The following is a 461,373-nucleotide window of genomic DNA, read 5'->3' on the forward strand; positions in this document are numbered from 1 at the left end:
GGTTGCAACAGGTCGCAGACGTGGCGCAGCTTGGCAAAGTCCTGGGACAGCAGCGAATAGGCCGGCGATACCGGGCAATAGGGAATCCCGGCGTACATCGCCCCCAGGGCCAGTTGCAGGTGTTCGATGTCATTGCCCGAGAGCAGCGCCAGCGGCTTGTCGGCCGATAGCCCATAACGTAGCAGGCCCTGGGCGATGGCCCGCACGCTGTCGAGCATCTGCCCATAGCTGACCCGGCGCCAGTCGCCGCTGGGCTCGCGGGCGGCAATGAAGGTCTGTTCGGGGCGTACCCGGGCCCAGTGCAGCAGGCGATCGAGCAACCGGTCTGGCAAGGGCGCCAGCGGCTCCAGCGAGCGCATGTGCAGCACGCCCTGCTCTTCACTGACGGCCACTGCCGGCCGGCCAATAGACACCTGGCGGTAACGCGGCGGCTCGGCCACGGCTGGGGATGAGGCTCTGAATTGGCAACTCACGTACATGTCCTCCATCAAGGCACGCCTGCGCCGCGCACCCAGGGCGACAGCGGGCAAGCATGGCAGCCGGTGGCTGCGGCCTTGTTATTGTTATGCCTGGCCTGCACACGGGCGGCGGGCTCGAAGGCACCGTGCCCGTGGCGACGGATCAGATCGGGTAGTGCCGTGGGCCGTTCTGCAAGGTGACCCAGCGCAATTGAGTGAAGTGCTCGATCGAGGCCTTGGCGCCAAAACTGCCGTAGCCGCTGGACTTGACGCCGCCAAACGGCATCTGCGCCTCGTCGTGCACGGTGGGGCCGTTGATGTGGCAGATACCCGACTCGACCCGTTGCGCCAAAGCCAGGGCGCGCCCGGTGTCGCGACTGAAAATCGCCGCCGACAGGCCGAACTCGGAGTCGTTGGCCAAGCGCAACAGCTCTTCATCGCCGCTGCCGCGCAGTACCACCGCCACGGGGCCGAAGGATTCCTCGCGATACAGGCGCATGGATTCGGTGACGCCATCGAGCAGGGTCGGCTGCAGGATGCTGCCGTCCAATTGCCCGCCCACCACCCGCCGCGCGCCGCGCTCCAGGGCATCGTCGATCAGCGCCTTGATCCGTGTGCCGGCGCTGGCATCCACCAGGGAGCCGAGCACCGAGTCTTCGGCCTCCGGGTCGCCGGCACGCAAGGTCTCGACCTTGGCCGCCAGCTGGGCGACAAAGGCATCGGCAACCTTGGCATCGACGATCAAGCGCTCGGTGGACATGCAGATCTGCCCCTGGTTGAAGTAGGCACCGAAGGCGGCAGCCTCGACGGCGGCGTCCAGGTCAGCGTCGTCCAGCACCAACAGCGGCGCCTTGCCGCCCAGCTCCAGCAGTGCCGGCTTGAGGTGGCGCGCCGAGAGCTCGCCGACAATGCGCCCGACATGGGTCGAACCGGTGAAGTTGACCCGGCGCACCGCCGGGTTGGCGATCAGGCGTTCGACAATCGCGGCGGCATCGGCCGGGGCATTGCTGATGACGTTGACCACACCATCGCCCAGGCCTGCATCCTGCAGCACCTGGCCGATCAGACGGTGCACCGCCGGGCTCAACTCGGAGGCCTTGAGCACAACCGTGTTGCCGCAGGCCAGGGGCATGGCGATGGCACGGGTGGCAAGAATCACCGGGGCATTCCACGGGGCGATGCCCAGCACCACACCGCAGGGTTGGCGCAGGGCCATGGCGAAACTGCCCGGGACATCCGAAGGGATGACTTCACCAGTGATCTGGGTGGTCATCGACGCTGCTTCACGCAGCATGTTGGCCGCCAGCCGCACGTTGAAGCCGTACCAGTTGGCCATGGCCCCGGTCTCGCCGGCGGCGGCAATGAATTCAGCGCTGCGCGCCTGCAATTGCTCTGCGGCCTTGAGCAGGCGACTGCGCCGTTCGTTGGGGGCCAGGGCCGCCCAGGCGGGGAATGCGGCCTGGGCCGCCGCCACGGCGGCATCGGCATCGTCCAGGGTCGCGGCGGCCACGCGCGACACCACAGCGCCGGTCACCGGGTTGCGGCGCTCGAAGGTTCGACCGTCGCCGGCGGGGCGCGACTGGCCACCGATCAGCAGGGGCACGTCCAGCATGGTGATTCCTCTTGTTGTCTTTGTCGGGAATGCAGCACAGCGGTGTAGCAAGGGTGCGACAAACAGCGGGATGTTCCCGCTGTTTGCCTGCAAGGTTCAGCGTTTATACGCCTGCAGGCCGGGCTTGATGCTCTTGTCGTCGAGGAACTGCTTCATGCCCTGCTCGCGACCGCCTTCGGTGTCCAGCAGGCGCGACTGGTCGAGCTTGGCGTACAGGTAGTCTTCGTTCTGCTCCCAGGTCAGTTCGCGGCAGCGCTTGAAGCCATGCTTGGCGGCACGCAGCACCACTGGGTTTTTCTCCAGCAGGTTGCGCGCCAGTTCGACGGTGACTTCACGCAATTGGGCCAGGGGCACGCTGTCGTTGACCAGGCCCATTTCGGCGGCTTTCTGCCCGCCAAAGGTCTTGCCGGTCATGATGTAGTACAGCGACTGGCGATGGCCCACGGTGTCGGCCATGGCCTTGCTCACCAGGTTGCCCGGCGGAATGCCCCAGTTGATTTCCGAGAGGCCGAAGGTCGCTTCATCGGCGCAGATCGCCAGGTCGCACGCCACCAGCGGGCTGAAGCCGCCACCGAAGCACCAGCCGTTGACCATGGCGATGGTCGGCTTGGCGTACATGCGCAGCAGCTTCCACTGCCACTGGGAAGCTTCACGGCGGATTTTTTCCTGGAGGATCTCCGGGCCGGCATCCACTTCGCGGAAGTATTCCTTGAGGTCCATGCCGGCGGTCCAGGCCTCGCCGGCGCCAGTCAGTACCAGCACGCCGGCGGCCGGGTCCTGCTCCAGGGTTTCCAGCACGTCGATCATTTCCCGGTTCAGGGTCGGGCTCATGGCGTTGCGTTTTTCCGGGCGGTTGAGAATGACCCAGGCGATGCCGTCTTCGATTTCGACCTTGACCGTTGTCCAGCGACCTTCGTAATTGCTCATGGCGATGCTCTCTTGTTCTGGCTTGAAGATGGATCGAAATTAAACCGCGAAATTAGTTATGTCAATTAACTATTAATTGAATTAACCATTTTCTTCGGCCCTGGATAAAATCCTTCTGCAGTGACTGCTAGCACAGGCAAACGTAGCTATCAGCGGCCGACCCCGGCAAACTGGATAGCCTTGTTAACCGACCCAGGATGTTTTTGTCATGGCCAAGCCCGCTCCCCTCGCCGACCTGCGCGAGGCCCCACCCGCCAACGCCGAGGTTCAGGCGCCGCTGGATTCGGCACTGGACGAACTGATTGGCTACGCCATGCGTCGCGCCCAGCTCAAGCTGTTCCAGAACCTGATCGGCCGGCTCTCGGCCCACGACCTGCGCCCCGCGCAGTTCTCGGCCTTGGCGATCATCGACCAGAACCCGGGCCTGATGCAGGCCGATCTGGCCCGCGCCCTCGCCATCGAACCACCGCAAGTGGTGCCCCTGCTCAATAAACTGGAAAGCCGTGCTCTGGCGGTGCGGGTGCGCTGCAAGCCGGACAAGCGCTCCTACGGGATCTTCCTGAGCAAGACCGGCGAGGCCCTGCTCAAGGAACTCCAGCAGATCGCCGCGCAAAGCGACCTCGACGCCACCTCGGCCTTGAGCGGCGAGGAACGCGAAGAGCTACTGCGCCTGTTGAAGAAGGTCTACCAGGACTGAACCCAAGGTGCCGGCACAAGGCCGGCACGCTGGCGCAGCGAGGCGCTTGCGGGCTTACCAGATCGGCAAGGTGTAGAGCACCAGGAAGCGGGTCTGGTTTTCATCGCGAAACGCCGCGCCCGCCGGGAAGTCATTGCGATAGATCGACTTGCGTGCCACCAGCCCGACGTTTTTCAGCGGGCCACTCTGTACCACGTAGCCCAATTCCATCTGGAATTCGCGCTCCTTGCGTTCTTCGGCATTGAAGGCCGCGAGTTCGATGTTGTCGCCACGCACATAACGCAGCCGACTCTTGAGCCCGGGCAAGCCGGACGCCGCAAAGTCATAGTCGTAGATGGCTTGCCAGGTGCGCTCCTTGGCGTTGAGAAAGTCCGAACTCATGGTCAGCTCGCTCATCCCCATCAACTCGGTGCCGGAGATATAGGGCGTGGCCGTATCGCCACTGGAATGCATGTAGCCCAGGCTCACCCGGTGCCCGCCGAACTTGTAGCCCAGCAGCGCCGAGAGGTTGCGGTTGTCGACCCGACCGGCCTTGGCGCTGCCGTCTTCACGGCTGAAAAAGCTGCGCAGGTCGCTGCTCAGCACGCCATTGCCCAAAGGCAAGTTGTGCAGCAGGGCCAGGGTGTCCTGCTGGTAGAGGTCGGCCACTTGCGCGTGATAGGCACGCAGGCTGAGGTCCTTGCTGACCTGGTAATCGCCCCCCAGGTACGCCAGGTGCGAGGTGCTGGCAGTGGCATTGAAACGCCGGTTGGGCGAGGCAATGGTCATGGCCTGGTAGTCGGTGGAGTCGCGCTTGTTGATGCGGTCGATGTAACCGGTGTTGAGGGTCAGGCCGTCGATGTCCTTGGAGCTTAGGGTGGTGCCGCGAAACGTCTGCGGCAGCAGGCGCGACGGGCTGGCAAAGGCGAACGGCAGGAAGATCGAAACATCGCCGGTCTTCACCGTGGTCTGGGCAAGCCGCAGTTTGGCGGTGGGCGCCAGCCGCGAATACTCATCCGCGGCGCGCTTGTCGCTGGCCGAAACCGGCAGCAATTCAGTGCCGCTGCGGTCCGGCGAGGAATCAAGCTTGACCCCCAGCAGCCCGCGCACATCCAGGCCAAAACCGACGGTGCCCTCGGTGAAACCCGATTCCATGTTCATGATGAAACCCTGCGCCCATTCCCGCGCGGCGGTCTTCGCCCCGTCGTCCTTGTAGTCGCGGTCCATATAGTAATTGCGCAGGGTCAGCGTGCCGTGGCTGTCTTCGACGAACCCCGCGGCCCAGAGATGGCCGGGCAACACGCTCAAGCCCAGCAGGGCCAGGGCCAGGCCTCGCTGGTGAGTGGGCACGCAGGAATCTGACGCAGCGGCAACGGCGTTGGTTGGAAGTGTTGGCATGTTCGATGTCCATTTTTTGTTGTTGTTCTAGGCGTTGGGCAAAAGCCTTGCAGCTGGCTTCGCGGACAAAGAATTGAAACAGCCAAGGACTGCCGTCAATCGAAAATGACCGATAATCGAACATTAATAAAATTATCTATTTTATTGATTCACATGAATACAAATTATAATTAATTGTTTTTAAAGGTTTTATTTGTATTTTTTGATAGAAATACGCCGTAATTCATATTTTAGTTATTTTTGTTATCTTAATCCCCGAACCGCCGCATCGGCCACCCAGTGTCGACGCACGGCTCGCCACCACAACAAAAACAACAATGAGGTTTGCCCATGGACAGTCCATCACGTCGTTCGACGCTGACCATTGCTTTGTGCTTTATCGTTGCGCTGATCGAAGGGTTCGATCTGCAGGCCGCCGGCACCGCCGCTGCCGGGTTGCGCCAGAGCTTTGCCCTGGACCCGAAGATGATGGGCTGGGTGTTCAGCGCAGGGATCATCGGCCTGCTGCCTGGGGCGTTCTTCGGCGGCTGGGTGGCCGACCGTATCGGGCGCAAGAAGATCCTGGTCGGCGCGGTGCTGATGTTCGGCCTGTTCTCGCTGTGCACGGCCTACGTCGAAAGCTATTCGGGCCTGCTGCTGGTGCGCTTCATGACCGGCCTCGGCCTGGGTGCGGCGCTGCCCAACCTGATCGCCCTGTGCGCCGAAGCGGTGAGCGAGCAACGTCGGGGCACGGCCATCAGCGTCATGTATTGCGGCGTACCCCTGGGCGGCGCGCTGGCGGCGGTGGTGGCCATGTTCTCCAGTGAACATTGGCAGACGACCTTTATCATCGGAGGCATGGCCCCCCTGCTGGTGGTGCCGCTGATGGCCTGGCTGCTGCCGGAGTCCAGCGCCTTTCGCCAACACACGGCCAGCGCCGGCACCCTCCGTGCCTCCACGCCCCAGGCGCTGTTCGGCGAAGGTCGCGGACGCACCACACTGGCCTTGTGGCTGAGTTATTTCTTCACCCTGACCGTGATGTACATGCTGCTCAACTGGCTGCCATCCCTGCTGCTCGAACAAGGCTTCAGCAAACCCCAGGCGGGTCTGGTGCAGATGCTGTTCAACATCGGCGGCGCCCTCGGCTCGCTGCTCGGCGGCCTGCTGCTGGACCGCTGCAACGGGATCAAGGTGGTGCTTTTTGTGTACGCCGGGCTGCTGGCGGCGCTGGCCGGGGTCGGGCTGTCGGTGGGCATCGTTCCCATGACCGTTGCCGGGTTCGCTGCCGGGCTGTTCGTGATGGCCGCACAATTGGTGCTCTACGCACTGGCACCACCCTCCTACCCGACCGCCGTGCGAGCCACCGGGGTTGGCGCCGCCGTGGCCATCGGCCGCCTGGGCTCAGTGGCCGGCCCCCTGGCCGCCGGGCAGATCCTGGCCGCGGGCGCCGGCACCGCCGGCGTCCTGCTGGCCACCTCCCCAGGCCTGGTCATCGCCGCCCTGTCGATCCTCACCGTCATCGCCCGCGCCGACGCGGCTGGGCAACTCAAACCGGCGCATTGAGCCCGCGCGACAAGGCGGGCCCACGCAACAGACGCAACTGGCCGCGATCCGCGCTTCAGAGGCTCAGGCAGATTTTCCCCAGGTGCGCGCCCGAGGCTTCATGGGCGAAGGCCTTGGCGATATCCGCCAGGGGGAAGGTGCTGTCGATGATCGGTTTGATGCCGGTGGCTTCCAGGCCCCGGACCATTTCGATCTGCTGCTGGCGGCTGCCGACGATCAGCCCCTGCAGGCGCTGTTGCCTGGCCATCAGCGCCGCGGTCGGCACCGGTCCGGCCCAGCCGGTGAGCACGCCGATCAGGGCGATGTGCCCGCCAATGCGGCACGCGTTGATCGACTGCGGCAAGGTGCCCGGGCCACCGACTTCCACCACGTGATCGACGCCGCGGCCGCCGGTGAGCTTGAGCACTTCAGCGCCCCACTCGGGGTGGGTGCGATAGTTGAGGGTATGGTCGGCCCCCAGCTCGCGCACCTTGGCCAGCTTGGCGTCCGAGGAGGAGGTGGCGATCACCGTGGCACCCATGGCCTTGGCCAGTTGCAGGGCAAAGATCGACACCCCGCCGGTGCCCAGCACCAGCACGGTTTCCCCGGCCTTGAGCGCGCCGTCCACCACCAGTGCGCGCCAGGCAGTCAGGCCGGCGGTGGTCAGGGTCGCCGCCTCGGCATGGCTGTAGCCCTTGGGCGCATGGGTGAACCAGTGGCTGGGCTGGATCACCACTTCACGGGCGTAACCGTCGACGCCATCGCCCGGGGTGGTGCTGAAATCGGCGATCGCCGGGCCGCCATCGTGCCAATGGGGAAAGAAGCAGGACACCACCGCATCGCCCACCTTGAACTCGCTGACGCCCTCGCCCACCGCTTCCACGACCCCGGCGCCATCGGCCATGGGAATCCGCCCGTCGGCGGTGGGCAGCGCGCCGGTCACCACGGCGTAATCGTGGAAGTTCAAGGAACAGGCATGGATACGCACGCGGATCTGCCCGGCGCCGGGCTGGCCGGGGTCTGCCAGCTCCACGCGCTTCAGGTTGTCCAGGGATGCCGGCAGGCTGAGCTTGATGGCTTGCATGGGATGCTTCTCCACAGATCGATAATCATCAGGGGGCTAACCCTACCACCAGTACCGGCTATCTGTAGCCGCTGCACAAGGCTGCGAACGGCTTGGGCGGCATTCCGACGCAGCAGACGCAGGTTTTCAGGGCCGCCACAGGCTCGGCTCGAGACCGCCAGGCAAGGCCCTGCGGGCCTTTGCGCAGCTTCGCAGGCTCAGCAGCGGCTATAGCGCTCAGCGGATTGTGTCGCGCTGCGCCACCCTTGCTCGCACAAAACACTGCTCGGTCACTGGCGCGCCCCATTGCTCGCCCTCTTGCTCCTGCACCAGCACAAAGCCCTGTTCCTCATACAACGCGCGCGCCGCATCCAGGCCCTTGAAGGTCCACAGCCGGGTGGCGGCAAAACCCCACTGGTCACAAAAGCCCAGGGCCTCGGCCAGCAACCGCCGGCCCAGCCCCTGGCCGCGGGCGGCCTCATCGAGAATGAAGCAACGCAGGAGCGCCTCGCCGCCCTCGCCCTCCCCATCAATGGCGATGGAACCGACAATCCGTTCCCCCTGCAGCGCCACCCAGACTTCATTGCGCGGGTTGTGCAAACGCCCCATCAATTCGGCCATGTCCCGCGCCACCAGGCTTTCGAAGGGCTGGCCGAAACCCGCCAGATCCGCGTAGTAACGGGCGTGCATTTCGGCGATGCGGCCAATCACTCCGGGCCGGTAGCCACGGGCGATGGAGCAGCGCTCCGGCTGTTCGGGCGCCTCTCCCAGCCGCACCGCACGCAATGCCCGGGCGTAGTCGGCGATGCCCGCACAGGCGCTGCGCTGCTGGGCCGGGCTCAGGTGGGCCAGGGCCGCGGCCACCTGGGCCTGGGCGAAACGGTCGATGCCGGCCAGGGTCTGGCGCCCCCGGGCGCTGAGCTGCAGCTTCTTGGAGCGGGCGTCCTGGTCATGGGCCTGCTCGCTGATCTCGCCGGCGTCCACCAGCTTGCGCACCAGGCGGCTGACGCTGGATTTCTCCAGGCCCAGCAGGGTCACCAGGTCACCGGCGGTCAGGGCATTGCCCTGGCCGATCTCCAGCAATGCATGCACCGCCGAGGGCGGGTAGTCGGTGGCGGCCAGGGTGGCCTGCATGAAGCCCAGCTCGCGGACCATCTGCCGGGAGGCCTGGCGCAGTGATGGGATAAGGGAAGCGGATGAACTCGGCATGGGCGTGACCTCGCAAGTGAGGCATTTAGTTGTACCTTGCAACCAATTAAACCGCAACCCTGCTCACTTTTCCGAGTGGCAGTCAGCCCTGGTGAACGGCAATAAAAACTCAAGCACTCACTAATGAGAAGCATTACCATAAACGCCCATTTCACCCACCTCGACCTCGGAACCCTTATCGATGGTGCCCAACCCTTCGCTACAGCACGCCGTGGGCGAGCTCTACCTCCAGCATCACAACTGGGTGGTGCAACTGCTGCGACGCAAGCTCGGCAACCAGGACCAGGCCATGGACCTGGCACAGGACACCTTTGTGCGCATCTTGCGCAGCGAGCGACTGCCGGTACTGCGCGAACCCCGGGCCTACCTCAACACCGTGGCCAGCCGCCTGTGCGGGCAGTATTTCCGGCGCCAGGCCCTGGAGCGCGCATACCTGGAAACCCTGGCGCAGCTGGAGCCGCAGTACCAGCCCTCGCCGGAAACCCGGCTGCTGGTGCTTGAGGCCCTGGACGCCGTGGGCCAGGTGCTGGACGGCCTGGGCAGCCGGGTGCGCGAGGTGTTTCTGCTGTCCCAGCTCGAAGGCCTGACCTACCCGCAAATTGCCCAACGCCTGCAGCTCTCGGTCAACGTGGTGCAGAAAGCCATGCTCAAGGCCTACCGCCACTGCTACGCGGCGGTGTACCCGGGATGAACGCCTTTCAGCCAGTGGACGATCAGGGCGCCGTGGAGCAGCAGGTACTGGACCAGGCCCTGGAGTGGCTGGTGCTGCTGCAATCGGGCATCAGCCCCCCCGAGCAGCAGGCCGCCTGCCTGGCCTGGCGCCGGGCCGACCCGCAGCATGAGCTGGCCTGGCAGCGCCTGGCCGGCATCGGCCAGGACCTGCGCGACAGCACCCGCAGCCTGCCCGCGCCCCACGCCCGGCAACTGCTGCAGGCTCGCAGCCACCCCGGGCGGCGCACCCTGCTCAAGGGCATCGTCGGCCTGGGCGTGGTGGCCGCCAGCAGCTGGAGCGTGCGCGAACGGTTGCTGTTGCCGCAACTGTTCAGCGACTACCACACCGCCACCGGCGAGCGCCGCCAGCTGCAACTGGCCGCTGGCGCCAGCCTGCAACTGGACACGCGCACCAGCCTCGACCAGAAGGCCAGCCCCCAGGGCCTGCAACTGCGGCTCAACAGCGGCCGCCTGTTGCTGACCCTGGGCAACGCCGCGCCCGTGCAGGTCGCCACCACCGATGGGCACATCCAGCTCGCCCCGCGCTCGCAGTTGATCCTCAGCGTCGGCTTGCCGGGCATCAACGGCACCCGGGTACAACTGCTCGCCGGCAGCGGCTCGGTGAGCACCGCCCATGCCCCTGCGCTAAGCCTGGACCCGGGCCAGCAAGTGGATATCGCCCAACAGCGGATCAGCGCCCTGGCCGCCGTGCCCACCACGGCCAATGCCTGGACCCAGGGCCTGCTGATCGCCGAGCGTCGCCCCCTGGGCGAGGTGATCGCCGAACTCGACCGCTATCGCCCCGGCCTGCTGCGCTGCTCCGCCGAAGTCGCCGGGTTGCGGGTTTCCGGCTCGTTCTCCCTGGACCAGCCGGACGCCAGCCTCGATTTGCTGGCCAGGACCCTGCCGATTCGCATCCGGCGGGTAATGGGGTACTGGGCCTCCGTGGACGCTGCCTGATTGTTTTCCTGTTTTTTTCAGGGCGGCGGCAGTTTTTTCAATCTCGTGCATCAAGACCAGGGAAGAAGCTGGAAAACAGCTCAGCGCCATCCCTTCCCAACCCACGGATTTTCCTTATGCACATTCGCCTTACGCCCCTTGCCGCGACCTTGCGCCCGGTCATCATCGGCCTGTCCATCGCCAGCACCAGCCTGCCGCTGCTGGCCGCCGAAACCGGCGCCGCCGTGACCGACCACCAGCAGCGCGACTACGCCATCGCCCCGGGCAACCTGGACCAGGTGCTGGGCATCTTCGGCCAGCAATCGGCAAGCATGATCGCCATCGACGCCAACCTCAGCGCCGGTAAGCGCAGCACCGGCCTGAATGGCCGTTTCAGCGTGGCCGAAGGCCTGCAGCGCCTGCTCAAACCCCTGGGCCTGCAAGCCGTGGCCGAGGGCGCGGGCTATCGGGTAATACAGGCCAGCGGCGGTGAACGGGTCGAGCTGGGAGCAACCACGGTCACCACCAACCAGCTGGGCACCGTCACCGAAGGCAGCGGCTCCTACACGCCGGGCACCATCGCCACCGCCACCCGGCTAGTGCTGACACCGCGGGAAACCCCGCAGTCGATCTCGGTGGTGACCCGCCAGGCCATGGATGACTTTGGCCTCAACTCCATCGACGAGGTGATGCGCCATACCCCAGGCATCACCGTGGCCACCTACGACAGTGACCGCACCAGCTACTACTCCCGCGGTTTTGCCATTCAGAACTTCCAGTACGACGGGATTCCGATCCTGCAGGACGCACAGTACTCCTCGGGCCACACCCTCACCGACACGGTGATCTACGACCGCGTGGAAATACTCAAGGGTGCCACCGGCCTGCTCACCGGTGCCGGTGGCCCCGGCGGCACCATCAACATGGTGCGCAAGAAACCCACTGCCGAATTCGCCGGGCACATCGACCTGGGGGCCGGTTCCTGGGACAACTACCGTTCGCAGGTCGATGTCAGCGGCCCCCTGACCGACAGCGGCAATGTCCGCGGGCGGATGGTCGCCGCCTATCAGGACAAGAAATCCTTCCTTGACCACTACCAGCGCCAGACCAGCGTCTACTACGGCATCCTCGAGTTCGACCTGTCACCGGACACCCTGCTGACCGTCGGCGCCGACTATCAGGACAACGACCCCAAGGGTTCCAGCTGGTCGGGCAGCAGTTCGCTGTACGACTCCAAGGGCAACGCCATCAGCACCTCGCGCTCCTACAACAACGGCGCGAGCTGGAGCCGCTGGTCGCAATACACCCGCACCGTGTTCAGCACCCTGGAGCACAGCTTCGCCAACGGCTGGGTGGCCAAGGCCCAATACAACCACCAGATCAATGGCTACAACGCGCCCTTGGGTTCGCTGATGTCGCCCAATGCCGAGACCGGCATCGCCTCGCTGCTGACCCGCAAGTACACCGGCGAAACCGTCAGCGACAGCGGCGACCTTTACGCCACGGGCCCCTTCGACCTGCTGGGGCGCGAGCATCAGTTGGTGGTCGGTGCCTCGATCTCCAACTCGCACTGGAAAGGCCGGGACTTCACCAGCGCCACCAATCACAACAATTTCTACGACTACTTCAACTGGGACGGGCACAGCCCCAAGCCCGATTGGGGCCGCATCACCAAAAAGAACGACGAGACCACCCGCCAGAGTGCCGGCTACATGACCACGCGCTTTAGCCTCAACGATGATCTTTCGTTGCTGCTGGGCAGCCGGGTCAACAACTACGAGGTCAGCGGCACCAGCCGGACCAAGGACACCGGCAAAGTCATTCCCTACGCCGGGGTGGTCTACGACCTCGACCAGAACTTCTCCGTCTATGCCAGCTACACCGAGATCTACCTGCCCCAGGACGACTACCGCGACCGCAACGACAAGGTGCTCAAGCCCGACGAAGGCACCAACTACGAGGTGGGCCTCAAGGGCGAGTTCTTCGACGGTCGCCTGAACTCCAGCCTGGCCTACTTCGAGGTGCATGAAGAAAACCGGCCAGTGGATGACCTGGCCTATAACGCCAACCCCACTACCCCCGGGCTGGACTATGCCTCCAAGGGCATCAAGTCCAAGGCCAAGGGTTATGAAGCGGAAATCTCCGGAGAGCTCACCCCCGGCTGGCAGCTGCAGGCCGGTTATACCCACAAGATCATTCGCGACCAGAGCGGGGCCAAGGTCTCCACCTGGGAACCGGAAGATCAGGTCAACCTCTACACCAGCTACAAACTGACCGGCAGCCTGGACAAGCTGACCCTGGGCAGCGGCGTGCGCTGGCAGGGCACTGGCTGGAAGATACTCAGCAACTACGGCAAGGGCACCGAGGAAAAATTCGCCCAGGACCCTTACTGGCTGGTGGACCTGATGGCCCGCTACCAGATCACCGAGAACGTCTCGGCCACCCTCAACGTCAACAACCTGTTCGACAAGAAGTACTTCACCAACATCGGCTTCTACAACTCGTCGTACTACGGCGACCCGCGGAATGTGATGCTCAGCACTCGCTGGAACTTCTAAAGCCCCACCGTCGTGGCCCGCCCCGGCAGCGGGTGGCCACGGCGCTTGCCGACCCTCTCTGTAGCATTTGCTAACCCTTGCCGCCGACCGTTGCGCCGAAATTCCTGCAGCCGTCGCGGCACATCTGTTAAAACGCGTTTTCGACTGTCCTGCGGTGAAGCCTTCCATGTCCCCAACCCTGCCCCAGCGCCTGCGCCGTCGCTGGTTTTCCCTGCTGTGCATGGCCGCGCTGGTGGTCGGCCTGCCGGTGAGCTGCGCGGTGCTCGAACACAAGGAACGCCAACTGGTGTTTCGCATCGAGCCCGGCACCGCCGGCTGGTATCGCGGCCTGCCGAACACGGTGCAGGAATTCGAACTCAAGCCGAAAAGCTTCAAGGCCGGGCAGAACATCCACGCCTGGTGGTGGCCGGCGCAACGCGCCGATGCCCCGGCGATCCTCTACCTGCACGGGGTCCGCTGGAACCTCACTGGCCAGCTGTTTCGCATCGAGCAGCTGCACGCCCTGGGTTACTCGGTGCTGGCCATCGACTACCGCGGCTTTGGCCAGAGCCACGGCGACCTGCCCTCGGAAAGCAGCGTGTATGAAGACGCGCGCATCGCCTGGGAGCGGCTCAAGGTCTTGCAGCCCGACGCCAGCAAGCGCCTGATCTACGGCCATTCCCTGGGCGGCGCGGTGGCCATCGACCTGGCCGCCGAACTGGGGCGCCAGGCCGCCAGCGCCAAGGCGCCGACCGCCGCTCGCGGGCTGATCGTCGAATCCACCTTCACTACCCTGGCCGACGCTGCCGCGGCGGTGACCAAGACCTCCCTGCCGGTGCGCTGGGTGATGTCGCAGAAGTTCGACTCCATCGACAAGATCCGCGAGATCGGCATGCCGCTGCTGGTGGTGCACGGCCTGAAGGACGACTACGTGCCGCCGCGCCTGAGCAAGGAATTGTTCCAGGCCGCCCTGGAGCCGAAGAAACTGCTGCTGGTGCCCGGCGGCACCCACAACAACAGCATGAGCCTGGCGGGCAAGGGCTACGGCCAGGCCATCAACGCCCTGCTGCGTGCCAAACCCAGCCAAAAATTCGCCGGCCCGCCCCCCACCGCCGCCCCCACCAGCTGAAGCTGGCTTGTATAGGAGCTGGCTTGCCAGCGAATGGGCCCGCGGCACCTGCAAAAAACCTGTCCCTAGACGTCCCTCACGCAGCCGGCTGAGCCGCCACCATGACCACCACGGTCTTGGCCAGGAATGCCGGAGACTGCTGATTGATCGAATCGGCCAACTCCAGGGCCGCCGCCTTGACCGCAGGCGCCGCTTCGCGCAAGGCACGGACCATCTCCAGGCGCGCGGGCTCGCTGTTGAGCACCCGCATGAAAAGCGTCTGCGCCCACCTCGGGCTGTGTTCCTGCAAGCCGGGCAGCGCCGCCAGCAACGCCGGCACATACACAGCATCATCGAAATGCTCGGCGGCGTGAATCAGCGAAAACATCACCTCGTCATATTCGGCCTCATCGTCGAGCAACGACAACAGCGGGCCAATGCTGGCCGGGTCGGCCAACTGGGCCACCTCGGCGATGCAGGCGTCGATGCGCCGCACAAGGTTCTCGCCAGGGTCGTTGAAGGCGTTTTCGAGCTTTAGCAGGATGTCGGTCAACGCGTCGAATTTCATGGGTACTCGCCAGGGAGCTCGAAGGGAGGGAGGCGCAACGATACGCCATCGACACCATCCGCGAAATCGGCATGCCGCTGCGGGTGGTCCATGGCCTGAAGGACGACTACGTACCGCCGCGCCTGAGCCTGGCGGGCAAGGGCTCCGGTCAGGCCATCAACGCCCTGGTGCATTCCTTCGCCATGAACCGCGCCAACTGGCCGCTGCGCGGCTCGCCGGCAAGCCGGCTCCTACGGGTGCACACCCGCTCATCCGTAGGAGCTGGCTTGCCAGTGAAGAGGCCCGCAAGAGCGTCGCATTCCTTCGCCACGAACCGCGCCAACTGGCCGCTGCGCGGTTCGCCGGCAAGCCGGCTCCTACAGGGAGAGGCCGAGCTTTTCGTAGGTGGCGGCCGGTGGCGGGCGCAGGGCTTCGCCGATGGTGCGCAACTTCAGGCAGGTTTCCTGGTATTCGCTCGCCGGGTCCGACTCGCCGACGATGCCGCAACCGGCAAACAGGTGCGCCTGGTTGCCGCGGATCAGGGCGGAACGCAAGGCCACGGCAAACTCGCCATCGCCCTCGGCGTTCAGCCAGCCCACGGGGGCGGCGTACCAGCCGCGGTCCAGTTGCTCATGCTCGCGGATATAGCCCAGGGCCTTGCCCCGAGGCAGGCCGCCCACCGCCGGGGTCGGGTGCAGGGCATCTACCACTTGCAGCAGATCGACCTGGGGCCGCAACCGCCCCAGCACCGGGGTCAGCAGGTGCTGGACGTGGGCCAGGCGGTGCAGTTGCGGCTGCGGGGGAATCTCCAGCATCGCGCAGTAGGGCTGCAGGGCTTCGCGCAGGGTCTGCACCACCAGGGCGTGTTCATGGCGGTCCTTGGCGCTGTCCATCAGGGCCTGGCCCAGTTCCGCGTCCTGCTGCTCATGCTGGCCGCGCGCGCAGGTGCCGGCCAGGGCCACGGTGTTGAGGGTGCCGCGGGCCAGGCGCACCAGGCGTTCCGGCGTGGCGCCGAGAAAGCAGCTGTCGCCACGGCTGAAGGCGAACAGGAAGGCCTGGGGATAGGCCGCCCTGAGGTTTTCCAGCAGCGGCCCGCAAGGAATGCTGCGGCTCGCCCGCAGGCAGACTTCCCGGGCCAGTACTACCTTGCTCAGCTCGCCGCCCTGGATCCGCGCGATGGCTCGGGCCACGCAGTCCTGCCAGCGGTCGGCTGCCTGGGTGTGGTCCTCGGCCTGGGTGCCAACGGGCATCTGTGCCAAGGGGGCGTGGGTATAGCGCGCCTGCAACAGGGCCCACTCCGCCTCCAGGGCACCGGCGCACTGGGCCACGTCGGCGTCGGGCTCGATCCACAGGCTGAACAGCCAGTGCTGCTGCTCGCCTTCGCGCAGCAGCAGGATCCGCGGCAGCACCAGGGACGTGGCGGCGAACGACTGCCACTGGGCACTGCGCGGGCCCTGGGGGTCGAAGGCAAAGCCGCCGCACAGGTAGGCCCGCTTGGGCCCTACCTGATGGGCCTGCAGCAGCAACTGGCGCCAGGCCTGGGTACTGGCGGCAAAACGCTCGGCGGCCGGCGGGCTGATTTCTTCGGTGCAGCCGAACCCGGCCAGGGCCAGGGCGCCCTGGTCGCTGGACCAGAACAGGCTCTGGCCGAACACCTGGCGGTTGGCGGCAAACAGCCGCAGCGGCTCCAGGCGCTCGGCGGCCAGGCTGTACACCACCAGCACCGCCCGCCCCCTGCGCCGGGCCAGGGATTCGCCCTTGCGCAGGGCCCGGGTCAAGCCGGACAGGCAGGATTCACTCATCTTGGGCTCCTTGATCCAGCCCGTGCTGACGGCGCCAGTGGCGCACTTGCTGGGCAATGTTCCAGTGGATGATCTGGGCGAACAGCGGCACCACGAACATCGGGTCCAGGCTCGCCTGCTCGGCCCATTGCCGACGTTGCGGGAGCATCGCCGCAACCCGCTCCGGGGCGGCAATGCTGTCCTCGGTCGGCTTGAACTGCGCCGCCGCCTTGACGTAGGCCAGGCGCCGGCCCAGGGCCTGGATGATCTGCTGGTCCATGGCGTCGATACCGCAGCGGACGTCGTCCAGGCCGCTGCACTGCTCGGGTGTCTTCATGTCGGGGTCTACCAAGGGAAAATTCATGGGGTCGAAGGCCAGCACTGCCACGGCTGCTCGCCATGGCCGGCCAGCAGCCGGGTCAGGTGGCGCAACAGTTCGGCCTGTTGCTCGCGCAGGTAGAAGTGCCCGCCGGGGAAGGCCTGGAAGTCGGTGACCTGGGCGCTGACCTCGGCCCAGGCATAGGCTTCGTCCTGGTCCACCTCGGTGTCCCGGGCCCCCAGGCACACGCTCAGGGGCAGGTCCAGGGCGCGGCCGGGCGCACCGCGGTAGCACTCGATCAGCCGGTAGTCGTTGCGCAACGCCGGCAGGTACAGGTCGCGCAGCGCCGGGTCATCCAGGGGCGACGGCGCACCGTCCGACAGGCGTCGCACATCCGCCAGCAGGTCCTCGTCCGGGCCCAGGTGCAGTTCGCCGCTGCGCTGGCGATGGGGCGCGGGGTGCGCGGACACGATCAACCGTTGTGGCGCCGAGCCCTGCTGCTGCATGCGCGCCGCCACCTCATAGGCCAGGGCCGCGCCCATGCTGTGGCCGAACAGCACCAGGGGCCGGTCCACCAGGTCCGACAGGGCCCGGGTAATAGTGCCCGCCATCCACTCCAGGCTGCCGGGCCAGCTTTCGCTCAGGCGCTCTTCGCGCCCCGGGTACTGCACGCTGACCAGCTCGACATCCGCCGGCAACTGGCCACGCCAGTCGTTGAAAAAGCTCGCGCTGCCACCGGCATGGGGCAGGCACACCAGGCGGCAGCGCGGCGGTTGCGGCTGCGGATAACGACGCAGCCAGGCACTGGGAACCTTTCTCACAGCACGCCCTCCTCTGGCTCGGCCAGCGCCACAGCGGCGAAGTCGGGCAGGCGCACCCGGGTATCCGGCAGCCAGCGCAGCAGTTGTTCCAGGCAGGCCGTCGCGTCCAGCACCTGGGCGGCGTAGTGCAGCCCCTCAGGCAGATGCGCCCACTGCAATGCACAGAAGGCTGCGACGCTGCCGGTCAGGCGCGAGCCGTCGCTGGCCCGCAGCCAGGCGCTGGCCTGCTGCTGGCGGCCCTCGCGCAGGCCGTCGATTTCCACCGCCAGCAGTTGATAGGGCCGGCGCCCGGCCACATCCAGGGCGCTGGCCTGCACCAGCGCAGCGATGTTCTGCGCGCTGCTCCGCGCCTCTGGCGCCGAGCCCTGGATACGTTGCAGGGCCGCCGCCAGTTGGCCGCCCTCGAACAGGTTGAAACCCTGACCGTGGCGCACCGGCACATCACCGAACAGGCGCTGCTGCTCGGTGCTCAGGTACGGATAGGCCTGCACCCCGGCCGGTGGCAGCCAGTCGCGTTGCAATGCCTGTTCGGCACTTGCCGTGCTGCGCACCACCTGCCCTTCGCACCAGCCGCACTGGGCCTGGCCGAAGCCGTTGCCCAGGCTCAGCAGGAAATCCTCGGCAGCCGTGGCGGACAAGCGCCCCAGCCCACCGGCATAGCAGCGCAAGGCATCGACCCGCTGGAAGGACTGCGCCAGCAGTTGCGGAAACAGCCCCGAGAGCCCCGGCAGCATGCCCGCCGACAACAGCACCCGGTGCCCCGCCGGCAGCTGTCCCACCAGCCGCTCATGGAGTGGATCGTCGCCCCCCACATCCAGGTAGTCGGCGCCTGCGGCCAGGGCGGCCCGGGCCACCCGATCGAGAATCCGGTAGCTGGGCCCGGCGCAGTTGATCACCAGCGAACAACCAGCGCAGAAGTCCGCCAGGCTCTGTGGCTCCCACAGGTCCAGGGCGCGCACCTCGGCGCGCGCCCCCAACTGCTGGTTCAGTTGCTCGGCCTGCCGCGGATCGCGCCCACCCAGGCGCAGTGCCACCTTGCCGGCCAGCAACTGCGCGACCTGACGGCCGACGCTGCCGTAAGCGCCGACCAGCCCCATCACCCCTGCCCTCATGCCGCCACCTCGGTGGGTGCATCGAAGGCCTGGGCCACGGCTTGCACCTGGGGCTGCTGCATGCAACTGAAATGATCCCCGGGCACATCCACTACCCGCAGCTCACCCAGGCACAGGGCCTGCCAGTAGGCGCTCATGTCGCGGTGCATGCCGGGCAGCACCTGCACCTCGCCGCTCTGGCGAATGAACAGAATGTCGCCCTGGTACGGCGTGGCCTCGTGCAGGGCTACCGCGGCCAGGCTGTGGCGCAATACCTGCAACTGCTCGCGCAGCCAGTGCAGGTCGCTCAGTTGCGAGCCGGCGTGGCGCATGGCCTCGGCAATGGCCTGCAGGCGCTGCTCCGGGGTCTTGTGTGCCAGACGCCGCAGGCAGGCCAGGGCCGGGGCGCACTGGGCATCCTCGCTCAAGGCCAGCAGCGAACCCTGGGGCACGCGCCCCGGAGTCTGCGCCAGCACCCGGGCGATGGTGCGTTCCATGGCCTGTTCATCCTCGGGGTAACCCAGGGCCAGCGGATCGGCCTGCATCACCCGGGCGAACACGTACTCGGCCAAGAGGTCGTCCTCGATCATGAACGGCACCCGGTAGCTGCTGATCACGCTCAGTTGCAGCACCTCGATGGAGCGCGCCGCCAGGCACGCCGCCAGCTCGGTGGCCAGCAGCCCGCCCAGGCAGTAGCCGACGATGCTCACCTGGCGCCGGCCTTCGGCCTGCAGAGTGTCGGCATAACGCTCGGCCAACTGGCGGATCGCCGTGGCCGGCTCCAGGGCCAGGTAGGCCGGCACATCGTTGAGCACCAGCCCTTCCAGGGGCGCTTCTTCCCCCAGGGCGGCAAACAGCGCGCGGTACGGCGCCAGGGTGCCGCTGCCGTCGTGGACGAAGATTCGCGTCGGGCCCTGGGCCTTGTCGCTGATGCGCACCAGCGGCGAATCGCCCTCCACGCCCTGGCCTCGCAGGTAATCGGCCAGGGCCGCCACCGTGGGCTGGTTGATCAACTGGCGCAGCAGGTCACTCCAGGGCAACTGCCGGGCCTGGGGCAAGGCTTCACGCAGGCGGCCCACCACCTGGGCCACCAGCAGCGAGTCGCCGCCAAGCTCGAAGAAGCCCTGGTCACGGCCCACCGCCGGCACCCGCAACAGGGTCTGCCAGACTTCGGCAATGCTGCGTTCCAGCTCATCCACGGGCGCCGCGCCGCTGCTGGCCTGCTGCTCGGGGCCGGCCACGCCGATCCGCGCCAGGGCCTGGCGGTCGACCTTGCCGTTGGCGGTCAGGGGCATTTCATCGAGGATCTGCCAGTGGCTCGGGATCATGTACTCCGGCAGGTGCCGGGCCAGATGGGCCCGCATCTGCTCGGGCTCCAGGGCCTGGCGCTCGCTCTTGAAGCGGGTGATGAACAGGTGCTGGCCGATCTGCGACATGGCGTCATCGGCCCCGGGCAGGCACAGCGGGGTCTCGCCTCCGGCCTCCAGCAGCAACTGCTGCCACTGTTCGCGGCGGATGAAGGTGGTGTCCAGTTCGGCCCGGAAATCCTCGAAGGCGGTGAGGCCCTCCTTGAACTCCATGGACGCCATGATCTGGTAGGTGTCGCGAGTGGCCTCGATGAAGATCAGCCAGCCGCCCGGGGCCAGCATCTCCCGCAGCCGCGCCAGCACCCGGCTGGCATGCCGCGAGTTGTGCAGCACGTTGGCGCAGAGGATCACGTCCAGGGAGTTGGCGGCCACGCCCTGGGCCCAATGGTCCTGGTTGAGGTCGAACAGCCCGTAGCTGACCCAGGGGTAAGCGGCGAAATGTTCCCGGGCCTCGTTGAGAAAGAACTGCGACAGGTCGGTGAACTGGTAGTCCACCGCCAGCCCGTCCAGGGCCGGGATCAGGTCGGCGCTGGTGCCGCCGACCCCGGCGCCGATTTCCAGCAGGCGCAGGCGCTGGCCGGCCGGACGCTGGCGGATGATCTCCTGCACCGCGGCGCACACCGCCTGGTTCAGGTACTGGCTGATCAGGTTCTTGCGGTAGGCGCCTTCGGCGGTGTCGGTGCGGCCCTGGGGAAACAGCAGGTGCAGCGGGTCCAGTTGGTCGCTCATCAGCGCCGGCAGTTGCTCCTGGCTTTCGCGCAGGTAGCGCAGCACTTCGGCGCCCCAGCCCACGGACGGTTCCAGGGCATCGATGCGCTGCCATTGCTGGCGGTATTCCTCGGCCGATACCTGCAGGCCCGAATAACACCCGGTGTGCAGGTCCCGGTGCACCAGGCCTTCCCGGGCCAGGGCTTGCAGCCAACGGCGGATCAAGCGCTGGTTGCGCGGCGCCACCTCACAAGCCTCGACAATCTCGTCCAGGGCATGGCTCTGCCCGGCGCTCTCGAACAAGCCGGGGCGTTGCAGGGCCAGGCCCATGGACAGCAGTGCGGCGCGCTCGACACAGGCCGACATCTCGCTCACCAGGGCATCGCTCAAGCCGCCGCGCACGGCTTCGGCCGCCGCCTGGGTGCGCGCCTGCATCTGCGCCGGCCAGGCGATCGGCGTGTCCCGCAGGCTGGCCCGCAGGCAGGCTTGCAAGTGCCGCTCGAAGGCACCCTCGCCCGCTGCCACCACCACCGCGGACTCCACATGGGGATGGCTGAGCAGCGCGCTTTCCACCTCCGCCAGTTCAATGCGGTGGCCACGGACCTTGACCTGGAAATCTTCGCGGCCGAGGAACTCGATCAGGCCGTCGTCCAGGTAGCGCCCCAGGTCGCCGGTGCGGTATAGGCGCTCGCCGCTGCGCGGATGGTCGACAAAGCGCTCGGCGGTTTTCTCGGCATCCCCCAGGTAACCCAGGGCCAGACCGCTACCGGCGATGTACAGCTCGCCGGCCACCCCTTGCGGGCGATCCCGGCCCTGCTCGTCGAGCACCATGAAGCGCTGATTGGCCAGGGGCATGCCGTAGGGAATGCTGCGCCACTGGGGGTTGACCTGGGTAATCGGATAGTAGATCGACCAGATCGCCGCTTCGGTGGCGCCGCCGAGGCTGATCAGCCGCAGCCCGGGCAGTAGCTGGGCGGCCTCCGCCGGCAGGTTCAGGGGGATCCAGTCTCCAGACAGCAGCGCCAGGCGCAGGGAACCGGGGGCCATGGATGGCACGGCCTGCAGGTAGTGGGTGAGCATCTGCAATTGCGCCGGCACCGAGTTCCACAGGGTCACCCCGTGTTCCCGGACGCACTCGGCCCAATGCGAAGGGTCGGCGCGGCGTTGCGGGTCCGGCAGCACCAGGGCGCCGCCCACGGCCAGCAGGCCGAAGATGTCGTACACCGACAGATCGAAGCCCAGGCTGGCCAGGGCCAGTACCCGGTCTTGGGCCTCGATGGCAAAGCGCTGGTTGATGTCGACGATGGTATTGAGGGCCGCCTGATGGTTGATCATCACGCCCTTGGGCACCCCGGTGGAGCCCGAGGTGTAGATCACGTAGGCCAGTTGCTGCGGGTCGATGTCCAGGCTCGGCAACGCCCGTTGTGCCGCCCGCGGGCCCTGGTCCACCGCGATCACCTGGGTCACCCGCGCCGGCCAGCACAGGCTGTCGCTCAGCCAGGACTGGCTGAGCACCCGGGCGACCTCGGCGTTGTCCAGGATCAACTGGCGCCGGGCCTCGGGCTGGTTGGTGTCCAGGGGCAGGTAGGCGGCCCCGGCCCGCAGGATGCCGAGCACCGCGATCACCTGTTCCAGGCCCTTGTCCATGCACACCGCGACCCGCTCTCCAGGCTGGCAGCCGGCGTCGAGCAAGGCTTCGGCCACGGCTTCGGCGCGCCCGGCCAGTTCGCCGTAGCTCAGTTGCGCGGCGCCCTGGATCAGCGCCACACGCTCGGGAGCAGCCGCGGCCTGGCGCCAGAACGGCTCATGCAGCAGGCCGGAGGGCAAAGGCGCGGCAGTCTGGTTCACCAGCTCGCGCTGCAGACGCTGGGCCGCCGGCAACTCCAGGCAGTCATCCAGGGTCCAGGCCGATGGCTCCCGGGCCAGGCGCTTGAGCAGGCGTTCGAAGGTGTCGAACAGCGCATCCAGCAGGGTCTCGCTGAACACCCCTTCGCGGATGTCCCAGTTGATCGCCAAGCCGTCGTCACGCTCGCTGACCTGGCAGTCGATCAGCACCTGGGGCGTCTGGCTGATGCCGAACACCAGCTCGGCACCGGGCATGAAGGCCCCGCCGCCGCTCTCGCCGCCGGCCCCCAGGGTGCTGGTGAAGGCGTAGGGCATCAGCGCCGCGTCCTGGCCCTTGCGCCGCGCCAGCTCGCGCAGCACTTCGATGCCCGAACACAGGCGATGGTCCATGTCCTGCCACAGGCGCTCCTGCAGCTGCTGGCTGCGCTGGCCGAAACTGCCGCCTTGCAGGGTCTGCACTTCCAGCAGTTCCACCGAGCTGAAGTCCCCCACCAGGCGATCCACCTGGGGGTGCAGGGACAGGCGATTGAGCAGGGTCAGGCTCAGGCAGAAGTGCCCGCGCCGGCTCCAGCGGCCCAGGGTTTCGGCATAGGCCGAGAGGATCGCCGCCGACACACCGACCCCGGCCGCCGCCGCGTTCAGGCGCAAGGCATTGCAGTCCCGGGCCTCCAGGCCCATGGCCCGGCGCTGGAAGCGCGGCCCGCTGGGCGGCCCCAGCAATGGCAGTTCCGGCGCACCCGGCAGGCTGTCGACCCGCGCCCACCAGTAGTCGCGATCACGCTGGTAGCGCGGCTGCTCGCGCAGGCGGCGCTCACCCAGCACATAGTCGCGAAAGCTGATCTGCGCCGGCGCCGGCAGGCTCTCGCCGCGGTACAGCTGCTGCAGTTCGGCCAGCAGCATGCGCACGCTCTGGTAGTCGCACACCAAGAGGTCCACTGACAGGTGCAAGCGCGAGGTGTCGCGGCCCTGGCTCACGCACAGCTCGATCAGCGGCCATTGCTGGGGCGGTGCACGGCGCAGTTCCATGCGCTCGCGCAAGGCCTGCAAGGCGCTGCCGTCGTCCCGGCTCAGGTCGTGGCGGGCGATGGAGTAATGCGGCACCTGGGGCAGGATGCGCTGGTAGCCCTCCTCCAGGACCACGGCCCGCAGCATCTCGTGACGCGCGATCAACTGGTTCCAGGCCTGCTCCAGGCGCACCGGGTCCAGGTCCTTCTGGGCGAACTCCAGGTAGCCGTGGCAGGCCACGCCGCCGTAGCTGAAAGCCGTGGTGCGGCCCAGCAGGTAGGCGGCCTGCACGTCGGTCAGCGGGAAGGGTTCTTCCCGGGCCGAATGGTCGGCCTCCAGGGTCGGCATCTGCGCCGCTTGCAGCTGTTGCAGCAGCGCCTCCTTGTGTTTGCGCAGCTGTTGCAGGCGCGCCTCGTCCATGACCCCGGCCGGGGCCCGATAGCGCAAGCGACCCTGTTCTTCCCAGAGCTCCACACCCAGTTGTTGCAGATCCTGTTGCAGTTGCTGCAGCGTCATAACACGCCCTCCACCATTGCGTTCTGATTGACGGGCCGCTGTTCCCGGCGCGAGGCAAGCAACTGCCCCTGCAGGGCCACGGTGGCCGCGTTGAAAAAATCCTTGAGCGACAGTTCCAGCTGGAACTGCCGGGCGATGCGTTCGATCAACCGGGCCGCCAGCAGGCTGTTGCCGCCCAGGGCAAAAAAGCCCTGGTGCCGGCCCACCTGCGGCACCTCCAGCAGCTCCTGCCAGAGCGCGGCCACGGCCTCTTCCCATTCCCCTTGCGGCGGCTCGGCACTCTGCGGCTGGATGCCCCGGCGCTGCTCCTGCAGCAGCCACAGCAAAGCCGCGCGATCGACCTTGCCGTTAGTGCTCAGGGGCAGTTCCGGCAGGCTCAGCCAGAGGTCCGGGAGCATGTGTTCGGGCAGCCATTGCCCCAGCCACTGGCGCAGGGCCTGGGGTTCGGGCAGCGGCTCCCGGGCCAGCAGCACCGCCGCCAGCTGGGCTTCGCTGCCGGGCAGCACCAGGCTCAGCGCGCGGTCGATGGCCGGGTGGCGCTCCAGGGCCAGGTCGATTTCTGCCAGCTCGATGCGAAAGCCGCGGACCTTGACCTGATGGTCCAGGCGCCCGAGAAACTCCAGGCTGGCGTCGGCCCAGTAGCGGCCCTGGTCGCCTGTGCGATACCAGCGCCGGCCCTCGTGCTCGACAAAGCGCTGGGCGCTGAGGGTCGGCAGGCCGCGATAGCCGGCGGCCACCCCGGCACCGCCGATCCACAGCTCGCCGGGCACCCAGTCCGGGCAGTCCCGGCCCTGGCTGTCCACCACCCGGAAGCACTGGTTGTCCAGGGGCCGCCCGTAGGGGATCGAACGCCAGTGCCCGGGCACCTGCGCCACGTCCTGATAGTTGGACCAGATCGCCGCCTCGGTGGCGCCGCCCAGGGCCACGAACGGCACGCGGAGGCCCGCCGCCCGCTCCAGGCGCCGTGGCAGGTCGAGGCCGACCCAGTCACCGGAGACCATGGCCAGGCGCAAGGCTCCCAGGCCGCCGTCGTCGCGCACTTGCAGGGTCAGCATGTCCAGCAGCGCCGGCACCGAGTTCCACACACTCACTCGCTGCTCGCGGATCAGCCGCAGCCATTCCCGGGGCTCCTTGCGCAGCCCGTCCGCCGGCAGCACCAGGGCGCCGCCGACACTCAGCAGGCCGAACAGGTCGTACACCGACAGGTCGAAATCCAGGGCCGAGACCCCCAGCACCCGATCCTCGGCGCTCACCTGGTAGCGCCGGTTGATGGCGGTGATGGTGTTCATCGCCGCCTGGTGGGACAGTTCCACGCCCTTGGGTTCGCCGGTGGTGCCCGAGGTGAAGATCACGTAGGCCAGGGCATCCGCCGCCATCTCCAGGGGTTGCCCCAGCGCCGGTGCGACCAGCGCCTGGGCCAGGGTCACCACCCGCAGTTCGGCGAGCCAGATACCGCCCTCGCGGTGGGCCTGATCGGTGATCACCACCCGCGCCCCGGCACGCTGGTAGATCATGTCGCGGCGCGCCGGCGGCTGCTCGATGCCCACCGGCACATAGACCGCCCCGGCGGCAAGGGTCCCCAGCACCGCGACCACCTGGTCGCGGCCCTTGGGCAAGGTGATCGCCACCGCGTCACCCGGCTGCACGCCCCACTCGCCCAAGGCCCCGGCCAGTTGCAGGGCCTGCCGGGCGAGCTCGGCGTAGCTCAGGCTGCCCTGCTCGCAGATCAGCGCCACGGCCTCGGGGTTCAGGCGCGCCTGCTGGAAAAAGCCCTGGTGCAACAGCTGCGCCGGGGTCGCGTGTGCAGTGGCATTGACCTGCTGGCGGCGCTGCTGTTGCGCCGCCGGCAGCGGCAAGGGCGCCACCTGCTGCCAGTCGTTGGCGCACAGCCACAACAGCAAGGCGCGGTAGGCGTCGAACATCTCGTCCAGCAGGCCTTCGGGGAACAGCGCGTCCACCGCGTCCCAGTTCAGCAGCAGGCCGTCGGCCAGCGGGTAGCTCTGGTGGTCGAGCCAGACCTGGGGCGTCTGCGACAGCGCCCAGCCCGGTTCGCCCAGTTGCTCGCGGCAGGTGGCGTCGACAAAGGCCGGGCCCAGGTTGCAGGCGAACACCACCGGCGCGCCCTGGCCACCGCCCTGGCGCAGCCGCGCCCGCTCGCGCAGCACCTCGACCCCGGGCCAGGCGCTGTGGGCAATGTCGCGGTGCAATTGAGCCTGCAACGCCAGGGCCTGCTGGCTGAAGGGCGCGGGCTGGCGCTGGTCGACCTCCAGCAGCACCAGGTTGGAAAAGTCCGCCAGCAGATGAGGCACGCACGGGTGCAGTTCCTGGCGATTGAACAGCGGCACGTTGAGCAGGAAATGCTGGCTGGCGCTCCAGCGCCCCAGCACCTGGGCATAGGCGCAGGCCAGCACGCTGGCCAGGGTCAGCCCGTGCTGCCGGGCGCGCTGCTCCAGGGCCTGCAACTGGCCCTGGTCCAGACGCATGGCCAGGCGGCGAAAACGCGCAGTGCCGGCGTTCTGCGGTTCCTGGGCCAGGGGCAGTTGCGGGCCGTCCGGCAGCTCTTCCAGGCGCTCCAGCCAATACTCCCGGGCCGCCGCCAGCAGTGGCGCGCGCACCGCCTGTTCGGCCCGCAGGTAGTCGGCGAAGTTCCAGTCCAGGGCCGGCAGGCTGTGCTCCTGGCCGGCATGGATCAGCGCCAGGTCGCGCAGCAGGATGCCAATGCTGAGCACGTCGGCCACCAGCAGGTCGATGTTCAGGTGCAGGCGGCTGCGACCTTCGGGCAGCAGGCTCAACTGCACATCGAACACCTGCCCGCGGCTGACCTCCAGGCACCGGTGCGAGAGGTTTTCGCGGATCTGCTCCAGGGCCTCGGCAGCCCCGACGCAGGAAGCCTGGCGCAGGTCGTGGACGGTCAGCCCGGGCCAGGGGCTCTGGGGCAGGATGCGCTGGCAGGTGTCGCTGATAAAGCACGCCCGCAGCATCGGATGGCGCTGGCACAGGCGGCGCAGGGCCTGCTCCAGGCGCTGGGGCTCCAGACCATGGCCGTCCAGTTCCTGGTACAGGTGGCAGCCGACGCCGCCCAGGGGCATGCCCGGATCGCGGCCGAACCAGTAGGCCTGTTGCAGTGGGGTCAGGGCGAAATCGCTGTTGGCAGGAGCGCTGGCCACGGCCTGCAGGTGCGGCGCCGCGAGGCCACGGCGAGCCTCGATCAGCGCCCACCAGGCGTCCAGGGTCGGTTGCTGGATCAGTTCGGCGAAGCTCAGGGCCACGCCTTCGGCGGCCAGCAGCGCCGGCAGGCGCATGATGCTCACCGAGTCGAGCCCCTGCTCGATCAGGGAGGCCTGGGGTTCAAGATCCTCGGCGCTGTAGCCGAGCAGCCGGGCAATGCCTTCGCAGAGTCCTTGGGGTGAATGACTCAGGCCGGCGTCCGCTGGATGAGCGCGTGCCAGTGCTGGGTTATCGGTCATGGTGGACGTTCCTTTGGGGTACGGAAGGGGGTTGGCGCAGGCGCCAGCGATTGATCGCCTCGCGCTCGTGGAACAGCTCGCGATAACGGCCCGGGGCCGCCATCAGTTGGGCGTGGGTACCGCGCTGGGCCAGGCAGCCCTGCTCCAGCAGGAGGATCTGTCCGGCGCTGGGGGCCAGGGTCGGTTTGTGAGTCACCAGCAGCACCGTGTGCTTGCGCGCCAGTTGCAGCAGGCAACGGTTGACCCGGGCCTCGCTGATGGCATCCAGGGCCGCGGTGGGTTCGTCCAGCAGGATCAGGCTGGCGTCCTTGAGCAGCACCCGGGCCAGGGCCAGGCACTGGCGCTCGCCCCCGGAGAGGCTGACGCCGCCCTCGCCGACCCGGGTTTGCCAGCCCTGGGGCAGGCGCTGGGCCACAAGGTCCAGGCCGGTGGCGCGGGCGGCGTCCATCAGTTGGCTGTCGCTGGCCTCGGGGCCGCCCAGGCGCAGGTTGTCCAGCAGGCTCGCAGCCAGCGGCGGACAGTCCTGGAACATCAGGGCGATGGAACGATCGCGCTGCGCGGCGGACAGTTGGCGCAGGTCGACACCACCCAACAAAATGGCGCCGCTATCGACATCGCTGAACCGCGCCAGCAGGCGCAGCAGGCTCGACTTGCCGGAGCCGGAGGCGCCCACCAGCAGGTTCAGCGAGGCCGGCGCCAGCTCGAAGCTGATGCCCTGCAGGATCACCTGCTCCTGGCGCGCCAGCCCCAGGTCGCGCACCTGCACCTGATGCCCCCGGGGTTCCTCGGGCTGGCTCGGCTCCGGCAGCGCCGGCAGGCGCAACAAGTGGCGCAAACGGTTCAGGCCATGGCGGGTCTGGCGCAAGGTCGTGCCGAGGTTGACCAGGGTGCCCATGGGCTCCACCAGGCAGGTGGCGAGCACCGCCAGCGCCAGGTACTGGGCCACTTCCAGGCTGCCACCGAGCACTGCATACAGGCCGCACAGCAGCATCGCGGTGTAGCCGGCCTGGAGCACCACCGCCAGCCCCAGGGCCGCCGGAAAGGTCCGCCAGTGGGCCCGACGCTGGGCCCGGCGCTGTTGCTGCAAGGCCTCGGTGAGCAGGCTGAAGCCTTCGCCGGTGCGGCCACTGGCACGCAGCAGCGGCTGCTGGCGCAGGAACTCCAGGACCCGCGCCGCCGCCTCGTTGGCCGCCGCCTCACTGCGGCTTTCGGCCTGGCCGCCCCAGCGTACGCCCCAGTGGTAGAACACCAGCAGCAGGGGCACGCTGGCCAAGGCCGCCAGGGCCATGGTGCGGTCATAGAAGAACAGCGCCACAAGCAGCGCCAGGGGCGTCAGCAAGGCGTTGGCCATGGGCTGCAACAGGTGCGCCGGGGTGCTCATGATCTGCAGTACGGTGTGGGTCACCAGCCGATTGAGCTCGGCGCTGCGGCGCTCGACGAACCACTCCAGGGGCAGGCGCACCAGTTGTTCGCCGATGCGCAGGTTCAACGACTGGGCCGCCGCGGCGCCCGCGCGGTAGCCCGCCAGTTGCGCATGCCGGCGCAACCCCAGGCACAGCAGCGCGAAACCGGCAAAGGCCCCGGCCCATCGCCACGGCGCCTGCCCGGCAGCGGCATCGAACAGGCTGGCAAAGGCCATGGGTAACAGGGCCAGCGCCGCGCCCTGGGCCAGGGCACTGGCGGCCATGGCCAGCAAGGCCCGGCGCAGCAGGCTGGCTTCGGCCGGCTGCAAACTGCGTAACAGTGCGCCAATCATGCCTGCTCCCCCGCCGTTTCCACGGCGCAGAACTGCTGCGCCGCCCACAGCCCGGCATACACCCCCTGCTGCTCCAGCAGGGCCGGGTGCCGGCCGCATTCCACCAGTTGCCCGGCCTGCAGCACGGCAATCTGGTCGGCATCCTGGATACTGCTCAGGCGATGGGCGATCACCAGCACCGTGCGCCCCGCCGCCAGCCGCGACAACGCCTGCTGGATCGCCGCTTCGGACTCCGGGTCGCTGGCGGCGGTGGCTTCGTCCAGCACCAGGATCGGTGCCTGGCTGAGCATCGCCCGGGCAATGCCCAGGCGCTGCACTTCACCACCGGAGAGCTGCACGCCACTGCCCAGCTGGGTGTGATAACCCTGGGGCAAGGCGGTGATACGACTGTGGATCTGCGCCGCCCGGGCCGCCTCCTCGACCTCGGCCAGCGTGGCCTCGGGACGCCCCAGGCGCAGGTTATCCAGAACGCTGCTGCGCAGCAGGCGCACATCCTGGAAGACAAAGGCCACCTGGCGATAGAGGGTCGCGCTGTCCATGTCCCGCAGGTCGACGCCGCCGATGCGGATGGCCCCGGCGCTGACGTCGGCAAAGCGCGCCAGCAAGGTGGCCAGGGTCGACTTGCCAGCGCCCGAATCCCCCACCAGGGCGGTCAGGGTCCCCGGCTGCAGGCACAGGTCGATGCCGTGCAGCACCTGGGTGCCGTCGGGGTAGCTGAAAGCCACTTCATCAAAGATCACCTGATGCCCCTCGGGCTCCCGGGAAAATGCCGGCTGCGCCTGCACCGGGGTACTCAACACGGTGCTGATGCGCTGCGCCGCCGCCCGGCCCTGGACCAGGGAATCGGCGCCATGCCCCAATGCCGCCACCGGCGCCGCCAGGGCCGGTCCAAGCAGGGCGAACGGCAACAGTTGCACCGGGTGCAGCCAGCCGGCCGCCGTCAGCGCCACCCCGGCCACCAGCACCAGGGCCAGCACCAGCAAGGGCGACAGCAGCACCTCGACACTCGCTCCCAGGCCCGCCCAGCGCTCCACCCACTGGGAGAAAAAACGCCCGAAACCCTGCACCGCGCTGACGAAATCCGCCTGCACCCGCTCGGCACGGCCGAAGGACTTGACCATGGCGATGCTCTGCACAAAGTTCAGGGTCGCGGTGGACAGGTCGCCCAGGGCCGCCCCCAGGCGCTGGCGCTCGGCCTGATAGGCCGGGGTGCGCATGACCCGCAAGCGCCACAGCGCCAGCAATGGCGGCAGCAGCACCACCAGGGTCATGGGCAGGCTCACCGTGAGCAGGTAGACCAGGCTGGCCAGGGGCACCACCAGCGCCGCCACCAGGTTGTTGGGCAGGTGCGCCACCAACTGGTGCAGGGCGCCGACATCATCCAGCAAGGCCCGTTCGGCGGTCTCCCGCTGCTGGCCGAACCAGGCCAGGGGCACCCGTGCCAGGTGCGCGGCGATGCGCTGGCGCAGTTGGCGTTGCAGGTCGCTGTCGGCCAGGTGGGTGATCTGCAATGCCGCCGCCAGCCCCAGCAGGCGCAGGAGCAAGGCGGCGGTGCCGGCCAGCAGCCAGAACTGCGCACGCTGCGCATCCAGCTCGCCGGCCAGCAGCAGCGGCGCCAGTTCGGCCACGGCAATGAACGGCAACAGCCCCACCAGCGCCGCCAGGGCCTGCAGCAGCATGGCCGCCAGCAGGCGCCCGCGCACCGGGTGCAACAGGTCGCAAAGTCCTTGTCGTTCAGCCACGGGCGCCACTTCCCTCCAGGGGTTCGGCCTGGGCGCCGAAGTACAGGGCCTGGATCGCCTCGCGCAGGTGCTTGCGGCTGACCTTGCCGACCCCGGTCTGGGGGAAGGCCGGGATGAACTCGAAGCGGTCCGGCAGCTTGAACGCCGCCAGGCCCTGGGCCCTTAGGTGACGCAGCAGTTCCGGGGCCCGGGGCGCGGTGCCGCGGGGGATGACGAAGGCGCAGGTGCGTTCGCCCAGGAAGGCATCAGGCATCGCCACCAGGGCGATGTCGGCCACCGCCGGGTGGCTGAGCAGCAGGTTTTCCACTTCTTCGGCAGCGATCTTTTCGCCCCCGCGGTTGATCAGGTCCTTGTCGCGCCCTTCCACCATCAGGTAGCCGTCGGCAGTGAGCATGACCCGGTCGCCGGTGCGGTAGAAACCATCGGCCGTGAAGGCCTGGGCGTTGTGCTCGGGGTAACGGTAGTAACCGCGGATGGTGTAAGGGCCGCGGGTCAGCAACTGCCCCACCTGCCCCACCGGCACCGGCTGGTCGTGCTCGTCCACCACACGAATTTCGTCCGCCGGCGACAGCGGCCGGCCCTGGGTGTGCAGCACCCGCTGTGGCGGGTCCTCGGGGTCGGTGTAGCAGATCAGCCCCTCAGCCATGCCGAACACCTGCTGCAGGCGGCAGCCGAGCACCGGTTCGATGCGCCTTGCGGCCTCGTAGCTGAGTTTGGCGCCGCCCACTTGCAGCAGTTGCAACGGCGCCAGGCCACGCCCGCGGGCCTGGGCCGCTTCCAGCCAGACCAGGGCCAGGGGCGGCACCAGCGCGGTGTGGGTCACCCCCTGGCGCTCGATCAGTTCGAAGCAGACTTCCGGGCTCGGCGAGGGGCTCAGCACCACCCGCCCGCCCACCGAAAAGGTGCCGATGAACCCTGGGCAGCACATGGGAAAGTTGTGCGCCATGGGCAGCGCCACCAGGTACACGCTGGCCTCGGACAGGCCGCAGCGCTCGGCACTGGCCCGCAGGTTGTAGAGGTATTCGTGGTGCCGGCGCGGGATCAGCTTGGGCACCCCGGTGGAGCCGCCGGAGAGCTGGAAACAGGCCACCGCGTCGGCGCTGGGGGACGGGAAGGTGCGCGCAGGCGCAGGCTCATACAGGCTGTGCAAGGCCGTGAATTCCTCGGCCTCGCCGGCGACTACCACCCACTCCAGCTGCGGGTTGCGGTCCTTGAGGTCGCGGGCCATGGCCCGATAGTCGAAGCTGGCGTCCCGGTCGGCGCAGAAGTAGGCCCGGGCCCGGGCGAACTCGCAGAAGCGGCCGATTTCCAGGTGCCGGTGGGCCGGCAGCGCGAAGATCGGCCGCACCCCGAGGCGGTAAAGGGCAAAGCAGACTTCGACGAAGGCCGCACTGTTGGGCAGTTGCAGCACCACGTTGTCGCCGGCCCGCAGACCCAGCCGGTATAAGCCGGCGGCCAGTTGGTCGACCCGCAGGTCCAGTTGCCGGTAGCTCAGGTGCTGCTCGCCCTCGGTCAGTGCTTCACGCTCGGCAAAGGCCTGGGCGGCGCTGCGCAGCAGGTCGCCAAAGGTTTCGTCGCGCCAGTAGCCGGCCTGGCGGTAGCGCTGGGCGAAGTCTTCGGGCCAAGAGGGGCAATCCTTGAGGTCATCGAAAGTGGACATGCTGTCTCCTGATGTTTTTTACGCAAAAAGCGGCCCTGGACCTGAAAGATCAGGCCCCTGGAATGAGCTGGGAATCCGCCGTCAGGGTTGGCGGGAATGAAGAGTTGCCGGCGGTCCTGCGGCGCTGTCGAGCAAGGGGTCGTCCATGGGAAGCTGCCGTGCCTGGAAATGAGAGTGATTATTAATAGGCAATTTGCCGGACCCGGCAATCGGCAGGACATTCGTTTGCGCGGCTTTTTCTTTTGATTGCGCGGCGCGCCCCGGAAAGAGCGCGGCAGGACGGTGCTCGAAGGCTAAAGGATAATCATTCTTAATTACAGAAAGGCAATTTCCTGCTAGCGTATGGCCTCTTTTCAGGTCCACAGGGAGTTCGCCATGCTCAGCCCCAACGCTGCGCCGCAGCCTGTCAAAAGGGATTCCACCCTGCACTTTCCCAACCCGCAGCACACCGGGTCGGCCGCTGTAGTCCCGGAGGTCACCCTCTCTACCGGGACCGTACTGATGGACAGCCAGATGTGGATGCAGGAGCCGCTCTGGGAAGGCCTGAAAATCATCCTGGTGCTCAGCGGCCAGCTCAATTGCCGGGTCGAAGGCCAGCCCGAAGTGGAGATCCGCGGACCGACCCTGTGCGCCGTGGCCAACCAGGGCGAGCACTGCGGCGACCACCTGTTCGCCAGCGGCGTGCCGGTGCGCTACACCACGGTGCAGCTGGACTTCCCCTCGATCCGCAATGTCGGCCTGGAACCCGAGCGCCTGCTCGATCAGCGCGGCGGCGGCCCGATGCTGTTCTGCCAGCCGGCGAGCAAACCGCTGCTGGCCCTGGCGCAACAGATCTTCACCTGCCCGCTGCAGGGCCCGACCCGCTCCTTCTACCTGGGTGGCAAGGCCCTGGAACTCACCGCCCTGGGGGTCGAGGGGATTCTCGCCCAGGCCGAATCCAGGCCACTGCAGGACAGCCCGTGCAGCTCGGCGGACATCGAGCGCATCCATGCCGCCCGTGACCTGCTGCTCAACTCATTGCAGGATTCGCCTTCGCTGTCGGAGCTGTCGCGCCAGGTGGGCCTGAACCCGCGCAAGCTCACCGCCGGTTTCCGTCAGGTGTTTGGCACCAGCGTCTATGCCTACCTGCAGGAGCAGCGCCTGGGCGAAGCCTATCGCTTGCTGGCCAGTGGCGAGACCAATGTCTCCAGCGCGGCTTATCGGGTCGGCTACAGCCCGGCGCATTTCTCCACGGCCTTTCGCAAGCGCTTCGGGGTGTCGCCCAAGTCCTTGCGTTGAGCCCGCTCCTGCTCGAGCCTGCTCCATCCAAAGCTGCGCCTGGTGATCCGGGCGCCCTCCCCGCGCCGTACCGCAAACGAAAGAAATGGTCGCTCAAGCCAAAGTTTTAGCCCGCAACCCAAGCTCACAAATGAGATACGTTTGCATTCTCATTTAATCCCCATCACGGAGTGAAGCATGGGTAGCCGCGTTGCGCACCGAAACACCTCAGGTTGTCCCGTCAATTGTGTGGTCTCGCGTCCGGCTCTGGGCCGCAACCCACTGGCGTGCCTGATCCACGGCCTGGCCCTGGGCCTCTCGCTGACCCAGGCCGGCGCCGCACTGGCCGCCGATGGCGATACCGACCAGGACCACGCCCTGACCCTGGACACCAGCGTGATCAGCGCCACCCAGCCCGACTCCGCCACCGGGCCGCAGGCCGGTTACGTGGCCAAGCGCAGCCTCAGCGGAACCAAGACCGATGCCAGCCTGAGCGAAATTCCCCAGTCGATCTCCGTGATCACCCGTGACCAGATGGATGCCCAGCAGGTGCAGTCGGTGAACGAGGCGCTGCGCTACACCGCCGGGGTCCAGGCCAATACCACCGCCGCCAGCCAGCGCTTCGACACCCTCTCGATCCGCGGTTTCGACGTCACCACCGGCATGCTCCGCGATGGCCTCAAGGGCAATACCGCCCAGGCCTGGCCCAAGGTCGAAGCCTATGGCCTGGAGCGCATCGATGTGCTCAAGGGCCCGGCCTCGGTGCTGTTCGGGCAGAACTCGCCGGGGGGCGTGGTCAACCAGATCAGCAAGCGCCCGCTGGACAAGCCCTTCCATGAAGTGCAGATCCAGGGGGGCAGCTTCGACCGAGCCCAGGGCCAGTTCGACTTCAGCGGGCCGCTGGATGATGAAGGGCAATTCCTCTATCGCCTGGTGGGCCTGGAGCGCGACAGCGGCACCCAGTTCGATCACATCAAGGACGACAAACAGTACTTCGCGCCCTCCTTCACCTGGAAGCCCAACGACGACACCAGCCTGACCCTCCTGGCCGACTACACCCAGGACACGTTCGGCGCGCCGCGGGTGTTCCTGCCGGCCCAGGGCACCCTGCTTGGCAACCCCAATGGCAAGGTCAGGCACAACGTCTTCCTCGATGAACCGGGGCTGGACAACGACCGCACCCAGTACTCCCTGGGCTACCTGCTGGAGCACCGCCTGAATGACGTCTGGAGCCTCAATTCCAGCGCCCGCTACGGCCACGTCAACCTGCTGACCAACACCGCCAGCGGCATGTCCCTGGCTCCGGACCTGCGCACCCTGAACCGCGCTGCCTATCGCTTTCGCATCGTCGGCGACACCTACTCCCTGGACAACAATGCCCAGGCCCGCTGGAACCTGGGCAGCACGCAAATGGTGTCGCTTTTGGGGATCGACTACCGGCGCACCCGCGAGGACTACTACCTGCGCGGCGGCTCGGCTTCGCCCATCGACATCTATAACCCGGTGCACGGCGGCGTGTTCGACCCCAGCACCCCCTTCACCAACACCGTGCAGCGCGCCGATCAGGTCGGGGTCTACGCCCAGCAGCAGTTCACCTTCGATGAGCATTGGGTGCTCACCGTCGGCGGACGCCAGGACCGCTCCAGCGCCCGTACCGATAACCGCATGAACGACAGCGGCAGCAAGCAGGACGACGAAAAGTTCACCTACCGCACCGGGCTGGTGTACCTGGCGGACAACGGCCTGGCGCCCTACATCAGCTACTCCACGTCCTTCGACCCGGTGCTGGGCACCAACTTCTACGGCACGCCGTACAAGCCCACCAGCGCCAAGCAATCGGAAGTAGGGGTCAAGTACCAGCCGCCGGGCATCGACAGCTACATCACCCTGTCGCTGTTCGACCTGACCCAGGAAAACGTCCTGACCACCGACCCGGCCGAACGCCTGAACAAGATCCAGACCGGCGAGATCAACGTGCGCGGCATCGAGCTCGAAGGCAAGGCCAGCCTGGCCCGGGGCCTGGACCTGCTGGCGGCGCTGACCTACAACGACGCCGAGGTGAGCAAGAGCAACAACCCGCTGGAGAAGGGCAAACGCCCCACCGACACCCCGGAAAAAATGGCCTCGCTGTGGGCCGACTACACCTTGCCCGAAGGCCCCCTGAGCGGCCTGGGCTTCGGCGCCGGGGTGCGTTACATCGGCTCCACCGAGGCCGATGCCGCCAACACCCAGCGCGTGCCCTCCTACACCTTGCTGGACGCGGCGGTGCACTACGACTTCGACAAGCTGATCCCGGCGGCCAAGGGCCTGCGCCTGGCGGTGAATGCCACCAACCTCACCGACAAGCACTATTACGAAGGCTGCTCACTGACCAATTGCAGCGCCGGTTATGACCGCAGTGTCATCGCCAGCCTGCGCTATCGCTGGTAAGCCGCCGATGCTGTCCATGCGTGATATCTGGCTCAGGCTGCACCGCTGGCTGGCCCTGTGCCTGGGGCTGTTCCTCGCGCTGCTGGGCCTCAGTGGTTCGCTGCTGGAGCTCAAGGGGCCGATCCTGCGCTGGGAGGTCGGTGCGCAGATGCTGCAACTGGCCCCTGGCGAGCATGGCGCGCTGCTGCAACAGGACGCCTGGATCAGGGCCGCCTCCGACGCCTACCCGCAATTGCACAAGGTCTTCGGCGCAGCCCCACCGCGCCAGGGCTTTCTCGAATCGGACAATGTGATCGTCTTCGGGGCCCTCAAGGAGCGTCCCGGCACCGGCATCGCCATGATCGATCCTTATAGCGGCGAACCCCGGGGCTTCTTCGTCTTCGAGGACCTGTGGCTGGCCAAGCTGGTGGCGCTGCACCGCAGCCTGCTGCTGCCGCCAGCCTGGGGGTCGAACCTGGTGCTGCTCTGTGGCCTGGCGCTGCTGGGCTCCCTGGGCAGTGGCCTGTACCTGTGGTGGCCGGGCCGGCGCAGCTGGTGGAAGGCCGCCAGCCTGCGTCCCGGCAGCCGGGGCAACCGGCGCCTGCGGGAATGGCACAACGTGGCGGCGGCCTGGCTGTGCCTGCCGCTGCTGCTGATTGCCGGCAGCGGTGCCTGGCTGGCGCGCCCCGACCTCTTCACCTGGCCCGGCGCCCAGCCGATGGCGATCAAGCCGCTGTTTTCCGCGGCCCATGGCCACTTGCTGCTGGGCCCCCCCGGCGCCTGGCTGGCTTTTCTCTGCGGCATTTCGTTACCCCTTCTGTACCTCACCGGCCTGCTGCTGTGGTGGCGCAAGCGCGCTGCCCGCCAGGCCGTCCAATCGTTCAAGGAAACTAGCCATGACACACCGTGATTTCTTGCGCCGCGCCCAGCGCGGGCTCTTGCTCGGCCTGTTGCCCCTGGGCCTGCTATGGGCCGCCACGGCCAGCGCCGCGACCCTCACCGATCTGGCCGGACGCCAGGTCCAGGTGCCGGAGAAGGTCGAGCACATCCTCCTGGGTGAAGGCCGGATGATCTATTCCCTGTCGCTGCTCGAAGGCCAGAACCCGTTCGCCCGTCTCGCCGGTTGGCAAGGGGACTTTCGCGGCCTCGACGTGCAGGGCTACGAGGCCTATCACAAGGTCTTCCCCCAGGCCGACAAGGTGCCGCTGGTGGGCGGCACCTCGGCCGAGACCTTCAGCGTCGAAAAGGCCCTGGCGGTGCACCCGGACCTGGCGATCATGGCCCTGAGCGGCGGCCATGGGCCGAGCCCCGACAGCGAGGCGGTGAAACAGCTGGAGGCCGCCGGGGTGGCGGTGATCTTCGTCGACTTCAGCGACCATCCCCTGAGCAACACCGTGCCCAGCATGCGCCTGCTGGGCCAGGCCCTGGGCCGTGAGCAGCGGGCCGAGGAATTCATTGCCTTCTATCAGCAGTCCCTGGCCAAGGTCACCCAGACCCTGGCCAAGGCCGGTACCGTCAAGCAGCCGAAGATCTTCATCGACATGCTCGCCGGGCTGCAGGACTGCTGCGGCTCGCCAGGCACCGGCAACTTCGGCGAGATGATCAAGCTGGCGGGCGGGCGCAACATTGCCGACGGGCGCATACCCGGGCCCATTGGTGTGCTCAACGTGGAGTACATTCTCTCCAGCGACCCGGACGTTTACGTGGCCACCGGGGTCTTTGCCGCCGGCCAGGGCGGCGTGACCCTGGGTTACTCCGCCACCCTGCAACAGGCTCGGGACAGCCTGCGCCAGGCCGCCCAGCGCCCACCGCTGAACGAGTTGCGGGCGGTGCGCGAGGGCAATGTGCACGGCCTGTGGCACATTTTCTACGACTCGCCGGAGCACCTGATCGCGGTCCAGGCCCTGGCCAAGTGGCTGCACCCTGAACTGTTCAAGGACCTGGACCCGGACCAGACCCGCCGCGAGCTGTACCAGCGCTTCATGCCGATTCCCGCCAGCGGCGTGTTTGCCACGAGTCTGGCGCCATGACCCAGGCTGCTACCGACGTGCAGGAGCGCGTTGCCTCAGGGCACTACCAAAGGCGCCATGGCCGCCGGGTGCTGCTGTTGGGCGGGCTGGCCCTGGCCCTGCTGCTGTCCCTGGCCCTGGACATCACCACCGGGCCTTCGGGGATGAGCCTGTCGCGCCTGCTGCAGGTGCTCTGGGACCCGGGCTCGATGCCCCGGGTGGAAGCGGTGATCGTGTGGAACGTGCGCCTGCCCTACGCCCTGATGGCGGTGCTGGTGGGGGCCGCCCTGGCCCTGGCCGGCGCGGAAATGCAGACCGTGCTCGATAACCCCCTGGCCAGCCCCTTCACCCTCGGTGTATCCGCCGCCGCGGCGTTTGGTGCAGCCCTGGCCATCGTCCTCGGCCTGGGCCTTCCCGGGGTGCCGGCGCAGTACCTGATCTCGGCCAACGCCTTCCTCTTCGCCCTGGCCTCGGTGGCCTTGCTGTACCTGCTGGCACGCTGGCGCGGCTTCGGCGTGGAAAGCCTGGTGCTGTTCGGCATCGCCCTGGTGTTCGCCTTCAACGCCCTGGTGGCGCTGCTGCAATTCGTCGCCACCCAGGACAGCCTGCAGCAACTGGTGTTCTGGACCCTGGGCAGCCTGGCCCGGGCCTCGTGGGAAAAGCTCGCGGTACTGGCCCTGGCGCTGTTGCTGTGCCTGCCCTTCTCCCTGCGCCAGAGCTGGGCCCTGACCGCCCTGACCCTGGGCGAGGAACGGGCCCGCAGCTTCGGCATCGACGTTGGTCGCCTGCGCCTGCTGTCGCTGCTGCGCATCAGCCTGCTGTCGGCCCTGGCGGTGTCCTTTGTCGGCACCATCGGCTTTATCGGCCTGATCGCCCCGCACATCGCCCGCCTGCTGGTGGGCGAAGACCATCGGCTGTTCCTGCCGGCCAGCGTGCTCAGCGGCGGGCTGATCCTGTCCATGGCCTCCATCGCCAGCAAGGCGCTGATCCCCGGGGTGCTGATTCCGGTGGGTATCGTCACCGCCCTGGTGGGCATTCCCTTCTTCATGGCCATCGTCATGCGCAACCGTCGAGGTGTCCTGTGAAGCCGCCTGTGTCCTCCAACGCCGGCCTGTGCACCGCCGGCCTGAACATGCACTACGGCAACCGCCAGGTGCTGTGCGACGTGGCCCTGCCGCCCCTGGCCGGGGGCAGCGTGACCGCGCTGATCGGCCCCAACGCGGCGGGCAAGTCGACCCTGCTGCGGGGCATCGCCGGGTTGCACAAGACCTCGGGCCAGGTACTGCTGGACGGCGTCGACCTCAACCGCCTGCCCCAGGTGGAACGGGCGCAGCACATCGTCTACCTGCCCCAGAGCCTGCCGGAACGTACCCGCCTGTGCGCCTTCGAAGCAGTGCTCAGCGCTGCCATGGCCGGGCATCGCACTGGCGGTTTCGCCCCTGGCCGGCCCAGCGCGGCGGTGTTGCACGGGGTCGAACAAGTGCTGCAGGACCTGGACCTCGCCGCCCTGGCCGACCGCCCGATCGACGCCCTCTCCGGTGGCCAGCGCCAACTGGTGGGCCTGGCCCAGGCCCTGGTGCGCCAGCCCCGGGTGCTGCTGCTGGACGAACCCACCAGCGCCCTGGACCTGTACCACCAGTGCCAGGTAGTGGAAGCCATCACCCGGGCCACCCGCGAGCGCCAGTTGATCACCCTGGTGGTGGTCCACGATATCAACCTGGCCCTGGGTTTCAGCCAGCAGGTGGTGGTGCTGCACCATGGCCGCCTGGCCGCCGCGGGGCCGGCCCTGGAGGTGATCAACCCACAACTGCTGCGCGACGTCTACGGCGTCGACGCCAGCCTGGAACAGGTACGCGGTCGACCGCTGGTGATGGTCGACGGCCGCCTGCCCTCTCACTCAGCCCTGGGATAAACCATGACCAACGCTCAACAGTTGCCCCTCGACACCCTGGACACGCCCCAGGCCGCCCCGGCCTTCGACCTGCGCCCGCTGCTGGTGGCCAACCTGGCCTGCACCATGGCGATGATGGCGTTCGTTTCGCTGATCGGCCCCATTGCGCGGATTCTCGGCCTGGCCACCTGGCAGGCAGGGATGGCGGTGACCATCTCCGGGGTGATCTGGATGCTCCTGGCCCGCCCATGGGGCCGGGCCAGCGATCGCCTCGGTCGGCGGCGCATCCTGCTGCTGGGCACCGGCGGCTTCACCCTGGCCTTTCTCGCCCTCAGCCTGTTTATCGACGTGGCGCTGCACGCCCTGCCTTCGGCGCTGCTGGCGTTTGCCGGGTTGCTGCTGGGCCGCGGCCTGATCGGGGTGTTCTATGCGGCAATCCCGGTGGGCGGCTATGCGCTGATCGCCGACAACATCGAACCCGAGCATCGCGCCCGGGCCATGGCGTCCCTGGGGGCGGCCAACGCCTGCGGGCTGGTCCTGGGGCCGGCGCTTGCCGCATTGCTGGCGCGCCACAGCCTGAGCCTGCCGTTCTATGCGCTGGCGGTGTTGCCGCTGCTGGGCTTCGCCTTCCTCAAGGCACGGCTGCCGCGCCAGGAACTGCACCTCAAGCAGCCGCCCAAGCCGGTGAGCCTGGGCGATCCGCGCCTGCGCCGGCCGCTGGTGGTGGCGTTCGTCTCGATGCTGTGCGTGGCCATGGCGCAGATCACCGTGGGCTTCTTCGCCCTCGACCGCCTGGGCATGAGCCCGGCCGACGCGGCGCAGACCGCCGGCATTTCCCTGACCCTGGTGGGGGTGGCGCTGATCGCCTCGCAACTGGTGGTGCGCAAACTGGAATGGCCGCCGCTGCGGATGATCCGCATCGGCGCCCTGGTGGCGGCGCTGGGCTTTGTCACCAGCATTCTCGCGGCCCAGGCCTGGGTGCTGTGGCTGGGGTTCTTTGTTTCGGCCGCCGGCATGGGCTGGATCTTCCCCTCCTTCGCCGCCCTGGCCAGCAACTCGGTGGACGCCGCCGAACAAGGCGCCACGGCCGGCTCCATCGGCGCGGCCCAGGGCCTGGGGGTAGTGGTCGGGCCCCTGGCCGGGACCCTGATCTACGGGCTGGAGCCACGCCTGCCCTACCTGCTGGCGGCGCTGCTGCTCGTACTGGTGGCCTGCTGGCCCGTAGCCCGACGCCGGTAACCTTCGGGCGAACGACGCGCATTATCGAAACCCTGCGGCCCTGTAGCCGCTGCCGAGCCTGCGGCGAGGCTGCGAAAAGGTCCGCAGGACCTTGCTTGACGATCGACCGCCGAACCTCTATCGGCCTCAAGATCGCCGCGTCCCTGCGACGGAGTGCCGCCCAGACCGTTCGCAGCCTGCGGCAGCGGCTACACGCTGGTGTGGCTCATGCGGCCCAGGGCCAGGCTGTACAACAGCAAGGCCAGGGTCGCCAGGGCGCCACCCGCCAGGCCGACATAGGCAAAGCCCAGTTGCCCGCCGACCCAACTGCCCAGCAGCGCACCGCCGCCAATGCCGATGTTGTAGATGCCGGAGAACATCGCCATGGCCACGTCGGTGGCGTCCGGCGCCAGCACCAGTACCTTGGATTGCAGGGCCAGGCCGAAGCCCATGATCGCCATGCCCCAGAACACACTCAGGGCCACCAGCGACCAGACGTGTCCATTGAGCGGCAACAGCAGGCTCAGGCACAGCGCCAGCAGCGCCACCGCGGTCAGTAGAAACCCCTGGGGGCTGTGGCGGTGCAGCCAGCTGAACAGCAGCGAGCCGATGATCCCGGCGCCGCCGAACACCAGCAGGACCAGGGTCACCACCTCGCCCCCCAGGCCCGCCGCCACCTTGATGAAGGGCTCGATGTAGCTGTAGGCGGTGAACTGCGCCGTCACCACCAGGGCGGTAAGCACATAGATCGCCACCAGCGCCGGGCGCTTGAACAGCAGCGGCAGGCTGCGCAGGGAACCGGAGTTCTGGCTCGGCAGCAGCGGCAAGGTGCGGATCAGCCACAGCACCAGCAGGCCGGCCATGGCCGCGATCACGCTGAACGTGGTGCGCCAGCCCAGGGCCTCGCCCAGCAAGCGGCCCAGGGGAATGCCCAGGACCATGGCCAGTGAGGTGCCGGTGGCCAGCAGCCCGAGCGCCTGCACCTGCTTGCCCGGCGGCGCCAGGCGCACCGCCAGGGACGCGGTGATGGACCAGAACAGTGCATGGGCCAGTGCCACGCCGATGCGGCTGAGCATCAGCAGGCCGAAGTTGCTGGCCAGGCTGGAGAACACATGGCTGACGATAAACAGCCCGAACAGCACCGTGAGCAGCCTGCGCCGTTCGATGTTGCGGGTCAGCAGCATCACCGGCAGCGAGGTCAGGGACACGATCCAGGCGTAGATGGTGAGCATCAGACCGACCCGCTCGGTGGGCAGGTCGAAGCTGGCGCCAATGGCGCTGAGCAGGCCCACCGGCACGAACTCGGTGGTGTTGAAGACAAAGGCCGCCAACGCCAGCGCGATGACCGGCTGCCAGTTGCCTTGGGGTGTCGCCGCGGAATCACTCATGGGGGGGCGTCATACTCTTTCGATGATGGAACGGGTCCGGGACCCGCTGAAAAAATGCACAACCCGGGCCGGCATCGCTGCTCCCGGATTGCGGGCAAAGGCTCCCAGGCGGAGCCGGGGTGCAGCGCCGCTTCAATTCCCTTGGGCGGTTCGCGCAAAGACCTGCATGGCCAGCGCCACGCCCTGCAGCAGGCGCGCCGCACTGACGCCGTCGCGGGCTTGCACCGACAGCCCGTGGAGCACCGTAGAGTAATAATCGCCCAGGGAAGTTGCATCGCTGTGGCCGGGCAATTCACCCGCCTGCTGCGCGGCTTCCAGGCGCTGGATAATGCTTGCGGTACGCGCCCGGCGATGTTCGGCCAGCCATTCGCGCACGCTGTCGTTGTCGCTTGAGCAGTTCACCGCCGAGGCCACCACCATGCAGCCACGGGGGCCGTCGGCCCGGGTGTAGAGTGCCACCGCTTCTTGCAGCATGCGCTCGATGGCGACGTAGGCGCAGGGCTCTTGCAGGGCCAGGTCGGCGAAACCGCCTTCCTGGCTTTCGTACAGCTCGATGGCCTCGCGAAACAACGCCTCCTTGGAGCCGAAGGCGGCATAGATGCGCGCCGAGGCGATGCCCAGGGCCGCCACCAGGTCGGCCATGGAGGTGGTTTCGAAACCACGGCGCCAGAACAGTTCGAGCGCCTGGCGCAGTGCCTGGTGACGGTCGAATTCGCGGGGTCTTCCAGCCATGGGGGTCGGGTATCTCGTCGGGACAGGGAAGGCGTTCGGTTGAGCCCGAACAGCCGGTTGGCGCAGGGCGCCGGGACGAAATGATATTAGATTTGCGCCGGCCGCGGCCAATTTCCGTGGCCGCGGCCTTGCCTGCGCCCTGCCTCAGTCACGGCCCTCCTGCAGAAACGGCAGCAGCAGCGCGAGAAATTCCTCCGGTGCCTCTTCCATGATGAAGTGCCCGCAGTCCTCGACAATGGCCCCGCGCAGGTCATTGGCATGGCCCTGCAGGGTCAGCAGAGGTGCATCGTTGGTGGCGTGCTCAGCACCAATGGCCAGCACCGGCATGGTCAGCGGCCGCTGCGCGCGCAGCTGATTCTGGCGCACCGTCTCGGGGATCGCCCGGTAATAGGCGAAGCCTGCGCGCAACCCGCCCGGGGCAGCGTAGGCCTCGATGTAGACTTCGGCGGCCACCGCCTCGCGGCGATGGGACCAGTGGTCGAAGATGTAATTCAGATAGGCCCGCTCGCGCCCGGCGATCAAGGCTTCCGGCAAATCCCGCAGCTGGTTGAACATGAAGTGCCAGAGAAAGATGTTCTGCTGCGGCGCGACGAAAATCGGTGGTGCATCCGCCAGCCCGGGGATCACCGCCTCGGTCAGCGCCAGGCGCTCCACCGCCTGCGGATGGTCGCAGGCCAAGGCGTAGGCGATCCACATGCCGACGTCGTGGCCGACCACGCTGTAGCGCTCGAAACCCAACTGCCCCATCACCTGGTGCAGCACCCCGGCCACATGGCCGGTGTCGTAGCCGTGCTCAGGGCGGTCGGACTGGCCGCTGCCCGGCGGGTCCACGGCAATGGCCTGGAAGCCTTGGGCAGCCAGGGCCTGGATCACCTGACGCCAGGCGTACCAGGTCTGCGGCCAGCCGGGAATCAGCAGCACCGGCCGGCCCGTGCCGGCGGTGACACAGTGGATGCGCTGGCCATCGACGCGCACGTAACGGTGAACCAGGTCGAGGCTGTCGGCCTGGAGGTTGTCAGTCAAAGCATTCATGGTGTGTTCTCGCTGAAGGGTCAGGCAATGCCGAGCATGGCGTTGATCTGTTGGCGGTCGATCTGCGCGCCGGCGAAGTCGTCGAAGATGCGCTCGGTGACCTGGATCATGTGCCGGTTGATGAACTCGACACCTTCCCGGGCGCCATCCTCCTGATCCTTGAGGCAGCACTCCCATTCCAGGGTCGCCCAGCCCGGGTAGTCGTATTGCGCCAGCTTGGAAAAGATCCCCTTGAAGTCCACCTGGCCATCGCCCAGGGAACGGAAGCGCCCGGCGCGCTCGACCCAGGCGCTGTAGCCGCCGTAGATGCCCTGGCGGCCGCTGGGATTGAACTCGGCATCTTTGACGTGAAACATGCGGATGCGCTCGTGGTAGATGTCCAGGTAACTCAGGTAGTCCAGCTGTTGCAGCACGAAGTGGCTGGGGTCGAAGAGGATGTTGCAACGCGGGTGATGGTCCACCAATTCATGGAAGCGTTCGAAGCTGGTGCCGTCGTGCAGGTCCTCGCTGGGGTGGATCTCGTAGCACAGGTTGACCCCCTGCTCGTCGCAGGCATCGAGGATCGGCCGCCAGCGCCGCGCCAGCTCGTCGAACGCCGTCTCGATCAGGCCCTCGGGGCGCTGGGGAAAGGGAAACAGATAAGGCCAGGCCAGGGACCCGGAAAAGGTCCCCAGCTCACTCAGCCCCAGGCGTCGCGAAGCCTTGGCCGCCAGCTTCATCTGCTCCATGGCCCAGGCCGTTCTGGCTTGCGGATTGCCCCGCAGCGCTGGCGGCGCGAAGTTGTCGCACATCGCGTCGTAGGCCGGGTGCACCGCCACCAGTTGGCCGAAGATATGGCTGGTCAGCTCGCTGATCTGCAGGCCCTTCTGCGCCAGCTGGCCCTTGAGTTCATCGCAGTAGTCCTGGCTCTCGGCCGCCGTGGCGACGTCGAACAACCGCGCATCCCAGGCAGGGATCTGCAGCGCCTTGAAACCCAGGTCGGCGGCCCATTGGGCAATCGCCGGCAAATTGTGGAACGGCGCCGTCTCGGCGCTGAATTGCGCCAGATGCAGGCTGGGCCCCTTGAGGGTTTTCATCGAACTGCTCCCTATTCTTTGTTGGTCGACAAAGAATAGGGATACGCTCTGGCCGCGTCAATCATCGCCGTGCAGAAAAGTGTTTGGCCGTGAGGCCGTTCGCCCGTAGGCGCTGGCTTGCCAGCGAAGGCGTCGCAGTGGTCGACAAGGCAAAAAAAAGCCCGCGATGAAGATCGCGGGCCCGGCCGGCATCCATGCAGCATCACGGCCGGCTATACACCTCACGCCCGGCAAAGTAGGTCTTGAGCACCTGGGTTTGCGCCAGTTGCTCCTGGGGCACCTGGAACACATCGCGGTCAAGAACGATCAGGTCGGCCTGCTTGCCCGGGGCCAGGCTGCCGATCTGCTGCTCCAGGCCAATGGCCCGCGCGGCGTTGCGGGTGTAGGCGTAGAACATGGTTTCCCGGTCGATGCCTTCGTCCTTGTTCAACACGCCCTTGGGCCCCTTGCGGTTGATGGCCTGGGCGATGGCCTTCCAGGGTTCCGGGGTGCTTACCGGCCAGTCGCTGGCCCCGGCGATGGTGGCGCCGTTCTTCAGCAGCGAGCGGGCCGGGTACATGAACTGGAACTGCATGGCGCTGATGTAGGGCTGGAGCAAATCGATGCTCAGCTCATCGGCGGCGGCCCAGTACAGCTGCATGGAGGCGATCACGTCCAGTGGCTTGAAGCGGGCGAACTCCTTGGGGTTGACCATCTGCAAGTGGGTGATGGAGTGCACCACCCCACTCTGGCGATCACGCCGCGCCTGCTCGATGCCGTTGAGGGATTCGCGCACCGCGCGGTCGCCAATGGCATGCACATGCACCAGCCAGCCACGGGCATCGGCGGCGCTGACCAGCTCGCCGAAATGCGCCGGGTCGATCAGCAGTTCGCCGTCCTTCTTCGAGTTCTTGTAGGGGGTCAGCAGGGAAGCGGTCTGCGCCGGAAACTCGGCGACACCGTCGGCGAAGATCTTGATCCCCGGCAGGCTCAGGTTCGGCACCCCGAGGAACTGCTGGCGCACCTGCTCCAGCACCTCCAGGTCCGCCGGGCGGCTCTTGGGATTGGCCACCATCAGGGCCGCGACCCGCAGGGTCAGCTCGCCCTTCTGCGCCAGCGCCTTGTACACCGGCAGCACACCGACGGTCTGGGCCGTGGGATGCATGGCGAACAGCGCGTCGCCCGGGGTGGCGTTGGCCGCCGGGTCCATCAGCGCGGTGATGCCCAGGCTCAGGTTGAGGTCGCGGGCGGCGCGCCCAGCGTCGAGCAACTGCTCGAAGCTCGGCGGCGGCAGTTGCGAGGTCAGGGCCGAGAGCCCGGCATCGGCGACAAAACCGTTGGGGCTGCTGTCCGGGTGATGGCCGATGGTGGCCTGGGCCTCGCCCTGCAGCGCCTTGACCCGCGCGGCGTCTATGCCGCCGCGCTTGAGCATGGCGCGGTTGGCCCAGCCGGTGTGGTAGTCCCAGCCAACGAACAGAATCGGTACATCGGCCCATTCGCCCTGGTTGAAGCGCTGTTCCAGGGCGTCCACCTGGCTCCAGTAGGTCGAGGGAAAACCGCTGACGCTGAGGATCTCGCCATGCCGCGCCTTGCCGTCATCGCGCCAGCCGCGCAGGCGCTGCTCCAGCTCGTCCAGGGGCAGTTGCTGGGTTTCCAGGTCGGCGGCCTTGAGCTTCAGGCCCCCGAAGATGGCATGACTGTGGCTGTCGATGAACCCCGGCATCAGCACCTTGCCCTGCAGGTCGATGACCTGGGTGCCCGGGGCCTTCAGCGCCAGCACCTGGGCATCGCTGCCGACCATGACGATACGCCCCTGCTCTACCGCCACCGCCTGTTGCAGGGGCTGGCCCCGCTCGGCGGTGAACACCTTGGCGTTGTGCAGCACCAGGTCCACCGCGGCCTGGCTGTGCAGCGAGAACAGGGCCAGGGCCGAGGCCAGCGTGATATTCAGCGTCTTTTTCATTGTTGTTCGCACCCTTGGCTCAGAATGCGCCAGAGACTAGCCAAGTCACCGGTGCTTAAGAATACTGCTTCGCGCAACCCATCCTTTCCAAAGAGGCAAGACTGCAATGGACCAGCTGGGCGCCATCACCATGTTCGTGACCACGGTCGATCAGGGCAGCTTCACCCGCGCCGCCGCGTGCCTGGGCAAGACCACCTCGGCCCTGACCAAGGCAGTGAGCCACCTGGAGAGCCAGCTCGGCACCCGCTTGCTGGAGCGCTCCACACGCCGGATCGCTCTCACCGAGGCCGGGCATATCTACCTGGCCAGCGCCCGGCAGGTATTGCGCCAACTGCAACAGGCCGGGGAAGACATCGAGCGCCTGCAGCAGGAAATGTGCGGCACCCTGCGCCTGGTGGCGCCGCCCTCCTTCGCCCCGGCCTTTCTCAATGGCGCCTGCTACGGCTTTCTTGAGCAGTACCCGCAGATGCGCCTGGACGTGGAGCTCACCGACGAATTCGTCGACCTGCAAAGTGGCGGCTATGACCTGGCCGTGCGCGACGGGCCGGTGGAGCTGCCGGACCTGATCGCCCGCCCGCTGACGGCCAACCGCATCCTGCTCTGCGCCAGCCCGCGCTATCTGCAGCGCCAGCCCTTGCCGGTGACCCCGGCGCATTTTGCCGAGCATGACTGGCTGATCTTCCGTCACCCGGCACTGAACCCGCATTTCTGGCGCTTCACCTTGAATGGCGAGCAGCAGCGTGTGCCCCAGCCGGTGCCGCGGCTGGCCAGTGACAATTACGATTTCCTGTTCGGTGCCCTACTGGCCGGGCTGGGCCTGCAACTGTGCCCGCAGTGGAGCGCCGCGCCCTACCTGCGTCGCGGCGAGCTGGTGCAACTGCTGCCCGAGGCGCAGCTGGACCCGGAGCAGTTCGGCCCGAGGATCCATGTGATCTACCCCGCCCACCGGCGCCAGACCCGCAAGCACCAGGCGTTCATCGAATGCCTGAACCGCTACCTGGACGAGCAGCAATTGCATTGATGGGCCAGCTCCCGGCCCATCTGGCACTGGCGGCCCTGTCGAGTGCTGCCGCAGCCAACACGGGTCGGATTGCGCCAGAGCCCAGGCACACCCTCAACCAGTGGTTTGGCCGGGCAATGAATACTGGGGCAAATAGGCTTTTGCGATTAAGTGAATATCTCATCATGAATGTGACTAAAGACCTGGTGAAATCAATTCATTAGTACTCAATTAATAGCTCGACATAAGATGCGCCTCAATAATAGACAACATAAAGACTACCGAGCAAAAGCAGCCAGGAACAAAACTGGAAAGCACTGAAAGCCAATAAACAAGTTCAGGAATTATCTCGGAAATCAGGATGCCAGATCACAATGAACAACGACTTCACATTCACCATCAAGAGCATTTGCTTCGACGAAGATTATCACCCGTCCGAGAATACGCGCATCACCACCAACTTTGCCAACCTGGCCAGGGGCAAGAGTCGCCAAGAGAACTTGCGCAATACCTTGAGGATGATTGACAACCGCTTCAATGCCTTGGCGCATTGGGATAACCCCAAGGGCGATCGTTATACAGTCGAGCTTGAAATCATCTCCGTGGAAATGGACATCGACACTCAAAGCAGTGGCCATGCCATCCCCCTGATTGAAATATTGAAAACCAATATTTTCGATCGAAAGACCAACGAACGCTTTGAGGGCGTTGTAGGAAACAACTTTTCCTCTTACGTACGGGACTACGACTTCAGCGTGCTGTTGCCGGAGCACAACAGGGAGCGACCAAAGTTCAGCATTCCGGAAAACTTCGGAGAGCTGCATGGAAAGCTATTCAAGCACTTCATCAACTCCAGCACTTACAAGGAAAACTTCAACAAGCCACCGGTGATCTGCCTGAGCGTTTCGAGCAGCAAGACCTACCATCGGACTGAAAACCAGCACCCTGTACTGGGCATTGAATACCAGCAGGACGAATACTCTCTAACAGATGAATACTTCAACAAGATGGGGTTGAAAGTTCGTTACTTCATGCCGTCCAACAGCGTTGCGCCTTTGGCTTTCTACTTTGCCGGCGATTTGCTCAGTGATTACACCAACCTGGAACTGATCAGCACCATCAGCACGATGGACACCTTCCAGAAGATTTACCGGCCAGAGATCTACAATGCCAACTCTGCAGCAGGCAAATCCTATCAACCGAGCCTGAAGCACCAGGACTATTCATTGACTCGAATTGTCTATGACCGAGAAGAACGTAGCCGCCTGGCGATTGAGCAAGGGCAGTTTGTCGAGAACAACTTCATCAAGCCATACCAGACCATTCTTGAGCAGTGGTCCGCCAATTACGCTCTTTGACTCATCAAAAATACAAGGTCACCCATGATGAAAAAGTTGTTACCCACTTCAACTGCCGGCAGCTTGCCTAAACCTTCCTGGCTTGCACAACCTGAAACACTCTGGTCGCCCTGGAAGTTGCAAGAGGAAGAACTGGTTGAAGGCAAGCAGGACGCCTTGCGCTTGTCACTGCAAGAACAACAGCAAGCAGGCATTGATATCGTCAGTGATGGCGAGCAGACACGTCAGCACTTTGTCACGACGTTCATCGAACACCTCAGCGGCGTTGATTTTGCAAAACGTGAAACCGTCAGGATTCGTGATCGCTATGATGCGAGCGTCCCCACGGTGGTGGGGGCTGTCAGTCGCCAGAAGCCGGTTTTCGTGGAAGATGCCAAGTTTCTGCGCCAGCAGACCGAGCAACCCATAAAGTGGGCGCTGCCAGGCCCGATGACGATGATCGACACGCTTTATGACAGCCATTACAAAAGCCGCGAAAAACTGGCCTGGGAATTCGCCAAGATCCTCAACCAGGAAGCCAGGGAGCTGGAGGCGGCCGGCGTGGATATCATCCAGTTTGATGAGCCCGCCTTTAACGTCTTCTTCGATGAAGTGAATGACTGGGGTGTGGCCACCCTGGAAAGAGCCATTGAAGGTCTTAAATGCGAAACGGCGGTGCACATTTGCTATGGCTATGGCATCAAGGCCAATACGGACTGGAAAAAGACCCTGGGCTCAGAGTGGCGGCAATATGAAGAGGCGTTCCCCAAGCTGCAGAAATCCAGTATCGATATAGTCTCGCTGGAATGTCACAACTCTCATGTCCCAATGGATCTCATTGAACTCATCAGAGGCAAGAAAGTGATGGTCGGGGCCATTGATGTGGCCTCCAACACCATTGAAACACCCGAGGAAGTGGCCGACACCTTGCGCAAGGCATTGCAGTTCGTGGATGCCGACAAGCTCTATCCCTGCACCAACTGTGGCATGGCGCCCTTATCCCGTGGCGTGGCAAGGGGCAAGCTGAAGGCTTTGAGTGCCGGCGCAGAAATCATCCGAAGAGAACTCTCGAACCTGCGCTGAGCTAAAGCCGCAAGTGGTGTGCCAGAGGGGTGAAGCGGTGGATTGAAAAGCCGCCGCTTCACCCCTCTGCGCGCTGTCGGACAGTACCCAATATTCAGGACCCGCCATGTCACTTCCCAGTACGGCTATCGAGCCAATGCGCTTTCGCGAAGCGCTCGGGCACTACGCATCCGGCATCACGGTGATTACCTCACAGGTTGATGGCGAGCCGCTCGGCTTCACGTGCCAGTCGTTCTATAGCGTGTCGATGAGCCCGCCGCTGGTGTCATTCAGCGTCATGTCCAGCTCGGCCAGCTACCCCAAGATTCGTCAGGCGGGCCGCTTCATGGTCAATATCCTCTCAGGCGAGCAGGTCAGGATTTCCAACCAGTTCGCAAGCAAAGGCACGGACAAGTGGCAGGGAGTTCAATGGCAGGAATCGCCGCTGGGCAACCCGATCATTGCCGGCAGCCTGCACTGGCTCGATTGTGAAATTCATGCCGAACACGTCGCCGGTGACCACCTGATCGTGATCGGTGAAGTCAAGGCGCTGAACCTGCAGCAAGCGGCTGCTGCGCAGCCATTGCTGTATTTCAAAGGACATTATTGCAACCTCGCGGCCCCGGGCGCGGTGTGAACCCTGGCCGGCGCGCCTTCGCTGAGGGCCTGTTTCAGACAGCAAGGTTGCTTGTGAATCGCAGGGACGCTGGCGCCCCGCCTGCGCTCACTCTTGTACCGGAATCTGCCGCAACGGCTTGACCGACTTGAAGGAAAAGCTCGAATAGATCTCCTTCACCGCCGGCAGGGTCTGCAACACTTCACGGGCGAACTCGCCGAAGGATTCCAGGTCCTTGGCCAGTACTTCGAGGAGAAAATCGTAGCGCCCGGAGACGTTGTGGCAGGCGATGATTTCCGGGATCTCCAGCAGCCGCTGCTCGAAGGCCCGGGCGGTGTCCTGGGAGTGGGATTCCATCATCACGCTGACAAAGGCGGTGACCCCATAGCCCAGCGCCTTGGGCGAGAGGATCGCCTGGTAACCGGTAATCACCCCGCTCTCTTCGAGAATCTTCACCCGGCGCCAGCACGGCGAGGTGGTCAAGGCGACGCTGTCCGCCAGCTCGGCATTGGTCAGCCGGGCGTTGTCTTGCAGGGCGATCAGCAGGGCTTTGTCGATACGGTCCAGATCGAGGGGCATGTCTTACCTTTTTATCTTATTTTTATGGTTATTTATTCCAATTATTCGGTTCTAAAGGGCCGATATTGGAAATTATTGCGCCGGATTTGAGCATAGCATTAGAGCAAATCCGGGAGCGTTCACCATGAACAATAAAAACAGTGACCTTGGTTTTTCCACCCGTGCCATCCATCACGGCTACAACCCCCAGGAGCATCAGGGCGCGCTGATCCCGCCGATCTACCTGACCTCCACCTTCACCTTCGCCACCGCCGAATACGGCGCGGGCTGTTTTGCCGGTGAAGAACCCGGCTACTTCTATACCCGCATCGGCAACCCGACCCTGGCGTTGCTGGAAGCGCGCATGGCCGCCCTGGAAAACGGCGAAGCGGCCGTGGCGTTCGGCTCCGGCATGGGGGCGATTGCCGCGACCTTGTGGACCCTGCTGCGCCCGGGCGACGAGGTCATCGTCGGCCAGACTTTGTACGGTTGCACCTTTGCCCTGCTGCACCACGGCCTTGGCGAATTCGGCGTCAAGGTACGCCATGTCGACCTGACCGACCTGGGCGAGCTACGGGCGGCCATCGGCCCGGCCACGCGGATGATCTATTTCGAAACCCCGGCCAACCCCAACATGCAACTGGTGGACATCGCCGCCGTGGCCCAGGTGGCCCGCCAGCATCCCGGCCTGCTCGTGGCGGTGGACAACACCTACTGCACACCTTACCTGCAGCGCCCGCTGGAACTGGGCGCCGACCTGGTGCTGCATTCGGCCACCAAGTACCTCAGCGGCCATGGCGACATCACCGCCGGCATCGTGGTCACCGGCCAGGCCCTGGCCGAACGCATCCGCCTGCAGGGCCTGAAGGACCTGACCGGCGCGGTGCTCTCGCCCCAGGACGCTTTTCTCCTGATGCGCGGCCTCAAGACCCTGGCCCTGCGCATGGATCGCCATTGCGCCAACGCCCAGGCCGTCGCCCAGTTCCTCCAGGACCACCCCGCCGTGGCCTGGGTCGCCTACCCGGGGCTGGCATCCTTTGCCCAACACGCCCTGGCCGCAAGACAGATGAAGCTGCCCGGCGGCATGATCGCCTTCGAACTCAAGGGTGGGCTGGCCAGCGGGCGACGCTTCATGAACGCCCTGGGGCTGTTCAGCCGCGCGGTCAGCCTGGGGGATGCCGAATCCCTGGCCCAGCACCCGGCGAGCATGACCCATTCCACCTACACCCAGGAGGAACGGGCCGAACACGGCATCGCCGAGGGCCTGGTACGGCTGTCGGTGGGGCTGGAAGACATCGCCGACCTGCTGGCCGACATCGCCCAGGCCCTGGACGCCAGCGCCGAACCCGCGCGCCCCACCCTGGAGGCCGTGAGCCGAATCGGCAAGGCCCTGCCTTGAGCAGGATCAGCACATCTGGCGGCAAAGCCGACTACAACACCCTGCCGGCGCCCGAGCGCCGGCAGTCCAGGCAACACCCGCAACACCCTTAGAACCGTAACCCACAGGAGTGGAACAACCCATGAGTCGTATCAATAACAAAGCCACCCAACTGCTCAGCGCCATGATCCTTGCCGGCCTGGCCTGCCATTCCCTGGCAGCCGACAGCATCCGGATCGGCATCGCCGGGGCCAAGACCGGCCCGGTGGCGCAATACGGTGACATGCAGTTCAGCGGCGCGCGCATGGCCATCGAGCAGATCAACGCCAAGGGTGGCGTCGACGGTAAGCAACTGGTGGCCGTGGAATACGACGATGCCTGCGACCCCAAGCAAGCGGTGGCCGTGGCCAACAAAGTGGTGAATGACGGCGTCAAGTTCGTGGTCGGACACCTGTGCTCCAGCTCCACCCAGCCCGCGTCGGACATCTACGAAGACGAAGGCATCGTGATGATCACCCCGGCCGCCACCAGCCCAGAGCTGACCGCCCGTGGCTACAAGATGGTGTTCCGCACCATCGGCCTGGACAACGCCCAGGGCCCGGCGGCGGCACGCTACATCGCCCAGCTCAAGCCGACCAATGTGGCGGTGCTGCACGACAAGCAACAGTACGGCGAAGGCATTGCCAGCTCGGTCAAGGACATCCTCGGCAAGGAAGGCATCAAGGTGGCGATGTTCGAAGGCATCAACGTCGGCGAACGCGACTACTCCTCGATCCTGGCCAAGCTCAAGCAGGCCAATGTGGATTTCGTCTACTTCGGCGGCTACCACCCGGAAATGGGCCTGCTGTTGCGCCAGGCCAAGGAAAAGGGCCTGACCGCACGCTTCATGGGGCCTGAAGGCGTGGGCAACGACTCGATCTCGCAGATCGCCAAGGACGCTTCCGAAGGCATGCTGGTGACCCTGCCCAAGTCCTTCGACCAGGACCCGGCCAACAAGGCCCTGGTGGAGGCCTTCGAAGCCAAGAAGGAAAACCCCAGCGGCCCGTTCGTGCTGCCGTCCTACTCGGCCGTGGAAGTGATTGCCGGAGGCATCGCCGCAGCCAAGAGCGAAGACCCGGAAAAAGTCGCCGAGGCGATCCACAAGGGCACCTTCAAGACCCCTACCGGCGACCTGAGCTTCGACGAGAAAGGCGATCTCAAGGACTTCAAGTTCGTGGTCTATGAGTGGCACTACGGCAAGCCGAAAAGCGTAGCGGCGGAAAACGCCGGGCTCTAAGCCGGGCACCGGGTGCCGCCTGCCAGGGCAGCGGCGCCCTACCCGTTTCAGGTGCAAGGCCTGAAAGAAACTCTGCACACCGCTTGAACAACGCCTTTCAAGCCAGACTTAAAGCACTAATTCCCGAGTATTCTAGTTGGGAACAACTTAAAGAACGGGTAACAACAAGGATCGCTTCGGGTAACACTTTCCAAAGCCTCTGCTTATACTCCAGAACCCTCCCCGTGGAAGCGGCCCATGCTTCCCGCCCAGGAAGATCGTTAGCCTACTTTGTTTTCTTCTGAACTTTTCACTGCCGTCTCCCGCTCAACTAGAGCTCGTGATGAAAGGGCCTGAAAAGCCCGAACTAGAGGACTTTCGCGAGCAGCGCAATAACCCCCGCCCACCCGCCGCAAGCCAGCATTCGATATGCCTCAAGGCCTGTATCTTTAGTGCCAAGCCGCTAGGCATGAGGCTTACCGCGCTGCGCTTATGCCGCAACTAAAACGTTAAAGCACAAGACTGTGACGCGCATCGAATGTTACCGATCAAGATAAACTTAATGTTACCGACCAAGTAAAAAAAGATAAGCCGCAAACCCACTAACACCGGGAAGTAGTTCCTCTTTTTTCATGGATAGAAATACTGTTTGCTAACTAAATTCGATTTTGTATATCGTGCGCAACATCAAATTGCCAGCTGCGGAAAGTACTTCTGCCAGGCCTTTTTTCAAGGAGCGAAGAACATGGAACCCTTTCTCGGCGAGATTCGTCTGTTCCCTTGGGCCTGGGCCCCACAAGGCTGGCTTTTGTGTCAGGGACAGATCCTTGACGTCGTGAACTATACGGCGCTGGCCAGCCTGCTCGGCGATTGCTACGGCGGTGACGGTAGAACCACCTTCGGCCTGCCAGACCTTCGAGGCCGCGCAGCCCTGGGGGAAAACCCTGTCGCGTCGACCAGCCCTGTGCTGGGGGTACATGAACTGGGCAGCATGGACGGCGCCGAGTGGGTCGCACTGACCCTCAACAACCTGCCCGCCCACAACCATGTCGCCAATGTCGCGGTCACCGCCGGCACCGGCGGGCCGGCGGGAAATATTCCCGCCATCAGTTCGACGTCCAAAGGCGCCGTATCCAAACCCACCTATGTCGCTTATGCCGACAAAGATCGCGTGACGATCAACCCGACCACAGTGGTGACCACCCTCGGCTATCCACTGCCAAACATGCAGCCATCGATCGTCGGCAACTTCTGCATTGCCGTCACCGGCACCTACCCACCCCGGGCCTAACGACTAAGGATAGTGATATGTCTGATGCATACCTCGGAGAAATCCGCATGTTTGCCGGCAACTTTGCCCCCAGGGGCTGGGCCCTGTGTAACGGTGCGCAACTGTTGATCCGGAACTTTGAAGCCCTTTACACCCTGATCGGCACGACCTACGGCGGTGATGGCAGCAACACCTTCTGCCTGCCTGACTACCGCGGCCGTACCCCCATCGGCCAGGGCAATGGGCCCGGCTTCACGCCCCGGGCCCTGGGCCAGGCCGTAGGGACCGAGCAAGTCACCATGAGTGCGCTCAATACCCCACCGCACATCCATGGCTTCCAGGTCAGTTCCAGCGAGGTCACATCCGCCAACCCGCTCCCCGCCAACCAACCGGCCAATAGCTACACCTTTGGCAAGTTCAAGCTTGAAGGCAGCTTTACCGGCCTTTACAGCAAGGGCGACAGCACATCGGCGGTGGTCAGCATGAGCCCCAACTTTCTTAGCCCGGCTCTGGGTATCCCCAATAAAGCAGTCGAGCCACACAGCAACATGATGGGGTCCCTGGCGATCACCTACATCATCTGCCTGAACGGCTACTACCCACAAAAGCCCTAGTTTCTCTTAACTTCAGGAATGCTCGACCATGGACGCTTTTACTGGTGAAATCAGGCTCTTTCCCTTCAACTTCGCTCCCGATAACTGGGCCGTCTGCGACGGCAGCCCGTTGCTCGTGCAGAATTACCCCGCACTGTACTCCGTGATCGGCCTCACTTATGGCGGTACTGCCGGAACCAGTTTCAATCTGCCCAACCTCAAAAGTCGCGTCACCATCGGCACCGGCCAGGGCGCCAACCTGACCAATCGATCCCTGGGCCAGGCCGTGGGCGGCGATACAACGACCTTGTTGCCAGCACACTTTGCGCCCCATACCCATCACGTACTGGCCAAGGACGGCACCGACACCACTGGCGCCCTGGACCTGGCCAATGGCACTGCCTACCTGGCCCAACCACGGGGTGTGCGCTTGTACAACGGCACAGTGCCGCCCACCGCTGCTCCGGGACCAAGCCTGCATCCAAGTACGGTGACCACGAACGGTACGGAGGCGGCGAAGACAGGTTCGACGCGCGATGTGATGCAGCCTTTCCTGACCCTGCGCTATTGCATCTGCCTGAACGGCGAGTACCCACAGCAATCGTGACCAGATCATGCCTTGACTCTCTCCTGCAGGTCACGCTGCCGGCCGGCGCCAGGCTGCGTCCGCAGAGCGCTGACGACCTGGCCTTCCTGCAGGAGCTGTTCGTGTCCCGCCGTTGGGACGAGGTCAGTGCCGTTCCTGGCTGGAGCGACGCCCAACGACGGGCGTTCCTGCACAACCAGGCCGAGTTGCAACGCCAGCACTATGAGCGGCACTACCCCGAGGCGCAGTGGCTGATTGTCGAGCAGGCCGGCCAGCCCATCGGCCGCCTGTGCCTGCATCGGCACGCCACTGAGCAGCGCATCGTCGATATCGCCCTGCTGCCCGCCTGGCATGGCCAAGGCCTGGGTACCCGACTGTTGCGGGCGATCCTGGCGCAGGCCGACGCCCAGGGGCACAACAGCAGCCTGAGCGTCGAAACCGCCAGCCGGGCCCGGTACCTGTATCAGCGGCTGGGCTTTGAGCCCATTGAAGAGAATGGCCTGTACCTGCAAATGCAGCGGCCGGCACAACGACCGGTCCGTGAGGATCTGGACAACCCCTGAAGCCTGAATGCGTATTACTGCCAGGACGCCCGAAACAGGCAGCCTGCGTATTTTCCACCTTCGTCCTTGACTCCCTTACACGCTGGATGCGACTCAACCAAGCAGGTCGCATGGCAGGAAGCCTTTATGAAAACATCACGCAGTTGTTTCCACGCTTGGCTGGCACGTCCGCTGGCCTTTCTCTTCCTGCTGTTGAACCTGGCCCTGGCTGCCCAGGCCCAGGCCGCAGCGCCAGTGATCACCAGCCCGGTATCGGGCACTACCCTGCCGTCAGTTGCGGTGGGCCAGTCGATGAGCATCCCGATCCTTTCCGTGGGCGGCGCAACACCCCTGGATCAATGGTTCCAGTGCGACATCGACGATCCGGGCTACGATGGCATTACCCCCTGCCTGCCGCCGGGGTTGATCCTCGACTCCTCGCCCCACAGTTCAGCCACCACCCTGCACGGCACACCGACCACCGCCGGCAACTATACCTTCAGCATTTCCCTGAATGACGGCGTTGGCCAGGCTGGAGTCGCCACCTACAACCTGGTGGTCACCAGTTCTGCGGTCCCAACCCTGACGTCGGTCAGCCCAAACAGCGGCAGCATCGCAGGCGCCACCGCCGTCACCCTCACCGGCAGCAATTTTACCGGCGCCACCTCGGTCAGCTTCGGCGGCACGGCGGCCCCCAGTTATACCGTCAACAACGCCACGACCATCACGGCCACCACACCGGCTCATGCCGCGGGCGCAGTGAACGTAACGATCATCACCCCTGGCGGCAGCGCGACCCTGACCAATGGCTATACCTACGCCGTGCCCGCCCCCACAGTCGGCCCGGTCAGCGCCACGGTGGCCGCCAACAGCAGCGCCAACTCGATCACTCTGAGCCTCAGTGGCGGCGCCGCCACCAGCGTCGCCGTGGCCAGCGCCGCCAGCCATGGGACTGCCACGGCCAGCGGCACCAGCATCAGCTACACCCCCACCGCCGGTTTCTCCGGCACCGACAGCTTCACCTATACCGCCACCAACGCCAGCGGCACTTCCAGCCCGGCTACGGTGACCATCACCGTCACCCCGCCCACCTTGGCGATAACACCGACGACTCTGCCCAACGGCACTCAAAGCACGGCCTACAGCCAGACCCTGAGCACCTCCGCGGGCACCGCCCCCTACAGCTACGCGATCACTGCCGGCAGCCTGCCGGCCGGCATGAGCCTGAACACCGGCACCGGTACACTCAGCGGCACCCCCACTGCCGGTGGTGCCTTCAACCTGACCATCACCGCCACCGACGCCTACAGCGCCACCGGCTCTCGCGCCTACACCTTGTTGATCAACGGCCTGCCACCAGTTGCCAACGCACTGAGCACCACGGTCGCGGCCAACAGCAGCGCCAACACGATTCCCTTGAACATCACCGGTGGTGCCGCCACCAGCGTCGCCGTGGCCAGCGCCCCCAGCCATGGCAGCGCCACGGCCAGCGGGACCAGCATCAGCTACACGCCTGCCGCCGGTTTCTCCGGTGCCGACAGTTTCACCTACACCGCCACCAACGCCAGCGGCACTTCCAGCCCGGCCACGGTGAGCATCACCGTCGGTGCCCCGAGCATCACCCTGAGCCCCGGCTCCCTGAGCAACGGCACCGCCGGCACGCCCTATAGCGTAACCCTCAGCGCCACCGGCGGCGCTGTGCCCTACAGCTACAGCATCACATCCGGCAGCCTGCCGACCGGCCTCAGCCTGAACACCGGCACCGGTGCGATCAGCGGCATACCGAGCGCCGCTGGCACCTCCAACCTGACCATCACCGCCACCGATACCAACGGCGCCACCGGGTCCCAGGCCTACTCGATCACCATCAATATTCAGGCGCCGGTTGCCAGCGCCGTCAGCGCCACGGTCGCGGCCAACAGCAGCGCCAACCCGATCCCTCTGAGCCTCAGTGGCGGCGCCGCCACCAGCGTCGCCGTGGCCAGCGCCCCCAGCCACGGGACTGCCACGGCCAGCGGCACCAGCATCAGCTACACCCCCACCGCCGGTTTCTCCGGCGCCGACAGTTTCACCTACACCGCCACCAACGCCAGCGGCACTTCCAGCCCGGCCACGGTGAGCATTACCGTCAGTGCCCCGAGCATCACCCTGAGCCCCGGCTCCCTGAGCAACGGCACTGCCGGCACGCCCTATAGCTCAACCCTCAGCGCCATCGGCGGCACTGTGCCCTACAGCTACAGCATCACATCCGGCAGCCTGCCGACCGGCCTCAGCCTGAACACCGGCACCGGTGCGATCAGCGGCATACCAAGCGCCGCTGGCACCTTCAACCTGACCATCACCGCCACCGATACCAACGGCGCCACCGGGTCCCAGGCCTACTCGATCACCATCAATATTCAGGCACCGGTTGCCAGCGCCGTCAGCGCCACGGTCGCGGCCAACAGCAGCGCCAACCCGATCCCTCTGAGCCTCAGTGGCGGCGCCGCCACCAGCGTCGCCGTGGCCAGCGCCGCCAGCCACGGTACTGCCACGGCCAGCGGCACCAGCATCAGCTACACGCCTGCCGCAGGCTTCTCCGGCGCCGACAGTTTCACCTACACCGCCACCAACGCCAGCGGCACTTCCAGCCCGGCCACGGTGAGCATTACCGTCAGCGCGCCCAGCCTGGTACTGACCCCGGCGTCCCTGGGGGCCGGCACGGCAGGCAGCCCCTACAGCGCAACTCTCAGCGCTACCGGTGGCACCGTTCCCTACAGCTACAGCATCACCAGCGGTAGCCTGCCGACGGGCCTGAACCTGAACACTGCCAGCGGTCTGATCAGCGGTACGCCGATTACCAGCGGCAGCAGCAACCTGGTCATCACCGCCACCGATGCCAACGGTGCCACGGGCTCACAGGCCTATTCGATCACCATCGCTGCCGTGGCGATCACCGTGCCCGCCTCCAGCCAGATCCTCGCAGCGGGCCAGTCGGCCACCGTCGACCTGACCCAGGGCGCCACCGGCGGCCCGTTCACCCACGCCACCCTGGGCACGGTGACCCCGGCCTCGGCCGGCCGGGCGATGATGATGGGCCCCTTCTCGATGCGCTTCGTGCCATCGGCGGCCTTCGCCGGTACGGCGGTCGTCAGCTTCAGCCTGCACAACCTCAGCGGTTCCAGCGCCTCCAGCACCATGAGCTTCATCATCCAGACCCGTGCGGACCCGACCAGGGACGCCGAGGTCATCGGCCTGCTCAACGCCCAGACCCGCGCCGCGGAACGCTTTGCCAGTACCCAGATGGACAACTTCAACCAGCGTATGGAGCAGCTGCACCAGATGCGCTGCGACCGCAATTCGTTCAACGCCAGCTTGCGCAAGGACGGCAGCAACGTACCGCTGGGCGAGGTCGCCAAGGTGATCAAGGAACAACTGGGAGATTCGGCCCACCAGACCGAGCAGGAAAAACGCGAGGCCGCCGCTGCCGCGCAGGACAACTGCAAGCAGGATGACCTGGCGTTCTGGAGCGACGGTTTCGTCAACACCGGCTCGACCCACGCCCGTGGCGCCCAGGGCAACAGTTTCACCACCCTGGGCCTGAGCGCCGGCGTCGACTATCGGCTGTCGCCCACGCTGATCGCCGGTGTCGGGATCGGCTACGGCAACGACCGCAGCGAGATCGGCAGCAACAAGACCCGCAGCGATGCGGACGCCATCGGCATCGCCACCTACCTGAGCCTGAACCTGGCGCCCCAGGTGTTTGTCGACGGCCTGCTGGGCTACAACCGCATCAGCTTCGACTCGCGTCGCTACATCACGGGCAGTAACGACGACTATGCCCGTGGCTCGCGCGATGCCGACCAGTTGTTCGCCTCGCTGACCGCCAGCTACGAGTACCGCCAGGGACCACTGTCGCTGACCCCCTACAGCCGCTTGAACGCCAGCGTCACACGCCTGGACGCCTTCAGTGAAAAAGGCGGAGGCATCTACGGGCTTTCCTATGACGAGCAAAACCAGCAGAACTTCACTTCCTACCTGGGCCTGCGCACCGGTTACGACCTGATGACCCGGGTCGGCGTGGTCACCCCCAAGGTCGGCCTGGCCTGGGGTCACAACTTCAGTAGCAGCAGCGACTACAAGATGCGCTATACCGACCAGGGCGATGAAGGCCTTCTCTACCGGCTCAAGCCCGATGCCCTGGACCGCGACTTCGCCAGCCTGGACATGGGTGTTGACTTCAACCTCGGGCGTGCCTGGCAAATGGGCTTCTCCTATAAGACCGCGCTGGGTTCGGATGAACGCAACGACAGCCTGCGCATCGGTTTGAACGGGAAGTTCTAGAGGCTGACCACAGGCTAACGCCCCATCACCGGGGCATGCAGAAGGAAATGCTTCCCCTGCCGAGTGACAGGCAAAAAAAACCGCCGCAGCCAGGCTGCGGCGGGTGATGCCACTCAAGGGGGGGCGGGTCTGTGTCGCGCTTAGCTGCTCGGCAGGGTACCGGCCTCGATTTCCCCGGCGGTGCGTTCCACTGCGCGGCGGGTCTTGTCCACCAGCTCGTCAATGTCGCCACGGCTGGCCACCAGGGCCGGGGCCATGATCATCCGCCCGAAGGTCGAGCGAATGATCACCCCCTCTTCGAAGCCCAGGGTGCGGCAGCGCCAGGCGATGTCGTTCTCGTTGGCGAAACGCTTGCGGCTGGCCTTGTCCTCGGCGAACTGCAACGCCGCCACCAGCCCGGTGCCCTGGATCTCGCCGATCAGCGGGTGGTTGCCGAACACTTCCCGCAGGCACTGCTGCAGGTAGGGGCCGGTATCGTTCTTGACCTGGCTCACCACCCCTTCATCGCGCAGGGCCTTGAGGTTGGCGATGGCTACGGCCGCTGCCACCGGGTGCCCGGAATAGGTCAGGCCGTGGGCGAACACCCCGCCCTGCTCCACCAGTACCTGGGCAATGCGCTTGCTCAGCACCAGCCCGCCCATGGGGATGTAGCCGGAGGTCAGGCCCTTGGCGATGGACAGGGTGTCGGGCTCGAAACCGAAATGCTGGTGGGCGAACCATTCGCCGGTGCGGCCGAAACCACCGATCACTTCGTCGGCGCACAGCAGCACGTCGTACTGGCGGCAGATGCGCTGGATTTGTGGCCAGTAGCTTTCCGGCGGGAAGATCATGCCGCCCGCACCCTGGAACGGCTCGGCGATGAAACCGGCGACGTTCTCGGCCCCCAGTTCGAGGATCTTCTCCTCCAGCTGGCGGGCGCAATGCAAGCCGAACTCGGCGGGTGTCAGGTTGCCTTCGTGGGCGAACCAGTAAGGCTCGTCGATATGCGCCACGTCCGGGATCAACCCGCCCATGTCATGCATGAACTTCATTCCGCCCAGGGCCGTGGCTGCCAGGGTCGAGCCGTGGTAGCCATTCCAGCGGCCGATCATCACCTTCTTCTGCGGCTGGCCGAGGATCTGCCAGTAGCGGCGCACGCTGCGGATCAGCACCTCGTTGGCCTCGGAACCGGAGTTGGTGTAGATGGCGTGGCTGTAGTGCCCGGGCAGCAGGCTGAACAGCAACTCGGACAGCTCCACCACCGCCGGGTGGGTGGTGTGGAAGAACATGTTGTAGTACGGCAATTGCTCCAACTGGGCGCTAGCGGCAGCGGCCAGGTCCTTGCGGCCATAGCCCAGGTTGGTGCACCACAGGCCGGACATGCCGTCCAGGTAGCGCTTGCCGTCGTTGTCCCACAGGTGCAGGCCCTCACCACGGACGATCACCCGCGGGCCCTCGGCGTTCAGCGCCTTCTGGTCGAGGAAGGCATGGATATGGTGCGCGGCGTCGGCGGCCTGGTAATCCTGGGTACTGCGGGGCGCGGCCGGCTGCGGCTGTTGGTTGGAGGTGCTCATGGTCATTCTCCTGCACGGTAGGCGGGTTCAAGGGAAGGTTGGGTTGCCAGGGTCGGTTCGCCGGGCAGCAGCGGTTCGGGAACGAACAGCGGCTTGCGCATCACCAGCTTGATCCAGACCACGGCGATCAGCGAAATCACCCCCAGCACCACGCCGGCACTGCCGAAGATCCGCGCGGTCATCTCGGGGGATGGGGAAACGTGGTAGATCGCAAACAGCATGCCGACGATACCCAGCACCTGGGGCCAGGGGTAGAACGGCGAGCGGAACGGCCGTGGCGCATCGGGGTAGCGGCGGCGCAGGGCGATCACGTCGATGTGCACGACGATATAGGCCAGCAGCCACGCCAGGGCAGCGGCCAACAGCAGCAGGCTGATGGAATCCGGGTCCTGGCCCAGCAGCAGGATCGGCAGCCCGGTCAGCGCCGCCACGAACAGCACCGCCACCCAGGGCGTACGGCCACGGGGGCTCAAGCGCTTGAACTGGGGAAAGGCCTGGCCGTTCTGGGCCATGCCGTAGAGCATCCGCGGCAGCGCCGCCAGGGACGAGTTGACCGTGCTGCAGGTGGCAGTGATCACCGCCCCCACCAGGAACAGCTTGCCGGCCTCGCCGAACACCGTGGTGGCGAACAGGAAATGCGGCAGCGGATCGCTGGCCAGTTGCGCCCGCGGCACACAGAGCAAGGCACCCAGGCAATAGAGGGTAATCACCAGGAAGATCACGCTCAGGCCGATGATCATCGAACGCGGGATATTGCGCTCCGGGTTGCGGGTTTCCTCCACCAGCGGGCAGACGAACTCGGCACCGACAAAGCCCCAGATGGCCATGGCCGCCAGCGCCAGGGCGCCGACTTGCAAGGGGTTCCAGCCCTGGTCCAGGGGCAGTTGCAGGTCGGCCTGGGCACTGCTCACGGCGCCCAGGCCCAGGGTCAGCAGGATCACCACCATCACCACCGCCAGCACCGTCTGCAGCTTGGCGAAGACGTCGATGCCCAACAGGTTGAGCAAGGTGAACACCCCGAGTACCCCATAGGCCACCAGCATCGGCGGCAACGCGCCGGGGTAGACCTTGCCGATGATCAGGTCCAGAAGCAGCAGCTCGGCGGACAGGGCGAACATCGCCACCACCATGTAGCCGGAGAAGGTCGCGAGGATCGCCGGGAAATGCCCGATGGCCACCTCGGTGTAGCTGCTCAGGCTGCCGGCCCGGGGCACCATCAGCGCCAGTTCGGAAAACGACAGGGCATAGGTCAGGGCCAGCAGGTAGGCCAGCAGCAGCGGGATGAAGAAGCCCAGCCCGGCCATCCCCGCCCCTTGCAGCATCAGCACCATCACCCCCTGGGACACCACCAGGCCGACAGCCACCGAGACCAGTGAACCCAGGCCCAGGACCCGGCGCAGGCCGCCCTTGCTGGTGGGGCTCAAGGCCCCCGTGGAGAGATTTGCAGTCATGGCACGCACTCCGTTCTTATTGTTGTTGTGGGCCTGCCGCCGGGGCGGCAGGTGCAGCGGCGCCAGCCCGGCGCCGCAGAGGGTTCACAGCGCTCAGCGCAGCTGGAACCAGGTGGTTTTCAGTTGGGTGTACTTGTCGAAGGCATGCAGCGACAGGTCGCGACCGAACCCCGACTGCCGGCCACCGCCAAACGGCACGGTGACGTCCAGGGCATCCACGGTATTGACCGACACCGTGCCGGCCCGCAAGCACCCGGCGACCCGGTGGGCGCGGTTGAGGTCGTCGCTCCACAGCGAGGCGGCCAGGCCGTAGACGCTGTCATTGGCCAGCGCAATGGCCTGTTCCTCGTCGTCGAACGGCGTCACCGCCAGCACCGGGCCGAACACTTCTTCCCGGGCGATGGCCATCGCCGGGCCCACGCCGGTGAGGATGGTCGGCTCGATGTAGTTGTCGCTGCCATCGATGCTCAGTTGCCGGCCGCCACAGGCCAGCTGCGCGCCCTGCTCCAGGGCCGCCGCGATATGCCCCATGACGCTGGCGGTCTGGCGCGCGTCGACCATGGCCCCGGCACGGCTGGCCGGGTCCAGCGGGTTGCCCGGCCGCCAGTCCCGGGCCTTGGCCTTGAGGCGTTCCACGAACTGTTCATGGATGCTGCGCTGCACCAGCAGCCGCGAGTTGGCGGAACACACCTCGCCCTGGTTGAAGAAGATGCCGAAGGCGGCCTTCTCTGCGGCCAGGTCCAGGTCCTGGCAGTCGTCGAACACCAGGTTCGGGCTCTTGCCACCGCATTCGAGCCAGACCTGCTTGAGGTTGGACTGCGCCGAATACTGCATGAAGAACTTGCCCACCTCGGTGGAGCCGGTGAACACCAGGCAATCCACATCCGGGTGCAGGCCCAGGGCCCGTCCGGCTTCGCTGCCCAGGCCCGGCACCACGTTGAGCACGCCTTCCGGCAAACCGGCCTCCAGGGCCAGTTCGGCCAGGCGCAGCGCCGAGAACGGCGACTGCTCGGCGGGCTTGAGCACCACCGAGTTGCCCACCGCCAGGGCCGGCGCCAGCTTCCAGGCGGCCATGTCCAGGGGGAAGTTCCAGGGCACCACCGCGCCGATCACCCCCAGGGGCACGCGGCTGATGCTGGCGTGGCTGTTGCGGGCGCCGGGGGCCACCTGATCGTAGAGCTTGTCGATGCTTTCGGCGTACCAGGCGAAGACATTGGCCGCGCCGGGCACGTCGATGTTCCAGGCGTCCATCACCGGCTTGCCCATGTTCAGGCTGTCCAGCAGGGCCAGTTCCTCGCGGTGGGCCAGCATCAGTTCGGCCAGGCGCAGCAGGACCTTCTTGCGCTCCACCGGGGCCATGCGCGCCCAGGGCCCGTGCTCGAAGGCCCGGCGCGCGGCGGCCACCGCCAGGTCCACCTCGGCTGCGCCACAGGCGCTGACCCGGGCCAGCACCTGGCGGGTGGCCGGGTTGATGGCATCGAAGGTAGCGCCGGATTCGGCGGACAACCGCTGGCCGCCGATCAGCGCCTGGTCAATGAATGTTTGTCGGGCAGCCCGCTGCTGCCAGTAACCGAGATCGAACACGCTGCATTCCCTCATCGGCCGTTGCGACGGCCTGCTGGTTATTGGGTCAAGAGCGATGGTGCGTCACAGCGGGCCAGAGGAAAAATACTAAAAATATGTTCGAGTCCCATGAAAAAGCTCTGCAACCAGACGGCCTGGTGCCCCACGCAAAACGCCGCCATCCGGAGGTCCGGATGGCGGCGAATGGGCACTGTCCCACGGCGAGGGAGCCTGGGTTGAGCACATCCGGTTCAGGCCGGGTGCTCCAGCCAGTCGCCCAGGCGCAGCAACAGGGCGTCGCAGGCGTGCAGTTGCTCAAGGCTGATGAACTCGTCCGGCTTGTGGCCCTGGTCCATGCTGCCCGGGCCGCAGACCACCGTGGGAATCCCGGCCTGGTGGAACAGCCCGCCCTCGGTGCCGAAGGCCACGGTGCCGAACTCCCGCGAGCCGCTGAGCAGCGCCAGCAGTTCGGCGGCCTCGCTGTCGGCAGCGGTGGCCAGCCCCGGGTAGGCACTCAGAGGTTGCAGGGCGATCCCGGTGTCGGCCTGCACCGCCTGCATCTGCGGCAGCAGCTGGTCCCGGGCATAGCCTTGCAACTGGTCCACCACTGCCTGGGCGTCATAGCCCGGCAGGGTGCGCACCTCGAAATCGAACTGGCACTCGGCCGGCACAATGTTCAGGGCCCGACCGCCCTGGATGGTGCCGGTCTGCACCGTGGAGAACGGCGGATCGAAACGTGGGTCGTGGTGCTCGGGTTGCGCCAAGCGGCTGCCGATCTCCCCCAGCTTGCCGATCAGCCGCGCCGCGTACTCGATGGCATTGACCCCATAGGGCGCATAGGCGGAATGGCAGGCCGCGCCGCGCACCTGGCAGCGCATGGCCAGCTTGCCCTTGTGGCCGAGCACCGGGCGCAGCTCGGTGGGCTCGCCGATCAGGCACAGCAGCGGTTTGTGCGGCCGCTGCTGCATTCGTTCAAGCATCGGCCGCACCCCCAGGCACCCCACCTCCTCGTCATAGGAAAAGGCCAGGTGCACCGGCAGCCGCAAGCGGCGCCGGGTCAGGCCCGGCACCGCAGCCAGCACCGAGGCGATGAAACCTTTCATGTCGGCGGTACCGCGGCCGTACAGGCGCCCTTCGCGCTCGCTGAGGACAAAGGGCTCGACACTCCAGGCCTGGCCGTCCACCGGCACCACGTCGGTGTGGCCGGACAGCACCACACCGCCACGATCCTCGGGGCCGATGCTGGCAAACAGGTTGGCCTTGGTCCGCTCCGGGTTGTAGATCAGCTCGCTGTGCACGCCATGGCTGGCCAGGTAATCGCGGATGAAGCCGATCAGCTCCAGGTTGGAGTCGCGGCTGACCGTGGCAAAGCCCACCAGCCGCGCCAACAACTCGCGGCTCGATTGTTCACTCATTGCCCGGCACTCCGTAGCTGGGCGCCGCTGTCGGGTCCAGGGCGCGGGTCAGGTAGTCCTGCATCTGCGGCCGGTAGGCCTGCCACAGGCCGGCGAGCTGGCCGATGGGGTCGGCGTCGGCCCAGTCCACCCGCAAGTCGACGATGGGCCAGGTCAGGTCGTCCACCACGCTCAGCGCCGCCGAATGCACCGGCCCCGCCTCGCCCCCCGCCGCCATCGCTGCCTGCATCGCCGCCAGCAGGCGCTCCACCAGCATGCCCGGGGTGTTTTCAAAGGCCTGGACCATGGCCTCGATCACCTGCGGGCCTGCCAGCAGGTTGCCGGCCGCCACGCACTGCTTCCCCGCCACCGCGTGGTGCTGGCCCAGGGCTTCCTGGCCGCTGAACAACGCGGTGCGGCCCTGGCTGTCGATCACCGTGACCTGGCGATACTGGCTCCACCCGTTGCTGCCCAGGGCCCGGTCCAGGGCGCTGGCCGGGTCGAGCTTCTGGCCCTCCAGCAGGTCGAGGATCTGCGGGCCCAGGGCCGGCAAGGTGACGTTCTGGGTCGCCACCGCGCCCACTCCGGCCCGCACCCAGGGGCAGCGCGCGCCCACGGCGATGCTGGAAGAACTGATGGCGATGCCCAGCTGGCCGGTTTCGGCGCAGCGTCCAACGATGGAAAAAGTCATGCAAACTCCCTGGCCCACAGGGCCTTGTGGCAAGCGCGGCACAAGGCCGCCGGAACCTTCGGCAACCCCCTCACTCGGGGATCACCGCGATCACGTCGATCTCCATCAGCCACTGCGGCTGGCCGAGGGCCGAGACCACCAGCCCGGTGGAGATCGGGAACACCCCCTTGAGCCACTTGCCTACCTCCTGGTAGACCGGCTCGCGGTAGCGCGGGTCGGTGAGGTAGGTGGTGGTCTTGACGATGTGGCTCAGATCGCTGCCGGCCTCTTCCAGCAGTTGCTTGACGTTTTTCATCGCCTGCTCGGCCTGGGCCCGCGGGTCGCCGAGGCCGACCAGCCGGCCGTCGAAGTCGGTGCCGACCTGGCCGCGCACATACACCGTGTTGCCGGCGCGCACGGCCTGGCACAGGTCGTTGTCCAGGGACTGGTTGGGGTAGGTGTCCTTGGTGTTGAACATGCGGATGCGAGTATGAGTAGGCATCAGTGGGCTCCCACGGGGCTGAGGTTGAGGGCCGGTGCTTCGGCGGTAGCCGCCGGCGGCCGGGCGTCGCTGTAGGCCTGGTACTTGCGCTGGGTGGCGATGTGGTCGGCGACATGCTTGGCGTCGTGCCACACCCCCCAGATAAACGACGAGCCACGGCGCGACAGCCAGGGCAGGCCGAGGAAGTAGACCCCCGGCTCGCGGGACACGCCGCGCTGGTGCAGGGGCTTGCCCTGTTCGCTGAAGGTGTCGACCTGCAGCCAGGAAAAGTCCACGGCGTAGCCGGTGGCCCAGATGATCGAGGTGATGCCGGCCTGTTGCAGGTCGAGTTCAAGGATCGGCTGCTTGACGCAGTCCGGGTCCGGCAGGCGCCGGCGGGCTTCGGGCTCCAGGGGCAGGTCGAGGCCGTTGCGGGCGATGTAGGCATCCGCCGCGTCCAGCAATGCCAGGTAGTTCTCGTCGCCCCGGGCCAGGTTGTCCAGCAGGTCGGCCTGGAAGGTCACGTGCTCGCCGGCAAAGGCCTTGGTCAGCCCCACCAGGGTGATGCCCTGGTGCGCCAGGGCGCGGAAGTCGATGGTCTGGCCGCCGCGGGCGCCGCTGACGGCAATGGTCACGTGCTCGCGCCCCGGCTTGGCGATCTCGGCGTCCCACTCTCCCAGCACCCCGAGCCACCAGCAGAAATCCCGGTTGCGATAGGAGCGCGGTGGCCGGTCGTGAGCCCCTACCGACAGGTAGACCCGGCGCCCCGCACGCTGCAGCTCATCGGCGATCTGCACCCCGGACGACCCCGCGCCCACCACCAGCACCGCGCCCTCGGGCAGTTGCTGCGGGTTGCGGTATTCGGCGGAGTGGATCTGCGTCAGCCGGTCATTGGCCGGGGCAATCGGCGGGATCACCGGACGCTGGAACGGCCCGGTGGCGGCCACCACCCGTTGGGCCTGGATCAGCCCTTCGGAGGTTTCCACGGTGAAGCCCGGGCGGCCGACATTGCGCAGTACCTTGCGCACTTCCACGCCGGTGCGGATCGGCGCATTGAACTTGCGCGCATAGGCTTCGAAATAGTCCGCCACCTGGTCCTTGGCCGGGAAGGCATCGGCGGCGACATCGAATTCCATCCCGGGAAAGCGGTCGTGCCAGGCCGGCCCGTTGGCCACCAGGGAATCCCAGCGCCCGGTGCGCCAGGCCTCGGCCACCCGGCTGCGCTCCAGCACCAGGTGCGGCACCCCGAGCTTGCTCAGGTGCTCGCTCATGGCCACGCCGGCCTGGCCTGCGCCCACCACCAGGGTGTCCACTTGTATGGGTTGTTCTACGGTCATGTCTGTGTCCTTCTGCGAGACGAATGGCGCCAGCCGGAAGGCTGGGCGCACGCTGTTCAGAACCCGGGGGTAAGTCGGATGCCACAGATGGTGCGACAGACGCCTGCGAAGGAAAAATATTAAAAATGTGCTCGCTGGATAAGAAAAAGCGAGGCAGCGCGCGAGCCCGCGAAACCACGGCTGCCGTAGTCTGCCGCAGGTTGTCGGGGCAATGACAGGGCGCTGGAGCACGCCATGAAATAGCCCATCGATGCTCAGCGATCCATCCAAAAAAATGATTTTTCAACCCACCGTACCGGCTTCGATCCAACAAATTTTCAGGTGCGTTTTTTTGCAGTCCCTGGCACCCACGGCGAGTCAGATGGATAACGGCGACATGCCAGCCGACAGCACGGCGAGGCCGGCACTATTCGTCACCACCTGAACCAGGGATGTCCACCATGACCACCAGCACCCACCAGCGTTTCCAGATCCGCGCCTGCAGGAAGTTCGCCCTCGAACAGAACCAGCGCCTTTTCCGCCAGGCCCAGGCGCTTGATAGCCAGGCCTATGCATTGCTTGACCAGGAACACTTGGAAATCGACACCTTCGAGCGCTATCGCCTGCTGCGCAACAAGGCCCAGGCCAAGTACCAGGAAGCCGTCGAGCACCTGCGCCTGATCAATCGCGAGTTCGCCGACCCGCAAAGCCCCCAGGACCGCCCTGCCCTCGCGGACGCCGCGCAACCGCTGCTGCGGCTCAGCGGACGATAGGCAGGCCGCAGTCAGCCCGCCGCAGACTGCGCCAGGACCTGGGCCAGGGCGTCCCTCAACTGCGCCTGGCTGAAGGGCTTGAAGATCCGTGGCCGCTCCGGCACCGGGCCGTCCTGGCGCTGGGCATAACCGCTGGCCAGGATGATCGGCAACTGCGGGTGCAGGCGCCGCACCGCTTCTTCCAGGCAGACGAAAGCGATCGTCAATGAGAGGAGGTACGGCACGGGCAGATCAGGCCTGGCAGTTTCCGTCGGGTATTTTTTCATCGAATAGGCGAAACGTTGCAGCGCCGCAACATTCATCGACCGGGGCTCGGCCCCCCGCTTCCTCGCCTGCTCTTGCCTTGCCTGATCTTTCCTCGGCGAGTTTTCGTACAGACCTTTGGGGCGGCCGGTTGAGCCCCCGGCACCCGCGGTTCAAGCACCCGGGAATGTCGACAGCCCGGCACTCCCCGGGGCTTCGCTGACGATCATGTCCACGGCTTGCTGGGCAATCGGTGAAAGCGTGCGCCCGGCATGGGTCACCACGGCGTAGCGGATGGTCAGCACATCCGCCGGCCAGGGCGGCTGTATGGAGGGAGCCAGGTCCACCAGTTGCCCGTTGTGCAGGTCCTGGTCGAGCCACGAGCGCCAGGTCAGGAGCAACGAGTCGCTGCTCAGGGTGGTTTCGCGCAACAGGTTCAGATCGTTGGAGCTCAGGGTCCAGGGCAGCAAGGTGCCAGGCGCCAGATCGAACAGGGCATACAGCGAAGCTTCGTTGGACGGCGACACGCCACTCCACTGGTAGTCGAGGATCTGGGCTCGGGCAATCGGGCCTGCCTGGCGGGCCAGCGGGTGATCGCGGCGACAGAACACCGAGGCCGGCTGAGGCGGCAGATGGGTCACGGAAAAGCGCGGGTCGAATTCCTCACCCGACTTCAGGCTGGCGACCACGAAATCCAGTTGCTCGGTTTCCAGCAGGTGGCACAACTGATTCCAGTACCCGACCTGGACATTGAGCACCAGCCTGGGGACCTGTTTGCGCAACCTGATGAGAACATCGACGGTGTTGAGCGTGGCCGCCATCGGGTTGATGCCCAGGCGCAGTTCCCCACCTTCGGCGCCGGCAATATCGATGGCTTGCGCCACCAGCTTCCTGGCGCAACCGAGCAGCTCATGAGCACGCCCGATCAACTGCTGCCCGGCAGCGGTGAGCATCACCGTGCGCGTATCACGATCGAAGAGCCGAACGCCCAGGTCCGCTTCCAGCGACTGGATGCTGCGGCTGAACGCCGTCTGCGACAGGTTGGCCCGAGCCGCAGCGCGGGAAAAATGCAGTTCCTCGCTCAGATAGACCAGATGGCGCACACGTTTCAGATCGATTAAGTCGTTCACTGCATTAATCCAGCCCTATCTTTGCATTGGACACTCTTAACACGCTCCCAGAAGATTCTCCAGCACCAGCATCGCCCGGCAGACAACACGTACTGCCTCCAATAAAAATAACGATGGGGAAGTTCTGTGGCGCACCAATTCCAGCTTGATCCATTCCGCTTACTGGGCCTGCCAACGCTGCTTGCACTGAGCATCAGCGCACCTGGCCAGGCCGCTACCTTCGACATCGGCGAGATCCAGGGGCAATTCGATTCTTCGTTGTCCGTTGGCGCCAGCTGGGCACTGCGCAACCCGGACCGGGCCTTCATCGGCACGTGGAACGCAGGGCACGCTTCAAGCCAATCCTCCGACGACGGTCGGCTGAACTTTCGCCAAGGCGAAACCTTCTCGAAGATCTTCAAGGGCGTACACGACCTGCAGCTCAGCTACGGCGACAGCGGAGTGTTCCTGCGGGGCAAGTACTGGTACGACTTCGAGCTCAAGGACGAGAGCCGGCGCTATGTGCCCATCAGCGACGAGCATCGCAAGGAGGCCGCCAAGTCCTCGGGCGCGCAGCTGCTGGACGCCTTTGTCTATCACAACTATTTCATCGCCGATCAGCCCGGCAATGCGCGCCTGGGCAAACAGGTGGTCAGTTGGGGGGAAAGCACCTTCATCGGCAATGGCATCAACGTGATCAACCCGACGGATGTCGCCGCCTTCCGGCGCCCGGGAGCCGAAATCAAGGAAGGCCTGATTCCGGTCAACATGCTGTTTTTGTCCCAGGGGCTGAGCGAAAACCTCTCTGCCGAATTTTTCTATCAACTGGAATGGGACCAGACCGTCGTCGACAATTGCGGGACCTTTTTCGGCTCCGACGTGATGGCCGATGGATGCAACACCCGCATGGGGTTCTCGCCCCCCTGGGACCCCAATGGCCAGTATCACTTCACCCGGGGTGGCGACCGCGACGCGCGGGACAGTGGCCAGTTCGGGATGGCCCTGCGCTGGCAGGTCGAGGCGCTGAACAACACCGAGTTCGGCCTGTATGCCCTGAACTACCACAGCCGCGCGCCTTTCCTCGGCGGTACGGTCGGCGCCGCCCCCTTCGCGGTAAAACCAGGGACCAGGGCATCGAGCGCCGAGTACTTCATCGAGTACCCGGAAGACATCCGCCTCTATGGCCTGAGCTTTGCCACCACCCTGGGCACCACTGCGGTTTCCGGTGAACTGAGCTACCGGCCGAACATGCCGCTGTCACTCAACGGCAGCGACGTGACCATTGCCGCGCTCGCCGGCCCGATGGCGGCCGATCTCGGTGCGCCGATCTTCACCAGCGGCTTTGCGCAGCCAGTGCCAGGCGAGAGCTTCCACGGTTATGTGCGAAAGCCGGTGGCCCAGGCGCAAATCGCCCTCACCCATTTCATCGACCAGGTCTGGGCCGCCGAGCGCCTGAGCCTGGTTACCGAGATCGGCTACAACCACCTGGGGGATATCAACAGCAGCGCCTTGCGCTTCGGCCGGGACAGTATCTTCGGCAACGGCGAACTGCCCGACAACCGCAATTGCGCGCTGATGGCCAACCCGGTCAACCCGCAGAACTGCAACAACAAGGGCTTCTACACCGCCAATTCCTGGGGTTATCGCGGCCGCGCCATCCTCGACTATCAGAACGTGATCGCCGGGGTGAACCTCAAGCCCAGCCTGTCCTGGTCCCATGACGTGCAAGGCTACGGCCCCAACTTCAACCAAGGCAGCAAGGCCATCAGCCTCGCCCTGGATGCCGACCTTCGCAATACCTACTCGGCGAGTCTTTCCTACACCGATTTTTTCGGTGGCGCCTACAACACTTCGACTGATCGCGACTTCGTCGCCCTCAGCTTCGGCGTGAGCTTTTGAATCTGCAATCAGCAATCGAACAGGACAGGGTGCGATGAACATTTCGAAGTCGGTTTTTCACGGCAGTGCGTTGTCGCTGCTGCTTTGCACGTCGGCCATGGCCGCAGTGTCGCCCGAAGAGGCGGCCAAGCTCGAGACCACGCTGACCCCGGTGGGCGCGGAGCGCGCCGGCAATGCCGACGGCACCATCCCGGCCTGGACCGGCGGCCTGGCGAAAAATGCCGGAGCGGTCGACAGCGCCGGTTTTCTCGCCGACCCCTATGGCAGCGAACATGCGTTGTTCAGCATTACCTCGCAGAACCTCGAGCAGTACAAAAGCCGCCTGACCCCGGGCCAGGTCGCGATGTTCAAGCGCTACCCCGATTACCGGATGAACGTCTACCCCACTCACCGCAGCGCCAACGTACCGCCGAGCATCGTCGAGGCGGCCCGCAAGAACGCCCTGAACACCAGCCTGGTTGCCGGCGGTAACGGCCTGGAGCACTTCACCAAAGCGTATCCGTTTCCGATTCCCAGCAATGGGCTGGAGGTGATCTGGAACCACATCACCCGTTATCGCGGTGACAGCGTGAAGCGCCAGATGGTGCAGATCGTGCCGGATGTCCAGGGCAACGGCACACCCGTGACCTTTGCCCACCAGTACGTGTTGCGCGAGAGCCTCGCCGACTACGATCCGGCCAAGCCGAGCAACGTGCTGTTCTACAACAAGCAGACCGTGGTCGCGCCCGCCCGCCTGGCCGGCAACGTGGAGCTGGTTCACGAGACCCTCGATCAGGTCAAGGAACCTCGCCAGGCCTGGATCTACAACGCCGGCCAGCGCCGTGTGCGGCGGGCCCCGCAGGTGGCCTACGATGGGCCGGCCGCTAGCACCGACGGCCAGCGCGTGGTGGACAACTACGACATGTTCAACGGCGCGCCGGATCGCTATGACTGGCAACTGGTGGGCAAGCAGGAACTGTACATCCCCTACAACAGTTACAAGCTCGATTCGCCCACGCTCAAGTACGCCGAGATCACCAAGGCCGGGCACATCAACCAGGACCTGGCGCGCTATGAACTGCACCGTGTGTGGCACGTGGTCGCGACCTTGAAACCCGGCCAGCGCCATGTGTATGCCAAGCGCGATTTCTACATCGACGAGGACTCCTGGCAGGCCGCGGTCATCGATCACTACGACGGGCGCAATACCCTGTGGCGGGTTGCCGAAGCCCACCAGCTTTCCTACTACAACAGCCAGGTGCCCTGGTACACCGCCGAGACCCTGAATGACATGGTCAGCGGCCGTTACCTGGTGCTGGGCCTGAAGAACGAAGAGAAGAGCAACTATCAGTTCGGCGTCAAGGCGCTGGAGGCCGAGTTCACGCCCAACGCCTTGCGCCAGAGTGGGGTGCGCTGAACTCGGGTCACGACGGCTCGAACAACAGCGCCTTCGCCGAGGGGGCGCCAGGACCTCGTACTGGCGGTGGGCACAGCCTCTGTGCCAACCGCCACTCTTTGGAAAATGCCATGAAAAGCACCCCCGCTCCTTCGCTACCGCTTCAATACGCGCCGAGCACAGCACCGGCAATGCCCCGCGGCAACATGCGCCGGGTGGTCGTCGCCTCCTCCCTGGGCAATGCGCTGGAGATGTACGACTTCACCGTCTACAGCTTTTTCGCGGTGATCATCGGCCAGCTATTCTTCCCCTCCGACTCCCCCCTAGCGTCGCTGATGATGTCGCTGGTGACCTTCGCCTTGGGGTTTGTCGTCCGCCCGCTAGGGGCGGTACTGATTGGCCGGGTGGCCGACCGCTACGGCCGCAAGCAGGCGCTGTCGCTGACCATTGCCTTGATGACCATCGGCACGGGCATCATTGCCTTTACCCCCACCTATTCCAGCATCGGGATCTTCGCCACCATCATGCTGGTGCTGGGGCGGATGCTGCAGGGCTTTTCCGCGGGCGGTGAAGTCGGTGCCGCGTCGGCCTTCCTGATGGAGTCCGGGCGCACCGACAACCGCTGCTTCATGGTCTGCTGGCAAGGCGCGAGCCAGGGCGCTGCCGCCCTGCTCGGGGCGCTTTCCGGGTTGGCGCTGACCAGTGTTCTGTCGGAGCAGGCGCTGCACAGCTGGGGCTGGCGCGTTCCGTTCATCATCGGCCTGCTGATAGGCCCGGTGGGCTGGTACATCCGCAAGCACCTGGATGAAACCCACCAGAACCCGGAGAACCCGACGCCGTTTCGCGACCTGTTGCGCAAGCACGCGCGCACCCTAGGGCTGGGCATATTGCTCATGGCCAGTTCGACGGTCACCTCCTACATGGTGGTGTTCTACATGCCGACCTACCTCACCCGGACCTTGCACTACTCCAGCAGCTTCGCCTTTTCGCTGGTGGCCTTCGCTTGCGTCCTGCTGACGGTCGTTCCCCCGCTGGCCTCGCGATGGGCTGACCGCATGCCACGGCGCAAGCCCTTGCTGTACTGGCTGTGCGGGCTGCAGATCATCCTGACCTACCCGGCCTTCATGCTGCTGGGCCTGCAAAGCACCCTGCTCTGCCTGGTGGCGGTGTCGATGCTGATCCTGCCGATGGCCATCAGCGGCGGCGCCGGCCTGGCGCTGCTGATGGAAGCCTTCGCCCGTGACGAGCGAGTCACCGGGCTGTCGATCGTCTACAGCTTCGGGGTCACCCTGTTCGGGGGGTTCTCGCCGCTGATCGTGACCTGGCTGATCGCCGTGACCGCAAGCCCGCTGGTACCTGCCTGGTATCTGTGCAGCGCCATCGTGCTCAGTGGCGTGGCCCTGCGTTTCTACCCGGAATATCCCGGCCGTCCCTGAATCCGACCTGCAACTGCCCCTCTACCTGGAACAAGGAATCCGTTGTGAACATGACCTCTCTGCAAGACCGACTGCAAGCCAGCACCGAGCGCTTCCTGAAGATCAGGCGCAACATCCACGCCCATCCGGAGCTGGGTGAAGACACCCTGGACACCGCAGCCCTGGTCACCGGCCTGCTCGAAGGCTGGGGTTATGAAGTCCACACCGGGGTGGGCGGCCATGGCGTGGTCGGCGTCCTGCGTCGCGGCTCGGGCTCCAGGACCCTGGGCCTGCGGGCGGACATGGATGCCCTGCCGATCATCGAGCGCAACGGCTTGCCCTGGGCCAGCCAACGCGCCGGGGTGATGCACGCCTGTGGTCATGACGGCCACACCGCCACCCTGCTGGCGGCGGCCGAACAACTGGCCCTGCACGGCGAGTTCGACGGCACGCTGAACCTGATCTTCCAACCGGATGAAGAAGGCCTGACCGGCGCCAGGAGCATGATGGCCGACGGGCTGTTCCGGCGCTTCCCCTGCGATGCGGTGTACGCCTTCCACAACATGCCGGGGTTTCCCGTGGGCTACGCGATCATCAAGAGCGGCGGGGTCATGGCCTCGTCCGAGCGGGTCGGCATTACCCTGACCGGCAAAGGCGGACACGGCGCCGTGCCGGAGCGCGCCGTCGATCCGATCCCGGCCCTGGCCGGCATCATCAGTGCCCTGCAAACCGTGGTCTCGCGCAACATCAGCGCCAACGATGCGGTGGTGATCAGCATCGGCAAGGTACAGGCCGGAACCGCCACCAACATCATTCCCGAATCGGCCATGCTGGAACTCAGCGTGCGCACGGTTGACCCGGCGATCCGCCAACAGGTCGAGCAGCGGATCCGCACCATCGTCGAGGGCCAGGCCGCAGCATTCGGGGTCACCGCCGAGATCGACTATCAGTTGCTGGCCCCGGTCCTGGTGAACACCGTCGCCGAGACGCGACAGATGCTCGACGCCGCGCGCAAGGCCCTGGGCAACGAGAACGTGGTGGAGCAAGTGTCATTCAGGGCCATGGGCAGCGAGGATTTTGCCTGGATGCTGGACGAAGTGCCCGGCTGCTATTTCGGCCTGGGCAACGGCACCGGGGAGTTCAACGGCTGCTCGGTGCACAACGATCACTACGACTTCAACGATCAATTGATTCCCCTGGGCGCAGCGTGCTGGGTGGAACTGGTCGAAGGCTACTTGCGCTGAGGCGCTTGGTTCTCGGGGTGCCCCGAGCTGGGTGCCCACACACTGTCTTGTGCAGGCCAGCCCTGCACCCGCCTATCAGGACACTGCCATGCCAAACGCTACCGCCATCGCCCACATGAGCGCCATCGAGCTGCTCGGTCATTACCGTGACAAGCAGCTGTCTCCCGTGGAGGTCACCCAGGACGCACTGGCCCGTATCGAGCGCTTCAACCCGCGGGTCAATGCCTTTTGCTACACCGATCCCGAAGGCGCGCTGAACACCGCACGCGAAGCTGAAAAGCGCTGGATGAAGGGCCAGCCCTGCGGCGCCCTCGACGGCTTGCCCACATCGATCAAGGAGCTGACCCCGACCCGGGGCATGCCGTCGCGCAAGGCATCACTGACGATTGGCGCGCAAGGCCCCTGGGACGTCGACGCGCCCGTCACCACTTTCATACGGGAGGCCGGCGCCGTGGTGCTGGGCAAGACCACCAGCCCGGAGTTCGGCTGGAAAGGCGTGACCGACAGCCCCCTCTACGGCATCACCCGCAACCCCTGGGACACCCGCATGACCTGCGGCGGTTCCTCCGGCGGCGCAGCGGTGGCCGCGGCGCTCAATCTGGGCGTGCTGCATCAGGGCAGCGATGCCGGAGGCTCGATCCGCATCCCCGCCAGCTTTACCGGCACTTTCGGCTTCAAGCCCACCTTTGGCTACATCCCCCAGTACCCGGCCAGCGCGACGACCCTGGTATCTCACCTGGGCCCCATGACCCGTACCGTGGAGGATGCCGTACTGCTCCTGCAGGCCATCGCCCGGCCCGACCCGCGGGACGCGCTGATGGGAGCCCCGCGACACACCCCGTGGCTGCCCGACAGCACCCACCTCAACGGCCTGCGCATCGCCTACAGCGCAGACTTCGGCTATGTGCAGGTTGATCCGCAGGTCGCTCGCCAGGTGGCGCAGGCCGTGGCGCGGTTGGAACAACTGGGGGCGATCGTCGAAGCGGTCGACCCGGGATTCGACGACCCCCTGCAACTGTTCAAGAGCGTGATCTACGCCGGCGCACAGACGCTGGCCCGGCAACTGAGCACGGCCCAGAAAGCCATGCTCGATCCGGGCCTGTTGCGCTTTACCGAAGAATGCCGCCACACCACCCTCGCCGACTTCACCGCGGCCCAGGAAGCCCGGGCGGCCTTGATGGCCCACATGAACATGTTTCACAGCCGCTACGACCTGCTGGTCTGCCCGATGCTGCCGATCACCGCGTTCGAGGCCGGCCACGACACCCCGCCCGGCAGCGCAATCGATGACTGGATGAAGTGGTCGCCTTTCAGCTACCCCTTCAACCTGACCCAGCAACCTGCTGCCTCATTGCCCTGCGGGTTCTCGGAGGCGGGATTGCCCATCGGCCTGCAGGTGGTTGGCGCGCGATTTGCCGACGATCAGGTGCTGCGGGTATGCCGGGCTTACGAGCGTGCATTTCCCGCGCCCTTTCCACAGGCCCCCATGACCGGCGCGGCCATGGCCCAGCAGGTGTCGCCGGTGTAGGGTTTGCACCCTCTTGCCGTGCGCCGCAGTCAGCCCGCCGCAGACTGCGCCAGGACCTGGGCCAGGGCGTCCCTCAACTGCGCCTGGCTGAAGGGCTTGAAGATCCGTGGCAGCTCCGGCACCGGGCCGTCCTGGCGCTGGGCATAACCGCTGGCCAGGATGATCGGCAACTGCGGGTGCAGGCGCCGCACCGCTTCGGCCAACTGGCGGCCATCCATGTGTGGCATGGCCATGTCGCTGATCATCAGCTGGATGTCCCGGTGCTGCTCAAGACACTGCAGCGCCTGGGCTCCGCTGGCGGCGCGGATGACTCGATGGCCCAGGTCCTCCAGCAGCAGCGTGGTGCTGTCCAGGACCAGGCTGTCGTCATCTACCAGCAGCACGCACAGCGGCGGGTGGTCCGGGCCCGGGGCCGGCATGGCCTCACTGCCCGGCGAACCCTTGGCCGCGCTCGCCAGGGGCAGCCACAGCTCGGCGCGGGTGCCCTGGCCCAGGCGGCTCTGGAGCACCAGGCGCCCGCCCAGTTGCTCGGCCAGGCCGTGGACCATCGACAGGCCCAGGCCGGTGCCCTTGCCCAGGCCCTTGGTGGTGAAGAACGGATCGGCGGCGCAGGCCAGGGTCTGTTCGTCCATGCCCTGGCCATCGTCGACCACCGCCAGGCAGACGTACTGCCCCCGGGCCAGGTTGCCCGTGGCCCCGCGCAATTGCGCCTCGATCAGGATCGAACCGCCCTCGGGCATGGCATCCCGGGCATTGCTCACCAGGTTCAGCAGCGCCAGTTCCAGCTGGTTGAGATCAGCCTGCACCGCCGGCAGGTCCGGCGCCATCTCCACCCGCAGGGCAATCCTGGGCCCCACCGAACTGCACAACAGGCCGCTGAGGCTGGCCACCAGTTGGCCCAGGTCCAGGGCCTGGGATTTCAACTCCTGGCGCCGGGCGAAGGCCAGCATGCGCTGGGTCAGGGTCACGCCGCGCTCGGTGCCCTGCAGCGCGTTGTCCAGCAGGCGCCGCAGCCTGGGGTCATCGCCGACCCGTTTGTGCAGCAGCTCCAGGTTGCCGCGGATCACCGTCAACAGGTTGTTGAAGTCATGGGCGATGCCGCCGCTGAGCTGGCCGATGGCCTGGAGCTTCTGCGACTGGAACAGCGCTTCGCGGGCGACCTCCAGTTCCTTCTGCGCCTGGACCACCTCGGTGATGTCGCGGGTGATCTTGGCGAAACCGATGATGGCCCCGGAGTCGGCGCGGATCGGGTCGACAATCACATGGGCCAGGAACCGCGTACCGTCCTTGCGCAGGCGCCAGCCCTGCTTCTCGAAACGGCCTTCGCGGGCGGCGGCTTCCAGGGCCTTGCGCGGCTCGTCGCTGGCCCGGTCCTCGGCGGTATAGAACAGTGAAAAGTGCTGGCCGATGACTTCCTCTGGGGCATAGCCCTTGATCCGTTGCGCCCCCAGGTTCCAGCTGCTGACCCGGCCCTGGGCATCGAGCATGTAGATCGCGTAGTCGGTCACGCTCTGCACCAGCAGGCGGAACTGCTGTTCGCTCTGTTTCAGGATCTGCTCGGCGGCCCGCTGCTCGGTCATGTCCCGGGTGACCTTGGCAAAGCCGATCAGCCCGCCGGCGCTGTCGCGGATCGGGTCGATCACCACATGGCACCAGAACCGCGTGCCATCCTTGCGCAGGCGCCAGCCCTCGCCTTCGAAACGCCCGCACTGCGCGGCACTGTCCAGCGCCCTCTGGGGCAAACCGGCCTGGCGATCCTCGGGGGTATAGAAGCAGGAAAAGTGCCGGCCCAGCACTTCCTCCTCCCGGTAGCCCTTGAAGCGCCGGGCACCGCTGTTCCAACTGGCGACCCGGCCCTGGGCGTCGAGCATGTAGATCGCGTAGTCCACCACCGCATCGACCAGCAGGCGGAAGCGATCGTCAGTAAGAGGGTGGTACGGCTCGGGCAGATCAGGCATGGCAGTTTCCGTCGGGTATTTTTTTCATCGAATCGGCGAAACGTTGCAGCGCCGCAGCATTCATCGACCTGGGCTCGGGCCAGTGTGCACCGCCTGCAGCTGTCTGTGTGGAATCGCATGCCTGGCTCGACAACGCAAGGGACAGACGGTTGACCGTGGAAAATATATTTCCGAGCTTTCGATCTAGTGGCACTGCGGGCACAATGCGTACCTTTTTGGCTGGCCCTGCCGGAGACCCTGAAATGATCAAGACGCCGTACTACCTCATCGACAAGCAGAAGCTTTTGAGCAACATGCAGAAGATCGCCTACGTGCGCGAGCAGTCCGGCGCCAAGGCCCTGCTGGCCCTCAAGTGCTTCGCCACCTGGTCGGTGTTCGACCTGATGCAGCAGTACATGGACGGCACCACCTCCTCGTCGCTCTACGAGCTCAAGCTCGGCCGGCAGAAGTTCGAAGGCGAGACCCACGCCTACAGCGTGGCCTGGGCCGACGACGAAATCGAGGAGATGCTCGCCAACTGCGACAAGATCATCTTCAACTCCATCAGCCAGCTGCAGCGCTTTGCCGACGCCAGCGCGGGCAAGGTGCGCGGCCTGCGGGTCAACCCCCAGGTGAGCAGCTCGGACTACCTGCTGGCCGACCCGGCGCGCCCGTTCAGCCGCCTGGGCGAGTGGGACCCGGCCAAGATCGAGCAGGTCATCGAGCAGATCTCCGGCTTCATGTTCCACAACAACTGCGAGAACGGCGACTTCGGCCTGTTCGACCAGATGTTGACCACCATCGAGGAACGCTTCGGCCACCTGCTGCACAAGGTCGAGTGGGTCAGCCTCGGCGGCGGCATCCACTTCACCGGCGAGGACTACGCCCTGGACGCCTTCTGCGCGCGCCTCAAGGCCTTCTCCCAGAAGTACGGCGTGCAGGTCTACCTGGAGCCGGGCGAAGCGGCGATCACCCAGAGCGCCTCCCTGGAAGTGACCGTGCTCGACACCCTGTACAACGGCAAGCACCTGGCCGTGGTGGACAGCTCCATCGAAGCCCACATGCTCGACCTGCTGATCTATCGCCTGAACGCCAAGCTGTCACCAAGCGCGGGCGAACATACCTACATGGTGTGCGGCAAGTCCTGCCTGGCCGGGGATATCTTCGGCGAATACCAATTTGATCGTCCGCTGGCCATCGGCGATCGACTGTCGTTCATTGATGCGGCGGGTTACACCATGGTCAAGAAAAACTGGTTCAACGGTCTGAAAATGCCGTCCATTGTCGTGAAACAACTCGATGGCAGCATCGAGGTGGTACGCGAGTTTGGTTTCGAAGACTACCTGTCCAGCCTTTCCTGAGCGGACAGGTCACGAGGAGAAGTAAATAAATTGAAGAAGAATGTTCTTATCATTGGTGCAGGAGGTGTCGCCAAGGTGGTGGCCCACAAGTGCGCGCAGCACAACGACGAACTCGGTCGTATTGCTATCGCGTCGCGCAACATCTCCAAATGCCAGGCCATCATCGACAGCGTCAAGGCCAAGGGCAGCCTCAAACAGCCCGCTGAAATAAAAGCCTATGCGCTCAACGCGCTGGACATCGAGGCAACCAAGGCGCTGATCCGCGAGACCGAGTCGCAGATCGTCATCAACGTCGGTTCCGCCTTCCTCAACATGTCGGTGCTGCGTGCCTGCATCGATACCGGTGTGGCTTACCTGGACACCGCGATCCACGAAGAACCGGGCAAGATCTGCGAGACCCCGCCCTGGTACGGCAACTACGAGTGGAAGCATCTCGAAGAGTGCCAGCAGAAGAACATCACCGCGATCCTCGGCGTCGGCTTCGACCCGGGCGTGGTCAACGCCTATGCGGCCCTGGCCCAGCAGGAACATTTCGACCGCATCGACTCGATCGACATTCTCGACGTCAATGCCGGTTCCCACGGCAAATATTTCGCCACCAATTTCGACCCGGAAATCAACTTCCGCGAATTCACCGGGCAGGTGTGGAGCTGGCAGGACAGCCAGTGGACCAGCAACACCATGTTCGAAGTCAAGCGTACCGACGACCTGCCTGTGGTCGGCTCGCAAAACCTGTACCTGACCGGCCACGATGAAGTGCACTCGCTGTCGAAGAACCTCGATGTGCCCAACGTGCGCTTCTGGATGAGCTTCGGCGAGCACTACATCAATGTGTTCACCGTGCTGCGCAACCTGGGCCTGCTCTCCGAGCAACCGGTGAAGACCGCCGAAGGCCTGGAAGTGGTGCCGCTCAAAGTGGTCAAGGCCGTGCTGCCTGACCCGGCCTCCCTGGCCCCGGGCTACACCGGCAAGACCTGCATCGGTGACCTGGTCAAGGGCAGCAAGAATGGCCAGCCGCGCGAAGTCTTCATCTACAACGTGGCCGACCACGAAGAAGCCTACGCCGAGACCGACAGCCAGGGCATTTCCTACACCGCCGGCGTACCGCCCGTGGCCGCCGCCCTGCTGGTGGCCCGTGGCGAGTGGGACGTGCAGCGCATGGCCAACGTCGAGGAACTGCCGGCCAAGCCGTTCCTCAAGGCGCTGGACCTGATGGGCCTGCCGACCCGCATCAAGGACGAACAGGGCGACCGCCCATGGGACGCCAAGGCTTGATGCACTAGCCACGACAGGAGGCGCCGATGCAGGCGCCTCCTGCCTGGATGAATGTTTCGTTTGTGCGTCGCTTTTGCGTTTCTGTGCGACAGATCCCACTTCAGGGGCTCCCGCCCTGCTCCTTCGCAGTGTTAGCTTGGCAAGGTTTCTGACTAACAGCTCAGATAATCCTTACCCCCTGCAAAGGAATGCCCTCCGCAATGGATTTTTCTCTCAAGCACCTGGCTGCGGCCACCCTGATGCTCGCCAGCCTGTCGTCCTACACCTCGATCGCCCAGGCCAACATTACCCCGCAACAAAGCGCGGCCATCCTCAAGACCTTCAATGACGCCACGGTCACGGATTTCCGCCAGTTCCTCGGCACCCTGGCCAAGAGCCCGCTGGCCAAGAGCGACCAGCTCGCCCCGACCATCGAGGCCTTTCTGGCCAACAAAACCCTGAACGCCGAACAGCAGAACGAGATCCACCGCCTGCTGGGCCTCTACGCCCGGATCAAGTACGGCAAGGCCGCCACCGAAACCCTGCGCGAGCTGGTGGCCATCCCCACCTTCAACATCGACGGCGTGCCGCAGTACAAGAACCCCGAGTTCCTCAAGATCGCCGCCAAGATCCAGGACCTGGCCAAGGCCTTCAACCTGAACTTTCGCAACATCGACAACCGGGTCTACGAGATCTCCCTGGAAGGCAGCGGCGATGAAGTCGTCGGCATCCACGCCCACGCCGACGTGGTGCCGGTGACCCCGGAAAACTGGGTGCTCGAAGACGGCACCCGCCTCGACCCGTTCAAGGTCACCCTGATCGGCGACCGCATGTACGGCCGCGGCACCGAAGACGACAAGAACGGCATCGTGGTAGCGCTCTACGCGATGAAGATCATCAAGGAAGAGAAGCTGCCCCTGGCGCGCAACTTCAAGCTGCTGGTGGACACCACCGAGGAAACCAGCGGCGACGCCATTCCCTACTACTTCGAACACAACCCGACGCCCAACTACAACCTGGCGCTGGACGGCGGCTACCCGGTGGTGATCGCCGAGAAAGGTTACGGCACGGTCATGGCCAGCTTCGCCCGGCGCGCCGCCGAGGGCAAAGGGGCGGAGATCACCCACCTCACCGGTGGCCTGGCCACCAACCAGATCCCCTCGACCTCGGTAGCCACCCTGGTCACCGAGCAGCCCGCGGAACTGGCCGCCAGCCTGCAAAAGGCCGGCGCCGAATATGCCAAGCAGCACGGCGGCAACTTCCAGGTCGCGGCCAAGGTGGTGGGCAAGGATGTGCAACTGACGGTCACCGGCGTCTCGGCCCACTCCTCCGAGCCCGAGTCCGGGGTCAACCCGGTGGCGCGGATGCTGGACTTCATCAACAGCCAGGACGGCAAGATCGCCTTCAAGCACAACGCCTTCACCGATGGTGCCCGCTACGCCGCCGACAACTGGGGCCTGGACTACCTGGGCAACAAGCTGGGCATCGGCTTCTCCGACGACTTCATGGGGCCGCTGACCACCTCCCTGACCCAGGTCAGCGTGGATGACAAGACCTTCAAGCTGGCGGTCAACCTGCGGGTACCCAAGGGCAAGACCCCGCAAGTGCTGAAGGGCGAAATCACCGACAAGCTGGCGGCCTGGAGCAAGAAGACCCAGGTAGCGGTGAACATCGACACCAAGATCGCCGAACCTATGTACCGCAACCCCGAGGGTGAATGGGTCAAGGCACTGCTGGCGGTGGCCAGCGAGAACCTGGGCATGGCGCACAAGTTCGGCACCTCCGCCGGCGCCACCTCGGTGCACGAGTTGCCCAACGGCGTGCAGTTCGGCCTGGCGCGGCCCGAGGTCAAGTACACCGGCCACACCGACAACGAGTTCAAGACCCAGGAGCAGTTCCTCCTGGACCTGCAGATCGTCACCGAGATGGTCGGCCGCATCGGCCAGTTGCCCAAGCTCTGATACAACCTCCGGTCCCGCCGCCCTGGCGGGGCCGGGCTCTTCACCTGGTTGATCGTGACGGAAGGCGGCGCCTGTATTCCCTGAAGCACCGGCCTGGGCAATATCACTCCTCTATACCTCCCCCCCTCATGGCGCTACCCGCACCGGTCCTGTATCGGCCGCCGAACGATCCAAGCATCGACCAGCACAGGGCCAAGCCAGCTGGCCCTCATCCAGATCAACCTGAAACAACGACACCTGAACCTTGAATCGCGCACCTGATAATCCAGAGAAGAGTCCAGCGTCTCGCATGTTGGTTTAAGAAAGCTCTGATTTACCTTGGGGAGTCAACATTCAAGAATCCATCGGGCAACCAACGCTTCGGCCATCGCGGTTTTCCGCTTTGCCGTGGGCCTATGTTCGAACGCTGGGCCACTCCATTCCTGCCAGACATTGATTCGTTACGTTCGGATGAGTCAATGTCACGGAACGTACTCATGCTCCCCCAAACGACACAACTGTCAGCCGCAATGCTGACAGCCTTGCTCTCATCCGCACCATCGGACGCCCTGGCAAGCTTCTATCCCGGCATAGACCTGTCCTCTCCCGAGGGCGAAGCCCTGGTACTCGATGCCGGCGATGAAGTGATCAATGGGCAAGTCGGTAGCGCAGTGCAGATCAGTGGGGCCAACAACTCACTCTCGGCCGACGGCATCAGGATCGAATCGGGCATCGCCGAAACGGGTGCCGGCAGCAAAGGCATCCATGTCAGTGCCGGCGGGACTCTGGATCTGTCCAACAGCACCATCAATGCACTGGGCGCGTATGACGCCCGCGGCATACTGATTCAGGGGACGGGCAGCACGGCCGTTCTGGACCAAAACAGGATCACCACCGAGGGCTTTCAGTCTCACGCGATCATGGTCGAGACAGGCGGTCACGCCGAAGTCAACGCAGGCACGCTCACCACCACGGGCGGCGGCGCCTACGGCCTGAGTGCCGCGGGAGAGGGAGCAACCATCACCGGCAACAACCTGGACATCAGCGTTCATAACTCCGGGTCTGCTGCGGTTCACTCCAGGGATGGCGCAAGCGTCGTCCTGGACCGGGCGACACTGCACGCCACGGGCAGCAATACGCAATCGAGCAACAACGGCATTGAGACCTTCCGCGGCAGCGTCACCGCAACCAACAGCGAGATCACCACGCTCTGGGGCATAGGCGCCAAATTGTCCGGTGGTTCGCTCTCGCTCAGCCAGAGCATCATCAGCGCCTATGACACCGGCATCCTCCTGAACAGCGCCTCGGGCACGCAGCCCACCCCAGCCCGAGCGATAGTAACGGACGTGAAGGTGCATTCGGAGAAAGGCCACGGCCTCAAGATCGGGGGTGACGGTGCCCAGGCCGATCTGGAGCGGGTACAGATCAGCAGCAATAGCCTCTACGCATCAGGCATTTTCCTGAGCAGCAAGGGCGTCGTTACCGTCAAGGACTCGACTATCGAGATGAACAACGACGGTGCCGTGGGTATCGACAACCGTGCGGGCATCCTGAGCATGGAAGGAGGCTCCATCACCACCCGGGGCGCCAATGCGCACGGCCTCTACGCCTCACAGCTCTACAGTGGCAGTGGCGGCAGCGCCACGATCAGGGCCAGCGGGGTTGTCATCGAGACCTTCGGCCACTCGGCCATTGGCGTGGTTTCACGTACCGCGGTGTCCGACGTCGAGTTGATGGGCGGCTCGGTCACTACCCACGGCGAAAGGTCCTACGCTCTGCTCGCCAACGGTGGACGGCTACAGGTCAGCGGCACCCAGGTCCGCACTCGGGGTGATTTCGCCACGGGCCTGATGTTCGGCAACAACGGCACCCGGGGCGCGCTGGACAGGGTCGACATGCGCACCAGTGGCGCCAGCGCAGATGGCATCGTCGTCTATTCGGCAACGGCCGGAGTAGACCACCAACTCACCCTTGCCAACAGCCACATCGAAACCGAGGACGGCGCCGGCATCGCGGTCAAAGGCAGCGGGCTCACGGCCGACCTGGTCGACACGACGGTGATCGGCAAGTCCCATAGCGGCAACGGCACCGCGTTGCGCGTTGGCGAGTGGAACAATGACAATACTCCCGGCACCCCGGTCATCGCCTCCCGCGCCGTGCAGCTCAATGCCCAGCGCAGCAAACTGGAAGGCGACGTGGTGGTCGACAGCGGTTCGGCTGGCCTGAGCCTGCTAGACCACTCGACGTTGCTTGGCGCCTTGCTGGTCGGCGCCGACGGGCGGACCCTGGACAGGTTGAACATTGACAGTGACAGTGCCTGGCAGGTGCGTGGCGACTCGACCCTCAAGGACCTGCAGACCATAGGTACGGTCTCCTTCGACACACCGGGCAGCGGATTCAAGGTGCTGGACATCCTCGGCAACCTCACCGGCAGCGGCCTGTTCGAAATGCGTACGGACCTGGGTAGAGGTCAGGGTGATTTACTCCGGGTCGCCGGCAACATCGAAGGCCACCATCAGATCCTATTGGCCAACAGCGGCCCTGAACCCACCACGGCCAACGGCGCAGTACAACTGGTCCGGTCCGAAGGCGGCTCGGGCCACTTTTCCCTGGCCAACCGGGACCAAGTGGTTGATATCGGTACCTACCGCTACGAGTTGAAGAGCGATGACACCTTCGGCGGCCGGGCCTCGGACTGGAGTCTGGTGAACACTGGGCGCAACCTAGAGGATGAACTACCGGCGCACCCGACCCCGGAACAGCTGTCCACCACTGCCAATGCTGCGGTCAACACTTCGGCCGCCAGCACGGCCCAAACCCTCTGGCACACCGAATCGGGAGTGCTGGCCAAGCGCATGCGGGAGCTGCGCCAGAACAGCCACGCAGAAGGCCTGTGGAGCCGTGGATTCAGCGAACGCCAACGCCTGAACAACACTGCCGGGCGTAGCTTCGAACAGACCGTCAGCGGCCTGCAGCTCGGAGCGGACAAGGCATTGGCGGTGGAGGATGGCCGCCTGCATATCGGTGCCCTGGCCGGCTACAGCAAGGCGGATCGAAGTTTGCGCAGCGAAGGCAAGGGCAACGCCAACAGCTATTTCCTGGGTGGCTACGTCTCCTGGCTCGCCGACAATGGCTGGTACGTCGACAGCCTGCTCAAGGCCAACCGCATCCACCAGGACTTCAACGTGCAGGCCACGGACGGTGAAACCGTGAAAGGCAAGACAAAGCAGAGCGCAATCGGCGCCACCCTGGAAATCGGCCGCCAACTGCAACTGGGCGGCGGCTGGTTCATCGAGCCACAAGCTGGCCTGGCAGTCGCCCACGTCAGCGGCGATCGATATCGGACCAGCAACGACCTGAACGTATCGGCAGGGGCTGGCAACTCGAACCAGTTGAAGGCGGGCCTGTTGCTGGGACGACGCATCGACCTGGGCAGAAAGGATTTCATTCAGCCCTACGTCACACTGGCTCAGATCAATGAGTTCGATGGCAAGAGCACAGTGCGCAGCAACAACATCCCGATCCGCACGGACCTGTCAGGCGGCCACACCAAGCTGGGCCTGGGAGTCAGCGCCGCACTGGGTGACCAGCACCGACTCTACGCTGACTATGAGCATGCCGGCGGCTCATCCCTCGACAAGCCCTGGTCGGTCAGCGCGGGGTATAGCTACGCCTGGTAAACGCCTCCAATCCACGGCGGGGCCGGCATCCGACCCGCCGCCCCCAGGGGCGTAGCCCAGGCCTGCGCCCCGGACTCCTGGCATGAAGCCCCCCGTAGCAAGCAGAAGCAAGCGGGTAGGAAACCGCGAGGAGCCGCCGTTGGACATCTCTGTCGAACGGCAAGATCGCCTTCGAGCACAGCGGCTGCACCGACGACTTCATGGGGCCACTGACATCCAGTCGGGGCCGCTGACATCTCGCAGTACCCCGCCATACCCCTGGTAGAGGTTGCCCTCGGGCAGCAACTGCGCCGTGGCCAGTTGCCGGTGCAGGCCGCCCAGGTGGTAGAACGGCACACGCACATAGAGGTGATGCTCGATGTGGTAGTGGATGGCGTGGGGGCCGAACAGGAAGGTCTGCACGCTGGGCCGTACGATGCTGCGGGCGTTACGGCTCTGGTCGGCGGCAACCGGCAGGCCGGCATGCTCCATGATGGCTCGCACCCGGCCCAGCAAGGGCAGCAGGGTAATCGCCGGCAGCAGCCACAACCCCAGGTACAGCCAGGGGTGGCCGCTCCAGGCCAGCAGGCCGAACAGCAGGCCGTTGCTGACCAGCATGGACAGCACTTCCCCCAGGGCCTGGCGCGGCGACTTGCCGACCCGGGGCATGATCGCGCGGTAGTCACCCCGGGCGAACCTCAAGGCGCTGATGAAGTAGCCCACCCCGCACAGGTCCGCCAGCAGGCGCAGGGCCAGCTTGCCCCGGGGCAAGGGGTAATCCCCCAGGCCGAAGACCGCCACCACCGGGTCGTCATGCTCCATCGGATGCAGGTGATGCTTGAGGTGGCCGGCGCGGTAGGTGCAGAGGGACAGGAACAGCGGGCCGGCGGCCAGCCACTGGCCCAGCCGATCATTGGCTTTCTGCCCGCGCAGCAGCAGGCCGTGGGCGCTCTCGTGCATCAGCACCGCCAGCGCCAACTGGCTGCGGGCGATCAGCAGCGCGGCCAGCAGATAGATGACGGGGTGCGGCCAGCGCGCAGCGCAGGCGAATGCGGCGGCGATCAGCCCCCAGTCGGCCAGCAGCGCCAGGCCACCGATCCAGGGCTTGAGCAAGAACAGCCCGGCGTCGGGGGCAAAGGCACGCAGGGCCCGATTCTCTCCGGCACGGGGTTCAGGCTGGGACACGGGCAGGGTTTCCTTGTCGTTGGGTGGCCAGGGCACAGGCCAGGGCCAGGAACAGGCCGCCCGCCACATCGATCAGCGTGTGCTGCTTGAGGGTCAGGGTCGAGAGGCAGATCAGCAGGCCGATGACAGCGCTCAGCTCTTTGCATGGGCGGCGCCAGAGCGCGCGACAGGCCAGGCAGGTCACGGCCACATGCAGGCTGGGAAAACCGTTGCAGGCCAGGTCCAGCTGCCACATCCGGCCCAGCCGCTGTTGCAGGAAGCCATTGTCGAGGGCGGCGATATCCGGCCTCGGCACATATTCGGGGAACAGCCAGAAGCACAGCAGCCCAACGGCGAAGGCCATGCCGGTGGCGTTGCGCAGGGCCCTGAAGCCCTCCTGGCTGGCATAGGCCGCCGCCAGCAGCACAAAGGGAAAGAACAGCACATAGACGAACCAGGACTGGGCGATAAAGGGGATCAGCTCATCCAATGGCGTGACCCAGTTGTAGCGCGGCGTCACCAGGCGCTGCAGCCCCATGAACGCGCCCAGCCCCAACAGCAGGGCGAACACCGCAGCCAGGGCCTGCCGAAGGTTGGCAGCGGCTATCAGGCGCTGCAAGGTGCCGGTCATGGCTGCTGGCCCGGTGCGGGCATGGAGCGGTGACGACTCACGGCCGCGCCCTCACAAGCCGAGCAAGCGGCTGGCCCAGGCATCGATCCGTGCCTGGGCCCGCTGGTTGCCCGAGATCACGTCGGGCGCTGGCGCCGCCACGCTCAATTGCCGCGCCGCCTCGGCCACCTGACGGCGGAAATCGGCAGGGTCGCCGCGCCAGGTCACCACCCGGTGCAGCAACTGCAATTGCCGGGCCCGGGCGGCGTTGCGGGTCTGTTCCGGCTGGTCGCTCACCACCAGGATGATCGGCCGCTGGTAGACCCGGGCGATGGACAGCGCCGCCATGCCCGGTGCCGAGACCAGGAGTTGCGCCCGGGCAGCGCGGCTGGCCCAGAGCGGATCGACCTGCAGCCAGCCACTGCGCCCGGCATAACCCTCGCCCACGCGGTGAGCGTCCAGGCCTGCATCTTCCAGGCCACGGCTCAAGGCATCGGCCAGGTCGGGCTCACGAAAATGCGGGTTGAGGTACACCGCGGCGCCCACGGCGGCCTGTTCCGGCAAGGCTTCGGCCAGGGCCACCGGGGTCGGCAGGCGATACAGTGCCGGGGCCTGGGTATCGTCGACTTCATAGGCGAAATCGTGCTCGATGCGCGCCCGCGCCGTATCGATCTGGCGCCCGACAATCCAGCCGAACAGGCGCCCGAACTGGCGCGGCCACATGCCGGCAAAGTTGTTCAGCAGCGCCACCTTGAGGCTGGCCCCGTACACGTGCACCACCTGGCGCCGCCAGCCCGGGAGCATGCCCATGTAGAGCAGCGCCGGGTGGAAGGAATCGTTGATCACCAGGTCCACGCCGCGCAGCCGGCGCCGCAGTTGGAGGATGTCCCGCAGCATGCGCCCGGGGCGGAACAGGTAGTGGGCGACATTGCGGTTGGTGGCCTGGCGCAGCATGTTCTGCTGGCTGTCGAACTGCACCGCGTAATGCAGCGAGAGAATCTGCGCCGCAATGCCGAAGCGCTGCAGGAAGTCCTGCCCCTGCTGCGAGGTGGTCAGCACCTCGACCTCGGCCCCGGCCGCACGCAAGGCATGTACCAGCAGTTGGGCACGCATCAAGTGCCCACGGGCATCGGCGGTCGCCAGGTAAAGAATCCGTGCACTCATCGCCCCACTCGGCCCCGACCACCGAGCAGCCAGCCGGCACCATACATCGCCAGGGCACCGGTCACGCCAAAGCTCGCATCGACGCGGCGAATGTCCTTGAGCAGGCGCGCCAGATGGCCCGCCTCATGGGGCGCCACGATGCGCCGCAAGGTGTTCTCGCACAGGCGCACGTGGGCTTTCTCGTCGGCCAGCACCCGCGCCAGCAGCGGATACAAGCCATGCCCGGCATCCAGCACCGCACAATGGCGGGTCAATACCCGCTCGGCCATCTGCTCGGCACACAGCCCGGTGGCATAGGCTGGCACCAGCAGGCCCTGTTCGAAATGCCCCGCATAACGACGGGCCAGGCGCTGCCAGCGCTGGATCTTGCGCCGGCTCAGCCAGTCCGGCTCCAGGCGGGCTTGAGCGTCGTCGCCCCGCTCGCGCAGGGCCTCGGCAAACAGGGTCACGTGGCGCTGCTCATCGGCCAGGTGCTGTGCTACCTGCCGTTCGAGCCAGGGTGGCGACTGCGGCAACAACTCATCGAGCAACGCACGCTCGGTGGCGTCTTCACCGGCCAGGTACATGCGCAACAGCAGGCGTTCGCCTCGCGGGCTGCGGTGCAGGCGCAACAAGGCGGCGCGTTTGATGCGGTCCACCAGCCGCGCCTGCAGCGCCCCCAGGCCCTGGGGCCGGGGCATGCTCAGGCAGTCGAAGTTGACCTCGCCGGCAACCGCTTGCCCCGCATTCATTGCACGGGCTGCGCGGCGCTGGCGGTGGCCGTCCTGGCCCCGTGCGAATGGCGCTGCCAGGCCAGGATCAGGCCGATAAAACTGTCACGCATGAAGGCCGTGCCGCTGGCCGCAGCGCCGGGAAAGCTCTCCTCCTGGCCGTTGTAGCGCAGGTAACCCTGGCCGTTGACCGCGCCCAGCTCCAGACTGTCGCCCTTGTTCAAGCCCCGCTGACGCACCTCCCTGAGCAACGGGCTGTCCTCCAGCGCAAAGACAAACAGCTGGCGCTGTACCACCCACAGCGGGATCTGCCCGCTCAGGGCCTGCAGGTCGAGGTTCCAGGTGCCCTGCTGCAGCACCTGCTCCAGCGCTTCGCTGCCCGGCTGCCTGGTACTGAAGCTGGCACGCATCAGCGACTTCGACACTCGGCCGACGCCCAGGCCGATGGTGATGTCGCCCGCTGTCGGGTGCTGCGCATCGCTGGGGCGCACCACCACGAAATAACTGGCCAGGCGCGCCGCTATCGACGGCTGGGCCAATACGTTGCGCGCCTGTTCGGGGCTGAACAGCACGCGCTCACGGGTGCCTTCACGGACGCTGATCTGATAGGGATCGAGGCTGATGTCACGGAACTTGCCACGCACCGGTGCGTGCACATAGGTATCGGATTTCCACACCTTGCCCGAACGGCGCAGCAGCACCTGCAGGCTCAGGGGTACACGCTGGCCGTCGCTGGCGATGCCGCTGCCGTGCAGCAGAATGTCGCCGATCACGGTCTTGCTGTCGTGGTTGCTGTCGGCGTCGATGACGATGGCATGGGTTTGCCGGTCGACACTGGCCCGCGCATCACTCACGTCCAGGGCGATGCGGTTGCAGTCGAGGTTGCTGGAGGCGAACGTGGCGCAGCCACTGTCCGAAGCGAAGTGGTACACCCCGCGACCGGCGAACTCGCTGGGAGCGGCCTGGGTCTGGCCACCGAGTGCCAGCAAGGCCAGGCACGCCAGGGAACGGCCGAATGAGGCAAGAGAAGGGTTCTGCATGGGGACTTCCTCTGGGCACGCGAACGGCGTGCGACGATACGGCGCGACGCGGATCAATCCAGGTTGCGGTGGTAGGACAACGCTTCACTGTGCCGGGCACTGGAGCGGCCGATGGACAGCCCGCAGCCACGCACCACGGCGCCGGCAGTGTCGAGCAACGAGATGGCAGTGACCATGGCCATGGCCCCCAGGCGCCGGGCTCCGTGCAGGGGCGGCAGGTCCTGGTGGTTGAGGGCCCGCAGGCTGTAGCCCAGGCGCCCGACCATCACGCACAAAGGCCCCAGCGGCCCACTGCGCCCGAGCCATTGCAGCCAGCCCGGCATGTAGGCGCGCACCAGGTACGGGGTCAGGCCGACGCTGTCGCCGCCCCTGAGCCAGCGCAGCTTGAACACCTCGCCCTGGCTGTCGGGCAGCCGGTGCTCGGTATGCGCCGCCGGCGCATAGGCCACCGCCACCCCCGCCGCTTGCAGGCGCAGGCCCATGACCTGGCAATGGGCACGATAGATGCCAGCCAGGGGTTCGTAGCGATACTGCTCGAAGGTGGCACAGCGAAAAGCCACGTTGTTGGCGTAGAAGTTACGCGTGGCGCCGTGGCGCAAGGGGCTGGGGAAATACATGAAGTCGATGGCGGTCAGCGCACTGCCGGCGACGCTCGGCGCGTAGCTGGTGCGCCCGGCCACCGCCACGGGCGCCTCGGGTTGCACAAAGGGCAGCAGCAATTCTTCCAGCCAATGGGCATCGGGCAGGCAGTCGGCATCGGCGAATACCACGTACTGGCAGCGCGCCTGGTCGACGCCATCGAAACCGACATTCTTGGCATCGTAGTAACCGGTGCCGGCATCGATCTCGATGAACTCCAACGCACAGCCGGCCAGGCTGCACAGCGCCTGGCGCGCCTCAAGGTCAAGGCCGTCATGGGTGATGATCCATTGGGCAAAAGCCTGGGGCGCCAGACTTTGCAGGGCCAGCCGGGCAATCAGCCGCTGGAGGCTGCTCAAGGCTTCGCCTGCATTCTTGCCGCCGCGCAGATTGTTGGTTTCCAACACCAGTGCGGTCTGGGCAGCAATCCCTTGCAGGCGCGTGAACAGGTCATCGCCGGAAGGCAACTGCGACATCCTGGCTGTCGTTTCTTGGCTATCCATTTCGCAGTGTCTCTGAAAAAAGCAGGGCCGCCGGGGGGCGTGACGGGCGCAATCACAGCATTATTCCGGGGATTATTCAAACACCGGCTGCGCCGGTTGTGATGCCCCGCGCAATCGCTTCTGGCCACCCATGTCATCCGCCAGGTAAGCCGCTCCCTGGCATCGCTGCAACGATTGGGGCTCTGACGGCAGAACTCGCTCCCCCCTAGAAGCGCGCCGCCAGCTGCTGATACAGCGCCATAGGCAAGCTGATTCCTTCTATTTGCGCCCGGGCCCAGGCCTGCTGCTTGGCCTGCCCCGGAGGGTGAACCCCCAGGGTGGCCAGGCGCTGCATCTGCCGCGCCAGTCGAGCCTCGAACTGCTCGTCGAGCAGGTGCGGGGCGATGGCGATCACCAGCAGGCCCGAACCCGGCGATTGTGCGCCGCTTCGAAAATCGGGCGCATCCAGCGACCAGTTGCCCCGGGCGACACCGCCGGCGAGCACTTCGACCAGCAAGGCGATGTTGGCCCCGCGACTGCCGCCGAACGCCAGCAAGGCACCGTGCATGGCCTCCCGGGCACTCAGGGTGGCTGCGCCCTGGGCATCCACTGCCCAGCCTTCGGGGATCGCCTCCCCGGCCTCGGCCGCCTTGAGGAGGTTGACGAAGGCCGTGGCGCTGCTGGCCTGGTCGATCAGCAGCAGGCGCCCGTCGCCGCAGGGAGCGGCGAAGGCCAGGGGGTTGGTGGAATAAATCGGCTGGCGCTGGCCGGCCACGGTCAACAGCGCCGGGCCGTTGCAGAACGCCAATGCCACCAGGCCTTCGGCGGCCAGGCGCCGGGTGTAGTAGCCCAGCTCGCCACAGGTAAACCCGTTGTGCAGGGCAAACAGGCTGATTCCCAACTGCCGGGTGCTGTCACACACAGCGCCAAAGGCCTGATCGAACCCCAGTTGCGCAATGCCCGCGCGCGCATCGCAACGGATCATCGCCGGGGCTACCTGGGTGATCAGTGGCTTGGCCAAGCCCGCTATGCGCCCGCTGGCAAACCCGTGCAGGTAATCGGCCAGATGCTCGAAACCCACACTGGCCAGGCCATGACCCTGGGCCGATACCGTGGCCTCGGCCAGAGCCTGGGCCACTTCCTGGCTGCTGCCCGCCTGCAGGCAGCAGCGCTGGGCAAAATCCCTGGCCTCTGCCAGCGACAGACACTTGAACGCTGCACTCTCTTGCATCGATTGCTCCCTGACGCTGCGGCACAACCGCCCTGACCACCGGGCCCGGGGCTGCGGGTCATTCCACCAGGCGTGGCGCCCCCACGTTGGCGGCTTGTTTATCCAGGCCGAACGAGCCGAGTATCTCGGCAATTTCGCCAGAAGCATGCAAGGCCTGGATGTTTTCATTGAGCGCCACACTCAGCGCCGTATTGGCCTTGGTGTGGGGAAAACTGGTCTGCCCCGGCTCCAGGGTAGCCTTAACCCGCGGGTCGGACTCCGAAACCTTGATGCTCATGCCCCGGTAGGCTCCCTTCTGCTGCGAAGCCACACCCACCGCAAAGCTGTCGATGCCCAGCGCAATCCGCTTGGCCGCCAGGTCCTGGGCCATGGCCACCGGGTTGGGGTAGAGCACCAGATTGTCGCCAAAGGCCTTTTTCAAGTCGTCGACCCACAGGTAACCCTGCACCGTGCCGATGCGCTGGCCTTCGAGCTCGGAGATTTTCGAATAGCCCTCGCTGGAAATGATCCCCATCACGTCCAGGTACAGCGGCGCGGTCAGACCCAGGACCTTGCTGCGCTCGGCGGTACGGTACCAGTCGCCGATGCCGACGTCGGCCCGCCGTGCGATCACCGACTGGACCACCGCCGCCGGGTCCACCACTGTCAGCTTGATATCCAGGCACTCCCTGGCAGCGATGCGCTTGATGATTTCACCATCGACCCCGCTCAACTGGTTGCCCGGCCCGGGGATCGAGTACGGCGGGAAGACCCAGGCCGCGACGCTCAACACCCCCGGAGTCAGGGTTTCAAACGAGTGGGCCGGCTTGCAGTCGGCCAGAGCCTGGGGGGCACCGAGCAGCACCGAACCTCCCGCCAGGGAGGAACAAAGGAACGCCCAACGAACAATGCGTTTGAATGAACGGATCATGGCTTCACCTGTGCATGGGTTGCATTAAGAGAATGGCAGCCGAAAGACGGCTCGAGCAGGTCATGCGTGCTGGCTGGGGGCCAGTTTTTTCTCCAGCGCCGCCACACCCAGGGTCGCGGGCGCACACACAGCGGCATACATCAGGCCGGCCAGGGTCAGCACCGGCATGTACTCGAAGGTGGATGAACCGATGGCCGAGGCGCGGCTGACGATCTCCGGGAGCGCGATGGTGAAACACAACGACGCGGCCTGGAACATCATGATCGAGAATCCCAGCAACGACGGCAGAGCCACCCGCATCGCCTGGGGCAAGATGATGAAACGCAGTGCATCGAAGCGGTTCAGGCCGATCACCTCGGCCGCCTCGTTCTGCCCCTGGGCCACCGCCTCGATGCCGCCACGGATGATCTCGCTGGTGTAGGCCGCAGTGCAGTAGGCCAGCGCCAGGGCTGCCGCCCAGAAAGAACTCAGGGTCAGGCCCGCCGAAGGCAGGCCGAAATAGAAGTACTGCAACAGGATCAACGCCGGCGCGCCACGCCCCAGCTCGACTATCAGCAACGAGGGGTAGCGCACTGCCCGGCGGGGCGCCGACACACCCAGCGCCAGCAACAACCCAAGGACCACCCCCAGTGCCAGGCTGGCAGCGGTGACCTGAATTGACAGCACAAAGCCCTTCCACAGCTCGGGAAACCAGGCCAGCCACATCGTCAGGATCTCGTTCATCGGGCAATCCTCTGCTTCAGGGTGGCCGACAGCCAGCGCGAGAACAGCGCCACCGGTACGCTGAGAATCAGGTAGACCAGCGCCGCCACGCTGTACACCTCCAGCCCTTGAAAGGTTTGCTGGGACATCTGGTACGCCTGGAAGCTGACGTCACCGACACCGATGGTCGAGGCCACGGCCGAGTCCTTGAGCAAGCCAATGGCATAGGTGGCCGAGGTGGGAATGGCGATGCGCACCAGTTGCGGCAGCATCACATCGAAAAAGCGCTGGGGCGCCGACAGATTGAGCACCTGCGCCGCCTCGTACTGCCCCTGGGGGATCGCCGCAAAGGCACCGCGATATACCTCCGACATATGCGCCGCGGTGATCAGCCCCAGGCCCAGCACCGCGGCAGCGAACGGCGACAAGGCGATGTAGCCGCCTCCGATGCCGAAGAAGATGAAGAACAGCCAGACGATGGGCGGTATCGAACGCAGGGTCAGCACCAGGATCGCCGCCAGCCAGCGACACAGCTTCAGGTTCGACAGACGCAGGGCACAGAGTGGAAAGCCCAGCACCACGCCGATGCAGAAAGCGCCCAGGGTCACACTCAGGGTCCAGGGCACGCCGCGCAACAGGACCAGCAGAATATCCGCCATCAGCGATTCCTCACGGCCTGGAGAAACTGCGCCACCCGCGCGTGCTGCGGCTCGCGCATAACCTGGGCGCTGGGCCCCTGCTCGATGATCCGCCCTTCGGCCATCACCACCACCCGGTCGGACACCGTCTCGGCAAAGTGCATCTCGTGGGTCACCACCAGCATCGACATGCCCTCGCGCGCCAGCTCCTTCATCACCGCCAGCACTTCCAGGCCCAGCTCGGGGTCCAGGGCCGAGGTCGGCTCATCGAACAGCATCAGCTCCGGATCCAGCGCCAGGGCCCGGGCGATGGCGATGCGTTGCTGCTGGCCGCCGGAGCAACGCGCCGGATAGGCGTTGGCCTTGTCCGCGAGCCCTACCCGGTCCAGCAACTGCAAAGAGCGGGCGTCAGCTTCCTCGGCGCTGCGGCCGAGGGTGCGGACCTGCGCCAGGCTGACGTTGCGCAGCACCGTAAGGTGCGGAAACAGGTTGAACGACTGGAACACCATGCCGATGCGCCGGCGCAGATTGAGCAGCTCGCTCCGGGGCAGCGGGTGCCCGGCTTCGATAGCCACCCCGCCCATGCTGACCCGCCCCCGGGTCGCGGGCTCCAGTTGGTTGATGCAACGCAGCAAGGTGCTTTTACCCGAGCCGCTGGGGCCGATGATCGCCACCACCTCACCCTTGGCCATCTCGAAACACACGTCGTGCAATACGGGGTAAGGCCCGAATTGCTTATGGATCGCCTCCAGTCGCAGGAAAGGTTCGGCGCTGGGTACCGGGGGCGGTGCCAGGGGGCTGGCGTTTTCGATCACGGTCATGCTGCTCATTGTTTTTCTCCGGACAGGGTAGACGCCGTGCCTGCAAGAATCAGGCAACAACCACTGCTATCGATCGCCGTCGACTAACGGGGTACGGGAAAGCTTGACCGCTCCAGCAGCGGTAATCAGCACCTGCTCTTCGAGCTTCACGCCTTCATGGCCGCCCCGCTCGCCGATGTAGCTCTCCACCGAGAGCACCATGTTTTCCTCGAAGTGGCCGTCATAGCCCCACTCGGCAAAGTCCACCGCGTAGGCCACGCTGGGGTACTCATCGACCAGGCCCACACCGTGCAGCATCATCATGTAGCGGTTGTGCTCGAACTGCCTGGGCACCGGCCAGCAGCCCTCGGCGAACTCGCGAAACGACAGCCCCGGGCGCAGCAGGTCGAGATTGAAACTGATTTGCTGCGAGGCGATGTCCAGCAGGTCGCGCTGGGCCGCCGTCGGCGCCTTGCCGGGGCAGATGAAGCTGCGGGAGATGTCCGAGAGATAACCGCCCGGGCCCACCATGTCGGTGTCGAAACAGACCATCTCCCCGGCCGCGATGAGCTTGTCCGAGGCGTCCTGGAACCAGGGGTTGGTGCGCGGCCCGGAGTTCAGCAGGCGGCTCTCGGCCCACTCCCCGCCCTGGGCCACGTTGGTCCCGTGCATGATGCTCCACAGCTGGTTTTCGGTGATGCCCGGCACCAGGCTGGCGCGCATGCGGGCAATCGCCAGGTCGCACACATCCATCGACACCCGGTGGCTGGCAATCTCCTGCACCGACTTGATCAGCCGCGCCTGCTCCATCAGCGGCTGGGCATCGAACAGCTGGATGCCCCTGGCCTTGAGCTTTTCCGCGCCCCAGGGGTCGCAGCGGTCCACTGCCAGGCGACGATTGCCGGCGCCATGCCGGGTCAGCAGGTCGGCCACCTCCAGGGCCCAGCGTTCGGCCTTCTCCTCGACCCGTGGGCCGGCCAGGAAATACAGCCAGGGGATCGCCGGGCGAATTTCATCGATGGTCTCGATGTGCTCACTGTTGTGCCGGCTGCTGTCGAACTCGAACAGCACCACCGGGCCATCGGTGGCCACGAATACGTAACGGCTAGGGGAATGCATCACCCACAGGCCGAGGTTATTGGTATCGGTGGCGTAGCGGATATTGATCGGGTCGGCCAGCAGCACGCCGGCGTAATCCTGCTTGCGCAGTTGCTGGCGAATGCGCTCCAGGCGGTACTGGCGCAGCGCCGGCCGGTCGATCGCGGCATAGGCCGCCAGCAGGCCGTGGTCCACCGGGGCCAGGGCATGGCCGGTGACGCTGGCATCACTGCGATAGTGCAGAGGGCTTGGGGGAACGACATTGAGCAGCTCGGTGAAATCGGTATCCGTGTGCATGCAACAACCTCCGCTGGGAAGAGTTTGAGGTTTATCAAAACCAGTCAGACCAACGTTCGGGGCAGTGACTTGACGCTAGGGAAACGGATGACGGCTGTCTTTCTTATTGTGCAAAACAGGGCGCAAGCAGTGGCTAGAGGTCCTTGACCAGGCGCAGTGCGTCGTAAATGGCCGCGTGGGTATTGCGCGATGACACCGCATCGCCGATCCGGAACAACTGGAAACGCCCCTGAGGGTTGGTCACCAGGTTTTGCGCGGTGCCGGCAATCAGGTCCTTGTACTCCACGGAGCCTTCGTTGGTGGCCATGGGCTGCAGCTCGAAATACAGCTCGTCCAGGGGCCGGGTGCCGTGGTTGACCACGATCTGGTCCACCAGTCGGGTTTTCTCCAGGTCGCTGTAGTCGGTGCCAATGGTCGCCAGCAACTGCTCGCCCTGGCGCTCCACGGCCTTGAGCCGGTAAGTGACGGTAAAGGTGGTGTCCAACTGCTGCAGCGAGCGCATGTAAGGCACCAGGTTCATGCCCATCACCTCCGGCGCGAACGAGCGGTCGGGGGTCATGATCTCGGTCCTGGCGCCGCTGCGGGCGATGAACTCGGCAGCCTGCAAGCCTGCGTGATCGCCGGCATCGTCGTACACCAGCACATTGCGCCCAGGCTTCACGTCGCCGGAGATGATGTCCCAGCTCGACACCAGCCACTGGTTGCCGCTGTGCAGGACTTCGGTATGGGGCAAGCCGCCGGTGGCGACGATCACCACGTCGGGGTTTTCATCGAGGACCATCGCCGCATCGGCCCAGGTGTTGAAACGAAACTTCACCCCCAGGCGCTCGCACTGCGCCATGCGCCAATCGATGATGCTGATCATCTCCTTGCGCCGCTCGGACTGCGCGGTCAGGCGCACCTGCCCGCCGGGCTGGTCGGCCACCTCCAGCACCAGCACTTCATGCCCGCGCTCGCCGGCGACCCGCGCCGCCTCCAGGCCACCGGGGCCGGCGCCGATGATCAGGACCTTGCGCGGGTGCGCGGCCTTGGGCACCTCGTGGGGCATGCTGGTTTCGCGGCCAGTGGCGGCATTGTGAATGCAGTAGGCGGCGCCGGCGTTGTAGATCCGGTCCAGGCAATAATTGGCGCCGACACAGGGGCGGATTTCATCTTCACGGTTCTCGATGATCTTGCGCACGATGTGCGGGTCGGTCATGTGCGCACGGGTCATGCCCACCATGTCCACCAGGCCCGAGGCAATCGCGTGGCGGGCGGTGGCGACATCGGGGATCTTCGCCGCATGGAAGGTGGGGAAACCGGTCAGGGCACGAATCTCCCCGGCAAAGTCCAGGTGCGGTGCATTGCGCATGCCCTGGATCGGGATGATGTCGGTCAACCCGGCATCGGTGGCGATATTGCCGCGAATCACGTTGAGAAAATCGACCATGCCGCTGTCTTTCAACAGCTGCGAGATGTGCAGCCCCTCCTCTTTCTCAAGGCCACCGGCCAGCACTTCATCGCCGGTGTAGCGGATGCCGACGATAAACTCCGGGCCCACCCGCTGGCGAATCGCACTCAGCACCTCGAAGGTAAACCGCAGGCGGTTGTGCAATGAACCGCCGTAGGCGCCCTCCAGCTCGTTGGTCAATGGCGACCAGAACTGGTCCATCAGGTGGCCGTAGGCCTGCAGTTCGATACCATCCAGGCCGGCGGCCTGCATGCGTTCGGCGGCGTCGGCGTAATCGCGGATGATGCGTTCGATATCCCAGATTTCCAGCTTCTTGGGAAAGGCTCGGTGTGCCGGCTCCTGATTGTGCGAAGGGGACACCACCGGCAGCCAATCGCCCTTGTCCCAACGGGTGCGGCGCCCCAGGTGGGTGAGCTGGATCATCACCGCCGCGCCATGCTCGTGGCATTCGTCGGTGAGGTCCTTCATCCAGCCGACCACTTCGTCCTTGTACGCCAGGATGTTGTTGAACACCGGAGGGCTATCGCGGGAGATCGCCGCCGAGCCTGCAGTCATGGTCATGGCCACGCCGGCCTTGGCGCGCTCGACGTGGTAGGCCCGGTACAATTTCTTCGGCATGCCCTCTTCGGGGTACGCCGGCTCGTGGGAGGTGGTGATAATGCGGTTGCGAAGTGTCAGGTGCTTGAGGCGATAGGGCTGAAGAAGCGGATCGTTATTCATATCGGTCTCGCATACTGGTCATCAGGCAAGGCAGACGATAGACCTCAATGTACACCAGTGTCAACGACGCTGACAGTGGTGTACATTCGCCCCGTCAAGGTTAAACGGACAAGGAAAAAATGCCCCATGAAAGCAACCAGCAACAATGTGGAAGCTGCCGGCCGCGGCTCTCTGGAAAGCTGGCTCAACGCGGCCTATGAGAGCCTCAAGGAATCGGGAGTGGATGCGGTGCGGGTGATGCCGCTGGCGAAGAAACTCAACCTGTCGCGCACCAGTTTCTACTGGTATTTCCAGGACCGCGAAGCCCTGCTCGAAGCCCTGGTTAATCTGTGGAAGAACAAGAACACCTTGAGCCTGGTGTCACAGTCCGAGGCCTATGCCGAATCCATCACCGAGGCGATTCTCAACGTCTTCGACTGCTGGCTGAACAGCGAATTGTTCGATTCACAGTTCGAGTTCGCCATGCGCAGCTGGGCCCTGCAATCCCCCGAAGTGGCGCACGAGATCCGCCAGGCCGATGCACAGCGGGTGCAGGCCCTGGCACAGATGTTCGACCGTTTCGGTTTCGCCCATGACGCCGCCGTCACCCGCGCGCGCTCGATCTACCTGACCCAGATCGGCTACATCAGCATGAACACCCAGGAACCGATGGCGCAGCGCATGCGCTACATCCCCGAGTACTTGAAGATCTTCACCGGCGTGGAGCCCCTGCCCCGGGAGCTGGACCGGTTCTTCCAGCGCAACGGTTTTTCAGCGGCCGAGCTTTAGAACCGAGGCGGGCCGCCGCCTGGCCCGCCGGCGTTGCTCAATACCCTGTTCAGCCTGTGCCGGTTCGGCCGGGGGCTGAGCAATCTCGACCAGGCATCCCGATGACGCCCCCCAACCCCGTGTAAAAAACCACGCCTGCACGCATTGACAAGGCAGAGGCAAAAACTCAACATGCCAGCACTTGTAGGACAACCAACAACCAACAACTAACAAGTGCCGCTTTTCAACCGTGATGACGCGCGAAAGGCTGTCGAGGGGATGAAATCCATGTCTCACTTGCGACCCGCCACCGACTCGCCGCCTTTGTGCGCGCCCCCTGGAGCAGAGGTCCGGGCCCCGAGCTTCGTAATGCCGGCCGGGGCATGCGACACCCATGCACACGTAATCTCCGGCGATCTTGAACGCTATCCACTGGTACCCGACCGTAGCTACACCCCACCTCCGGCACCTGAGGCGCTGTATCTGGAGGTGTTGCGGGCGATGGGGATGCAGCGAGGGGTTTTGGTGCAGCCGAGCGTCTATGGCACCGACAACCGGTACATGCTCGAAGTGTTGCAACGTCATCAGGAGCAACTGAGAGGGGTCGCGGTAGTAGACGAACACGTTGGCGACGACGAACTGGCGCATATGCATGCCTTGGGTGTGCGTGGTGTTCGCATCAACGTTCTGTTTCGAGGCGGAGTGAATCTGGACTTGATGGAGCACCTTGCCCATCGAATTGCCGACCTTGGCTGGCATATGCAGTTTCTGATTGATGTTCGGCTTCTAAGTGAGATTGAGGCTCGGATGGCCAAGTTGCCTTGCGCTGTCGTGATTGATCACTTCGGGCACTTCCCGGCCCATCTGGGCATTAAGGAAGCGGGGTTTGAGTTGCTGCTGAGGAACGTGGCGGAGCACGGTTGGTGGGTCAAGTTGTCGGGCGCTTACCGCCTGAGTGATCAGCGTCCGGACTATGCCGATACAGATGCGCTCGCCCATGCCTTGCTGGCCGTTGCCCCGGAACGAATGGTGTGGGGCAGCGACTGGCCTCACGTAGCACTCGAAAGTACGCCCGACACAAGTTCATTGCTGGATCGCTTGCTTTCATGGGCGCCCAGCGAACGCCAACGACAGAGCATTCTGGTTGATAACCCTGGCGCCCTGTACGACTTCAAATAACAAAAACAATAACCAAGCAGAACTGCGGTGCTGCCCGGAGAATAATAATGAGTTGGTTTAGCGAACTTAATACCGTTGAAAAACGCACCTTCTATTCCGCATTTGGTGGCTGGGCCTTGGACGCCCTGGATTTCATGGTGTTCACCTTTGTCATCGCCTCGCTGATGACCCTTTGGCACATTGACAAGGGTTCAGTGGGGCTACTGAGTACCGTGACGTTACTTTTCTCGTCCATTGGCGGATGGGGAGCGGGCATTCTGGCAGACCGATACGGTCGTGTGCGGTTGCTGCAGATCAGTATTCTGTGGTTCTCGATCTGCACCGTATTGATCGGCTTTGCGCAAAACTTCGAACAGTTATTTGTCCTTCGGGCACTGCAGGGGCTCGGGTTCGGAGGTGAGTGGGCCGTGGGATCGGTACTGATCGGCGAAATGGTTCGAGCGCAACATCGCGGCAAAGCCGTGGGTATCGTGCAAAGCGGATGGGCCATTGGCTGGGGCGCCGCCGCACTGCTCTACACACTGTCTTTCAGCTTGCTTCCCGAAGATATTGCCTGGCGGTCGCTGTTTTGGATCGGCATCGTTCCGGCACTTCTGGTCCTCTACATTCGTAAATATGTACCAGAGCCCGAGGTATTCCTGCGGACTAAAAAGCACCAGAGCGAAACAGGCAACTCGGTTCCTTTCTGGCACATTTTCTCACCCTCGCTCCTGCGCACCACGCTGCTATCCGCCCTGCTCTGCATGGGCGTTCAAGGTGGCTACTACGCAATCACCACGTGGTTGCCAGCCTATCTGAAACTGGAAAAGGGCCTGTCGGTCTTTGGCACCGGTAGCTATCTGATGGTCGTCATCATCGGTTCATTCTTTGGCTATGTCTGCGGCGCCTTCCTGTCTGACCGCCTGGGGCGCCGCCCCAACTTCATCATCTTCGCCGTTCTGTCGGCCATCAGTGTGGTCTGCTACATGCAGCTGAACTTGACCAACACTCAAATGCTGTTTCTCGGCTTTCCACTGGGCTTCGCAGCTTCAGGTATCTACAGCGGCATGGGCGCCTTTTTGACTGAGCTTTATCCTTCAGCAGTGAGGGCCAATGGCCAGGCATTCTCCTATAACTTTGGGCGAGCGGTAGGCGCTCTGTTTCCCGGACTCGTAGGCTTTATAAGCGCCAAATACAGCCTCGGCACCGCCATCGCGATCTTCGCGGGAGGAGCCTACTGCCTTGTCCTGGTGGTGACCTTCTTCCTCCCGGAAACCAAGGGCAAGCAATTACACTGAGCCAGCCATCATTTGTTAGAGTAACGCCCACGCAATGTTCGTTACGTGGGCGTTTGACGTTTCAAGCTTTTGAAACTGACATTTGATGACTGAGTAAAATGACTATAAAAGCAATTGGCCGACGCGATCACTTCTCGGTTGAAATTTTTCGTCACCTGGAAAGCGAAATACGTGAAGGTCGACTCCGCCCAGGTGATCGCATCCCCACGGAAAGCCGGTTGGCAGAGGCTTTTGCCGTTAGCCGAAATGTAGTGCGTGAAGCTGTCGCTCGGCTCAATTCGGCCGGCCTCGTCGTCAGTCGCCAGGGGCTTGGGGTATTTGTTGCAACCGAAGCCAACCAAAGCAGCTTCCGGATTACTCAAGAGGAGCTCACCGATAGCACCAAGCTGCGTCAACTGTATGAGCTGCGCCTGGACCTCGAAGTCGCCGCGGCCGCCATGGCCGCCAGACGCCGGTCACTCAGTCAGTTGAACAAGATTGAAGCGGCACTGGACACCCTGCGCGCCAGTATCCAAAACCGTCAGGACATGGTGGAACACAGCCTGCAGTTCAAGCGCGCAATTGCCGATGCCACAGGCAATGAATACTTTCGCAACTTCATCATTTTTCTGTGCAGCCACGTCTACGAAGCGGCGTTACTGGAGAACCACCTGGTTCGCTCCAGCGACCTTGGCGAGACGCTACTGGCTGAGCATCAGGCGATCTTCGAAGCGATCAGGCTCGGCGATCCCGACCTTGCCAGACGAGTCACCTGGCAACAAATCATCAACTCCGCCGAACGCAACGGATTGCGAGGATTGCAAGGCTGGGAAATCACTCGGATGAGTTCGCTGGGAGAGACCTACGCACCGCAATGCGCAGGCCCGGACCCTGAACCTCATACATTGCTACGCACCTTGCCTGACGGCGCGTGCGACTGCCACTTCCACGTTTTTGGTGACGAGAATGGCCAACCCTTCTCTCCTCACCGCTCCTACACGCCGCCGCCCGCTCCACTGGAGGCATTTCAACGCGTCCAAAAAACCCTGGGGCTAAGTCGCGGGGTCATCGTCCAACCCAGCGTCTATGGGGCGGACAACAGCACAACGCTCGCGGCACTGAAAGAAGCGGGCAGCGCATTCCGCGGCGTTGTGGTGATCGATGCCGATACCGATACAGAAACCTTGTGGGCAATGCATCGCCTCGGGGTGCGCGGCGTGCGCGTCAACCTGATCTTCAAAAGCGGTGTTGAGGTATCGGATGTTGCAGCGCTGGCAGATAAAGTCGCGCCACTTGGCTGGCACCTACAGCTACTGATCGATATCACCGAGTTCGCCGACTTGTACGAGACCGTGGCCAGCCTGCCCGTCGCAGTCGTCATCGACCACATGGGGCACATGCCCACCAGTTGCGGGCTGGGACATCCAGGATTCACCGACCTGCTGCGGCTGTTAAAAGAAGGTCGTGTGTGGGTCAAGCTTTCGGGGGCTTATCGCTTTACAGCATCGAAGGACTTCCCTTACGACGACGTAACGCCCTACGCTCGGGCGTTGATCGAAGCGAATCCAAACCGCTTACTGTGGGCGAGCGACTGGCCACATCCTTGTATACCGGTACCCATGCCCAACGATGCCAGTCTGCTGGAGATGCTGTTTAACTGGGTTGAAAACGATGACGCGCTCATCAAGCAGATTTTGGTTGATAACCCTGCAAAGCTCTATGGGTTCTGATACCGCTCGACGATCTGCGCACATCGGTTTTCGCTGGGCCGATGGCCTCCAATCAATACCTGGAGAAACGCGAGGCGGCCAAGCCGCCTCAGGCTCGCGCCAATCAGCATCCTGAAGATGGGGTGGCGGTGTCGCGCAGGAACCTCAGCAACGCCTGGAGCGGGTGCAGGACAAGCTGCCCGTCCTTGCGCTTGACCTGGCTTCGACACGAGTACCCATCCGCCAGCAGGCGCCCTGCCCCATTAAGACGGGCCACCAATGGCCCCCAGGACTGTCGGTAAATAACCTCGGACGTCTCGGCATTTTGTGTTTCGTGCCCGTAGGTTCCGGACATTCCACAACACCCACTGGCTTGCACTTGCAACCTCAAGCCGACTCGCGCATAGATCGTCTGCCACAGGCCCACACTGCCCGGCTCGTTGGTTTTCTCGGTGCAGTGCGGCAGGAAGTAGTAAGTACCTTCGTCGGCGCTCACCGCTGATTGCACAAGCACCTCCACAAGCCATTCCTGCGGCAGCAGGACCGCTGGGGCCTGGTCCTCACCCAGGGTCTTGACGTACTCCTGGCGGTAAACCAAGGTCATCGCGGGATCAAGCCCCACCAACGGAATCTGATATTGATGCAGTTCGCGAAGCGATCGGGCGTTGAAATGCGCTGCTTGTTCGAATGCCTTTAGAAAGCCCTGAACCTGCAGCGGCTTGCCATTGGCCGCGAACGGCGCGATGTACACCTCAAACCCGAGCCTGGAAATCAACTCGATCCAGTCCGCGAGCAGCGGTGTCTCGAAATAACGGGTGAAGGCGTCCAGCACGAGAATAACGCTGCGTTTACGCTGCGCCTCGTCCAGCCCTTCAAGAAGCACTGGCGACGCCACGCGCACCTTCCAGCGGCGGCAAACGTCATCAAAATTCAGCAAGCTCAGCAGCGGGCTGTCGACCATACCGGCAACGCGCCGAAGAAACGCCCCCACCATCCCAGAACCGATGATCCCGTTGTACAAGCGCGGCACACGGGCCAAGTAGGGAATCGTGTACTCCAGAGAACCGATGAGGTAATCCTTCAATGGGCGCAGATATCGGCTGTGGTAAAGCTCGAGGAATCGCGAGCGAAAGTCGGGCACATTGACTTTCACCGGGCACTGACCCGCACAGGACTTGCAGGCGAGGCACCCTGCCATCGCCTCGTAGACCTCATGGGAAAAGTCTTTCTGGCCCATCTTGTGCGCAACCGTATTGGCAGCACGCCTGGCGAAGCTGATCACCGTGGCCGCTAAAGGGCGAGCCCCTCGTGAAACCAACACATCGACACCTTGCTGCCCCTGCAAGCGCAGCCACTCCCGGACCAAAGAAGCGCGCCCCTTGGGCGAGTGAATTCTATTTCGAGTGCCCTTCCAGGAAGGGCACATGGCGTCATCGGGGTCGAAGTTGTAGCAGGCGCCGTTGCCGTTGCAATGGACCGCGGCGTCGTAATGCAACCACACCCGCTCATCAATCGTACGATCCAGCTCGCCACGCAACGTGACCTCATCAACTCGAGTCAACCGAGCGTCAGATAGCGTGTGTGGCGTGGCGATTTTTCCCGGGTTGAGTTGGTTGTACGGGTCAAAAGCCGACTTGAGTTCCTGCAGCGCCGGATAGAGTTCGCCGAAGTAGTCCGGCACATATTGCGACCTCAACCCTTTGCCATGCTCCCCCCAGAGCAAGCCACCGTGCTTTCGCGTCAGCTCGGCGACGGCATCGGAAATGGTCTGGATCAAGGCCGCCTGGGCGGGGTCTTTCATATCCAGAATCGGCCGCACATGCAGGACCCCGGCGTCAACGTGGCCGAACATGCCATATTCCAAACCATGGCTATCCAAAAGCGCCCGAAATTGCGCAATGAAATCAGCCAGGTTCTCGGGAGGAACCGCAGTATCTTCAACGAACGGCTGGGGCCTGGCGGAACCTTTGACATTCCCCAGCAGCCCCACCGCACGCTTGCGCATCGCGTAAACCCGCTTCAATGCCTCTGCACCGATGGCAAGGGTGTGCCCCAATCGCACCACACTGGTGTCCTGCTGAAGGTGCCGGACAAACTCATGAACACGCAGTTGAACCACTTCCTCATCGTCGCCGCTGAACTCCACCAGGTTGATTCCCAGGGTTGGCACATCGGGGTCTTGGGGAAAGTACTCGGCGACTCCGTGCCAGACGATGTCGTTCATGGCCAGCCCGAGGACCTTGGAGTCGACCGTCTCGATGGACAATGGCTCGAGCTGCATCAACGCCTTGGCATCGCGCAATGCATCCATGAAGCCCGCGTAACGTACGTTGACAAGGATCGAGTACTTGGGGATGGGCAACACATTCAGCGTGGCTTCAACAATGAAACCCAGTGAGCCTTCGGACCCACACAGGACACTGTTCAGATTGAATCGGTCATTCGGCTCACGCAGATGCGCCAGGTCATATCCCGTCAAGCAACGGTTCAACTTGGGAAAGGTATGCTCGATGAGTTCGGCGTAATCATGGGCGATCTGCGAAGCACATCGATAAATTGCCCCAACCTTGTCGTCGCGATGCGCTTGCGCCTGCCAGCAATCTCGCTCCAGGACTGCACTATCGAGCCGCTCCCCGCCTATCAGAATGGTAGAAAGCGCCAGGACGTGGTCACGGGTTTTTCCGTAGGTACAGCTTCCCTGACCGCTTGCGTCGGTATTTATCATCCCGCCGATCGTGGCCCGATTCGACGTCGACAACTCCGGTGCAAAAAACAGTCCGTGCGGTTTCAACGCCGCATTGAGCTGGTCCTTGACCACACCGCTTTGCACACGCACCCAGCGCTCCTCGACGTTGATCTCAAGGATGCCGTGCATATGACGCGACAGATCCACCACAACGCCGCTCGTCAACGATTGGCCATTGGTTCCGGTTCCGCCGCCACGCGGCGTGAGCACCACCGAACTGAACGACGCCAGCGCCGCAAGGCGGGCCAAGAGCTCGACATCTTGCACATTTCTGGGAAACACCGCGGCTTGAGGCAGGCGCTGATAGATCGAGTTGTCGGTTGCCAGCACTGTCCTCACAGCATGATCGCGAGCAATTTCTCCCTGGAATCCTTCTTTCTCAAGGCGAGCCAGGAACAACTCACAGGGTTCGTTTTTAGTTTCGTGGGGAGGCAACCTGGCAATCATGGTGGAATTCCTAGCGGCGATACGGCTAATCTGAGCATTCTCGTTATGTATGCTTCCTAGCCCGAGGCCTGGCTCAGGACAAAGGCCTTTCCACCGATTTTGTGGGGACAAGACACTTCACACAAACGTAAAACCTGCAGCATTTCCATGAGCTTTATGAATGAACCCACGAAGACTGACCCCCTCGATGTCCCTGCTGATCGCTTTCGAGGCAGCAGCCCGACATTGCAGCTTTACCAAAGCGGCAGACGAACTTGCCCTGACTCAAAGCGCTGTCAGCCGGCAAGTGCAGGCTCTGGAATCACAGCTTGAGGTCTCGCTGTTCAAACGTGAGGGAAGAAGAATCGAACTCACCGCTGCCGGCGCGCTTTACCAGCATGAACTCACTGCCGCACTGGGCCGAATTCGAAGCGCTACCCTGCAGACAATTGCCTTCAAGGAGGAAGAAGGCCCATTGAACCTCGCGGTACTGCCGACCTTCGGTTCAAAATGGCTGCTGCCCAAAATGCATGAATTTTATGCGCGTCATCCCAGGAGCCTGGTGCACGTCCACTCGAGGATCATTCACGCCGACAATCCATCCAGCGTGAGCGACATGCAGGCCATCATCTACGCGGGAAAAGGCGACTGGCCGGGCTACGTATCGCACCTTTTGCTACAAGAAAAACTGGTGGTTGTCGCCAGCCCCAAAGCGCTGCCGGACAGCCTTGAGATGTCGCTCAACGATGTCACCAATCATTTGTTGTTGAATGTCGTTTCTCGACCCAATAGCTGGTCTGATTGGTTTGACCTCAACAAGCTGGACCACCAGAAAATGCGGACAGGCCCAAGCTTTGAGCTCACGGCTCACCTTATTCAGGCGGTATCCGCTGGCGTCGGCATTGGGCTGGTTCCCGATATTCTGGTGCAAGACGAAATCAAATCCGGGGCACTGGTAAAACTGTTTAGCCCTATGGAAAGCGGTCGCAATTACTATCTGACCTGCGCAGCGCGCTATCAGCATTATCCGGCGCTTGAAACATTCAGCGCCTGGCTGTTATCCGAGAGTGCCATCGCGAGTGCCTGAACAGGCCAGGGGCCGGATGTTCATCACCGCTCCAGCAACGAACCGATTCAGCGCTGCCCGGATTCAAGCCTTTTGAGAAGGACTCAATTCCTGGATTTGAAAGCGCTGGATGGTGCTGGATTTCAGTGAAACCCGCAGAAACGAAAAAAGGACCCGAAGGTCCTTTTTTCGATCGCTGCAGAATTCGTGGAACTCTGCAGCGCTATGTTTGGAGCGGGAAACGAGACTCGAACTCGCGACCCCGACCTTGGCAAGGTCGTGCTCTACCAACTGAGCTATTCCCGCAACGTCTTGGTGTTGCGCATTCTATAGAAATCCGAATGCGCGTCAAGCCTTTGATTCAAAAAAACTTATTTTTTCTCGTTATCAGTTTTCAGGTGCGGCCAGGCGGCTCGCAGATACTGCAGCATGGACCACAGGGTCAGGCCCGCTGCCGCCAACAGCAACGCGTAACCTACCAGCACCCAGAAACTGAAGTCCGAGGGATTGGCCAGCAAAATCACCAGCGCCAGCATTTGCGCCGCCGTTTTCCACTTGCCCATGTTCGACACCGCCACCTGCGCGCGGGCGCCGAGCTCGGCCATCCACTCGCGCAGCGCCGAGATGACGATTTCACGACCGATGATCACCGCGGCGGGCAAGGTCAGCCACAGGTTGTGATGCTCCTGCACCAGCAGCACCAGGGCCACCGCCACCATCAGCTTGTCGGCCACCGGGTCGAGGAACGCACCGAACGGCGTGCTCTGCTGCAGGCGCCGCGCCAGGTAGCCGTCCAGCCAGTCGGTGGCGGCCGCGAAGGCAAACACTGAACTGGCGGCCATGTAGCTCCAGCTATAGGGCAAATAGAACAGCAAAATGAAAATCGGGATGAGCAGGACGCGTAGAACGGTGATCAGATTAGGGATATTCATCGGCACAACTGGCTACGAGGTGATTGGGCATTCTACTCGCTGTGCAGGTTTGCATAAATCAACTCTGCGAGCTTTTTACTGATTCCCGGTGCTTTGGCAATCTCGTCGATGCTTGCACGGGACAGTTCCTGCAATCCACCAAAATGTTTGAGAAGGTCCCGCCGACGCTTCGGCCCGACGCCCGCCACCCCTTCCAGGGTCGAGGTACGCCGAGTCTTGCCACGCCGTGCGCGGTGACCGGTGATCGCGAAGCGGTGAGCCTCATCGCGGATTTGCTGGATCAGGTGCAGCGCCGGCGAGTCACCCTTGAGGGTGAATTCATGGGCTGCGTCGTTCAGGTACAGGGTTTCGAATCCGGCCTTGCGGGTCGCGCCCTTGGCCACGCCGAGCAGGATCAGGTCCGGCACCGCCAGCTCATTGAGCACATCCCGAGCCATGGACAGCTGGCCCTTGCCGCCGTCCACCAGAAGGATGTCCGGCAGCTTGCCCTCGCCGTCCTTGAGCTTGCTGAAGCGCCGGGTCAGGGCCTGGTGCATGGCGGCGTAGTCGTCGCCGGCGGTCACGCCTTCGATGTTGTAGCGCCGGTAGTCGGACTTCAGCGGCCCTTCCGGCCCGAATACCACGCAGGAGGCTACAGTGGCCTCGCCGCTGGAATGGCTGATGTCGTAGCACTCCAGGCGCTGCGGCGGCTCGTCCAGGTTCAGCACCTCGGCCAGGGCTTCGAAACGTGCGGCCACGTGCTGGCGGTTGGCCAGGCGCGCGCTCAGGGCCTGCTCGGCGTTGGTTACCGCCAGTTGCTGCCAGCGGGCGCGGGTACCGCGTACCCGGTGGCTGATGGTCAACTCGCGCCCGCGCAGCTCGTCGATGGCGGCGATCAGGGTCGGGAAGTCCTCATGGACCACGTTGACGATCAACTCGGAAGGCAGGTCGCGTTCCGGGCTGCTGACAAAATACTGGCCGAGGAACGCCGACATGACTTCGGCCACGTCCTCCTCGATACCCACCTGGGGAAAGAAGTTCTTGCTGCCCAGTACCCGGCCGCCGCGCACGCTGATCAGGTGCACACAGGCGCCGCCCGGGTTGACGAAGGCCGCCACCACATCCACATCGCCCGTGCCACCTTCCATGCTCTGCTGGTCCTGGACCCGACGCAGCAGGGAGATCTGGTCCCGCAGTTCGGCGGCCTTTTCGAAATCCAGGGTGCTGGCGGCGGCTTCCATGGCGGTGGAGAGTTCGTCGGTCAGGGCATTGCTGCGCCCCTCCAGGAACATCACCGAGTGGCGCACGTCTTCGGCATAGACCTCAGGCTCCACCAGGCCGACGCAGGGCGCCTTGCAGCGTTTGATCTGGTACTGCAGGCAGGGCCGCGTACGGTTCTTGTAGTAGCTGTCCTCGCACTGGCGGACCATGAAGGTCTTCTGCAACAGGCTGAGGCTTTCGCGGATGGCGCCGGCGCTGGGATAAGGGCCGAAATACTTGCCCTTCTGCTTCTTCGCCCCGCGATGGATGCTGAAACGCGGAAAGTCGCCGTCCGAAAGAAACACGTAGGGGTAGGACTTATCGTCGCGCAGGAGAATGTTGTACGGCGGCCGCCACTCCTTGATCAGCGTCTGCTCCAGCAGCAGCGCTTCGGTTTCATTGGCGGTGATGGTGGTTTCGATCTGCGCGATGCGCGCCACCAGGGCGGCGGTCTTCGGCGCCTGGCCGGTCTTGCGGAAATAGCTGGAGAGCCGGTTCTTCAGGTTCTTGGCTTTACCGACGTAAAGCAGGCGTGCATCGCTGTCGAACATGCGATACACACCGGGGCGGCCACTGCAGGTAGAAAGAAAGGCACTGGGATCAAACTGTTCGGTCATTTCAGAGGCTGGCATCAACCATGCCGTGACGAACCGCCAATAGCGTCAACTCGACATCGCTGCTGATCGAGAGCTTCTCGAAAATGCGATAGCGGTAGGTATTCACGGTTTTCGGCGACAGGCACAGCTTGTCGGAGATGATCTGCACCTTCTGGCAGCCGACAATCATCAGCGCAATCTGGATCTCCCGTTCCGACAGGGCGTCGAACGGTGAATCACTGGAAGGCTGGAATGACTTGAACACCAATTGCTGAGCGATCTGCGGGCTGATATAGCGCTGGCCGGCAAATACCAGGCGGATGGCCTGGACCATTTCGTTCAGACCGGCGCCCTTGGTCAGATAGCCCGCCGCACCCGCTTGCAGCAAGCGGGTAGGAAAGGGATCTTCCTCGCAGACGGTGACCGCCACGACCTTGATGTCCGGATGACTGCGCAGCAGTTTGCGCGTGGCTTCGAGGCCGCCGATGCCTGGCATCTTGACGTCCATCAGGACCACATCGGGCTTCAGCTCCCGCGCCTTGAGCAGGGATTCTTCCCCTGACTCCGCCTGCCCGACTACTTGCAGGCCATCGATGTCAGCCAACATTCGTGTAATGCCCGTACGAACGAGATCATGGTCATCGACTACTAGCACCCTTATCAAGCAGACACCTCGCGATATGGTCTTTACAGGTTGCCCGACACCTTAGCAAAAAAGCGGCGTACAAACCTAATCACAAGCGCTATATAAAAAACATCCGGGCGCAATAACGGTCCTACCCCCGTGCGCATCGAAAGAGGCCAGCGCCCCTCACTCTCGTACCTGGGCCTTGCGCCTCTCGCCCTGGCTTGCCGAAAGCTCGGCCAGGGTACTGGTCAGGCGGCAGATAGCATCCTGATCCTCCTTGAACAGCGCCCGATAGCAATCCAGGACCTTTTCCTCGGTCTGACTCAGCCCGCCGCTCTGGATCGGGATCCGGCTGCCGGTCAGCACATACAGCACATCCACCCCTTTTGCCGCCACCCGGGACAGATAATCCGCCTTGGGTGCACGATCACCACTTTCATATTTACCCTGGGCGTTGGCTTCAACCCCGCCTATTTCACCAAAAACTTTCTGCGACAGTCCCAGGCGTTCTCGCTCCTGCCTCAACCGCGAACCGATTCCACTCATTTGGATGTATGATCCCATCTGATACACCCCAAGGGGGTGTCATACTCTTCAAGCATTGAACAAATTTGAACGGTTTTGAACTATGCCCGGTATCCGCACTGCCGCACAAGCCAAGGCCTGGCTGGAACATCAAGGTAAATCGGTTCAACAATTTGCTCGTGAACACGGGGTTGACCCGGCCACTACCTATCAGGTGCTGGCAGGCCGCAAGAAAGGCAAACGAGGGGAAGCGCACAAGGTCGCGGTGCTACTGGGAATGAAGGACGGCATCATCCTCGAGGATGCGCCCGCGATAGATCCCAACGCACAGTAAAGCCTGCGGAAGGGCGTTGCGCTCAGGCGTCGCCAAGCCTTCCGGCAAGCGAATCAGACAAGCGCTCCATGCGCCAGAAGCAATCATCCTCTCCCACCACCCGCAACCCCATCCGCTCATACAGCCGCTGTGCGGGATTGCCCTTGAACACAGTCAGGCGCAACAACCCTCGGCGCTCCTGGCGAGCCAGCTCCAGCACCTGCTCCAGCGTCCAGGCACCGGCGCCCTGCCCCCGGAAAGCCTCCAGCACATGCAATTCGCGGACATACAGCGCCTGCGCATCCCGGCTCAGGCTGACAAACCCCAGCACCCGGGCACCCTGGCAGATCAGCAGGTTCCTGCGGCCGGCCCAGGCCACATCGAAGGCTTCGTCCTGCCACAGCAAGTCGTTGCGAATGTAATAGCCGAGCATGGTGGAACGGGTCAGGTCGCGGGCGAACGCCAGGTCCGAATCAACCGCCGGGCGTAATGAAAAGCCGTCCATCAATGGCTCACCTCTAGCACCTGCGCCTGCCATTCCCCAGTACCACCGCGGACAATCAACAAAGCCTCGCCCACACCCTCGACGGCGCCCATTAACCGGCCCCGGGCATCCCAGGCCGCGCTGCGTCCGGCGCAGGCCCACCCACCGCTGGGGCCGCCGTGGTTGGCCATCAGCACCAGCATTCCGTGTTCCTGGGCGTATCCCTGGAGCTGCGCGCTATCGGCAGCGTAGCCACCTTCGCTGATCAAGACCCCGGCAGCATAGATCCCGGCGCCGGCATCGGCCGCCGCCTGCACATGGCTGGCGTGGCAGAAGTCCGCGCAGACCGCCAAAGCCACGGTTTCGCCACCGATAGGCAAAGGTGCGCCGCCCCGGCCTGCGACAAAAGCGCTCTCCTCTCCTGCATGCAGGTGCTGCTTGGTGTAGACCGCCAGCGAACCGTCGCCGCCCAGCACCAGAGCGCCAATCAGCACCGGCCCGTCAACAGACAGGCGGATCGGCATCCCCACCACCGCCGTCAGTTCCAGCGCCCGGGCCAGATCCCGCAGTGGCTGCAACTGCGGTGCATCCGGCATCAGCGCCAGTTCGGCCGCCAGTTGCGGTTCGTAGCCAGTCAGCGACAGCTCGGGAAACACCAGCAACTGCACGCCCTGCGCCGCTGCCAATTGCATCAACCGCTGATGCCGGGCCAGGTTGGCCGGTAGATCGCCCGCGATGGACACCGTTTGGGCAGCAGCGAGGGTCAGTACGGACATGAACATTCCTTGGAGGGCGAACAGGCGGGAGCAGCGAGTGTGGCATAAATCCCCTGCAGGCTTAATCCATAGCCGCCGCGTGCTGCGCCGATAGAAATTACTGATTGAATCCCGGCACCAGCCTCTAGTAAGCTCGCCCCCACTTTACGGAGAAACCCATGTTGTCCAAGACCCCTTCCCTGCACCGCCACACTGCCAGCGCACTGCGCTCGGTCGCGGCTGCCTGGGTCAACGGCACTCGGGCTCCGGCCAGCTTTTATTTTGGGTATTGGTTTAGCCACTGGCGCGCCTGATACCCAACCGGCGCCCACTTCAACGGGTCGCCTACCAGAGAAATCTCAACCCCCGGTCGGCCTCCCGACCGGGGGTTTTGTTTTTTCCGGCACTGCATTTTCAACCACGACTTTCAGCGACACACCGAACTTACTGAGGATTGCTCCATGAACTACTCCACCTATTACCGCTACGACATGTTTTGCGCCTGGCGATTTAGCAGCCTCCGCTCGGGACAGCCTGCCGCCTCCGATCGGTCACCTACCGGTGGCAATTGCACACTTATGGCCAGTACGGCCAATTGTCGAACACCCCAGTAGGGCCGCGCGCGGGACATAACCCGCCGCCCGCCCAGGAAGACCGCACATGAACTCGTCCGTATCCGCCCTGCCCCTGTCCGCCCACGTCAGCGCCAATGAAACCCTGACCCAGCGCCTGCCCAGCGCCCTGGAACTCAAGCAGCAACTGCCGCTGTCCCTGGCCTTGAACCAACAAGTCGCCGCTCACCGCCAGGCGGTGCGCGCCATCCTCGAAGGTCGCGACCCACGCCTGCTGGTAGTCGTCGGCCCCTGCTCCATCCACGACCCGCAATCGGCCCTGGAATACGCCGCCAACCTGGCCCGCCTGGCCGATGAAGTGCGCGACCAGATGCTGCTGGTGATGCGCGCCTACGTGGAAAAGCCCCGTACCACCGTCGGCTGGAAAGGCCTGGCCTACGACCCCCGCCTGGATGGCAGCGACGACATGGCCGGCGGCCTGCACCTGTCCCGTGAACTGATGCGCGAGATGCTGCGCCTGGGCCTGCCGGTTGCCACCGAACTGTTGCAGCCCATGGCCGCCGGCTACTTCGATGACCTGCTGAGCTGGGTCGCCATTGGTGCGCGCACCACCGAATCGCAGATCCACCGCGAGATGGCCAGCGGCCTGGACATGCCCGTGGGTTTCAAGAACGGCACCGACGGCGGTGTCGCTATCGCCTGTGACGCCATGCGCTCGGCGGCCCACCCGCACCGCCACTTCGGCGTCGACAGCCAGGGCCACCCGGCGGTCATCCAGACCCCAGGCAACCCCGACACCCATCTGGTGCTGCGCGGTGGCCATCGCGGGCCCAACTACGACCGCCAGAGCGTGGCCCAGGTCCAGCAGGACCTGCAGAAGCTGAAGATCCCGGCGCGGATCATGGTCGATTGCAGCCACGCCAACAGCGGCAAGGACCCGCTGCGTCAGCCGGCGGTGTTCAACGAGGTACTGGAGCAGCGCTTGCAGGGCGATACCTCGCTGATGGGGATGATGCTGGAAAGCCACCTGTTCGAAGGCTGCCAGCCCCTGAGCGCGAACCTGCGCTACGGCGTTTCGGTGACCGACGGCTGCCTGGGCTGGGACGCCACCGAACAATTGCTGCGCAATGGCGCGCAACAACTGCGACACGCAGACAAGGCCGCAGCCGTCCCCGCCTGAGCAGCACCGCCCCCGCAGGCGCTGGCTTGCCAGCGAAGGCGTCCTCAAGAGCAGCGTCTCCTCCAAGGACCTCTTCGCCGGCAAGCCGGCCCCTACAGGACCCTCACCACTCATCCCCCGCAGGCGCCAGGCGGCAATGCCTTGAAGGAACTTTGAGAAGAAATAGCCACCTGAATCCGGTAGGCTCTCAACTTTCTTGAAAGGAGCAACATCCATGGCCAAAGCCACTGCCCGTCACATCCTGGTTGCCAGCGAAGCCAAGTGCAACGAACTCAAAGCCGAAATCGAAGCCGGCGCCGACTTTGCCGAAGTCGCGAAAAAGAACTCCACCTGCCCTTCCAGCCGTGACGGCGGCAACCTGGGCTCCTTCGGCCCAGGCCAGATGGTCAAGGAATTCGACACCGTGGTGTTCAGCGCTCCGGTAAACGTGGTGCAAGGCCCGGTGAAAACCCAGTTCGGCTACCACCTGCTGGAAGTCACCAGCCGCCAGGACTGATCCCCAAGCGCCTGCGTCTGCTCAACGGCCCGCCTTTTGGTGGGCCGTTGCGCATGGGCGCCAGGTTCTGCCCAAAGCGGATGCGGCTGGCCAGTCACGCGCCGCTAGCGTACAAATCGTGGTCATCGATCACCCGGCTCCTAAGGCTGACAATGCGACTGCTTTCCTCCACCGTGCTTTTCACCGCCCTGCTGTTGGGCGCCGCGGGTGCCCAAGCCGCACCGCAACACGCCATGACCGTCTATGGCGAACCGGCCAAGTACCCCCAGGGTTTCAGCCACTTCGACTACGTCAACCCCCAGGCCCCCAAAGGCGGGACGTTGCGCCGCTCGGCCATCGAAATCGGCCGTTTCGACCACGTACTGCCCTATATCGACAAGGGCATCGGTGTCTCCCAGCTCGACGGCCTGGTCTATTCGCCCCTGGCCCAGCGCTCCCTGGACGAGCCCTACACCGTCTACGGCCTGGTGGCCGAAAAGATGGAGCGTGCCGAAGACGGCCTGTGGCTGCGCTTCTACCTCAACCCCAAGGCGCGCTTTGCCGACAACACGCCGATCACCGCCGAAGACGTGCGCTACAGCTACGACCTGCTGATGACCCAGGGCAGCATGCGCTACCGCACCCAGTTCGACGACGTCAAAGGCGTCACCGTGGAATCACCACGAGTGGTGCGCTTCGACTTCAAAAGCAACGAAAACCGCACCCTGCCCCTGGATATCGCGACCCTGCCGGTGTTCCCCGAACACTGGTGGAAGAGTCGCGACTTCGCCAATGGCGGCGGCTATGAAGCGCCCCTGGGCAGCGGCCCCTACCGCGTGGCCAAGGTCGACTCGGGCAACAGCATCACCTTCGCCCGCAACCCCGACTGGTGGGGCAAGGACCTGCCGGTTAGCCGCGGCCTGTACAACTTCGATCATTTCAGCGTCGAGTATTTCGGCGATATCGACGTCGCCCGCCAGGTGCTGCGCGGCGGCGCCTACGACTACAACCGCGAGTTTTCCGCCACCGGCTATTCCATCGGCTACGACAGCCCGGCGCTGAACGACGGCCGCCTGCAAAAGGCCCACCTGGCGCAATCGGCGCCGCAACCGGCCCAGGGCTATGTGTTCAACCTCGACCGGCCGGTGTTCCAGGACCGCCGGGTGCGCCAGGCCCTGGCCATGCTCTGGGATTTCGAATGGAGCAACCGGCAGATGATGCGCAACCTCTACATCCGCCAGCAGAGTTTCTTCTCCAACACCGCCCTGGCGGCCCGCAGCCTGCCGGATGCCGAGGAACTGAAGATCCTCGAACCGCTGCGCGGGCAGATCCCCGACGAGGTCTTCACCCAGGTTTTCGAGGCGCCGAAAACCGACGGCAGCGGCGTGATCCGCGACAAGCAACTGCAAGCCCTGGCCCTGCTGGAACAGGCCGGCTGGAAGCCCGAGGGCGACAAGCTGGTGAACGCCCAGGGCGAGCCCCTGAGCTTCACTTTCCTGATCACCCAGGGCTCCATCGAACGCCTGCTGCTGCCCTACAAGCGCAACCTGGCGCAGATCGGCATCAGCCTGAACATTCGCCGCATCGACTCCGCCCAGTACGTCAACCGCCTGATGGCCCGGGACTACGACATGATCGTCACCGGCTACCCGGTGACCACCTCGCCGGGCATGGAGCTGTACAACTACTTCGGCTCCGCCGCGGCCAACGACCCCGGTTCCAACAACTACATGGTGCTCAAGAACCCGGCCGTGGACAGCCTGGTCAATGGCCTGGTGAAGGCCACCAGCCAGCCGGAGATGCTGCGCTACGCCCATGCCCTGGACCGGGTGCTGCAGTGGAACTACTACTGGATAGCCAACTACTACCCGCCCGGCACCTCCACGGTGTGGTGGAACCGCTTCGGCATCCCCAAGGTGCCGGCGAGCAACGATGAAGCCATCGAAAGCTGGTGGGAAGTCAGCAGCAGCGCACTGACCGACGAACAAATGGCCGCCGAGCTGATCCGCCGTGGCAAACCCGGAGGGCGCCACTGATGCTGGCCTACATTCTGCGGCGCCTGCTGCTGATCATCCCGACGCTATTGATCATCCTTCTGGTGAACTTCGTCATCGTCCAGGCCGCCCCCGGCGGCCCGGTGGAACAGGCCATCGCCCGCTTGCAGGGCATCGGTGGCGGCGCCGCTGTCGGCGGCTCCGCCGATGCCATGAGCAGCAGCGGTTCCCGGGCCAGCCGCGGCCTGGACCCCAAGCTGATCCAGGACATCGAGAAACAGTACGGCTTCGACAAGCCGGCCCATGAACGCCTGTGGCTGATGCTCAAGAACTACGCCCAGCTGGACTTCGGCAAGAGCTTCTTTCGCGGCGCCACGGTCACCGACCTGATCCTGGAAAAGATGCCGGTGACCATTTCCCTGGGGCTCTGGGCGACCCTGATCACCTACCTGGTGTCGATCCCCCTGGGGATCCGCAAGGCGGTGCACCACGGCAGCCATTTCGACATCTGGAGCAGCACCGCGATCATCATCGGCTACGCCATGCCGGCCTTCCTGTTCGCCATGTTCCTGATCGTGCTGTTCGCCGGCGGCACCTCGCTGAACTGGTTCCCGGTGCGCGGCCTGGTCTCGGACAACTTCGAGCAGTTGAGCACCCTGGGCAAGGTCGCCGACTACTTCTGGCACCTGGTACTGCCGGTCAGCTCCCTGGTGATCGGCGGCTTCGCCACCCTGACCATCCTCACCAAGAACTCCTTCCTCAACGAGATCACCCGCCAGTACGTGGTCACCGCCCGGGCCAAGGGCCTGAGCGAGCGCCGGGTGCTGTATGGGCATGTGTTCCGCAACGCCATGCTGCTGGTGGTCTCGGGCATTCCCCAGGCCTTTATCAGCGTGTTCTTCGCCGGTTCCCTGCTGATCGAGGTGATCTTCTCCCTCGACGGCCTGGGGCGCATGAGCTATGAGGCCGCGGTGTCCAGGGACTACCCGGTGGTGTTCGGCTCGCTGTTCATCTTCACCCTGTTCGGCCTCTTGATAAAACTCATCGGCGACCTGTGCTACACCCTGGTCGACCCGCGCATCGACTTCGCCGCGAGGAACGCCTGATGCTCATGCTTTCTCCTCTGGCGCGCCGGCGCTTCGACCGTTTCAAGAAAAACCGCCGCGGCTGGTGGTCGCTGTGGCTGTTCATCGGCCTGTTCATCCTGACCCTGGGCGGCGAACTGATCGCCAACGACAAGCCGCTGGTGATCAGCTACCAGGGCTCGCTGTATTTCCCGGTGCTCAAGCGCTACACCGAGCAGGAATTCGGCGGCCAGTTGCCGTTCCAGGCCGACTACCGCAGCGACTACGTGCAGCAACTTATCCGCAAGGACGGTGGCTGGCTGCTGTTCCCGCCGGTGCCCTTCAGCGAAGACACCCCCAACTACGACCTGACCCAGCCGGCCCCCAGCCCGCCGAGCAAGGTCAACTGGCTGGGCACTGACGACCAGGCCCGGGATGTGCTGGCACGGGTGATCTACGGCGCCCGGGTGTCAATCCTGTTCGCCCTGGCCCTGACCGCCATCAGCGCCCTGATCGGCATCGCTGCCGGCGCCCTGCAGGGCTACTACGGCGGCTGGGTCGACCTCCTGGGCCAGCGTTTGCTGGAGGTCTGGTCCGGGTTGCCGGTGCTCTACCTGCTGATCATCCTCTCGGGCTTTGTCGAGCCGAACTTCTGGTGGCTGCTGGGGATCATGGCGCTGTTTTCCTGGCTGGCCCTGGTGGACGTGGTGCGCGCCGAGTTCCTGCGCGGGCGCAACCTGGAGTACGTCAAGGCTGCCCGGGCCCTGGGCCTGAGCGACCGCAAGGTGATCCTGCGGCACATCCTGCCCAACGCCATGAACGCCACCCTGAGCTACCTGCCGTTCATTCTCACCGGGGCCATCTCGACCCTCACCGCCCTGGACTTCCTCGGCTTCGGCATGCCCGCCGGCAGCGCCTCCCTGGGCGAATTGATCGGCCAGGGCAAGCAGAACCTGCAGGCGCCGTGGCTCGGGCTGACGGCGTTTTTCACCCTGGCGCTGATCCTCTCGCTGCTGGTGTTCATCGGCGAGGCGTTGCGCGATGCCTTTGATCCTCGATCTTGAAGCGGACTGTAGAAATGACTGAAAACCTGATCGAAATCCGCCAGCTCAATGTCGCCTTCGGCGCGCAGACCGTGGTCCGCGACCTGAGCCTGGATATCCGCCCCGGCGAATGCCTGGCCCTGGTGGGGGAATCCGGCTCGGGCAAGTCGGTGACTGCCCATTCGATCCTGCAACTGCTGCCGCAGACCGGCTGCAGCGCCACCGGCAGCGTGCGCTATCGCGGCCAGGAACTGATCGGTGCCAGCCCGGCGACCCTGCAACAGCTGCGGGGCAACCGCATCGCGATGATTTTCCAGGAGCCCATGACCTCCCTCAACCCGCTGCACAGCGTGGAAAAACAGATCGGCGAAACCCTGCTGCTGCATCGCGGCCTGGGGGGCAAGGAGGCCCAGGCGCGGATCCTCGAACTGCTGGAGCTGGTGGGCATCCAGAAGCCCCGGGAGCGGCTCAAGGCCTACCCGCACCAGCTTTCCGGCGGCCAGCGCCAGCGGGTGATGATCGCCATGGCCCTGGCCTGCGAACCGGAACTGCTGATTGCCGACGAACCCACCACCGCCCTGGACGTGACCGTGCAGCGCAAGATCCTGCTGCTGCTCAAATCCCTGCAACAGCGCCTGGGCATGTCCCTGCTGCTGATCAGCCACGACCTCAACCTGGTGCGGCGCATCGCCCAGCGGGTGTGCGTGATGAAAGCCGGGGAAATCGTCGAGCAGGCCGACTGCGACACCCTGTTCAACGCGCCAAGGCATCCCTACAGCTGCGAACTGTTGCACGCCGAACCCGAAGGCGAGCCGCTGAGCCGCGACAACCGGGAAACCGTGCTGGAGGTGGACCACTTGCGCGTCGAATTCCAGATCGGCGGCGGCCTGTTCCGGCGCAAGGAGTACCTGCGGGCAGTGGACGGCATCAGCCTCAACGTGCAGCAAGGCAAGACCCTGGGGATTGTCGGCGAGTCCGGTTCGGGCAAGTCCACCCTGGGCCAGGCGATCCTGCGCCTGCTGGATTCCCAGGGCGGCATCCGCTTCCAGGGCCAGGCCCTGGACGGCCTCAACCAGAAGCAACTGCGCCCCTGGCGCAAGCAGATGCAGGTGGTATTCCAGGACCCCTTCGGCAGCCTCAGTCCGCGCATGTCGGTGGCGCAGATCATCAGCGAAGGCCTGGAAGTGCACAGCCAGTACGATGCCCGCCAGTGCGACGAACAGGTCATCCGCGCCCTGGAGGAGGTCGGCCTCGACCCCGACAGCCGCCACCGCTACCCCCACGAGTTCTCCGGCGGCCAGCGCCAGCGCATCGCCATCGCCCGGGCCCTGGTGCTGAAACCGGCGCTGATCCTGCTGGACGAACCGACCTCGGCCCTGGACCGTACCGTACAGAAACAAGTGGTGGCCCTGCTGCGCCAACTGCAGGAAAAGTACGGCCTGACCTACCTGTTCATCAGCCATGACCTGGCGGTGGTGCGAGCCCTGGCCCACGACATGATCGTGATCAAGGACGGCAAGGTGGTTGAGCGCGGCGCCAGCCACGACGTATTCGAAGCCCCACAGCATCCCTACACCCAGGAACTGCTGGCTGCCGCCCATCCCGGCTGACCCAAAGGCCCCTTCGCCGGCAAGCCGACTCCTACACGGGCGAACACATTCACCGCCACCGTAGGAGCTGGCTTGCCAGCGAAGACGCCCGCAAGATCACCACCCCGCCCAAGACCCCATTCACCGGCAAGCCGGCCCCTACACAGGCGAACACATTCACCGCCACCGTAGGAGCTGGCTTGCCAGCGAAGACGCCCGCAAGATCACCACTCCGCCCAAGGCCCCATTCGCCGGCAAGCCGGCTCCTACAAATCGGGCATAATCCCTGGCGCCCATTTCCAGGATGCCGCCATGAACGACAGCGAAAGCCTCAAGGACTACCAGCGCGTGCGCCAACTGGCGATCCGCTCGCTGTTCGAGATCATCGAGCAATCCAGCGAAGGCACGGTGATCGTCGATCGCGACGCCAATATCGTCTGGATGAACGAGCGCTACGCCCGGCGCTTCGGCCTGGAATCGGCAGCCTTCGCCATCGGCAAGCCCTGTGAAAGCGTGATCCCCGGCAGCCTGCTGCGGGAGGTGGTGCGCACCGGCCGCCCCATCCTGCTGGACATGCAGGACACCCCCAAGGAACCCCTGGTGGTGATGCGCCTGCCGATCCACGACGACGCCGGCACGGTGATCGGCGCCATCGGTTTTGCCCTGTTCGACGAACTGCGCAGCCTGTCGCCGATGCTCAAGCGCTACCTGAGCATGCAGGAAGAACTGGCCTCTACCCGCTCCCTGCTGCGGGCCCGGCAGACCAAATACAACTTCGCTCACTTCATCGGCACCAGTGCCGCCAGCCTGGAGGTCAAGCGCCGCGCCCGACGCGGGGCCAGCGCCGAGTCGCCGATCCTGCTGCAAGGCGAAACCGGCACCGGCAAGGAGCTGCTGGCCCAGGCCATCCACGCCGCCTCGCCACGGGCGCACAAGCCCTTTGTCAGCATCAACAGCGCGGCCATTCCCGAGGCCCTGCTGGAGGCGGAATTCTTTGGCACCGCCCCTGGTGCCTTTACCGGCGCCGACCGCAAGGGCCGCCCGGGCAAGTTGCAGATCGCCCAGGGCGGCAGCCTGTTCCTCGATGAAATCGGCGACATGCCGCTGTCCCTGCAAAGCAAGCTGCTGCGGGTGCTGCAGGAAAAAGAGTTCGAGCCGGTGGGCTCCAACGAGGTGATCCACAGCGATGTGCGGATCATCGCCGCCACCTCCACGGACCTTGAAGCGGCGATCAAGCGCGGCGAGTTTCGCGCCGACCTGTACTACCGGTTGAATGTGCTGCCAATCCAGGTGCCAGCCTTGCGCGAACGCCTGGACGACCTGCCAGCCCTGAGCGAAGGGATTCTCGAAGAACTGCGCAGCCAGCATGAACTGAACCGCGATGCCCTGGCCCTGCTGGCGCAACATGCCTGGCCGGGGAACATCCGCGAGTTGCGCAACGTCCTGGAACGAGCGGCGCTGCTCAGCGACGACCTGATACTCAACGCCTCGGATATTCGCGCGGCGATTGGCAGCTTCAGCCCGGTGCAGCGTAACGAAGCCCTGGTGCCAGGCGATTCGCCAAACCAGGAAACCTTCGCCGCGGCCCGAGAGCGTTTCGACCGGCAACTGATCGGCGCCACCCTGGCCCAATGTGCCGGCAAGGTGGACGAAGCGGCCCGGCGCCTGGGGCTGGGGCGCTCCACGCTGTACAAGAAGATGGCGGCCCTGGGGATTGTCGAGTCTCAATAAAGAGACACAAATCTCAGTTTAAAGAATCTACCGCGCACTGCGCTTTTCGCTGGCAAGCCAGCTCCTACGGCAGGCTGAACGATCTCTGTAGGAGCTGGCTTGCCAGCGAAGAGGCCGGTAAACCCAAAAAATTCTCCAAACAGAGACAATCAACGTCAATTCGCCCCCAGAAAAATAAAAATATCTATATATTTCAATAGCTTAATTAGATGGCACAGTTCTCGCTATAACGCTCTCCACACGCAACACCCGACAACAATAACAATCCTGGAGAGACACACCATGAGTGTGATCATTGCCTTGGCAGCCCTGGCGCTGCTGATGCTCGCTGCCTACCGTGGCTACAGCGTCATCCTCTTTGCCCCCATCGCCGCCCTCGGCGCGGTGCTGCTCACCGACCCGTCCGCCGTGGCGCCCGCCTTCACCGGCGTGTTCATGGAGAAGATGGTCGGCTTCATCAAGTTGTATTTCCCGGTGTTCCTGCTGGGCGCGGTGTTCGGCAAGCTGATCGAGCTGTCGGGCTTTTCCCGCTCCATCGTCGCGGCCGCCATCCGCCTGCTGGGCACCCGCCAGGCCATGCTGGTGATCGTACTGGTCTGCGCGCTGCTGACCTACGGCGGGGTCTCGCTGTTCGTGGTGGTGTTCGCGGTCTACCCCTTTGCCGCCGAGATGTTCCGCCAGAGCAACATCCCCAAGCGCCTGATCCCGGCGACCATCGCCCTGGGGGCGTTTTCCTTCACCATGGACGCCCTGCCCGGCACCCCGCAGATCCAGAACATCATCCCCAGCACCTTCTTCAATACCACCGCCTGGGCCGCGCCCTGGCTGGGGGTGATCGGCACCATCTTTGTGTTCTGCGCCGGCATGCTGTTCCTCCAGCGCCAGCGCAACAAGGCGCAGAAGGCCGGTGAAGGCTACGGCACCGAGCTGCGCAACGAGCCGGAAACCGCCGAAGACCTGGAACTGCCCAACCCCTGGCTGGCGCTGTCGCCGTTGCTGCTGGTGGGCATCATGAACCTGCTGTTCACCCACTGGATTCCCCAGTGGTACGGCAAGACCCACAGCCTCAGCCTGCCGGGCATGGCGGCGCCGGTAACCAGCGAAATCGCCAAGCTGACCGCCATCTGGGCGGTGCAGGCGGCGTTGCTGGTGGGCATCCTGATGGTGCTGGTGTTCGGTTTCTCGGCGATTCGCAGCAAGCTCGCCGAGGGCAGCAAGAGCGCGGTCAGTGGCGCCCTGCTGGCGGCCATGAACACCGCCTCGGAATACGGCTTCGGTGCGGTGATCGCTTCCCTGCCAGGCTTCCTGGTGCTGGCCGACTGGCTCAAAAGCATCCCCAACCCGCTGGTCAACGAAGCCATTACCGTGACCCTGCTGGCGGGCATCACGGGCTCGGCCTCGGGCGGCATGAGCATCGCCCTGGCGGCCATGTCCGAAAGTTTCATCAGCGCCGCCCACGCGGCCAACATTCCCCTGGAAGTGCTGCACCGGGTGGCCGCCATGGCCAGCGGCGGCATGGACACCCTGCCCCACAACGGCGCGGTGATCACCCTGCTGGCGGTCACCGGGCTGACCCATCGCGAGGCCTACAAGGACATTTTCTGCATTACCCTGATCAAGACCCTGGCGGTCTTCGTCGTCATCGCCACTTTCTACGCCACCGGCATTGTGTGAGGTATTCATGACCACTCTTTCTGGCAAGATCGCCCTGGTCACCGGGTCCACCAGCGGCATCGGCCTGGGGATCGCCCTGGTGCTGGCCAAGGCCGGGGCCAAGCTGATTCTCAACGGTTTTGGCGATGCCTCGAAGGCGATCGCCGAGGTCGCACAATTCGGCGGCCAGGTCGGCCATCACCCGGCGGATGTCAGCGACCCTGCGCAGATCACCGAGATGTTCGCCTACGCCGAACGGGAGTTCGGCGGCGTCGACATCCTGGTCAACAACGCCGGCATCCAGCACGTGGCGGCGGTGGAGGAGTTCCCCGTGGAGCGCTGGGATTCGATCATCGCCATCAACCTGTCGTCGGTGTTCCACAGCACCCGCCTGGGGCTGCCGGGAATGCGTGCCAAGGGCTGGGGACGCATCGTCAACATCGCCTCGGTGCACGGCCAGGTAGGTTCGGTGGGCAAGGCCGCCTATGTCGCGGCCAAACACGGGGTGATCGGTTTGACCAAGGTGGTGGGCCTGGAAACTGCCACCAGCAACGTCACCTGCAACGCCATCTGCCCGGGCTGGGTGCTGACCCCGCTGGTACAGAAGCAGATCGACGACCGAGTCGCCGCCGGCACCGATCCGCAACAGGCCCAGCATGATCTGCTGGCGGAAAAGCAACCGTCCCTGGCGTTCGTCACCCCGTCGCAACTGGGGGAACTGGTGCTATTTTTGTGCAGCGAAGCCGGCGCCCAAGTGCGTGGTGCGGCGTGGAACATCGATGGCGGGTGGTTGGCGCAATGACGCGCGTCTCTGGCTGACGTCTTCGCCGGCAAGCCGGCTCCTACACGGCTGTGCTGGCCCGCGTAGGAGCTGGTTTGCCAGCGAACAGCCCCCCCAAAAAAACAACAATAAGAACACGAGGCCTTGCATGTCCGACCTACTCTGGCAACCCAGCGCCGAGCGCATCGGCAAGACGCGGATGGATGCCTTTCGCCGCTTCGTCAATCAGCGCCACGGCCTGAATCTTCACGACTACCCCGCCCTGCACCAGTGGAGCATCGACCAGCGAGAAAGCTTCTGGCAGGCCATCGTCGACGTCTTCGACGTCAGCTTTCACCAACCGGCTGAAGCGGTGCTCCGCGAAGGCCCGCAGATGCCCAGCGCCCAATGGTTTCCAGGGGCCACGCTGAACTTCGCCGAGCACCTGCTCAAGCGTCGGGATGACAGCGTCGCGGTGGTGGCGATCAACGAAAACGGCCAGCGCGAACAATTGACCCACGCCGAACTGGCGGCCCAGGTGGCCGGCCTGCAACGCAGCCTGCGGGACGCTGGAGTCGGCCTCGGTGACCGGGTTGCCGCTTGCATGCCCAACACCTGGCAGACCCTGGTGGGCATGCTCGCCAGCACCAGCCTCGGGGCCGTGTGGTCCAGCTGCTCGCCGGATTTCGGCACCCAGGGGGTGGTCGACCGCTTCGGCCAGATCGAGCCCAAGGTACTGATCACCTGCGCCGGCTACCGCTACGCCGGCAAGGACATCGACCAGACGGCCAAGGTCAACCAGATCCTCGAGCGCCTGCCGTCCCTGGAGCAGTTGCTGATCGTGCCCTACGCCCGCTCGCAGGCCCGGGCCGAGGACTACCGCACCCCCGCCAGCGTCAGCCTGTGGGACGACTTCTACCGCCCCGGCGGCGAGCCCGAATTCACCCCGGTGCCCTTCGCCCATCCGCTGTACATCCTCTATTCCAGCGGCACCACCGGGGTGCCCAAGTGCATCGTCCACGGCACCGGCGGGGTGCTGCTGCAACACCTCAAGGAGCACGGCCTGCACGCTGACCTGGGCCCCGGCGAGCGCCTGTTCTACTACACCACCTGCGGCTGGATGATGTGGAACTGGCTGGTCTCGGCCCTGGCCACCGGGGCCAGCCTGGTGCTCTACGATGGCTCGCCGTTCCATCCCGGCAACGAGCACCTGATGGACCTGATCGACCGCGAAGCCATCAGCGTCTTCGGCACCAGCCCCAAGTACCTGGCGGCTCTGGAAAAGGCCGGCAGCCGGCCGCGCCAGAGCCACCGCCTGGAGAGCCTGAAGACCCTGCTGTGCACCGGCTCGCCGCTGTCGCCGCAGAGCTACGACTACGTGTACCGCGAGATCAAGAGCGAGCTGTGCCTGGCCTCGATGTCCGGCGGCACCGATATCGTCGCCTGCTTCGTCGCCGGCAATCCGATACAACCGGTGCGCCGCGGCGAGATGCAAGGCAAGGGCCTGGGCATGGCCATCGAAGTGTGGAACGACCAGGGCCAGCCGGTGATCGGCGAGAAAGGCGAGCTGGTGTGCACCCGGCACTTCCCCAGCATTCCCGTGGGCCTGTGGCACGACCCGGACCAGAGCAAGCTCAAGGCCTCGTACTTCAGCCTGTTCCCCGGCGTCTGGGCCCAGGGCGACTACGCCGAACAACTGGCCGAGGGTGGCTGGCTGATCCATGGGCGTTCGGACGCCGTGCTCAACCCCGGCGGGGTGCGTATCGGCACCGCGGAAATCTACCGCCAGGTGGAAAAGCTGGAGCAGGTCCTGGAAAGCCTGGCCATCGGCCAGAGCTGGGAGCAGGACGTGCGGGTGGTGCTGTTCGTGCGCCTGCAAGACGGCGTGGAGCTCGATGAAGCCTTGCAGGAACACATTCGCCAGGTGATTCGCAGCAACACCACGCCGCGCCATGTGCCGGCGAAGATCCTCGCGGTCACGGACATTCCCCGCACCATCAGCGGTAAGATCGTCGAACTGGCGGTGCGCAACGTGGTGCACGGCCTGCCGGTGAAGAACACCGACGCCCTGGCCAACCCCGAGGCCCTGGAACAGTTTCGCGACCGCGAGGAGTTGCGCCACTGACCCCGCCCTTTGCAGGAGCCGGCTTGCCGGCGAAGGCGTCGTCCAGGTCGGCGCGCTCGGCAATGGCCACTTCGCTGGCAAGCCGGCTCCTACGGGCTACCGCATCCCCAACGCATCACTCTGATAACCGTTCAGCCCCTCTAGACTGGTCATCCGCCGCAAAAGCGGGTGAAAATGTGCGCGCCGAAAACGCCTACAATCCATCCGTTTGAATATGCACCGCATGTCCATGCGACTTTTCGAGTGCGCGAGCCTGTGGCGTCGCCGCGTAATACCGCACCACCCAGGACACCTTCGACATGAATGGCCCCCACTCCGGCAGCGAAGCCGCCAACCTGATTGCCCGCCTGGACTGGTCGGCCACTCCCCTCGGAGAATCCGGCCACTGGCCCCAGAGCCTGCGCACCGCCGTGGACATCGTGATCCATTCGCCGATGCCGATGCTGCTGCTGTGGGGCGCCGAGCTGACGCAGATCTACAACGACGGCTTCGCCCTGCTGGCGGGCAACAAGCACCCCAGTGCCTTCGGCCACCCGGCGCACCTGACCTGGCCGGAACTGATGGACTTCACCGACCCGATCTACCGCGCCGTGCTCAACGGCCAGGTGCGCACCTTCAGCGAACAGCGCTTCAGCCTGCAACGCACCAACGGCAGCGAATACGACCTGTGGCTGGACCTGACCTACAGCCCGATCCGCAACGAACGCGGCGACGTCGCCGGAATCCTGGTCACCGCCATCGAGACCAACGAGCGCCGGCGCATCGCCCTGGAACTGCAGCAGCGCTCCGACGACAGCCTGCGCGCCCAGCACGAGACCGAAGAGCGCCTGCAACTGGCCCTGGCGGCCACCGACGCGGTGGGCACCTGGGATTGGGACATCGGCGAAGACCGCTTCATCGCCGACGCGCATTTCGCCCAGTTGCACAGCGTCGATCCGCAGCAGTCCCGGCAACTGCCGATCAGCGAATACCTCAAGGGCGTGCACCCGGAAGACCGCGGCATGGTGGCCCGGGGCATCAAGCATTGCATCACCCACGGCACCGAATACGCCGAGGAGTACCGCCTGCAACTGGCCGACGGCCAGCTGCGCTGGGTGTTCGCCCGAGGCCGCTGCTACAAGGACCACCATGGCCGGCCGACGCGTTTTCTCGGCGCGGCCCTGGACCTCACCGAACGCAAGCAGATGGAACAGGCGCTGCGCCAGAGCCAGACCGAGCTGCAACTGATCATCAATGCCATGCCCGTGCTGATCGGCTATGTCGACCACGAGGAACGCTTTCGCCTGAACAACAGCGCCTACCTGGACTGGTACGGCCTGACCCCGCAAGAGCTGTACGGCAAGAGCATCCGCGAAGTGGTCGGCGACGAGATCTACGCCACTCGCGCCGAGAACATCAAGGCCGCACTGGCCGGCAAGCCGTGCAGCTTCGAGGCCAACTCGCCGCACCGCGACGGCCGGCCGCGCCATGCCCTGATGAAGTACCTGCCGCGTTACGGCGCCGACGGCGCGATCAATGGTTTCTACATCTTTGTCATCGACGAAACCGAGCGCCGGCAGACCGAAGAAGCCCTGCGCAATCTCAACGAAACCCTGGAGGAACGGGTCAACCAGCGGACCGAGGCACTGGCCACTGCCAACCAGCGCCTGCAGAACGAAATGTTCGAGCGCGAACGCGCCGAAGACGCCCTGCGCCATGCGCAGAAGATGGAAGCCGTGGGCCAGCTCACCGGCGGCATCGCCCACGACTTCAACAACATGCTCACCGGCATCATCGGCAGCCTGGACCTGATGCAGCGCTATATCGACAACGGCCGCGGCGCCGAGATCGGCCGCTTCACCGAAGCGGCCATGTCCTCGGCCAAACGCGCGGCGTCCCTGACCCACCGCCTGCTGGCCTTCTCCCGGCGCCAGTCCCTGGACCGCCAGCCCCTGGACCCCAACCAGCTGGTGCGCTCGCTGCAAGAGCTGTTCAACCACACCAAGGGCGAGCACATCGAGCTGCAGATGCAATTGGCGGACGGCGTGTGGCCGGTGAACACCGACGCCAGCCAGTTGGAAAATGCCCTGCTCAACCTGGTGATCAACGCCCGCGACGCCATGCCCGACGGCGGCAGGCTGCTGATCGAAACCGCCAACAGCTACCTCGACGGCAGCGACATCAGCACCCTGGAACCGGTCAAGGCCGGCGACTACGTGATGCTCGGCGTCAGCGACAACGGCGCCGGCATGAGCCCGCGGATCCTGGCCAAGGCCTTCGATCCGTTCTTCACCACCAAGCCCATCGGCCAGGGCACGGGCCTGGGGCTGTCGATGATCTACGGCTTCGCCCAGCAGTCCGGCGGCCACGTGACCATCAGCAGCGAACCGGACCAGGGCACCTGCGTGCGCCTGTACCTGCCAAGGCTGTTCGCCGCACCACTGGACAGCGCCGAACCCGCCACCCTCAACCAGGCGCCCCAGGCCATCGCCGGGGAAACCGTGGTGGTGGTGGAAGACGACCCGGCAGTGCGCATGCTGGTGCTCAATGTCCTCGCCGAACTGGGCTACCGCGCCTTCGAGGCCGAAGATGCGCGCAGCGCCCTGCCCTTGCTGGAATCGCCGATGCGCGTCGATCTGCTGGTGACCGATGTCGGCCTGCCGGGCATGAACGGCCGGCAACTGGCGGAGATCGCCCGCCAGCAGCGGCCCGGGCTCAAGGTGCTGTTCATGACCGGCTACGCGGAAAAGGCGGCCGAGCGCCAGGGCTTCCTGGAGCCGGGCATGGACCTGATGGCCAAGCCGTTTTCCATTGAGGAAATGGCCCAGAAGATTCGTCAGATGATCGGCCGCGCGTCCTGAATTCAGGCATAATCCGCGGCCGCCGATTTCCCGCTACAAGGTCACCCGCCCATGAAAGCCCAAGCCCGCCACATCCTGGTGAAAACCGCCGAAGAGGCTGAACAGCTCAAGCAGCGCATCGCCAAGGGTGAAGCCTTCGACGTACTGGCGAAGAAATACTCCACCTGCCCATCCGGCAAGCGCGGCGGCGACCTGGGGGAAGTGCGCCCGGGGCAGATGGTCGGTGCCATCGACCAGGTCATTTTCAAGAAGCCCCTGCGCACCGTGCATGGCCCGATCAAGAGCAAGTTCGGCTATCACCTGGTGCAAGTCTTCTTCCGCGACTGACCCCGGGCCTTGTAGGAGCTGGCTTGCCAGCGAAAACGCCCGCAAGGTCAACGCCCGGTTCAATGGCGGGGTATCAGGGCGCCGGGATGCTGGATGACCTGGCTCGCCAGCCGGTGCCCGGCCTCTGCCGCTTGCACCGGGCTGCCGCCCAGCAGGCGCCGGGCCAGATAGGCTGCGCTGAACGAATCCCCGGCCGCCGTGGTGTCCACTACCTGCTCCACCCGCTGGGCCGGCACCTCGAAAGCACCACCCGCCACGCGAATCAGGCAGGGCTCGGCGCCCCGCTTGAGCACCACTTCCGGAATGCCCTGATACGCCGCGAACACCGCTTCGGCATCCGGATAGGCAAACAGCGCTTGCTCATCCTCCAGGGTCAGCAATGCCAGATCCACCTGGGGCAATACTTCGCGGTACGCCGCCCGGGCCTGTTCGACCGACGCCCACAGGCGCGGCCGGTAGTTGTTGTCGAAGACTATCAGCGCCTGGCGCTGGCGCGCCTCGGCCAGGGTCTGCAACAACTTCCCGCGCCCCACCTCCCCCAGCACCGCCAGGGTGATGCCGCTGAAATACAGCACATCGTAATGCTTCAGCGCTTCAAGGATCGGCCCGGCCGCCGCCGTGGTAAAGCAGTCGCGCACTGCCGCCTCGTTGCGCCAGTAGAGAAAGCGCCGCTCGCCCCGGGCATCGGTCTGGATGCAATACAGCCCAGGCAGGCGCCCCGGCAAGCGCTGCACCCGCTCCAGGCCGATGCCCTCCGCCGCCCACCCCTGGCACATGGCATCGCTGAAGCTGTCATCGCCCAGGGCAGTGACGTAATCCACCCGCCCGGCCTCGCCCATTTCCCGCGCGAGGTACACCGCGGCGTTCAGGGTGTCGCCGCCAAAGCTCTGTTGCAGGCTGCCGTCATGATGCTGCTGTAGCTCGATCATGCATTCGCCAATGGCCGCGATGCGTTTCTTCCTGTCCATGTTCCTGACCTCCCCTCAAAGCACATTCCACCGGGTAGGAGCTGGCTTGCCAGCGAAGGCGCCCGCACGGCCTGCGCACCATCCAGAGGCCTCTTCGCCGGCAAGCCGGCTCCTACAGACCCAACATCTCCCCAGCCCCGTAGGAGCTGGCTTGCCAGCGAAGGCGCCCGCACGGCCTGTGCACCATCCAGAGGCCTCTTCGCCGGCAAGCCGGCTCCTGCAGACCCTGCATATCCCCGGCTCCGGCGATCAGAAACAGGTTTCCAGATTCTCGATCACCTGCAGGCGCTCATCCACCAGCAACCCGGTGCGCCATTTGTCGAAGGTCAGGCAGGGGTGCGAAGTACCGAAGGAAATGATGTCGCCAATGCGCAGCTCCACTCCCGGCGCCACCGTGAGAAACGCATGCTGGTCCATCACCGCAGTGACCTTGCACGCCCCCACGTCATCCCCGGCACTGGCCTGGGCCCCGGCGCGATAACGCCGCAGCGGTACCGGCAAGCCGGCGTCATGGGCCACATCGCGCTTGCCCAGGGCCACCACGGCAAAGCCCGGCTCCGGCAGCGATTGCACATGGGCCCAGACCTCCATGGCCGGGCGCAGGCCCTCCTCCAGGTCGGCGCGGCGATCCAGCACGCAGCACTGCGCCTCTTTATAGATGCCATGGTCATGAGCCACGTAACTGCCCGGACGCAGCACACTGAGGAAGCGGCCCTTGACGTTGTGGGTCTCGAAGGATTCGGCAATCAGGTCATACCAGGCTGACCCCGAGGCAGTGATAATCGGCCGCTCGATGGCGAACAGCCCGTCGTTGTGCAGGTCCACCGCCAGGCGCACCAGGGAGTCGGCGAACTGGCGGATGCCGCTGATGGCCTGATCGCCATGGATCACCCCTTCATAACCTTCGATACCGCACAGCGCCAGGGCCGGCTGCGCCTGGATCGCCTTGGCCAGGGCCAGCACCTCCTGCTCGGTGCGGCAACCGCAACGCCCACCGACCACGCCGTACTCGATCATCACCTTGAGCGTGACCCCACGCTGGGCGAAAAACGCCCCCAGGTCGGCGACGCTGTCCGGGTGATCGACCATGCAATAGAAATCGAAATCCGGGTCCGCCAGCAGCTCGGCGATCAGCGCCATGTTCGGCGCCCCCACCAACTGGTTGGCCATCAACACCCGGCGCACGCCATGGGCATAGGCAGCGCGAGTCTGTACCGCAGTGGCCAGGGTGATGCCCCAGGCGCCGGCGTCCAACTGCCGCTGAAACAGCGCGGGCATCATGCTGGTCTTGCCGTGGGGCGCCAGCTCGGCACCGCTGTCACTGACGAACTTCTGCATCCAGCGGATGTTGTGTTCCAGGGCCTCGCGGTGCAGCACCAGGGCCGGCAGGCTGACGTCTTGCAACAGGCTCGCGCCCTGGGCAGCGGCGCCCTTTTCCACCAGTGGCAGGTTCAATACGGAAGACATCTTGGCACTCCTTATCAAGGCAGCTGCGCACAGCCGCGAAACAGTCATCAATCGTTGATACGCCGGGCCAGACGGTTGGCGCTGTCGATCAGCACCCGGCGATATTGCTGGTAATTGCGCTGGGCATCGGCCCTGGGCGCGACGATGCAGAGCGTGCAGATGCACACCCCGTGCTCATCGCGCACCGGTGCGGCAAAACAATGGGTAAAGGTGTCGGCCACGCTGTCGAAGGAAAAGAACCCATCCTCGGTGGCCTGGCGGATTTGCTTGAGAAACGTCTCCAAGGGCAGACGCTCACCGTCGGGCAGAACGAAGTCCCGTTCATCGATCAGGTCGACAATCTGCCCATCGCTCAAATGCCCCAATAGCAACCGCCCGGAAGCGGTCCAGGGAATCGGCGCGTTCTCGCCGATGTTCGAGGAAATGCGGAAGTGCCGCTCGCCCTCCTTCATCAGCGCCACCGTGTATTTGCGCCCGTTGAGCAGGCACATCTGCGCGGTTTCCTGGGTCTGGCGGACGATTTCCTGCAAGGCCTGATCGGCCTCGCGGCTCAGGTCGAAATGACGCAAATGGGCCTGACCGAGAAAGTACAACTGGCGGCCCAGGTACACATGCCCCTCCTGGCCCACCGGTTCCAGTACCCGCCGCTCCAGCAGGGAAGCCACCAACTCATAGACCGTGGACTTGGGGCCGCCAATGCCCTTGGCGATATCGTTGGGCCGCAACGGCTGGCCGACCTCCTTGAGGAAATCGAGAATATCGAACGCCCGATCCAGGCCCTTGGCCCGACGCTTGATGTTGTCTTCGCTCATCTACCTGCGCCCCCTCTATCGACCCGTAGGAGCCGGCTTGCCGGCGAAGAGGCCCTCAAGCCTTGTGCCACCCTCAGGGGCGCCTTCGCTGGCAAGCCAGCTCCTACAGGCCAGCGCCTACACGTGGCCATCAGGCCTTCTTCTTGTAGGCCACACAATCGATCTCGACCTTGCAATCCACCATCATGCTGGCCTGCACACAGGCCCGGGCCGGCGCGTGTTCGGGCTTGAAGTACTCACCGAACACCTTGTTGAAACTCCAGAAATCCCGCGGGTCTTCCAGCCACACGCCAACCCGCACCACATCCTCCAGGCCATACCCGGCCTCTTCGAGAATGGCCACCAGATTGCGCAGCGTCTGATGCGTCTGCTCGACGATCCCACCGTGAATGATCTCGCCATCCAGCGCCGGCACCTGGCCGGACACATGCAGCCAGCCATCGGCCTCGACCGCGCGAGCGAAAGGACGCGGCTGGCCACCGCCTGCGGTGCTACCGGTGCCGTAACGGGTGATGCTCATGAGAGGTTCTCCTGGTTGAAGGCTGAGCAGACAAGACCACCCTCGGGAAAACAAAGGCGGCCTGGGCCACACAGCAATAATTCCGCTACAACGGAATTAAATATCAAATAACGGAATAAATTCCGCAGGAGTGTGCCATGGGGAGCACGGAACATGACAGGGGGGTCAGAACAATCGGGCCGGGAGCGACCATGGATCGGCCGTCCAGTTGCACGGCAAACCCGAATACCCTCCCCGCCCAACAGCCCTCTCGTGCTTACGCCTTGAACGTCAGGATCGGCGAAAACCGCGCTATTACCGACACCGTGCCCTCTTCCACCTGGGACTGGATCACCTGGCCAATTTCCTTGTAGGCCCCCGGTGCTTCTTCGATCATCCGCTCTTCCTTGGTGGTGATGCACTCCACGCCCTGCAGGCCGAGGAAGGCCTTGTCCTTCTTGGCCTTGAACACCACCTCGCTGCGCGACATGGAGCGCCCGGCGCCGTGGCTGGCCGAGCGCAGCCAGCGTTCGTTGCCCAGCCCGGTGAGCAGGTAGGAGTCATGCCCCATGCTCCCCGGAATCAGCAGCGGCTGCCCGGCATAGGCCGGTGTGGCGCCTTTGCGGTGGACGTTGCCGCCTTCCTCGCGCAGCACGATGTTGTGCGGTACATCGACAATCAGCGGCGCTTCGATGCCCGCGCCGAACACCTGCCGAGTGCGCTGGCGTACCATTTCGGCGATCAGTGCGCGGTTGGCGTCGGCGTAGTGCGCGGCGCTGTGCATGGCCAGCAGGTACTCATCGGCCATCTCGCCAAACAGGGCGAAGATCTTCGAATCGGGATGCTTGATCCCGGCCGGCCACAGGGCCTTGGCCTTGTCCATCCAGCGTCGGCCTACATAGAAGCCCACGTCGCGAGAGCCAGTGTGGATCATCATCACCACCTGCCCCACGGACAGGCCCTGGGCAAAGCAGGCCTGGCGATCCACCAGTTCGGTGACCACCTGGATCTCGACAAAGTGATTACCACCGCCCAGGGAACCCAGGCCCGGGTCGCGAAGGATCTTGCGCGAAAGGTCCTGCAGGGCCTCCGGTGCATAGTCGGCGCTGCCGCGGGCAAAGGACGACTCATGCAGGCCCGAAAGCTCACGCTGCAACTGGGCGAAATCCGCCCCGGCAAACAGCCCGATCGGGTCCTGTTGCTGTACCTGAGCCCAGAAATCCCCCAGCCCCGAAGCAAACAGCGCGCTCATGGCCGTGGGGCTGGTGGGAATATTGCGCGTGCCTTCCAGCAGATCGCCACGCACCAGGGCGGTCCACTTGGCCTTTTGCGCCATGAACTGCTCGTAGTTCAGCCCCAGCTTGTGCAGGCGCATGCCGCAATTGATGTCGGTGCCGATGGCTTGCGGCACCACCATGTCGTGGCTGGTGACGATCACGCTGCCCACCGGAATCGGGCTGCCGGTATGGAAATCCGGCGTGGCGCAGGCGCACTTCACTTCGCCGCCATGGGGGTGGGCGACCTTGGCGAAATCCATCAGTTGCAGGATGGCTTTCTCTTCGATGGCAAAACTGTCGGGCAGCAGCAGATCCACCTTGAGGCCGGCGTCATTGGTGGACGAGATAGAGAGGGAATTGGAATTCAGGCGTTCGATGGCCACCCCGGAACGGGCGAGCTTGTGCTGAATTCTTTTCAGAGGAGTCTTGGTCATTTTTCAACTGCTTTTCTTGGACGCAACAAAACAACCACCCTTTTGGTGGCTGGAATTGTCTGGTCAGCAGCGAAACTTAGACGGCGCGGATAATGGGGGAATGACGCTGTGGATGTAAATAGCCGGGGAGAAATTATTTAAGGAGGCGCCTGGCGAGACGCCTTCGCCAGCAAGCGGGCTCCTACAGAGCTGCGTGGGGTCAGAAGTTGAAGCGCACGCCCTTGATCTGCACCTTCTGCGCCTGGCAGTTGGCGGCCTGTCCGGCATGTGCGCCTCGCGCCAGCAACCATGCTGCCAGCGACCACACCTCTTTTGACTTGAACATCGGACCTGCCCCCTGGGAAAAGGCCGCTGTCATTCCCGGGGTACTGAGTAGTCGCCAGCGACCGTCTTCGCGAGCAAGCTCGCGCCTGCATCAGTGCCCGCTGACGTCTGTCAGGGGAAACTTGTCCGGCCCACCCTTCCAAGGCGTGTACAGCACCGTGGCAGACACGGTCGGCAGCTTGCCGTCGATCAGGACGAAACCCGGCATCTGCAGCAAGTTCATCCGCTCGCACAAGCGGGTGGCGCGCTCGCGCAGTTGCTTGTCGGGCTTGAACGACTCGGCGCGATAGCTCACTTCACGCAGGCTGACCTTGCATTCCTGCACCCGGCCCTGTGGGTCGGCCTTGACTCGGAAACTGGCCACGCCGACGCCGTCCACCGGCAAATTTGCCAGGGTGTGCTCCCAGAAGTAATGACCCCTGGCGTACTGTTCGGCGTTCAGATCAAGCTTCTTCGATTGCTCAGGCTCCAGCTCCAGCCGCGGGAACACCAGGGTTTGCGAGACCGTGAATAAGCCGCTCACATTGAACACCGTGGCGGGCAGCATCGGAAACACTGTGTTCCAACAGACCGCCCGGACCATCTCCTCCAGCTTCGATGCCGAGGAGCCGGGCTGCGGGGGCGAATCCGGGATGGCCCGCGCCGTACAACTGACGACCTGATTCTTGCGATTGAACTGGGTGGCCAGCTCCACGCTGCCCACCCATTTTTCCTGGTTGGCCCTGAGGCTGTCGCGGCGCAATACCTGCTGAAACGTCCGAGTAAAAAGCGGCCAGTCCATCTGGTGAAATTCCGCCTCGGAGGAAGGCAGAGCATCCGGCGAATAGGCTTTGCAACCGGGCACGGTCAGAACGGCGATCCACAGCAGGCCAGACACTGTGTACTGGCCTGCAATACGCCGCTTGCTCAACGTCTTCAAGCGCCTCATCCATGTTCCCTCGTTGCTCCGGCCTCGCGCGGGCCATTTCGTCGATGCTGCGCCATTCAACCCTGCTGGAAGTCCAGCGGCTACTTATCGACCCGCCCCACCTTGCTCTGAAGTCGTTCGACCGTGTTGTAGATGACCTTGTAGTGAGTACAGAGAATCAACTTGCCATCTTTGCTCAGCTCAATAGGCATTCCGAGCACCTTGGAGCTCGACGCAGAGTGGCCGCCAATCACCAGGCCGCCGCTCATGCCCTTGGGGCTGAACAACTGAGGTTCGCCATCAGGCCGGCTGAAGTTGAGGAAGAAGTTTGCCTCCGCGTTGGCGCCATGGCGTTGCAGCAGGACTGCCGAGGCTTCGACAACGTTCGTCTGTATCCCATGGGTCTGAACCAAGATCGGTTCGTCCTTTGCGAACAATCCCTTGTTCTTCGAACTCGGGTACCCCAGAACACAGGCCGGATGCTGTGAAAGGGTGGTGTCGATGATCATGTCCTTAACAATGAACAGCGCATCGTCTTCCAGTCGTTCAAGATCGTCCTCGATCAACGGATAGACCGCGATGTCGAACTTGTCGTCAGCCACCGGCGACAGGTGTGATTTGTAGTAGCCACGAACAAGAGACAGGGGACCTTTGCGAGTGCCGACGAACAACGGCCCATCCCCACGAGTTTCCAGCACATGCCTGGCGGTGATCAGAAAACCTTCGTCCCCCACCTTCAGAAACGAGCAAGACCCTACCAGAACCCGCTTCTTGTTTTCGTAGGCAAAAATCGGCTTGCACAAGCCGAATACCACATCGGTCATCAACCCTTGAACATCCATGCGTCACAACTCCCTGTTTGTCATTCCATCACCAGCGGGCGATTTACCGCACCACCTCGATCTACCAATCCCACTTGTCCAAGTCCGATTTCCCCCCAAGCCGCACGAACCTCACCCGAACAGGGCTAGCGGCGAAAGCGTCAATGCGAAAACGGAACCAGAGCTGATCGTGCGGGCATCCCTGCGAGGCAGATCCAAAATAATCAAGGCGCGGATATTAAGGGGACCGTGAAGCAGAAGGCCATCAATAATTGTCTTTTAATATCATCTCGCCACTCACCCCTTCGATGATTGGAAAACGGCCGCGTGCGCCGGCTGAAAATCGGGTTACCCTGCGCCTCGTCTTTAAACTACCTACCCAAGGAAGGACCGCCCCATGACCCGCGCCATTACCCTTGTCTGCGACAATTTCGCCGACTGGGAAACCGCCCTGATCAACGCCACCGGCCGTGGCTACTATGGCTTCGACTGCCGTTACGCCTCACCCAAGGGTGCCATCGTGACCTCCATGGGCGGCCTGCGGGTAACCCCGGACCTGGCGTTGGAAGATATTCGTCTGGATGAGGTGGACCTCTTGATGGTCTGCGGCGGGACGGTCTGGCAAAGCCCCCAGGCGCCGGATATCCGCGAACTCCTACGCGCGGCCAAGGAGCGCAAGCTGGTCCTCGCCGGTATCTGCGACGGCACCCGCGAACTGGCCCGGGCCGGGGTGCTGGACCACCTCAAGCACACCTCCAATTCGGCGGACAACCTGCTGGCGTTGGGTTATGCCGGCGCCGCGCACTACCAGGATGTGCCCCATGCGGTAGCGGACCAGCGCGTGATCACCGCCCCGGGCAGCGCTCCAGTGAGTTTCATGGCACAGATTCTCGGCGCCCTGGGCATCAGCGACGACAACCTGACCTTCTACCTGGGCCTGCACGCCGCCGAGCACCGCCAGCAAACCTGACCCTCCCCTGTAGGAGCCGGCTTGCCGGCGAAGGCGATCTCCCGGCCGCCTTGGCTGGCAAGCCAGCGCCTACGCAAGGTAGTGGGTGGGCGGCAGTGCGGGCGTGTGCCGTGGATTATTTCACCAGCCGAAAATCCCGGTGGCCCAACCATGCCGAAAAGTCCGCAGCGCTGAAAATGCTCTCGCCCTCATGCTCGATGATCGCCAGCCCCGCCAGAAATTCGCTGTCCCGGGTGTAGGCATGGATGCTGGCGCCGAAGGCCAGTACGCCATCCAGGTGACGGGCCAAGGTCAGCGCCGCCTGCCCTAGGCGCTGGTGATCCGCCTGGTCTTTATCCATGGCCGCCAGGCTCAGAATGTCTTCAGGGAGCCATCCCAGTTGCCCGGCCAGCCCGGCATATTCCGCCAGCTCCCCTGGATATTCGGCCCCCATCCCGAACAGCATGGGGCTGCCGTCAATGAAGAACGAGCTCGTACCGGCCCAGGGTTGATCCGCAATTGCGGCCAGACAGGCCCGCACCCGGTTTTCGAGCAAGCCATCGATCTGGCGCGGTAAAAGCACCCTGACAGTCGGCCCGGCCATTGAGTCACCTCCTCCAGCGCACCGCATCCGCAACTGGGATAACGGGCGAGCCCTTGTTCGCTGCATCAGCAGGCATCAATGCTCAAGCCCGCTGCCGGTCAGTGCATTCACCGGACCGGGAGCATAAAAGCCCGTGGTGCAATAGCCAAGCTCAGCGCCTGGAACCATTGACCCCCAACACCTCTTCCAACCGCTTCGCCTCGCCCTCCGTCAACAAGGGCGCAGGCGGTTGGACAAGGCGCTGGCTGGACAGGGCGGGCACCGGGGCCGTTGGTTGGGCCGTCTTCGCAGTACGGGTGCGGCTCGCGCTGCTTTGCGGGTACAGCGCTTCATCCAGGCATTTGTCGCGCATGCCCTGGCTGGACAGGCCGTGGCAACCGGTGCCGTTGGACAGGGCACGGGCACCGCAGGTGGCCTTGCTGTCGGGGTCCTTGAGGTCGATGCAGCCCAGGGAACCAAAGCCATGGCCCAGTACCGAGGCGGGATCTTCGGCGCAAGCTGCGCCGGCACACAGGAACAGGGAGGTCAGCACAAGTGCATTTCGCATAGGGGCGCGTCCATGGCTAGCGTAGGTCCCCCGGCGCCTTTCCGGCCGCCGGGCAGGTCTGTCGAGGGAAAAAGCCGTTGTAGCAGATGAACATGACCGTTTCCCTTCCCCATAACCACCGCTGTTGCGTGACTAGCGGAAACGCCCCGCCAGGAAGGGTTGCAGGTTCACGCTCGGGGTCAGCCCGCTGGCCTGTTCCGCCACCAGTTGCCCACTGATGGCGGCCAAGGTCAGGCCAACGTGACCGTGGCCGAAGTTGTAGTGCACCTGGGGCAGCAGCCGCGACTGGCCGAGCACCGGCTTGCTGTCCGGCAGCGAGGGACGAAAGCCCATCCACCGGGAAACCGGTTCGTGGTGCAGGGTCAGGAAGCGTCGCGCCGCCCGGGACAGGTAGTGATAGCGGCGCGGGTCCGGCGCGGCGTCGAGGCCGCCGAACTCCACCGTGCCCGCCACCCGCAGCCCTTGGGCCATGGGCGTCAGGTAGAAACCGCCGGCGCCCCAGCACACCGGGCGGCTGAGCAAGCCGCCAGCCTGATCGAACAGCACGTGATAACCGCGTTCGGTGTCCAGGGGAATCTCGTCCCCCAGGCTCTGCGCCAGGCGGCGGGACCAGGCGCCGCTGCACAACACCAGGCGTTCGGCGGGCAGTTGCTCGCCACTGCCGAGGCGGGCAAGCACCCGCTCGCCGTCCTGGGCGCTGCGCTCGACCCCCTGCAACTCATCGCGGCGAAACACTCCGCCGCGCTCGATGAAGCACCGCAGCAAGCGCTGGCTCAATGCGAAGGGATCGAGGGTGCGGCTGACCTGGGGCAGTTCCAGCGCCAGGGCCGCACGGGCGTTGAGGGCCGGCTCCATGGCCCGTAGCTCCGGCCCTTGCACCAGGCGCATGGGTACCTCGAACCCCTGGTGATAGGCCAGCATGTCGATAGCGCTCTGCCGCTCGTGGGCCTCGAAGATGTACAGCGAGCCGTCATGGCGCACCAGGTCGTTGGCCCCGGCATCGTCGAACAACGCCTGCCAGGCGCCCATGCAGGGCTTGAGCAGGCTGTGCAGGTCATGGCTGATGGCCTTGACCCGCGGCTCGCTGGAGCTTTGCAAAAAGCGCCATAGCCAGGGGGCGATCCGTGGCAGGTAACCCGGGCGGATCGCCAGCGGGCTGTCGCGCCGCAACAGCATGCCCGGGGCCTGGCGCCAGATGCCGGGGGTTGCCACTGGCTCCACGGCATAGGTGGCGAAGGTACAGGCATTGCCGAAGGAAGTGCCGCTGCCCGGCGGCTGGCGGTCCAGCAGGGTCACCCGCCAGCCCAGGCGCTGCAGCCACAGGGCGCTGGCCAGGCCCACCACCCCGGCCCCCACCACCACGGCGTGGCCGCGTTGTTGCTGACTTGCAATCATGCCGTGCTCCTCATGTGCCGCTGACGACCCGGGTCCACAGGCGAGTGCTCAGGCGCATGCCGGCCGGGGTCATGGTCTTGATCGGGAACAGCGTATCGAGCACCGACTGCGGCGGGTAGGCCGCCGGGTTGCTGCGCAACTGCGGTTCGATGTAGGGCAAGGACGCCGCATTGCCGTTCGCGTACTGCACGAAGTTGCTGATGTTGGCGATCACCTTGGGGTCCAGCAGGTAGTTCAGGTAGGCGTAGGCGTTGTCCAGGTGCGGGGCGTTCCTGGGAATCACCACCATGTCCATGGCCACGGTGGAGCCTTCCCTGGGAATGCTGTAGCCGAGGTTCACGCCGTTTTTTGCCTGCTGCGCGGTGGCCATGGCTTGCAGCACGTCGCCGCTGAAACCCACGGCCACGCAGATGTTGCCGTTGGCCAGGTCGCTGACGTACTTGGCCTGGTGGAAGTAGAGGATCGAGGAGCGGATCGCCTGCAGCGCCGCTTCGGCCTTTTTCAGGTCCGCCGGCTGTTCGCTGTGGGGGTCCAGGCCCAGGGCATTGAGGGTGATGGGCACCATCTGTGTCGGGTTGTCGAGAAAGGCCACGCCGCACTGCTTGAGCTTCTGGATGTTCTCCGGCTTGAACAGCAGTTGCCAGGACTGGGTGACATCGGTGTCGCCGAAAATCGCCTTGATCTTGTCGACGTTGTAGCCGATGCCCACGGTCACCCACATATAGGGAATGCCGTACCTATTGCCCGGGTCGCTGGTTTCCAGCAGCTTCATCAGCTTGGGATCGAGGTTGTTCCAGTTGGGCAGCCTGCTGCGATCCAGCGGCTGGATCGCCCCGGCCTGGATCAGCCGCGGCAGAAAGTGGTTGGACGGGCTGGCCAGGTCATAGCCGCTGCCGCCGGTCATCAGCTTGGCCTCGGTGGTCTCGTTGCTGTCGATCACGTCGTAGGTAGTCTGAATTGCGGTGCGCTGGGTGAACTGGGCCAGGGTGTCCGGAGCGATATAGCCGCTCCAGTTGGCGATGCTCACGGTCTCGGCCGCCTGGACGCTTGCGGCGCACAAGGCCAGGGATAACAGTGCCGTAGTGGTGCGATTGATCATGTTGCCGCCCTCTGTGCTCTTATTATTGCGGCGTTTCATTCGCCGCGACGGTTAACGTTCGTGTCGCGCGCGCTGCACTTCCCAGCCCATGCGCAAGCTTGCTCCAATGTCGAAAAACGGTCGGGGTGGCAGGTAGCCGGGCCGGGCCTGGGACAGCACGTCCCGCAGTAGCGAGGAGTCGCAGCCGGCGGCCATTTCCACCAGCAGCCGGCCCCACAGGGTGCCCCGGGCCACCCCCGAGCCGTTGCAGCCGGCCACCGCGTGCAGGCCTTCGGCGACCCGGCTGAAGTACGGCTCGCCGGAACGGGTGCCGCTCAGGTGCCCGGTCCAGGTGTATTGCAGGTCGGTATCGGTAATGCCGGGAAAGCGCTTTTGCAGGCCCCGCAGGTGTTCCTGGCGGCGCACCGCCAACTGCGCCGGGCCGAGATCGCGCTGGCGATACTCGACGGTGTTGCGCATCAGCAGGCGGCGCCCGGGCAACAGGCGCACCGTGGCCGCCCCGGGCAAGGTGGAGAGCACGCCCCAGCCCTGCTCATCCAGCAGCCGCTGCCAGTGATCTTCCTGCAGGGGCCGGGTGATGCTGGCGCTCAGTTCCAGGGGGAAGGTGCGACTGTGCCGGACACCGAGCCGGGGCAGGAAGGCACCGACACAGGCCAGCACCTGGGGCGCCTGGATCTCGCCCTCCCCGGTCACCGCCCGCCAGCCCCGGCCCGACAGAGGCTGCAGGTCCTGCACCGGGCTGTTCTCGAACACCTCCACCCGCTCCGGCAGGCGCTCCAGCAGGCCCTTGACGTATTTGGCCGGCTGCAGCAGCGCGTTGCCACCGGCGCAGTGGATGGCCCGCTGGTAGAAGCCGCTGCCCAGGCGTTGCTGCAAGGCCGCGCCTTCCAGGTACTGGGCCTGGGCGCCCGCGGCATTCAGGGTGGCGACTCGGGCGCCGCTGTCCTGCAAGTGCTGCCCCTGGTGCACGGCGAAGTGATAGCCGCCAGCGTCGAACTCGCACTCGATGCCCAACTCGTCAATGCGCCGGCGCACCTCTTCACCGGCAGCGATGCCGATGCCGCAGGCAAGCTGATAGGCCGAGTGGCCGGGCCGGCCCAGCAACTCATCGGCGCCGGGCAATTCATGGCTGACCACAAACCCCGAGTTGCGCGCCGAAGCCCCCTGGGCCGCCCGCTGGCGATCCAGCAGGACGATGCGTTGCTGGGGCAACATCCGCGCCAGGGCATGGGCCGCCGAGAGGCCGGTGATGCCACCGCCAATGATCAGCCAATCGGCTTTCTGTAGGCCCTTGAGGGTTGGCCGCTGGGAAGTCTGCCCTGCCAGGGCGATCCAGCCACATACATTGTTCAAAGCCTGTCACTCCTGCACAATCCATGCGCCCGGAGCATTCAACAGAACACTCAACCCGGCGCCACATGCCTACAATCTATGGATGTGATGGCTTTATTTCGAACGTTATTAATTCATCCATCTATTCGGAAAACGCATGGATAACCCTCTTCGACTGCCCTCGTTGCAGGCCCTGCAGACCCTGGTCAGCGTGGCCCAGACCCACAGCTTCACCGAGTCCGCGGCGCGCCTGCACCTGACCCAGAGCGCGGTGAGCCGGCAGATCCAGCAACTGGAGGAGCACTATGGGGTCAGCCTGTTCGAGCGCAGCAGCCGAAGGGTCTCGCTGACCGAACAGGGGCGCGATGTCTGCACGGTGGCCACTCAAGTCCTGAGGTCCCTCGGCTCCCTGCAGGAACGCCTGGCCCCGGCGCCCCTGGACCGGCCGTTTCGCATCCGCATCTTTGTCTCCCTGGCGGTGCGCTGGTTGCTGCCGCGGCTCAGCGGTTTCTACGCCGCCAACCCCGGGCTGTGCCTGTCGATCGAGACCGTGGGCGGGGCCACGGTAGACCCCGGCGGCGATTGCGATGCCTATGTGCTGTACCTGCCGGAAGGCCTGGACGAGCGGCCGCTGACCCCGCTGTTCGACGAATACCTGGTACCGGTGTGTGCCCCAACGCTCAGTGACGGGCAATTGCCGCCGCGCTCCCTGGAGGAACTGGCCGGGCACGCGCTGATCCACGGTTCTACCAGCCGCCAGGAATGGACCGCCTGGCTGCAGGCCCAGGACGACCAGACGCCCCACAGTTACAAGCATCTGCTGTTCAACCTCGACGACCTGGCCCTGGACGCCGCAGCCCGGGGGCTGGGGGTGGCCATGACGGACCTGATCCTGGCCCAGGACTCGATTGCCCGGGGCAGCCTGCTGATCCCCTTTGGCCAGGCGCTCAAGACCGGCGGGGTCTATGCCCTGTGGCTACGCGACAGCGGCGCCGCGCATCCGGCCTGCGAAACCGTATTGAACTGGTTCCAGGCTCAGGCAGCCGAACGGGATCTACCCGCGGCACGAGGCCTGGCTGGGGCGATTGCAGCAGCCCTGCCCACCCTGGGTGGCAGTAAATCCCTGGCTGAATGACTGGACCAGGCCCTGCTGCTCATGGGCCGAAAAAAACACTGAAGGGCCGATGAACACAGCCCGGGAAAGCTCGAGCGCCGCCGGCGCTCAGCTGTAGAGCGTCACCATTGCCCAGGCAAAACACGCCAGCACCAGGGCCATCCCCACTACATACACCGCTAAAGCACGACCCACAGCATCACTCCACGAACCAGGCAGTCATCAACACACTCACTCTCGGGGTGAGTCATGGCGCGCATTCTAGCAGCGCGCGACGTCATTTTGACACGAACCTCTAAGCCTGATTAAAAGCCTCCCGACAAATGGTATTGGCGTCAATTTAATGGCTTAAATCAGCCTGATTCTACTTAACGGGTAGCCGAACTGCGAAACATCATCTTGCATTGCGCCCAGTGTTTTCTTTCCGCCGAGAAACCTGCTGCCTCCGGAATCAATGCAAGCCCCCTTTTCCCGCTAAACCGCGAACCTGAGCGCTATCAGCGCCTGCACTCCTGGTTGGACAAGAGTGATTCTCACTGCTTTGATCTCAACGCCAGGTCCGGTTTTCACAATCCCAGGGAGGGGTCCATGTTGTTCAAGGTCATGATGGTTTTCGGTACACGTCCTGAGGCGATCAAGATGGCACCACTGGCTCGGGTTCTAAGGCACTGGCCAGGTATCGAGCTGCACATCTGTTCCACCGGCCAGCACCGGGAAATGCTCAAACAGGTACTCGACGCCTTTGAGCTCGAGGTCGATGTGGACCTGCAAGTGATGACCCAGGGCCAGACCCTCAACGGCTTGTCGCAGCAACTGCTGATCCACCTGGACACCAGCTACGAGCGCCTGCAACCGGACATCGTGCTGGTCCATGGCGACACCACCACCAGTTTTATCGCCGCCCTCGCCGCCTTCAACCGGCGGTTGCCCATTGGCCACGTCGAGGCCGGCCTGCGCACTGGCAACCTCCAGGCACCCTGGCCCGAAGAAGCCAATCGGCGCCTGACCGGGGTCATCGCCGACCTACACTTCACCCCGACCGCCAGGTCCGCAACCAACCTGCTGCGGGAAAACGTGCCCGCTGAAAACATCGAGGTCACCGGCAACACGGTGATCGACGCGCTACTGTGGATGCGCAACCGGCAGAAGCACACCCACTGGCGCCCCGCGGCCAACTCGCCCCTGGCGGTGCTCGACGACAGCCGGCGCATGGTGCTGATCACCGGTCACCGCCGGGAGAACTTCGGTGACGGTTTCCGCGATATCTGCGAAGCCCTGGCAACCCTGGCCGAGCGCTACCCGGACGTGCAGTTCGTGTACCCGGTACACCTCAACCCCCAGGTGCAGAACGCGGTGTACGGCCTGCTCTCGAACAAGCCGAACATCTACCTGGTAGCGCCCCAGGACTATCAGCATTTTGTCTGGCTGATGGGACGTTCGCACTTCATCCTCAGCGACTCCGGTGGTGTCCAGGAAGAGGCCCCGGCCATCGGCAAGCCCTTGCTGGTGCTGCGCGAGGTCACCGAACGGCCGTCGGTGCTGGAAGGCGGCACCGTGCTGCTGGTGGGCACCGATCGCGAGCGCATCGAGCACCACGCCAGCGAACTGCTGGACGATGCACAGCTGCATGCCCGCATGAGCCGCGTGTACAGCCCCTACGGTGACGGCCGCGCCAGCGAACACATCGCCCGCCGCCTGTGCACCTGGCTGGAGGCCCAAGCCCACCGTACTCCGGCATGAGCCTGGGCAGCCCCCGCAGCCCGCAGTCGCAAAACGTCCAGTTGGCCATATGGCTCCACACTCTGTGCGAGAACTGGAAGCTACCGGTCACTGGCAGGTACCTGCCGATTGAACTGGACGACCTACACTTTCAAGCAGCGGATCGTCGCGCCCCCTCCAACCCCGGCGCGGTGTTCTCCCTGCGCTATCGCCCCCGGGGCAAGCCGCTGCTGGATCATCAGCTCACATCCAAGGCCCGCGATGTTCAGAACCCTTGAAGAACAAGTGCTCAAACAGGCCGCTCCGGCGGCCTTGAAGCTTGAATTCGCGCAACATGATTTCGAACGTCTGCGCAGCTTCTGCGTCCTGATCTACACCGCCAGCATCCTGATCTGGCTGATCTTCGACCTGATCGTCAGCTTTCCCGGGCAGCAGGGCTTCACCGCCTATTCGATGGTCTTTCTGAGCATTCTGTCCTTCACCACCATCATCCTCGGCTTCACCCGCCAGGACCGGCACTTCCAGTGGATCAACCTGCTGTTCGTGCTGACCATCACCATCGGCGTACGCCTGGTGATCGAGGGGCTGCCCATCGACCAGCGCCCGGTCTGGCTGATTCTCGGGGCGTCGAGCATGCTCTACGGCGCCTCGGTGATGCCTCTGCGACGCTGGTCGTTCGTCAGCGCCATCTTCATCACCTGGCTGGTGCTCAATCCGTTCTGGCGCACCAGCACCACCCTGCAGGAACTCAAGGGGCTGCTGGTGCTGGTGTACGCATTGTTCCTCAGCGCATTGACCCTCTACAGCTTCATCACCCTGCGCCGGGCCCGGCTGCACAACTACATCATGTCCAAGTTGCTGCTGGACCAGGCCTACCTCGACACCCTCACCGAGATCCCCAACCGCCGCTCGTTCATGGCCCGCGCCGGCCAGCGCCTGCAGGCTCTGCCCCGGGAGCACGACCATTATCTGGCGATGGTCGACATCGACAACTTCAAGAAGGTCAACGATGTGCACGGGCATGACATCGGCGACGAAGTGCTCAAGCGCATCGCCGCCGATATCAAGGGAGTGATGAGGGATTTCGACTATGCCCGCCTGGGCGGCGAGGAGTTCGCCATCTACCTGGCCGACGTGCCCCGCGCGGATGTGGAGGCGCTGGCCGCGCGGCTGTGCCAGGTGGTGCGCGACCAGCCGACCCGGCACCCGGTGACCATCAGCATGGGCCTGGCCCGGGTCGAGCCTGGCGAAACCCTGAACCAGGCCCTGATCAAGGCCGACCAGGCGCTGTACGAATCCAAGCACGGCGGCAAGGATCGCTACACCTTCCATCCAGCCGCCAGGCCCGCACCACCCGCGTAGGAGCTGGCTTGCCAGCGAAGAGGCCCCAGTGTCAGTCCACGCTCCTGCGCGACAGCAGCACCTGGGTTACCCGGCGCTCTTCCACTGCCCTGACCTGCAGGCTCCAGCCCGCCCACTCCACCCTATCGCCCTTGACCGGCAGGCGATCCAGCAGGCTCATCACCAGACCGGCCAGGGTCTGGTAGTCCTCGGTGGGTTCAGCGCCGAAGCCGGTCCGCTGGCGTACCTGAGGCAGGTTCAGCGCACCATTGACCAGGAACCCGCCCTCTTCTTCGATCACATCCGGGCCTTCGATCTCGCTGGCATCCGGCAGCTCGCCGGCAATGGATTCGAGAATGTCGGTCATGGTCAGGATGCCCATGAAGTCACCGAATTCGTTGATCACAAAGGCAATGTGAGTGGACGCCTGGCGCATCTGTTCCAGGGCGTTGAGGATCGAAAAGCTGTCCAGCAGGTTGATGGTCTTGCGCGCCAGATGCTCAAGGTTCGGCTCGCTGCCCGCCAGGTACTCCTTGAGCAGTTCCTTCTTGTGCACGAAGCCCAAAGGCTCATCCACCGCGCCATCGCGAATCAGCGGCAGGCGCGAGTACGAAGAATGCATCAGCTTGGTACGAATACTCTCCGGGCTGTCCGTAAGGTCGATGCAGTCGACCTCGGCACGCACCGTCATCAGGCTGCGGATCGGCCGCTCCGCCAGTTGCAGCACACCACTGATCATCACCCGCTCACGGCGGTCGAACAGCTCGCTGCTGGGGGCCTCATCAGTTTCCAGCAAGTCGGCAATTTCCTCGCCCACTTCTTCCGCCGCCAGCCTGCGCCCACCCAGCAGGCGCATCACCGCATAGGCCGTGCGCTCGCGCATCGGCCGCAGGCCCTGCATGGATTTCTTGCGCCGGGCCCGGGCGATCTGGTTAAACACCTCGATCAGGATCGAGAAGCCGATGGCCGCATACAGGTAGCCCTTGGGAATATGGAAACCCAAGCCTTCGGCGGTCAGGCTGAAGCCGATCATCATCAAGAAGCCCAGGCACAGCATGATCACCGTCGGGTGCGCGTTGACAAAGCGGGTCAGCGGCTTGCTGGCGACGATCATCACACCGATGGACACCACCACCGCGATCATCATCACCGACAGGTGCTCGACCATGCCCACCGCGGTGATCACCGCGTCCAGGGAGAACACCGCATCGAGCACCACGATCTGCGCCACGATCGGCCAGAACAAGGCGTAAGTGGTACTGCCGGCGCGCTGGCTGACATGGCCCTCCAGGCGTTCATGCAACTCCATGGTGGCCTTGAACAGCAGGAACACACCACCGAACAGCATGATCAGGTCACGCCCCGAGAAGCTGTGCTCGAAGACCTCGAACAGCGGCTGGGTCAGGGTCACCATCCACGAGATGCTGGCCAGTAGGCCCAGGCGCATCAACAACGCCAGGGACAGGCCGATGATCCGCGCACGGTCGCGCTGCTCGGGCGGCAGCTTGTCCGCGAGGATGGCGATAAACACCAGGTTGTCGATGCCCAGCACCAGCTCCAGGACGATCAGGGTCAAAAGGCCAAGCCAGGCCGTGGGGTCTGCGATCCATTCCATAACGACGACTCAAGTGCTCCGGAAAATTCAAACGGCCAGGCGCGACGCAGCGCCAAGGTGCAGGGGCTGCAAAACCTCGGGTACGGGCGGATAAAGGCAGGAAGTGGCAAGTGCCAGGCAAGTGCAACCGGGAGAATGGCTGCCTGAGCGTCTGGGGCTCAGGGCCGCCGGATGGCGCGAGAAGTCATGGGGCAAAGCGAGGAAAGAGCGCCGACTGGGGGGCTCCGAGAGCGTGTTCATGCAAGTCCTGAAGGAAAAAACGGACTTGGAGATTACAGGGAGGGCGAGCCGATTCCCCAGCGGGAAATCATTACAAAACTTTATCCGGCCCGCGTCTCTGACGCAGGCCGGCACCGCTACAACTGTTCGGAAATCTCGATCAGGTTCAGGTCCGGGTCCCGCAGGTACACCGAACGGATCGGGCCGGTGGCGCCGGTGCGCGGCACCGGCCCTTCGATGATCGGCCAGTTGGCCTGTTGCAGATGGGCAATCACCTGTTCCAGGGGCACGCTGGCGATGAAGCACAAATCCAGCGCCCCCGGCACCGGCAGGTGGGCCTTGGGTTCGAACTCCTGGCCGCGCACATGCAGGTTGATCTTCTGGTTGCCGTACTTGAAGGCCTTGCGGCCGCCGGCAAAGGTTTCCAGCTGCATGCCCAGCACGCGGACGTAAAAGTCTTCGGCGGCAATCGGGTCGATGGTGGTCAGTACCAGGTGGTCAAGGTGGTCGATCATCGAAGACGCAGCTCCTGAAGCGAAAGGAATGGCCCGGGGATTATGCGACCCGGGCCGCCGCTTGAACATGCCCCATCAGGCTTTGCCGCGGTACTCGCGCCGTACCTGCTCGATGTAGCGCACCACCGCCGGTGCCTGCTCGAAACGCCGGTGGATCAGCGACAGCCAGGACGTCGCCGAGCTGCCGCCAATCGGCCGGTACAGCACATGGGGCAGGCTGATGTGGCCCACCACCGACTCCGGCACCACTGCCACGCCCTGCCCCAGGGACACCAGGGCCAGTACCGCCACCAGGCCGCCGGGCTGGGGGCCCAGCTTGGGGGCGTAGGCACCCTGGGCCGCCACCTGCAAGGTGCCGCTGATCTGCTCCGGAAGAATGAAGGTTTCATTGAGCAGGTGTTCGGAGGCGATCTGCGGCAGGCGGCACAGCCAGGATTCATCGGACAGCGCCAGGACAAAGCCCTCGGCGTCCAGGCGAATGGCCTCGACCCCTTCCGGCAATGTCATGGGCGAGCGAATGTAGCCCACGTCCAGGCGACCATCGGCAATCCGCGCCGGCAGCGTCGCCATCGGGCACTCCCGCACGTTGAGGCTGACGTCCGGGCAGTCGCGGCCAAAGCCCTGCACCTGTTTCTGCAACAGCCCGCAATACACCGCCGAGGCCACATAGCCCAGTTCGATATGGCCGATCTCGCCGCGCCCGGCACGCTGGGCATTGCGCTGGGCAAACTCGAACTGGCGCACCGTGGCCTCGGCTTCCAGCAGCAGGGTGGCGCCGGCCTCGGTCAGGCTGACCTCGCGTTGCTGGCGCAGGAACAGCCGGGTGCCAAGGGTGTTCTCCATGTCCTGGATCTGCCGGCTCAGGGTGGGCGGGGCAATCCCCAATTGCTCGGCGGCGCGGGTGAAATTGCGCTGCCGGGCCACCGCCAGGAAGTAGCGAAAGTGACGAATTTCCATGATGGGCATTAGCTCAAAGGTAATGAACTGGTCGCCAGCAGCTAACAAAGACCGCGAAAGGCCGGGATAAGCTGAGCGAACCTTCACAGTAGAGAGCCTCTGCCATGCGCGTCAAACCCCTGTTTCTGGCAATGATCACCTGCTGCGTGCTGCAGACTGCGGCAGCCGAGGACAGCCGCCCCGTCGTTGCCCACAAGGCAATCCTTACCCTGGACAACGCCCAGCGCCTGCTCAGGGCCGCCCAGCAAACCGCCCAGGCCAAGGGCTGGCCCTGCGCCGTGGCAATCGTCGACGACGGCGGCTGGCCGATACTGGGCGCGCGCATGGACGGCGCCCCAGTGGTGGCCGGAGTCGAGCTGGCCCAGGGCAAGGCACGCACCTCGGCGCTGTTCAAGCGGCCCTCCGGGGATCTGGAAAACGCCGTCAATGGCGGCCGCCCCGCCGCCCTCAGCGCCGGCCTGGTGATGATGAAAGGCGCCCAGCCGATCATCGTCGACGGCCAGGTGATCGGCGCCATCGGGGTCAGTGCCGACACCCCGGCCCACGACGATGAAATCGCCCTGGCCGCCCTCGCCACCCTCAGTCGGCAGGCCACGCAATGAACCGCTCCGTCAACCCGCGCCTGACCCTGCTCACCGCATCCGGGGTCTGTTCGCTGATCGTTCTGGACACCAACATCGTCGCCGTGGCGCTGCCGAGCATCGCCCGTGACCTGGGGGCCAACTTCGCCGATATCGAGTGGGTGGTCAGCGCCTACATGCTGGCCTTCGCCGCCCTGCTGCTGCCCGCCGGCAGCCTGGCCGACCGCTTCGGCCGCAAGCGCACCCTGCTCTGCGGCCTGGGCCTGTTCATCCTCGCCTCCCTGGGCTGCGGCGCGGCGCCCAACGCCCTGCTGCTGGACATCGCCCGGGTGCTCAAGGGGGTGGGCGCGGCGCTGCTGCTGACCTCGGCCCTGGCCTCCATCGGCCATACCTTCCACGACGAAGTGGAACGGGCCAAGGCCTGGGCCTTCTGGGGCGCCTGCATGGGCATGGCCATGACTGCCGCGCCCACGGTCGGCGGGCTGATCACCGAGTACTTCGGCTGGCGCTGGATCTTCTACTTCAACCTGCCGGTGGGTGCGTTGCTGCTGTGGAGTGTGCTACGCAACGTGCCGGAATCCCGGGATACCCAGGCGGCGCGCCTCGACCCCTGGGGCAGCCTGGCCTTCAGCGCCAGCCTGCTGTGCCTGATCTGGGGCCTGATCGAGGCCAACCGCATCGGCTGGAGCCACCCGGCGACCACCACCCGCCTGCTGGCAGGCGTGGCGCTGCTGGGGCTGTTCGTGCTGATCGAGCGGCTGCAAAGCCGGCCCATGGTGGACCTGCAACTGTTCCGCCACCCGCGCTTCATCGGCGCCCTGCTGGGCATGTTCGCCTACGCCGGCTGTGCCCAGGTGATGATGACGCTGCTGCCCTTCTACCTGCAGAACGGCCTGGGCTTCTCGGCCATCGCCTCGGGCCTGGGCATGCTGCCCTTCGCCCTGACCATGCTCATCTGCCCGCGGATCGGCGCACGCCTGGCCGGGCGCTATGCGCCGGCCACGCTGATGGCCGCAGGGCTGACCCTGGTGGGCTGCGGCAACCTGCTCAGCGCCTGGGCGGTACACGCCGGGGGCTACCTGAACTTCGCCCTGGCAATCGCCGTGACCGGCGCCGGGGCCGGATTGCTCAATGGCGACACGCAGAAAAACATCATGGCCTGCGTGCCGCGGGAACGCACCGGCATGGCCTCGGGCATGAGCACCACCATGCGCTTTAGCGCCATCATGCTGGCCATCGGGGTGTTCGGTGCGCTGCTGGCCAGCCATACCCAGCAGCTCTTGCAGGGCAGCCTGCACGCCGTGCCCGGGCACTGGCTGGAGCAGGCACCGGAGATTGCCTCACGGGTGGTGGCCGGGGATATGCAGGGCGCGATGGCCGGCTTGCCGCCCGATGCCCGGGCCCTGGTCGAGCCCCTGGCCCGGCAGGCCTTTGTCGGTGGTTTCGGCCTGGTGCTGACGGTGGCCGGGATGCTCGCCCTGCTCGGCGCCCTGGTGGTGGGCCGGCTGATGCGCAAGCCACTGCCCCAGGCGTCGGGGCTGACGCTGAAGCTGCAATAGCCCAGGCACTGCACAAACCGCTGCCGCGCCTGCGGCAGCGGTCCTGGCCCGCCCGCTTGCAATTTCACAACACTCGTTCAATTGCTGGGGCAATCCGCCACGGTTAAGGTGCGCCCTTCGCAACGCCCCATTGAATGGATAACGAGGTGAGCGTGAAGCCTTCAAGCGTGATCGTGGTGGGCGCCGGGATTGTCGGCGCCGCCATTGCCTACCACCTGGCCCGCCAGGGCGCGCAGGTGACCGTGCTGGAACAGGACAGCCCGGGCTCGGGCGTCACCCGCCATTCCTTTGCCTGGATCAACCCTCACGGCGAGTTCCCGGCAGCCGCCCGCGCCCTGCGGGCCCAGGCGCTGGCAGACTACCGCCGCCTGCAGCACGAACTGCCGGCCTTGCAGATCCGCTGGTCCGGCGCGCTGACCTACGGCGCGGCCGACCAGCAAGCGCCAGATACCGACGAGCCAACCGCCGAGGCCTCGACCCGGTGGCTGGACCGGGCCGGCGTTGCCCAACTGGAACCCCACCTGCAAGTGCTGCCGGAGCGTGCCCGCTATGCACCCGGCGAAGGCAGCCTGGACCCGGTGGCCGCCACCCGCACCCTGCTCGATGCGGCCTGCACCCACGGCGCCCGGGTGTTCGACCAGACCCGGGTACTTGGCTTGCGGGTCGAAGGCCAGCGGGTACTCGGGGTAAACACCGCCGCCGGGCTCCACCGTGCCGACCAGGTGCTGCTCGCCAGCGGCTGCGCCACCCCGGCCCTGCTCGCGCCCCTGGGTATTCAGTTGCCGGTGCAGGCCTCGCCGTCGATCCTGATCCGCGTCAATGCGCCACCGGGCCTGGTCAAGACCCTGGTCTCCAACAGCCAGCTGGAAATCCGCGAAGCGGCGGACGGCAGCCTGCTGCTGGCCGAGGACTATATCGATGCCCAGGGTCCACTGGGGCCCGAGGCCATCGCGCAACAGGCCCTGGCCAGCATCCGCCAGCTGTTCCGTGGCGCCCAGGCCATCACCTTGCGCAGCGTGGAAGTTGGCCTGCGGCCGATGCCCGGGGACCAACTGCCGATCATCGGCCCCAGCACCCGCTACCAGGGCCTGTACCTGGCGGTGATGCACGCCGGAGTGACCCTGGCCCCCACGGTGGCGCGCCTGATCAGCCAGGAACTGCTGCACGGGCAAACCTGCGCCGAACTGGCCGCCTGCCGACCGGCACGCTTCGCCTGAACACCAGCCCCTGTCGCCACACCGCGGCAGGGCCTGCAAGATTTCACGGAATCATCCGCCCTCGCCTGTTGTCCTCTTTTGATTGCACGACTTCTTAAGCGGACCGCAGGAGCTCTTCATGGCGAACATCACCATCGCCCAGCAACTGGCAACCACCCTTGAACAGGCCGGGGTCAAGCGTATCTGGGGGCTGACCGGCGACAGCCTCAACGGCCTCACCGACGCTCTGCACAGCATGCAGACCATCGAGTGGATGCATGTGCGCCACGAAGAGGTGGCCGCCTTTGCCGCCGGCGCCGAAGCCGCCGCCACCGGGCAACTGGCGGTGTGCGCCGGCAGTTGCGGGCCGGGCAACCTGCACCTGATCAATGGCCTGTTCGACTGTCACCGCAACCATGTGCCGGTACTGGCCATCGCCGCACAGATCCCCTCCTCGGAGATCGGCCTCGACTATTTTCAGGAAACCCACCCTCAGGAGCTGTTCAAGGAGTGCAGCCACTTCGTCGAACTGGTGAGCAACCCGGCGCAGATGCCCGAGGTGCTGCACCGGGCCATGCGCAGCGCGATCCTCAACCGCGGCGTGGCGGTGGTGGTGATCCCCGGCGACGTGGCCCTGCAACAGGTGCCCGCCGCCAGCAAGCCATGGCCGGCCCTGCACGCACCGCGCACCCTGCCCGCCCCCCACGACCTGGACAAGCTGGTGGAACTGCTGAGCCAGAGCAAGGCCGTGACCCTGCTCTGCGGCAGTGGCTGCGCCGGTGCCCACGATCAGGTGGTGGCCCTGGCCGACGCCCTCGGCGCACCGGTGGTGCATGCCTTGCGCGGCAAAGAGCATGTGGAATGGGACAACCCCTTCGACGTCGGCATGACCGGCCTGATCGGCTTCAGCTCCGGCTACCACGCCATGCTCAACTGCGACACCCTGGTGATGCTCGGCACCGACTTTCCCTATCGCCAGTTCTACCCCAGCGACGCCTGCGTCATACAGATCGACCGCAACCCCCAGGCCCTGGGCCGGCGAGTGCCGCTGGACCTGGGGATCGCCGCCGACGTCGGCGAAACCCTCGCCGCACTGCTGCCGCGCCTGCCCTATAAGGGCGACCGCCGCTTTCTCGAGGAATCCCTCAAGCACTACGCCAAGGCGCGCCAGGGCCTGGACGACCTGGCCCAGCCCTCGCCCGCGGGCCGGCCGATCCACCCGCAGTACCTGACCCGGCTGCTCAGCGAACTGGCAGACGAAGACGCCATCTTCACTGCCGACGTCGGCACCCCCACGGTGTGGGCCGCGCGCTACCTGAAAATGAACGGCCAGCGGCGCCTGCTGGGCTCTTTCAACCACGGCTCCATGGCCAACGCCATGCCCCAGGCCATGGGCGCCCAGGCCGCTTTCCCCCAGCGCCAGGTGATCTCGCTGTCCGGCGATGGCGGCTTCAGCATGCTGATGGGCGACTTCATCTCCCTGGCCCAGCTCAAGCTGCCGGTGAAGATCGTGGTCTACGACAACGCCTCCCTGGGTTTTGTCGCCATGGAAATGAAATCCGCCGGCTATCTGGACACCGGCACCGACCTGCGCAACCCGGACTTTGCCGCCATGGCCAACGCCATGGGCATCCTCGGCCTGCGGGTGGAAAACGCCGAAGAACTGGAAGGCGCCCTGCGCACCGCCCTGGCCCACGACGGCCCGGTGCTGGTGGACGTGGTCACCGCCAAGCAGGAACTGGCCATGCCGCCGGCCATCAAGCTGGAACAGGCCAAGGGCTTCAGCCTATACATGCTCAAGGCGGTGATGAGCGGGCGTGGCGACGAGGTGATCGAACTGGCCAAGACCAACTGGCTCAAGGGCAGTTGGTTCAAGATCACCTAGAAAGGCTCTCTCCCCAGGCAATAACGCCACCCTGTCCTTGGCGCCTCTAATGAACCCACATTAGAGGCGTGTCTCCATGAAAAGGGCGGCATTAGCCTCCACCAAAGGTGGCGTAGGAAACACCACCAACATCCGCCGGTAACGGCGCGTTTTGCGCCGGGGCTGGCCTGTGGCCCCTCCTCATCGATCTGGATCCCGTCCAGCTTTCCCTATCGCCCTATTAGTCCCTCATCGAGGAAACCCAGGGCAGGCTCTACGACCCGTGGCCACCTTGCTGCTGCAGACGGCAGACGGGAGATTCCGTGGACGTTTGCCAAAGAACCTTGGGGTTTGGCGTATGGAGCCAGCCGCCCTCCGCTCGATATCCTTTCATCGTCACTTCAAACCAACAGCCGCATCAGCGCCATTGCCTCACTTCCACCTGTTGACGGGGTAGCACGTTGAGGTTTGCGCGCTGCTTCGCCCTCTGTTTTTCCAATCGATGACCTTAACCGATCCAGTTGTCCCGCGGGCTTTGAGCGCGGGATGTTTCTGCCATTCGAGATAAGTAATAAATATGAATAGAACACTCAAACGATGGGCTGGCGGCACTGTGCTGCTGGCAAGTGGCAGTGCCCTTTCTGTCGCCATGCTGTGTGTGAATCCCCGCACTGCACAGGGTGAAACACAACAAGCCAGCCCCGCGATCAAGGTCGCTGTAGCGACGGTATCCGAGGATGACAAAACCGATGTATTCCGTGGGATTGGCGAGCTTGAAGCCACGCGCCAGGTCAGGGTTACCGCCGAAGCCAGTGGTCGGGTCACGGCCATCAGCTTTCGTGCTGGTGACACCGTCAAGGCAGGCCAAACATTGGTCCAGCTCAACGATGCCCCCGAGCGCGGCGAACTGGCACGCCTGAAGGCCCAATCAGTCAATGCGAAACTACGCCTGCAACGCACTCAGCAGCTGCAGCCGCAACAGGCAGCGACCCAGGAACAGCTGGACCAAGCGCAAGCCGACTACCAGGAAATCCAGGGCGACATCGCCCGCGTTACCGCGCAGATCGAGCAGAAACGCATCAAGGCGCCCTTCTCGGGCGTACTGGGCGTACGCACGGTAAACCTTGGCGAGTACGTCCAGTCGGGTGCCCCGCTGGTGTCGTTGACCGACGCAAATCTATTGTTTGCCAATGTCAACCTGCCGGAGCGAGATATCGCCAAGCTGCAGCCTGGCCAGGCAATGGAGATTGGCGTCGATGCCTATCCCGATCGCACCTTCGCCGCAAAGATCACCACGCTTGAACCGCGCATCGACCCAGGGACTCGGACGCTGCTGGTCCAAGCCACGGTGCCCAATCCGGACAAGCTGCTCACCCCGGGCATGTATGTTAAGGCCCGCATCGTATTGCCAACCAAGCAACGGGCGTTGAGCGTTCCGGAAACTGCCGTCAGCTACAACACCTACGGCGATTTCGTCTATGCGGTGCAAGGCAGCGATGACAAGTCGCTCAGCGTGCGCTTGGTGCAGGTCAAGACCGGCGAACGCTCGCAAGGGCGCGCCGTATTGCTCGATGGGGTCAAGGCGGGAGATCGGGTTGTGACTTCCGGGCAATTGCGCCTGAGCAATGGTGCTCACGTCGAAATCATCCCTCAGGACAGCGTGTCGCTTGAGACAGCGCCCAAGTCTGTCCTTGACAAGTAACAGGCGAAAGAACCGTCATGAAGTTTACTGATCTGTTTGTCCGGCGCCCGGTATTGGCGCTGGTCGTAAGCACGCTGGTGCTGTTACTCGGGCTGCTTGCCGTCAATCATTTGCCCGTTCGGCAATACCCACTCACCGAAAGCGCTACGCTGACCATCACCACCCAGTACCCCGGCGCTTCCCCGCAGTTGATGCAGGGGTTCGTGACCCAGGCAATCGCCCAATCGGTCGCCACTGTCGAAGACGTTGACTACATGACGTCCACCTCGACTCAGGGCCGCAGCGTGATCGCCGCGCGCATGAAGCTCAATGCCGACTCGAACAAGGCAATGACTCAGGTGATGGCCAAGGTCAACGAGGTCAAATATCGGCTGCCGGCCGAAGCCTATGACCCGGTCATCGTCAAATCTTCCGGGGAGGCGACTGCCGTCGCCTATGTGGGCTTTTCGAGCCCGACCATGTCCACCGCCGCGCTGTCGGATTACGTGACGCGCGTGGTGCAGCCACAGCTGTCTTCCATCGAAGGTGTCGGCAGCATCGACCTCAACGGTGGGCAGAAGATGGCCATGCGGATCTGGCTGGACGCCAACCGTATGGCTGCGCACGGAATCTCGGGCGGCGATGTCGCGCAAGCGTTGCGTGACAACAACGTTCAAGCCGCCCCGGGTCAGGCCAAGGGTCTGTACGTGGTCTCCGACATTCAGGTCAACACGGATCTGGTCAGTGTCAGTGAGTTCCGCGATCTGGTGGTCAAGTCCACGCCCGTGGGCATCGTTCGCTTGAACGATATTGCCACGGTGGAATTGGGCGCCGCCGCCACGGACACCAGCGCCACCATGGACGGCGTCAATGCGGTGTTCTTCGGACTGAACGCGGCGCCTAGTGCGAACCCGCTGGTCATCGTCAAGAAACTCAACGAACTGCTGCCGGGTATCCGTCAGAATCTGCCGACCGACGTCAAAGTCGCCGTGCCTTTCGAGCTGGCGCGTTTTATCAGTGCCTCGATTGACGAAGTACTGGGCACCCTGCTGGAGGCGATCATCATTGTGGTGGTGGTGATCTTTCTCGCACTGGGGTCGGCGCGCGCGGTGATCATTCCGGTCATCACCATTCCGCTGTCGATGCTGGGTGCGGCGGCGTTCATGGCGATGTTCGGTTTCAGTATCAACCTGTTGACCCTGTTGGCCATGGTGCTGGCGATAGGCCTGGTGGTGGATGACGCCATTATCGTGGTGGAAAACGTCCACCGGCATATCGAAGAGGGGCACTCCCCTGCCCGCGCGGCGCTGATTGGTGCGCGTGAAGTGGCGGCGCCGGTGATTGCCATGACCTTGACCCTGGCCGCGGTCTACGCACCGATCGGCTTGATGGGCGGGTTGACCGGTTCGCTGTTCAAGGAGTTCGCGTTCACCCTGGCAGGTTCGGTCATGGTGTCGGGCCTCATCGCCCTCACCCTGTCGCCGGTCATGAGTTCGTTCTTGCTTGACAGCAAAATGAGCGAAGGCTGGATGGCTCGTCGGGCAGAGCGCTTTTTCCATCACCTGGGTCAGGCTTACGGCCGGGTGCTGGATATTTCCCTGCACCATCGCTGGATCACCTGCATCGTTGCCTTGGTCGTGGTCTTGAGCGTACCGGTGTTGTACAGCCACACCAAAAGCGAACTGGCGCCGGTCGAGGACCAGTCCACCGTACTGACCGCCATCAAGTCACCACAGAATGCCAATATCGACTACGTCGAAAAGTTCGGCCAGAAGTGGAACGAGGTGATGGTCACCCTGCCCGAGCAGAGCAACCTGTGGTTGATCAACGGTATCAACGGGGTCTCCAACAGCATCGGCGGTGTGAACTTCGTCGAGTGGGAAAAGCGCGAACGCAATGCCGACCAGATCCAGCTCGACATGCAAAACCGCGCCAACGCCATTGAAGGCAACAACGTTTTTGCCTTCCAGCTGCCATCATTGCCCGGCTCTACGGGGGGCTTGCCGGTGCAGATGGTGCTCAAAAGCGCGAGCGACTACAAAGTCGTCTATGAAGCCATGGAAGAGCTCAAAAGTGCCGCTCGCAAAAGTGGCCTGTTCATGGTCGTGGACAGTGATCTGGACTACAACAACTCGGTCATCCGCATCAAGGTCGACCGCTCCAAGGCCAACAGCCTGGGGGTGACCATGAAAGCCATCGGTGACACGCTGGCCGTGCTGGTGGGCGAAAACTACGTCAACCGTTTCGCCATGGATGGTCGCTCCTATGACGTGATTCCACAGAGCCTGCGCAATGAACGTCTATCGCCTGAAGCGCTGTCGCGTTTTTACGTCACCAGTGCCAGCGGCGCGCAAGTACCGCTGTCCAACCTGGTGGATGTCTCGACAGGCGTCGAGCCAAACCAACTGACCCAATTCAATCAGTTGAACTCGGCGATTCTGCAAGCCATTCCCAACCCTGGCGTGAGCATGGGTGAGGCCGTGCAGTTCCTTGAAGCCCAGACCAGCAAACTGGCCCCTGGCTTCACCTACGACTGGCTGTCGGATTCGCGTCAGTACCATCAGGAAGGTGCCGCGCTGTACATGGCCTTTTTGTTCGCGATCATCGTGATCTACCTGGTGCTGGCCGCTCAGTACGAAAGCCTGCGCGATCCGCTGATCATCCTGATCAGTGTGCCGATGTCGGTCTGCGGTGCATTGATTCCGTTGGCGCTGGGCATGGCCACGATGAACATCTACACCCAGATCGGCCTGGTGACGCTGATCGGCCTGATCAGCAAGCACGGCATCCTCATGGTCGAGTTCGCCAATGAAATCCAGATCAAGGAAGGCCTGGACCGTCGCGCCGCGATTCTTCATTCGGCCAAGCTGCGTCTGCGGCCGATCCTGATGACCACCGCGGCCATGGTGACCGGTCTGATCCCGCTGCTGTTCGCCTCGGGTGCCGGCGCGCACAGCCGCTACGACCTGGGTCTGGTGATCGTCGTGGGCATGCTGGTGGGGACGGTCTTCACCTTGCTGGTCTTGCCCACCATGTACTCCCTCATTGCCGTGGACCATCGCGCCGCGGCCAACAATCCCCGCACCCTTGAACTGGCCAGTGCCGCCCAGGCGACTACCAGCACAGGCCCGGGAGCCGATCATGCCTGATCGAGGATTCTTCCCCATGCGTATGCTTTATCTCCTGCTGTGCCCGGCCCTAATGGCCGGCTGCACCGTAGGCCCCGACTACACCCCGGTCAGCGACAAGCCGATCACCCTGACCCAACAGTTGCCCACAGCGCTGTACTCGGCGGATCGCCTGCAACAAGACTGGTGGCGCCAATTCAAGGACAGCCAACTGGACGCCTTGATCGAACAGGCCCTGGCCAGCAACCACGACATCCGTATCGCGCAGGCCCGGTTGAGCGAGGCACGTGCGGTGTTCGATGAGCGTGAGCTTGATAAATGGCCGACGGTGACCGCCGGCGCCGACTACTCGCGCAGCCTCTCCCAGGCCAACACCGGCCCGACGGGTGAGCGCAACCTCAGCAAAACCTACAGCGCAGGGCTGGACGCGCAGTGGGAAATAGATCTGTTTGGCCGACTGCAACGACTCTCGCAAGCGGCGCAAGCACGCAGCGAGGCGGTCGCGGACGATCTGCTGCAAGTGCGTATCGTGGTAGTCGCCGAAGTGGCCAGTCAGTACTTCCAGTGGTACGGCGCGGAGCAACAATTGAGCGTGGCGCGTGCCAACCTGGCCAACCAGGACGCGGCCGTCACCGTAGTGCGCAGCATGGTCGAGCACGGCCGCGGTAATCCCGACGAACTGGAAAGTGCGCAAGCATTGCAAGCGAGCATCAAGGCCTCACTGGCACCGCTGCAAACACGCAGCGACCTGGCTCGCTTTCGTCTGGCGGTGCTGACCGGGGTGCGTCCCGATCAGTTGAGGGTGCTGGAAAAAGCGACGCCCCTGCCGCTACTGGACACGCGCCTGCCCTTAGGTGACATCACCGATCTGCTGCGCCGCCGACCCGATGTGGCGAGCGCTGAGCGTACGCTGGCAGCGTCCAACGCCGACGTGGGCGCGATCACCGCCGAACTCTACCCTCGCATCGACCTGGGTGGCTTTCTCGGGTTTGTAGCCTTGCGCGGTGGCGACTTGGGCAACGGCAGCAGCCGCGCGTTCAACATCATGCCCTCGGCGAGCTGGCCCGCGTTGCACCTGGCCAGCGTGAAAGCGCGGCAACGTGCCGCTCAGGCCCGTTACCAAGGCGCTCAGGCCCAGTATGAGTTGGTCGCCTTGCGCGCCATCGAAGAGGCCGAAGCGGCATTGACCACGTACAGTCAATCGCAGGAACGGCTTCGCCATCTCGCCGAATCCGCCGGGCACAGCGCGCAGGCCGCATCGCTGGCTGGCATTCGCTATAAGGCGGGGCAAGCACCGTATCTGGTCGAGCTGGATGCGCGACGTACCTTGTTCGCCTACCAGGACGCCCTCGTCCAGGCTGACACCGCAACGTTCCTCAACGTGGTATCGCTGTACAAAGCATTGGGCGGTGGCTGGCAGGCGCCGCAACCTTCCAACAACTGACGCTGGGCGGTGCAGGTGTTCACCTTTAGGGGCGAACACCTTGCGCCAGGCCTGCATCTCTACCCTTCTTGCAAACCACAAAAAAGCCGCAGTGCACGGCGCCTTGTTTGGCGTCGTGCACTGCGGCTTTGAGTAGGGGGATACAGGCTACCTCGCCGATCAGGCACTTCACTGCGTGATGGCGTGACGAACAACGGTTGTGCCTGCGGGGCACTCTCCGACTGGAGCCTGGGGGCGTTCGTGGGGATCAATTGGAGGTAAAGCATGCCCATGAAAAAGCACGCATTGCGCGTGCTCTTGTCAAACCAGGCCGTTACGCTTGGCAAGCTCTCCAAGGGCAATCAGGTTGTCCACACTCAGCTTGCGCTGTAGACGAACGCGGTAGGTGCTGACGGTTTTGTGGTTGATCATCAGTTCATTGGCGATGTCTTGATTACCCATCCCTCGTGCCAGCAACTTCAATACGGTGATTTCACGATCCGACAGCTGTGCGATCAACAAGCTTTCCTGGTTCGCCGCCTGGGTATTGTCGCGAAGTTGATGAATGGTATTAGCGGGAAAATAACTGTACCCGGACAGCACCGCTTTCACCGCGCCAACCAACTCATCCAGGCTGTCATCCTTACACACGAAACCTGCCGCACCGGCCTGCAAGGAGCGCATGGCGAAGTTACGAGAGTCGCCGGAGGTGAGGATCAGGACACGGGTGGAAATGCCAATAGCCTTCAAGTGAGCGATTACCGCGAGGCCGTCCATCTTGGGAATGCTCAAGTCAAGAATGACCAGATCCGGAAGGAGCTTGCGGATGATCTCGACAGCGTCAACGCCATTGTTGACTTCCGCCATGATGGTGTGACCTTCACCTTCGAGCATGACGCGAACAGCCATGCGCATCAGTGGGTGATCGTCGACTATTACAATATTGCCCATGTCGCGTATTCCTGCTTTTCGAGTTGACGGATGATGCATGCCGGGCAACGAAAAATATATTCATTTCCAGGATTATTCTGGCTGCCCAGCCGTCAGTCATAAACCAGTGTAATAGTTACGCCTGCGGACAGCGGACCTGGGGTCACCACTGTACCTGTACGTTTATAGCGGGCCGTCAAAGGTTTGACCAAACTACCTCCGGCCATCGCAATGGAGCCAATATCTCGTTTGTTCTCCGTAGCCAATATAGGACCGAAGGTAACTGGTGTTAGCCCATCCTTGACTTCAATCGCAATACCCGTTGCGTCTCCCGAGCCCGTCGCCGAAGCCAGGGTTGTACCGATATTGGTGGGATCGTTCACATCCGTCATAAAGTAAGAAACTGTGTATTTTACAAACGCATCGCTACAATCCACAGAGAACTGAAACGGGCTGTCACCCGCTGTTGATCCTACACTCTTGAATTGCGAAGAGTCTAATCGAGGTAACTTAACGGTGCCTGGAGACTTCAAAACACAAGCTTTTGATTTTACTGCCAAGGCAGTCCCCGGGGCTGTTATTTTTGATTGCGCGCCAGAAGGCTTCGAGTCAACCATCGCCCGGACGGTAGCAATGTTAAATCCGGGCAATTTAAATGAACCAGCAATTGGAGTATTATCAGCCGATATGAGTTTTACTCTCAAATCCGCTTGAAGAATCCATCCCTTGTTAGCTCCACTGCTACTCTGATCCTTCCATCCAGTTATTTCAGAACTTGCGACCGGCATCCAGACTGACTTGGAATAATCCAAGACTTCTATTATGTAATTAACCCCACTCAACGACGTTGAGTATGTGTTGTAAGACTTGCCACCATAGCTAAGCACCCCCACCTTCTCACCATCAATCTTATAAACCCATTCAATCAACCCCCCGCCATTGCAGCTTACCAACGTAGTGGTGGACGTCGCATACCAGTTTGATGGGGTTTCTCTCTGCCACTGAATTGCAGCTGGCATGTTTACGCCGCTGGTTGGGAGTTTGGTCGTGCATGTATACGCGGCCTTACATTCAAACCCTAAGAGCGCAAGCAACAAAAATAAAAAACGGCTCACAATAAACTCCTATTACTCGATTGGATTTTCTGCGTCGCACTTGCGTCAGTCATTGAATCTGTTTTTTTGATAAAAATCCGACTTGGCAGATCATGGCAAATTTTTCATACATCAAATCACTATTAACTTTCGGTACATCATAATTAACGTCACAACCGCCCTTGCTCCACTTGACGCTAAACTTGCCTTTATCGGGTATCCCGAATACCAATAACCGCGAAGCATTATCGACGCTGCCAAGCAAGCGTCCGTCTTCTGCATAAGCCTGCGCGCCAAATGGCAGTTTCTGACCATCGACCAATCTCAGGTCGAACTGGATTCGCCGGCCGGACTCAGCTTCGAATCGGTGCTTGACCACGGCACCCCGCGTGGGCACGACTTGGCCGGAGGTTTCTGCAATTTCAATCTCGCTGCCAAAAGTCGAGGTTTCCAGGTTGATCCAGTTGTAGCGATACGGTTGGGCAAACGGCACGACGGCATAACCTTTGCTATCGGTGCGCACCACACTGGAAGAATCGACACCAATGCCTTGGGTATTCGGCACTTCAACCAGGGCGAAGGTATCGCCTACAGGCTGGCCAAAGGTCACACCGCCGCCATGCACCACCACCGAACCAGACGCGCCCAGGTCCAAGTGTTTGTTGTCTCGGCCCTGGCCATAGTTGCCACTGACTTTAGCTGTTGGTGTGTCCCAGTTGAGACCCACGCTGGTGGAGTTACCCGAGGTTTTGCTGTGGCTGGCCTGCGCCGAATAGTTCAGGGTGTTCTGTTCATCCAGGCTGCCAGACAGCCCCGTCTGAATGGACGAATCGCCCTGATTCGACGTAGTGACGCTGGAGTACATGCGCTGCGTACCGCGGCTACTACCAAAGGGAATGCTGATCGAAGCCGTCATCTGGTTGTCAGCGCCTTGATGACTGCCCTGTTGTTCGGTACGCGATACGGCAACGTTGTAACTGATGTCCGAATAGTTGCCGCCATAACCAAACTGCCACCGCCGGGTGCTGCCCTGCCGATTCCAGTAACTGGTTTCACCCAGGCTCAAGAACAACGAGCCGCGCCCCGCCAGGGACTGGTTGATGTTCATGTCGAAGCGGCTTTTCTGCCGACCGTAATTGCGTGTGCCGACTTGCTCCTGGTCTTCGACGTGCTGGCTGAATGTGCGATAGGACTCGGTGGAGTAACGGTAACCCACCATGGTGAAGGTGGTATCGGTCTGGCTCAGCGTCTTGGAATACAGGAACCGCGCACTCTGGCCAACATTCTTGCGTCCTGCCGGGCTCTGGGAACTGCTGTTGGTCACGTCGAACGACAGGCCGCCCCAAGGAGAGTTGACGCCCACCCCGAGATTCAGCGCCTTGTAGTCGGCCGCCGCGATCAGGCCGCCATAGCCGGTGAGATTATCCGTAGCCCCGTAAACCAGCGTGCCCTGAGTGAACTTGGGCGCGGCCTGCCCCTGTGTCTGGTACTCACCCGCCGCCAGGCTGTAGCGCATGCTGCCTCGGCGCGCCATGACCGGCAAATAGGAATAGGCCTGTGAATACTGGCGTTCGCGCCCATCCGCTTCAATGATTTTGACGGTCAGGTCACCGTTCGAACCACTGGGGTAAATGTCCGAAATCTCGAACGCGCCTGCCGGCACGGTCGTGGAGTAGATGACGTAATTATTCTGGCTGATCTCGACCGTTGCGTTGGTCTCGGCAATGCCTCGCACAACCGGTGCGAAGCCCGCCTCGTCATCCGTGAGCATGCCCAGTTCCGAGTGAATCTGTGCGCCACGAAAACGCACGCTGTCGAAAATGTCACCCGGGGTAAAGAGCTCACCGGCCGCCAGCTTGCCTTTCAAGCTACGGATGTCGCGTTCCACGTAGGTGCGGTTGCTGGTGAATTTGTCACGCACGTTGGTGGATCCGGAGATCGACGATTCGTTGCGAAAGCGCCAGGCGCCGACGTTGAAACCGTTACGCAAGCCCACATAGCGATAGTCGTTGTTGTAACCGTTGCTGATATTGCGACTGAAGTTGGTCTGGTAGTTGGTATAGAAGGCCGTTACCCCGTCATCCCACAGCGAAGGATCGACATAGCCTCGGGACTGACGGCGGATATAGGCTTGCGGCATGCTGATCTGCAGGGCCAGCGCGGTCACGTCAAACTCGACACTGGCGCCGGGCACCAGCGAGGCAACATCGATAACCGCAGTGTCATCACTCTTCGCCGGAATCAGTTTTTCCTTCGCGAGACGGTCGGTGTCTACGCCAATTGCTTTGAGCACGCCCAATTGAACAACAGGCAAGACTTCGCCACTCTTACCGGCGGCGGAGAACTCTACGCTCTGGCGCAAGGTCAATGTCTGATTGAGATAGACGTCGACATTATAAGTACCCGGAGCAATGGAACTGCCCTGCTCAAAGTACTTCAACTCGACGGCAGCACCCTGCTTACTAAGGAAAGCGCTGTTGAACTCTACCGAATAGGCAGCCGTAGGCACGGAAACGCCCATCAGGATTAAACTTGATGAACCCAGGCTTCCGAGGGCAGTGACCGCACGTTGATCCAATGAACGAAACATCCGTATGTATTCCCTGCTTTACAACTCAAACATTAACGACTGTCGAGCGATAACTAGCAGCCGAAAAGACACAAAAAAATCAACCAGACACTTCCATTACGTGTGGTTTTGGTGCGCCGTAATCATCAATTGAATTAAATTCGACAACTGCCTTGTTCTGAACAGACGAGGCATTAGCACCCGTCACCAAAAACCTCTCTTGCGCCCCCGGAGCAAGCATCTTTGATTGCACAACAAAGGACTTGCCTGAAAGCTTCAAAGATACCCCCCCAAAAGAAACATAATATTGGGATGGGTTACTTGCCAACAACCAAAGCCGTCCATCTTCGCCAATCAACTTCCACTTCAATTGATTGACGGACTCTTCCTGCGAACCCGACAAACCTGCAGGACGATAAAAAATCTTGATGCGCTGACGCACAGCTATTTGCAGTGTGTTTTCCTCTTCCGAGACTTGAGGGATTTCCTGGACACTGAGCCAAAACATAGACTCTTTATCTGAAGGAAGTCCTTGCCCGGAATAAAACACCCGCAAACTTTGCTGTTTCATTGCGCCAAGCCGACTTAATGCAGGGGTCAGGGCAAACGGCACATCCTGCCCGGGAGACGAAGCGTCCGGGTCTACCCAGGACTGCACCATAATGTCTTTACCACCATCATTTCTGACCATGATGGAGGTTTCCTTAAGTTTCTGCGGATAGATAATACGCGTACCACCCAAACTAATACCGGCACTGGCAAAGCTGCTAAAAAGCACGGTCAGCCCCGCCAATGCACATGTCACAATTGGCATTTTCATATTGTTCAACCCTTAAATTGGAGAGGCAGTTGAGCGCCTCTCCAGATGAAACTTATTCGTAGGTCAAGGTAAAGGGCAGTTGGCCGTTAGCTGTACCTGGAACAATTGCATCACCGTTAGCCATATAAGCCGCACGCATGTTCAGATTGGCAGAGTATTTAAAAGCAGGCTCTTCACCGCTCTTGACCAGTGCCGCGTTGATGGTGCCGTTACCAGTAAGGTTGATCAGGTTATTGCTGTTATCATACAGCGCGATACCAACGCCTTTGGCAGCACCTGTTGTTTTCAATAAGTTATTGTTCTTGAGGTCTACACCGGAACCAGAACTAGGGTCGAACTGTACTTTTACAGTGGTCAGGCCGGTAGCCGTATTAGCGCAATCAAGTTCGATGTTGATCGCGGTGCCCGCCACAATTCCTGTAGGCTTTCCGGCCAAGGAGTCGATACTGACTTTACCCAACTTGACGTCGATAACTTGGTTTCCTTTTTCGCCAGTCACAGTGCTGCCTGCGCCTGCACTTGCCTTGCAAGATGCCGCGGAAATTTCGCCGGTAAAACTGATGGTGCCATCCGCGGCCATTGCCGAAGTTGCGAACAAGCCAACGAAGGATGAAGCAAGAAGATGCCTGAGTGCAGTAGACACGAGTGTATTCCTTTAATTATACGATCGAGAGCAGATCAATTAACTCTTGCAGTAAGAGTTGGTGTAATTTTCACGCTTCCAATGCTTTCGCCCAATCGCAGGAATCTCGTCACCCACACTGATAAATCCATCAACCATGTAGGATTACTCCTACACAATTCATCGATGCACCATTTGAAAACCAAAAAAAAACCGCCTCCTTTCAGGGAAGCGGTTTTCTTGTTCAGCGGCTAATCAATGCGGTGCAAACCAGATCTCTGGCAGTTCTGCCTGCACTGTTATGGTTTTGGTCTGGGTGTAGGCATTCAGGGTTTCACGGCAGAACTCGCGACCAATGCCACTATTCTTGTAACCACCAAACGCAGTGCCATCCGTGATGTTCGAATAACGATTGATCCACACCGAACCGGCCTCCAGACGCGATGCTGTCTCCATGGCGTGTTTCAGGTTGCTGGTGTAGATACCGGAAGCCAGGCCATATTCCGTGCCATTGGCCTGGGCGATCATGGTTTCATAATCGTCCCAAATGATCAGCGACAGCACCGGGCCAAAGATTTCCTCCTGGCAGATTCTCATTTCATTACGGGCCAGCAGTATCGTTGGTTGAATGAAGTAGCCATGTTCACAGCCCGCCACGACTGCCCTGCCACCGCCAGCGAGTAATTCAGCGCCCTCTTCCTGGCCCAGTTTGATGTAGTCCAGCACTCGCTCGCCCTGACGTGCACTGACCAGGCAACTGACACGGGAGTCTTCGGCCAGTGGCGAACCGACTTTCACCCGATTGAATGAGGCAATCAGTTTTTCTCGAAAAACATCGGCAATGTCCGCATGGACAAACAAGCGAGTGCCGGCCAGGCAGGATTGTCCGTTGTTGTGGATGGCGGCAAACGTCGCGTTATCGACCACCGCATCGATGTCTTCAATATCGGGGAAGACAATATTGGCGCTCTTGCCACCCAGCTCCAGCGTTGACGGTACGAGGCGTTTAGCGGCGACGCCAGCAATGATTCTGCCGACTTCGGTACTACCGGTGAACGAGAGTTTTCTGACCAGAGGATGTTCGCTCAGTGCAGCACCAACGACTTCTCCCAATCCTGTGACCATATTCACCACGCCGGCAGGAAAGATCTTGTTGATCAGCTTGGCCAACTCAAGTGTCGATAAAGTGGCGTTCTCATCGGGCTTCAATACAACGGTATTGCCTGCCACCAATGCAGGTGCAAGTTTGAACGCCGCCATGATGGCAGGTGCATTCCAGGGAATGATCTGACCGCACACGCCCAGCGGCTCTCGCCGGGCGATGGCGTAACCACCGTCGATTTCACGGCCGGTATCTTCATAGGCCATGACCACGGAAGCAAAGTAGCGATAGTGGCGTACAGCTGTCAGGTAGTCCTTGCGCACTTCGCTGATACAACGGCCGACATCCAGCGCATCGATCGTGGCGAGGCGTTCGCTGTTGCGCTCGATCTCATCCGCCAACAGATTGATCAATCGGGCGCGTCCCTGCTGGCCCAGGTTTCGCCAGGCCGGAAAAGCGCTTTGAGCTGCCTTTACTGCGCGATCTACATCTGATTCCGTGCAATATCGAATGTAAGCCAGGTGCTTGCCAGTTGCAGGGGCGACTGCGGCGAAACAGCGGTCTTTTTCGTCTGTTTCAAATACACCATTAATAAGGGGGCCGTAAGATTTATCAAACTCTACTTTCATGTAAACCTCGTATTCGTGCGTAAATACTGGAGCAGCTATGTTATAAAGCGCCAAACATTTTCTTCATCGTCCAAAAGGCCCTGTATGGATCCTCTTTCCGATGTCCTATCTTTATTGAGAATTCGTAACTACCACTCCGCCTCACTTTCATTGGGCGGCGACTGGGCGTTTAACTTCCCTATTAGAGAAGGCATCAAGTTCACGGCAGTGGTTAAAGGCAATTGCTGGTTACAGGTCGAAGGCGAGCCGGCGCCTCAACAACTTGACCAAGGTGACTGTTTTTTGATGACCCGCGGCGTGCCTTTCACGCTGTACAGCGACCTGTCACAACCGGTGCTCGATTCGGATGGCTATTTTCGAACCCTGGCAGCGGATGAACTGACCCTGAGTCATGGCGGCGATGACGTTCAACTGGTCGGTGGCCGCTTTGACTTCACCGGGCTACCCACCCAGTTACTCCTCAGTACCCTGCCCTCTCTGGTTCACGTCAAAGGCAACGAGCCTCAGGCGTCGATTCTGCGTTGGGCACTGGAGCGCTTTACCTCGGAATTGCATCAACAACGTCCGGGCCGGTCACTGATGAATGAACACCTGGCGCACATCATGTTGGTCGAAGTCCTGCGCACCCACCTGGCGACGCTGAACAGCAGCGGTATCGGCTGGTTTTTTGGTCTGGCCGATCGCAACCTCAGCCTTGCGTTGGGCGCGATGCACGGAAATCCTTCGCACCGCTGGACTGTCCAGGAACTAGCGCAGCTGGCCAACATGTCACGCTCGGCGTTCGCGCTTCGCTTCAAGCAAGTCGTTGGCAGCGCACCAATGGAATACCTGACCCATTGGCGCATGTTGCTGGCCAGTGATCGTCTGAAGAACTCCGGCGACTCGGTATCGACCATCGCCTTCTCCTTGGGTTACGAATCCGAAAGTGCCTTCAGCACCGCTTTCAAGCGCGTGATGGCTCAGTCGCCCCGCCATTACGTGCGCGAGTATTCATCTCAGGATTAGTGCAGTCCGCCACCGATGATCAGCAATTCGCCAGTGATCCAACTGGCGTCTTCCGATGCCAGAAACGCCACGGCAGGCGCAATGTCCTCAGGCTGGCCGATGCGGCCCAGCGGTGTGATGGCTTCGATCTTCTGTCGAAACTCATCTTCAAAAAAACCGCTCGCATGCACACCTTCGGTCACGACCAGGCCCGGATTGACGGCATTGACTCGGATCTTTTTCGGCCCAAGCTCATTGGCGAGGGTCTTGGTAATCGCATCTACCGCGCTTTTGGACGCGGTATAAACCGCCGAATGGGCAGGCGTGAACGAGGTCACGCTGGAGCTGATGTTGACGATGCTGCCACCCTGGGGGTTGAACACCGATACCGCTTCCTGAGTGCAGCGGATCAAGCCCAGCACGTTCAAGTTGAACTGGCGATGGAACTCTTCTTCGGTGATTTCCGCTAGAGCGCCCGTGGCATAGACACCTGCATTATTGACCAGGATATCGAGATGACCGTGTTCATGAACAATGGCCTTGAACAACGCCTTCAGCTCAAGGGGATCGGCGACGTCAGCCTTGATTGCATACGCACGGCCGCCTTTTTCAAGGATCTGCGCGACAACCCGATCGGCGTCCTCCTGGCTACGGGTGTAATTGACAATGACCGTCGCACCGTCACCAGCCAACTGCTTGGCAACAGCCGCGCCAATCCCTTTGGATGAGCCGGTAACCAGCGCTATTTTCTTGTGTAGCTTTTTCATGATGATTGATCCTTTCTGGCGTCGACCAATAACGGTCAAATGGTGCGGGCCTATGACTTGCGCCCGATGAAATCCAGCTTATGGACGTTGGTCTGATCCTGTAATAGGCGGCACTCCAGAATAGTTTTGCCATCGTCCAGACTTTGAACATCAAGGCTTTTTGCGCGTCTTGACATGCCAGCGCCACAGGGCAAATGAAAGAAACAGCAACGAGATCAACAACGGAACCAGCACGATGTTGATCAGGCGCAGCACCTTCCCCAACCTCTGCACCTGAGTATTGAGCTGCAGCGCCACCTGGCGCATCTGCTGCTCGATAGCCGCTTTTTCAGCGGTGAACCTGGCGACTGTTTGCTGTTGCTCGGCCGTCAAGGGCAGGGTCGGGTCGCGACCGTCGACAGGTGCCGTCAATTGCTTTTCAGTCGAGTCCAGCGCCTGCTGCAAGGTGCTGTTCATTTGTCGGTAACGGATCTGCGCTTGCTGTTGCAACTGTTCAACCACGGTGAATGTGCGGCTGTAGTGGCCGCGCGAACGCAGGCTGATCAGCGCGTCTGAACCGGACAGGCTGTCGAGCGCATTGAGTACGAAGGCCGCGTTGTCAGCCCATGGCTCCACAGCCGGGTGATCGCCTTGTAATTCAACATCCGCCCACAGGTTGTCACTCAGCAGATCGGTGTCCGCCACGACAACGACATTGATCTGATCGCTATGGGTGAGTGCTTTGCCGTCCGGTTGATGCGCAAACGCCGATTCGGCAGGCCCCTGAATCCGTGTGGCGATCATGTGGCCTTCTGCCGAAGGGCTGAAGGTCCTGGCCAGCTCGGCAGGGTCATTCAAGTGATCAAGGGCCGAGGTCTCAACCAGCATGGTTTGCTGCGAACTGTGCAACAGCGGCGTGAGTGTGGTTTTCGCTTCGGGTACGGCATTCAAGATGCCGCTGGTGGACAGGTTGAGGCTGCCAAGACCGGCAGTGATGACATCCTCGGGATTCATGGCGCCGGAGGTCAGCTTGAGGGCCGTTGGTTGCCACACGGGTTCGGCGCCCTGTTGCAGCCTGACGAACTGACCGTATTCGGCATCGCCCAGTAGTCGTCCCGGCAAGAGGCGCACACCCCAGGCTTTGAGCAAGGGCGCCAGGTCCGAAGACTTGTCCTTGCTGGGAATCCCGAAATAATTGTCGCCACGATCCCGTTCGCTGTACGGGTCCACGAACACCAGCAGTCGCCCGCCGCGCAGCACGAACTGATCGATGGCGCGTAGCGTGGATTGCGCAAGATGCTTGGGATGAACCAGCATCAAGACCTTGAGGTCTTCGGGGATCTGCTCTGTTTCCAGGGCCAGTTCCCTCACTTCGAAGGCTTTGCGAATCTCCTGCACGATCGACCATGGAGCCTGAGTTCGGCGCGCCTGAGGCTCAAAAACGCCCATCATCGGCAGTGTCGACATCAGGCCGACTGATGGGCGCTGCGGCCGCGACAGCACTTGCAGCAGACGACTGATGTCGTATTCGAGGAACGATTGCTGATTGAGCACAAACATCGGAATACTGACGTGATGATCATGCCCGTCCACCATGGCCAGACCAAAGTACACCGGGGCAGTACCGGTGCCAAAGTCCAGCGGTTCCAGGCCCAGCTCGGCAGCCCTCCTCTCTTGTTCAGAGAACGCCGCCGGATCGATGACGTGCAGCCGCAAATGTCCATCCGACGCGCGTTGATACTCCTGCAGCAACGCTTCGACCCGTGCGGCGTAGCTGCGTAGCACGACTATGTCCTTCGCCGCCTGGCCGGAGAAATACAGATAGAGATCGACCGGCTGCTTGAGGTCCTGAATGATCTGACGGCTGCCGGCGCTCAGGGTATACAACCGCCGTTCGGTGAGGTCCAGGCGCATGTCCGACAGGCGCGGCGCAATGCCCAGATTGATCGACACGAACGCCCCTGCGATCAGCGCAAGCCAAAGGCACGTAGAGACAAGGCGCTTGAACGTCATGGCGTCAGGTCGCCATCTTCAGTTCGACCGTTAGCACGGTAACTGCCAGCCAGGCGACGATCTGGCTGATGAAATACAGAAGATCTCTGGGCTCGATCACGCCTTGAGTGAGGCCTGCGAAATGCGCCAAGACACTCATCGACGCCACACGATCCAGCCAGTGCACCGGCACCCAATCGCGGAACATATCGAGGATCACGGAGGAACCACAGGCGATAAAGAAAAGACACACTGCAGCCGCCAACAGAAACGCAAGCAGCGGACTTTTGGTCAACGCCGACATGCAGCCACAGATCGCCAGAAAACTCCCCGCCAGCAGGACACTGGCCAGATAACCACAGAGAATGGCTCCGTTGTCCGGCGCGCCCAGGTAGTTGACCGTCAGTACCAATGGGAACGTCAGTAAAAGCCCGGCAATGGCGATCACCCACGACGCGAAAAACTTGGCCAGCACCGCGCCCCGTACGCTCACGGGCAGTGACATCAACAATTCGATTGAACCCGACTTGCGCTCTTCAGACCAAAGGCGCATGCCCAGGGCCGGCAGCAGCAAGGCATACAGCCACGGCAAATGATCGAAAAACGGGTTCAGGTCGGCCTGATTGCGCTCATAGAATCCGCCGCTGTAAAACGTGCAGATTCCGCTGAGCAGCAGAAAAGCGACCATATAGACGTACACCGTCGCGGTGCTGCAGGCACTGTGCAGTTCGCGCTTGAGCAACGCCATCATGGTCGGTTCTCCCGTGTCAGCGAACGGAATACTTCCCCCAGAGAGCCGCGCTCGATCTCTTGGCGATAGACCTCCCAGCCCTTGGCATTGATGAGGCTGTTGACCTGCGGAGCAATCACCTGACCGGAGCGAGCCAGCACCCTGACACTGTGGCTGACTTCACCCCTCTCGATGCCCGCAACCCCCGGCAGGACGGCCAGAGCCATCAAGTCCAATGGTTGTTTGGCGAACAATGTCACGGCTTGGTGATAGCGCGAGCGACTCTCCAGCTCTTGCGGTGTGCTGTCGGCCAGCAACCTGCCTTTATTGAGCACCAACGCCCGGCTGCACAGGGTTGTGACTTCCTCCAGAACATGCGTCGAAATAAGTACGACCTTGTTCCGGGCCAGTTCCTTGATCTGCTCCCGCACCCGGTGTTTCTGGTTGGGGTCGAGCCCGTCAGTAGGTTCATCAAGAATCAATACTGCTGGGTCGTGCAGGATGGCCTGGGCGAGCCCCACGCGGCGTTGAAACCCCTTGGACAGCTGTTCGATCACTTGTCCGCGCACCTCCAGTAGCTCGAACTGTTCCAGCATGGCCATCACGCGCTGCTTCTTTTCACGCCCCCTGTAGCCGCGCACATCAGCGATGAAACCCAGGAACCCCTGCACCGTCATCTCGCGGTAGCACGCATTGCCCTCGGGGACATAACCGAGCAGCCGCTGGACATCGCGTGTGTGACGGCGAATGTCCAGGCCGCGCACTTTTGCGGTACCTGACGTAGGCGAGACAAACCCGCTCAGCATCCTCAACGTGGTGGACTTACCCGCCCCGTTGGGCCCCAACAGCCCAAGTACCTCTCCCGTTTTTACGTGGAACGACAATTCATCCACAGCAACGGCACCGCAAAACCGCTTGGTCAATCTGGCTAGTTCGATCATGACTTCCACAACAGTTGAAGAGCTTGTTTCACTGAGGGTCGCAGCCCACCAATGACGATGCGGCGCACGATAACCGTACGCAAACACCTATAGAACAGCGCTTCCGCGGAATCCGAAGAGTCTTAAGCCCATGGAGATTTATCGTTTACCAAGTGCGGATTATCTGACAGGGTCAAAGAAGCAAGCTGCGTATTCTGCGATTCAGATGATTGGCCCCGATCATCATTGCGCAGTCAGGTGAACCGATGCTTTGCAGAACGATAGAAGTACCAGATGCCCAGGGTGAGTTGCACAACGGCGCACTGCTTTGCGGTTTTCTCGCGACTCAGAACGACCAGATGTTTTTACTCTACAGCTTGAATGAAAAGGTGAATGACGACTTGGTCCGGGTGTACCTGAGCGCCATCGAGAAGAATGCTGACAGCGTCAAAATGTGCAGCGCGACCGCCGATGACTTCAAGTGCGCCACTCAAACGCTGAAGAGCATTCTGCGAGATGCCAACTCGCCTGACGGCCAACAGACCGATGATTCGTATTGCATCATCGACCTCGGTAATGCCGAGTTTTCCTGCACCCCAACGCCCACCCATCACAGCTTGAAAATCAGCGAGGCCTGGCTGTTGAAGTTGCTGGAGTTCAACGCCGCAGGCTTGGCAAACGAAGATGCCCGTACTGCTGCCGTCCCTGCAGCTGCCGTTGCGACGCAGACAGCACCCGCGCCGGTCAAGGCGGAACTCAATCTGAGCCTGCAAGGCACGGAATATGGTTTGGCCGCCCCCACGGCAAGCCCTTACCAAAAGCCTCACCTCGAAGCAATGCAGTCGCTGCTCAACCAACTTTTCCCAACGTCCGGGCCCAGCGGTGCCTCGGCCGACAGGGCAGTGCCTTCGCTCCCATTGGCACCTTTGCCAGAGGCCGCTTCCGAGGCCAGGCGAGGTGAGTTGCCAACAATGCCCGACGAGCACAATGTCCCCGTGCGCACAGATCAGAATCTCAAGACGCTGTTGGCCAACGTCCAGGCGCACACCGCGACGCTGTTTGGAAGATACGCCCATCTTGAACAGCAGCAGCGTCAACAAGAGCAAAGGGAACACGAGCTTTCACTGCGTGAAGCGTCGGTCACTCAGCGCGAGCAGGAGTTGATGGAAGGGATCACCGCGTTGCTCACGGCTGAAGAACAATTGAACAGCCTGATCAACGCCTAGTGGGCGGGCAGCACGAGGCTGCCCGGTGTGCCCCATCAGTTTCTGGGTTGAATGCCTTGCGCCAGCAGCGCTGCCTCGACGCGCTCGATGAAGCGGGCGATGGCCGTGGTCACGACGCTTTGCTCAGCGTCGTGAACCGTGGTTTCAAGTGCCTTGCTCGACGCGATCAGGGACCTGGCCCTGGTCACTGCCAGCGCGCTGCGAATCCGGTGAAGCAAGTGCGCGATGGCGACAGGATCATAGCTCTGTGTCGCCCGTTGCAGGTCATTCAGGTCCTGGCGAATGACCTGCGCGAACAACGTGCGCATCTGGTCGGGTATCTGCAACTGATCCACTTCAGGAGCCGCCTCTGGATCCTGAACGGAAGGATGCTCGGCCAGCGCCTTCAGGCAGAGATACAGCCCCTCGATCGAAACGGGCTTGCTCAACCAATTGTTCATCCCCACCCGAATGCAGTGCTCACCCTCCTCACGCAAGGCATTGGCCGTCACCCCGATGATGGGCAGTTGAAGGTCGCGCTTGCGCACTTCTTCAGCCAGGGCATACCCGTCCATGACCGGCATGTTGACGTCGGTCATCAATACGTCGAACGGCTGCGCTTGCAGTTGCGCGATTGCCTCCCGTCCGTTGGATGAAAGGGTTACCGTGCAACCGATATTTTCCAGCTGTTCTCGCATGAGCGCCTGATTGACAGGGTTGTCTTCGGCCAGCAGCACTCGCAGCCCCAGATCACGATTCGCCGACGGACGCTCATGCGGGACAACCTCAGGTATCTCGCCGGTAATCACCATTGAGACGGCCTCGAGGATTGCCATGACGCTATGCTGATTGACCAGTATGTCTTTACCAATGCACTGGGGCATCACGCCAAAATCATACCGGGCGAACACCGTTGCCCCTGACCAATGAGGTTGCAGCACGCCTTGCGGCATTACCTCCAGCAAGGCATCGAGGGTTCCATTCTGCGGGTCATCCTGAATCGACGTGCGGGCGCCGTAATGCTCCAGCCAGGCGCACAACGAGTCGGTCAATTCGGGGAACGGGCTGCGCACTTCAACCAGCTTGCCGGCCAGGTGCTCGAAACCCGTGCGACTGTACTGCCCTTCAACCTCGTCGACCGCCACCGACATACTGAAGACGCTCCCTTGCCCTGGAGTGCTTTGAAGTGACAGCGTGGCCCCCATCAATTCACACAATTTCAAGCAGATGGACAACCCAAGGCCCGTCCCCTTGAGAGCATGACGCTGATGGTTCACCTGATAGAACGGTTCAAACAAACGATCCTGCTGAGCCTGCGAGATACCGGGGCCGGTGTCTTCGACTTGCCAAGTCAATTGCCAGCGACCGTCCGCACAGAGGACGCCGCGCAGATAGACCCCGATATGGCCGCTGTCGGTGAACTTGATCGCATTGTTCAACAGATTCGCCATGATCTGCCGCAGGTGAACAGCATCACCTTTCACCCGTGCAGGCAAGCCTGGATCGATACAGCAAAAGAGTGCGACACCTTTTTTGGCCGCCATATCGGAAAAGCTGCGCACCAGCCCTTCCAGCGTGGGCAATGGGGCAAATTCGGCGGACTCCAGCAGCAATTGCCCCGATTCGATCCTGGACATGTCCAGCACATCGCTGATGATGTTAAGCAGCAGATCGGACGAACTGTCGATGGTGTCCAGGTAGGCCCGCTGCCGTGGCGTCAGCTCCGTCATGCCGAGCAACTCGAGCGTCCCCAGAACACCGTACAGCGGGGTCCTGATTTCGTGACTGACGCTGGCAACGAAGCGACTTTTCTCGTCATTGGCAGCGTTCGCCGCCTGGCGGGCAAACACCAGCGTCGCGGAAGCCTCACGGTGCGAGGTGATGTCGGTGAACGTGCACAACAGCACTCGTTCGTCCTGGAAGTGGGTCGGCGCGTACCGCACATGCAGGGCGCGCTCTGCAATCATCAGGCACCCCTCCCCCATCTGCGGTACGCCAGCCTCGAACAATGGCCAGTGCTGAAGCAGTTCCGGAATGTTCGCAGCAGCCCCCAGCCATTGAGTGAACAACCCGTTGCAGGTCACCGTTTCACTGTCTTTGAGCACGCACAACGCCAGCGGCACGGTCTGCAACAACGAGTGATTGAAATCATGGTTGTGGCGCAGTTCGCTGTAATCGCTGCGTGCCGGCACCACAATTCTTCTGCGATACCAACTGGTGAGCCACCAGCCACCCAGCACGCAAGACAGCAGTAACCCCATCAGTCCCGACAGCTGCCATCTGGCATTCTCGATCAACTGCGCAAAACTCACGCGATAGAGCGCCTGCCAACTGAGCAGCGCACCGGAACTGCGTTTGATGACCAGGCCAGAAGGTGTCAGGTGGAAGCCATCTTCGTACGCCAGCATGTCCGAATCCGCGGTTCCGAGCAGCAGACTTCCGTCGGGTGCCATCAGGTCAATGGCGTCGAAGGTCAGCGAATCGAAAAATTGACGCTCGATGCGCATACCCGCTTCAGCGGGGTCAGACAGGTTGACAAGTGTCGCGACGATCATATTCCCGGTCGGCTGCGAGGCACTTTTTCCAGGCTTGTTAAAGGGCACCGAGACGTAGGCAACCAGCTGCTCGGTCCCTGGCTCGCTGGCTCGCTCGGTGGTGGCCCAATGGACAAAAAGATCACTGTTCCTGGAAGGGCGTTTATTGAAAGTCTGCTGTACCTGGCGCAGCGCGGTCCCGGCATCACGGAGCGCAACCAGCCCATTGTTCTGTTCGGCGTCGATGGCCGGTAGCGTAATGTCGATTCGCTGATCGGGGTCGAACACAAACATCTGTGGCGAGTGGGCGGAAGACTGGCGCCAGAAGTCACGGTAGACATTGGCCAGGCTCATGCCAACGGTTATCGCCTGATCGACACGCGCAGGTTCATCGTACTGTCGCTCCATGACCAGGCAAAAAGGGATGGCGGACTGCGAAGCTTGCACGGTGTAGATCACCGAACCATTGCTTTCCTGTCGTGCGACCGCCCGATCAACCCAGTCCTTGTGAGCTGCATAGTCGGGCGTAGCGCTGGCGCTTATGGCCCGAAGCAGGAACACTTCCTGATCGTAGGCACGCCCGACAAAATTCAGGAAGTGGTAGTTGGCCTTCACCAGTTCGCCACGAAAAACCTTGTAGGTCACCCAGTAACCGGTCGCCACAAAAAACACGCCAAGCAGCAGGGACAGGGTCAAGCCGAAGTGCATGCGCAAAGACACGTTGGCCAGTCGGCCCACAGTTGATCGGTTAAGAGGCATAAAGACCGTGACGTGTTTATTGAGGAAAGTATCAGGGCAACTTGAGTGTCATGGCCGCCTTTGGTGATGAGCGAAAATCATAGCATGTAGGACTAGTCCTACATTGCAGATGGATCCTACTGATTATGCAGTACCGGCGGACCATGCATTCTAGGCGTCATTGAATGACTTGCGAGGCGAACATGCCAAGTGTATCCCTGAGTACTGCCAAGGACGCCTTGCTTCACTGCGTCTCCCCCGGCAACCCAATGAGCATCGTCCATCGCACGCCAGCCGGCTCCGATGTGCAGGTGTCCGAACGCCGGGTCCGTCTAGCGCTGTCCAACAAGGAGTTTGTGCCCTTCTATCAGCCTAAGGTCTGCATCGATACCCATGAGCTGGTCGGCGTAGAGGTACTGGCGCGCTGGAAACATCCGACGCTAGGGCTGACTTCACCTGCCCAGTTTCTGCCGGTAATAGAAAGCCTGGGCTTGCTGGACGAGCTATTTAGCCAGCTGCTGGACCAGGCCTTGCGACAACGCCTCAGGTTGCTTGCCCTGGATGTGGAGATTGACCTGGCCCTGAACGTCCATCCTGTTCAGTTGCAAAACCCCGAATTTGCCCAGGAGGTTCAGAAAGCCCTCAACCGCCGTGGATGCCCTGCCCGCGCCATCACCCTCGAGCTGCTTGAAACAGGCTTGATCACCCCTGACGGGCAGAGCTTCAAGAATCTTCTGCAATTGCGCTTGATGGGTTGCGGTCTGTCGATGGACGATTTCGGCAGCGGTTTCTCTTCGTTGCAGCGCTTGTGTGAACTGCCCTTCAGTGAGATGAAACTGGATGCCTCCTTTCTACGACAGCTCAACAGCAACCCCAAGACCCGCACCATCATTGCCAGCACCATCAAGCTTGCCAAAGCCATGGAAATAAAACTGGTGGTTGAAGGCGTGGAAGATCTCGATCAGGTTCGCCAGCTCAAAGACATGGGCTGCAGCGTGGCGCAGGGTTTCTTCTTCGCCCGGCCCATGCCTGCCGAGCAGCTTGTCCGCTACTGCCAGACCGGCCAGTCATCGCCCACAGAGTTCGCGAACAACATGAACAAGTGACTCATGCCAGTCAGACGCAATATTTCTCGTGTGTTTTGCTTTTTTCTTGCCCTGTTTTCTTTAGAAGCAACCAGCAACGCTGCAGCCCACTCAACCGGCAGTCCGGGCTTGCTGCACTTGAACAGTCAATGGGTAGCAGAACCTTTGCGCCTCAATCTCACCGAGGCGGACTGGGCGTGGCTGCGTGAAAAAAAGAGCCTCTCGGTGGGCGTGGTCGGTACATCGGCCTTGCCATTCGAGGTGGTGTACAGCGACGGCAATTACGAAGGTATCAGTGCCGATGTCGTGGCCGTCATCAAGCAGCAGTTGAGCATCGACATCAAAGTCAAACCCTTCTACAGCCGCGAGGACGCCCTCGATGCCTTGAACAGGCACCAGGTTGACTTGATAAGCCGGGCCAGTGAGTACGCGAGTGTGGACGGAGCGACGAAGCTCAGCTTGCCCTACGCGCATAACGTGCCGACGCTCTATCGCCGTCAAAACGATGACCGCCCGCTTCCCGATGAGCTCCGAGGCTTGCGCGTCGCAATGGTCAGTGATTATTTGCCGGCAAAAATGCTGGCCAGCCGCTTTCCGCAAGCGCACATCATCAGTTACCCCAACGATATCCAGGCCATGGCTGCCGTGGCCTTTCAAGATGTCGACCTGTATCTGGGCGACTCATTGACTGCGCATTACTTGATAAACAACAGTTTCTTCAGCTATCTCAAGTTCAAGCGTTTCGTCAAAGTCGAGTCGCAGGGCTACGGCTTCGCCTTGCGTCCCGATGACACCCGCCTGATGCATATCCTCAACACCACGATGAACGCAATCGGCACGACTCGCCTTAACCAGATCGTCAAACGATGGACCGATGGCGGCAATATCATGCCGCAAGAGCACGTGCTGTTGACCACGCAGGAAAAGCACTGGCTGGCGCAACACCCCGTCGCACGCCTGATGATTAATGACGACATGGCCCCTTCGGCCTTTTTTGATGCCAAGGGGCATTTCAACGGTGTCATTTCCGACCTGTTCGAAGTCATTACCCAGCGCACCGGCCTGCGCTTTGAAGTCCAGCGCGTCTCTGGCTTTCAGGCGATTCAGGACGCTCTGCGCGAAGGCCAGACAGACCTGGCCATTTTAAGCCCCAGTCCTGCGCGCCAAGCGAAGTTTCAGTTCACCCACCCTTTCGCCAACAGCTCGTTCAGCCTGGTGACATCCACTCGTCAACACGGCCTGACCAGCCTCGCCACACTGTCCGGCAAGCGCCTGGCTATCACTCGCGGTCATGTCATGATGGACATCATTCGCCGCGATTACCCCGACATCACTCTGTTGACGCCGCCCAATAATCTCGACGCCATGCGCATGGTCGCCAGGGGCGAGGCGGATGCTGCATTGATGGCTTTGTCCATGGCCCGTTACTACACCGCTCGCCTGTACGAAAAGGAATTGAGGGTTTCCGGCATTCTGGACAACGAGATGGCCACCGCCAGTTTCGCCATGCGCCGTGGTGACCTCGAACTGCATGGCATCATGGACAAGGCATTGCTGAGCCTGTCACCCGATGAGTTGAATGCGATCTCGACCCGTTGGCGCGCGAACGCAGCCATGAGCGGACAAACCTGGCGCGATTATCGATATGTCATCATGGAAATCGTCACCCTGGCACTGCTGGTGCTGTTTGTTTCCGCCATCCGTATCTTTCAGCTTCGTCGTCAAATCCAGCGTCGACGCGCCGCCGAGAAAGCGCTCAACGACCAACTGGAGTTTTTACAGGCACTGAATCACGCCATGCCAATCCCGGTGTATGTGCGCGATGACCATGGGCGTTTGCTGTCGTGCAGCAGCAGTTACGAACAGGTCATGAACGTCAGCGAAGCGCAAGTGCTCGGCAAGACAGCCTTGCAGATGCCTACCGAACACTTTGAGGTCGCGCAGGCGCTGCACAGCAGCTACTTGCGGGCCATGGCCACCGGGCAATCCCTCAAGCAGCGCTACGAGGTGGTCATCGCGGGAAACCCACAGATCATCGATCACTGGATCCAGCCATTCCGTGACTCTTCCGGCAACATCAAGGGCGTCATCTGTGGCTGGCAAGATGTGACCGAGCATCATCAACTGGTCGACGACCTCAAGCGTGCCAAGGAACGGGCTGATGAAGCCAGCCGGGCGAAAACCCAGTTTCTGGCAACCATGAGCCATGAGATCCGCACGCCCATGAGCGCTGTCATCGGCACCCTTGAACTGGCATTGAAACGCGCCGATCAGGGTGTGCTGGATCGCTATCACATCGACCTGGCCTACACCTCGGCGAAAAACCTGCTGGAACTGCTGGGCAATACGCTGGATATCGTGCGTATCGAATCGGGTCATCTGAGTATCAACCTGCGCCGCTGCACCCTGAAGGAAATGGTCGAGCCGGTGGCGCGGGTATTCGATGGCCTGGCACGGCAGAATAACCTCGAGCTGTTGCTCGACATCGATGCCGGGGCCTCGCGGGAAGTGCTGATCGACCCCTTGAGGTTCAAACAGGTGCTGTCCAATCTGGTCAGCAATGCAATCAAGTTCACCCACCAGGGGCAGGTGGCGATCAGGGTCAGCACTTCGATGGAGGGGCCGCACCTGATGGGCGTGCACCTGCAGGTTGCCGACACCGGCATTGGCATCTCGGCTGAAGATCTGAGTTTGTTGTTCCGACCATTCGCGCAAGTTGCGCAATCAACCTTGAATGCAATGGGAGGTAGCGGGCTGGGGCTGGTGGTGTCGCGCTCACTGTGCGAAATGATGGGTGGACGGTTGGAGATGCAAAGTACCCTGGGCGGCGGCACCACGGTGGATATCACCCTCATGCTCAAAGTGCTGGACCCGGTTCCGTTGCGCCAGACCATTCCAGCTGCTCATCTGGAAAACGATGCCGTTCAAAGTGCACGAATCCTGATCGCTGACGACAACCGCCTCAACCGGCAGATACTGCGGGCGCAGCTAGAGTTCATCGGGCACACCGTGACAGAAGCCTGCAACGGTCTTGAAGCCCTTGAGCGCTGGCGTCAGCAAGACTTCGATTGTCTGATTGCTGACTATCATATGCCCGTGATGGATGGCGTCGACCTGACGTTGGCGATCCGTCGCCAAGAGCGGCTGCGCAACGCCAGACCGCTGCTGATCCTTGGCTTGACTGCAGATGCACAACGCGAAGAGATTGAACGGTGCATCAACGCCGGCATGCGTGATTGCCTGATCAAACCGGCTGGGCTTGATGTATTGCAGGATTACCTCGCCTCGCTGCTGGCAGAGCGTCGCGCAAATAGAACCGCCTCAGTGGCGTTCGATCAAGCCCCTATAGGCAGCTCGCTGCCTCTGATCGATATCGGGATGAATGATCCAGTCATCATGAAACAACTGACGGCAGAGATTTTCAGGAGCAACCAACAGGATCTGATCGAACTCAAAGGCCTGCTTGAAAGTCCGGACGAGGCCGCGCTCGCCTGGCTGCTGCATCGCATCAATGGCAGCGCGGCACTGATGCAAAATCATTATCTGGCGGGGCTTTGTAAAGAGCCGGAGGCAGGAGTGATGACGGGCCTGCTGGAGCGAGCAAGAATGGTCGAGCAAGAGCTGCAGCGGATTCAGAACAGCTTGAACCTGTGATCGGTGAGGGCCGTGGTGACGAGGATGCCCGGCCCATTCATGCTGCTGGCGTTCAATGACGGCGCATCCCACCGTCTGTGTGTGGCGGTGTTCGCCATGGCTGGGGCGGCGCCTGCAGATTCACGCAAAGGTGGCGGTCGTGCTACCGAGCCTTGGCATTCTTTCCCATCACTTCATTCTGAATAAACCAGTGATGTATCGCCGCCCAACTCTGGACGCCCGCACATAAAACACGGGGTTTCGGACAAGTAGGCTTTCAGTTTCACGCCCTATCATTCGCAGGCGGTTGCGAACCGCGCACCTGAGCATTTCCACTGCAATGAAAGCCCTGATTGATGGGCAGGAATAGTCATGTCCGTTACTGGCCACCAACGCACCTCTAAAATCTTTCTGCTCTGTCTAACGTTGGCGTTGATGGTCGCTCTGATGAACAGCAGCGCACCTACACCTCTGTACCCTTTTTACCAGGAACACCTGCAACTGCACGCCGTTGACCTGACCTATATTTTTGGCGCCTATGGCGCGGGCGTGCTGCTGTCCCTGAGCACGGTGGCCAGCCTCGCCGGGCGCATGAACAACCTACGGTATGTGCTCATTCCAGCAGCCCTTCTAGTACTGCTCGGCGCAGGGCTTTTTGCTCACGGCCATTCACTCTGGCAATTGTGTAGCGCCCGACTGGTGTCCGGCATGGGCGCTGGCGCCATGACCTGCGGCGTCAATTGCGCACTGGTTCGCTTTGGCCCCAAGGACAATGGCAAGTTGGCCGCGCTCCTCGCGACCCTCGCGATGGTCACGGGGCTTGCGCTCGGTCCGGTCATCAGCGGTGCGGCACTGCAATGGGATCTGCGCCCCTTTGCATCGCCATTCTGGACGATCATGGTCCTTGTCGGCGTAGCAACATCAGGTTTGCTGCTGTTATGGCCCGGCAACCCACAGACACCCAGCAACGGTATCTGCGACGCTACGGCTACAAGCCTCGCGCAAGCTCTCAAGGGTATCGGTGTGCGCTTCCATGTCTATGCCTGGTCGGTGTTCTTCAGCTGGTCGTTTGCTGCCTGCCTCTTTGTCATGGGGCCTAGTGCGTCTGAACAATTGTTGGGGCTAAAGGATCGCGGTGCTTTTGGTTATGTCATTGCGATCTACCTGCTAATTGCCGGAGCAAGCCAGCTTATCTGCCATCGGCTTGAGGCCTCACAAGCGCTGATATCGGGGTTGCTGGCACAGTGCCTGGCGTTTCTGATACTGCTGATGGCACTGGATGCGCATTCGTTGGGCCTTTCTATCGCAGGCCTGTTGATCGGCGGATATGCCTATGGCGCCATCTTCGTGGGCAGTGCGCGGCTGATCAATCAACTGGCCCCCCCACATTGTCACGCCAGGCTGGTGTCATACTTTTACATGACCGTTTACCTGTTCAACGCCGTACCGATTCCGCTCGGACTCATGGTGGATGCGTTTGATATTTCCCGCGCGGTCACAGGCTCACTGTTCATTTTCCTGGTGACCGGCGCGCTGTTGCTCGGCGCCACGATAAGAACGTTTTCCTCAAGACATCACGTGCCTGCCTGATACAGGCGGTGTTTTCACTGAAGCCTGGCGGTAAGGGCGCTGATGAACATCGATGAACGATGTTCCGATGACGTCGGCCATGGCGTTTAGGGTGGGGTTCGTGAGTTCAATGTCTTACCACCTTGCGTCTGAAAGGCACCTCGAACCTGCGAACCACTGATCAAGGGCAGTGGTTTCAAGACCAGCTAGAAAGGCTCCGCCCCCGACAATAACGCCCCTGTCATTGCTGCCTCTCATGAGCCCACAAGGGAGACGGCGCCTCTGATTACCTTGTTCGACCACCTGCCTGGCGCACTCCCCCGCGCATCACTTGGGTGATCACGCCACAGGACGTCAGAGAGCTACTTCCCCCCTTGGCGGCGGACTGATCAGGCGCAAAAACGCGCGCAACCTCTTCCTTTAGAGCCAATAGCTTGGATTTTTAGAAGGCTAATTCTGAAACGAAAGGTGCATCGCTTTTGCGGCAGGCTAGAGTCTAAATCCGACAAGCACATTGATGTGCCTCTTGCACGGATGCACAGAGACTGGCGGCCTTCCCCTCCTCACGGACAGCCCGCCTCGAAACAGGGAGAGTTATGAACAAGCCAATCAAGAATATCGTCATCGTGGGCGGCGGCACTGCGGGCTGGATGGCTGCCTCTTACCTCGTCCGGGCGCTACAACAACAGGTCAACATCACGCTCATCGAGTCTGCGGCGATCCCCCGGATCGGCGTGGGCGAGGCGACCATCCCGAGTTTGCAGAAGGTGTTCTTCGACTTCCTCGGGATACCGGAGCGGGAGTGGATGCCCCAAGTGAACGGCGCCTTCAAGGCCGCGATCAAGTTCGTGAATTGGAGAAAGTCTCCCGACCCATCGCGCAACGATCACTTCTACCATTTGTTCGGCAGCGTGCCGAACTGCGACGGCGTGCCGCTGACCCACTACTGGCTGCGCAAGCGCGAACAGGGCTTCCAGCAGCCGATGGAGTACGCGTGCTACCCGCAGCCCGGGGCCCTCGACGGCAAGCTCGCACCCTGCCTGGCCGACGGCACCCGCCAGATGTCCCACGCCTGGCACTTCGACGCGCACCTGGTGGCCGATTTCCTGAAGCGCTGGGCCGTCGAGCGCGGGGTGAACCGCGTGGTGGACGAAGTCCTGGAGGTCAAGCTGAACGACCGCGGCTACATCTCCACCCTGTCAACCAAGGAAGGTCGGACGCTGGAGGCGGACCTGTTCATCGACTGTTCCGGCATGCGTGGGCTGCTGATCAATCAGGCCTTGAAGGAACCCTTCATCGACATGTCCGACTACCTGCTGTGCGACAGCGCGGTCGCCAGCGCCGTGCCCAACGACGACGCGCGCGAGGGGGTCGAGCCATACACCTCCTCGATCGCCATGAACTCGGGATGGACCTGGAAGATTCCGATGCTGGGCCGGTTCGGCAGCGGCTACGTCTTCTCGAGCAAGTTCACCTCGCGCGACCAGGCGACCGCCGACTTCCTCAAGCTCTGGGGCCTCTCGGACAATCAGGCGCTCAACCAGATCAAGTTCCGGGTCGGGCGCAACAAGCGGGCGTGGGTCAACAACTGCGTCTCGATCGGGCTGTCGTCGTGCTTTCTGGAGCCCCTGGAATCGACGGGAATCTACTTCATCTACGCGGCGCTTTACCAACTCGTGAAGCACTTCCCCGACACCTCGTTCGACCCGCGGTTGCGCGACGCATTCAACGCCGAGATCGTCTACATGTTCGACGACTGCCGAGACTTCGTCCAGGCGCACTATTTCACTACATCGCGCGAAGACACGCCGTTCTGGCTCGCGAACCGGCACGAACTGCGGCTCTCGGACGCCATCCAGGAGAAGGTTGAGCGCTACAAGGCCGGGCTGCCGCTGACCACCACCTCGTTCGACGATTCCACGTACTACGAGACCTTCGACTACGAATTCAAGAACTTCTGGTTGAACGGCAACTACTACTGCATCTTTGCCGGCCTGGGCATGCTGCCCGACCGGTCGCTGCCGCTCCTGCAGCACCAACCGGAGTCGATCCAGAAGGCCGAAGCGATGTTCGCCAGCATCCGGCGCGAAGCCGAGCGCCTGCGCACGAGCCTGCCGACGAACTACGACTACCTGCGGTCACTGCGTGACGGCGCGCAGGTGTCGCGCAACCAGCACGGGCCGACGCTCGCGGCTCAGGAACGCCAGTAGTGGAACGCACCTTGAACCGGGTATCCGCATTCGCGGCCACACACGCTGCCGTGGCGGCCTGCGATCCACTACAGGCGCGCGCGCTGGTTCTGCAGCTGCCGGCCCTGAACCGTGACAAGGACGTGCCCGGCATCGTCGGCCTGCTGCGCGAATTCCTCCCGGTGCGCGGCGTGCCCTCCAGCTGGGGCTTCGTCGAAGCCGCCGCCGCGATGCGGGACATCGGTTTCTTCCTGGGGTCGCTCAAGCGGCACGGACATGAGCCCGTGGACCTGGTGCCCGGGCTTGAACGGGTGCTGCTCGACCTGGCACGGGTGACCGACTTGCCGCCGCGCGAGACACTCCTGCATGTGACGGTCTGGAACCCGGCGGCGGCCGATGCGCAGCGGAGCTACACCGGGCTGCCCGACGAAGCGCACCTGCTCGAGAGCGTGCGCATCTCGATGGCGGCCCTCGAGGCGGCCATCGCGTTGACCGTCGAGCTGTCCGATGTATCCCTGCGCTCGCCCGCGTTCGCACAAGGGTGCGATGAGCTGGAAGCCTACCTGCAGAAAATGGTCGAATCGATCGTCTACGCGTATCGCTTCATCTCGCCCCAGGTCTTCTACGATGAGCTGCGCCCCTTCTACGAACCGATTCGAGTCGGGGGCCAGAGCTACCTCGGCCCCGGTGCCGTAGAAATGCCCCTCTTCGTGCTGGAGCACGTCCTGTGGGGATCGCAATCGGACGACCCAGCTTATCGAGAATTCAAAGAGACGTACCTGCCCTACGTGCTTCCCGCGTACAGGGCGGTCTACGCTCGGTTCGCCACAGAGCCGGCGCTCATCGACCGCGCGCTCGACGAGGCGCGAGCGGCGGGTACGCAGGGCGAGCACGTCCGGGCTGGGCTGACGGCCCTCGAGCGGGTCTTCAAGGTCCTGCTGCGCTTCCGGGCGCCTCACCTCAAATTGGCGGAGCGGGCATACGAAGCCGGGCGCAGCGGCCCCACAACCGGCAGCGGGGGCTACGCGCCCAGCATGCTCGGCGATCTACTCACGCTCACCTGTGCCGCGCGGTCCCGCATCCGCGCCGCGCTCGATGAATCCTGATGCGCGCGACCCAGTGTTATTTCACAAGGAGAGTTTGCCCCCATGACTCAGAAGAGCCCCGCGAACGGACACGATAGCAACCACTTCGACGTAATCATCCTCGGTTCGGGCATGTCCGGTACCCAGATGGGGGCCATCCTGGCCAAACAACAGTTTCGCGTGCTGATCATCGAGCAGTCATCGCACCCGCGGTTCACGATCGGCGAATCGTCGATCCCCGAAACGTCTCTCATGAACCGCATCATCGCTGATCGCTACGACATTCCGGAGCTCGGCCACATCACCTCGTTCTACTCGACGCAGCGTTACGTTTCGTCGAGCACGGGCATCAAGCGCAACTTCGGCTTCGTGTTCCACAAACCTGGCCAGGAGCACGACCCGAAGGAGTTCACCCAGTGCGTCATTCCCGAGCTGCCGTGGGGGCCGGAGAGCCATTATTACCGGCAGGACGTCGACGCCTATCTGTTGCAAGCGGCCATCAAATATGGCTGCACGGTCCGCCAGAAGACGAGCGTGACCGAATATCACGCGGACAAGGACGGCGTCGCGGTGACCACCGCCGAGGGCGAGCGGTTCACCGGCCGGTACATGATCGACTGCGGAGGACCCGGCGCGCCGCTGGCGACCAAGTTCGGGCTCCGCGAAGAGCCGTGTCGCTTCAAGACGCACTCGCGCAGCCTCTACACGCACATGCTCGGGGTCAAGCCGTTCGACGACATCTTCAAGGTCAAGGGGCAGCGCTGGCGCTGGCACGAAGGAACCCTGCACCACATGTTCACCGGCGGCTGGCTCTGGGTGATTCCGTTCAACAACCACCCGCGCTCGACCAATAACCTGGTGAGCGTCGGCCTGCAGCTCGACCCGCGTGTCTACCCGAAAACCGACATTCCCGCGCAGCAGGAATTCGACGAGTTCCTCGCGCGGTTCCCGAGCATCGGCGCTCAGTTCCGGGACGCCGTGCCAGTGCGCGACTGGGTCAAGACCGACCGCCTGCAGTTCTCGTCGAACGCCTGCGTCGGCGACCGCTACTGCCTGATGCTGCACGCGAACGGGTTCATCGACCCGCTCTTCTCCCGGGGGCTCGAGAACACCGCGGTGACCATCCACGCGCTCGCGGCGCGCCTCATCAAGGCGCTACGCGACGACGACTTCTCCCCCGAGCGCTTCGAGTACATCGAGCGCCTGCAGCAAAAGCTTTTGGACCACAACGACGACTTCGTCAGCTGCTGCTACACGGCGTTCTCGGACTTCCGCCTATGGGACGCGTTCCACCGGCTGTGGGCGGTCGGCACTATCCTCGGGCAGTTCCGGCTGGTGCAAGCCCACGCGAGGTTTCGCGCGTCGCGCGACGAGGGCGACCTCGATCACCTCGACAACGACCCGCCGTACCTCGGGTACCTGTGCGCGGACATGGAGCAGTACTACCAGTTGTTCAACGACGCCAAAGCCGAGGTCGAGGCCGTGAGCGCCGGGCACAAGTCGGCCGAGGAGGCCGCGTTGCGGATTCACGCCCTCATCGACGAACGAGACTTCGCCAAGCCGATGTTCGGCTTCGGGTACTGCATCACCGGGGACAAGCCGCAGCTCAACAACTCGAAGTACAGCCTGATACCGGCGATGAAGCTGATGTACTGGACGCAAACCCGCGCGCCGGCAGAGGTGAAGAAGTACTTCGACTACAACCCGATGTTCGCGCTGCTCAAGGCGTACATCACCACCCGCATCGGCTTGGCTCTGAAGAAGTAGTCGGCCAAGGACGGCACACACGCGATGAACAACATTCAATTGGATCAAGCGAACGTCAAGAAGCATCCCCCGGGGGCGTACGACGCGACCACACGCGTGGCCGCGAGCTGGTACGTCGCGATGCGCTCGAACGGCCTCAGGGACAAGCCGAAGGAGTTGACGCTTTTTGGCCGTCCGTACGTGGCGTGGCGCGCAGCGACGGGGCAGGCCGTGGTGATGGACCGCCACTGCTCGCACCTGGGCGCGAACCTGGCTGACGGGCGGATCAAGGACGGGTGCATCCAGTGCCCGTTTCACCACTGGCGCTACGACGAGCAAGGCAAGTGCGTTCACATCCCCGGCCACAGCGAGGTGGTGCGCCAGCTGGAGCCGGTGCCACGCGCAGCGCGCCAGCCGACGCTGGTCACCACCGAGCGATACGGCTACGTGTGGGTCTGGTACGGCTCCCCGCAGCCGCTGCACCCGCTGCCCGAAATCGCCGCGGCCGACGTCGACAACGGCGACTTCATGCACCTGCACTTCGCGTTCGAGACGACAACGGCGGTCTTGCGGATCGTCGAGAACTTCTACGACGCACAGCACGCAACCCCGGTGCACGCGCTCCCGATCTCGGCCTTCGAACTCAAGCTCTTCGACGACTGGAGCCGGTGGCCGGAGGTTGAGTCGCTGGCCCGTGCGGGCGCGTGGTTCGGTGCCGGGATCGACTTCAGCGTGAACCGCTACTTCGGCCCCCTTGGCATGCTGTCGCGCGCGCTCGGCCTGAACATGTCGCAGATGAACCTGCACTTCGATGGCTATCCCGGCGGGTGCGTCATGACCGTTGCCCTGGACGCCGACGTCAAATACAAACTGCTCCAGTGTGTGACACCGGTGAGCGACGGCAAGAACATCATGCACATGCTCATCTCGATCAAGAAGGTGGGCGGCGTCCTGCGCCGTGCGACCGACTTCGTGCTGTTCGGGCTGCAGACCAGACAGGCAGCGGGGTACGACGTCAAAATCTGGAACGGGATGAAGCCCGACGGCGGCGGCGCGTACAGCAAGTACGACAAGCTCGTGCTCAAGTACCGTGCGTTCTACCGCGGCTGGGTCGACCGTGTCGCGAGTGAGCAGTAATGCGTGAGGCCGAGCCGGTAGCGGTCGCGTCGCGCTGCCCGGCGCTTGCGAACCTTTCGAGCTGCGTCACGGAGATCACGGCGTACGGCGCGGCGGGCCCGCTTGGGCTCGCGGCCACCCGCTTGGTGTCGGTGTCGCTCTTTGCGAGGTATTGATGACCATCTGGCTGTTGCAACTCGTGCTGGTGATCGCGCTCTGCAACCTCTGCGGCCGCCTTGCCGAACGGCTCGGCCAGTGCGCGGTGGTCGGCGAGATCGCGGCCGGCCTGCTGTTGGGGCCTTCGCTGTTCGGCGTGATCGCACCGAGTTTCTACGACCTGTTGTTCGGCCCACGTACGCTGTCAGCCATGGCGCAAGTCGGCGAAGTCGGCCTGATACTGCTGATGTTTCAGATCGGTCTGCATATGGAGTTGAGCGAGACGCTGCGCGGCAAGCGCTGGCGCATACCTGTCGCGATCGCGGCGGGCGGGCTCATAGCGCCGGCCGCGATCGGCATGATCGTCGCCATCGTCTCGAAAGATACGCTCGCCAGCGACGTGCCGGCGCTGCCCTACATACTCTTTTGCGGTGTCGCACTTGCGGTATCAGCGGTGCCGGTGATGGCGCGCATCATCGACGACCTGGCGCTCGGCGCCATGGTCGGCGCACGGCACGCAATGTCTGCCGCGATGCTGACGGATGCGCTCGGCTGGATGCTGCTGGCAACGATTGCCTCGCTATCGAGCGGGCCTGGCTGGGCATTTGCGCACATGCTCGTCAGCCTGCTCGTGTACCTGGTGCTATGCGCGCTCCTGGTGCGCTTCGTGGTGCGACCGGTGCTTGCGCGGCTCGCCTCGACTGCGCATGCGACGCGCGACCGCTTGGCCGTGTTGCTCTGCTTTGTAATAGCCTCGGCACTCGCGACGTCGCTGATCGGATTCCATAGTGCATTTGGCGCACTTGCGGCGGCGCTGTTCGTGCGGCGCGTGCCCGGCGTCGCGAAGGAGTGGCGCGATAACGTCGAAGGTTTCGTCAAGCTTGTACTGATGCCGGTGTTCTTCGCGTGTGCGGGGCTGCATGCGTCGGTCGGCACGATAGACGACGCGGCATCATGGATGTGGTGCGGGGTATTCCTCGTGGGCGGATTCATCGGCAAGTTCGGCGGCAGCTATCTGGGCGCGCGTGGCACTGGGCTGGCGCCACACGATGCGATGCTGGCGAGCTCGTTGATGAATACGCGCGGGTTGATGGAGCTAATCGTCCTGTCAATCGGCCTGCAGATGCAGATTCTTCCGCCAAAGGTCTACACGATCCTCGTGGTGTTCGCGCTGGTGACGACGGCGCTGACCGCACCGCTGGTTCGATTCACGCTGCGCATGCAAACACGCGCAATGAGCCAACAGGCCGCCTGAGCCAGCTTGAGGGGAGAGCTCACCATGAATGCTGCCACCGAAACCAAAGTTCACGATTTGCTCGATGCCGAGGGCCGCGATGTCCGCGATGCCCGTGAACTGCGCAACGTGCTGGGGCAGTTTGCTACCGGTGTGACCGTGATCACCACCCGCACCGCAGACGGCCGCAACGTCGGTGTGACGGCCAACTCGTTCTCCTCACTGTCGCTGTCACCGGCGCTGGTGCTCTGGAGCCTGGCACGCACGGCACCGAGCCTGAAGGTCTTTTGCTCGGCGAGCCACTTCGCCATCAACGTACTGGGCGCGCACCAGCTCCACCTGTCGGAGCAGTTCGCACGGGCAGCAGCCGACAAGTTCGCCGGTGTAGCTCATTCCTATGGCAAGGCGGGAGCCCCGGTGCTGGACGATGTGGTGGCAGTGCTGGTGTGCCGCAACGTCACCCAGTACGAGGGCGGTGACCACCTGATCTTCATTGGCGAGATCGAACAATACCGCTACAGCGGTGCAGAACCGCTGGTCTTCCATGCAGGCCAGTACCGGGGGCTAGGGAGCAATAGAGCAGAAAGCGTCCTCAAGCACGAATAGCCCGGCTCATGTGATCTTTTGCCGGGAAGGGTCACTGATCCAGGTGTCCCTTGATGTGGCAGCAGCTCGACCTCAGTGGCTCAAGGGCAAGTGCCTCACCCAGGGCCCAGCGCGACCCGCTGGCCAGGCTGCGAGCAGCACTGCCTAGGGCAGAGGGTAGCTGCCCGGCAACAGAATGCTGTGATCCAGGTGCTGCACATCGGTGTACCCGCACAGCGCCAGGGTCAGGTCCATTTCTCTGGCGATGATCTCCAGGGCCTTGGCCACTCCAGCCTCGCCCATCGCCCCCAGGCCATACAGGTGCGCGCGCCCGAGCATGACCCCCTGGGCGCCCAGCGCCAGGGACTTGATCACGTCCTGCCCGCTGCGGATACCGCTGTCGAGCCAGACTTCGATCCGCTCGCCAACCGCCTCGACGATCGCCGGCAGCATGCTGATGCTGGAGGGCGCACCGTCCAGTTGACGTCCGCCATGGTTGCTGACGACCAGGCCATCGGCGCCGCTGTCTGCCGCCAGGCGGGCATCCTCGGTATCCAGAATGCCCTTGAGGATCAACTTGCCGCCCCAGCGTTCCTTGATCCATTGAATGTCGTCCCAGCTCAGGCGCGGGTCGAACTGCTGGTAAGTCCAGTCGGCCAGTTGGCGCATGTCATCCACGCCTTTGACATGCCCCATGATGTTGCCGAAGTGATGACGACGGGTGCTCAACATCCCTTTGATCCAGCGCGGCTTGCCAAGGATGTTCAACAGGCTGGAGGGGGTCAGCCGGGGTGGAGTGCTCAGGCCGTTTTTCAGGTCCTTGTGGCGCTGGCCGCTCAACTGCAGATCAAGGGTCAGCACCAGGGCATCACAGCCGGCGGCCTTGGCCCGGTCGATCAGGCTGGCGACAAACCCGCGGTCACGCATGACGTAGAGCTGGAACCAGAAAGGTGCGGCGGTGGCTTCGGCGATGTCCTCCAGGGAGCAAATGCTCACCGTCGACAAGGTGTAGCGAACGCCGGCAGCGGCGGCGGCACGGGCGGCAAGGATCTCGCCGTCGGCGTGGATCATCCCCGCCAGGCCAGTGGGCGCAATGGCGAGCGGCATGGCCATGTCGATGCCCATTCGCCGAGCGCTGAGCGAACGATGCTCGATGTTGCGCGCGACTCGCTGGCGCAGCTTGATCGTGCTGAAGTCGGCCTGGTTGGCCTGGTAGGTGCTCTCGGTCCAGGAGCCGCCATCGACATAGTCATGGAACATTCGCGGCACCCGCCGCCGGGCCATTGCACGCAGGTCTTCGATACAGGTGATGATGGGCATGGGCCCGCTCCCGATTGAGGTTCAGCGCGAGCTTAACGGCCCGCCCAGCGCATCACCGGGAAAAGATTTCGCGCTGATCGGGCTTCACTTTCCTACCGCGAATGCTTCAAGCGTGCCTGCGCCTCCAGCACGGTTTCATGACAGATCCGAGTCAACCAAGTGCTGAAGGCTTCTGCTGCTGGCGATGCCTGCCGTACCCGCAACTGATAGTGAAATGAAGGCTCGCTGCGTACCTCGCCAATCGCCACCAACTGCCCATCGGCCAGCCACGCTTGTGCCAGTGAGGGCCGCGCCAGGACCACGCCCTGCGCGTTGGCCGCTGCCTCAAGCATCATGCCCAGGTCCAGCAGGGCCGGGCCCTGGCGCGGCTCGACGAGTTCCAGTCCGGCTTGCAGGAACCAGGGCCGCCAGGGCTCCAGGGGGGAACGCAACAACGGCAGGCGGGCGAAATCGCGCACCGGGTCCAGGCCGGGGAAATGCGCCAGCAAGGCCGGTGCGGCCATGGGCTGCAGTTGTTCGTCGAGCAGCCGCTGACAAGGCGCGACCTGGGCGCTGTCGCCACTGACCAGCACGTCGCAAGCCCCGCCATCGACACTGCCCATGGGCGCACTCAGCTGGATCTGCAGTTCGACTTCCGAGTAGGCCAGGCTGTGTTCCTGCAGACGCGGGATAAGGACCTGCCGGGCGAAGGTCGGCGGGCAACTGACCGTCAGGTGCTGCTTGCGCTGCACCGGGCGCTGATGCCCGGGGATTGCCAGCAACTGCGCGAGGATCGGGTTGACCTGCTCCAGGTAGACCTGCCCCTGCACGGTCAGCACCAGAGTGCCGCCCTGGCGCTCGAACAACGATAGCCCCAGCAGTTGCTCCAGGCCCGCTACACGCTTGCGCAAGGCACTGCCGGTGAGCGCCAGGGCATCGGCCGCGCGCTCGAAACTTCGCAATTGCGCGGCCGCCTGAAAGGCCAGCAGAGCATCCAGGGAAGGCAGGCGATAATCCGTGAAGTTGTTCATGTCCGGGCTCCTGGGCGCACTGCGACGATGGTCCGGGCACGGTGCCCGGTACAGGGTTGCGCCAGTCTGTGGATATTACCCAGCCTACTGGCACCGGGGCGATACCTGCGCAACACCGTGAGAAAAACCCTCCCGTCAAGCGCGCCTTTTATTCCTCATGAGCTGCAGCCGTGCTCGCTAGGATGGTCCTCGCGATCTTTAAAACAACAACAAGAAGGAAGACCAGCCATGCTTAGATCTGCCCTCATTACCCTGACCCTGGCGCTCTCCTGCAGCACCGTCCAGGCCGATACGCTGACCGTGGTTTCCGTCGGTGGGCTGAACAAGCAAGCACAGCAGCAGGCGTTCTATACCCCCTTCGAGCAGCAGCACTCGATCAGCGTTCGGGCCGGCGAGTACAACGGCGAAGTCGGCATGATCAAGGCCATGGTCGAGACCGGAAGTGTCGGCTGGGATGTGGTCGAAGTGGATCAGGCCGACATACAGCGCGGCTGCGACGAGGGGTTGTTCGAACGGCTGCCGGCCATGCCTGGCGTGACCCAAAGCGACTTTATCGACGGCGCCCTGAGTGAATGTGGCGTGGGCATCTTCATCTGGTCCACTGCCCTGGTCTACAACCCCAAGGCGGTGTCCAAGCCCCCGACCGGCTGGGCCGACCTTTGGGATCTGAAGACCTTTCCCGGCAAGCGGGCCCTGCATAAAGGCGCCAAGCTGACCCTGGAGATCGCCCTGATGGCCGACGGCGTGCCCCGCGATCAGGTGTACGAGGTGCTGCGTGAAGCCGATGGCGTGGACCGTGCATTTCGCAAGCTGGACCAGATCAAGCCACAGATCCAGTGGTGGGAATCAGGGGCTCAGCCCTTGCAGTGGCTGGCAGCCGGGGATGTCGCCATGACCTCGGTCTACACCGCCCGCGCCATCAGTGCGCAACAGGCTGGCTATGACTTCCCGCTGGTGTGGCAAGGCAACCTCTACGACATGGACAGCTGGGGCATCGTCAAGGGCAGCCCGAATGTGCCGGCGGCGTTGAAGTTCATTGCTTTTGCCAGCTTGCCGGCGCAGCAGAAACAGTTCGCCGAAATCATGCACAACGGCCCGACCCACAAGCAAGCGCTGGCACTTGTCGCGCCCGAGACCCAGCGCAACTTCCCCACCGCCCAGCAGAATATGGCCCAGGCCCTGAAGGTCGACAGCGAATTCTGGATAGACCATGGGCCTGAACTGCAAGAGCGCTTCAACGCCTGGGCCGCGCGCTAGGCTCGCGATCCAGGCGGCGCTCGCCACCGGCAATAGTTTAGTCCTGGACGATCCAAGGATCAGGACTACCAGGTGTTCAGACCAGCCCCCCCATGCCATGTTGGCAGGTGGAGCCAGAACACTGGACCCCGATCCAGCCTGAGCTCTGGTTGTGCGGCTTCGCGACAGTCGCCTCGTTGTTCTGACCAACGCAGTCAGAACGACCCCGGTGTACCGGAATGTCCCGAAGACATCCTTGTAGCGTAGGAGATAATAATAATGATCAAAACTCTGAAGTTCACCGCCCTGGCCACAGGCGTGATGACCACCTCCCTTGGGCTTGCTGCCGACCTCACCATTGTTTCCTTCGGTGGGGCCAACAAGGAGGCTCAAGTAAAGGCCTTCTATCAGCCATGGCAACGAAGCGGCGGTGGCAAAATCATCGCAGGCGAATACAACGGCGAAATGGCCAAGGTCAAGACGATGGTCGACACCGGCAGCGTCTCCTGGGACGTCGTCGAAGTGGAGTCCGCCGAACTGGCCAGAGGGTGCGACGAGGGGATGTTCGAAACACTGGACCCCGTTCAACTCGGCCTCGACAGCAAGGAGTTCGTACCCGGCGCCATCCAGCCCTGCGGGATTGGTTTCCTGGTCTATTCAACCGTCCTGGCCTACAACGCCAACAAGCTGGCGCAGGCGCCCAGCGGCTGGAAGGATTTCTGGGACGTGGAGAAATTCCCCGGCAAACGAGGCCTGCGCAAACTGGCCAAGTCGACCCTGGAGTTCGCGTTGATTGCCGATGGTGTCGAGTCTCAGGAGCTCTATTCGGTCCTGGCCACCAAGGCAGGCCAGGACCGTGCGTTCGCCAAGCTGGATGAGATCAAGCCCCACGTTCAATGGTGGGAAGCCGGGGCCCAACCGCCCCAGTACCTGGCAGCCGGGGACGTAGTGATGACCTCGGTGTACAACGGCCGCCTCTCGGCTGAGCAGCGCAAAAAATACGGCCTGGACATTGTCTGGTCCGGTGGCCTCTACGAGTTCGACTCTTGGGCCATCCCGCGCGGAGCCTCACAGCAGGCCAAGGCCTACCAATTCATCAGCTTCTCCGTCTCGCCGGGGCAGCAAAAGCTGTTCTCCGAGCATATCGATTACGGCGCGGCCAACCTCGCCGCCATGGGTCTGCTCGACAAGGCGCGCATTGCCGAACTGCCTACTGCACCACAGAACCTCGCGCAACAGGTGCCGGTTGACGCGGCGTTCTGGGCCGACCACGGCGAGCAACTGGAACAGCGCTTCAACGCCTGGGCGGCACGCTGAAGTCGCCAGCCCGGCGTCGAACTGACGCCGGGCTGCACCTGGCACTCAAAGGCGTCCCGCAACGGCCGTCATCGCGACACGTGCCGGATCAAGGCTTGCTTTCTCCAAGGTGGCACCCGCCTAAAGAGTTCGTAAAGACTGCCTGCTCATTGCTCCCTTCGCTCGGCAAATACGCTTGAATAGTGCCTGGAGCCAAGCTGAAGAAAGCACCCTGTCATTCCCGGAGAAACCCATGAGCAAAGTCGCCCGCTATCTGCAGGTCGAAGACATCCTCCTGGCGGTCAATGTCACCAACAAGCAGCGCCTGTTCGAGCAGGTCGGCCAGCACTTGCAAGAGACCCGGCAACTGCCGGCGGAGTGGGTGGCCGCCAGCCTGTGGCGCCGGGAGCTGGCCGCCAGTACCGCCATCGGTGAAGGGGTGGCGGTGCCCCACGCGCGGCTCGCCGAGCTCGATCGCATTCATGCGCTGTACCTGCGGCCGCAGACCGCCATGGCCTTTGCCGCCCCGGACCAGCAGCCGGTCAGCGATATCCTGGTGCTGCTGGTGCCCGCTCCCGCCGATCAGCAGCACCTGGACCTGCTGGCCGACACCGCCCGGCTGTTTACCAACCCGCGGTTTCGCCAGGCGCTGCTGCGCTGCAATGCGGCAACCCAGGTCAAGCAGCTGTTTGATCACTGGTAGCCTGGCCGAGACAGCTGCCGCCGCAAGCGATGCCAATTGGCCGCTCCCTCCCGGCAGATGGGATAGCTCAAGCCCCACCGATCACCTTCCGGCACAAGATTTCATCTATTGGCGGTTAGCCGACTCATCCATTAACGTTCATTACACCTCGCGCAGCCCAGCGCTTGAGGGGGGTGCCTGCCCTGCCGTCGCGCCGCTCTCCATATTCCTGTTGATCTCACTCACTGATTGCTCAATTAGAGAGAATATGAACAAGCCACAGCTGCTGCCTGTAGCCACTGGCGGCCGGCGTCCTCACAGGGACGAAGGTACCGGTCGAAAATCCTCTGGGCACCTGTCTCTTCTGTTGCTTGCCCGCTCGTCTCTGAACCTGATCTGCATCGCAGCCCTCGCCAGCTGCGCCGTGGGGCCGGATTTCAGCCGCCCGGAACTGAGCCGGGACGCCGGCTACAGCGCCACGCCCCTGCCGCCCGGCACCGTCACGGCGGGGGTCGCCGCCGGTGGCGCGGCGCAGCGACTGGTGAACGGCATGGACATTCCCGGGCAGTGGTGGACGCTGTTCCGCTCGCCGCAACTCGATGCCCTGGTGCAGGAAGCGCTGCAGGCCAACCCGGATATCGACGCCGCCCAGGCCGCGCTGCGCCAGGCCAATGAACTGCTGTACGCCGAACAGGCGTCGCTGTTTCCCTCCCTCAGCGCCTCGGCCTCGAAAACCCGCGAGAAGGTGTCCGCCGCCAGCGCCCTGGGCTCCAGCGGCGGTGCGGCAGCGGCCGGGGGCTCTGCGGCGCAGATCTTCACGGTCAACTCGGCGTCCCTGAGTGTGTCCTACGCCCCCGACGTGTTTGGCGGCACCCGCCGGCAGATCGAGGCCAGCGGTGCCCAGGCCGACTATCAGCGCTACCAGCTGGAGGCGACCTACCTGACCCTCACCGCCAACCTGGTGAACACCGCCATCAGCCTGGCCTCGATCCGTGACCAGATCGCCGCCACCGAAACCGTGATTCGCCTGCAGAGCGACCAGCTCGACCTGCTGCAGGCCCAGCGTCGACTGGGTGCCATCGGCGACAGCGATCTGCTGACCCAGCAAGCGACCCTGGCCCAGACCCGCGCCACCCTGCCGCCCTTGCAGAAACAGCTGGCCCAGACCCGCAACCAGTTGCAGGCCTACCTGGGTCGCTTCCCCAGCCAGGACCGTGGCGAACACTTCCAGCTGGCCTCCCTGCACCTGCCCGAGGAACTGCCCCTGAGCCTGCCTTCGGCCATCGTCGAGCAGCGGCCCGACGTGCGTTCCGCCGAGGCCCAGTTGCATCAGGCCAGCGCCGATATCGGCGTGGCCATCGCCAACCAGTTGCCGCAGTTCAGCATTACCGGTTCCCTGGGCTCCACGGCGCTGGCGGGCACCAAACTGTTTTCCTCCGGCACCGGGGTCTGGAGCCTGGCCGGCTCCATCGCCCAGCCGCTGTTCGACGCCGGCGCCCTGGAGCATCGCAAGCGCGCCGCGGTGGCCGCCTATGAGCAGGCCGCAGCGCGCTATCGCGGCACGGTGATCACCGCCTTCCAGGACGTAGCCAATGCCCTGCGTGCCCTGCAGGCCGACGCCGAGGCCCTGCAACAGCAAGTGCTGGCCGAGACCGCCGCGCGCCAGAGCCTGGACCTGGCCCAGGCCCAGTACCGCCTGGGCGCGGTGGGCTACCTGAACCTGCTGACCGCGCAGCAGACCTACCAGAACGCGATTGTCAGCCGGGTGCGGGCCCAGGCCGCCCGCTACAGCGACACCACGGCGCTGTTCCAGGCCCTGGGGGGCGGCTGGTGGCAGCGCCAGGATGTCGATCCCGACAGCCTCGGCAGCCCCGATCGTTTCGGCTGGCCGTCGCTCAAGGAGATGTACCCGCCGCCCGCGGCCCAGCACCGCGAACAGGCTCAAGCCGGCCAGCCGGGCCGGCTCCAGGGGCCGGCAGCCGCCGCGCCGTCCACTCGACCTGCACCCTTGCCTTAAGTGAGATCCGCCATGGCCGATGTCCACTCCAGCCCCTCCCCTGCGCCCCCCGGCGCGGCCCCCCAGGCGCCGCGCAAGCGCCGGCTGCTGCGGCCGATGCTGATCATGCTCGGCGTGGTGCTGCTGATCGTCGCGGTGATCGGCGGGGTCAAGTTCGCGCAGATCTCCAAGCTGATCGCCCAGGCCAAGGTGCCCCTGCCGCCCGCGGTGGTTACCGCCATCAAGGCCCAGTACGAAGAGTGGCAGCCCAGCGTCTCCGCGGTGGGCTCGATGAAGACCGTGCGCGGGGTGGACGTGACCACCGAGGTCGGCGGCATCGTGCGCAGCATCGGCTTCAAGCCCGGCCAGGAAGTGGCCGCCGGCGACCTGCTGGTGCAGTTGAATGCCGACTCCGACATCGCCCAGTTGCATTCCCTGGAAGCCACCGCGGCCCTGGCCGGCACGGTGCTCAAGCGCGACCGGGCGCAACTGAAGGTGAGCGCGGTGTCCCAGGCCCTGGTCGAGGCCGACGAAGCCGACCTCAAGGCCAAGCTGGCCGCTGCCGAACAGCAGCGCGCGCTGGTGGCGAAGAAGAGCATCCGCGCGCCCTTTGCCGGGCGCATCGGCATCACCGCGGTCAACCCCGGGCAATACCTCAACCCGGGGGACAAGATCGCCAACCTGCAGACCTTCGACCCGATCTACATCGACTTCAACGTGCCCCAGGCCCAGGTGCAGCAGGTGGCCCTGGGCCAGAGCGTCACGGTCAGCGCCGACGGCCTGCCCAAACAGACGTTCACCGGCCGGGTCAGCTCCATCGACACCCAGTTCGACCCCAACACCCGCAACGTCACGGTGGAAGCCACCATCGACAACCCCAAGCGCAGCCTGGTGCCCGGCATGTTCGCCCGGGCCGTGGTGGCCTCCGGCGGCACCCAGCGTTACCTGACCCTGCCCCAGACCGCGGTCACCTATAACCCCTACGGCACCACGGTGTTCATCGCCAGCCAGAAGAACAACGACCAGGGCGACGCAGTGCTCACCGCGCAGCAGACCTTCATCGAAACCGGCCCCAACCGTGGCGACCAGGTGGCGGTGCTGTCAGGGGTCAAGGAAGGCGACCTGGTGATCACCAGCGGCCAGATGAAACTCAAGAACGGCTCGCCGGTGAAAGTCGACAACAGCCACGCGCCGCGCAACGATCCTTCGCCGACGCCGCAAGAGCACTAGGGCCCGCCATGAACTTCACCGATACCTTTATCAAGCGTCCGGTCTGGGCCGTGGTGGTCTCGCTGTTCATCCTGATCCTGGGCCTGCGCTCGATCTTCGAGCTGCCGGTGAACCAGTGGCCGCGCACGGAAAACACCGTGGTCACCATCAGCACCTATTACTACGGGGCCGACGCCGCCACCGTGGCCGGTTTCATTACCCAGCCCCTGGAAGCCGCCATCGCCCAGGCCCAGGGCATCGACTATCTGTCGTCCACCAGCATCACCGGGCTCTCCACCATTACCGCGACCCTGCGCCTGAACTACGACTCCAGCAAGGCGCTGACCGAGATCAACACCCAGGTCAACTCGGTGAAGAACCAGTTGCCGGCCCAGTCCCAGGAACCGGTGCTGACGGTAGCGGTGGGCCAGACCACCGACGCCATGTACCTGGGGTTCTACAGCGACACCCTGGCCACCAACAACATCACCGACTACCTGGTGCGGGTGGTCAAGCCCAAGCTCGATTCCCTGGAAGGCGTGCAGACCGCAGAGATCCTCGGCGGCCGCCAGTTCGCCCTGCGGGCCTGGCTCGACCCGGACAAGCTGGCGGCCCACAACGTCACCGCCCAGGACGTGGCCACGGCCCTGGGCAACAACAACTACCTGTCCGCCGTGGGCTCCACCAAGGGGCAGATGATCACCGTGGACCTCACCGCCGGCACCGACCTGCACACGGTGGACGAATTCAAGCGCCTGGTGGTCAAGCACAACGGCGACGCCCTGGTGTACCTGGAGGACCTGGGCAACGTCACCCTGGGGGCGGAAAACTACGACAGCAGCGTGGCTTTCTCCGGCAAGCGCTCGGTGTTCATCGGCATCAAGGCAGCGCCCACCGCCAACATCCTCAACGTCGCCGACAACGTGCGCAAAGCCTTCCCCGAACTGCAATCGCAACTGCCGGCCGGGGTGCGCGGCGAGATCGTCTACGACTCCACGGCCTTCATCAACACCTCGATCTTCGAGGTGGTGAAGACCCTGGTGGAAGCCATGATCATCGTCTCGGTGGTGATCTACCTGTTCCTCGGCTCGTTCCGTGCGGTGATCGTGCCTCTGGTGGCGATCCCGCTGTCGCTGGTGGGCACCTTCTTCGTCATGTACCTGCTGGGTTATTCCATCAACCTGCTGACCCTGCTGGCCCTGGTGCTGGCCATCGGTCTTGTGGTGGACGACGCCATCATCGTGGTGGAAAACGTCGACCGGCATATCAAGGAGGAAGGCCGCGGCGTACTGGAGGCGGCGCTGCTGGCGGCCCGCGAGCTGGGCGGCCCGATCATCGCCATGACCGTGGTGCTGATCGCCGCCTACGTGCCCATCGGCCTGCGCAGCGGCCTGACCGGGGCGCTGTTCAAGGAGTTCTGTTTTTCCCTGGCCGGCGCAGTGACGGTGTCGGCGGTGATCGCCCTGACCCTGTCGCCAATGATGACCTCGCGGCTGTTCAAGAGCGGCCAGGAGGAAGGCCGGTTCGCCAAGCGCCTGGACCGCTACTTCGACTGGCTGCGGGGGCGCTACCACCGGGTGCTGGCGGCCGGGCTGGATAGCTGGCCGGTGCTGGTGACGTTCGGCTTCCTGCTGTTCGTGCTGGTGGCCGCCAGTGGCCTGACCGCCAAGAGCGAGCTGTCGCCCACCGAGGACCAGGGCCTGGTGTTCATGCAGATCAAGGGCGCGCCCACCGCCTCGCCGCAGCAGATGGAGTGGATTGCCGACCAGGCGTTCCAGATCGCCAACAAGGAGCCCGAGTACCTGCAGATGTTCCAGCTCACCGGCCTGCCCTCGCTGAACCAGGGCCTGGGCGGGGTGCTGCTCAAGTCCTGGGAGGATCGTGACCGCTCCCAGGCGCAGTTGATCCTCGACCTGCAACAGAAGTGGAACCAGGTGCCCGGCGCCACCATCGCCGCCTTCCCCCTGCCCTCGCTGCCCGGCGCCCAGGGCCTGCCGGTGCAGTTCGTGATCAGCACCACCGAGTCGCTGGCCAACCTCAACGAGGTGGCCCAGGCGGTACTGGCCGAGGCCACCAAGCAGCAGCTGTTCTGGTTTTCCGACCTGGACCTCAAGCTCGACAAGCCCCAGGCCAAGCTGGTGGTGGACCGGGAAAAGATCGCCGCCCTGGGCATGACCCAGGCCGACGTCGGCGCCGCGCTCTCGGCGGCCCTGGGGGGCAACTATGTGAACTACTTTTCCACCGCCGGGCGCTCCTACAAGGTGATCCCCCAGGTGCTGCAGGTGGACCGGCTGAACCCCGAACAGATCCTCGACTACTACATCCGTACCCCGTCGGGGGCGATGATTGCAGCGCGCACCGTGGCCCATATCGAAACCTCCACCGAGCCTGAGTCGGTCAACCACTTCCAGCAGCTCAACTCGGCGACCCTGTCCGGGGTCAGCGGCGTGTCCCAGGGCGAGTTGCTGGCCCGGCTCAAGGGCATTCTGGAACAGGTGGCGCCGTCCGGTTACTCCAGCGACTACGCCGGCGAATCACGGCAGTTCATCCAGGAATCGGGGGGGTTCGTCGGCCTGCTGCTGTTCTCGATCCTGATCGTCTACCTGGCCCTGGCGTTCCAGTTCGAGAGCTACCGCGACCCGGTGGTGATCCTGTTCTCGGTGCCGCCGGCGCTGTTCGGCGCCCTGGCCTTCATCACCATGGGGTTCGCCTCGATCAACGTCTATACCCAGGTCGGGCTGGTGACGCTGCTGGGGCTGATCACCAAGCACGGGATCCTCATCGTGCAGTTCGCCAACCAATTGCAGCGCGCCGGACACAATAAGCGCGAAGCCATCGAAGAAGCCGCCGCGGTGCGCCTGCGGCCGATCCTGATGACCACCGCGGCCATGGTCCTGGGGGTGGTGCCGCTGGTCTGGGCTTCCGGCGCCGGCGCGGCGGGCCGCCACGACATGGGCCTGGTGATCTTTGCCGGGCTGTCCATCGGCACCCTGCTGACCCTGTTCATGGTGCCGGCCATGTACCTGTTCATTGGCAGTACGCACTCTGCCGCAAGCATCGAGAACCCGGGGGCGCAGGCGGATGCCGGAGCTTCCGACAGCGCCTGAACCCCTGCTCGATCGAAACCACCGGGTATCAGGCCGGCACGCCCAGGATGATGTGGGACGCCTTGATCACCGCCGTGGCGCTGACGCCCGGGGCCAGGCCCAGTTCGGTCACCGCATCGCGGGTGACGATGGAATACACCTGGCTGCCGCCGCTGAGCTCCAGCACCACTTCGGCGTTGACCGCACCATCGGTGACGCTGATCACCTTGCCCTGCAGGCAGTTGCGAGCGGACAGGCGGATGCCCTCGGCATCGGTCATGAGCATCACCCAGGGTGCCTTGACCAGGGCCAGGGCCTCGGTGCCCGGGGCGATGCCCAGGCTACGCAGGCTTTGCAGGGTCACCACCGCCACCAGTTGCTCGCCGCCCTCCAGGGACAGCACCACCTCGGCGTTGACCGAACCCTCTTCCACCTGGCTGACCCGGCCTTTGAACACGTTGCGTGCACTGACTTTCATGTTGCATTCCTTTTATTGACTGCGGGGTTAGGATCGCCCGGCATGATCCGGGCGCACGTTGTGGAGAAACAACCATAGCGCCCGCCACTCAAAGCCGGATATTTCTCGCAGGCCCCGGGTCAATCCTGCTCTTGCAGGTGTTCGATAAAGGTCGTGCCGCTATAGCGCTCGCGAAACAGCCCCGCCTCCACCAGCATCGGTATCACCTGTTCCAGGAAAATGTGCATCGAACGGATCGAGCCCCCCGGCGCGGCGATAAAGCCGTCCATGGCGCCGGCCTCGGCCCATTCGACGATCTGTGCAAATGCATCTTCGGCGGTGCCTATCACTTGCCAGTGGGCCGCGGAAATCACTTCCGGGCGCAGCAGCAGTTCGTCCAGGCGCAGGGTTTCGCGCTCGATCAACCGCCGCAGCAGGTTGGTGTGGGTGCGGCTGCCGGGGTTGTGCACCGGGGCCGGCAGGTCGGCGGCGCTCACCGGGCGGTCCAGGGGCCAGTCGCTTAAATCGAGGCCGATCATCTGCTGGATCGAGGCGAACTTGCGCGCGTTGTCCGGGCGCCCGTGGGTTTGCATGAACAGCTCGCGGGCCTGTTCCCGGGTCGGCGCCAGGTACAGGCTCAGGCCCGGCAGCAGGCGGATGTCCTCGGGGCGGCGGCCGTGGCGCCGGGCCCGTTGCGAGAGGTCGCGACGCAGTTCCAGGGCCGCATCCTTGTCCGGGGTCGGGGCGAACACCAGGTCGGCCACCGAGGCGGCAAAGTCGCGACCGGTGTCTGAGGCGCCGGCCTGGACCAGGGGAATCCGTGCCTTGCCGAACGCCGGCAGGTTGAGCGGGCCGCGCACCCGGAAGTACTCGCCGGCATGGTCCACCGGGTGCACCTGGCTGCGGTCGGCGTAACGGCCGTTCTCCCGGTCCAGTAGCAGCGCCTGGTTGGGGTAGCTGGCCCACAGGTCGTGCACCAGGCGGGTGAACTCTGCCGCCCGGGCATAGCGCTCATCCGCGCCGGGCATGGCCTCCAGGCCGAAGTTCTCGTGGCCCTGCAAGGCGGTGACGATGTTCCAGCCGGCGCGGCCGTTGCTCACCCAATGCAGCGACTGCAACTGGCGCGCCACCACATAGGGCGGGAAGAAGGTGGTGGAAACGGTGGACACCAGGCCGATGCGGGACGTCTCCCGGGCGATGCACGCCAGCAGCACCGTGGGATCGAGGCTGGCGAAACCCGAGCCGCTTTCCAGGCCGTCCATGTTCAGGCAACTGACGTCGGGGCGGAACACGAAATCCAGGTGCGCGGCCTCGGAACGCTTGGCGATGTCCACGGCGAAGTCGGCGCTGTAGATGCCTTCGATATTGCTGTCGGGCTGGCGCCAGGCATCGCCACTGAGCCAGGTGGGGGCCAGGGACATGCCGATATGCAGGCGTTTGCGGTTACTCATCTGTTGCCAATCTCCTGTGTACGAGTGAACGCCGGCAGCGCCTCGGGGGGCGGCCGGCGACGGGTTCCCGGGGGCCTCAGAACGCCCCTTTGACGCCGATGCCCAGGGTCCGTGGCTGGGTCATGCTGGCCTCGATGCCGCCGATGCCGCGGTTCTGCTGCATGTAGGTGGGCGAGCGGTCGTCGAAGACGTTCTTGACGTAGCCATAGAGCTGCACCTGGTCGTTGAAGCGGTAGCTCATGCGCGCATCGGTCAGGGTGTAGGGCTTGATCGAATAGGCCGAGGTGTTGGCGGTATCCGAGTAGTAGCCGTCCAGGTAGCGCACCTGGGCATTGAGGTTCAGGCGCTCGGTGATGTCCCAGCTGGGGCCGACGCTCAGGGTGTAGCCCGGCGAGCGAGCAAACTCGTTGTGGGCGTAGTCGGCGTTGCTGGAAATCTTGTCGATGCGGGTGCGCAAGGTACCGGCGCTGGCCTTGAGCCGCAGGTTGTCCAGCAGGCGATAGTCCAGATCCAGCTCCAGGCCATAGGCGTGGGCCTTCTCGGCGTTGATGGTGTAGGACTGTGCCACCCCCGGGGAAATCACCACCGGGATGTTGTACTGGGCGTCCTTGAAATCCATGTAGAACAGGTTGGTGTTGATCAGCAGGCGGTCGTCGAGAAAGCTCGCGCGGCTGAACAGCTCATAGTTCCAGATCGACTCTTCCTTGAAATAGGCCCACTGCCGGGTCGTCAGGTTCAGCGACACACCGCCCGGGTTGTAGCCCCGGCTGACCAGGCCGCCCACGGTCCAGTGCGGGGTGGCGGCGTAGGCCAGGGAAACCTTGGGCAGCACGGTGGAGAAGGTCTTGTCGTAGTTCAGCGCGCCGGGAGCCAGCACCGAGTTGCCCGTGCGCTCGATGTGGTCCTGCTGGTAGCGCAGGCCGGTGCTCAGGGTCCACAGGTCGGTGAGCCGGTAGTTGAGCTCGCCGAAGATCCCCAGGTTGGTCTTGGTGTCGTCGAAGGCCGAACGGCCCCGCAGGTTGAGGGTTTCGTCGGTGCGGGTGCGGGCGTAGTAGATCCCGCCCATGCCACTGAGCAGGTCCTCTTTCTCACCGAAGGTCAGGCGCGACTCGTTGGAGGCGTTCTTCTGGTGGATGTCGGCATCGCCCTCGCCCGCCGCCCCGGTCACCCGGTGCACCGACGACAGCGAATACTGCGCCTGGTTGAACAGCTTGAGGCCATTACCCAGCTCATAGGAGACGTCGAGGATGCTGGTGTTGGTGTCCTGTTCCCAGGACGGCATGGTGGTGGAGCTGTGCTCCAGCTTGTGGAACGGCGCCGAGGCGGCTTCCTGGGTCGGGCGGTTGCTGTCGTTGTGGGCGAAGGTGAACTGGCTTTCCAGCCCTGGAATGTCGGTGGGCAACCACAGCAGCTTGGCCCGGGCATTGAGGTTGCGAAAATCCTGGTCGGTCTTGCCGCCCTGGAACTTCGGGTTGTCGTAGTCGATGAAGGTGTCGCGGGCCGAATAGTCCACTGCCAGGCGCCCGGCAAAGTCCTGGGCCAGGGGCCCGGACACCGCCACCGAACTGCGCCGCGAGTGGTAGCTGCCGATCTCCGCCTGGTAGGCCGCCTCGGGGGTGAAGGTCGGGTTCTTGGTGTTGACGATGATCGCCCCGGCAATCGCATTGGCGCCCTGGGAGGTGGTCTGCGGGCCGCGGAACACCTCGATGCTGTCCAGGTCCCAGACCGAGGTCGCGCCGAAGAACATCTCGTTGTAGTTCAGGTAGTGGCCGTCCAGGTTGATGGTGGCCCGCGGCACCGTACCGCCCCAGAACACGTTCTGCCCGTTGTTCGGGCCCTGGGTGTCCTGGCCGCGGATGATCGGCGCGCCCACCGAATCGGTGTAGATCACGTTGGGGCTGCCGTTGATGACCTCCGACACCGACGCATCGCCGGTCTTGTTCTGGTCGATATCGCGGTCGGTGATGATCGACACCGAGGAGGCGGTGTCCTTCAGCTCGCGGTCGAGTTTCTCACCGGTGACCACCAGCGATTCCAGGGCCAGGCTGCCTTTCCCTGGCTTGTCCGGCTGCCTGCTGTCCTCGGCCATCAGCGGCGGGCTCGCCAGCAGGGTGGACAAGGTGAGAACGCCAATACCGTGACTGAATGTGCGGTGCGTAAGGGCCATCAAAACTTCCTTCCAAATGAGAATGATCCTCTTTCACGATTAGGCTATCACGCTGCCATGATATTCCTCAATACGGAATACGTTCTGCAAATTGGAATGATCTACACTTTTGGCCCGGGCGCATTCCCCCGTCCCAGGCAGGCGGTGGAACCGGTATCATGGCCGCCGCTAGCGCCAGCGCCGCGCAGGCCGTAGCCTGCGTACCCCACGCGGCCAGACATTGGTGAGGAGACCCAGCCGTTGAACAGTTCGCAGCCCCCGTTGGACGAGACCCTGGATGCACCGCCGGAAAAACGTTCCGGGGTGATCCAGTCGGTGTCGATCGCCGCGCGTTTTCTCAACACCCTGGCCAATGCCGAGGGCGAGCTGGCCCTGGGGGAAGTGGCCCGGCGCACCGGCACGGGTGGCTCCACCGCCCACCGCTACCTGCAAAGCCTGGTCAAGGAAGGGCTGGCCAAGCAGGACCCGCTCAGTGGCCTGTACGACCTGGGCCCGGCGGCCCTGAGCATCGGCATTGGCGCGCTCAAGCGCATCGATGCGGTGGACATCGCCGCCCAGCGCATGAAAGCCCTGGCCCAGCGGCATGCCGCCAGCGGGGGCGTGGCGATCTGGACCGACCGCGGGCCGACTCTGGTGCGCTGGTACCGCAGCGCCTATTTCTCCATCAACCCCCTGGCCCTGGGGGACATCCTGCCCATCGACAACACCGCCTGCGGCCTGGTGTTCCAGGCCTTTCTGCCCAAGGCCGTGATCGACGCGGCGCGCAAGCAGCAGCCGGCGCATTTTCGCGGCACCCCGCCCAGTGCCGCGGTGCTCGACGAGGTACGACGCCGGCATTGGGCCGAACTCACCAGCCACCTGCTGTCCAACGTCACCGGGCAGGCCGCGCCGGTATTCGACGCCCAGCAGGAGATCGTCTGCGTGATGACCACGGTCACTGACCTGGGGCAATTGCAGGCCCCGCAAGACCGCGATGCGCTGTTCCATGAAGCGGCCCAGGTCAATCAGGCCACCGGTGGCCAGCGCGTGCCCCAGGAAGCGTTGCCGGCGCGCCCCTGAGCCGTGGCTTCAGGCCGGGTCGATTCGGCCCTTGGGCACCATCAACGGCGTGCCGCTGACCGGGTCGCGGATGATCACCGAGGCCAGGCCGAACACCTGCTCCACCAGGGCCTCGGTGAAGATCGCCGCCGGCGCGCCCTGGGCGACGATGGCGCCGTCGCGCAGGGCGATCAGGTGGCTGGCATAGCGGCAAGCCTGGTTCAACTCATGCAGCACCGCGACGATGGTCCGGCCCTGGCGGTTGAGCTCGGCCAAAAGCTCCAGCAGCTCGATCTGATGGACGATATCCAGGTAGGTGGTGGGCTCGTCCAGCAGCAGGATCGGCGTTTCCTGGGCCAGCACCATGGCGATCCACACCCGCTGGCGCTGGCCGCCGGACAACTCGTCCAGCAAGCGTTCGGCCAGCGCCTCGACCCGGGTCGCGGCCATCGCCCCGCGCACCGCCTGCTCATCCTCCTTCGACCACTGGCGCAGCAACGACTGGTGCGGATAGCGCCCGCGCGCCACCAGTTCGGCGACGCTGATGCCATCCGGCGCCATGGCGCTTTGCGGCAGCAGGCCCAGGCGCCGGGCCACTTCCCGGGCCGGCAGTTGGCGGATGTCCTTGCCATCGAGCACCACCCGCCCTTCAGCCGGTGCCAGTAGCCGGGACAACGCCGCCAGCAAGGTGGATTTGCCACAGGCGTTGGGCCCGACAATGACCGTGAACGAGCCGTCGGGAATGCTCAGGGACAGGCCCTGGGAAATGATTCGCGCGTCGTGGCGCAAGGTCACGGCATCGGCGTGCAAACGGTGAGTCATGGCGGGGTTTTCCTTGGGAGACAAGCGCTTGCAGTATTGCAATTGCGGAATGGATTCTACAATATGGAACGCATTGCATGAGAAGCATTATCATATGGTTCTGCTGTTCAGGCCCCTGCGCCCCACCCTTTACCGTCCGATGGATCGATGATGAACCCACGCCTTTGCGCCCGGCTGCTCAGTGCAGCGGTCCTGGCCCTGAGTTGCCAGCTGACCCTCGGGGCAAGCACCACCCCCACCCGTATCGTCTCCACCAGCCCCAGCGTCACCGGGATCCTGCTGGCCATGGATGCGCCGCTGGTGGCCAGCGCCGCCACCACCCCCAGCCGCCTCACCGATGAGCGCGGGTTCTTTTCCCAGTGGGCAGAAGTGGCCAGGCAGCGCGGCGTAGCGGTGCTGTACCGCAACCTGCAATTCGATATTGAAGCGGTGATCGCCGCTGACCCGGACCTGCTGGTGGTGTCCGCCACCGGCGCCGACAGCGTGGTCGCCCACCGCAGCGAGCTGCAGGCCCAGGGCCTGGAGACCCTGGTGGTGGACTACTCGAACCAGAGCTGGCAAGACATCGCCACCGCCCTGGGCCAGCGCACCGGCCTGGAGCAACAGGCCCGGGCGGCGATCCAGCGCTTCGACCAGTACACCGCGCAAACCGCCGCCCGCATCACCCCGCCCCCGGGGCCGGTGAGCGTGGTGGGCTACAACATTGCCGGCAGCTATTCCATCGGCCGCCTGAACAGCCCCCAGGCCCGGCTGCTCGGCGCTCTTGGCTTCAAGGTCGCGGAGCTGCCCGAGGCGCTGGCGGGCAAGGTCACCCGGGCGTCGGACTTCCAGTTCATCTCCCGGGAAAACCTGCCGGCGGCGATCACCGGTGACAGCGTGTTCCTGCTCAGCGCCACCGACGGCGACGTGCAGGCGTTCCTCGCCGACCCGGTGCTGGCCAACCTGCCAGCGGTGATCAACCGGCGGGTGTATGCCCTGGGCCCGAGTTCGTTTCGCATCGACTATTACTCGGGACGGCAGATGATCGATGCCGTCGCCGCGCACTTTCGCTAAGCCATGAACCTCGTTGCCCAGCCCCTGGCCCGACCGCTGTCGCGCCCTCACCACCGCACCTGGGGCCTGCTGGCCGGGCTGCTGCTGTTGCTGGTGCTGGCCCTGCTGAGCCTGGCCATCGGCTCCCGGGCGATCCCCCTGAGCGTGACCTGGCAGGCGTTGCAGGCACCCGACCTGCACAACGACCAGCACCTGATCCTGCGTGAACTGCGCCTGCCCCGGACCCTGATCGCCCTGCTGGCCGGCCTCGCCCTGGGGGTGGCCGGCGCGGTGATGCAGGCGGTGACTCGCAACCCGCTGGCCGAACCGGGCCTGTTGGGCATCAATGCCGGCGCCGCCGTGGCGGTGATCGGCGGCGTGGCGCTGCTGCACTTGACCAGCCTGGCCGAGTACCTGTGGCTGGCGTTCGGCGGCGCCGGGCTGGCGGGAGTGGTGGTGTTCCTGCTGGGGCAGGCCCATGAGACCGGGACCAACCCGGTGCGCCTGGTGCTGGCCGGCGCCGGACTGTCAGTGATGCTGACTTCACTGACCGGGATCATCGTGCTCAACAGCCCACCCGAGGTCTTCGATCACTTTCGCCACTGGGCCGCGGGCTCGCTGTCCGGCAGCGGCTTCGCCCTGCTGCAGGTTCCGGCCCTGGCCATCGCGCTGGGCCTGGCCCTGGCCCTGGGGATCGCCGCCCAGCTCAACGCCCTGGCCCTGGGCCAGGACCTGGGGCGCGCCCTGGGAGTGAACCTGCGCCTGACCTGGCTACTGGCCTGCCTGGCGGTGATGCTGCTGGCCGGTGCCGCCACCGCCGTGGCCGGGCCGATCGGTTTTGTCGGGCTGGTGGCGCCCCATCTGGCGCGGATGCTGGTGGGCACCGACTACCGCTGGATCCTGCCCTACTCGGCGCTGCTGGCCGCCGGCCTGCTGCTGGGGGCGGACGTGCTCGGCCGGGTGGTGGCAGCGCCGGAAGAAATCGCCGCCGGCATCATCACCCTGCTGCTGGGTGGGCCGTGCTTCATCGTACTGGTCAGGCGCTTTCGCCTGAGCCGCCTGTGAAGGGGCTCAAGGCCCTGCGCCTGGGCTCGCTCTCGCTGCGCTGGCAACCGCGCACGGCCCTGGTCTGCGCCGTGCTGCTGGTGGCGATGCTGCTGCTCTGGGCGCTGCTGCTGGGTACCGGCAGCCTGTCACTGGGCCCGGAACAGGTACTGGCCAACCTGCTGGGCCAGGGCCAGGACCCCACCGCCCAGCGGGTGCTGCAACGCGTGCGCCTGCCCCGGGCCCTGACCGCGACCCTGGTGGGCGCGGCACTGGGCATGGCCGGGGCGATCTTCCAGTCGATCTCGCGCAATGCCCTGGGCTCGCCGGACGTGATCGGCTTCACCACCGGCGCCGCCAGTGGCGCCATCGTGCAGATCATGCTGTTCGATGCCGGCCCCCTGGCCACGTCCCTGGCGGCAGTGGCGGCCGGCCTGGGCACCGCCCTGCTGGTGTTGCTGCTGGCGCGAAACGGCCACAGCAGCGGGGGTTATCGCCTGGTGCTGGTGGGCATCGGCGTGGGCGCCAGCCTGTCCGGCCTGAACAGCATCCTGCTGGTCAGCGGCAACCTCGACCAGGCGATGTTCGCCCAACTGTGGCTGGCCGGCTCGCTGAACACCCGCACCTGGTCCCATGTACTACCGGCGGCCCTGGGCCTGCTGCTGATCGCCCCGATCGCCCTGTACCACGCCCGGCGCATCAACCTGCTGGAAATGGGCGACGCCACCGCCAGCCAACTGGGGGTCGCGGTGGAGCGCACCCGATTGATCATGGTCCTGGCCGCCGTCGGCCTCACTGCCATCGCCACCGCCGCTGCCGGGCCCATCGCCTTTATCGCCCTGGCCGGCCCGCAACTGGCCCGGCGCCTGACCCGCAGCGCCGAAGTGCCGCTGGGGTCGGGCGCGCTGATGGGCGCGGTATTGCTCCTGGCCGCAGACCTGCTGAGCCAGCGCCTGGCGTTCCACGCCAACCTGCCCATCGGCCTGATGACCGGCCTGCTGGGAGGTTTCTACCTGTTGTGGTTGCTGGGCCGTAGCCGGCGGGTTTGAGGGGTCCACAATTGGGGCCGGAACACTACTGCGCCACCTTGCGAAACCTCAAGTGGCGCGCCACGCTGCTGGTCAGCACCGCGCCTTGCTCGGCAAAGCTGAGCACCCCCAGTTCCCCGGCGCTGAAACGCTCAGCGGTCAGGGGCTGCATCGGGTAGGTGTACAGGCCGATGCGTACATAAAGCTTGCCTTGCCGGGCATGGACCTTGAGCTGTCCGGGGCTGGTTTCTAGGGTATAGAGGCCGACGTAGGGGCGGATATCATCGGGCTTCCAGGGCGGGGCCAGGGCATAGGTCGAGGCCGGGTTGTTGAGCGCGATCCGCCCTCCCGAGGTCGCCGCGAGGTAGATCGGGGTGCCGTCGTTGTCCGCCACCAGCACCTCATCGCTCTGCCGGGTCAGCGGCAGGACGTCGGGGAAGGTTTCCAGGCTCCAACCCTTGCCGCTGCGCCGCAGCTGCAACTGATGGCCGCCATCGTCCAGGTAGGTGCCGGCCACCAGCGTTTTCAGCGAGGCCTTGGGCAGCGCCCGGATGCTCGGGGGTGGCGGCGGAATGTCCGCTTCCCCGGACGGCGCCGGCGAGCCCAGCAGGGTATCGAGCAACTGGCGGCCGCGCTCCGAGGCACGGCCGTCATCGCTGTTGCACAGCACCACCGTGGCCACATCGAGCTTGGGGTACCAGGCCACGTCGGTGTTGAAACCGGCCCAGCCGCCGCTGTGGGACAGCTCTTGCAGCCCGCGGTAGCTGCGGTTGGCAAGGCCCATGCCGTAATAGCCGGGATCACCGTCGTTCAGGGGCTCGGTCTGGCGCATGTTCTCCACCAGCGCCTTGCCCCCGACCCGCCCGGTGGACAGGTTGCGCAACCACCGCATCAGGTCCGCCACATTGCTGTGCACCTGGCCGTCGCCGGTCTGCTCCCAGCGCGCATCCACCGCCACCTGGGCCTTGCCCTGCCCGCCCGGTTCATAGCCCCGGGCCAGGTTCGGCAACTGCACCGGGTACTGATCGACGATGCTTGAGTGATCCATGCCCAGGGGCAAAAAGATGTTCGCCCGGGAGTAGTGTTTCAGCGACAGGCCGCTGGCTCGCTCGACGATGCTCGACAGCAGGACGTAGCCGCTGTTGCTGTAGCTGAATTCGCTGCCGGGCGGGAACATCAGGCTGTTCTGGCGCACCAGCAGGTCCAGGGCCTGTTGCTGGGTAAAGCGCTGGCTCAGGGGAATCCCCGCCAGTTCGGCCAGCAGCATGTAGTCCTGCAGCCCTGAGGTGTGGTGCAACAGGTGACGGATCCTGATGCCCTGGGCATAGGCCGGCAGCTCCGGCAGAAAGCGCCGCACCGGGTCCTCCAGGCTCAGGCGCCCCTGGGCTTGCAGTTGGAGGATGGCAAACCCGGTGAACTGCTTGGACACCGACGCCAGGTTGAACAGGGTATCGGCCTGGATCGCCGCTCCGGTGGTCAGGTCGGCGGCGCCATAGCCTGCGCTCCAGATCACTTTGCCGCCGCGCATCACCCCGGCGGCGCAGCCGGGCTGGTCGGCCGAAATATCCTCGAACACCTTGGAAAATGGCGCTGGTCCATCGGCACGAACCAGAGAGGCCGCCCCCAGGGTCGAGATCAGCACGGCGGTCAACAGTCTACGCATGGGGTTCTCCAGTCACGTCGGTCCTTGGCGCTCCGGCGGAGCAGGCGCCAGTATCCCCAGCAGCGGTGTTGGAATCTGTCGTGGGTCGGTGATTTTCTGTGAACAAAGGTGCAGGGATGTAATGAACGCCCGGGCCAGGAGGATTGCCCTGGAAAATCCCGTTATCATCGGCCGTCATCTCACTTCACCGGCGCCCATGGGCCCGGGCAAACCCTCACTGGCAGGATTCGCCATGCACCTTCTCTACCCCAGCGACCCCTTCGACCCGAAGCGCCCGGACGAGCAGTACCTCGACGAATACCAGGCGATTCTGGCCGCCGGCCTGAGCGCTTCGCTATTTTCCTTCGAGGATTTCGAGAGCGGCAATTTCCGGGCGCGGCCAGCCCTCGAAGGAGGCACCCCGGTGCTGTACCGCGGCTGGATGCTGACGCCCGAAGGCTACCGCGAACTGGTGGAGCATCTGCAACGCCTGGGCGCCGTTGCCTTCACCAGCGTTGCCGACTACCGGGACTGCCATCACTTGCCCCAGTGGTATCCGCGGCTGGCCCGCTTCACTTGCGAAACCCGGGTGCTGGCGGCCGACGCCAACTTCACCCAGGCCCTGGCGGACCTCCACTGGCCGGGGTATTTCATCAAGGACTACGTCAAATCGCTGAACACCGGCAGCGGTAGCCTGGTGCACTCCCCCGCGGATATCGCGCCACTGATCGAACGCATGCGCCAGTATCGCGGCCAGATCGAAGGTGGTGTCTGCGTCAGGCGTCGCGAGGACTACCTGGATGACACCGAGCGCCGCTACTTCGTCCTCAACGGCCAGGCTTACGGTGCTAGCGGTGAAGTACCGGCGCTGGTGCACGAATGCGCGGCACTGATCGACAGTCGGTTCTTCTCGGTGGATGTGGTGTTGCGGGCCGACGGCGTACTGCGCCTCGTGGAGGTGGGCGACGGCCAGGTGTCGGACCGCAAGGAATGGCCAGCCCGGCGCTTTGCCGCGATGCTCGCCGGCGCCCTGTAGAAAGCCGCTTAGCGCAGCAAGCGGCGCAGCCCCGCTTCGAAAGCGCCCTCCAGCGCCTGCGCGCCCTCCCCGGCCAGGGCCAGCGCCAGGGCGTGGCCGTGGCTGTAGTCCACCAGCAGGTCGAACAGCGCCGGGTCTGCATCGAAGGCCCGTACTTCCTCGCGCAAGCGCTGGCTGAAGGTGGCCAGGGAGCCGCCGAACAGCTGCGGGTCACCGAGGACGCACAGGGTCAGCGCCGGATGGCGGCGGACCCGGGCCATGTACTCCCCCAGCAGCGCCTGGATTCTTGCCTCGGGTGGCCACTGCGCTGCCGGCTCGGCCAGCGGCTCGGCGTGCACCCGCTCCACCAGCAGGCGCATCAGGTTGCGCTGGTCGCCCACGTGGTAGGCCACCGACATCGGGGTAATCCCCAGCTGCCGCGCCAGGGCCCGGCCACCGAACCCCTGGGGCCCCAGCTCCTCCAGCAGCTCCAGGCCCACGTCGAGGACCTGGTCCAGGCTCAGTTCACGCCCTGCGGCAGGGCGGCCGCTGCGCTTGGGCCGGTCAGTCATGGACGGCGCCCCGCTCCACCCGGTAGCGGGTGCTCACCAGCCCATCCGGATACCACCGGGAATCGACGCAGCGCAGGTGCAGGTCCCGGGGCAGTGCGCCGAACAGGGGGCGGCCCGTGCCCAGCAGCACCGGCACCCGGGTCAGGGTCATTTCATCGATCAGCCCGGCCTGGAGAAAGGCTTGAATCAGGGTGCCGCCATCGATGTAGGCGGTTCTCCAGCCCTCGGCCCGCAACTGCGCCACCAGCTCCACCGGTTGCAGCGCGCTGATGCGTACTTTGCCCTCCAGGCGCTGCGGCACGTCCTGCGTACGGAGGGTGCGGCTGAGCACCACCACCGGCTTGTCGAAAGGCCAGGGGGTGAAACCCAGCACGCTGTCGTAGGTAGCACGGCCCATGACAATTCCGTCCACCGACGCCATGAAGGCGCCGTAGCCATAGTCCTCACCGGACTCGCCACTGGGCAGCCAGTCGATGGCACCGTCGTTGCGGGCGATGAAACCATCGACCGAGGTGGCGATGAATACCTTGCCGAATGCCATGGGCGTTGCCTCCTGGGGGCCTAAACATACAGCGTATGATAAGCCACTACCGGGGCCACCTGGCAACCCTTGCCGACACCCTGGCGGTCAATCGCCCCCGGCATAGGCCGCCAGCCCCTGCACCAGCGCGGCGAAGGTCACCGCGCAGCGCGGGCTGTTGCGCAGGTCTTCATGCATCGCCACCCAGGCTTCCAGGCTCGGGGCGAACTGCTCCGCCAGGACCCGCACCAGGCGTGGATCAGCTTCGGCCAGGCGTACCTGGCAGGCACCAATGCCAAACCCCGCGCGCAATGCCGCCAACTGCGCCAGGTCACTGTCACTGCGCCAGGCGAAGGCGCCCCGGGCCAGCATCGGGTACTGCTGTTGCAGGCGGCGGATAAACGCGGTTTCACGGTCGAAGCCAATCAGGGCGTGCCCGGCCAACTGCTCCAGCGAGAGCGGCGTGCCCTGCTGCTGCAGATAGTCCCGGTGGGCATGCAGGCCCAGTTCGATGTCGGCGACCCGGCGCACCAGCAGCGCTTCCTGGGTCGGGCGGAACATCCGCACGGCAATATCGGCCTGGCGTTGCAGCAGGTCGTCGGCACGGTTGGACAGCACCAACTCCACCACCAACTGCGGATGCTGCTGGCGCAAGGTGGCGAGAATCGGCGGCAACACCTCCACCCCGATGATTTCGCTGGCCGAGATCCGCACACTGCCCTGCACCCCGGCGCCATGGCTGCTGGCCACCCGGCGCAAGGCCGCCTCCCCCGCCGCCAGCTGCAGCAGGTAGGGCTTGAGCTCCAGCGCCGCTTCGGTGGCGGCGAATCCGTCGAAGGAACGGGTGAACAGCTTCAGGCCCAGGGCCGCTTCCAACTGGTCGATATGCCGGCCCACCGTGGGCTGGGTCAAACCCATGGCACGGCCGGCGGCAGACAGGGAGCCACTGTCCAGCACTGCGAGAAAGGTGCGGTACCAGTCCCAGTGGGGGGGAGTATCCGTGGGGCTATGCATTTTTTTATAGAAACCATCGAAGTCTGGGCAATTTCCATTTAGCCGAGGAACTCGCACTCTGCAAGCTCTGTTCATCCACGAGGAACCCCGTCATGCCCCAAGTAGCCTTGTTCGGCGCCGTCGGCGCCATTGGCCAGAGCATTGCCCGGACCCTGCGCAGCCAGGGCCAGCCCTACCGCGTGGTGGGCCGCAGCCAGAGCAGCCTGCTAAAGGCCTATGGCGCCGACCCGTTGGCCGAGCCGGTCACCTGGGACCCCGACCAGCCCGCCTCGGTCGAGGCCGCAGCAGCCGGCATCGACACCTTGATCTATCTGGTAGGGGTGGACTATTGGCGCTTCGAACTGCACCCGCAACTGATGCGCCAGACCCTGGACGGCGCCATCGCCGCCGGGGTGCGCCGGATCCTGCTGATCGGCACCGTCTATCCCTACGGCATGGCTCGCAGCAACCCGGTGGCGGAGCAGCATCCGCGCCAGCCCAACAGCTTCAAGGGCCGCATGCGCAAGGCCCAGGAAGACCTGCTATGGAAGGCCCATGCCGACGGCAAGATCCAGGCCACGGTGCTGCGCCTGCCGGACTTCTACGGGCCCGGGGTCGATAAAAGCCTGCTGCACGGCGCGTTCCAGGCCGCGGTCCAGGGCGGCACGGCGAACCTGGTAGGCCCCCTGGACCGGCCCCATGAGTTTGTCTTCGTTCCCGACGTGGGGCCGGTGGTCTGTCGCTTGATCCAGCAGCCCGAGGCCTTCGGCAAGACCTGGCACCTGGGCGGCGCCGGGGTCACCAGCCAGCGCGAGCTGCTGGAACTGATCCGGCAGCACGGCGGTGCCCGCTTCAAGCAGCGGGTGATCGGCAAGCCCCTGCTGCGCCTGCTGGGGCTGTTCGACCCGCTGCTGCGCGAGATGGTGGAGATGCATTACCTGATCAGCTCGCCACTGATCCTCGACGACTCGGCCCTGCAAGCTCTGATCGGGCCGATCGCCAAGACGTCCTATACCGAAGGGGTGTGCCAGACGCTCGCGGCGAGCGCCGGTGCCCCTCAGAACGTGAAGCGGTAACCGAGGTTGGCGGCCCAGGGCCGGTCGATGTTCGAGCCTTCGCTGGTCTCGACCTCGGCATACACCTGATGCTGGCGGCTCAGCTCACCGGTCACGCCAACCCCGGCATACCAGCCACCGCCGTTGCCATCGGGACGGCTGGCAATGCCGTTGGTGCGGACCTTGTTCTGCGCCGACAGATCCTCGACCCAGCCAGCCTTGAGGTAGGGCTGCAAGCGTGTGCCATCTTCCAGCTGCAGGTTGCGCCCGGCCCGGGCACCGGTGCGGATCTGGGTCGACAGCCCATCGCCGGGCTGCACCTGCAGGCCGTTGTCCAGGCGGTAGTTGTCGGAGCGGGCATAGAGCATGGAAACCTGCGCCTGGGGCTCGACGAACCAGCGGTTGCCCAGATCGATCTGCTTGCCGGCTTCCACCGACAGGCCCGCGCCCTTGCTGCGTGAATGCCCGGAGACCTTGGCGCCGTCGGTGCCCCATACATCCAGGCGGGTGGACCAGCGGTTCAGGGTCAGCAAGGTGTCGGTGTACCAGCCCGAGTCATCCAGGTAGGTGGCATAGCCGCCCAGGTGGTAGCTGTCGAGCTTGCCGCTGCCCTCGCCCTTGAAGTTGCGATCGGTCTGGCTGTAGCCGGCCAGCGCGCCAAGCACCAGGGTGCCACCGGCGGTGTCGAGCCGGGTGTCCATGCCCAGTTGCGTGCCCTGTACCTGTTGGGAAAACGTCCGGCCAACGCCGTTGTCCAGGGATTGCTGCTGACCGAAACCACGGATCCACACACCCTGGCGATCGGCCCCCTGGCGCAGGTCGCCGAGGCGCTGTACCAGGGTCGCCCGCTCGGCATCCCAGGTGGCCCGCAAGGTGGCGATGGCGCTGCTGTTGACCGCCGCGCTGGCGCCGGTGGAAAGGTTGTCCGGCCCCGGCGCCGGCTGGGTACGGCCGACGTTCACCAGGTTCCAGTTGCCCTGGGCATCGGCCGCAAGACCGTAGCGATAGGTCCCGGCATCCACCACGCCACCGCGGTTGGCCAGGCTGAACGAACCCGGGCCGCCGGCGCTTTGCACCAGGGTCAGGCTCTGGCCCTCGGCCCCCGGTTCGCTGCCGGAATTGCGCACCAGGATGTCGTTGTTGCCGGTGACCTGGCCGCCGACGATCAACCGGTCACCCTGCTGCAGGCCCAGGTCGGTGTTCATGATGTAGTGGCCGTCGCCCTCGAGGTCGCCACTGACCTGCAACTGCTTGAAGGCCCCTGCCAGGCCGGGGTCGGCGAACTCCACCACGCCATTGTTGGCCAGGCGGGTGAGCTGGGAGTCGCCGCGCAGGGTCCAGACGCTGCTGTCGTCCAGGCTCAGTTGGGTATCACGGCTGCCGCCCTTGATCGCCCCGTCCAGGCTGGAGTGGTCGGCCAGGGTCAGTTGCAGGCTGCCGCCGTCCACCAGCACATCGCCAAACAGGTTCGAGCGCACGGCGTCCAGTTGCACCGCACCGGCCAGCACCCCGCTGGCGCGGTCGGTGATCCACAGCGCGGTACCCTGCTCGCCACCGCTGCGGCCCACCAGGCTACTGTCGGTAAAGCGCGTGGTCAGGCCACCGCCGTTGACCAGGATGCCGGCGCCGTCTTCAGTCTGGATATGGCTGGACGTGACTTCCACATCGTTCACCACCCCGGCGCCGGTGGCGTAACTGACGATGCCATGGGCATTGCTGCCGTTGGTGACCACGGTCGAGCCCTGGAAGCGGGTCGTGGCGTTGTTGCTGATGGCCAGGCCGTGAGCCTGCTCGCCGGCGGTCTGCACGTCGCTGTCCTGCAGCTCCACGCTGGCACCGCGGCCCGAGGCGAACAGGCCATAGCCCAGGTCGCCGTGGGTGACGATGCTGCTGTTGCTCAGGCTGATGCTCGCCCCCGCCATGCGGGCCAGCGCCCCCACGGCGCCCCGGCCGCTGGTTTCGATCAACACGCGGCTGACGTTGAACACCGCACCGGGGCTGTTTGTGGTGTCCGGCGAGGCGTACAGGGCATGGGAGCTGTCGCCAAGAGTGGTGATGAAACCGCCGTCCATGGTGAACACGCCGGCACGGTTGTCGATGGCCACCGCACCCTGGCCACGGGTTTGCAGAATGCTGTCCTTGACGTCCACCCGGGTGTTGCTGCCCGGCATCCAGATCGCCACGCCATAGTCGCCCAGGGTGGTGACCTGCACGCTGTCCAGATCGGCGCTGGCCTGGTTGGCGTTGACGTTGATGCCGATGCCGTTCTGCGAGGTGATCCGGCTGTGGCTGATCACCCCCGTGCCGCCCGGTTTCTGGTACAGGCTGCTCAAGGTGATGCCGTCGCCCTTGGCATTGATGCTGCCGTTGCGAAAGGTCAGGGCGGCGCTGGTCACACCGATGCCACGGCCATTCTCGGCGGTGATGTCGACGCCGTCGGCGCTGAGGGAGGAGCCGACCCCTTCCACGGCCACCGCGCCAATGAAGCCGCTGGACTGGATGCTGACGCGCTGCAGCTCGATGGCCGCACCATCGGCGACGCGGACCGCATTGACCGAGCCGGTCGAAGTGGCGGTCAGGGTCAGGTCCGAGGCCAGGATGCTGGAGCCCTTGCCGGAGGCGGACAAGACATCGGCCTGGTTGCCCGAGGTGGTGATGGAGCCACCGGCCACCTGCACCTGGCCACCAGCGCTGGCCACCACGCCGCGGCTCTGGTTGCCGCTGGTGGTGATCTGCACATCGTTCAGGGTCAACTGGCTGCCGGCGCCGGTGGCCTGGGCCCCGGTGGCGAAATCCGAGCCGCCGGTGCTGATGGTCACGCCGCTCAGTTCGGCCTTGCCGCCGGCGTCCACCTGCACGCCCACCACCGCGCTGTTGGGGCTGTCCGCCGTGGCCCGGATATCGTAGCCCTGGCCCTGCAACTGGTTCTGAGCGCCGCTGACCCGCACCGCCGGCCCACGGCCGGTGTAATCGACAGACGCCTCATCCAGGGTCAGGGATTCACCTTCGGGCGAGGACAAATCGATTTTTTCATAATCAGCAGCGGTTGCAGACTGAGTAACAAGCGTCATCAACGACAGCGCGGAGCTAACGGCGAGGCTTATCGTTTTCTTAACCAGAACCATAACTTTCAAACCTTTGCGTTAGAGCACAAGAGGGTCGAAAGCCTGAAGTCAATAGGTGAACTAAAAAATGAGAATCTTCTTAAAGCCCCTGGCATTAAGAATATTCTGAAGAGGGATATAGATAGTTCTCCTTACTATGGGCCGATGCATACACAAGCCCACTTCCCAGCGTTTACCAGCCACTTCTCCGGGGCCTATATCCCGGTGGTCCTGCTGCGCCTTTTCATGTACAGCCTGCTGTCCTGCATCCTGATCATTGCCGGTTTCGTGGTCCACTGGTCACTTAATGAAACCCTCTCCAACTACCGCCGGCAAATGAACGCAGCGGCATTTAACGCACAACAATTCTTCAATCAACGGGAAAGCCTGTTGAAGGCCATTTCTTCTTCGGCCGTGCGCACTAGCGATGAGCGCCTTAGTTCAACGGCGCGCAACTTTCTGGCAAGTAACGAGCAACTGCGGGTACTGCCCTTCGGCAGTACTCCCTCCCGGCGCTGGGCCCTGGTGCTGACTGCCCGCGACCTGGTGGAAGTGGACAGTACCCACAGCCAGCTGCTGTACCTGGTGCCGGAACAGGGCCTGGTCAGCACTCTCTACGAGCCAGCGGCCACCGGCACCGGCCAGCCCCCCAGCAAGGCCGTGGACGCACCCTGGCTGCGCCAGCTCGACCAGCGTGCGGTACAGGACCTGCTGGCCCGACACCCCGAGGCCCGGACCCTGTGGTACTGGGCCGGCATCGATGGCAACAAGCAGGTGTACCTGTTGCGCCCGGTGGACGAGCATCACGCCAGCGAGGGCTGGCTGGGCCTGGAGCTCACCGAGATCGACCTGGCCCTGGACCCCCTGGGCCTGCACCAGGGCAAATACCTGCTGTATGACGCCGACGGCGCACTGGTGCTGCACAGCGCCAACTGGCAAGTGCCCGGCAGCCTGTCGCGCCTGCAGGCCGACGAGGACTCCTTCGGCCTGCACCGCCTGGGCGGGCTGCCCGACTACATCGTGCTCAATAAATCCGTGGGCAACGCCGGCTGGCGCCTGGTGTACTACGCACCGGTCAGCCAACTGCTGCGCGACAGCCGTGGCCCGCTGTACACCACCCTGCTGGTGACCCTGCTTCTGTTCGCGGTGATCTTTCTCGGCGCGCGCTACATCCGCCTGCGCCTGGTGGAACCCGCAGTGCGCCACTACAGCGCCCTGGCAGACAGCGTGTCCCTCAACCGGCGCTTCATCGAGGTGGCGCCGGTGGGCCTGTGCCTGATGCGGCGCGACAACGGCCGGCTGATCCTGTGCAATGAATCCGGGCGCCGCTGGCTGGCCTCGGTGCCCGGCCTGCGCGAGCGCATCCTCGACGAGCCGCCTGCCCGGGTGCATGCCATCGAACATGCCCTGGACGACGGCACCTTCATTCAGCTGACCTGTGCCCCCACCGGCTACAACGGCGTGGCGGCGGTGCTGTGCTGCATCAGCGACGTGACCGACTTCAAGGTGGCCGAACAGTCGCTGCTGCAGGCCAAGCTGCTGTCGGACCAGGCCAACCACGAGAAGACCCTGTTCCTCAGCACCCTGAGCCACGAGATCCGCACGCCCATGTACGGCATCCTCGGCTCTCTGGAAATGCTCCGCACCACCGCCCTCAGCGCCCAGCAGGGCGACTACCTGGAAGCCACCCAGCAAGCATCCTCGGCGCTGATGCGAACCATCAACGACACCCTCGACATGTCACTGATCGAGTCCGGCCGCCTGAGCCTCACCAGCGCCCCCTTCTCCCCGGTGCGGCTGGTGGAAGAAGTGGCCTTCAGTTACTCGGCCCGGGCCCGCAGCAAGGGCCTGCGCCTGTACGTGACCCTGGACCCGAATGTCGCCGAGCGAGTGGTGGGCGACGGCGAACGCATTCGCCAGATCCTCAACAACCTGGTGAGCAACGCCATCAAGTTCACCGAGTCCGGCCATGTGGTGCTGCGCCTGCATGCCGAGGCGGGCCCGAGCCAGGCGCCCCGCCTGCGCTTTCAGGTGGTGGACAGCGGCCCGGGGATCGCCCCGGAGTTCCAGGCCAACCTGTTCGAACCCTATTACCGGGTGCCCAGCTGGCTGGGCCAGAAGGCGCCGGGCACCGGCCTGGGCCTGGCCATCTGCCAACGGCTGGCGACGATGATGCAGGGTCAGTTGAGCGCCATCAGCGAACCGGGCCTGGGCTCCAGCTTCAGCTTCAGCCTGGCCCTGGAACCCTGCACCGCCGCCCCGGCGCCGGACCTGCCGCGCCTGGGGGTGACCCCGGTGTATGTGCGCGGGGATATCCAGGAAGTGAATCTCAACCTCTGCCACTGGTTGCGCCGCTGGGGCGCCCTGGCCATTCCCTACGTGGCCGAACGCGACCCGCCGACCCGCAAGGCGGTGCTGGTGGAAGCCTTTCTCGGCCCTTCGCGGCCAGTGGCCTGGAGCGGCCCGCGGGTGCTCATGCACGCCCCCGGCATGGGCCCGCCGCAGCGCCAGGCCGGCGACAGCTGGGTGGCCCGCACCTTTAGCCTCGACAGCCTGCGCAACGCCGTGGCCCAGGCCCAGTCCGGCATCGTTGCCGAACGGTGCTTCGCCTCCCCCGAAGCCCTGGCCCCGAGCCTGGACCTCAAGCTGCTGGCGGTGGACGACAGCCCCCTGTCGCTGCAGGTGATCTTTCAGCAGGGCCGCTACCTGGGCAACCGGATGGTGGCCTGCGCCAGCGCCGTCGATGCCTTGAAACGCACCGACCTGCTGTCCTTCGACGGCGTGCTGACCGACTTGCAGATGGAACACATGGACGGTCTGTCGTTTGCCCGCACCCTGCGCGAGCGGGGGTATTGCGGCCCCATCATCGGTATCACCGGTGAGCTCTCCCCGGCGCTGCGCAGCCACTGCGAGTCGGCCGGAATCCGTCATTTGCTGATCAAGCCGGTACCCCTGGACGCCTTGAGCGAGGTACTGCAATCCATCAAGAGGAAAGTCATTTGAGCATGCTCAAGCCCCTGCGAGTCCTGGTGCTGGACGACCATCCGATCCACTGCCTGCAGGCCCGGCACCTGTTGCAGGCGGCCGGGTTCGGCCGGGTGGACAGCGCCCTCGATGCGCGCCAGGCCCTGGCCATGCTGCACCGGCAGGTCTACGACCTGGTGCTGGTGGACCTGCACATGCCGGAAATGGATGGAGTGCAGTTCATCCATGCCCTGACCGGTGTCGACCAGGTGCCGATCCTGGCCATCGTCTCGTCCTGCTCGCGGCGGTTGATGAACAGCGTCAGCCTGATGGCCAAGGAGAAGGGCCTGGCGGTACTCGGCACCTTCCCCAAGCCTCTGGAAGCGATCCACGTCGAGCAGATCAGCGCCATCATCGGCAACAGCCAGGACCCGGTGCTGGCAGCCCGGCCCGAGCACGAGGCAGTGTTCGACCGCCAGGTCCTGGAGCGGGCCATCGAACGCCGCGAGCTCAAGGCCCGGTTCCAGCCCCGGCGCTCGCTGAGCACTGGCCGGATCGTCGGCGCCGAGGCCCTGGTGCGCTGGAACAGTCCGTCCTTCGGGCTGCTGATGCCGGACTCGTTCCTTGCCTCCATCAGCCGCTGCCAGCTGGACCATGCGCTGTTGCTGCTGATGCTCGACGACGCCCTCCAGGCGCAGCAGCACTGGCAACGCCTGGGCCACCGCCTCAGCGTATCGGTGAACCTGCCCACCGGACTGCTGGACGACCCCGGCCTGCCCGACCAGTTGCAGCAGATCACCCTCGCCTCGGGGCTGGCCACCAGCGATATCTGCTTCGAGCTGCTGGAAACCGAGCGGCCACTGTCCCCCGGGCAGTATCATATGGGCGCCAGCCGCCTGCGCCTCAAAGGCTTCGGCCTGGCACAGGACGACTTCGGCATGGGCTACAGTTCCATGTACAGCCTGATCTCCACGCCCTTTACCGAGATGAAGATCGACCGCCACTTCGTGCATGGCGCCGCAGCCGACGATGCCCGCGCCGCAGCCCTGGTGGCGGCGGTGCAACTGGGCCGGCAACTGGGCCTGGAAGTGGTGGCCGAGGGCGTGGAATCGGCCCGTGACCTGGAATTTCTGCGCCAGATTGGCTGCGACAGTGCCCAGGGGTATCTTATTTCCGCCGCATTGGAGCTGGACGCCTTCACACAACTGCTGGGATGCACTGTTACTCCACCCTTTTCGTCACCTACCCGGCCCGCCTCCTCTCTCCCATGCCAGACATCCCGCTACGCCGCATCGCGAAAAACTTCCGACGATTGAATCTCGTGCTGTTCCTCATTCTGCCGTTGCTGCTGGTCATGGGCGGCGCGCTGTTCTGGGGCGGCCAGCGGATCATCCGCCAGGAACAGGAACGGATTGCCGTGGACTTCCAACTGCTGACCCGCTACATGAGCGAGCAGCAAGCCCTGCTCCAGCGGCTGGCCGGCGAGAAGCGCCTGCAATACAAGGACGCGGACCAGGATCCGGCGCAGCTCTTCCACCTCATGGAGCAACAGGAGGCGGTGGGCGCGACCCTGTTCCAGGGTAACCCCTCCTCGGTGGAAACCCCCTTCACCCTGGTCTGCCAGGACCTGGCCCAATGCCCCCACCAGAGCGCCGCAGCAGCCGGCCTTGGGCGCTACCTGGCCGATCTCTACTCCAGCTTCTGGGTGCGCTCGAGCTTTCCCGCTTCGGCCCTGCTGGTGGTGGACGCCGGTGCCGGCAGCAGCTTTACCGTGCCCACCATCGGCAGCCGCTGGCCGCGGCTGACCACACCCCTGGTCCTGGCAGGCCTGCATGCGGTGCGCGCCAGCGCTACCAGCAGCGACAGCGACGCGATCCGCTGGATCCGTCTCAAGGACTTTCCCCAGCACATGATCGCCTTCACCGCCCTGCACAACCTTGCCCCCGGCAGCGGCCTGCAGAGTTCCGGCACCTATGCTGCCTGCCTAACCTACAGGGACCGCATCAACGTCTTCACCACGCCGCAGCGGCGGCACTTCTACGACAAGTTCTGGCTGCAGGGCCGGCTCGACGGCCTGCTGCTGGGGGATGAACCGGCGCCCCTGGCGCTGCACGAGGGGGCCAACGTGCGCAGCGACGGCCTGCTGTTCCGGATCAACGACGCCAGTGGCCACTGGAGCGGTTACTACCTGTTGAGCTACCGCACCCTGTTCCTCGGCCACTCCTGGTCCCTGGCGGCGATCTTCCTGCTGCTGTTGCTCAGCCCCCTGGCCGCCAGGGTCTATGCGCGCTGGTACCAGCGCCGGGTCATAGCGCCGGCGCAACAGGCTCACGCCGAGCTGGTGGAAAACCATCAGTTCAGCCGCACCCTGCTGGAGACCACGCCAGTGGCCCTGTGCGTGCTCAGCCGCGAAGACCGGCGGATCGTCTTCGCCAACAACCTGGCCCTCAAATGGTTCACCACCCAGGTCGGCCAGAGCCTGGACGCCAGCGGTCTGGACCCGGCATTGCTGGAGCGCATCGCCCGGGCCCGGGAGCCGGGGGAGATCGAGAACTACCAGAGCTTCGACGGACGCTCGTTCTACATCGCCTTCGCCCCCACCCGCTACCGCAACCAGGATGTGCTGATCTGCGCCTTTGCCGACCTCAGTGCGCGGGCCCAGATGGAGCAGCAACTGACCCAGGCGAAACAGGCGGCCGACAAGGCCAACGGCGCCAAGTCGGTGTTCCTCGCCACCATGAGCCACGAGATCCGCACGCCGCTGTACGGGGTGCTCGGCTCCCTGGAACTGATGGGCCTGACCGACCTGGACCGCGAACAGCGCCAGTTGCTCGAACGCATCCAGGTGTCGTCCGGGCTGCTGCTGCAGATCATCAGCGACATCCTCGACATCACCCGCATCGAATCCGGCCAGCTGTCCCTGGGGGATCAGCTGTTCGATCCCAGGGCCCTGGTCCAGCGCTGCACCGCAAGCTTTGTCGACAGTGCCCGGAACAAGGGCCTGCTGCTGTTTTCCTGGGTCGATCCAGAACTGCCTCCAGCCCTGCTCGGCGATCCGGGGCGGATCAGCCAGATCCTCACCAACCTGATCAGCAACGCGGTCAAGTTCACCCACTCGGGCCAGGTGATAGTGCGCGCCCGGGCCGAGCCCGGCAGCCAGGGACGGGTGCTGCTGTCGCTGCAGGTGGCGGACACCGGTATCGGTATCGGCAAGGAAGAACAGCAGCAGCTGTTCATCCCCTTCTATCAGATCGACGCCCACTCCCACACAGTGCACGGCGCGGGGCTGGGCCTGTCGATCTGCGCCAAGCTGGCGGCGCTGATGGGCAGCCAGATCCACCTCACCAGCGAGCTGGGCCTGGGCAGCAGTTTCTCCATGCAGCTGGAACTGCCGGTGGCCAGCGACCCCGACGCCGAGCGCCAGCCCGACCTGGGCGGCGCGCGAATCTACGTGCAAAGCCCGCACCACGAACTCACCGACAACCTCTGCCAGTGGCTGCAGAAGTGGCACGCCCAGGCCACCCCCGTGGACGCTACGGCCCCACCTCCCCAGGGCCAGGGCGTTCTCCTGCGGCTGTTCGATGACCGCCCCGAAGCGTCCGAGGCCCTGCCCCCCGGGCTGCTGCGCATCGACCTGGGCGGCCAGCAACGCACCCCCGGTGCGGGCCTGGCCGAGGCCGGCGACTACTATGCCATCGGCCGCTTGCTGGAACGCACCCTGGGCGGCGCGCCCGACGCTCCTGCCGAACCGGAACTGCCGGCCCGGGACATCGCCACTCTGGCCCCCCTGGGCCTGAACGTGCTGGTGGCCGAGGACAACCCGATCAACCAGGCGACCCTGAGCCATCAGCTGCAGCAACTGGGCTGCCGCAATACCCTGGCCGCCGATGGCGCGGAAGCCCTGGACCTGTGGCGCATCGGCGACTACGACCTGTTGCTGACCGACGTCAACATGCCGCGCATGAACGGCTACGAACTCACTTGCATCCTGCGCGCCGCCGGGGACGACCGGCCGATCATCGGCATCACCGCCAATGCCATGTGCGACGAAGAGGCCCGCTGCCAGGCCTGCGGGATGGACGCCTGGCTGGTCAAGCCAGTGCCGTTGCAGACCCTGCGGGCCAGCCTGGCACGGCTCACCAGCCTCGCCCCGGAGCCGACCGCCGAGCCGGCAGCCGCGCCTGGCAACGCGCCAGTTGATGGCCTGCCGCCGAACCTGCGGGAACTGTTTGCCCGCACCATGGGCCAGGACGTGGAACACCTGCGCCAGGCCCTGGACGAGGAGGATTACGAGCGCATCTTCCAGTTGCTGCACCGGGTGCGCGGGTCGCTGGCGGTGGCTGGCCAGGAAGCGCTGATCCTGCAGGTCCACGACTTGGGGCAGAGCTTGCGCCAGAGCGGTTTGACGGCTACCACGCGCACGCATAGCCTGATGCTGCTGCACGCCTTGCAAGACATCAGCCAGCTCGAATGAACGCTCCTAGTACCCGCATTTCTGCGCATTCCCTTTTGACAATGGATCGTGTCCACCATGAAAAAAATACGCGTTGCCCTGGCCGACGATCATCCCCTGGTGCTCGCTGCCGTCAGCGACCTGTTGAAAAAGACCCGCCAGTACGAGGTGGTGGCGGCTGTCACCACCCCCAGTGCCCTGGTCCAGCAACTTTCGGATGACCCGCGGATCGACGTGGTCATCACCGACTACTTCATGGAGGGCGACCCGACCTTCGGCGATGGCATACGCCTGGTGACCTACCTGATCCGGCACTTCCCCAGGGTCCAGGTGCTGGTGCTGACCATGATGTCCAACCCGATGATCGTGGCCGCGCTGTATGACATCGGCGTGCGCTCGGTACTGCCCAAGCGCCATGACATGAGCGAGCTGCTCAGCGCCCTGGAGAACGTCCGCCAGGGGCGCATCCACCACCCGCCGAGCCTGGTGCAGAACGAGCTCAACAGCAGCCCGCTGCGCTCCATGGCCGACGGCCTGAGCAGCCTTACGCCCAAGGAATACGAAGTGCTGCGGCATTTCGTGCGCGGCGAATCAATGATGCAGATCGCCGCCAACCTCAAGCGCAGCGTGAAGACCGTCAGTGCGCAGAAGATCTCGGCGATCCGCAAGCTCAACCTGGACAGCGACCAGGCCCTGGTCGCCTTCTGCCTGGAGTCCGGCGAATTTCAGTAGGCCCTGGGGCCGGGGCAGCGCCGCGGCCAGGCGCTGCTGCTTCTGCATCCATGGCCTGCTCAACACTGCTGTTGCCTGCCTCGCTGGAACGCGAGCGCACGACCGCGCCGAAAGTACCTGCAGGGCAATCATTGAATAGCCCGGCACAAAAAATCGGAAATCTGATGCCGCCCTACCTGGGTAGCGGCTGGGGAATCGCCAGGCGGCTGGTGGCCTTGACCTCGCGCAGCGCCAGGCTGGACTGGATCGAGGCAATGCCCGGCTGGCGCCTGAGCACGTGCTCGACAAAGTCGCTGTAGCTGTCCAGGTCACGGGCCAGCACCTGCAGCAGGTAGTCGGCGTCGCCGGTGATCTTGTGGCAGGCCTGGACCTCGGGCAGGCGCATGATCACCGTCTCGAAATCGTCCGGGGTCTGGTCGGAGTGGGTGGCGAACCGCACATGGACGAAGGCCAGGATGTCCAGCCCCAGCAGGCGCCGGTCGAGGTTGGCCTGGTAGTCCCTGATCACCCCCTCCTCCTCCAGGCGCTTGCGCCGCCGCCAGCAGGGGGTAAGGCTCAGGGACAGGCGCTCGCTGAGCTCGGCGTTGGAAATGCTCGCGTCCTGCTGCAACAGCGCAAGAATCGCCAGGTCGGTGTCGTCGAGGTTAACGCTGCGAGTCGTTTTTTTCACAATCAGCCACCAACGGGGAAAATATTACCCAAAACTCTAATTGCACCCGAACAAAAAGCAAAGAATTCGCAGCCATGCCGGAACAAACTATTTGCACCGGACAATAACAATGGATGCGTTCAGCATGCTTACCGTCTTCAGCGAATCCCACCGCCTGCACCATGGCACCGAATTGAAGGATGGCGTGCTCAAGCCCTCCTTCGAGCAACCCAGCCGCGCCGACACGGTGCGAGACCGGGTGCGCCACGTGGGGCTTGGCGAGATCATCGGCCCGCGGCGCTTCGACCGCGCCTGCTACGTGGCCGCCCACAGCGAACGTTACGTCAGCTTCCTGGAAAACGCCTGGAGCGAATGGACCGCCACCGGCCGCAGCCACGACGCCCTGCCCCTGGTGTGGCCGGTGCGCGACCTGGCCAACCAGCAGGTGCCCGAATTCATCGACGGCAAGCTGGGTTTCTTCGCCATGGACGCCGGCTCGCCGATCACCGCCACCACCTGGGATGCGGTGCGCACCAGCGCCGATATCGCCCTCACTGCCCTGGCCCTGATCGATGAAGGCCAGGACAGCGCCTTCGCCCTGTGCCGCCCGCCGGGGCATCACGCCGCACGGGAATACATGGGCGGCTACTGCTACCTGAACAACGCCGCCATCGCCGCGCAGCACGCCATCACCCAGGGCGCCAGGCGGGTGGCGGTGCTGGACGTGGACTTCCACCACGGCAATGGCACCCAGAACATTTTCTATGACCGTGGCGACGTGCTCTTCGTCTCGCTGCACGGCGACCCGGCCGTGTCCTACCCCTACTTCTCGGGCCATGCCAGCGAGCGCGGCAGCGGGGCCGGCGAAGGCTGCAACCTGAACCTGCCCCTGCCGAAGAACACCACCTGGCAGCACTACCGCCAAGCGCTGGAGCTGGCCTGCAAACAGTTGCGGGCCTTCGCTCCCGAACTGCTGGTGGTGTCCCTGGGCGTGGACACGTTCAAGGACGACCCCATCAGCCACTTCCTCCTGGAAAGCGAAGACTTTCTCGGCATGGGCCAGATCATCGCCACGGTGGGCACGCCCACCCTGTTCGTGATGGAAGGCGGCTACATGGTGGATGAGATCGGCATCAATGCGGTCAATGTGCTGCACGGCCATGCCAACCGCTAGCGCGCGCCAGGCGCGCGCTCCCGCAGTGTTCAACGTTCCGACCGAGAGGGAAATCACCATGACCTTGTTTATCGATGTGGATCAGGCAGCGGCGCTGTACAAGCGCCTGGGTGTCGCCAGGGCGATCCGTGAAATGGCCGGTTATATCCAGGCCGACTACCTGCGCTGGCAAGCCTTCGAAAAGTCCCCGCGCACCGCCAACCACTCGCCCACCGGAGTCATCGAACTGATGCCCGCCGACGATGGCCAGCAGTACGCCTTCAAGTACGTCAACGGCCACCCTGGCAATCCGGCCCGGCAGTTGCTCACGGTCATGGCCTTCGGCGTGCTGGCCGAGGTGGACAGCGGCTACCCGGTGCTGCTCAGCGAACTGACCCTGACCACCGCGGTACGCACCGCCGCCACCTCGGCCTTGGTGGCCCGTGCCCTGGCGCGCCCGGACAGCCGAACCATGGCGCTGATCGGCAATGGCGCCCAGAGCGAGTTCCAGGCCATCGCCTTCCAGGACATGCTCGGCATCGACGAGCTGCGGATCTTCGACATCGACCCGGCCGCCTCCCGCAAGCTCAAGCACAACCTGCAAGCCTGGCCGAGCCTGAAGGTGCGCATCGCCGAGTCGGTGGCCGATGCGGTCAAGGGCGCCGACATCGTCACCACGGTGACCGCGGACAAGGCCTACGCCACCATCCTCACCCCGGAGCTGATCGAGCCCGGCATGCACCTCAATGCGGTGGGCGGCGACTGCCCGGGCAAGACCGAACTACACGCAGAGATCCTGCGCAATGCCCGGGTGATCGTCGAGTTCGAGCCGCAAACGCGCATCGAGGGTGATATCCAGCAGTTGCCGGCGGACTTTGCGGTGACCGAATACTTCCGCATCGCCCAGGGCCTGGAACCGGGCCGCGAGCATGCCCGGCAGGTCACGGTGTTCGACTCGGTGGGCTTTGCCCTGGAGGACTTCTCGTCCCTGCGCTACCTGCACGACCAGGCGCGCGAACACGGCATTGGCGAGCGGATCCACCTGGTGCCGACCCCGGCCAACATCAAGGACCTGTACCAACTGATCGGCCAGGGCCCCGACGCCGCCACAGGCGCCCCGCGCCGGCTGGCCAGCGGCTGAGGCAATACCCCCATGGCCGCTGCACGGGAAAACGCCCCGTGCCCCTGTGCAGCGGCCCAACCCGAACCGGTTGCGCCACCCCGACCTACAACCACAGCGCGCAGCCCCAGCCACCCTGCACTGCCAAAACTCGACAACTATAAAATCAAGAGGTTTTGTGATGACTCCAGATACCCTCGGGGCCCCTGCGCGCCCCGTGCTGCAACGCACCCTGCATAACCGTCATATCCAGCTCATGGCCATGGGCGGCGCCATCGGCACCGGGCTGTTCATGGGCTCGGGCAAGATCATCGCCATGTCCGGTACCTCGATCATCCTGATCTACATGATCATCGGCCTGTTCGTGTACCTGGTGATGCGCGCCATGGGCGAGCTGCTGCTGTCGAACCTGCAATTCAAGAGCTTCGCCGACTTTGCCGGCGCCTACCTGGGGCCGCGCGCGGCGTTTTTTCTCGGCTGGTCCTACTGGCTGAGCTGGAGCGTGGCGGTGGTGGGCGACGCCGTGGTGGTGGGCGGTTTCTTCCAGTACTGGTTCCCCGGGGTGCCGGCCTGGATGCCCGCGGTCAGCATGATGCTGACGCTGTTCGCCCTCAACGTGCTCACGGTGCGGCTGTTCGGCGAAGTGGAGTTCTGGTTCGCCATCATCAAGATCATCGCCGTGGTCACCCTGATCGGCGTCAGCCTGGTGCTGATCGCCAGTTCGTTCGTCTCGCCCTCGGGCGTGACCGCCTCGCTGGGCCACCTGCTGGACCGGCAAGCGGCCTTTCCCCACGGCCTGCTGGGCTTCTTCGCCGGGTTCCAGATGGCGATCTTCTCCTTCGCCGGCACCGAGCTGATCGGCACCGCCGCCGCGGAAACCCGCGACCCTCACAGCACCCTGCCCAAGGCCATCAACGCCATACCGCTGCGGATCATCCTGTTCTACGTGCTGGCCCTGGCCTGCATCATCGCCGTGACCTCCTGGCAGCAGGTGTCGCCGAACAAGAGCCCGTTCGTCGAGCTGTTCCTGATTGCCGGCTTCCCGGCGGCGGCGGGCATCGTCAACTTCGTGGTGCTGACCTCCGCCGCTTCCTCGGCCAACAGCGGCGTGTTCTCGGCCAGCCGCATGCTCTTCGGCCTCGCCGACCAGGGCAATGCGCCGCGCCTGTTCAAGCGCCTGTCGGGCCAGAGCGTGCCGGTCATCAGCCTGAGCTTCACCACCCTGCTGATGCTGCTGGGGGTGTTGCTGCTGTACGTGGTTCCCGAGGTGATGACCGCCTTCACCCTGGTGTCCACGGTGTCGGCGATCCTGGTGATCTTCACCTGGTCGACCATCCTCGCGTCCTACATCGCCTACCGCAAAAAGCACCCGCAACTGCACGCCCGTTCGCACTACAAGATGCCCGGCGGCGTGCCCATGGCCTGGTTTGCCCTGGCCTTCCTGCTGTTTGTCCTGTGCCTGCTGGCCCTGCGCCCGGACACCCGCCTGGCGCTGAGCGTAATGCCGGCGTGGTTTGTCTGGCTGGGCATCGCCTATCGCCTGACGGCGGGGCGCAAGGGGCGGGTTCATGGCCGGGCGGTATACCCGCGATGATGCAGGAACGCGCCAGGGAGGGCGCGGTTGCCAGCGGGCCAGCGTGCAAAAGCATCGACACAGCCCATGAGGTCTTGCTCTACTCCCGCGCCATCAACGTCGCCAGGGAGTGCCCACATGCAAGTCGCAGGACCCGCCTTTGAAGAAGTGTTCAGGAGAAATTTCAAGCGCGTGCTCACGTACTGGGGACCGATCGGCACCCTCATCGGACTGGGCGCAGCCGGCCAGGGCCTGCTGAGCCTGTACCTGTACACCCGTGCAATAGGCCGCACCGACCTGTTCATGGCCGCCATCGATGCCAAATCGGCGCTGGCGGTGTGGCTGGTCATCGTGCTGGTACTGATGGTGCTCTACCTGATACTGCTGGCCACCACCACCTTGCTCTTCGGACTGGCGTGCAGCTTGTTCCACTCCACGCCCGAACACCTGAAGAACGTCGTGGTATGGCTGACCCTGCCGGTCCTGGCGGGCTTTGGCGGCTTCATTCTGATCAGCTACTACCTCAGCGAATGGCTTGATCCGGGCCTGGCCATACTGCTGGTGGTGACACTGGTGCTGCTCGCCTGCTGGGGGGTGCTCTCGCGCCCGGCCTTCAAGGAGGTGCTCGACAGCAACGTGAACAAACCAGGCAGGGCGACACGGGCCTCAAGGATCGGCTTTACCTACCTCATCACCTTCTGCCTGACCAGCACGGTGATATCGGGAGTCTTTCCCAGCCTGTTGCTGCTCAATGCCTATAGCAACGAGGTGCTGAGTGAAGCTCCCCATTTCCCGGCAATCCTGAACCTGCTGGTGCTGGCCTTTACCCTGCTACCCGTCGTGATTTTCTACTGCCTCAACGCGGACCTCTACAAACGCATCGCCTACTCGGTAGCCTGCGCACTGTTGATGGCCTGCACCTTCCTGCTGATGCTGCCCGGGGCCATGAGCCAGATCACCTACAAGGCCGCAGGCGGCCTGGAGGTTCGCCAGGGAGCCGTGGAACGCTACTCGGTGCAGCAGGAGTTTGAGCTACAGGACCTCGACCCGCTGATGTGGAAAACCCGACTCAGCCCTCAGGGCCGCCTGGAGATCCAGGGATTCCAGCAGTTCTTGTTCGGTGATGCACTGCTGATCTGCCCCCAGGACCTGATCGACGTCAGCCTCAACCAGATCCGCAACTACACCCGCTACTGCATCAAGGTGCGCGACAGCAAGGTGACCCACAAGCCGCCAAAGCCATTGCTCGCTCATAAACCCTTCTACGTTGGCATGTGCCAGGAACCGGGGTACTGGAGAGTGGCCCGCAGACTGGACTGGGGGCCCCTGGGCGCTACGCCGGCACACTGAACGCCGGCGTGGCCGGAACCCCTTACACCCTGACGGCCTGCAACACCGAGGCGTAGTTGGCCACCGCCATGCCGCCCATGTTGAACAGCAGGCCGAACTCCGGCGAGCGCGCGGCGAGGCCAATGGGCTCGCCGGTCAACTGGCGAAAGCCCAGGGCATGCATCGACACACCGGTGGCGCCCACCGGATGTCCCTTGGCCTTGAGCCCGCCGGAGAGGTTCACCGGCAGGCGTCCGTCGGCATTCACCCAGCCTTCGTCCAGGGCTCGATGGCCTTCACCCTTGGGCGCCAGGCCCATGGCTTCGTAGATCAGCAGTTCGGCGATGGTGAAGCAGTCGTGGACTTCGGCGAACGCCAGGTCGTCCAGGCCCAGGCCGGCTTCGTGCAAGGCGCCCTGGATCGCCAGTTGCGGGCCTTCGAAGGCCAGCACGTCGCGGCGCGCCATGGGCAGGAAGTCGTTCACCTGGCTCAGGGCGCGGATCGCCACTTCACGGCGGAACTCCCGGGCCCGGCGCGGCGACGCGAGGAGGATCGCCGCCGCGCCATCGCTGATCAGCGAACAGTCGGTCAGGCGCAGGGGCTCGGCGATCAGCGGGTTGCCGGGCGAGACGCTGTTGCAGTGGGCAAAATCCATGGCCCGATGCATCTGCGCCAGGGGGTTGGCCATGGCGTTGGCGTGGTTCTTCACGGCAATCACCGCCATGGCAGCCAGGGGGCTCTGGTAGCGCTCGGTGTAGCGCTGGGCAACTTGGCCGAACAGTTGGGCAAAGCTCAGGCCGGCCTCTTGCGGGTCGTTCTGGTAGCCGGCCCCGGCCAGGGCCCGGGTGACCTCGGCGGTGCTGTTGCCGGTCATCTTTTCCGCCCCCACCACCAACACCAGTTCGGCGGCGCCGCTGCGGATCGCGTTGATCCCGGCCTGGATCGCCGCCGAGCCGGAAGCACAGGCGTTTTCGCAGCGGGTGGCCGGCTTGAAGCGCAACTGCGGGTCGGCCTGGAGCATCAGGGACGCGGGAAAACCATCAGGCACCAGCCCGGAGTTGAACTGGCCGAGAAACAGCGCATCGATCGCCCCGGCGTCAATGGCGGCGTCCGCCAGCACGTCGCGGGTGACCTGGACAATCAGGTCTTCCAGGCTGCCATCGAGGCGGCCAAAGCGGGTGTGGGCCGCCGCGACGATGCAAACGGATTCATGGTTCATGGGGGTTCTCCTGTACTGAAGGCGGGTGGTCCCGGCCAGCGGCCTGCGTGCGCAAGGGCCCTCGGCCGGGGTGACTGCCCATCAGTGTAGGTAGTGTTGCGCCAGGTGCTCAGGTCAGCGCGGCCTGGGCATCCAGGCGCAGCAGTTGCAAGGGTTCCAGAGTGGAGCCCTGCAAAGATTCCCCGGCATACAGCGCCTCGTTGGCCATGGCCATTTCAGCGCTGCGGCCGGCAACCATTTCGTAGGTCTTGCGCGGCAGGACCTCGCTCCAGCCGTTTTCAAAGGTGTTGTAGGCCAGGGTCAGCGCGGCGGTGAAATAGTGCTGGTCGGCCACTGGAATCCGGACCTCCTGGCCCGCCTCATCCAGGGCGATGAAGTGATTGGGCAAGTGTTCCACCCCCAGGCGCTTGAGCACTATCCAGGAGAAGGCCGACGGCACGAAGACGTTGAGTTTTTCTGCGGCGATGGCCGAGTAGCCACGCTCCTGCAGCAGTTGGACGATGTCGTCTTCACTGGCCTCGGGGTGGCCGGCCATCAATTCCAGGGTATCGAGCACACCCTGATGGGCACTGGCATGATCCAGGCAGCAACTGCAGTCCGGCGAATGTGAATCGTCAGGCATGATCGGTCGATGATCCCTATCGGTCTTGGTGAGGGGGCGCAGGATAAACCCTGCGCCCGCCTCGCCACCAGCAAACAGCGGTTACTTGATGACGATGGGGTTCACCGGCGCTCCGCTGCCGCCGACGATCTTCAGCGGCGCGGCGGTGTAGAGGAAGGTCCACTGGCCATCGGCGGCGCAATCCTCGGCCAGTTCTTCAAGCAGCACGATCTCGGTGAAGGCGATCCCCAGGTTGCGCATCAGCGCGCAATGCAGGGGAATCTGCACCCCGGACACCGGGTCGGTGATCACCTCGTTGGCGATGGTGTCGGTGACCAGATTGGGGATCTCCATCTGGTTGAACCAGTCCACCAGTTCCCGGCTGTAGGTCAGCCCGGGTTCCACCAGGTCCTTGAAGAACTCGGTCTTGCCGTACTCGTAGAAGGCGCCCATGGAACCGGTGCGGATGATGAGGATGTCGCGCTTCTCGATGGCCACGCCCTGGGCCTGGGCAGCGGCCAGCAGGTCCAGGTGGTTGAAGGTCTCGCCGCGCCCCAGGTACTTCTTGCCGCGGTGCCGGGCCATGTCGATCAGCACCGCACGGCCCACCACGCCGCGCTCGGCAATCGGCAACACACTGGCCTTGGCCATGCCGCCGACAGTGCTGCTGGCGTCGTAGCCGTTCCACAGCTGGTTGTCGTACCAGGCATGGCCCAGGGCGTCGTACTGGGTCGAGCCCTGCAGCTGCATGAAGATCACGTCGTCGCAGTACTCGGCGCCACCGGTCATGGAGGGCTGCTTGCCGGCCTGATAGTGGCTGCGGTCCAGGGTATTGAAACGCATCGAAGGGTTGCGTGCCGGCCACATCGGGTCGCCGCCGGGATGGCCGATCTGCACTTGCAGGGTGAAGGTCTTGCCCTGGCGCACGGCGGCCACGCCCCGCAGTACCTCGGCCTGTTGCAGGTAGTTGAGGGCACCGACTTCGTCGTCCGGGCCCCACTTGCCCCAGTTCTTTGGCAGGCCTTCAAGCAGTTGCCGGGTATTGGGGTGGTTCTTGTTGTTCTCGATCCCACACATGTCGAATGCACTCCATTGATTGGGTTGAAACGGGCGAAAATGCTCGCGTGGCCTTGCCTGGCGATCAACCGTCAAGCCCCGGCGCCCCCTGGAACCTTGCGGCCCTGCGGGCCGTTCGCAGCCTGCGGCAGCGGCTACACGAAGCGCAGATCGCACGCGCCGGGGGCTCTGGCCTCGAGGGTTTTACAGATCATCAGACGCAACGTCCACCATCCACTTCCAGACAGGTGCCGGTGATGAAGGCCGCCTCGTCAGAGGCCAGGTACAGGCAGGCGTTGGCCACATCCTGGGGGGTGGAGAAGCGTCCCAGGGGAATGGTGGCCATGAATTTCTGGCGGTTTTCCGGGGTGTCCGGCACCCCCATGAACTCACTGAGCAGGGCCGTGGCGCCCACCACCGGGTTGACGCAGTTGACGCGGATGTTGTCCGGCCCCAGCTCGGCGGCCATGGTCTTGCTCATCACCACCACCGCGCCCTTGCTGCCGTTGTACCAGACCAACCCCGGACGCGGCCGGATCGCCGCCGTGGAGGCGATGTTGATGAACACCCCGCCACCCTGGCCACGAAAATGCGGCACGAAGTGCGTCGCGCTGAGGAAAATGCTTTTGACGTTGACCGCGAACACCCGGTCGAACTCGGCCTCGTCCACTTCCAGCATCGGCCGGTTGCGGTGGGTGGTGCCGGCGTTGTTGACCACGATGTCCAGGCCGCCGTATTGCTCCAGGGTGTTGCGCAGCAGCGCGGCAACGCTGGCGTCCTGGGCCACGTTGACCTCGATGAAGTGGGCCTGGCCGCCGGCATCGCGGATTTCCTGCGCCACCCGCTGGCCGCCCGTGGCGTTCATGTCGGCGATTACGACCCGGGCGCCCTGCTGGGCGAAGGTCTTGGCGATGCCTTCACCAAAGCCGGAACCGGCGCCGGTGACGATGGCAGTTTTATGGGCTAGACGCATGCTAGTGACTCCTTTTTTTGTTGTTATTGGCCGCCGTAGTGGCGGCCCTCAGTCGTGACGAATGGCGATGGTCTTCAAGGCGGTAAAGCCCAGCAGCGCCTCGAAGCCCTTCTCGCGGCCATAACCACTGGCCTTGACCCCGCCGAAGGGCAGTTCGACGCCGCCACCGGCGCCGTAGTTGTTGATGAACACCTGGCCACAGCGCAGCTTGTGGGCCATGCGCAACTGACGCGCGCCGTCCCGGGTCCAGACCCCGGCCACCAGGCCGAAGGCGCTGTCGTTGGCCAGGCGGATGGCGTCGGCCTCGTCCTCGAAGGGCATCACCGCCAGCACCGGGCCGAACACTTCCTCCCGGGCCAGGCGACTGTCTGGCGGCACATCGCGAAACAGCACCGCTTCGTGGAAGTAGCCGCCGCTGCCGGCCTCGGCCACCACCTGCCCACGCGCCGCCACCCGGATACCGGCGGCCTCGGCCTCGCGGACGAACTCCCGGACCTGGCGCAGCTGTTTCTGGTTGATCAGCGGGCCCATGTCCAGGTCCAGCTCCGAGGGCCCGGCGCGCAGTTGGCCAAAGCACTGGGCCAGGCGTTCCAGCAGCGGTTCATACAGGCTGCGCTGCACCAGCAGGCGGCTGCCGGCGGAACAGGTCTGGCCGCAGTTTTGCACGATGGCGTTGATCAGCACGGGCAGCGCCCGCTCCACATCGGCATCGGCGAAGACGATCTGCGGCGACTTGCCGCCCAGCTCCAGGGTTACCGGGCAATGCCGTTCGGCCGCCGCCTTGGCCACCAGGGCGCCGGTGCCGGTGGAACCGGTGAACGAGATATGCGCGACGCCAGGATGGGCGCACAACGCGGCACCGGCTTCGTGGCCATAGCCGCTGACCACATTCAGGCTGCCCGCCGGGAAGCCGACCTGGGCCGCCAGCTCCGCCAGCCGCAGCAGCGACAGGCTGGCGTCCTCGGCAGGCTTGACCACGCAGACGTTGCCCGCCGCCAGGGCAGCGCCGACGCTGCGGCCGAAGATCTGCATCGGGTAGTTCCAGGGAATGATATGCCCGGTAACGCCATGGGGCTCGCGCACCGTGAGCACGGTATAGCCGGCCTGATAGGGCAAGGTCTCGCCGTGGAGCTTGTCGGCGGCCCCGGCGTAGTACTCGAAGTAGCGCGCCAGGGCGGTGGCGTCGGCCCGGGCCACCTTCAGCGCCTTGCCGGTGTCCCGGGCCTCGATCTGCGCCAGCTCTTCATGGTGCTCCAGCACCGCCTGGCCCAGGCGGGCCAGCAGGCGCCCACGCTCCAGGGCGCAAAGGCTGCCCCAGGGCCCGTCGAAGTTGTCCCCCAGGGCCCGTTGCGCGGCCTGCACCGCCAGGTCGATGTCCTCGGCGGTGCCCCGGGCGATACGCGCATAGCTGATGCCGGTACTGGGGTCCTGCACGGGAATGTCTTCGGCCCAGGACGAGGCTTGCCATTGGTTGTCGATGTAGTGTTCGAGGGTCATCTGTTCAGCTCCTGTTTCCAGCCAGACACTCGGCAATCGCCCGCCCCACTTCCACGGTGCTGGCGGTGCCGCCCATTTCCCGGGTGCGCGGCCCTTCGGCGAGCACCGTCTCGATGCTTTCGACAATCGCCGCCGCGGCCCGCTGGTAAAGTTCATCGCCCTGCCCCAGGTGTTCGATCATCAGGGCCGCCGACCAGATCTGGCCGATCGGATTGGCCACGCCGAGACCGGCGATATCCGGCGCCGAACCATGCACCGGCTCGAACAGCGAGGGGTACAGGCGCTCCGGGTTGAGGTTGGCCGAGGGCGCAATGCCGATGGTGCCGGTGCAGGCCGGGCCCAGGTCGGAGAGGATGTCGCCGAACAGGTTGGAGGCCACCACCACGTCGAACCAGTCCGGGTGCTGGACGAAGTGCGCGCAGAGAATGTCGATGTGGAACTTGCGGGTCGCGACCTGAGGGTAGGCCTGGGCCAGCGCCTCCACCCGTTCGTCCCAGAACGGCATGGTGATGGCGATGCCGTTGGACTTGGTGGCCGCCACCAGGTTGCGCCGGGGCCGGCGGCTGGCAAGTTCGAAGGCGTAGTTCACCACCCGGTCCACACCATGGCGGGAAAACACCGACTCCTGCAGGGCAATCTCCCGCGGGGTGCCCTCCCACATGCGCCCGCCGACGCTGGAATACTCGCCCTCGGTGTTTTCCCGCACCACGATGAAATCGATGTCCCCGGGCGCCCGCCCGGCCAGCGGGCACGGCACCCCGGGCATCAGCCGCACCGGGCGGATGTTCACGTACTGGTCGAACTGGCGGCGGATCTTCAGCAGCGAATCCCAGACCGCAATATGGTCGGGCACGATGTCCGGCGCGCCCACGGCGCCGAAGAAGATCGCCTCGTGGCCACCGATCTGCTGCGCCCAGTCGTCGGGCATCATGCTGCCATGGGCCTGGTAGTGCTCGCTGCACCAGTTGAAATGATCGAATTGCAAGGCGATGCCGAAGCGCCGGCTAACGGCTTCAAGCACACGCAGGCCTTCGGGGACCACTTCGCGGCCGATGCCGTCACCGGCGATCACCGCAATGCGATGGGGAGGATTTACAGCGGGATTGATCCTGGACAAGCCGTCTCTCCTGGTCTGACATGTTGTTGTTATGGAGGCAGGTCAAGCGCACGGGCGAGCCCATTCTGGCCACAGCGCGGGGCCAGTGGGAATTGCTCATTATGGAAACCGCCTTCGCAAAATTCGAAGGCACGCGGGAAGAGTCCTGCTATGACCGGCGGCTAGCCCGCGGCTGCCGCGGCCTGCTCGCAACCGGCCAGGTAGTCGAACAGCTCGCGGCTGGCCAGGGACGGCTGTTCCTGGCGCCGGCAGAGGTACATCTGGCGGTCGGCCCAGGGGTCGTCGATTTCGATAAAACGCAAGGCCATCTCCTTGCGAAAGATCTGCACCGCCCCCTGGGGCAGCACCCCCACGCCCTGCCCTGCGGCGATCAGCCGGCATACGGCCTCGAAGCTGCGCACCTGCACCCGCAGGCGCAAGGGCATGCTCACCGCCGCGGCCGCCTCGCTGATCAGGGGAGTGATCGCGGCGTTGTCCTCCAGGCCGACGAAGTCATAGCCCAACAGGTCCTGAAAGCGCGCGTGGCTCATCTTGAACGGGTGGTCCTGGGGCACGATCAGGCACAACCGGTCGCGGCAATAAGGGATGAAATGCAGGTCCTGGCCCCGTGGCCGGGTGGTGACGATGCCCACATCGGCCACGCCGTCACGCACCGCCAGGAGGATCTCGCGGCTGCGCTCCTCGCGGATGTCCACGCGAATGCCCGGGTGCAGGTCGCTCCACTGGGTCAATTGCCGGGGCAGTTCCTGGCTCATGGCCGAACTGTTGGCGTACAGGCTGACCCGGCCGGTGGCGCCCTTGGCGAAGTCGGCCAGGTCGGCGTGCATCACATCCACCGCCCGCAACAGCGAGCGGGCGTGCTCGGCCAGGGCCTGCCCCGCCGCCGTCGGCAATACCCCGGTGGAGGTGCGGGTCAGCAGCGCCACCTTGAAATGCTGCTCCAGGAGCGACAGGCGCCGGCTGGCGGCGGACAGCGACAGGTGCGACTGCTCGGCGGCCCGGGACAGGTTGCCCAGGGTCAGGGCCTTGAGAAACAGCTCGATGGAGGTCAGGTCCGGGGCCATGGCAGGGTCCTTGTGCGCGGTCCGTGAAAACTACCCAGTCGGGCGCGCCCTGTCCAACCTTGTGGCGGCTGCTCGCAGCCCCGGTCAGCGCCCGGAAAAACGCAGCCGCGACAGCTGGCGCAGATCCCCTTCCAGGTAGTAGGCGTTGCTCCAGCTGTCGTCCACCGCCAGGGGCTGGACCTGCTTGAGGGCCAGTTGCCTGGCGAAGTAGCGGAAGCGGTAGTGTTCGTAGAACCGCAGCAGCTCCAGGCCGTAGCGGTCCGCCAGGTCGATGTCGCCGCGGATGATCAGGAAGTTCTCGTCATTGCTCTGGCTCGCGCCGACGCTGAGGTTGTGACTGCCGCTGATGATCACCGGCGCCTCGCTGGTGAAGTCGGTGACGATGGCCTTGGTGTGCACCAGCAGGTTGCCCTTCTGGCCTTTGAGCCCCTCCTTGAGCCAGCCCTCCAGGCCATTGTTGAGCAAGGCGGTGGCGGCGAACTCGGCTGTGCGGTCGGCGTGAAAACCGGTGATGCGGCTGGCGGTGTTCTGCAGGCCGTAGCGCAACACATCGTCGTGGGGCTGGCCGAGCAAGGCATCGAGAATGCTGTCGGGCAAGGCGAAGGCGGTGACGAACAGCAGGTCGCGGCGGGCGCCGTTGATGATATCGACGAACTCCGCGAGGTCGCCCTGGCCGCTGCGCGGGGAAAACCCGGCGAACAGCGGCGCCTGCGGCTGCATCGGGTTGTTCCGGGTCAGCCAGGTGCGCGTGGCGCCGACATCCGCCGGCGTCGCCCAGACCTGCTCGAACACCTCCAGGTAGCGCGTGGCGATGTCCACGTGGTCGAGGCTGTGCAACACGTTGGCCTGACGGTAGACACCATTGGCGGTGAAGTTGGTGCTGCCGCACAGCACCGATTGCGGCTGGCGCTGGCCGGCGGCGTCGAGGCGGCCGAGGACGATGAACTTGTCGTGGAAGATCGCGTGGGTCACCCGCCCGCGCTTATTGGCCTCGGGCAGGTGCTGCAGGCTGGCCTGGTTCATCGTGGTGTCGGCATCGCCGGGGGCGGCGTGGTACAGCACCCGCACCTGTACGCCGCGGTCGAAAGCCGCGTTGACGGCATCGATGATCGCCTGCAACTGGTACTCGTAGATGGCGATGTCCAGGCTCCAGCTGGCGTCCGTGGCGCGCTGAATGAACCCCAGCAGCGCCTCCAGCAGGCCGTTTTCCAGCCACTGGCGGGGCGCATCCGGCCACTTTTCGATGGGCAGGTTCTTGTTGGCGCTGAGCAACGCATCGAGCTCGGGAAACTTGCGCGAGAACGCCTGGCTGGCAGCCACCGCACGGTTGAAGATCACCCGCTGGCCGGGAGGCTGGCCGTTGTCGGCGGTGATGCTCAACTGCAGGGACTCGCCCAGTTGCGGCGCGTCCGGGTTGCCATAGGCCAGGTGCACCCGGTAGTTGAGGGTGGCGCCGGGGTTGACCGCGTAGTCGGCCCAGCGGAATTTCTGCAGGGGCGCCTGATCGCTGGGGGTGGCGTTGTATTGGGGGAAGGTATGGGCCTTGCCGGGGAAGGTCAGGCTGTTGAACAGAAACAGCCAGGGCTTGCTGCCGGTCTGTTTTTCGATGGCAAAACCCAACAGGCCCTGGCGCCGCGACGCATCCAGGTCCATGGCCAGCAGCACCCCGTTGGTTCCGGCATAGGCCTTGACCCGAAAATCGTCCTTGTCGTTACGCACCAGTACCCGCATGAAGTCACTCCTGTGAAAGACAGCGCAAAGCGTAGCCGCTTCCCGCCCCGGCATGCCAAGGCAAAACCCTGTAGCAGCCGGCTTGCCGGCGAAGAGGCCCTTGAAGACTTGCACCGCCAGGCCGGACGCTTTCGCTGGCAAGCCAGCTCCTACGGGGGATGTGCGGTGTGTCGGGGAGGTAGTCAGTCGATATGCTGGTAAACAGCGTTGAGGAGAGTCGCCAGTTCGCGGGCGCGGCCCAGGCGGATCGGGCCTCGTTCGATGTCGAGCAGCAAGGTCGGGCAGTTCAGGGGCCTGGGCGGTGGCAGGTTCTTCAGCCGGCCATCGGTGATCAGCAGCACGCGCTGCTGCTCCGCCGGCAGGCGCCGTTGGCGTTGTTCCAGCCACTGGGCCGCTTCGTTCAGGGCTTGGGGCAAGGGCGTGCCGCCGCCGGCACCCAGGCCGTCGAGCCAGTGCCGCAGGTCCCTGGAGGCCTTCAGGCCCTGGACCTGCCAGCTCGGCGCACGGCCGCTGGCAGTGAGCAGGGCCAGGCGTGCACGCTGTCGGTAGGCGTCGTCGAACAGTTGCGCCAGCAGGCCCTTGGCATCGCTCAGGGCGCTGTGCCGGCGGGTCGAGGCCGACGCGTCGACTATCACCAGCCACAGCTCATGGGGCGAGCGGCTGCGCAAGCGAAACAGCAGCTCTGCACGCAACCGTGGACGGCCTTTGAGCAAGGTGCCGGGCCAGTTGACCGAACCGGCGCTGGCCTCGCGGCTTTTGCCTTGCCGGCCGTGATCCAGGTGCCCCGCCCGGGGCTTGGCATCCGCCCCCCGGTCAGTGCGGGGGCGGATGCCTAGGGCTTTTTTGGCCAGCTGGGCACTTCACGACGGGCGCCGGTGGGCAGGGCCTGGGCCGGCATTTCGCCCCATTGGCCCTGGCCTTCGCTGGGGTTGGCGTTGGCTGACGCCGGTGCCTGGGGGCTTTGCCCGGACTGTGGCGCGCTGGGCGGTGTCTCCCGCCGCCGGTGGCGCAAGGCGAACTCGGCCACGGCATCGATATCCTCCTCGGCAATCGCCGGGGCGCCACGCCAGGCGGCATGGGCGCGGGCCGCGCGCAGCCAGACCAGGTCGGCGCGCAGGCCGTCCACGGCAGCAGCAAAGCAGCGCTCGGTAATCAGCGCCAGGGCCTGGTCGTCCAGCGGGATGCTGGCCAGCGCGGCCCGCGCCCGCTGGCAGCGCTCGCGCAATGCCGCCTGGGGTTCGGCCCACTGGGCGCAGAAGCCCTGGGGATCGCTGTCGAAATCCAGGCGGCGGCGAATGATCTGCCCGCGCTCCTGGGGCGCGGGCTGGCCGCTGAGGGCGACGTTGAGGCCAAAACGGTCCAGCAGTTGCGGACGCAGTTCGCCCTCCTCCGGGTTCATGGTGCCGATCAGCACGAACTTCGCCGAATGGCGGTGGGAAATACCGTCGCGCTCGATCAGGTTGGTGCCGCTGGCGGCCACGTCCAGCAACAGGTCCACCAAGTGGTCAGGCAGCAGGTTGACTTCATCGACGTAGAGCACGCCGCCGTCGGCCTTGGCCAGTACCCCCGGAGAAAATTGCGCCCGGCCCTGGCCCAGGGCGGCGTCCAGGTCCAGGGTGCCCACCAGGCGCTCTTCGGTGGCGCCCAGGGGCAAGGTGACGAACTGCCCGCTGGCCAACAGGTCCGCCAGGCCCCGGGCCAGGGTCGACTTGGCCATGCCCCGTGGGCCTTCGATCAGCACGCCGCCGATCTTCGGGTCGATGGCGGTCAGGCACAGGGCCAGTTTCAATGCTTCGGCGCCGACCACGGCGGACAGCGGGAAATGTGGGGTGTCGCTCATGTCAGGGTCTCGCTTGGGTCGGGGGATGTCCGCAGGACGCTTTTGCGAGCAAGCTCGCTCCTACAGCGGCAATGCCAGCCCTGTAGGAGCGAGCTTGCTCGCGATCGAGTGCGCAGCACTCGCCGCCTCAGGAATCTTCTTCTATATCCAGCAGCAGGTGTTCCAGGGCTTCACGATAATCGCCAGGCTCTTGCCACAGGCCACGCTGCTGAGCTTCCAGCAGGCGCTCGGTCATGTCCCGCAGGGCGTGGGGATTATGCTGGCGGACGAACTCGCGGGTCGAGCCATCGAGCAGATAGGCATCGGCCAGCAAGGCGTACTGGTGATCGTCGATCAGTTCGGTGGTGGCGTCGAAGGCGAACAGGTTGTCCAGGGTCGCGGCCATTTCGAAGGCGCCCTTGTAGCCATGGCGCTTGACCCCTTCGATCCACTTCGGGTTGGCCGCTCGGGAACGGATCACCCGGTTCAGTTCTTCCTTGAGGGTACGGATCTTCGGCAGGTCCGGCTGGCTGTGGTCGCCGTGGTAGCTGGCGGCCTTGGCCCCACTGAGGCTTTCCACCGCCGCCAGCATGCCGCCCTGGAACTGGTAGTAGTCGTTGGAGTCCAGCAGGTCGTGCTCGCGGTTGTCCTGGTTCTGCAGCACCGCCTGCACCCGGCTCAGACGGGTGGCGAACTGCTCGCGGGCGGCAGTGCCTTCGTCGCTGCCACCATAGGCGTAGCCACCCCAGTTCAGGTAGACCTCTGCCAGGTCCTCGCGGCTCTGCCACAGGCGGCCGTCGATGGCGCCCTGGACCCCGGCGCCATAGGCCCCCGGCTTGGCGCCGAAGATCCGCCAGCCGGCCTGGCGCGAGGCGGCGTCGGCATCCAGCCCAGAAGCCTCCAGGGCCGCGCGCTCGGCACGCACCCTGGCCGCCAGCGGGTTCAAGTCCTCGGGTTCATCGAGAGCCGCTACCGCCTGCACCGCCGCATCGAACAGGCGGATCAGGTTGGCGAAGGCATCGCGGAAGAACCCGGAAACACGCAGGGTCACATCGACCCGCGGCCGGTCCAGCAGGCTCAGGGGCAGGATCTCGAAGTCATCGACCCGCTGGCTGCCGGTGGCCCACACCGGGCGTACCCCCATCAGGGCCATGGCCTGGGCGATGTCGTCGCCACCGGTGCGCATGGTGGCGGTGCCCCAGACCGACAGGCCCAATTGCAGCAGGTGGTCGCCGTGATCCTGCAAGTGGCGTTCGAGAATCAGGTTGGCCGACTGGAAACCGATGCGCCAGGCGGTGGTGGTGGGCAGGTTGCGCACATCCACCGAGTAGAAGTTGCGCCCGGTGGGCAGCACGTCCAGGCGCCCGCGGCTTGGCGCGCCACTGGGGCCGGCAGGCACGAAACGCCCGTTCAGGGCGTCCAGCAGGCCGCGCATTTCCGCCGGGCCACAGGCGTCCAAACGCGGTGCGACCACCTCGCGCAGGCCGTCGATGATGCTCTGCACCGGCTCCCAGCCGGGTTCGTCCAGCTGTGGGACGGGCCCTTGCAGCGCCGCTTCGATCAACCCGGCGGCGTAGAGCTCCAGGCGCTCGCGAACGTCACCGGCGGTGCGCCACAGCGCCTCGCTCAACTGTTGCAGCACGGGCGGGCGGCGCCCGGTCCAGGGCTCGGACAGGGCACAGTCCAGGGGGTCGAAACCCAGGCCGAAAGCCTTGGCCAGGGCCCGCAGCAGGCTGGCATGGGCGCCTTTGCCGTCGCCCCGGGGAATGCGTAGCAGGGCCAGCAGGGTGTCGATGCGCAAGCGCCCCTCGGGGGACTCGCCGAACAGGTGCAGGCCATCGCGGATCTGCGATTCCTTGAGGTCGCACAGGTAGGTGTCCAGGCGCGGCAGCCAGAGCGCGGCGTCGGCGTCGCTGTCGAGCTGTTCGCCCAGTTGCAGCTCGCGGTCGATATGGGTCTCGCGCACCAGCTTGAGAATGTCCCGCTGCAGCTCCCGGGCCCGGCGCGGGTCCAGCAACTGGGCTTCGTAGTATTCGTCCGCCAGCAGTTCCAGGTTGCGCAGCGGGCCATAGGTCTCGGCGCGGGTCAGGGGCGGCATCAGATGATCGATGATCACCGCCTGGGTGCGGCGCTTGGCCTGGGCGCCCTCCCCCGGGTCGTTGACGATGAACGGATAGATGTTCGGCATCGGCCCCAGCAGCGCATCCGGCCAGCATTGCTCGGAAAGGCCCACGCCCTTGCCCGGCAGCCATTCCAGGTTGCCGTGCTTGCCGACATGGATCAGCGCGTGGGCGCCGTAGGCCTGGCGCAGCCAGAAGTAGAACGCCAGGTAGCCATGGGGCGGCACCAGGTCCGGGTCGTGGTAGACCGCGCTGGGGTCCACCTGGTAACCCCGGGCCGGCTGGATACCGACGAAGGTCAGGCCAAAGCGCAGGCCGGCGATCATCATCCGCCCGCCGCGGCACATCGGGTCCTGCTGCGGCGTGCCCCAGCGCGCCAGCACCGCTTGGCGGTTGGCTTCGGGCAGGGCCTGGAACAGCGTCAGGTAGTCGGCCATGGCCAGGCTTTGCTGGCAGGGGCGCTGGTCGAGGCTGTCCAGGTCGTTGCTGACCCCGCCCAGCAACTGCTGGATCAACTCGGTGCCGCTGGCCGGCAGTTCGGCCGGCAGCGGATAGCCTTCGGCGTGCAGTGCCTTGAGGATGTTCAGCGCCGCCGCCGGGGTGTCCAGGCCTACACCGTTGCCGATGCGCCCGTCCCGGGTCGGGTAGTTGGCCAGTACCAGGGCCACGCGCTTGTGGCCGTTGTTCAGGCGCCCCAGTTCTACCCAGCGCCGGGCCAGTTCGGCGACGAAATCCATGCGTTCGGGCTGGCCGCGATAGCAGACCACGTCCGACTGGCTGCGCTCGCTACGCCAGGCCAGGTCCTTGAAGCTGATGGGCCGGCTGATGATGCGCCCGTCCAGTTCCGGCAAGGCGATGTGCATGGCCAGGTCCCGCGGCCCCAGGCCCTGCTCGCTGTCACGCCAGCCCGGCTCGTTGTCCTGGGCGCAAATGGCCTGGATCACCGGGATATTGCGGCGGAACGGCCGCAGGTGCGGGGCTTCGGGGCTGGACTGGGCAAAGCCGGTGGTATTGAGGATCACCCCGGCCGCGGTTTCATCCAGCCAGTCTTCCACCTGGCTCAGGCAGCCCGGTTCCTTGAGGCTGGCCACCGCTATCGGCAAGGGGTTGAGGCCCGCCGCCAGCAAGCGCTGGCAGAACAGGTCGATAAAGCCGGTGTTGGCCGCCTGCAGGTGGGAGCGGTAGAACAGCAGCGCCGCCACGGCTTGCCCCGGCTGCCAGTCGGCCTGCCAGTCACTGAGGGCAGCCTGGCTTTTGTGCGGGTGGTAGATCGCCGTGCGTGGCAGGGCCTGCGGTTCGCTCCAGGGGTAGTCGCGCCCCAACAGGCCGCTGGCCAGGCAGCGGTAGAAATTCAGCGCGTTGTCACGCCCGCCCTGGCGCAGGAACTGCCACAGGCGGTCGCGTTCGCCGGCAGCCACCGTGCTCAAGTCGCTGAGTTCCGGGTCCGGGCGGTCGTCCCCCGGCACCAGGATCAACTGCACCCCGCGCCTGGACAGCTCCACCAACTGCTCGACGCCGTAGCGCCAGTAAGCGATGCCACCGTGCAGGGAAATCAGGATGACCTTGGCGTGGCGCAGCACCTGGTCCACATACAGGTCCACCGAGGCGTGGTTCTGCACCTGCATCGGATTGGCCAGGCGAAAGCTCGGGTAGTCCTCGGGCAATTGCTCGGCGGCGTCCGCCAGCAGCGCCAGGCTGGAATCGCCGCTGCACAGGATCACCAGCTCGGCGGGGGTTTGTCCCAGGTCGGCAATGTTGTCATCCGACACGAAACCGCCGGGCTGGGTCCTGAGCAGGTGCATGGCTTAGACGCTGAGTGCGGCGCGCAGTTGCGCTTCGAGCTGGGCGGCGTCCAGTTCCTGGCCGATCAGCACCAGGCGCGTGGTACGGGCCTCGTCGGCGCCCCACTTGCGGTCGAAGTGCTTGTCGAAGCGCGTGCCCACGCCCTGGATCAGCAGGCGCATCGGCTTGTTGGGGATGGCGGCGAAACCCTTGACCCGCAGGATGCCGTGCTTGACCACCAGTTGGGTCAGGGCGTCCAGCAGCAGGCTTTCGTCGGCCTGGGGCAGCTCGATGGAGATGGAATCGAAGGCGTCGTGATCGTGGTCGTCGTGATCGTCATCGCCGTCATGGTGATGGTCGTGGTGGCTGTGGCGGCCGTCGATGTGTTCCTCGGAACCGGCACCCAGGCCCAGCAGCACGTCCAGGGGCAGGCGACCGCTGCTGGCTTCGATGACCTTGACCGCCGGCGGCAGCTCCTCGGCCACTTCCAGGCGCACCTTGGCCAGGTCTTCGGGGCTGATCAGGTCGGTCTTGTTGAGGATCACCAGGTCGGCGCTGGACAGCTGGTCGGCGAACAGCTCATGCAGGGGCGATTCGTGGTCCAGGTTGGGGTCGAGCTTGCGCTGGGCGTCCACTTGATCGGGGAAGGCAGCGAAGGTGCCGGCGGCCACGGCCGGGCTGTCGACCACGGTGATCACTGCATCGACGGTGCAGGCACTGCGGATTTCCGGCCACTGGAAGGCCTGGACCAGAGGTTTGGGCAGCGCCAGGCCGGAGGTCTCGATGAGGATGTGGTCCAGGTCGCCGCGGCGCGCCACCAGTTCGCGCATCACCGGGAAGAACTCCTCCTGCACGGTGCAGCACAGGCAACCGTTGGCCAGCTCGTAGACTCGGCCGCTGGCCTCTTCCTCGGTGCAGCCGATGGCGCATTGCTTGAGGATTTCGCCGTCGATGCCCAGCTCGCCGAATTCGTTGACGATCACCGCAATGCGCCGGCCCTGGGCATTGTCCAGCATGTGCCGCAACAGGGTGGTTTTGCCCGAGCCGAGGAAGCCGGTGACGATGGTGACGGGAAGTTTGGCCAGTGTTTTCATCGGATGCCCTTTGGCAAAAGGAGGCGGGCAAACGGGACGAGAACCGCAACGCCGGGCGCGCGGAGATTTCGCCACCGGATCACCCCGCCCGGTTGTAGTGAGAATCTTGGATCGAGGCAGGTCTCCTGGCTGAGGGCTTGCCAGTCGTCGGACCGGCGATTGCTGCGCCTTCCCACCGGCGTCGTCGACGCCCATGCAGTGGCCTTGCAGCAATCGAACCCTTCACAGTTGCGGGGGCAGCCGCGGCATCGACCGCGTTCCCTTCTTAGCTTCGACCCGTGGCCGAAGAACCTCGAAAGCGCAAGGCTACGCAGAGCCAGGGGGACGGTCAATCGACAATGCGCCCGTAGCAGCCGGCTTGCCGGCGAAAGGGCCATTGAACCTTGCACGAACGCGGCGCACACCTGCGCAGCGGTCACGGCAATTGACGCCCCTGCCCCGCCCATGATCTCCTACACACCTTGTTACGGGTGCCCTTTACAGGGTGAAACGGGAAACCGGTGAATCACGTGCTTAACTAAAAAGCCGTGGCCAGTCCGGTGCTGCCCCCGCAACGGTAAGCGAGCGAAGTGTCAGATCCACTGTGCCAAGGCATGGGAAGGCGACACTTGCCGGCACGGCATGACACAGCCCTGCCCCTCGCAAGCCCGGAGACCGGCCCGCAACACTTACATAACAACCCGCGGTGGGCGGGCGCTGTTGCAAACCCTGCGTGGCCATCACGCGGGGTTTTCCTGCGCCTCTACCCCGCTGACACTCCAGAGGGAAGCGCCATGTCGATCATCAGCAGCACCAGCCACTCCGCCAGCACGACCTCCACCCTGAGCCAGCGCCTGGTGGCCGCCATCGGCGCCTCGATCCTCGGCGCGTGCCTGGTGTACTTCGCCGGCTTCTCCCACATCGAGGCGGTGCACAACGCGGCCCACGACACCCGCCACAGCGCCGCCTTCCCTTGCCATTGAGACCTGCCGACATGATCAAGCGTATCGCGCAAACCGCAGGTTTCACCGGCCTCTTGGCCGCCCTGCTGCTGACCCTGCTGCAAAGCTTCTGGGTCGCCCCGCTGATCCTGCAGGCGGAAACCTATGAAAAGGCCCCCGCGGCCGAAGTCCATGAGCACGCCGAAGGCGCCATGGCCGCCCACAGCCACGATGCCGAAGCCTGGGAGCCGGAAGACGGCTGGCAGCGCGTGCTGTCCACCACCGGAGGCAACCTGGTGGTGGCCGTGGGCTTCGCCCTGATGCTGGCCGGCCTCTACACCCTGCGCGCGCCGAACCGCACGTCCCAGGGCCTGCTCTGGGGCCTGGCCGGCTATGCCACCTTCTGCCTGGCGCCGACCCTGGGCCTGCCGCCGGAATTGCCGGGCACCGCCGCAGCCGACCTGGCACAGCGGCAGATCTGGTGGGTCGGCACCGCCGCCTCCACCGCTGTGGGCATTGCCCTGATCGTGTTCGCCCGCAACTGGCTGCTGAAGGTCCTGGGCGCGGCCATCATCGCCGTACCCCACGTGATCGGCGCGCCGCAGCCGGAAGTGCATTCGATGCTGGCCCCGGAAGAACTGGAAGCGCAATTCAAGATCGCCTCGCAGCTGACCAATGCGGCCTTCTGGCTGGCGCTCGGGCTGATCAGCGCCTGGTTGTTCCGACGCAAGAGCGCGGGCCAGTACTCGGCATGATCGAAGTGAGCGCAGCGCCGACCCTGGTGGTCGGCCTGGGCTGCCAGAAAGGCTGCCCGGTGACCACGCTGCGCGCCTTGCTCGACCAGGTCCTGGCGGCGCACCAGTGGCAGGCCCGGCAGGTCCTGGCCCTGGCCAGCATCGACCTCAAGCGCAACGAACCCGGCCTGCTGCAACTGGCGGAGCAACTGGAACTGCCGCTGACCTGTTTCAGCAGCGGCCAGCTCGCCCCCTTTGCCCTGCGCCTGAGCCACCGTTCACAGATAGCCTTCGAACGTACCGGCTGCTACGGCGTGGCCGAAAGTGCCGCCCTGGCCCTGGCCGAACAGCTGTCACCCGGCCCGGCCACACTGCTTGTTCCCCGGCAAAAATACGCCCAGGCCACCCTGGCATTGGTCGTCGCCCGGTAGAATCCCCGATAATTCCCGCCTTCGATCATGAGCAATCTTCATCTGAAGCACGGCTCCCGACCTTTTTTCACAGGACACAGCCATGACTGTCTATTTCATCGGAGCCGGCCCCGGCGACCCGGAACTGATCACCGTCAAGGGCCAGCGCCTGATCCATCGTTGCCCGGTGATCATCTACGCCGGCTCCCTGGTCCCCCAGGCAGTGCTCGACGGGCACCGCGCGGAGCGGGTGATCAATAGCGCCGAACTGCACCTGGAGCAGATCATCGAGGCCATCAAGCAGGCCCATGCCCGGGGCCAGGACGTGGCCCGGGTGCATTCCGGCGACCCGAGCCTATATGGCGCCATCGGCGAGCAGATCCGCTGCCTGCGGGAGCTGGGCATCCCCTTCGAGATCATCCCCGGGGTCACCGCCACCGCCGCCTGCGCTGCCCTGCTGGGGGCCGAACTGACCCTGCCGGACGTCTCCCAAAGCGTGATTCTTACCCGCTACGCGGACAAGACCGCGATGCCTGCCGGCGAGGATTTCGCCAGCCTGGCGGCCCACGGCGCCACCATGGCCATTCACCTGGGGGTCAATAACCTGCCGAAGATCGTTGCCGAGTTGCTGCCCCACTACGGCGCAGACTGCCCGATTGCAGTGGTGCACCGCGCCACCTGGCCGGATCAGGACTGGGCCCTGGGAACCCTGGCGGACATCGTCGATCAGGTGGCGGCCAAGGGTTTTCGGCGCACGGCACTGATCCTGGTGGGCCGGGTGCTGGCCACGGATGTTTTCAGCGAGTCGTCCCTGTATCGCGCCGGACACGCGCACCTCTATCGCCCCTGACACACACCCTGTGTAGGAGCTGGCTTGCCAGCGAAGGCGATCTGGGAATTGGTGCAAGACTCTAGGGCCCTTTCGCCAGCAAGCCGGCTCCTACGGAGGCTTTTGGGGGGAGCTGGCTTGGGGGCATAAAAAAACGGCGCTCACGGGGCGCCGTTTTTTCAAGTCACAGCGAACGCCTTAGTAGTAGGCGTTTTCTTTCTGCGTGTGGTCGGTGACGTCACGTACGCCCTTGAGCTCCGGAATGCGCTCGAGCAGGGTGCGCTCGATGCCTTCCTTCAAGGTTACGTCGGCCTGGCCGCAGCCCTGGCAACCGCCGCCGAACTGCAACACGGCAATGCCGTCCTCGACCACGTCGATCAGGCTGACCTGGCCGCCGTGGCTGGCCAGCCCCGGGTTGATCTCGGTTTGCAGGTAGTAGTTGATGCGCTCGTTGACCGGGCTGTCGGCATTGACCATCGGCACCTTGGCGTTTGGCGCCTTGATGGTCAGCTGGCCGCCCATGCGGTCGGTGGCGTAGTCGACCACCGCATCATCGAGGAAACCTTCGCTGAAGGCGTCGATGTAGGCGGTGAAGCTTTTCAGGCCCAGGGCCTTGTCTTCGGGTTTCTCTTCGCCCGGCTTGCAATAGGCGATGCAGGTCTCGGCGTACTGAGTCCCTGGCTGGGTGATGAAGATGCGGATGCCAATCCCCGGGGTGTTCTGCTTGGATAGCAGATCAGCCAGATAATCGTGGGCGGCGTCGGTAATGGTTATGGCGCTCATGGTGGTTCCTCGCAGACGTGGGCGCAGTTTACGCCAATCCAAGCCGCTGACAAAGTCCTAGTATTTTTGTCGGGATAGACTTTGGTATAGAGCGTCCCCGGGCCGCGCCAAGGCGCAGTCCGGGGGAGATGACAGCTCTATGTCAGAGGTTTTCGTAACGATTCATGTCCAGGACCCCGGCTTCCACCGGATCGGTTTCCTGCAGGTAGCGGGTCTGGTCATGGAAGTACTGCCAGAACTGCGGATGGCTGCGGCGGATGCCCCAGCGCTCGACGATCTTCTCGAAGCTGGCGGCGTCCCGGGCCGCCTGCATGGCGTCGACGAACTCCGGCACTTGCCCGGCCGGTACGTTGAACATGAAGTTCGGATAGCTGCTGAGAATCCCCGGGAATATGGTCAGGGTGTCCAGCCCCGGCTGATAGCGCAGCGACTCGCCGAGCATGAAGGCCACGTTACTGTGGGCGCGGTTGCGCAGCATGCTGTAGAACTCGCGCTTGCCGCTGGCGGTCTGGACACGCAGCAGGGTCGCTTCCGGCAACTGTTCGATGACCTTGAGGCCCGCCGCCGGGCGCGATGCCAGGCGGCTCAGGGCCTGCTCGGCATCCTGCAGCGCCGGGTCGATGTTCGGGCGTGAGCAGTAGGCGCTGTCACAGCGGTTGATCGGATCCGGCTTGGCGTTGAGGTCGCCATAGCGGGCCAGCAACTGGTTGGCGAAGTCCTTTTTCGGGTCCTTGAGGTCGAGCTTCAGCGCGCTGCGCTTGTCGTCGTCGATGGACTCGTAATCCAGCCACATCTTGAACTTGCCGCTGTTCTGGTACCAATCGTCGAGGAAATCCTCGCGGGTGCCGGCGGGCATCAGGCGCAGGAAGTTCTGCTCCGCGCCATTGCGGATCAGGTCGAAGTACAACCGGGTCTGGGCCTGGTGGGAGACGTTGCCGAACACGTCGAAGTTCACCGCCAATTGATAGTAGGTGCGCTCCAGCAGCGGGTAGTCGAACAGCCACATCGTCTGTGGCACTTCGCCGATCAGGCCCTTGGTCACCGAGGCGCTGTCGAAGTGGCGGAAGATGCTCAGCAGCGCGTTGTCGTTGCCGGCCCACAGGGTCGACCAGCTGGGCGCCGGCGAATCGGCATAGGAATCGCGGCGCAGGGCCTCGTACTCGTTGCGCTTGTCGCGATAGGCCAGCCACAGGCTGAGCACGCTGCCGACGTCGTCGTTCTGCCCGGGCATGGCCAGCAACGGCGTGGCCTGGCCGCGATAGGCCGGGTCGGTGATGTACAGGTCATGTTCGGGGGCCTGGAACAGCGCCCAGAAGTTGTCGCGGATCACGTCGGTGGCGATCTGCCCGCGGCACACCGGGCCACGGATAAAGGTGCGCACGAAGTATTCGGCGTTATCCAGCATGAACTGGTAGCGGGCCTTGGCCGGAATCGCCTCGAAGGTCTCGAACGGGTTGGCCCGGCGCGCCGGCCCGTAGCCCGGCAGGGCCGTGACCTGCCAGTCGCCGCTGTAGAACAGGGTCTTGACCCGGGCCATCTTCGCCGCGCTCAGCGGGTAGGTGATATGGGTCTTGTGCACGATCACCCCTTGCACCGGCCACAGGCGGTAGTACACCTGGGTGCCCGGGTCGTCGTTGGGGCGACGGGTGTTGATCAGGTCGATGGGCTGGCCACTGGGGGTACGGGAACGCACCCACTGGAAGAAATGCCCCGGCTCGCCGCCTTCAAAATAGAGATGGGCGAGGAACAAGTGTTCGTAGAGCCAGCGCGCCACCAGGCTCTCCCGGGCGCCAGGGGCGTTGAGCAGGTTTTCCCACTGAGCCACTTGCAGGCTTTCCCGGGCACTGGGGGCCAGGCCTTGCTCGTCGATGGGCGCGCCCGAGGCCAGCCAGCGTTGCAGGGTCAGGTATTGCTGATCGGTCAGGCCGGTGACCGCCAGGGGCATGCCTTCCTTGGGGTGAGCCCCGGCATAGGCGTCGAACTCCGCCGGCTGCGGGCACATGTTCTCGCGGCTCAGGCCCAGGGCGATCTCGCTGGGCAACTTGGCGTTGGGTTGCAGCGGGGTGCGATGGCCCAGTTCCAGCATGCGCGCCATCAGCGCCGCCTGGCTGCCCTGGGCGTCAAGCACCGAATAGAAGCCCTTCTGCTGCCAGGCACGCTGGCCAGTGGCGTCATAGAACAGCCGCGTAGGCGCTTGGGCCTTGCTGCGCTCGCCGTCGTACACCGGAATCTTCGAAGCACCGCGGCTGGCCCCCTCGCCACTGCCCAGGTTGAGCTGACAGGCGGAGTCGTAACAGGCATGACAGGCCACGCATTTCTCGGTAAAGATCGGCTGGATGTCGCGGGTATAGGAAATCGCCGGCGCCGGACCTTGTGCCAGGCACACTGAACTCAGAAGCAGCAGCGCGCTGCTGACGATAAAACGAAACGGCATGTCCCTGGTCCCGAAAGAAAAAAACGCCGCGATTCTACCGGTCTCACTCCTCGACCAACATGAGCGATATTCATGCAAAAACCACGCATGCCGCAAAACCATGCAGGTTTGCTATGATCGCCGCCCTTCGTAATGGCCTTACCAGGTAGTTCTCATGTCCGATCGCAGTGCTCGCCTCCACGCCCTCCAGCAAGCCCTCAAAGAGCGCATTCTGATTCTCGATGGCGGCATGGGCACCATGATCCAGAGCTACAAGCTCGAAGAACATGACTACCGTGGCAAGCGCTTCGCCGACTGGCCCAGCGACGTCAAGGGCAACAACGACCTGTTGGTGCTGACCCGCCCGGACGTGATCGGCGCCATTGAAAAAGCCTACCTGGATGCCGGTGCCGACATCCTCGAGACCAACACCTTCAACGCCACCCAAGTGTCCCAGGCCGACTACGGCATGGAAGAACTGGTCTACGAATTGAACGTAGAAGGCGCCCGCCTGGCGCGCAAGGTGGCGGACGCGAAAACCCTCGAGACCCCGGACAAGCCACGTTTCGTCGCTGGCGTCCTGGGCCCGACCAGCCGCACCTGCTCGCTGTCGCCGGACGTCAACAACCCCGGCTACCGCAACGTCACCTTCGATGAACTGGTGGAAAACTACACCGAGGCCACCAAGGGCCTGATCGAAGGCGGTGCCGACCTGATCCTGATCGAGACCATCTTCGACACCTTGAACGCCAAGGCCGCGATCTTCGCCGTGCAGGGCGTGTTCGAGGAGTTGGGCTTCGAACTGCCGATCATGATTTCCGGGACCATCACCGATGCTTCCGGGCGCACCCTCTCCGGCCAGACCACCGAAGCCTTCTGGAACTCCGTGGCCCATGCCAAGCCAATCTCGGTGGGCCTGAACTGCGCCCTGGGCGCCAGCGAGCTGCGCCCCTATCTGGAAGAGCTGTCGAACAAGGCCAGCACCCACGTCTCGGCGCACCCCAACGCCGGCCTGCCGAACGAGTTCGGCGAGTACGACGAGTTGCCGGAACAAACCGCCAAGGTCATCGAAGAGTTCGCCCAGAGCGGCTTCCTCAACATCGTCGGCGGCTGCTGCGGCACCACCCCGGGGCATATCGGCGCCATCGCCAAGGCCGTGGCCGGTTATGCCCCGCGACAGATCCCGGACATCCCCAAGGCCTGCCGCCTGTCGGGCCTGGAGCCCTTCACCATCGATCGCAACTCGCTGTTCGTGAACGTCGGCGAGCGCACCAACATCACCGGCTCGGCCAAGTTCGCCCGGCTGATCCGCGAGGACAACTACACCGAGGCCCTGGAAGTCGCCCTGCAGCAGGTGGAAGCCGGCGCCCAGGTGATCGACATCAACATGGACGAAGGGATGCTGGATTCGAAGAAGGCCATGGTGACCTTCCTCAATCTGATCGCCGGCGAGCCGGACATCTCCCGCGTGCCGATCATGATCGACTCTTCCAAGTGGGAAGTGATCGAGGCCGGCCTCAAGTGCATCCAGGGCAAGGGCATCGTCAACTCCATCAGCATGAAGGAAGGCGTCGAGCAGTTCATTCACCACGCCAGGTTGTGCAAGCGCTACGGCGCCGCCGTGGTGGTGATGGCCTTCGACGAGGTCGGCCAGGCCGATACCGAGGCGCGCAAGAAGGAAATCTGCAAGCGCTCCTACGACATCCTGGTCAATGAAGTGGGCTTCCCACCGGAAGACATCATCTTCGACCCGAACATCTTCGCCGTAGCCACCGGCATCGAGGAACACAACAACTACGCCGTTGATTTCATCAACGCCTGCGCCTATATCCGCGACGAGCTGCCCTATGCCCTGAGCTCCGGCGGTGTGTCCAACGTGTCGTTCTCGTTCCGCGGCAACAACCCGGTGCGTGAAGCGATCCACTCGGTGTTCCTGCTGTACGCGATCCGCAACGGCCTGACCATGGGCATCGTCAACGCCGGCCAGCTGGAGATCTACGACCAGATTCCGCAACAGCTGCGCGACGCCGTGGAAGACGTGGTGCTCAACCGCACGCCCAACGGCACCGACGCGCTGCTGGCCATCGCCGACCAGTTCAAGGGCGACGGTAGCGTCAAGGAAGCGGAAACCGAGGAATGGCGCGGCTGGGAAGTCAACAAGCGCCTGGAACACGCGCTGGTCAAGGGCATCACCACCCATATCGTCGAAGACACCGAAGAGTCGCGCCAGAGCTTCAGCCGCCCGATCGAGGTGATCGAAGGCCCGCTGATGTCCGGCATGAACGTGGTCGGCGACCTGTTCGGCGCCGGCAAGATGTTCCTGCCCCAGGTGGTTAAATCCGCCCGGGTGATGAAGCAGGCCGTGGCTCACCTGATTCCCTTCATCGAGCTGGAGAAAGGCGACAAGCCGGAAGCCAAGGGCAAGATCCTGATGGCCACGGTCAAGGGCGACGTGCACGACATCGGCAAGAACATCGTCGGCGTGGTGCTGGGCTGCAACGGCTACGACATTGTCGACCTGGGGGTCATGGTGCCGGCGGAGAAAATCCTCCAGGTGGCCAAGGAGCAGAAGTGCGACATCATCGGCCTGTCCGGGCTGATCACCCCGTCCCTGGACGAGATGGTCCACGTCGCCCGCGAGATGCAGCGCCAGGATTTCCACCTGCCGCTGATGATCGGTGGCGCCACCACCTCCAAGGCCCACACTGCGGTGAAGATCGAGCCAAAGTACAGCAATGACGCGGTGGTCTACGTCACCGACGCCTCCCGCGCGGTGGGCGTGGCCACCCAATTGCTGTCCAAGGAACTCAAGGCCGGCTTCGTGCAGAAGACCCGCGAGGAATACGTGGAAGTGCGCGAGCGTACCGCCAACCGCAGCGCCCGCACCGAGCGCCTGAGCTACCCTGCGGCCATCGCCAAGAAGCCGCAGTTCGACTGGAGCAGCTACCAGCCGGTCAAACCGACCTTCACCGGCGCCCGGGTGCTGGACAACATCGACCTCAAGGTGCTGGCCGAATACATCGACTGGACGCCGTTCTTCATCTCCTGGGACCTGGCCGGCAAGTTCCCACGCATCCTCGAAGACGAAGTGGTGGGCGAAGCTGCCACCGCGCTGTACAAGGACGCCCGGGAAATGCTCGACAAGCTGATCAACGAAAAGCTGATCAGCGCCCGCGCCGTGTTCGGCTTCTGGCCGGCCAACCAGGTGCAGGACGACGACCTGGAAGTCTACGGCGATGACGGCCAGCCCCTGGCGCGCCTGCACCACCTGCGCCAGCAGATCATCAAGACCGATGGCAAGCCGAACTTCTCCCTGGCCGACTTCGTCGCGCCCAAGGACAGCGGCGTCACCGACTACGTCGGCGGCTTCATCACCACCGCCGGAATCGGCGCCGAAGAAGTGGCCAAGGCCTACCAGGATGCCGGCGACGACTACAACTCGATCATGGTCAAGGCCCTGGCCGACCGCCTGGCCGAAGCCTGCGCCGAGTGGCTGCACCAGCAGGTGCGCAAGGAGTACTGGGGTTATGCCAAGGACGAACAACTGGACAACGAGGCGCTGATCAAGGAGCAGTACAGCGGTATCCGCCCTGCCCCGGGCTACCCGGCCTGCCCGGACCACACCGAGAAGAGCACCCTGTTCGCTCTGCTCGACCCCGAGGCCAGCGAAGGCCGTGCCGGCCGTAGCGGCGTGTTCCTTACCGAGCACTTCGCCATGTTCCCGGCGGCCGCCGTCAGTGGCTGGTACTTCGCTCACCCGCAGGCGCAGTACTTCGCCGTGGGCAAGGTCGACCAGGACCAGGTCCAGAGCTACACCGAACGCAAGGGCCAGGACCTGGCCGTGAGCGAGCGCTGGCTGGCACCCAACCTGGGCTACGACAACTGACCCAGGTTGTGCAGGAGCCGGCTTGCCGGCGAAGGCGGTCCCCGGGACCTCTTCGCTGGCAAGCCCATTCCTGCAGCCGCCCGCCACCCCGGGCGGCATTGTCTATGCTCTGTTGACACCCAACCGTGTCGAGGGATTTATGGACGATCCAAGCAAGAACAATCAGCCTCCGACCTTCCTGCAGATGCTGCAAAGCGTGCTGGCCGCCGCCTTCGGCGTACAGAGCGGGAAGAACCGCGCCCGCGACTTCAGCCACGGCAAGCCCAGCCACTTCATCGTGCTGGGCATTCTGTTCACCACCCTGTTTGTTCTGGTGCTGCTGGGCATCGCCAACCTGGCGATGCACCTGGCGGGGGTCTGAAGCAGCGTCAGCGCAGCAACAGCTGCAAACCGAAGGGATAGCGGTAGCTGTCCGGCTTGCCTTGGGCGGACAGCCCGCGAAAATCGACCCTGGTGCCCACCTGATCCCCCAGGCGCAGCAACTGCCGGGCCTGGGCCGGGGTCAATGCCTGGAACAGCGACAGCTGCCAATCCGGCCCGCCCAGGCGCCGGGCGTCCAGCCCCAGGGCATCATCGTGCAACGCCACCAGGGCCCAGCCCCCCAGGGTAAAGTGCCCCGCCTCCAGCACCGACAACTTGCCGTCGATCAGGGCCTGCAAGGCCTCGGGCGAACTGTTGACCCCACTGAACAGCAGATCCGTTCCCGGCTTGCGACCCAGTTCCCGGGCCGCTTGCATCGCCCCCAGGGCCATCTCGTCATTGGCTGACCAGATCAATTGGGTTTTGGGGTAGCGCTTGAGCAACTGTTGCGCCTGGCGGTAGGCGCGCTCCCGGCTCCATTCGCCATAGACCAACTGACGCAAATGCACTTGCGGGTACTCGGCCAGGGCCCGGCGCAGGCCGCGCTCGCGCAACTGCGCCGCAGGCGTGACCTTGAGCCCGGAAAATGCAAGCAGTTCGATGCCCTGCCCTGCCGGGACCGGCCCAAGCTTGTGCAGCAGCTCCTTGAGCATGCGGTAGCCGGCTTCCTCATCGTCGCCCACCATGCTGCCGATCCAGTCCGAATAGTTCTGCCGGCTCTGCCCGATCAGTTCCCGCTGGTCCAGGGTCAAAGGGCTGTTGACGATAAACAGCTTGGTCCCGGAGCCCTGGGACAGACGCAGGATCTGCGGAGCCACGTACTGTTCGTTCACCAGCATCAGGTAATCGGGTTTGTCGCGGCCCTGGAACAGCTCCCGGGCCTGCTGCAGAGTGTTCTGCGGATCGCGCTCTGCATAGAGGATGCGCAGGTCAAGCCCCAGGTCCCGGGCCGCGGCCTGCATGAACTGCGAATAACTGACCCAGAAGGTCTCCGTGGAATTGCCGGGATTGAGAAACACCACCGATGTGGCATGAGCGACCGCCCAGAACGGCAGACTCAGGCACAACAGCCACTTGCACAGACGCTTGAACATTACGAGAAGAGCCCCAGAATTTCGCCCAGGCAGTATAACTGGCAAAGTGCTGGCCAACGGCGGCAAATTGTCATGATTGTCCGACAATTCAGGCTCTTTTTTATCGCTCGACTACTGGTGACTGACCCAGAACACGGCCGTACCCACGACCAGTATGATCAGAAAGAGAATGGCCCAAGCATCAACGCTACTGTCACTTTTCCTTACTTTGGTTGGATGGCTCATAGCATCGCCTCTAGTAGATTTTGTCGGTGACTGCTCAAAGACTCGTCCACAGTTAAGACCAGGATTGCCCCTACCACAAATGGGGTTACTCTCACGCCCCTACCGTTAGTCGTTTTGGTTCTGTGCATATACTCAAACATCACTTTTGCGCATAACCGCAAACTGGTATCGTTCGGCGGCTCCGTTGGGAGTGCGCGGCCGTGCGCGCAGATTTGCTTACATGGGTGGCGTGAAGCGTGAACGAAGGCAAGACGAGGTGAGACCGGCGAAAACCGCGCTGGACGCCAGTCCGAGCAGCGTACCGAAGCCGTTCACCGCAGTATTTGCCAAGTGCGCTTGAGCGCCGCCTGTAGCCTGAGAACTGGACCTATATGTACGTATACGACGAGTACGATCAGCGGATCATCGAGGACCGCGTCAAGCAGTTCCGTGATCAGACCCGACGCTATCTGGCAGGCGAGCTGAGCGAAGAAGAATTCCGCCCCCTGCGCCTGCAGAATGGCCTTTATATCCAACGTTTTGCCCCGATGCTGCGGGTCGCCGTGCCTTACGGCCAACTGACCTCGCGCCAAGCGCGGATGATGGCCAAGATTGCCCGCGACTACGACAAGGGCTACGCGCACATCAGCACCCGGCAGAACGTGCAGTTCAACTGGCCGGCCCTGGAAGACATCCCGGACATCCTCGCCGAACTGGCCACCGTGCAGATGCACGCGATCCAGACCAGCGGCAACTGCCTGCGCAACGTCACCACCGACCAGTTCGCCGGTGTTGCCGCCGACGAGCTGATCGACCCGCGCCCCTGGTGCGAGATCGTCCGCCAGTGGACCACCTTCCACCCGGAATTTGCCTACCTGCCGCGCAAGTTCAAGATCGCCATCAACGGCTCGACCTCTGACCGCGCGGCCATCGAAGTCCATGACATCGGCCTTGAGCCTGTGTACAACGCCGCCGGTGAGCTGGGTTTCCGCGTGCTGGTGGGTGGCGGCCTGGGCCGTACCCCGGTGGTCGGTGCCTTCATCAACGAGTTCCTGCCCTGGCAGGACCTGCTGAGCTACCTCGACGCCATCCTGCGGGTCTACAACCGCTACGGCCGGCGTGACAACAAGTACAAGGCGCGGATCAAGATCCTGGTCAAGGCCCTGACCCCTGAAGTGTTCGCCGAGAAGGTCGAGGCCGAGATGGCCCACCTGCGTGGCGGCCAGACCACCCTGACCGATGCCGAAGTGCATCGCGTGGCCAAGCACTTCGTCGACCCGGACTACAAGACCCTGAGCAACCAGGACGCCGAACTGGCCGCCCTGGACCAGCAGCACCCGGGCTTTGCCCGCTGGCGCACGCGCAACACCCTGGCCCACAAGAAGCCGGGCTACGTGGCCGTGACCCTGTCGCTCAAGCCCACCGGTGTAGCGCCGGGAGACGTTACCGACAAGCAGTTCGACGCCATCGCCGACCTGGCCGACCGTTACAGTTTCGGCCAGCTGCGCACCTCCCACGAGCAGAACATCATTCTCGCCGACGTCGAGCAGAGCCAACTGTTCACCCTGTGGGGCGAGTTGCGGGAGAACGGCTTCGCCACGCCGAACATCGGCCTTTTGACCGACATCATCTGCTGCCCGGGCGGCGACTTCTGCTCCCTGGCCAACGCCAAGTCGATCCCGATCGCCGAATCCATCCAGCGCCGTTTCGACGACCTGGATTACCTGTTCGACATCGGCGAACTGGACCTGAACATCTCCGGTTGCATGAACGCCTGCGGCCACCACCACGTGGGCCATATCGGCATCCTCGGGGTGGACAAGAAAGGCGAGGAGTTCTACCAGGTGTCCCTGGGTGGCAGCGCCAGCCGCGACGCCAGCCTGGGCAAGATCCTCGGCCCGTCCTTCGCCCAGGACGACATGCCCGACGTGATCTCGAAGCTGATCGATGTGTACGTGGAACAACGTACCGAAGACGAACGCTTCATCGACACCTATCAACGTATTGGCATCGACCTCTTCAAGGAGCGCGTCTATGCAGCGAATCATTAAGAACAACGAGGTCATCGACGAAACCTGGCACCTGCTGCCCAAGGACGCGACCCTCGACGGCATTTCCAACTGCGACGACCTGATCGTGCCACTGGCCCTGTGGCGCGAGCATGCTCACGCCCTCAAGGCCCGCGATGGCGGCCTGGGTGTATGGCTGGATGCGGACGAAGAAGCCGAGGAAATCGGTGACGACGTCGAGCAGTTCCAGGTGATTGCCCTGAACTTCCCAGCCTTCACCGATGGCCGCAACTACTCCAACGCTCGCCTGTTGCGTGACCGCTACGGCTACAAGGGCGAGTTGCGAGCGATTGGCGACGTGTTGCGCGACCAGCTGTTCTACCTGCACCGCTGCGGCTTCGACGCCTATGCACTGCGGGCCGACAAGGACCCCTACGAAGCCTTGGAAAGCCTCAAGGACTTCTCGGTGACCTACCAGGCCGCCACCGACGAACCGCTGCCGCTGTTCCGTCGCCGCTAAGCCCTGGCGCCAACAAAAAGCCCTGAAGCGGGAAACCGGTTCAGGGCTTTTTTGTGCAGACCTGCCACTCTCACCGTAGGAGCCGGCTTGCCGGCGAAAGACCTCAACGATAACGCGCACTGGCAGGGGATAGGCGGCGCTTTCGAAAGCATCGCGAGCAAGCTGTTGTGGCTCAATATTCCTGGACCACTCTGTAGGAGTTTCAACATAAGGAAGCATCATGGGATTTCGGGTTGTTAGCGCTGAAGAAAAGGCTGAAGCCATTCGCTTGGTTGTGGAAATGAATTACTCGGTGCCTAAGGCATGTGAGCAAACCGGGGTTGGGCCCACAGCCCTGCGACGCTGGGTCACCCGATGGCGCAAGGAGCATGAAGGAGCCTTGCTACCCACACGCCCTCAGGATCAGGAACTGATTGATTCACTGCAGGCCAGACTCGCCTTGCTGGAAGCCGAGAATAGCGTCCTAAAAAAGCAATTGCCCTCTCATCTGAAGGTGCTGTTCAGCCGAATCAAATGATCGAGGGTTTGAAAGAACAGCTCTCCATTCGGCACTGCTGCCGACTTCTGGGCGTGCCTCGCAGCAGCTATTACGCCAAGCCCGTGGCTCGGTCTGAACCTGGGGTCGAGCGGCGGCTGGAAAAGACCATTCGGCAGTTGCACCGGGAGCATCGAGGAGCCCTGGGCGCCCGGGGATTTGCCAGGGAACTCAAAAAAACAGGGCGTAGCGGTTGGGCGCCATCGTATGGGCCGTCTGATGAAAAACCTTGGACTGGTCAGGCGACGAGCCCGTTACGCTCACTATCGTCGGACCGGAAAGCCCAGCAATACCGCAGCCAATGTCCTTGATCGTCGCTTTAATCCTGCATCACCCAATACGTTTTGGGCCGGAGACATCACTTACATTCGCGTCGGTGGAAGCTGGCTATACCTGGCAATCGTGATGGATTTGTTTTCACGTCGGATCGTCGGCTGGGCCTTTTCCAGGACCGCCGATGCCGAGCTGTCGCTCAAGGCGCTACGGCTGGCTGTTGGTATACGTCGGCCTGGTTCAGCGCTGGTATTCCACTCGGATCAGGGCTGCCAATACACCGCGGATCGCTTTGTCGAATACTTGGCTGAAAAGCAGATCGTGCAGAGCATGAGTCGACGCGCAAACTGCTGGGACAACGCAGTGGTGGAACGTTATTTCCGGACACTGAAACACGATTGGTCGCCTGAAAATGGCTACCAGAATCATTTTGAGGCGCAGAAGGATGTGATGGATTTCATTGCTCATTACAACCATCGGCGTTGCCACAGCGCCTCGAACGATCTGCCACCCGCTGCTTTTGAAAGGCTGGCGGCCTAATGCTCCTACAGAGTGGTCCAAAAAAGCTGGACCACTACAAGCCAGCTCCTACAGCAGACGCCCGTAAACGACGCACTCCCTGTAGGAGCCGGCTTGCCGGCGAAGAGGCCCTCGGGCCTTGTGCAAAGCTTGCGACCGCCTTCGCTGGCAAGCCAGCTCCTACAAAGCCAGCGCCTACGAGGCCGGGGGGTTACCAGAACCGCTGTTGGGTCAGGCGGCTCCACCAGGTCAGCAACACGCGGTCGATGGAACCACTGGCCGCCAGCCCTACGCGTTCCTGCAGGCTCTTGCGCTCGGCATAGTGCAAGTGGAAGACCTCGGCACTCTTGGCCTTGTCCGCCAGGTATTCGTCACTGGTCTGCAACTCGTCCACCAGCAGTTTTTCCTGCGCCGCCACGCCCAGCCAGACTTCACCAGTGGCCACTTCATCAATGGCCAGTTGCGGGCGATAGCGGGAAACGAAGTTCTTGAACAGTTGATGGGTGACGTCCAGGTCTTCCTGGAATTTCTCCCGGCCCTTCTCGGTATTTTCGCCAAACACCGTCAAGGTGCGCTTGTACTCACCGGCGGTCAGCACTTCGAAATCGATGTCGTGCTTCTTCAGCAGGCGATTGACGTTGGGCAACTGGGCCACCACGCCAATGGAACCGAGGATGGCGAACGGCGCGCTGATAATCTTTTCACCGATGCAGGCCATCATGTAGCCGCCGCTGGCCGCTACCTTGTCGATGCACACCGTCAGCGGCACGCCGGCCTGGCGGATACGCGCCAGCTGCGACGAAGCCAGCCCGTAGCTGTGGACCATGCCGCCACCGCTCTCCAGGCGCAGCACCACTTCATCCTTGGGCGTTGCCAGGCTCAGCAGGGCAGTGATTTCATGGCGCAGCCCTTCGGTGGCCGAAGCCTTGATGTCGCCATTGAAGTCCAGCACGAAGACCCGGGGCTTGGCCTCGGCCGGCTGTTTCTTGTGCTTCTTCTGGCTCTTTTCGGTCTTGCTCTTGGCCTTGCGCAGGGCCTTGAGCTGATCCTTGTCCAGCAGACTCTGCTCCAGGCGCTCGCGCAGTTCCTTGTAGAAATCATTCAGCTTGCTGACCTGCAACTGCCCCACACCCTTGCGCCGCCCTTTGCTGCGCAGCGCAGCGGCGGTGATCAGCACCACCAGGATGGCGACCACCAGGGTCACGGTCTTGGCCAGGAAACTGGCGTATTCGGCGATAAACTCCACAGGGACTCCTCAAACATGGACCGCTGCCAACGAGCGGCGTAATGGGCTAAAGCATACCGGCGCGACTGGTCGGCCACCAGTCGGGAAACCTTGTGTAACCAAGCTCCAACAATCATTTCAAACAAGCGTATGTTTTTTCATTGACAGCTCACCGGCATCCTCATAACCTCGCAAAACTTTCAACGTACCGGGATGACGCGGACGTGGGCAGCATCTACTTGATTCGACATGGCCAGGCCTCCTTCGGTGCAGACGACTACGACGTGCTGTCGGCCACTGGCGTGCGCCAGGCGGCGGTGCTCGGCGAGCACCTGGCAGCGCTGGGCATCGGCTTCGATCGCTGCCTGTCCGGCGATCTGCGGCGCCAGCAGCACACCGCCCAGGCCGCTCTGGAACAGATGAGCGCCGCAGGCTTTGACAGCCCGGCCCTGGAAATAGATTCCGCCTTCAACGAATTCGATGCCGACGCCATCATCCGCGCCCTGTTGCCCGACCTGCTGCCCCAGGAACCCGAAGCCCTGAACATCCTGCGCAACGCCGCGCAGAACCGCGGTGAGTTCCAGCGCATCTTCGCCCTGATCATCCAGCGCTGGCTGGCCGGCACCTACGACCCGCCGGGCCTGGAAAGCTGGCTGGGTTTTGTCGAACGCGTCCAGGGCGGCCTGCAACGGATTCTCGAAGCAGCCAACAACCAGCAGAAGATCGCCGTGTTCACCTCAGGCGGCACCATAACCGCCCTGCTCCACCTGATTACCCGGATGCCCGCCCAGCAGGCTTTCGAACTCAATTGGCAAATCGTCAACACCTCGCTCAACCAGCTGAAGTTCCGCGGTCGCGAGGTGTCCCTGGCTTCCTTCAACGGTCATGCCCATCTGCAACTGTTGAAGGCCCCGGAGCTCATCACCTTCCGTTGAGCCCGGCTTACTGTGACCCTTGCTGTAACCACCCCATAAAAGGATCGAACCATGACCTCCGTAGCTGACGCCGTACAAGCCATGCAAGCCAAGTTCAACCCAGCTGCCGCTGCCGGCCTGGACCTGGTTTTCGGTTTCCGCATCGATGACTCCAAGCACTTCTCGCTGGTCGTCAAGGACAGCACCTGCGAACTCAAGGAAGGCGAGAACCCGGACGCCCAGGTCACCCTGGTGATGGACGGCGAGACCCTGGACGGCATCGTCAGCGGCGAGACCGACGGCATGCAAGCCTTCATGGGCGGCAAGCTGCGCGCCGAAGGCGACATGATGCTGGCCATGAAACTGAGCGAGCTGTTCCCAGCCTAAGACCGCGCAAGGTCCGGCTGTACCCGAATCCCGCCCCTGTGGCGGGATTCGTCGTTTCTGGCTGCCGCAACCGCTCTGGCCCGTGCCTTTGCCCTGAATCAATACCGCTGGGCGGCTGGCATTTCAGGCGAGACGCTTGATTGATCTCGGTCAGTTCCCACCCCGCAACGCCCCTCTACTCTTGCGCCTTCCATCGCGGCCAGGGACGGCTCAGCCGGAGCCACCTGCCATACCGCCATCACTCACGGAAGAGTCTGCATTATGCGATCACTGAAGATCATCCTGCTGTCTACCGCCTTCAACGGCCTGACCCAACGCGCCTGGCTCGACCTGCGCCAGGCCGGCCACCGCCCCAGCGTGGTGCTGTTCACCAGCGAAGAAGAGGTCTGCCGGCAGATCGAAGAGGCCGAGGCCGACCTGGTGATCTGCCCGTTCCTCAAGGACCGGGTCCCCCAGCAACTGTGGAGCCATCCCAAGCGCCCGGTGGTGATCATCCACCCGGGTATCGTCGGCGACCGTGGCGCCAGCGCCCTGGACTGGGCCATCAGCAAGGAACTCAAGCGCTGGGGCGTCACCGCGTTGCAGGCGGTGGAAGAAATGGACGCCGGGCCGATCTGGTCGACCCACGAATTCAACCTGCCCGCCGGGCTGCGCAAGTCCGAGCTGTACAACGGCCTGGTGAGCGACGCGGCGATTCACTGTATCCGCGACGTGGTGGAGAAATTCCGCAACGGCTACACCCCCCAGCCCCTGGACTACGACAAACCCTCGGTCCTCGGGCGCCTGCAACCGAACATGAAGCAATCCGACCGCACCTTCAGCTGGCACGACAGCGCCCAGTTCATCAAGCGCAGCATCGACGCCGCTGATGGCCAGCCCGGCGTCCTGGCCAGCCTCGCCGGCGGCCAGTACTACGTCTACGACGCCCACCTGGATTCACGCACCGGCATGCCCGGGCAACTGCTGGCGGTGCACGACGATGCAGTGCTGGTGGCCTGCGGCGATCACAGCCTGTGGATCGGCTCCCTGCGCCAGAAGCCCCAGCCTGGCGAAGAAACCTTCAAGCGCCCCGCCCGCCACGTGCTCGGCGAGCGCCTGGCCGATGTCCCGGTGCTGGACTGGTCGGTGGCCAACAGCCCGTTCAGCACCGAGGCCTACCAACCTATCCGCTACCGCGAAACGGGCAAGGTCGGCGAACTGACCTTCGAGTTCTACAACGGCGCCATGAGCACCGAGCAGTGCCAACGCCTGGTCAGCGCCCTGCGCTGGGCCAAGGCCCGGGACACCCAGGTGCTGCTGGTGCGTGGCGGCCGCGGCGCCTTCAGCAACGGCGTGCACCTCAACGTAATCCAGGCCGCCGAAGTACCGGGCCTGGAGGCCTGGGCCAATATCCAGGCCATCGACGACGTCTGCCTGGAACTGCTCACCGCCCGCCAACTGGTGGTCAGCGGCCTGACCGGCAATGCCGGCGCCGGCGGCCTGATGCTGGCCCTGGCCGCGGACGTGGTCCTGGCCCGCGCCGACACCGTGTACAACCCCCACTACAAGAGCATGGGCCTGTACGGCTCCGAATACTGGACCTACAGCCTGCCCCGCGCCGTCGGCCAGGCCATGGCCAAGCAACTGACCGAAGCCTGCCTGCCCATCAGCGCACTCCAGGCCCTGCAGATGGGCATGGTGCAGGAGATCGGCCCGCGCTGCCCGGACGAGTTCGGCCTGTGGTTGCTGCAACGGGCCAACGGCGTGCTCAACGACCCGCGCTACCAGCACCTGCGCCAGCGCAAGCTGGATGCCGACCCGCAACTGATGCAGCACTGCCGCAACGCCGAGCTGGAAGAGATGCACATGGACATGGTGCAGAACCGCAAGGGCTTCGCCGAGAAGTGCAGCAACTTCGTCTACAAGCGCAAGACCTGCTGCACCCCGGAGCGGCTGACCGAAGCCTGGGCCAAACCCCAGGACATCGCTCTGGTGGGCTGACCCAAAGCCTCCCCCCTGAACCGTCGCCCGGCTCGCCGGGTGACAACTTCAGCGCTGTGGCTGCAACAGCAACGCCACCAGCGCCGTCCAGCCGGTCTGGTGGCTGGCCCCCAGGCCGCGCCCGGTTTCGCCATGGAAGTATTCATGGAACAGCACCAGCTCGCGGTCCTCGGCCTCCACCTGCAACTGCGGGTAGCCGCTCATGGACGGCCTGCGCCCGTCCTCGTCCAGCAGAAACAGTCGCGTCAGGCGCTGGCTCAAGCCGTAGGCCACCTCCTCCAGGGACGCCAGATACCCGGAGCCCCGCGGGTACTCCACCGAGAAGTTGACGTCGTAATAGCGGTGAAACTCGCGCAGGGATTCGATCAGCATGTAGTTGATCGGCATCCACAACGGCCCGCGCCAGTTGGAGTTGCCGCCGTACAACCGTGAATCGGACTCCGCCGGCTCATAGCGGGCGCACAACTGCTTGCCGTCCACCTGCATGGCGAACGGCTGCTCGAAGGCCTTGGACAGGGAGCGGATACCGAAGTCCGAGAGGAACTCGCTTTCATCGAGCATGCGCTTGAGCAGGTCCTTGGTGCGTTCGCCGCGCAACAGCGCCAGGAGCATGCGGTTGCCCTTGCCCGGCTCGTACCAGCGCGACACCAGGCTCGCCAGGTCCGGACGATGATGCAAAAAACCCAGCAGGCGCTGGGCCAGCCCCGGCAGGTTTTCGTGCTCATGCTGCTCCAGCACCTGCACCGCGAACAGCGGCATCAAGCCGACGATGGAGCGCAGGCGCAGGGGTTCGTTCTGCCCATTAGCGCGGTGCAGCACGTCGTAGAAGAACTGGTCCTGTTCGTCCCACAGCCCCTCGGCGCTTCCATCCACGCGGTTGATGGCCCCGGCGATATACAGGAAGTGCTCGAAGAACTTCACCGCGATGTCCACGTACACGCCATTGCGTTTGGCCAGTTCCAGGGCGATGCGCATCAGGTCCAGGGCATAGGCCGCGACCCAGGCCGTACCGTCGGCCTGATCCAGGGTGAAGCCATCAGGCAACGGTGCGGAACGATCGAACAGGGCGATATTGTCCAGGCCGAGGAAGCCGCCCTGGAACAGGTTGCGGCCCTCGGCGTCCTTGCGGTTGACCCACCAGGAAAAATTCAGCAGCAACTTGTGGAAAATGCGTTCGAGAAAATCCAGGTCACCCACGCCAGTCAGGGACTTTTCCTGCTGATAGACCCGCCAGCAGGCCCAGGCGTGCACTGGCGGATTGGCGTCGTCGAAACGCCACTCGTAGGCCGGGAGCTGGCCATTGGGATGCATGAAGCGATCCTTCACCAGCAGCAATAACTGCTGCTTGGCAAAGCCGGGATCGATCAGGGCAAAGGCTACCGCCTGGAAACCCAAGTCCCAGGAGGCATACCAGGGGTACTCCCAGGTGTCGGGCATGGAGACGATGTCGCAGTTGGACAGATGGCGCCAATGGGTATTGCGCAGGTGCTCGCGCTCCGTCGGCGGTGCCGGCTGCCCGGGATCACCATCAAGCCACTGGTTGACGTCGAAGTAATACAGCTGCTTGGACCACAGCAGCCCGGCCAGGGCCTGACGCTGCACGTTGCGCGCATCAGCGCTTTCTATGCCCTGCTGCAGCGCCGCGTAGAACTCATCGGCCTCGCGCCGGCGCTGCTCGAACAGGCGGCGGGCGCTGACCGGTTCGCTACCGGCCGGGGCAAAGCGCAGGAACAGGCGCTTGCTCTCGCCGCCCGCCAGATCCAGGACGAAGTGCGCCGCCACCCGGGTGCCGCCATCGAAACTCACCGCACTGGCCTGTCCATCCACCAGGTAGTCGTTGAAACCATCCTTGAACGGCCCGGGTGACGCCAGCCCGTCCAGCTTGGGGAAATTGCTGTCGTTGTTGCAGAACAGCCACTGGCAGGGCTCGGCCCCCCAGGCGGTGATCTGTCGGTCGGGCAGTTGCCCATGCCGCGCCAGCACCTTGTCGCCCTCCAGGCGCAGGCTCGGCCGCGGTGCGTCGCCGCCCCAGCACCAGGTGTTGCGCGCCCAGACCTGGGGCAGCACCCGCAGCCGCGCCGGCTGGTGGAAGCGGTTGTGCACGGTGATGAGCATGAAAATGTCATCGGCCGTGTGCTTGGCGTATTCCACCGTCACATCGAAGTAGCGGTTGTCCTCGAAGACCCCGGTATCGAGGATCTCGTACTCGGTGTCGTTCAGGCCGCGACGGGCGTTTTCCGCCACCAGGTCGGCATAGGGAAAGGCCGCCTGGGGGTACTTGTAGAGCATGCGCATATAGGCATGACTGGGCACGCCGTCGAGGTAGAAGTACAGCTCCTTGACGTCTTCGCCATGATTGCCTTCGGCGTTGTTCAGGCCGAACAGGCGCTCCTTGAGAATGCTGTCGTGTTCATTCCACAGCGCCAGCCCCAGGCACCAGTGCTGGGCCTTGTCGGAGAACCCGGCCAGCCCGTCCTCGCCCCAGCGGTAGGCACGGCTGCGGGCATGTTCGTGGGGGAAGTAGCTCCAGGCATCGCCATCGGCGCTGTAATCCTCGCGCACCGTGCCCCACTGCCGTTCACTCAGGTACGGCCCCCACTGGCGCCAGAGCTCGGCGTCGCTGCCCTGCAGGCGCCGGCCTTCAACCGTATCGAGGATGCTGCTGGTGGATTTTGCCGGCATCGGGGAGTGTCCTTGACCATGGAGGTGACTTGCAGTGTAGGAGTAGCCCGTCTCGCTGCCCCGTGACAAATGTTTCACGGTACGAAGGCCCGAGGTGCCTAAAAACCCACGAGGCATCCGGGCCAGAGCCATTACGGCTAAATTTTTCGCCCCTGGCTCGTTATAATCGGCAACCCTTTTATGGCAATGCGGATTCAATGATGTTCAGTTGCAAAGCGTTTTTCCCGGGCGCACTGCTCGCGGCAGCCTTCTCGACCCAGGCTGAAGGCCTTGACCTGAGCTACCCGCAGCCCCCGTTACCGGCCACCCCCATCCAGACCCCGGCGCCCCAGAGCGACATGCCCACCTTCAAACTGCAATTCAAGCCAGGCATCAGCTACGAGCACCATTGCAGCGGCCAATGCACCTACGAAACCAATATCGACCAGTTGCACGACCGCGAAACCCGCCACAGCGCAAGCGTCGGATTCGACTGAGCCCGGCCATTAAACCTGCGGCACGCTTGATCCACACTCGCGCTCCTGAGCCCTACAGCGAACTCAGGAAGTCCTGCCCTGCCGGCGAAGTGGCCCGCAGCCTTGTGCAAGCCTTGCGACCGCCTTCGCTGGCAAGCCAGCTCCTACACAAGCGTCCGGCATCGCGCAAAATTCCGTAGGGACCGGCCTGCAGGCGAAGAGGCCCTGAGGCCTTGTGCAAACCTTGAAGCCAGCTCCTGCGGGTTTCGTGAGGGTTGGACGGGGGTGGAGGCCGCTCGGTTGTCCAGCTACGACCCCTCAACACCAAAAACGACACCCCATTCCCTCAGGCGGTTGACGCGCCGCCCTCATCTCTATTTATTACTATTTATCCGCATTAATACGATAAATAGCCGCCCATGCTGAAACGCCCCGTTCGCCGCAAACGCCAGAAGCTTTCCGACGTGATTGTCGAGTCGGTGAAGCGTTCCATCGTCACCGATGCCCTGCGCCCCGGGGACCGCTTGCCCACCGAGAAGGAGTTGATGGAAAGCTTCCAATGCTCCAAGGGCTCGGCCCGGGAGGCGCTCAAGGCGCTGGAGGTGGAAGGCCTGGTCAATACCCGCACCGGGCCCAACGGCGGCGCCTATCTGAACCAGGCCGGCACCGAGCCGGCCAGCCGCGCGCTGCGCAACTACCTGCACTTCCAGCACATGGACGGCGAGCAGGTCTATCAGTTGCGCAAGGTGATCGAGGTGGAGCTGGCGGTGTCGGTGATCGGGCGCTTGAGCGAGGCGGATTTCAAGGCCCTGCAGGACAACATCGACTTCTGCAGCCACCCCGAGGACAGCGAGGCCGGTCAGCGCGAGCAGCGTATCGCCGAGCTGGAGTTCCACAATTTGCTGGGGCGGGCCTGCCCCAACCCGCTGCTGAGTTTCATGGCGCAGTTTCTCAACGATTTGCTGCGCGACCTGGTGGTGCTGAAGAAGGCCTACAAGCCCAAGCGCAAGCAGTTCGACGCCGCCAACCTGGATTACCACAAACGCTTGCTGCTGGCCTTGCGCGCCGAAGATGAAAGCGCAGTGCGCCAGCTGATGCACGAACACATGTGCGACGCCGAGCACCACATGACCGCCCTGGAAGGCGAAGTCACCCAGCACTTCCTGCTGGAGTTCGACCACCACCGATAGCGCCCGCCGTCCACCGCTTTGCCAATAACAAGCCTGAACACAGGCTGCTACGTCGATTCGCCATTGCCACTCCTGCCAATAACTAAACCAGGGAGTTACCCCATGCAGCGTCGTACGTTGTTGAAAGCCGGTCTGGCCGTTAGCGGTGCCCTCAGCCTCGGGCTGGGGGTGCGCAACGCCTTTGCCGCCGAACCCTTTACCTTCTACGGACTGAAGTCGATGTCCGGCGCCTTTGCCAGCTACGGCAAGTTCGCCGACATGGGCTCGCGCCTGGCGGTGGAGCAGTACCCGACCCTGCTGGGGCGACCGCTGCACTACAAGGTGATCGACACCGAGGGCAACGCCGGCAAGGCGGTGCGCCGGGTCCAGGAGGCGATTGCCCAGGACGGCGCGCGGTTCTTCCAGGGCTGCACCCTGTCGTCTTCGGCGCTGGCGGTGGCCAAGGAGGTGGGCAAGGTCGGCGGGGTGTTCATGACCCCGGTGGGCGCCGATGAGGTCACCGGCAAGGACTGCAATGCCTCGACCTTTCGCTGGTCGGTGCCAACCTACGGCGCCATCCGCGAAACCATGGTGCCGCTGATCAAGTTGCTGCCCGAGGCCAAGCGCTGGTACACCATCACCCCGCAATACGTGTTCGGCGAAGCCTTGCTGGAAGGGGCGAAGCAGGTATGTGCCGAACACGGCATCGAGCACATCGGCAACAGCTACCACTCCTTGCAGGAGCAGGAGTTCTCCGGCTACCTGACCAACGCCATCGCCGCCCGCCCTGATGTGCTGGTGCTGTTGAACTTCGGCAGCCAGTCATCCAACGCCCTGCGCCAGGCGGTGAACTTCGGCATCAAGGAACGCATGAAGGTGCTGCTGGTGTGGTCCGCCGGGCTCGACCAGTTCCAGGAGCTGGGCAGCGACGTCTTGGAAGGCGTCTACCTCGGCGCGCAGTACTGGCATCAGGTGGACACCCCGCTCAATCGCGAACTGGTGAAGCTGACCCAGGCCAAATACGGCATCAACCCCACCTACCCGCTGGCCGCCGACTACATCGGCAGCAAGATCATCCTCGACACCATTGCCGCCACCGGCAGTTTTGACGGCGCTACCGTGGCCAAGGCCATGCAGGGCCTGACCTACCAGGGCCCCACCGGCGAGGAGAGCATCCGCGCCGGCGACCATCAGGTGATCAAGGATTACTACCTGCTGGTGGGCAAGGCCGCCGCCACGATGCGCGACAAGGACGACCTGGCCGAAGTGCTCAGCGCCGGTCGCTCGTTCCCGGATGTCAGCACCACCGGCTGCGCCCTGGCCTGACGCTCGACACTTCTATCGCTGGCTACAGGCAGCGGGCTCCGTCCAAGGGCTCCCTGCCGAGGGTTCCTGCATGCTTAATTTGTACCTGTTCCAGATCCTCAACGGCCTCGGGCTGGGGATGATCTACTTCCTGATCGCGGTGGGCCTGACGATCATTTTCGGCCTGCTGAACTTCGTCAACTTCGCCCATGGCGCGTTCTTCGTGCTCGGCGCCTACATCTGCTACACCGCCGTCAGCCTGACCGGCAACTTCTGGCTGGCCCTGGTGCTAGCGCCCCTAGTGGTGGCGGCCCTGGCCTGGATCATCGAGCGCCTGTTGATCCAGCGCATCTACCACTTGCCGCACATGTTCCAGATCCTGGTGACCCTGGGCATCGCGCTGATCATCCAGGAAGCCAGCGTGATGATCTGGGGCCCGGTGGGCAAGGCCGTGGCGGTGCCGGAACTGCTGCGCGGGGTGCTGGTGATCGGCGACTTCGTCTACCCCTACTACCGCCTGTTCCTGATCCTGTTCTCGGCCCTGGTGGGGCTGGGCCTGTGGCTGCTGCTGGAGCGCACGCGCTTCGGTGCCCTGGTGCGGGCCGGCAGTGAAAGCACCGAGACCGTGTCGCTGCTGGGCACCAATATCTTTCGCCTGTTTTCCATGACCTTCGCCCTCGGCGTGGCCCTGGCCGGGATCGCCGGGGTGCTGTTCGCGCCCTTGCGCGGCGCCCAGCCCTTTGTCGGCCCGGAGATTCTCGGGGTGGCCTTCGTGGTGGTGGTGATCGGCGGCATGGGCTCGTTCGGCGGCGCCCTGGTGGGCGGCCTGCTGGTGGGGGTGGTGCAAAGCCTGATGACCAGCCTCTGGCCCCAGGGCGCCAGCCTGATGATCTACGGCGCCATGGCGGCAGTCATTCTGGTGCGTCCTTACGGCCTGTTCGGGAGAGCATGATCATGAGCGAGAAAAATCCCCTGCCCTTTGCCAAGACTCAATCGCGCGGCCTGCTGTGGCTGGTGATCGCGGTGCTGATCGGCCTGCCCCTGGTGCTGCCGTCGGCGACCCTGGCCAGCGAGATCCTGATCTTCGCCCTAGCCGCACTGGCCTGTAACCTGCTGCTGGGCTACACCGGGCTGCTGTCGTTCGGCCAGGGCATCTTCTTCGGCGCCGGTGCCTACTGCGCCGCCCTGTTGATGATCCATCTGCAGCTGGGGCTGTTCAGTGCCCTGCTCGGCGCGGCGCTGGTGGGAGCCTTGCTGGCACTGCTGGTGGGCGCCCTGGCGATCCGCCGCACCGGCATCTACTTCGTCATGCTGACCCTGGCCTTCAGCCAGATGGCCTACTTCATCGCCTACACCCTCAGCGACTGGACCGGCGGCGACAACGGCCTGCTCAGCGTGCCGCGCCCGGAGATCCGCATCGGTGACACGGTGCTGCTGTCCCTGGCCGACGCCCGCTATTTCTACGGCTTTGTCGCGGTGCTGTTCCTGCTGATCTTCATCGGTGCCCGGCGGGTGATCGCCTCGCCGTTCGGCAGCACCCTGATGGCCATCCGCGAGAACGAAACCCGCGCCGCCGCCATCGGCTACGACACCCGGCATTTCAAGATCCTGGTGTTCATGCTCTCCGGCGCGGTCACCGGGATTGCCGGGGCGCTGTACGCCATGCTCCTGCACTTCGTGCCGCTGTCGAACATCGACCTGGCGATGTCGGAAAACATCCTGATCATGACCATCGTCGGCGGCACCGGCTCGCTGTTCGGCTCCCTGCTCGGCGCCGGCGCCATCGTACTGCTGGGCGAGTTCCTCTCCGAGCTGTGGCCACGCTGGCTGATTCTGCTGGGGGTGATCCTGATCCTGGTGGTGGTGTTCATGCGCGGCGGTTTGTGGGGCGGTTTGTCGAGCCTGGTGGAACGCCTCAAAGGCTCACGCAAGACGGCCTTGCTGGCCGAGGAGAAACGCTCATGAGCAAGCCTGCGCAGTACCTGCTGGAAACCCAGAACCTGGAGCTGGCCTACGGTGCCTTCCACGCGGTCAACGGGGTCAACCTCAAGGTCGAGGCCGGCACCATCCACACCATCATCGGCCCCAACGGCGCCGGCAAGACCAGCCTGTTCCACTGCCTGACCGGCGAACGCCAGGCCACCGCTGGAGCCATCCGTTTCAACGGCAAGAACATCATCAAGAAACCCGCCCACGGCCGGGTCGGCCTGGGCATGGCGCGTTCCTTCCAGCTCACCAGCCTGTTCCAGAACCTCAGCGTGCGGGAGAACCTGCGCCTGGCCGCCCAGGGCCGAGACGGCCTGGGAGCGCTGAACTTCTGGCGCCACGTGGACAGCCGCCGCGAGCACCTGGAGGTGGCCGACCAGGTGCTGGAGCGCCTGCAACTCACGGCCCGGGCCCAGACCCTGGCCGGCGAGCTGTCCCACGGCCAGCAACGGGTGCTGGAAGTGGGCATGTCGATCTGTTCGAAGCCGCAATTGCTGATGCTCGACGAGCCCACCTCGGGCATGGGTATCGACGATATTCCGATCATGACCCAACTGATCAGCGACCTGGGCCGCGACCACACGGTGCTGCTGATCGAACACAACATGAGCATCGTCATGTCCATCAGCCAGCGCATCACCGTGATGAGCCACGGCCAGATCCTGGTCGAGGGCACGCCGGATGTGGTGCGCGCCGATGAGCGTGTGCGTGTCGCCTACCTGGGAGAAGCCGCCTGATGCTGACCGTCGAGAACATCCATTCCTACTACGACAAGAGCCACGTGCTCGAAGGCGTCTCGCTCAAGGTGGAGGCCGGTGAACTGGTGACCCTGCTGGGGCGCAACGGCGCGGGCAAGACCACCACCTTGCGCAGCATCCTGGGGATCATCTGCCCGCGCCAGGGCCAGATCCACTTCAACGGCCAGCAACTGGTGGGCCAGAAGATCTTCGAGATCGCCCGCCAGGGCCTGGCCCTGGTGCCGGAACACCGGGGCATCTTTCGCCTGCTCAGCGTCGAGGAAAACCTGCGTATCGCCCAACGCAAGGCCAGCCGCTGGCAGCTGGACGACATCTACCGAATGTTTCCGCGGCTCAAGGAACGCCGCAAGAACGCCGGCCACGCCCTGTCCGGTGGCGAACAGCAGATGCTGGCCATCGCCCGTGCCCTGCTCAATGACCCCAAGCTGCTGATCCTCGACGAACCCACTGAGGGCCTGGCGCCGGTGATCGTCGACGAGCTGGTGAAGATCCTGCGCACCCTCAAGGAAGGCGGCCTTCCGGTGCTGCTGGTGGAACAGAACCTGATGGTCTGCGACAAGCTCGCCGACCGTCACTACGTGCTCGAACAGGGCCGCGTGGTCTACCAGGGCAGCGCCGCCGAGTTTCGCGCCGACCCGACCATCAAGAACCGCTACCTGGCCCTGAGCGCCTGACGGGAGAAATGCCATGAACAGTCGACTGGACCCACTGCAGTCCTTGCACAGCAATGCCCCGCTGATCAACCGCGAGCGCCTCTGGCAGTCCTTGATGGACCTGGCCCGACTGGGCGCCACCGCCAAGGGTGGCGTGTGCCGCCTGGCCCTCACCGACCTCGACCGGCAGGCCCGGGACCTGTTCGTGCGCTGGTGCGAAGAGGCCGGCTGCAGCGTCAGCGTGGACGGCATCGGCAATATCTTCGCCCGCCGCGCCGGGCGTGACCCGACCCGCGCCCCGGTAATGACCGGCAGCCATATCGACACCCAGCCCACCGGCGGCAAGTTCGACGGTTGCTACGGGGTGATGGCCGGGCTGGAGGTGATCCGCACCCTGAACGACCTGGGCCTGGAAACCCAGGCGCCGATCGAAGTGGTGGTCTGGACCAACGAGGAAGGCTCGCGCTTCCCGCCGTGCATGATGGGTTCGGGGGTGTTCGCCGGAAAGTTCGACCTCGCCGACACCCTGGCCAAGCAGGATGAACAGGGCCTGTCGGTGGGCGCCGAGTTGCAGCGCATCGGCTATGCCGGTCCGCGTGCGGTATTCGGCCATCCGGTGGGCGCCTATTTCGAAGCGCATATCGAGCAAGGGCCGGTGCTGGAAGACCGCCAGACCACCATTGGCGTGGTCATGGGCTGCCTGGGCCAGAAGTGGTTCGACCTGACCCTGAGCGGGGTCGAGGCCCACGCCGGGCCGACGCCGATGCACCTGCGCAAGGACGCTCTGGTGGGCGCGGCGCAAGTGGTCAGCGCGGTCAATCGCATCGCCCATGCCCATCAGCCCCATGCCTGCGGCACCGTGGGCTGCCTGAGCCTGCACCCGGGCTCGCGCAACGTGATCCCCGGGCAGGTGCAGATGACCCTCGACCTGCGCCACCTGCACGCCGATCGGTTGCAAGCCATGGTCGATGAAGTGCGCCAAGTGATCGAAGACAGCTGTCGCCAGCACGGCCTAACGTTCGAGCTGACCGCCACCGCCGACTTCCCGCCGCTGGACTTCGACCCCGCCTGCGTGGCCGCCGTGCGCCAGGGCGCCGAGCACCTGGGGCTGAGCCACATGGACATCGTCAGCGGCGCCGGGCACGACGCGATCTTCATCGCCGAGCTGGGCCCGGCAGGGATGATCTTCGTGCCCTGCGAGGGCGGCATCAGCCACAACGAAATTGAAAACGCCGCGCCCCAGGACCTGGCCGACGGCTGCGCGGTCCTGCTGCGGGCCATGGTCAATGCCGCTCAAGGAGCTCAATCGCTATGAAGCAAGCCACTGACATCGCCGCCTTGAGCGGCGTCGAACTGCTGCGCCATTACCGTGACAAGCGCCTGTCACCGGTGGAGGTCACCGAAGACGCCCTGGCGCGTATCGAGCGCTTCAATCCGCTGGTCAACGCCTATTGCCATATCGACCACCAAGGGGCCCTGGACGCGGCACGGGCCTCCGAACAGCGCTGGCTCAAGGGCCAGCCCTGCGGCGCCCTGGACGGCTTGCCGGCGTCGATCAAGGACCTGACCCTGACCCGCGGCATGCCCACCCGCAAGGGCTCGAAAACCACTGCGGCCACCGGCCCCTGGGAGGTCGATGCACCCTTCTCCGGCTTCATGCGCGCGGCCGGCGCGGTGCTGCTGGGCAAGACCACCACCCCGGAATTCGGCTGGAAAGGCGTGACCGACAACCCGTTGTACGGCATCACTCGCAACCCCTGGGACACCCGCCTGACGGCCGGCGGTTCCTCCGGCGGCGCAGCGGCGGCGGCCTCGCTGAACCTCGGCGTGTTGCACCAGGGCAGCGATGCTGGCGGATCGATCCGCATTCCCTGCGCCTTCACCGGCACCTTCGGCATCAAGCCGACCTTCGGCTACGTGCCGCAGTGGCCGGCCAGCGCGATGAACATCCTCTCGCACCTGGGGCCGATGACCCGTAGCGTCGATGACGCCGTGCTGATGCTGCAGACCGTGGCCCGCCCGGATGCCCGTGACGGCCTGCTCGGCGCGCCGCGCAGCACGCCCTGGTTACCGGAAAATGCCAGCCTCAAGGGCCTGCGCATCGCCTACAGCCCGGACTTCGGCTACGTCAAGGTCGACCCGCAAGTGGCGCGAGTGGTGGCCCGGGCGGTGGAGCGCCTGGCGCAACTGGGGGCACAGATCGAGCAGGTCGATCCCGGTTTCAGTGATCCCCTGGAGATGTTCAATACCCTGTGGTTCTCCGGAGCGGCGCGCCTGACCGCAGCCCTCAGCCCCGCCCAGCGCGCCTTGCTGGACCCGGGCCTGCTGCGCATCGCCGAACAGGGCGAAGGCATCAGCCTCAGCGACTACAGCGCCGCCCTGGAGGCGCGCGCCGCCCTGGTGGCCCACATGGCCGCCTTCCATGAGCGCTACCACCTGCTGCTCTCGCCCATGCTGCCCCTGACTGCGTTCGCCGCCGGACATAACGTCCCACCGGGCTCGGGCCTGGGGGAATGGATGGAGTGGACGCCCTTCAGCTACCCCTTCAACCTGACCCAGCAACCGGCGGCGTCACTGCCCTGCGGCTTTGCCGACGACGGCCTGCCCGTGGGCCTGCACGTAGTCGGCGCACGCTTTGCCGATGAGCAAGTGCTGCGTTTGTGCCGGGCCTATGAACAAGCGTTCCCCAGCCCCCACCCCCAAGCCCCCGTCCTGCGACACTGACCCGCACAAAATCCCGTAGGAGCCGGCTTGCCGGCGAAGAGGCCCGCGAGTCTTGTGCAACCCCTGAGGCCGCCTTCGCGGGCAAGCCCGCTCCTACACCTGATTCCGGCATCGCGCGAAATCCCGTAGGAGCCGGCTTGCCGGCGAAGAGGCTCGCGAGTCTTGTGCAATCCCTGAGGCCGCCTTCGCGGGCAAGCCCGCTCCTACACCTGATTCCTGTATCGCGCGAAATCCCGTAGGAGCCGGCTTGCCGGCGAAGAGGCCTGCGAGTCTTGTGCAAACCCTGAGGCCGCCTTCGCGGGCAAGCCCGCTCCTACAGAACGTCGCGATTGGGTGGGGCCGTATTCAATCGGGCCGAGGGATACGCCGCTGCAGTGCTCACAAAAACGCAACACCAGGCTGCGTCCTTTGTGATGGTTGGGCTAGGGTGGAAGCGATACAGTCGGGCCATCAGCAACCCGACTGACGCCCGACACAAGGATGCGTTCGATGACTGATTTGCACAATCTATCCACCACCCAGCTGCTGGCGCAATTCGCCAGCCGCACCCTCTCGCCACTGGACTACTACGAGCATCTGCTGGCCCATATCGGGCGCTGGGAGCCGCATATCCGTGCGCTCTACGCCTTCGATCCGGAGCAGGTGCGCCTGCAGGCCCGGGCCGCCACCGAGCGCTGGAACAAGGGCGCCCCCAACGGCCCGCTGGACGGGATTCCAGTGACGATCAAGGAACTGATCGCCACCCAAGGCACGCCGATTCCGCTGGGCAGCGCGGCCACCACACTGAAGCCGGCGTTGCAGGATGCTCCACCCGCCGCGCGGATGCGTGAAGCCGGGGCGATCATCCTGGCCAAGACCACGGTGCCGGATTTCGGCATGTTGTCTTCGGGGCTGTCGAGCTTCCACGGCATTACCCGCAACCCCTGGAACACCGCCTGCAATACCGGCGGCTCCAGTTCCGGTGCCGCGGCCGCAGCGGCCGCCGGTTATGGACCGCTGCACATCGGCACCGATATCGGCGGCTCGGTGCGCCTGCCGGCCGCCTGGTGCGGGCTGGTGGGGTTCAAGCCGACCCTGGGGCGGATTCCCATCGACCCCTACTACACCGGACGCTGCGCCGGGCCCATGACCCGCAGCGTCGAGGATACGGTGCTGCTGATGCGCCACCTGGCCAGACCCGATGCCCGGGACGCCACCAGCCTGCCGCCCTTGACCGGCGACTGGAGCGATGAGCCGGTGTCGGTCAACGGTTTGAAGATCGGCCTGATGCTGGAACCCGGCGCGGGGCTGCAGCCGGAAGGTTTTGTCTGCGCGGCGGTGGAACAGGCCGCGCGGTTGTTCGAGAGCCACGGCGCCCAGGTCCGTACCCTGGCGCCGATCATGGACCGCGCTCAGCTGGACGGCCTCGACCGCTTCTGGCGCGCCCGACAATGGGCGGAACTCTCGGCCCTGGGTGCCGAGCAGTTCGCCAAGGTGCTGCCCTATATCCGCGACTGGGCGGCGCCGGGGGCCGACTTGTCCGGGGTCGAGGCGGTGCTGGGCTTCAACCAGACCTTCGAGATGCGTCGCCGCGCCGCCCAGGTGTTCAGCGAGTTCGACCTGGTGTTGTCACCCACCAACCAGATCAACCATTTTCCCGCCCAGTGGCCGTCACCGAGCAATGATCCGCAGCAGCCGTTCGAGCACATCGTCTTCACCCTGCCCTGGAACATGGGCGAACAACCGGCGCTGTCGATCAACTGCGGTTTCGCCGCCGATGGCATGCCCATCGGCCTGCAGATGATCGCCCCGCGCTTTGCCGATCAATGGCTGCTGCAAGTGGCCAAGACCTATGAGAGCTGGCGCGGAGCAATCCACAGCTGGCCAAATCCGCCGTCCCACTGACACACCGAAACTGCCACCTTCACCCCAGCCCCGGGCCTTGCCGCCCGGGGCCTGGGCAACCTATGAATAAAAATTCGAGGGGCCAGTATGCACAGCCAAGCGTCCAATCCATCCGCCACACCCGAGCCCGAAACGCCCAATGCAGCGGGAGGCAAGCGCAGTGTGTTTGCGGTGATCCTCGGCAACGCCGTGGAGTTCTTCGATTTCGGGGTCTACGCCACCTTTGCGGTGATGATCGGCCACACCTTCTTTCCCTCCGACAGCGCCTTTGTCAGCCTGATGCTGTCGGTCACCGCCTTCGGTGTGGGGTTTATCGTGCGGCCCCTGGGGGCCGTGCTGATCGGTGCCTACGCCGACCGCGTCGGGCGCAAGCCGGCGATGCTCCTGACCCTGGTGATGATGGCCGTGGGCACCGGCAGCATCGCCATCCTGCCCAGCTATGAAAGCATCGGCATCGCCGCACCGATCCTGCTGGTGCTCACTCGGCTGATCCAGGGCCTGGCCTGGGGCGGAGAAGCCGGCCCCGCCACCACCTACATCCTCGAAGCCGCGCCGGCCCACAAACGCGGCACCTACGCCTGCTGGCAGGTGGTGGCCCAGGGCGTGGCCGCCATGGCCGCCGGCACCGTGGGCTACACCCTGACCCAGGTGCTGTCCCCCGAGGACCTCAACAGCTGGGGTTGGCGCGTGCCCTTCGTGTTCGGCCTCTTGGTGCTGCCAATCGGCATCTACATCCGCCGCAACCTGGCGGAAACCTTCCACGGCCAGGGTGAGACAGCCAGCACCGGCAGCCTGGTGCGCCAGGTGTTCGGCGAGCATCGCCGGGCGCTGGTGCTGGGGCTGCTGATTCTGTCGGGCAGCACCATCACCCAGTACTTCATCAACTACATGACCACCTTCGCCCTCACCGAACTGAAACTGCCCACCAGCATCTCCATGCTCTCGACCCTGGTGGCCGGCGCAGCCATGGCGGTGTGTGCGATTGCCGGCGGCATGCTCTGCGACCGCTTCGGCCGCCGCACCATCCTCATGGCGCCGCGGGTGGTGCTGTTGCTGGTGCTGTTCCCGGCGTTGCAGTTGATGACCGAGCACCCCAGCCCGACGACCTTCCTGCTGACCCTGGCGGTGCTCTCCGGGCTGCACGGCATGAGCGGCGCGGCGCTGATCGTGCTGCTGGTGGAGAGCTTCCCCAAGGCGGTGCGCTCCACCGGTTTCTCCATCGTCTATGCCTTTGGCGTGGCGGCTTTCGGCGGTACGGCGCAGATCATCATCACCTGGCTGATCGGCACCACCGGCAACCCGATGTCGCCAGTGGGCTACCTGCTGGTGGCCAACCTGGTGTGCCTGACCGCCGCCTGGTTCGCCAAGGAAACCCGCCCGCAAGCACCCGGGCGCAGCAACCCCGGCCAACGGCTCGCAGAAGCCCGCGCCCGCTGAGCATTCGCCTCACTGCCCAAAACTCTTTTCCGGCACCGCGTCTTCCTCTACCCTGCCGGCCGCGCATGACCGCGGTCGGGCGGAGGTTCGACGCCTTTGATTTGTGGGGAAGCGACATGAAACAGCTCGTACTTTGCCTCCTGGCCATGAGCGCCAGCAGCCCCCTGCTGGCCCAGGACAACCCGCGCCCAAGCCAGCAGGCCCAGGCCCCGGGCTTTATCGAAGGCAGCAGCCTGGACCTCAACCTGCGCCATTACTACTCCAACCAGCACACCCAACGCGACACCTACCTGACGATCAAGAAACCGGACGGCAACCAGCGCACCCGGGTGCGGGAAACCTGGGTACAGACCGGCATGCTCAAGTACAGCTCCGGCTATACCCAAGGGCTGATCGGCATTGGGGTGGACGCCGGCCTGTTCAGCGCAGTGAACCTGGAGCGCGGCCACGGCCGGGTGGCCAACGGCGGCGACCGAGTGCTGGTGGACAGTGACGGCGATGCCCTGCCCACCTGGAGCCGCCTGGGCATCGGCGATGTCCGCCTGCGCCTGTCCAACACCGAACTCAAGGCCGGGCGCCTGATGACCGACAACCCGGTGCTGCGCTACAAGGACAACCGCGCCCTGCCCTCCAGCTTCCAGGGCGTGGGCCTGTACAGCCATGAAACCGACTGGTTGTCGCTGCAGGCCGGCAGCTTCGACCGGGCCATCCCGCGCACCGGCACCGGCAGCGAACGCCTGACCACCACCTTCGGCAACCGCGCCTACAGCGGCGAGCGCATCAGCTACCTGGGGGCGACGGTAAAGCCCGGCCTGGGCCTGGAAGGCAGCCTTTATGCCTCGCGCTTCGAGAACACGTGGGACCAGTACTACCTGGGCCTGACCCACCGCGCCGGGGACAAAAGCCGGCTGGCGCTGAAGACCGCGTTCAATTACTACCACACCCGGGACCAGGGCCAGCAGCGCCTGGGCTACATCGATAACGACGCCTTCAGTCTGGCGCTGACCGGCAGCCATCAGGCCCACAGCCTGACCCTGGCCTGGCAGCAAGTGTTCGGCAACGAGTACTTCGACTACATCTGGGAGTCCACCGGCAACTACATGGCCAACTCCCTGTACTCGGACTACAACGGCCCCAATGAAAAGTCCTGGCAGTTGCGCTATGACCTGGATTTTGCCGCCTACGGCGTGCCGGGGCTGAGCGCCAGCCTGTGGCACGCCAAGGGCTGGGGCATCGACGGCACGCACTACGACGGCGATCGCGATGGCCGCAACCGCGGCTACAACGTGCGCGGCCTGGACGGCGCCAAGCACAACGAAAACGGCCTGATGCTGGCCTATGTGGTGCAGTCCGGACGGCTCAAGGATGCGGTGCTGCGCACCATCGTCTACAACCACCGCGCCAGCGGCGGGCAGATCGACGGCAGCTATGACGAGTTCCGCCTGGTGGGGAATTTTCCGTTCAACCTGTTCTGACCACCGCCCCTCCTCCGTAGGAGCCGGCTTGCCGGCGAAGAGGTCCGTAAGCCGTGCAGCGCTCTTGGAAACGCTTTCGCGGGCAAGCCCGCTCCTACGCCAGGCTATGGCGTTGCATCGCCCGGACAAGCATTTCCTGGCACCTGAGGGTCGCCACCGACAAGGGCCGGTTGCGCACCACGCACAGGTCCACCCGGATCCGCTCCAGGTATTGGTCGTCGATCGGCACGGCCACCAGCCCATCCCCCAGATCCCGGGCCTCGGCATCCACCTGGGGCAGGATCAGCACTGCCGCACGTTGGCGGGCCAGGCTTTTCTGCACCTCCAGGGAGCTGGTGGTGAATACCGGAAGGATGTTCACTCCGCGCTTTTTCGCCGCGCCCTCCAGGGCCTGGCGCACGCCGTAGGCCGAGTCGGGAATCGCCAGGGGCTGGCCCTCCAGATCCTGCAGGCGAATGCTCGGGCACTGGGCAAACGGGTGCTCGGCGCTGACCAGTACCCGGTGCCACAGTTGGCAGTGGGCGGTCACCTCCACTTCGGCCCGTTCCGGCAGGTAGAACGCCAGGCCCAGGTCGGCCTCGCCGCTGCACAGGGCATCCAGAGTGGCGCCGGCACTGGCGATGACGATGTTGAAGGTGACTTTCGGATGGGCCCGGTTGAACGCCGCCAGCACCGGCGCCAGCACGCTGGAAACGATACTTTCCGACACATGGATGCTGACGTTACCCGCTACCTGGCTCTGCCGGCTGGCGATCACATCGCGCACCTGGTCGAAGCCGCGCAAGGTGGAAGTGACCTGCTCGGCCAGGCATTCACCCTCCACGGTCAGGCGAATGCCCCGGGGCCCGCGCTCGATCAGCGCGGTGCCGAAGAAGTGCTCCAGTTGCTCGATCTGCCGGCTGACTGCGGTGGGGGTCACGTACAGGCGCTCCGCCGCCTGACGCAGGGAGGCGCACCGGGCCACCTCGTGGAAGTAACGCAACGCTCGTAATTGCATGGCCGCAGGCCCCATCGTTGAACTGAGCCATGAGGCAGGCAATTACTGCGCCAGCCGCAGCGCCCCGGAACCGTTCAACACGCGGTTTTCACACAAAAGATTGATCTGAACGATGCCCCTGCCTACCCTGCCAGGGCGCCGATGCCTCATTCGGCAAGAACCCTCCCCGCCCCCCTTGCCGTCTGCTTCCAAGGATTTCCATGAGCACTCTGCCCCGCACCGCACCACTTGCCGCAACCCTCACCGCCCTGGCGCTGCTTGGCGCCTGCTCCAGCGTGACCCGGGAGATCAACCCGGAGCCCACCATCACTTCCGCCGGCATCCTGGCCTTTCGCGATATCTGCCTGAAGTCCGCGCCGTCCTTCGCCGGCGCCGAGACCGCCGCGCGCAACCATGGCATCAGTGACCTGACCGATGCCGGCTTCGCCAAGATGGGCATGAACGAGGACCAAAGCCTGGGCGTGCAGATACAGGCCAACAAGGAATGCGCGATCACCACCCCGACCCAGAACGACAGCTCGCTGACCCAGCAATTTCTCAGCGTGGCCGGCAAGTTCTCCAGCACCCCGGTGGCCCAGAGCGTACCGAGCAAGATCACCCTCAACGGGCAGACCTTCATCCTCATGCACGACCGTCGTGGCGGTGAAGCCTATGTGATGCTCAAGACGCAGTGACCGCGCTGCATCCTAGCTCTGGCTGAGCTGTCGCTGCGGCGGCCGGCTCAACGTCAGAACCCGGATCAGGGCGGCCGCATTCATCGGTTTGTGAAACAGAAAGCCCTGGGCCGCATCGACACCCAGGCGCTGCAGGTGCGCACGTTGCTTTTCGGTCTCGATGCCTTCGGCCACCAGCTCCAGGTTCAGCGCACCGGCCATCCCCACGATGGCCTCGATGATCCGGGTTTCCTTGGCCCCCGTAGCGTTGGCGACAAATCCGGAGTCCAGCTTGAGCTGCCCAAAGGGAATGTCCGCCAGGCGCATGATCGAGGAATGCCCGGTGCCAAAATCATCCAGGGACAGACGCACGCCACTGTGCACCAGCACACTGATGTTCTCGATGCTCTGCATGCTCAGGACCAGAGCCTGGCGCTCGGTGATCTCCAGGGTCACCTGGCGCGTGGGCACCTGCGCCTCGTCGATCTGTTGCAACACCCGCAAGGCGAATAGCGGATCGCTCAGCTGGCTGGCCTCAATGTTGTAGGAGAACATCAGGGCATCGCCGCTGACGTGGCCCTGCAACTGCCGCTGCAGCGCCAGGCCCTGCTGCAACAGGCAATCGAACAATTGGCGATGGCCCTGCGGGCTGTCGAACAGGTCGAGAAAGAACTGCGGCCCCAGCACCCCCTTGTGAGGATGCTGCCAACGGGCCAGGACTTCGACGCCGGTGATCCGCCGGGTCTTCATGCAGACCTGGGGCTGGAAAAAAGGCACGATCTGCCGCTGTTCCAGGGCCTGGGAAACATCCAGTTCGGCCACCCAGTCGTTGTTGGCGCAACCAGCTCCCGCCGCCCCTGGAGCATCGTCACGTGCATGGCCTTTCACCGTACGCTTGATGGCCAGCGCCTTGAGCAGCAAGGCGCTGATCTGCAGCGTGTCCAGCTCGCTGTAACTGCCGACGCAGTACTTGCCGGAACGCACGCGAAAGTTCGCCAGCCCCCAACGGATCGGCGCTTGCAGCGCTTCGCATTCCATCATCGAGAAAAAGCCGTGGTGCTCGCAGAGCCTGCGCAGGTAGGGGATGGCGTTCAGGGAGTGCAGCGAGTCGCAGATCACCAGGTCCAGTTCATCCAGGGCGGGCGGGAACTGAGCGCCGTCGCAGTCATCGCTGATCACTTGTACCCGAGCAAAACCGCAAGACGCGAGAATTCTTGAAAAATGTCGAACTCGAAAAGCGTTCGAACACAACAACAGTACGCTCAGCGTCGACATCACCGCGGCTCCGGATAAAAAACCATGCTAGCCAAATTGAACTCAACTGAGTTCAAGACACTTCGCCAATGGAAGTAGGAAATTTCTGAGACTTAGCATTTTCTCAAGAAATTCCGGAGCCAGAGCTGGTCGACCGAGGCCGGCCCCTCCTGGGCAGCGCCCCGTTTACCCGGAGTGCATGGCGACTATGGAGCACTGGCAATGGCCGCAATCTCCCTGCGCAACCATTGCAGGCCCGGCGCCTGTTGCTGCTGGCGATGCCAGATCAGGCTGACCTGCACCGGCGCCGCCAGCAGCGGCAGGCTGGCGATGCGGATCGGCAGCAAGGCGCAGAAATGCTCCGCCAGGTAGCGTGGCACGGTGCCCAGCAGGTCGGACTGGGCAACGATCAGCGGAATGCTCAGGTAGTTGGGCACGAACACCTGCACCTGGCGCTGGACCTTGGCCGAGCCGAGAACGATTTCCAGGGGCGAGCCGCGCCCACCCCGATCGGGAATCGCCACGTGCTGGCAAGCCTGGTAGGCCTCCAGGCTCAGTTCCGGGGCAAAGGCCGGATGGTCGCGACGGCCGATCACCACCAGTTGCTCCTCAAGCAGCGGCTGGTAGCACAGGTCCGGGCTGTCGAAATACAGGTAGTCCACCGCCAGGTCGAGCATCCCGGCACCGAGCCAGGCAGCGATGGCATCGGCGCTGTCACTGCGCACCGCCAGCCGGACCCCGGGCGCTACCTGCTGCAGGCGTCGGGACAGGGCCGGCAGCAGGCGCGCCTGGGCGTAATCGTTCATCGACAAGGTGAACAGTTGCTGGGCCGCCGCCGGCTCGAACGCCGCAGCAGGATCGAGGCCCTGCTGCAACAGGTGCAGGGCCTGGCGCACGGCCACATGCAGGCTCAGGGCCCGGGAGGTGGGTTGCATGCCGCGGGCGGTGCGAATGAACAGCGGCTCGTCCAGGTGCCGGCGCAGGCGCGCCAGGGCATTGCTCACCGCCGGTTGGCTGAGGTTCAGGCGTACCGCGGCCCGGGACAGGTTCTGCTCCTGCATCAAGGCGTCGAACACCCGCAACAGGTTGAGGTCCAGGCGCTGCACATTGAGCTTCATGAATAATGCCCATCGAAATTATCCAGGGGCTGGATAATTCGCGGCGCCAGCCCCGGCTGTCAATAACGGCAGCCGGAGCAAGGGGTCAGTCAGCAACCCCTGGACCAGCATTGCTCTCGGGCAGGAAAAGGCGCGCCGCCAGCCAGCAGGTCAGGCAGGCAGCCACGAATAGCACCAGCATCTCCACCTGGTAGTCGGCGAACTGTGCCTTCTTCACGCCATGGACCACCAGGGCGATGAAGATCAGCGCCCATAGGCTGGCCACGCTTGCGCCCACCAGGGCCAGCACCGCACAGGCGCGCGGGCTGTGGTAGACCTTCATCAGCGTCACCCCCAGGGCGAAGACCAGGAACGGCAGCAGAAACGCCACCTGGGCCACCAGCGGTGCAAGCACCGGCATCAGCAGCAACTCGCCCCCCCGCACCTCCCCCAGCAATCGCGGGTTGCTGGCCAGGTGGGCCAGCAGCGTGACGAACTTGAAGGCGCCGAACACCAGCCCCAACACCAGCGGGCAGAAGAAAAACGCCATGAACACCCGGCGTCGCGGGTAAGCCGCCGCACTCATGGCGCACAGCCCTGGCTCTTGGAGTAGCCCAGCAATTTGCAGCCAAACTCCACCCGGGACTTGTAATCCAGAATATCCACGCCGCCATCCATTCCTTTTCGATCACCGATCATTATCTCGGGCATGATCGACGTATCGGTCACCAGCCCGGAAAGCCAGGTGAATGCACTCCGGTCGCCCATGTACTGCTCATGAATCGGCTGCAGGATAGTCTGTTCGCCTTTCAATTGCTTGATGTCCCAGGCGACCGGATCGCTGGTGGCCTTGTTGTAGAGGTTCTTGAAGTTCTCGAAGCCACCGGTGATCAGCGCATCCCCGGCTGCCTTGCGCCAGTCATAGACCGGCGCCATCAGCCGGCCGACACCAAAGGTTATGTACGAGAGGTTATCGTCGGCTCCCAGGCCGGTCCAACCGGCCCTGGACACCTCTTCCGCCCCACCGAACCACTTGGCACCAATCCCCATGTTCTGCTCGTAGACATGGCTGGCACCAAAGAAATTGGCCCGGTTGTCGATGGTGTTCAAGTAGGTCACCAGGCGCCCGGCAGCCCCTTCGGTGTTGTAGAGATAGTCGAAGGTGTTCTTCGAGGAACGGGTCACATCCTTGTTCATGATGTTCCAGGCATCCTTCATGGCCACGTACTTGATCGAGGCATTGACCGCCGCGCGGCAACTGTCGCTGGTCGGCGCCTTGTCGCAGAGGCTGCGCATTTCCGAGTCCAGCCACTCGCTGAGTTTCTCGGCCTTGGCCACCGCAGCCTTCTTCTGCTCATCGGTAGAGCAGGTACGTCCCGACAGGCAGTTGCCCACCTCATCGAAGGCCTGGTGCGTCAGGTAGTTGTACTGAGTGCCATTGGCCGCCACCGCCGAGGCGATGCTCATGTCACCACCGGACGCCGACGCGCCGAGTACGCCGACAATCTGCGACAGGGCCATCAGGTTGGCCTGGGCCTGGATGTACTCCGGCGAACCGGGGATCAGGTTGTCCGGCAGCAGCTTGTCCCCCAGCACCCCCACCAGCAACTCGTTGGCACCACCGGCGATGGCGCCGGTGCGAAAATCACCGCCCATGGCTTCAGACAGCAGGCCGCCAAGCCCGGCATGCAGGGCGATTTTCGCCAGGCCGCCCTCGGTCAGGCCCAGGTCGCCGATCTTGCCGGCGCCATACGCCCCGCCGATGCTGGCCGCAGTTCCGGCTGCCGAAGCCGCCAGGTTGTCCTTGAAGCTGCCGCCATAGACCGCAGTCTTGATCAGGGCATCGGCCGTGACCTTGACCGCCACGGTCTGCAGGCTCTTGGCATCCAGGCCCATGGCGCTCGGGTTGTAGTTCAACCCCTGGGCCACTCCGGCGGTGGCTGCGGCCACTGTGTAGCCCTTGATGCTCTCCTTGGAGGTCACGTCCTTGAGGACCTTGCCCAGGTTGCCGCGGTTGTCGATGGTGCTGACCGTGGCCTTGGTGGCCACACTGACCGACACTGCCTGGAGCATGGTGTTCATCCCGGCCATCATCGGCCCCATCACCGCCGACAAGGCGATGGCGATGATCAACTGCGCTGCCGGGCCCAGGCCCGAGTTGTTGTACTTGAAGGACTCGTGGATCTCCTTGACCTGGCGCCAGTCCACATCGCCCCGGGCCTCGGCCTGTTTCAGCCAGGCCAGTTGCGGGTCGGCCTGGACCATGGCGTCGATGGCCTGGCTGACGCTTTTCTGGTCGATGTGCTTGATGTCGATCTTCAAGCCTTCCACGGCCTTGATGGTCAGGCTGCCGCCGGCCACCAGGCTGCTCTGGCGCAGGGTTTCATCGGTGTTGCCGCGGCCTTTGGAGGAATTCCAGAAGGCATTGTTATTGCTCTTGGTGTGGCTTTCGTCGTGCAGGTCCTTGACCCCCTCGAAGGTGATCGCGCCGCCACTGTCCAGGGTCAGGTCCTTGGCGCTTTCCAGCTTGGCCACCTGGTATTTCTGGTCGCCGCCGCTCTTGAGGGTCAGGTCGCCGCCAGTCGTGATCTCGCTGCCGATGTTGGTGACCTGGGTCACCTCGTCACGGCGGGTCTTCTTGCGGCCCCAACTGCCCTTCTTCTTCATGTCGTACAGCGAGTAGTCGCTGTCCTGGGCCGCCAGCAACTCCAGGTTGTCACCGGCCACCAGGTAGGCTTCGTTGCCGGCGCTGATACGGCTGGAGATCAGGCTCAGGTCCTTGCCGGCACTGAGGACCACATCGGCGCCGGCGGTCAGCGAAGTGCCGACCTGGCTGACATGGTCTTCCTGGCGGGTGACCTTCTTGGTCTTGGAGTAGCTGTGCTGCTCATCCGCCGCCGAGGCCAGGGTCAGGTCACCCGCCGCGTCCATGGCAATGTTGCGCTTGGCCTCGATCTGGCTGGCGACCGCCGTCAGGTCGCGTCCGGCGCTGACCGCCAGATCCCTTCCGACGCTGACGCTTGAACCGTGCTGGGTGATGCTTTCGTTGAGGTAGCGGTCGCGGGTGAGCTTGTCGTGCTCCTGGGCCGATACCAGGTTGACGTCGCGCGCAGCGATCAGGGTGGTGTCGCCGCCACTGCTCAGCACCCCGCCGATGTTATTGATATCGCGACCGGCACCGACATTCAGGTCGTTGCGGGCCTCGATCCGCCCGGCGTTGTCGGCGTAGTCCAGGCGCTGGGTGGTGGAGCCCGGGTTGCTCTGGAAGGTGGTGATGCTGCGCTCGTTGATCACGTCCCCGGCCAGGGCGCGGACCGTCACGTCACGCCCGGCGATAATACCGCCGGACTGGTTGACCACGTTGTCCCCGGCCAGCAGGTTCAGGCGATTGCCCGCCTCGATCAGGCCACCGTTGATCAGGTCAGTCCCCGCCGTGGCACTGAGGTTCTCACTGGCGCGCAAGGTCCCGGAGTTGACCAGGTCCTTGCCGGCGATCAGGGTCACGTCGCGGCCCTGGACCAGCGCGCCATTGGGCGCCAGACGGTTGTTGGCGTTGGCCAGGTACAGCACTGGCACCAGCACCTTCTCGCCGTTCACCTCCTGCTCTTCGAGCCAGACGATGTCGTGGGTCAGGGCCGCCACCTGCTGGGAGGTCAGGGTCACGCCCACTGCCAGGTTGAGTGAATCCTTGCTGGCGATGGCGTTGTTCATCAGGTACTTGAACATGCCCTCATCGCTATTCTGGCCATCGAGGAAACGCTGGCCGGTACGGGCCGTGACCGCTTGCTGGATCAGGCGCTGCTCGTAAAAACCATCACCCAGGCGCTTGGCGCTCTGGTCCGGGTCGTAGCCCAGTTTCGACAGCAGATAGTCCGAACCCATGAACTGCTTGAGGTCGGTGAGCAGCGGGTTGGTCTCGATCAGGTACTTGTGCGGATTGCTGCGCACACTGCTGTCCGGCAGGCCCTGGACGCGGTTGACGCTCTGGTTGCCAGCACTGCCCGTGGGCAGCAGCACGCCCCCCGGCGAATCCCCGGCCACGGCGTTCACCTGCACCGTCGCTGCGCGGCCATCGATGCCCGTGGCCTGGTGATCAACCAGGTTCAGGTCGCGAGCGCCCAGGGCCACTTGCGGCAGCGGCCGGTTGCTCAGTTCCCGGGGCTGGACCGGCTCCGGACCGGCCTGGCGAGTGCTCAGTTCCAGGCTGGCGCCGCCCATGCTCCAGCTCTGCGCCGGGGCCGAGGGCTGCGCTGCGCCGCCCTGGCCGCTCAGGCGGAACAGGCCGTTCTGCCCGGATGGCAGGCTGAAGTTGGGCAGACTCAGGGGGTTGACCTGCTGCTGCGCCAGATCCGGCGGTAGCTGGGAGTGGAGCACTACCATCAGCGGCTTGCTGGAGGCGCCCACCGCCGTGTCGCGGGTGCTACCGCCCACGGCGATGGCATTCTTGACCACGCTGATATTGCTGATGTCGTTGGCTGCCGTGAGCCGGGCCTTGCCACCGGCCTGGATGATGGCCGGCGCCGCCGAAGAGCTCAGGGTCGAGGTCTCTACCGGCCGGTCGATGCCATAGAAGAGCCCCGGGTTGAACTTGGCCACCAGGGCGGCGAAGTCCTCCTGGTTGAAGGCACTGCCCTGCGGGTGCGCCCGGTCATAGGCCTGCACGTCACGGGCCAGCTGGAAGAACAGCCCGCGATTGATCTTGACCCCGGCGCCGACTTCATAGCCGGAAGAACCGGACGCCACCAGGGAGGCCTGGTTGGTGATGGTGCCGCTGGTGATGCTCAGGTCATTGCCTGCCGACACGGTGCTGTAGCGGTTGAGGAAGCTGGTGCTGTTGACCGTCAGGTTGCCCCCCGCGTTCAGGGTCGACTGCGGCGAGTCGCTGGTCACCACGCCTTCCACCGTCCGGTAGATAAACACCGGCCCCCGGACCCAACTGGCGCCACCGCCGCAGTGCTGGACGCAGCGGATGGTCATGCGGCCATCGGTGATCTGCTGGCTGGCTTCGTATTTTTCCCGGTCGTTGACCAGATCCAGTGCAGCGATATTGATATCGCCGCCGCTCTGGATGTTGCCGGAGATGTTTCTCAGGTTTTGGGCCGAGGTGCCTGCCGCCATGCCGGCCACGGTCAGGCCGCCAAGGCTGTAGAACTCGCCATAGCTGTTGGTCAGGGTGTTGACGTTGAGGCTGGCGTTCTGGCCGCTGAATACGAAACCGTGGTCGTTGACCAGGGTCGGGGTGGTCAGGCTCAGGCCCTGGGCGCCGCCCAGGGTGCCGGTGTTGAGCACGCCGCCGGCATTCAGCGAGAGTCCGGCGTTGGAGGTCAGGCGCCCGGCGTTGTTCAGTTGCCCGGCGACCGTGACCTGGGTACCGCCGCCACCGGCGATGCTGCCCGCGGCGCCAAGGTTGAGCTGGGCCGCGCCAAAGCCAAGGGTGCCCAGGCTGGATACCCGGCCATTACCGGAATAGGTGCCGCCGATCTGCAGGTCCAGGCTGCCATCGCTGGCCAGCAGCCCGTCGTTGTTCCAGTTGCCGCCCCGGGCCTGCAAGTGCTGGCTGGCCAGCAACTGGCCAGCGGCGGTCTGGCTGAAGTGGTTGACGTCGAGGTTCAGGCGCCCGGCCTGGATCACGCTACTGTTGGTCCAGCTGTCGGCGGTCAGCGTCAGCCCGCCCCGGGTGACCAGGCTGCCGCCGGCATTGATCACGTTGCCGGTGGCGATATCGAAGTTGCCTTCGCCCAGGTGCAGCAGGCTGCCACCCTGATTGAGGAAACCCGACGCCGCCAGGGTCAGGTCGGTGTTGGCGGATTCCAGCAGGCCGTTGCGGTTGTCGAACAGCCCGCCGATCTGCAGGTCGGTCTTGCCGCCAGGGGCCAGGGCCCGCAGTTTGCCGCCCTGGTTGTCCAGGCTGGCGCCGCGCAGCGCCAGGCTCTCGCGGCTTTCAATCAGGCCGCCCTGGTTGACCAGGGAACCGTTGTAATCCAGGTCGATGTGCTGGCCGTTGATCTGCCCGGTGCTGTTGTCGAGCTGATTGCCGCTGGCCTTGACCCGCCCGCTGGCATACAGCCCGCCGTGGCTGTTATCCACCCCGGCGCTGCCGGCATTGAGCAGCAAGTCGCCACCCTTGGCCGCCATGCGTCCGGCGCCGTTGTCGAAACCGGCCAGGGCTTGCAGATCCAGGCGCTGGGCCTCGGCCTGGCCGCCATGGTTGTTCAGCACCCCCGATATCCGGGCCTGGAACAGCCCCTTGAGGCTGGACAGTACACCCGCGCGGTTATCCAGGCTGGCGCCTTGAATGTCCAGGTCTCCATCCTCGGCAATCAGCTTGCCGCCCTGGTTATCGATGCCCCCGGTCGCTGCCAGGGTCTGGGCCTTGGCGCTCTGGATCGCGCCCTTGGCATTGTTCAGGCTGCCGGCGCTCAGGCTCAGGCCGGCGTCGCGGCTGTAGATCAGGCCGTCATTCTGGTTGCGCACCTCGCCACTGACGTTGACCTGCAGCGCACCGTTGGCGGCCAGGGTGCCGCGGTTACTGTTGTCCAGGCTGTTGCTGAACAGAGTCATCAGGTTCTGGCTGACCAACTGCCCGTCCTGGTTGTCGATGCGGCTGGAACGCTTGAGCAGCAACGGGCCGCTGGCGGCCAGCTTGCCCTGGGTGTTGACCAGGGCACCCAGAAGATCGAGGGTCACCGCGCCTTCACCGCGCAGGTTGCCACCCTGGTTGTTCAGGCTATTGCCGGTGAAGTTCAGGCCGCCCACGGCGCTGAGTCGGCCGCCCTGGTTGTCCAGGTCGCCGGCGCCGATGTCGAGGCTGGCGCTGCTTTCAATCAGCCCGCCCCGGGCGTTGTTCAAACCTCCACTGCCAAGGATCAGTTGCTGCTCGCCCTTGCTGGTGACGATGCCCTTGTCGCTGTTGTCCAGGCTCGCGGCCTTGAGGGTCAGCTGACCCTGGCTGGCCAGCCCGCCTTGCGCACTGTTGAGCAAGGCGCCGCTGAGGTCGATATTCAGATCCCCCAGCAGGCTCGACAAGGTACCTTGCTGGCGGTTGTCCAGGCTGCCGCCGCTGACCTTGAGCCCCTGCCAGCCGGATATCAGGCCCTGCTGGTTGCCCAGGTTCACGGCCTCGACCCCAAGCTGCTGGTGGCTGATCAGCTTGCCGCCACTGTTGTCCAGGCTGCGCCCGGCCAGGTTGAAGCCCTGGGTGCTGGAGATTTCCCCGGCCTGGTTCTGCAGGTCCCGCAGCCCGGCAATGCTCAACACGCCCTGGGTGTTGATCAGGCCCTGGCGGTTGTCCAGGTCCGAGCCTTGGGCCCCCAGGTCGATGCCCACACGGGTGCCGCCGAGCAGGCGCCCACCCTGGTTGTCCAGGCCGTTGGCGCTGATCTGCAGCGGCCCGGCGGCCTGGATCAGGCCCTGGTTGCGCAACGGGCCAGTGACCCGCAGGTCCAGTTCGCTGTCGCTGAGCAGCGAGCCGCTGTGGTCCAGGCTAGCGGCATCGATCTGCAACGCGGCGGCGGCGATCTTGCCCTTGAGCGCGGTCAGCGCGCCCTCGATGCGCAAGGTCAGGGCCTGGTTGCTGAGCAACTGCCCGGCGCTGTTGTCCAGGCTGCGGGCGGCCAGTTCGAAAGCCTGCTGGCTGGAGATTTCCCCCTGACGGTTGTCCACCGCGCCGAGGTTGCTCAGCAGTAGCACACCGGGGGCATTGATCAGGCCGCCCTGGTTGTTCAGGGTGCCGTGGTTCAGGTCCAGGCTCAGGCGGCTCTTGCTGAACAGCTTGCCGCCCTGCTGCTGCAACCCGGTGACCGAGGCCGTCAGGGTCTTGGCGCTGCCGATGCTGCCCTGCTCGTTGTTGACCTGGGCAGCGTTCAGGCTCAGTTCATCACCGCTGTTGAGGTTGCCGCCCTGGCTGTTGTCCAGCGCTCCGGTAGTGAGTGACAGCCGGCCCTTGGCGCTGATGATGCCCTGCTGCTGGTTATCCAGCCGGGCACTGGCCAGGGTCAGGCCCGCGTCGCTCAACAACTTGCCGCCCTGGTTGCTCAGGGCCTGCCCGGCGCTGACCTGCAAGGCACCACCACTGGACAGGCTGCCCCGGTCGTTGTTCAGGTTGCGGGCCTGGATCGCCAGGCGGCCTTCGCTGCTGATCCGGCCTTTGCGGTTGTCGAGGTCTTCACCCAGTTCCAGGTCCAGGCGCTGGGCCCCCACCAGTTGCCCGCCCCGGTTGTCCAGGCCGATGCCGCTGAGGCTCAGGCCCTGGTCCGCGGAAATCAGGCCCAGGTTCTGGTTGAGCACCCGGGCCACCTTCAGGGTCAGGTCACCACTGGCCAGCAGGCGGCCCTGGTCACTGTTGTCCAGGCGCTCGCCGCTCAGGTCGATCTGCCGGCTCGACACTTCACCGCCGCGGTTATCCAGTCGCCCGACCTGCAGGTCCAGGGCGCGGGTGGCGCCCACCAGCCCCTCCTGGCGGTTGTCCAGGCTGGCGGCCTTGAGGGTCATCTGCCCTTCGGCCAGCAGTATTGCGCCCTGGTTGTCGGCGTGCCCGCTGACCTGCAGTTGGCTGTCGCCACGGCTGTGCAACTGGCCGTCGCGGTTGTCCAGACTGGCGCTGCGGCTGTCGATGGCTGCAGCCGAGATCAGCCCCTTGACGTTGGCCAGGGCCTGCTCGATGCGCAGGGTCAGGGCCTGATTGCTCAGGAGCTTGCCGGCACCGTTGTCCAGTTCCCGGGCGTTGAGGCTGAAGGCCTTGGCCCCGGAGATTTCACCGCTGCGGTTGTCCACCCGGTCGAGGTTGCGCAACAACAACTGCCCCGGGGTGTGCAGGTTGCCGCCCTGGTTGTCCAGCAGGCCATGGTTCAGGTCCAAGGTCAGGTCGGCGTTGCTGAACAGCTCGCCGCCCTGCTGCTGCAGACCAGTGATGCTGGCATTGAGGGCCTGGTCGCTGCCGATCCGGCCCTGGTTGTTGGTCAGTTGGGCAGTGGTCAGGGTCAACTGCCCGGCACTGGTCAGGCTGCCGCCCTGGCTGTTGTCGAAAGCGCCGGTGCCCAGGCGTGCATCGGCCTTGGCGCTGATCACGCCCTTGTCGCTGTTGTTCAGGCTGGTGCTGTCCAGGGTCAGCCCCTGCTCGGCGACGATCGAGCCGCCCTGGTTGAGCAGCGCCCCGCGGCTGTCGAGGCTCAGGGCCCGGGCACCGGTCAGGCGTCCGCCGCGGTTGTCCAGGCTGCCAACCTTGAGGGTCAGCAGGTCTTCGCCGCTGATCAGGCCGCGCTGGTTGTCCAGGGCTGCGCTCAGGGTCAGCAGCAACGGCTTCTGGCTCACCAGCTGGCCGCCGCTGTTGTCCAGGCTGTCGCCACTCAGGGTCAGCCCTTGCTTGCTGAACAACAGCCCCTGGTTCTGGTTGATGACCCGGGCCACCTGGAGCAGCAGGCGCTGGTCCGCCAGGACCTTGCCGCCATCACTGTTGTTCAGCCCCTGGCCGTTGACCTGCACTTCCCCCTGGCCCGACAGTGCACCACCACGGTTATCCACCTCGACGACGTCCAGGGTCAGGGCCTTGAGGGAGGCCACCAGGCCCTGGTCCCGGTTATCCAGGGACTGGCCCTGCAGATGCAGAGTGCCTTCGGCCACCAGCTCGCCGCCATGCTGGGCAAGGCTGTCCACCTGGGCATGGAGTTCGCCTTTGCTGGCGATGCGGCCAGCGTGGTTGAGCACCTCGCCGCTGTTCAGCGTCAGGGTTGAAGTGGCGCTGAGCAGGCCACCGCTGTTGTCCAGGCGGTTGCCTTCGACGGTGACGGCGGTCCGGCTTTCCAGGCGGCCCTTGTCGCGGTTATCCACGTCACGGCTGTGCAGGCCCAGGGCCTGATCGGCATGTATCACCCCACCGCGGTTGTCCGCACTCTCGCCGCGCACCACCAGGGTGTCGCTGCCGGAAATCCTGCCCTTGCGGTTGTCCAGTTGCCCGGCCTGTACTTCCATGGCCTGGGTAGCCTGAATCAAGCCCCTGTCCTGGTTGTCGAGACGCCCGGCGACCTGGACCTCCAGGCGCTCCTCGCTGCGCAGGTTACCGGCCTTGCTGTTGTCCAGGGATGCGGCCTGCACCTTCAGCAAGCGCTCCGCCCCCAGGGCACCGCCACGGTTGTCGATGGCCCCGCTGGCGTTGATATCCAGGGTTTCACCGGCCATCACCAACCCGGCGACGTTGTCCAGCGCCGCCAGTTGCAGGCGAACCCGGCTCAGGCTGCTGAGCTCGCCATGGCGATTGCCCAGGTGGCCGATCTCGGCCTTGAGTTGGCCGTCGCTGGTGATCAGGGCGTTGTGGTTCAGCACCTGGGTGGCCTGCAGTTCCAGGCTGTCGCTGCTCAGGACTCGGCCCTGGTTCTGGTTGTCCAGAGTACCGGCGCTGACCTTCACCTGATGCTGGCCACTAAGGGTACCGCCCCGGTTGTTCAGGGTCTGGGCCGTGTTCAGGGTCAGGTCGCGGCTGGCGACAATGCTCTTGCCGCGGTTGTCGAGATCCCGGGCGTTGAGGCTGATATCGCCGTTGGCGTTGCGAGAGTTATCGGCATTGACCCCGGCTTCGATGATGCCCTGGTTGCTCAGTTGGCCACCGCTGTCCAGCTGGATGCTGTCGCGGGCGGCGAGGGTTTTCTGGCTGCTCAGGTCGCCCCGGGTTTGCACCTTGAGATCGGTGCCGGCGTAGACCGCGCCCTGGGCCTCCAGGCTGCCGGCCTTGATCGCCACCGCGCCCTTCTCGGCAGTGGCGTCCGCCATGCGCAACTGGCCGTTGGCATCCAGTTGGATATCACCGCCACTGGCGATCAGCTTGCCGTCGAGCTTCACCCCCACTCCGGCCTCGGTGCCCACCAGCTTGATCGCCCCGGCGTACATGCCGCCCAGGGCGCTGCTGTCGATGGCCAGTTGCGGTGCATCCGCCGGGTTGGCGGTGCGGGCCGTAGCGTTCAAGGTCTTGGCGTCGACGTCGTTGGCCCCGGCGATCACCGCCAGGTGCCGGGCCTGGATCTCGGCGTTGATCTTGGCGCTGCGGGTGATGATTTCGAACTGGTCGATATTGCTCGCGTTGAGGCCCGCACCCTCGATGGCGACGCTGCCCTGGTCCACCTGGTAACGCTGGACCTGGCCGTGCTCGATCACCGGCTTGCCGGTGGTCAGGGTGGCCTTGGGGGTGTTGATGAAGCCGCAGCCATTGCAGCTCACGCCGTAGGGGTTGGCGACGATGACATGGGCCGCTTGCCCGGCCACTTCGGTGTAGCCCTTGAGCTGGCTGGGGCTGCCGCCGTTGACCTCGTTGAGGATCACATTGGCCGCGCGGCCACCCAGGTTGGAGTTGCCGAGAATGATCCCGCCGAGCTGGGTTTCCTGGGTGCGGCCGGTGGCGTTGTTGAGGATCAGCCCCTGCTGGCCGACGTTGTAGTCGCTGAACTTGTTGTGCGACAGGCCGCTGCCATTGGGCGTGGCAATGTTGACGATGGGCACGCCATTGCCGGCCTGTCCCAGTGTTGTACCGCTGCCGTTGACCACGATGCCGTCGGCCATCGCCACCAGCGGCTGCCAGAACATCATGTTGGCCAGGACGAACGCCAGGCTGCGCTTGGACAAGCCGCAGAACGAATCACGGGATTGCAGGACAGCAGAGGGTTGCTGGGCCAGGAAGGTGAAGTGGCGAACGTCCATGTCAGTCTCTTAGCAATGCAGGAGCACAAGCCCCTGGAGCCTTCATCCTGAAGGCCCATGGCGAGGAAAAATTGATTTCGGCAAGCAGGGTCGAACTGGCAGCCCCTCGATGCCTGACAGGCAAAACGGAACCAGAAAGAAGCAGAGTGCGAGCAGAAATGATATCAATTCAATATCAAAATACTAAATAGCCACTATTCTGGCGTCAATCTTTCATTCGCCTCGCTGTCGTTTCCTAGAGCTTTATCCGGGCATTTTCAGCCTTATGAATAATCCTCATTCCCACTATCCATTGGCTGGATAATTACCCGCCGGCTACGCTGCAGCCCATAAAAACAACAACGGGAATCGGGCCGTGCGAGAAACCACCCAGCACTTTCGTCAGCAATACCGAGCGGCGGTCAGTCCGCGCTACAACCCCTGGCTGCATGGCGGCTTTGTCCTGGCCTATGGCCTGCTGTGCATCGGCCTGCTATGCAGCACCCTGAGCCAGGTGCAGCCCCTGGAATGGCTGGCGGTGCCGCTGGCGCTACTGTTCTTCAACCTGTGCATCTACGTGGTGCACCGCTGGCTGGGGCATCACAAGCAGCGCTTCGCGCGGATGTTCTATGCCCGTCATACCGGCGACCACCACAGCTTCTTCGCCCCCGGGCTGATGGCCTATGAAGGCTACCGGGACTGGCGGGTGATTCTGTTTCCGGCCTGGCTGATCGTGGTGCACAGCCTGCTCTTCGCCCTGCCCCTGTGGGCGCTGCTGCGCCTGTGGAATGGCAACGTGGCGGCGCTGTTCGCCAGTTGCACCCTGCTCGGCTACCTGGCCTACGAGGTGTTCCATGCCTGCGAGCACCTGCCCGCCAATCACCCCCTGGCGCGCCTGCCCTGGGTACGGCAGATGCGCCGCCTGCACGAACTGCATCACCGCCGCGAGCTGATGCAGGAGCGCAACTTCAATATTGTCCTGCCGCTGATGGACTGGCTGTTCGGTACCCTGCACTGGCAACCGCAAGAGCCGCCAGCCGTTAGTTCCTCCCCTGACGAGGCCACGCCCATGACCCGCATGCAGCACCAGGTCGACATCCCCCGCAGCGCCGCCAGCACCCTGGCCTATGCCGCCAGCTCGCGGCTCTGGCCACAGTGGCACCCCTCCTCGCTCAAGGTCGAGGGCGACGAAGGCCCGCTGTTCGCCGGGCAAGGCTTCGAGGAAGACATCCATGCCGGCGGGCGCAGCGGCCACCTGAGCTGGACGGTCGAGGAGTACCTGCCGGGGCACCGCTGGCGTGCCAGCGCCCGGGGCGATCACGGCCTGCACCTGCAGGTGACCTACGAATGCCAGCCCCTGGGGGCGCAGCACACGCGCTTCGTACGGACCCTGGAGTACGGCTTTGACAACCTGCTGATGCGCCTGGGCAATCAGCTGTTATTCAAGCGACGGATAGAACGGGAATCCGCCGCCTCATTGCTGGCATTGTGCGAGATGGCCCAGCAAGCTATCCCGCTGCCCGCCACCGAGGCCCCCGGCCGCCCGTCCTGAGGCAGCCCCGACAGGAGTCATTGCATGAATCAGATTGCCCCCCGCCGCTTCAGCGGCCTGCGGATTGTCCTGCTGGTGCTGCTGGCCGTCCTGGCCTTCCTGCTGCTGATGCCGACCAGGGTCCAGCCGGTGGCCTGGAACCCGGCGCCGGCGCCGTCCCTGAGCCAGGGGCCGTTTGCCGAGAACCAGAAGCTCAAGGCCGTGCAGCCGGTGGGCGCCCGGGACATCGACGGCCCCGAAGCCCTGCTGCTGGAACACGAACAACTGCTCAGCGGCCTGCATGACGGCCGGGTGATCCAGAGCAGCCTCGACGGCAGTGCGCTCAAAGTGCTGGTCAATACCGGCGGCCGGCCCCTGGGCCTGGCCCGGCACCCGGACGGGCGCCTGATCATCGCCGATGCCATCAAGGGCCTGCTGGCCCTGGACAGCCAGGGCCAGTTGCAGACCCTGAGCACCGAGGCCAACGGCCTGAAGTTCGGCTTTACCGACGATGTGGCGGTCGATGCCGCAGGGCGCTACGCCTACTTCAGCGACGCCACCAGCCGCTGGGGCTATGGCCATGACGGCGAAGCGGTGATCGAGCACGGCGCCGATGGCCGCCTGCTGCGCTACGACTTCCAGAGCGGCACCACCGAGGTGCTGCTGGACCGCCTGGAGTTCGCCAACGGCATTGCCCTGGGGCCGGACGAGGCCTATGTGCTGGTCAATGAAACCGGCGCCTACCGCATCAGCCGCTACTGGCTCAAGGGTGACAAGGCCGGCAGCCACGACCTGTTCATCGACAACCTGCCGGGGCTGCCGGACAACCTGAGCTTCAATGGCGCCGGGCGTTTCTGGGTGGCCCTGTACGCACCGCGCAACCCGTTGCTCGACGCCACCGCGCCCTACCCCTTCGTGCGCAAGATGCTGGTGCGGGCGATGACGGTATTGCCCAAGCCGGTGGAGAAACGCGGCTTCGTGCTGGGCCTGGATACCCAGGGCCGGGTGATCGCCAACCTGCAGGATGGCAGCAGCGGCAACTACTCGCCGATCACCACGGTGCGCGAATATGGCGATGCCTTGTACCTGGGGTCGCTGACGGCCAGGCACATGGCCCGGTTGTCGTTGAAGGAGGCGCTGGCGCCTTGAGGCTGGGGGCGTTGCAGCTTGGGGTGGGGACAGCCCGGCGGGCGTCTGGGCGGCTATGCCGCCCAGCGGGAGCAAGCTCCCTTGCCACAACAAGCTCCTTGCTACTGCGAGCGTCTTTGCTACAGGGGGGTCAGGAACCGGCGGTGAGTTTCCCGGCGATCTCATCCTTGATCAGCAGGCGTTTTTCCTTGAGTTTCTTCAGTTCGTCGTCTGCGGCAGCGGCAGCTTCGGCCTTGAGCACCTGATCGTCGATGCTGGTGTATTTGTCGAACAGCGCATTCAGGTGGGGGTCACTGGCCCGACGCTGTTGAATGTCTTCTTTACTGCAGCTCAGGTCCTGGTAAAGGTCGTGGGTCACCGGCATGGAACACCTCCGTGGTTGATCGGCAGCAAGGGCGTCATCACGCCCCTGCCGGTTATCAGAATGGCCTCGCCGGACCGGGTCTGTCGACCGCCAATCAGACCAGCGGTAACCGTTCGTCGCCACTTTTGCCCTGGATCAACGTCCGCCCAGCGCTTGGGCAAGAAAGGGCGCGGTGCGGCTAGTGCGCTGCTTTGCCACCTGGTGCGGGGTGCCGCAGGCCACCAGGGTGCCGCCCTGGTCGCCGGCTCCAGGGCCGATATCGATCACCCAGTCGGCCTGGGCCACCACGCGCATTTCGTGCTCCACCACCACCAGGCTGTGCCCGGCGGCCACCAGTTTGTCCAGTTGCTCCAGCAGACGGTCCACATCCCGTGGGTGCAGGCCGGTGGTGGGCTCGTCCAGCACGTACAGGGTGGCGCCCCGGGCGGTGCGCTGCAGCTCGGTGGCCAGCTTGATGCGCTGCGCCTCACCGCCGGACAGCTCGGTGGCCGGCTGGCCCAGGCGCAGGTAATCCAGGCCGATGTCGCGCAGCACTTCCAGGGCGCGGCGGATGCCCGGTTGTTCGGAAAACACCGGCAAGGCCTGCTCGACACTCAATTGCAGCACCTGGGCGATGTTCAGGCCCTGCCAGGTCACGGCCAGGGTCTGGGGGTTGTAGCGCGCGCCATGGCAGGTCGGGCACGGGGCGAACACGCTGGGCATGAACAGCAGCTCGACGCTGACAAAGCCCTCGCCCTCGCAGGCCGGGCAACGGCCCTTGGCCACGTTGAAGGAAAACTGCCCGGCGTCGAAGCCCCGCTCCCGGGCCTCGTCGGTGGCGGCGAACAGCTTGCGCACCTGATCGAACAGCCCGGTGTAGGTCGCGAGATTGGAACGCGGGGTGCGGCCGATGGGTTTCTGGTCCACCTGTACCAGGCGCTTGATCTGCTCCATGCCGGCCACCACCCGCCCGCCGCTGCTGACCGGTGCGTCGTCCGCCAGGTCCAGCTCCGGCGCCTCATCGCTGGCCGAAGCCTTGCCCAGGTGCGCGCCCACCAGTTCCAGCAGGGCCTGGCTCACCAGGCTCGACTTGCCGGAACCGGAAACCCCGGTCACCGCGGTAAAGCAGCCCAGGGGAAACTCGGCGTCCAGCTCCTTGAGGTTGTTGCGGCTGATACCTTCCAGCCGCAGCCAGCCCCGGGGCGGGCGCGGGGTACGCCGGGCCGGGGCCTGCTCGGGAAACAGGTAGGCCCGGGTCTGGGACTGCGCCACCTCGGCCAAGCCGGCCGGCGGGCCGCTGTACAGCACCTGGCCGCCACGCTCTCCCGCCGCCGGGCCCACGTCCACCAGCCAGTCGGCACGGCGCATGGTCTGCACATCGTGCTCCACCACGAACAGCGAGTTGCCGGCGGCCTTGAGCCGCTGCAAGGCCTCGAACAGTGCCTCGGCATCCGCCGGGTGCAGGCCTGCCGAGGGCTCGTCCAGCACATAGATCACCCCGAACAGCTGCGAGCCCAGCTGGGTCGCCAGGCGCAGGCGCTGCAACTCACCGGAAGACAGGCTCGGCGTGCTGCGCTCCAGGGCCAGGTAGCCCAGCCCCAGGTCGGTCAGGGTGCTGACCCGCTCCAGCAGGTCCTGGGCGATGCGCTGGGCGGCCAGGCGCTTTTCCAGGGACAGGTTCGGTGTATGCCGCACATCCGGCGCGCCACGATGCTCCGGGGCGCCCTGGGCATGGCGCTGCTGACGCGCGGCACGGGTCTGGGCGTGGCTCAGCACCGGATCATCGGCGGGCGCCTGCTCCAGGTAATCTGCCGCCGCCACCGGCCGCAGCACCTCGGCCAGTTGCAGCAGCGGCAGGCGCGCCAGCTCGCCGATATCCAGCCCGGCAAAGGTCACCCCCAGGGCCTCGCGCTTGAGCCGCTTGCCCTCGCACAGCGGGCACGGGCTGCCGCGCATGAATTGCGACACACGCTTTTTCATCAGCGCGCTCTGGGTGTGGGTGAAGGTGTGCAGCACATAGCGCCGGGCGCCGCTGAAGGTGCCCATGTAGCTGGGTTCCTGCTTGCGCTTGAGGGCTTCGCGGGTCTGTTCCGGGGTCAGCCCGGCGTACACCGGTACTGTGGGGGTTTCTTCGGTGAAGAGGATCCAGTCACGCTGCTTTTTCGGCAGTTGCTGCCAGGGGATGTCGACGTCGTAGCCCAGGGTCACCAGGATGTCCCGCAGGTTCTGTCCCTGCCAGGCCAGGGGCCAGGAGGCCACGGCGCGCTGGCGGATGGTCAGCGAAGGGTCGGGAACCATGCTCGCTTCGTCGACCTCATAGACCCGCCCCAGGCCATGGCATTCCGGGCAGGCGCCTTGGGGCGTGTTCGGCGAAAAGTCCTCGGCATACAGCATCGGCTGCCCCGGCGGGTAGCTACCGGCCCGGGAATAGAGCATGCGCACCAGGCTCGACAAGGTGGTCACGCTGCCCACCGAAGAGCGCGTGCTGGGAGTGCCGCGCTGCTGTTGCAGGGCCACCGCCGGCGGCAGGCCGTCGATGCGGTCGACATCCGGCACCCCCACCTGGTCGATCAGGCGCCGGGCATAGGGCGCCACCGATTCGAAGTAGCGACGCTGGGCCTCGGCATACAGGGTGGAGAACGCCAGGGACGACTTGCCCGAGCCCGACACCCCACTGAACACCACCAGCGCATCCCGGGGAATGTCCACGTCGACATTCTTCAGGTTGTGCTCGCGGGCGCCGCGCACCCGGACAAAACCGCTGGCTGGAAAGGACGAAGGGCTCGCCTGGGAAGCATCGGAGGGGCTACGGGAAGCAGTCATGAACCAGCCTTATGTCGAGAACCGCGAACAGTCGAAGCGCGATCATCACACAAGGTCCGAGGCCCGAGGCAAGCCCCGTGGAAGATCGACGCGCGTACCCGGGGTTCGAGCCTCGCCCCCGGCGCAATGTTCCCTGGCGCTTCAGCGACCGTGCTGGCGGCGGGCTTGCTGCTCGGTGCTCAGGCGGGTGTGCTGGAGGTCGTAGCGCAACTCGGCAATCAGCTCCGACAGCGCCCGGGAGCTGGTCAGGCCGCGGGTGGCGATGCCGGTAACCAACAGGTCGACGCGCCCGCTGGCGGGGTCGCAGATGCGCACAGTCATGGCCCCGTCGTGGCCGACGGTGCACTGGCAATGCAGGGGCAGGAAGCTGGTTTCAACGATTCTGCGCAGTTCAAGGGTGGAGATCACGGCGGAGCATCCAAAAAAGGTTGAGAAGAAAAACCGCGCAAGACGACGTTTGTTGTTATGGGATCAGGCGGTCAATGCCCCTGTCCTTGGTCAGCAGAAAAAACGTACAAGTTCATTCAACTTCATGCAGCGTAGAAGTTTGACGCCAGTTTGTCGTCGCCCCCTGGGGATTTTTATGCGCTGCTTCACACTTGGCGCCAGGCGCCGCTCAGGCCTCCAGCACCGAACGCACCATGGCGCTCAGGTCTGCAGGCCCGTAGGGCTTGCTCAGCAGGTGGGTGTCGGGGCTGAGCTGGTGGTTGCGCGAAATCATGTCGCGGGTGTGCCCCGAGGTGAACAGCACCGCGATCGGCGGTGCCTGGGTCTTGGCCCAGGTGGCCAGGTCCGTGCTCTTGATCAGACCGGGCATCACCACGTCGGTGAAGATCAGATCGACCTTGAGCCCGTCCAGCAGCAGTTGCATGGCAGCGTCACCATTGCTCGCGGTGCGCACCCGGTAGCCCTCGTGTTCGAGCATTTCCACCGCGGCGCTGCGCACCTCGGCGTTGTCCTCCACCACCAGGATGCTTTCCTCGCCACCACCCGCTCGCTGACCCGGGCGCGGCGCCTGCTGCAGCGAAGGTTCGGCACTGCGGGCAAAGTACATCTGCACCCGGGTGCCCTGCCCCGGGCTGCTGAAGATCTCGATATGGCCGCCGCTCTGCTTGACGAAACCGAACACCATGCTCAAGCCCAGGCCCGTGCCATGACCGTCGGCCTTGGTGGTGAAGAAGGGTTCGAAGGCCTGCTTGAGCACCTCGGCGGGCATGCCCGGGCCATCGTCAGCCACACTCAGGCACAGGTACTCGCCGGCAACGATGCCCTTGCCGGCGCAGAAGCGCGAATCCAGCACCTGGTTCTCGGCGCTGATGAGGATCCGCCCCTCGCCGCCCAGGGCATCCCGGGCATTGATCGCCAGGTTGAGCACGGCGTTTTCCAACTGGTTGCGATCCACATGGATGCACCAGGGCTCGGCGGGCAATTGCACATCGATGCAAATGGTTTCGCCCAGGGCCCGCTGCAGCAACTCCCCCAGGCCCTCGTACAGGTGCCGCGGGTTGTAGCTGGCCGGTGACAGCGGCTGGCGCCGGGCAAAGGCCAGCAGTTGGTTCGACAGCTTGGCGCCGCGCTCCACCGCCGTCAGCGCGGCGGCCGTGCGCCGCTGCACATTGGCGTTGCCCGCTTCGTGACGGGACAGCAGATGCAGGTTGCCGGCGATCACCTGCAGCAGGTTGTTGAAATCATGGGCCACGCCGCCGGTCAGGCCGCCAATGGCTTCGAGTTTCTGCACCTGGCGCAGTTGCTCCTCGGCGCTGAGCCGCGCGTTGACCTCCTCCAGCACCCGCTGCTCCAGGTTGCGGGTCAGTTGGCGCAGGGCTTCCTCGGCGATCTTGCGCTCCTGGATATCGATCAGCACCCCGGGGAAACGCAAGGCCTGGCCCGACTCGTCGAACTCGCAACGGCCACAGGCCAGCACCCAGGTGTAGCTGCCGTCCTCGCGGCGCACCCGGTATTCGGCGTTGTAGGGCCCGCCCTGGGTCACGCTGTACTGGGCCAGTTCCTTGATGCGCGGCAGGTCATCGGGGTGGATGCGGCTTTCGGTGATATCGATCGGCAGGTTGTCCAGGGGCTGGTCCGCCGGGTAGGAAAAGGTCCGGGCAAAACGCTCGTCGCAAGACAGCACGTCGGCCTGGACGTCCCAGACGAAGGAGCCCAGCAACGCACCGGCATTCAGCGCCAGCTGCACGCGCTCGTTCTCCGCCCGGTAGGCGGCCTCCGCGGCCTGGCGGCGGCGCTCGGAAATCACATGGGCGGTGGTTTCCACGACAATGGCGATGACCCCGGCCGGAGCCTGGTCGTCCCCCGCCACCGGGCTGTAGTAGAGGTCCATCCAGACGTCTTCCGGCACCCCGTTGCGCAGCAGCACCAGTTCCTTGTTGTGATAGGACAGGGTGCCGCCGCTGAGGCAGGTGTTCATCACCCCGCGGTTGAACTCGGCGACCTCCGGCCAGCCCATCTCCACGGCGCAGCCCAGCAGGTAGGGATGGCGGCCGCCGGCGAACTCGGCATAGGCATCGTTGTAGATCATGTAGCCCAGGGGGCCCCAGAGCATCACCATCGGCAGCGGCGAGCCGAGCATCAGTTGCACCGTGCTGCACAGGCTGTGGCTCCAGTGCTGCAACGCCCCGAGGCTGGTGGCGGACCAGTCGAAGGCACGGATGCGCTCGGCCATTTCGCCCTTCCACCCCTGGCACCCGTGATGATCAGATAAGAACGGCATGAGCGGACTCTACGAAGAACGTGGCACAGCGTGGGTTTTCAAGAGGCCGCGACGCAGCCTCCAGAGCCTTTGAGCACGGTGCACGCGGATGGTTTCACCAGGGCCGGGATCGGCTTCGCCACTGGTCGGCCATGCCGTCGGGCAACGCCCTTCGCGCGACTGCACAGACAGAATAGGCGATGGCCCGGGTTCCAGGCGGACGCCGACAGGCGCCGCCTGAAAAAGAGCGGATTGCCCGCTCACTGCCCCTCAGTCGGTGCCGTATTTCGGCGAACGCGGACCGTACAGCAAGCCGGTGCGTTGCCCGGCCGACAGCAAGCGCTGGCTGGTGATGCCGGCAATCGGATGGCCGGCGTCGGTGCTGGTGTTGATGATCTGCTTCACCGCAGCGGTGATCAGCATGCCCACCAGGCCACCGTTGTTGCCGTTGTTGCCTTCCTCACTGGAGGCACGGGCACTGCCGGTCCACAACGTGGTGCCGGTCTTCAGGTCCACCAGGGTGGCGCTGGCGGTGACCACGGTGGCGCTGCTGATCAGCATGTAGCTGGTGCCGTATTCCTTGACCGTGATGTACAGGCCGGCATCGGCGCCGAAGATCTCGTTGAGCTTGGCCGGCGCCAGGCCGTGGATGTCCGCCGGGTTGGTCAGGCCGTTGTGGCGGAAGGTTTCGTCCACCACCGCGATCGGCATCACGTAGTAACCGGCTTCGGCCAGGGGAAAGGTCACCTGGGACAGCATGCTGTAGGTAGCCTTGATGTCCGGCGATTCATTGAGCGGCGGCAACACCAGGATCGACTTCGGCCGGGCCTGCTTGTAGGCCGAGTAGTCCACGCTCCTGGGCGCGGCGCAGCCCACCAGCAGGCTCACGGCCAACAGGCCCAGCAGGTTGCGCAGGGTCATCAGGCTCATTGGGCGGCTCCCTTCTTGGCGTTCTTGAGCAGGAAGTCCATGTACGAGGCGGATTCGGGGAACAGCGCCTTCTCGGTATTGAACTGCTGCACCATCTGGTCATCCTTGCCCAGGCTCGCGTAGAGCATGCCCAGGTGGGCGTGGTAGCCCGGCGGCACGGCCTTGCCGGTGGACTTGATCTTCTGCAGGTCGCGCTCCAGGGCCTCGACCTGGGCCTCCCGGGCCTCCTCGCCCTTGAAGTACTCGTAGGTCTGGGCTTGGTAGGTTTCCCACTGGTACAGCGTCTTCGGCCCGCTGCAACCGGCCAGCAGCACACAGCCCAGCAAGGCGCCGGCCATCATTGGCCGCGCCATCATCGTCTTCGACATGCTTGCACTTCTCCCTGTCAGCTGTGTGATCAGCGGCCCGGTTTCCAGGCGCCGGCGTCGATGGCCTCGACCATGCGGTTGACCGCCTCGCGCATGGCCAGGTCGAGGACCTTGCCGTTGAGGGTCGAATCGTAGGCAGCGGTGCCGCCGAAGCCGATCACTTCACGGTTGGACAAGGCGTACTCACCAGCGCCCTGGGTCGAATAGACCACTTCGGAGGTGCTGATGTTGACGATGTTCAACGCCACCTTGGCGTAGGCCACCTGGGTCTTGCCGCGGCCGAGGATGCCGAACAGCTGGTGGTCGCCGGTTTCCTTGCGACCGAACTCGGTGACATCACCGGTGACCACGAAGTCCGCGCCCTTGAGCTTCTGCGCCTGGCCCTTGATGGCCGCTTCCTGCTGGATCTCGCCCATGTTGTCGCGGTCCAGCACGCTGAAGCGGTTGGTCTGCTGCAGGTGGGTGATGAGGATGGTCTTGGCCTGGCCGCCGAGGCGGTCGACGCCATCGGAGAAGATTCCGCGCATGTAGCTGGAGCGGTTGTCGAACTTGCCCACGGCCATCGGCACCCGGGCTCCGGTCCATACCTGGCTGGCGCTCTGGACCTTCTCCACCGGCAAGGCCCGGGAGCTTTCCGTGGCGCAACCGCTCATGCCCGCCAGCACCGCCAGTGCTACAGCGGACAACATCAACTTCGAGATCACTCTCACTCTATGTTCCTTCTTGAGTATCCATTTGGGTGCACTGTCTAGATGCACTTGCGCCCTGCCGCACGTCTGCGGCCCCAGTCTGTGCAGGCTCGAAAGTCGTCGGCCGAGCGTTCTGAAACTTGATGCAGGGGGCATCATCGGCGGCGATTATGCCAAAGCGCCATCAGTGCGAAAAGGAATAAAAAACCTTGGCGTCATTCTGTAACCATTGCCACAGACTCGGGGGATAGCAAAGCGGCAGGCCACTGCCGATCCGCGTTTCGTGTAGCCGCTGCCGCAGGCTCGGGCCGCGTTCGGACGAACGGCTTGGACGGCATTGCGACGCAGCAGACGCGGCGGTCTTGAGGACGCCGGGGTTCCGGCGGGAGACCGCCAAGCAAGGCCCTGCGGGCCTTTTCGCAGCCTCGCCCGGGCTCGGCAGCGGCTACATCAGCGAAAGTCGCGGCTGCGTACGTGAATGCCATCCAGCAGCGGGCTCAGGTCACTCAGGCGCCCGGCAATCAGGTGGCGCACCTCGCCCTCGGTTTCCAGGGTGCCGTCGACCTTGAGCAACTGCGCGCCCACCAGCACCCGGCGCTGGCGCTCGGCCAGGTCGCGCCAGACCACCACATTGACGTTGCCGAACTCGTCTTCCAGGGTCACGAAGGTCACCCCGCTGGCGGTGCCCGGCCGCTGGCGCCCGGTGACCAGCCCGGCCACGCTCACCGAACGCCCGTGCTCCACCGCCAGCAAGTCGCGCGAGCTGCGGCAGCGCCGGGCCGCAAGCTGCGGGCGCAGCAGCGCCAGGGGGTGCGGCCCGAGGGTGGTGCCCAGGCTGTGGTAATCCGCCTGCAGGTCTTCGCCGACACTGGGCCGGGGCAACGCTACCGGCGCTTCCTCCTGGCTCGGCAGGCCGGCGAACAGCCCCAGCTGTCTTTCCACCCCGGCCACTTCCCAGCGTGCCCGATAGCGATCCCCGGCCAGCGCCTGCAAGGCGCCGGCATCGGCCAGCAATTCCTGGGCGCGGACATCCAGGCGGGCCCGCTCGCCCAGGTCGGCGATATCGACAAAGCCCCGTTGCCGGCGGGCACGTTCGATGCGCCGGGCATCGTCCTCGCGAAAGCCCTTGATCATCCGCAGCCCCAGGCGCAGGGCCGGCTGCCCGGGGGGGCCATTTCCAGCGCGTGCAGGCTGGACAGGAATCGGCTCCAGGCTGCAGTCCCAGTCACTGGCGCCCACATCCACCGCAAGAACCTGCAAACCATGGCGCCGGGCGTCCTGGAGGATCTGGTCGGGGCTGTAGAAGCCCATGGGCCAGCTGTTGATCAGGGCGCAGGCGAAGGCCGCCGGTTCGTGGCACTTGAGCCAGCAACTGGCGTAGGTCAGCAAGGCGAAACTGGCGGCATGGGATTCGGGAAAGCCGTAGCTGCCAAAGCCCTTGATCTGCTCGAAGATCTGCGCCGCGAATTCATCGCTGTAGCCATTGCGGTTCATCCCCCGGCGCAGCCGTTCGCGGTGCGGTTCCAGGCCGCCGTGGCGCTTCCAGGCGGCCATGGAGCGGCGCAACTGGTCGGCCTCGCCCGGGGTGTAGTCGGCGGCGACAATGGCGATCTGCATCACCTGTTCCTGAAACAGCGGCACTCCCAGGGTGCGCTTGAGCACGCCCTCCAGCTCCGGAGACGGATAGGTTTCCGGCTCCTGGCGGTTACGCCGGCGCAGGTAGGGATGGACCATGCCGCCCTGGATCGGCCCCGGGCGAACGATGGCCACCTCGATCACCAGGTCGTAGAAGTTCTGCGGCTTGAGCCGGGGCAGCATCGACATCTGCGCCCGGGATTCGATCTGGAACACGCCGATGGTGTCGGCGCGGCCGATCATTTCGTAGGTGGCGGGGTCTTCAGGCGGAATGCTGGCGAGGCTGTAGCGCTGGCCGCGGTAGCCGTGGATCAGGTCGAAGCAACGGCGGATGGCGCTGAGCATGCCCAGGGCGAGGATATCCACCTTGAGCAGGCCGACCATGTCCAGGTCGTCCTTGTCCCACTGGATCACCGTACGCTCGGCCATCGTCGCGTTCTCCACCGGCACCAGGTGGTCCAGGGGCTGCTCGGAAATCACGAAACCGCCGGGGTGCTGGGACAGGTGCCGGGGAAAGCCGATCAACTGCCCGGTCAGGCTCAGGACCCGGCGCAGCACCGGGCTCTGGGGATCGAACCCGGCCTCCTGCAGGCGCTCGACGCTGGGCGGCGTGTCACTCCAGTGGCCGCAGCAGTCGGCCAGGGCATTGACCTGATCCGGCGGCAAGCCCAGGGCCTTGGCCACATCCCGCACCGCCCCGGCGCCGTGGTAGGTGCTGACCACCGCGGTCAGCGCCGCGCGGTGCCGGCCATAGCGCTGGAACACATACTGCAGCACCTCTTCCCGGCGCTCGTGCTCGAAGTCGACGTCGATGTCCGGCGGCTCGTTGCGTTCACGCGACAGGAAACGCTCGAACAGCAAGGTCGAGCGGTCCGGGTCGATCTCGGTGATGCCGAGGGCGAAACACACCACCGAGTTGGCCGCCGAGCCCCGGCCCTGGCAGAGGATGTGCTGGCGCCGGGCGAAGTCGACGATGTCGTGCACCGTGAGGAAATAACTCTCGTAGCCCAGGTCGCAGATCAGCGTGAGCTCCTTGTCGATCTGCTTCAGTACCTCGGCCCGGGCACCAGCGGGCCAGCGGCGCACGATGCCGCGCTGGGTCAGCACCCGCAGCCAGGACCCGGCATCGTGGCCCTCGGGCACCAGCTCCCGGGGATATTGGTAGCGCAGTTGGCCGAGGTCGAAAGCGCAGCGCCCGGCGATGGCCAGCGACTCGTCGAGCAGGGCCTGGGGGTACAGGCCTTGCAGCACTTCGACGGGCCGCAGGTGGCGCTCGCCGTTGGCGAACAGGCGTTGCCCTGCCTCGGCCACCGGCAGGTGATGGCGGATCGCGGTCATGGTGTCCTGCAGCGCCCGGCGCCCGCGCACGTGCATGTGCACATCGCCACAGGCCACGGCTGGCAGCCCCAGTTGCCGGGCCAGGGCCAGTTGCTGTTGCAGGTGCCGGGCATCGTCCTGGCCGCAATGCAGCTCCAGCGCCAGCCACAGGCGCTGGGGGAACACCTGCTGCAACCAGCGGCCCTGGGCCAGCGGCTCGCCGGCGCCCGTCAGCCATAGAGCCAGCAGCCCCGGCAAGGGTTCGGCGAAATCTTCGCGCAGCAGGCGATAGCTGCCCTTCTCGGCCCGGCGCCGGGCCCGGGTGATCAACCGGCACAGGCCCTGGTAACCCGCCAGGTCTTCCACCAGCAGCACCAGCCGCGGGCCGTCCTCGACCTGCATTTCACTGCCGACGATCAGCTTGAGCCCGCTGTCGCGAGAGGCCTGCCAGGCCCGGACAATCCCCGCCAGGGTGCACTCGTCGGTGATCGCCAGGGCCTGGTAGCCCAGGGCCTTGGCACGCTGGAACAATTCGGCGGCACTGGAGGCGCCGCGCTGGAAGCTGAAGTTGGACAGGCAGTGCAGCTCGGCGTAGGCGCTCATGCGAACCAGCCCTGCAACAGCAGCGGCCCGGGCTCGCCGACCTGACGATAGGCCCAGCCTTGCTGGCCGGCGGCGGTTTCGATCAGGTAGTAGTCGCGGCGCACATCGGCACCGTCCCACCAGCCGGACTCGATCCGCTCCGGGCCCATGAGGATGCGCACCGAGCCCTCGCCCAGCACCTGGGGCTCGCTGAACAGCCAGCCGGGGCGGCGCAGCCCGGGGGTGGCCGGGCACGGGCGCGAATCGGTCTGCGCCTGCCAACTGCGCTCCGGGCGGTGATCGGCGCGATGCCCCAGGCCCTGCACCGCGTCATCCCCCAGGCGCGCCCGCAGGCGTTCGCGCAACTGCTCCCAGGGCAGGTTCTGCTGCGGGCGCTCGTCGAACAGCTCGCTGTGCTGGGGCACGAACAGCGGCAGGTCCTCGGCCACCAGCCGCAGGTTGCGCACCGGCGCCGGCACCTGGATCTGTTCCAGGCGCCCACGGGCCAGTTCGAACAGCATCGCCGGGTCGCGCTCGGCGCTGAGCAGCCCCACCGGAATCAGGGTGTCGGCGCCTTCGGCGTGCTCCAGGTGCAGGGCAAAGCGCTGCACGCCACTGTCGCGACCACAGAGAAAGGCCGCCAGATCCGCGGTGAGCCGGCGCAGGGGAAACAGCAGCGCCTGATGGGACTGCACATCGAAATTCAGCTCGATGCGCAGGTCGAAGCGGTCCGGCGGCTGATAGAAGGCCAGCCCCAGCGGGCGCTCGCCGAGCAGGGTATCCAGGTGCTTGAGCAAGCTGCCGTCAAAACGCCGGGCCAGGCTGGGCCGGGGCAGCTCCCGCAGTTGCTGGAAGCTGCGCACCCCCATGCGCGACAGGGCCGTGGCCTGCTCCGGGGCCAGCCCCAGGCGCTCGATGGGCATGGCCCCCAGGGCCTGGGCCAGGGCCTCGCAGTCGGCCACCGCCAAGCCGTCATAGGCATTGGCCAGGGCTCGGGCCGCCGCCGGATTGGGCGCGGCGACGATCCGGTGGCGAAAGCCCAGGGCCTGCAATTCACGGCGCAGGCGCGCTTCCAACTGCGGCCAGGGGCCGAACAGGCCCAGGCTGGATTCGATCTCCAGCACCAGGGTGCGCGGGTAGGCGACGCTGACCTGGGAGCTGAAGCCATAGGCCCAGGCCGCAAGAAACTGCTGCCAGTGCTCGATCTGCCGGGGGTCGTATTCGGCGCTGGCAAAGGCCTTGGTCAGGGCCTGGGCGGCGGTCAGCGATTGCCCGGGGCGCAGGCCCAGTTCGCGAGCGGCGGCGTTCACCGCCTGGATCACCCGGCGCTGCGGGGTGCCACTGAGCAGCGCCAGGGGCGCCTCGGGTTCGGCGCGCTGACGCAAGACTGCGTCCAGCGCCAATTGCGGGAACAGGATGCACACCCAACGCATGCCAACCTCAGTGCCCGGCGGGCCAGGCGATAGGCGCCGGATGGGCCAGCCCGCCCCGGCACTTGAGCACCCGCAACTGCCCGGGACGGCCTTGCACGGCAATTCGCAAGGCCGCCGGCGAGGGGTTGCGCGCCGTCTCCAGGGGGCGGTAGGCAAAGGCCAGGGTCTGGCCGCTTTCAGCCGCCACCTGCAGGCGCCGCAGGGCGCGATCGTCGGCTTGCTGCGGCCAGCACAGCACCGCGCCGCAACTGCCGGAACGCAGGCACTGCTCGGCGGCCCACAGGGCATCACGCTCCCCGGCCTGGATGATCGACAACTGGCGCACATCCACCCCGGCGTTCTGCCAGGCCTGGGGATAGGGCACGAACGGCGGCGCCACCAGCACGATGCGCTCCCCCGCCGCGCTCAGCCGCGCCAGGCTCGGCCACAGCAGTTGCAGCTCGCCCAGACCCTGGGCGGCAATGAGGATTTCGGTCAGTGCCGCTTCCGGCCAGCCGCCCGTGGGCAGCACCGCATCCAGGGCGGCATGGCCGGTGGGCTGCGGGCTGGCAGGCGCGGCGGCCGGGCGGCCTTTCCACACCCGCCCGGCATTGAACAGCGAATCCAGTGCGACCACGGCGCCCATCAGCCTTGCCTCACCAGACCGCAGAACACGCCTTCGATAAACAGTTCGTGGTCGGCCGTGACCTCGATCGGCTGGTAGGCCGGGTTGCGCGGCAACAGGCGAATGCCCTGCCCCTTGCGCTCGAAACGCTTGATGGTCACCTCACCGTCGAGGCGGGCGATCACGGTCTGGCCGTTGCGCGCCTCACTGCTGCGGCGCACTGCCACCAGATCACCGTCGAAGATGCCGTCGTCGATCATCGAATCGCCCTGGACCCGCAGCAGGTAATCCGGAGTGCGGGAGAACATCCCCGGGTCCAGCAGCAACTGGCCGTGTATGTCGGCATCGACGCCAATCGGCGCACCGGCGGCCACCCGCCCCAGCACCGGAATTTCCAGCAGCTCGGGGCGCCGCGGCTGGTTGAGCAGGCGAATGCCCCGAGCCTGATGCGGGTTGACCTCGATGAACCCGGCCTCGGTCAGCGCCAGCACATGCTTGCGCGCTACGCTGCGCGAGGCGAAACCGAACGCCTGGCTGATTTCAGCAAGGCTCGGGGGCTGGCCGTGATCGGCGATGCGCTCGCGGATAAAGGTCAGGATGGCAGTACGGCGGGGAGATAAAGTCGTCATGGAGTACATTTGTACTCCTCTCGGATTTATCTGACAAGAACCGCCAATCAGTCCAGGCCACGGCTGGCCAGGAAGCCACTGACATAGTCGATGAATGCCTGCACCTTGGCGGTCGCTCGCCGGTGGCTGGGGTAGACCGCGAGGATGTGCGGCCCGAAGCTGTCCGGGTCGATCGCGTAGTCGGCCATCACCCGCACCAGGCGCCCGTCGGCCAGGTACGGTGCGGCGCTCCACAGCGGCGTGTGCAGCAGGCCGCGCCCGGCCAGGGCATTGGCCAGCAGCAGGTCGTAATTGTCACTGCGCAGGCGTGGTGCCTGGGGTTGGGGCAGGCTCAGGCGCTGGCCGTCGCGCTCGGCCCACCAGAACTCCCGGCTGAGCAAGGGGTGGCGATACAGCAGCCATTCATGTTCTTCGAGGGTCTGCGGGGTCACCGGCCGGCCCTTGCGCGCCAGGTAGGCCGGGCTGGCGCACAGGGCCAGGCGGTTGCTTCCGACCACCCGGGCAATCAGCCCCGGCAGGTCGTCATGGCCTTCGCGCAGGGCCAGGTCGTAGCCGCTTTCCAGCAGGTTGACGAACTCGTCGCACAGGTCCACTTGCAGATTGATCTGCGGGTACTGCTCAAGAAAACCGCCACACACCTGATCCAGGAATGCCTGGCCGTAGGCCAGCGGCGCGGTGACCTTGAGGTTGCCGCGCAGACCGTGCTGCAGCTGCTCCACCTCCTCGCCCACCTCTTCCAGCCGCTGCAGCACCTGGCGCGCGGTCTCCAGGTAGAGCCGGCCGATTTCGGTGAGCACGATGCGCCGGGTACTGCGCTCGAACAGGCGCGAACCCAGCTCGGCCTCCAGGTGGTTGACCGCCTTGGTCAGGGCCGAGGGGGTCTTGCCCAACTGCTCCGCCGCCCGGCTGAAACTGCCCAGCTGGGCGGTGACCACGAACATCTTCAAGGCATTCAACTTGTCCATGGTTTTTCCACCCAGGCAAAAATGTTTTTCATGAAGCAGCCGTTCTGCCCGCTGCGGGCAGTCCCTAAGCTGGCGATCAGACGCAATAACAAGGAAATGTTCAATGAAAAGATTGACCCCCACGCTGTTACTGGCCGCCATGAGTTTTTCCTCGTTGGAAGCCATGGCCGCCGCCGACCTGGTGCTGCTCAACGGCCAGGTCTTCACCGCCGACCGCGCCCAGCCCAAGGTCCAGGCCCTGGCGGTGGAGAACGGCAAGGTCCTGCAAGCCGGCAGCGATACGCAGATCAAGGCACTGATCGACAGCCACACCCGGGTCGTCGACCTGGGCGGCAAGACCCTGATGCCGGGCCTGATCGACACCCACTCCCACGCCATCTTCGGCGGCCTGGAAATGACCGGCGCCAACCTGCAGGACGAGGTGGTCAGCCTCGACGAACTGGAAAAACGCCTGCGCGCCTGGCGTGACGACGGCAGCGCCCGGCATGCCGACGTGCTCAGCATCGCCGGCATGAGCTCGGCCTACTGGGCCCAGGCCCAGGCCCTGGGCCAGCGCTTCAACCAGGGTGAATGGGCCAGGGTACCGGTGGTGTTCACCGGCAGCGATCACCATACCGCCTGGGCCAATGACTTCATGCTCCAGCGCGCCGGCATCGACGCCGCCCTGCTCAAGAGCCTGCCCGAGGCCGAACGCGGCACCATCGGCCAACTGCCCGACGGCCGCCCCAACGGTTTCCTGGTGGACGCCGGCTGGGACCGGGTGGCCGCGAAAATGCCGGTGCCGGGGCCCGAGCAGATGCTGCGCGCCGCGCAGTCGGCCCTGCACTACAACAACAGCCTGGGGATTACCGCCTGGATGGACCCGGCCGCCAACGCCGCCCCCGGCGAAGCGGTGTTCGCCCTCAAGCCCACCGAGCACACCGTCGGCGTGCTGCCGGCCTACAAGGCCCTGGCCGAGAGCGGCGGGATGACCGCCCATGTCGCCGCCCTACTGGTGGCCAACCCCCGCAGCCGGCCGGCCGACCTCGACACCCTGGACAAAGTGCGCCAGCAGTTCCAGGGCATTCCCAACCTGACCCTGCCGGGCATCAAGATCTTCGCCGACGGGGTGATCGAATACCCGGCGCAGAGCGCGGCGATGCTCGAGCCTTACAGCAACTCGCACAAACCCGGCGAACTGCTGATCGACCCGGCGCATTTTGGCGAACTGGTCAGCGCCATCGACCAGCGCGGCTGGCTGGTGCACATCCACGCCATCGGCGACCGTGCGGTGCGTGAGTCGCTGAACGGCATCGAGCAGGCGCGCAAGGATCGCCAGAGCGGCATCAGCCACTCCATCACCCACCTGCAGATGGTCAACCCCAGGGAGTTCGCCCGCTTCAAGCCGCTCAACGTGATTGCCTCGATGCAACTGCTCTGGGCCTCGGCCGACGACTACACCCTGGACATGATCAAGCCCTACGTCAGCGCCCTGGCGTTCCGCTACCAGTACCCGGCGCACTCGCTGCTCAAGCAGGGCGCGACCATCGCCGGCGCCAGCGACTGGCCGGTGTCGTCGCCCAACCCGTGGAACGCCATGGCCCAGGCCATCACCCGCCAGGGGCCACTGGGGGTGCTCAACGCCGACGAACGCCTGGACCGCGAAACCCTGTTCTATGCCTACACCCAGAATGCCGCGCGCACCCTGGGCCTGGAACAGCAGATCGGCTCGCTGACGGCCGGCAAGCAGGCCGACTTCATCGTCCTCGACCGCGACGTGTTTACCGTGGACGAAAAGGCCCTGCATGAAACCCAGGTGCTGCAGACCTGGTTCGCCGGCCGCGAGATCTACAGCCGCCCGCTCTGACCCCGCTCCACCGTTGCACCGCCTGCCCCGCGCCCTGGTGACGCCGGGGTACGGCCCCGCCTTGCCCGCTCCCCCATAACAATCACAACAACGGGATACCCATGAAGACCCTCACCCTGCTCACCCTGGGCGCCGTGTGCCTGCTGCCGCAGGCCGGCCACGCCCTGCCCCTGACCGACGACCTGGCCGTGGAGCTGGAGCTGACCCTGGCCAGCGACTACCGCACCCGCGGCATCTCCCAGACCCAGAACGACCCCGCGGCCCAGGCGGCCGTGACCCTGCTGCACAGCAGCGGCCTGTACCTGGGCACCTGGAGCTCCAACGTCGATTTCGGCGGTGGCCTGAAGACCCGCCAGGAAGTCGACTACTACGGCGGCTGGCTGTGGCAGGCCAGCGCAGACATCAGCCTGGACCTGGGCTACCTGAAGTACAGCTACCCCCGGGAAGCCCAGTTCAACCAGAGCGAGGTGTACGGCATCCTCAGCGTCTACGGGGTCAAGCTGGGGGCCTATTACTCCGACGATGCCCCCGGCATCGACAGCCAGCAGAGCACCCTGTACCGCTACCTTGGCTACGAGACCCGACTGCCCCTGGAACTGGGGCTGCAACTGCGCTACGGCCAGATGGACTTCAAGGACCCGCGGCTGATCCGCGCCTCGGGCCAGGGCGAGGACAGCTACCACGAATGGGAAGCCAAACTGACCCGGGAAATGGCCGGGCTGGAACTGGGCCTGAGCTACATCGACACCGACCTGTCCCGCAGCCAGTGCACCAGCAACTACGGCTTCAGCGACCTGTGCGGAGCGACCTGGGTGGCCAGCGTCAAGAAGACCTTCTGAATGCCCATCCCGAAGGCCACCTTCGCTGGCAATGCCCCCCACAAATCCCGTAGGAGCCGGCTTGCCGGCGAAGGGGCCCGAACGACTGGCACCCGCCTCAAGGCCGCCTTCGCTGGCAAGCCAGCTCCTACAAAAGCCCGCAGGAACACGCCGGCAGTGCCCCCCACAAACCCCGTAGGAGCCGGCTTGCCGGCGAAGAGGCCCGACAGGCATGCGCCCTGGGATCAGCCGCGCTGCAGGATGCGGTCCATCACCCGGTCGGTCTTCAGGGCTTCGCTGGCCAGGGCCGGGTGCCGGATCTGGCCGCGGATATGGGCGTTCATGCCCTGCACGTGATGCCACTGGATGTGCGCGGGGTTGTCGATGAACAGGTTCAGGGTCTCTTCGGCTTCAAGTTGCAGCGGATGCTCGTCGAACACGGAAAAAGTGATGCGCCCCAGGCTGCCGATGATTTCCACCCGGTCTACCCGGCGGTCGGCGACGAAGTTCCAGGCGCCGCTGCCCAGCGCCCCACAGGCGAAGCGCCAACTGGCGCTGACCGCATCCTCGGCGGCATACAGCCCGGCCTGGCGGGTGCTGAAGCCGGCCACCTCGACGATATCGCCCAACAGGTACTGGAACAGGTCCAGGCCATGGCTGGCCAAATCGGCGAAATAACCGCCGCCGGCCACTTGCGGGTCGGTACGCCAGTTGGCCGCACCGCTGCGGTCGACCTCGGAGGCAGCCTTGCTCAGGCTCCAGTGCAGGTGCCGGACCTCCCCGATGCGCCCATCCGCCAGCCATTGCCGCACCTGCGCAAAGCGCGGCAAGGAACGCCGGTAATAGGAGACGAACAGATGCAGCCCGGCCTGCTCGAAGGCCTGCTGCATGGCCAGGCTTTGCCCGGCATGCAGGGCCATGGGTTTTTCCACGCAGCAATGCTTGCCGGCGGCGGCCACTTGCAGGCTGTAGGCGTAATGGCTGTCGGGGGGCGTGGCGATGTACACCGCGTCCACCTCGGGGTCGTCGATCAGGGCCTGGGCATCGGTATACCAGCGGGCAATGCCGTGGCGCTGTGCATAGTCGCGCACCGCCTCGGGGCGGCGGCCCATCACCGCCACCAGCGCCGACCCCGGAACCTTGTAGAAGGCCGGGCCACTCTTGCGCTCGGTGACACTGCCGCAACCGATCATGCCCCAGCGCACGGTCTGCAGCGGCTCGGCCCCGGTGTTCATTTCGACGCTTGCAGCGCGCGCAGGTCGAGCTGGCCGTTGTGCAGCGGCGGGCACCAGTAGTAGCCCCCGGTGATCGGCCGGCTCATGCGGTACAGGCCGTCGGTGATGCCGTCTTCCAGGCCGCTCATGCGCCGCAGTTGGGCTTCGAAGGCGTTCAGGGTGTGGCCGAAGGCAAGGAACATCAGGCCACCCTTGTCACCTTCGATCCACGGCATCGAGCGGCGCACGAGAAAGGCTTCCGGGGCGAAGCTTTCCTGGGCGGTGCGCTTGACGTGGGCCGAGACCGGCGCGTCGTCCAGTTCTTCGTTGTCGCTCAGGCGCCGGCCCATGATGTGGTCGCGCTCTTGCTGGTGCATCGCGGCAAACCCCTGGAAGTCGTGCTGCCACTGCTGGATCGCGGCAAAGCTGCCACCGCGCAGGCCGTCTTCGCCCTCGGCCAGTGCGGCGGCCACGGCGGCTTCGTCCTGAGGGTTTTCGGTGCCGTCTTCATAACCGGTGAGGTCGTGGCCGGTCTTGTGGCGGAAGGTCTCGTTCATGCCGACCAGGCGCAAGGCCGGGGCCAGGGCGACCGCCAGCTCGTTGCTGCGGTGCAGCAGCTCGCCGCGATCATCACCGTGCAGCCAGACCCACAGCGCGTGCTGGGTCGAAGGGTTGTCCACGCCCACGCCGGTCAGCGCCGGGAACGCCTTGAGCCCCTGCACTCGCGCGCCCAGGGCCTTGACCAGTGACGCGCCAAAACCTGCCACCGCCGTTGCGCCATCCACCCGTGCCAGCAACTGGTCGAGGGCCTGGGGCAACGCCTCGATGGATTCAAGGGCAAAGAACAGGTGGCGGGCCTGGGACGGAACGGGTGCAGCGAGGATGCCGGGCTGGTAGTAACTCATGGGAACTCCTGAATAAAGGCGCAGGAGTTTACCGCCATGGGCTGCCGGCGTCAGCGTCGAAACGGGCAAGGCTTGTCGCCGCTTGCGCGGCGACGTTGCAAGGCCGTGGTGAAAAGGCCGGGCCGGGGTTGGCTGAGAATGGCATGGGCGGCATTGCGACGCAGCAGACGCGGGGATCTTGAGGCCGCTCAAGGTTCGACGGGAGATCGCCAAGCAAGGCCCTGCGGGCCTTTGCGCAGCCTCGCGGGCTCGGCAGCGGCTACAGGGGCGGTCAATGCAGCGCCGCCTCTTCGCGAAAGGCGCTGGGGCTCAGGCCGGTCCAGCGCTTGAAGGCCCGGCGGAAGCTGCGCACGTCGCTGTAGCCGACCTCTTCGGTGATGCGTTCGATGGACAGCTCCGGGTTGCCCAAGAGGTTCAGGGTTCGCGCCTGGCGCACCCGCTCCAGCAGCGCCTCGAAGGTCAGGCCGTGTTCGGTCAGGCGCCGGCGCAGGGTGCGCCCGCTCATGTTCAAATCCCCCGCCACCTGCTCGATGTGGCTACCGGCCCGCAGGTCCCGGCTCAGGGCGCGCTCCACCGCCTGGATCAGGTCCATCTTCTGGTGCACCTGGGCGCTTTCCAGTTCCAGCAGCTTGAGCGCCTGGCGCAGCGCCACCGGATGATGGTTGGGCAGCGGCGCCTGCAACCAGCGGGCCTCGATCACCATGCGCGCCTGCAGGCAGCCGAACTGCACGTGGGGGCCCAGCAACCGGGTATAGAGCTCGGCATAGGCCGGCGCGGCGTGCATGAACTCCACCCGCAGGGCCTGGAAATCCGCGCTGACCAGGGCCCGGCCATAGATCAGCAGGCTGGCGAAGAACTCTTCCGCGGCAAAGATCTGCACCTCGCCGTAGGGCAGGCGGCATTGCAGCTCGACAAAGAACTCGTCGCCCTGGCGCCCGACATCGGCGCTGACGATGGTGCCGGAGGTGTGCTGATGGCGGATGCCCAGCTCGAAGGCGTCCCCCAGGGTCCGGCACAACGACAGCGCATGCCCCAGCAGGCCCAGGGTGCCCAGCACATTGCGGCTGCCGACCCAGAGCCCCAGGCCCTGCTGCGGCAATGCCGCCAGGGCACGTTCGATCATCGCCACCGCCTGGCGATAGGAGATGCGCAGGGTCGGGTCCTGCAGGTCGTCCAGGGTAAAGCCCAGGCCGCGACACAGGCGCTCGGCGCTGACGCCCTTGGCTTCGGCGACATCCGCCAGGGTCTGCAGCAGGAAGGGTGAAACCAGGGCCAGCTGGTCGTGGGCATCGGCGGCTTTGATCTGCATGGGAGTGGGCTTCCGGGCCGCTTGAGCGGCTGTTTTTATTGTCGGTCAGGCACCGGCGCCAAGGCTTCACCGGCGGTTCAAGCATATCCCGTTGCCTAGGGTTTTACGGGGGAATGTAACAAAGCATTGCAAAGTGTCCGACAAAGTCCCCCTCCCTGTCCGCCAATACCCTGCCCCGCGCCCGGCCCAGGGCTTATTTCTATGGGGCGGACGGCGTGCCTGCCGCCGCGCCCCCACTAACAATAAGAATGAGCCCAACCATGCACCCGACCCGCCTCACTCGCTCCCTGCACCTGGGCGTGGCCCTGGCCGCCTGCGCCAGCCTGAATGCCCAGGCCACCGAATCCGGGGTCGACAATATCGGCCCCGGCACCGACGGCTTCTACGTGCTGCCCCTGAGCCCCGACCAGCTCCCGGAGCACATGTTCGCCTTCAACCTCTACTACAACCATTACCAGGCCAGGAAGCTCGACATCAGCTCCTTTGGCGGCAAGGTCCAGGAGGTCAGGATCACCTCCGACGCGATCATCCCGCGCCTGGACTACCTGAGCCCGCTGCGGGTCCTGGGCGGGCGCCTGGGCGGCTACGTGGCCCAGCCCTACCTGCGCCAGCAGGTGTCGCTGTACGGCCAGAGCGACCGCCGCGAAAGCATGGGCGATACCACCTTCGCGCCGATCATCCTGTGGGACATGGGCCCCGACCTGACCCTGGGCGCGGCCTTGGAAGTGACCCTGCCCACCGGGCAGTACGATGCCGACCGGCTGGCCAACACCAGCAACAACTTCACCACCTACAAGCCGCTGTTCTCCATGACCTGGCTGCCCAGCGAGCGCACCGAGCTGTCGTTCAAGAGCACCTACAGCTTCAACCAGGAGAACCACGCCACCCACTACCGTTCCGGGCAGATCTTGCACTTCGACTATTCGGCCAGCTACCGCCTGACCGACGACCTGAGCCTGGGGCTCAACGGCTACTACCTGAAGCAGACCACCGACGACAAACAGAACGGCAAGACCGTGACCTTCATGGGCGAGGACGTGAGCGACGGGGTACGCGGGCAAGTGTTCGCCATCGGCCCGGCGCTGCACCTGCGCTTTCTCAGGTACGCCAGCGCCGAGATCCGCTGGGCCAAGGAGTTCGACGTGGAAAACCGCCCCGAGGGCGACATGCTCTGGGCCAAGCTGACCATTCCCTTTGCCCTGTGAAACCCGCGGCAGCCTGAAGCTGCTGCGGGCTCGGCGAGAGATCGCCAGGCAAGGCCCTGCGGGCCTTTGCGCAGCCTCGCCGGGGCTCGGCAGCGGCTACAGGCGGTTGCCGGGACGCGTTTCGTGTAGCCGCTGCCGCAGGCTGCGAACGGCCCGTAGGGACGCGGCGTTCTTAAGGCCGACAGCGCTCCGACGGAGGATCGCCAGGCAAGGGCTATACGTGGGATCAGTACACCGGCCAGCGTTCGACGATGCGCCCGCCGCGCAGGGCCAGCAGGTCGCCAAACTGCAGCAGTACCGCTTCGCTCTGCTGCGGGCGCAGGAAGACCTGGTCGTCCACTTGCAAGCCCACGGCGCGGGAGCCGTTGACCATCTCCTGGTTGGAGCTGCGACCGAACAGCTCGTTGCTCTGCAGACCCGCCGGCGATTCGAAATCCGCCAGCCAGTGGCCGCCATAGATGAAGAAGGTCTGGCGCTGGTTGCGGTCCCACCAGGAGAACAGCCGCGACTTGTCGTCCAGGGCCGGGATCCGCACCGGCCCGGTACTCTTGAGCACCGGGGTGGCGATAAAGGCGGCCGGCACGTGCTGCTCCAGGGACGCCAGGTCGTAGTGGCTGGGCTTGAGCAGTGCGGTGCCCACCGACACTTCGCTGCTCAGGGATTCCTGCTCGTGACGACGGTAGCTGGGGCTGCCGGCGGTATTGAGGGTCAGGCCGGCGTGCCACAGCGCCGGGTACTGCTGGCGGGTGAAGTCGACAAAACCGTTGTAGAGCGCCATGACCTGGTCGAACAGGCTTTGCGGCGAGCCCAGAATCCCCGGCACGCCCATGTCCACAAAGGGGTCGTAGCCCATGAACCCGGCAAACTCCAGGTGCCGGGGGTGGGCGCTGATCAGCGCCAGCATCTGCCCGAGCACGGCATGGTCCGCCACGCCGCCACGGTGCAGCCCCACATCCAGTTCGATGTTGATGCGCATCTGCGTGCCCAGGCCCTGGGCCAGCGCCAGGTACTGCTGCAGGCGTTCGGGGGTATCGAGCAGCCATTGCAGTTGCCGGCGCGGGTCGAACGGCCCCTTGAGCTGCTGGTAGAACAGCTCGACGGCGCGGATCGGCAGGGGCTTGCCCAAGAGGATATCGGCGTCGGCAAATACCTCGGCGTCGTGGTTGAGAAACGGCTGGTGGAAGGACATCAGGCGCCGGGTACCGGCGCGCTGGGCGATGTAGGCCAGGAGCCCGGGCGATGGCAGGGATTTTTCCACCAGGCGCAGGTGCTTGCCGCCGCGCTGCACCGACTGCATGACCACATCGATGTTGTGGTCCAGGCGATCCAGGTCGATCAGCATCACCGGTTGCATCGGCCCGTGGGCCTTGAGCTCGCGATTGAGCTCGGCGAAGTACGGGCTGTAGGGCAGGCCCCGGTCGCCGGGCCGCAGCCAGGCGCCGACACCGGCCAGCAAGACTCCGGCCCCCAGGGTGCCGGCCATGAAATGACGACGGTTCATTGTGCGCATCTCCTGTTCACGCCACACCCAGCACCGAGGCCAGGTGGGCGTTGATGAATTTGCCTTGCGGGTCCAGTGCCTGGCGCACCCTGGCGAAGGCTGCCCATTGCGGGTACAGCCCCTGCAGGGTGCGGGCGTTGAGGCTGTGGTGCTTGCCCCAGTGCGGGCGCCCCTGGTACTTCCAGAAGATCGGCTCCACGGCGGCGAAGAAGTTGTGGTGGTCCATGCTGTAGTGCTGGTGCACCGAGATCGAACAGCTGTCGCGACCTTCGAACATGCTCAGGGGAATGTCGTCGGCCTTGACGTAGCGGTACTCGATGGGAAACCAGGTGCGCAGGTCCTTGTCGCGGATCAGCGCGAGGATTTCCCGCAGGCACGCCGGCCCCAGGTGCGCCGGCACCGAGTACTCCATTTCGTTGAAGCGCACGCTGCGCACGTTGGCGTAGATCTGGTAGGAATCCCCCACCCGCTCATCGAAGCGCGCCAGCCAGCGCAGGCTGTTGAGCAGGTGGCGGCGGGTCTCGGGGAAGTCGCTGACGTACTTGTCGAGGTTTTCGATCAGGTTGACGAACTCGTTGCCGCCCTCCTCGGCCGGATCGGTGGGCGGGGTCGGCGGCTCCGTGGTTTCGTTCAGGGCCACCGCCAGGGCGTAGTCGGAGTGGGTGACCACGAGCATTTCCCAGTGCTGGTTGTCGCGGGTCAGGTTGTCCATGTCCTCCAGCAGTTCCTCGGTCTTGCCGATCCACTGTTTTTCCCGCAGGCGATAGGCCTCGCGGTTCTGCAGGCGCACCCGGGTCGCCACCCCCAGCGCGCCGAGGGACACCCGGGCGGCGTGGAACACCTCGGCGTTGCGCCGGGGGTCGCAGTCCAGCACTTCGCCGCTGGCGGTCACCAGTTGCAGCCCGCAGACCCGGGACGAATAGGAACCGAAGCCGACCCCGGTGCCGTGGGTGGAAGTGGCAATCGCCCCGGCCAGGGTCTGGTAGTCGATATCCGCCATGTTCCACAGCGCCTGCCCCACCTCCTTGAGCGCCGGGCCCATCAGCGACATGGGCGTGCCGGCGGCGAATTCGGCTTGCAGGGTCTTGGGGTCGTGGTCCAGCAGGCCGTTGAAATAGGCCAGGGACAGCAAGGTGTCGTCGGTGGGCACCAGGGCGCTGAAGGAATGCCCGGCACCCACCGGGCGGATCTTGCCCGGGGCCTGGCGGACCACCTGTCGCAGTTCATCCAGGTCCTTGGGCGCCAGCCGCGCCTGGGGCAGGCAACTTTGCGCGCCAGACCAGTTGCGCCAGGGAATCAGCCGCGGGGCGCGGGCCAGTTCGGCCAGCAGCGGGTTGCTGCACAGCGCGCTGAACGCGCCGAGGGCGCCGGCCCCTTGCAGCAGCCGGCGTCGGGAAAGGTGCATGACCATGAAGGGGGAACCTGTGCTTTTTATTGGAATGAATGGCCGGACATGAAGCTGATCAGGGCCAGGAACTGCTCTTCGCTGCACTGCATGCACTGGCCCATGGGCGGCATGCCCTGGTAGCCGTTGATGCTGTGGTCCAGCAGGGTGTCGGCGCCCTGGGCCAGGCGCGGCGCCCAGGCCTTGGCATCGCCGGCCAGGGGCGCGCCGGAGGCCGGGTTGGCATGGCACAGCTGGCAGCTGCTGGCGTAGACCTGGGCCAGGGCCGGGTCGGCCGGGCTCTGGCGGGCGGCGTCCAGGCGCACGGCAGCAGGCGGTTCAGCCTCGCCGCAGGCGCTCAGCAGCAGCCCCAGGGCCAGGCCCAGGGCGCTACGAATCGGTAGCCAAGAGTGGCGCCGCAACGGGCGCAAACAGGCGGGGGTGACAGTGGGCATCGGCGGTCCTCAGTGCGGCCAGGGCAAGGGGCCCGCCCCGGCGACAGCGGCGGACCACACCCGGCCACACTAAGACACCCGCGCCCCGGGGTTGAGGGCATTGGCGGCCAGCCAAGGGGACAGGCTCGGCCAGCCAGGGCGCGCACGGTCAGCCAGAGGCTGCCTGCATGGCAACGGGCCCATGCCTGCCCCGCGCCTTACTTGATCCGGTAGTGGAAGGTGTTGCGCACCGCCGGCACCGTTACCGCCTGGCCGTCGATCAGCCGCGGCTGATAACGGAAGGTCGCCACCGCTGCCAGGGACGGGCGCATGAACAGGGGGTGGCAACCGTCGATGACCTTGGGGTTCTCCACCCGCCCCTGGGGGTTGACGCTGTATTCCACGGTGCAGTCGCCTTCCAGGTTCTTGTCCAGGGCCCGTTGCGGGTAGTCCGGGGCCTCCTTGCTCAGGGGCTGGTACTGGCGACTGTCGGCCGCCGCCTGGGCCGCCTGCTGGCGCGTGCGCTCGGCAGCCAGCCGCGACTGTTCGGCACGCTGGGCCTGCGCTTGTTCCTGGGCCACACGTTGCTCGGTATCGCGCTGGCGCTGCTCAGCCTCCAGGCGCTCGCGCTGCTGCTCCTGCACCTGCTCACGTTTCTTGTCTTCCACCCGCTTGCGCGCCAGGGCCGCCTGCTCCAGCTTCTGCGCCTGTACCTGGGGGTCAACCCGGGGCCTGGCCGGCTCCGGCGCAGCCGCGGGCGGTGGCGTTGACGGTGGCTGTGGCGCCACCTCGGCCACCGCCGGCAGCGGTTCCGCGGGGGCGGCAGGCGGCGCCAGCATCACCAGTTGGGTGGTCAGTACCGGCGGCGTCTCGACCTGCGGCTTGTCCACCGACCAGCCCAGCACCAGCGCCACCAGCACTCCGGCGTGCAGGGCCAGGGCCAGGCTGGCCGCCAGGCTGTTGCGCCAGAAGCCGGACGCCTCGGGCCGCAGGGGCATCGCGGTGGGGTTGTGCATGATCATCGCCGTCATTGCGGGGCCTCGGTCACCAGCCCCAGGTTGTGTACCCCGCCCTGCTGCAACGCGGCCATGGCCGCCACCACGCTGGCATAGGCGGCGTCCTGGTCGGCGCGGATATACACCTGGGTGTCGCCGCGCCGGGCAATCACCTGGGCCACCTTGGCGCGCATCTGCTCAAGGTCCACAGCGCTGTCGGTCTGGTTCCGGGTGTCCAGTTCACCGCCCAGGTTCCAGTAGTAGCCGCCACCGGCCTGCACCGACAGGGTGAGGATCTGCTGGCGGCTGTCGGTGGCCAGGGCTTCGCTGGCGACCTTGGGCAATTCGATCTTCACCCCCTGGGTGAGCATCGGCGCGGTGACCATGAAGATCACCAGCAGCACCAGCATCACGTCGATGTAGGGCACCACGTTCATTTCCGCCTTGGGTCCGTGCTTGCGTTGCGGCCGGGTCAACATCGGCTTGCTCCTTCTCTCAGGCGGCCACGGCCAGGTGGCTCGGGGCGCCCTGCAAGGTGCGATGCAGGCGTACTTGCAGTTCATTGCCAAAGGCGTAGTAGCGGGTCAGCAGGGTCTGGCTGCGGGCCGAAAAACGGTTGTAGGCAATCACCGCGGGAATGGCCGCGAACAGGCCGATGGCGGTGGCGATCAGCGCCTCGGCAATGCCCGGGGCCACGGTGGAAAGGGTCGCCTGCTGCACCTGGGACAGGCCGAGGAAGGAATTCATGATGCCCCACACGGTGCCGAACAGGCCGATATAGGGGCTTACCGAACCCACAGTGGCGAGAAACTGCAGGCCCTTTTCCAGGCGGGTTTCCTGCTCGCTGATGGCCACGTACAAGGCCCGTTCCACACCCTCCAGCACCCCTTCTCCGGCACCGCCGGGCTGGCCGCGCAGGTGGCTGAACTCCTGGTAGCCGGCGGCAAAGATCGGCTCCACGCCGCCTTCGGCGTCGCTGCCCTTGGCCACTTCGCGGTACAGCGGCAGCAGCTCGGGGGCGGCGCGAAAACGCTGGATGAAAGCCTGGAAGCGCTGCTCACGACCGCGCAGCACGGCGCCACGCTGGATGATCAGGTACCAGCTGAGCAAGGACGCCAGGAGCAAGGTCAGCATCACCGCCTTGACCAACAGGCTGGCATCGCTGATCAGCCCCCAGATGCTCATGTGTTCGAGTGTGGCCTGCATGGTGGAACTCCTTCTCGGGTGCCCGCCTGGGCTGGCGGGGCTATTCGATGACATTCAAATGACAAGGTGATGACCGCCGGCTCAGGGCAGCTTCAGGGCCTGGGTGACCTCGGCCCAGGGCACGAACTTGAAGTTCTGGGTCTGCTCGGGCATGCGCTTGCGCCCGTCCTGGACCACCAGCAGGCCCTGGCTCCAGGGCCCGCCGAGGTTGGCCGAGGTGACTTCCAGGCCATCGGTTTCCGAGGCGCCGTCGATCCCCGCGCGGGCGTTGAGGCTGACCCGGAAGGCGCCATGGGAAGCGAACGGCGGTTCGGCATCCAGCACCAGGTAGCTGTCGTTGCCCTGGCTGGAAATCACCAGGTAGTCGCGGGCGTTGCTCTGGTACAGGGCCAGGCCCTCGACATCGGCCTGCAACAGGCCGCCGACCTTGATCACGCTGTGCAGGGTCGCCGGCTGCTCGGGCCGGGCATCCACCGCCCACACGCCGACGTCCTCTTCCCCGAGGAACAGGCGCTGGCGCTGGTCGTCGGCGACGCAGCCCTCGGGCTGGCTGGCCACCTTGAACCGGCGCACCAGCTCGCCCTGGGCGGTACCGCCGGGGGCGCTCAGGCGGTACTGGACGAAGGTGCCGTCCTTGTCGTTGGCAATGGCGTAGATCTCGCCACTGGCCGGCTGGAACAGGCAGATACCGTAGATTTCCTTGAGCGGCGTCGGCACCTCCCCGGCCTCGCTCAGCTCGCCGCTGGCGCGGTCGATGGCGAACAGGCTGAGGCTGTTGCGGTCGCGGTTACTGGCCACGGCCAGGTCCACACGGCGCTCGCCGAGCTGGAAGTTGGGCCGCACGTCGACGTTGTTCAGGCGCCCCACTGCCAGCTCCTGCAACAGCGTGCCCTGCAGGTCGTAGGCCAGCAGGCCCTGCTTCTTGTTGGTGCCCAGCACCCGGCTCAGGGAGGGCTGCTGCGGGTGGACCCAGATCGCCGGGTCATCGGCGGCATCGCCCTGGCGCCCCACCGGCTCGCTCTGTGCCGCCGCCTGTACGGTGGGCAATACCGGCGGCAGGGCCACCGGGGTGGCCTGCCAGTTCAACTGGCCCTGGTACAGGCGCCCGTCCTCGTCATCGCGCAGCAAGACCTGCAGGCCTTTGTCGCTGGCACGCAGGGCGATGTTTTCCGGTTCCTTGAGGCCGGCCAGGGGCAACGTGGCCTGGGCCACCCAGCCTTTTTCCTGCTGCTGATAGAGATGCAGTTGCGCGGCCTTCGGGTCCAGGCCCAGCACCCCGCCCGGCACCAGGGCCATGGCCCCGGCGCTTTTCCTGATGTCGCCAAAGGGCGCGCGCAGGGCCACCGGCTGGCGCGCGGTGTCGGCTTCGGCATGGGCCGGGTAGGCCCACCAGCCGACATTCTGTTCATTGACCAGCAGTTGCTGGGCGGCATCGTCCACCTGGCAGAACTTGGCCTCCGGCGGCAGGGGCAGGCCACGTACCCGCTGCGGCTCGGCGCTCAGTTGCGCGCCGTGGCCCACCAGCCACTGCTCGCCCTTGCCCTCCTCGCCCACCAGGAACAGGAACAGGTTGCTGGCCTCGTCGCGGTACAGGCACAGGCCGTTGACCGGGTAGTCCCGAGTGGGCAGGTACAACGGCTGGCCCCAGGTGCGGCTGGCCGGGTCGAGGCTCACCAGCAGTGCCTGCTGGCGCTGGTTGTCGAGGCTGGCCACCAGCAGTTGCCCACCGGCGGCGCGGCTGTCCAGGCCGTTGAACGAGCCCTTGAAGCGGGCCAGCTGGCGGCCCTGTTCGTCCACCAGCAACAGGCCTTCGCGCTCGCTGGCCAGCAGCCGGTCGGCGCCTGTGCCGGCGGGCACGAAACCCAGGCCGGTAACGCCCGGGGTCTGCTCGGCCCAGGGCTTGAGGTTCAGGCCGGACACGCTGGGGGCAGCCAGGGCGGCGCCACAGGTCAAGCCAATGCACAGGGCCAGCAGGCGGTTTCTTGCGGTCGATACAGTGCTCATCACAATCCTTGGGTGTGCGGTCGGGCAAGGGCCCGCTACTTAGAAATGGGTGAAGGTCAGGCCGAGCTTGTAGGTCGGGCCGTATTCCTCGTACTGGGCGTTGTAGGAGCGGTTGCCGGTGTAGACGAAGTACGGCTGGTCGGTGAGGTTCTGCGCCTCGAAGCTCAGTTGCAGGTTCTTGGTCAGGGAGTACTTGGCACTGAAATCGACGAAGGTCTGGGCATCCACATGCAGGTCGTGGGCCTTGTCGCTGATGGAGGCCAGCTCATAGAGGTAGGCCGATTTGTAGTTGGCCGACAGGCGCAGGCTGAGCTTGTCGTCTTCCCAGCCGAGCATCAGGTTGCCCACGGTGTCCGACTGGTTGGGCAGGTCGATGTCGCGCTTGCGGTTGACCCCGGCCTTCTGGTCGAAGCCCTCGATGCTCGCACTGGAGCGGCTGAAGGTGCTGTTGGCGCCCAGCAGCAGGCCGTTCCACGGCGCCGGCAGCCAGTCGAATTTCTGCGAATAGGCCAGTTCCAGGCCGTACAGCTTGGCGCTGTCGCCGTTGGCGAAAGTGTGCGCCTCGGAGAACCCGCTCCAGGCGCCGGTGCCGGCCAGGTCGGTGTTGTAGACAAAGTTCTGGATGTCCTTGTAGAACACGAAGGCCGAGACGGTGCCGGCGCGGCCCATGTAGTGCTCGATGCCCAGGTCCAGGTTGCTCGACTCCAGGGGCTTGAGGTCGGGGTTGCCGAAGGTCGCCTCGTCGCCGTCGATGACAAAGCCCGGGGCCAGTTGGCCGAAGGTCGGGCGCACCACGCTCTTGGTCCAGGCCGCGCGGACCTGGGTGTTCTTGTCCAGCTGGTAGCGTGCGTGCAGCCCCGGCAGCCAGTGCTGGTAGCGGCGTTGGGTGTCGGTGGCGGTGAAGGCGCCGTCGGTGACCCCGGTGCCCTTGGCCTCGAACTCGGTACCCTCGTAGCGCAGGCCGGCGATGAAGCGCCAGTCGTCGATGTCCAGGGTGTTCATGAAGTAGCCGGCGTTGATGTCTTCGCGGATCTTGAAGTCGTTGACCCGGGATTCTTCCTCGTCGTAGAAGGCCGCCTGATTCAGGCCGCCGATCAGTTGCTTGATGGCGCCGCCACTGATGCCCGGGCCGAAGCGGCCAAGGGAATAGTCCACATTGCCCTTCTGGAACTGCCCGAGGTTGAGCTGCTGGTCGGTAAAGCCCAGGGTGTCGAAGTCCTTGTAGACCCAGGCTTCCAGGTCGTTGTCCTTGTTGCGTCGGCTGAGCTTGCCGCCGAACTTGAACTGCGCGGCGTAGCCACTCAGGTCATAGTCCCGGGCCAGGTCCAGGCGCAGGTTTTTCTCGGTGTCGGTGGTGTTCTGCTTTTCCCAGTCGACCTTGTCCAGGGTGAAGTTGGCCGGGTCATAGAAACCGGCGCCGATCACCGGGCGCGGCTTGCCGTTGTCGTAGAAGCCGCTGTCGGAAAAATCGCTGTTGCCCTTGAAGGTGGCCCCGGCGATATGCGCCGGGCTGTCTTCGCTGGAGCGGCTGTAGCCGGTCTGGCCGCTGAGGGTCCACAGGCCGAGCTGGCGCTCGCCGCCGAACACGTAGGACTGGATCTCCTGGGTTTCCTCGCGCTGCTTGAGCTTGCGCGAGGCTTCGGCATCGCCGCGCTCGCCGGCCGCCAGGGGATCGGCGAACTCGATGCTGGTGGAGTTGCGGGTCTCGCTGTCCTTGTAGCGGCTGTACAGGGTGCGCAGGTAGTAGCTGCTGCTGTCGTCGGGCTTGTAGTCGAAGTTCAGGCCGCCACCGGCGCGCTCGCGGCTGATGGCGTAGTCGCGCTGCTCGAATTCCTGCAGCTTGGCGCCTTGTTCGAAGTCCCAGGCGCCACCGGTCTCGACGTTGTCGGAGCCGAAATCGCGCTTCTGCCAGCTCAGGGCCGCGGCCACGCCGAAGTTGTCGACGCCGTCGCCGAGGCTGAAGCGGTTGCTCGCCGCTCCGGAGAATTTTGGGCTGGTCTGGCGGGTGTTCTGGTCGTAGCTGGCCTCGCTGCTGCCGGTGTAGAACAGGCCCTTGTGGTCGAAGGCCGAGAGGCTTTTCACATCCACGGTGCCGCCCAGGGAGTTGGCGTCCATGTCTGGGGTCAGGGTCTTGATCACTGACAGCGACTGCACCAGTTCCGAGGGCAGTACATCCAGGGCCACGGCTCGGCGGGCGCTTTCCGGCGAGGGCACCAGGGTGCCGTTGATGGTCACGCTGTTGAGGTCCGGGCCCAGGCCGCGCACGCTGACAAAGCGCCCTTCACCCTGGTCGCGCTCGATGCTGATGCCCGGCAGGCGCTGCGCCGCCTCGGCGACGTTCTGGTCCGGCAATTGGGCCACGCCGTCGGCGTGCACCACGCTTTCGATGCTGTCCGAGCGCCGCTGCTCCTTGAGCGCCTGGTCGATGCTGGCGGCCTGGCCCACCACTTCCACATGCTCGGTGGCCGCAGGTTCCGCGGCGCTCAAGCGTTCACTGGCGATGGCCATGGCCAGCGCGGTCAAGGTAAAGCTGACAAGCCCGGGACTGCTGCGCTTGTACATGTTGGTCCTCCCCCAAGAGTCCGCTAACGCCGGGCAAGAGGCCCGGCAACTGGGAGGGCACGCTAGGGTCGGCGAATGACGGTTCTGTGACAGGCCTGGGCGGCAACAGGCCAAAACGCCCCATTGCCCGGCTTTCGCCCCGGCAAATGAGCTGAATTGACCCCTATCCCCCGCCAGGCGCAGGTCTTGCGGGCCTCTTCGCCGGCAAGCCGGCTCCTACAGATCCGTGGTGCGTCCGCCGCCCCGTAGGAGCGGGCTTGCCCGCGAAAGCCATCCCCCGCCAGGCGCAGGCCTTGCGGGCCTCTTCGCCGGCAAGCCGGCTCCTACAGATCCGTGGTACGTCCGCCGCCCCGTAGGAGCGGGCTTGCCCGCGAACGCCATTCCCCGCCAGGCGCAGGTCTTGCGGGCCCCTTCGCCGGCAAGCCGGCTCCTGCGGGCCGAAAAAAACGCATTCGCCGTGAGCTGATTCGACCTCACGCCGGGTTTCCCCGGCGTCACCCCACTGTCACAAACATCTGCTGTGCTGGCGCCCTCTCACTCCTGGCAAAAAGGATCGCGGCCATGTTCTCCGTGCTCAAACCCCACCGCTGGAAACTCGCCGCGCTGTTGCTGGCGGCCAATGCCGGGCTGCTGCTGCACCTGGCCTGCGGCAGCCTGAAATCGGTCAGCGAGTGGCAGTGGCTGGACATCATCGGCGAAGGCGGCTCGGCGCTCCTGGCCCTGGTCTGGCTCGGGCTGGTGCTCAAGAGCCGCCCCGCCGGGCGGGTCACCAACTACCTGGCCCTGGGCCTGAGCTGCATTTTCTTTTCCTGGTGGATCGACAGCCTCGACGAGTTCATCCGCCTGCCCGACAGCATCACCTGGGACCACTGGCTGGAGTCCGGGCCGATGCCCATCGGCATGATCCTGCTGACCATCGGCATCTACCACTGGCACCGCGAACAGCTGGCCATCAGCGCGCAGATGGAAAAGAAGGAGCGACTGTTTCGCGAGCATCGCCAGTTCGACAAGCTCACCCCCCTGGCCGGCGCCGACTACCTCAAGCGCGAGCTGGCCAGCAGCCTGCAAGACAGCCGCCGCCAGCAGCAGCCGCTGTCGCTGCTGGCCCTGGACCTGGACCACTTCGCGGCGATCAACCAGGACTACGGCCATGCCGAAGGCGATGCGGTGCTGCAGGCCCTGAGCCATGTGCTGCTGCTCAACCTGCGGCGCCAGGACCTGCTGTGCCGGCTGGCCGGCGACCGCTTCGTGGTGCTGCTGCCCAACACCGGGGAAAGCCAGGCACGGCTGCTGGCCCTGGAGCTGCAACAGGCGGTGCAGGGCCTGGCACACAAGACCCGACAACACGGCGAGCGCCTGCACCTGGCGGCCAGCACTGCGGTGGTGATGGCCCTGGAGGAAACCCCGGAGGGGCTGCTCAAGCGCCTCAACCTGGCCCTGGCCCGGGCCAAGCAGCCCCTGGCAAAAACCGCCTGAGGCGCCGTCATGACCGTGAAGACCAGTTGGTACGAAGCCGATACGCGGTTTATCCCCGGGCACTATCAACCGGCGGCGCTGATCGACCTGGCGCTGTCCCGGGACATCGACAGCCACCGCCTGCTGCGCGGCACCGGGCTGTTCCACGAGGACATCCTGGCCGGCCAGACCCGCCTCAGCCCGCAGCAGTTCCTGGCGCTGATCGGCAACGGCCGGCGCCTGCTGGATGCCGACGACAGCAGTTTCCTGTTTGGCCAGCGCCTGCTGCCCGGGCACTACGGCGCCGCCAGCCATGCCCTGCGCCATGCGCAGAACCTGCACCAGGCCCTGGACGCCCTGGTGCAGCAGCAGGCGCTGCTCAGCCCCCTGGCCAGCCCGCGCCTGGTGCTGGACGAGCATCACGCCTACTGCTACTGGCTGGACAGCTGCGGCGCCGGCGAGCACTGGCGGTTCCTCCTGGAAGCCAGCATGACCTCCCTGGTGGCCATGAGTCAGTGGCTGGCCGGCCAGCGCCTGCCCTGGGAATGCAGCTTCAGCCACAGCGAGCCGCGCTACGTCGAGCAGTACTGGGTGCACCTGGGGGAACAGACCCAGTTCCAGCGGCCCCTGGACCTGATGCGCATCCCCCGGCAATACCTGACCCGGCCCTGGCCCGGGGCCTCGGCCACCGCCGGCCAGGTGGCGCGCCTGGAGGCCGGCGAGCACCTGCGCCAACTGGGGTTTGCCAGCAGTTTCCTCGACACCCTGTACCGCTACCTGAAAACCCAGGTACGCCACACCCCGAGCCTGGAGCAGGCGGCCCAGGATTTCGCCATGAGCCCGGCCACCCTCAAGCGCAAGCTGAGCAAGCACCACAGCGGCTACCAGCAACAGGTGGACCGGGTGCACAAGCACGTGGCGCTGTACCTGTACCAGATCAAGGGCTGGAGCAACGAGGCGGTGGCCGAGTACCTGAACTTCAATGACCCGGCCAACTTCCGCCGGTCATTCAAGCGCTGGACCGGCAGCACCCCGAGCTTGATCCGGCAGTTGCTGGGCAGCGGCTGAAACGTTTAATCTCGAACCACGACCGCTGACGCGCCGCGGGCCCGCACAGGGGCGCCGCGGGCCGTCACGCTCGGGCGCCCGGTGGAAAAACCGCTAAAGCGCCGGGCCATTAAGGCGTATAAACCATGGAGCGATGCCGTCGCTGTCACCGCGCCGGAGCCATTTCCAACACGGGGTAGAGTCATGACCACAGCCAATCTATTGAGCCACCTGTTTCCTGCCGCCGCCGACATCCCCGAAGCCTTTCGCCTGCCCGACCCGGTGGAGCAGCGCGACTACCTGGTGGACGGTGAACTGCGCACCTGGAACGGCCCCCTGGCCCAGGTCCGCAGCCCGATCTACCTGAGCGGCGCCGACGGCGATACCCAGGTGATTCTCGGCAGCACCCCGCTGCTGGACGCCGACACCGCCCTCTCCGCCCTGGACGCCGCGGTGCGCGCCTACGATCGCGGCCAGGGCGCCTGGCCAACGATGCGCGTGGCCGAGCGCATCCAGCACGTGGAAGCCTTCCTGGCGCGCATGCGCGAACAGCGCACGGCGGTGGTCAAGTTGCTGATGTGGGAAATCGGCAAGAACCTCAAGGACTCGGAAAAGGAGTTCGACCGTACCTGCGACTACATCGTCGACACCATCGGCGCGCTCAAGGAACTGGACCGGCGCTCCAGCCGCTTCGAACTGGAGCAGGACACCCTCGGCCAGATCCGCCGCGTGCCCCTGGGCGTGGCCCTGTGCATGGGCCCCTACAACTACCCGCTGAACGAGACCTTCACCACCCTGATCCCGGCGCTGATCATGGGCAACACCGTAGTGTTCAAGCCGGCCAAGCTCGGTGTGCTGCTGATCCGGCCGTTGCTCGAAGCCTTCCGCGACAGCTTCCCGGCCGGGGTAATCAACGTGATCTACGGCAGCGGTCGCGAAACCGTCAGCGCCCTGATGGCCAGCGGCAAGATCGACATTTTCGCCTTCATCGGCACCAACAAGGCCGCCAGCGACCTGAAGAAACTTCACCCCAAGCCCCACCGCCTGCGCGCGGCCCTGGGCCTGGATGCGAAGAACCCGGGGATCGTGCTACCCGACGCCGACCTGGACAACGCGGTCAGCGAAGCCCTCACCGGCTCCCTGTCGTTCAACGGCCAGCGCTGCACCGCGCTGAAGATCCTGTTCGTCCACGAAGCCGTGGTGGAACGCTTCATCGAGCAGTTCAACGCCAAGCTGCAAGGCCTCAAGCCGGGCATGCCCTGGGAACCGGGGGTGGCCCTGACGCCGCTGCCGGAGAACACCAAGGTCGACTACCTGCACGCCCTGGTGGCCGACGCCCAGGCCCACGGCGCCAAGGTGGTGAACGCCCACGGCGGCGAGGCCCGGGCTTCGTTCTTCTACCCGGCGGTGCTGTACCCGGTGACCCCGCAGATGCGCGTCTACCACGAGGAGCAGTTCGGCCCGGTGGTGCCCATCGTGCCCTACCGCGACCTGGACACCGTGATCGACTATGTCCTGGAATCGGACTTCGGCCAGCAACTGAGCCTGTTCGGCAGCGACCCGGCCGAGATCGGCCGGCTGGTGGACGCCTTCGCCAACCAGGTCGGGCGGATCAATATCAACGCCCAGTGCCAGCGCGGCCCGGACACCTTCCCCTTCAACGGCCGCAAGAACTCCGCCGAGGGCACGCTGTCGGTACATGACGCACTGCGCACCTTCTCGATCCGCACCCTGGTGGCGACCAAGTTCCAGGAGCGCAACAAGCAACTGATCAGCGACATCATCCGTAATCGCGAGTCGAGCTTCCTGACCACCGACTACATTTTCTGAGGGAGCCCCGAGCGTTCGCCCTGGCGCGAACGCCCGGCCCCTGCCGCCAACCGGAGGAACCGATCTGGGCCCGTTCAAACACCTGCGGGGCATCACCCTGCCACCTTTGCTGCGCCGCCTGCTGCGTCCCGTGCTCGACCCGTACCGGCGCTACCGTCACGCCCGGCTGATCCACGCGGTGCGGGTCGCCCTCGGCCTGATCGCCACCATCCTCCTGACCACCGGCCTCAACCTGCCCCACGGCGAATGGGCCTCGGTAACCATGCTGGTGGTGATCGGTGGCCTGCAGCACCACGGCAACATCGGCAAGAAGGCCGCGGAACGGGCCATCGGCACCCTGGTGGGCGCCGGGGTCGGGCTGGTGCTGGTGGTGCAGCAGGCCTACTTCGGCCACCCCTGGCTGACCTACCTGGGCATGTCGGTGGTGTGCGGCTACTTTTCCTATCACGCCATCGGCAAGGGCGGCTACACCGCGCTGCTGGCGGCGATCACCGTGTTCATCGTCGCCGGCCACGGTGACAACCAGGTCAGCGACGGCCTGTGGCGGGCGGTGGACATCCTCATCGGCATTGCCCTGGCCCTGGCGTTTTCCTTCGCCATTCCGCTGTATGCGGTGTACTCCTGGCGCTACAACCTGGCCAGCGCCCTGCGCGACTGCGCGCAGTTGTACGGGCGGATCATCAAGGGCCAGTCGGTGACCGACGACGAGCACCTCAAGCTCCTGGGCCGGGTCAACAGCGCCATGCTGCAACTGCGTTCGCTGATGCCTTCGGTGTCCAAGGAAGTACGGATTTCCATGACCGAGCTGGACGCCATCCAGCGCAACCTGCGCATGTGCATCAGCACCCTCGAGATCCTCGGCAACACCCGCCCCGATGCCAGCGACCCGCAGGCCATGGCGCAGATGCAACTGGCGCTCAAGGCCGAGCACCGGCAGATCCGCGTGCAACTGATCGGCATGGCCCGGGCCCTGCAATCGGGGGTCACCCAGCGCCTGGAGAAATCCGTGGAAGGCCACCCCGAAAACGCTCTGGAGGCCCCGGTGTATTCGGCCCTGGATGGTTACCGGCTGCTGACCCGGCAACTGGCCGCGACCCTCGGCGAGATGCACCAGCGCCTGGCCAAGAGCGCCCGGCACTGGAAGATCTAGAACAGCTCGCTGAAAGGAATGAAGGGCGCCCGATCCCCTGCCTGCAAGGTCCGGCCCTCGACGATTTCCACCAGGCCATCGGCCCAGGAAGCCCCCAGCAACACCCCGGAACTCTGGTTCGGATAAAGCACGGCGCGGCCGTTCTCCAGGCGCGCTCGCAGGTACTCGCGGCGCTTGCCGGCCTTGGGCCAAGCGAAGGCCACAGGCACCTCGACGCTCAGCGGCGCCACCTCCTGTACCCCCTGCAGCCGCAGCAGGTAGGCCCGGGCCAACAGGCCGAAGGTCACCAGTGCCGAGGCCGGGTTGCCCGGCAGGCCGATCACCGGCACCTGGCCGAAGTAACCCACGGTCAGGGGCTTGCCGGGCTTGATGGCGAGTTTCCAGAACAGCGGCCGGCCACTGTCCCTGAGCACCTGCCCGAGGCAGTCGGCATCCCCGGCGGAAACGCCGCCGGTGGTCAGGATCAGGTCCGCGCCATGCTGCAACTGCTCCAGCCTGAGGCGGGTGTGCTGCGGCCGGTCGGGCAGGATCCCGGCGTCGATCACCTCGCAGCCCAGGGCGTCCAGCCAGTGCCTGAGCAGGGTGCGGTTGCTGTTGTAGATGCAGCCGGGGCGCATGGGCGTGCCCGGCTCCAGCAATTCATCGCCGGTGGACAGCAGCGCCACGCGCGGGCGGCGCACCACCTGCAACTCGGTGCAGCCCTGGGCGGCGGCCACCGCCAGCTCGAAAGGGCCGAGGCGCTTGCCGGCCTGCAGCAACACCTCGCCGGCGCGGTTCTCCTGGCCCTGGGGGCGAATGTTCTGCCCCGTTTTCAGGGCCTGGGTAAAACGCACCCGGCCGTCTTCCAGCAGCTCGACGTTCTCTTGCATCTCGACGCAGTCGGCGCCTTCGGGCACCGGGGCGCCGGTGAAAATCCGCGCACAGCTGCCCGGTTGCAGGGGCGCACCGGGCTGCCCGGCGAACACGGTCTGCGCTACCGGCAACGGTGCACCGTCCCAGTGCTGCAGGTTCAGGGCGTAGCCGTCCATGGCACTGTTGGGCCAGGGCGGCAGGTCCAGGGTCGCCACCAGGTCGGTGGCCAGTACCCGTTGCCGGGCCTGATCCACGGCCAGGGTTTCGCTCTCCGGCAGGCGCTGGGCGTCGGCCATGGCCAGCAGGCTGGCCAGTGCCTCTTCCACCGGCATCAGTGGGTTCTGGCTCATCCCCGGCTCTCGCAGGCCTGCACCGGCTTGAGGTGCGGCACGAAATTGCATGGCCGGTGTCGGGCATCCAGCTGCTCGGCGAGGATGCCTTCCCAGGCGGTGCGGCAGGCACCGGTGGAGCCCGGCAGGCAGCACACCAGGGTACCGTTGGCCAGCCCGGCCAGGGCCCGGCTCTGCACCGTGGAGGTGCCGATATCGAGAATCGAGATGGCGCGAAACAGCTCGCCGAAACCGTCGATGTGCTTGTCCAGCAGGCAGCCCACGGCTTCCGGGGTGCTGTCGCGGCCGGTAAAGCCGGTGCCACCGGTGATCAGCACCACCTGGATGCGCTCGTCGGCGATCCAGGCCGCCACCTGGGCGCGGATCTTGTACAGGTCATCCTTGAGCAGGTTGCGCTCGGCCAGGCTGTGGCCGGCCTCCAGCAGGCGGCTGACCAGCAGTTGCCCGGAGGTGTCAGTGGCATATTCCCGGGTATCGCTGACCGTCAGCACGGCAATGTTCAAGGGTACAAACAACGCATCCGACTTCACGCTCATGTCATTCTCCGACCGGCAGGCTAAAAATCATGAACCCAGGCTAAAGGCCCGCCGACGCGGCTGTCTAATCGTTCTGGCTGACCGGATTATCGATGCGCTCTATCATCCTGCCGGGCCCTGCCAGGGGGCCGATAAAGCCCGTCAATCGGCCATTCAACACTTCCGATTGGACGTACCCGAAGGACAATGCCATCGTTTGCGCCACCTACTTGATATGCGTCCCGCCATGACCCAGACCCAGCCCGCCCCCGCCTGTTCCCTGCCCTGCTCGATCCTGCTGCTGGCCGGTGGCCGCGGCTCGCGCATGGGCGGCCAGGACAAGGGCCTGGTGGCCTGGCGCGGCCAGCCGCTGATTGCCCATGTGCAGGCGGTGGTGCGGCCCTTGAGCGATGACCTGATCATTTCCTGCAACCGCAACGCCGAGCGCTACCGGGCCTATGCCGACCGCTTGGTGGAGGATGGGCAGAAGGATTTCCCCGGGCCCCTGGCCGGAGTCCTGGCCGGCCTCGCGACGGCCCGCCACCCCTGGCTGCTGGTGCTGGCCTGCGATGCGCCGCAGATCGACGCGGCGCTGATCCAGGCCCTGCTGGATGCCCGCGGCAACGACACCAGGCCGGTGATGGTGCAGCAGGCCGGGCAATGGCAACCCATGTTCAGCCTGATCCCCACGGCGCTGCTGGGCGACCTGCGCCAGGCCTGGGACAACGGCGAGCGCAGCCTGCTGCGGGCCCTGGCCGCCCATGGGCTGAGGCCCCTGCCCTGCGCCGCGGACGATCCGCGGCTGAGCAACTTCAATACCCCTGAACTACTGTCTGAAGCAGGCCCCAAGCCCCTGGCCTGAACTCCGCCGGAGGTGCCCAAGGGCGCGACCGGGCAAGGCCCCAGGCCTTTTCATGGGCGCAACACCTGCGTTATTACTGAACCCGACTTTTCCCACAACAGGTGCCACCGTGGACATCAAGCAACTCAAGTTTCTGATCGCCCTGGAGCAGACCCGGCACTTTGGCCAGGCCGCCGCGCGCTGCCATATCACCCAGCCGACCCTGTCCATGCGCCTGCGCAATCTTGAGGATGAACTGGACCTGATCCTGGTCACCCGTGGCCAGCGCTTCGAAGGCTTCACCGAAGCCGGCGAGCGGGTGCTGGCCTGGGCCAAGACCCTGCTGGCAGCCCATGACGGGCTGTTCGCCGAAGCCGCTGCCTGCCGCGGGCAACTGGTGGGCAAGCTGCGCCTGGGGCTGGTACCGCTGAGCGGCTTCAACCCCATCAGCTACGTGCAGCAGCTATCGTCGAGCTTCCCGGAACTGCAGTTCAGCCTGTCGTCCATGAGCTCCGACCGGATCATCGAGGACATCGGCAACAACCAGCTGGACCTGGGGGTCTGCTACCTGGACCACGTCAACCCCAACTACCTGGACTTCTTCGAGATCGGCGAGACCCGGGTCGGCCTGCTCTACGACACCCGGCACTTTCATTTCGAAGGCACCGAGATGAGCTGGGAGGACGCCGCCGAACTGCCGCTGGGCATGCTCAGCACCGGCATGCACTATCGCAAGTCCATCGACTTGAGCTTTCGCAGCCGCGGGCTGAACCCGCAGCCGATCCTGGAAAGCGACTCCACCTACCAGCTGTTCCAGGCGATCCACGAAGGCTTCTGCTGCTCGATCATGCCCCTGGACAGCGGCCTGGATTCGCCCATCGAGAACCTGGCCTTTATCCAACTGCCGGATGCCAGCGTGCTGGCGCCACTGGGGCTGGTGATGCGCAAGACCGAGCCGCGCTCGGCGATTGCCGAAAAGTGCTTCGCCGAAGCCAAGAAGCTGTTTGCGATCAAAGAGTGAATCAATGCCCCAGGGCCGCCCATGGCCCTGGGCAAATCGAATGCAACGAGGTGTGGTCATGGTTTGCCGGATCGAACAAACGGAGCAACAACCCGAGGCCAATGCGCCGGCGCCGGCGCCGCAGCGGGTGGCCTATCGCGAGTACAGCGCCGACGGCCCGATGGCCGAGGCGCCGCTGGCCGCCGAGATCGCCCTGGCGATCACCTACAACGGCCTGAGCCAGGCGGTGATGATGGTGTCTCCGGGCAACCTGGAAGACTTCATTCGCGGCTTCAGCATCACCAACGACATCGTCAATGACCTCGGCGAAATCTACGACATCCGCCTCAGCCACTTCCCCCAGGCCTGCCAGGCCGACGTGGAAATTTCCAGCCGGGCGTTCTGGGCCCTCAAGGACCATCGCCGGCAAATGGCCGGCACCAGCGGCTGTGGCCTGTGCGGAGTGGAGGCCCTGGAACAGGCGCTGCCGCAACTGCAGATCCTCGAACCCGCGGCCCTGCCACCTGCCGAGCATCTGCAGGGCCTGCGCGAGCGCATCGAACAGGCCCAGCACATGGCCCGCAGCAGCGGCGCCCTGCATGCGGCGCTGTACTTCGACGAACAGGGCGAGGTGCGCCTGTGCCAGGAAGACATCGGCCGCCACAACGCCCTGGACAAGCTGATTGGCGCGCTGCTGCAGGCCGGGATCGATGGCCGCCAGGGCTTTACCGTGGTCACCAGCCGTTGCAGCCTGGAACTGATCCACAAGGCCGTGCGCGCCCGCCTCGGCACCCTGGTCAGCCTCTCGGCGCCGACCGCACTCACCGTGCAATGGGCCAACAAGCATCGCCTGAACCTGATCCACGTCCCCCACCGCAACGCCCCGCGGATCTACAGCCCGGTGTAAATGCACCACGCCGGATGACATGCATCCGGCGTGGCTAGCCCCTTCCCTCAAGCCTCTGTCAGCGGCATAAGCTCAACGTTCTACACCCCAACGTTCGGCCGCCTGCCGGTCGCTCTCGCGACCGTCGATCCAGCGTTCGCCGGTCGGGGTGACTTCGCGCTTCCAGAACGGGGCGCGGGTCTTGAGGTAATCCATGATGAAGGCGCAGGCCTCGAAGGCCGCTTGGCGATGGGCGCTGGCCACCCCGACAAAAACGATGGGCTCACCCACCTGCAGCAACCCCACCCGGTGCACCAGGCTCACCCGGTTCAGCGGCCAGCGCGCCTGGGCCTGCTCCACGATGCGCTGCAGCGAGCGCTCGGTCATGCCCGGGTAGTGTTCAAGAAACAGGCTGTGCACCGCCTCCCCCAGGTTGAGATCGCGCACATAACCGATAAAGGTCACCACGCCGCCGACGCTGGCGTCGCCGGCCTGCAAGCCGGCATTCAACTGGTCGAGGCTCAACGCCTGGGTCTGCACCTGGATGCTCATGCTCAGCCTCCGGTCACTTGCGGAAAGAAGGCGATTTCATCGAAGTCCTCGATGGCCGCATCGAGCTTGCACAGTTCCTGGTTCAGCGCGCACATCAGGCTGTTCTCCCCCAGCACCTGCGCCCAGGTTTCACCCCGGGCCATCAGCCGCTGGCGCAGGTCCTCGACGGTGCGCAGGCTGGCATCCAGGGGCAGTTTCTCGCCACCGCAGCCCAGTTGCTCACGGTAGCGGGCAAAGTAGTTGACCAGAATCATCGGGCCTCTCCTGCGATAAAGGTGCCGGACTTGCCGCCCTGCTTCTTCAGCAGGTGCAGCCCTTCGATGACCATGGCGCGGTCCACCGCCTTGCACATGTCATAGATCGTCAGCGCCGCCACGCTGGCGGCGGTCATGGCTTCCAGCTCGACCCCGGTGGCGCCGTTGAGCCGGCAGCAACTGGTGATCTGCACCCGGTCCGGCGGCAGTGCCTGCAGTTCGATGTGGATCCCGGTGAGCAGCAACGGGTGGCACAGGGGGATCAGTTCGTGGGTCTTCTTTGCCGCCATGATCCCGGCGATGCGCGCCACGGCGAACACATCGCCCTTGGGATGACCCTGGTCCTGGATCAGTTGCAGGGTGGCCGGGAGCATGCGTACCCAGGCCCGAGCCTGGGCCTCGCGCTCGGTAGCGGCCTTGCAGGTGACATCCACCATGCTGGCCCGGCCCTGGTCGTCCAGGTGAGTGAGTTCATTCATGTGCAACCTCGGATAACAACAGTGGATCAGCTCAGGACATAGTCCACCGGCTCCAGCGCCGGCGGCAGTTCGGTGGCCCCCAGGGCTTCGAGAATCTCGCGCTCGATGTTGCGCACGATGGCGCTCAGCGGCAGGTCGTTCTCGTCGTGGCCGAAGGGGTCTTCCAGCTCGTCGCCAATGGCGTCCAGGCCGAAGAAGGTGTAGCTGACGATGGCGGTGAAGATCGGCGTCAGCCAGCCCAGCGGCTCGGCCATGGCAAAGGGCAGGAGGATGCAGAACATGTAGCTGGTGCGGTGCAGCAGCAACGTGTAGGGAAACGGCAGCGGCGTGGCCTTGATCCGCTCGCAGGTGGATTGCGCGCCGGTGATGGCTGCCAGTTGATTGGCCAGCAGCAGGTAGCGCCATTCGCTGAGCCGCCCCGCCTGGGCCTGGTCCGAACACTGGCGCGCGATCTGGCGCAGCAGGCTGTCCGGCAGGTTGCTGGTGCTTGCCGGCGGCAACTGGCTGAGCCAGGTTTCGGCAGCGCTCAGTTCATCTTCGCGGCGCAGCCGGGCCTTGAGGGCATGGGCGAAACCGCACAGGTCACCCAGGATCGCGCTGCGCGCCCGGGTGTCTTCAAGCACCTGGGTTTCGCGGATCATCGAGCGCACCTCGGTCACCACCGTGCCCAGGGCCTTGCGCGCTTCGTACCAGCGGTCGTAGCAGGCGTTGTTGCGAAAGCTCATGAAGATCGACAGCGACAGGCCGAGCAAGGTGAACGGGGTGGCATTGACCTTGGAGAAATACGCCGGGTGCAAGGTCTCGATCAGCACGATGGCCGAGGCCAGCAGGGTCACCAGCAGGCTGCGCAGGGCGATGCGCTTGGCAATCGACCCCTTGAGGGAAATCAGCACGCTGATCAGGTTGGGTTTGGATCTGACGATCATCGGGGTAGAACCTTTGCACAATGAAAAGCCGTGATGAGCAGCGGTTCAGCCGCCGGTCATGTTCATGAAGCGCACCACCTGCACCTCGTCGTTGAGTTCGAAGTGATGGCTGTAGGGCTTGAGTTTCATCGCCTCGACTATGGCCCGCTGCAGGCGCCCGGTATCGCCGGGGTGAGCGCGCAGCACGGCCTTGAGGTCCACCGAGTTCTCGTTGCCCAGGCACAGCAGCAAGCGGCCTTCGACGGTCAGGCGCACGCGGTTGCAGGTGCCGCAGAAGTTGTGGCTGTGGGGCGAGATGAACCCCAGGCGAATGTGCGGCGCCTCGGCCAGGCGCCAGTAGCGCGACGGGCCCTGGGTCGACTCGGCGGACTCGATCAGGGTGTAGCGCTCGGCGATCCGCTCACGAACCCGGGCACTGGAAAAGAACGCATCGCTGCGGCTGTGTTCGCTGATGGTGCCCAGGGGCATTTCCTCGATAAAGGAGATGTCCAGGCCGCGGTCGATGGCAAAGGCCACCAGTTCGTTGATCTGCTGGTCGTTGCGCCCCTTCATCACCACACAGTTGAGCTTGGTGCGCTCAAAGCCGGCGGCAATCGCCGCGTCGATGCCGGCGACCACCTGGCCCAGCTCGCCGGTGCGGGTCAGTTGCCGAAACAGGGTCGGGTCCAGGCTGTCGAGGCTGATGTTCAGGCGCTTGACCCCGGCGTCGAACAGCGGCGCGGCCAGCTTGCCCAATTGCGAGCCGTTGGTGGTCATGCACAGCTCCCGCAGCCCGGGCAGCCGGGCAATGTCCCGGCACAGCTGGACCACCCCGGGGCGGATCAGCGGCTCGCCGCCAGTGAGGCGGATCTTGCGGGTGCCCAGGGCCACGAAACGTTCGGCCAGCTGGTACAGCTCTTCCAGGGTAAGAATGCGTTGGCGCGGCAGGAACTGCATGTCTTCGGCCATGCAATACACACAGCGGAAATCGCAGCGGTCGGTCACCGACATGCGCAGATAGTCGACCCGCCGAGCGAAGCCATCGAGCAATACCTGATCTGACATCCGAGCCTCTTTCGACGGTGGGAATCCATCGCGATTAGTTGAAGTTCTTCCACACAAGCACATGCAGAAGGTGTTATTGGCGGCAAGATTAAAAGCCATTAAAAACCCCGTCCAATCGCTATTAACAACTGGCTGATCAATACAATCTATCGCTCCTAAAATCGCTTCCCACAAAGACCGAAACAAACAATCAAGCATTTGATATATATAGGTTTTTAACGGTGATAGAGGCTTTCGATCAGCCGGTCATTAATTGCGATTAGACAGCGGCCACGGGTGACGAATAGGCTTTATTCGTGGCCCATATAACGAGCCCTGAAAGTTACTCCACACCAATAAGCAATACCGAACTCAAACAAGTTCACAACAACCGCATTTAGCCTGTGCAGTCAAACAATCACTGACATCAATTCAATGTCGGCCGGTTGCCTGCGTGCGCTGTATTGGAGAAATATCATGAGCGAAGTTGATCGATACAGACCCTACAAGGGCGCCGCTGCCGGTTGGGGGGCGCTGATCGCAGTGACCAAGAACTGGCTGGGCAGCGAGAACGCCTTCAAGAACATCCGCGCCATGCTCAAGACCAACCAGAACGGCGGCTTCGACTGCCCCGGCTGCGCCTGGGGCGAGTCACCGGAAAACGGCATGGTCAAGTTCTGCGAGAACGGCGCCAAGGCGGTCAACTGGGAAGCCACCGGGCGCCTGGTGAACCCGGCCTTTTTCAACAAATACACGGTCTCGGCCCTGGCCGCGCAGAGCGACTACTGGCTCGAGTACCAGGGCCGCCTGACCCACCCCATGCGCTATGACGCCACCCAGGACCGCTATGTGGAAACCACCTGGGACGAAGCCTTCGACCTGATTGCCAGCCACCTAAAGGGCCTGGACTCGCCCAACCAGGCGGAGTTCTACACCTCCGGCCGGGCCAGCAACGAGGCGGCCTACCTGTACCAACTGTTCGTGCGCGCCTATGGCACCAACAACTTCCCCGACTGCTCCAACATGTGCCACGAGGCCAGTGCCGTGGGTATGTTCGAAAGCGTCGGCGTGGGCAAGGGCACGGTGGTGTTCCATGACCTGGAACAGGCCGACGCGATCTTCGTCATCGGCCAGAACCCCGGCACCAACCACCCGCGGATGCTCGAGCCACTGCGCGAGGCGGTGAAACGCGGTGCCCAGGTGATCTGCTTCAACCCCCTCAAGGAACGTGGCCTGGAGCGTTTCCAGCACCCCCAGCACCCGCTGGAGATGCTCACCAACGGCTCCGAGCCCACCTCCTCGGCCTACTTCCGCCCGGCCCTGGGCGGCGACATGGCGGCCTTTCGCGGCATCGCCAAGTTCCTCCTGCGCTGGGAGCGCGAAGCCCTGGCCAACAATGGCGAAGCGGTGTTCGACCGGGCCTTCATCGCCGAACACACCTCGGGCCTGGACAGCTACCTGGCCGAAGTCGATGCCACGTCCTGGAACCACATCGTCGAGCAGTCCGGCCTGAGCCTGGCCGACATCGAGCTGGCCGCGCGCATGTACCGCAAGGCCAAGCGCGCGATCATGTGCTGGGCCATGGGCCTGACCCAGCACACCCACTCGGTGCCGACCATCCAGGAAGTGATCAACGTGCTGTTGCTGCGGGGCAATATCGGCCGTCCCGGCGCCGGCCTGTCGCCGGTGCGCGGCCATAGCAACGTGCAGGGCGATCGCACCATGGGCATCAACGAACTGGCGCCCACCGAGCTGCTGGATGCCCTTGAGGCGCGCTTCGGCTTCAAGCCGCCCCGAGAGCACGGGCACAACACGGTGATGGCGATCTCGGCCATGGAACAGGGCCGGGCCAAGGTGTTCATCGGCCTGGGGGGCAACTTCGCCCAGGCCACCCCGGACACCCCGCGCACCCACGCGGCCCTGCGCAACTGCGAGCTCACCGTGCACATCGCCACCAAGCTCAACCGCAGCCACCTGGTGACCGGGCGCGAGGCGCTGATCCTGCCGTGCCTGGGCCGCACCGATATCGATGTCCAGGCCAACGGCCCGCAAGGCATCACCGTGGAAGACACCTTCAGCATGGTGCATATCTCCCACGGCCAGCTCAAACCCAAGTCGCCGCACCTGCGTTCGGAACCGGCGATCATCGCCGGCATCGCCAACGCCACCCTGGGCCAGCACCCCATCGACTGGCTGTGGGCGATCGAAGACTACGGGCGCATCCGCGACCTGATCGCCGACACCATCCCCGGTTTTTCCGACTTCAACCTCAAGCTGCTCAACCCCGGCGGCTTCCACCTGGGCAACGACGCCAGCCAACGGCGCTGGAACACCGCCACCGGCAAGGCGCGGTTCATCCCCAGCGAGCTGCCGGAACACCTGGTCAGCGCCGGGGTGCGCAAGCTGAAGGTCAAGCCCGACCTGATCCTGCAGACCATGCGCTCCCACGACCAGTACAACACCACCCTGTATGGCCTGGACGACCGCTATCGCGGGGTCTACGGCATGCGCGAGGTGCTGTTCGCCAACGAGGACGACATCCGCCGGCTGGGCTACGAGCCGGGGCAGAAGGTCGACATCGTGTCGCTGTGGGATGACGGCCGGGAACGCCGGGTCAGCGGTTTCACCCTGATCGCCTACGACATTCCCACCGGCCAGTCGGCCGCCTACTACCCGGAGACCAACCCCCTGGTGCCCCTGGAAAGCTACGGCGACCGCACCTACACGCCGACCTCCAAGTTCATCGCCATCCGCCTGGAGCCGGCGGCGGCCAGCAACCTGATCCAGTCCGTCGGCGTTTGACCCGGCCGGAGCGGCCAAGGCGCCGCTCCAGCCTGCCCCGCGCAGCCTTTTGCCGTACGCCGCGAACCCGGGTTCACGGCGGCCGGAAGGCGCCTGCGCGGGCCCCCAGCCATTACGAGGGTTTCGTCATGTTTCATCTACAGGCACTCGACCTGGCGCGCATCCAGTTCGCGTTCACGGTCTCGTTCCACATCATCTTTCCCGCCATCACCATCGGCCTGGCCAGTTTCCTGGCGGTGCTCGAAGGCTTGTGGCTCAAGACCCACAACAGCACCTACAAGGACCTGTACCACTTCTGGTCGAAGATTTTCGCCGTCAACTTCGGCATGGGCGTGGTTTCCGGGCTGGTCATGGCCTACGAGTTCGGCACCAACTGGAGCCGCTTCTCGGACTTCGCCGGGAGTATCACCGGCCCTCTGCTGACCTATGAAGTGCTGACCGCGTTCTTCCTCGAAGCGGGCTTTCTCGGGGTCATGCTGTTCGGCTGGAACCGGGTGGGTCGCGGGCTGCACTTTTTCGCCACGGTGATGGTGGCCATCGGCACCCTGATCTCGACCTTCTGGATCCTCGCCTCCAACAGCTGGATGCAGACGCCCCAGGGCTTCTCCATCGTCGATGGGCGGATCATGCCCATGGACTGGCTGGCGATCGTCTTCAACCCGTCCTTCCCCTTCCGCCTGATGCACATGGCGATTGCCGCATTCGTCGCCACGGCGTTCTTCGTCGGATCGAGCGCCGCCTGGCACCTGCTGCGGGGCAACGACACGCCGCCGGTGCGCAAGATGCTGTCGATGGCGCTGTGGATGGCGCTGATCGTGGCACCGATCCAGGCGGTGGTCGGTGACGCCCATGGCCTGAACACCCTGGAGCACCAGCCGGCGAAGATCGCCGCCATCGAAGGCCACTGGGAAAACCACGGCAGCGAACCCTCGCCCCTGGTGCTGTTCGGCATTCCCAACATGGACGGCGAGAAAACCGACTACGCCGTGGAAGTGCCCTACCTGGGCAGCCTGATCCTGACCCACAGCCTGGATAAGCAGATCCCGGCGCTCAAGAGCTTCCCCAAGGAAGACCGGCCCAACTCGGCCATTGTGTTCTTCAGCTTCCGCATCATGGCCGGCCTGGGCATGTTGATGATCCTCACCGGGTTGCTGGGCCTGCTGCTGCGACGCAACGGCGGGCTGTACCGCAACCGCCTGTTCCTGCGCCTGGTGCTGTGGATGGGCCCCAGTGGCCTGATCGCCCTGCTGGCGGGCTGGATCACCACCGAAGTCGGGCGCCAGCCCTGGGTGGTGTACGGCCTGCTGCGCACCAGCGACGCCGCCTCCAACCACAGCGTGGCGCAACTGAGCATCTCCCTGGCGCTGTTCGTGGTGATCTACTTCTCGGTGTTCGCGGTGGGCATCGGCTACATGATGAAGCTGGTGCGCAAGGGCCCGCAGCCCCACCACGAGCATCCGCCCAGCACTGCGCCCGGCCAGGAGCCGACTCCGCGCCGGCCACTGTCCGCCATCGCAGAGACCTTTGCGTCCAGCGACCAACACCACTGAAACAAGGGATATCGACATGACGATTCAAGGCATAGACCTGTCGTTGATCTGGGGCGTGATCATTGCCTTCGGGGTGATGATGTACGTGATCATGGACGGCTTCGACCTGGGGCTGGGGATTCTCTTCCCGCTGATCCCCGATGCCCGGGAACGGGACGTGATGATGAACACCGTGGCCCCGGTGTGGGACGGTAACGAGACCTGGCTGATCCTCGGTGGCGCGGCGCTGTACGGCGCCTTTCCCCTGGCCTATTCGGTGATCCTGGAGGCCCTGTACCTGCCGCTGATCTTCATGCTCGCAGGGCTGATCTTCCGCGGCGTGGCCTTCGAGTTCCGCTTCAAGGCCAGCCCCGAGAAACGGCACATCTGGGATTGGGCGTTCATCGGCGGCTCGCTGCTGGCGACCCTGTGCCAGGGCATCGTGATCGGCACCTATATCAGCGGCATCCCGGTGGTCGATCGGCAGTTCGCCGGCGGCACCCTGGACTGGCTGGCGCCCTTCCCGCTGTTCTGCGGCCTGGGGCTGATCGTGGCCTATGCGCTGCTGGGCAGCACCTGGCTGCTGGTCAAGACCGAAGGCATGCTGGAAGCGCGCATGCGCCACTACACCCGGCCCCTGGCGTTCGCGCTGACCGCGGTGGTGGCGGTGCTCTGCGTGTGGACCGCGCTGCTGCACCCGGAGATCGCCAACCGCTGGTTCAGCCATGCCCATATCGTGATCTTCGGTGCGCTGCTGGTGCTGGGGCTGGCGGCACTGTTCGGGCTCCTGGGCACTTTGCGCCAGCACCATTCCCACTGGCCGTTCGTGTTCACCCTGGTGCTGGTGTTCCTCGGCTACATCGGCCTGGCGTTCAGCATCTGGCCGAACATAGTGCCGCCGTCCATCAGCCTGTGGGAGGCGGCTTCACCGCTGTCCAGCCAGCTGTTCATCCTGATCGGCACCCTGTTCATCCTGCCGGTCATCCTGATGTACACCTGCTGGAGCTACTACGTGTTCCGCGGCAAAGTGAGGATTGGCGATGGCTACCATTGATCGAGCTACACCCCTGCCCTGGCACAAGGCTGTGGCGCAACTGAGCCTGCTGTTCATCGGCGCACTGCTGATGCTCGCCTGCAGCGGCGCACTGATGCTGGAGCTGGCGCATGGATAGGCTATCGACGCGGCCGGCATCCACCTGGCAGCGGTTGCTGTGGATGGGGGGTATCTGGCTGGCCAGTGTGGTGGGCCTGGGGCTGGTGGCCGGCGTGTTGCGGCTGCTGATGCAAGCCGCCGGCATGCACAGCCACTGAGCAGGGGCGATAACGCCTGCAACCCCGGCCCGCAATAGCGGGCCGGTTTTTTGCGCCTACAGGCCGGTGGGCGCGCGCTCGGCCAGGTCTTCCAGCAGGTCGGCGGAGGGCACGAAGAACAGCCCGCCGGTGACCGCGGTGCTGAAGTCCAGCAGGCGATCGTAGTTGCCTGCAGGGCGGCCGACGAACATGTTCTCCAGCATCTGCTCCACCGGCCGTGGCGAGCGGGCGTAGCCGATGAAATAGGTGCCGAACTCCCCGGCGCCCGGGCGGCCGAACGGCATGTTGTCGCGCAGGATCTTCACCTCCTCGCCGTTCTCTTCCAGGGTGGTCAGGGAGCTGTGTGAGCAGCTGGGTTTGACTGCATCGTCGAGTTCGATATCCGACAGTTTGGTGCGGCCGATGATGCGCTCCTGGGCCTCCACCGTCAGTTCGTTCCAGGCGGTCATGTTGTGCAGGTACTTCTGCACCAGCACGTAGCTGCCATTGCAGAACTGCGGGTCCTCGTCCCCCACCAGGGTGAAATCCACCGCCTCGCGGCCTTCCGGGTTCTCGGTGCCGTCGACGAAGCCGACCATGCTGCGCATGTCGAAATAGCGGAAGCCCTGGACCTCGTCCACCACCTTGATCGAATCCCCCAGGGGCTTGAGCAACTGCGTGGCCAACTCGAAACACAGGTCCATCTGTTCGGCACGGATGTGCAGCAGCAGGTCGCCGGGAGTCGATGGCGCGCGGCGCCCCTCCACGCCCACCTCGATGAACGGGTGCAGCGACGCCGGGCGCGGGCCGCCGAACAGGCGGTCCCAGGCGCTGGAGCCAAAACCGCAGACACAGGACAGATTGCCCCCCGGGACGCGCTTGCCCACCGAACGGGTCAAGGCGGCGATATCGGCGCACCAGTCGCGCACGGTTTGCGCGGCAGCGGCGCCGGGCGCCAGGGTGGCGACGATGAAGATCGCGCTACGGGTGATGGGATTGCAGATGGCTTGGGGCTCGGGCTTGCGCTCGGCCAGGGAGGACGGCTGGGTCATTATGGGTTCCACAGGCTGCGGTCGGAAAAATCACCGACAGGAAAATAGCAGATTGTGAACTTGGCCAGGGAGATTGCTCCCCCTGGAAGGTGCCGCCCTCCCATTCACCGAATCCCCGGGCCATCAAGCATCTCTGGCCTCCCACAGCGCACGACCCTGTAGCCGCTGCCGAGCCTGCGAGGCTGCGCAAAGGACCGCAGGGCCTTGCTTGGCGATCTCCCGCCGGGCATCAGCGTTTTCCGGATCGCCGCGGCCGCTACGCGACCGTGCGCAGCCTGCGGCAGCGGCTGCACGAGTCGCGAGTCGCGAGGCGCGAGGCGCGAGGCGCTGTGGCTCCGTTCAAGCGGGGCTTGAGCGCAACACTCGCACCGGCACCGATTTGTAGGACGGCGTGCCGCTGTCCACGTCCAGGTAGTCCAGGGGCACCAGGCGGTTGGCTTCGGGGTAGTAGGCGCCCACCGTGCCATTGGCGATCTTGTATTCGATGGCGGTGATCTTCTCGTAGCGCAGCCGGCGCCCGCCAATCACCGTTTCGATGTCCACCAGGTCGCCATGGGCCAGGCCCCGGGCGGCCAGGTCCGCCGGGCTGATGAACAGTACGTCGCGGCGGCCGAACACCCCGCGATAGCGGTCGTCCAGGGCGTAGATGGTGGTGTTGTACTGGTCGTGGCTGCGCAGGGTGATCAGCCGCAGCACATCGGCGCCGTCCACTTCCTTGTCCTCATGCAGCCCGGGAAAGACGAAGAATTCGGCCTTGCCCGAGGGCGTCAGCCACTGCCGCTCGGCTGCCGCCAGGGGCATGCGGAAACCACCCGGCACGCGAATGCGGGCGTTGTAGTCGTCAAAGCCGGGCACGGTCTGTTCGATCAGGTCGCGGATCTTGTCGTAGTCGGCCACCAGCTCCAGCCAGGGCACGCGGCTGCCCGGCAGGGTGGCCCGGGCCATGCCGGCGACGATCGCCGGCTCCGACAGCAAAAACTCGGAGGCCGGCGCCAGCTTGCCGGCCGAGGCATGCACCATGGACATCGAGTCTTCGACGGTGATCGCCTGACGCAGGCCGTCCTGCATATCCAGCTCGGTACGGCCCAGGCAGGGAAAGAGGAAGGTTTCCCGGGCCACCAGCAGGTGGCTGCGGTTGAGCTTGGTGGCGATGTGCACGCTCAGGTCCAGCTTGCCCATGGCCGGGAAGCACTGGCCCGGGTCCGGCAGGGCCACGGCAAAGTTGCCCCCCAGGCACAGCAGGGCCTTGGCGCTACCGGCGATCATCGCCTGCATGGCTTGCACCGCATCGTGGCCGTGATGCGCCGGCGGGGTGAAGCCGAAGGTCTGCTGCAGCTTGTCGAGAAAAGCCGGGGAAGGCTTCTCGGTAATGCCCACGGTGCGGTTGCCCTGCACGTTGGAGTGGCCGCGCAACGGGCAGATCCCCGCCCCCGGCTTGCCCAGGTTGCCCCGCAGCATCAGCAGGTCGCAGATCAGCCGGACATTGGCCGTGCCTTCGTTGTGCTGGGTGATGCCCATGCCGTAGGTGACGATGGTGGCGTTGGACTTGGCATAGGCCGCGGCGACCATTTCCAGGTCCGCCTGGTGCAGTCCGCTGGCCTGCTCGATGTCTGCCCAGGCGGTGGCATGCAGGTCCGCCGCCAGGGCCTCGAAGCCCTGGGTGTGCTCGGCGATGAATGCCTGGTCCAGGACTTGCCCCAGGCTGTCCTCCAGGGCCAGCAGCGCCTTCATGATGCCCTTGATAGCCGCCGCGTCGCCGCCGGCCTTGACCTGGAAGTACGACGAGGCGATGCGGGTGGAGCCGTAGGTGGCCATCTCCACCATGTTCTGCGGGTCGGCGAACCGCTCCAGGGCGCGCTCGCGCAAAGGGTTGAAGACCATGATCGGCACCTTGCGCCGCGAAGCTTCATGCAGGGTGCCCATCATCCGCGGGTGGTTGGTGCCGGGGTTGTGGCCAATGGAGATGATCAGCTCGCAGAGGTCGAAGTCCTCCAGCGACACCGTGCCCTTGCCGATGCCAATGGACCGCGGCAGGCCGACGCTGGTGGGCTCGTGGCACATGTTCGAGCAGTCGGGAAAGTTGTTGCAGCCGTATTCCCGGGCGAACAGCTGGTACAGGTAGGCCGCTTCGTTGGACGCGCGCCCGGAGGTGTAGAACTCCACCTGCTCGGGCTGCAGGCTGCGCAGGATCTCGCCGATGCGGGCAAAGGCGTCCTGCCATGCCACAGGCTTGAAGGTGTCGCTGGCACGGTCGTAGACCAGGGGCTCGGTCAGGCGCCCGAGGTCTTCGAGTTCGTAGTCCGAACGCTGCAGCAATGAGGTCACCGGATGCTGGGCGAAGAACGCCGGGGTTACCCGCTTGTTGGTGGCCTCCCAGGTCACCGCCTTGGCGCCGTTTTCACAGAACTGGAAGGTCGACTTGTGCTCCTTGTCCGGCCAGGCGCAGCCCGGGCAGTCGAAGCCGTCGGGCTGGTTGGTGCGCATCAGGGTCAGCGGCGCCTTGAGGGTGTCCATCTGCTCGCGCACCGCGGTCGCAGTGGCCTTGAGCGCGCCCCAGCCACCGGCGGGACCATCGTAGTTGCGGATTCCGGGAACCTTGCGTCGAGTACTCATGAGCGCTCCAGGGCCGGCCCGGCGCTGCACGACGCGAACCGGTGGTTGCGGATGACCGAGGCGCGCCAGGGCAGGATGCCCAGGGGCCTGGATCAGGGGGCAAGTGCGCTGGAAAAGCCTCAGCGCAGGGTAAAATCTAGCCCTGCGGGTTGGCCTGTCAAGGCCAGGCGCCGACCGGTACAGGGCCCATGCCAGGGCCCCGGCCAGGCCCGGGGGAGCCTATTGCAGGCCCCCGCCAGAACCTGTAGCGCCTACTGCAAAACGCTGCGCCGGCGCTTGAGGGTCCAGCCCTGCTGCATGCCGGCCGCGGCCAGCAGGATCGCCCCCACGCCCACCCATTGCAGCAGCCCCAGGCGGTGCCCGAAGGCCACCCAGTCGACCAGGATCGCCGCAATCGGGTAGATGAACGACAAGGCGCCGGTCAGGGCCGTCGGCAGTTTCTGGATCGCCCCGTACAGCAGCACGTACATCACCCCGGTATGGAGAATGCCCAGGGTCAGCAGGCTGGCCCAGGCGCTGGCCTGCTGGGGTGGCGCGCCGAGGTTGGCCCAGGGCGCCAGCAACAGCACCCCGGTGCAGACCTGGATCAGGGCGATCAGGTGCGGCGGCGTGCCGCTCAGGCGCTTGATCAGCAGCGCGGCGAAGGCGTACAGCGCCGCCGCGCCCAGGGCCAGGGCAATGCCCAACAGGTAGTCGCCACCCTCCTCGCCCTGGCTGCCGTGGGCACTGACGATGGCCAGCATTCCGGCGAACGACAGGCCGAGCCAGAACAGCTTCTGCGGGGTGATCTTTTCTCCCAGGAACAACGCCCCGAGGGCCACCAGAATGAACGGCTGAACGTTGTACACCGCGGTGCCGATGGCGATCGAAGCCCGGGAGTAGGAACCGAACAGCAGCACCCAGTTGCCGACAATGGCCACGCCACTGAGCACCGCGAGGATCAAGGCGCGCTTGCTCAGAATGTTCTTACGCAAAAAGCCGAAAGCTCCACAAATCAGCAGCAAGGTCCCGGCGCCGAACAGGCACCGCCAGAACACCACATCCAGCACCGGTTGCCCGGACACCAGGACGAACCAGCCAATGGTTCCGGAAATCAGCATGGCAGCGGTCATTTCCAATGATCCGCGTCGGGTTTGTGCATCCATCATCAGGCTCCTTTGCAAGTGGGCAAATTATGCCCAGCCAGCAGAGCCCATCGCCAGATCAAAACCTGGGCTAGAATCGATTCAGACCTTTTTTATCAAGGCCAAAGAGCCCATTCACCTAACGAGATCGACATGCTGGATGCCATCGACCAAACCCTGATCAGCGCCCTGATGCAGGACTCGCGACGCTCCCTCAAAGCCCTGGCGCAGATCAGCGGGCTGTCCGCTCCCAGCGTCTCGGAGCGCTTGCGCCGGCTGGAAGAACGCGGCGTGATCAGCGCCTATACCCTGGAGATCGACCCCAGGTTTCTCGGTTACCAGTTGCAGGCCATCGTCCGCATCCGCCCCTTGCCGGGCAAGTTGCAGGAGGTCGAACGGCAGATCCTCGCGATTGCCGAGTTCACCGAATGCGACAAGGTCACCGGCGACGACTGCTTCATTGCCCGTCTCCAGGTGCGCTCCATGGAACAACTGGACAGCCTGCTGGACCACCTCAATCACTACGCCGAAACCAACACCGCGATTGTCAAGAAATCGCCGATCAAACGGCGCCTGCCGCCTCTGGAATAGGCAGCGGTCCGGACCGCTTTCCAGGTCCGAAAAAACGCCTCGCAGGCCCTCCAAAGGCGCGAAATGAAGAAGCTCTGACAGGGAAAAAACCAGAGTTTGGTTGTAGGCTCATGCCTGCTGAAACCCAGAACCCATGGAATCGATGCCCCCCATTCAAATAACCTATGACCCTCTCCGGGCCTTGATTGGAATACACACCCTTCTGCGCCCCGGCGCCTTGGCAGCGCCGGACGGAACGCGAACAGCGAACCCTGCGGCCAGCACTGTTCAGCGCACTGGCTATCTCCCATCTGCTGACCACCGCACAGCTACAGGTATGAGCGCGTCGAAAAGCTGGACAGCCAAAGAAAACCTGGGCAACAAAAAGCCCGCCGAAGCGGGCTTTTTTCAATGGCTCAGCACCTGTGATCAGTCATCGCGACCCATGATGCCGAACAGTTGCAGCAGGCTGACGAACAGGTTGTAGATCGATACATACAGGCTGATGGTGGCCATGATGTAGTTACGTTCGCCGCCGTGGATGATGGCGCTGGTCTGGAACAGGATGCACACCGAGGAGAACAGCACGAAGCCGGCGCTGATCGCCAGTTGCAGGCCGCTGATCTGGAAGAACAGGCTGGCCAGCACGGCGCCCATCAGGACGAAGAAACCGGCGGTGATGAAGCCGCCGAGGAAGCTCATGTCCTTGCGGGTGATCAGCACATAGGCCGACAGACCGCCGAATACCAGTGCCGTCATGGCAAAGGCCGAGCTGACCACTTCGGCGCCGCCCTGCATGCCCAGGTAGCGGTTGAGAATCGGGCCCAGCAGAAAGCCCATGAAACCGGTCAAGGCGAAAGCCGACACCAGGCCCCAGGCCGAGTCACGGAGTTTGTTGGTGAGGAAGAACAGACCGTAGAAGCCGATCAGCACCACGAAGATGTTCGGATAACCGACACGCATCTGCTGTGCCACATAGGCCATCACCCCACTGAACGCGAGGGTCAGGGCCAGCAGGCCGTAAGTGTTGCGCAGGACGCGGCTAACCTCTAGCTGCTCGGCCTGCACGCCGTTGTTAACTGCGTAATCCTGTTCGCGCATGGCGACACTCCTGTTGGGGGAAACATTTAGTGGCATGGATGATAACAGAGGCTCTGTAACTCGCGACGCAGAGAGTTTGACAGTGTGTTTCATTCGGGTATTATGGCGCCCGCAATGCGATCTGGAGGTGTGGCCGAGTGGTTTAAGGCAGCGGTCTTGAAAACCGCCGACTGTAACAGGTCCTAGAGTTCGAATCTCTACGCCTCCGCCAAATCTCAACGAGAAAGCCCTGATTTATCAGGGCTTTTTTGTGTCTGGGGGATTTTCCAGGCGGCGCTTCTTGAGCATCGTTACAAAACTATTTAGTAATCGTTGCAAAACTCTCCCTTCCCCGGCGTCCTGCCAAACAAAAAACACCCCCAATTGCTACTCAACGCGACACCACCACGATTGCGCATATAGGGCTCCATCGACCTCCTCAATGCCATTGATGTTCATCCCGAGCTGAGCCATGCCGTTGATCCTGGCATTAAGCAGTGGCGGAAATGGTTGCATCAACGATGGTACCTTGACGCAGCGACAGGCCTTTTTCCTGCAACGCGAGGATCGCAGGTGAGAGCGGATGCTTCTCCAGCAAGTGCCGGAAGTTCATGATCGTGGTGTCTTCCGGGATCGGCGCGCTGAGCGTCAGGCGTGCGAACTGGCGCATGGGCGGCTCGGATCAGGTAGTCAGGCGTATTTCAGCACATCTGCGGACTTGTTCGGAGAATCCATAAAGCCGGGGACGACCGCGAGCCCCTGCCTACTGGGCCTCGCGATCGCAAATCAACTAGCCAATAATGATATTCGGTCCATCACCAATATCAGAGGTCGGATTTGTGGGTTTATAAGTGAGCGAGACAATGCTCAGGGTATTTTGGAGCGTCTGCGTGCCGTTCCCGTTCGTCACTGTGGTGTGGCAATTGATTTGAGAGCAAGTAAGAGGGTTGGGATCACACTTCTTGTCTTCACCGACCTCAACCCGACCACACCTGAAAGTCATGGTCCGGTACGGCGTGAAAGTTTGTGGGTCCCACCACTGCACGTTCAGGATCTCGTCTTTCGTGCCACCACCATTCCTCACATTATTGAGTGTGATGGTGAACTCCGCCGACTCGACGGGAAAGCCCGTGTTGTTCATCAAATATGGAACGCAGTCGTAGCTCACGTCTTTGCTCTGATTGACTTTCACTGTAACGGGCATTGACATGTGGATCTTGATTTTATCCTTGTCGTAGAGGGTGACATCTTTGCGAGCAGGTGATGCCTCTAGTTGCGAGCCTGTTTTTTTGGCTGATTCAGACATTCTAATTTCCTTATTTTCTTATTTCCTTATTTACTGAGACTCTTGATAAGAGCCTCTCCCTGTTACTCGAATCCAATCTTTGGATACGCCCTGTCGATTAAAGCTTGGTAAAACCCCCATGTCAAAATTTGCAAATAGTATTCTAAACAAGAGTTTTCAAACTTCTATCCGCTATAAATAATTGCTCCCCCCCCTATCGCCAACAGCAATAAAAACCAATTCAAATAGCACTCGCCTTTTTGCTAGACACATGAACCAGAAACAGAAATCAATAAAGCCCCCCCTTTAGGTCGGCAGATACCTGAAGGTATTCGTGGAAAGCTACGCTGAGAGCAACCGAGGACACAGCCATGTGTGGAAGACTCTCTCAGTACCGCGGCATCCATGACTTCGTCGCAGCCCTGAGCATGCCCGGGGCCCTGATCAATAACGTCGGTGATCAGCCCCTGGGGCGCTACAACGCGGCGCCGACGATGCAGCTCGCCCTCTTACACGTCGCTGAAGACAAACTACACGCTGACGCCGTGCGCTGGGGGTGGCGGCCGCACAGGGCCACCGACCGCGCCGCGCCGATCAATGCGCGCGTCGAGAAAGTGGCTCACGGCCCATTCTTCCGCCAGATCTGGCTACACCGCACTATCTGCCCGATCGACAACTGGTTCGAGTGGGTGGACGAAGGCGGCCCGAAGAAGCAGCCCTACCTGATCCGGCACCGCGACGGCTCCCCCATCCTCTGCGCCTCGATCGGACAGCTTCCGACCCCGGACCATGCCGAGCACGACGGCTTTGTGATCATCACCGCCGACAGCGCCGGCGGCATGGTCGATATTCACGACCGCCGGCCGGTGGTCCTGGCCCCGGACCTAGGCCGGGAATGGCTCGACCCTGCAACGCCGAAGGAACGTGCGGAACAGATAGCCCTGCACCAGGGCGAGCCCGCCGAGGCCTTCGAGTGGTTCAAAGTGAGTCCCGCCGTCGGAAACGTCAGGAATCACGGGGCGGAACTGATCGAGCCCTTGGCGATACCGTCATAGGACTGCTCGCACGTCACTCCCCTGCTCCGGCTTTGATCAGCAACTGCTGCCAGGTCTCCCACTCGCTGGTCACCGCGCTTGAACAGGTCGGCAAGCACCAGCGCCGTGCGGGTTGCTGCCGCGCTTGCGGCGGCAGTGCAGGAATTGCTGCTGGCCGTACGCTTGAGACGCTCGGCGAGATCGTCGACGATCCGCTGCAGGCTCTCAGCAGCAGCGCGAGCGTTAACAGCGTCGCCTAGGCTACTTCCAAGAGAGAGACGCGAAAGCCATGAAGTACCTGCCAGCACTTCTTGAAAAGTTCTAAGATCGATATCGGTGTGGCGATATCAGTTTGCGGAGCCCGGCCCGGCGCCGGGCTTCTTGTATCTGAGTCCTATGCTCTGCTGTTTTAGCATCAGGCGGCCATTATTTACATCTTGCTCTCAGCGTCTAGCCTGAAGGTCCCAACATCCACGAGGGGATCAGTCGAGATGGAGACGATGACAAAGGGCGAGCTCGAAACGGCGCTTCGCAGCCGCTTGCCGCAGTGCGTCGTTGAATGTGTAATCAATCCAGACGCTAGCCTGGCTGTGGAAGTGACAGGCCCAGATGGCCACCAATTTTCAATCGCTAACATCAACCGCTCCCAGTATTGCGGCGATGACGGTATTGCAAAATTAACTCGTGAAATTCTGGAGGAAATGGTTATGTCTCGACAGGCATCTCACTTGCAATAACCAGCGAGTACCTAGCAAATTCTGACCAGACGGGAAGCTCTGACGGAGGACATGGGTTACCGCAGTTTCAGTCGTAGGTGCTTCTCTCTTCGTTGCCCCCCCCTCAGAGCGGCTTACCGAGAGCAGAGCCTGTCTTCTGCATGGTTCTTTTTAACCGTCCGTGCAGAGTGCATGGCATCGTTTCAACACCCCTAATCCTAACTAACTGAATTTTTTGAGTATTCCTACGGACGAAGTTTGGCACAGAAGATGCCGTAATGATGGGGACGACCTGAGCTGCAGCCGGAGAGCTGCCCCCCCCCTTGTGATAGCCGAGGAATACAAAATGAACGCCATTGACCTTCTCAAAGCCGACCACGAAAAAGTAAAAGGCATCCTGAGTCAGCTGAGCGATTCCACTGACCGGGCTCTGAAAAAACGTGTTGAATTACTCGACAAGCTTGAAATGGAGATTACTATCCATACGCAACTTGAAGAGCAGATCCTCTACCCGGCATTCAAAGAGGCTGGCGGTAAGGAACAAGCAGAAATGTACTATGAGGCGAAGGAGGAGCATCGAACGGTTGACTCCTTGGTCCTTCCTGATCTGAAAGCCACCGACCCATCGACACCAGAATTCGCTGGGCGGGTGAAGGTGGTCAGAGAGTTATTGGAACACCACATTGAGGAAGAAGAGACTGAAATGTTTCCTCAGGCCAAAAAACTACTCGGGAAAGCGAAACTCGACGAGCTAGGCGAGCAGATGGAAGTGATGAAGGCCTCGCTTAAGAAAAGCCTCAGCGGATCGAGTATTGCAGCCTGATCGATGAGATTAGAAATTCACTGTAGCCCGGCCCAGCGCCGGGCTTCTTGTATCTGCCATGCCCTAGCGACATACCTCTTGCACGTACCGCTGCAACGCCCTCAAGGCTGCTTGATCGGCAATGATCCCGGCGCGGATATCGAAAACAGTCTGTCCAGCAGTTGGAGCGAGTTCGACGCATTGCCGCTGTCTACGAAAAGTCGATTTGTATGCTGATAATACGCCAACCAACACTTTCCACGTAGTAGCATCTCAGATTTAAGGGGTACTTACCAATTGAGGCTTTGTCTCTTTAAAAATGGCGTCACAGGATGTCTTTAAAGATGCAGGAATGTTTGTCGCCCCATACGCCTTATAAGCATCCAAGCACAAATAATAACCATCATTTACTCCTGTGACCTTGTCCGAGATATATTTCACTGCATCTGCAACAGTAGTCAGACTGCCAGGATCTAGCTGAGTTGACGGTGCTATCACAGTGGTCGCGCTACCAGCAGTGCTTACCAGTGCAGCGCGAGCCGCCTCTAAGCTTTTCTTTAAAGAGTCAATGGACGCCTTCGTACGAATGCCCTCAGGGCTTTTTTTGCCTGCCTCGTCCATTTTGTTGTAGTCAGCTTCTGAGGCATTAATCTGTGCCGTGAGATCCATTACTTCTTTAGCCTGGTTAGCAGTGCTCGATCCGCTCAGGGCAACGCTTGGCCCTCTTACTACACCAGTAAGCTGCTCAATCGCCATGATCGCAACAGTATTTCGCTGATTCCGGGTCAGGAGCATTTGATATGCAGAATCATCTATTGCACCGTTGGCATACGCTTGGCAGATACTAAAAAGTTGGTCACGCAACAACTGTATCGACTGAGTTCGTAAACCTATGTTCGCAGCTGACTCTTGAAAGGCTAGAGACAGCGCAGCAACATTCGCTTTCTCCGCCGTAGCGGAACCCGCTAGAGTCTTCAGCGCGTCAGGGCTAGGTTCCGGGCAAACCACACGCCGGTTTGTAGTGTTTTGACCAGTCGTGACTATCGGCCGATCAACGACAGTGACTACTCGATCCTCCGCCTGTAAGGTTCTAGTCGCCAAATAAGGCGCACATCCTACTGTCACAAAAACTGAACTTAACAACGTAACAATCTGGAGTGCATTCATGGCGATTCCCTTCGGCGTGATTACCGTCTGAGTTTCCGGCAACCGAGAGCATAGCCAACAACGACGGCATCACAACATCACGATAATGCGGGTGATCGGGGGGCTTTTCCACCGACTGTCTATTGCGCTCCCCTCGCCACTGATAGAGACATGATTATCTGACTCCCGAGTTGTGTCAGTTCCGACTTCCCTCGCTCTTATCACACGCCGAACAGTGTTCACAGTGCAACGTCCGACACAGCCAGGCCTTCACCCGCTGCCAGTACGTGACCATGAAGACGTGCCGAAGGCCGGCCAGGGCCAGGGAGGCGTACAGAGTCGCCTCTGCAACCGACTGGGACATGATCAGCCGCTCGTTGCGCACCAGGAGCGCGTAACCGCTCAGCGCGATAGTCGCGTAGCTCAACTTTCCAAGCACCCCGTCGCGGACCTTCCCGCTCAAGCAGCACCAGGTCGCCCATAGCGCGATCAGGCCAGCAGACCACGTCGCAACGTGTTCCAGGATCATGTGCCACCTCCCCCGAACTTCGAACGAATGAACGCCCAAAGGTCAGCAGCTTTGATTGCCCGGGTAATGGCGGCGATCAACGAGCCACCGAAGGTGCCGAGCAGAAAACCGATACCGGCAACGCTGCGGGGAAGCGCTAACCAGTCCAGTCAGGTAATGGGCGCAGACAGCACCCGAGAAAATGAAGACGGCCCAGGCCTTTCGGTCCACCAGATCGTCACGGTGCCACCAGCTCGCGGCGAACGCGCCAATCAATCCTGCGGTAAACCACGTATCAAGCCTGTCGAGCAGGCGGTACAGAAACTCCATGCGCTCGACTCCGTGGGGCATGCTTGAATTGGGTCAGCGCCAACCGCCCCCCCCACAAAGATGGTGGGAGGGGACACGCCGAAAACGAAATATCCCGCTTACTTGCGAGACCGTGTATCTGAAAAGGGAAAATTGCACCCCTCGGTAGAAGCGCGACAGATCGAGAAGTAATGCCCTTAAGGGGCTTTACCCGACATAGTCTGAAGTCGATTCAAAAGGCCACTAGCGCCAGGCGTGGGTGAAATTTGCTATCCCTGCAAGAATGACCCATACCCTCTACTTACGCAGCGCAGTGAAAGCATCAAATATGAATTGGTACGACAACCAAATGTGAGGACTACATGAAATGCAAGGCGATCACAAAGTCACAGTGGAGTCACGCGACCGAACGAAGTAACAAGCTATTTAGGGAGGCAGATAAACTTGATTCCATCGCGTTTGATCTACTTGGAGACCTCGCCTCCTCCCCAAAGGCCGCCCAACGGTTTTACGATTCAAAAGAGGCCGCAAACGCGAAATTCGTGGAGGCGCGCGAAGCATGGGCGGAGGCCAAAATCGAGCTGACCGAACCAACCGTAATGCCAAGTAAGAAGAGATCATCTCAATAGAGCCGTATCCCTTGCATCATAACGGCCTCAGCCCTTGTCGAGGCCCGAAATCGAAACGCGCGGTTTTCCACACCTTCTGCCATAGCCCTTCCCAGCATCGACGCCCAGGCATACCGGAGAGGGGCCCTGCGAAGGGCGAAACCCTGACAAGAAAAAGCGCAGCCCAGAAGCAGGGGCCAAATTGGCCTCAAACAAAAAGCCCCGCGTATTCACGGGGCTCTCTGATACCGTCGCCTTAGAAGATGTTATTGAACGTCCAATCCTTCACCTTCCACTCACTCGGCCCCTTGTCCGTGCCGGTGTCGTAGATCAGCTTGCCAGGGCGGGGCTCAGCAGTCGGTGTAAAGCCGAAACGCGCCCACATAGGCACGCCATCTACAGTCACGATGTTGCCGTCATCCTGCAGCTGCAGGTAGGTACGATCTGCCCGCCCTTTCTGCTGTTTGACGGGGATCCAGCTGTTCAGTGCGATCCAGGTGCGGCTGTTCACGCGGTCAACCAGAATTGCCCCACCTTGAATGTAGAAGCAAGTGACCAGATCCTTGTTAGGGCGGCTATCCACATAGGTGTAAGGCACGCTGCTATCTGCCACCCAGATTGGGACGCCGTTATCGTAGAGCCGCAGGTTCCCATCGGCTTCCAGGATCAGCTTGTACTGCTTGCTCGGGGACTCCAGGTACCGCCCTACGAGCATGAAGTTGCGCGGAGGCAGCATTGAGCTGCCATTTTGGGTGAAGGGTACGATTCGAAAGCTGTCACTAGCCATTTTATTCACCTTTGAGTTGAACATTTGGTGCGGAGGATTCCGCTTTCATGTCGCTCAAAGGCGATCGCTCGAGGCTCGTGGCCTTCACAGGATCTAGTAGGTCAAAATCAGCAGAAAGCTCATTCTGGCTTCCTATTCACGTGAGGAGCGGAGTAACTATTTCAGAATAACACTGTACATACAGCCAGTATTAATTCTTAACCTTTACTACCGCGCATCCACATAGCTGCACCCGAACCAAATCGGGCCGGATGGCTGACGCTACAGAAACAAAATACCCGCACAAGGCGGGCATTTTTTGGATTGCTGCTTCAGATTTGATGACTGTAGAACAGCGAGTAAGACTCGATGCCGTCGTTGGGCTGCTTGATGCCAGCGTTGGAGTAGTGAATGGCACGAATGCCGACCTTCTGAGTCTCGCCGATCTTCAGGCCAGCACCGATGCGGTCTTCGAAGTTAAACGCCGAACCGAACTCTTGGTCACCTGCGGAAGTTCCGGAGAACACCGCCACCCCAATACCTGCCTCAACAAATGGTTTCACGTTACCGCTACCAAACTCATAGACGAACACCGGCGCGAAAGACAGCGAGTGCGCGCCACCGGAAGCGTCTCCAGCCTCCCAGTAGGTATAGCCCCCGTCCCAGTAGCCCGTGAGGCGCCCCGTGCTGGACTCAAACCAGCTCTTGTTCCAAGCGAACCCCATACCTACCCGGGCAGTAAGGCCACCTTGGCTAGTGGCGCCAATCGCACCTGACAATTCTGCGGCACTCACACCAAAAGACGCGCAGGAAAACAGTAAAGCACCCAGTAGAATTTTCTTCATTTTATGACCAATAAGTACTGTTTATGAGAGGTGTAAGCAATCACCGAGGGCTAAGAGGCGATGAGCCATCAAATCGTTCAATGAAATTTTCACCTGTCATTTTTAACTTATGTTTTGGCCGCTTCTGCCTATGTGTGGCGCAGATTCACTGATGATTACAGCAAATAAAAAACCCGACTCAGTGGCCGGGTTCAGGGTTCCGTGTGCGTTTCGCGTTACTTGTGCACTATGAGAAAAATACGCGCCCCCACGTCAACATCTTTATGCCGCTCTTTCATCATTCGACGAGTGAATCACCTGCGAGATCAGTTGCTATACTTGAATATCCACTTCCCTGATCACTTCTTTCAGTGATTCCCATAAGATGAGCCAATCACGACTCCAATGCTTAGGCTCGATGATGACACCGAAGAACTCCTTCATCTCGGCGCAGACCCGGGCCGGGCCCCACTCTACTGCGCCATGAGCCTCACCCTTATAAGACTGCAGGGCCAGGGTCATAGATACTGAGCCTTCACACGCTTGGCCGATGTCAGGTCTGGCAGCTCTGCCTTGGCGGTGATCAGCAGCGCCGTATTCAGCGGGTGCTTCATGTTCATCGCCGGGTGATACAGGTAGCCTCCGCAACTCAATCCCCCTCCAAGGCGTTCTGCCTAACAATCACATCCCCACCACTACAGTTCGTTGGCGCAAGTCGCGCCATGCGCAAACCTCGACTACTGTATATACATACAGCAATCAACTCGAATCAGCACCTCACACACTGGAGGCACCGCAACAGCCGATTGTCTGCTTCCCCTCACGCCCCTGGAGCGAGGCAGGAACTCCATACGTATCAAGCGAAACACCACGGCTTTTCAGGAAAAGTGGCGATATGGAGGCGGTCATATGCCTCGGGCCATTTCGGCCCGCACTCAAGCACGCACTTCACTTAAGGATGAGCAGCATGAACGATGATTTGAAGCAGTCAGGCTCTACTACGACCTCGCAGACCACCACATCGCTGGAGCAGGTGAAAACCGGAAGGGTCTTGGATTTCACCTGGGCACCTAACGCCAACACCACGACCACCACCGTATCAGCGGACTTTGTCGACTACCGAGTCGATACAGCCCAAGGCAGCCCTACCGGGGACAGCCACTCCATAGCACGCTTTACCTATGTCCAGGGCAAAGGCGGCGGCCAGATCAGCCAGCTGTTTCTCGAGGAGATGCGTGCCGGTGTACGAGCCAACACCCAGATCGGGCTGATGGTCGGACGCAAATGGGTCATGGACCCCAACGGCGAAGTCTCGGGCAGCATCGGTACCTATGTGGTCGAACAATTCGATGACATGCGCGCCAGTGTCAATTATGTCGGCTCCTTCGCCCGCGTCTTCGCCGACCCCAGGATGGTCAGCTACCACGCTGGGGGCCATGTGCACCCCAATGTCTCGATCACCGGCAGCAGGCCCCTGACCATGGCGGATTCAGGTAAGTCGATCCTGGTCATTAGCGACACCGACGTCACGCTCACGATAGGTGACGATGTGACTGAAGGGTTCAAGGCCACTCTGATCCAGGCTGCGGCCGGCAAGATCAACATCGCGGTATCGAGCAGCCACATGATCTACAGCAACGCAGGGGGCCGCACGCGCACGCTCAATCCCCTGGATGAGCTGGAAGTCAGCACCTTCCCATTCGGCCCGGTGTACCTGGCCTTCCGCGTCAGGCCTACGGCCTGACGATTAATCGGGGGCTCCGATCTCCTCCATGAATCCGTCCAGGAAATCCTTCAGGCGCGCATGCCTGACTGCCGCCAACCGCGCCCCTTCGACCGTCTGAAATCCGGAGGCAAGGGAGAGTAGCTTGGTGTGGAAGTGCTCAATGGTAAAACGCTTGTCTTGATAGGGCCTGCCGATGGCGGTGGGGTTTGTGATGTCGTACAGCGCAGAGCCCATTCGCCCAGCGATGTAGAAACAACGGGCGACTCCGATCATGCCGATGGCGTCCAGGCGGTCGCTGTCCTGAAGGATCCTGGCTTCCAGGGTGAGGGGTTCGACGCCCGCGGAGAAGCTATGAGCCTGGACCGCGTGGGCAACAAGCTCAATACGCGGGGCAGGCCAGCCCATGCGCTGCAGAATAGACGCTGCTTTATTGGCCGAAAGAGTGGATGCCTGCGACCGCAATGGCGAGTTTTTCTCGACGGCCACGCAATCGTGCAAGAGGGTTGCAGCAAGCAACGCCTCCAGGTCTCCACCTTCTTTAGCCTGTAGACGCCGCACATTCATCCAGACCCGATGAATATGAGAAAGATCGTGAGAGCCATCAGTGCTGTCCCCAGGTAGGAAAGCAAGCAAGTCGGACGCCAGGCTCTGGTAAGGAAAAAACGGCTCTTCAAGCATTTAGTGGCTCCATGGAAGTACTGATCCTGCAGCGTCGGCGAAACGACTCGAGCAGATATCTCGGCGCTATAGAGAATCGGCGGCTAAGCAGAGAAGTACTTGAGCCAATAAGCATCCCGGCATTCATTGGTGAAGCTGATGTGAGCAGGGCGGATGATTTTTTCGAGAGGTTGGCGCCCCCCCTCATGGCAGATCCAGCCTTCGACGCAGGCTGCATCGCTGGGAAACCGCCCTGCTCTGCTAGCCGCTTGATGAGTGCCCTGTCATCGTCGGCGGTGACGGTGTCCCCCTGATCGAGCCGGCTTTCCTGACTCGCGTTGTCAAGTAGCGCGGTGCGAGGCGATGCAACTCCCAGGCTTGCACTGACGTAGCTGGCAAGGTGGTCTGAATGAACCATGGACTGTGTCCGCAGGTGGATTGGGACGACTGACAAGCACGCTGACAACGCGCTGGGACTTTACCGATAAGGCGAGCCAATCGACAACCCTGGCCAATGCCACACGCTGTATCCGTTACTCACCTGTAGCAGGAACCTTTTTCCAGAATGGCAATCAGTGCTGCACGCTTTCCGATCAATCATTCAGTGGGCACCGGCATGATCTTGAGAAAAACGGCTCTATACATGGCCTTGGTAATGGCAGGCGTCCTTATCGGCTACAGCATCAAGCCCAGCAATGGGCTCCAGGTAACCGCAGGGCAACTTATAAGCTGCGGCAAGACCACCATTCCAACCATCGAGATGTGAGGGCAGCGCAACAGCGCTCCCTCCCTGATTACACCCAGCCCTCATATAAACCGGCACTGGCCGCCCAGGCCGATCCCACCTCGCTTGAAGCGAACCTCCAGCATCTCCCGACACCTGCAGCAAGCTTGCTGGCCGAATAATCTCTAGTCTGAAAGAATCTTCGCGCCTGAAGATCGCACCTCAGGCTCGCCTCCAATCCAGGACCCTCCCATGCAGCTCATTCCTTTGCTTGCTAGCAGCCCCACCGTTCAAGCCCAAGTGCGCGCGCTGCGCAACCAGCAGGAGGTGCGCAAATACATGTACACCTCCCATGAAATCAGCGAACAGGAGCATGCAAACTGGCTGAGCAGCCTTCAAGGCAACCCGCGTCAGGAGGTGTTTGTCGCGGTCGATGCCGGGCAAGCCTTGGGGGTCGTGTCCCTGAACGCCATCAATGCCCTGCAGAAAACTGCCGACTGGGCGTTCTACCTGGACGCCGAGCTTCAAGGCAAAGGCCTGGGCAGTCTCATGGAGTTCTGGTTGCTCGACTATGCCTTCAATCAAGCTGCTCTGGACAAACTCAACTGCGAGGTGCTCGCAAGCAATACAGCGGTGATCAGGCTGCACCTGAAATTTGGATTCGTACAGGAAGGCCTGCGGCGCCAGAACATTCTGAAAGACGGCGAGCGAATCGACGTAGTGCTGCTAGGCATTACTCGCCAGGAGTGGCAGGACAAGCGTCCGGCCCTTGAAGGTTTGATCGCGCGGCTCGGTCAGCGAGAGTCCTAGGCATAGGCAGCAACCCTGCCCCTCAGACAAAAGAAAACCGGCGAATGATCGCCGGTTCCTGTCACTCGCCGTTCAGCAGTGCGGAGGCCAGAACGGCCCTTGCACTGCCGTCGGATCAATGCGCTGCGTTGAGGGTCAGGCGCATCTGGCGGTTCACATCCTTGTACAGCAGGTAGCGGAAACGACCCGGGCCGCCGGAGTAGCAGGCCTGTGGGCAGAAGGCGCGCAGCCACATGAAGTCACCGGCCTCGACCTCGACCCAATCCTGGTTCAGGCGATACACCGCCTTGCCTTCCAGGACGTACAGGCCGTGCTCCATGACGTGGGTCTCGGCGAACGGAATCACGCCGCCCGGCTCGAAGTTGACGATGTTGACGTGCATGTCATGGCGCATGTCGCTCATGTCGACAAAACGCGTGGTGCTCCAGCGGCCTTCGGTATCGGGCATGACCCGCGGCTCGATGTCCTGCTCGTTGGTGACGAAAGCGTCCGGGTATGGCACGCCATCGACTTTCTGGTAGTGCTTGCGGATCCAGTGGAAACGCGCCTCGGTGCCGCTGGTGTTGCGCAGCTTCCAGTCGGCAGCCGGTGGGATAAAGGCATAGCCGCCGGGTTTGAGGACATGCACCTGGCCTTGCAGGGTCAGGTTGACCTCGCCTTCGACGACGAACAGTACCGCTTCGGCGTTGGGGTCCTGCTCGGGCTTGTCGCTACCGCCATTGGCGCCGACTTCAACGATGTACTGGGAAAAGGTTTCGGCGAAACCCGACAGCGGACGAGCGATGACCCACATGCGCATGTTGTCCCAGTGCGGCAGGTGGCTGGTGACGATGTCGCGCATCACGCCCTTGGGGATCACGGCGTAGGCTTCGGTGAACATTGCGCGGTCGGTGAGCAGTTCGGTCTGTGCCGGGTGCCCGCCGTGAGGCGCGTAATAGGTGGTTTTGGACATGGAGACTCTCCTCATTGTTGTTTTGCTGCCCCGCGCGGCAACGCCGCCAGGGTGAACAAACCTGCGGGTCGACGCGCCAGGGAAGCGGCGCGGACCGCTGCTGGCCACCACGATATCCAGCGTTACGCACATGCACAAATTAAATACTGGAATCCGCCATATTCATTTATCGAATGCCGCGCGACTTCAGCCCTGAGTGTCCTGGGCCAGCACCCGCGACAAGACTCGCGCCAGTTCCTTGACCATGGGATCTGCCGCCGGGCGGTGCAGCAACGCCACCTCGAACACGTCCACCGAGGGTAGCCCGGTGCTTTTGGACAGGACCTGGTGGCCAGCCGTGACCGCACGCAATGGCAGCAGGCCTATGCCCATGCCATCGGCAATGGCCGACTGCAGGCCGCTGAGGCTGGAGCTGGTGAAGCTGATATGCCAGCGCCGGCCCACCGCCTCCAGGGCATTGATCATGGCATCGCGGTACACCCCGCGCGGCGGGAAGGTAACGATAGGCAGCGGGTCGAGATCGATGCAGGGGTTTTTCGCGCTATCCACCCATCGGGTCTTCTCCGGCCAGCAGGCCAGTGCCTCGCGGCTGTTGCGCAGTTGCTTGAGCACCACCAGGTCCAGTTCGCCACGGTCATAACTGGCGTTGAGGTCGCGACTCATGCCGCTGGTGACCTCCAGCTTGACCTGGGGATAGCGCCGGTTGAACGCAGCCAGTTGCTCGGTGGTGCGGCCGGCAGCGAAGTCGTCCGGCACGCCGATACGCACCGTCAGCACCACCGTGGCCCCGGACAGCGCCTCGAACATTTCATCGTTCAGTGCCAGCAGGCGCCGGGCATACCCCAGCAGGGTCTCGCCGGCATCGGTGGGCAACACATCGCGATTGCCGCGCTCAAGCAGGCGCTGCCCGACCATCTCCTCCAGGCGGCGGATCTTCTGGCTGATGGTGGATTGGGTGGAATGCAGGCGAGTGGCGGCCGTGGTGAAACTGCCGCAGTCGGCCACCGTGACAATGGCCCGCAGCAAGTCGAGGTCGAACAGGCGGCTATTGGGTTTCTCAATGTCGCTCATGCTGGTATCTGTTTTCTGAATGCGTTGCGCCTTTCTACCGGGTCTGGCCCGAGGACACAATTGCCCCCGCGGCGCTGAGCAGCCCCGTGCCAAGGCGGCATCCTGCAAGCACGGCAGATATTTTTTCCGGGCCCGCCTGATTGGCAATGTGTACCGACATGTAACGGCGTAGGATGAGGCTCCGGTTCGCTCTATCCCTGACCCTGCTCTGGAGATGCTGAAAATGAAGTTGAACTGCCTCAAGGTGTTGCTGATCGGCGCCACCCTTCTACTGGGCGCCTGCTCCAGTGCGACCACCCACCCCTGCTATTCGGACAAGTGCCGGCTTGGCGGTGGCGTGAGCAATCTGAATCTCAACGGCAACAGCGCATTGGGCAACAGCTTCAACGAGTACGGCTCGACCCTGCTGCACGACTGAAAAACCTGCCCCCCATGCCTGGGTGCTGTCGGGAGTGGCTCGCTCCAGCAGCGCCTTGTCACTCCCGACCGCCCCCGCACTCACCCCTTGTTCCGGTTCTTCGCCCCGCCCTGGCGAGCCTTGAAGCGCGGATTGGATTTGCAGATCACATAGATGCGACCGCGACGCTTGACGATCTGGCAGTCGCGGTGACGATTCTTGGCTTCTTTGAGGGACGACAGGACTTTCATGGCAACGCTTCCTTGGGACTGAAATTAATGTAATAACATATCATATTCACCAATGAGAATTATTATCAACCATCAATTTCCGCCAACCTGACCGCTCAACGATTCTCCGCGCCGCCATCGGCCCGTTGCCCGGCCCCGCAGGCTTGGGAGAGCAGGACGGCTGCGTGATCATTACCGCGCCCAGCCTCACCAACTGCCCGACGCCCCGCCGCCACCACTGGAACCGCCGCCCCCGGAGAAACCGCCACCCGAGCTTGAGCGGCCGCCACTGCTGCTGCCACCGCCACTGCTCCAGCGAAAGCCACTGCCGCCGGCAAACAGTATGAAACTCAGGAAATAGGCGAACGGCACGACCCTCAGCCAACGCTGAGCCGCCTGCCAGGCATCCACACCCAGGCCCATCAGTAGAACCAGCGTCAGCAACACGGCAAAGCGCCATAAAAAGCCCCGGGGGCTCTTGCGCCAGCTGTTGCGCATCATCCAGTACAGCAGCCAATGGCCGCCCAGCACCAGCAGCACCCCCGCCGGCCAGGCCAGGCCGTAAAGGAAAGTCAAACGGCCCAGATACTGGCTGACCAGGGTCAGCAGGCCGATGTACAGCAGCAGCCCCAGCACCCCGTAGAACACCCGCCGCGCCTGCCACAGCCCGGCGAAGGTCGCACCGCCGATCAACATGCACAGCGGCACCAGGAACAACTGCGCCAGCCACTCATGGCCGCCCACGGCTCCCACCAGCACCGCCATCAGCACCACTGCGCCCCCCAGCACCCGGCGCCAGTTCCAGCCGGCGGCCAGCATCACCCCCGCCACCGAGCCGAAAACGAACGCCAGCAGCAAGGCATAGGCTTCGAGCGGCACCGCCTGCCCCGCAGGCTCGGGCAACGAGCCCCCGTCCACCAGCAGGATCAAGTCATCCAGGGCACGGTCGATACCGCCGGCAAAGTCGCCCTGACGAAAGGCCGGGGTCAGGTCCTGGGCGATGATCTGCCCGGCCAGCAGGTCGGTGACCACCGGTTCCAGGCCATAACCGACCTCGATCCGCACCTTGTGGTCGTTCTTCGCCACCAGCAGCAGGATGCCGTCGTCTACCCCCTTGCGCCCCAGCTTCCAGGCGCGAAACAACTGGTTGCTCAGGGCCTCGATGCTCTGCTGGCCCAGGTTGGGCAGCAGCATCACCGCGATCTGCGCGCCGCGGCGCTGCTCCAGCGCCTCCAGCTTGTGCACCATCCGCTCCTGGGTGGCGCTATCCAAGGTCGCGGTCAGGTCGATCACCCGCCGGTCCAGGGGCACCTTCACCAGCCCCGGCGGCGCCTCCTCGGCGTGCACCAGGGCCGGCAACAGCAGCCCGAGAAACAGCGCCAGCCACAGGCCACGCCCTTGTTGCAACCACACCTTGATCATCGGCCCGCTTCCCGCATCGTTCATCCTGAAGCGGCGAACTTTACCACTGCCCGTACCGCGACCGATTCACCGCACCTCACCGCCAGCAAAAAAACACCGGGCAGGTGACCAAACCTGCCCGGTGCCCGGCGACCTGTCGTGTTGCTGCAATCAGCCTCAGCCCAGGCGGTTGAGGCACACCACCTTGGGCTGGGTCATTTCCTCATAGGCGAAACGCACCCCTTCTCGGCCCAGGCTGCCGTACTTGAAGCCGCCAAAGGGCATGGCATCGAAACGGTAATCGGAAGAGTCGTTGATCATCACCCCACCCGCCTCGATCCGCCGCGCAGCGTCCATAGCGATACGCAGGTCATTGGTGAAGATCCCTGCATGCAGGCTGTATTCGGGCTGATTGGCCAAAGCGATGGCCTGATCCAGATCGTCGAACGGTTGCAAGACCACCACTGGCGCAAAGACCTCGTCCTGCCACAGGCGACTGCCGTGGTCGACATTCTCCAGCACCGTGGCGGCGTAACAGGAACCCCGGCGCTGATGCCCACAGAGCAAACGCGCGCCCTGTTGCAGCGCTTCATCCACGACCTTCTGCGCGTTCTGCGCCGCCTGCAGGCTGATCATCGGCCCGATGTCCGTGCTGCTGGCCAGCGGGTCGCCACTGACCTGCTCCCGAGCCAGGCGCACAAAAGCCTCTCGAAACGCCTCATAGATCGAGGCCTGGACCAGCAGGCGCTGGGTGCCGATGCAGTTCTGCCCCGCCGCCCAGAAGGCCCCGGACACGCAGCTTTCCACCGTCGCCGCCAGGTCACAGTCGGCCATCACGATCACCGGCGCATTGCCTCCCAGGTCCATGGCCAGCTTTTTCAACCCGGCGCTGCGGGCGATCTGCTCGCCGGTGACGAAGCCGCCGGTGAACGACACCATGCGCACCTCACGGGCTTCCACCAGGGCCTTGCCCAGGTCCGCACCACCGGTGGCCAGGGTCACCACCGAGGTCGGCAGGCCGGCATCGCGCAAGTAGTCCACCAGCTTGATCGCCGACAGCGGCGCCAGCTCCGAGGGCTTGAGAATCACCCCGTTGCCCCCGGCGATGGCCGGGCCCAGCTTGTGCGCCACCAGGTTCAGCGGATCGTTGTAAGGCGTGATCGCCAGGATCAGCCCCAAGGGCTCGCGCGAAAACCAGCCCTGGCGGTTTTCCGAACCTTCATAGGCATCAAACGGCAGCACCTCGCCGGCATTGCGCTTGGCCTCTTCGGCCGACAGCTTGAGGGTGTTGATGCAGCGCTTGACCTCTTTCTGCGCCTGTTTCAGGGTCTTGCCCGCTTCATCGACGATCAACCGGGCGAAATGTTCGGCGTCGCGCTCGATGTTCAGGGCCGCCCGCTCCAGAATCCGTGCCCGCTGATAGCGCGGCAGCGCCGCGCAGTCGCTGACACCCTGGCGGGCTTGCTGCAACAGGTAGGGCACGGCACAGGCCTCAAGGCGTGGCACTGTCCCGATCAGCCGACCATCGAAGGGGCTGCAGACATCAATCGAATCGGCGGCCAGCGCCAGACGTGACAGGTTCATGGGCATGCTCCTAGCGGGCCAAGCGCGACTGGTGGATGTGAATGATGTCCGAGAGCAAGGCAAAGGCGGTCTCGATGCGCCCAGCGCCCGGCCCGGACACCGTCACCGCGCCCAGCAGTTCGGTGTTGAACGACACCGCGTTGATCGCCCCGCCAATGCCCGCCAGCGGATGGGCCAGGGGCAACAGGCGCGGCTCGACACTGGCTTGCAGCGAGCCATCGGCCAGGCGTTGGGCCGAACCGATCAGCTTCCAGCGCGCGCCCTCGGCACGGGCCTGCTCCAGGTCCTTGACCGTCAGGCCGGAGATACCCCGGCAACTGACATCACTGACGGTCAACTGCGCGTCGAGCAATTCGTTGGCCAGGATCACCACCTTCAAGCGCACGTCAAAGCCTTCGACATCCGCGCTCGGATCGGCCTCGGCATACCCCAGGGCCTGGGCCTCGGCCACCGCTTCGGCAAAGCCCAGGCCGGCCTCCATGCGGGTCAGCACAAAGTTGGAGGTGCCATTGAGAATGCCCTCGAACCCCAGTAGCCCACTGCCGGCCAGGGACTGCTTGGCCATGCGGATCACCGGGGTGCCGCTCATCACCGCGCCTTCGTATTCGAAGGCCGCCAGATTGCGCTGGGCCAGGGCCTTGAGCTCGGCGCTGTGCAGGGCAATGGGGCCCTTGTTGGTGGTCACCACGTGCTTGCCCTGCTCCAGGGCCCAACGGCAGAAGGTACTCGCTGGCTCGCCGTCCACCGGGTTGGTGAAGGTGGCCTCGGCAATGATGTCGGCGCCAGAGTCCTTGATCACCTGTTCGTTGAGCGCCTCCACCTGGCCGCCCGGCAGTTGCGCCAACGCGCCTTTGGTTGCCGGCAGCTTGCTCAGCAGACCGGCGTCCAGTCCCTGGGGAGCGACGATGGAGCCGAGGAACAGATCGCTGATGCCGACGATTTTCAAACTGAAACCCAGCTGTTTTTTCCATGCCTGATTGCGCTCGGCAATCAATTGCGCCAGGGCCCGATTGACCCCGCCGAAGCCCACCAGGGCGATGTTGTATTCAGTCATTTTTGTTGTGTTCCATCCGGGTTGAGAAGCTGATGGACACAAGGTTAGGGGGCTGGCCCGGGCAGTGAAATATGCCGTTTTGCTGTATTTGCTGAGCATTTTGCCCAGCGCCCGTGACCACTGCCGAAGGCTGCGCTCACAGGCGCTGGCTACGCAAAACCCGCAACCAAGACTGCCCCTGTAGCCGCTGCCGAAAGCTGCACCCGGCTCCGCAGGAGACGCTAACCCTGGCGGTGCGGTCCAACAGGACACCACACAGGGTTCCATTCATCGCAACATGCTGATTGACCGCGCAGGAAGGTCCTTCGGCCCTTTTCGCAGCCTCGCCAAAGGCTCGGCAGCGGCTACAGGAGGCTAGAAGATCCGGCTCTGCGCTCAGGCCACAGAGGACAAGACAAAGGACGTCACGGTGTTTTCCACCCCGGGCAAGGCGGCGATGTCATTCCACACCCGGTGCACCCGCTCTACGCTGGCGGCGCTGACCCGCACCAGCACATCGAACTCGCCGCTGAGCACTTCGCACTGGATAATCTCCGGCATCGCGCGCAGCGCCTGCAATACATCGGCCCCGCGCATGCGGTCGTAGCGGTAGACGAAGATCAGCGCATTGATCCGGGTATCCGCCCCGCGCCCTTCGCCCAGGCGAATGGTGTAGCCCTGGATCGCTCCGTCGCGCTCCAGGCGTTCGATGCGCTGGCGCACCGCGTTGCGCGACAGGTTGACCTTGGCCGCCAGCTCGGCATGAGCCGCCCGGGCATTGCGGGTCAGCTCGGCGATGATGCATTCGTCCAGTGGATCCAGGATCCGCTTCATGAAGCCTCCTTCGCGGTGCCCATCACAGTGCCTTCAGGCAGTGCAGTACGGCGGCAAAATCATCCGCTGCCAGTGCCTGCCACTGCGCCGTGGAAGGCGCCGCGAGTGGCTGCGGTGCCAGCCCGGGAATACCCAGCGAGCCCAGCAACCGAGCCGACTTGGCCGGCGCGATCTCCCCCAGGGTGACCATGGGCGCCACCAGGCTGCGGCGGTACAGGCGCGCCGCCAGGACACCGATGGCAGCATGGGGGTCGATGATGTAGCCGGTGTCCCGATAGAGGCTGCTGATCTCCTTGCCGGTCTCTTCATCGCTCACCGAGTAGGAGTCGATGATCATCCGCGCCTGCAGCCAGAACTCGTTGCCCAGGGTCATCTCGCCACTGCCTTCAAAGCGCTGCATCAGGCCCGCCACCGCATGCGGGTCCTGGCCATAGAGCTCCCAGACAAAGCGCTCCAGGTTGGCGAACAGCGACAGGTCCATGGCCGGCGACAGGCTCTGGCTGGCCTCGGCGCGACAATAGCGGTTCTTCAGGAACAGCTGGTGCAGGGCGTCGTTGCGGTTGGTGGCGACAATCATCTGGGTGATGGGCAGGCCCATCTTCTGCACGATATAGCCGGCATAGACCTCGGCGAAGCTGGCCGCCGGCACGCTGAAACCGATGGGCCGCTGGCCGCCCCCCAGTTGCAGCACGGCATGGAAATACAGCACCAGCTGGGCCATGACCCCGACCCAATTGCTGGAGTTGAAGCCGATCACCTCGCGCTCGGCCAGGGGCCATTGGCGCAGCAGGCGGGCCACCAGGGTCTGGCAGTCGTCGAAGCTGCCCTGCACGGCAAAGCGCCACAGCCCGGGGTTGTGTGCCGCCTGCAACTGCTGCCCTTGCTGCTCGGGCACGCCGTGCTGCGGATAGAACACCAGCACCTGGGTCTGCGGGCAGTCCTTGAAGGCGTCGATAGCCGCCAGCGCGGTATCGCCGTTGCTGGCCCCCACCAGCACCCCGTGGCGCTGCCGGCGCTGGAGGAAATAGCCCACCAGTTGCGCCTGCAACCGCGCGGCAAAATCCTTGGCCGAGCCTGTGGGCCCATGGAACAGTTCCAGCACCCATTCATTGCGGTCGATCTGTCGCAGGGGCGCCACCGCGCGGTGGCCAAAGCCGCTGTAGGCGCGGCTGAGCAAGGCCTTGAAGTCCGCCTCGGGCAGGCAGTCGCCCACAAAGGGGCTGAGCACCCGGAAGGCCAGTTCGGGGTAATCCAGGGTCGACCAATTGGCGATCTCCTGGGGGCTGAAGCGTGGCAGCTCGGCAGGCACGTACAGCCCGCCATCGGCGGCCACGCCGGATAACACCACGCTTTCGAAATCCACCTGCTCGGCGGTACTGCGGGTACTCACATAACGCATGTTTGGCTCCGGCCAGTCATTTATGGCGATGGGCCTGCTCCACCAGCCAGGTGGAAAATTCCAGCGCATCGGGGTGTGGATCGGCCCCGGCGCCACGCACCAGGTAAAAGGATTCGCTGGCCTCGATGCGCTGACTGAAAGGCTCCAGCAAGCGCCCGTCGGCGAGCATCTGGTCGACCATGGAGGAACGGGCCAGGGCCACGCCCAGGCCCAGTTCGGCCATGCGCAAGGTGGAAATCAGGGTATCGAACTGCATCCCCCGGGACGAATCCACTTGCTCGGCGCCGGCCCGCTGCAGCCAGTAGCCCCAGCCCTCTTCGTAGCCCAGCACATGCAGCAGCGGGTGCCGGGCCAGGTCCGCCGGCACCTCTAGCGGCGCCTTGTCCAGCAAGGCCGGGGCGCACACCGGGAACAGCGTGTCCCAAGTCAGGCGCTGGGCCACCAGCCCCGGCCAGTGGCCGTGGCCCCAACGAATTTCCAGGTCGTCTTCGCCGTCCAGTTCCTTGACCCAGATATTGCTGATGTAGCGGATATCCACCAGCGGGTGCCTGTGCTGAAAATCCGCCAGCTTGGGCGCCAGCCAGTGGACGAAAAACGCCAGGCTGCCGCGCACCTTGATCGGCCGGCGCTTGTGCTGGCCGAAAATTTCGTTGGTGCCCACCGCCAACCGGGTGATCGCGTCCTGCACCACCGGCAGGTAGGAGCGGCCCTCCTCAGTCAGGTCCAGACCGCGGGGCAGGCGCTTGAACAGCGCCACCCCGAGGTGGCTTTCCAGCTGGCGGATCTGTTGGCTGACCGCGCCCTGGGTGAGGAACAGTTCCTCGGCGGCGTGGGTGAAGTTAAGGCAACGGGCGGACACCTCGAAGGCGCGCAGCCAGTTCAGCGGGGGCAAGCTTTTCTGCTTCATGGCCTGGCTCTCATGGACACCCTGGGCGCCGGGCGCACCCGTCAACCCTGCAGGGCATCGGAGGGCCGAGCCAGGGCTGCCAGGGACAGGCGCCGCTGGCGGCTACTGCGGGTAATGTAATACACCAGATAGCACCAGGCGATGAAGGGCAGGCCGAAGTACAGGGCCACGCGCTGCTCGGGGTCGAAACCGATGCCGACACAGGCCAGGGCGCAGCACAACAGCGCCCCCAACGGCACCCAGGGGTAGCCACGAACACGGAATTTCAAGTCGCGCACGTCACCGCCGTTGGCCACGAAGTGCCGGCGAAAGGCGATCTGGCTGGCGGCGATGCTCATCCACACCACCACCACCGCCAGCCCGGAAATCGACACCAGGGCCAGGTAGATGGTGTCCGGGGCGAACACGCTGCTGAGCAGCGAGGCGGCGCCACCGGCCATGCTCACGATGATCGCGTTGAGCGGCGTGCCCATGCGGGTCAGGGCCGAGAACTGCTTGGGCAGGTGCCCCTGGTCGCTCAGGGTCCAGAGCATCCGCGAGGCGGCGTACAGCCCGGAGTTGGCGGCGGACAGCAACGCGCTGATGATCACAAAGTTCATGATGTCGGCCGAGTACGGAATGCCGATGTAGGTGAACACCGTGACGAACGGGCTTTCCACCAGGCCGGCCTGATCCCGGGGCAATAGGGTGGCGAGGACGAAGATGGTGCCGACGAAGAAGATCGCCAGGCGCAGCACCGTGGTGCGGATCGCCCGTGGCACATTGCGTTGCGGGTCACGGGTTTCGCCAGCGGCGATGCCGATCAGTTCGGTGCCGGAGAAAGCGAAGGCCACCGCCAGTAGGGTCATGGCGATCGGCATGAAGCCGGTGGGGAATAGCCCCTCACGGGTGAAGTTGCTCAGGCCGATGCTGTGGGCCTGGTCGATGTGCAGAAGACCGAGAATCGCCCCGCCGCCCACCACCAGGAATGCCAGCACGGTGATCACCTTGACCAGCGACAGCCAGAACTCGGTCTCGGCGAACAGCCGCACCGACACCACGTTGGACAAGAACACCACCATGGCGAACAGCGCGCTCCAGATCCACACCGGGGTCTCGGGGAACCAGCGGGCCATGAGGATCCCGGCGGCGGTGAATTCCGAGCCGATGGCCACGGTCCAGGTCAGCCAGTACAGCCAGGCCACGGTGTAGCCGGTGCCGGGGCCGAGAAAGCGCGTGGCGTAGGTGCTGAAGGAGCCGGTCTCGGGCATCTGCACCGCCAGCTCGCCGAGGCACATCATCACCAGGTACACCATCAGCGCGCCGATGATGTAGGCGATCACCGCGCCCAGCGGGCCGGCCTGGTTCACCGTGTAGCCGGAGGTAAGGAACAACCCGGTGCCTATCACCCCGCCCAGGGCGAGCATGACAATGTGCCGGGTCTGCATTTCTTGCTTGAAGCCGCCGCGCAAGTCGGTCTGTTGTTCTTGTAGGGACATGATGGTTCTCATGAAAGTTGTCAGGGCAAGTCTCAATTTCTGCGACTGTGGAAATGGGCAGAAAACAAATCGGATGCCACCAGGTTTTTATTGTTATTCCTCTTCATGAAGCCCCCACTGGCTGCCTTGCTGTGGGGGTGTTGCGCGCTCTTTTCAGTGGGCGACCTCGGCCCGCGGGTCCTGGGATGGGATGGCGCCAGGCGCCGCATTCTGCTTGAGGGATTGGCGCAGCCAGGCGAAGGCCTGCTGCAGGTCGGCCAGCAGGTCATCGGTGTCTTCGATGCCCACCGAAATCCGCACCAGGCCTTCGGAAATGCCTAGGGCCTGGCGCTCTTCCAGGGTGTTCTCCACATGGCTGGTAGTACGCGCCGGGCCGTAGATGGTTTCCACCGCCCCCAGGTTGCCGGCGCAGTGGGCATAGTGCAGGCGTGGCAACAGCTGCTTGACGCTGTCCATGCCACCCACCAGGACAAAGCTGACGATGGCGCCGAAACCGCGCATCTGCGCACAGGCCACGGCGTGGTTCGGGTGGTTGGGCAGGCCCGGGTAGTTCACGGCTTCCACCAACGGCTCGTTGAGCAGGAACTGCGCCAGCTGCGCGGCGCTGTGCTGTTGCTGGCGCATGCGCAGCGCCAGGGTCTTGATCCCGCGAATGATCAGGTAGGCCGAGAACGGATCGAGGCTGGCACCGTTGATTTCCCGGTAGTGACGCACCTGGCTCATCAGCGCTTCGCTGCCGCAGGCCACGCCACCAAGCACATCGCCGTGACCGCTGAGGAACTTGGTAGCGCTGTGGATCACCACATCCACGCCCAGCGCCAGGGGGTTCTGATTCAGCGGCGTAGCGAAGGTGTTGTCCGCCACCACCAGGGCGCCGACCTGTTTCGCCGCGGCGACCAGACGCTGGATATCGACGATCTTCAGGGTCGGGTTGGTCGGCGTCTCCAGGTACAGCAGGTCGCAGCCCTTGGCGATCTCGGCCTCGATCTGCTGCTGGTCGAAGGTTTCGCAGAGGGTCACGGCCACGCCCATGCGCGGCAGGAATTCCTCGAAGATCTTGTTGGTACCACCGTAGCTGTCCTTGGTCGACACCACCCGCTGGCCGTGGCGCAGGAAGCTGTAGAGCACGCCGCTGATGGCTGCCATGCCGCTGCTGAAGGCCACCGCCGATTCGGCGTTTTCCAGGTCCTGCAGCTTGGCTTCCAGGGTTTGCACCGTGGGGTTGCTCATGCGGCTGTAGATAAAGCCCGGGGCCTTGCCCAGGGCCACGTCGTACCACTGGTCGATGTCGTCGTAGCCATAGGCGGCGCTGGCGACAATCGGGGGTTGCGTGGCGTTGTAGGGATGACGGACTTGCTCTCCGCCCCAGACCACCCGGGTAGCGGTTCCGGGGTTTTCCAGCTCTGTGCGTTCAGGTTTTTTATTCATTGCAACGGCTCACCATAAAGGGTGCGCGGCCTGTTGCCGCGCTGGATCTGGTGGCCAATATAGAGAAAAGCCCAAGCCCCGAGAAACGATGTTATCGGGGCCAAAGGGGCGGTTTTTTTAATGGCTGCACAGCCCTGCAAACGGCCTGCGCACGAGGCTTTTGTGACGCCTCTTGCATTGCGGCACCGGGGCTTGCGAAGCTGCTGCGCGCCAGCCCGCAAACCCCGAAAGGAACCGCAATGAACCGCACCGAGCACCTGTGCCTGATGGCTCGCTACAACCAGTGGATGAACAGCAAGCTGTACAGCGCCGCCATGGGCCTGTCCGATGCGCAACTGGCTCTGGACCGGCAGGCCTTTTTCGGCTCGATCCTCGGCACCCTCAATCATTTGCTGGCCGGCGACACCATCTGGCTCAAGCGCTTTGCCCAGCACCCGGCGCGGTTTGCGGCCCTGGCGCCGCTGCAGCAGGTGGCCCTGCCACAGGACCTCAAGACCCTGCTGTTCCCAAACCTGGGCGGGCTCTGGCAGCAGCGTCAGTGGCTGGACCAGTTGATCCTCGATTTCAGCCAGTCCCTGAGCGACGCCGACCTGGACAGCAGCCTGCATTACGCCAACACCCGGGGCGTGGTCGCCGAGCGCGATTTCTATAGCCTGCTGGTGCATTTCTTCAACCACCAGACCCACCACCGCGGCCAGGCCAGCACCCTGCTGACCCAGGCCGGGGTGGATATCGGCGATACCGACCTGCTTATGCTGATACCCAGCGATATCTGATCAGGCTTGAGCCCAACGGGCGCACAACAGGGGCAGGCCGCGCTCGTGCCAGAAGCCCATGGAAATCCCGCCGCTGGACATGCCGCCATGGGCAAAGGCCTCGACGAAGAAGTGCCCTACCGAGCTCCAGGCCCTGCCGGTCAGTTGCTCGAAGGCCTGGACGATCAGGGCTTCCAACTGCTGCGCCGTGGCCGGCCAGGGCGTGTGGGCCAGATGCGTGGCCATGGCTCGCCACAAATAGGGGTCACCCCGCAGCCCCCAGGACAGCGGTTCCTCGGCGAACAGCCGTGCGACGCTGCGCTCTCCCTCCATCGAACCCTCCCGGCACTGCGCCCAGTATTTATTCAGCGCCCAATCTAGCGTCTGCATCGGGCTTCTGCGACCATGCGCGCGGAAAAACCCGCTTGCTAAGGAATGGCGCCATCAAAGCCCTCAATGCTCTGTTCGTTGTGTCCCTGCTGTCCCTGGTGGGCTGCGGCACCCTGATCGCCCGCACCCCCAATTCCCATACCAGCTACGACTACTACAAAGGCACCCAGGCCAATATCGAACTGCTGACCATGCGCGGAGCCAGCGGCTACGACGGCTACGTCACGCTGTTCTGCTGGATGAGCATTGTCTGCCCGGTGGTGGCCATCGTCAGCCTGCCGGTGGACGCCGTGGCCGACACCGCGCTGCTGCCCTATGACGCGATGAATCACTGAATCGCGCCCCCTGCCAATGGCCTGAATGGAAGAGCGATCATCCGAATCATCAATTACCTGTTGCTGCTCAACACCCTGCTGCTGTCCGGCTGCGGCACCTACATGACTCGCGGCAATGCCCTGGACTTTCGCGACGACCGCTACTACCGCAGCGTCAAGACCAACGCCCAAGTGCTCACCGGCTATGACATGGGCTACGCACGCATGATCACCGGCGGCTGCTGGGTGATGGTGGTGTGCCCGATCCTGATGATCGCCAGCCTGCCCCTGGACGCGGCGCTCGACACCGTGCTGCTGCCCTACGACGCGCTCCAGCCGGAGCGGCCCAAGCGCAACATGCACGTGGATATGAAGGAGATTCCCGAGCAAGACCTGCAGGCATTGCCCATCAGTGCCGAGGTGCAAGACCCGACGGCCCACACCCCGCCCATCACCCCGCAGGCTGATTGAACCCCTTCAGGCGGGCATGCACCCGGGCTACGCCTGATCCGGCGTGCACAGCTGGGGCACCCGCTGCGCCAGGCGGCAACGTCGCCCCAGGCGATCCACCTGGGGGCGGCCGAACAGGTAGCCCTGCCCCCACTCGCCACCACAGGCCGTGGCCAGGCCCTGGTCGGTGGCAGTCTCCACCCCTTCGATGATCACGCAGGGCGCCAGGGTCTTGCACAGTTGCACCAGGTGGCTGAGGGTCTGGGCGCTGTTGAGTTCGCTGCGGGCGCGCTGGATGTAGCCCTTGTCGATCTTGACGATATCCGGCCGGGTCTGGCGGATGAACTCCAGGGTGCCCAGGCCCGCGCCGAAATCGTCGATGGCCACCCGGCAGCCCAGTTCGCGCAGGCACAGGACAAACTCGCTGGCCGCCTCGATGCTCGGTGGCGTGGCGCTTTCGGTGATCTCGATGACCAGCCGCGCGGCCACGCCGGGAAAGTCCCGCAACTGCTGGACAATGGGGTACCAGAATGAATCGATGATCGCGCTCTGGGCCGAGATATTGCACCCCAGGCGCAGGCGTTCGTCCCGTTGCAGGCTGTCGATCACACAGAGCACCACGCTGCGGTCCAGCTCGCGCATCACCTGGTGTTTCTCCAGTAGCGCCAGGGGGTAGACATCCCCGCCCTGGGCATCGACATGGCGCAGCAACCCTTCGTGGTAGAGCACCCGGCTGCTGTCGGGCAGCCACACCACCGGCTGGAATGCCAGCATCAAATGGCCCTCGGCCAATTCACGATAAAAGTCTTTGATGCTTTGCATGACAGATCCATAGGCAAGCCAACGACGCACCCTCGAACGTGGCACGACGAGCCCGCCGCCGCACTCGCCCAAGGGTCCCTGCCCAACCATGATCGACCCTGCCCGGGCCACCCGGAAGTGTTCCCGGATACCTTTCGCTTGTCCTCGGAAACCTGGGCCGGTGCTTATTCGTCTGTGGCCTTTTGTTTATTGCAATCATGCAAAAGGCCTCATCGATATCATTTAGCCACCAGTCCAGGAAGACCTATGCACAGAATGACCAGCGCCAGCTTTCGGGTGCTTGCCGATGTCATGAGAGAAGGCGGCGCGAATGTCGACGCCCTGCTCAGAACCTTCGGCAGCAGCATCCAGGACGTTGAGGAAAATCCCAAGGGCGTGAGGCTGGAACTGGTCTATCAAGTAATGCGCGAAGCCACCCGCCGCACCGGCAACCCGGACCTCGGGCTGCTGGCCTACAGCAAGGCCCACCCGGCCAACCTTGAGGCCCTGGGCTATGCGGTGATGTCTTGCGCGACCCTGGGGGCAGCGCTGCAGCGCCTGGTGGATTACCAGGCGCTGACCAGCAACGGCTTCTGCATGTGCCTGGAACGCAAGCCCGACGCGTTGCAACTGATCGGCTTCGACGTCACCGCCGAGCCTTCGCTGATCCCCCGGGCGGTGATCGACGCCGGCGCCGCCCAGACCCTGGGCCTGCTGCACTGGCTGCTGCCCCAGCACAAGCCGCGGCCGCTGGTGGCGGCCTTCACCTACCCCGAGCCTGCGGACACGCGCATGCTGCGCCGGCTGATGGGCGACAACCTGCAGTTCTGCGCGCCCCACAACAGCCTGACCTTCAGCAGCCAGGACTGCGCCATCGCCCTGCCCACCGCCGACCCGGCGCTGGATGTGCTGCACATGGAATACGCCCGCAACCGCCTCAATGTGCTGCTCAGCGGCTCGATGACTGCGCGGGTGCGCCGCGCCCTGTCCGAATCCCTGGCCCAGGGCGCGCCCAGCGACCTGCCGCATATCGCCCAGGCAGTGGGGGTCAGCACCCGCAGCCTGCAACGCAGCCTGGGCCATGAAGACGTGCACTTTTCGGCGCTGCAGGACGAGGCGCGGCTGATGCTGGCCCACAGTTTTCTGCGCAACTCCATGCGCAGCGTCAAGTACATCGGCGCCCTGTTGGGCTTTCGCGACCAGAGCAGCTTTCACAAGGCCTGCCTGCGCTGGTTCGGCATGACCCCGGGGCGCTACCGCGAGCAGTGACAGCAGCGCCGAGCAAAGGCTCGGCGCAAGGTGACAGGAGCCTGGATCAGTGGCTGGCTTGCAACTGCGGCTGCACTTGCGGCATGGCCGAAGAGTGGTGGTTGAGGATTTTCCACTGCCCGCCCAGGCGCTCGTAGAGAAAGGTGTAACGGGCCTGGACCTGCTGTTTCTTGCCGTCGGCGGCAGTCAGGGTGAAGGTGTAGACGCCGCTGTCCATGGCCGCATCCGGGCCCAGGTGACGAATCTCCCGGTAGTTGATCTGGCCCACCGGCCGCGAGGCCATGAAGTGCTCGAAGTAGTCCTGGATCTGCGCGTGGGTGCTGCGCACCTGGTTGGAGACCGTGGGTTGCAGCACTGCATTGGCCGCATAGAGGCTGACCACGGCTTGCGGGTTGCCGGTCTGCAGGGCGCTGTTCCAGCGGTCGAAGAGACCGGCGATTTCCCGGTCCTGCAGGTTCTGCGGCTGCTCGGCCACGGTGCGGTACACGTAAGGGGTGGCTTCCAGGGCCTGAGCCAGTGGCGTGCTCAGCACGAAGAACAGGGCCAGGGCGGTGCTTTTCAGTTTCATTCACGGACTCCAGTGGGTTTCAATGAGCCCCACTGTGCCCCGGGCCGTCGCCCCTGCCATCGGCCAACTGGAGCCTGCGGCCTATGCCATTTGGCAGATAGGCGCGATACCGGGCACGGGGGTCTAATACCCTGCCCCGAGCCACTGCACCGCCCCCACCCTGGAGTTTCCCGATGCCCAGCCCGCCCCTCGATCCCGCCAGCGCCCTGGCCCTGCGCAGCCAGTACCGGCAGTCGCAAAGCCGCGCCGCGCGCCTGCGGCTGCTGGTGGACACCGGCCAGGAGCTGCTGCAACTGCCCCCCGGACAGATGCGCCAGCGGGTGGTGCAGCGGGCCTGCGCCTTTGTCGCCATGGACCAGGGGCTGTTGCTGGAATGGAGCCGCGACGGCGTGGCCCATGCCAGCGCCGAACAGGGCCACGGCGAATGCCTGCAAGCCCTGCGCGCCGTGGCCGGGCAGGCCCAGTGGCTGGAGCGCCCGCTTGCGCAAACCGGGGTGCTGCGCGTACTGCTGCACCGCGCCGACGGCCAGCCCTTCGGCGCCCTGCTGCTGGCCAACAGTGTGCCCATCAGCGCGCCGGACAGCGAAGACCTGGAATCCCTGCAACTGCTGGCCACGCTGTTGGCCACGCACCTGGAAAACCAGCGCCTGCTGCAGGACCTGCAAGCCCGGGAGCGCAGTATGTCGGAGCTGGTGCAGCGCCTGTTCAGCGCCCAGGAGGATGAGCGCAAGCGCGTCGCCTACGACCTGCACGACGGCCTGGCGCAAACCCTGGCCGGGTTGCACCAGCGCCTGCAGGGTTTCGCCGGGCGCTGCCCGCCGCTGCCGGAGCCCCTGCACGATGAACTGCAGACCATCCTGCAACTGGCCCAGGGCTGCGTCGGCGAAGGCCGGCAACTGATCGGCGGCCTGCGCCCCCATGTGCTGGACGACTTCGGCCTGTTGCGGGCCATCGACCGCGAGGCCGACCGCCTGCGCGACGCCGGGCTGGCGGTGCACTGGCAGCAGCGCTACCCGGAGCGCCTGCCGGCGGCCCTGGAAATCGCCCTGTTCCGCATCGCCCAGGAAGCCATCAACAACATCCTCAAGCATGCCCGGGCCCACAGCGTCAGCCTGAACCTGGCCCTGGAAGCAGGCCAGGCGGTGCTCGGCATCAACGACGACGGCGCAGGTTTCCAGCCGGCATCCGGCCAGGGCATCGAACAGTTGGGCCAGGTGGCCATGCAGGAACGCGCCCATTTGCTGGGCGGGCGTTTCACCTGCCACAGCCGGCCCGGCAGCGGCACCCGGATTCTCGCCCGCGTCCCCGTCCCCTCCCTGGAGCACGCGGTATGACAGCGGTGATACGCCTGGTCCTGGCGGACGATCATGAAGTCACCCGCACCGGCTTCATCGCCCTGCTGGCGGGCAACCCGGAGTTCGAGGTGGTGGGGCAAGCCAGGGATGGCGAGCAAGCCCTGGCCCTGTGCGAGCAACTGCGCCCGGACCTGGCCATCCTCGATATCCGCATGCCCCTGCTCAACGGCCTGGGGGCCGCGCGCCTGCTGCAACAGCGCCAGCCCGAGGTCAAGGTAGTGATCTTCACCATGGACGACAGCCCCGATCACCTGGAAGCCGCCATGGCCGCCGGCGCCGTGGGCTACCTGCTCAAGGACGCCAGCCGCGAAGAGGTGCTCGACGCCCTGCAGCGCGTGGCCCGCGGCGAAGAGGCGCTCAACAGTGCGGTCAGCGCCCGCCTGCTACGGCGCATGAGCGAGCGCGGCAACGGCCAGGCGCCCCAGGCTCAGGCCCTGACTGCCCGCGAGCGCCAGGTGCTGGGGCTGGTGGCCGGCGGCTTCAGCAACCGCGAGATCGGTGAAAAGCTGGGCATCACCACCGGCACCGCCAAGGCCCACGTGGAACGGGTGATCGGCAAGCTCGGCGCCGCCGACCGCACCCAGGCCGCGGTGCGCGGCATGGCCCTGGGGCTGGTGGCGCAACCTGCCGGGCAGTGGCCGTGAACCTGCTCAGCGCCCGGCGCTGGGCCGACCTGCCGCTGCGGGGCAAGGCGCTGGTGGTGATCTCCCTGCCGCTGGTGATCCTGCTGCTGTCGCTGGTGCTGATCTACAGCACCGAGCGCCAGACCGCCCGCGCCGAGGAGGACGTGCGCCGGGTGCTGCTGGTGCAGGGCGATATCCAGGCGGTGCACACCCTCCTGGCCGAGGCCGCCGCCAGCGTGCGTGGCTACCTGCTGACCCGGCGCGAGGACTTTTTGCCCGCCTACCTCCAGGCCCGGCCGCAGATCGAGGCCGCGTTGCAACGCCTGGACCAGAATGTCCAGGACCCACGGATGCGCGACTACCTGCAGACCATCACCCCGCTGATCCGCACCAAGCTCGACGGCCTGGTGGCCCTGCGCAACGGCAGCCGCGACGACGCCGCCACGGTGACCGCGATCCTGATCGACAACAAGCAGGTGCTGGACGTGCTGCGCGAGCAGATCAGCGCCATGCGCGTGCGCGAGGATGCGCTGCTGGCCGAACGTAGCGCAGCCGCCGCGGCAACCCGCATGCGCCTGCTGTTCGCCACCTTGCTGGCCGCCGGCTGCGGGCTGTTCGGCGCCATCGTCGCGGTGCTGTTGCTGTCCCGGGGCATCGTCACCCGGGTGCAGCAGGTACAGGGCAATGCCCAGCGCCTGGCCCTGGGCCAGCCGCTGCGCCCGCAAGCGCCGGAACAGGATGAAATCGGCCAGCTGGGCACGCGCCTGGTGGAGGCCGGGCAACTGCTGGCCGAGCGCGAACGGGCCCTGCGCGACAACGAGGAACGCCTGCGGCTGATCATCGACGGGGTCAAGGACTACGGGATCTTCGCCCTGGACACCGCAGGCCGGGTTACCACCTGGAACGTCGGTGCGGAACGGATCAAGGGCTACAGCGAGCAGGAAATCATCGGCCGGCATTTTTCCCTGTTCTACCTGCCCGAAGAGTGCCCCCAGCACCCGGACATGGCCCTGCGCGAGGCCACCGCCCACGGCCACTACATGGAAGAGGCCTGGCGCTGTCGCAAGGACGGCAGCCGCTTCTGGGCCAGCGTGGTGATCACCGCGCAGTACGACGCCAGCGGCGCCCTGCGCGGTTTTTCCAAGATCACCCGGGACATCACCGATCGCCGTGCCGCGGAAATCGCCCTGGGCACCGCCCGCGAGGAAGCGGAAAGCGCCAGCCGCGCCAAGAGCGAATTCCTCTCGCGCATGAGCCACGAACTGCGCACGCCGCTGAACGCCATCCTCGGCTTCGCCCAACTGCTGGACATGGATTCCAGTGCCGGCCAGCGGCCCCAGGTCGGGCATATCCTGCGGGCCGGGCAGCACCTGCTGGGGCTGATCAACGAGGTGCTGGACATTGCCCGTATCGAGGCCGGGCGCCTGCCGCTGAACGTCGAGCCCATGGCCCTGGCGGCGGTGCTGCACGAAGCCCTGACCCTGGTGTCACCCATGGCCGCGGACGCCGGCATCACCCTGGCGCCGCTGCCGGAACTGGCGGCGGACAGCGGCGTGATCGCCGACCGCCAGCGCCTGATCCAGGTGCTGCTCAACCTGCTGTCCAACGCCATCAAGTACAACCGCGCGGGTGGCCGGGTCAGCATCGACGTGGCGATCGAGGCATCGCGCCTGCGCCTGAGCGTGCTCGACACCGGCGCCGGCATCACCGCCGAGCGCCTGGAGCGCCTGTTCAAGCCCTTCGAACGCCTGGACGCCGACCCCAGGGTCGAAGGCACCGGCCTGGGGCTGGCCCTGAGCAGGAGCCTGCTGGAAATGATGGACGGCAGCCTGGGCGTACAGAGCACCCCGGGCAGCGGCAGTTGCTTCACCCTGGAGCTGCCCTTCGTGCGCCTGGCCGCTGCAGCCGCCGTGGCGCCCTGCAACGCCCCGGCGCTGAACGTGCCGGCGCCACAGCCCGCAAGCCGCTACCAGGGCAAGGTGCTGTGCATCGAAGACAACCTGCAAAGCCTGGCGCTGATCGAAACCCTGCTGCAACGGCGCCCGGGCATCCGGCTGCTGTCGAGCATGCAAGGCCAGATGGGCCTGGACCTGGCCCGCCAGCACGCGCCGCAGATGATCCTGCTGGACGTCAGCCTGCCGGACCTGCCCGGCCTGGAGGTGCTGCAACGCCTGCGGGCCTCCAGCGCCACGGCCGACACCCCGATCCTGATGATCACCGCCGACGCCAGCGAACCGACCCGGCGCGCCCTGCTCGACGCCGGGGCCACGGCGATCCTGACCAAGCCCATCCACATCCCGGTGTTCTTCGCCCACCTCGATGCCTGTCTTCCGGAGCTCCCATGACTGCCGATCTGCGCATCCTCATCATCGATGACCAGCGCCCCAACCTCGACCTGATGGAACAGCTGCTGGCCCGCGAAGGGCTGCACAACGTCCTCAGCAGCACCCAGCCGCTGCGCAGCCTGGAGCTGTTCAACAGCTTCGAGCCGGACCTGGTGATCCTCGACCTGCACATGCCCGAGTTCGATGGCTTTGCGGTACTGGAACAGCTCAACCGACGGATCCCGGCCAACGACTACCTGCCGATCCTGGTACTCACCGCCGACGCCACCCGCGACACCCGCCTGCGGGCGCTGGCCCTGGGCGCCCGGGACTTCATCAGCAAGCCCCTGGATGCCCTGGAAACCCTGCTGCGGATCTGGAACCTGCTGGAGACCCGGGCCCTGTACAAGACCCTGCGCACCCTGGTGCCGCCGGAGCGCATCGAACTGCTGCGCCCCCCAAGAACCTGATCTGCCACACCTATCGCACCTGGCCCCACCACCGCCCCCTGTAGCCGCTGCCGCAGGCTGCGAACGGTCGCGCAGCGACCGCCGGACGGGCGCCACGGTGTGCCAGGAACCCAGTTCGGGTCTGCTGCGCAGCCCATCGCAGCCTGCGGCAGCGGCTACAGGAAGCTCGGGGGGGGTCAGAGGTCGCGGAAGAACTCCCCCGGGGTGGCGTCGAACTGCTGGCGAAAGGCGGCGATAAATGCCGAGGTCGAGTCATAACCACAGGCCAGTGCCACATCAGTGACCCGCTCGCCCTGCTCCAGGGGAGTCAGGGCGCCCAGCAGGCGCAGGCGCTGGCGCCAGGCACGGAAGGTCAGCCCGGTGTCCTTGAGAAACAGGCGGCTGAGGGTCTTCTCCGTCACCCCGAGCTTCTGGCTCCACTGGCCCAGCGTCGTGGCCTGCTCCGGGTGCGCCTGCAGGCTGCGGTAGATCGACCGCAGGCGCACGTCGTGGGGCAGCGGCAGCATCAGGTCCAGCTGCGGCGCGGCGGCCAACTGGTCCAGCAGCACCTGGGCCAGGCGCCCGTCGGCGCTGTCCTCGACATATTCCACCGGCAATTCACTGAAGGCGCGGATCAACTCCCGCAGCAGGCTGCTGACCGCCAGCACCTGGCAGCTGTCCGGCGCCGCCCAGGTGGTAACGCTGCAATCGAGATACAGGCTGCGCATCTCGGTGCGCGGCGAGCTGAACACCCGGTGCGGCACCCCGGCGGGAATCCACACCGCCCGTTGCGGCGGGGCGATAAAGCGCCCGCCGCTGGTCTGGATCTCCAGCACCCCGGCAATGGCGTAGGACAATTGCACCCACGGGTGGCTGTGGCGCCGGGTCAAGGCGCGATTGGGCAAGGATTCGGTGCGCCCGTACACCGGCCGCGGCAGGCTGGGCAAACCGGGAATACTGCGCCGGACGATCTTTTCATGTCCTTTAGGCGGCATTAACTGGCTCCTTGGCGTTAGTCGGTAAAACGCAGCCACGTTAGAGTCGCCCCACCGCACTTGGCAACCCCCGGATGATCCCGCTATGACTCGCTCGCGTCTTTTGCCCGACAACTTCACCCTGACCCTGATCGGCGTGGTGCTGCTGGCCAGTTTCCTGCCGGCCAGCGGCCAGGTGGCCATAGGTTTCGGCTGGCTGACCAACATCGCCATCGGCCTGCTGTTCTTCCTCCACGGCGCCAAGCTGTCGCGCGAGGCGATCATTGCCGGGGCCGGCCACTGGCGCCTGCACCTGCTGGTGTTCAGCCTGACCTTCATCCTCTTTCCCGTGTTGGGCCTGGCGCTCAAGCCGCTGCTGTCACCGCTGGTGGGCAACGACCTGTACATGGGCATGCTGTATCTGTGCGCCCTGCCGGCCACGGTGCAATCGGCGATCGCCTTCACCTCCCTGGCCCGGGGCAATATCCCGGCGGCCATCTGCAGCGCCGCGGCGTCGAGCCTGTTCGGGATCTTCCTCACCCCGCTCTTGGTGACCCTGCTGCTGAACGTGCACGGCGAAGGCGGCTCGACCCTGGACGCCATCCTCAAGATCAGCGTGCAGTTGCTGCTGCCCTTTATCGCCGGGCAGATCGCCCGACGCTGGATCGGCGCCTGGGTCGGGCGCAACAAGAACTGGCTGCGCTTCGTCGACCAGGGCTCGATCCTGCTGGTGGTCTACGGCGCCTTCAGCGAAGCGGTGAACGAAGGCATCTGGCACCAGATCCCACTGTGGGAACTGGCCGGCCTGGTGGTGGCCTGCTGCGTCCTCCTGGCGCTGGTGCTGCTGGCGTCGAGCTTTCTCGGCAAGCTGTTCGGCTTCGACCAGGAAGACCGCATCACCATCCTCTTCTGCGGCTCGAAAAAGAGCCTGGCCACCGGCGTGCCCATGGCCCAGGTGCTGTTTGCCGGCAGCACCATGGGCGTGCTGATTCTGCCCCTGATGCTGTTCCACCAGATCCAGCTGATGGTCTGCGCGGTGCTGGCCCAGCGCTACGCCAAACGCCCGGAATCGGTGGCCGAGCTGATGGGCCAGGTCGACCCGTAGCCTTTCCTGCAAGGCGGCCCGGCGGCTGGCCGGGCCTGCGCGCAGATGGCGGTGAAGATCGCGCAATGGCATGATGCCGCGGCGAAAATCATCAAGGACCGCTGATGTTTCCCCATCGAATTCAAGCCCCCAGCCAGGCCGACCTGGAACTGCAGGTTAGCGCCCGGCTGGAGGCCGATGACCAGGCCCGGGTCATCGTCCAGTTCGCCAAGGCCGAACAGTACGACGGCGAACTGCTGAGTCAGCTCGACACGCTCTGCGCCCGTTTCGGCGAGCGCCTCAATGTGCGTTTCTACAGCCACTATCCGGGCAGCGCGTTTGACGGCCGCACCATGCTCGCCCTGCCCAATGTTCACTCCCTGAGCCTGGATTGCCTGGACACGCTGGAACACTTCGAAACCATTGGCAGCCTGCACAAGCTCAAGGATTTCGCCCTGCAAGTCATCAGCGCCGACCTGCCGGGCCTCTTGGCCCTGCCCAACTTGAGGGGGCTGCGAACGCTGCGCCTGTCCCTGGACAAAGGCCCGGCCATAGACCTGGCGCCCCTGGCCGCCATGGCCGAGCTGCACACCCTGTCCCTCAGCGTGCAAAGCCATCACCTGGACGTACTGAGCCAGTGCCCGGGCATCCGCCACCTGGACCTGCATCGCATGCCGGCCAAGACGCCCCTGGGCATGGTCGCCGGCATGACCGGCCTGCACAGCCTCTCGGTGACTTTCGGCAGCCGTGAGCAGATGCCGGAGCTGCGCAATCCCCAGGTCAAGGAACTGGAGATCATGCGGGTGCGCGGCCTCAACCGCCTGGACCTGGATGGCTTTCCCCTGCTTGAAGTGTTGAAGATCGAGGACCAGGCGCAACTGAGCCAACTGGACCTTGGCGGGGCGCCGCAGTTGCGCAAGATGAGCCTGATCAACCTCAAGACCCTGGGGGAACTCAGCGGCCTGAAAACCTCGAACATCGCTGACCTGCGCATCATCAAGGCCCCACAGTTGGATCTGCTGACACTGATCGATAGCCACCTACCGGCCAGCGTGCAGCACCTCAAGCTGCTCAGTGGCAAACGCGCCGTGGACAAACAGCTCGACGCCCGGCAACAGCAACTGGGCATTCCCGTACCCCGCGGCCCCTATTGACCACCCCCTTGTAGGAGCGAGCTTGCTCGCGAAGGACGTCAACGATAACGCGCACTTGCAGGGAACAGGCGGCGCGTTGGAAATCATCGCGAGCAAGCTCGCTCCTACAGATTCACCGCCCCTTCCGTGATCACCCGCACCCGTGGCGCGCATTGGCACCCCACGGCTGTGCTAACGTTCGCCAACCCCAAAGCTTGAAACCCTGCCCCATGTCCATCACTGAGAATCTCCTGGCCTTCACCCTGGCCGCCACGCTGCTGACCCTGACCCCGGGCCTGGACACCGCCCTGGTGCTGCGCACCGCCACGGTGGAAGGCCGGCGGCAGGCGCTGCGCGCGGCGTTGGGCATCAATGCCGGCTGCCTGATCTGGGGCGCGGCTGTGGCCTTCGGCCTGGGGGCCTTGATAGCGGTGTCGGAACTGGCCTTCAACCTGTTGAAGTACTGCGGCGCCGCCTACCTCGCCTGGCTGGGACTGAACATGCTGCTGCGCCCGCGCCACTCGTTTGCTCCCACAGGCGCGAACAGCGACCCCGGCACCAACTGGTTTCTCAAGGGCATGCTGGGCAATGTGCTCAACCCCAAGGTGGGAGTGTTCTACGTGTCCTTTCTGCCGCAGTTCATTCCCCAGGGCCAGCCGTTGGTGGCCTGGACCTTCGGCCTGGTGAGCATTCACGTGGTGCTGGGGCTGGTCTGGTCGCTACTGCTGATCGCCGCCACCCGGCCCCTGGCCGGTGTGCTGCAGCGGGAAAAGGTGATCCAGTGGATGGACCGCACCACAGGGATGATCTTCGTACTGTTTGCCGCTCGATTGGCCTTGAGCAGGCGCTGAATGTCGCTCCCCTCAAACCTCAGCCAGCACCGCCCCACGCTCTTCCAGCAGCTTCACAAAACTGCTCAAACTCTGGGACACGGTGCCGCGCCGCCAGACCAGCCAGGTGCGCAGGAAGCGAAAACGCGGGGACAACGGCCAGACGCTGACCGTGGCGCAGCCGGGCATGCTTTCCAGCATGCTGCGGGGCATCAGCGCCAGCCCGGCGCCGGCGCTGACGCAGGCCAGCATGCCGTGGTAGGACTCCATTTCATGGATCTTGCCCGGCACCGCGGCGTCCTGGGTGAACCAGCTTTCGAAGTGATGACGGTAGGAGCAATTGGCGCGAAAGGCGTAGATGCTTTCGCCGTTGACCTCCCGCGCCCGGGTAATCGGCGCATGCCCCAGCGGGGCGATCAGCACCATTTCCTCCTCGAACACCGGCAGCCCTTCCAGGGCCGGGTGGCGCACCGGGCCGTCGACGAAGGCGGCCACCAGGCGGCCGGACAGCACGCCGTCGATCATGGTCCCGGAGGGTCCGGTGGACAGGTCCAGTTCCACCTTGGCGTACTGCTGGTTGTAGGCCGCGAGCAGCGCCGGGATGCGTACCGCCGCCGTGCTTTCCAGCGAGCCCAGGGCGAACGGTCCCTGGGGCTCCTCGCCGGCCACAGTCAGACGCGCCTCGGCCACCAGGTCGAGAATGCGCCGGGCATAGTCGAGGAAATTCCAGCCGGCGGGGGACAGGCGCATGCGGCTCTTCTCGCGGATAAACAGCTCCACCCCCAGGTCCTGCTCCAGTTGCTTGATCCTGGTGGTCAGGTTCGACGGCACCCGGTGGATCAGTTGCGCGGCGGCGCTGATGCTGCCCTGCTCGGCAACGGCCTTGAAAATTTCCAGCTGGACCAGATCCACGGCATTCTCCAAACGTGAACGACTTGCTCAATATTATTCAGTTTTCAGTAAAGATCCAGCACCGTAACCTGCCGCCATTCCCACCCGAGCAGGACGGTGCCATGAGCCTTGTTTCCAGCCACACCCACGCCTTGTCGATCAACCCCGCCACTGGCGAGCAGATCGGCGCCTACCCCTACCAGTCCGAGGCTGAGCAGGACGCCGCGCTGAGCCGTGCCGCCGCTGGTTTCGCCCAGTGGAAACGCCAGAGCATCGCCGAGCGCGCCAGCCGCCTGAACGCACTGGCCCAGGCCCTGCGGGACAACAGCGAGGCCATGGCCCGCATGATCAGCCTGGAAATGGGCAAGCCCCTGCCCCAGGCCCGGGGCGAAATCGAAAAGTGCGCCCAGCTGTGCCTGTGGTACGCCGAGCACGGCCCGGCCATGCTGGCCCCGGAAGCGACCCTGGTAGAAAACAACAAGGCACGCATCGAGTACCGGCCACTGGGCCCGATCCTCGCGGTGATGCCGTGGAACTTCCCGATCTGGCAGGTGCTGCGCGGCGCGGTGCCGGCGCTGCTGGCGGGCAACACCTACGTGCTCAAGCACGCCCCGAATGTCATGGGCAGCGCCTACCTGCTGCTGGACGCCATGCAGCGCGCCGGTTTCCCTGAAGGGGTGTTCGAGCTGCTCAACGTCACTCCGGACGGCGTATCCAGCGCCATCGCCGACCGCCGCATCGCCGCCGTGACCCTCACCGGCAGCGTGCGCGCCGGCATCGCCATCGGCGCCCAGGCCGGCGCCGCGCTGAAGAAGTGCGTGCTGGAACTGGGCGGCTCCGACCCCTTTATCGTGCTCAACGACGCCGACCTCGACGAAGCGGTCAAGGCCGCGGTGATCGGCCGCTACCAGAACACCGGCCAGGTCTGCGCCGCCGCCAAGCGCCTGATCATCGAGCAAGGGGTGGTCGCGGAGTTCACCCACAAGTTCGTCGAAGCCACCCGCGCCCTAGTCATGGGCGACCCGCTGGCCAGCGACACCTACATCGGCCCCATGGCCCGCTTCGACCTGCGTGACGAGCTGCACCAGCAGGTCCAGGCGACCCTGGCCGAAGGCGCCACCCTGCTGCTGGGCGGCGACAAGGTCGAAGGCGCCGGCAACTATTACCAACCCACGGTGCTGGCCAACGTCACCGAGCAGATGACCGCCTTCAAGCAGGAACTGTTCGGCCCGGTGGCCGCCATCATCAGCGCCCGGGATGCGCAACACGCCCTGGAACTGGCCAACGACAGCGAGTTCGGCCTCACCGCCACGATCTTCACCCAGGACCTGGAACGGGCCCGGCAGATGACCGACGAGCTGGAAACCGGCGGCGTGTTCATCAACGGCTACAGCGCCAGCGACCCCCGGGTGACCTTCGGCGGAGTGAAAAAAAGCGGCTTCGGGCGCGAGCTGTCGCACTTTGGCGTACGCGAATTCTGCAATGCGCAGACGGTGTGGCTGGATCGCCGGTAAGACCGGGCGGCCACCCAAGGGCGCAATGCCCGGATGAAAAAACGGACCTGGATCAGGTCCGTTTTCTGGAGGGCTCAAATGGTGTTCAGCACAAAATACAGCAGCAATATCCCGGCGATCACCAGCCCCTCATAATCATGGGTAAACCCCCACCAAGCGCCATAGAACGCGGCCCCTACGCCTAGAGCCGTCAGCAGAGCAAAACCATACATCCTGGCCCTGAACCAGAATGATGGACGCTCGCACAGATCGGCCCCTGTCGGAGCAGACAGCAAGGGGGTCGCGATATGCGAGGCCAGCACATAGTTGACGATATTCGGCTGGTTCGGCCGTTGCAGGGGTTTGCCGTGATCGCCCTTGAACCACAGGGTCTGAGGCTGGGTCGGCAAATCACGCAGTTCGTCGAAGCCATCGACGCCACCGGTTCCCACGTCACGAAAGCCGATCAAGTGCAGGCCCCGGCACAACCCGCCTACGGGCCAGTCCTCGGAACTGCACTGGTTCGCCACAGTCGCCACCTGACGCCGCAACATCATCCGCTGCCATGGAAACTCCCGAGGCAGTACGCTGCCCGCCAGGTACACCCGATCGAACTTCAGTGACGACACCTCAAGCAGGCTGGTGCCAAGGATATAGGTGCCATTACTGTGGCCGACAAAGTGGAACTGCACGTCTGGATTGCGCGCCACGTGGTAGCTGTAACGGTCGAGAAACCAGGCCAGGTTGCCGCGACGCACCCACGGCAAGGCAAACTTGATTGCGGAAAACCAGCCATAAGTGGAGCGATCCACCAACACCGGCGACTCATGACCCGAGCAGGCAGCGGCCAGTGGCTTGCCCTGCCCGTCGGACTTGGCCTGTTGCTCTATGGCTTCGGCAATGTCGGTGACCCAGCCCGAATTGCCGTCACGGATACCGTGGAGTACGAACACCACTCGCCCAGGTCCGGTGGCTGGCAACTCGCCGGCCTGCTCGGGCTCGTGTAGTTGAGGGTCCGGGTTCCGTAACACCTCCATTATCCGCATAAACCCCGCGGCCCCAGGAGGCGCCGCCGGATCGAATAGGTTGCTGTGATCGGCCCCCTCGATGGTCACCGTGTAGGAGTTGGCAAACGCTTCGGTATCGCGCACATCCTCACGGGCCACCACACCATCGATATCACCGAGAAACTGCACGACAAAAGGTCGGTGTTCATCGTCCCGTTCATGGAAATGACGCATCCAGGACAAGCGCAGGTCGGTAACAAAAAAAGAGCCCTTTTCCAACTCCATGAGCCAGCCCAGGGTAAACCAGGAGGGAGGCTTGAGCAGCAGCCACTGCAGCGAAACCAGCTTCATCAGCGCCAAGCCCAAGGCCCAGGTAGCGGTTGCGTAAGGGCGAAAGCCGCGGTTGATGGAGGCAAACAACAGCACCGACTCGACCTTGCTCCACCATGCCCCTCGTGACGGCTGATCCAGGTAGGCACCTGCCGCCAGCAGATAGGCATCACGCACAATCATGCCGCCAGCGCTGTGCCCCAGCAGAATGATTCGGCTGTATTGCGGGGCCAACGCATCGATTTTCGCCATCAGTTCCAACGAGAGATCCCGCACCCGAGCCGCACGAAAGAGGTTTCTCACACCGCGAGTATCGTGATGATGCCAATGGCCAGTGATCCCCTGCTCGCGCAGCCGATCCTCAAGCCGCCTCCAGGCCCCATCGTGATTACCCAAGCCACCAACCACGACAATGAGCGGTTCTACGCGCATGGAGCACCTCCCTGTGGATTGCCTTGCGCCACCTGCGAACGGTGCTGGCGTCGCGCCACCTTAGGTATAGGTTCTTTTGCAGGTCCTGCGCGCAAGCCCCCCACCTTTTTCGCAGCAGGCTCAGGGCCAGCACCTTTTGGCCTCCCCGGACATTGCCAAGTCCCATCCGATTGTTGCACCAGCCGGCAAAACTGCTACAAATGCGCCGCTCCTGATTCAGTCCGCCCCCCAGGACTGCACCCTCTTTCGCCAAGGGACTTGCCGATGCCGACCCTGACTCCGAATATTCAATTCAGATTTGATCAAGTCGATACCCGACTCGGTGCCCCGGATTTCTGGTCGTGGGCGTTCTCCAACGCACGAGACCCGTTCCTGCGCGGCGTCTTGATCGAATACCTGCTATGCCAGCACCTGATCTCCCATGCGGAGGAAATTGCCGGCAAGCTGGTGGAGCACTTCACTTTTCAGAACCCTTACCCCGACAACCTGAGCAAAAGCCTGAGAAAGAGTTTCGAGTTCCAGCATCAAGGCGATGTATTCGATCTACAACTGACCTGGGGGTTGACCATCGAAATCAAAAGCACCGCCTCGCCCAAGCATTGGCGTATCAACAAGACCTCATACTGGAACCTGCTGCTGGACAAGAATCTCAAGAGAAAAGGCTTCCAGGCTCACTACTACATTCTCGCCGAACTCACAAAGAGCCCGCGGACCGACCAGGGCGCCCTGACCTTTGAAAACATTCGCTTCCACCTACTGTCGAGGGATGATCTGGAGGCCTTGGCCGGTACCAAGAACCATGTAACTTTCGATCAATTCTCGTCGCTGTCCCTGGCCCAAAAACAGACATGCGACTATCAGCAACTGCCTTTCAGGCTCAAGGCACTGGTGAATCGTCGATTTGCCCTAAGCCTCAACCAGATCGAGTGGGGTTGGAAAATCCCCCTGCCCCGGGTCCGGGGCGCCTTCCCGCTGGCAGTGGAGAAAGACGGGGTGATTCACGCCGGATATTACTGTGGCACTAGCAAGAAGCCTCTGAATCGCTTCGATGTTCCTTGGCGCAAAGGCTTCACTCCCACCTGGAAAGACTGGGAATCCGTGGGGCTGCGCTTCGTGCCGGAGCGATGATCGAAAGCACATCACAATACCCACCGGAGGCCGCCCGCACGGCTGAACCTGCCCCTAGGGCAAGGCCGAGAGTGCCTGGGCTTGAGCGCTAGTGCCTTCAGATATTTCATTCTTTTAAGAATTTTCTTGAAGCAAGCAAGCCTGCCTCATTCTTATGATGCTGCTCTTTGGCATTACTCTGAGGTCCGCTATGTGCTCCTCCCTGCAAAAGTTCATCGTTCGTCTTCCAGGCGACCTGCACAACCAGCTCAAACACATTGCCAAACGAGAAAACCGCAGCATGAACAATGAAATCGTCGACCGCCTGGAAAAGTCCCTGGTCGTCGATGAAACCCGCGAGATGAATGAGAAGCTCATCAGCCTGCTGCTGCGCAAGGTCGATTCCATGGAGGAGCGGATCAAGTACCTGCAGATGGGCCACCCGGAGCCCGAGCAGGATTGCCCACCGCCGTGTTACGCAAGGACTTGAAGCGGCCACTCCCGCCACGCGACCTTCTACCTTTCCCGTCTTTACCCCCTCGCTGCAGCTTGTATGATGGCGCCTGCCCGACAGTACCCAGCGGCAACCGCCAGGCCCCGGCCTGATGCTCGCAGGGCTCCCCCGCTGTTCCTCACTACACACGCAGGTCGACGCTCCTAGCCTTCCCAGGAACCTCCCCCGGCTTCTGCCATGGGGCCGCGTCGCCTTCTAGGATTGTTCATGAGCCGGATTCACCCGACTGCCCCCGCGCGCACCTGCAGCTCAGCTTTGCCCCTCAACTGCCTGACCCTGGGCCTGCTGCTGGCCGGCAGCAGCGCCGTGGCCAACGCCGCGGGCACCCAGTTGCCGACCCAGACCGTCAGCGGCGAAGAGCCCTACGGCTATCGCGTCGACAGCGCCTCGGTGGGTGGTTTCAGCGAAGCGCCCTTGCTGGATACCCCGGCCTCCATCAGCGTGATCAATGAAGACATGATCCTCGACCAGCAGGCCCGGCTGCTCAGCGACGTGCTGAAGAACGATGCCTCGGTGGGCCAGAGCTACGCGCCGGTGGGCTACTACGAAAACTTCGAGGTGCGCGGCTTCTCGCTGAATGCCGCCAGCAGCTACAAGATCAACAACCGCACCATCACCGGCGAGCAGAACGTCGCCCTGGAAAACAAGCAGCGGGTGGAATTGCTCAAGGGCCTTTCCGGCCTGCAAAGCGGGGTCAGCGAGCCCGGCGGGCTGATCAACTATGTGACCAAGCGGCCCACGGACATTCGTTCGGTGACCGTTTCCACCGACGACCGCGGCAGCGGCTACCTGGCCACCGATGTCGGCGGCTGGTTCGGCAGCGAACAGCAGTTCGGCCTGCGTGCCAACCTGGCCCATGAAGACCTGCACTCCTACGTCGAGCACACCAATGGCCAGCGCGACTTCGCCTCCCTGGCCCTGGACTGGAACATCAGCCCCGACGCCCTGCTGCAACTGGACATCGAATACCAGAACAAGCAGCAGCGCTCGGCACCGGGCTATCAACTGCTGGGGGGCTCCAGCCTGCCCCACCACGCCTCGCCGAAAAAACTCCTGGGACACCAGAGCGGCTCCAAGCCTGTGACCAATGAATCGCTGAACATCGGCGGCAACTTCGAGTACCGCTTCAACGACGACTGGAAGGGCACCCTCAGTGCGTCGCGCAGCAAGGTGGTGATCGATGACTACAGTTCGTTTGCCTGGGGTTGCTACGGCTCGACCAGTTGCTCCAGCGTCAAGGTGCCCAACTACTTCAGCCCGGAAGGCAACTACGACATCTACGACTTTCGTAGCCCTGACGACACCCGGCGCAACGATGAAGTGCAGGCGGTGCTCAATGGCCGCTTCGACGCCGCAGGCCTGGGCCATGAGTTGAGCGTGGGGACCAGTGCGTTTCGTCGTGTGGTGGACCGGCGCGAGTCCATCAATCAATGGATTGGCACGGGCAATATCCAGAGCGAGCCTGAGAACTTCGGCCGCTACGACGGCGCCCTCAACGACACCCACAAACGCCTGGACAGCCGCCAATACGGCCTGTTCCTCAGCGACCGCATCAGCTTCAACGAACAGTGGCAGACCGTTCTCGGCGGACGCGAAGTACGCCTCGACGAAGAGAGCTTCGACAAGGACGGCGTGCGCGATCGCCACACCCAACGCTATGTGTTCCTGCCCCAGGCCGCGTTGATCTACAAACCGATCAACAACATTTCGCTGTACACCCAGTACAGCAAGGGCTTGTCCCTGGGTGGCCAGGCCCCCTGGTTCGCCAGCAACAGTGGCGACACCCTGGCCCCCACCGTCTCGCGGCAGATCGAAGCCGGGGTCAAGTACGACTGGCAGCGCATGAGCTTTACCGCCGCGCTGTTCCAGATGCGCCAGGCCTACCAGTACTCGCGCCCCGACGCTGCCGGCGGTTTCACCTACGTCCAGCAGGGCCAGCAAAAGAACACCGGCCTGGAGCTCTCCGCCAACGGTTGGGCCACCCAACGCCTGCAGATTGCCGCCAGCGTCGCGGCGATCCGCTCCCGGGTGGAGGGCACCGGTACCCCGGCCTACGAGGGGCACCAGACCCTCAACGTCCCGCGCCTGCGAGCCAGCCTGCAGGGCGACTACGCCCTGCCCTGGCTCGACGGCCTGGCCTTGCTGGGCGGCATGCAATACAGCAGCAGCCAATACGCCGACCGCCAGGGCAACGTCGCCACCGGCGCCTACGCCATCTTCAACATCGGCAGCCGCTACAGCACTCGAATTGATGGCTACGACACGGTGTTCCGCCTGACCGTGGACAACCTGTTCGACAAGCGCTACTGGCGCGACACCGGGGAATACATGGGCGACGACTACCTGTTCCAGGGCGCGCCGCTGACGGCTCGGTTGAGTGCTTCGGTGAATTTCTGATGCAGCGCCAACCGCCCAGCGAGAATACGCCTCTCAAGTTAGCCGCTGTATTGTAGGAGCCGGCTTGCCGGCGAAGGCGGTCTCAAGGACACCTTCGCTGGCAAACCAGTGACTATGCGAATCTGTCAGGCATGCACAAAAAAGCCGGTCATCAAGACCGACTTGTCAGCGCCTGGTCTACTCGCCATCAAACCGGCTGCAAAGCCCGCAAGGCTTCAGGGTACTGGCTGGCCACACGCAGCAGCGTTTGAGCCGCGCCTGTCGGCTGGCGCCGGCCTTGCTCCCAATCCTGCAGTGTACGCAGGCTGACCCCCAACAGCGTGGCAAACGCACTCTGAGAGAGCCCCACCTTAGCCCGGGCCTCTGCCGCCCCGGACAGTTTTACCACCGTTGCACGCGCCGCCTTGCCGGCTTTCATCTGGCCCACCGAAGTCAGCAAATCCTTCTGAAACTGCTGCAGTTCATGGTCCATGACTGATTCCCTCTTTCAATTGATTCAGAAAGCCGATGGGCAGATTGTCTAACTTCGCCTTGGTGTAGACGATCAGCAACCAAATAAGACCTTCCGAAAGCAGGTTGTAGTAGATGACTCGTGTGCCGCCGCGCTTGCCGATGCCACTGCAAGACCAGCGCACCTTGCGCAGCCCTCCGGTACCGGGGATGACGTCTCCAACCCATGGGTCTGCGACCAACCAGGTGATGAATTCCAAGCGCTCGGCGTCATTCCAGATAGGCTCGGCGTAGCGCTTGAAGACCTCGGTTTCGATAACGGTATACATGGCTCCACCATCTACGGCAAGGCCGTACAGACGAACAGACAGGCATTCGTCCGACACAACCTGCTGGCGCTGGAAAGACCAATACCCCTGCCGCAACCAGGCATCGCAAGGGGTGGACGTTTGATCTACTCATCACCGAGGGTGGTCGCAATCATCGAGGGCAGCCACTGCTTACCGAAAATACAGATTTGCCTTACAGGCTCGGAGCCGATTTACCGGCGAAGGTGTCCTCAAGAGAGCCGTGGTAAACCAAGGCGCGTCACTCTGCAATGACTCGAAGCTGCCAACCTGCTTGATCGGTTACTTGGTCGCTCTGGCTCCAGCTCCAAGGATGATCAAACGTCCAACCACCAGTTCAACAGCGTCTCGTCCTCATCGTCATCGAGGTTTTTATAGACATTGGCGTAGTACCACTCAATCCCGGTTCTCTCGCGGAAGCGATCGAACACCGCATTGATACGGTCCATGCCATTCCTTGCAGGAACAGCGAATGAAAGGCTCCCCTCGAACAGCCCATCCAGGGTTCCGCCCAACTCACCAGCAACCTCGCTTTCAAGCGCACTGATCACCGCCGGATCAATGTAGTCGGCATAGATCTGAATGCAGAAATTCCCGCCCCGCTTCAGCACTTGCGCCGGCGCATCGGGATTGCGGATGGAAACGATATCGCCCCGCGCCAGGTTCTGCGCCAGGCCCGGCGAGGACAGCAACTCGTAGGTATCCTCATCAATCTGCCGCGCCAACAGCTCCTCGCGAACGGCGCCATCGTCATCGGCCATGTACACCTGAATCAGCACAGGGGATTGCTTGTCGTCCATACAGGGCTCCACAGTTTCCACGTTCAACACCTGATCCTTGTTCTGCTACCCAGCGCTTCCATCCCCTGCCTCAAGGCAACGGCTCAAAGCGCCCACTGCCCGCACTCCACGCAAACCCCGGCAACGTGCAGTCCTGAAAGCCGATCCGCAATTGCTCCCCCTCAGCCTGCACCTGCAAGGTATCCACCCCCAGGTTGCGACACCCCGGCGCCGCAACCGCCAGGCTCTGCAACAACTTGCCGGTGGCCTTGTCCATCACCTCCACCGTCGTGATTCGCTGATCATTGCCCGGCATCGGCACCTGGAAATACCAGCGTTTAGTGGAAGCACTCTGCAGCAGCGTGGTGACCGGCTGCGGCCACGAGCGATCCGAATCCACCAGGCCCACCAGCTTCAGCGCAATGGGCAAGGTCTTGCCCGTGCGATAACTGGTCCAGCTGCCGCGTACCTGCTCCTGCTGGCGGGAGTTCATCAAGTCATTGAACTGCAGACGCGCCACCGGCAAGCCCTGCTCGTCCAGCTCATCCATGGCCAGCGTCTTGTTGCTGTAGCTGAAGGTCGGCTTGAGGCGGATCGGCGTGCGATAGCGCTGATAGGCATAGGTGCCCTGGTAGACCGCATTCTGGCTACCCAGGGTCAAGACAATCGCCTGCTTGCCCAAGGTCCCCTCATACACCCCGTGGGACGCCTGCGCCGGCAAGAGCCACAGCGCCAACACCAGCACCGCCAGCCCCCGAGCAACATCAAACCCACGCATCAGAAACGCTCCTTGCCCGATGAAAGATATTCCAGCCGATCAGGGCTGATCACCCGGTAATAATCCCAACGCCGAGTGCGCTGGTCGTAATTGATAAAGTCCTGCTTGCTGAACTCCATCTGGCCACCGGGGGAAAAGCGCAGATCGCCCTCCACCGCGAACTGCTCCAACTGCGGATGGCGCAAGTATTCCCGGCGCTCACGGTTGTACAGGTAGTACTGAGTGGGCGAGCACCACAGCCGGCCATCCGACTCCGCCAGCCGATAGCCCTGGGCCTGAAAATCAATCCGCGCCTCGGCCTGGAAATGCCCGAAAGTCAGCGTCCTGGTACCGACCGACGACATGCACCACTGCCCACTGATCTCCTGCACCCGCCGCCCGGTGGTGCGGCTCATGACTCGAATACTGTCCACCCGCGCCACCTCCTCCCCGGCCTTGCGCGCGGCATGCACACTGAAATAGAAATCCCGATCGAACACCGGCTGCAGCAACTCCCCCTCAAACGCCTCCCGCTGACTGCCACCAAAGCGCGTCACCCGCTGCAACTGCAACGGCTGCTGCGTGCCCGTGCGCAGATCCACCAGACTGCCCTGCAGCGCCTGCGCCCCCTCGGCGAACGGCTGCAACGACACCGCCGTCGCCGGCAGGGTCGGGTTGTCCATGATGTTGATCAAGAGCGCAGAGCCGGAATGGAAAGGCGTGGACTCCAACGCCATGGGCAAGCGCTCGGATTCGGAAAACCAATAGCCGGACATACCGCCGCCGTATTGGGAGTCGTAGGTGAGCGCCAGTTCAACCGGGGTGTCGCCGAGGGTGCCGCGGTAGGTGGTGGTGGGGTTGGCTTGGGCGGTGGGGGTGATGAGCCCGAGGCCGAGCAAGAGTGCTGCGGTCAGGCTGAACAGGAGGTGTTGCAGGTGACGCTGTTGGCCAGCCCTTGTTTGTGAACTGCTGCCAATGGGCTGGGTCATGCCTGCGTTCCTTGCGGTGGGGAAAAGGGGCGCAGGATAGCAAAATCGATTGAAGGTCAGATGGATTTGCCGAGGCCTGGCCCGAATCTGAAATGGTCCAACAGGCTGTTGGACCATTGCCGTGGGGGCCCCACTCTGCTGCCGATTACCAAGCTGAAAGGCCCATACAGTTAGGGTCAGGCACAGCGGATATGAATTCCCTGGAGAGTTCAGCCGGTCCTTACTCGCAATAGAGACCGTTCCTACAGAAGCGCCATTGTCCCGGACCTGCCCTGTCCCTATAGTTTTCTCGTTCGCTGAATTTTGTCAGCGACAGGGTTTCGCAGCCCAAAAGAAAGAATCAAACAACACAGCCCATGCCAACTCAGGCAAACTTCGCCTGCGTTTCGTTTATGGCAGCTGTGCGTGGGAGACCTTTGGGTCTGCCGGGTTTGTTTCTTTCCTCGGTCTGCGAACCCGCGTACAGCTGCCACCCAGTTGATTCGCAGCAACAGGTGGCGATTTTTCATTTTCTTGGAAGAAACGACACCATGAATACTCAAGATCTATCCGAACGATTTATTCCCATGACCCCAATCGCCAGCGATGGGCCGGTGCTGTTTGTAGACAGCCAGGCGCCGTTGGCGGATCTGCATGCGTGTGCGAGTGAGCGATTGGTGACTGCGCTTGATTATCTGAATCTGATGAGCTGCACCACGTTGCGGGACTCGAACGATAAGGACATTGGCACGGTGACCAATACAGCGAGGTTGTTACTACAGGATGTGCGAGAGCTGTTGAGAGCAATAGAAACTCAGGCTTTAAATATTTAATTAAGAGTAAATAAGCCGGCACATGCCGGCTTATTAAAAGCCCACACCCACTTACCCGAACTTCCAACCTCATCTAACTTTTTGAGAACCAAATAGGAACAGAGAAAAATGCAGCGTAAAAAAGCGAAAAACTGAAAACTCAGTACTCTATGAAGACGACTACAAATCGAATATCACCGCCAGAACATCAGGCCACCCATTTTTGGAAAGACCTTTCCTACCACACCCTTAATCTCGCAAATGGCAGCACAATCCAAAGGCCCTACGAACTGTAGGAGAATCACACATAAACCTCATGAAAAATCTCATATCGCGATCACCCAATAATAAAGCTAACACTGCGAGCTCGAGCTGAAACTAACTATGTGCAGGCTCCCTAAGATATATAATTCTACATTTAACGAAAAACTCATGACACGCAATTAACACAACAACAATCAGCGAAATCCGGCCTGACAAACCTGAGTCACAGTGAGGCCGGAATATAAGAAGCACTTATAATAAATATACCTAAAGCCTATGACACCTACTCAGCGTATCTCCGGAATATTGGTATCCGCCTCCGAATACTTGAAGTCCCTGACCAAGGACCAGCACTCGAGCTTCTTGGCCCATTCGGAAATCATCTTCCCGCTTGCACCGCGATGAAGTGCTTCATTTACTTCACGAGCCCAAGTAGCCAACTGTCTTTGTAGTTCAGGCGAAATATTCTGAGCCTGCCAGACACGTTGAAAATCAAAACCTCGCCCAAGTTTAAGTGCAAGAACCGAAATTGTGTATACGGTAATATTTCCCTGAAATGCCGGGAATAGAGGCCTTATCAATTTCTGAGCAGATTTGAACAGGATGGCCTTTGCAATCATTTCCTTGAACTGATTTTGATCAGGAATTACATCCTCTCCGGAGCTTTCTCGCTCTCCCAACTCATCCATGAAAGCCTGAAAATTCTTCTGACTGCCCAGCCCTACAACGTGGGGTTTCTGATCCCAAGCGAACAAAAACTTTGCTAGGTCCGGTTTTGTGATTTTGCGATAGGGAGGAATTGCGGCCTGAAGTTTTTTCTTTTGAACAACCGTTGTCGCCTCTTTTTCAAGCATCACCTTGTAACTGCCGGCCGATCGTTCATAGAACCAGCGCCCCACACCATCCGGACAATATGTACGCATGGACAGTTTTTCCAGCTCTCGATGAAATGGCTTGTTTGCTGAAAGATCTGATTGCTTTACTACGTTCTGGCTATTGGCATAGCGAGATATATTCGAGATCAACTCCTCGTCATCTCCCTGACCATTTCTGAGCACGATAATCTTCGCTGGAACTCGGACACTACTGAGATCGATTTCAGGATTTTTTTTCTTGGCGAAATAAATGGAGGCTGTAGTCTGTCCACCATTGACGATCTGCATGCCCTGAAGCCACAGAATGCCAGTAGATCCGTCTGGTGTGCGATCTAACTTCGCAGCATCGGCCACAACAACAATGCCATTGTTATAAGCCATGAATCGATCCGGATTACTTCGCAAACTGTCACGAATCCCCTTGTTTACGCCTCTGCTACCAACACCAAGGAATGAACGTACGTTTGCCTCAAGAATACGTGGTCCGTACTTCTCGTATAGAAAACGCAAAGCCTCGCCGGGGACTGCCGTTAGAGCATAGTCATATTCGTCATCACCTGCCCCAGGGACCCATACGCTAGGCAATGCCGTACCACAGAGATCCTGAAAGTTAACTACCAGCTCATCCCGGGGCCGGCCCTGCTGCCAATGGTTGAATAACCGCTGAATGTCCATGACCTCAAGGCGCACCTGTTTACCCTCGACATCCTGAGGTGCATAGTTCCTTGTCTTAACCTGGCCATCGGTAATTACAAAAATCCGGATGCTATCCAGAGCGGTAAATATACGCTCAACCTCCGTAACAAGTGGATAGGCCTCGTTGGTTTCATCTAGCGCCTCTGAAAGTTTTCCCGTGGCACAAAACTTGAGAAAATGCAGCCCTTGCTTGGCAGCCCTGCCGATTTCAGTATCTGGGATGTCCTCAATATCCTCGAGCCCCTTGTAAAGGCTGACGAACAAATCCAGCCGGTCGGGGTTTCCCAGTTCGTCAGTTGTGTCCGAGACAGAATAACCACTGATTTTGACTTTGTAGGATCCGACCTTGGCACCGTAATGGCAGACTGTTGGCTCGAAGGTTATTCCTTCATCGGCCATATGAGCCATTACATGCTCAGTAAATACAGCCTCTGCTGGCACAGGAGCTTCACCAGGTGCAATATCCTTCAAAACTTCCTCTCGGACCGATGCTTGGGTGTCCCGCAAAAAATCCACAAGTTCCATCAAATCACTCCAAGTTGCTCAAGCACATCTACCAACGGATGGTTATCGGCTGGTATCAATGCCAGATCGAGCTCGTACTGCGCTCGACGAATAGCTGTCGAGATACTGAAAGGCGTCAGCCTCGGAAATTCCGCATCAACGAGATGCATCCTTATCTCGCTCAATGAAAAACGACGCGTATAGTTTTCTGCCTGCATGTCCAAATAACCGGCCTGATGAAGTGCTTGCTCGAAGAGTCTGGTCGCTGCAGAGTCAGGCTCCAGCAGACAGCGTAGATCAGTCACAGCCTCGGGAAGTGACATTCCCGAATCCGCTGAACCGAAGCGAAGTGCGGCGAGAAAGAGCGGTGGACACTGGGATTCGTCGAGCTGATCTAGGGAAGTAATTTTCACCGGGAAGCCTTCAGTTGCCATTGTGGACTTGACCTCTATTGCGCCCATACCAATTTGAAAGTCATGAAGCCCGTCGAGCGGCCCTTTCCACCCGTGTACTGCTGAGAATAGCAATACGCCCTCATCAATCAGATGCCGCAGTAAACAGAGTTCACCCATAAGCCCCAGTTCAGCTTCGGGCCCCAAACCCTCGCGTCCTTTACGCATGAACTCCTGCCACCCACGCACTCTTCCGAGCAGTCGCTGATATACAAGTTCTTCGGTACAGCCGTTATCGGAATCCAGTAGTCCACATAAATCGGCGACTACGGCTGCAAAAAGCTCCAAGCTACCTTCAGGTTGACGAACGATCGCGAGCCAGTGGTGATCACCCGCAGCCTCACCCAACCCTACACTTTCAATCCGAAACCCTTGCCCCTGAGGCAATTGCGAGTTAGGTGCCGTTCTACAGCTTGAAAAGCCGACTAAAACAGACTCCTCATTTCCCGGCGCATGCCTGGCTGCCTTAACCCTGATTGTTGCTTTCTGAAATAGATCAATCGATCGCCACCCCTGAGCCCAAGCGTTGCCGGGAAGAGCTCGCCAAATGCCAAGCAATTCGGAACTACTCACTGCCGCCATTATTGTTGCTGCTCCCACATAAGGTTAGTGACGACATAGGGCACCGACTTTCCCGCATTGCTGGAAGGAAAACTGATTGCAAATGCAACGACAGGCACCTCAACGCCCAAAATTCCAGAGTCCTTTAGGTCAAGAAGGTACATAAGTAGAAGTCCTCTTTCGGGATGCGGCGCTACTTTCCCACGCCCCTGGCCACGGACACGCCTGACGTAAGGTCCGCCTGGAGTCTCGGGCAACTCCTTACTTCTGGAGCGAACGGGGTCGGGTTTCCAGTCTTTACGAGTCCATTCAAGTGCGGCATTCCACGATGACTCGTCAAGGTCCAGAGCCTCATCATGAGGCGAGAGGAGGCGACCTATGGAATATTTATCAGCTTCTCGAGACTTGTTTGTGCGCTTCATTCGTTTTATCGGAAAGCCTGCGACATTTTCGGTGCCGGCAGTACCACCAGCGATAACCGCAACCGTCCAGGAAGTAAGCTCGCCAGACCGACTCATCTCTTCGATGAAGTTCGCAAGCAGATCACTTCTCACTTTTCTGGAGTCAGGATGAGTCTGGTACGCCCTCAGAAACTCAATAACAGCCTGAGCTTCAACACCATTCCAACTCACACCGTTCCAGCTATCAATTCGGCCGTTTCGGCCCTGCGGAGGAATCTCCGATGCCTTACCCATGTTGGATACAAAAGAGTTGAAAGCCATGACATTCTGTCTGAGCAGGGCCGGATCCCTGAAGAAACTGACCGTTTCAACAATATCTCCGCTGAAAGACAGATACAGGGTTTTAGCGGTCCTCATTTTCAGTGGTGAAGTCACCATCAATACAGGGTGAGAGACAACCTTGAGACCGTACTGACGTGGGGTCAGCCCGCTTTCCATCATGAAGTCGAACTCAGCTCTCAGCTCTTCCGCTGCATCTGCAATGTGTTCAAACCATTCAACCAGATCCGCTGTGGTATAGAGGCGACACAAGTCCAAGTAACCAGGTCGATAACCAAACCACCGTCCCATCTGCATCAACGTGTCATACATTTTGGAGGCCCGAAGAAAATAGCTGACACATAGACCTTCAAGTGTGAGCCCTCGGGCCAGCTTGTCTCCTCCAATTGCAATGACCTTTAGCCCCGTGGCGCTGTCGACATAGTCCAGCGCATCTTTTGCAGTACCGTTGATCATGCGCACATCGATCTGCTCCAACAGATCTGGTAACGCTTGCTCTATCTCGAACCAGTCATCGGCTTGACGCCGAAAGTTCTCGCCCATCTGTTTTTCAATTTCGTGGCTTGTCGTCCGGATGTCTCTATTCCACAGGCTGCGCAATTCGGCCAGTACCCCCTCATGGTCGATGCGTCTTCTAAGCCGCTGCTTCAACTGCATGATGTAATTACGAACCTGCCCATGTACATGCTGCTGAACCAAGTTGAATCGTGTTACGTGCACTAGCATGGAGCTGTGCTCGGCCCCCTGCCCCCGCAATTGACGAATGGTGCTTGCCAAGACGAATGCCTGTATTGCCTCGACCAGCGAAGGAGGCATGACGTCGGAAGGAACGTAATTGCTTTTGTGACCAACAGGCATCCAACCGCCCTTTCCGTCGGTGGAGCAGTGATCCGTGACTGGGCGGACCAAATCAAGAGCGCCTATGCGCCCATTCTCTCCCGCGAGTCCGAATACCCTTGACGGACCGATATAGCTTGAGGGCGCCGAGAGGTTGGTAATGAATGCCGCTGGGAACAGATCCGGCCCTTCCTTTACTGTCTCACCCTGCTCGTGGATATAGATGTTTGCAAACGGTGTAGCCGTATAGCCGACATAGGCCTTCCTCGAGAAGGAGTGCAGTATCTGACGAATCAGGCTGTTGATTGCCGTGGGTTCATGTTCGAGGTCAGGCTGACCGTTTTCGTCGACTACCTTCTCACCGGTATCCACTGACGCATGATCTGCCTCGTCGTCAACTATCAGTAAAGGGAGATGGGTTACCAGAGGGCGGCCGGTTTCCGGATCAGTCGTTTCTGCAACATGCTTGTGAATCCATTTAAGCAGGCGCTGCAGAACAGTTTTGTTCTTCTTGACGACGAACAACCACGGTTTCTGCTCAGGCGAGACACCAAGATTTCTCACAAATCTGGTGTTGAAATCTCCAGTCTCGGTCCTGTTGGTAACGTACTGAGGGCGTAACGCGGGAGAAGGGTCAATTTTTCCAACTCCGATAGCCACGTTCCCCTCCCCCTCAATTGGGCTGGTTTCATAGCCGAGAAACCCCTCATCCAGTCGCATCTGCGTCTGCGAGCGTAGATTGTTGTGGAGCCCCGCAAGTACGATGATGATTTTATATCCGGCGTCTGCCGCCTTGCATATGAGCCCCGTATAATTCCCGGTCTTGCCCGACTGCACGTGGCCGACCACCATGCCACGACGATCCCACGGACCTTCGCGCCGAGGGTCCTCAAGCATGGAAAGAACGTTATCGGTGGTTTCATCGAGTGCTTCCACAGCACTCCATGGCAACTTCTTTTCCTGCCACTCTCTGTAACGGCGCCAGTAACGCCACTCCTTCTTGGCCTCACTGGTTAGCCAGGGGACGTGCCCGGCCATGTCGACAAGAGAAGATTCCTTACCGACCCAAACACTGAACCGCCTGATGAGTTCGTCGGTGACAGCGTCGCGATCAAGTCCTTCGGCCTTGTTCGGCATGATCTTTAGTACCATGTCGATCTTTTGTGAAATGAGCGCCGGAGTGATCGCCGACTTGCCCTGCAAGTCCACGATCATCTCTTGGACGAACTTGACCACACTCCATTTGTTGTCTTCGGACATTCGTCGCAACTCCTTAAAAATTGTCGGGCAGAGCATCCACCAATGAAGGGAAAGCGTGGAAAGGCTCCGTGATCCGAAGCTGCTCCTTGGCAGAAGAAGCGGTATATCCCTTCTTTTCGATCATGGTGCGGTACATGACCATCAAAACCTCATTGACCTCACTAGACGGGGCCGTCTCAAACCCTGTGCAGGGGGTATCTCTATTTTCCGCCGTATCGATCCATATCCGCTGAACAGGGACCGTTTCCTCAATGACCCGAAGCATTGCTCTAATCTGCGGAAGCAGCCCTCCGGCCTCATCAAGCACATCTCTTATCGCGGGGTGGTCGCTGTCTATCCGGTATCGTATACCGCTAGTAAGACGCTCTATCTTCCAGGCTTCGGCAACCTGTTTGTTGCCAAGCAATGTGGGCCTACCCCTGTGAGCAAAGGCTCGACGCGCGCGTCCACGCGTTGCTTCGGCAAGCCGGGTCAGCCAGTCGCGAAGGTAAACAGGGGGCCTGGCGGTGGATTTACGGATATCGATCTTCCAGTCGGCATCAGCCGAGTTGGGTATATCCAGACGAATTCTTGCCAGTCGGTGAGCCTCATCCTTTGTCCAGGATCTACCAGCCCCCAAACCTAACCAACTACCTGCAACAAGAAGACGCTCATTTCGGTAAACATAAAAACCCTGTTGGGCCGTCCATCCTTCAGGGCCACCCAGCACTTCGAAGTCCTCGCCCGAGAGCATGTCCTTGTGCGGTAGAACATGGCATTCGGCTTCGACTCCCTTGATTGTTGGGTGTTTGAATACCGGAGGGTTGTAAGGTTTTCCCGGATGGTCCGCCATAAATGGATCCCAGGGCTTTACCGGCTGTCCGTTGAGCAGAATTTTGAGACGTGGCCGACTACCTTCCAGATACCTATGGAACACCATTCCAAGATGCTGCTCGACCTTGTCGGCCAAGTTCAGAAAGTCCTGAACAGTGCTTCCAGGAGTAATGATCCGATCAAGCTCCTCCCAGAGGACCAGAGACCCGCAACCTGCTGTAGAAAGTGATCCCAAATACCCTTCGGAACCAGGATGGGGCCCCTCTAGCAGATGCCAGCCTCCGTCGGAGCTGTTTGCCAAATAGTCAAGATCCCAGCGCAGAGACTGCATGCCTTCCTCACCTACTGTGGCTACGGTAAGCCTGCGGCACTGTGAAAATGATGCTGTCTTGAGGCCCAGCCCGAAACGACCAAGATCAGACTCTGATCTATGCTCCAACGGATTGCGCTCCCCCAGTCTCATAGCAAGATCAAGTCCGGCTGCCGACATTCCGGCTCCATTGTCTTGGCAGGTAATTCGACTTTCTGCTTGAGCCCAGACGAACTCGACTCTGACTTCCGATGCCCCTGCTGCAACGCTGTTATCAATGATGTCAGCCAATGCTGTTTGTGTGTTGTAGCCCAGCCCTCGCAATGCCTCGACCATTGCACTGGCTTTGGGCGGAGCATTTCGACTCTTGAATGAGGGTGACAAAATAACGCTCCTTGTCATGTCTACGATGATTAATTTGACTCTACTTTGAACTATTTCCGTTTCTAACGATGCGGAATACAACATCGGCAATCTGCCAAGCCAAAAACGGCGGAACCGCATTACCCACTTGATGGAACTGCTGTGTTCTATTGCCAAGGAAAAAGTAGTTATCGGGAAAGGTCTGCAGTCGTGCAGCTTCTCGAACAGTCAAACTTCGGCACTGCCGGGGATCGTAATGAATGAAGTAGTGCCCGTCCTTCGCGATATGACTGGTTATTGTCGTAGAGGGAATACCTGCTCTCTGGACACGAAAACGGTCACTGAACTTGCCCGTCGTCCAATTCTTATGATCGGGGGCCAGCCCAGGAAGGTTGAAATGCTGGTGTCCCTTGGGCGAATCACTATAAGTCTCGGCAAAAGCGGCAGCATAAACATACCTGCGCAAATCGGAGCTCATGTGCCCCCTAGCCTCATGATTGAGCCAATACTTCAGTCTCGGATCTTGCAACCAGCTATCAAGAGGGGTTCCCGTCACCCCATTCGAAGTGTTTTTTTTCAGCACCCGCAACCCACCGGAGTTCATATCGCGGCTGTCATAACTGCTAGCGAGAATGCCGAGTCTAGCAGCCAGCGCGAGTCTTTCAGGTGTATCACTCACCAACTGAAGGCACTCATGGTTCAGTTCCTTCAAGTGCTGACGCACTATATCCGCCCACGCCTCAGGAGAGTCTTTCATTCGAGTAAGAGTACTGCGTAATGGCGGTAAACAGCCGATTATCTGATCCACCGTCGGCCCAGAAACTGGGGACAGTTTGTGATTGCCAAGCGCATCCAAATACTCCTCGGAAACACCGAGAAGTATCACTCGATGTCTAGCCTGAGGAACTCCATACTCCTCTGCACGAATGATGTAGTTGCTTGGCTCGATGCTGTCAGGATCTGCTCCACTTTCGTAGATATCATCGGCGACAAGAGAACATATTCTGTACTTCGGACCATTACCGCTTTCTCCAAACGCAGCATCTGGGTCAGCTAGGTCACGCAATATCTGAGGGAACATCTGCTCGCCAGCGACCTGTGAAGAAAGAATGCCTTTCACGTTTTCCATCACGAAAACTGCTGGTCTCTTCTTCTGGATGATTCTCAGATACTCACGATACAGAAAATGCCTATGATCATTTTCTGCACGATAATCTACTTTCCCACGGTTTCTGGCTCGACCTACGATTGAGTAGGCTTGACATGGAGGCCCTCCAATTAAAACCCATGGCCTAGTCTCATCGAGACGGTTCGCCAGCATTTTGTCGAGCCTGGTGTTGCCCTCTTCGGTACCAAGTTCCAACAACTGAGCTTCGCTATCGGCATGCCGCCATGCCTCAAGACTCCTGGGTGTATGAGGCTCCGGTACGCCTGCAGTTTCACAAAAGTTGTAGTAATCCTCGAGGGCTTCGGGTTGCCTATTCTTCAGCAGTCGATAGAAGGCCCTGAGGCGGAGAGTAGAACGCGCGGAAACCTCCATTTCGGCTGAGACCTTTATCTCGAAGGTCTCACCATTAGTGTCCGAATGAGAGGAAAAACCCTCCCCAAGACCGCCGGGGCCGGCAAAGAGATCCACAACCTGAATGGGATAGCTACGACTCATGAAACCACGCTGTTTTGAGAAAATACGAAATGGATATCGTTGACCGAGCCACAAGATCCCGCATGATGGCGGGCATAAAGGGCAAAAACACCAAACCCGAGCTGGCTGTCAGGCGCTTTTTGCATGCATATGGCTACCGCTTTCGGCTTCATCGAAAAGACCTGCCAGGGAAACCCGACATAGTACTACCTCGACTAAAAGTATGTATTTTTGTTCACGGATGCTTTTGGCATCGCCACACCGACTGCAAATACGCCGTCCTGCCCAAGACACGCGCCGACTTCTGGACAAAAAAACTGGACTCCAATGTAGATAGAGATCTCAAAGTAGCGCAGGAGTTGGGTAGCGCAGGATGGCGAGTTTTCACCGTATGGGAATGCGAACTCAAAACTCCAGAGACAGTATTGCCTGCATTACTTAAACGTCTAAAAGCGCTTGAGTGACCGTATTTAATTAATAACTTGCTCACAAAGCGTCATCCAGCATGAGCAATAGACCTGAAACCCATGGATAGCACTCCCAACCCCCAGATCCGGTTTTCTTCACATAATTACTTAGAGAACCTAATAGAAGCTTATTAATATCCGTTAGGGGATACCCCAGAACAAGTTCCGCGTGAGCAGCTCGGTCTCCCGGATTATCTGAAAAATATCTCAGTACATCCATCGCTACCTTACCGAGTTTGGCAGTGCGCTCCACAAGAGCAATTTCCGCAGGCGATATTTTAGAGGTAGGTGTGGGAAGGGTTGTTTTTTCAGTCCACAGAGCACTGTCAAAAGGCTCAGCAAGGCTAGGTATCACCGCACCTTTTTCCACAGAAGCATAGGAACCGATAGCACCCTGAACTTGGCTTGCAATAGCCCTCAGCCCAATGTCGTCTATTTCTGGAGTGCGCACTTCATCTGACGCAGTCCAGTTCCAATCCTGCAAGTCATCATCAACAACTACCCTGCATTCAAACTCCGAGTCCGAACCATCAACTACCGAGGGCTCGTTAACATTGAGAGCAACCAAACTAGATATCTCATTAGAAAGCAGACGGGCCTGCAACAAACTACTTATTTTTTTCGAATCATGCTTCTCGCATAGAAAATCCACTAACAGTTCTCGGGCCTCATGTTCAAGCCCCATGAATACCAATGAAGATAGTGCCGATACGACTCCGTTAGATAGGTTTTCTCCAAACAGCGTGCGAAGAACTGAGAAACACTCTTCCCTCCGAACTGGAAGTGAATCAGGCAACAACCGTTTTACAAGCACTCTCCATTCGGCGAAATCGAGTCGCTTATTATCATCTGCTGTACCACTTTCACTTTCTACGTAAATACAACAGCCCTCCACTAGCCAAAACTTCTCTCTTTAAATGACGACGGGCCAGCCTCTATCCTTTCCGAAAGAGCGTGTATGCAGCCAACCTCCTGCCTACCACACATCACACCTATGGTTTAGCCAGTCGACTAACGACACTAGATAACGTAATGCTGGCCACATGCCGTATCATGCCTAGAAAAATCGCTACCTCCAAGAAGAGTTAAACCGTAGCCACCAACTGTTCAATTTCCGAGCTGATATCAATGCCACCTATGGATTGGTGCATCTGTCGCTACTATGGACTGTGCAGATCACCGAACGCACCAGCGTTGTGGAGCGTGGGTTGATTTGGTCAATGGTCCATTCGGTGGAAATGGCTAGAGCGGTGGTGGATTCGTTGCTGGGTGCCAATAGGCCTTCGGGCTGAACAATCAGAAGTACGAGAAAGAAGAGCACGGGGTCGAAGCCGATTTACCCCGTGTCTTTTAGGCCGCCTCCGCTGGCAAGCCAGCTCCTACACGGGCTGGCGTCACCCAATGGCTATGCGCTGTCACCTAACATTCCGATACAACATCAACCGCGCCCCCTCATGCATCCCCCGCGTCAACTCCAGCAACCGCTCAAACTCCTGCGGATGCTCCTGCGCCACATCCTCACGCGGTGTGTTTGACGCGAGGTCATGCAAGGTCGCCCCACTGCCGTCGTGCTGCATCTGCAACAAAAAGTCCTTGGTCACGCCGCCAATCACCGGGAAGGTCCCTTCCCTTAATACCAGCGGCACCACCCGCTCGCCTTCCGGAGCAGGCTGTTGAATGTCCCGCCCCATAGCGCCATTGGTGAAGGGCATCCCGGCCATGCCGGCCACGGTGGGCAGCAGGTCGGCGAGGCCGACGGCAGCTTCGATCACTCTGGGCTGCAACATCCCCGGGGCATGGATCAGCAGCGGTACGTTGTTGCTTTCCAGCCCCAACTGTTCAAACGCCGGGGCCATGTGGGGGATCTGGCTGATGCGGGTGTTGTGGTCGCCGAAGAACACGAAAATCGTGTTGTCGTAGTAGCCGCCCGCTTTGGCGATCTCCATCAGCCGACCGATGTTGAAGTCCAGCAGGCGCACGGTGTTGTATTGCTCCAGGCTGCGGGAACCGGCGGCCTGGACGTGTTCCAGGGGCAGGTCCTGGGCTTGGAAGCCGTCGTTGTCCTTGGGGATGGTGAACGGGCGGTGGTTGCCGGAGGTTTGCAGGTAGGCGAAAAACGGTTGGTCCTGGGGGATGGCGCGCAGCAGGCGGTCGCTTTCCTTGAACAGGTCGAGGTCGGAGATGCCCCAGACGTCCACCAGGGGCGATTGCCAGTGGCTTTCGTCGTACAGGCGCACGTTGTCGATGCTTTGGCGGATCAGGCCGTTGATGTTTGCCCAGCCGGCGTTGCCGCCGATCAGGTAGAGCTTGTGGTAGTCGCTGAAGGCGTTGATCAGGCTGTGTTGGCGGGTGATCAGGGGCTGGCGGGTGGCGGTCTCTTGGCGGGTGACGTCGGGCACGCCGGTGATGCTGGCCCACACGGTCTTGGCGGTGCCGGTGACCGGGACGTAGAAGTGTTTGAAGAACCAGCTCTGGCGGGCCAGGCGGTCGAGGTTGGGGGTGGGGTTGAGCGGGTTGCCGTAGGCGCCCACGGCGCTGGTGCCGAGGGATTCGAGCATGACGAAGATGACGTTGGGCGGCCGGGGGCGGTCGATGCGGTACGGCTGCACGCCTTGTTGGCGGGTGAAGCTCAGGCTGTGCGGGTCCGGCTGGTCGACGCCAAGGTAGCGGGCCAGGGCCGGGTAGTGTTGGCGCACTTGGGCTTCGTCGTACTGGGCTTGGCCGGCCTTGAGGGTGTCGTAGAAGAACAGCACGGGGTTCAGGCCCAGGGCGGCGATCTGGCTGTTGCCGGAGAAGTAGGCATCGCTCCAGCGCAGGGGCACGGGGTTTTCCAGGTTGAGGTTTTCTACCCGGCCCAGCAGGCCGAGGAACACGGCGGCGATGCCCAGAGCGCTGACGCAGGCCAGGGACCAGCGGCCCAGGGGTTGCGCCGGGCGGTCGAGGGTCCGGCGTTCCAGGCGCAGCAAGGCGTAGCACCACAGGCTCAGGGCGCTGCCCCAGGCGAGGACGATCCACAGCACCGGGTAGCTTTCCCAGAGCATTTGCCGGGAGATCTGTGCGTCGTCCAGGTAGCGCAGCACCGTGGCGTTGATGCGCACGCCGAGGTAGGCGTAGTGGCCGAGGTCGATGATGTACAGCAGCCCTACCCCGCCCAGCACCAGCAGCAGGTAGGCCCGGGCCAGCCAGCGCAAAGTTGGCAGCCGCAGCAGGTTCCAGCGCGGCAGCCAGGCCAGCAGGGCCAGGGGCAGCAGTAGCAGCAGGGTCAGGCGCAGGTCGAAGCGCAGGCCGATGCCGAGGGTCTGGAGGATGGCTTCGCGCTGGTCGGCGGCGCTCAGGTCCACCCCGGAAAAACCCACGGCGAACAGCAGCCGCAGCAGTGCCAGCAAGCCGAATACCAGCCCGATTGCGCCCACGCCGTAGCGCAGGCGGCGTGATTGCAACCCGCCCATCATTGACCTCTGTGTGGTGTTGTCGAAGGCCGCGGCGCGGCCTGTTGGTTTACCCGGCAAGGGGCTGCCCGCGGCTGCGCTGGGCAAAGCGGCGCCACAGCCACAGCAGCAGCCCGCCGCTGCCGGCGATCAGGCAGTAGCCCGCCAGCAGCGGGTCCAGCAGGTAGTCCCAGTAGTTTTCCGAAGGCTTCAGACGCAGGGCAAAGGCCAGGGTCCCGGCCGCCAGCATCAGTACCCCCAGCAGGTTGCGCTGCCACAGCAGCACCAGCGCCGCCAGGCCCATCAGCACGATCATCGGCCTTGGGTTGTAGCCCCAGCGGTAGGGGTCGAGGTAGGTCAGGCCCAGGGTCGCGGGGTACAGGCTCAGGGTCAGGCCGATAAACAGCAGCAGGACCTGCACCCGGTGTTTGGCTGGCAAGGGCGCCATCACCCCCAAGTGCCGCAGGCTGACCCAGCCCAACAGCACCAGGGTGCTGATGGCCAGATCATCGGTGAAGCTGCGCACATAGGCCGCTAGCGGCAGCTGGTTCAGCGGAATAAAGCTGACCAGCGCCAGCACGGGCAGCAGCCAGGGCCGCCAGGGTGCGGTCAGGCGCAGGCTGCCAAGCAGCACAAAGCCCAGGAGGATAAAACTCAGGTGGGCTTGCCATAGCGACAGCATCAAAGGCGCTCCGCCAGCCACGCCGCGTTGAAGCTGACGTGCTTGATAAAGGTGTTGTTCCAGGAATAGACCAGGTGGTACAGGCCGTCCGCCCCGCGGCTGAAGTAGGGGTATTCGTACTCGAAGTCGCAGCCCTGGGGCTTGCACACCCGATAGTCGAGGTTGCTCAGAAAGCGCTGTTCCAGGGGCAGACGCCGGGCGCCGCTGGAGGCACGAAAGCCTTCGCCGATGATGTCCTTGTAGGCCTCGTGGGAAAACGGCTGGCCCAGGGGATCGGGGGACTGGTCCAGTTCCACCAGGGGCCGCCATTGGCTGAGGCCGGCATCGGTGCCGTACAGGCTGAGTTTGAAGCGTCCGTCCTGCAGGTCGTTGAGGGCCACCAGCAGGCCCTGGTCGTCAGTGCCCACCGCCGCCAGCGATGAGTTGGGGTTGGACGGTTGCAGCGGATAGGGCTCGCTCCAGGTCTGCCCGGCGTCTTCGGTGCGGCTGGCCAGGACCTTGTGGTGGGTGTCGCCGGCGTAGCGCAGCATGGCCACGGCGCGGCGTTCGTCCAGGGGCACGATGGTCGGTTGCAGGGAGTGCTTGCCACGGCTGATGCGGAATTTGTCGATCACCGCGCCATCGGCGCTCAGGTACAGGTACTCGGCGAACTTGCCCATGAACTCGTGGTACACCGGCAGGCCGATCGAGCCGTCGGCATGGAACACCGGCGCGGCGCGCACCAGGGTGCTGATGTTGAAGAACGGCGAAGTCACCAGCTGTCGCGGCGCCGACCAGCTGCGCCCCAGGTCGTCGGAAACCATCAGGTTGATGGCGCTGGTGGCCCAGCCGCCCACCGACACCGAGACGTAGAACATCCACAGGCGCTGGTCCGGGCCCAGGGCGATCACCGGGTTGCCGAGCTTGCGGATATAGCGCCCGGTGCCGACGCGGGTCGACTCCCGGGTGGCCAGCACCTGCTCGGCGCCCCACTCGCCGCTCTGGGCGTCAAAACGTGCGCTGCGCACCTGGACGTCGGCGGCGCCTTCCCGGGAGCCAGCGAACCACACGGCCATCAGGTCGCCGCCGGGCAAGGCGGTCACCGAGGAGGAATGCACGAAGTCATCCAGGTCCGAAGAGACGAAGCGGCTGTTGTATTGCGGCGTGCTGTTGGCTTTAGCCGCATCGCTGCCGACGGTGGCCTGGGCGAACGGCGCCAGTTGGTGAGGCGGATGGCTGCGCCAGGCGGCGATAAAGACGACGGCCAAGAGCAGGCTGCTGCAGAGGAAGATCTGGCGAAAGGACAGCGCACGCATACAGGAGCCCGTGGCAAATACAGGGTGGGAACAAGGGAGAAACCATTAGCGCTTATCACTGTCCGGCAAGGGTCGGCGGCGGCCGGTGAGCATCGACAACGGCAAGTTGTCGCGCACTTGGAAGCTTTCAAAAATCGCCGCGCACACATGCAGCAGCACCAGCCCCAGCAGCACATCGGCGCTGGTTTCGTGCACCTGCAGCGGCCAGTCGGCGCCCCACAGGGCATCGACCTCTTCCATCAGAAAACCGCTGATGCCGATCAGCAACAGCGCCAGCAGCATCAACAGCATCACTAAGGCACCGAGGGGTGAATGCCCCAGGCGATGTTCGGGGCGCCCGGCCCGCAGCGAGCGCAGATGCCCCGCCAGCCGGGCCCGGGTCGGCCAGAAGTCGGACCAGCGCGCACTGCGCGGCCCGACAAATCCCCACAGCGTGCGCAACAGCAGCCAGGCCATGGCGTAGTAGCCGAGCCAGACGTGCCAGTCGTCACCGGCTTCATTGAAGAAGTAGTTGCCGATAAAGACCCCGGCGATGGACAGGTGAAACAGTCGCACCAGCGGGTCCCACAGCCGCAGGGAAGCCTCTGGCATCAGCCTCTGATCTCGGTCTTCACCGCCTTGCCGGTGACCGGGTCGTGGTAGATCTCGACCTTGCGCTTGTCCTTGTCGAAGCCGTAGATCTCGTAGCAGTTGCCGTCGGTGACCTTGAACTTGCTGATCTGGTAGCCCTGGGCCTTGAGCTGTTCCTGAAAGGCCTTCTGATCCTGCCATTGCGAGCGTTCGGCGGTGGTGCATTGCGGGCCGGCGAGGGCCAGGGGGCTGGCGAGAACCAGGGACAGCAGGAGGATCTTGCGCATGGAAAACGCTCCGGTGATGGGGGAGATTCCACTGTGCAAAACCAAGCTTAGTGAAAGCTTAGTTGGCAACGCGCGGTAACATTTTCCCCGCTAAAAACCCCTGCCGACGGACCCTGGCCGGCGTCATCATGCGCCCCTTCCCTGCCCCCTCGCCCTACCGAGAACCGCCCATGCGCCTGCTGCTTGTCGAAGATGATCGTGCCCTCGGCCAGGGCATTCGCGTGGCCCTGAGCGCCGAAGGCTACACCCTGGACTGGCTGCAGGACGGTGCCAGCGCCCTGCACGCCCTGCGCACCGAAAGCTTCGACCTGTTGCTGCTGGACCTGGGCCTGCCGCGGCTCGACGGCCTGGAACTGCTGCAGCAATTGCGTGCCGCCCAGCAGGACCTGCCGGTGCTGATCCTCACCGCCCGCGACGGCACCGCCGAACGCATCGCCGGGCTGGATGCCGGGGCCGACGACTACCTGGTCAAGCCCTTCGACGTCGAGGAATTCAAGGCCCGGGTCCGCGCCCTGCTGCGCCGCAGCCAGGGTCGTGCCCAGCCGCTGCTGGAACACGCCGGCATCCGCCTCGACCCGGCCAACCAGCAGGTGCACTACCAAGACAACGAAGTGGTGCTCACGCCCATGGAATACCAGTTGCTGCACCAGCTGATGGTGCGCCCGGGCAAGGTGGTGACCCGCGAGCGCCTGTCCCGGGCGCTGTACGGCTGGCAGGACCGGGTCGAGAGCAACACCCTGGAAGTACTGATCCATAACCTGCGCAAGAAGCTCTGCAGCGAGCTGATCCGCACCGTGCGCGGCGTCGGTTACGTGCTGGCGCTCAAGCCATGAACTCGGTGCGCACGCGGATTCTGCTGCCGGTCCTGGTGCTGGTGCTGCTGGGGGACCTGCTGATCAGCTGGCTGGTGCTGCGCGACAGCCACCACGAAATCGAAGAGGTCTACGACGCCCAGCTGGCCCAGAGCGCGCGCCTGCTGCAAGGGGTGCTGCGCCAGCGCGACCCGGCTCAAAAGCCGGACGCGGCGGACTGGGAGCGCCTGCACCAGGCCTTCGACCAGGCCATGAGCCGGGTCGGCGTGGACGGCGCCGCTCACCCCTATGAAACCCGCCTGACCTTCCAGGTCTGGCGCGACGACGGCCAGTTGCTGATGCGCTCCGCCGAGGCCCCGCTGCTGGAGGCGCCGCCCACCACCCTGGGGGCCCACGACATCCTGGAAAACGGCAAGGACTGGTGCGCCTTTCTTCTGGCCGACCCGCAGCAGGGATTGCTGATCTGGGTCGGCGAGCGCGATGACATCCGCCAGGACCTGATCCAGCGCATCGTGCGCCATACCCTGTGGCCGACCCTGATCGGCGTGCCGCTGCTGGCGCTGCTGATCTGGCTGACCATCGGCTGGGGCCTGGCGCCGCTGCGGGCCATGGCCCGGGCCATTCGCGGGCGCAGCAGCGACACCTTGCAGCCGCTCGGGCTCAAGCCCCTGCCCCAGGACCTGGAGCCGATGCAGACCGCCCTCAACCAGTTACTGGCCCAGATCGACAGCCTGCTGGAGCGCGAGCGGCGCTTTATCGCCGACGCCGCCCATGAACTGCGCACGCCCCTGGCGATCCTGCGGATTCATGCGCAGAACGCCCAGAGTGCCAGCAGCCCGGAGCAGCGCCGGGAGGCCCTGGATTTTCTAGTAAGCGGCGTCGACCGGGCCACCCGCATCGGCAGCCAGTTGCTGACCATGGCCCGCATCGAACCGCAGCTGAACAGCCCGCGCCTGAGCCGCATCGACCTCAGCGCCCTGGTGCGCGAAGAGCTGGCGGAACTGACGCCCCTGGCCCTGGAGAAAGACGTCGAACTGGTGCTGGAAGGCGACGAAGGCTGCCTGATCGCTACCGACCCGGTGGCCCTGGCCATCGCCCTGCAGAACCTGGTGACCAACGCCCTGAACTTTGCCCCAGCGGGCAGCGAGGTACGGGTCGGCCTGCGGCCCCAGGCGGACGGCGCGATGCACCTGTGTGTGGAAGATGCGGGGCCGGGTATCGACGAGCAGCAGCGCGAGCGTTTGCTGGAGCGCTTCTACAGCCAGGGCAACGCCAATGGCGCCGGGCTGGGGCTGGCAATCGTGCAGATGATCGTCAGCAAGATCGGCGGTCGCCTGGAGTTGCGCAATCGGCCTGAGGGCGGGCTGTGTGCATTGTTGTTGCTGGGGCCGGCGCTTTAGTCGGCGGCGCGAAGGGCCTATCCTGTGCGCCGCTCGGGAATGGGGGCGGCCTTGCGGGCGTATTCGCTGGCAAGCCAGCTTCTACACAAGCACGCCCCCGTAGGAGCCGGCTTGCCGGCGAAAGCGTCCGTAAGATCGCCTTCGTCGGCAGCCGACTCCTACAAACGAAATGACAATCAGGGAGACACCCATGGCCATGCCGGAACGGCTGAAACCAACACCCGCCACGCCGAAAATACGTGCGCTGATGAAGGGCTTGCTGAAGCAGATCCTCGACCGCATCTGGGACAACCAGGAACGGGAAAGCCCCGAGATCAATGCACTGATCCAGCAGTGGAACAGCCACGCCGGCCGACCTTTCGAGTTCCACGAATTTCGCGATATGCACAGCCATACCAGCGCGGCGAACTTTCTGCGCACGGCCTTTCATCAGGAGCGCTACGTTGACGACCTGAGCTTCGCCGAGGCCTGCGCCGTGGCGGATTTCATCTGCCAGTGCGAAGGCACGGAGTCTGATACGGACTACGCCCTGAACCTGCTGGAAACCAACTTCCCCGAGGCCAATGCCTCGGACCTGATCTTCTGGCCCAACGAGTGGTTTGGCGATCAAGATATGTTGCATATCGAGCTGAGCTCGGCGCAGATCATCGGTTATCTGATGGCGCAGTCTTCGCGGCAACTGCAGGATGCACCGCCAATCACCTTGCCCTACCCCATTCCACCACAGCCATAGAGGCCTTCGGGCTGGCCAGCTGCATAAGCACCGCCGTGGCCAGCCACAGGTAAGGGCGTCCAGTTCGCCCCTCGTTCAGCCCTGATCGCCGCCGCCCACCGGCAGCACCGTGCCGGTGATATAGGAGGCTTCGTCGGAGGCCAGGAACAGGATCGCCGCCGCCTGCTCGTCAACGCTGCCGTAGCGGTGCATCAGGCTGCTATCCAGGGTCTGGTCGACGATCTGCTGGTACCAGGCCTGCTCTTCGGTACTGGGCTCGGTGCTGTTGCGCGGAATGCGCCGCGGCGGTGCCTCGGTGCCGCCGGGAGCGGTGGCGTTGACCCGCACGCCGCGGCCGGCGGTTTCAAAGGCCAGGCACGCAGTGAGTGCGTTGATGCCGCCCTTGGCCGCGCCGTAGGGCACGCGGTTGAGGCTGCGGGTGGCGATGGACGAGACGTTGACGATGGCGCCGCGGCCCTGCTCCAGCATCTGCGGCAAGGCGGCGTGGCAGCACCACAGGGTGGGGAACAATGAGCGACGGACTTCGGCTTCGATCTGCGCCGGCTCGTAGTGTTCGAAGGGCTTGGCCCAGATGGTGCCGCCGACGTTGTTGATGAGGATGTCGAGGCGGCCGAAGTGGTCGATGGCGGCGGCCATGATGCGGCTGCATTCGCTGTACTGCTCCAGGTCGGCGGTCAGGGCCAGGACCGGGTAGCGGGGGCTGAGTGCAGCGGCCAGTTCGAAGACCAGTTCGGAGCGATCCACCAGCACCACGCGGGCGCCCTCCTCGGCCAGGCGTTCGGCAACGCGACGGCCGATGCCCTGGGCGGCGCCGGTGACCAGGGCGACTTGGTTGTGGAAACGGTTCATGGAAACCTCGTGAATGCAAAAGGATGGAGAGGACACCGCTCGACGTAGGAGCCGGCTTACCGGCGAAGAGGCCCTTGAGCCTTGCAGCGCCCTTGTGGACGCCTTCGCTGGCAAGCCATCTCCTACAGCAGCGAGGCGCTCTTCAGGCGGCGCTGGCGGCGAACTTCTCGTAGTAGAAGTTCGCCGGGGCGATGCCCTGTTCGCGGATGAACTGGCTCACTGCTTCGACCATCGGCGGCGGACCGCACAGGTAGACATCGACATCGCCCTGGTTCAAATGCACCGGTTCGATGTGCTGGGTCACGTAGCCCTTGCGCGGGTAGTGGCTTTCGGGGTTGGCCACGCAGGCGCTGAAGCTGAACTGCGGGATGCGCACGGCAAAGTCTTCCAGGCGCTCCAGTTCCACCAGGTCGAAGTCGTTGGTCACGCCGTAGATCAGGTGCAACGGGTGCTCGCAGCCCTGCTCGGCAATTTTCTCCAGCATCGCGGTGAACGGCGCCAGCCCGGTGCCACCGGCCAGCAACAGCAAGGGCCGGCGGATGTCCCGCAGGTAGAAGCTGCCCAGGGGCCCGGCCAAGGTCATGCTGTCGCCGGCCTTGGCGAGACTGGTGAGGAAGCTGCTCATCAGGCCGCCGGGCACATTGCGGATCAGGAAGCTGACTTCGCCATCGCGCTGCAGGGAGCTGAAAGAATAGGCACGGGTCTGCTCGCTGCCAGGCACGCCGAGGTTGACGTACTGCCCCGGCAGGAACGCCAGCTGGTTCAGGGCCTCGCCCTTGATCGACAGGGCGATGGTGCTGTCGGACAACTGGCGCACCGCGCTGATGCTGGCCTGGAAGGTGGCCTGCCCGGCCCGGCAGACCTGGGACGAGGCCGGCACCCGCACCACGCAATCGCTCAAGGCGCGCATCTGGCAGGTCAGGACAAAACCCTGCTCGGCCTCATCGGCGCTCAGGGCGTCTTCGATGTAGTCCTCGCCCAGCTCATAGCGCCCCGCCTCGGCCAGGCATTTGCAGGTGCCGCAGGCGCCGTCGCGGCAGTCCAGGGGAATGTTGATGCCCTGGCGGTAGGCGGCGTCGGCCACGGTTTCGCCCGGGTTGGCGCTGACGAAACGGGTCACGCCGTCTTCGAAATTGAGTGCGATTTGATGGCTCATGGCAGTCGCCTCAGAGGTGGTAGATGTCGACGACCTGGCGAACGTAATCGTTCTTCAGGATGACTTTCTTGGCCAGGATCAGCGGGTTTTCGCCCCGCAGGTCGAGGGTGTAGAAGCTGCAGCCGAAGTAGCTGTCCACGGTCTTGTAGCGAAAGCTCAGGGTGTGCCAGTTGAAGCGCAGCTTGCACTGGCCGTCGCCCTGCTCCAGCAGCTCGATATTGCTCAGGTTGTGGGAGGTGCGGGTGTCGGGAATGCTGGCGCTGGAACGCTCGGTCTTGATGCGGAACACCCGGTCTTCCAGGCCGCTGCGGTTGCCGTACCAGATCAGCGAGATTTCCCGCTGCGGGTCTTCGGTCAACTGGTCGCTGTCGTCCCAGGAGGGCATCCAGAAGGTCGCGTCCGGGGCGTAGAGTTCCAGCCAGCTGTCCCAGTCCTTGTCGTCCAGGTAGCGGGCTTCGCGATACAGGAAATCGCGCACGGCGTCGTAGGAAATGGTCATTGCACGGCCTCCACGTCGATCCGGCGAGAGGCTTCAAGCTCCAGGGCCGCGAGCATGGTTTGCTGCCAGTACTTGTGCTGCATCACGAACAGGCCTTCGTCCTCGGTGCGCACCCCGCTGAGGATCGGTTGCAGGTCGATTTCTTTCGCTGCGTCGTCCGCGCCCTGGACCCAATGCTCGGCGCCCCGGGACATGTCGTTCCAGGCCGTGGTGCTGCCCTGGTAGCCGAGCTGGCAGGAGCGGAATTCCTCCAGGTCGTCCGGGGTGGCCATGCCGCTGACGTTGAAGAAGTCTTCGTACTGGCGGATGCGCCGGGCCCGGGCTTCATCGCTCTCGCCCTTGGGCGCAATGCAGTAGATGGTGATTTCGGTGCGGTCCACGGAGATCGGCCGGGCGATGCGGATCTGCGAGCTGAACTGGTCCATCAGGTAGACGTTGGGATACAGGCACAGGTTGCGCGAGTTCTCGATCATCCAGTCGGCCCGGGCCTGGCCGAAGTCCCGGGCCAGCTCGTCGCGGCGTTCGTACAACGGGCGGTCCTCGGGGTTGGACCAGCGGGTCCAGAGCAGCATGTGGCCCTTGTCGAAGGAGTAGAAACCGCCGCCCTGCTTGGCCCAGGTGCCGGCGCTCATGGTGCGGATGTCTTCCCCGGCCTCGCGCTGCTTGCGCTGGTTCTGGGTGGCGGCGTAGTTCCAGTGCACCGAGCTGACGTGGTAGCCGTCGGCGCCGTTCTCGGCGGTGAGCTTCCAGTTGCCTTCGTAGATGTAGCTGGAAGAACCGCGCAGCACTTCCAGGCCGTCGGCGGACTGGTCGACGATCATGTCGATGATCTTCGCCGACTCCCCCAGGTGCTCCACCAGGGGCAGCACGTCGGGGTTGAGGCTGCCGAACAGGAAACCGCGGTAGGACTCGAAGCGCGTGACGCGGGTCAGGTCGTGGGAGCCTTCGCAGTTGAAGCTGGCCGGGTAGCCGGCGGCGGCCGGGTCCTTGACCTTGAGCAGCTTGCCGGTGTTGTTGAAGGTCCAGCCGTGGAACGGGCAGGTGAAGGAGGCCTTGTTGCCGGTCTTGTGCCGGCAAAGCATGGCGCCGCGATGGCTGCAGGCGTTGATGAAGGCATTGAGTTCGCCGTTCTTGTTGCGCGCGATGAAAACCGGCTGCCGGCCCATGGTGGTGCTGTAGTAGTCGTTGGGGTTGGGGATCTGGCTTTCGTGGGCCAGGTACAGCCAGTTGCCTTCGAAGATGTGCTGCATCTCCAGGTCGAACAGCCGGGGGTCGGTGAACATCTCGCGCTTGCAGCGGTAGACGCCCTGGTCGGGGTCTTCTTCAAGCAGGGAATGCAGGTATTCGGGTCGCAGGGACATGGCCGCCGCCTCCATTGTTGTTATTCAGGCAGGGCCATGCTAGGGCGGGCTTGGAACGGGCAATAGCCAATGCGTGCACACCTGTATCCGTTTTCTGCAAAAGCGCCGACGTGGCCTGTGTAGGAGCCGGCTTGCCGGCGAAAAGGCCCTTGGATGGGGTGCTGAGCCTGCAGGCCTCTTCGCTGGCAAGCCAGCTCCTACAAGAGGCCGATGCCAGAGGATCAGTGCCGACGCTTGAGGGTGTCGGAGGGCAGTTCGCCGTATTGCTGGCGGTAGCTTTGGGCAAAACGCCCAAGGTGCAGGAAGCCGAAATCCAGGGCCAGTTCGGTGACGTTGCGCACCGGGCTGTGCGGGTCGCTGAGGCAGGCGTGCACCCGTTGCAGTTTCTGCTGGCGGATGTAGTTCTTCGGCGTGGTGCGGGCGTTGCGCTCGAACAGCGCGTACAACGAGCGCAGGCTCATGCGCGCCTGTTGCGCCAGTTCTTCGCAGCCGATGTCGTGCTTGAGGTTGCGTTCGATGTAGTCGGCAATCCGTTCGAAGGTCGCCGCCGAGGCGCCCAGGGCACCGCGCTGCACGTTGGTCTGCATCAGCCCCAGCAGTTTGCCCACCAGGATGTGCGCGTAGTGCTCCTGGACCTTGGGCATGCTTTCCAGGGCTTCGGCTTCCTGGCACAGCAGGCTCAGCAAGGGCACGAAGCCTTCCAGTTCCTGCAGTTGGTAGCGCTGGCGCAGAAAGCGCACGCCCTGCCCCGGGTACTGCCAGCGCTGTTCCTGGCAGGCGTTTTCCACCAGATGGGTGGGAATCTTGATGATGAATTTTTCGCAGTCGTCGGAATAGGTCAGGTCCACCGGATCGTCGGGGTTGATCAGCAGCAGTTCCCCCGGGGCGAAGTAGTGCTCCTGGCCCGGGCCACGCCACCGGCAGTGGCCCCGCAGCAGTACTTGCAGGTGGTAGATGCTTTCCAGGGCCGGCGAGGTGACGCGCACGCTGGCGCCGTAGCTGATGCTGCACAAATCCAGGCTGGCCAGGGCCCGGTGCTGCAGGCTGGCCTGGGGATGGCCGGCCCGGGGCAGGCGGATGCAGTGGCTGCCCACATGCTGGTTGACGTAACCGGATACGGCATAGGGATCGGCTTGAACAAACACGCTGCTGCGCTCACTCAACAGATGCATCTGCATGATCGGGTCACTCTGATGGTTCTTATTGGGTCTGCGCTTCAGGCACGCAACGCAGTCTCGTCAGGCCCGGCATAACGGCAAAAGCCACGGGCACCTGGGTCGGTGCTCCGTGGCTGGGCCAGGCACGGTCGGCGCTTCAGTCCTCCAGGGCGCGGACCCGCTCGTGGCGCTGCTGCTCTTGCGGCTGGGCCGAAGACTGCAGGGTGAAGTCGAACTCGATCTCGGCAAAGCGCCCGCTGACCCCCAGGGCCTTGGCCCGAGCCTGGTCTTCGCTGAAGGTGATCTGGGCGATCAGCTCGTCGCGAGTGGCGTAGGCAAAATCGTCGTGCAGGTACTGGTCGCCATCCAGGTTGATCTGGGTGGTCAGGTGGCGATGGTCATCGGCCGAGATGAAGAAGTGGATGTGCGCCGGGCGCTGGCCATGGCGGCCCAGTTGGTCGAGCAGTTGCTGGGTCGGGCCGTCCGGCGGGCAGCCGTAGCCGGACGGCACGATGCTGCGAAAGCGGTAGCGGCCGTCGGCGTCGGTGACGATGCGCCGGCGCAGGTTGAATTCCGACTGGCTGCCGTCAAAGTACGAATAGGTGCCGCCGGTGTTGGCGTGCCAGACATCGACGATGGCCCCGGCCAATGGCTGGCCTTCGGTGTTGCGGACCTGCCCCTGCATGAACAGCACCACCCCCGGATCAACGCCGTCGTCCAGGCGCGCTTCGCCCTGGCTCAGCGGTGCACCGGCCACGTACAGCGGGCCTTCGATGGTGCGCGGGGTGCCGCCGGTCTTGCCCACCTGTTCGTCGGCGGCGTCCATCAGCAGGTCCAGGTAGTGCTCCAGGCCCAGGCCGGCGGCCAGCAGCCCGGCTTCCTGGCGGGCGCCGAGGACGTTGAGGTAGTTGACCGCCTTCCAGAATTCTTCCGGGGTGATCTCCAGGTCTTCGATGATGTTCACCGAGTCCCGCAGGATCCTGTAGATGATGGCCTTGGCCCGTGGGTTGCCGCCTTCGGTGAACTGGCCGCTGGCTTCTTCAAGAAACTGCTGGGCGCTGGCAGTGTGGGAAATTCTGACGTTCATGATTAATCCTCATCTTGTATTTATTAGAGTGGTGAACGGGCTGGCACGGGCTCAGCGGTCATCCTCATGAATGGAAGAAGGATGCCTGCACATGGCGTCAACTTCGATGGCCATGTAGGGGTACAGCGGCAATTGCATCAGGGTGTCGTGCAATTCCTGCACGCTGTCGACGTCGAACACGCTGTAGTTGGCGTACAGCCCGGCGATGCGCCACAGGTGGCGCCACTTGCCTTCGGCCTGCAGGCGTTGGGCCAGGGCCTTTTCGTCGGCTTTCAGCTGCGCGGCGCGCTCGGGGTTCATGTCGACCGGCAGGTTCACGGTCATTTTCACGTGGAATAGCATGCAGCCCTCCTCAGGTGTGATGCAGCACGGGGGTGGTTTTGTCGCGACGGAAGAACGCCAGGCGCTCTTCGTCCAGGCTCAGGCCAAGGCCCGGTGCCCTTGAGACGTGCAGGTGGAAATCCCGGTACAGCGGCGGCTCGGCGAGGATGTCCTCGGTCAGCAGCAGCGGGCCGAACAGTTCGGTGTCCCAGCTCAGTTTGTTCAGGGTCAGGAAGGCGTGGGCCGAGGCCAGGGTGCCGATGCCGCCCTCGAGCATGGTGCCGCCGTACAGGCCGATGCCCGCCGCCTCGGCAATCGCCGCGGTGCGCAGGGTGGCGCGAGGACCGCCGTTCTTGGCGATCTTCAGGGCGAACACCGAAGCCGCCCCTTCCCGGGCCAGGTTGAAGGCGTCTTCCACGCACTCGATGGATTCGTCGGCCATGATCGGCGCCGGGCTGCTGGCGTTGAGGCGCACCATGCCGGCGCGGTTGTTGCGCGAGATCGGTTGCTCGATCAGATCGATGCCATTGCCACCGAGAATCCGGCAAGCGCGCAGCGCCACGGCTTCGTCCCAGGCCTGGTTGACGTCGACCCGCACGCTGGCGCGGTCGCCCAGGGCCTTCTTGATCGCGATCACGTGGGCCAGGTCGCGGTCGACTTCGCCGGCGCCGATCTTCAGCTTGAAGATGCGGTGGCGGCGCAGGTCGAGCATCTTCTGCGCTTCGGCGATGTCCTTGGCGGTGTCGCCGCTGGCCAGGGTCCAGGCCACCGGCAGGGCATCGCGCACCCGGCCGCCCAGCAGTTCGCTGACCGGCAGCCCGAGGCGCTTGCCCTGGGCGTCGAGCAAGGCACTTTCGATACCGGACTTGGCGAAGGTGTTGCCGCGGATGCTCTGCTCCAGGCGCAGCATGGCGGCGTTGATGTTGCTGGCATCCTGGCCGATCAGCAGCGGCGCGACGAAGCGGTCGATATTGGTCTTGATGCTGTCCGGGCTTTCATTGCCATAGGCCAGGCCGCCGATGGTGGTGGATTCCCCCAGGCCTTCGATGCCGTCGGCGCAGCGCAGGCGGATCAGCACCAGGGTCTGGTTCTGCATGGTGTGCATGGCCAGCTTGTGCGGGCGGATGGTCGGCAGATCGACGATGATCGTCTCGATCGATTCAATGGCAGAAGCGTGCATTTCCATACCCATCAGGTTCTTGAAGTTCTGCCAGCGATTCTGTCCCGGCTTTTTACGGGGTTCCAATATAGAATTGGTCTGGCTTGATACCTTTAAGGTATGCACTTCACCACTGGGGAGCTGTCATGGAGCTGCGTCATCTGCGCTATTTCCAGGTGCTGGGGGAAACCCTCAATTTCACTCGCGCCGCCGAGCGCCTGCACATCGCTCAGCCGCCCCTGAGCCGGCAGATCCAGCAACTGGAAGACGAGCTGGGGGTGCTACTGCTGGAGCGTGGCCGGCCGTTGCGCCTGACCGCCGCCGGACGGTTTTTCTATGAGCACTCCAACCGGGTGCTGGAGCAGTTGGGCAAGGTCTGTGACAACACCCGGCGCATCGGCCTGGGGCACAAGACCTGGCTGGGCATCGGCTTTGCACCCTCGACCCTGTACGGCGTGCTGCCGCAGCTGATCCGCCGCCTGCGCAGCAACGGGACCCTGGAACTGGAACTGGGGCTGTCGGAGATGACCACCTTGCAGCAGGTGGAAGCCTTGAAGGCTGGGCGCATCGATATCGGCTTCGGGCGTATCCACATCGATGATCCAGCCATCGTGCAAAAGGTGCTGACCGAGGATCGCCTGGTGGTTGCCCTGCCCGCCGGCCACCCGCTGCTGGGGCAACCGGTGAGCCTGGCGCAACTGGCGCACGAGCCTTTTGTGCTGTACCCGGCCAACCCGCGCCCGAGCTACGCCGACCATGTGATCGCGCTGTTCAGTGCCCGGGGCCTGAACCTGAAGATCGCCCAGTGGACCAACGAATTGCAGACCGCCATCGGGCTGGTGGGCGCCGGCATCGGCGTCACCCTGGTACCGGCCTCGGTGCAAGTGCTGCACCGTGACGACATTGGCTTCTGCCCGCTGCTGGAAACCGAGGCCACCTCGCCGATCATCCTCAGCCGCCGCATCGGCGAGCCCTCGCCAGGCCTCACCCACTGCCTGCACCTGATCGCCCAGTTGCGCAGCGAGATTGGCCGCGAACACCCCATCGTCAGCTGAACGCAAAACCGCCGGCCCCATCGAAAGACGGGCACCGGCGGCGCTCTTGCAGCTTGGAACGGGCGGCTGTCCTTAGAACGTCAGGCCGACCTTGAAGCCATACTCGTCACGCTTGAGCTTGGTGTTGTCTGCCACAGGCGTATCCTCGTCCAGCTTGTACTCGGTGTGGGTGTAGTAGACCCCGGCCATGACCGGCAGCGAGCCGTTCTGATTCATCAGGAAATTCACTTCGGCGTAGGGATTGGTGCGGTTCTTCAGGTCCACGGTGTCGCTGCCGACGTCATCCACCTTGAGCCGCGCCTTGCCGTTGATGGTATGGCGCGCACCCAGTTCGACGCGCATGGTCACATCGTCGAACTGGTGGTTGTAGCCCAGGGCAGCCTTGGCGAAGGGCGACTTGTTGGTGAGCTTCATGTCGTAGTCGCCGGTGTCCGGCTCGTAGCGGGTCCAGGTGTAGCCACCGCCCACCAGCACATCGACAAAGTTGCGTGCGTCCAGCGCGGCGCGCCAGCCCAGGTCGAGGTCGGCCTGGCCTTCCTTGAGTTTGTTGTCGTGCTTCTTGCCGAACTTGGCCTCGACCCCGGCCTGGTAGATCAGGCCCGATTCGGCGGTCATCTTGTTGCCGAAGTTGTAGAACACACCCCCTTCGCCCAGGTGCTCCTTGTCGCTTTCACTGCCGCCTTCGAGCTTGAAGTCGTTGTAGCTACCGAGAATACCCAGGGTGGAAATCGGCCCGGTGTCCGGTGCAGCCATGGCGCTGCTGGAAAGGGCCAGCAAGGTGGCAGCAGAGGTGCTGGCTAGAAGGGTTGCGAGTACCTTTGACATCGTCTGTAGATCTCCCTGTTTGAATAAGGCAAATGCTGTAGGAGCCTTTTCGAGGGAGGTCGAAAGCAAAAGGTTCTATTTATTTTTCACGTTTTTTTCACTTCCCTTTGAAGCCTCGTCTCCACAGGGATTTTAGGCCTTACAATAGGGCGCTCAATACAGGGCGTAGTCTTTGGGGCAGTGCATGGAAGTATCGAGAGTCGGCCTGATCATCCGCCGCATTCTGGCTTATCTGGTGGACAGCCTGCTGGCACTGCTGGCGTGGTTTGTCCTGTGCCGGTTGGCCGAACGCCTCCAATACCCGGATATGGAGCAGTTCTCCACCTGGTGCCTACTGGCCACCTGGGGCCTGTATTTTCCCCTCAACGAATACCTGTGGTGTGGCTATACCGCCGGCAAGGCCCTTTGCGGCTTGCAAGTGATCAATGGGATCGGCCAGCCCCCCTCGCTGTTGCAGGTATTGATCCGCTCGGCGACCCGCCCCTTCGAAGCGGCCATCAGCCCGGTGACCCTGCTGATCTGCTGCGAATCAAGCCGCGGCCAGCGCATTGGCGACCGGCTGGCGCGCACCTATGTCATACCGTGCAAGGATCTGGCGCGGCTGCGTGGCTTGATGGCCGCTCAGCCAAACCTGCCTTGAGCAGCTGGCCGTAACCCATTCAATCTTGCGCCTTGGCGTGGCGCTTTTTCCGGGAGTCTTCATGGCAATCGATCAACACCCGCATGAACAAGCCTTGGTCACGTTCCTCGAACAGCGCCCCGAGCTGCGCGAACAGCTGGACAACCTCAACCCCCTGGAAGCCCGGGCCCGAGGCGAAACCCCGGCGCAGTATCGCGCCGAGCGCCTGCATGAGGCCTTCGAGGCCGAGGCCGAACGCCTGGGGCTGTTCGCCTGGGAACTGAGCCTGCAACTGACCGCTGTCAGCCCCGAGGAATTCCACGCCCAGCGCCTTGAGGTGCACCGCGAAGTCGCAGAGATGGCCGGCATGCCGTGGGATGAATACTGCACCCTGCACCACCTTGCCCCACGGCCTTGACCCGCACGCGCCCCTCGCAGTCCCTGTTCAGGAGAACCGACGATGTTGCCTTCAACTTCCACGCAATCGGCCAGCGCAGCCCTGCAGCACACGCAGAAATGGCGCGGACGGGTCGGCCTCGGGCTGGTGGCCTGCCTTTCGGTGCTGGCGGGGATGACCGACGCCATCGGCTTCATGGCCACCGGGGATTTCGTCTCCTTCATGAGCGGCAACACCACCCGCATGGCCGTGGCCATCAGCGATGGCGAACCGGGCCTGGTGCTGCGCCTGCTGCTCCTGGTGGCCACCTTTATCGTCGGTAACGCCCTGGGCGTGGTGGTCAGCCGCCTTGCCGGGCACCGTGCCCTGCCCTTGCTGCTGAGCATCGGCGCGTTGCTCTGCGCCTCTGCTGCCTGGCCTTTCGAGCAGCAACTGCCGGCCCTGCTGGCGGCCATCATTGCCATGGGCATGCTCAACGCCGCGGTGGAGGAAGTGAACGGCCTGCCCATCGGCCTGACCTACGTCACCGGCGCCCTCTCACGCTTTGGCCGCGGCCTGGGGCGCTGGATGCTCGGCGACCGGCGCAACGGCTGGCGGGTGCAACTGGTGCCCTGGAGCGGCATGTTCGCCGGGGCGGTGCTGGGCGCCTTGCTGGAACAGCACCTGGGACTCAAGGCGCTGTATGTCAGCGGGTTGTTTGCCGTGCTGCTGGGTGTGGCGTCATTGAAGATCCCCCGCCGCTGGCAACTGGGCTACAAGAACCGCTGACATTGAGCACGGTTATCAGCTGAACAGGCCGCCGCTGTCGGTATCGATCACGATCGACGACAGGCTGATATGCCGCGGCCGGGTCAGGGCGAAGATCACGGCCTCCACCACATCACGGTTGGTGCCCTGCTCGCCCTTCTGCCGCGCCGGAATCTGCTGCCAGGCCTCATCCAGAGGCGAGACATCCTCCAGGTACGGCGGGTGCACGCACAGCGAGCGCACCGGCGTGCCCTTGAGCATTTGCCGCAGGCCATCGGCCAGGGCCAGTTGCCCGTGCTTGGCCGCATAGAACGGCAGCGACACGCTGTGCAGCGGTGCATTGGGCAAGCCGCTGATGGAGCCGATGGTGACGATGTCCGGGCGCTTGGAAGCCTTGAGCACCGGCAGCAGGCCCTGGGTCAGGAGGAAGGTGCCGCTCAGTGCGGCGTCGATCACCCCGGTGACTTCAGCGGCGCTGTGGGGCTGCTCGCTGGCCTCCAGCCACATGGCGCCGTTGTTGATCAGGATGTCCACTTGCGGGTGGCGGACGTGGATCTCAGCCAGGGCGGCCTTGACGCTATCGCTGCTGGCCAGGTCCACCACCACCTGATCGGCGGGGCTGCCGGTACGCGCCTCGATGGCCGCGCTGACCTGCGCCAGGGCCTCGGGGTTGCGCCCACAGAGAATCAGCTTGCAGCCCTGGTCCGCCAGGCTGATGGCCAGCGCGGCCCCCAAGCCTCTTCCGGCCCCCGTGACCACTACCACCGCCGAATTCAAATCCATCATCCCTTGCTCCTTGTCCCCGGTTGAATGAAGGCGCGAGTCTATCCCTCGCTTCGCAGTTTGGGGCCGGGCAAAGCTTTACCCGATATGTCCTGCATGCCTGGAACCAGAGCCCCAGGGGCGAAACGGGTTTAGCCGATGTTCGGATAAAGCTTTATCATGGCCGCAGTTTTATCCATCGAGTCCGTCATGAAGTTCGCCATCGCCCTGTTCTCTGCCGCCCACGCGCCTTCCTCGCGCCGCGCCCTGCTGTTCGCCCAGGCGGCGCTGGCGGGCGGGCATGAAATTGTCAGGCTGTTTTTCTACCAGGACGGCGTGTACAACGCCGCCAACAGCATCGTCACGCCCCAGGACGAACAGGACCTGCCTCGGGAATGGCGCGAGTTTGTCGGCCAGCATCAACTGGACGGCGTGGTGTGCATCGCCGCAGCCCTGCGCCGAGGCGTGTTGAATGCTGACGAAGCCCAGCGCTATCAACGCACGTCGGTGAGCGTCGAAGCCCCCTGGGAGCTCTCGGGGCTCGGGCAATTGCATGACGCGGTACAGGCCGCCGACCGCCTGATCTGTTTTGGAGGGGCGTGACATGGCCAAATCCCTGTTGTTGATCAGCCGCCAAGCGCCGTGGACCGGCCCTGGCGCCCGGGAAGCCCTGGATATCGTCCTGGCCGGCGGCGCCTTCGACCTGCCCATCGGCCTGCTGTTTCTCGATGATGGCGTGCTGCAACTGGCGCCCGGGCAACAGGCCTCGCTGCTGCGCCAGAAAGACCTGAGCGCCAACCTGCAGGCGCTGTCGCTGTTCGGCGTCGACGAACTGTTTGCCTGCAGCGCCAGCCTCGCTGCCCGCGGCCTCGACCCGGCGAGCTTGAGTCTTGACGATGTACAGCTGCTGGACGCCCCGGAACTGGCCGGGATCATCGACCGTTTTGACCAGGTGATTACCCTCTGATGTCGACCTTGCATGTGTTGTCCCACTCGCCCTTCACCGACACCCGCCTGAGCAGTTGCCTGCGCCTGCTGGGCAGCGCCGACGGCCTGCTGCTGTGCGGCGACGCCGCCTATGCCCTGCAACCGGGCAGCGCCATTTGCAGCGAACTGAGCACCCGTAGCGGCTTGAATCTGTACGTGCTGGAAGAAGACCTGAAAGCCCGCGGCCTGGCCCTGCCGGCCTGGGCCCGCGCGGTGGATTACCCGGGCTTCGTCGAGCTGTCCCTTCAGCATGACAAGGTCAACACCTGGCTATGAGTACCTTGACCGTGGGCGCTCGCGCCATCGAACTGGACAAGGACGGTTACCTGGTCAACCTCGACGACTGGTCCGCCGACGTGGCCCAAGCCCTGGCCGCCAATGAAGCACTTGAACTGAGCCCGGAACACTGGGAAATCCTCGAGCTGCTGCAAGGCTTCTATAGAGAGTTCCAGCTGTCCCCGGCCACCCGCCCGCTGATCAAGTACACCGCCCTCAAGCTGGGCTCGGACAAGGGCAACAGCCTGCACCTGAACCGACTGTTCAAAGGCACTCCCGCCAAACTTGCCGCCAAGCTGGCGGGCCTGCCCAAGCCGACCAATTGCCTATGAACGATTTCGCTCCCCTGCTCACCCAAACCCCGGAAGAACACCCTTTCGCCCAATTCGTGCGGATTCTCGGCAAGGGCAAGCGCGGCGCGCGCAACCTGACTCGCGAGGAAGCCCGGGAAGCCATGGGCATGCTGCTGGACGGCAAGGTCGAGGACACCCAACTGGGCGCCTTCCTCATGCTGCTGCGGCACAAGGAAGAAAGCCCGCAAGAGCTGGCGGGCTTCACCGAAGCCTTGCGCGAACGCCTCAACACCCCGGCGATTGCCCTGGACCTCGACTGGCCGACCTACGCCGGCAAGAAGCGCCACCTGCCCTGGTACCTGCTGGCGGCCAAGTGCCTGGCACAGAATGGCGTGCGCATCCTGCTCCACGGTGGCGGCGCCCACACCGCCGGGCGCTTGTACACCGAACAATTGCTGGAACCCCTGGGAATTCCCCTGTGCCGTGACTGGCAGGCGGTCGGCCAGGCATTGGACCAGGGCAACCTGGCCTTCATGCCCCTGGGGGACTGGGCGCCGCAACTGCAGCGCATGATCGACTTGCGCAACATCCTCGGCCTGCGCTCACCGATCCATTCCCTGGCGCGAATCCTCAACCCCCTGGGCGCCCGTTGCGGCCTGCAAAGCATCTTCCACCCCGGCTACCAGGCAGTGCACCGCGATGCCAGCGGCCTGCTGGGGGACAACGTCATCGTGATCAAGGGCGATGGCGGCGAGATCGAGATCAACCCGGACACCGCCAGCCATCTGTACGGCAGCACCGGTGGCGTCAGTTGGGACGAGGAATGGCCGGCACTGTCGGCACAACGCCATGTGAAACCTGCCAGCCTGGAACCCGAGCACCTCAAGGCGCTGTGGCGCGGCGATGTAGAAGACAGCTACCCGCAACTGGCCCTGCTGGCCACCATGGCCCTGGCCTTGCGTGGCCTGGGCACGCCCCGGGAGCAAGCCTTCGCCCTGGCCCAGCAGTACTGGGATGCCCGGGACAGATCGATTTAATCGATCAAAACCGCCCATGCTTTGCGCTTTTTGTTCGAACCCAGGGGCATAGACTGCACTCCAACGCAAAACAGCCGAGGAGCATTTCATGGGTCTGCTGATCGAAGGGCGCTGGCATGACCAGTGGTACGAAAGCGGCAAGGACGGCGCCTTCCAACGGGAACAGGCGCAACGTCGCAACTGGGTCACTGCCGATGGCCGCCCCGGCCCCAGCGGTGAAGGCGGCTTCGCCGCCGAGGCCGGGCGCTACCACCTTTATGTGTCCCTGGCCTGCCCCTGGGCCCACCGCACGCTGATCCTGCGCAAGCTCAAGGGTCTGGAAAAGCTGATCGACGTCTCGGTGGTCAGCTGGCTGATGCGCGAGAACGGCTGGACCTTCGACACCGCCTACGGCTCCAGCGGCGACCCCCTGGACCACTTCGACTTCATGCACCAGCGCTACACCGCCGACACCGCGGACTACACCGGCCGCGTCACCGTACCGGTGCTGTGGGACAAACAGCGCCAATGCATCGTCAGCAACGAATCGGCGGAAATCATCCGCATGTTCAACAGCGCCTTCGACGGCTTGACCGACAATACCCTGGACTTCTATCCGCAACCCTTGCGCAGCAGGGTCGATGAGCTCAACGGGCGCATCTATCCGGCGCTGAACAACGGTGTGTACCGCGCCGGGTTCGCCACCTCGCAAAAGGCTTATGAGACGGCGTTCGATGATGTCTTCGCCGAACTGGATGCGCTGGAGGCCCTGCTCGACACGCAGCGCTACCTGGCCGGCGAGTACCTGACCGAAGCCGACGTGCGGCTGTTCACCACCCTGATCCGCTTCGATGCGGTGTACTACAGCCACTTCAAGTGCAACCTGCGACGGATTGCCGATTACCCGAACCTGTCGAACTGGCTGCGGGAGCTGTACCAGTGGCCGGGGATTGCCCAGACCGTGGACTTTACCCACATCAAGGGGCACTACTACGCCAGCCACACCACCATCAATCCGACGGGGATTGTGCCGAAGGGGCCGTTACAGGACTTCAGCCGCGGCCATGATCGGCAGCGGTTGAGTGGGCAAGGGGTTTGGTGCAGGGGTTGAGGACGCTTTCGCCGGCAAGCCGGCTCCTACAACAGCGGGATGTGTAGGAGCCGGCTTGCCGGCGAAGCTTTTCAGACCTCGGACTGAGCGCCTTCGAACCAGGCCAGCTTCTCGCGTAGCTGGACCACTTCGCCAACGATCACCAAGGTCGGGGCATGCACTTCGTGTTCCGCAACCAGGGCCGGCAGGTTGCCCAGGGTACCGGTGAAGACACGCTGGTTGCTGGTGGTGCCCTGCTGAACCAGCGCCGCCGGGGTGTCGGCGCCGCGACCGTGCTTGATCAGTTGCTCGCAGATGGTCGGCAAGCCCACCAGGCCCATGTAGAACACCAGGGTCTGGGCCGGCGCCACCAGGTCGCTCCAGGGCAGGTTGCTGGTGCCGTCCTTGAGATGGCCGGTGACGAAGCGCACCGACTGGGCGTAGTCACGGTGAGTCAGGGGAATCCCGGCATAGGCCGAGCAACCACTGGCCGCGGTAATCCCCGGCACCACCTGGAACGGAATGCCGTGGGCCGCCAGCTCTTCGATCTCTTCGCCGCCCCGGCCGAAGATGAACGGATCACCGCCCTTCAGGCGCACCACCCGCTTGCCTTGCTGGGCCAGGGTCACCAGTTGCTGGTTGATCTGTTCCTGGGGCACGGCGTGATCGGCACGACGCTTGCCGACGTAGATGCGTTCGGCGTCGCGGCGGCACAGCTCGAGAATCGCCGGTGCCACCAGGCGGTCGTAGAGCACCACGTCGGCCTGCTGCATCAGGCGCAGGGCGCGGAAGGTCAGCAGGTCCGGATCACCCGGGCCTGCGCCCACCAGATACACCTCGCCCGGCGCATGAGGCGCCTTGCCCGCGATCTTGGCCTGCAACAGACGTTCGGCTTCCGCGCCCTGCCCCGCCAGCTGGCGATCGGCGATGGGGCCCTGGAATACATCCTCCCAGAACGCCCGGCGCTGCTGCACATCCGGAAACAGGCCTTTGACCTGGGCGCGGAAACGCGCCGCCAACCCGGCCAGTTGGCCGTAGGTGGAAGGAATCCAGGTTTCCAGCTTGGCCCGGATCAGCCGCGCCAGCACCGGCGCATCGCCGCCACTGGAGACTGCGATGACCAGCGGCGAACGGTCGACGATGGCCGGGAAGATCACGCTGCACAGGGCCGGCGCGTCCACCACATTGACCGGCACGCAACGCCGATGGGCATCGGCGGAGACCTGGGCATTCAGGGATTCGTCGTCGGTGGCGGCGATGATCAGGGTGCAGCCGTCGAGGTCCGCCTCGACATACCCGCGCAACAGGGACTCACCGCCGCTGGCGACGATCAGTTCCTGCAATTGCGCTTCTATTTCAGGTGCGACCACTCGCAGCTGCGCACCGGCATCGGCCAGCAGACGGGATTTGCGCAAGGCAATCTCCCCTCCGCCGACCACCAACACACGACTGCCGCGAAGGTTGTGAAACAGCGGCAGATATTCCATTTAGCCGATGACCTCAAGGCCACCCATGTACGGCTTCAGCACATCCGGCACACGGATCGAACCGTCGGCCTGCTGGTAGTTCTCCAGCACCGCCACTAGGGTGCGGCCCACGGCCAGGCCGGAACCGTTGAGGGTGTGCACCAGCTCAGGCTTGCCGGTTTCCGGGTTGCGAAAGCGCGCCTGCATGCGGCGGGCCTGGAAATCGCCACAGTTGGAGCACGAGGAGATCTCGCGGTACTTGTCCTGACTCGGTACCCAGACTTCCAGGTCGTAGGTCTTGACCGCACTGAAGCCCATGTCGCCGGTGCACAGGGCCAGTACGCGGTACGGCAGTTGCAGCAGTTGCAGGACTTTCTCGGCGTTGGCGGTCAGGCCTTCCAGGGCTTCCATGGAGGTCGACGGCTCGACCACCTGGACCATCTCGACCTTGTCGAACTGGTGCTGGCGGATCATGCCGCGGGTATCGCGACCCGAAGCACCGGCTTCACTACGGAAGCACGGCGTGTGGGCGACGAACTTCAGCGGCAGTTGCTTGGCGTCGAGAATCTCGCCAGCGACGATGTTGGTCAGCGACACTTCAGCGGTCGGGATCAGGTACAGATCGGCTTCGCCTTCGCGAGTGATCTTGAACAGGTCTTCCTCGAACTTCGGCAACTGGCTGGTGCCCACCAGGGCCGGCGCCTGCACCAGGTACGGGGTGTAGGCCTCTTCGTAGCCGTGCTCGCCGGTGTGCAGGTTGATCATGAACTGCGCCAGGGCGCGGTGCAGACGGGCGATCGGGCCGCGCAACAGGGCAAAACGCGCGCCGGACAACTTGGCGGCGGTTTCAAAGTCCAGCCAGCCGTGGGTTTCGCCCAGGGCCACGTGGTCCTTGATCGGGAAATCGAAGGCGGTCGGGGTGCCCCAGCGGCGCACTTCAACGTTGCCGTCTTCATCTTCGCCCACCGGCACCGACTCGTGGGGCAGGTTGGGAATGCCGAACAGGATCGAATCCAGTTCGCTCTGGATGTTTTCCAGCTCCGCCTTGCCGGAGCTCAGCTCGTTCCCCATGCGCTCAACGTCGGCCATCAGCGGGGCGATGTCTTCACCGCGTTGCTTGGCCTGGCCGATGGACTTGGAGCGCGCGTTACGTTCAGCCTGCAGTTGCTCGGTGCGGGTCTGCACGGTCTTGCGCTGTTCTTCCAGCGCTTCGATGCGTGCCACATCCAGGGCAAAGCCGCGGGATGCCAGACGATCCGCTACGTCCTGGAGGTTGCTACGTAACAGTTTGGAATCGAGCATGTCGTTCTCTCGTTTATCAAAGTTTGGTCAAGGACAGGCCGGCCCAGGTAGCAAGCAGCCCGCCGAATACACTCAGTGCCGCGTAGCCCAGGGCCAGCGCCACTTGTCCGCTTTCCAGCAGACGCACGGTATCCAGTGAAAAGGATGAAAAAGTCGTCAGGCCACCGAGGAAGCCCACTATCAATCCGGCACGCACTTCGATCGGCACTTCCGGACGGACCAGGAACAGCCCGTACAACACGCCGATCAGCAGGCAGCCCACGATATTAACGGCCAGCGTCGCGGTATAGAAGTGCCGCGGCCAATTGGCGTTGATCCAGTTGCCGGTGGCAAAGCGCAACAGGGTGCCAGCCACACCGCCGGCGGAGACTGCGAGGATCAGGGGGATCAAGGTTTTCTCCGCTGCAAGGGGCTGGCCCGGTCCAGGGCGGCCAGGTGCTTGAGCTTCTCACCGATCTTCAGTTCCAGGCCGCGGGGCACAGGTTGATAGAGCGGCAAGGGTTCGAGTTCTTCGGGGAAATAGTCTTCACCGGCAGCGTAGGCATCCGGCTCGTCATGGGCGTAGCGGTATTCGTCGCCGTAGCCCAGTTGCTTCATCAGCTTGGTCGGAGCATTGCGCAGATGGATCGGCACTTCCAGCGAGCCGTGCTCGGCAGCAGCGCGCATGGCGGCCTTGAAGCCCATGTACACGGCGTTGCTCTTCGGCGCACAGGCCAGGTAGGTGATGGCCTGGGCCACTGCCAGCTCGCCTTCGGGGCTGCCCAGGCGCTCCTGCACATCCCAGGCCGCCAGGCACAGGCTCAGGGCCCGCGGGTCGGCGTTGCCGATGTCCTCGCTGGCCATGCGCACCACGCGCCGGGCCAGGTACAGCGGGTCGCAGCCACCATCTAGCATGCGCGCGAACCAGTACAGGGCGCCGTCGGGATTGGAGCCGCGCACCGACTTGTGCAACGCGGAAATCTGGTCGTAGAACGCCTCGCCGCCTTTGTCGAAACGCCGGCGGGTGTCACCCAGCAGGCT

Annotated in this window: 378 protein-coding genes, 2 tRNA genes, 4 pseudogenes and 2 riboswitches (2 of these 386 cut by a window edge); of the genes and pseudogenes, 178 read left to right on the forward strand and 206 right to left on the reverse strand. The window is 64.0% G+C overall.

Annotated elements, in window-relative coordinates; all coding sequences use genetic code 11:
* The 3 genes from AC1RGE_RS07710 to AC1RGE_RS07720 all read right to left on the reverse strand — a co-directional run.
* Positions 1 to 473, reverse strand: the start of a protein-coding gene (locus AC1RGE_RS07710) for a feruloyl-CoA synthase (protein ID WP_492583825.1). Its footprint begins 1,411 nt before the window's first position; only the first 473 of its 1,884 coding nucleotides appear in the window; it begins with the start codon at positions 471 to 473; the stop codon falls past the left edge of the window.
* A gap of 148 nt (positions 474 to 621) precedes the next feature.
* On the reverse strand, positions 622 to 2,070 hold the full coding sequence (locus tag AC1RGE_RS07715; protein ID WP_492583827.1) for an aldehyde dehydrogenase: 1,449 nt from the start codon (positions 2,068 to 2,070) through the stop codon (positions 622 to 624).
* A 96-nt stretch (positions 2,071 to 2,166) separates the two neighbouring features.
* Complete coding sequence (locus AC1RGE_RS07720; protein WP_492583829.1) at positions 2,167 to 2,997, reverse strand: p-hydroxycinnamoyl CoA hydratase/lyase; 831 nt, start codon at positions 2,995 to 2,997, stop codon at positions 2,167 to 2,169.
* A 208-nt stretch (positions 2,998 to 3,205) separates the two neighbouring features.
* On the opposite strand from AC1RGE_RS07720, the gene AC1RGE_RS07725 reads away from it, so the two are divergent.
* Positions 3,206 to 3,694: a MarR family winged helix-turn-helix transcriptional regulator gene (locus AC1RGE_RS07725; RefSeq protein ID WP_492583831.1), complete on the forward strand. Its 489-nt coding sequence runs from the start codon at positions 3,206 to 3,208 to the stop codon at positions 3,692 to 3,694.
* Between the two features lie 54 nt (positions 3,695 to 3,748).
* Here the strand turns inward: AC1RGE_RS07725 and AC1RGE_RS07730 are convergent, their stop codons facing one another.
* Entirely contained in the window at positions 3,749 to 5,071 is a 1,323-nt protein-coding gene (locus AC1RGE_RS07730; RefSeq protein ID WP_492583833.1) for an OprD family porin, read from the reverse strand.
* 330 nt (positions 5,072 to 5,401) lie between these two features.
* On the opposite strand from AC1RGE_RS07730, the gene mhpT reads away from it, so the two are divergent.
* Positions 5,402 to 6,613: a 3-(3-hydroxy-phenyl)propionate transporter MhpT gene (gene mhpT / locus AC1RGE_RS07735; RefSeq protein ID WP_492583835.1), complete on the forward strand. Its 1,212-nt coding sequence runs from the start codon at positions 5,402 to 5,404 to the stop codon at positions 6,611 to 6,613.
* Between the two features lie 55 nt (positions 6,614 to 6,668).
* On the opposite strand, the gene AC1RGE_RS07740 is transcribed toward mhpT, so the two are convergent.
* Together AC1RGE_RS07740 and AC1RGE_RS07745 are read right to left on the reverse strand one after the other, a co-directional pair.
* Positions 6,669 to 7,676 carry a zinc-dependent alcohol dehydrogenase family protein gene (locus AC1RGE_RS07740; RefSeq protein ID WP_065364247.1) on the reverse strand — a complete coding sequence of 336 codons (1,008 nt, stop codon included), beginning with the start codon at positions 7,674 to 7,676 and terminating at the stop codon, positions 6,669 to 6,671.
* 216 nt (positions 7,677 to 7,892) lie between these two features.
* Positions 7,893 to 8,864 carry a bifunctional helix-turn-helix transcriptional regulator/GNAT family N-acetyltransferase gene (locus tag AC1RGE_RS07745; protein WP_492583836.1) on the reverse strand — a complete coding sequence of 324 codons (972 nt, stop codon included), beginning with the start codon at positions 8,862 to 8,864 and terminating at the stop codon, positions 7,893 to 7,895.
* A gap of 181 nt (positions 8,865 to 9,045) precedes the next feature.
* On the opposite strand from AC1RGE_RS07745, the gene AC1RGE_RS07750 reads away from it, so the two are divergent.
* The 4 genes from AC1RGE_RS07750 (at position 9,046) to AC1RGE_RS07765 (ending at position 14,180) form a co-directional block, all read left to right on the forward strand.
* Positions 9,046 to 9,555 carry a sigma-70 family RNA polymerase sigma factor gene (locus AC1RGE_RS07750; protein WP_011061763.1) on the forward strand — a complete coding sequence of 170 codons (510 nt, stop codon included), beginning with the start codon at positions 9,046 to 9,048 and terminating at the stop codon, positions 9,553 to 9,555.
* A complete protein-coding gene (locus AC1RGE_RS07755; protein ID WP_125063019.1) occupies positions 9,552 to 10,535 on the forward strand; it encodes a DUF4880 domain-containing protein in 984 nt (327 codons plus the stop codon). Before AC1RGE_RS07750 ends, AC1RGE_RS07755 begins: the two co-directional genes overlap by 4 nt.
* 116 nt (positions 10,536 to 10,651) lie before the next feature.
* Positions 10,652 to 13,072 carry a TonB-dependent siderophore receptor gene (locus tag AC1RGE_RS07760; RefSeq protein ID WP_492583838.1) on the forward strand — a complete coding sequence of 807 codons (2,421 nt, stop codon included), beginning with the start codon at positions 10,652 to 10,654 and terminating at the stop codon, positions 13,070 to 13,072.
* Positions 13,073 to 13,238: 166 nt separating this feature from the next.
* A complete protein-coding gene (locus AC1RGE_RS07765; protein ID WP_492583840.1) occupies positions 13,239 to 14,180 on the forward strand; it encodes an alpha/beta hydrolase in 942 nt (313 codons plus the stop codon).
* 76 nt (positions 14,181 to 14,256) lie between these two features.
* On the opposite strand, the gene AC1RGE_RS07770 is transcribed toward AC1RGE_RS07765, so the two are convergent.
* The 11 genes from AC1RGE_RS07770 to AC1RGE_RS07820 form a co-directional block, all read right to left on the reverse strand.
* Positions 14,257 to 14,727 carry an Imm30 family immunity protein gene (locus tag AC1RGE_RS07770; protein WP_011061767.1) on the reverse strand — a complete coding sequence of 157 codons (471 nt, stop codon included), beginning with the start codon at positions 14,725 to 14,727 and terminating at the stop codon, positions 14,257 to 14,259.
* A gap of 356 nt (positions 14,728 to 15,083) precedes the next feature.
* Complete coding sequence (locus AC1RGE_RS07775) at positions 15,084 to 16,508, reverse strand: isochorismate synthase (RefSeq protein WP_492583842.1); 1,425 nt, start codon at positions 16,506 to 16,508, stop codon at positions 15,084 to 15,086.
* The gene (locus AC1RGE_RS07780) at positions 16,501 to 16,824 is read right to left on the reverse strand and encodes an isochorismate lyase (RefSeq protein ID WP_026020138.1); all 324 of its coding nucleotides are present in this window, start codon (positions 16,822 to 16,824) and stop codon (positions 16,501 to 16,503) included. The genes AC1RGE_RS07775 and AC1RGE_RS07780 overlap by 8 nt, the downstream gene beginning before the upstream one ends.
* A gap of 23 nt (positions 16,825 to 16,847) precedes the next feature.
* Positions 16,848 to 17,627, reverse strand: a complete 780-nt coding sequence (locus AC1RGE_RS07785) for a thioesterase II family protein (RefSeq protein ID WP_011061770.1) — start codon at positions 17,625 to 17,627, stop codon at positions 16,848 to 16,850.
* Positions 17,624 to 18,739: a saccharopine dehydrogenase NADP-binding domain-containing protein gene (locus AC1RGE_RS07790; protein ID WP_015635959.1), complete on the reverse strand. Its 1,116-nt coding sequence runs from the start codon at positions 18,737 to 18,739 to the stop codon at positions 17,624 to 17,626. Before AC1RGE_RS07790 ends, AC1RGE_RS07785 begins: the two co-directional genes overlap by 4 nt.
* Positions 18,736 to 24,159, reverse strand: a complete 5,424-nt coding sequence (locus AC1RGE_RS07795; RefSeq protein ID WP_492583844.1) for a non-ribosomal peptide synthetase — start codon at positions 24,157 to 24,159, stop codon at positions 18,736 to 18,738. The genes AC1RGE_RS07790 and AC1RGE_RS07795 overlap by 4 nt, the downstream gene beginning before the upstream one ends.
* Positions 24,156 to 27,626 carry a non-ribosomal peptide synthetase gene (locus AC1RGE_RS07800; RefSeq protein WP_492583846.1) on the reverse strand — a complete coding sequence of 1,157 codons (3,471 nt, stop codon included), beginning with the start codon at positions 27,624 to 27,626 and terminating at the stop codon, positions 24,156 to 24,158. Before AC1RGE_RS07800 ends, AC1RGE_RS07795 begins: the two co-directional genes overlap by 4 nt.
* Complete coding sequence (locus AC1RGE_RS07805; protein WP_492583848.1) at positions 27,616 to 29,382, reverse strand: ABC transporter ATP-binding protein; 1,767 nt, start codon at positions 29,380 to 29,382, stop codon at positions 27,616 to 27,618. Before AC1RGE_RS07805 ends, AC1RGE_RS07800 begins: the two co-directional genes overlap by 11 nt.
* On the reverse strand, positions 29,379 to 31,124 hold the full coding sequence (locus AC1RGE_RS07810; RefSeq protein ID WP_492583850.1) for an ABC transporter ATP-binding protein: 1,746 nt from the start codon (positions 31,122 to 31,124) through the stop codon (positions 29,379 to 29,381). The genes AC1RGE_RS07805 and AC1RGE_RS07810 overlap by 4 nt, the downstream gene beginning before the upstream one ends.
* Positions 31,117 to 32,784 carry a (2,3-dihydroxybenzoyl)adenylate synthase gene (locus tag AC1RGE_RS07815; protein ID WP_077934359.1) on the reverse strand — a complete coding sequence of 556 codons (1,668 nt, stop codon included), beginning with the start codon at positions 32,782 to 32,784 and terminating at the stop codon, positions 31,117 to 31,119. The genes AC1RGE_RS07810 and AC1RGE_RS07815 overlap by 8 nt, the downstream gene beginning before the upstream one ends.
* Positions 32,785 to 32,865: 81 nt before the next feature.
* Positions 32,866 to 33,147, reverse strand: a complete 282-nt coding sequence (locus tag AC1RGE_RS07820) for a hypothetical protein (RefSeq protein ID WP_492583852.1) — start codon at positions 33,145 to 33,147, stop codon at positions 32,866 to 32,868.
* Between the two features lie 12 nt (positions 33,148 to 33,159).
* On the opposite strand from AC1RGE_RS07820, the gene AC1RGE_RS07825 reads away from it, so the two are divergent.
* From AC1RGE_RS07825 to AC1RGE_RS07855, 7 genes are all read left to right on the forward strand, one after another.
* Positions 33,160 to 34,062: an AraC family transcriptional regulator gene (locus AC1RGE_RS07825; protein ID WP_011061777.1), complete on the forward strand. Its 903-nt coding sequence runs from the start codon at positions 33,160 to 33,162 to the stop codon at positions 34,060 to 34,062.
* 228 nt (positions 34,063 to 34,290) lie between these two features.
* Positions 34,291 to 36,471, forward strand: a complete 2,181-nt coding sequence (locus tag AC1RGE_RS07830; protein ID WP_492583854.1) for a TonB-dependent siderophore receptor — start codon at positions 34,291 to 34,293, stop codon at positions 36,469 to 36,471.
* Positions 36,472 to 36,487: 16 nt separating this feature from the next.
* Positions 36,488 to 37,360 (forward strand): PepSY domain-containing protein, encoded by an 873-nt coding sequence (locus AC1RGE_RS07835; RefSeq protein WP_492583856.1) that lies wholly within the window; start codon positions 36,488 to 36,490, stop codon positions 37,358 to 37,360.
* Entirely contained in the window at positions 37,347 to 38,480 is a 1,134-nt protein-coding gene (locus AC1RGE_RS07840; RefSeq protein WP_103290086.1) for an ABC transporter substrate-binding protein, read from the forward strand. Before AC1RGE_RS07835 ends, AC1RGE_RS07840 begins: the two co-directional genes overlap by 14 nt.
* Complete coding sequence (locus AC1RGE_RS07845) at positions 38,477 to 39,544, forward strand: FecCD family ABC transporter permease (protein ID WP_053159148.1); 1,068 nt, start codon at positions 38,477 to 38,479, stop codon at positions 39,542 to 39,544. Before AC1RGE_RS07840 ends, AC1RGE_RS07845 begins: the two co-directional genes overlap by 4 nt.
* An 8-nt stretch (positions 39,545 to 39,552) precedes the next feature.
* Positions 39,553 to 40,371 carry an ABC transporter ATP-binding protein gene (locus AC1RGE_RS07850; RefSeq protein WP_492583858.1) on the forward strand — a complete coding sequence of 273 codons (819 nt, stop codon included), beginning with the start codon at positions 39,553 to 39,555 and terminating at the stop codon, positions 40,369 to 40,371.
* 3 nt (positions 40,372 to 40,374) lie between these two features.
* Entirely contained in the window at positions 40,375 to 41,589 is a 1,215-nt protein-coding gene (locus AC1RGE_RS07855; protein ID WP_492583860.1) for an MFS transporter, read from the forward strand.
* A 188-nt stretch (positions 41,590 to 41,777) separates the two neighbouring features.
* Here AC1RGE_RS07855 and AC1RGE_RS07860 read toward each other — a convergent pair whose 3' ends face one another.
* The 5 genes from AC1RGE_RS07860 to AC1RGE_RS07880 form a co-directional block, all read right to left on the reverse strand.
* Entirely contained in the window at positions 41,778 to 42,956 is a 1,179-nt protein-coding gene (locus AC1RGE_RS07860; RefSeq protein WP_103407340.1) for a sugar transporter, read from the reverse strand.
* Positions 42,957 to 43,088: 132 nt separating this feature from the next.
* Positions 43,089 to 43,688 carry a TetR/AcrR family transcriptional regulator gene (locus AC1RGE_RS07865; protein ID WP_011061785.1) on the reverse strand — a complete coding sequence of 200 codons (600 nt, stop codon included), beginning with the start codon at positions 43,686 to 43,688 and terminating at the stop codon, positions 43,089 to 43,091.
* Between the two features lie 144 nt (positions 43,689 to 43,832).
* Positions 43,833 to 44,720: an alpha/beta fold hydrolase gene (locus AC1RGE_RS07870; RefSeq protein WP_262212141.1), complete on the reverse strand. Its 888-nt coding sequence runs from the start codon at positions 44,718 to 44,720 to the stop codon at positions 43,833 to 43,835.
* A 20-nt stretch (positions 44,721 to 44,740) separates the two neighbouring features.
* Positions 44,741 to 45,796, reverse strand: a complete 1,056-nt coding sequence (locus AC1RGE_RS07875; protein ID WP_492583862.1) for a sugar phosphate isomerase/epimerase family protein — start codon at positions 45,794 to 45,796, stop codon at positions 44,741 to 44,743.
* Between the two features lie 202 nt (positions 45,797 to 45,998).
* Entirely contained in the window at positions 45,999 to 47,738 is a 1,740-nt protein-coding gene (locus AC1RGE_RS07880) for an amidohydrolase (RefSeq protein ID WP_492583864.1), read from the reverse strand.
* Positions 47,739 to 47,844: 106 nt separating this feature from the next.
* Here AC1RGE_RS07880 and AC1RGE_RS07885 point away from each other — a divergent pair, with 106 nt between their 5' ends.
* The 4 genes from AC1RGE_RS07885 (at position 47,845) to AC1RGE_RS07900 (ending at position 51,774) form a co-directional block, all read left to right on the forward strand.
* The gene (locus tag AC1RGE_RS07885) at positions 47,845 to 48,759 is read left to right on the forward strand and encodes a LysR family transcriptional regulator (protein WP_011061789.1); all 915 of its coding nucleotides are present in this window, start codon (positions 47,845 to 47,847) and stop codon (positions 48,757 to 48,759) included.
* Between the two features lie 353 nt (positions 48,760 to 49,112).
* On the forward strand, positions 49,113 to 50,096 hold the full coding sequence (locus AC1RGE_RS07890; protein ID WP_174395212.1) for a DUF1852 domain-containing protein: 984 nt from the start codon (positions 49,113 to 49,115) through the stop codon (positions 50,094 to 50,096).
* Positions 50,097 to 50,123: 27 nt separating this feature from the next.
* Complete coding sequence (locus AC1RGE_RS07895; RefSeq protein ID WP_026020140.1) at positions 50,124 to 51,158, forward strand: methionine synthase; 1,035 nt, start codon at positions 50,124 to 50,126, stop codon at positions 51,156 to 51,158.
* A gap of 106 nt (positions 51,159 to 51,264) precedes the next feature.
* Positions 51,265 to 51,774 carry a flavin reductase family protein gene (locus AC1RGE_RS07900; protein WP_220222808.1) on the forward strand — a complete coding sequence of 170 codons (510 nt, stop codon included), beginning with the start codon at positions 51,265 to 51,267 and terminating at the stop codon, positions 51,772 to 51,774.
* 87 nt (positions 51,775 to 51,861) lie between these two features.
* On the opposite strand, the gene AC1RGE_RS07905 is transcribed toward AC1RGE_RS07900, so the two are convergent.
* A complete protein-coding gene (locus AC1RGE_RS07905; protein WP_011061793.1) occupies positions 51,862 to 52,332 on the reverse strand; it encodes an Lrp/AsnC family transcriptional regulator in 471 nt (156 codons plus the stop codon).
* Positions 52,333 to 52,456: 124 nt separating this feature from the next.
* On the opposite strand from AC1RGE_RS07905, the gene AC1RGE_RS07910 reads away from it, so the two are divergent.
* The 7 genes from AC1RGE_RS07910 to AC1RGE_RS07940 all read left to right on the forward strand — a co-directional run bounded on the left by AC1RGE_RS07910 (position 52,457) and on the right by AC1RGE_RS07940 (position 62,258).
* Positions 52,457 to 53,710, forward strand: coding sequence for a methionine gamma-lyase (locus AC1RGE_RS07910; RefSeq protein WP_011061794.1), 1,254 nt, complete (start codon positions 52,457 to 52,459; stop codon positions 53,708 to 53,710).
* Between the two features lie 121 nt (positions 53,711 to 53,831).
* The gene (locus AC1RGE_RS07915; RefSeq protein WP_041118743.1) at positions 53,832 to 54,965 is read left to right on the forward strand and encodes a branched-chain amino acid ABC transporter substrate-binding protein; all 1,134 of its coding nucleotides are present in this window, start codon (positions 53,832 to 53,834) and stop codon (positions 54,963 to 54,965) included.
* 724 nt (positions 54,966 to 55,689) lie between these two features.
* Positions 55,690 to 56,235, forward strand: a complete 546-nt coding sequence (locus tag AC1RGE_RS07920; RefSeq protein ID WP_492583866.1) for a phage tail protein — start codon at positions 55,690 to 55,692, stop codon at positions 56,233 to 56,235.
* Positions 56,236 to 56,252: 17 nt separating this feature from the next.
* Positions 56,253 to 56,828 carry a phage tail protein gene (locus tag AC1RGE_RS07925; protein WP_011061797.1) on the forward strand — a complete coding sequence of 192 codons (576 nt, stop codon included), beginning with the start codon at positions 56,253 to 56,255 and terminating at the stop codon, positions 56,826 to 56,828.
* A 28-nt stretch (positions 56,829 to 56,856) separates the two neighbouring features.
* Complete coding sequence (locus AC1RGE_RS07930) at positions 56,857 to 57,414, forward strand: phage tail protein (protein ID WP_053152323.1); 558 nt, start codon at positions 56,857 to 56,859, stop codon at positions 57,412 to 57,414.
* Entirely contained in the window at positions 57,411 to 57,956 is a 546-nt protein-coding gene (locus tag AC1RGE_RS07935; RefSeq protein ID WP_011061799.1) for a GNAT family N-acetyltransferase, read from the forward strand. The genes AC1RGE_RS07930 and AC1RGE_RS07935 overlap by 4 nt, the downstream gene beginning before the upstream one ends.
* A gap of 126 nt (positions 57,957 to 58,082) precedes the next feature.
* Complete coding sequence (locus AC1RGE_RS07940; RefSeq protein ID WP_492583868.1) at positions 58,083 to 62,258, forward strand: putative Ig domain-containing protein; 4,176 nt, start codon at positions 58,083 to 58,085, stop codon at positions 62,256 to 62,258.
* 140 nt (positions 62,259 to 62,398) lie between these two features.
* On the opposite strand, the gene AC1RGE_RS07945 is transcribed toward AC1RGE_RS07940, so the two are convergent.
* From AC1RGE_RS07945 to AC1RGE_RS07975, 7 genes are all read right to left on the reverse strand, one after another.
* A complete protein-coding gene (locus tag AC1RGE_RS07945; protein ID WP_492583870.1) occupies positions 62,399 to 63,811 on the reverse strand; it encodes an aspartate aminotransferase family protein in 1,413 nt (470 codons plus the stop codon).
* 2 nt (positions 63,812 to 63,813) lie between these two features.
* On the reverse strand, positions 63,814 to 65,262 hold the full coding sequence (locus tag AC1RGE_RS07950; protein ID WP_011061802.1) for an APC family permease: 1,449 nt from the start codon (positions 65,260 to 65,262) through the stop codon (positions 63,814 to 63,816).
* A 93-nt stretch (positions 65,263 to 65,355) separates the two neighbouring features.
* A complete protein-coding gene (locus tag AC1RGE_RS07955; RefSeq protein WP_258610873.1) occupies positions 65,356 to 66,846 on the reverse strand; it encodes an aldehyde dehydrogenase in 1,491 nt (496 codons plus the stop codon).
* Positions 66,847 to 67,076: 230 nt separating this feature from the next.
* Positions 67,077 to 68,240, reverse strand: a complete 1,164-nt coding sequence (argE, locus tag AC1RGE_RS07960; RefSeq protein ID WP_011061804.1) for an acetylornithine deacetylase — start codon at positions 68,238 to 68,240, stop codon at positions 67,077 to 67,079.
* Positions 68,233 to 68,910 (reverse strand): DUF1028 domain-containing protein, encoded by a 678-nt coding sequence (locus AC1RGE_RS07965; RefSeq protein ID WP_492583872.1) that lies wholly within the window; start codon positions 68,908 to 68,910, stop codon positions 68,233 to 68,235. The genes argE and AC1RGE_RS07965 overlap by 8 nt, the downstream gene beginning before the upstream one ends.
* A gap of 70 nt (positions 68,911 to 68,980) precedes the next feature.
* Positions 68,981 to 69,391 (reverse strand): RidA family protein, encoded by a 411-nt coding sequence (locus AC1RGE_RS07970; RefSeq protein ID WP_011061806.1) that lies wholly within the window; start codon positions 69,389 to 69,391, stop codon positions 68,981 to 68,983.
* A complete protein-coding gene (locus AC1RGE_RS07975; protein WP_015635985.1) occupies positions 69,391 to 70,707 on the reverse strand; it encodes a flavin-containing monooxygenase in 1,317 nt (438 codons plus the stop codon). Before AC1RGE_RS07975 ends, AC1RGE_RS07970 begins: the two co-directional genes overlap by 1 nt.
* A 440-nt stretch (positions 70,708 to 71,147) precedes the next feature.
* Between AC1RGE_RS07975 and AC1RGE_RS07980 the strand changes: the two genes are divergently transcribed.
* The gene (locus AC1RGE_RS07980; RefSeq protein WP_492583874.1) at positions 71,148 to 71,459 is read left to right on the forward strand and encodes a hypothetical protein; all 312 of its coding nucleotides are present in this window, start codon (positions 71,148 to 71,150) and stop codon (positions 71,457 to 71,459) included.
* 11 nt (positions 71,460 to 71,470) lie between these two features.
* Here the strand turns inward: AC1RGE_RS07980 and AC1RGE_RS07985 are convergent, their stop codons facing one another.
* Together AC1RGE_RS07985 and AC1RGE_RS07990 are read right to left on the reverse strand one after the other, a co-directional pair.
* Positions 71,471 to 71,683, reverse strand: a complete 213-nt coding sequence (locus AC1RGE_RS07985; RefSeq protein ID WP_492583876.1) for a response regulator — start codon at positions 71,681 to 71,683, stop codon at positions 71,471 to 71,473.
* Positions 71,684 to 71,875: 192 nt separating this feature from the next.
* Positions 71,876 to 72,832: a LysR family transcriptional regulator gene (locus tag AC1RGE_RS07990; RefSeq protein WP_492583878.1), complete on the reverse strand. Its 957-nt coding sequence runs from the start codon at positions 72,830 to 72,832 to the stop codon at positions 71,876 to 71,878.
* A 126-nt stretch (positions 72,833 to 72,958) separates the two neighbouring features.
* On the opposite strand from AC1RGE_RS07990, the gene AC1RGE_RS07995 reads away from it, so the two are divergent.
* The 5 genes from AC1RGE_RS07995 (at position 72,959) to AC1RGE_RS08015 (ending at position 80,272) form a co-directional block, all read left to right on the forward strand.
* Positions 72,959 to 74,710, forward strand: coding sequence for a DUF1302 domain-containing protein (locus tag AC1RGE_RS07995; RefSeq protein ID WP_492583880.1), 1,752 nt, complete (start codon positions 72,959 to 72,961; stop codon positions 74,708 to 74,710).
* A gap of 34 nt (positions 74,711 to 74,744) precedes the next feature.
* Positions 74,745 to 76,106 (forward strand): DUF1329 domain-containing protein, encoded by a 1,362-nt coding sequence (locus tag AC1RGE_RS08000; RefSeq protein WP_492583882.1) that lies wholly within the window; start codon positions 74,745 to 74,747, stop codon positions 76,104 to 76,106.
* 110 nt (positions 76,107 to 76,216) lie between these two features.
* Positions 76,217 to 77,521, forward strand: a complete 1,305-nt coding sequence (locus AC1RGE_RS08005; RefSeq protein ID WP_026022872.1) for an MFS transporter — start codon at positions 76,217 to 76,219, stop codon at positions 77,519 to 77,521.
* A gap of 50 nt (positions 77,522 to 77,571) precedes the next feature.
* Entirely contained in the window at positions 77,572 to 78,744 is a 1,173-nt protein-coding gene (locus AC1RGE_RS08010) for an amidohydrolase (RefSeq protein ID WP_492583884.1), read from the forward strand.
* A gap of 88 nt (positions 78,745 to 78,832) precedes the next feature.
* Positions 78,833 to 80,272: an amidase gene (locus AC1RGE_RS08015; RefSeq protein WP_492583886.1), complete on the forward strand. Its 1,440-nt coding sequence runs from the start codon at positions 78,833 to 78,835 to the stop codon at positions 80,270 to 80,272.
* Positions 80,273 to 80,301: 29 nt separating this feature from the next.
* On the opposite strand, the gene AC1RGE_RS08020 is transcribed toward AC1RGE_RS08015, so the two are convergent.
* Complete coding sequence (locus AC1RGE_RS08020) at positions 80,302 to 82,230, reverse strand: hybrid sensor histidine kinase/response regulator (RefSeq protein WP_011061816.1); 1,929 nt, start codon at positions 82,228 to 82,230, stop codon at positions 80,302 to 80,304.
* A gap of 242 nt (positions 82,231 to 82,472) precedes the next feature.
* Here AC1RGE_RS08020 and AC1RGE_RS08025 point away from each other — a divergent pair, with 242 nt between their 5' ends.
* From AC1RGE_RS08025 to AC1RGE_RS08040, 4 genes are all read left to right on the forward strand, one after another.
* Entirely contained in the window at positions 82,473 to 83,570 is a 1,098-nt protein-coding gene (locus AC1RGE_RS08025) for a carboxynorspermidine decarboxylase (RefSeq protein WP_011061817.1), read from the forward strand.
* A gap of 30 nt (positions 83,571 to 83,600) precedes the next feature.
* Complete coding sequence (locus AC1RGE_RS08030; RefSeq protein ID WP_011061818.1) at positions 83,601 to 84,845, forward strand: saccharopine dehydrogenase family protein; 1,245 nt, start codon at positions 83,601 to 83,603, stop codon at positions 84,843 to 84,845.
* A 200-nt stretch (positions 84,846 to 85,045) separates the two neighbouring features.
* On the forward strand, positions 85,046 to 86,785 hold the full coding sequence (locus AC1RGE_RS08035) for a dipeptidase (protein ID WP_492583888.1): 1,740 nt from the start codon (positions 85,046 to 85,048) through the stop codon (positions 86,783 to 86,785).
* A gap of 476 nt (positions 86,786 to 87,261) precedes the next feature.
* Positions 87,262 to 90,444, forward strand: coding sequence for an autotransporter outer membrane beta-barrel domain-containing protein (locus AC1RGE_RS08040; protein ID WP_492583890.1), 3,183 nt, complete (start codon positions 87,262 to 87,264; stop codon positions 90,442 to 90,444).
* 198 nt (positions 90,445 to 90,642) lie between these two features.
* Here the strand turns inward: AC1RGE_RS08040 and AC1RGE_RS08045 are convergent, their stop codons facing one another.
* The 13 genes from AC1RGE_RS08045 to AC1RGE_RS08105 all read right to left on the reverse strand — a co-directional run bounded on the left by AC1RGE_RS08045 (position 90,643) and on the right by AC1RGE_RS08105 (position 104,078).
* The gene (locus tag AC1RGE_RS08045) at positions 90,643 to 91,608 is read right to left on the reverse strand and encodes a fatty acid desaturase family protein (protein WP_492583892.1); all 966 of its coding nucleotides are present in this window, start codon (positions 91,606 to 91,608) and stop codon (positions 90,643 to 90,645) included.
* Entirely contained in the window at positions 91,595 to 92,218 is a 624-nt protein-coding gene (locus tag AC1RGE_RS08050; protein ID WP_053152341.1) for a phosphatase PAP2 family protein, read from the reverse strand. Before AC1RGE_RS08050 ends, AC1RGE_RS08045 begins: the two co-directional genes overlap by 14 nt.
* Positions 92,219 to 92,269: 51 nt before the next feature.
* On the reverse strand, positions 92,270 to 93,361 hold the full coding sequence (locus tag AC1RGE_RS08055) for a glycosyltransferase family protein (protein ID WP_492583894.1): 1,092 nt from the start codon (positions 93,359 to 93,361) through the stop codon (positions 92,270 to 92,272).
* Positions 93,358 to 94,092 (reverse strand): diiron oxygenase, encoded by a 735-nt coding sequence (locus tag AC1RGE_RS08060; protein ID WP_492583896.1) that lies wholly within the window; start codon positions 94,090 to 94,092, stop codon positions 93,358 to 93,360. The genes AC1RGE_RS08055 and AC1RGE_RS08060 overlap by 4 nt, the downstream gene beginning before the upstream one ends.
* Positions 94,089 to 95,111 carry a hypothetical protein gene (locus AC1RGE_RS08065; protein ID WP_011061824.1) on the reverse strand — a complete coding sequence of 341 codons (1,023 nt, stop codon included), beginning with the start codon at positions 95,109 to 95,111 and terminating at the stop codon, positions 94,089 to 94,091. Before AC1RGE_RS08065 ends, AC1RGE_RS08060 begins: the two co-directional genes overlap by 4 nt.
* Before the next feature lie 53 nt (positions 95,112 to 95,164).
* Positions 95,165 to 96,226 (reverse strand): glycosyltransferase family 2 protein, encoded by a 1,062-nt coding sequence (locus AC1RGE_RS08070; protein WP_019094848.1) that lies wholly within the window; start codon positions 96,224 to 96,226, stop codon positions 95,165 to 95,167.
* Positions 96,227 to 96,458: 232 nt separating this feature from the next.
* On the reverse strand, positions 96,459 to 97,463 hold the full coding sequence (locus AC1RGE_RS08075; RefSeq protein ID WP_072441391.1) for an Ldh family oxidoreductase: 1,005 nt from the start codon (positions 97,461 to 97,463) through the stop codon (positions 96,459 to 96,461).
* 58 nt (positions 97,464 to 97,521) lie between these two features.
* Positions 97,522 to 98,373 (reverse strand): substrate-binding periplasmic protein, encoded by an 852-nt coding sequence (locus AC1RGE_RS08080; RefSeq protein ID WP_492583898.1) that lies wholly within the window; start codon positions 98,371 to 98,373, stop codon positions 97,522 to 97,524.
* 60 nt (positions 98,374 to 98,433) lie between these two features.
* Complete coding sequence (locus AC1RGE_RS08085; protein ID WP_019094845.1) at positions 98,434 to 99,096, reverse strand: amino acid ABC transporter permease; 663 nt, start codon at positions 99,094 to 99,096, stop codon at positions 98,434 to 98,436.
* Positions 99,093 to 99,734: an amino acid ABC transporter permease gene (locus AC1RGE_RS08090; protein WP_011061829.1), complete on the reverse strand. Its 642-nt coding sequence runs from the start codon at positions 99,732 to 99,734 to the stop codon at positions 99,093 to 99,095. Before AC1RGE_RS08090 ends, AC1RGE_RS08085 begins: the two co-directional genes overlap by 4 nt.
* Positions 99,734 to 100,543, reverse strand: coding sequence for an amino acid ABC transporter ATP-binding protein (locus AC1RGE_RS08095; protein ID WP_125063049.1), 810 nt, complete (start codon positions 100,541 to 100,543; stop codon positions 99,734 to 99,736). Before AC1RGE_RS08095 ends, AC1RGE_RS08090 begins: the two co-directional genes overlap by 1 nt.
* Positions 100,544 to 100,600: 57 nt before the next feature.
* Positions 100,601 to 101,908, reverse strand: a complete 1,308-nt coding sequence (locus AC1RGE_RS08100; protein WP_011061831.1) for a M24 family metallopeptidase — start codon at positions 101,906 to 101,908, stop codon at positions 100,601 to 100,603.
* Between the two features lie 133 nt (positions 101,909 to 102,041).
* Positions 102,042 to 104,078 (reverse strand): NADH:flavin oxidoreductase, encoded by a 2,037-nt coding sequence (locus AC1RGE_RS08105; protein WP_103290054.1) that lies wholly within the window; start codon positions 104,076 to 104,078, stop codon positions 102,042 to 102,044.
* A gap of 126 nt (positions 104,079 to 104,204) precedes the next feature.
* Here AC1RGE_RS08105 and AC1RGE_RS08110 point away from each other — a divergent pair, with 126 nt between their 5' ends.
* The 4 genes from AC1RGE_RS08110 to AC1RGE_RS08125 all read left to right on the forward strand — a co-directional run bounded on the left by AC1RGE_RS08110 (position 104,205) and on the right by AC1RGE_RS08125 (position 108,990).
* Entirely contained in the window at positions 104,205 to 104,846 is a 642-nt protein-coding gene (locus tag AC1RGE_RS08110) for a TetR/AcrR family transcriptional regulator (RefSeq protein ID WP_011061833.1), read from the forward strand.
* Between the two features lie 348 nt (positions 104,847 to 105,194).
* On the forward strand, positions 105,195 to 106,004 hold the full coding sequence (locus tag AC1RGE_RS08115) for an amidohydrolase family protein (RefSeq protein WP_227454151.1): 810 nt from the start codon (positions 105,195 to 105,197) through the stop codon (positions 106,002 to 106,004).
* 47 nt (positions 106,005 to 106,051) lie between these two features.
* Positions 106,052 to 107,281, forward strand: coding sequence for an MFS transporter (locus tag AC1RGE_RS08120; protein ID WP_011061835.1), 1,230 nt, complete (start codon positions 106,052 to 106,054; stop codon positions 107,279 to 107,281).
* 98 nt (positions 107,282 to 107,379) lie between these two features.
* Complete coding sequence (locus tag AC1RGE_RS08125) at positions 107,380 to 108,990, forward strand: amidohydrolase family protein (protein WP_492583900.1); 1,611 nt, start codon at positions 107,380 to 107,382, stop codon at positions 108,988 to 108,990.
* Positions 108,991 to 109,093: 103 nt separating this feature from the next.
* Here the strand turns inward: AC1RGE_RS08125 and ydiJ are convergent, their stop codons facing one another.
* Positions 109,094 to 112,162 (reverse strand): D-2-hydroxyglutarate dehydrogenase YdiJ, encoded by a 3,069-nt coding sequence (ydiJ, locus tag AC1RGE_RS08130; RefSeq protein WP_492583902.1) that lies wholly within the window; start codon positions 112,160 to 112,162, stop codon positions 109,094 to 109,096.
* Positions 112,163 to 112,322: 160 nt separating this feature from the next.
* On the opposite strand from ydiJ, the gene AC1RGE_RS08135 reads away from it, so the two are divergent.
* The gene (locus tag AC1RGE_RS08135) at positions 112,323 to 113,228 is read left to right on the forward strand and encodes a LysR substrate-binding domain-containing protein (protein ID WP_492583904.1); all 906 of its coding nucleotides are present in this window, start codon (positions 112,323 to 112,325) and stop codon (positions 113,226 to 113,228) included.
* Between the two features lie 209 nt (positions 113,229 to 113,437).
* Here AC1RGE_RS08135 and AC1RGE_RS08140 read toward each other — a convergent pair.
* The 5 genes from AC1RGE_RS08140 to AC1RGE_RS08160 form a co-directional block, all read right to left on the reverse strand.
* Positions 113,438 to 113,513 (reverse strand) — tRNA-Gly (locus AC1RGE_RS08140).
* Positions 113,514 to 113,578: 65 nt separating this feature from the next.
* Positions 113,579 to 114,139 (reverse strand): CDP-diacylglycerol--glycerol-3-phosphate 3-phosphatidyltransferase, encoded by a 561-nt coding sequence (pgsA, locus tag AC1RGE_RS08145; RefSeq protein ID WP_011061839.1) that lies wholly within the window; start codon positions 114,137 to 114,139, stop codon positions 113,579 to 113,581.
* A gap of 32 nt (positions 114,140 to 114,171) precedes the next feature.
* Complete coding sequence (gene uvrC / locus AC1RGE_RS08150) at positions 114,172 to 115,995, reverse strand: excinuclease ABC subunit UvrC (RefSeq protein WP_011061840.1); 1,824 nt, start codon at positions 115,993 to 115,995, stop codon at positions 114,172 to 114,174.
* A 1-nt stretch (position 115,996) separates the two neighbouring features.
* Complete coding sequence (gene gacA / locus AC1RGE_RS08155) at positions 115,997 to 116,638, reverse strand: response regulator transcription factor GacA (protein ID WP_011061841.1); 642 nt, start codon at positions 116,636 to 116,638, stop codon at positions 115,997 to 115,999.
* A gap of 147 nt (positions 116,639 to 116,785) precedes the next feature.
* Positions 116,786 to 117,148, reverse strand: coding sequence for a helix-turn-helix domain-containing protein (locus AC1RGE_RS08160; RefSeq protein WP_011061842.1), 363 nt, complete (start codon positions 117,146 to 117,148; stop codon positions 116,786 to 116,788).
* A gap of 82 nt (positions 117,149 to 117,230) precedes the next feature.
* On the opposite strand from AC1RGE_RS08160, the gene AC1RGE_RS08165 reads away from it, so the two are divergent.
* Positions 117,231 to 117,461 (forward strand): DNA-binding protein, encoded by a 231-nt coding sequence (locus tag AC1RGE_RS08165; protein WP_011061843.1) that lies wholly within the window; start codon positions 117,231 to 117,233, stop codon positions 117,459 to 117,461.
* Between the two features lie 22 nt (positions 117,462 to 117,483).
* Here AC1RGE_RS08165 and AC1RGE_RS08170 read toward each other — a convergent pair whose 3' ends face one another.
* Complete coding sequence (locus tag AC1RGE_RS08170) at positions 117,484 to 117,945, reverse strand: GNAT family N-acetyltransferase (protein WP_011061844.1); 462 nt, start codon at positions 117,943 to 117,945, stop codon at positions 117,484 to 117,486.
* A complete protein-coding gene (locus tag AC1RGE_RS08175; RefSeq protein ID WP_401400495.1) occupies positions 117,945 to 118,700 on the reverse strand; it encodes a carbon-nitrogen hydrolase family protein in 756 nt (251 codons plus the stop codon). Before AC1RGE_RS08175 ends, AC1RGE_RS08170 begins: the two co-directional genes overlap by 1 nt.
* 639 nt (positions 118,701 to 119,339) lie before the next feature.
* Here AC1RGE_RS08175 and AC1RGE_RS08180 point away from each other — a divergent pair.
* The 12 genes from AC1RGE_RS08180 to AC1RGE_RS08235 all read left to right on the forward strand — a co-directional run bounded on the left by AC1RGE_RS08180 (position 119,340) and on the right by AC1RGE_RS08235 (position 136,032).
* Entirely contained in the window at positions 119,340 to 120,431 is a 1,092-nt protein-coding gene (locus AC1RGE_RS08180; RefSeq protein WP_492583906.1) for a 3-deoxy-7-phosphoheptulonate synthase, read from the forward strand.
* A gap of 214 nt (positions 120,432 to 120,645) precedes the next feature.
* Entirely contained in the window at positions 120,646 to 120,927 is a 282-nt protein-coding gene (locus tag AC1RGE_RS08185; RefSeq protein WP_007924449.1) for a peptidylprolyl isomerase, read from the forward strand.
* Positions 120,928 to 121,079: 152 nt separating this feature from the next.
* Positions 121,080 to 122,942: an extracellular solute-binding protein gene (locus AC1RGE_RS08190; protein WP_053152398.1), complete on the forward strand. Its 1,863-nt coding sequence runs from the start codon at positions 121,080 to 121,082 to the stop codon at positions 122,940 to 122,942.
* A complete protein-coding gene (locus tag AC1RGE_RS08195) occupies positions 122,942 to 124,006 on the forward strand; it encodes a microcin C ABC transporter permease YejB (protein WP_011061848.1) in 1,065 nt (354 codons plus the stop codon). The genes AC1RGE_RS08190 and AC1RGE_RS08195 overlap by 1 nt, the downstream gene beginning before the upstream one ends.
* Positions 124,006 to 125,028 carry an ABC transporter permease gene (locus AC1RGE_RS08200; protein WP_011061849.1) on the forward strand — a complete coding sequence of 341 codons (1,023 nt, stop codon included), beginning with the start codon at positions 124,006 to 124,008 and terminating at the stop codon, positions 125,026 to 125,028. The genes AC1RGE_RS08195 and AC1RGE_RS08200 overlap by 1 nt, the downstream gene beginning before the upstream one ends.
* A 14-nt stretch (positions 125,029 to 125,042) precedes the next feature.
* A complete protein-coding gene (locus AC1RGE_RS08205) occupies positions 125,043 to 126,617 on the forward strand; it encodes an ABC transporter ATP-binding protein (protein ID WP_492583908.1) in 1,575 nt (524 codons plus the stop codon).
* Between the two features lie 291 nt (positions 126,618 to 126,908).
* Positions 126,909 to 128,327, forward strand: a complete 1,419-nt coding sequence (locus AC1RGE_RS08210; RefSeq protein ID WP_492583910.1) for a sigma-54 interaction domain-containing protein — start codon at positions 126,909 to 126,911, stop codon at positions 128,325 to 128,327.
* A gap of 282 nt (positions 128,328 to 128,609) precedes the next feature.
* Positions 128,610 to 130,001 carry a GntP family permease gene (locus AC1RGE_RS08215; RefSeq protein ID WP_011061852.1) on the forward strand — a complete coding sequence of 464 codons (1,392 nt, stop codon included), beginning with the start codon at positions 128,610 to 128,612 and terminating at the stop codon, positions 129,999 to 130,001.
* A gap of 7 nt (positions 130,002 to 130,008) precedes the next feature.
* Positions 130,009 to 130,782 carry a 3-hydroxybutyrate dehydrogenase gene (gene hbdH / locus AC1RGE_RS08220; protein ID WP_492583912.1) on the forward strand — a complete coding sequence of 258 codons (774 nt, stop codon included), beginning with the start codon at positions 130,009 to 130,011 and terminating at the stop codon, positions 130,780 to 130,782.
* A 127-nt stretch (positions 130,783 to 130,909) separates the two neighbouring features.
* Entirely contained in the window at positions 130,910 to 132,865 is a 1,956-nt protein-coding gene (locus tag AC1RGE_RS08225; RefSeq protein ID WP_065364303.1) for an acetoacetate--CoA ligase, read from the forward strand.
* Positions 132,866 to 133,164: 299 nt separating this feature from the next.
* Positions 133,165 to 135,705: a PAS domain-containing hybrid sensor histidine kinase/response regulator gene (locus tag AC1RGE_RS08230; RefSeq protein ID WP_011061855.1), complete on the forward strand. Its 2,541-nt coding sequence runs from the start codon at positions 133,165 to 133,167 to the stop codon at positions 135,703 to 135,705.
* 51 nt (positions 135,706 to 135,756) lie between these two features.
* Positions 135,757 to 136,032: a peptidylprolyl isomerase gene (locus AC1RGE_RS08235; protein WP_011061856.1), complete on the forward strand. Its 276-nt coding sequence runs from the start codon at positions 135,757 to 135,759 to the stop codon at positions 136,030 to 136,032.
* Between the two features lie 59 nt (positions 136,033 to 136,091).
* Here AC1RGE_RS08235 and AC1RGE_RS08240 read toward each other — a convergent pair whose 3' ends face one another.
* The 8 genes from AC1RGE_RS08240 to AC1RGE_RS08275 all read right to left on the reverse strand — a co-directional run bounded on the left by AC1RGE_RS08240 (position 136,092) and on the right by AC1RGE_RS08275 (position 143,562).
* Complete coding sequence (locus AC1RGE_RS08240) at positions 136,092 to 137,000, reverse strand: sugar kinase (RefSeq protein ID WP_492583914.1); 909 nt, start codon at positions 136,998 to 137,000, stop codon at positions 136,092 to 136,094.
* A 249-nt stretch (positions 137,001 to 137,249) separates the two neighbouring features.
* The gene (locus AC1RGE_RS08245; RefSeq protein ID WP_492583915.1) at positions 137,250 to 138,467 is read right to left on the reverse strand and encodes an amino acid deaminase; all 1,218 of its coding nucleotides are present in this window, start codon (positions 138,465 to 138,467) and stop codon (positions 137,250 to 137,252) included.
* Positions 138,468 to 138,514: 47 nt separating this feature from the next.
* The gene (locus tag AC1RGE_RS08250; protein ID WP_011061859.1) at positions 138,515 to 139,279 is read right to left on the reverse strand and encodes an IclR family transcriptional regulator; all 765 of its coding nucleotides are present in this window, start codon (positions 139,277 to 139,279) and stop codon (positions 138,515 to 138,517) included.
* Between the two features lie 130 nt (positions 139,280 to 139,409).
* Entirely contained in the window at positions 139,410 to 139,799 is a 390-nt protein-coding gene (locus AC1RGE_RS08255) for a RidA family protein (protein WP_011061860.1), read from the reverse strand.
* 256 nt (positions 139,800 to 140,055) lie between these two features.
* Complete coding sequence (locus tag AC1RGE_RS08260; protein ID WP_019095389.1) at positions 140,056 to 141,489, reverse strand: RtcB family protein; 1,434 nt, start codon at positions 141,487 to 141,489, stop codon at positions 140,056 to 140,058.
* 199 nt (positions 141,490 to 141,688) lie between these two features.
* Positions 141,689 to 141,814 carry a hypothetical protein gene (locus tag AC1RGE_RS08265; RefSeq protein ID WP_258610896.1) on the reverse strand — a complete coding sequence of 42 codons (126 nt, stop codon included), beginning with the start codon at positions 141,812 to 141,814 and terminating at the stop codon, positions 141,689 to 141,691.
* Positions 141,815 to 141,904: 90 nt separating this feature from the next.
* The gene (locus AC1RGE_RS08270) at positions 141,905 to 142,732 is read right to left on the reverse strand and encodes a hypothetical protein (protein WP_053152412.1); all 828 of its coding nucleotides are present in this window, start codon (positions 142,730 to 142,732) and stop codon (positions 141,905 to 141,907) included.
* An 89-nt stretch (positions 142,733 to 142,821) separates the two neighbouring features.
* Entirely contained in the window at positions 142,822 to 143,562 is a 741-nt protein-coding gene (locus AC1RGE_RS08275; protein WP_011061864.1) for a hypothetical protein, read from the reverse strand.
* A 376-nt stretch (positions 143,563 to 143,938) separates the two neighbouring features.
* On the opposite strand from AC1RGE_RS08275, the gene AC1RGE_RS08280 reads away from it, so the two are divergent.
* Positions 143,939 to 144,511, forward strand: coding sequence for a type 1 glutamine amidotransferase family protein (locus tag AC1RGE_RS08280; RefSeq protein ID WP_492583917.1), 573 nt, complete (start codon positions 143,939 to 143,941; stop codon positions 144,509 to 144,511).
* Between the two features lie 115 nt (positions 144,512 to 144,626).
* On the opposite strand, the gene AC1RGE_RS08285 is transcribed toward AC1RGE_RS08280, so the two are convergent.
* From AC1RGE_RS08285 to AC1RGE_RS08305, 5 genes are all read right to left on the reverse strand, one after another.
* Positions 144,627 to 145,094 carry a DUF6368 family protein gene (locus tag AC1RGE_RS08285; protein WP_210693954.1) on the reverse strand — a complete coding sequence of 156 codons (468 nt, stop codon included), beginning with the start codon at positions 145,092 to 145,094 and terminating at the stop codon, positions 144,627 to 144,629.
* Between the two features lie 151 nt (positions 145,095 to 145,245).
* Complete coding sequence (locus tag AC1RGE_RS08290) at positions 145,246 to 145,641, reverse strand: hypothetical protein (protein WP_011061867.1); 396 nt, start codon at positions 145,639 to 145,641, stop codon at positions 145,246 to 145,248.
* A gap of 132 nt (positions 145,642 to 145,773) precedes the next feature.
* Complete coding sequence (locus tag AC1RGE_RS08295; RefSeq protein WP_258610898.1) at positions 145,774 to 147,036, reverse strand: NAD(P)/FAD-dependent oxidoreductase; 1,263 nt, start codon at positions 147,034 to 147,036, stop codon at positions 145,774 to 145,776.
* A 10-nt stretch (positions 147,037 to 147,046) separates the two neighbouring features.
* Positions 147,047 to 148,135 (reverse strand): polyamine ABC transporter substrate-binding protein, encoded by a 1,089-nt coding sequence (locus AC1RGE_RS08300; RefSeq protein ID WP_492583918.1) that lies wholly within the window; start codon positions 148,133 to 148,135, stop codon positions 147,047 to 147,049.
* A gap of 51 nt (positions 148,136 to 148,186) precedes the next feature.
* Complete coding sequence (locus AC1RGE_RS08305) at positions 148,187 to 149,488, reverse strand: NAD(P)/FAD-dependent oxidoreductase (protein ID WP_346624368.1); 1,302 nt, start codon at positions 149,486 to 149,488, stop codon at positions 148,187 to 148,189.
* A gap of 136 nt (positions 149,489 to 149,624) precedes the next feature.
* Between AC1RGE_RS08305 and AC1RGE_RS08310 the strand changes: the two genes are divergently transcribed.
* The 3 genes from AC1RGE_RS08310 to AC1RGE_RS08320 all read left to right on the forward strand — a co-directional run bounded on the left by AC1RGE_RS08310 (position 149,625) and on the right by AC1RGE_RS08320 (position 153,662).
* On the forward strand, positions 149,625 to 150,602 hold the full coding sequence (locus AC1RGE_RS08310; protein WP_019095395.1) for a LysR substrate-binding domain-containing protein: 978 nt from the start codon (positions 149,625 to 149,627) through the stop codon (positions 150,600 to 150,602).
* A 567-nt stretch (positions 150,603 to 151,169) separates the two neighbouring features.
* Positions 151,170 to 152,321, forward strand: a complete 1,152-nt coding sequence (gene wecB / locus AC1RGE_RS08315) for a non-hydrolyzing UDP-N-acetylglucosamine 2-epimerase (protein WP_492583919.1) — start codon at positions 151,170 to 151,172, stop codon at positions 152,319 to 152,321.
* A 240-nt stretch (positions 152,322 to 152,561) separates the two neighbouring features.
* The gene (locus tag AC1RGE_RS08320) at positions 152,562 to 153,662 is read left to right on the forward strand and encodes a GGDEF domain-containing protein (protein WP_434984642.1); all 1,101 of its coding nucleotides are present in this window, start codon (positions 152,562 to 152,564) and stop codon (positions 153,660 to 153,662) included.
* Positions 153,663 to 153,693: 31 nt separating this feature from the next.
* On the opposite strand, the gene AC1RGE_RS08325 is transcribed toward AC1RGE_RS08320, so the two are convergent.
* The 3 genes from AC1RGE_RS08325 to AC1RGE_RS08335 all read right to left on the reverse strand — a co-directional run bounded on the left by AC1RGE_RS08325 (position 153,694) and on the right by AC1RGE_RS08335 (position 156,947).
* Positions 153,694 to 155,256 carry a TerC family protein gene (locus tag AC1RGE_RS08325; RefSeq protein WP_011061874.1) on the reverse strand — a complete coding sequence of 521 codons (1,563 nt, stop codon included), beginning with the start codon at positions 155,254 to 155,256 and terminating at the stop codon, positions 153,694 to 153,696.
* A 356-nt stretch (positions 155,257 to 155,612) separates the two neighbouring features.
* The gene (locus AC1RGE_RS08330) at positions 155,613 to 155,990 is read right to left on the reverse strand and encodes a VOC family protein (protein ID WP_011061875.1); all 378 of its coding nucleotides are present in this window, start codon (positions 155,988 to 155,990) and stop codon (positions 155,613 to 155,615) included.
* A gap of 75 nt (positions 155,991 to 156,065) precedes the next feature.
* Positions 156,066 to 156,947 (reverse strand): LysR family transcriptional regulator, encoded by an 882-nt coding sequence (locus tag AC1RGE_RS08335; RefSeq protein WP_011061876.1) that lies wholly within the window; start codon positions 156,945 to 156,947, stop codon positions 156,066 to 156,068.
* Positions 156,948 to 157,051: 104 nt separating this feature from the next.
* Between AC1RGE_RS08335 and AC1RGE_RS08340 the strand changes: the two genes are divergently transcribed.
* The 8 genes and pseudogenes from AC1RGE_RS08340 to AC1RGE_RS08375 all read left to right on the forward strand — a co-directional run bounded on the left by AC1RGE_RS08340 (position 157,052) and on the right by AC1RGE_RS08375 (position 168,400).
* Positions 157,052 to 157,549 carry a GlcG/HbpS family heme-binding protein gene (locus AC1RGE_RS08340; RefSeq protein WP_053152425.1) on the forward strand — a complete coding sequence of 166 codons (498 nt, stop codon included), beginning with the start codon at positions 157,052 to 157,054 and terminating at the stop codon, positions 157,547 to 157,549.
* Entirely contained in the window at positions 157,546 to 159,087 is a 1,542-nt protein-coding gene (locus AC1RGE_RS08345; RefSeq protein WP_492583920.1) for an MFS transporter, read from the forward strand. Before AC1RGE_RS08340 ends, AC1RGE_RS08345 begins: the two co-directional genes overlap by 4 nt.
* Positions 159,088 to 159,239: 152 nt before the next feature.
* Positions 159,240 to 160,304, forward strand: coding sequence for an NAD(P)/FAD-dependent oxidoreductase (locus tag AC1RGE_RS08350; protein ID WP_258028583.1), 1,065 nt, complete (start codon positions 159,240 to 159,242; stop codon positions 160,302 to 160,304).
* Positions 160,305 to 160,422: 118 nt separating this feature from the next.
* A complete protein-coding gene (gene poxB / locus AC1RGE_RS08355) occupies positions 160,423 to 162,168 on the forward strand; it encodes a ubiquinone-dependent pyruvate dehydrogenase (protein WP_492583921.1) in 1,746 nt (581 codons plus the stop codon).
* A 76-nt stretch (positions 162,169 to 162,244) separates the two neighbouring features.
* Positions 162,245 to 162,389: pseudogene (locus tag AC1RGE_RS08360) on the forward strand (ParA family protein); the annotation flags it as partial.
* Positions 162,390 to 162,724: 335 nt separating this feature from the next.
* Positions 162,725 to 163,849, forward strand: coding sequence for an efflux RND transporter periplasmic adaptor subunit (locus tag AC1RGE_RS08365; RefSeq protein WP_492583923.1), 1,125 nt, complete (start codon positions 162,725 to 162,727; stop codon positions 163,847 to 163,849).
* 17 nt (positions 163,850 to 163,866) lie between these two features.
* Positions 163,867 to 166,977, forward strand: coding sequence for a MexW/MexI family multidrug efflux RND transporter permease subunit (locus tag AC1RGE_RS08370; RefSeq protein WP_492583925.1), 3,111 nt, complete (start codon positions 163,867 to 163,869; stop codon positions 166,975 to 166,977).
* A 16-nt stretch (positions 166,978 to 166,993) separates the two neighbouring features.
* Complete coding sequence (locus tag AC1RGE_RS08375) at positions 166,994 to 168,400, forward strand: efflux transporter outer membrane subunit (RefSeq protein ID WP_492583926.1); 1,407 nt, start codon at positions 166,994 to 166,996, stop codon at positions 168,398 to 168,400.
* A 300-nt stretch (positions 168,401 to 168,700) separates the two neighbouring features.
* On the opposite strand, the gene AC1RGE_RS08380 is transcribed toward AC1RGE_RS08375, so the two are convergent.
* The 6 genes from AC1RGE_RS08380 to AC1RGE_RS08405 all read right to left on the reverse strand — a co-directional run bounded on the left by AC1RGE_RS08380 (position 168,701) and on the right by AC1RGE_RS08405 (position 176,145).
* Complete coding sequence (locus AC1RGE_RS08380; RefSeq protein WP_492583927.1) at positions 168,701 to 169,330, reverse strand: response regulator; 630 nt, start codon at positions 169,328 to 169,330, stop codon at positions 168,701 to 168,703.
* Between the two features lie 92 nt (positions 169,331 to 169,422).
* Positions 169,423 to 170,424 (reverse strand): fimbrial protein, encoded by a 1,002-nt coding sequence (locus AC1RGE_RS08385; protein ID WP_492583929.1) that lies wholly within the window; start codon positions 170,422 to 170,424, stop codon positions 169,423 to 169,425.
* Between the two features lie 49 nt (positions 170,425 to 170,473).
* Positions 170,474 to 172,993 (reverse strand): fimbria/pilus outer membrane usher protein, encoded by a 2,520-nt coding sequence (locus AC1RGE_RS08390; RefSeq protein WP_492583931.1) that lies wholly within the window; start codon positions 172,991 to 172,993, stop codon positions 170,474 to 170,476.
* Positions 172,994 to 173,072: 79 nt separating this feature from the next.
* The gene (locus AC1RGE_RS08395) at positions 173,073 to 173,792 is read right to left on the reverse strand and encodes a fimbrial biogenesis chaperone (protein ID WP_492583933.1); all 720 of its coding nucleotides are present in this window, start codon (positions 173,790 to 173,792) and stop codon (positions 173,073 to 173,075) included.
* 52 nt (positions 173,793 to 173,844) lie between these two features.
* On the reverse strand, positions 173,845 to 174,435 hold the full coding sequence (locus AC1RGE_RS08400) for a fimbrial protein (protein ID WP_492583935.1): 591 nt from the start codon (positions 174,433 to 174,435) through the stop codon (positions 173,845 to 173,847).
* 234 nt (positions 174,436 to 174,669) lie between these two features.
* Positions 174,670 to 176,145: an aldehyde dehydrogenase family protein gene (locus tag AC1RGE_RS08405; protein WP_492583937.1), complete on the reverse strand. Its 1,476-nt coding sequence runs from the start codon at positions 176,143 to 176,145 to the stop codon at positions 174,670 to 174,672.
* 84 nt (positions 176,146 to 176,229) lie between these two features.
* Between AC1RGE_RS08405 and AC1RGE_RS08410 the strand changes: the two genes are divergently transcribed.
* Complete coding sequence (locus tag AC1RGE_RS08410) at positions 176,230 to 177,150, forward strand: AraC family transcriptional regulator (RefSeq protein WP_492583939.1); 921 nt, start codon at positions 176,230 to 176,232, stop codon at positions 177,148 to 177,150.
* On the opposite strand, the gene AC1RGE_RS08415 is transcribed toward AC1RGE_RS08410, so the two are convergent.
* The 4 genes from AC1RGE_RS08415 to AC1RGE_RS08430 form a co-directional block, all read right to left on the reverse strand.
* Complete coding sequence (locus tag AC1RGE_RS08415; protein ID WP_492583941.1) at positions 177,147 to 177,896, reverse strand: SDR family NAD(P)-dependent oxidoreductase; 750 nt, start codon at positions 177,894 to 177,896, stop codon at positions 177,147 to 177,149. The genes AC1RGE_RS08410 and AC1RGE_RS08415 overlap by 4 nt on opposite strands.
* A gap of 150 nt (positions 177,897 to 178,046) precedes the next feature.
* Positions 178,047 to 179,888, reverse strand: coding sequence for a GldG family protein (locus AC1RGE_RS08420; protein WP_492583943.1), 1,842 nt, complete (start codon positions 179,886 to 179,888; stop codon positions 178,047 to 178,049).
* A gap of 4 nt (positions 179,889 to 179,892) precedes the next feature.
* The gene (locus AC1RGE_RS08425; RefSeq protein WP_492583945.1) at positions 179,893 to 180,618 is read right to left on the reverse strand and encodes an ABC transporter permease subunit; all 726 of its coding nucleotides are present in this window, start codon (positions 180,616 to 180,618) and stop codon (positions 179,893 to 179,895) included.
* Positions 180,615 to 181,538 (reverse strand): ABC transporter ATP-binding protein, encoded by a 924-nt coding sequence (locus AC1RGE_RS08430; RefSeq protein WP_492583947.1) that lies wholly within the window; start codon positions 181,536 to 181,538, stop codon positions 180,615 to 180,617. Before AC1RGE_RS08430 ends, AC1RGE_RS08425 begins: the two co-directional genes overlap by 4 nt.
* Before the next feature lie 209 nt (positions 181,539 to 181,747).
* On the opposite strand from AC1RGE_RS08430, the gene AC1RGE_RS08435 reads away from it, so the two are divergent.
* Positions 181,748 to 182,743 (forward strand): hypothetical protein, encoded by a 996-nt coding sequence (locus AC1RGE_RS08435; protein WP_492583949.1) that lies wholly within the window; start codon positions 181,748 to 181,750, stop codon positions 182,741 to 182,743.
* Between the two features lie 35 nt (positions 182,744 to 182,778).
* Here the strand turns inward: AC1RGE_RS08435 and AC1RGE_RS08440 are convergent, their stop codons facing one another.
* Entirely contained in the window at positions 182,779 to 185,964 is a 3,186-nt protein-coding gene (locus AC1RGE_RS08440) for a hybrid sensor histidine kinase/response regulator (RefSeq protein WP_492583951.1), read from the reverse strand.
* 233 nt (positions 185,965 to 186,197) lie between these two features.
* Here AC1RGE_RS08440 and AC1RGE_RS08445 point away from each other — a divergent pair, with 233 nt between their 5' ends.
* The 9 genes from AC1RGE_RS08445 (at position 186,198) to AC1RGE_RS08485 (ending at position 200,413) form a co-directional block, all read left to right on the forward strand.
* Positions 186,198 to 187,100: an EAL domain-containing protein gene (locus AC1RGE_RS08445; RefSeq protein ID WP_492583953.1), complete on the forward strand. Its 903-nt coding sequence runs from the start codon at positions 186,198 to 186,200 to the stop codon at positions 187,098 to 187,100.
* Between the two features lie 3 nt (positions 187,101 to 187,103).
* Positions 187,104 to 190,733: a transporter substrate-binding domain-containing protein gene (locus tag AC1RGE_RS08450; protein ID WP_492583955.1), complete on the forward strand. Its 3,630-nt coding sequence runs from the start codon at positions 187,104 to 187,106 to the stop codon at positions 190,731 to 190,733.
* Between the two features lie 351 nt (positions 190,734 to 191,084).
* Complete coding sequence (locus AC1RGE_RS08455) at positions 191,085 to 192,302, forward strand: MFS transporter (RefSeq protein ID WP_492583956.1); 1,218 nt, start codon at positions 191,085 to 191,087, stop codon at positions 192,300 to 192,302.
* Between the two features lie 575 nt (positions 192,303 to 192,877).
* Positions 192,878 to 194,491 (forward strand): tryptophan 7-halogenase PrnA, encoded by a 1,614-nt coding sequence (prnA, locus tag AC1RGE_RS08460; protein ID WP_492583958.1) that lies wholly within the window; start codon positions 192,878 to 192,880, stop codon positions 194,489 to 194,491.
* Positions 194,491 to 195,576, forward strand: coding sequence for a monodechloroaminopyrrolnitrin synthase PrnB (gene prnB, locus AC1RGE_RS08465; protein ID WP_019094366.1), 1,086 nt, complete (start codon positions 194,491 to 194,493; stop codon positions 195,574 to 195,576). The genes prnA and prnB overlap by 1 nt, the downstream gene beginning before the upstream one ends.
* Positions 195,577 to 195,618: 42 nt before the next feature.
* Positions 195,619 to 197,322 carry a monodechloroaminopyrrolnitrin halogenase PrnC gene (gene prnC / locus AC1RGE_RS08470; protein ID WP_011061883.1) on the forward strand — a complete coding sequence of 568 codons (1,704 nt, stop codon included), beginning with the start codon at positions 195,619 to 195,621 and terminating at the stop codon, positions 197,320 to 197,322.
* A gap of 24 nt (positions 197,323 to 197,346) precedes the next feature.
* Positions 197,347 to 198,438, forward strand: a complete 1,092-nt coding sequence (prnD, locus tag AC1RGE_RS08475; RefSeq protein WP_492583960.1) for an aminopyrrolnitrin oxygenase PrnD — start codon at positions 197,347 to 197,349, stop codon at positions 198,436 to 198,438.
* A 154-nt stretch (positions 198,439 to 198,592) separates the two neighbouring features.
* Positions 198,593 to 199,828 carry a cation:proton antiporter gene (locus tag AC1RGE_RS08480; RefSeq protein WP_011061885.1) on the forward strand — a complete coding sequence of 412 codons (1,236 nt, stop codon included), beginning with the start codon at positions 198,593 to 198,595 and terminating at the stop codon, positions 199,826 to 199,828.
* A 24-nt stretch (positions 199,829 to 199,852) separates the two neighbouring features.
* Positions 199,853 to 200,413 carry a flavin reductase family protein gene (locus AC1RGE_RS08485; protein WP_011061886.1) on the forward strand — a complete coding sequence of 187 codons (561 nt, stop codon included), beginning with the start codon at positions 199,853 to 199,855 and terminating at the stop codon, positions 200,411 to 200,413.
* 144 nt (positions 200,414 to 200,557) lie between these two features.
* Here the strand turns inward: AC1RGE_RS08485 and AC1RGE_RS08490 are convergent, their stop codons facing one another.
* On the reverse strand, positions 200,558 to 201,712 hold the full coding sequence (locus tag AC1RGE_RS08490; RefSeq protein WP_492583962.1) for an alpha-hydroxy acid oxidase: 1,155 nt from the start codon (positions 201,710 to 201,712) through the stop codon (positions 200,558 to 200,560).
* Between the two features lie 92 nt (positions 201,713 to 201,804).
* The gene (locus AC1RGE_RS08495; protein WP_492583964.1) at positions 201,805 to 202,722 is read right to left on the reverse strand and encodes a LysR substrate-binding domain-containing protein; all 918 of its coding nucleotides are present in this window, start codon (positions 202,720 to 202,722) and stop codon (positions 201,805 to 201,807) included.
* A 228-nt stretch (positions 202,723 to 202,950) separates the two neighbouring features.
* Between AC1RGE_RS08495 and AC1RGE_RS08500 the strand changes: the two genes are divergently transcribed.
* The 6 genes from AC1RGE_RS08500 to AC1RGE_RS08525 all read left to right on the forward strand — a co-directional run bounded on the left by AC1RGE_RS08500 (position 202,951) and on the right by AC1RGE_RS08525 (position 212,248).
* Positions 202,951 to 203,979, forward strand: coding sequence for an ABC transporter substrate-binding protein (locus tag AC1RGE_RS08500; RefSeq protein ID WP_492583966.1), 1,029 nt, complete (start codon positions 202,951 to 202,953; stop codon positions 203,977 to 203,979).
* A gap of 258 nt (positions 203,980 to 204,237) precedes the next feature.
* Positions 204,238 to 205,275, forward strand: coding sequence for an ABC transporter substrate-binding protein (locus AC1RGE_RS08505; RefSeq protein ID WP_492583968.1), 1,038 nt, complete (start codon positions 204,238 to 204,240; stop codon positions 205,273 to 205,275).
* A gap of 232 nt (positions 205,276 to 205,507) precedes the next feature.
* A complete protein-coding gene (locus AC1RGE_RS08510) occupies positions 205,508 to 205,957 on the forward strand; it encodes a PTS sugar transporter subunit IIA (RefSeq protein ID WP_492583970.1) in 450 nt (149 codons plus the stop codon).
* A 247-nt stretch (positions 205,958 to 206,204) separates the two neighbouring features.
* The gene (locus tag AC1RGE_RS08515) at positions 206,205 to 207,953 is read left to right on the forward strand and encodes an efflux transporter outer membrane subunit (protein ID WP_492583972.1); all 1,749 of its coding nucleotides are present in this window, start codon (positions 206,205 to 206,207) and stop codon (positions 207,951 to 207,953) included.
* Between the two features lie 12 nt (positions 207,954 to 207,965).
* The gene (locus tag AC1RGE_RS08520) at positions 207,966 to 209,162 is read left to right on the forward strand and encodes an efflux RND transporter periplasmic adaptor subunit (protein WP_041774313.1); all 1,197 of its coding nucleotides are present in this window, start codon (positions 207,966 to 207,968) and stop codon (positions 209,160 to 209,162) included.
* A gap of 8 nt (positions 209,163 to 209,170) precedes the next feature.
* On the forward strand, positions 209,171 to 212,248 hold the full coding sequence (locus tag AC1RGE_RS08525) for an efflux RND transporter permease subunit (RefSeq protein ID WP_492583974.1): 3,078 nt from the start codon (positions 209,171 to 209,173) through the stop codon (positions 212,246 to 212,248).
* A gap of 28 nt (positions 212,249 to 212,276) precedes the next feature.
* On the opposite strand, the gene AC1RGE_RS08530 is transcribed toward AC1RGE_RS08525, so the two are convergent.
* The 3 genes from AC1RGE_RS08530 to AC1RGE_RS08540 all read right to left on the reverse strand — a co-directional run bounded on the left by AC1RGE_RS08530 (position 212,277) and on the right by AC1RGE_RS08540 (position 216,305).
* Entirely contained in the window at positions 212,277 to 212,705 is a 429-nt protein-coding gene (locus AC1RGE_RS08530; protein WP_015636050.1) for a TOBE domain-containing protein, read from the reverse strand.
* 119 nt (positions 212,706 to 212,824) lie between these two features.
* Positions 212,825 to 214,135: an NtaA/DmoA family FMN-dependent monooxygenase gene (locus AC1RGE_RS08535; protein ID WP_011061896.1), complete on the reverse strand. Its 1,311-nt coding sequence runs from the start codon at positions 214,133 to 214,135 to the stop codon at positions 212,825 to 212,827.
* 76 nt (positions 214,136 to 214,211) lie between these two features.
* Positions 214,212 to 216,305 (reverse strand): TonB-dependent receptor, encoded by a 2,094-nt coding sequence (locus tag AC1RGE_RS08540; protein WP_026020119.1) that lies wholly within the window; start codon positions 216,303 to 216,305, stop codon positions 214,212 to 214,214.
* Positions 216,306 to 216,575: 270 nt separating this feature from the next.
* Between AC1RGE_RS08540 and AC1RGE_RS08545 the strand changes: the two genes are divergently transcribed.
* Complete coding sequence (locus AC1RGE_RS08545) at positions 216,576 to 217,361, forward strand: IclR family transcriptional regulator (protein ID WP_169893601.1); 786 nt, start codon at positions 216,576 to 216,578, stop codon at positions 217,359 to 217,361.
* A 9-nt stretch (positions 217,362 to 217,370) separates the two neighbouring features.
* On the opposite strand, the gene AC1RGE_RS08550 is transcribed toward AC1RGE_RS08545, so the two are convergent.
* Complete coding sequence (locus AC1RGE_RS08550; protein ID WP_492583976.1) at positions 217,371 to 218,162, reverse strand: ABC transporter ATP-binding protein; 792 nt, start codon at positions 218,160 to 218,162, stop codon at positions 217,371 to 217,373.
* A 147-nt stretch (positions 218,163 to 218,309) separates the two neighbouring features.
* Between AC1RGE_RS08550 and fepB the strand changes: the two genes are divergently transcribed.
* Genes fepB through AC1RGE_RS08565 form a run of 3 tightly spaced genes read left to right on the forward strand, consistent with a single transcriptional unit; the run spans position 218,310 to position 221,287 of the window.
* Positions 218,310 to 219,215, forward strand: a complete 906-nt coding sequence (gene fepB, locus AC1RGE_RS08555; protein WP_492583978.1) for a Fe2+-enterobactin ABC transporter substrate-binding protein — start codon at positions 218,310 to 218,312, stop codon at positions 219,213 to 219,215.
* A 3-nt stretch (positions 219,216 to 219,218) separates the two neighbouring features.
* A complete protein-coding gene (locus AC1RGE_RS08560) occupies positions 219,219 to 220,259 on the forward strand; it encodes a FecCD family ABC transporter permease (protein ID WP_015636053.1) in 1,041 nt (346 codons plus the stop codon).
* On the forward strand, positions 220,256 to 221,287 hold the full coding sequence (locus tag AC1RGE_RS08565) for a FecCD family ABC transporter permease (protein WP_220222843.1): 1,032 nt from the start codon (positions 220,256 to 220,258) through the stop codon (positions 221,285 to 221,287). Before AC1RGE_RS08560 ends, AC1RGE_RS08565 begins: the two co-directional genes overlap by 4 nt.
* A gap of 25 nt (positions 221,288 to 221,312) precedes the next feature.
* Here AC1RGE_RS08565 and AC1RGE_RS08570 read toward each other — a convergent pair whose 3' ends face one another.
* Positions 221,313 to 222,929, reverse strand: a complete 1,617-nt coding sequence (locus AC1RGE_RS08570) for a serine hydrolase domain-containing protein (RefSeq protein WP_103290016.1) — start codon at positions 222,927 to 222,929, stop codon at positions 221,313 to 221,315.
* A gap of 232 nt (positions 222,930 to 223,161) precedes the next feature.
* Between AC1RGE_RS08570 and AC1RGE_RS08575 the strand changes: the two genes are divergently transcribed.
* Positions 223,162 to 223,944, forward strand: a complete 783-nt coding sequence (locus AC1RGE_RS08575) for an ATP-grasp domain-containing protein (RefSeq protein WP_019094349.1) — start codon at positions 223,162 to 223,164, stop codon at positions 223,942 to 223,944.
* A gap of 8 nt (positions 223,945 to 223,952) precedes the next feature.
* Here AC1RGE_RS08575 and AC1RGE_RS08580 read toward each other — a convergent pair whose 3' ends face one another.
* The 3 genes from AC1RGE_RS08580 to AC1RGE_RS08590 all read right to left on the reverse strand — a co-directional run bounded on the left by AC1RGE_RS08580 (position 223,953) and on the right by AC1RGE_RS08590 (position 226,029).
* The gene (locus AC1RGE_RS08580) at positions 223,953 to 224,495 is read right to left on the reverse strand and encodes a TetR/AcrR family transcriptional regulator (protein ID WP_015636058.1); all 543 of its coding nucleotides are present in this window, start codon (positions 224,493 to 224,495) and stop codon (positions 223,953 to 223,955) included.
* Positions 224,488 to 225,036, reverse strand: coding sequence for a dihydrofolate reductase family protein (locus AC1RGE_RS08585; RefSeq protein ID WP_492583980.1), 549 nt, complete (start codon positions 225,034 to 225,036; stop codon positions 224,488 to 224,490). Before AC1RGE_RS08585 ends, AC1RGE_RS08580 begins: the two co-directional genes overlap by 8 nt.
* An 87-nt stretch (positions 225,037 to 225,123) precedes the next feature.
* Entirely contained in the window at positions 225,124 to 226,029 is a 906-nt protein-coding gene (locus AC1RGE_RS08590; protein WP_011061908.1) for a LysR family transcriptional regulator, read from the reverse strand.
* 92 nt (positions 226,030 to 226,121) lie between these two features.
* Between AC1RGE_RS08590 and AC1RGE_RS08595 the strand changes: the two genes are divergently transcribed.
* Positions 226,122 to 227,084: an SDR family oxidoreductase gene (locus tag AC1RGE_RS08595; protein WP_492583982.1), complete on the forward strand. Its 963-nt coding sequence runs from the start codon at positions 226,122 to 226,124 to the stop codon at positions 227,082 to 227,084.
* Here AC1RGE_RS08595 and AC1RGE_RS08600 read toward each other — a convergent pair.
* Positions 227,066 to 230,083, reverse strand: a complete 3,018-nt coding sequence (locus tag AC1RGE_RS08600) for an autotransporter outer membrane beta-barrel domain-containing protein (RefSeq protein ID WP_492583984.1) — start codon at positions 230,081 to 230,083, stop codon at positions 227,066 to 227,068. The genes AC1RGE_RS08595 and AC1RGE_RS08600 overlap by 19 nt on opposite strands.
* A gap of 249 nt (positions 230,084 to 230,332) precedes the next feature.
* Here AC1RGE_RS08600 and AC1RGE_RS08605 point away from each other — a divergent pair, with 249 nt between their 5' ends.
* The 4 genes from AC1RGE_RS08605 to AC1RGE_RS08620 are packed head-to-tail and all read left to right on the forward strand — an operon-like array spanning position 230,333 to position 238,316.
* Positions 230,333 to 233,170, forward strand: coding sequence for a hybrid sensor histidine kinase/response regulator (locus tag AC1RGE_RS08605; protein WP_019094345.1), 2,838 nt, complete (start codon positions 230,333 to 230,335; stop codon positions 233,168 to 233,170).
* Positions 233,171 to 233,172: 2 nt separating this feature from the next.
* Positions 233,173 to 234,447 carry an EAL domain-containing response regulator gene (locus AC1RGE_RS08610; RefSeq protein ID WP_011061912.1) on the forward strand — a complete coding sequence of 425 codons (1,275 nt, stop codon included), beginning with the start codon at positions 233,173 to 233,175 and terminating at the stop codon, positions 234,445 to 234,447.
* Positions 234,448 to 234,452: 5 nt separating this feature from the next.
* The gene (locus AC1RGE_RS08615; RefSeq protein ID WP_258717789.1) at positions 234,453 to 237,605 is read left to right on the forward strand and encodes a hybrid sensor histidine kinase/response regulator; all 3,153 of its coding nucleotides are present in this window, start codon (positions 234,453 to 234,455) and stop codon (positions 237,603 to 237,605) included.
* 57 nt (positions 237,606 to 237,662) lie between these two features.
* A complete protein-coding gene (locus AC1RGE_RS08620) occupies positions 237,663 to 238,316 on the forward strand; it encodes a response regulator (protein WP_011061914.1) in 654 nt (217 codons plus the stop codon).
* Positions 238,317 to 238,488: 172 nt separating this feature from the next.
* On the opposite strand, the gene AC1RGE_RS08625 is transcribed toward AC1RGE_RS08620, so the two are convergent.
* The gene (locus AC1RGE_RS08625) at positions 238,489 to 238,986 is read right to left on the reverse strand and encodes an Lrp/AsnC family transcriptional regulator (protein WP_011061915.1); all 498 of its coding nucleotides are present in this window, start codon (positions 238,984 to 238,986) and stop codon (positions 238,489 to 238,491) included.
* A gap of 124 nt (positions 238,987 to 239,110) precedes the next feature.
* Between AC1RGE_RS08625 and AC1RGE_RS08630 the strand changes: the two genes are divergently transcribed.
* The 4 genes from AC1RGE_RS08630 to AC1RGE_RS08645 all read left to right on the forward strand — a co-directional run bounded on the left by AC1RGE_RS08630 (position 239,111) and on the right by AC1RGE_RS08645 (position 244,161).
* Positions 239,111 to 240,139 (forward strand): histone deacetylase family protein, encoded by a 1,029-nt coding sequence (locus tag AC1RGE_RS08630; protein ID WP_176707093.1) that lies wholly within the window; start codon positions 239,111 to 239,113, stop codon positions 240,137 to 240,139.
* 58 nt (positions 240,140 to 240,197) lie between these two features.
* A complete protein-coding gene (gene ocd / locus AC1RGE_RS08635) occupies positions 240,198 to 241,259 on the forward strand; it encodes an ornithine cyclodeaminase (RefSeq protein WP_492583986.1) in 1,062 nt (353 codons plus the stop codon).
* 160 nt (positions 241,260 to 241,419) lie between these two features.
* A complete protein-coding gene (locus AC1RGE_RS08640; protein ID WP_492583988.1) occupies positions 241,420 to 242,832 on the forward strand; it encodes an amino acid permease in 1,413 nt (470 codons plus the stop codon).
* A gap of 117 nt (positions 242,833 to 242,949) precedes the next feature.
* Positions 242,950 to 244,161, forward strand: a complete 1,212-nt coding sequence (locus AC1RGE_RS08645; RefSeq protein WP_492583990.1) for a hypothetical protein — start codon at positions 242,950 to 242,952, stop codon at positions 244,159 to 244,161.
* A gap of 22 nt (positions 244,162 to 244,183) precedes the next feature.
* Here AC1RGE_RS08645 and AC1RGE_RS08650 read toward each other — a convergent pair whose 3' ends face one another.
* From AC1RGE_RS08650 to cobW, 12 genes are all read right to left on the reverse strand, one after another.
* Positions 244,184 to 245,359 (reverse strand): acetyl-CoA acetyltransferase, encoded by a 1,176-nt coding sequence (locus tag AC1RGE_RS08650; protein ID WP_492583992.1) that lies wholly within the window; start codon positions 245,357 to 245,359, stop codon positions 244,184 to 244,186.
* Positions 245,360 to 245,468: 109 nt separating this feature from the next.
* On the reverse strand, positions 245,469 to 245,981 hold the full coding sequence (locus AC1RGE_RS08655; protein WP_492583994.1) for a hypothetical protein: 513 nt from the start codon (positions 245,979 to 245,981) through the stop codon (positions 245,469 to 245,471).
* A gap of 81 nt (positions 245,982 to 246,062) precedes the next feature.
* Entirely contained in the window at positions 246,063 to 247,037 is a 975-nt protein-coding gene (locus AC1RGE_RS08660; RefSeq protein ID WP_026020115.1) for a cyclase family protein, read from the reverse strand.
* A 193-nt stretch (positions 247,038 to 247,230) separates the two neighbouring features.
* Positions 247,231 to 247,989 (reverse strand): SDR family oxidoreductase, encoded by a 759-nt coding sequence (locus AC1RGE_RS08665; RefSeq protein ID WP_492583996.1) that lies wholly within the window; start codon positions 247,987 to 247,989, stop codon positions 247,231 to 247,233.
* A gap of 48 nt (positions 247,990 to 248,037) precedes the next feature.
* Positions 248,038 to 249,486: an aldehyde dehydrogenase family protein gene (locus AC1RGE_RS08670; RefSeq protein WP_492583998.1), complete on the reverse strand. Its 1,449-nt coding sequence runs from the start codon at positions 249,484 to 249,486 to the stop codon at positions 248,038 to 248,040.
* Positions 249,487 to 249,490: 4 nt separating this feature from the next.
* On the reverse strand, positions 249,491 to 250,603 hold the full coding sequence (locus AC1RGE_RS08675) for a tartrate dehydrogenase (RefSeq protein ID WP_492584000.1): 1,113 nt from the start codon (positions 250,601 to 250,603) through the stop codon (positions 249,491 to 249,493).
* A 161-nt stretch (positions 250,604 to 250,764) separates the two neighbouring features.
* Complete coding sequence (locus AC1RGE_RS08680) at positions 250,765 to 251,667, reverse strand: LysR family transcriptional regulator (RefSeq protein ID WP_011061926.1); 903 nt, start codon at positions 251,665 to 251,667, stop codon at positions 250,765 to 250,767.
* Positions 251,668 to 251,751: 84 nt separating this feature from the next.
* Positions 251,752 to 253,398, reverse strand: coding sequence for a phospholipase D-like domain-containing protein (locus AC1RGE_RS08685; protein ID WP_011061927.1), 1,647 nt, complete (start codon positions 253,396 to 253,398; stop codon positions 251,752 to 251,754).
* 182 nt (positions 253,399 to 253,580) lie between these two features.
* Positions 253,581 to 254,177, reverse strand: coding sequence for a vWA domain-containing protein (locus AC1RGE_RS08690; protein ID WP_492584258.1), 597 nt, complete (start codon positions 254,175 to 254,177; stop codon positions 253,581 to 253,583).
* 53 nt (positions 254,178 to 254,230) lie between these two features.
* Positions 254,231 to 255,238 carry a magnesium chelatase ATPase subunit I gene (locus AC1RGE_RS08695; RefSeq protein WP_401153918.1) on the reverse strand — a complete coding sequence of 336 codons (1,008 nt, stop codon included), beginning with the start codon at positions 255,236 to 255,238 and terminating at the stop codon, positions 254,231 to 254,233.
* Between the two features lie 127 nt (positions 255,239 to 255,365).
* Positions 255,366 to 259,139 (reverse strand): cobaltochelatase subunit CobN, encoded by a 3,774-nt coding sequence (gene cobN / locus AC1RGE_RS08700; RefSeq protein ID WP_492584002.1) that lies wholly within the window; start codon positions 259,137 to 259,139, stop codon positions 255,366 to 255,368.
* Positions 259,140 to 259,142: 3 nt separating this feature from the next.
* On the reverse strand, positions 259,143 to 260,213 hold the full coding sequence (gene cobW, locus AC1RGE_RS08705) for a cobalamin biosynthesis protein CobW (RefSeq protein ID WP_011061931.1): 1,071 nt from the start codon (positions 260,211 to 260,213) through the stop codon (positions 259,143 to 259,145).
* 98 nt (positions 260,214 to 260,311) lie between these two features.
* Positions 260,312 to 260,523, reverse strand: a riboswitch (cobalamin riboswitch).
* A 141-nt stretch (positions 260,524 to 260,664) separates the two neighbouring features.
* A riboswitch (cobalamin riboswitch) is annotated at positions 260,665 to 260,890 on the forward strand.
* Between the two features lie 96 nt (positions 260,891 to 260,986).
* On the opposite strand from cobW, the gene AC1RGE_RS08710 reads away from it, so the two are divergent.
* The 4 genes from AC1RGE_RS08710 to cobM all read left to right on the forward strand — a co-directional run bounded on the left by AC1RGE_RS08710 (position 260,987) and on the right by cobM (position 263,127).
* Positions 260,987 to 261,175 carry a CbtB domain-containing protein gene (locus AC1RGE_RS08710; RefSeq protein ID WP_011061932.1) on the forward strand — a complete coding sequence of 63 codons (189 nt, stop codon included), beginning with the start codon at positions 260,987 to 260,989 and terminating at the stop codon, positions 261,173 to 261,175.
* 11 nt (positions 261,176 to 261,186) lie between these two features.
* Entirely contained in the window at positions 261,187 to 261,888 is a 702-nt protein-coding gene (locus AC1RGE_RS08715) for a CbtA family protein (protein WP_103289999.1), read from the forward strand.
* Complete coding sequence (locus tag AC1RGE_RS08720) at positions 261,885 to 262,298, forward strand: cobalamin biosynthesis protein (protein WP_492584004.1); 414 nt, start codon at positions 261,885 to 261,887, stop codon at positions 262,296 to 262,298. The genes AC1RGE_RS08715 and AC1RGE_RS08720 overlap by 4 nt, the downstream gene beginning before the upstream one ends.
* Before the next feature lie 82 nt (positions 262,299 to 262,380).
* Positions 262,381 to 263,127, forward strand: coding sequence for a precorrin-4 C(11)-methyltransferase (gene cobM / locus AC1RGE_RS08725; RefSeq protein ID WP_492584006.1), 747 nt, complete (start codon positions 262,381 to 262,383; stop codon positions 263,125 to 263,127).
* A gap of 177 nt (positions 263,128 to 263,304) precedes the next feature.
* Here the strand turns inward: cobM and nfuA are convergent, their stop codons facing one another.
* On the reverse strand, positions 263,305 to 263,889 hold the full coding sequence (gene nfuA / locus AC1RGE_RS08730; protein ID WP_011061936.1) for a Fe-S biogenesis protein NfuA: 585 nt from the start codon (positions 263,887 to 263,889) through the stop codon (positions 263,305 to 263,307).
* A gap of 142 nt (positions 263,890 to 264,031) precedes the next feature.
* Positions 264,032 to 266,323, reverse strand: coding sequence for a fatty acid cis/trans isomerase (locus tag AC1RGE_RS08735; RefSeq protein ID WP_053152490.1), 2,292 nt, complete (start codon positions 266,321 to 266,323; stop codon positions 264,032 to 264,034).
* A gap of 154 nt (positions 266,324 to 266,477) precedes the next feature.
* On the opposite strand from AC1RGE_RS08735, the gene metH reads away from it, so the two are divergent.
* Entirely contained in the window at positions 266,478 to 270,188 is a 3,711-nt protein-coding gene (gene metH / locus AC1RGE_RS08740; protein ID WP_210483734.1) for a methionine synthase, read from the forward strand.
* 139 nt (positions 270,189 to 270,327) lie between these two features.
* Positions 270,328 to 270,549 (forward strand): DUF2970 domain-containing protein, encoded by a 222-nt coding sequence (locus AC1RGE_RS08745; RefSeq protein ID WP_492584008.1) that lies wholly within the window; start codon positions 270,328 to 270,330, stop codon positions 270,547 to 270,549.
* 7 nt (positions 270,550 to 270,556) lie between these two features.
* Here AC1RGE_RS08745 and AC1RGE_RS08750 read toward each other — a convergent pair whose 3' ends face one another.
* Positions 270,557 to 271,642 (reverse strand): ABC transporter substrate-binding protein, encoded by a 1,086-nt coding sequence (locus AC1RGE_RS08750; RefSeq protein ID WP_492584010.1) that lies wholly within the window; start codon positions 271,640 to 271,642, stop codon positions 270,557 to 270,559.
* 596 nt (positions 271,643 to 272,238) lie between these two features.
* Between AC1RGE_RS08750 and AC1RGE_RS08755 the strand changes: the two genes are divergently transcribed.
* The 4 genes from AC1RGE_RS08755 (at position 272,239) to AC1RGE_RS08770 (ending at position 275,723) form a co-directional block, all read left to right on the forward strand.
* A complete protein-coding gene (locus tag AC1RGE_RS08755; RefSeq protein WP_011061941.1) occupies positions 272,239 to 273,897 on the forward strand; it encodes a nitrite/sulfite reductase in 1,659 nt (552 codons plus the stop codon).
* Entirely contained in the window at positions 273,881 to 274,375 is a 495-nt protein-coding gene (locus AC1RGE_RS08760; protein WP_011061942.1) for a DUF934 domain-containing protein, read from the forward strand. The genes AC1RGE_RS08755 and AC1RGE_RS08760 overlap by 17 nt, the downstream gene beginning before the upstream one ends.
* Before the next feature lie 220 nt (positions 274,376 to 274,595).
* Entirely contained in the window at positions 274,596 to 274,892 is a 297-nt protein-coding gene (locus AC1RGE_RS08765) for a transposase (protein WP_492584012.1), read from the forward strand.
* A gap of 177 nt (positions 274,893 to 275,069) precedes the next feature.
* A complete protein-coding gene (locus tag AC1RGE_RS08770) occupies positions 275,070 to 275,723 on the forward strand; it encodes an IS3 family transposase (protein ID WP_492584014.1) in 654 nt (217 codons plus the stop codon).
* Positions 275,724 to 275,913: 190 nt separating this feature from the next.
* Here the strand turns inward: AC1RGE_RS08770 and sohB are convergent, their stop codons facing one another.
* On the reverse strand, positions 275,914 to 276,948 hold the full coding sequence (gene sohB, locus AC1RGE_RS08775) for a protease SohB (protein WP_041118900.1): 1,035 nt from the start codon (positions 276,946 to 276,948) through the stop codon (positions 275,914 to 275,916).
* A gap of 203 nt (positions 276,949 to 277,151) precedes the next feature.
* On the opposite strand from sohB, the gene AC1RGE_RS08780 reads away from it, so the two are divergent.
* The 3 genes from AC1RGE_RS08780 to AC1RGE_RS08790 all read left to right on the forward strand — a co-directional run bounded on the left by AC1RGE_RS08780 (position 277,152) and on the right by AC1RGE_RS08790 (position 280,208).
* Positions 277,152 to 277,862: a histidine phosphatase family protein gene (locus AC1RGE_RS08780; RefSeq protein ID WP_019094330.1), complete on the forward strand. Its 711-nt coding sequence runs from the start codon at positions 277,152 to 277,154 to the stop codon at positions 277,860 to 277,862.
* Between the two features lie 51 nt (positions 277,863 to 277,913).
* Positions 277,914 to 278,228: an SCP2 sterol-binding domain-containing protein gene (locus tag AC1RGE_RS08785; protein WP_011061945.1), complete on the forward strand. Its 315-nt coding sequence runs from the start codon at positions 277,914 to 277,916 to the stop codon at positions 278,226 to 278,228.
* Between the two features lie 261 nt (positions 278,229 to 278,489).
* On the forward strand, positions 278,490 to 280,208 hold the full coding sequence (locus AC1RGE_RS08790; protein ID WP_492584016.1) for a hydrogenase maturation protein: 1,719 nt from the start codon (positions 278,490 to 278,492) through the stop codon (positions 280,206 to 280,208).
* Positions 280,209 to 280,256: 48 nt separating this feature from the next.
* Here AC1RGE_RS08790 and AC1RGE_RS08795 read toward each other — a convergent pair whose 3' ends face one another.
* On the reverse strand, positions 280,257 to 282,890 hold the full coding sequence (locus AC1RGE_RS08795; RefSeq protein ID WP_492584018.1) for an MGH1-like glycoside hydrolase domain-containing protein: 2,634 nt from the start codon (positions 282,888 to 282,890) through the stop codon (positions 280,257 to 280,259).
* A gap of 200 nt (positions 282,891 to 283,090) precedes the next feature.
* Between AC1RGE_RS08795 and AC1RGE_RS08800 the strand changes: the two genes are divergently transcribed.
* The 12 genes from AC1RGE_RS08800 (at position 283,091) to AC1RGE_RS08855 (ending at position 296,736) form a co-directional block, all read left to right on the forward strand.
* The gene (locus AC1RGE_RS08800; RefSeq protein ID WP_401153894.1) at positions 283,091 to 283,366 is read left to right on the forward strand and encodes a hypothetical protein; all 276 of its coding nucleotides are present in this window, start codon (positions 283,091 to 283,093) and stop codon (positions 283,364 to 283,366) included.
* A 398-nt stretch (positions 283,367 to 283,764) separates the two neighbouring features.
* A complete protein-coding gene (locus AC1RGE_RS08805; protein WP_015636093.1) occupies positions 283,765 to 284,535 on the forward strand; it encodes a FadR/GntR family transcriptional regulator in 771 nt (256 codons plus the stop codon).
* A 102-nt stretch (positions 284,536 to 284,637) separates the two neighbouring features.
* Positions 284,638 to 285,840, forward strand: a complete 1,203-nt coding sequence (locus tag AC1RGE_RS08810; protein ID WP_019094326.1) for an ABC transporter substrate-binding protein — start codon at positions 284,638 to 284,640, stop codon at positions 285,838 to 285,840.
* Positions 285,841 to 285,910: 70 nt separating this feature from the next.
* Complete coding sequence (locus tag AC1RGE_RS08815; protein WP_011061951.1) at positions 285,911 to 286,771, forward strand: branched-chain amino acid ABC transporter permease; 861 nt, start codon at positions 285,911 to 285,913, stop codon at positions 286,769 to 286,771.
* A 2-nt stretch (positions 286,772 to 286,773) separates the two neighbouring features.
* Positions 286,774 to 287,784 carry a branched-chain amino acid ABC transporter permease gene (locus AC1RGE_RS08820; RefSeq protein WP_041118906.1) on the forward strand — a complete coding sequence of 337 codons (1,011 nt, stop codon included), beginning with the start codon at positions 286,774 to 286,776 and terminating at the stop codon, positions 287,782 to 287,784.
* Positions 287,781 to 288,542, forward strand: a complete 762-nt coding sequence (locus AC1RGE_RS08825; protein ID WP_011061953.1) for an ABC transporter ATP-binding protein — start codon at positions 287,781 to 287,783, stop codon at positions 288,540 to 288,542. The genes AC1RGE_RS08820 and AC1RGE_RS08825 overlap by 4 nt, the downstream gene beginning before the upstream one ends.
* A complete protein-coding gene (locus tag AC1RGE_RS08830) occupies positions 288,542 to 289,237 on the forward strand; it encodes an ABC transporter ATP-binding protein (RefSeq protein WP_123472714.1) in 696 nt (231 codons plus the stop codon). The genes AC1RGE_RS08825 and AC1RGE_RS08830 overlap by 1 nt, the downstream gene beginning before the upstream one ends.
* A 13-nt stretch (positions 289,238 to 289,250) precedes the next feature.
* Positions 289,251 to 290,531 carry a Zn-dependent hydrolase gene (locus AC1RGE_RS08835; RefSeq protein WP_103289987.1) on the forward strand — a complete coding sequence of 427 codons (1,281 nt, stop codon included), beginning with the start codon at positions 289,251 to 289,253 and terminating at the stop codon, positions 290,529 to 290,531.
* Positions 290,528 to 291,940 (forward strand): amidase, encoded by a 1,413-nt coding sequence (locus tag AC1RGE_RS08840; protein WP_492584020.1) that lies wholly within the window; start codon positions 290,528 to 290,530, stop codon positions 291,938 to 291,940. Before AC1RGE_RS08835 ends, AC1RGE_RS08840 begins: the two co-directional genes overlap by 4 nt.
* A 489-nt stretch (positions 291,941 to 292,429) precedes the next feature.
* Complete coding sequence (locus AC1RGE_RS08845; RefSeq protein WP_019096127.1) at positions 292,430 to 293,824, forward strand: amidase; 1,395 nt, start codon at positions 292,430 to 292,432, stop codon at positions 293,822 to 293,824.
* An 87-nt stretch (positions 293,825 to 293,911) separates the two neighbouring features.
* A complete protein-coding gene (locus AC1RGE_RS08850; RefSeq protein WP_011061958.1) occupies positions 293,912 to 295,261 on the forward strand; it encodes a citrate-proton symporter in 1,350 nt (449 codons plus the stop codon).
* 116 nt (positions 295,262 to 295,377) lie between these two features.
* Positions 295,378 to 296,736 (forward strand): OprD family outer membrane porin, encoded by a 1,359-nt coding sequence (locus tag AC1RGE_RS08855; RefSeq protein WP_492584022.1) that lies wholly within the window; start codon positions 295,378 to 295,380, stop codon positions 296,734 to 296,736.
* Between the two features lie 94 nt (positions 296,737 to 296,830).
* Here AC1RGE_RS08855 and AC1RGE_RS08860 read toward each other — a convergent pair whose 3' ends face one another.
* Positions 296,831 to 297,733 (reverse strand): LysR family transcriptional regulator, encoded by a 903-nt coding sequence (locus AC1RGE_RS08860; protein ID WP_015636103.1) that lies wholly within the window; start codon positions 297,731 to 297,733, stop codon positions 296,831 to 296,833.
* 200 nt (positions 297,734 to 297,933) lie between these two features.
* On the opposite strand from AC1RGE_RS08860, the gene AC1RGE_RS08865 reads away from it, so the two are divergent.
* Entirely contained in the window at positions 297,934 to 298,407 is a 474-nt protein-coding gene (locus tag AC1RGE_RS08865; protein ID WP_015636104.1) for a hypothetical protein, read from the forward strand.
* A gap of 12 nt (positions 298,408 to 298,419) precedes the next feature.
* Here the strand turns inward: AC1RGE_RS08865 and AC1RGE_RS08870 are convergent, their stop codons facing one another.
* From AC1RGE_RS08870 to AC1RGE_RS08885, 4 genes are all read right to left on the reverse strand, one after another.
* Positions 298,420 to 299,565, reverse strand: coding sequence for an EAL domain-containing protein (locus AC1RGE_RS08870; RefSeq protein WP_401260309.1), 1,146 nt, complete (start codon positions 299,563 to 299,565; stop codon positions 298,420 to 298,422).
* Between the two features lie 281 nt (positions 299,566 to 299,846).
* A complete protein-coding gene (bsrA, locus tag AC1RGE_RS08875) occupies positions 299,847 to 300,758 on the reverse strand; it encodes a LysR family transcriptional regulator BsrA (protein ID WP_019095452.1) in 912 nt (303 codons plus the stop codon).
* An 85-nt stretch (positions 300,759 to 300,843) separates the two neighbouring features.
* Positions 300,844 to 301,323 carry a hypothetical protein gene (locus AC1RGE_RS08880; RefSeq protein ID WP_227454146.1) on the reverse strand — a complete coding sequence of 160 codons (480 nt, stop codon included), beginning with the start codon at positions 301,321 to 301,323 and terminating at the stop codon, positions 300,844 to 300,846.
* The gene (locus AC1RGE_RS08885) at positions 301,320 to 312,419 is read right to left on the reverse strand and encodes a two-partner secretion domain-containing protein (protein WP_492584024.1); all 11,100 of its coding nucleotides are present in this window, start codon (positions 312,417 to 312,419) and stop codon (positions 301,320 to 301,322) included. Before AC1RGE_RS08885 ends, AC1RGE_RS08880 begins: the two co-directional genes overlap by 4 nt.
* 355 nt (positions 312,420 to 312,774) lie before the next feature.
* Here AC1RGE_RS08885 and AC1RGE_RS08890 point away from each other — a divergent pair, with 355 nt between their 5' ends.
* Both AC1RGE_RS08890 and AC1RGE_RS08895 read left to right on the forward strand, forming a co-directional pair.
* Positions 312,775 to 313,950 (forward strand): SRPBCC family protein, encoded by a 1,176-nt coding sequence (locus AC1RGE_RS08890; RefSeq protein WP_492584025.1) that lies wholly within the window; start codon positions 312,775 to 312,777, stop codon positions 313,948 to 313,950.
* A gap of 24 nt (positions 313,951 to 313,974) precedes the next feature.
* Positions 313,975 to 315,078, forward strand: coding sequence for an SMP-30/gluconolactonase/LRE family protein (locus tag AC1RGE_RS08895; protein ID WP_011061965.1), 1,104 nt, complete (start codon positions 313,975 to 313,977; stop codon positions 315,076 to 315,078).
* A gap of 130 nt (positions 315,079 to 315,208) precedes the next feature.
* On the opposite strand, the gene AC1RGE_RS08900 is transcribed toward AC1RGE_RS08895, so the two are convergent.
* The 12 genes from AC1RGE_RS08900 to AC1RGE_RS08955 form a co-directional block, all read right to left on the reverse strand.
* A complete protein-coding gene (locus tag AC1RGE_RS08900; protein WP_015636110.1) occupies positions 315,209 to 315,442 on the reverse strand; it encodes a DUF465 domain-containing protein in 234 nt (77 codons plus the stop codon).
* Positions 315,443 to 315,577: 135 nt separating this feature from the next.
* Complete coding sequence (locus AC1RGE_RS08905; protein ID WP_492584027.1) at positions 315,578 to 318,244, reverse strand: ATP-binding cassette domain-containing protein; 2,667 nt, start codon at positions 318,242 to 318,244, stop codon at positions 315,578 to 315,580.
* Between the two features lie 141 nt (positions 318,245 to 318,385).
* Complete coding sequence (locus AC1RGE_RS08910; protein WP_011061967.1) at positions 318,386 to 318,652, reverse strand: DUF1652 domain-containing protein; 267 nt, start codon at positions 318,650 to 318,652, stop codon at positions 318,386 to 318,388.
* 208 nt (positions 318,653 to 318,860) lie between these two features.
* Positions 318,861 to 320,972, reverse strand: a complete 2,112-nt coding sequence (locus AC1RGE_RS08915) for a hybrid sensor histidine kinase/response regulator (RefSeq protein WP_492584029.1) — start codon at positions 320,970 to 320,972, stop codon at positions 318,861 to 318,863.
* A gap of 249 nt (positions 320,973 to 321,221) precedes the next feature.
* Entirely contained in the window at positions 321,222 to 321,872 is a 651-nt protein-coding gene (locus AC1RGE_RS08920) for a DUF799 domain-containing protein (RefSeq protein WP_169893267.1), read from the reverse strand.
* 5 nt (positions 321,873 to 321,877) lie between these two features.
* Complete coding sequence (locus tag AC1RGE_RS08925; protein ID WP_011061970.1) at positions 321,878 to 322,249, reverse strand: DUF4810 domain-containing protein; 372 nt, start codon at positions 322,247 to 322,249, stop codon at positions 321,878 to 321,880.
* Positions 322,250 to 322,278: 29 nt separating this feature from the next.
* A complete protein-coding gene (locus AC1RGE_RS08930) occupies positions 322,279 to 322,938 on the reverse strand; it encodes a CsgG/HfaB family protein (protein WP_015636114.1) in 660 nt (219 codons plus the stop codon).
* A 450-nt stretch (positions 322,939 to 323,388) separates the two neighbouring features.
* On the reverse strand, positions 323,389 to 326,493 hold the full coding sequence (locus AC1RGE_RS08935; protein WP_492584031.1) for an error-prone DNA polymerase: 3,105 nt from the start codon (positions 326,491 to 326,493) through the stop codon (positions 323,389 to 323,391).
* Positions 326,490 to 327,905, reverse strand: coding sequence for a Y-family DNA polymerase (locus AC1RGE_RS08940; protein ID WP_041752360.1), 1,416 nt, complete (start codon positions 327,903 to 327,905; stop codon positions 326,490 to 326,492). The genes AC1RGE_RS08935 and AC1RGE_RS08940 overlap by 4 nt, the downstream gene beginning before the upstream one ends.
* A gap of 7 nt (positions 327,906 to 327,912) precedes the next feature.
* Positions 327,913 to 328,530 carry a translesion DNA synthesis-associated protein ImuA gene (gene imuA, locus AC1RGE_RS08945; RefSeq protein ID WP_011061974.1) on the reverse strand — a complete coding sequence of 206 codons (618 nt, stop codon included), beginning with the start codon at positions 328,528 to 328,530 and terminating at the stop codon, positions 327,913 to 327,915.
* Positions 328,530 to 329,147 carry a transcriptional repressor LexA gene (lexA, locus tag AC1RGE_RS08950; RefSeq protein WP_015636117.1) on the reverse strand — a complete coding sequence of 206 codons (618 nt, stop codon included), beginning with the start codon at positions 329,145 to 329,147 and terminating at the stop codon, positions 328,530 to 328,532. Before lexA ends, imuA begins: the two co-directional genes overlap by 1 nt.
* Before the next feature lie 38 nt (positions 329,148 to 329,185).
* The gene (locus AC1RGE_RS08955; RefSeq protein WP_123430524.1) at positions 329,186 to 330,103 is read right to left on the reverse strand and encodes a LysR family transcriptional regulator; all 918 of its coding nucleotides are present in this window, start codon (positions 330,101 to 330,103) and stop codon (positions 329,186 to 329,188) included.
* A gap of 103 nt (positions 330,104 to 330,206) precedes the next feature.
* Here AC1RGE_RS08955 and AC1RGE_RS08960 point away from each other — a divergent pair, with 103 nt between their 5' ends.
* On the forward strand, positions 330,207 to 331,949 hold the full coding sequence (locus AC1RGE_RS08960) for an amidohydrolase (protein WP_492584033.1): 1,743 nt from the start codon (positions 330,207 to 330,209) through the stop codon (positions 331,947 to 331,949).
* A gap of 101 nt (positions 331,950 to 332,050) precedes the next feature.
* On the forward strand, positions 332,051 to 332,788 hold the full coding sequence (locus AC1RGE_RS08965; RefSeq protein ID WP_047287778.1) for a TorF family putative porin: 738 nt from the start codon (positions 332,051 to 332,053) through the stop codon (positions 332,786 to 332,788).
* A 224-nt stretch (positions 332,789 to 333,012) separates the two neighbouring features.
* Here the strand turns inward: AC1RGE_RS08965 and AC1RGE_RS08970 are convergent, their stop codons facing one another.
* From AC1RGE_RS08970 to AC1RGE_RS08980, 3 genes are all read right to left on the reverse strand, one after another.
* A complete protein-coding gene (locus AC1RGE_RS08970; protein ID WP_492584260.1) occupies positions 333,013 to 333,981 on the reverse strand; it encodes a Gfo/Idh/MocA family protein in 969 nt (322 codons plus the stop codon).
* A 17-nt stretch (positions 333,982 to 333,998) separates the two neighbouring features.
* Positions 333,999 to 334,886 (reverse strand): Dyp-type peroxidase, encoded by an 888-nt coding sequence (locus AC1RGE_RS08975; protein WP_072444289.1) that lies wholly within the window; start codon positions 334,884 to 334,886, stop codon positions 333,999 to 334,001.
* A 271-nt stretch (positions 334,887 to 335,157) separates the two neighbouring features.
* Positions 335,158 to 336,195, reverse strand: a complete 1,038-nt coding sequence (locus AC1RGE_RS08980) for an AraC family transcriptional regulator (protein ID WP_047287784.1) — start codon at positions 336,193 to 336,195, stop codon at positions 335,158 to 335,160.
* Positions 336,196 to 336,455: 260 nt separating this feature from the next.
* On the opposite strand from AC1RGE_RS08980, the gene AC1RGE_RS08985 reads away from it, so the two are divergent.
* Positions 336,456 to 337,400 (forward strand): SphA family protein, encoded by a 945-nt coding sequence (locus AC1RGE_RS08985; protein ID WP_072449915.1) that lies wholly within the window; start codon positions 336,456 to 336,458, stop codon positions 337,398 to 337,400.
* A 226-nt stretch (positions 337,401 to 337,626) separates the two neighbouring features.
* On the opposite strand, the gene AC1RGE_RS08990 is transcribed toward AC1RGE_RS08985, so the two are convergent.
* From AC1RGE_RS08990 to AC1RGE_RS09025, 8 genes are all read right to left on the reverse strand, one after another.
* Positions 337,627 to 338,832, reverse strand: coding sequence for a DSD1 family PLP-dependent enzyme (locus AC1RGE_RS08990; RefSeq protein WP_186452707.1), 1,206 nt, complete (start codon positions 338,830 to 338,832; stop codon positions 337,627 to 337,629).
* Positions 338,833 to 338,917: 85 nt separating this feature from the next.
* Entirely contained in the window at positions 338,918 to 340,246 is a 1,329-nt protein-coding gene (locus AC1RGE_RS08995) for a D-arabinono-1,4-lactone oxidase (protein WP_492584262.1), read from the reverse strand.
* An 86-nt stretch (positions 340,247 to 340,332) separates the two neighbouring features.
* Positions 340,333 to 340,740, reverse strand: coding sequence for a c-type cytochrome (locus AC1RGE_RS09000; protein WP_019093750.1), 408 nt, complete (start codon positions 340,738 to 340,740; stop codon positions 340,333 to 340,335).
* A gap of 197 nt (positions 340,741 to 340,937) precedes the next feature.
* Positions 340,938 to 341,750 (reverse strand): energy transducer TonB, encoded by an 813-nt coding sequence (locus AC1RGE_RS09005; RefSeq protein WP_015636127.1) that lies wholly within the window; start codon positions 341,748 to 341,750, stop codon positions 340,938 to 340,940.
* A complete protein-coding gene (tolR, locus tag AC1RGE_RS09010) occupies positions 341,747 to 342,193 on the reverse strand; it encodes a protein TolR (protein WP_053159334.1) in 447 nt (148 codons plus the stop codon). Before tolR ends, AC1RGE_RS09005 begins: the two co-directional genes overlap by 4 nt.
* A 16-nt stretch (positions 342,194 to 342,209) precedes the next feature.
* Positions 342,210 to 342,920 (reverse strand): protein TolQ, encoded by a 711-nt coding sequence (gene tolQ, locus AC1RGE_RS09015; protein ID WP_434984727.1) that lies wholly within the window; start codon positions 342,918 to 342,920, stop codon positions 342,210 to 342,212.
* Between the two features lie 81 nt (positions 342,921 to 343,001).
* On the reverse strand, positions 343,002 to 344,924 hold the full coding sequence (locus AC1RGE_RS09020; protein ID WP_492584035.1) for a phytase: 1,923 nt from the start codon (positions 344,922 to 344,924) through the stop codon (positions 343,002 to 343,004).
* A gap of 39 nt (positions 344,925 to 344,963) precedes the next feature.
* A complete protein-coding gene (locus tag AC1RGE_RS09025; RefSeq protein ID WP_492584037.1) occupies positions 344,964 to 347,486 on the reverse strand; it encodes a TonB-dependent receptor in 2,523 nt (840 codons plus the stop codon).
* 561 nt (positions 347,487 to 348,047) lie between these two features.
* Between AC1RGE_RS09025 and AC1RGE_RS09030 the strand changes: the two genes are divergently transcribed.
* From AC1RGE_RS09030 to AC1RGE_RS09045, 4 genes are all read left to right on the forward strand, one after another.
* Entirely contained in the window at positions 348,048 to 348,962 is a 915-nt protein-coding gene (locus tag AC1RGE_RS09030; RefSeq protein WP_011061991.1) for a GGDEF domain-containing protein, read from the forward strand.
* Positions 348,963 to 348,971: 9 nt separating this feature from the next.
* Positions 348,972 to 350,009 (forward strand): AraC family transcriptional regulator, encoded by a 1,038-nt coding sequence (locus AC1RGE_RS09035; protein ID WP_011061992.1) that lies wholly within the window; start codon positions 348,972 to 348,974, stop codon positions 350,007 to 350,009.
* Between the two features lie 183 nt (positions 350,010 to 350,192).
* Positions 350,193 to 351,818, forward strand: coding sequence for an NADP-dependent glyceraldehyde-3-phosphate dehydrogenase (locus AC1RGE_RS09040; RefSeq protein ID WP_103291412.1), 1,626 nt, complete (start codon positions 350,193 to 350,195; stop codon positions 351,816 to 351,818).
* A gap of 106 nt (positions 351,819 to 351,924) precedes the next feature.
* Complete coding sequence (locus tag AC1RGE_RS09045) at positions 351,925 to 352,968, forward strand: FUSC family protein (protein WP_011061994.1); 1,044 nt, start codon at positions 351,925 to 351,927, stop codon at positions 352,966 to 352,968.
* Here AC1RGE_RS09045 and AC1RGE_RS09050 read toward each other — a convergent pair.
* Together AC1RGE_RS09050 and moaB are read right to left on the reverse strand one after the other, a co-directional pair.
* Positions 352,965 to 354,170 (reverse strand): molybdopterin molybdotransferase MoeA, encoded by a 1,206-nt coding sequence (locus AC1RGE_RS09050; protein WP_011061995.1) that lies wholly within the window; start codon positions 354,168 to 354,170, stop codon positions 352,965 to 352,967. The two genes, AC1RGE_RS09045 and AC1RGE_RS09050, sit on opposite strands and share 4 nt — an antisense overlap.
* Positions 354,167 to 354,706: a molybdenum cofactor biosynthesis protein B gene (gene moaB, locus AC1RGE_RS09055; RefSeq protein ID WP_011061996.1), complete on the reverse strand. Its 540-nt coding sequence runs from the start codon at positions 354,704 to 354,706 to the stop codon at positions 354,167 to 354,169. The genes AC1RGE_RS09050 and moaB overlap by 4 nt, the downstream gene beginning before the upstream one ends.
* A gap of 226 nt (positions 354,707 to 354,932) precedes the next feature.
* Between moaB and mobA the strand changes: the two genes are divergently transcribed.
* From mobA to fdhD, 3 genes are all read left to right on the forward strand, one after another.
* Positions 354,933 to 355,547 (forward strand): molybdenum cofactor guanylyltransferase MobA, encoded by a 615-nt coding sequence (mobA, locus tag AC1RGE_RS09060; protein ID WP_011061997.1) that lies wholly within the window; start codon positions 354,933 to 354,935, stop codon positions 355,545 to 355,547.
* 109 nt (positions 355,548 to 355,656) lie between these two features.
* On the forward strand, positions 355,657 to 356,547 hold the full coding sequence (locus AC1RGE_RS09065) for a LysR family transcriptional regulator (RefSeq protein WP_011061998.1): 891 nt from the start codon (positions 355,657 to 355,659) through the stop codon (positions 356,545 to 356,547).
* 58 nt (positions 356,548 to 356,605) lie between these two features.
* On the forward strand, positions 356,606 to 357,433 hold the full coding sequence (gene fdhD, locus AC1RGE_RS09070) for a formate dehydrogenase accessory sulfurtransferase FdhD (protein WP_011061999.1): 828 nt from the start codon (positions 356,606 to 356,608) through the stop codon (positions 357,431 to 357,433).
* Positions 357,434 to 357,505: 72 nt separating this feature from the next.
* Here fdhD and moaE read toward each other — a convergent pair whose 3' ends face one another.
* The 5 genes from moaE to moaA are packed head-to-tail and all read right to left on the reverse strand — an operon-like array spanning position 357,506 to position 360,667.
* Positions 357,506 to 357,964, reverse strand: a complete 459-nt coding sequence (gene moaE / locus AC1RGE_RS09075; RefSeq protein ID WP_011062000.1) for a molybdopterin synthase catalytic subunit MoaE — start codon at positions 357,962 to 357,964, stop codon at positions 357,506 to 357,508.
* Between the two features lie 2 nt (positions 357,965 to 357,966).
* Entirely contained in the window at positions 357,967 to 358,218 is a 252-nt protein-coding gene (gene moaD / locus AC1RGE_RS09080; protein WP_011062001.1) for a molybdopterin converting factor subunit 1, read from the reverse strand.
* On the reverse strand, positions 358,215 to 358,697 hold the full coding sequence (moaC, locus tag AC1RGE_RS09085) for a cyclic pyranopterin monophosphate synthase MoaC (RefSeq protein ID WP_036996513.1): 483 nt from the start codon (positions 358,695 to 358,697) through the stop codon (positions 358,215 to 358,217). Before moaC ends, moaD begins: the two co-directional genes overlap by 4 nt.
* Before the next feature lie 26 nt (positions 358,698 to 358,723).
* Positions 358,724 to 359,623, reverse strand: a complete 900-nt coding sequence (locus AC1RGE_RS09090; protein ID WP_072444311.1) for a bestrophin family protein — start codon at positions 359,621 to 359,623, stop codon at positions 358,724 to 358,726.
* 45 nt (positions 359,624 to 359,668) lie between these two features.
* The gene (gene moaA, locus AC1RGE_RS09095; protein ID WP_492584039.1) at positions 359,669 to 360,667 is read right to left on the reverse strand and encodes a GTP 3',8-cyclase MoaA; all 999 of its coding nucleotides are present in this window, start codon (positions 360,665 to 360,667) and stop codon (positions 359,669 to 359,671) included.
* A gap of 456 nt (positions 360,668 to 361,123) precedes the next feature.
* On the opposite strand from moaA, the gene AC1RGE_RS09100 reads away from it, so the two are divergent.
* The 5 genes from AC1RGE_RS09100 to AC1RGE_RS09120 all read left to right on the forward strand — a co-directional run bounded on the left by AC1RGE_RS09100 (position 361,124) and on the right by AC1RGE_RS09120 (position 366,288).
* Positions 361,124 to 363,448 carry an FdhF/YdeP family oxidoreductase gene (locus tag AC1RGE_RS09100; protein ID WP_492584041.1) on the forward strand — a complete coding sequence of 775 codons (2,325 nt, stop codon included), beginning with the start codon at positions 361,124 to 361,126 and terminating at the stop codon, positions 363,446 to 363,448.
* Between the two features lie 128 nt (positions 363,449 to 363,576).
* The gene (locus AC1RGE_RS09105; RefSeq protein ID WP_346625022.1) at positions 363,577 to 364,998 is read left to right on the forward strand and encodes a cytochrome ubiquinol oxidase subunit I; all 1,422 of its coding nucleotides are present in this window, start codon (positions 363,577 to 363,579) and stop codon (positions 364,996 to 364,998) included.
* A 16-nt stretch (positions 364,999 to 365,014) separates the two neighbouring features.
* On the forward strand, positions 365,015 to 366,031 hold the full coding sequence (gene cydB / locus AC1RGE_RS09110; RefSeq protein ID WP_011062007.1) for a cytochrome d ubiquinol oxidase subunit II: 1,017 nt from the start codon (positions 365,015 to 365,017) through the stop codon (positions 366,029 to 366,031).
* Positions 366,018 to 366,149, forward strand: a complete 132-nt coding sequence (locus AC1RGE_RS09115; RefSeq protein ID WP_015636146.1) for a hypothetical protein — start codon at positions 366,018 to 366,020, stop codon at positions 366,147 to 366,149. The genes cydB and AC1RGE_RS09115 overlap by 14 nt, the downstream gene beginning before the upstream one ends.
* Positions 366,142 to 366,288: a DUF2474 domain-containing protein gene (locus tag AC1RGE_RS09120; protein ID WP_011062008.1), complete on the forward strand. Its 147-nt coding sequence runs from the start codon at positions 366,142 to 366,144 to the stop codon at positions 366,286 to 366,288. Before AC1RGE_RS09115 ends, AC1RGE_RS09120 begins: the two co-directional genes overlap by 8 nt.
* Positions 366,289 to 366,344: 56 nt before the next feature.
* Here AC1RGE_RS09120 and AC1RGE_RS09125 read toward each other — a convergent pair whose 3' ends face one another.
* The 3 genes from AC1RGE_RS09125 to AC1RGE_RS09135 all read right to left on the reverse strand — a co-directional run bounded on the left by AC1RGE_RS09125 (position 366,345) and on the right by AC1RGE_RS09135 (position 371,077).
* Positions 366,345 to 367,319 carry a Dyp-type peroxidase gene (locus AC1RGE_RS09125; RefSeq protein WP_015636148.1) on the reverse strand — a complete coding sequence of 325 codons (975 nt, stop codon included), beginning with the start codon at positions 367,317 to 367,319 and terminating at the stop codon, positions 366,345 to 366,347.
* Between the two features lie 339 nt (positions 367,320 to 367,658).
* On the reverse strand, positions 367,659 to 369,932 hold the full coding sequence (locus AC1RGE_RS09130) for an FdhF/YdeP family oxidoreductase (RefSeq protein ID WP_011062010.1): 2,274 nt from the start codon (positions 369,930 to 369,932) through the stop codon (positions 367,659 to 367,661).
* A 251-nt stretch (positions 369,933 to 370,183) separates the two neighbouring features.
* The gene (locus AC1RGE_RS09135) at positions 370,184 to 371,077 is read right to left on the reverse strand and encodes a DMT family transporter (RefSeq protein ID WP_011062011.1); all 894 of its coding nucleotides are present in this window, start codon (positions 371,075 to 371,077) and stop codon (positions 370,184 to 370,186) included.
* A 132-nt stretch (positions 371,078 to 371,209) separates the two neighbouring features.
* Between AC1RGE_RS09135 and AC1RGE_RS09140 the strand changes: the two genes are divergently transcribed.
* A complete protein-coding gene (locus AC1RGE_RS09140; protein ID WP_011062012.1) occupies positions 371,210 to 371,647 on the forward strand; it encodes an Lrp/AsnC family transcriptional regulator in 438 nt (145 codons plus the stop codon).
* Positions 371,648 to 372,055: 408 nt separating this feature from the next.
* On the opposite strand, the gene AC1RGE_RS09145 is transcribed toward AC1RGE_RS09140, so the two are convergent.
* Positions 372,056 to 372,727, reverse strand: coding sequence for a Bax inhibitor-1/YccA family protein (locus AC1RGE_RS09145; RefSeq protein WP_011062013.1), 672 nt, complete (start codon positions 372,725 to 372,727; stop codon positions 372,056 to 372,058).
* A 123-nt stretch (positions 372,728 to 372,850) separates the two neighbouring features.
* Between AC1RGE_RS09145 and AC1RGE_RS09150 the strand changes: the two genes are divergently transcribed.
* Positions 372,851 to 372,938: transfer RNA gene (locus AC1RGE_RS09150), tRNA-Ser, on the forward strand.
* A gap of 273 nt (positions 372,939 to 373,211) precedes the next feature.
* On the opposite strand, the pseudogene AC1RGE_RS09155 reads toward AC1RGE_RS09150, so the two are convergent.
* Together AC1RGE_RS09155 and AC1RGE_RS09160 are read right to left on the reverse strand one after the other, a co-directional pair.
* Positions 373,212 to 373,376, reverse strand: a pseudogene (locus AC1RGE_RS09155) (IS5/IS1182 family transposase); the annotation flags it as partial.
* Positions 373,377 to 373,496: 120 nt separating this feature from the next.
* Positions 373,497 to 374,012, reverse strand: a complete 516-nt coding sequence (locus AC1RGE_RS09160) for a hypothetical protein (RefSeq protein WP_011062084.1) — start codon at positions 374,010 to 374,012, stop codon at positions 373,497 to 373,499.
* 350 nt (positions 374,013 to 374,362) lie between these two features.
* Between AC1RGE_RS09160 and AC1RGE_RS09165 the strand changes: the two genes are divergently transcribed.
* A complete protein-coding gene (locus AC1RGE_RS09165; protein ID WP_492584043.1) occupies positions 374,363 to 375,046 on the forward strand; it encodes an SOS response-associated peptidase family protein in 684 nt (227 codons plus the stop codon).
* Here the strand turns inward: AC1RGE_RS09165 and AC1RGE_RS09170 are convergent.
* The gene (locus AC1RGE_RS09170) at positions 375,004 to 375,333 is read right to left on the reverse strand and encodes a DUF2514 family protein (protein ID WP_492584045.1); all 330 of its coding nucleotides are present in this window, start codon (positions 375,331 to 375,333) and stop codon (positions 375,004 to 375,006) included. The two genes, AC1RGE_RS09165 and AC1RGE_RS09170, sit on opposite strands and share 43 nt — an antisense overlap.
* A 183-nt stretch (positions 375,334 to 375,516) precedes the next feature.
* Here AC1RGE_RS09170 and AC1RGE_RS09175 point away from each other — a divergent pair, with 183 nt between their 5' ends.
* Entirely contained in the window at positions 375,517 to 375,762 is a 246-nt protein-coding gene (locus AC1RGE_RS09175) for a hypothetical protein (RefSeq protein ID WP_492584047.1), read from the forward strand.
* 325 nt (positions 375,763 to 376,087) lie between these two features.
* Entirely contained in the window at positions 376,088 to 376,564 is a 477-nt protein-coding gene (locus tag AC1RGE_RS09180; protein WP_492584049.1) for a PA2171 family ribosome-binding persister protein, read from the forward strand.
* Between the two features lie 258 nt (positions 376,565 to 376,822).
* Here the strand turns inward: AC1RGE_RS09180 and AC1RGE_RS09185 are convergent, their stop codons facing one another.
* From AC1RGE_RS09185 to AC1RGE_RS09210, 6 genes and pseudogenes are all read right to left on the reverse strand, one after another.
* Complete coding sequence (locus tag AC1RGE_RS09185; protein ID WP_492584051.1) at positions 376,823 to 377,710, reverse strand: hypothetical protein; 888 nt, start codon at positions 377,708 to 377,710, stop codon at positions 376,823 to 376,825.
* A 175-nt stretch (positions 377,711 to 377,885) separates the two neighbouring features.
* On the reverse strand, positions 377,886 to 378,218 hold the full coding sequence (locus AC1RGE_RS09190; protein WP_492584053.1) for a hypothetical protein: 333 nt from the start codon (positions 378,216 to 378,218) through the stop codon (positions 377,886 to 377,888).
* Positions 378,215 to 378,527: pseudogene (locus AC1RGE_RS09195) on the reverse strand (MFS transporter). Before AC1RGE_RS09195 ends, AC1RGE_RS09190 begins: the two are co-directional and overlap by 4 nt.
* A gap of 843 nt (positions 378,528 to 379,370) precedes the next feature.
* Positions 379,371 to 379,901 carry a hypothetical protein gene (locus AC1RGE_RS09200; RefSeq protein WP_492584055.1) on the reverse strand — a complete coding sequence of 177 codons (531 nt, stop codon included), beginning with the start codon at positions 379,899 to 379,901 and terminating at the stop codon, positions 379,371 to 379,373.
* Positions 379,902 to 380,212: 311 nt separating this feature from the next.
* Complete coding sequence (locus AC1RGE_RS09205; protein WP_492584056.1) at positions 380,213 to 380,725, reverse strand: acyloxyacyl hydrolase; 513 nt, start codon at positions 380,723 to 380,725, stop codon at positions 380,213 to 380,215.
* A gap of 312 nt (positions 380,726 to 381,037) precedes the next feature.
* Complete coding sequence (locus AC1RGE_RS09210) at positions 381,038 to 381,226, reverse strand: hypothetical protein (RefSeq protein WP_492584057.1); 189 nt, start codon at positions 381,224 to 381,226, stop codon at positions 381,038 to 381,040.
* Between the two features lie 373 nt (positions 381,227 to 381,599).
* Here AC1RGE_RS09210 and AC1RGE_RS09215 point away from each other — a divergent pair, with 373 nt between their 5' ends.
* Positions 381,600 to 382,448 (forward strand): hypothetical protein, encoded by an 849-nt coding sequence (locus tag AC1RGE_RS09215; RefSeq protein WP_492584058.1) that lies wholly within the window; start codon positions 381,600 to 381,602, stop codon positions 382,446 to 382,448.
* Positions 382,449 to 382,451: 3 nt separating this feature from the next.
* On the opposite strand, the gene AC1RGE_RS09220 is transcribed toward AC1RGE_RS09215, so the two are convergent.
* Positions 382,452 to 383,108: an HD domain-containing protein gene (locus AC1RGE_RS09220; protein WP_492584060.1), complete on the reverse strand. Its 657-nt coding sequence runs from the start codon at positions 383,106 to 383,108 to the stop codon at positions 382,452 to 382,454.
* Positions 383,109 to 383,652: 544 nt separating this feature from the next.
* Here AC1RGE_RS09220 and AC1RGE_RS09225 point away from each other — a divergent pair.
* Together AC1RGE_RS09225 and pseH are read left to right on the forward strand one after the other, a co-directional pair.
* Complete coding sequence (locus AC1RGE_RS09225) at positions 383,653 to 383,853, forward strand: hypothetical protein (RefSeq protein WP_019094218.1); 201 nt, start codon at positions 383,653 to 383,655, stop codon at positions 383,851 to 383,853.
* A 210-nt stretch (positions 383,854 to 384,063) separates the two neighbouring features.
* Positions 384,064 to 384,621, forward strand: a complete 558-nt coding sequence (gene pseH / locus AC1RGE_RS09230; protein WP_011062091.1) for a UDP-4-amino-4,6-dideoxy-N-acetyl-beta-L-altrosamine N-acetyltransferase — start codon at positions 384,064 to 384,066, stop codon at positions 384,619 to 384,621.
* A gap of 115 nt (positions 384,622 to 384,736) precedes the next feature.
* On the opposite strand, the gene AC1RGE_RS09235 is transcribed toward pseH, so the two are convergent.
* Both AC1RGE_RS09235 and AC1RGE_RS09240 read right to left on the reverse strand, forming a co-directional pair.
* Entirely contained in the window at positions 384,737 to 385,573 is an 837-nt protein-coding gene (locus tag AC1RGE_RS09235) for a bifunctional allantoicase/(S)-ureidoglycine aminohydrolase (protein WP_011062092.1), read from the reverse strand.
* A gap of 186 nt (positions 385,574 to 385,759) precedes the next feature.
* Positions 385,760 to 386,644 carry a LysR substrate-binding domain-containing protein gene (locus AC1RGE_RS09240; protein ID WP_011062093.1) on the reverse strand — a complete coding sequence of 295 codons (885 nt, stop codon included), beginning with the start codon at positions 386,642 to 386,644 and terminating at the stop codon, positions 385,760 to 385,762.
* Between the two features lie 223 nt (positions 386,645 to 386,867).
* On the opposite strand from AC1RGE_RS09240, the gene AC1RGE_RS09245 reads away from it, so the two are divergent.
* Positions 386,868 to 387,062: a hypothetical protein gene (locus tag AC1RGE_RS09245; protein WP_011062094.1), complete on the forward strand. Its 195-nt coding sequence runs from the start codon at positions 386,868 to 386,870 to the stop codon at positions 387,060 to 387,062.
* An 80-nt stretch (positions 387,063 to 387,142) separates the two neighbouring features.
* Here the strand turns inward: AC1RGE_RS09245 and ykgO are convergent, their stop codons facing one another.
* From ykgO to AC1RGE_RS09290, 9 genes are all read right to left on the reverse strand, one after another.
* The gene (gene ykgO / locus AC1RGE_RS09250) at positions 387,143 to 387,292 is read right to left on the reverse strand and encodes a type B 50S ribosomal protein L36 (RefSeq protein WP_011062095.1); all 150 of its coding nucleotides are present in this window, start codon (positions 387,290 to 387,292) and stop codon (positions 387,143 to 387,145) included.
* Positions 387,293 to 387,478: 186 nt separating this feature from the next.
* Positions 387,479 to 388,693, reverse strand: a complete 1,215-nt coding sequence (locus tag AC1RGE_RS09255) for a TPM domain-containing protein (protein WP_492584062.1) — start codon at positions 388,691 to 388,693, stop codon at positions 387,479 to 387,481.
* A 156-nt stretch (positions 388,694 to 388,849) separates the two neighbouring features.
* Positions 388,850 to 390,256: an aldehyde dehydrogenase family protein gene (locus tag AC1RGE_RS09260; RefSeq protein ID WP_011062097.1), complete on the reverse strand. Its 1,407-nt coding sequence runs from the start codon at positions 390,254 to 390,256 to the stop codon at positions 388,850 to 388,852.
* A 10-nt stretch (positions 390,257 to 390,266) separates the two neighbouring features.
* Positions 390,267 to 391,310: a homoserine dehydrogenase gene (locus AC1RGE_RS09265; RefSeq protein WP_220222902.1), complete on the reverse strand. Its 1,044-nt coding sequence runs from the start codon at positions 391,308 to 391,310 to the stop codon at positions 390,267 to 390,269.
* A gap of 375 nt (positions 391,311 to 391,685) precedes the next feature.
* Positions 391,686 to 392,123 carry an Lrp/AsnC family transcriptional regulator gene (locus AC1RGE_RS09270; protein ID WP_011062099.1) on the reverse strand — a complete coding sequence of 146 codons (438 nt, stop codon included), beginning with the start codon at positions 392,121 to 392,123 and terminating at the stop codon, positions 391,686 to 391,688.
* Positions 392,124 to 392,145: 22 nt separating this feature from the next.
* The gene (thrC, locus tag AC1RGE_RS09275; RefSeq protein ID WP_011062100.1) at positions 392,146 to 393,522 is read right to left on the reverse strand and encodes a threonine synthase; all 1,377 of its coding nucleotides are present in this window, start codon (positions 393,520 to 393,522) and stop codon (positions 392,146 to 392,148) included.
* A 16-nt stretch (positions 393,523 to 393,538) separates the two neighbouring features.
* Positions 393,539 to 394,429: a LysR substrate-binding domain-containing protein gene (locus tag AC1RGE_RS09280; RefSeq protein ID WP_011062101.1), complete on the reverse strand. Its 891-nt coding sequence runs from the start codon at positions 394,427 to 394,429 to the stop codon at positions 393,539 to 393,541.
* A 41-nt stretch (positions 394,430 to 394,470) separates the two neighbouring features.
* The gene (locus AC1RGE_RS09285; RefSeq protein ID WP_019094132.1) at positions 394,471 to 395,907 is read right to left on the reverse strand and encodes an amino acid permease; all 1,437 of its coding nucleotides are present in this window, start codon (positions 395,905 to 395,907) and stop codon (positions 394,471 to 394,473) included.
* Positions 395,908 to 396,060: 153 nt separating this feature from the next.
* Positions 396,061 to 397,335 carry a cystathionine gamma-synthase family protein gene (locus AC1RGE_RS09290; RefSeq protein ID WP_492584064.1) on the reverse strand — a complete coding sequence of 425 codons (1,275 nt, stop codon included), beginning with the start codon at positions 397,333 to 397,335 and terminating at the stop codon, positions 396,061 to 396,063.
* A 239-nt stretch (positions 397,336 to 397,574) separates the two neighbouring features.
* Between AC1RGE_RS09290 and AC1RGE_RS09295 the strand changes: the two genes are divergently transcribed.
* Positions 397,575 to 398,111 carry a DinB family protein gene (locus tag AC1RGE_RS09295; protein WP_011062104.1) on the forward strand — a complete coding sequence of 179 codons (537 nt, stop codon included), beginning with the start codon at positions 397,575 to 397,577 and terminating at the stop codon, positions 398,109 to 398,111.
* Here AC1RGE_RS09295 and AC1RGE_RS09300 read toward each other — a convergent pair whose 3' ends face one another.
* Entirely contained in the window at positions 398,112 to 398,423 is a 312-nt protein-coding gene (locus AC1RGE_RS09300) for a hypothetical protein (RefSeq protein ID WP_011062105.1), read from the reverse strand.
* 92 nt (positions 398,424 to 398,515) lie between these two features.
* Here AC1RGE_RS09300 and AC1RGE_RS09305 point away from each other — a divergent pair, with 92 nt between their 5' ends.
* Both AC1RGE_RS09305 and AC1RGE_RS09310 read left to right on the forward strand, forming a co-directional pair.
* The gene (locus AC1RGE_RS09305; RefSeq protein WP_011062106.1) at positions 398,516 to 398,815 is read left to right on the forward strand and encodes a YceK/YidQ family lipoprotein; all 300 of its coding nucleotides are present in this window, start codon (positions 398,516 to 398,518) and stop codon (positions 398,813 to 398,815) included.
* Between the two features lie 60 nt (positions 398,816 to 398,875).
* Complete coding sequence (locus AC1RGE_RS09310) at positions 398,876 to 399,265, forward strand: YceK/YidQ family lipoprotein (protein WP_011062107.1); 390 nt, start codon at positions 398,876 to 398,878, stop codon at positions 399,263 to 399,265.
* Positions 399,266 to 399,292: 27 nt separating this feature from the next.
* On the opposite strand, the gene AC1RGE_RS09315 is transcribed toward AC1RGE_RS09310, so the two are convergent.
* Positions 399,293 to 400,066 (reverse strand): EAL domain-containing protein, encoded by a 774-nt coding sequence (locus AC1RGE_RS09315; RefSeq protein WP_011062108.1) that lies wholly within the window; start codon positions 400,064 to 400,066, stop codon positions 399,293 to 399,295.
* A 246-nt stretch (positions 400,067 to 400,312) separates the two neighbouring features.
* Here AC1RGE_RS09315 and AC1RGE_RS09320 point away from each other — a divergent pair, with 246 nt between their 5' ends.
* Positions 400,313 to 401,314 (forward strand): AraC family transcriptional regulator, encoded by a 1,002-nt coding sequence (locus AC1RGE_RS09320; protein WP_011062109.1) that lies wholly within the window; start codon positions 400,313 to 400,315, stop codon positions 401,312 to 401,314.
* Between the two features lie 46 nt (positions 401,315 to 401,360).
* Here AC1RGE_RS09320 and AC1RGE_RS09325 read toward each other — a convergent pair whose 3' ends face one another.
* On the reverse strand, positions 401,361 to 401,882 hold the full coding sequence (locus AC1RGE_RS09325; protein WP_011062110.1) for an SgcJ/EcaC family oxidoreductase: 522 nt from the start codon (positions 401,880 to 401,882) through the stop codon (positions 401,361 to 401,363).
* A gap of 173 nt (positions 401,883 to 402,055) precedes the next feature.
* On the opposite strand from AC1RGE_RS09325, the gene AC1RGE_RS09330 reads away from it, so the two are divergent.
* The 4 genes from AC1RGE_RS09330 to AC1RGE_RS09345 are packed head-to-tail and all read left to right on the forward strand — an operon-like array spanning position 402,056 to position 406,654.
* Positions 402,056 to 403,216 (forward strand): sensor histidine kinase, encoded by a 1,161-nt coding sequence (locus AC1RGE_RS09330; RefSeq protein WP_492584066.1) that lies wholly within the window; start codon positions 402,056 to 402,058, stop codon positions 403,214 to 403,216.
* Positions 403,213 to 403,881, forward strand: coding sequence for a response regulator (locus AC1RGE_RS09335; protein WP_011062112.1), 669 nt, complete (start codon positions 403,213 to 403,215; stop codon positions 403,879 to 403,881). Before AC1RGE_RS09330 ends, AC1RGE_RS09335 begins: the two co-directional genes overlap by 4 nt.
* Entirely contained in the window at positions 403,878 to 406,205 is a 2,328-nt protein-coding gene (locus AC1RGE_RS09340) for an ATP-binding protein (RefSeq protein WP_026020087.1), read from the forward strand. The genes AC1RGE_RS09335 and AC1RGE_RS09340 overlap by 4 nt, the downstream gene beginning before the upstream one ends.
* On the forward strand, positions 406,202 to 406,654 hold the full coding sequence (locus tag AC1RGE_RS09345) for a response regulator (RefSeq protein WP_015636233.1): 453 nt from the start codon (positions 406,202 to 406,204) through the stop codon (positions 406,652 to 406,654). Before AC1RGE_RS09340 ends, AC1RGE_RS09345 begins: the two co-directional genes overlap by 4 nt.
* 176 nt (positions 406,655 to 406,830) lie before the next feature.
* On the opposite strand, the gene AC1RGE_RS09350 is transcribed toward AC1RGE_RS09345, so the two are convergent.
* On the reverse strand, positions 406,831 to 407,628 hold the full coding sequence (locus AC1RGE_RS09350) for an AraC family transcriptional regulator (RefSeq protein WP_103291395.1): 798 nt from the start codon (positions 407,626 to 407,628) through the stop codon (positions 406,831 to 406,833).
* A gap of 85 nt (positions 407,629 to 407,713) precedes the next feature.
* Here AC1RGE_RS09350 and AC1RGE_RS09355 point away from each other — a divergent pair, with 85 nt between their 5' ends.
* The 3 genes from AC1RGE_RS09355 (at position 407,714) to AC1RGE_RS09365 (ending at position 410,675) form a co-directional block, all read left to right on the forward strand.
* Positions 407,714 to 408,712, forward strand: a complete 999-nt coding sequence (locus AC1RGE_RS09355) for a bile acid:sodium symporter family protein (RefSeq protein WP_015636235.1) — start codon at positions 407,714 to 407,716, stop codon at positions 408,710 to 408,712.
* 104 nt (positions 408,713 to 408,816) lie between these two features.
* Positions 408,817 to 409,845 carry a hypothetical protein gene (locus AC1RGE_RS09360; protein ID WP_492584068.1) on the forward strand — a complete coding sequence of 343 codons (1,029 nt, stop codon included), beginning with the start codon at positions 408,817 to 408,819 and terminating at the stop codon, positions 409,843 to 409,845.
* Between the two features lie 209 nt (positions 409,846 to 410,054).
* Entirely contained in the window at positions 410,055 to 410,675 is a 621-nt protein-coding gene (locus AC1RGE_RS09365) for a LysE family translocator (protein ID WP_011062117.1), read from the forward strand.
* Positions 410,676 to 410,687: 12 nt separating this feature from the next.
* On the opposite strand, the gene ptrR is transcribed toward AC1RGE_RS09365, so the two are convergent.
* The gene (gene ptrR / locus AC1RGE_RS09370; RefSeq protein ID WP_011062118.1) at positions 410,688 to 411,566 is read right to left on the reverse strand and encodes a putrescine utilization regulator PtrR; all 879 of its coding nucleotides are present in this window, start codon (positions 411,564 to 411,566) and stop codon (positions 410,688 to 410,690) included.
* A gap of 101 nt (positions 411,567 to 411,667) precedes the next feature.
* Between ptrR and AC1RGE_RS09375 the strand changes: the two genes are divergently transcribed.
* Complete coding sequence (locus AC1RGE_RS09375) at positions 411,668 to 413,059, forward strand: aldehyde dehydrogenase family protein (protein WP_011062119.1); 1,392 nt, start codon at positions 411,668 to 411,670, stop codon at positions 413,057 to 413,059.
* 74 nt (positions 413,060 to 413,133) lie between these two features.
* Here AC1RGE_RS09375 and AC1RGE_RS09380 read toward each other — a convergent pair whose 3' ends face one another.
* Complete coding sequence (locus AC1RGE_RS09380; RefSeq protein WP_492584069.1) at positions 413,134 to 414,807, reverse strand: alpha/beta hydrolase; 1,674 nt, start codon at positions 414,805 to 414,807, stop codon at positions 413,134 to 413,136.
* 264 nt (positions 414,808 to 415,071) lie between these two features.
* Between AC1RGE_RS09380 and AC1RGE_RS09385 the strand changes: the two genes are divergently transcribed.
* The 3 genes from AC1RGE_RS09385 (at position 415,072) to AC1RGE_RS09395 (ending at position 418,825) form a co-directional block, all read left to right on the forward strand.
* Positions 415,072 to 415,935 carry a hypothetical protein gene (locus AC1RGE_RS09385; RefSeq protein ID WP_492584070.1) on the forward strand — a complete coding sequence of 288 codons (864 nt, stop codon included), beginning with the start codon at positions 415,072 to 415,074 and terminating at the stop codon, positions 415,933 to 415,935.
* 190 nt (positions 415,936 to 416,125) lie between these two features.
* The gene (locus AC1RGE_RS09390; RefSeq protein WP_065363278.1) at positions 416,126 to 416,404 is read left to right on the forward strand and encodes an Arc family DNA-binding protein; all 279 of its coding nucleotides are present in this window, start codon (positions 416,126 to 416,128) and stop codon (positions 416,402 to 416,404) included.
* Positions 416,405 to 416,635: 231 nt separating this feature from the next.
* On the forward strand, positions 416,636 to 418,825 hold the full coding sequence (locus tag AC1RGE_RS09395) for a TonB-dependent siderophore receptor (protein ID WP_492584071.1): 2,190 nt from the start codon (positions 416,636 to 416,638) through the stop codon (positions 418,823 to 418,825).
* Positions 418,826 to 419,012: 187 nt separating this feature from the next.
* Here AC1RGE_RS09395 and AC1RGE_RS09400 read toward each other — a convergent pair whose 3' ends face one another.
* The 5 genes from AC1RGE_RS09400 to AC1RGE_RS09420 all read right to left on the reverse strand — a co-directional run bounded on the left by AC1RGE_RS09400 (position 419,013) and on the right by AC1RGE_RS09420 (position 422,147).
* Positions 419,013 to 419,297 carry a helix-turn-helix domain-containing protein gene (locus tag AC1RGE_RS09400; RefSeq protein ID WP_015636246.1) on the reverse strand — a complete coding sequence of 95 codons (285 nt, stop codon included), beginning with the start codon at positions 419,295 to 419,297 and terminating at the stop codon, positions 419,013 to 419,015.
* On the reverse strand, positions 419,287 to 419,604 hold the full coding sequence (locus tag AC1RGE_RS09405; RefSeq protein ID WP_015636247.1) for a hypothetical protein: 318 nt from the start codon (positions 419,602 to 419,604) through the stop codon (positions 419,287 to 419,289). Before AC1RGE_RS09405 ends, AC1RGE_RS09400 begins: the two co-directional genes overlap by 11 nt.
* A gap of 335 nt (positions 419,605 to 419,939) precedes the next feature.
* Positions 419,940 to 420,422, reverse strand: coding sequence for a DUF4265 domain-containing protein (locus tag AC1RGE_RS09410; RefSeq protein ID WP_492584073.1), 483 nt, complete (start codon positions 420,420 to 420,422; stop codon positions 419,940 to 419,942).
* 70 nt (positions 420,423 to 420,492) lie between these two features.
* Positions 420,493 to 421,179: a hypothetical protein gene (locus AC1RGE_RS09415; protein WP_401400898.1), complete on the reverse strand. Its 687-nt coding sequence runs from the start codon at positions 421,177 to 421,179 to the stop codon at positions 420,493 to 420,495.
* A complete protein-coding gene (locus tag AC1RGE_RS09420) occupies positions 421,179 to 422,147 on the reverse strand; it encodes a hypothetical protein (protein WP_492584074.1) in 969 nt (322 codons plus the stop codon). The genes AC1RGE_RS09415 and AC1RGE_RS09420 overlap by 1 nt, the downstream gene beginning before the upstream one ends.
* Before the next feature lie 530 nt (positions 422,148 to 422,677).
* Here AC1RGE_RS09420 and AC1RGE_RS09425 point away from each other — a divergent pair.
* Positions 422,678 to 422,959, forward strand: coding sequence for a fructose-bisphosphate aldolase (locus AC1RGE_RS09425; RefSeq protein ID WP_492584075.1), 282 nt, complete (start codon positions 422,678 to 422,680; stop codon positions 422,957 to 422,959).
* Positions 422,960 to 423,489: 530 nt separating this feature from the next.
* Here AC1RGE_RS09425 and AC1RGE_RS09430 read toward each other — a convergent pair.
* The 5 genes from AC1RGE_RS09430 to AC1RGE_RS09450 form a co-directional block, all read right to left on the reverse strand.
* Positions 423,490 to 425,298 (reverse strand): AIPR family protein, encoded by a 1,809-nt coding sequence (locus AC1RGE_RS09430; RefSeq protein WP_492584076.1) that lies wholly within the window; start codon positions 425,296 to 425,298, stop codon positions 423,490 to 423,492.
* A complete protein-coding gene (locus tag AC1RGE_RS09435; protein ID WP_492584077.1) occupies positions 425,298 to 426,311 on the reverse strand; it encodes a PD-(D/E)XK motif protein in 1,014 nt (337 codons plus the stop codon). Before AC1RGE_RS09435 ends, AC1RGE_RS09430 begins: the two co-directional genes overlap by 1 nt.
* Complete coding sequence (locus tag AC1RGE_RS09440) at positions 426,311 to 429,127, reverse strand: Z1 domain-containing protein (protein WP_212805473.1); 2,817 nt, start codon at positions 429,125 to 429,127, stop codon at positions 426,311 to 426,313. Before AC1RGE_RS09440 ends, AC1RGE_RS09435 begins: the two co-directional genes overlap by 1 nt.
* A 13-nt stretch (positions 429,128 to 429,140) precedes the next feature.
* Complete coding sequence (locus tag AC1RGE_RS09445; RefSeq protein WP_492584264.1) at positions 429,141 to 430,586, reverse strand: ATP-binding protein; 1,446 nt, start codon at positions 430,584 to 430,586, stop codon at positions 429,141 to 429,143.
* Positions 430,587 to 430,674: 88 nt separating this feature from the next.
* Positions 430,675 to 432,276, reverse strand: coding sequence for a DNA cytosine methyltransferase (locus tag AC1RGE_RS09450; protein ID WP_492584078.1), 1,602 nt, complete (start codon positions 432,274 to 432,276; stop codon positions 430,675 to 430,677).
* A 29-nt stretch (positions 432,277 to 432,305) separates the two neighbouring features.
* Between AC1RGE_RS09450 and AC1RGE_RS09455 the strand changes: the two genes are divergently transcribed.
* Positions 432,306 to 432,719 carry a very short patch repair endonuclease gene (locus AC1RGE_RS09455; RefSeq protein ID WP_212805475.1) on the forward strand — a complete coding sequence of 138 codons (414 nt, stop codon included), beginning with the start codon at positions 432,306 to 432,308 and terminating at the stop codon, positions 432,717 to 432,719.
* A gap of 22 nt (positions 432,720 to 432,741) precedes the next feature.
* Here AC1RGE_RS09455 and AC1RGE_RS09460 read toward each other — a convergent pair whose 3' ends face one another.
* A complete protein-coding gene (locus AC1RGE_RS09460; protein ID WP_492584079.1) occupies positions 432,742 to 433,374 on the reverse strand; it encodes a hypothetical protein in 633 nt (210 codons plus the stop codon).
* 451 nt (positions 433,375 to 433,825) lie between these two features.
* On the opposite strand from AC1RGE_RS09460, the pseudogene AC1RGE_RS09465 reads away from it, so the two are divergent.
* Positions 433,826 to 434,014 (forward strand): annotated as a pseudogene (locus tag AC1RGE_RS09465) (hypothetical protein); the annotation flags it as partial.
* Positions 434,015 to 434,137: 123 nt separating this feature from the next.
* Here the strand turns inward: AC1RGE_RS09465 and AC1RGE_RS09470 are convergent.
* From AC1RGE_RS09470 to AC1RGE_RS09490, 5 genes are read right to left on the reverse strand one after another with little or no spacing between them, the layout of a single operon-like run.
* Positions 434,138 to 436,171 carry an LTA synthase family protein gene (locus AC1RGE_RS09470; protein WP_492584080.1) on the reverse strand — a complete coding sequence of 678 codons (2,034 nt, stop codon included), beginning with the start codon at positions 436,169 to 436,171 and terminating at the stop codon, positions 434,138 to 434,140.
* A 49-nt stretch (positions 436,172 to 436,220) separates the two neighbouring features.
* Positions 436,221 to 436,832, reverse strand: coding sequence for a hypothetical protein (locus tag AC1RGE_RS09475; RefSeq protein WP_103739739.1), 612 nt, complete (start codon positions 436,830 to 436,832; stop codon positions 436,221 to 436,223).
* A complete protein-coding gene (locus AC1RGE_RS09480; RefSeq protein ID WP_492584082.1) occupies positions 436,832 to 438,127 on the reverse strand; it encodes a sialidase family protein in 1,296 nt (431 codons plus the stop codon). Before AC1RGE_RS09480 ends, AC1RGE_RS09475 begins: the two co-directional genes overlap by 1 nt.
* A gap of 45 nt (positions 438,128 to 438,172) precedes the next feature.
* On the reverse strand, positions 438,173 to 438,718 hold the full coding sequence (locus tag AC1RGE_RS09485) for a cytochrome b/b6 domain-containing protein (RefSeq protein ID WP_492584083.1): 546 nt from the start codon (positions 438,716 to 438,718) through the stop codon (positions 438,173 to 438,175).
* Positions 438,718 to 438,984, reverse strand: coding sequence for a PepSY domain-containing protein (locus AC1RGE_RS09490; RefSeq protein WP_492584084.1), 267 nt, complete (start codon positions 438,982 to 438,984; stop codon positions 438,718 to 438,720). Before AC1RGE_RS09490 ends, AC1RGE_RS09485 begins: the two co-directional genes overlap by 1 nt.
* 170 nt (positions 438,985 to 439,154) lie before the next feature.
* Between AC1RGE_RS09490 and AC1RGE_RS09495 the strand changes: the two genes are divergently transcribed.
* The 3 genes from AC1RGE_RS09495 (at position 439,155) to AC1RGE_RS09505 (ending at position 441,929) form a co-directional block, all read left to right on the forward strand.
* Positions 439,155 to 439,817 carry a response regulator gene (locus AC1RGE_RS09495; RefSeq protein ID WP_019092959.1) on the forward strand — a complete coding sequence of 221 codons (663 nt, stop codon included), beginning with the start codon at positions 439,155 to 439,157 and terminating at the stop codon, positions 439,815 to 439,817.
* The gene (locus AC1RGE_RS09500) at positions 439,814 to 441,196 is read left to right on the forward strand and encodes an ATP-binding protein (protein WP_123397484.1); all 1,383 of its coding nucleotides are present in this window, start codon (positions 439,814 to 439,816) and stop codon (positions 441,194 to 441,196) included. Before AC1RGE_RS09495 ends, AC1RGE_RS09500 begins: the two co-directional genes overlap by 4 nt.
* Positions 441,197 to 441,386: 190 nt before the next feature.
* On the forward strand, positions 441,387 to 441,929 hold the full coding sequence (locus AC1RGE_RS09505; protein ID WP_019095866.1) for a hypothetical protein: 543 nt from the start codon (positions 441,387 to 441,389) through the stop codon (positions 441,927 to 441,929).
* Positions 441,930 to 442,004: 75 nt separating this feature from the next.
* On the opposite strand, the gene AC1RGE_RS09510 is transcribed toward AC1RGE_RS09505, so the two are convergent.
* The 8 genes from AC1RGE_RS09510 to AC1RGE_RS09545 form a co-directional block, all read right to left on the reverse strand.
* Entirely contained in the window at positions 442,005 to 442,778 is a 774-nt protein-coding gene (locus AC1RGE_RS09510; protein WP_492575047.1) for a 1,6-dihydroxycyclohexa-2,4-diene-1-carboxylate dehydrogenase, read from the reverse strand.
* A 142-nt stretch (positions 442,779 to 442,920) separates the two neighbouring features.
* Positions 442,921 to 443,934, reverse strand: coding sequence for a benzoate 1,2-dioxygenase electron transfer component BenC (gene benC / locus AC1RGE_RS09515; protein ID WP_492584086.1), 1,014 nt, complete (start codon positions 443,932 to 443,934; stop codon positions 442,921 to 442,923).
* Positions 443,935 to 443,944: 10 nt separating this feature from the next.
* A complete protein-coding gene (gene benB, locus AC1RGE_RS09520) occupies positions 443,945 to 444,433 on the reverse strand; it encodes a benzoate 1,2-dioxygenase small subunit (RefSeq protein ID WP_011062145.1) in 489 nt (162 codons plus the stop codon).
* Entirely contained in the window at positions 444,430 to 445,794 is a 1,365-nt protein-coding gene (gene benA, locus AC1RGE_RS09525) for a benzoate 1,2-dioxygenase large subunit (protein WP_492584088.1), read from the reverse strand. Before benA ends, benB begins: the two co-directional genes overlap by 4 nt.
* A gap of 221 nt (positions 445,795 to 446,015) precedes the next feature.
* On the reverse strand, positions 446,016 to 446,972 hold the full coding sequence (locus AC1RGE_RS09530) for an AraC family transcriptional regulator (RefSeq protein WP_011062147.1): 957 nt from the start codon (positions 446,970 to 446,972) through the stop codon (positions 446,016 to 446,018).
* Between the two features lie 136 nt (positions 446,973 to 447,108).
* Positions 447,109 to 448,038 (reverse strand): catechol 1,2-dioxygenase, encoded by a 930-nt coding sequence (catA, locus tag AC1RGE_RS09535; RefSeq protein ID WP_492584090.1) that lies wholly within the window; start codon positions 448,036 to 448,038, stop codon positions 447,109 to 447,111.
* A gap of 51 nt (positions 448,039 to 448,089) precedes the next feature.
* Positions 448,090 to 448,380: a muconolactone Delta-isomerase gene (gene catC, locus AC1RGE_RS09540; protein ID WP_011062149.1), complete on the reverse strand. Its 291-nt coding sequence runs from the start codon at positions 448,378 to 448,380 to the stop codon at positions 448,090 to 448,092.
* Between the two features lie 10 nt (positions 448,381 to 448,390).
* Complete coding sequence (locus AC1RGE_RS09545; RefSeq protein WP_492584266.1) at positions 448,391 to 449,539, reverse strand: muconate cycloisomerase family protein; 1,149 nt, start codon at positions 449,537 to 449,539, stop codon at positions 448,391 to 448,393.
* Between the two features lie 125 nt (positions 449,540 to 449,664).
* Here AC1RGE_RS09545 and AC1RGE_RS09550 point away from each other — a divergent pair, with 125 nt between their 5' ends.
* The gene (locus tag AC1RGE_RS09550; protein WP_492584092.1) at positions 449,665 to 450,573 is read left to right on the forward strand and encodes a LysR family transcriptional regulator; all 909 of its coding nucleotides are present in this window, start codon (positions 449,665 to 449,667) and stop codon (positions 450,571 to 450,573) included.
* 72 nt (positions 450,574 to 450,645) lie between these two features.
* Here the strand turns inward: AC1RGE_RS09550 and AC1RGE_RS09555 are convergent, their stop codons facing one another.
* Positions 450,646 to 451,398 (reverse strand): outer membrane beta-barrel protein, encoded by a 753-nt coding sequence (locus AC1RGE_RS09555; RefSeq protein ID WP_492584093.1) that lies wholly within the window; start codon positions 451,396 to 451,398, stop codon positions 450,646 to 450,648.
* A gap of 184 nt (positions 451,399 to 451,582) precedes the next feature.
* On the opposite strand from AC1RGE_RS09555, the gene AC1RGE_RS09560 reads away from it, so the two are divergent.
* The 3 genes from AC1RGE_RS09560 to AC1RGE_RS09570 all read left to right on the forward strand — a co-directional run bounded on the left by AC1RGE_RS09560 (position 451,583) and on the right by AC1RGE_RS09570 (position 453,182).
* Positions 451,583 to 452,038, forward strand: coding sequence for an RDD family protein (locus AC1RGE_RS09560; RefSeq protein WP_492584095.1), 456 nt, complete (start codon positions 451,583 to 451,585; stop codon positions 452,036 to 452,038).
* A 61-nt stretch (positions 452,039 to 452,099) separates the two neighbouring features.
* Positions 452,100 to 452,435, forward strand: coding sequence for a DUF6388 family protein (locus AC1RGE_RS09565; protein WP_492584097.1), 336 nt, complete (start codon positions 452,100 to 452,102; stop codon positions 452,433 to 452,435).
* Positions 452,436 to 452,477: 42 nt separating this feature from the next.
* Positions 452,478 to 453,182, forward strand: coding sequence for a YoaK family protein (locus AC1RGE_RS09570; protein ID WP_011062155.1), 705 nt, complete (start codon positions 452,478 to 452,480; stop codon positions 453,180 to 453,182).
* Positions 453,183 to 453,197: 15 nt separating this feature from the next.
* Here the strand turns inward: AC1RGE_RS09570 and AC1RGE_RS09575 are convergent, their stop codons facing one another.
* Positions 453,198 to 453,947, reverse strand: a complete 750-nt coding sequence (locus AC1RGE_RS09575) for an SDR family oxidoreductase (protein ID WP_011062156.1) — start codon at positions 453,945 to 453,947, stop codon at positions 453,198 to 453,200.
* A 186-nt stretch (positions 453,948 to 454,133) separates the two neighbouring features.
* Between AC1RGE_RS09575 and tusD the strand changes: the two genes are divergently transcribed.
* From tusD to AC1RGE_RS09605, 6 genes are all read left to right on the forward strand, one after another.
* On the forward strand, positions 454,134 to 454,526 hold the full coding sequence (gene tusD / locus AC1RGE_RS09580) for a sulfurtransferase complex subunit TusD (protein ID WP_019092899.1): 393 nt from the start codon (positions 454,134 to 454,136) through the stop codon (positions 454,524 to 454,526).
* Position 454,527: 1 nt separating this feature from the next.
* Positions 454,528 to 454,890 (forward strand): sulfurtransferase complex subunit TusC, encoded by a 363-nt coding sequence (tusC, locus tag AC1RGE_RS09585; RefSeq protein ID WP_011062158.1) that lies wholly within the window; start codon positions 454,528 to 454,530, stop codon positions 454,888 to 454,890.
* Positions 454,890 to 455,186, forward strand: coding sequence for a sulfurtransferase complex subunit TusB (gene tusB / locus AC1RGE_RS09590; protein ID WP_019092900.1), 297 nt, complete (start codon positions 454,890 to 454,892; stop codon positions 455,184 to 455,186). The genes tusC and tusB overlap by 1 nt, the downstream gene beginning before the upstream one ends.
* Positions 455,183 to 455,518, forward strand: coding sequence for a TusE/DsrC/DsvC family sulfur relay protein (locus AC1RGE_RS09595; protein WP_492584099.1), 336 nt, complete (start codon positions 455,183 to 455,185; stop codon positions 455,516 to 455,518). Before tusB ends, AC1RGE_RS09595 begins: the two co-directional genes overlap by 4 nt.
* Positions 455,515 to 456,516: a glycosyl transferase family protein gene (locus tag AC1RGE_RS09600; RefSeq protein ID WP_236203504.1), complete on the forward strand. Its 1,002-nt coding sequence runs from the start codon at positions 455,515 to 455,517 to the stop codon at positions 456,514 to 456,516. Before AC1RGE_RS09595 ends, AC1RGE_RS09600 begins: the two co-directional genes overlap by 4 nt.
* 88 nt (positions 456,517 to 456,604) lie before the next feature.
* The gene (locus tag AC1RGE_RS09605; RefSeq protein WP_065363241.1) at positions 456,605 to 457,606 is read left to right on the forward strand and encodes a glutathione S-transferase family protein; all 1,002 of its coding nucleotides are present in this window, start codon (positions 456,605 to 456,607) and stop codon (positions 457,604 to 457,606) included.
* A gap of 71 nt (positions 457,607 to 457,677) precedes the next feature.
* Here AC1RGE_RS09605 and cysG read toward each other — a convergent pair whose 3' ends face one another.
* The 4 genes in view from cysG to AC1RGE_RS09625 are tightly spaced (at most 16 nt apart) and all read right to left on the reverse strand, a layout consistent with a single transcriptional unit that may run on beyond the window.
* Entirely contained in the window at positions 457,678 to 459,072 is a 1,395-nt protein-coding gene (gene cysG, locus AC1RGE_RS09610; protein WP_011062163.1) for a siroheme synthase CysG, read from the reverse strand.
* Positions 459,073 to 460,353 carry a serine--tRNA ligase gene (gene serS / locus AC1RGE_RS09615; RefSeq protein WP_011062164.1) on the reverse strand — a complete coding sequence of 427 codons (1,281 nt, stop codon included), beginning with the start codon at positions 460,351 to 460,353 and terminating at the stop codon, positions 459,073 to 459,075.
* A gap of 16 nt (positions 460,354 to 460,369) precedes the next feature.
* Positions 460,370 to 460,744 (reverse strand): fluoride efflux transporter CrcB, encoded by a 375-nt coding sequence (gene crcB, locus AC1RGE_RS09620; protein ID WP_011062165.1) that lies wholly within the window; start codon positions 460,742 to 460,744, stop codon positions 460,370 to 460,372.
* On the reverse strand, positions 460,741 to 461,373 hold the end of the coding sequence (locus AC1RGE_RS09625; protein WP_161466510.1) for a replication-associated recombination protein A. 693 nt of this gene lie beyond the right edge of the window; only the last 633 of its 1,326 coding nucleotides appear in the window; its start codon lies beyond the right edge, outside the window — the gene reads right to left on this strand; it ends in the stop codon at positions 460,741 to 460,743. The genes crcB and AC1RGE_RS09625 overlap by 4 nt, the downstream gene beginning before the upstream one ends.

The sequence above is a fragment of the Pseudomonas sp. GW823-FHT02C05 genome, assembly GCF_058797595.1.

Bases quoted from the DNA above. Each gene is read 5' to 3' on its own strand.
- AC1RGE_RS09395 (WP_492584071.1), top strand. From the start codon at position 416,636: ATGAGCCGGATTCACCCGACTGCCCCCGCGCGCACCTGCAGCTCAGCT.
- AC1RGE_RS07825 (WP_011061777.1), top strand. From the start codon at position 33,160: ATGCTCAGCCCCAACGCTGCGCCGCAGCCTGTCAAAAGGGATTCCACC.
- AC1RGE_RS07755 (WP_125063019.1), top strand. From the start codon at position 9,552: ATGAACGCCTTTCAGCCAGTGGACGATCAGGGCGCCGTGGAGCAGCAG.
- AC1RGE_RS08295 (WP_258610898.1), bottom strand. From the start codon at position 147,036: ATGATTGCAAGTCAGCAACAACGCGGCCACGCCGTGGTGGTGGGGGCC.
- AC1RGE_RS08975 (WP_072444289.1), bottom strand. From the start codon at position 334,886: ATGAGTTACTACCAGCCCGGCATCCTCGCTGCACCCGTTCCGTCCCAG.
- AC1RGE_RS08095 (WP_125063049.1), bottom strand. From the start codon at position 100,543: ATGAGCAGCATGACCGTGATCGAAAACGCCAGCCCCCTGGCACCGCCC.
- AC1RGE_RS09130 (WP_011062010.1), bottom strand. From the start codon at position 369,932: ATGAGTACTCGACGCAAGGTTCCCGGAATCCGCAACTACGATGGTCCC.
- AC1RGE_RS07940 (WP_492583868.1), top strand. From the start codon at position 58,083: ATGAAAACATCACGCAGTTGTTTCCACGCTTGGCTGGCACGTCCGCTG.
- AC1RGE_RS08175 (WP_401400495.1), bottom strand. From the start codon at position 118,700: ATGTCCGTACTGACCCTCGCTGCTGCCCAAACGGTGTCCATCGCGGGC.
- AC1RGE_RS09040 (WP_103291412.1), top strand. From the start codon at position 350,193: ATGACCACAGCCAATCTATTGAGCCACCTGTTTCCTGCCGCCGCCGAC.
- AC1RGE_RS08115 (WP_227454151.1), top strand. From the start codon at position 105,195: ATGCCGGCCGGGGCATGCGACACCCATGCACACGTAATCTCCGGCGAT.
- AC1RGE_RS09265 (WP_220222902.1), bottom strand. From the start codon at position 391,310: ATGACTGAATACAACATCGCCCTGGTGGGCTTCGGCGGGGTCAATCGG.
- AC1RGE_RS09480 (WP_492584082.1), bottom strand. From the start codon at position 438,127: ATGCGTGCGCTGTCCTTTCGCCAGATCTTCCTCTGCAGCAGCCTGCTC.
- AC1RGE_RS08685 (WP_011061927.1), bottom strand. From the start codon at position 253,398: ATGCGGGTACTGGTGCGTAACGACAAGGACGATTTTCGGGTCAAGGCC.
- AC1RGE_RS07885 (WP_011061789.1), top strand. From the start codon at position 47,845: ATGGACCAGCTGGGCGCCATCACCATGTTCGTGACCACGGTCGATCAG.
- bsrA (WP_019095452.1), bottom strand. From the start codon at position 300,758: ATGAAGCTCAATGTGCAGCGCCTGGACCTCAACCTGTTGCGGGTGTTC.
- thrC (WP_011062100.1), bottom strand. From the start codon at position 393,522: ATGCGTTATGTGAGTACCCGCAGTACCGCCGAGCAGGTGGATTTCGAA.
- AC1RGE_RS08065 (WP_011061824.1), bottom strand. From the start codon at position 95,111: ATGCAGAACCCTTCTCTTGCCTCATTCGGCCGTTCCCTGGCGTGCCTG.
- AC1RGE_RS09120 (WP_011062008.1), top strand. From the start codon at position 366,142: ATGGATAGGCTATCGACGCGGCCGGCATCCACCTGGCAGCGGTTGCTG.
- AC1RGE_RS08285 (WP_210693954.1), bottom strand. From the start codon at position 145,094: ATGGCCGGGCCGACTGTCAGGGTGCTTTTACCGCGCCAGATCGATGGC.
- AC1RGE_RS08060 (WP_492583896.1), bottom strand. From the start codon at position 94,092: ATGAATGCGGGGCAAGCGGTTGCCGGCGAGGTCAACTTCGACTGCCTG.
- AC1RGE_RS08670 (WP_492583998.1), bottom strand. From the start codon at position 249,486: ATGACCCTCGAACACTACATCGACAACCAATGGCAAGCCTCGTCCTGG.
- AC1RGE_RS07770 (WP_011061767.1), bottom strand. From the start codon at position 14,727: ATGAAATTCGACGCGTTGACCGACATCCTGCTAAAGCTCGAAAACGCC.
- AC1RGE_RS07780 (WP_026020138.1), bottom strand. From the start codon at position 16,824: ATGAAGACACCCGAGCAGTGCAGCGGCCTGGACGACGTCCGCTGCGGT.
- AC1RGE_RS09330 (WP_492584066.1), top strand. From the start codon at position 402,056: ATGCCCAGCCCGCCCCTCGATCCCGCCAGCGCCCTGGCCCTGCGCAGC.
- AC1RGE_RS08880 (WP_227454146.1), bottom strand. From the start codon at position 301,323: ATGAGTGCGGCGGCTTACCCGCGACGCCGGGTGTTCATGGCGTTTTTC.
- cobN (WP_492584002.1), bottom strand. From the start codon at position 259,139: ATGCACCTGCTCAGGACCCAGCCCGGCGGTTTCGTGTCGGATGACAAC.
- prnD (WP_492583960.1), top strand. From the start codon at position 197,347: ATGAACAACATTCAATTGGATCAAGCGAACGTCAAGAAGCATCCCCCG.
- AC1RGE_RS08720 (WP_492584004.1), top strand. From the start codon at position 261,885: ATGATCGAAGTGAGCGCAGCGCCGACCCTGGTGGTCGGCCTGGGCTGC.
- AC1RGE_RS09145 (WP_011062013.1), bottom strand. From the start codon at position 372,727: ATGCGCGAACAGGATTACGCAGTTAACAACGGCGTGCAGGCCGAGCAG.
- AC1RGE_RS08290 (WP_011061867.1), bottom strand. From the start codon at position 145,641: ATGCGAAATGCACTTGTGCTGACCTCCCTGTTCCTGTGTGCCGGCGCA.
- benC (WP_492584086.1), bottom strand. From the start codon at position 443,934: ATGAGCCATCAAATCGCACTCAATTTCGAAGACGGCGTGACCCGTTTC.
- mobA (WP_011061997.1), top strand. From the start codon at position 354,933: ATGACCCAGACCCAGCCCGCCCCCGCCTGTTCCCTGCCCTGCTCGATC.
- AC1RGE_RS09545 (WP_492584266.1), bottom strand. From the start codon at position 449,539: ATGCACGCTTCTGCCATTGAATCGATCGAGACGATCATCGTCGATCTG.
- AC1RGE_RS08110 (WP_011061833.1), top strand. From the start codon at position 104,205: ATGAAAGCAACCAGCAACAATGTGGAAGCTGCCGGCCGCGGCTCTCTG.
- AC1RGE_RS09335 (WP_011062112.1), top strand. From the start codon at position 403,213: ATGACAGCGGTGATACGCCTGGTCCTGGCGGACGATCATGAAGTCACC.
- AC1RGE_RS07910 (WP_011061794.1), top strand. From the start codon at position 52,457: ATGAACAATAAAAACAGTGACCTTGGTTTTTCCACCCGTGCCATCCAT.
- AC1RGE_RS08640 (WP_492583988.1), top strand. From the start codon at position 241,420: ATGACTCCAGATACCCTCGGGGCCCCTGCGCGCCCCGTGCTGCAACGC.
- AC1RGE_RS07930 (WP_053152323.1), top strand. From the start codon at position 56,857: ATGGACGCTTTTACTGGTGAAATCAGGCTCTTTCCCTTCAACTTCGCT.
- AC1RGE_RS08105 (WP_103290054.1), bottom strand. From the start codon at position 104,078: ATGAATAACGATCCGCTTCTTCAGCCCTATCGCCTCAAGCACCTGACA.
- AC1RGE_RS09210 (WP_492584057.1), bottom strand. From the start codon at position 381,226: ATGACCCTGGCCCTGCAGTCTTATAAGGGTGAGGCTCATGGCGCAGTA.
- AC1RGE_RS08260 (WP_019095389.1), bottom strand. From the start codon at position 141,489: ATGACCAAGACTCCTCTGAAAAGAATTCAGCACAAGCTCGCCCGTTCC.
- moaB (WP_011061996.1), bottom strand. From the start codon at position 354,706: ATGAGCGTGAAGTCGGATGCGTTGTTTGTACCCTTGAACATTGCCGTG.
- AC1RGE_RS09435 (WP_492584077.1), bottom strand. From the start codon at position 426,311: ATGGCGGCAGTGAGTAGTTCCGAATTGCTTGGCATTTGGCGAGCTCTT.
- AC1RGE_RS08520 (WP_041774313.1), top strand. From the start codon at position 207,966: ATGGCCGATGTCCACTCCAGCCCCTCCCCTGCGCCCCCCGGCGCGGCC.
- AC1RGE_RS09560 (WP_492584095.1), top strand. From the start codon at position 451,583: ATGGAAGTATCGAGAGTCGGCCTGATCATCCGCCGCATTCTGGCTTAT.
- AC1RGE_RS08750 (WP_492584010.1), bottom strand. From the start codon at position 271,642: ATGTTCAAGCGTCTGTGCAAGTGGCTGTTGTGCCTGAGTCTGCCGTTC.
- AC1RGE_RS08405 (WP_492583937.1), bottom strand. From the start codon at position 176,145: ATGAAAGTAGAGTTTGATAAATCTTACGGCCCCCTTATTAATGGTGTA.
- AC1RGE_RS08665 (WP_492583996.1), bottom strand. From the start codon at position 247,989: ATGCGTCTAGCCCATAAAACTGCCATCGTCACCGGCGCCGGTTCCGGC.
- AC1RGE_RS09255 (WP_492584062.1), bottom strand. From the start codon at position 388,693: ATGATCAAGGTGTGGTTGCAACAAGGGCGTGGCCTGTGGCTGGCGCTG.
- AC1RGE_RS09180 (WP_492584049.1), top strand. From the start codon at position 376,088: ATGAACGCCATTGACCTTCTCAAAGCCGACCACGAAAAAGTAAAAGGC.
- AC1RGE_RS07760 (WP_492583838.1), top strand. From the start codon at position 10,652: ATGCACATTCGCCTTACGCCCCTTGCCGCGACCTTGCGCCCGGTCATC.
- AC1RGE_RS08040 (WP_492583890.1), top strand. From the start codon at position 87,262: ATGCTCCCCCAAACGACACAACTGTCAGCCGCAATGCTGACAGCCTTG.
- AC1RGE_RS09185 (WP_492584051.1), bottom strand. From the start codon at position 377,710: ATGAATGCACTCCAGATTGTTACGTTGTTAAGTTCAGTTTTTGTGACA.
- AC1RGE_RS08535 (WP_011061896.1), bottom strand. From the start codon at position 214,135: ATGAGTAACCGCAAACGCCTGCATATCGGCATGTCCCTGGCCCCCACC.
- AC1RGE_RS08795 (WP_492584018.1), bottom strand. From the start codon at position 282,890: ATGCCGGCAAAATCCACCAGCAGCATCCTCGATACGGTTGAAGGCCGG.
- AC1RGE_RS09105 (WP_346625022.1), top strand. From the start codon at position 363,577: ATGTTTCATCTACAGGCACTCGACCTGGCGCGCATCCAGTTCGCGTTC.
- AC1RGE_RS08240 (WP_492583914.1), bottom strand. From the start codon at position 137,000: ATGGACAGGAAGAAACGCATCGCGGCCATTGGCGAATGCATGATCGAG.
- fdhD (WP_011061999.1), top strand. From the start codon at position 356,606: ATGGTTTGCCGGATCGAACAAACGGAGCAACAACCCGAGGCCAATGCG.
- poxB (WP_492583921.1), top strand. From the start codon at position 160,423: ATGGCGAACATCACCATCGCCCAGCAACTGGCAACCACCCTTGAACAG.
- AC1RGE_RS08225 (WP_065364303.1), top strand. From the start codon at position 130,910: ATGTCCGACCTACTCTGGCAACCCAGCGCCGAGCGCATCGGCAAGACG.
- cobW (WP_011061931.1), bottom strand. From the start codon at position 260,213: ATGAAAACACTGGCCAAACTTCCCGTCACCATCGTCACCGGCTTCCTC.
- AC1RGE_RS08865 (WP_015636104.1), top strand. From the start codon at position 297,934: ATGAGCACTCTGCCCCGCACCGCACCACTTGCCGCAACCCTCACCGCC.
- AC1RGE_RS07880 (WP_492583864.1), bottom strand. From the start codon at position 47,738: ATGAAAAAGACGCTGAATATCACGCTGGCCTCGGCCCTGGCCCTGTTC.
- AC1RGE_RS07890 (WP_174395212.1), top strand. From the start codon at position 49,113: ATGAACAACGACTTCACATTCACCATCAAGAGCATTTGCTTCGACGAA.
- AC1RGE_RS08125 (WP_492583900.1), top strand. From the start codon at position 107,380: ATGACTATAAAAGCAATTGGCCGACGCGATCACTTCTCGGTTGAAATT.
- AC1RGE_RS08310 (WP_019095395.1), top strand. From the start codon at position 149,625: ATGGATAACCCTCTTCGACTGCCCTCGTTGCAGGCCCTGCAGACCCTG.
- AC1RGE_RS09510 (WP_492575047.1), bottom strand. From the start codon at position 442,778: ATGAACCGTTTCCACAACCAAGTCGCCCTGGTCACCGGCGCCGCCCAG.
- AC1RGE_RS07895 (WP_026020140.1), top strand. From the start codon at position 50,124: ATGAAAAAGTTGTTACCCACTTCAACTGCCGGCAGCTTGCCTAAACCT.
- AC1RGE_RS08755 (WP_011061941.1), top strand. From the start codon at position 272,239: ATGTACGTATACGACGAGTACGATCAGCGGATCATCGAGGACCGCGTC.
- AC1RGE_RS08810 (WP_019094326.1), top strand. From the start codon at position 284,638: ATGCAGCGTCGTACGTTGTTGAAAGCCGGTCTGGCCGTTAGCGGTGCC.
- AC1RGE_RS09390 (WP_065363278.1), top strand. From the start codon at position 416,126: ATGTGCTCCTCCCTGCAAAAGTTCATCGTTCGTCTTCCAGGCGACCTG.
- AC1RGE_RS09260 (WP_011062097.1), bottom strand. From the start codon at position 390,256: ATGAACCTGTCACGTCTGGCGCTGGCCGCCGATTCGATTGATGTCTGC.
- AC1RGE_RS08250 (WP_011061859.1), bottom strand. From the start codon at position 139,279: ATGAGCGAAGACAACATCAAGCGTCGGGCCAAGGGCCTGGATCGGGCG.
- AC1RGE_RS08455 (WP_492583956.1), top strand. From the start codon at position 191,085: ATGTCCGTTACTGGCCACCAACGCACCTCTAAAATCTTTCTGCTCTGT.
- AC1RGE_RS08170 (WP_011061844.1), bottom strand. From the start codon at position 117,945: ATGGACGGCTTTTCATTACGCCCGGCGGTTGATTCGGACCTGGCGTTC.
- AC1RGE_RS07875 (WP_492583862.1), bottom strand. From the start codon at position 45,796: ATGAAAACCCTCAAGGGGCCCAGCCTGCATCTGGCGCAATTCAGCGCC.
- AC1RGE_RS08205 (WP_492583908.1), top strand. From the start codon at position 125,043: ATGACTGAAAACCTGATCGAAATCCGCCAGCTCAATGTCGCCTTCGGC.
- AC1RGE_RS08165 (WP_011061843.1), top strand. From the start codon at position 117,231: ATGCCCGGTATCCGCACTGCCGCACAAGCCAAGGCCTGGCTGGAACAT.
- AC1RGE_RS08745 (WP_492584008.1), top strand. From the start codon at position 270,328: ATGGACGATCCAAGCAAGAACAATCAGCCTCCGACCTTCCTGCAGATG.
- AC1RGE_RS09320 (WP_011062109.1), top strand. From the start codon at position 400,313: ATGCACAGAATGACCAGCGCCAGCTTTCGGGTGCTTGCCGATGTCATG.
- AC1RGE_RS07795 (WP_492583844.1), bottom strand. From the start codon at position 24,159: ATGACGCTGCAGCAACTGCAACAGGATCTGCAACAACTGGGTGTGGAG.
- AC1RGE_RS08940 (WP_041752360.1), bottom strand. From the start codon at position 327,905: ATGCGTTGGGTGTGCATCCTGTTCCCGCAATTGGCGCTGGACGCAGTC.
- AC1RGE_RS08595 (WP_492583982.1), top strand. From the start codon at position 226,122: ATGCCCCAAGTAGCCTTGTTCGGCGCCGTCGGCGCCATTGGCCAGAGC.
- AC1RGE_RS09345 (WP_015636233.1), top strand. From the start codon at position 406,202: ATGACTGCCGATCTGCGCATCCTCATCATCGATGACCAGCGCCCCAAC.
- AC1RGE_RS09595 (WP_492584099.1), top strand. From the start codon at position 455,183: ATGAGTACCTTGACCGTGGGCGCTCGCGCCATCGAACTGGACAAGGAC.
- AC1RGE_RS09385 (WP_492584070.1), top strand. From the start codon at position 415,072: ATGCCGACCCTGACTCCGAATATTCAATTCAGATTTGATCAAGTCGAT.
- ocd (WP_492583986.1), top strand. From the start codon at position 240,198: ATGACCTTGTTTATCGATGTGGATCAGGCAGCGGCGCTGTACAAGCGC.
- AC1RGE_RS08450 (WP_492583955.1), top strand. From the start codon at position 187,104: ATGCCAGTCAGACGCAATATTTCTCGTGTGTTTTGCTTTTTTCTTGCC.
- AC1RGE_RS08655 (WP_492583994.1), bottom strand. From the start codon at position 245,981: ATGCCTGACGATTCACATTCGCCGGACTGCAGTTGCTGCCTGGATCAT.
- mhpT (WP_492583835.1), top strand. From the start codon at position 5,402: ATGGACAGTCCATCACGTCGTTCGACGCTGACCATTGCTTTGTGCTTT.
- AC1RGE_RS08180 (WP_492583906.1), top strand. From the start codon at position 119,340: ATGAACTCGTCCGTATCCGCCCTGCCCCTGTCCGCCCACGTCAGCGCC.
- AC1RGE_RS08585 (WP_492583980.1), bottom strand. From the start codon at position 225,036: ATGGCATTCGGCAAGGTATTCATCGCCACCTCGGTCGATGGTTTCATC.
- AC1RGE_RS08575 (WP_019094349.1), top strand. From the start codon at position 223,162: ATGCACCTTCTCTACCCCAGCGACCCCTTCGACCCGAAGCGCCCGGAC.
- serS (WP_011062164.1), bottom strand. From the start codon at position 460,353: ATGCTCGATTCCAAACTGTTACGTAGCAACCTCCAGGACGTAGCGGAT.
- moaD (WP_011062001.1), bottom strand. From the start codon at position 358,218: ATGATTCTGGTCAACTACTTTGCCCGCTACCGTGAGCAACTGGGCTGC.
- AC1RGE_RS08500 (WP_492583966.1), top strand. From the start codon at position 202,951: ATGCTTAGATCTGCCCTCATTACCCTGACCCTGGCGCTCTCCTGCAGC.
- AC1RGE_RS09025 (WP_492584037.1), bottom strand. From the start codon at position 347,486: ATGTACAAGCGCAGCAGTCCCGGGCTTGTCAGCTTTACCTTGACCGCG.
- AC1RGE_RS08340 (WP_053152425.1), top strand. From the start codon at position 157,052: ATGCGCGTCAAACCCCTGTTTCTGGCAATGATCACCTGCTGCGTGCTG.
- AC1RGE_RS08100 (WP_011061831.1), bottom strand. From the start codon at position 101,908: ATGCACACGGATACCGATTTCACCGAGCTGCTCAATGTCGTTCCCCCA.
- AC1RGE_RS07765 (WP_492583840.1), top strand. From the start codon at position 13,239: ATGTCCCCAACCCTGCCCCAGCGCCTGCGCCGTCGCTGGTTTTCCCTG.
- AC1RGE_RS08365 (WP_492583923.1), top strand. From the start codon at position 162,725: ATGAATAGAACACTCAAACGATGGGCTGGCGGCACTGTGCTGCTGGCA.
- AC1RGE_RS07860 (WP_103407340.1), bottom strand. From the start codon at position 42,956: ATGAGTGATTCCGCGGCGACACCCCAAGGCAACTGGCAGCCGGTCATC.
- AC1RGE_RS09355 (WP_015636235.1), top strand. From the start codon at position 407,714: ATGACTCGCTCGCGTCTTTTGCCCGACAACTTCACCCTGACCCTGATC.
- AC1RGE_RS09405 (WP_015636247.1), bottom strand. From the start codon at position 419,604: ATGTATACCGTTATCGAAACCGAGGTCTTCAAGCGCTACGCCGAGCCT.
- AC1RGE_RS08830 (WP_123472714.1), top strand. From the start codon at position 288,542: ATGCTGACCGTCGAGAACATCCATTCCTACTACGACAAGAGCCACGTG.
- AC1RGE_RS09565 (WP_492584097.1), top strand. From the start codon at position 452,100: ATGGCAATCGATCAACACCCGCATGAACAAGCCTTGGTCACGTTCCTC.
- AC1RGE_RS08915 (WP_492584029.1), bottom strand. From the start codon at position 320,972: ATGCCGTTCTTATCTGATCATCACGGGTGCCAGGGGTGGAAGGGCGAA.
- AC1RGE_RS09100 (WP_492584041.1), top strand. From the start codon at position 361,124: ATGAGCGAAGTTGATCGATACAGACCCTACAAGGGCGCCGCTGCCGGT.
- AC1RGE_RS09135 (WP_011062011.1), bottom strand. From the start codon at position 371,077: ATGGATGCACAAACCCGACGCGGATCATTGGAAATGACCGCTGCCATG.
- AC1RGE_RS07965 (WP_492583872.1), bottom strand. From the start codon at position 68,910: ATGACTTTTTCCATCGTTGGACGCTGCGCCGAAACCGGCCAGCTGGGC.
- AC1RGE_RS09165 (WP_492584043.1), top strand. From the start codon at position 374,363: ATGTGTGGAAGACTCTCTCAGTACCGCGGCATCCATGACTTCGTCGCA.
- AC1RGE_RS08985 (WP_072449915.1), top strand. From the start codon at position 336,456: ATGCACCCGACCCGCCTCACTCGCTCCCTGCACCTGGGCGTGGCCCTG.
- AC1RGE_RS07905 (WP_011061793.1), bottom strand. From the start codon at position 52,332: ATGCCCCTCGATCTGGACCGTATCGACAAAGCCCTGCTGATCGCCCTG.
- AC1RGE_RS07805 (WP_492583848.1), bottom strand. From the start codon at position 29,382: ATGATTGGCGCACTGTTACGCAGTTTGCAGCCGGCCGAAGCCAGCCTG.
- AC1RGE_RS08395 (WP_492583933.1), bottom strand. From the start codon at position 173,792: ATGAAAATGCCAATTGTGACATGTGCATTGGCGGGGCTGACCGTGCTT.
- hbdH (WP_492583912.1), top strand. From the start codon at position 130,009: ATGACCACTCTTTCTGGCAAGATCGCCCTGGTCACCGGGTCCACCAGC.
- tusB (WP_019092900.1), top strand. From the start codon at position 454,890: ATGTCGACCTTGCATGTGTTGTCCCACTCGCCCTTCACCGACACCCGC.
- AC1RGE_RS07845 (WP_053159148.1), top strand. From the start codon at position 38,477: ATGACCCAGGCTGCTACCGACGTGCAGGAGCGCGTTGCCTCAGGGCAC.
- AC1RGE_RS09430 (WP_492584076.1), bottom strand. From the start codon at position 425,298: ATGGAACTTGTGGATTTTTTGCGGGACACCCAAGCATCGGTCCGAGAG.
- AC1RGE_RS08185 (WP_007924449.1), top strand. From the start codon at position 120,646: ATGGCCAAAGCCACTGCCCGTCACATCCTGGTTGCCAGCGAAGCCAAG.
- uvrC (WP_011061840.1), bottom strand. From the start codon at position 115,995: ATGACCGAACAGTTTGATCCCAGTGCCTTTCTTTCTACCTGCAGTGGC.
- AC1RGE_RS08925 (WP_011061970.1), bottom strand. From the start codon at position 322,249: ATGTCGAAGACGATGATGGCGCGGCCAATGATGGCCGGCGCCTTGCTG.
- AC1RGE_RS09295 (WP_011062104.1), top strand. From the start codon at position 397,575: ATGAACCGCACCGAGCACCTGTGCCTGATGGCTCGCTACAACCAGTGG.
- AC1RGE_RS08590 (WP_011061908.1), bottom strand. From the start codon at position 226,029: ATGCATAGCCCCACGGATACTCCCCCCCACTGGGACTGGTACCGCACC.
- AC1RGE_RS08020 (WP_011061816.1), bottom strand. From the start codon at position 82,230: ATGCCTGATCTGCCCGAGCCGTACCACCCTCTTACTGACGATCGCTTC.
- benB (WP_011062145.1), bottom strand. From the start codon at position 444,433: ATGACCATTTCCTACGACGCCGTGCGCGATTTCCTGTATCGCGAAGCC.
- AC1RGE_RS08275 (WP_011061864.1), bottom strand. From the start codon at position 143,562: ATGGATGTTCAAGGGTTGATGACCGATGTGGTATTCGGCTTGTGCAAG.
- AC1RGE_RS07925 (WP_011061797.1), top strand. From the start codon at position 56,253: ATGTCTGATGCATACCTCGGAGAAATCCGCATGTTTGCCGGCAACTTT.
- AC1RGE_RS09495 (WP_019092959.1), top strand. From the start codon at position 439,155: ATGCGCCTGCTGCTTGTCGAAGATGATCGTGCCCTCGGCCAGGGCATT.
- cydB (WP_011062007.1), top strand. From the start codon at position 365,015: ATGACGATTCAAGGCATAGACCTGTCGTTGATCTGGGGCGTGATCATT.
- AC1RGE_RS08530 (WP_015636050.1), bottom strand. From the start codon at position 212,705: ATGAAAGTCAGTGCACGCAACGTGTTCAAAGGCCGGGTCAGCCAGGTG.
- AC1RGE_RS08980 (WP_047287784.1), bottom strand. From the start codon at position 336,195: ATGCAGATCAAAGCCGCCGATGCCCACGACCAGCTGGCCCTGGTTTCA.
- AC1RGE_RS08135 (WP_492583904.1), top strand. From the start codon at position 112,323: ATGAACCCACGAAGACTGACCCCCTCGATGTCCCTGCTGATCGCTTTC.
- AC1RGE_RS08955 (WP_123430524.1), bottom strand. From the start codon at position 330,103: ATGGACAAGTTGAATGCCTTGAAGATGTTCGTGGTCACCGCCCAGCTG.
- AC1RGE_RS08855 (WP_492584022.1), top strand. From the start codon at position 295,378: ATGAAACAGCTCGTACTTTGCCTCCTGGCCATGAGCGCCAGCAGCCCC.
- AC1RGE_RS08300 (WP_492583918.1), bottom strand. From the start codon at position 148,135: ATGATCAATCGCACCACTACGGCACTGTTATCCCTGGCCTTGTGCGCC.
- AC1RGE_RS08645 (WP_492583990.1), top strand. From the start codon at position 242,950: ATGCAAGTCGCAGGACCCGCCTTTGAAGAAGTGTTCAGGAGAAATTTC.
- AC1RGE_RS08280 (WP_492583917.1), top strand. From the start codon at position 143,939: ATGACCCGCGCCATTACCCTTGTCTGCGACAATTTCGCCGACTGGGAA.
- AC1RGE_RS09190 (WP_492584053.1), bottom strand. From the start codon at position 378,218: ATGATCCTGGAACACGTTGCGACGTGGTCTGCTGGCCTGATCGCGCTA.
- AC1RGE_RS09315 (WP_011062108.1), bottom strand. From the start codon at position 400,066: ATGCAAAGCATCAAAGACTTTTATCGTGAATTGGCCGAGGGCCATTTG.
- AC1RGE_RS08965 (WP_047287778.1), top strand. From the start codon at position 332,051: ATGAAGACCCTCACCCTGCTCACCCTGGGCGCCGTGTGCCTGCTGCCG.
- benA (WP_492584088.1), bottom strand. From the start codon at position 445,794: ATGTCCCTGCGACCCGAATACCTGCATTCCCTGCTTGAAGAAGACCCC.
- AC1RGE_RS08375 (WP_492583926.1), top strand. From the start codon at position 166,994: ATGCGTATGCTTTATCTCCTGCTGTGCCCGGCCCTAATGGCCGGCTGC.
- AC1RGE_RS09290 (WP_492584064.1), bottom strand. From the start codon at position 397,335: ATGAATAAAAAACCTGAACGCACAGAGCTGGAAAACCCCGGAACCGCT.
- AC1RGE_RS08860 (WP_015636103.1), bottom strand. From the start codon at position 297,733: ATGCAATTACGAGCGTTGCGTTACTTCCACGAGGTGGCCCGGTGCGCC.
- AC1RGE_RS08905 (WP_492584027.1), bottom strand. From the start codon at position 318,244: ATGACTGCTTCCCGTAGCCCCTCCGATGCTTCCCAGGCGAGCCCTTCG.
- AC1RGE_RS08345 (WP_492583920.1), top strand. From the start codon at position 157,546: ATGAACCGCTCCGTCAACCCGCGCCTGACCCTGCTCACCGCATCCGGG.
- AC1RGE_RS09245 (WP_011062094.1), top strand. From the start codon at position 386,868: ATGAAGTTGAACTGCCTCAAGGTGTTGCTGATCGGCGCCACCCTTCTA.
- AC1RGE_RS08390 (WP_492583931.1), bottom strand. From the start codon at position 172,993: ATGTTTCGTTCATTGGATCAACGTGCGGTCACTGCCCTCGGAAGCCTG.
- AC1RGE_RS09410 (WP_492584073.1), bottom strand. From the start codon at position 420,422: ATGGACGACAAGCAATCCCCTGTGCTGATTCAGGTGTACATGGCCGAT.
- AC1RGE_RS07945 (WP_492583870.1), bottom strand. From the start codon at position 63,811: ATGAGCACCTCCAACCAACAGCCGCAGCCGGCCGCGCCCCGCAGTACC.
- AC1RGE_RS08560 (WP_015636053.1), top strand. From the start codon at position 219,219: ATGAACCTCGTTGCCCAGCCCCTGGCCCGACCGCTGTCGCGCCCTCAC.
- AC1RGE_RS07725 (WP_492583831.1), top strand. From the start codon at position 3,206: ATGGCCAAGCCCGCTCCCCTCGCCGACCTGCGCGAGGCCCCACCCGCC.
- AC1RGE_RS09445 (WP_492584264.1), bottom strand. From the start codon at position 430,586: ATGGTCGAGGCATTGCGAGGGCTGGGCTACAACACACAAACAGCATTG.
- AC1RGE_RS09455 (WP_212805475.1), top strand. From the start codon at position 432,306: ATGGATATCGTTGACCGAGCCACAAGATCCCGCATGATGGCGGGCATA.
- AC1RGE_RS08885 (WP_492584024.1), bottom strand. From the start codon at position 312,419: ATGGACGTTCGCCACTTCACCTTCCTGGCCCAGCAACCCTCTGCTGTC.
- AC1RGE_RS07970 (WP_011061806.1), bottom strand. From the start codon at position 69,391: ATGCCTACTCATACTCGCATCCGCATGTTCAACACCAAGGACACCTAC.
- AC1RGE_RS09235 (WP_011062092.1), bottom strand. From the start codon at position 385,573: ATGTCCAAAACCACCTATTACGCGCCTCACGGCGGGCACCCGGCACAG.
- AC1RGE_RS09570 (WP_011062155.1), top strand. From the start codon at position 452,478: ATGTTGCCTTCAACTTCCACGCAATCGGCCAGCGCAGCCCTGCAGCAC.
- AC1RGE_RS08160 (WP_011061842.1), bottom strand. From the start codon at position 117,148: ATGAGTGGAATCGGTTCGCGGTTGAGGCAGGAGCGAGAACGCCTGGGA.
- AC1RGE_RS08055 (WP_492583894.1), bottom strand. From the start codon at position 93,361: ATGAGTGCACGGATTCTTTACCTGGCGACCGCCGATGCCCGTGGGCAC.
- AC1RGE_RS09485 (WP_492584083.1), bottom strand. From the start codon at position 438,718: ATGCCAGAGGCTTCCCTGCGGCTGTGGGACCCGCTGGTGCGACTGTTT.
- AC1RGE_RS09490 (WP_492584084.1), bottom strand. From the start codon at position 438,984: ATGCGCAAGATCCTCCTGCTGTCCCTGGTTCTCGCCAGCCCCCTGGCC.
- AC1RGE_RS07915 (WP_041118743.1), top strand. From the start codon at position 53,832: ATGAGTCGTATCAATAACAAAGCCACCCAACTGCTCAGCGCCATGATC.
- AC1RGE_RS08505 (WP_492583968.1), top strand. From the start codon at position 204,238: ATGATCAAAACTCTGAAGTTCACCGCCCTGGCCACAGGCGTGATGACC.
- AC1RGE_RS09005 (WP_015636127.1), bottom strand. From the start codon at position 341,750: ATGACGGCGATGATCATGCACAACCCCACCGCGATGCCCCTGCGGCCC.
- AC1RGE_RS08445 (WP_492583953.1), top strand. From the start codon at position 186,198: ATGCCAAGTGTATCCCTGAGTACTGCCAAGGACGCCTTGCTTCACTGC.
- AC1RGE_RS08695 (WP_401153918.1), bottom strand. From the start codon at position 255,238: ATGAGCGACACCCCACATTTCCCGCTGTCCGCCGTGGTCGGCGCCGAA.
- AC1RGE_RS08785 (WP_011061945.1), top strand. From the start codon at position 277,914: ATGACCTCCGTAGCTGACGCCGTACAAGCCATGCAAGCCAAGTTCAAC.
- AC1RGE_RS09505 (WP_019095866.1), top strand. From the start codon at position 441,387: ATGGCCATGCCGGAACGGCTGAAACCAACACCCGCCACGCCGAAAATA.
- AC1RGE_RS08605 (WP_019094345.1), top strand. From the start codon at position 230,333: ATGCATACACAAGCCCACTTCCCAGCGTTTACCAGCCACTTCTCCGGG.
- AC1RGE_RS08200 (WP_011061849.1), top strand. From the start codon at position 124,006: ATGCTCATGCTTTCTCCTCTGGCGCGCCGGCGCTTCGACCGTTTCAAG.
- AC1RGE_RS08510 (WP_492583970.1), top strand. From the start codon at position 205,508: ATGAGCAAAGTCGCCCGCTATCTGCAGGTCGAAGACATCCTCCTGGCG.
- AC1RGE_RS09375 (WP_011062119.1), top strand. From the start codon at position 411,668: ATGAGCCTTGTTTCCAGCCACACCCACGCCTTGTCGATCAACCCCGCC.
- AC1RGE_RS09160 (WP_011062084.1), bottom strand. From the start codon at position 374,012: ATGTCTGAATCAGCCAAAAAAACAGGCTCGCAACTAGAGGCATCACCT.
- AC1RGE_RS09280 (WP_011062101.1), bottom strand. From the start codon at position 394,429: ATGAAGCAGAAAAGCTTGCCCCCGCTGAACTGGCTGCGCGCCTTCGAG.
- AC1RGE_RS08245 (WP_492583915.1), bottom strand. From the start codon at position 138,467: ATGTCTTCCGTATTGAACCTGCCACTGGTGGAAAAGGGCGCCGCTGCC.
- AC1RGE_RS09090 (WP_072444311.1), bottom strand. From the start codon at position 359,623: ATGATCGTCAGATCCAAACCCAACCTGATCAGCGTGCTGATTTCCCTC.
- AC1RGE_RS08015 (WP_492583886.1), top strand. From the start codon at position 78,833: ATGCCAAACGCTACCGCCATCGCCCACATGAGCGCCATCGAGCTGCTC.
- AC1RGE_RS09215 (WP_492584058.1), top strand. From the start codon at position 381,600: ATGGAGGCGGTCATATGCCTCGGGCCATTTCGGCCCGCACTCAAGCAC.
- AC1RGE_RS08900 (WP_015636110.1), bottom strand. From the start codon at position 315,442: ATGCCGGTGACCCACGACCTTTACCAGGACCTGAGCTGCAGTAAAGAA.
- AC1RGE_RS08070 (WP_019094848.1), bottom strand. From the start codon at position 96,226: ATGTCGCAGTTGCCTTCCGGCGATGACCTGTTCACGCGCCTGCAAGGG.
- AC1RGE_RS08550 (WP_492583976.1), bottom strand. From the start codon at position 218,162: ATGACTCACCGTTTGCACGCCGATGCCGTGACCTTGCGCCACGACGCG.
- AC1RGE_RS09575 (WP_011062156.1), bottom strand. From the start codon at position 453,947: ATGATGGATTTGAATTCGGCGGTGGTAGTGGTCACGGGGGCCGGAAGA.
- AC1RGE_RS08525 (WP_492583974.1), top strand. From the start codon at position 209,171: ATGAACTTCACCGATACCTTTATCAAGCGTCCGGTCTGGGCCGTGGTG.
- AC1RGE_RS09200 (WP_492584055.1), bottom strand. From the start codon at position 379,901: ATGGCTAGTGACAGCTTTCGAATCGTACCCTTCACCCAAAATGGCAGC.
- AC1RGE_RS09030 (WP_011061991.1), top strand. From the start codon at position 348,048: ATGTTCTCCGTGCTCAAACCCCACCGCTGGAAACTCGCCGCGCTGTTG.
- AC1RGE_RS08215 (WP_011061852.1), top strand. From the start codon at position 128,610: ATGAGTGTGATCATTGCCTTGGCAGCCCTGGCGCTGCTGATGCTCGCT.
- AC1RGE_RS09115 (WP_015636146.1), top strand. From the start codon at position 366,018: ATGGCTACCATTGATCGAGCTACACCCCTGCCCTGGCACAAGGCTGTG.
- AC1RGE_RS09555 (WP_492584093.1), bottom strand. From the start codon at position 451,398: ATGTCAAAGGTACTCGCAACCCTTCTAGCCAGCACCTCTGCTGCCACC.
- AC1RGE_RS09285 (WP_019094132.1), bottom strand. From the start codon at position 395,907: ATGTCCCTACAAGAACAACAGACCGACTTGCGCGGCGGCTTCAAGCAA.
- AC1RGE_RS08050 (WP_053152341.1), bottom strand. From the start codon at position 92,218: ATGACCGGCACCTTGCAGCGCCTGATAGCCGCTGCCAACCTTCGGCAG.
- AC1RGE_RS08960 (WP_492584033.1), top strand. From the start codon at position 330,207: ATGAAAAGATTGACCCCCACGCTGTTACTGGCCGCCATGAGTTTTTCC.
- metH (WP_210483734.1), top strand. From the start codon at position 266,478: ATGTCCGATCGCAGTGCTCGCCTCCACGCCCTCCAGCAAGCCCTCAAA.
- AC1RGE_RS07750 (WP_011061763.1), top strand. From the start codon at position 9,046: ATGGTGCCCAACCCTTCGCTACAGCACGCCGTGGGCGAGCTCTACCTC.
- cysG (WP_011062163.1), bottom strand. From the start codon at position 459,072: ATGGAATATCTGCCGCTGTTTCACAACCTTCGCGGCAGTCGTGTGTTG.
- AC1RGE_RS08265 (WP_258610896.1), bottom strand. From the start codon at position 141,814: ATGTTCAAGTCAAAAGAGGTGTGGTCGCTGGCAGCATGGTTGCTGGCG.
- catA (WP_492584090.1), bottom strand. From the start codon at position 448,038: ATGAACGTCAGAATTTCCCACACTGCCAGCGCCCAGCAGTTTCTTGAA.
- AC1RGE_RS09020 (WP_492584035.1), bottom strand. From the start codon at position 344,924: ATGAGCACTGTATCGACCGCAAGAAACCGCCTGCTGGCCCTGTGCATT.
- AC1RGE_RS09450 (WP_492584078.1), bottom strand. From the start codon at position 432,276: ATGAGTCGTAGCTATCCCATTCAGGTTGTGGATCTCTTTGCCGGCCCC.
- AC1RGE_RS08715 (WP_103289999.1), top strand. From the start codon at position 261,187: ATGATCAAGCGTATCGCGCAAACCGCAGGTTTCACCGGCCTCTTGGCC.
- lexA (WP_015636117.1), bottom strand. From the start codon at position 329,147: ATGTACTCCATGACGACTTTATCTCCCCGCCGTACTGCCATCCTGACC.
- AC1RGE_RS08380 (WP_492583927.1), bottom strand. From the start codon at position 169,330: ATGGGCAATATTGTAATAGTCGACGATCACCCACTGATGCGCATGGCT.
- AC1RGE_RS09205 (WP_492584056.1), bottom strand. From the start codon at position 380,725: ATGAAGAAAATTCTACTGGGTGCTTTACTGTTTTCCTGCGCGTCTTTT.
- AC1RGE_RS09175 (WP_492584047.1), top strand. From the start codon at position 375,517: ATGGAGACGATGACAAAGGGCGAGCTCGAAACGGCGCTTCGCAGCCGC.
- AC1RGE_RS07835 (WP_492583856.1), top strand. From the start codon at position 36,488: ATGCGTGATATCTGGCTCAGGCTGCACCGCTGGCTGGCCCTGTGCCTG.
- AC1RGE_RS08210 (WP_492583910.1), top strand. From the start codon at position 126,909: ATGAACGACAGCGAAAGCCTCAAGGACTACCAGCGCGTGCGCCAACTG.
- AC1RGE_RS08620 (WP_011061914.1), top strand. From the start codon at position 237,663: ATGAAAAAAATACGCGTTGCCCTGGCCGACGATCATCCCCTGGTGCTC.
- AC1RGE_RS08320 (WP_434984642.1), top strand. From the start codon at position 152,562: ATGTTCAGAACCCTTGAAGAACAAGTGCTCAAACAGGCCGCTCCGGCG.
- AC1RGE_RS09000 (WP_019093750.1), bottom strand. From the start codon at position 340,740: ATGCCCACTGTCACCCCCGCCTGTTTGCGCCCGTTGCGGCGCCACTCT.
- AC1RGE_RS08420 (WP_492583943.1), bottom strand. From the start codon at position 179,888: ATGACGTTCAAGCGCCTTGTCTCTACGTGCCTTTGGCTTGCGCTGATC.
- AC1RGE_RS07745 (WP_492583836.1), bottom strand. From the start codon at position 8,864: ATGCCGAGTTCATCCGCTTCCCTTATCCCATCACTGCGCCAGGCCTCC.
- pgsA (WP_011061839.1), bottom strand. From the start codon at position 114,139: ATGAATATCCCTAATCTGATCACCGTTCTACGCGTCCTGCTCATCCCG.
- AC1RGE_RS08765 (WP_492584012.1), top strand. From the start codon at position 274,596: ATGGGATTTCGGGTTGTTAGCGCTGAAGAAAAGGCTGAAGCCATTCGC.
- AC1RGE_RS08335 (WP_011061876.1), bottom strand. From the start codon at position 156,947: ATGGAAATTCGTCACTTTCGCTACTTCCTGGCGGTGGCCCGGCAGCGC.
- AC1RGE_RS08805 (WP_015636093.1), top strand. From the start codon at position 283,765: ATGCTGAAACGCCCCGTTCGCCGCAAACGCCAGAAGCTTTCCGACGTG.
- AC1RGE_RS08080 (WP_492583898.1), bottom strand. From the start codon at position 98,373: ATGATCCGTTCATTCAAACGCATTGTTCGTTGGGCGTTCCTTTGTTCC.
- AC1RGE_RS08650 (WP_492583992.1), bottom strand. From the start codon at position 245,359: ATGAACCATGAATCCGTTTGCATCGTCGCGGCGGCCCACACCCGCTTT.
- imuA (WP_011061974.1), bottom strand. From the start codon at position 328,530: ATGGGCGCCGTGGTCGCACTGGATTCGCTGTTCAATGCCGGGCGGGTG.
- AC1RGE_RS08935 (WP_492584031.1), bottom strand. From the start codon at position 326,493: ATGAGCGCCTACGCCGAGCTGCACTGCCTGTCCAACTTCAGCTTCCAG.
- AC1RGE_RS07865 (WP_011061785.1), bottom strand. From the start codon at position 43,688: ATGGCTGGAAGACCCCGCGAATTCGACCGTCACCAGGCACTGCGCCAG.
- AC1RGE_RS08440 (WP_492583951.1), bottom strand. From the start codon at position 185,964: ATGCACTTCGGCTTGACCCTGTCCCTGCTGCTTGGCGTGTTTTTTGTG.
- AC1RGE_RS09380 (WP_492584069.1), bottom strand. From the start codon at position 414,807: ATGCGCGTAGAACCGCTCATTGTCGTGGTTGGTGGCTTGGGTAATCAC.
- AC1RGE_RS08570 (WP_103290016.1), bottom strand. From the start codon at position 222,929: ATGCGTAGACTGTTGACCGCCGTGCTGATCTCGACCCTGGGGGCGGCC.
- AC1RGE_RS08230 (WP_011061855.1), top strand. From the start codon at position 133,165: ATGAATGGCCCCCACTCCGGCAGCGAAGCCGCCAACCTGATTGCCCGC.
- tolR (WP_053159334.1), bottom strand. From the start codon at position 342,193: ATGTTGACCCGGCCGCAACGCAAGCACGGACCCAAGGCGGAAATGAAC.
- AC1RGE_RS08075 (WP_072441391.1), bottom strand. From the start codon at position 97,463: ATGCAAGAGAGTGCAGCGTTCAAGTGTCTGTCGCTGGCAGAGGCCAGG.
- AC1RGE_RS08035 (WP_492583888.1), top strand. From the start codon at position 85,046: ATGGATTTTTCTCTCAAGCACCTGGCTGCGGCCACCCTGATGCTCGCC.
- catC (WP_011062149.1), bottom strand. From the start codon at position 448,380: ATGCTATTCCACGTGAAAATGACCGTGAACCTGCCGGTCGACATGAAC.
- AC1RGE_RS09300 (WP_011062105.1), bottom strand. From the start codon at position 398,423: ATGGAGGGAGAGCGCAGCGTCGCACGGCTGTTCGCCGAGGAACCGCTG.
- AC1RGE_RS08710 (WP_011061932.1), top strand. From the start codon at position 260,987: ATGTCGATCATCAGCAGCACCAGCCACTCCGCCAGCACGACCTCCACC.
- AC1RGE_RS08850 (WP_011061958.1), top strand. From the start codon at position 293,912: ATGCACAGCCAAGCGTCCAATCCATCCGCCACACCCGAGCCCGAAACG.
- AC1RGE_RS08010 (WP_492583884.1), top strand. From the start codon at position 77,572: ATGACCTCTCTGCAAGACCGACTGCAAGCCAGCACCGAGCGCTTCCTG.
- AC1RGE_RS08415 (WP_492583941.1), bottom strand. From the start codon at position 177,896: ATGAAAAAGCTACACAAGAAAATAGCGCTGGTTACCGGCTCATCCAAA.
- tusC (WP_011062158.1), top strand. From the start codon at position 454,528: ATGGCCAAATCCCTGTTGTTGATCAGCCGCCAAGCGCCGTGGACCGGC.
- AC1RGE_RS08255 (WP_011061860.1), bottom strand. From the start codon at position 139,799: ATGAGCATCACCCGTTACGGCACCGGTAGCACCGCAGGCGGTGGCCAG.
- AC1RGE_RS07840 (WP_103290086.1), top strand. From the start codon at position 37,347: ATGACACACCGTGATTTCTTGCGCCGCGCCCAGCGCGGGCTCTTGCTC.
- AC1RGE_RS09530 (WP_011062147.1), bottom strand. From the start codon at position 446,972: ATGCAGATGCATCTGTTGAGTGAGCGCAGCAGCGTGTTTGTTCAAGCC.
- AC1RGE_RS08920 (WP_169893267.1), bottom strand. From the start codon at position 321,872: ATGACCCTGCGCAACCTGCTGGGCCTGTTGGCCGTGAGCCTGCTGGTG.
- AC1RGE_RS08815 (WP_011061951.1), top strand. From the start codon at position 285,911: ATGCTTAATTTGTACCTGTTCCAGATCCTCAACGGCCTCGGGCTGGGG.
- AC1RGE_RS08325 (WP_011061874.1), bottom strand. From the start codon at position 155,256: ATGGAATGGATCGCAGACCCCACGGCCTGGCTTGGCCTTTTGACCCTG.
- AC1RGE_RS08820 (WP_041118906.1), top strand. From the start codon at position 286,774: ATGAGCGAGAAAAATCCCCTGCCCTTTGCCAAGACTCAATCGCGCGGC.
- AC1RGE_RS07800 (WP_492583846.1), bottom strand. From the start codon at position 27,626: ATGACCGATAACCCAGCACTGGCACGCGCTCATCCAGCGGACGCCGGC.
- wecB (WP_492583919.1), top strand. From the start codon at position 151,170: ATGTTGTTCAAGGTCATGATGGTTTTCGGTACACGTCCTGAGGCGATC.
- AC1RGE_RS07790 (WP_015635959.1), bottom strand. From the start codon at position 18,739: ATGAGGGCAGGGGTGATGGGGCTGGTCGGCGCTTACGGCAGCGTCGGC.
- AC1RGE_RS08825 (WP_011061953.1), top strand. From the start codon at position 287,781: ATGAGCAAGCCTGCGCAGTACCTGCTGGAAACCCAGAACCTGGAGCTG.
- AC1RGE_RS08025 (WP_011061817.1), top strand. From the start codon at position 82,473: ATGATCAAGACGCCGTACTACCTCATCGACAAGCAGAAGCTTTTGAGC.
- AC1RGE_RS08630 (WP_176707093.1), top strand. From the start codon at position 239,111: ATGCTTACCGTCTTCAGCGAATCCCACCGCCTGCACCATGGCACCGAA.
- AC1RGE_RS09360 (WP_492584068.1), top strand. From the start codon at position 408,817: ATGTTTCCCCATCGAATTCAAGCCCCCAGCCAGGCCGACCTGGAACTG.
- AC1RGE_RS07715 (WP_492583827.1), bottom strand. From the start codon at position 2,070: ATGCTGGACGTGCCCCTGCTGATCGGTGGCCAGTCGCGCCCCGCCGGC.
- prnC (WP_011061883.1), top strand. From the start codon at position 195,619: ATGACTCAGAAGAGCCCCGCGAACGGACACGATAGCAACCACTTCGAC.
- AC1RGE_RS09475 (WP_103739739.1), bottom strand. From the start codon at position 436,832: ATGCTGTCGCTATGGCAAGCCCACCTGAGTTTTATCCTCCTGGGCTTT.
- AC1RGE_RS08680 (WP_011061926.1), bottom strand. From the start codon at position 251,667: ATGGCCCCGGACCTGACCTCCATCGAGCTGTTTCTCAAGGCCCTGACC.
- nfuA (WP_011061936.1), bottom strand. From the start codon at position 263,889: ATGAGCGCCATAACCATTACCGACGCCGCCCACGATTATCTGGCTGAT.
- AC1RGE_RS09470 (WP_492584080.1), bottom strand. From the start codon at position 436,171: ATGGGCGGGTTGCAATCACGCCGCCTGCGCTACGGCGTGGGCGCAATC.
- AC1RGE_RS09550 (WP_492584092.1), top strand. From the start codon at position 449,665: ATGGAGCTGCGTCATCTGCGCTATTTCCAGGTGCTGGGGGAAACCCTC.
- AC1RGE_RS09270 (WP_011062099.1), bottom strand. From the start codon at position 392,123: ATGAAGCGGATCCTGGATCCACTGGACGAATGCATCATCGCCGAGCTG.
- AC1RGE_RS07980 (WP_492583874.1), top strand. From the start codon at position 71,148: ATGACCACCAGCACCCACCAGCGTTTCCAGATCCGCGCCTGCAGGAAG.
- tusD (WP_019092899.1), top strand. From the start codon at position 454,134: ATGAAGTTCGCCATCGCCCTGTTCTCTGCCGCCCACGCGCCTTCCTCG.
- AC1RGE_RS08195 (WP_011061848.1), top strand. From the start codon at position 122,942: ATGCTGGCCTACATTCTGCGGCGCCTGCTGCTGATCATCCCGACGCTA.
- AC1RGE_RS08760 (WP_011061942.1), top strand. From the start codon at position 273,881: ATGCAGCGAATCATTAAGAACAACGAGGTCATCGACGAAACCTGGCAC.
- AC1RGE_RS08235 (WP_011061856.1), top strand. From the start codon at position 135,757: ATGAAAGCCCAAGCCCGCCACATCCTGGTGAAAACCGCCGAAGAGGCT.
- AC1RGE_RS09325 (WP_011062110.1), bottom strand. From the start codon at position 401,882: ATGAAACTGAAAAGCACCGCCCTGGCCCTGTTCTTCGTGCTGAGCACG.
- AC1RGE_RS08610 (WP_011061912.1), top strand. From the start codon at position 233,173: ATGCTCAAGCCCCTGCGAGTCCTGGTGCTGGACGACCATCCGATCCAC.
- AC1RGE_RS08485 (WP_011061886.1), top strand. From the start codon at position 199,853: ATGAATGCTGCCACCGAAACCAAAGTTCACGATTTGCTCGATGCCGAG.
- AC1RGE_RS08895 (WP_011061965.1), top strand. From the start codon at position 313,975: ATGAATCAGATTGCCCCCCGCCGCTTCAGCGGCCTGCGGATTGTCCTG.
- AC1RGE_RS08845 (WP_019096127.1), top strand. From the start codon at position 292,430: ATGACTGATTTGCACAATCTATCCACCACCCAGCTGCTGGCGCAATTC.
- argE (WP_011061804.1), bottom strand. From the start codon at position 68,240: ATGAGTGAACAATCGAGCCGCGAGTTGTTGGCGCGGCTGGTGGGCTTT.
- AC1RGE_RS08480 (WP_011061885.1), top strand. From the start codon at position 198,593: ATGACCATCTGGCTGTTGCAACTCGTGCTGGTGATCGCGCTCTGCAAC.
- ykgO (WP_011062095.1), bottom strand. From the start codon at position 387,292: ATGAAAGTCCTGTCGTCCCTCAAAGAAGCCAAGAATCGTCACCGCGAC.
- AC1RGE_RS08410 (WP_492583939.1), top strand. From the start codon at position 176,230: ATGGATCCTCTTTCCGATGTCCTATCTTTATTGAGAATTCGTAACTAC.
- AC1RGE_RS08835 (WP_103289987.1), top strand. From the start codon at position 289,251: ATGAACAGTCGACTGGACCCACTGCAGTCCTTGCACAGCAATGCCCCG.
- fepB (WP_492583978.1), top strand. From the start codon at position 218,310: ATGATGAACCCACGCCTTTGCGCCCGGCTGCTCAGTGCAGCGGTCCTG.
- AC1RGE_RS08370 (WP_492583925.1), top strand. From the start codon at position 163,867: ATGAAGTTTACTGATCTGTTTGTCCGGCGCCCGGTATTGGCGCTGGTC.
- pseH (WP_011062091.1), top strand. From the start codon at position 384,064: ATGCAGCTCATTCCTTTGCTTGCTAGCAGCCCCACCGTTCAAGCCCAA.
- AC1RGE_RS09225 (WP_019094218.1), top strand. From the start codon at position 383,653: ATGGCAATCAGTGCTGCACGCTTTCCGATCAATCATTCAGTGGGCACC.
- AC1RGE_RS09600 (WP_236203504.1), top strand. From the start codon at position 455,515: ATGAACGATTTCGCTCCCCTGCTCACCCAAACCCCGGAAGAACACCCT.
- AC1RGE_RS09365 (WP_011062117.1), top strand. From the start codon at position 410,055: ATGTCCATCACTGAGAATCTCCTGGCCTTCACCCTGGCCGCCACGCTG.
- tolQ (WP_434984727.1), bottom strand. From the start codon at position 342,920: ATGCAGGCCACACTCGAACACATGAGCATCTGGGGGCTGATCAGCGAT.
- AC1RGE_RS08490 (WP_492583962.1), bottom strand. From the start codon at position 201,712: ATGCCCATCATCACCTGTATCGAAGACCTGCGTGCAATGGCCCGGCGG.
- AC1RGE_RS08425 (WP_492583945.1), bottom strand. From the start codon at position 180,618: ATGATGGCGTTGCTCAAGCGCGAACTGCACAGTGCCTGCAGCACCGCG.
- AC1RGE_RS08090 (WP_011061829.1), bottom strand. From the start codon at position 99,734: ATGGCGGATATTCTGCTGGTCCTGTTGCGCGGCGTGCCCTGGACCCTG.
- AC1RGE_RS09140 (WP_011062012.1), top strand. From the start codon at position 371,210: ATGCTGGATGCCATCGACCAAACCCTGATCAGCGCCCTGATGCAGGAC.
- AC1RGE_RS08430 (WP_492583947.1), bottom strand. From the start codon at position 181,538: ATGATCGAACTAGCCAGATTGACCAAGCGGTTTTGCGGTGCCGTTGCT.
- moaE (WP_011062000.1), bottom strand. From the start codon at position 357,964: ATGAGCATCCAGGTGCAGACCCAGGCGTTGAGCCTCGACCAGTTGAAT.
- AC1RGE_RS08005 (WP_026022872.1), top strand. From the start codon at position 76,217: ATGAAAAGCACCCCCGCTCCTTCGCTACCGCTTCAATACGCGCCGAGC.
- AC1RGE_RS07720 (WP_492583829.1), bottom strand. From the start codon at position 2,997: ATGAGCAATTACGAAGGTCGCTGGACAACGGTCAAGGTCGAAATCGAA.
- AC1RGE_RS08495 (WP_492583964.1), bottom strand. From the start codon at position 202,722: ATGAACAACTTCACGGATTATCGCCTGCCTTCCCTGGATGCTCTGCTG.
- AC1RGE_RS07740 (WP_065364247.1), bottom strand. From the start codon at position 7,676: ATGCAAGCCATCAAGCTCAGCCTGCCGGCATCCCTGGACAACCTGAAG.
- AC1RGE_RS08000 (WP_492583882.1), top strand. From the start codon at position 74,745: ATGAACATTTCGAAGTCGGTTTTTCACGGCAGTGCGTTGTCGCTGCTG.
- AC1RGE_RS09050 (WP_011061995.1), bottom strand. From the start codon at position 354,170: ATGAGCCAGAACCCACTGATGCCGGTGGAAGAGGCACTGGCCAGCCTG.
- AC1RGE_RS08190 (WP_053152398.1), top strand. From the start codon at position 121,080: ATGCGACTGCTTTCCTCCACCGTGCTTTTCACCGCCCTGCTGTTGGGC.
- AC1RGE_RS09440 (WP_212805473.1), bottom strand. From the start codon at position 429,127: ATGTCCGAAGACAACAAATGGAGTGTGGTCAAGTTCGTCCAAGAGATG.
- AC1RGE_RS07920 (WP_492583866.1), top strand. From the start codon at position 55,690: ATGGAACCCTTTCTCGGCGAGATTCGTCTGTTCCCTTGGGCCTGGGCC.
- AC1RGE_RS07730 (WP_492583833.1), bottom strand. From the start codon at position 5,071: ATGCCAACACTTCCAACCAACGCCGTTGCCGCTGCGTCAGATTCCTGC.
- AC1RGE_RS07870 (WP_262212141.1), bottom strand. From the start codon at position 44,720: ATGAATGCTTTGACTGACAACCTCCAGGCCGACAGCCTCGACCTGGTT.
- ydiJ (WP_492583902.1), bottom strand. From the start codon at position 112,162: ATGATTGCCAGGTTGCCTCCCCACGAAACTAAAAACGAACCCTGTGAG.
- AC1RGE_RS08660 (WP_026020115.1), bottom strand. From the start codon at position 247,037: ATGTGTGGGATCGAGAACAACAAGAACCACCCCAATACCCGGCAACTG.
- AC1RGE_RS09125 (WP_015636148.1), bottom strand. From the start codon at position 367,319: ATGACCCAGCCGTCCTCCCTGGCCGAGCGCAAGCCCGAGCCCCAAGCC.
- AC1RGE_RS09035 (WP_011061992.1), top strand. From the start codon at position 348,972: ATGACCGTGAAGACCAGTTGGTACGAAGCCGATACGCGGTTTATCCCC.
- AC1RGE_RS09425 (WP_492584075.1), top strand. From the start codon at position 422,678: ATGAATACTCAAGATCTATCCGAACGATTTATTCCCATGACCCCAATC.
- prnA (WP_492583958.1), top strand. From the start codon at position 192,878: ATGAACAAGCCAATCAAGAATATCGTCATCGTGGGCGGCGGCACTGCG.
- AC1RGE_RS09500 (WP_123397484.1), top strand. From the start codon at position 439,814: ATGAACTCGGTGCGCACGCGGATTCTGCTGCCGGTCCTGGTGCTGGTG.
- AC1RGE_RS08800 (WP_401153894.1), top strand. From the start codon at position 283,091: ATGTTCAGTTGCAAAGCGTTTTTCCCGGGCGCACTGCTCGCGGCAGCC.
- AC1RGE_RS08735 (WP_053152490.1), bottom strand. From the start codon at position 266,323: ATGCCGTTTCGTTTTATCGTCAGCAGCGCGCTGCTGCTTCTGAGTTCA.
- moaC (WP_036996513.1), bottom strand. From the start codon at position 358,697: ATGAATGAACTCACTCACCTGGACGACCAGGGCCGGGCCAGCATGGTG.
- AC1RGE_RS09220 (WP_492584060.1), bottom strand. From the start codon at position 383,108: ATGCTTGAAGAGCCGTTTTTTCCTTACCAGAGCCTGGCGTCCGACTTG.
- AC1RGE_RS07775 (WP_492583842.1), bottom strand. From the start codon at position 16,508: ATGAGTGAATCCTGCCTGTCCGGCTTGACCCGGGCCCTGCGCAAGGGC.
- AC1RGE_RS07855 (WP_492583860.1), top strand. From the start codon at position 40,375: ATGACCAACGCTCAACAGTTGCCCCTCGACACCCTGGACACGCCCCAG.
- AC1RGE_RS09415 (WP_401400898.1), bottom strand. From the start codon at position 421,179: ATGCGTGGGTTTGATGTTGCTCGGGGGCTGGCGGTGCTGGTGTTGGCG.
- AC1RGE_RS08840 (WP_492584020.1), top strand. From the start codon at position 290,528: ATGAAGCAAGCCACTGACATCGCCGCCTTGAGCGGCGTCGAACTGCTG.
- AC1RGE_RS09240 (WP_011062093.1), bottom strand. From the start codon at position 386,644: ATGAGCGACATTGAGAAACCCAATAGCCGCCTGTTCGACCTCGACTTG.
- AC1RGE_RS08515 (WP_492583972.1), top strand. From the start codon at position 206,205: ATGAACAAGCCACAGCTGCTGCCTGTAGCCACTGGCGGCCGGCGTCCT.
- AC1RGE_RS08085 (WP_019094845.1), bottom strand. From the start codon at position 99,096: ATGAACGAGATCCTGACGATGTGGCTGGCCTGGTTTCCCGAGCTGTGG.
- AC1RGE_RS08120 (WP_011061835.1), top strand. From the start codon at position 106,052: ATGAGTTGGTTTAGCGAACTTAATACCGTTGAAAAACGCACCTTCTAT.
- AC1RGE_RS08330 (WP_011061875.1), bottom strand. From the start codon at position 155,990: ATGATCGACCACCTTGACCACCTGGTACTGACCACCATCGACCCGATT.
- AC1RGE_RS09605 (WP_065363241.1), top strand. From the start codon at position 456,605: ATGGGTCTGCTGATCGAAGGGCGCTGGCATGACCAGTGGTACGAAAGC.
- AC1RGE_RS07900 (WP_220222808.1), top strand. From the start codon at position 51,265: ATGTCACTTCCCAGTACGGCTATCGAGCCAATGCGCTTTCGCGAAGCG.
- AC1RGE_RS09400 (WP_015636246.1), bottom strand. From the start codon at position 419,297: ATGGACCATGAACTGCAGCAGTTTCAGAAGGATTTGCTGACTTCGGTG.
- moaA (WP_492584039.1), bottom strand. From the start codon at position 360,667: ATGTCAGATCAGGTATTGCTCGATGGCTTCGCTCGGCGGGTCGACTAT.
- AC1RGE_RS07975 (WP_015635985.1), bottom strand. From the start codon at position 70,707: ATGACCGTAGAACAACCCATACAAGTGGACACCCTGGTGGTGGGCGCA.
- AC1RGE_RS07815 (WP_077934359.1), bottom strand. From the start codon at position 32,784: ATGTCCACTTTCGATGACCTCAAGGATTGCCCCTCTTGGCCCGAAGAC.
- AC1RGE_RS07950 (WP_011061802.1), bottom strand. From the start codon at position 65,262: ATGACTGCAAATCTCTCCACGGGGGCCTTGAGCCCCACCAGCAAGGGC.
- AC1RGE_RS08930 (WP_015636114.1), bottom strand. From the start codon at position 322,938: ATGTTGTCCGCTGTAGCACTGGCGGTGCTGGCGGGCATGAGCGGTTGC.
- AC1RGE_RS08580 (WP_015636058.1), bottom strand. From the start codon at position 224,495: ATGACTGACCGGCCCAAGCGCAGCGGCCGCCCTGCCGCAGGGCGTGAA.
- AC1RGE_RS08790 (WP_492584016.1), top strand. From the start codon at position 278,490: ATGCGATCACTGAAGATCATCCTGCTGTCTACCGCCTTCAACGGCCTG.
- cobM (WP_492584006.1), top strand. From the start codon at position 262,381: ATGACTGTCTATTTCATCGGAGCCGGCCCCGGCGACCCGGAACTGATC.
- AC1RGE_RS09420 (WP_492584074.1), bottom strand. From the start codon at position 422,147: ATGACCCAGCCCATTGGCAGCAGTTCACAAACAAGGGCTGGCCAACAG.
- AC1RGE_RS09350 (WP_103291395.1), bottom strand. From the start codon at position 407,628: ATGCCGCCTAAAGGACATGAAAAGATCGTCCGGCGCAGTATTCCCGGT.